Raw genomic sequence first — 461,373 nt, 5'->3', positions numbered from 1 at the left:
AGCTCAACACCCACAAAGGCAAATACAACCATTTGGAATGCCAGTAAGAAGCCGACTGCCCCATTAGGGAACAAGCCGCCGTGCGTCCATAGGTTGGAGACACTTGCCTGCCCTGCTCCTGTCTGGACACCTGTCAGAATCATAAATGCTCCAACGACAATCAGCGCAACAATTGTCACTACCTTAATGATAGAGAACCAAAATTCCAGCTCCCCGAATAACTTCACCGTCAGCAAGTTCAGTGCCAGCAAAATTAGCAGACATACGAGTGCCGGTACCCACTGTGGTACATCAAACCAGTATTGCGCATAGATGCCGACCGCAATAATATCGGCCATCGCCGTCATAATCCAGCAGAACCAGTACGTCCAGCCTGTTACATATCCTGCCCAAGGGCCAATATATTCCGTCGCAAAGTCGGTAAAGGACGTATAGCCTGTATTCGATAACAATAATTCACCGAGCGCGCGCATAACAAAGAACAGTGCAGTCCCGACAATTAAATAGGCTAAAATGATACTTGGTCCAGCTAAGGCAATCGCCTTTCCCGAACCTAAAAATAATCCTGTGCCAATCGTACCGCCGATAGCAATCAGCTGTACGTGGCGGTTTTTCAATTCTCGCTTGAGTTCCATGATGATGCCTCCAAGATGTCACTTTATAATGACAAGATTTTCTCAGCAGCCGAGTCAAGAACATAATGAAGAGATGGAAGCCCCTCCTATTAACTGTCCCAAACGGCCCTGACAGAATTTCTCTTGAAACAACACATTTCGCGAGTTCACTTACGGATTTTAAAAGAAAGATATCCACAGGTAATTTTATATACTTAATCAGATAAAATGTCATTTTCGTATCATAAATAACAAATTTCCGTCCTCTGCCCTTTATTTCTTCTAAAACAAAAGAGACTAGTGGCAAATAGCACTAGTCTCATTAAACGTAAGAATAACAAAAAACTTTTTCATGTTAAAGTAAAAAATGATAATGACATAAATTCGTCAATATTCGCTAACATGTAAGTCAATCAGCTAAAAAATAGCTTGCTTTATTACCCTTCTGTCCTTTTGCCTGAGATAGTGAACCCTTCGGCGACGCTTGATGCGCTCTCTCCAGAAAATGCTCCTGCTGTAGTGTCATCCACAGCATTCAACGCGTTGTGTAAACCTGCCTTCCAGCAAGTATATGTATTATTTCAAGATAACAGTTATACTAACACCGCTATGTCTGTTTCGCAACAGGCGATTTTTACCGAAAATTCGGATACTAGAATTTTTTTTCATAACTTACAAAACAGCGCTAGCAATAGAGAAGGAAACTGTAAAAATAAAAAGCATCATAATTAAAGAAAGACTGCATATTGACAAATTTTACTGATTATTTTACGATTACGTTAACTAATGTATAATCCAAGTTAACGTAACGAGGTGGCATATGAAAATTTCTGTTTTCCCGATGGTTTTAACAGCTTTATGCGCAGCAATTATCGCTGTTCTGGCACAGGTCAGCATCCCTCTTCCACTTGTGCCGATTACAGGGCAAACCCTTGCTATAGGTTTGGTCGTCACGATTTTAGGATTAAAATATGGGACATACTCTGTCTTGCTTTATATTATGCTCGGTGCAATCGGTCTTCCTGTATTCCAAGGATTTTCAGGTGGATTATCCATCATTGCAGGACCGACAGGCGGCTATATCGTCGGGTTTATCCCTTGTGCGCTTGTGATCGGCTATTACCTTGAAAAAACACGTCCTACATTCACACATGCCTTTACTGCTAATCTGATTGGCATGATTGTTACATTATTCTTCGGAGCTTTATGGCTGAAAATTGTAGCAGATTTGACATGGACAGGCGCTCTTGTATCAGGTGTCACACCATTTTTGGTAGTCGGTATCATCAAAGCGGCAATCGCTGCTTGGGCAGGTGTTATTATCAGAAACCGGTTGTTACAGGCGAAACTCCTGCAACCAATTGCTTAAAAAGCGCAGACAGGGCTGGGCATACCAACTTTGTCTACGCTTTTTTATGTTCCAGTGAACGGTGAGAGACATCTAGCTTCCAGAACTTTACGCTTTATTTCATATTCATCCAAGAATCTAAATAATGCACAGCAATACCATCAAATGCAGGATTTTGAGTATAAGCCTTTATTACTTTATCTGTCTCACGTTTCAATACATGCTTCGTCATCCCATAGAAACTTATATTGGTACCTTCATCTGATTGAAGCGTTTCGACACCTATGGCTGCTTTCTTCCCTTTTTCCTGTGCATACGCCAATTCTGTTTCTACCAGCTCGATCATTCCATTTCCACCTTCTGCTTGATTGCGATAAGCCATAAGCGTTACCTGGTCTGCAAGGTCAATTACCCATTCACTTACAAGACCTTTGCCGTACGCATTATCATATTGAATCGTATCAAACCAAAACGGCATATCCACCTCAAAGGATAGATTTTGCTCCGTTGTAAACTGCCCCAGCGCACCTAACACATCGAAATAGTTCTTTAACACCTGCTGGCGATCTGTATTCCATTTCTCGAGTAAATAAGGTTCTACATCAATATGTATACCCGTAAGTAGTGGTGTCTCCTGCTGGAACTGTTCGATCCACTGCATGAATATTGCGGCGGGCCGGCTGTCTTCGCCCCAGTTTCTTCCGCCATCCAACGCATAGACCGCAATGTTTGCTGCCTGTGCCTTTTCAAAGAATATACGATACGTTTCATTCGGCACTTCAACATCCACTTGTACAAATACCTTTTTGACACCCTGTTCCTGCATAAAGGTGATATACGCATCCCCCTTGCTATTTAGGGAATAAGGGTTCCAAATCCATGTCGCACTGTTGTCAATCATTGTCGTTGAACTAAATCCCTTTATCACAAACATCAAAACCATTACAATTATCAATAAAGACCATTTTTTATTCATAAAATTCCTTTCAGGTGGAGGTAAAACATGCGCTTATGGCATCATGAAATGATTGATCTGCTCCCTAAATCCCAGCTGTTGGCCCAATGGCGGGAGCTGAATAGCATCTTTGCAAAAGAGGATCGTCATATTTTAATCAATTACATCTATGAATACCCAAAAGAACATCTTTTTGCTTATACAAGCTTTATTTTACAGGAAATGCGCACAAGAAACATCAACATTCGCACGATTGATAAGATGAATTGTTATTTTTCTGATATCGAACAAACCAATATGATTAATCATCCATTTTCAAGGCATCACGACGATGAATATTTTGAAATCTGTTATTTTAATTTGAAGGAAAAATTCCTTCGGGGACAGAAGGATTTTGATAGAGAACGTTTTGAACGGCTGGAGAACCGTTACAAGGCTATTCAAGCAAAAAAAGACGTGGTATGATGAACCTTTAGGACAGAAACGCGTCGATATTATGAATATACTGTTTTGGAGTTGATTTAATTTGTTGGATGCAATCATTATGCCGATGATTGAGTTTTTTAAAGGATTGGGCTATTTCGGTGTTCTCCTTGCCCTCTGTTTTGAATTTATTCCTGCTGAAGTAGTACTGCCGCTTGCCGGCTACTGGATTTCCCAAGGAGATTACAATTATTATCTTATGGTGCTTGCCGGGACAATCGGTGGAACAATTGGTCCGCTTACACTGTACGCACTTGGACGCTATGGTGGACGACCCCTTGCAGTTAAATACGGTAAGTACTTTTTAGTAAATGAAAAGCAGCTGAATGCAGCAGACGTATTCTTTGCTAAATACGGAGCAGGTGTCGCATTCTTTGCACGCTTCATGCCTGTGGTACGCACAGCCATCTCTATTCCTTGCGGGATGATGAAGATGTCAGTTTGGAAATTTTCTATGTATACATTTGCTGCGATGCTGCCAATTACGGCACTTTATGTATATCTTGGTGTTAAACTTGGTGAGAACTGGGAACAGGCAGGAGCTCTTTTCAAAGATTACCTGCAGCCATTCGTCATCATTGTTGTCATTCTAGCAGTGGTCTATGGTGTTTATAAATACCGTCAAAAGCTGCTGGAACGCAAATTGCATTTAAAAGATAAATAATAGAAGGCGCTGCTAGAGCATTCCAGCAGCGCTTTTTATATAGAATTTTTTGTCTCTCCGCAACATGTCAGTTCTTCATTCAGCCATTTCCTTAACAATCTTCTCCAGCTTTTCCATTATTCTTGATAATACCAAAAGAGAACCTGCTGTATCATTCCTTTCAATATCTAGGGAATGATTGGCTCCGTGTATGACTTCTATCTGTAGATTCGTTTTACTCAAGCGTTCTACTTGCTCTTTATTATAATGAATATCCTTATCTCCGATGACGAGCAGCCCCTTATGTGTACTATTCAAAACAGCATCGGTCATTGTGCCAGAATTCAATAAAGGAGTAAGTAATATCATAGTAGATGCTGCAAACTCTTCTCTCTTCATCAAACTATGTGTCATCGGAATAGTCCCAAGTGACTTTCCTAGAAAAATCTTTTTCTTATATCGGCCTTCTCTAAGCACTGCTTCGATCACCGGATGAATATCCTCCATCATGATAGTTGAGATGTCTTCTAGCGGCCTTTTTAGCGCGGATTGGTCATACGTATAGTGGATATGGACAACATCCACATTGTGATGGAGCATAGTCATCGTAGCATAGTAGAATAGCGGTTTATCATACGTATATCCTGTACCTGACAACATAAAGCATATATTGTTACTACCTGTTTCAATATGAGTATAATAAATTTCTCCATTATTTCTTCTTATGGCCTTTTTATTTGCTTTCATTCGGTTCCCCTCCTTGTATCGTTTAATTTTACCATATACAGGTAATGATATTTCTTTGATTCTTTTCATAAAAAATGCGCAAAGACCTTAGTCTTCACGCACTTCTCAACTATTTTAAGCCCGCAAAATGATGTCTATTTGCTGTAACAAATCTTTGGCAGAACCTTCTACTATCAAATCAAAGTCCTGTTCAAAACCTTCTACTTCCCGATTAATATAAACGAGCTTGCCGCTTGTCATACGAGGGAGCTGGTTAACAGGGTATACTTGGAGGCTCGTGCCGATCACAAGGACAAGATCAGCCTTCTGAATCGCCTCTAATGCTTGATTCCAAGCTTCTTCAGGCAGTACCTCTCCAAATAGCACGATACCTGGCCGCAGCTTACCGCCACATTGGCTGCATGGCCGCTTTTCGCAGAAATCCTCTTCTCCTGCTGCTGCCCCACACTTTTGGCAGCGGACAGCATGGATACTGCCATGAAGCTCATCTACCGCTTCATTTCCCGCCTGCCGGTGAAAACCATCTACATTTTGCGTTGCTACTCGCTCAATGAGACCTCTTCTTTCCCAATCCGCTAAAGTATAATGCCCTGCATGAGGCTTGCATCCCTTCAACGCATCAAGACGCGCACAGTAAAAGGCATGAAATAGATCATAATTCTGTTCTAGTGCCTGTGTATTCGCTACTGTTGCCGGATCAATATTGCGCCACCAACCGTCCTTAGAACGGAAATCCGGTACTCCGCTTTCGGTCGACATACCCGCTCCTGTCAAAACAACAGCCCTTTTTGATTGTTTTAGCCATGCTGCCAGCTGTTGAATCTTCTCCATGTAACCACCTCCATTTTCTCCATTATAAAAAATAAGAAAGACCAGGTCATGCAAGAGCACACCCCAGCCTGTCTATTCATACCGGCAACGGCTTTTCAAGTAAAGCAATCGTGAAAGGCACTCCATTTCGTTCCAAATGTTCCTCTCCGCATTGTCTGTAGCCTAAATTTATGTATAGAGGCACGTTAAGCAGCGTAGCAGAACGGATCCTGCATTTCATATATGAAAGCCGATTGCGGAGCGCCTCCTTCTCCAGCTCAATCAGCAACTTCTTTGCATACCCCTTTGCCTGATGCCTGCGCCTAATGGACATACGGAAAAAGGATAAATAATTGTCGTTTATTCGATAGCGTACCATGCCTACTGGCGTGCCCTCCCCATCCATAATAATGAATGATTGTTCTCCAGTCTCTATTTCCTGATGAATAAAGTCAGGGGTTTCCTGCAGGGCAGTCGGTGGTACCGCCTCTCCCTCGTATTTTGAGAAAGCATCCTGCATTAGCTCCCATAGCAGATTTGCATCCTCTCTTGTTCCTTTACGTATATTCACATAACCACCCCTTTGTACTCTCCCATACATTGTAGGGTAAAAGGTCTGAATTTTCAATCAAAAGCAATACTTTAGAATCATTTGGAAAAATTATTTATAGCATTGAAAAAGGATATCCCTATAAATAAGCTTATAGGAATACCCTTTCTCTTGTATGAATTTCTTAAATTTTTTGCAGGCACTTCTCCACTTCATCGACCAATTGCTCGATTGTATTTACAATAACCCCATTTTGCTTAATGAGGCCGACTACAAATAAATTACGGTAGATGAACTGGTTTTCCAACCCGTCTTCTACAAGAGCCTGAATCTTTTTCTCATTGTCACGTCCCTGCTGCCGAACATCCGAAAACAGAGCGATGATTGGCCGGTTATATGTTGAGAAGACACCAATTTCTGCCGCTACTCCCGAATCGATTTCCACTCCGTCCACTACGGCAATCAGCACATCACTTGCCTGTAGATGCGCCAAATCCGCCGCGGCAATTGCCAGACTGTCAGCATATGACGATTTATCGTTTATGGCGTCATTTTCCTGTGGCACGTATAGGGCAATACCATCAATAGCCTCACGCAATGCTTTGGCAATCTGTTCATTTACATAACGGTCGCCAATAGAAAATAGACCATTTGCTAAATATGCTTTCATTACTCTCTCTCCCTTATTGCTTGATTCCACTTCCCATCATACAATAAGTTTTCGTAATGGACATGTATCATTTCATCTTTCTTTCTCTAAAAAAACACAGTACTCTGTTTGTACTGTGTCCCCCGGGCTATTTGATTCTTGCCATACGTACCATGCCGATAATGATCACGGCGAATAAAAGAATCATGAATATAGCTAACCCTACCATATTCAGCTGTTCAGCACCATTCATGGCGCCCCTCATCATATGGTAAGTAATAAAGGCAAACATCATGGCAATAATGTTTTTCGTCAAATTGATTATTCTTACACTTTCTGTATAAAATAGCACAGCGTTTTCTTCTGTAAGACGTGCTGGATAATTATGTGTATGCGGTTTCCTCTCTACAATTTCTAAAAGAATATGTGAAAGGATAGCGATGCCGGGTAAAATGAGCAGTGTAAATTTAGAGCCCCAACCGTCTGCCTCGCCTGCCCCGTTAAAATGGGTGGGTACTATGTCAGGCAGACTGCCCCAATTAAGGGCAACCAGCAATACCATTATCAATATACCAGCAGTACCCAGTATATTCGCAAACTTTTCTAGCAACGTTTTTTCAATAGTTAACTTTGGTCTCCTCGCAGCCATATCTTTCTCCCCTTTCTTGCATTCACTGATTACTTTTATTTGTAATTCATTTCCTTCCCAACTTATAATGAGGAAAAGAAATATATTATGATGAGGGTATCCCATGTCAATTGCGGAAATTTTTGAATTTTTAAGAATGGTTGATACAGAATTGTATTCTTACATTAAGAAATTCGGCATTGCTATTTATTTTCTACTATTTGCCGTGGTCTTTACAAAGACTGCCTTTGTCGTCCTCACCTTTTTACCTGGTGATTCACTCGTTTTTGCCAGCGGAACTTTAGCTGCACTTGATAAACTAGATATCGTTACACTTTTCATCCTTTACTTCATCGCTACTACCTTAGCAGACAGCAACAATTATTTGATTGGGAAACTGCTTGGTAATATCCCTGAAGAAAAGTCAATATTGTTCCGTTTTATCCCTTCGGATATTTTGACAAGAGCAAAGACCTTTATACAAGACTATGACAGAGTCGCTTTGACATTCAGCCGATTTGTGCCGCTTATGCGGACAATGACTCCCTTTATATCGGGGTTCACCCAATATCCGTATAAAAAATTTGTACGCTACAATATGTTTGGAGCTCTCTTGTGGACATGTGTATGGCTTTTCTCTGGTTATGCCCTTGGAAACATTCCTTGGGTTGCAGATAACCTCATGTTCACCTTATTACTCATTTCAGCCGTGGTCCTTCTACCTACAATCTATGCCTATGTAAAACAAATGGTAAAAAATCAGAAAGAGCCTGACGAAAGCGCTTCATAAAGAGGCGCTTACTGCTTCTCTATATCAAGCCGTTCGACTATTTCATTAATTGTCATGATCATTTCCTGATTACCGTAATTACGGGCAGTAAAAATTTCTACCAACAGGGCTTTTGCTTCTTCTTCATTCAATTTTTCAAATGCAGCTGTAATTTGCTGTGGCAATAACATACCTTTCCCTCCTTGTCCGTTACAAAAAAATTATAACATAAAATATTCCACATAAAAAAAGCCGCCAAATATGGCGGCTTCAGAGTGAAGACAAAGTCGTTTTTCGACTTTGTCTTCACGTTTTTTCAGATAGGTTTTTAAAATAAAGGTTTACCCAGTCTGTCTTGAAAACGCTTGCCAGACAAGGCGCGCCGACGAGCGAAGACGCAAATAGAACTTAAGTTCATGAGCGGACGATCGAGGCAAGCAACGATGAATGAAAGCGTTTGTCAACAGGCTGAAGCCGCCAAATATGGCGGCTTCTAGTAAACAGCTACAGCCTGTTCGCCTAACGCTTTATAGCTGGCGAAAAACTGTTCCTTATTCAATTGCACGATACCCTTTAACGGGTCCATCACTTCAACGCTCTCATCTGTTATATCTACAATAACGACCGCATGAAGGTTAGTATACATTTCATGGAATGTATCTGTACCAGCAATGTACCAGCCGCCTCTTTTGCGCGGCTCTGATAAATCAAGCGTCACCCAGCTGATGACTGGAATACCGAGCTCTACATATTGTTCGATTTCTTCAATAGAGCTGCCGCTTTTATTTTCTGCGGCAAGATCCATGTCATGCTCGGCAATATAGTCACTTGCTGCCTGTACAATGGGGCCTGCAAATGAATAGGTACCTTGTGGGCTGCTAGGCTCGCCGGCATAGTATTCATTTGGGTCGGGACCAATTTTCCGGTCACCTTCCTGCTTGAATGCTTGCTTTGGCAAATAGCTGTCTGCCATTGTCATCTTGTCAGCTTCGGCACCATAATAGGCTAATACAGACGTTAACGCTGTAATTTCACAGCCATGCGGAAGTTCGGGCTTTTGCATATGCACCGGGACAGCTAATGCCTGCTCATGGTCCACTGCATTTGTTTCAATGACAACATAAGGATTGGAGGCATCAAAGACAATGGTTTTTTCAGTGCCCCATGCCTCATCCTCTATATGTTCTTCCGGACCGACTCGTATGAAGTATGTTTTATCGGATTGCACCTCCGAAAAAACCGCTTCTCCCTCATAGCTTAATTCGGCCCCGATACGCTCACCGGCCTCATCATATACTTCTATCATGACATTATTAATCGCCGCGCCGCTGTAATACTCTACCGGCATGACGACAAGTTCTGCCCCACTGGTCTTTCCTTGGGTATGATCTTCCTGACAAGCTAATAACAAAAGACTGAAACTACAAATCAGAATGAGACGCCATCGCATTTTGTCTCGTTCCCTTCAATTTAGTCCAATTAGTATCTTCAATGAAGAAGCATTTATACCATACTAGGAACACGTATACTGTCCAAATATAACGTGCATAGTTATGCTCACCTTTGTAGTGGGCATCCAGGTAAGAGACAAGTTGTTCTTTATTAAAGAATTCCCCCGCATAGTCCGCTGTAAACGCCTCTTTTACAAGATTATAATAACGTTCTTCACGCAGCCAGTGACGAATCGGTACAGGGAAACCAAGCTTTTTACGCTTCGCCCACTCTTCTGGCAGCTCCTCAAGTGCTGCTTGACGAAGAGCATATTTTGTATCTGCTTCATTCACACGGTGCTCCGTCGGAATTTTTTTCGCCATTTCCATTACTTCTTTATCCAGGAATGGAACACGAAGCTCGATCGAATGCGCCATACTCATTTTATCAGCCTTTAGTAAAATATCGCCCGGCAGCCATAAGTTAAGGTCAAGATATTGCATTTTCGTTACATCGTCTTCACCAGGTACTTCAGCGTAAATGCGTTTTGTAATATCATGCACGGAAGGCCCTTTTCGGTATTCAGGCTTCAGCACATTATATGCATCTTTTTCATCCCAAACGACCGCTTCACCAATAAAGCGTTCCTCGACTGTTTGCCCGCCTTTTTTCAGGAAGTTTGTATAGGCATTTTTCGGCAATGCACCCGCAAGCCCGGCAATCGCTTTACGCAGACCTAATGGAATGCTCTCATATTTTTGCATTTTCGCTGACGGCTTGTACCATTCATAACCGCCGAAAATTTCATCTGCTCCTTCACCTGAAAGAACAACTGTTACATCCTTTCTTGCTAGCTCTGAAAGGAAATATAATGGTACAGAAGAGGGATTAGACTGCGGCTCATCCATATGCCACTGAATTGTTGGCAGTGCGTCAAAGCACTCTTCCGCCGATACATATTTGCGTTCATTTTGAATCCCAAGGATATCTGATAAATCTTTGGCGTGATTTGTTTCGTTGAACATCGCCTCGTAGTCCGAGAAACCAACTGAGAAGCTTTTATCCGGCTTTAATAATGCCGCGATATAGCTTGAATCAATTCCACCGGATAGGAAGGAACCAACCTTAACATCTGAAATTTGGTGGGCTTTTACAGATTCGGCCACTGTTTCGCGGATGTTCGCAATTGTTTCTTCTATTGATCCTTTGGACGCACTGAACTTTTTGTCCCAATATCTTTCTGTTTTTTCTATTTTTTGGTTTTTAATCACCATAAAATGTCCTGCTGGAAGCTTGTATACCCCTTTGAAGAAAGTCTCATCCATTGCAGAATATTGGAATGTTAAATAAGGACGAAGTGCATCTTTATTTAGTTCTTTAATAAAGGATGGATGCGGAAGGAACGATTTAATCTCCGAACCGAAGATGATTGTGCCGTCTGTTGTATTTTCTGTATAGTAAAGCGGTTTAATCCCAAAACCGTCACGTGCAATAAATTGCAGATCATTTTTTTTGTCCCAAATACAGAAAGCAAACATACCACGAAGCTTGTGAACAAGCTCAAAGCCGTACTCTGCATAACCGTGCAATAATACTTCACTATCTGAATTCGTTTTAAATTGGTATCCTTTAGCTTCCAATTCTGAACGAAGCGTCATAAAATTGTAGATTTCTCCATTGAATATTAGAACAGTATCCCCTGCTTCATTATAAAGCGGCTGGTTGGCACCTTCTGTCAAGTCGATGATGCTCAATCGACGGAAGCCCAGCGTTACCTTCTCGTCAGAATGAATTCCGCCGCTATCTGGACCGCGGTGGATAATTGTATTCATCATATTCTCAATTGTTTCTTTATGATTAAGTGGATTAGTGCCATTAACATAACCGATAAAACCACACATATTCTTATAATTCCCCTTTAGTAATAAAAGTAAAAGACGATCCTGCCTTATTAGAGGATTCGTCAGCATTTATTGGCTTTCATGCCTTATCCTGATTACAACTAGTAATATATCATATCTTAATCAAAACACAAACAAATCACCAATTGACAGAACAATCAAAATTTGATACCTTACAAATATGTCAGACTTTTCAGATATTTGGTGATTAATAGGTTTCTTTTTTATGTACATTATTTCTGGAAACTTCTTCATATCTGCGTCTTTACGTAAAAAAAAGCTCTTTGTCTTACTTTCTTTCAGGAATCTTTGGGATTAGGAGTTTTATTTGTTCGAATTATCTGATATTATCTAGTAATACTGAATCACGGCATGGGGGACTGGCTTCATAGTTGTCCTGCCTCACACTTATATAGGAAAAGGAACGATACTTTATGCAGTACTCTGATAAGATTTTAAAAACGCCATCTTCATTCATCCGCAATATTTTAAAGGTAACAGGAGAGCCTGATGTCATTTCCTTTGCGGGAGGTCTTCCGAACCCAATTTCTTTCCCGACAGAGAAGCTGCGAGAGGCAATTAATAACTCGATTGATGTACATGGAACAAAGCTATTCCAATATTCAACGACACAAGGTTATCTGCCGCTGCGCGAATTCATTGCCGCGAAATACAAAAAGACCCACGGACTGGATATTCAACCTGATGAAGTATTCATTACGACGGGGTCTCAACAGGCATTAGAACTAATCGGAAAGGTGCTGATCAATAAAGGCGATGGTATCATCATGGAGGCACCCGGTTATCTTGGAGCAATCCAGGCATTTACATTAGCAGAGCCAAGCTTTTATTCCGTAACGCTCGAGGATGATGGCTTGAATGTTGCAGAGCTTGAACAGCAGCTGCAAAATCCGAATGTAAAATTCATTTACACTGTGCCGAATTTCCAAAATCCGACGGGTATCACGTATTCCGCTGAAAAGCGCGAAGCAATCTATGATGTGGTAAAGAAATATGATGTGGCATTGATCGAGGATGATCCGTATGGAGAGCTTCGTTTCCGCGGAGAAACATTGCCGTATATTGGCGGTGGTCGTCTTGAGAACTCAATCCTGCTAGGCTCCTTCTCCAAAACGGTTACACCGGGGATGCGTCTTGGCTGGATCGTGACGAAAAACAAAGAGCTGCTTGGCCATATTGAGACTGCAAAACAGGCGACAGATCTGCATACAAACATTTTCTCCCAATACGTTATCTATGAGTACCTTGCAAATAATGAGTACAAAGAGCATGTTGAAAATATTATTAATTTATACCGGGCACAATCCGATGCGATGCTGAATGCAATAGCCAAATACTTCCCTCCGACTGTGAAGTATACGAAGCCGGGTGGCGGTATGTTTATTTGGGTCACACTTCAGGAAGGTGTCTCTGCACTTGATGTATTCCATGCAGCAATGGAGGCAAAAGTCGCATTCGTTCCAGGCGACCCATTCTATACGCACCCGGAAAACGTCAATACATTGCGCCTTAACTATACAAACTCAACACCTGATGTGATCGAAGAAGGTATCAAACGACTTGGTGCCATTCTCTATGCATATGCACCTGTTGAAAAAGTGAATGCATAATTAATTTCCCTCGCGGCTAACTGTTCCGCGGGGGTTTTATTTATGCTGTCTGAACTAGATACCGGCGATTTTTTGATCGATACCGGCGAATCCAACCTTCTCAACAAAAAACGCGCCTCATGATTGAGACGCGCTCTGCTTTATGACCGTGGTTTAACCGTTTCCATAAAGCTAAATAATTTTTCCTGTGAATCGATGCCCTGCTCGCACTTTTCGATATCTTTACAAATATACTGGCTGTACTTTTTATAAGTTCCTTCAGCTTCTCCCTTTTCCTTCGTTGTGAAAAGAGAGACACTTTGATGCTGGCGGCAAAGCGCACATACACCTTTTATTTGTTCTGTTGAAAAGACGCCTTTGACTCCTGTCAGCTCGCCTTCCTGCTCATACACGAAAAAGCGTGTACGAGTAGATGTATCATCCCACGCAACAAACGTTACATGCGGATTCGCCACTTTGGGGGCCTTCAGTTTTTTCTCTTTCTTCCATAGGCGCTTGACCGCCTGTTCAGAAACTTCCGGGAAAGGCTGTACATTTTCCTTAACCATCTTGAAAAACGGCTCCAACTGCTGGCGATCCTTCAAGGCCAGGACATCTTCTATAATAAAACGCGGCACTTCTGCTTCAGTTAGAGTTGTATCGATAAGGCCACGCACCGCCGCCAGTACCTTTTCATCCTTTGAGGTAGACAAACTATTTAGTAACTTCAGGGCTTGCTTTTCAATTAAGTGCATTTGAAACGCATTCATTATTATCATCTCCCTCCTTTATTTTACTATAATTAACAATGAAATCCTACCATCAAGCAGGAGGATTTCGTCTCCTCTATCAGTCAGGTACATTCTTTTCTTTTATTGTTTTGAATAATGTTTAATAAAAAATACTGTTCAATCCTTACTTAATAGCAAAACAAAAATTCCATTTTGAAAAAAGATTGATCAAAATGGAGTTATTCGTCTTTGTTAGGTATGAGACTTTTAAAAAGGTTAGGCATTTCCTAATCGTGCTGCTCCATAACCGCATCCGATTGTTCAACTAAATTACCCATTAGTTCGGTAGGGTCCTAAAAATTCCGTTTGCAGCTCTGTCTCTATAACCTTCTTTTCGTAAGAAACACGATAAGCCTTGGCGTTAAGTCTTGAACTGACTATTTTACTAATTTCTTGTTCCTTATAATGAATAGCAACCCCATCATCTGCGGCAACCCCTGGTTGTATTTTTCCTGCTTCAATAAGTTTGTGATATGCAGGTCTTCTCTCAATTTCTCCATCGTAATGCGGACAATTGCTCCCCTTTAAAAAACCCAAACATTTTATTGGTTCAAGCCCATCCCCATATGAATCAGTAACTCCTTCTTCAAACCAGCAAATCGAACCTGCACTTAGCCCTGCTAAAACAATGCCCTGATTCCACGCTTTTTTTAATATATCGTCTACATTCCATTCCTTCCACAATGCTAAAAGGTTTTTAGTATTTCCTCCACCGACATATATAATATCGTTCTCTAAAATAAAGCCTTCGAGATCCCTTGTTGGAGGTTCAAATAAGGACAAATGGGAAGGTTTACAATCTTGTTGATTAAAAAAGTTATAATACCTTGATATATAATTATCGGAATCTCCACTTGCAGTAGAGATAAAGCAAATTCGCGGCTTAGCTTTATCTGCTTGTTTTAATATATATAAATCTAATAATGGATTATCTGGTTCCATTGAAAATCCGCCACCGCCAAGAGCAATTATTTGTCTCATCTACATACCCCTTTCAAAAAAAGTAATAAGTTCTACTAATGATAAAGCCTTTCTTGAACTCGCTAATTTAATTGTAATTTTTTACAATACCAATTGCATTATAAATAAATATGTATTTACTTTTCTATACAACATGCAGAATAAAAAAATCCTGCATAATAATCCATGCAGGATTTTAAATCAAACTTGTTTATAAATGGTCAGTCGTTTTATTCATAGATAAAAACTTTATGCTAACTTCTTTTTACCTTTAATAAACAGTGCTAATACGAGACCGATAATTGCCATAATCAACCCGAATGTAAACGAGGATTGCACACCATGGATAAAGCCATCTAGTACATTGGCCGCAGGGTTTTCAATCATATAATTTTCCTGTGCAGATGACATGATTGTAATCGCGACAGCTGTCCCTATAGCGCCCGAAATTTGCTGAAGCGTATTCATTAACGCTGTACCATCAGGATATAGCTCTCGAGGAAGTTCGTTTAGACCATTCGTCTGAGCAGGTGCCATCACAAGAGATACGCCAATCATTAATATACTATGAAGTATAATTATTTGCAGCTTTGATGTTGTATCATCAATTTGGATAAAGAAAATATACGTTACAATAATAATTAAAAAACCTGGTATTACAAGAACGCGTGCGCCGAACTTATCAAATAGACGTCCAACAATCGGAGCGAAAATACCATTTATTAATCCGCCAGGCAGCAATAACAGACCTGCCGTAAAAGTGGCTAATAAAAGTGTTGATTGTAAATACAACGGTAGGAGAATCATTGTAGATAAAATACACATAAATGCGATAAATACGGAGAGTAAACCAATTACAAACATTGGGTATTTTAAAATACGGAGGTTAATCATCGGTTTATCTAGCTTAATTTGTCTAAGCGAGAATAGTACAAGAGCAATAGCACCTGCTATAATCGTGATGATTACACTTGTGCCTCCCCAGCCTTCTTCTCCTGCAATACTGAATCCGTACACGATTCCACCAAATCCGATTGTAGAGAATACGACTGATAAAAAGTCAATTTTAGGATGCGTTAATTCTCCAACGTTTTGCATATACAAATAACCAAAAATAAATGCAAATACTAATGGAGGAAGCGTGATCCAGAAAATATAATGCCAAGTTAAGTATTCTAAAATGACCCCTGAAGCAGTTGGTGCGATAGCTGGTGCAAACATAATAACCAGCCCCATTAACCCCATTGCCGAACCACGCTTTTCAACCGGAAAAATTAGCAGGATTGTATTAAACATTACTGGTAATAAAACTGCTGTACCAATAGCCTGTATAACACGGGCAACTAATAATATTTCAAAAGTTGGCGCAAGTGCTGCAATAAATGTTCCAATAATGGAGAATGCCAGAGATGTCATAAATAATTTGCGAGTGCTGAATTTCTGCACAAGTAATCCCGAAATCGGTACTAGTACGCCTAATGTTAACAAGTAGCCAGTCGTTAACCATTGAATTGTGGTTGGCTCTACTCCAAGATCTGTAATTAACTGCTGTAATGCCATATTCAACGCTGTCTCACTGAATAGCCCGACAAATCCGGCAATTAAAAAAGAAGCTAAAATAGGCGCTTTTTTTATCTGTTCCATTGTAAACCTTCTTCCTTCTTCATACTGTATCAAAGCTGCTCATATTTCAGAGTCTGCTAATATGCCAGCTTAATACAAAATGTAATTATAAGGTTTTAGCGCTCTATACACAAGGCTAACAACTTTTCCTTAATTATCAAGTTTGCTAGAACCTATCCCTGCTGAATAGCTGCATGAAAAAGGAACCCGCCCGTAAAGGCAGGTTCCCAGTTATTTTTATAATACTGTTGCTTCTGGTTCGTAGTTGATCATTTCTTTAATATTATTATTTTCATCCATAATTGCCACTTTTGGCTTGTGGTGCTTCGCTTCCTCAGCATCAACTAATACGTAAGACATGATGATCACGATGTCACCCGGCTGAACTAAGCGAGCTGCTGCCCCGTTTAGGCAAATAACACCTGAGCCGCGCTCCCCTTTGATGACATATGTTTCAAAACGGGCACCGTTATTGTTGTTGACGATCGCCACTTTTTCATTCGCTTCAATGCCTACAGCGTCCATAATATTTTCGTCAATTGTAATGGACCCTACATAGTTTAAATCCGCCTGTGTTACTGTTGCACGGTGAATTTTTCCGCTCATCATCGTTTTAAACATTACTTCATTTCTCCTTTGAGTGAAAACATTAAGTTGTCGATCAGTCTCGTTTTTCCAATATACACTGCTGCAGCAAGTAGTACGTCTGTTGTCTTGTCATTGATTGATGCTAAATCAGGATACGATAAGCATTCCAGGTAGTCAATTTTGCCGCTTGTCTGTGATTCAATATGAGCAGTCGCTTTAGCAATCGCCTGCTCTGCATTTCCGCTAGCAAGCATTTCTTCCTTCGCCATGTTCAGCGCAGCAAAAATGGCCGGTGCCTCTGTACGATCTTGCTCTGTTAAATACACATTCCGGCTGGATTTCGCTAATCCGTCCTCTTCACGCACAATCGGTACTGTACGAATTTCAAGCGGGAAATTGTAGTCACGTACCATCGTCTGAATGATTGCCACCTGCTGTGCATCCTTTTGACCAAAATAAGCACGAGTAGGCTCAGCAAGATGGAAGAGCTTCGCGACAACCTGCAGTACCCCATCAAAATGTCCTGGCCGGCTTGCACCGCACAAGATTTCTGACTGACGTCCAGCACGGATGTAAATTCCGCCGTCTGTTGGATACATTTCTTCTACAGAAGGGGCAAAAATGACATCAACTCCAACCGATTCAGCAAGCTTCGTATCACGAGGTAAATCACGCGGGTATGATTCAAAATCTTCATTCGGCCCAAACTGTGTTGGGTTTACAAAAATACTCATGATCACGAGGTCATTTTCCTTACGTGCATTGCTTGCCAGTGTTAAGTGACCCTCATGAAGATAGCCCATCGTCGGTACTAAACCAATTGTTTTACCTTGTTGCTTTGCCTTTTGTACAATTTCCTTCAAATCGGCAATTGTCGAGACGATTTTTGTTGCTGTTTCGATCATTTAACTGCGCCCCCATATAAACCGTTCAATTCTTCTTCCTTCATTGTGAAGCTTTGTGCAAGCGTAGGGAATGCCCCAGACTTCACAGCTTTTGTATATCCTTCAATACCACGTGCCACTTCGTCTCCCACAAACGCGAACCCTTGCACGAACTTTGGAATATGATGCTTTCCGTACATTAGCAGGTCATGGAATACAAGCACTTGCCCATCAGCTTCTGGACCTGCTCCAATACCAATTGTCGGTACTGTCAATTTATCTGAAATTACGGCCGTTAATTGATGTGGAATACACTCTAATACAACCGCACATGCGCCAGCCTGTTCAGCTAACAGCGCATCCTCAACCAGCTTCTCTGCCTGTTCTTTTGTTTTCCCTTGTACCTTATAACCGCCTAATACACCGGCAGACTGCGGCTGCAATCCAAGATGGGAAACAACCGGAATACCAGCACTCGTCAGCTTTTTAATGACATCGATTACTTCATCGCCGCCTTCTACCTTCAGCGCGTCAGCTCCTGTCTCCTGCATCATCCGAACAGCTGTCTTCAATGTGTCATTAATATTTCCATGGTACGAACCAAATGGCATATCTACTACGATGAATGTATCTTTCGCACCGCGGCGAACCGCCTTACTGTGGTGAATCATATCCTCCACCGTTACTGGCATCGTCGACTCATAACCAAGCACAACCATACCTAGCGAATCGCCTACTAAAATCATATCGACGCCTGCATCCTCCGAGAATTTTGCCGCCGGGTGATCGTATGCTGTAATCATGACGATCTTTTCACCCTGTTGCTTCATTTTCAAGAAATCGCTTGTTGTTTTCATATGTTCCTCCTTCAAGTTCATTGAAGAAAACAAGAAAACCCTTCCATCCGGTAATGGACAGAAGGGCAGCGCTTGTGTGTTGTACGCTTCGTTTTCTTCCGTCCCTGTCTAAAATAGATCAAGGCAGACTCTTCATAAAATTGAGTAAAGCAGGTACAGTTCACAAAGGATACTGTCCAACTATTAATATAACAATTTTACATGAAGACGTACAGTTTTTAAAATTTTGGTGTTCTAGTAATACAAGGAATCAGCATAGCTCAATATCTGCCGAATAGACACCTTTTATTTCACCAGAAGCCGTTTTGATCTCTAGTACCCCGGCCTCCGTAATACCAACAGCTACACCTTCAATTACCTCACGCAGCGTTGTAGCGCGCACATGTCTTCCGATTGTTGCTGATGCTTTTTCCCATAAAGCTTTAATCGGAGCAAAGCCCTTCTTTACATATTGGTCGCCGTAGGACTCCAAGTAATAAAGAACCTTGGCTACAAATTCTGCGCGATCCACTTCCCTGCCGAGCTCCGCGGAAATAGAAGTAGCAATAGTATGCAGTTCCTCTGGAAAATCCTCCACCTTCTGATTCACATTGATGCCAATACCAATCAGCAGTGCCTGTACACAATCTGCCTCAGCTACCATCTCTGTTAAAATACCTGTACACTTTCGGCCGTTTAGCAAAATATCATTCGGCCATTTGATTTCTGGTTCGAGTTCTGGATATAAAGCCTTCATCGCATTGACAATCGCGACTGCGGCTACCAAAGTAAACTGAGGAGCTTGATGCGGCGGTACATCCGGCTTCAGAATCACAGTCATCCACACACCTTTTCCAGCAGTAGATTCCCATGGCCGAAGCATACGGCCACGTCCAGCCGTCTGTTCTTCCGCAATGACAACAGTGCCGTCTGCTACCCCGTCCCTTACAAAGCCATGGGCGAGGATTTGGGTTGAATCCACTGTACCGAAATGGTGAATGACTTGTCCAACACGCTCTGTCTCCAGAAATGCCTGAATGCGTGCGCCATCCATTCGGTCAGGGGCACTCTTTAAGACATATCCCTTTTTCTTCACCGTTTCGAGTATGTATCCTTCTTCCTGCAAAACCTGAATATGCTTCCAAATCGCTGTACGTGATACACCGAAGTCATTTGCCAGCTGCTGCCCGGAAATTGGCTCCCCGCCTGCTTTTAGTAGTCTTGCTAATAATTCATCTTTTATTGAGAAAGTCATATATGAACCAATCCCTTATCTGCTCTTTATTGTTTTGGACCTCACCGTTGAGCACGTGCTGTAAAACATTATCCATCGCTTCTTTCAGCCAAGGGCCACCTTTTCCTCCATGCCATTCAATGAAGTCATGGCCGTTGACAGCAAGCTCCTGCTTTGCTTGAATCGGTAACGAAGCCTGTTTGAATGAAATCTCCTCTTTTCGGAAAGATGGGATGTTTCCTGTCCAAACCGCAAAGTCATATGCTGTCTCAAGCACCTCTAATTCGTATGTGAAATAATCAAGAGGGAGCCAGCCAGCCTCCAGCTTTTTGTGGGCCTCCAGTACATACTTAATAAAATCTTTTATTTTATTGGATAGACGGTAAGACTGTACAATATCCTGCTGCGCATCATTTAAAAATGATAAGAAAGCCCAGCCAACAGCCGCTTTCTCCGTTTGGAAAGAAGCCCATTTTTCCTGATGAGCCGCTATATTTCCCGGCAAATGATCAGCTAAGCCGCTTTCTATGAGTGAATCAATGCCCGTTTTCGGTAAAGGACTAATCCATATTTTCTCTAGTTCTGCTGCAATACGTTCACGTGCAACAAAGGCTATCTCGTGAGCGTGTTCCTTTACTGCTGACAAGGTCGCAGCTTCAATGGAAAAGCCGAGCTGTGCGGAAAAACGGACAGCTCGCAGCATACGGAGTGCATCTTCTGCAAAACGTTCAGAAGGAATTCCTACAGCCCGAATGATTTGATTGGCAATATCCTCTCGACCGCCATATAAATCAATGATTCGTTCATCTGCATCCATCGCGATCGCATTCATTGTAAAATCCCGGCGTTTCAAGTCCTCTTCTAATGAACGCACAAAAACAACGCCATCTGGCCGACGATGGTCCACGTATTCGCCGTCTGTCCGATACGTTGTCACCTCAATCGGTTCTCCTGCATCTAGCACAAGAACCGTACCATGCTCGATTCCTATGTCGACAGTTTTGCCAAAGACTGTCTTTACTTCCTCCGGCAATGCACTTGTCGCCACATCGACATCATGGCCTAGACGCCCAAGCAAAGCATCTCGAACAGCCCCCCCAACAAATACTGCTTCGAAGCCAGCTTCCTCAAGCTTTCTGATTACCTGTTTCGCCGCTTGCCAATGTTGCTTCATATTCTTACCGATGCCAGCCTTTCATAAAGTTTTTCATATTGCTCAATGATTGCTTCTGATTTAAATTTTGTCTGTACTGCCTCTAGCGCGTGAAGACGGAATTGGGAAAGCTTTTCCTCATCACTTAGCAGTTCAATTGCATAACGTGCTACTGCATCAATATCACCGAGCTCTACAATGAATCCGTTCTCCCCATGTTTGATGACTTCTGGAATACCGCCAATATTCGTACCGATGCCCGGCACCGCACAGGCCATCGCTTCCAATAATACGAGTCCGAATGATTCTTTCTCTGACAGCAAAAGCTTTAAGTCACTAATAGAAAACAGTTCAGCAACATTTTCCTGCTTCCCTAAAAACAGCACATCGTCTGGATAAGGGGACCCTTTCACCTGATCCATCACACGGTGTTTCTCCGGTCCGTCCCCTACAAGTAGAAGCTTCGCCGGCATGGCTTCCCTTACTTTCATAAAAGCTTCAATGATGTGTGGTATATTTTTTATTTTTCGGAAGTTTGATACATGGATAAGCACCCGCTCATCTTCCCTAATACCAAAACGTGCCTTTAAATCTGCACCGTTCATTGGATGGAATACATCCTCATCAACGAAGTTATAAATCGTTTCGATTGGCTTTACTGTCTCGATACGTTCGTACGTCTCTTCCTTCAGTGCATTTGATACGGTCGTCACGATGTCTGAATGATCAATGCCATATTTAATTGCCGGTGCAAGTGTAGAATCCTCTCCGAGCACTGAAATATCCGTTCCATGAAGGGTTGTGACAATGCCGATATCCTCACCGCTCATATCACGCGCTAATACGGCACAGACTGCATGCGGAATAGCATAATGTACATGTAAAATATCTAATTTCTCTTCTTTGATAACATCAGCCATTTTGCTTGCTAATGCAATATCGTATGGTGGGTACTGGAATACAGAATAATTATTTACTTCAACTTCGTGGAAAAAAACGGTTGGATAAATCTTATTCAATCGGAATGGTACGCTAGAGGTAATGAAATGAATCTCATGGCCCCGCTCTGCCAGCATCTTTCCTAATTCTGTTGCAATTACACCTGAACCGCCGACTGTTGGATAACACGTAATACCAATCTTTAATTTTCGCATCCGTTTTACATCCTTTCCCTAATCCAGATTCTTATTGTCGTCTTTCTTGAATCAGTCGCCAATCGACCAACCCTGCATCTAATCCTTTTAAAAGAATTTCTGCCGTTCCCATATTTGTTGCCAGAGGGATATGATACAGGTCGCATAAACGAACAAGCGCCTTTACATCCGGCTCGTGCGGCTGTGCCGTCAATGGATCACGGAAAAAGAACACCATATCCATATCATTATTGGCAATCATAGCACCAATCTGTTGGTCGCCGCCTAATGGACCTGAACGCAGGAGCGTAATTTCAAGCCCTGTTTCATCCATAATGCGCTGCCCAGTCGTCCCTGTTGCAAAAAGTTCATGCTCATCAAAAATATGACGGTACGCGATGACGAACTGAACTAAATTATCTTTCTTTCGGTCATGTGCAATCAATGCAATTTTCATTCTTCCACCTGCTTAAATAATGTTTTCTAGGCCGTATACGAGACTTTCCATCCCAATAACCGTTTCAATACAAAATGCGACGCCGCTCATAAAGGACTCTCGGTTTAATGAGTCATGACGAATTGTCAGTAGTTGACCTTCACCGCCAAATAATACTTGCTGGTGAGCTACTAGTCCAGGCAGACGAACTGAGTGGATTCTCATTCCTTCAAATTCTGCACCCCGGGCTCCTTCATGTGTTTCCTTCTCGTTTGGATGACCTTGTGTTTTTGTCTGGCGTACTTCCGCAATCATTTGAGCTGTCTTTAAGCCCGTACCGCTTGGCGCATCCAGCTTTTTATCATGATGCATTTCAATAATCTCGACATCTGGTAAATACTTTGCAGCCTCACGTGCAAATTTCATCATCAGAATTGCACCAATCGCGAAATTTGGGGCAATGATCGCTCCGATTCGTTTTCTAGCTGCAAGTTCTTTTAGTTCTATGAGCTGTTCATCAGTAAATCCAGTTGTTCCAATTACAGGTCGAACATTGAGCTCCAAAGCCTGTTTCGTATGCGTATAGACGGAATGGGGATTCGTCAGATCAACGAGTACATCCGGCTTTGTTTCCTCCACAAGCTGTGCAAAATCAGTAAAGATGGGTACTTCATAAGTACTTGGGAAAGCATCCAGCTCTGCTAATGTCGCTCCTACTTCTTTATAATCCAGGACAGACACAAGCTTCATTCCTTCACGCTTCATCACTGTATGTACAGCTTCCATGCCCATCTTTCCCCGTGCTCCGGCAATTGCTACCTTAATCATGTCTTTCTTCCTTTCGTGTCCAACGATCTTTATCTCTCGTTTCGAATTTATGTAGTACTTGGTGTAGTGCATCTTCTAGTCGAATCCCTTGCGCATTAGCAAAACAAATGAGTGTAAAGAAGAGGTCTCCCAGTTCCTTTTCTATATTATTGTGGTCTACCTGCTTCTTTTTTACATGGCCATATACATGCTGGACTTCTCTTGAAAGCTCGCCTAGCTCTTCCGCAAGACGGGCAAGCATTTCAAACGGCGGGAAATATCCTTCCTCGTACTGGCCGATGTATGCACCAACTTTGTGTTGTAATTGCGTTAAAGTTACTGGTTCCATGCATTCACCCCTCTCTGTTATCGTATAGGAAATGGCGCTGTGTTGTCAAAACATGAAAAATGCAACATAATGAGGATACTGCCATTGTTGCACAAATAGTTACTAGTTTTCAGAATATTTTATCATTATCTGACAAAGGAGGTCTTTTTGTGAAAGGAATCAAATTAAAAAATATTATAGGCATTCTGTTTGGCGCAGCTGTATTCAGCTTTGGCTTTGTTCATTTTAATATGCAGAATGAGCTAGGGGAAGGCGGCTTTAGCGGAATTACCTTAATTCTTTACTTTACTCTCGGCTGGGATCCTGCTCTTATGAATCTTTTATTGAATATCCCTATGTTTATCCTTGGCTGGAAGCTGCTCGGTCGTCGTACTTTTATTTATACATTAATCGGTACAATTGCCGTTTCCTTGTTTTTAAAGCTGTTCCAAGCCTATGAATTCCAGATGAATCTACAGGACGACAAGCTGCTTGTAGCATTATTCGCCGGTGTATTTATCGGGATAGGTCTCGGAATCGTATTCCGCTTTGGCGGGACGACGGGCGGAGTTGATATTTTTGCACGTCTTGCTAATAAATATTTAGGCTGGACAATGGGTAAAACGATGTTCGGATTTGATACAGTTGTTATCTTAATCTCTTGGCTAACTTTCCTAGATGCACGCTCGATGATGTACACGCTTGTTGCTGTCTATATCGGTGGACGAGTCATTGACTTTGTACAGGAAGGCGCCTATTCTGCAAAAGGCGCATTCATCATATCGAATGAAGCCGATGCGATTGCCGATGCGATTACAGAAAAGATGGGGCGTGGTGTGACAATTATTAATGGCCGCGGTCATTTTACAAAGGAAGATCGTGATGTTCTGTACTGTGTAGTAGCACGAAATGAGATTGTTCGATTGAAGTCAACCATCATGGCGATTGACCCACACGCATTTGTGTCGATTGTCGAGGTACGGGAAGCTGCGGGGGAAGGGTTTACCCTGGATGACCAGAAGCAGCCGATTCATTAGTTATTTTCCCTTTTAACCGTACCTCTCCATAGCCTCTTATAGCAACTAATAAAGCGACAGTCCTGTGTACTATACGTGCTGGGACTGCCGTTTATTAGTTTCTTAATTTTATTCCTTTATCTCGATTGCAGAAGCATCATTTGCTATCCCGTTCCATGCCCCGTCCAATTTAAAAGTATAGATTTTTTGCCGATAGACACTTCCTGCTACAGTACCTTCAACAGCCAATACTGAAATATATTGTTCTCCATCCACTTCATATGTTACTGCAGGTGTATTGCTGTCTGCCTTCGTTTCATAATTCCAGACTTCTTTTCCTGTCGCAGCATGAAGGGCACTCACCTGACCATTACTGTTCCCAGCAAATAGGATATCCCCAGCTGTTGCAAGAATACTCGTATATTCGACAGGCTGCCAGTTTACCTGCCAGGCAATTTGATTTGTCTGTACATCGAATGCTGTCAACAAGGCCTGTCTAGATCGACTTGATGCTCTTTCGTTTATATTTCCTACATACATCCTATCTTCCACAGACTTATTTTCACTAATCCCTACTGTCTTTTCCGGCTCACCAAGAACATAATAGTATTCTGTTTTCGGAGAATAGGCGGAAGGCTGCCAATTGTCCCCGTATTGTGGAGAAGGTTCAATCATGGGAAAATCCCAAAACGGTGTGAATGCGGAAGTATATCGACTTTCGAATCCATTACCCAGATCCCCATCCACTACCTCATCTTCTACAGTTGAATGCACTTCATTTTGTTCGATAGAAAGTGATTGAGTTGCTGCCGGCTTTGGATCCTCCCACTGAAATACTGTGTCTTTGTCTTTTTTAACTTCGAACAGCGGTTCTCCGTTCTGTCGGTCAAGTAAATATACCCAACCTTTCTTCCCTGCCTGTCCCAGGGCCTTCTTTTTCTGTTCTTCTTCTCCTATATCAAACAGAACGACTGGATTTGCTGCATCTACAGACCGCTCTTCTGCATTTTCATCCTGGAAATGCCATTTATATTCGCCCGTTTTTGCATTAACAGCTACTACGAGACTAGCATACAATTGGTTCTCCTCATATTTACTAGTAGATTCATCTATCATAAGACTAGCTGCAAAATAAATTGTATCCAATTCTGAATCCACGGCAGGTGTGTTCCATACAGGTGCTATATCTATCTCTTCGTGCAATCCTTTCCCCTCTACATTCGAGCTTTCCAGCTGGTTATACGCTTCTGGTAATCCATCAAACGTCCATATATCTCTTCCATCCTCTGCACTAAACGCTATCATTGATCCAGTGAGACCATCCTTTCCGCCGGTCACACCTGTATAAACCTTGCCGTTATAATAAAGCGGTGCACTGGTGATACGGTATCCTTGCTGCCAATCTGCTACTTCCTTCTCCCAGATGACGCTGCCTGTTTTCTGGTCTAATGCAACAAGCGTTGCATCGAAGCGGTTCACATATACTTTCCCTTCGGCAACAGCCACACTACGGGTTGTTCTACTGCAGCAATTATCTTCCTTTACATCTTGAATTTTTGGATGATACCCCCACAATTTTTCCCCCGTTTTGGCATCTAATGCTACTACATCTCCTAATCCCATGGCTACATACATGACATCACCTACTACAATCGGAACCGCCTCCCCTAAGGAATCATCATTTATTCCCGTTCCGAGATCTGTTGCCCATGTAGGTTTCAAATCCTGAATTGTCCCAAGATTGACTTCACTTAATTCAGAATAACGTCGATTGTAATAGTCTCCCCCGTATGTCGTCCATTCTTCTTTGGCAAATTCACCCGTACGTTCTTTTGGTTCAGGTGAAAAAATGGCATAGCCGCCCTCTCTTCTTCCTGATTCTTTTTCGGGCAAAGTATTTTTAGTAATGAGAATGGATAGATAAGCAATTCCACCGATAAACACAATTACTATGACGGCAGATAGTATAATTTGCAGCCTAGCTTTTCTAAAATCCATTTACCCCCTCCTCTATTTTCTCTACAAGATACGTCAGTGGAATCTATTACATGACTAAACAGCCTAAATTAAAAATAAAAATCAATAGTTTTCCTCTACAAAAAAACCGCCCAAACAGAAATTCTGTTTGGACGGAAGTTAATCTAATCATCCGAACGCATACCAGTGTAAATCAATACAAGACGTAAAAGTTCAAGTACTGCTACTGCTGTTGCTGCAACATATGTCATTGCTGCTGCGTTCAATACTTTACGAGCACCTGCTTCCTCATTGTTGCCAATGATTCCAAGTGATACTACTTCATTCATCGCCCGCTTCGAGGCATCAAATTCTACTGGTAATGTAACAACTTGGAATACCACACCTGCTAATAAAAGAATGATCCCTAGTAAAAGGAACCCAGAGCTTGAAGCAAAGATCCCAATCATTACGAAAATCCAAGACATATTAGAAGAAATATTCGCAACTGGTACCAGTTTAGCACGCAATGTTAAAAAAGAGTAAGCTTCTTTATGTTGGATAGCATGACCGACCTCGTGGGCTGCTACTGCAATACCAGCTAAAGATGATTCATAATAGTTAGATTCCGAAAGGGCAACCGTTTTTGTAGCTGGATTATAATGGTCGGACAAAATACCTTGTGTAGGTACAACACGTACATCCGTCAACCCATGATGATCCAAAATCATACGTGCTACTTGAGCACCCGTCATTCCACGTTGTGCAGTCACCTCTGAAAATTTACGATACGTACTTTTTACTTTCATTTGTGCATACAACGGCAAAAGCAAAATGACAGCAAAGTATACAATATACATTCCTAAACCCAATTATATTCTCCCTTTCTATAAGTAGCTTTCTATAAGATAATTTTATCTAGTTTTTAGAACACTTGCAAATGTTTGCGCTTGCTATACACTACATAGGCGAGCGCAATACAAACAATAGACAGCCAAAATGTAAAGTAGCCAATATTATTTGCATATTGCGCGAGTACACGATAAACAGGCATTTGGCCAAATACATAGTCGATGACGTCATTATGCAATGTCCAAACAGCTCCTATTACAACATGTCCAAAACCAAATGCATACTTCGGGATATACAGGATTGCCTGTACTGCCATCATAAAATGGGAAAAGACAAGCATCCAGCCGTCTGGACGTAGTGATCCTAATTCAGCTAATGTCAGGATGTTCATTACAACCGCCCATAAACCGTATTTGACTAATGTAATCAATGCCAAAGCTTCCAACAGCTTAAAGTTTTTGCCGAACAGCCAGCCAACAAGAGCCAAGCAGAAGAAAAGGCTTGCTGTCGGACTATCTGGTACAAAAATATAGAATATTGGTTCAGTAGCCGCTAATTGTCCTTGATACCAATAATAACCGTAAATAGTACCTAAAAAGTTAATAATGAGCACCACAGTCATAAACGCACGATGCGTTAAAAGATACCAGCATTTTATGAAAAACGTTTGCATGTATGTTCTCCCTATTCTTACGATTCAACTCGTACAAAGTTTCATCTTTTTTCGACTTTTTTTGCGGAATTGGAAAAAAAGAGAGCCAGCGAACTGACTCTCTTGTTATAACTACTCTTCTTTTAAACCTGCAATATACTGAGCTAAAACTTCAAGCTCTTCCTCAGTACCGCTGAATTGACCAGCTGGCATACCGCCACGGCCGTTAACAATTACTTCTTTAACTTCTTCAGCCGTTAATTCGTTGCCTAATAGCATTGGACCGGAAACCCCTTCAAAGTCACCGCCGTGACATCCAATACATGAAGCATTTGCTTCATAAATCAAATATCCGTCAGCTTCTTTATCAACTTCTACATCAGGCAGCAGCCCTAAGTCAGCATCCGTAATTTCACCTTGTGCGTCAATTGTTTCCCAGTTTGTAGAATGCACAGATTCCCAAGTTAAGAATACCATCGCAGCAAGAGTTAATAGCATGATTGCAGTTGGCAATGGACGCTTAGATGGACGACGCTCTGGTGTAGTGTCCAGGAATGGCATTAATGCTAAAGCACCGAATGCAATTGCCGGCATAACTACAGCTCCAATTACATTATAAGCACCTGAAGCATAAGTATATTTCAATAATTGGTACATGAAGAAGAAGTACCAGTCCGGTAACGGAGTATAAGTAGCATTTGTTGGATCTGCCGGTCCTTCAAGTGGTGAAGGGTGAGCGACAGTCAATAATAGGTAACCGATTAAGAAAACTGCCCCTACCATCCATTCCTTTAATAGGAAATCTGGCCAGAAAGCTTCTGTTTTCCCCGGATACTCGGAATAATCTTTTGGCTTGTTCGGCATACGGTTATTCGCTTTAACACGCGAGTCGCCTACAAACTTCATTCCTTTTCCGCGTTGCATATTGTCCCCTCCTTAAAAAATCATCAAAACATTGTTTAAATCATAGTGGTCCTGAAATACCTTGACGACGAATCATGATAAAGTGCGCTGCAAGTAAAGCAAATAGTACAGCAGGCAAGAAGAATACATGAATTGCAAAGAATCGTGTTAACGTTTGCGCCCCAAGGATTACCGAGTCACCTGCTAAAAGAATCTTAATATATTCACCAATAAATGGTACAGATGCCGCGATTTCGATACCTACTTTTGTTGCAAACAACGCTTTCATGTCCCAAGGAAGTAAATAACCTGTGAAACCTAAGCCCATCATTACACCGAAAATACCTACACCAACAATCCAGTTTAATTCACGAGGTTTCTTATAAGAGCCTGTGAAGAATACACGAAGTGTATGTAAGAACATCATTACGATTACTAATGAAGCCCCCCAGTGGTGCATACCGCGAACGATTTCACCGAAAGCTACTTCGTTTTGTAGATAATAAACTGATTTCCAAGCATTCTCTACGTCCGGTACGTAGTACATTGTTAAGAACATACCAGATAAAATTTGAATTACTGTGATGAAGAATGTCAATCCACCAAAACAATAAACGAATGCTGAGAAGTGATGTGCAGGGTTAACGTGCTCTGGCACTTCGTGGTCGGCAATATCACGCCAAATAGGAGTGATATCTAAACGCTCATCGACCCAATCATAAATTTTATTTAGCACTGATGTCGTACCCCCTAACTAAATTATGCAAAACTATTTGCGAATTTTTTCCCAAGCATTAAATAGCCATCTTTTTCAGACACTTCATATTGATCTAAAGGTCCTGTTGGTGGTGTGTTTGGAACATTCACCCCTGTTTTTTCATAACGTCCACCGTGACATGCACAATAGAATTGGTCTGGGTATGCTGAATCTCCAGCCCAGTTTACCGTACACCCTAAGTGCTTACATACTGGTGAAAGCGCTACGATTTCGTCACCATTCTTATACACCCAAGCTGCGTCAGTTACTTCAGACTTGTACCAAGCATCAACTTGTTCATATGAGAAGTCAACTTTTACTGGTGCTTCCGTAAGCTCATCAACTCTTTGACCTGTTAAGACAAAGTCACCTTCAGCTTTTGTCTGTAAGACCGGATCAATTGCGAAACGTACCATCGGCATTAACATACCAGCTGCCATAAATCCACCAACACCTGTAATTGTGTAAGTTAAAAATTGGCGTCGTGTTACTCGATTATTACTCAATCCTTTTCCCCCCTCTAACTAAAAGGTCAGTCCAACGGACATATACTTTTACAAATAGTAACAACTAGGACATATATATGATATATCAATAAAATAGGTTGGTCAATAACGCATTCGTTCGTTTTCGACTTATTGTGAACATTTGATGAATCAAATGTTTAGACGCTTGTCCAGGCACTCGTAAACGTTGGAATGACCTGCTTTAGCTGGTCTTCCAAGATTCTTTGCTTCACCGCTTTATCCATTGATTCAAGAGGGATAGCTGGCATCCAAATGACAACTATTTCCCCCTCGATAGTTGTCCAATGGTGGTCACATGTCATAAAAAAGATATGTTTAAAGCCTGCTGATTGGAGCTCATCTTTTATCGTTTCTGGTCGAATTGCGTCTTTTAATGCTGGCGTATAGGAAAATGGGGGTGTTACAAGCAACCGGCCTTTGAATTGTTGTTCGATAAAAGCCGTAAGCGACATTAAAAACTCTGCCGCTGAACTGCTTTGTCTACTACGATCATCAGCAAACTCTAAACTTAGCAACGGTACAATCGCCGTGTCGATGAATTGCTTTTGTGATTGGAACTGTTCTATATCTTTAACGTTAAAAAACATGCTTTCTCTTCCTTCCAGATCTCATGGTTGTGATGAGGTATGTTTCAAAGCTTGCAGCAAATTTGACAGCTCAAAGAAACGTTCCTTATCCCCTGCATCAAGCGCCTCATCTATTTGGCGCAAGATCTTTTCCTCCTGGAATGCGAGCATACTATCCTTCAAAAGCTGCTCTGCAATCACTCGGTCCTTCTCACTGATGTGAAGGGATTTAGGCATATACGGATTTTCTTCGAGCACAGACAAGTAGTGTATATGCGGCGGAATATTTGGGAAATTAATTTGTATGAATATGCTTTCATCTGGATTCAAACGTAAATCATGAAAAGATTTCTCGGCATCACTTGTCATGACATTCCCTTTATAGAAGCGGAATGGGACACCTGTATGTTCCACAGAGGACATAACCATCGCACGCGGACAATAATGCGCCTCCTCTACAAAGTGGACGTGCTCAAGCAGACGGTCATTACTTAACAAATAATTTAAAATCCACACACATTCTCTTCTCTTTAATTGATGGTTTTTCAAAAACCATCGTATAAATGTTTTTTTCTCTAATACTGGGATGGAAGAAGTCATCCTATTCCCCCTTTATTCAAAGCGTTCAAGTAAGTTTTGCCATTCTTGCTCTGTCGGTTCTAGGTGGGCAAGCTGCTTTGCTACCGCATAAGCCTCATCCTGCCTGCCGTCTTCAAGCAGGAAGTAACAATATTTCTCTAAAAACGACACATCTTCTTTAAAATCATTATATGCGTTTTTGTAAATTTCATATGCTTTGGCAAACTCCTCCTCTTTATCATACGCTTCTGCTACATAAGGATAAAGGGCTGTCCAGTCAAAATCTTCATTTTGCAGGTGCTCAAATAATTGTATGACTTCACCATAGCGCTCTTCCTGCGCATAAATCGACATCAATACAAGCGTTGCCTCCATATATTCTGGATCTAACGCAATTGCCTGCTGCAGATGTTTTTCCGCCTCATCCGGCAGGCTATTCTTCAGCGCCATCTTACCGGCAAACAAGTATAGAGCCTTGTCATACTCATCTCGCGTTAACCCTTCCTGAATCGCTTTGTATGCTCGCTTATTGTCTTCAAGCATAGCGTAGCTTTCCGCCAGTAACAGGTACCCTGAGAAATAATCCGGATCCAGCTCCTTTAAATCTTCTAGCTGCTGGATGGCCATTTCATATTTTTCCGATTGGAAGGCAGCATAGGCTGATCCGAACAATAAGTCCGGTGTCACCTCTTCTTCTAGTGCCTCCATATAATAATCGAGCGCCGTTTCATAGGCGGCACCCGCCCGGTATACCTCCGCGAGACGCGCAGCAAGCAGAACCCCCGCAAATTGCTTATCCTTTTGATACAGTTCCTCGTAAATACGAGCTGCTTCCGTGAATCGGCCGGTCTCAAATAGCAGCTCAGCCTTAGCGAACTGTAATAGCGGTTCATTCGGCAGCAGTTCGAGTGCATCATTAATCCGCTTTTCCGCCACCTCGAATAATCCCTGCATCTGGTAATAATCCGCCATCACAAGAAGCGCCTGTGGATATTCAGGAGCATCATCCGGCACGGAAAGCAGAAGTTCCAAAGCCTCATCTTCATTTCCCATTTCCATAAAGACGTTTGCTCGGTCGATTGTAATTTGTGCTTCTTCAGGGAATAGGAATGCCAAGTGTTCGAGTACTCGGTTCGCTTCCTCTAAATAACCATAATGCATAAGCAGTTCCGCCGCTTCATATTGCTCACCCGGCGCTTCATTCATCAAAAACGTTTCTAAAAACGCATTGACTTGTTGCAGATCGCCATTCTGAATGGCTTGTAGCATTTCATCCATAGATACTTTCACCTTTTCCATCTTAGTCATTCTTTATGCTACCGTACGATTGATTGCTAAACAAGGAAAAAGGATTCAGTTAAAACAGTATCCTGAAATATTTTGCAAGTTATACTTCTATATGAAGAAAAGTGCAGACACAAGCAGATTTTCTATCCTGCCTACACTTCCTACACTTCCTTCACTGGATTAACCGTCAATCAATGAATCAATATGTTCAAAAAACGTTGGGTAAGATACGGCAACACAATCCGCATCATCAATATCTACAGGCCCGTCTGTAATAAGGGCTGCCACCGCTGCCATCATTCCGATACGGTGATCCCCATAAGACTGCAAGGCTCCGCCATGCAGCTTCACCGGCCCATTTATGACCATTCCATCATCCGTCGCTTCGATATCCGCGCCCAGTTTTTTCAACTCGGTGACAACGGCTGTAATACGGTCTGTTTCTTTCACTTTTAGTTCTTCAGCATCCTTGATAATTGTCTTGCCCTGTGCTTGTGTGGCAAGCAAAGCAAGGACAGGAATTTCATCAATTAAGCGTGGGATAATTGCTCCCTCAATTGTTGTCCCTTTCAAGTTCGAAGTTCGGACAGTAATTGCTGCTGTAGGCTCTGCTGCTTGTTCGTCCTCGATTACGACATCCAAATCAGCTCCCATTGCCTGTAGTACATCAATAATGCCTGCGCGCGTTTCATTTACTCCTACATTTTTCAAAATAACCTCGCTCTCTTGTGCTACAGCACCGGCTACAAGGAAAAAGGCAGCAGATGAAATATCGCCTGGTACGCTAACATGTGTTCCTTTTAACTTCTGTCCTCCTTCAAAGGAGACAACGCCGTTTGCTGTTTCCACCTTTGCTCCAAACTGACGAAGCATACGTTCAGTGTGATCTCGTGATATTTCCGATTCACGGACAATTGTCGTGCCTTTTGCGCGAAGACCAGCTAGCAGAATAGCTGATTTTACCTGAGCGCTGGCTACAGGCATCGTATAATCGATCGATGAAAGTTCCGTTCCTTGGATAGCAAGCGGTGTATACTGCCCTCCATCACGGCCTGCAATTTGGGCACCCATTTGCCGAAGTGGATCCACTACACGGCGCATCGGACGTTTGCCGATTGATGCGTCACCTGTCATGATTGTATGTAACTTCGTGCCTGATAAGATCCCGAGCATAAGACGAGTCGTTGTACCGGAATTACCTGTATACAGTACTTCTTTCGGCTCCTCCCACGCATCCATCCCTGCACTTTCAATTTTTACATTCGTTCCTTCCACATCAATTTTCACGCCAAGCTTGCGGAAGCAATCGATTGTGCTTAAACAATCCTCCCCTAGCAGAAAGCCCTCTACTGTTGTAGTTCCTTCTGCAATAGCGCCAAACATGACAGAACGGTGTGAAATTGATTTATCACCAGGCACTTGAATTTCTCCCCGCAGGCTAGGACGCTTATAATCCATCGTTTTCATAAAAAATCCTCCTTTTGAAAAAGAGCAAAAAGCATACATGCTTTTTGCCTTATGAAATATACGTATCAAAATTTGCCCGTCTTGCAATGCATTTTGCTGCCTGTTCACGATCCTCTGCTGAACTGAAGCTGATAACCAAAATACCGAAGACGTCTTCTCGTGTTTCCACGATGCGAATATTAGTAATGCTGATTTGATCTTCTGCCAGATAGCCCGTTACTTCAGAGATAACCCCTGGATAGTCTGGCACATCAACATATAAGTCGTATGGTACAAATAATGCACCCGATGAAGTTGGCAGTGCATCACGTACTTCCTTCGCTACAGCAAAATATTGTTCAATCATCTCATCGCTTCCGTCAACGAGCAGCGATTTTACACGATGCATCTCTGCCAGCCACTGTTCAAGCTGATCGATGAGTTCCTCTCGATTTTGGACAGTAATATCCCGCCATAAAATCGGGTTGGACGAGGCAATCCTTGTAATATCGCGAAATCCTCCTGCTGCAAGTGAACGCGTCATTGGCAGCTGGGCATTTTCCAGCTGCAGCTGGTGCACGAGCGATGCAGCAACAATATGAGGGAAGTGGCTGACAACAGCTGTCATGTGATCATGTTCTGCTGCATCAACCTTTACAAGTTTTCCGAGCGTGTATTTTAATAGTTCTTCGAGTTGGTCAATCTTTTCTATTCCTTCATTTTCAAAAGGCGTCAGCATATAATACGCATTTTCAAAAAGATATGGCTTTGCTGCTGTTACACCACTCTTATGCGACCCGGCCATCGGATGTCCTCCGATAAACGTAATGCCCATTTCTTTGAGCTCTTCCGCCTTTTTCATGATTAATGCCTTTGTACTGCCTGTGTCAGTGACGATAACATCCTTTTTTAATACCCAATCCTTTAGCTGCTCCATCCATTTCAGTGTTGCACTCACCGGGGTGCCGAAAATAATGAAATCCATTTCCTCTGCCACTTCTGCTGGATTCTCAACAATTTCATGAACAACTTTTAACGTTTTCGCCAATTCTCTTGTTTGCGGTAATGCATCATAGCCGAATATTTTTGTCTGTGGAGACTTTTGCAGGGCAAGGGCAATCGAACCGCCAATGAGCCCCAGCCCAATGACAAGCACATTCTTCGTCATGCAAGTACTCCTTGCAGCTGCAGTACTTCTTCAAGCAGGAATAGGAATTTGGCGTTTTGTTCCTCCGTTCCAATTGTTACACGGATATAGCCAGGTGCTCCTAATGCAGCGCCACTTCGGATAATGAAGCCTCTTTTCATCATTTCCTCGAATACGATATTGCTGTCTGCCTTCACTTCAAATAATACAAAATTAGTTTGGGATGGGTAGTAATGTAGTCCGTGTTTTTCGCACCATTCAACGAATTGCTGTTTGCCTTTTTCATTGGCTTCACGGCAGCGCTCAATATATGCTTGATCCTCTAGGGCGATCATTGCTATCTTTTGACTCAAAATTGTATTGTTGAACGGAGCCCGCACCGGATCCAGCTTGGCAATTGTCTGCTCTTGGGCAATGCCATAACCTATACGGAATGAAGCAAGACCATACGCCTTCGAGAATGTGCGCAGTAGGATGACATTTTCATATTGACGGAAGTATTTTAATGTATTTTCATGTGATGGGTCGTTCACATACTCGATATATGCTTCATCAAGTACCACAAGAACATCAGCTGGCACCTGCTTTAGGAAGTCCTGCAGTTCTACATCTGTTACAAGTGTACCTGTCGGATTATTCGGGCTGCAAACCCAGACAACAGATGTATTTTCATCGATTGCCTGCAGCATTGCCGGCAAGTCATGCCGCCCATCTACGCATGGTACTTTACGCACTTCTGCTCCTTCGATATCGGCATTATGCCAATATTGAGAGAAGGAAGGGTCAGCCATGACGGTATTGACACCTGGATACAACAATGCACGTGTAATAATCGCAATCAAATCGTCCGAACCATTTCCAAAAATAAGCTCTGTTTCCTTAACGCCTAGATGATTTGCTACTGCTGTACGCAAATCCTGAGCATACCCGTCTGGATAAATCGCATGGATTGATTCATCCTGCTGTAAAAATGCCTTTACTTTCGGCGAGCTGCCAAAGGGATTTTCATTAGACGCAAGCTTTATTACTTCTTCTAAGCCATACATTTTTTTCACTTCTTCAATGGGTTTACCTGGCTGGTATGCTTTCATTCCGTGAATCTGTTGTTTCCATTTCATTTTGCACTTCTCCTCTTTATCCTATTTCCGCACTAAATCTGGTCTTAATTTTACTGCATCATGTAAATATACATGCTTTATATCCTGCTGTGCTGCTTCTGTATTTACATGCATCAGTACGCGGATACATAGCGGCAGGCCGCCTGGTACGTCCATCTCATGTGTGCACATGATCGGCACATATTGCCAGCCATCCATCGACCTGACTGATTTAGCTGGAAAGGCAGATTTAATATCTGTCGTTGTTGAAATCGTGATGGATGCGATATCTTCCGGTACAATATTATTTTCCTTTGCCATCTCAACAACAAGGAATGCTGTCTCCGCCCATACAAAATCCTCTTTATCTATAGGAATTGTCGTTGCTCCTCTAACACCGCGAATCATCATTCCACCTCCGATAGTAATTTTCTTAACTCAGTATCGACTTCCTCACACTCTGAAAGTTCGATTTTCTTTATATATGGCTTGCCGATGTCCTCTAACAAGACGAACTGCAATTGACCATAATCGGCTTTTTTATCCTTTACTAAATAATCCTTTAGCTGTGCAAAAGTATAATTATTTACAGCGTCAAATGGGTAGCCGTTTTCACGTGCGAACTGATAGAACTTTATCGTAACGTCTCGCGTGATCGCTCCGTATCTTTCGCTCAACAGCAAGCAGTACACAAGTCCGATCATCACTGCTTCACCATGGGCCAGCCCCCCGTAACCAGCCGCTGCTTCAATAGCATGACCATACGTGTGCCCAAGGTTTAGAAACTTACGTACTGATTGTTCTGTCTCATCTTCTTCCACAATTCTTGCCTTCACTGACACCCCTTTTGCCAAATAGTCAGCAAGCATCAGTTCATCAAGCTGTGAGACTTTTTGCTGCATCAATTCATTTAGCCAGGCCGGGTCGGAAATCATCGCATGTTTGATTACCTCTGTCATCCCTGAGAGAACTTCCCTGGTCGGCAGCGTCTTAAGGAACCGTATATCGTATAGCACAGCTTCCGGCTGGTAGAAAGCGCCGATCATATTTTTGCCAAGTGCATGATTAATAGCTGTCTTGCCGCCTACCGCAGAGTCATGCGCTAAAATCGTGGTAGGCACTTGGACGAATGGGATTCCGCGCATATATGTAGCAGCGACAAAACCTGCAAGATCGCCTACTGCACCGCCTCCTAATGCGATAATCAGCGATTTACGTGTACATTTTTTTTCAAGCAGGAAAGTGTGTGCAGCGTTGAAGTTATCAAATGACTTGCAGCTTTCTCCAGCAGGCATAATCAATTTGTGAAATGGATAGGGACACGAGGAAGTAAAATAATCTCCCTGTGCTGCCCATACATGTTCATCCGTCAGTACAATTAGCTGATCAGCCGTTTCAAATAAATTTCTATAACTTTCAAACGCTTCTTTCAGCATAGCGCTGCCAATAATTACTTCATATTGATGGGAGGCTGCACGAACTGGAATCTTCATTTTTAAAACTCCTTTGCAAGCTTGTGCATTTCCTCGATTTGAGCCTTCAAATGGGGCAGCTGATCGCTATGGAATTGATCTACAATAGCCGCTGCGATTTCCCAGGCAATAACATGCTCTGCTACAACGGAAGCTGCCGGTACTGCACAGCTATCGCTGCGTTCAACGCTCGCCTTAAACGTTTCCTTCGTTTCGATATCGACACTGTTCAACGGTTTATAAAGTGTCGGGATCGGCTTCATCACACCACGCATAACAATTGGCATACCTGTAGTCATACCGCCTTCCAGTCCGCCTAGATTGTTCGTTCTGCGTGTATAACCACTCTCTTCATCCCAAATAATTTCATCATGCACCTGTGAGCCTGGTCTACGTGCTGCTTCAAAGCCAATGCCGAATTCCACTCCCTTGAATGCATTGATAGAAAGCATCGCCTGCGCCAGTTTTCCATCCAGCTTGCGGTCGTAATGTACATATGAACCAATACCTGCCGGAAGTCCTTCTACAATAACTTCGACGATTCCCCCAATAGAATCGCCCGCTTTTTTCGCCGCGTCGATTGCTTCTACCATTTTGGCAGAGGCCTCAGGGTCTACTGTATAGCAAGGGTCCTCCTCAATAATAGTACGGATTTCTTCTATCGATTTCCCTGTTACCTTCGAGACATCTGCTTTAATGCCCGCAATTTCTGTTACGTAAGATACAACCGATATGCCTAATTCGTTTAACAATGCTTTTGCAACGGAGCCTACAGCCACGCGAACCGTTGTTTCGCGGGCGCTAGAACGCTCCAATACATTACGTAAATCACGATGTCCATATTTAATACCCCCGACCAAATCCGCGTGTCCAGGACGCGGGCGGGAAATTTGACGCTTAATTTCGTTAGGATCGACATCTTCCGGCAGTTCTGCTGCACCCATAATTTTTGTCCAGTGCTTCCAATCATCATTTGTCACGACAAGAGCAACAGGTGACCCTAATGACTTGCCGTGACGTACGCCCGATACAATCTCTACCGTATCTGTTTCAATCTGCATACGTCGGCCGCGACCATGCCCGCCCTGTCTACGCTTCAAATCATAATTAATTTTCTCTGCTGAGATTGGCAGAAGAGAAGGCAATCCCTCAATAATTGTTGTTAATTGTGGTCCATGAGACTCACCTGCTGTTAAGTACCGCATATAAAACACTTTCTCCCTTCAACTCGCTAAAGTATGTATTTTTCACTATAACATATCTGACTGTAAAATACAGTACGTATGCGGAAATAAACTTCGTTAGTTATGAATATTCTGAACGTTTTTCATTCAACAACACCTCCGCATAACCGCTCCGGAGGTTTTTTACTTCTTTTTGTACACGGTAGGGTATCTATCAAAAATGTATCATTTCTTGAAGACATTCTACCTCTTATAAAGGTGTGAGACTTGTGCTGAGAAGCTAAAATGTCATACCTAGCATCAATATTTCATAGTCAACTGTCACGCTTTACTACCAGAATCTCCGCTTGCCCTTTTCTGGCCTGCTAAATAAACAACGCCTTTCGTGTAAAGACGAAAAGCGCCGGTATCCCGTATGAACGTTCAGCCTCATTGAGCAACCTGCATGCCTTATGACCAACCGCTTCTATTTTTTTCGATAGAAGAATGTATCCTCTACCTCGAATCCATAACGGCCCGGGTTAAAAATTTGTTCGGTAGATCCTACAAATAGAATACCACCTGGGCGTAAAGATTTGCTGAAATTCTCATAAATCTGGTCTTTTGCCTCTTCAGTAAAGTAAATCATTACGTTTCGACAAACAATTAAATCAAAATTGGAATCATAATGATCCTTTAATAAATTATGCTTCTTGAAGCCTACCGTACGTTTAATATCCTCACTTACTTTATAATACGGCCCCTCTTGCTTGAAATATTTAGCTTGTACATCTTTCGGCACCTCTGCAAGAGACCTTTCGGGATAAAGTCCTAACTTTGCTTTTTGAATCACATTTTCATCCAGGTCAGTGGCCAATATGTTAATCTGAGACAGCGGTATGTAATGAGACAGCACCATTGCCAAACTGTATGGCTCTTCACCAGTAGAGCAGGCAGCACTCCAAACTTTCAGTCGCTTGTTCGCAGCTAGCAGCTTCGGTAAAATTTTATTTTGCAATACTTCCCATCGCTTGCCGTTACGATAAAACTCGGATACATTGATGGTCATACGATCGAGAAACTCGTTCATCAAATCGCGGTCCTTTTCTAGAGCCGAAAGAAACTCCACAAAATTTTTATAGCCTTTCTTCTCATATAAAGACGTCAGGCGCCGTTTCATTTGCGCTTCCTTATATAACGCCAGGTCAATCCCTGTTCTTCGCTTTATGCCTTCAATAAATTGTTCATAATCTGACATCGTGCCACATCTTCCCCTCTGACGCATTGTATCATTCATTATAGCGGAAAATGGACCTTACAGAAATAGTAAATCTGTTAAAACTCCTTGAATCTTATTTGTTGCTCTCTACTAAAAAATACTATTCAGTAAATTCCAGACGCTTATGAGATTCCAGCACCATCTTGGATTGTTCAAGCTCCAGGCGCATTTTCTCCGTTTCATGCGTTATTATTTGCAGGCGCTGCTCCTCCAGTAATAGTTCTTTTTCAGCCAATTGAATCTGCAGCTTGGTCTGCGATCTTTTATGGACCGTATAAATAGCTGTAAGCGGAATAGCCCCTCCAATTAAGATTGCAATAATCGGTATTAATACCCACATTTATAACAACTTCCTTTCCCTATTTTAATTCCTTCTTATCGTAACTTTTTATACCAATAGCTCACTTGTATTCCTTTTTCGTTCCATACCAAAATTATCTACTATCTCCTCTGCTCATTCAATAGATTTATCCTAACTTTTCCATTTTATATAGAAGGAAATTTAAATTCCTTCATAATTTCAGCATAGACCATATGTCCTCCTTTTTATTCCAGTATTTTTGAATCTTTAAAATATGTTTTCCTATTTAACAAAAGAATAGAAGGATAAAATCTTCAGGTGCTTTTCTAATAAGTTGGGCCTATGAAGTAAGATCTATCGATATTCACAAAAAGAGCAGTGGTCAGGTGCTGAATTTCTCTGCCTGCTCACTGCTCTGCCTATAGAATGGTGATTTCTATGCCTCTTTTTTCATTTCGATTAATGCCTGCTTTGACTGCTCCAGCTCCAGGCGCATTCTTTCCGTCTCTTTATCGAACGCTTTAAGGCGCAGCTGCTCTAGTTCGATTTCATGTTTTAGACGCTTCAACTCGATGCTTTTATTTTTTGTCACCATATCCGCAATAATCGCTACTACTGCGATCAGCCCGATTGCTGTCCACATTTTTTATCATCTCCTCCGCCTTTTACATTGGTAGCATACCACAAAATTAGGTATTTATAGAAATGAAAGCACAAAAAAATAGCTATCACCTAGAGTGAGTAGCTATTTGTATAGTAGTTTTAAATTAAACTAGCTCTTCGCCGAACCAAAGACCGATTTCACGCTCTGCTGAAGCAAGAGAATCAGAACCGTGGATTACGTTGTGAGATACAGTTACTGCATAGTCACCACGGATAGTACCAGGTTGAGATTCAGATGGCTTTGTAGCGCCGATCATGATACGAGCTAGAGAAATTACAGATTCGCCTTCCCATACCATTGCGAATACAGGACCTGAAGTAATGAAGTCTACTAATTCACCGAAGAATGGGCGCTCGCTGTGCTCTGCATAGTGTTTTTCTGCTAAGTCACGTGATACGTTCATTAATTTAGCTCCGCGCATTGTGAAGCCGCGACGCTCTAAACGGTCGATGATGTCACCGATTACTTGACGTTCAACGCCGTCTGGCTTAACCATTAAAAAAGTTTTTTCGATAGCCATTATTTTAACACTCCTTTAAATTGGATACAGGTTTTTTCACCTACCGATAAATATTACCAAAATAACATTACCGGTGCAAGCAATACCTAGAATTTACGTTTTCCCATAAATAAGGCGATATCACGCAATTTCTTTTTCATTGGATGTGAAGGCAGTGCCTCTACTTCCTTCAATGCTTTTTTTAAATATTTGTCACTGATTTTTGCAGCTTCCTGAATCGCATCCGATCTACGAACAAGCTTTAGCATTTCTTTCCGTTCTTCCTCAGATAGCGTCCCCTCGATCACCTTGTCGATATACGGACGTACGTGCGGATCATCCTTTAGCAGCAGTGCAGGCAGTGTAATATTCCCTTGCAGTAAGTCACTGCCAGCAGGTTTTCCTAGCTCCTTATCTGTTGCTGTGAAATCAAGGATATCATCGACAATTTGGAAGCTCATGCCTACGAAATAACCATAACGCTTCAATCGTCGTATATTTTCCGGCTCTACCTCTCCGACAATTGCCCCAAGCTCACAGCTGGATTCAATCAGCAGAGCTGTTTTTCGTTTAATACGGCGGAAATAATCCTTGATATTCTGGTCTAATCGAAACTTGTCTTCGATTTGGATTACTTCGCCATTTACGATTTCCACCATCGTCCGTGCCAATATTTGATGAACGCGCGGATGTTGGATAACCGTTACATGCTCAAGCGCACGTGCAAAAATAAAATCGCCCGTATACATCGCTACCCGATTATTCCATTGCGCTTTAACCGTACGTTCTCCTCTTCTCATTTCCGAGTCATCAATGACATCATCATGGACGAGTGACGCCATATGTATCAGTTCAAGCGGGACAGCAATATGTTTTACACGCTCAATATCATACCGCCCCATTTTGGCGCTGAGCAAAACAAATACAGGACGTATCCGCTTTCCGCCCGCTTGCAGAAGATGAAGGGAGGCGTCATTTAACAAGTGTGAAGACGAGTTCAACGCTGTTTCTAATTCTTTTTCGATGACTTCTATATCTGATTTCAGGTCAGCATAGAGCAACTTCAACTTCATCTTTTCCACGTGAACAAACCTTCTCCCACTAAATTTCTTTTTTAAAGCCCATATGCATTGCTGCCGCCCCGCCGCTGTAGCCTTTATATGTTACTTTTTCAAAACCGGCTTCTCGGAACATCGCAGCCAGCTTTTTCATGCCTGGAAAATCATTTGCCGATTCCTGCAGCCATGAATATTCCTTATAACTTTTAGCGAACAATTTGCCAAACATCGGCATGATGTAATTGAAATACAGACGGAATAATTGGCGATAACCAGGGATTTCCGGCTGTGATGTCTCTAGGCATACAACCATGCCGCCCGGTTTCAATACACGGTTCATTTCGCTCAGTACCTGCATGTAATCTGGCACATTTCGCAGCCCAAATCCTATTGTTACATAGTCGAATGTATTATCCTCAAATGGCAGTTCCATTGCATTGCCATGAATCAATTCCACAAAGTCATAAGGCAGTACCTTCTTCTTGCCAACGCTCAGCATGTTTTCACTAAAGTCAAGGCCTTTTACGATGCCGTCTCCGCCAGTTGCTTTCGCTAGAGCAATCGTCCAATCAGCCGTTCCACAACAAACGTCCAGACATACGGAACCCTTTTTAACATTCATGCGTTTCATGACATCATCACGCCACAATTTATGCATTTGGAAACTAATGACGGAATTCATTTTGTCATAGCTGTCTGAAATTTGTTCGAATACTTCATGTACACGTTGTTCCTTCGCTTTTGCCATTTTCTCAAAACCTTTCTTTGTCCACGAACTTTCAAGACACTATGTCGACAATTGCCTCCTTCAGCGCCTCGCTATACGTGCTTGCTTCAAGTGTTGCATTCAATGTTTGTTTACGCTTGCTGATTTCCTGCTGAAGTTCCTTTTCAACAGCTTGTTCTTCAAGACTAAATTGCATACAGCTTACATAGATAGACGGCTTACCTGCTAAAAGAGCATGCAGCTCTCTATTCAAACGAGCCACTGTTAACGCTTCCTGCATAACTTCAAGGTATTCGTCAAACTGATATACATAAAAAAAGCGTTCGATCAGAGCAGTTTCAATAACAGTGAGGACATCTACCCAATCCTGAAAATTCCGGCCTTCTCTCTCATACACCGTTATTTCATGCTCGCAGCGATCTACAATTGCCTCTGATAATCTTCGAATTAACTCAATACTGCCAGTCTGCGCCAGCAATTGATAATAACGTCCGCTATAATAGTCTCCGGATAAAACCGTCAGCTGCTGTTCCTTGGAGGTAGCATCTGTTTCATGGATCTTATCATGTTCCGCCAACGATGCATGGACAATTCCAACCGTCATAGCACTTGTTGTTGTCTCTTCAGTCCATACTTCCCCATTCAGCTTCGGCAACAGCAAAAAAAATAGCTGCTTTTCATTTAACAGCGGTGTGCCAGTGTATTTCAACAGTGTGTTGTGCCGAATATTATCCAATATATATGTTTTCAGTTGACCTACAGCTTGGCCAATCGTTGTTGCATCCATAAATAGTGCTCCATTTCACTAAAGTAACTATGCTCCATTATAGCATAGTCAACTTGGTGTTGTATTGAAATCGCGGATACGGTCTATTACTTTTTTCCGCTACTTTCAACTATCCCGTGGGACGAATGGATCTTTGCCTTCCCGCGAATCTTCATAGCTGAAGTATGTTCTGTAAATTGTGCAATCATTACTTCACCGGCATCCAGCTTTTCTGAATGATGGAATTTTGTATCCGTTCCGCGTGTTAAGCCGATGACATGCACTCCGTCTTCCAACGCCTCAATGATTATATAGTCAGGTTGTGTCATTGCCAACTCTCTCCTCATACCAACAGTTTCTTCATTCATCATAACATAATTCTATATAAATTAAGACATTTGAATAAAGGAAATGATTTCTCGGCGCTTCACATCGTCCGTTTCATAAATACCGCGAGCAACTGAAGTGACCGTTTTTGCACCTGGCTTCTTTAAACCGCGCATTGTCATGCACATATGCTCTGCTTCGACGATAACATAAACCCCTTTTGGTTCTAGCATTTCCATAATTGTATCTGCAACTGTCGACGTAATACGCTCCTGGAGCTGCGGACGACGCGCTACTGACTCTACACAGCGGCCGAGTTTGCTCAGACCCGCTACTTTTCCATCCTTCGGTATGTATGCAACATGGGCTTTCCCATAGAAAGGTACGAGATGATGCTCGCACATTGAATAAAACGGGATATCTTTTACAAGCACCAGCTCCTCATGATCCTCATGAAATACTGTACTGAAATAGTCCCGTGGATCTTCCTGTAATCCACTGAACATCTCCGCATACATTTTGGAAACACGTTTCGGTGTATCGAGCAATCCTTCACGATTTACATCTTCGCCTACTGCCTCTAAAATCATTTTTACCGCTTCTTCAATCTTTTTTAAATCAACATTCGACATAATTGCCTCCTAAAATTCTAAATCGCCGCTGCGAATTTATATCCACCTTTATTACATACCTGCACTCTTATCTATCGCTCCTCTATATACTAGAAGCTCTTTACCAGCTTTAAGAAGAGATCACAGGCTTTCAACATAACACAAGAATCGTAGCACAATCGCCCTACAAGTTCAAAAATGCTTGCTCTATTTATAAAAAATATGTAGAAATTCATACAAGAAAAGTGCATTCACACTTGTTTTGCTGCGACAAGCGCTGGAACACATCACCTAGCGTGCTTGTCACGCGTAGTGCTGGGTGAAGCGACCTCGAGCAGCAAGTGTGAATGCCTAGACATTTTTTCAACTCTGGAAATTCTGCTTCTTCTTTGAAGAAAAGTGCATTCACACTTGTTTTGCTGCGACAAGCGCTGGAACACATCACCTAGCGTGCTTGTCACGCACAGGGATAAAAGAGTGAAGGCTTAAAGCGTCGTGTCTTGCGGCAACTTACAATATCCTGTGAGTCCGAAGCACGTTTGCTTTACTAGTTATTTAACAGGAAACATCTCGACTTCTTCTATATCATTCACGCCTCAGCGTAATTAATTGCATGCTCATTCACCTAACTATTTATAAGGGGTTAGTATTCAGTTAATAAAAGTTAAAAAAGAGCAGCCTCCATGCAAAATCATGGAAGGCTGCTCTATGTAACTACGGATGTGTATTATTTTACAGCATCTTTAAGCGCTTTACCTGGTTTGAAAGCAGGTACCTTGCTCGCAGCGATTTCGATCTCGTCACCTGTTTGTGGGTTACGACCTTTACGAGCTGCGCGTTCGCGTACCTCGAAGTTACCAAAACCGATTAATTGTACTTTGTCACCCTTTGCAAGAGCATCTTGAATTGTATCAAATACAGCTTCAACTGCTTTAGAAGCGTCCTTTTTAGAAAGACCTGCAGCTTCAGCAACAGAGTTTACTAATTCTGTTTTATTCACACCATTCACCTCCTCTCAAAGGGTCATGAACCTAAATCATGTAAAAAGATTAACATAAGAGAAACCGCTCTGCAACTGTAATTAACCGGTTTTTTCGCGTTATCGGTGCTTTTTTCGAAGAAAATGAAAAAGAACAGTGCAAAATTACTAATTTTGTCACCGTTCTAAGTAAAAATCTATCCTGTTTTTTTCCTTACCCTTTTTAAATTACAAACGTTACAATGCCTCTCTCGCCTTCATTTACCATACGCTCGATTGTGAGACGCATACGTTCTTTGGCATTTTTAGGGATAGCATCCATCTTATAGCGGATGCTTTCTTTCAGCACCTCATGAAGAGGTGTTCCGAATAATTGTGTATTCCAAAGCGCTTCTCGATCATGCTGGAAAGCATATTTTAGATCCTTCAGTAATTGCTGGCTGTGGAATTCCGAACCGATGAGCGGTGAAAACTCTGATCCCATATCAATCCGGATAATATGATATGAAGCCGCTTTTGCCTTCATACGCACGCCGTAGAAGTTATTTTGCTGGATGAGCTCAGGTTCGCTTGGCGAGAATTCGTCCATCGTCGGCAATGTCACCCCGTAGCCATCTCTTCTCGCCTGCTCGATGGCATCCTTGAAGCGCTTCTGTTCTTCTTTTGCCTGTGCCGATTCCTTGATAAACAGGAGCCATTCTTTTTTCGTATCTACCGGCTCCGTCAGCCATTCATTGCACACGGACTTGTACGTATCGCCCGTAATGTCCAGACGGATAGTTGCTGCACCGAGACCAGGGTCCACCTCCTGCAGCTCACATTTTTCTACAAAGTCGATTTGCGACAGCACGTTCGTTGCATGCTCTACATCCCGGATTTTACCGATCACAGATGTCATATGCTCGATTGCCTCGTTCAATGCCAGGTTAAGTGGATGAATATCTTCCAGGACATCCAGCCAATCCGGCTTTTCTACATCAATAACTTCAACTGGAAACTCATATAGTGCCTCCTGCAAAATATAAGTGATATCCTTTTTCGATAGCTGCTCGATTGCAACAGCATGCACCGGCACATTGTATCTCTCCAGCAATTCGTTACGTAGCCGAATCGTATTTTCATGGGCAGGCATCGTACTATTCAATACAATAACAAATGGCTTTCCGATTTCCTGAAGTTCCTCAATTACCTGTCTTTCAGCGACTTCTGCAGCAGAACGCTTAATACCATTTACCGTTCCATCGGTCGTTACTACAACCCCAATGTTCGCATGATCACGAATAACTTTATCTGTACCGATTTTTGCTGCCTCTTGGAATGGAATAGGTTCATTATGCCAAGGTGTCTGAACAAACTTCGGCCCATTCTCATCCTCATACCCTTTTACCCCGTCAATAACATACCCTACACAGTCTGCCAGCCTAATACGAAACGATAAACCATTGTCTCCAATCGCAATCTGAGCACTTTGTGCAGGAACGAATTTCGGCTCAGCCGTCATAATGACCGGTCCAGGCGAACTTTGCGGCAGCTCGTCCAATGCACGCTTCCGTTCATCATCAAATTCGATGTTCGGCAGCACTACCATTTCCATTACTTTTTTGACAAACGTTGATTTCCCAACTCGAACAGGACCCACAACACCGATATATACATCTCCATTTGTGCGTTCAGCCAACTGTTTAAATACTTGTTCTGACATACGGCTCCCCCTTTACGTATTATCATTGTATGAATTCCATAACAAAATATGAAAAATGCTTCTCGTAAATTACGAGAAGCATTCCATTATTTTTCGCTATCTTCTTGTTTGTCTTGTTCTAGTTCTTGCTGTTGCTGACGCAGCTGCTCTTTTCGTTCTTCTCTTTCAGTCACTGGATCATACATAAAGACTACTTCATTTTTTTCATTTACAGTGTAAGGCAATGAATAAGCGGGCACTACCGGATATTCATCTGCAAGCAGATGACGGATATCTTCCCCTTGGGCAGGCTTCAGCCCTTTATCATTAATAAATTGCTGTAAATCAATCGAATAATCCACATACACATCCCCATCACTCGACACAACAAGCGGCAAAAGGCTGCTTGAATACGGACTATCCACTGCTACATCTGTTTTATAGCCAATATTATCAAAGTTGATTGTATAGACATAATCCGCAATGCGCTCTTTAAACTGAGGGTATTCTGTAGCCATGAACCGGATATTCACTTCGCGCAGACGCTCCGTCATTCGAAGGTCAATCAATTTAACAGTCGGTTTTTCTTCCGCATTCCAAATGACATATTGGAAGATTCCTCCCTGTTCAAATGAGTTATCTGGCGATTTTACAAGATACCCCCCGTTCGCAAGCTTCGAAAAGTCAATTTGATATTTGACAAATAGGTCGGTATCTTCTTCACTATTTTTAATCGGCAAGACACCTGTATCCTGTTGATATGCATCTACCGCACGCTGTACGGAATTTATCAGGTCTAAATCGGGAGTCTGCTGTACTCTTTGCTGCTCTTCATCCTTATATAAGCTGCCGCACGCTGACAGGATGATTGATACTGTCAGGGCAAGACCGATTAGCAGGTACTTTTTCATTTTTTCACCTTCCATCTTTTAAGCCGGCCATGTTGCAACGACCAGCACCATTAAAATTGTTCCAATGAAGAATAAACCAAAAGCAATCAGTCTGAAAATTAGTGATAAAAATCCATTATGTACCCATTTACGTACCGCAGATACGATTAAAACGGAAACGAGCATCAGCCCTATGGAGTAAAAAGAAACCCACATAACATCCATAGCAGGCATTGCCGCCAGCGGACCGCGTGCATTTAGGACAAACATCGAGTAATCCATTGATAAAACTGGATTCAAAGAAAAAACCGCCTTTCCTGTTTCAAATGTTCACACTGCTAGTAATTATACCGTTTTCTTACATAAAAGAATAGGAGACACATACGCGTGCCTCCTATATTTGTGAACAAATTATTAAAATTCTCTCGACATCTGCATTCTAAACTATCGAATGAAAGTTAGAACTTATTATTAGACAGAAATTTGTCGGGTGCACTTAGCGAAGCTCGTCAATTTCTGCCTTTTTCATACGGATCATCAGTTCATCGACAGCCTGCTTCGGCTCCTTGTCGTTAAACAAGACATCGTAGAGTGCCGTTGTAATTGGCATTGGCACATCGTATTCCTGTGCCAATTGATAAGCCGCTTTCGTCGTACGTACACCTTCAACGACCATTCCCATTTGCTCAAGCACCTCTTTTAGCTTTAAGCCTTTTCCAAGCATATTGCCTGCCCGCCAATTGCGGGAATGGACACTTGTACATGTAACAATCAAATCACCCATGCCTGTCAGTCCAGCAAATGTAAAAGGATTTCCGCCCATCTTGACACCAAGACGTGTAATTTCAGCAAGCCCTCGCGTAATAAGCGCTGCCTTTGCATTGTCCCCGTATGATAATCCATCTGTAATTCCGGCTGCGAGTGCTATTACATTTTTCAAAGCTCCGCCCATTTCGACACCGACAACGTCATCGTTCGTGTAAACACGGAAGTATTGACTCATGAATAAATCCTGCACCTTTTCTGCTGCTTCAAGTGACGCTGACGCTGCCGTTACTGTCGTTGGGTGCTGCAGGACAACCTCTTCCGCATGGGAAGGCCCTGATAACACAACAATTTCCTCAATCAGCTCCGATTTAATGCTTTCTTTCATTAATTCAGAAATACGCAGCAATGAATCCGGCTCAATTCCCTTTGAAACGTGGACAAATAGCTTCGGTTCCATCAACAGCTTAGAGATTTCACCGCAGACTTCCCGTATTGCTTTTGTCGGTACTGCGACAACGATCGTCTTGCCGTGTCCCGCAGCCTCCTCAAGAGACGCTGTAGCACGCAGACCAGCCGGCAATACTGTGTTTGGTAAATATTTTTTATTTGTATGTTCAGTGTTAATTTCCTCTGCTTGATCCTGACGATGGGTCCATAAAAGTGTATCATGGCCATTTTCGGCTAATACAATGGCCAGCGCCGTCCCCCAAGATCCAGCCCCCAATACCGTTACCTGTTCCATCCAATCTCCCCCTTACCGAATTAATCACGCGCACGTGTAATTAAACGAATTGGAGTTCCCTCAAAGTCAAATGTTTCACGGATGCGGTTCTCTAAGAAACGCTCATAAGAGAAGTGCATCAGCTCTGGGTCATTGACAAATACAACAAATGTCGGCGGCTTGATCGCTACCTGCGTCGCATAATAAATGCGCAGACGACGGCCTTTATCCGCTGGAGCCGGATTACGAGCCACCGCATCCTCGATTACCTCATTTAGGATAGAAGACTGAATACGCATCGCATGGTTTTCACTTACACGCTGAATAACAGGCAGAATCTGATGTACACGCTGTTTTGTTTTTGCAGATACGAAAACAAGCGGTGCATAGTCAAGGAATAGGAAATGCTCACGGATTTGCTGTGTATAGAAATTCATCGTCTTTTCATCTTTTTCAATGGCATCCCATTTGTTAACAACAATAACGATCGCTTTTCCTGCTTCATGTGCATAACCGGCAATTTTCTTGTCCTGCTCTTGAATACCTTCATCAGCATTCAGTACGACCAACACAACGTCTGAGCGTTCAATCGCTCGTAATGCACGTAATACAGAGTACTTCTCCGTCGTTTCGTACACCTTTCCTTTTTTACGCATTCCCGCTGTGTCAATGATGACATACTCTTGGTCCTCATACGTATATGGTGTATCGATCGCGTCACGAGTCGTTCCCGCAATATCCGAGACGATAACGCGGTCCTGTCCTAGAAATGCGTTTACTAATGAAGATTTTCCGACGTTTGGACGACCGATCAAGGAGAACTTGATGACATCTTCATCGTATTGTGTTTCATCTTCCTTCGGGAAATGTTTTGCACACTCATCCAATAAATCCCCAAGTCCAATACCGTGCGATCCTGAAATCGGAAACGGATCGCCAAAGCCTAGCGAATAAAAATCATAAATCATTTCACGCATGTCTGGGTTGTCAATCTTATTAACTGCCAGTACAATGGGCTTTTTCGTTTTATATAAAATCTTTGCAACCTGCTCATCAGCAGCAGTCACACCTTCACGGCCATTCGTCATAAAGATAATGACATCCGCTTCGTCAATGGCAATTTCTGCCTGTTGGCGGATTTGCTCTAAAAACGGTTCGTCCCCGATTTCAATCCCGCCTGTATCAATAATATTGAATTCATGTGCTAACCAATCTGCCGAACTATAAATACGGTCACGTGTTACCCCTGGAATATCTTCCACGATTGAGACACGCTCTCCAACAATACGGTTGAAAATTGTCGATTTACCTACGTTCGGACGACCAACGATGGCGATTACTGGTTTTGTCATCTGTTATCATCCTTCCAAACTTCTTCTCAAATGTGTATTATACATCAATCTTGACAGTATAGCATGTTTTCACAACATTCAAAACCGCTTCCGTTATTTATTATGATACCCTCCCGCAGCTTATTTTAAAGAAAGCCGATAAAAAAAACAGACGGGCCTTATAGCTCGTCTGTTTTACTCTATTGCTTATTTTTCTGTAAACTTCTTCAGCTGATCCCCAATGACATCACTGAATGAGAAGCCTGTGTTTTCTTCCGGCAGTTCGTAGTCGAACTCCTCTTCCTTATCCGGATTTTCGATCAAATCTTTAATGTTCAATGATAGACGGCGTTCCGCTTCATTGACATCCAGTACCTTCACTTGTACTTCCTGGCCTTCTTTCAACGCTTCGTGCGGTGTGTTGATGTGTTTGTGCGAAATTTGTGAAATGTGTACAAGCCCTTCAATTCCAGGGAACACTTCTACAAAAGCACCAAATGACACAAGGCGTTTGACCTTACCAGTCAAAATAGAGCCTTTAGAAGCCTTTTCTTCTACACCAGACCAAGGTCCAGGTAATGTTTCTTTAATGGATAGGGCGATTCTTTCATTATCATAATCGACTGAAAGAACCTTTACCTTTACTTCTTGTCCTTCTGAAAGAACTGCAGACACATCATCTACATGCTCATGTGCTACTTGAGAGATATGCACAAGGCCGTCGATTCCACCTAGATCTACGAAAGCACCAAAGCTTGCTAGACGCTGTACTTTGCCGTCTAGAACATCGCCTTCCTTGATATTATGGATGACTTCTTTTTTCTTAGAAGCCTTTTCCTCTTCCACAACAGCGCGGTGAGATAAAATTAAGCGGCCCTTCTCTTGGTCAAGCTCGGTAATTTTAAAGCTCATTGTTTTGCCTTTGTAGTCCTCGAAATCCTCTACAAAATAATCTTCTACTAACGATGCAGGAACAAAGCCACGCACACCTAAATCAACGACTAAGCCGCCCTTCACTACATCCTTCACTTCGGCTTCGAATACTTCGCCTGATTCATATTTCTGAATTAGTTCATCCCATGCCTTCAACGCATCTACTTTACGTTTTGACAGCACGAAGTTTTCCTCTTCTACCTTAGTGATCATCAGTTCTAGTGTATCCCCCACCGATACGGCATCAGAAGCCTTTTCGATGTGTAAGCTTGATAGTTCGCTAATTGGGACAATCCCATCGAATGGAGCACCTTCTATTGTAACTGTTACTGATTTTTCCTCTACTTGCTCAGCAACACCCTTTACGATATCTCCTTCTTGAAATCCTTCGTTTACACTTAAGTTCATTTCTTCAGACATATGTAACCCTCCTTCGCATCTTCCACTTTTTATTTTATTCGAAAATAAATATAAAAACAAAAAATTTCCCTTTTTTTCAGAAATTTCATGTAATCGCTTAGGAAAAATCCATTTTTCTTCCTTCTTGAAACACATTGAACACTGGAAATCTCTGATTAGCACATTTTTAACTCATGGAAAAATAAGAATGTCCTTGAGCGGTAAGTGCCGTTATCTACACATTACCCCCAACTTGGGTAATTCATGCTCATTTTCGAGAGATTATGCCATTTTTTCTTTTGCTAATTTTAAAATGGCTGCTGCAGCCTCGTCAATTGATAGCTCTGTCGTGTCGAGGAAGAGCGCATCTTCAGCTTGAATGAGCGGCGATGCTTCCCGTTCACTATCCTTTTTATCCCGCAGTGAGATTTCCTCTACCAGACTTTCGATTGTGGATGGAATGCCTCGCTTTTCGTTATCTAATTGACGTCGGCGGGCACGTTCCTCTACGGAAGCAGACATGAAAACTTTTAACTCTGCTTTCGGTAAAACATGTGTGCCGATGTCACGCCCGTCCATTACGACGCCGCCCTGCGCGGCAAGCTGCTGCTGCATGGCTACGAGGATTTCACGGATATTCGCATAAGCAGCTACCTGAGACACATTAGCTGTCACTTCATTAGAACGAATAGGTGCGGACACATTTTCTCCATCAACAAACACAAGTTGTCCTTCATTCGAAGGCTGCAAACGGATTTCTGTTGCACGAAGCATTTCTTCCAGAGCTGCTGCGTCTTCTAATTGTATGTCTGTGCGAAGTGCTTTATACGTTACAGCTCGATACATCGCACCTGTATCGATATACGTATAGCCTAATTTTTCTGCCACAATTTTTGCAATTGTACTTTTACCTGCTCCCGCTGGACCGTCAATCGCAATTTGAATATTTTTTGCCATAAATAATCCCTACTTTCCTTCCCCATTGTACCATATTCCCTGATAAATTGACCTGTCTAAACGCTAGATGTACGGACCACTTTTCGACATTTTTCTAATTCTCCTATCCTTGCTGTCAGAAAGCTCAATCACACTTTTTAATAAGTCCACAGCTCTCGACAAATGCCTTCTTCTTACCCCGGATTCACGTATAAGTGGATTATATTCCAGCATAAAGAAAGCCACCGTTATCGGTGGCTTATACTGGCGTATTCATTTCTTTTCTGCGAAGCTCTAGCTGACGTTCAAAGCAGAACCGTACAATATACTGCTTATCTAGATCATCTGTGTCTTTAAATTCCATAGAAGCATAACGCTTTCCATCCCTATCAAATACGCGGACGACTCGTGCATCTGTTATGACATAGCGCATATCACCGTTCATATACGGCAAAACAATTGTCAGCTGAACAACGTCTCCATCTGTGAAAGCTGCGTGATTGTTCATGCTTACCAATACCCCTCCAGCACTTATGTCTGCTGCCACAAATTGACTGAAGCGCTCCTCATATCCTACGGCGATATCCACCGCTGTTTCTACCCGGACATATTCTCTGCGCTGAATTTTTATGAACTCTTCTTCCGGCGGGGTTGCCAGCATAATCATCGGGATATTTCCCTTTTTACGCCCAAGCACCTCAGTATTAAAGGCAAAGCTCTGCTTCGCTTCTGTATGAAAGGTAGCACGAAATTGCGCACCGTCTACTAAAAAAGCAGTTCTTTTTGTTTCTGTATTGACAGGGTAATCGATATAGATGGCATGCTCACTTTGCTCCACAACCTTGCAGCGAAGCTTTTCAACACTATCCGTATACGTGGGCTCCAATATCAACATTGTCCCGATTTTAAGTTCCATGCTAATCCCCTCAAACTTCTTATAGTAGATATATTATGGCATGGATTTGGTAATTTTTCTAGATAAACAGGATTTTTTTCATCAGACTAATTGCTCAACCTGCACTACTTTATGGGTATCCGCATCTATTAACACACGGAATGTTTCATTGGCTTCATCACTCAAGCGTGCCACTACTTCATAGCAAAGTACCAGCTCATGGCCTGAACCTTCTGTATAGACAAGCTTTGTTTCTTCAACGCTCACGTTATCGGCAAAATAAGTTGCCATATCAAGCTCTTTAGCCGTTGTGTCAGGAAGTGTTTCCTTTTGTATATATTCCATTGCATTGATTCCTAACAGCTCTCCCGTATCTTTTGCAAGCTTCAACTGGATGCTATCTGGATAGACGAGTGCATCCCCTGCTTTACGCGTGAAAACAAAGTGCCATGCTTCATGATTTTCTCGTGCTTCCACATAAACAACGTCCTTATAGCCCGCCTGCTGTAAAAAGTCCGTCGCCATCTCACGTGCTTGCTGCTGTGTTACTTGTGGATCATTGGCCGGACGCTCCAGCAAGAAGGAAAGGACATGGCCGCCTTTTTTGGTAATATCTGCGTACCCTAAACGGGAGCCGCGTGCAAATTGCACATGATAAAATGGGTAGGCTGCGTCGTCTGCATTCATTGACACAGTTAACGTCGCCCCCTCAGTGGCAGGGAATAAATCATGTATCCTTTGAAGCGCTTCTTCTTTTGTCACTTCTTTGTCCGTTAAATGAACAAGATCCCGCTTCTTTTCATAATCCGACTCACTGGCTGTAAGAGGGAAATCCGTTTCCTGATAACTTTTTAAATTGGCTGAAACCGTCTGGAATGGAGAATCACCTTCCTCTAGAAGGCCATCCGCCCATGTATCATAATTACTGTCTGTTGAGAAAAATCTCGCAGTTGCCACATTCCACTCTTCTTTTAAACCATTCATATTTTGAGCGATTGCCTGCCAGTCCTCCTGCGTACCGCTTTTTGCCTGGTCTCCCATTCGCCCAAGATAGCCCATCATATCATTTGCTACACCGCTGTGAATCGGCAGCTTCCCAATGGAGTTGCGAAGGTCATTGCTTATTCGCCAAACTGACTGCATCTCACTATCACGTGCCTCTCCCTCCTCAAAAAGCTGAGCCTGATTGATGGCCTGTGACAACTGAGTCATTTTTGCAGAGGCAGCTGCCATTTCATTTGTATAATAAGCATGCATTGTCTGCTTAAGCTCCGTGTTTTCATCCGTTAAATTCACTGCATATAGCAGCACCGCGACAAACAAAATACCAACTAAATAAAGAGTATTTTTCATCATCCACCTCTAGTAGCAGAAAATATGCTCACCAATCTGTTTAATTTGTGGTCTTGACCAGATCCATGCACTTGTTGCTGTTTCTGGGTTAAAATAATATAAGGCATTTTCAGTTGGGTCCCATCCGTTCATCGCATCTAAAACAGCCTGTTTGGCACGATCATTCGGTTCAAGCCAAATCTGTCCATCTGCTACAGCTGTAAATGCTCGCGGCTGGAAGATAATTTCTGAAATTGTATTTGGAAATTCATTAGATTCCAGGCGATTTAAAATTACCGCCGCAACAGCGACCTGCCCTTCATACGGCTCGCCGCGCGCTTCACCATATACAGCGTTTGCCATCAGCTGTAAGTCCTGCTCAGAGTATTTGCCCGGCAGCTGAACTTGACTATTCTTTGTTCCTTGCTTCACCTGCTGTTCTAGCGGAATACCGCCATAATGAGTGAAGCGTGTACCTTTATTAATCTGTTCCATCACCCATGCTCTGTTATAGTCGGAGTTGTTGACGAGCACCTTTTTTGTATCGGTCCCTGCTATGCCATCGACCTTCAGCCCATAATCGGACTGGAAGTTTCTCAGTGCCCAGTACGTACCATAGCCGAAGACGCCATCAATATTACCTTCGTAATATCCGATATACTGCAGCCTTGCCTGTAATTCAATGACATCGTCACCAAAAGCTCCCCGCTCCACAATTTGGGAGGAGAAGGCGTTGGCCTGCAATGGGATGAGCGAAATGATCAATAAATACATAACTAAAATTGATGATGACCATTTTTTTATCATCGCGAATCACTCCTTTTTACGTAGGATGGAAAATCAGCCAAGTTTTATACACACAAAAAAGCTTTTGTTCACAAAAGTTGTAAACAAAAGCTTTTTAGATTCTATTATTTTCATATAAATGTTGAACGAGGTGTCTATGCGCTTGTTTCACCTTGCGCAGCCCAAACCACCATAAAAACAACATAAACGGCAACATCAAGTAAACGAGATGACCCTTCAGCGTTAAAATTGTGTTATAACTAAGATGCAGGAGAACCGGTGCTAAAAATGCAAGCAACAGGTACTCTAGTTGTTTATTATCCTTTGAAAATTTACTTTTCCCGAAATAATAGCCCATGACAACGCCAAATAGCGCATGGCTTGATACAGGGAGAATCGCTCGTAAAAAGGCAGTATCAATACCGAATGATAAGAGGTAAAGAACATTTTCAACCGTTGCAAAGCCAAGAGAAACAGCGGCACCATATAAGATGCCATCGTAAGGGTCATCAAACTCGACATGTCGTAAAATGGCAACAAAAATGACAAACCATTTGAAGAATTCTTCGATGGAGCTCGTAAAAATAACATCCGACACATAAGGATGCGAGAAGGTTCCCTCTTCTTCCAAAACGTATTGGATGAACATAATAGGGAATGTAATAATCGCACCATATATAAAGGTATGAAGAAGCGTTCGCCGCGGCTCCGTCGACATCTGGTTCCGCAGATAAAAATAACTGAGAAGGGCCAGACCTGGCGCAATGGCAGCTGATATTAAAATGAACATGTCTAGGACCCTCCTTATATTCTGAAAAAATTTCCCTTTTTATTATAGCAAAAACATCTACAAGAAAGTGTAAACAGGAGGTTTTCTTATGAAAAAAAATATTCTGCTTATTCATACAGGCGGTACAATTTCAATGAAAATGGGTGAAGAAGGGGCAGTATTAATCAATGAACGTAATCCGCTCATCGGTGCAAAAGAAACACTGGCAGGCTATGCTAATATAGTAGAAGTGGAAGCATTCAATCTTCCCTCCCCACATATTACACCGTTGGAAATGCTCACATTGCGCAATTTAATTATCGAACAGACACAATTATACGCAATTGATGGAGTAGTTATTACCCATGGTACAGATACATTGGAGGAAACAGCTTATTTTCTAGATTTGACAACTCGTTTCGACTTCCCGATTGTTTTAACAGGAGCAATGAGATCCTCTAATGAACTTGGTGCAGACGGTGTCTATAATCTTATTGAGGCAATTCGAGTAGCCTGCGACGACAAGGCACGCGATAAAGGTGTTCTTGTTGTGATGAATGATGAAATTCATCAGGCATTCAACATCACAAAAACTTCGACTTCCAGTGTGAACACGTTCCAAAGTCCACAATACGGACCGATTGGATTAGTGACGAAAAAAGCGGTGCATATCCAGCAGCAGCCCGTTCGCCGACAATATGTCCCGCTTGACGAGGTTTCAAAACGAGTGGCGCTTCTGAAGGTATATGCCGGGATGGAAGCTGATATCCTTGAATCGATTGTTGCGTCTGGTTATGACGGCCTTGTCCTAGAAGGTCTCGGTCAAGGAAATGTGCCTCCTGCTGTAGCACAAGTAATTGAAAAGCTTGTGGCTAATAATATTCCCGTTGTTCTCGTTTCCCGCTGCTTCAACGGCATTGCTGAAGGAGTATACGGGTATGACGGCGGTGGTAAACAACTAGAAGATATGGGTGTCATTTTTGCCAATGGCATTAATGGCCAAAAAGCACGTCTCAAGCTGTTAATTGGCATTAACCAAGCACATAAGCCAATCGATCTAAAAGTATTTTTCGCCTAATATATACTTCCTTATGGTTTCATAATAAAATAGTTCTTATTAATCAAAAGAGGTGTTTTATGAAACCACGGATATTTTATATGGAGTATTTGCGGACAATCGCCATAATGGGTGTATTGTTTATCCATGCAGCCGCTCCATATGCATCGATGTATAAAGAAATCGATTTTTCGATGTGGGAGGCAGGCATCATTTACAATAGTTTGGCCAGATGGTGCGTCCCAGTTTTCTTCATGATTTCGGGCGCACTTTTACTCGGAAGAAAGGAGGAGCCGCTGAAGGATTTTTTCACAAAACGAGCGAATAAAATCCTCATTCCCTTTCTATTCTGGTCGGTAGTCTACTACCTGTGGCGTGTCTATATCGTATACAATAGCGCTGCATCCTTTGAAGAATTTAAAGAACTTTTTTTAAATGCAAACATCTATTATCATCTATGGTATTTCTACGCCCTGATTGCCATTTACTTGCTCGTTCCGATGTTTAATGTATTTTGCCGGCATGCAAGCCAGCAGATTGTAGGCTATACAGTCGGGCTGTATCTGCTGTTTTTCGGGATTTTCCGCTATTATGAATTTCTCGTACCAAATAAGCTTGTTGATTATTTCCCGTTCACAGAATTCATTGGGATGATTCTTTTAGGTTTCTATTTAGGAAGGTACGACCAATCTCAAAAGATGCGTACTATTATTTATATCGCAGGTTTTGTCGGCGCCGCCGCCACAATTTTACGCACAAATTCATTCGCTTTCGACCAAGGCGAATTTTCCAGCTATGCATTTGGCTATGCCACTCCAAACGTACTAGCGATGGCGATTGCCCTATTCGTCTTCTTCAAACGCTTCATCACAAAGAAGCAGAAGCAGAACGAACAGTTTGCCCCAAGCAAATTGCTAATGCAGATTTCCTGGACGAGCTTTGGTATTTATCTTGTGCATCCTATTTTCCTTGATATCATCCGCCCTTTTTTCTATAACGATGAGGGGATTCTTATCCATCCTGCCATGGGTATCCCTCTGCAGGCGGTCATCATCCTCTTCTTATCATTAATTACGATACTGATTTTATCTAAAATCCCTTATTTAAAAAGAATTGTATAAAAAAGAAGGAGTCTCAAAATGTCAGGCGAGACTCCTTTTCCATGAAAGAAACACCATCACGCTGTTTCTTTCATTTTCTATTAGAGAGGGGTGATCATGCTTAAATTATTGCCCCTCTTTAATTTTATCAGCAATTAGTTTGCCGTGAAAACGGCCGTTTTCGATAAAAATCTCATTGGCATTGTTACCGGCAGCGATCACACCTGCAATAAATAAGTTTTCTACATTCGTTTCCATTGTCTGTGGATCGAAGTGCGGGCGCCCTGTCTCCTCATCGATGTTGACACCCATATTACGGATAAAATCATGATCCGGGTGATAACCTGTCATGGCAAAGACAAAATCATTTTTCAATACTCGCTCCTCACCTTCTACATCGATCACAACCTCATTTTCACGAATTTCCTTCACACAGCTGTCAAATAGCATATCGATTTCCTCATTACGGACACAGGCATCGAATTCTGGCAGCACCCATGGCTTGACGCTAGGCGAATACTCACTTCCACGATAAATAACCGTCACACGGGCTTTGGCCTTATTCAGCTCAAGGGCAGCATCCACAGCAGAGTTTTTACCGCCGATTACAACAACATCCGTATCAAAAAATTCATGTGCCTCTTTAAAATAGTGGTAGACCTTCGGCAAATCCTCTCCTGGAATACCAATATAATTCGGACTGTCATAATATCCAGTTGCAATTACGACATAGGGTGCTTCGTACTGATCTTTCGAAGTAGAGACGACAAAGCGATCCCCCTTCTTCTCCACGTGCTCTACCTTTTCAAAGCGGTTCACTTGAATGTTTTTTGCTTTCACCACTTCACGGTAATAGACGAGTGCCTGATTGCGGCGAGGCTTACGTTCCTCAATAATAAACGGCACATCGCCAATCGCCAGTTTTTCACTCGTACTGAAAAACGTCTGGTGCGTTGGATAATTGTAAATGGCGTTAACAATATTTCCTTTTTCAATTACTACGGGTTCTAGACCGATTTGTTGTAGCTCGATTGCTGCAGATAATCCACAAGGACCTCCGCCGACAATTACTGCATCTACTTTTTGCATAAACAACCTTCCTTTTTCTTGATCCAATTACTCTTAGTTTACCCCTTTTTTCCCGTTGTTTCGAGCTTGTGCCTATTTTGTCGATCCCAATTCGACATAACATAGCGATACACCGTCCAAAGGAGCAAATTCCTTCTTTTTTCATTTTATCCTACTCATATAGCTGTTATTTTGTACATGGTAATTTTACCGTTATAACGAAGGTTTGTTTACTACCTTTCTAACATCAAACAGTAAAATATACCTGAAATATTTTTTTATTTAAATTCCTTGTTGACTGATAGGTTATGTTTGATTTAAAGTTTTCGTAAGCTTAAATGAGTGGCTAGCACTTAACAAGCAATTTAATATGCTGATCAGACAACTGAAGGCAGAATGTACTCTATGTGTACATTCTGCCTTTTTAATTTCACAAAGGAGTGGAGAAAATGAAAAAAAGTAAAAATTGGTTATTTTCCGCATTGTTATTGATGGCTGCATTACTATTAAGCGCATGCGGAGAGGAAGACACAACAATCGAGACATCAGCCGGTTCTTCTAAAGACATTGAATTATTAAACGTTTCCTATGATCCGACACGTGAACTTTACGATGCATTCAACCAAGAATTTTCAAAGCATTGGGAAGAAGAGACTGGACAGAAGGTAACAATTAACCAGTCTCATGGCGGGTCAGGAAAACAGGGGCGCGCAGTCATTGATGGATTAGAGGCGGACGTTGTTACATTAGCGCTCGCTTACGATATCGATGAAATTTCTCAGGCTCGCGACCTATTGGACAGCAATTGGCAGACTGAGTTTGAAAACAATTCGACACCTTATACTTCCACAATTGTTTTTCTTGTCCGAAAAGGAAATCCGAAAAACATACAAGACTGGGATGATCTAGTAAAGGATGGCGTATCTGTTATTACACCAAACCCTAAGACATCCGGAGGGGCTCGGTGGAATTATTTAGCCGCTTGGGCATTTGCGAAGGAACAATTTGGTGATGATGAAGCGAAAATCAAATCGTTCATCAAGGATTTATATGGCAATGTTGAAGTACTTGATTCCGGCGCACGCGGAGCAACGACTACATTTGTAGAACGAGGGATTGGAGACGTGCTCATTGCTTGGGAAAATGAAGCCTACCTATCATTAAATGAACTAGGCAAGGATGAATTTGAAATTGTGACACCATCACTGAGCATCCTTGCGGAACCGCCTGTAGCTGTCGTTGATAAAATCGTTGATAAAAAAGGAACACGCGAAGTCGCTCAAGCATACCTTGAGTATTTGTATACGGATATCGGTCAGGAAATAGCTGCTGAAAACTATTACCGCCCGCGTAACGAAGAAATTCTTGCAAAGTACGAAGACCAATTCCCAATACTGAAGCTAGTCTCGATCGAAGACTTCGGTGGCTGGAAAGAGGCACAGACAACCCACTTTGCTGACGGTGGAACATTTGACGAAATCTACGAGTAGGTATCAATTGATTCGAATGTTATAGACACCACTTATTGTTTCCCTAGCTATGTTTCACATCATTTGTGATTTTCATAGAAAGCTGTTCCTCTAATCGTGCCTTTGCATGAAAAAAGACACCCCCCCGTCTCCCTTTCAGGCACTGGCACGATGGGGCATTTTCACTCGCTGCATGACTCCTTTACCGGGGCATGCTTCTACATACGAAATTTGTATTCAAGCAGGAGGTGTTCATATGAAAAATAAGCATGCCAATATCATTCCCGGCTTTTCATTATCGCTCGGCTACACACTGCTCTATGTCAGTATTCTCGTACTGCTGCCTGTTGCGATGATTTTTTTCAATACACTATCTATGAGCTGGGAGGAGTTTTGGGATACAATTACACACCCCCGTGTCGTTGCCTCCTATAAATTAAGCTTTGGAACAGCACTTGCAGCCGGGCTGCTGAATGTCGTATTCGGGACAATGATCGCCTGGGTACTAACCCGCTACCAATTTCCGTTTAAGCGGATTGTCGATGGGTTAGTCGACCTGCCTTTTGCGCTGCCGACTGCTGTAGCCGGTATTGCTTTGACGACATTGTATTCACCCAATGGATGGCTCGGTCAATTTTTCAGCTTTAAAATTGCATTCACGCCAATCGGCATTATTATTGCGCTGACATTTATCGGCCTGCCGTTCGTCGTACGGACAGTGCAGCCCGTTCTGCAAAATTTCAGCCAAGAAGCGGAGGAAGCTTCAGTGAGCCTCGGGGCTAACCGCTTCCAGACATTCACAAAAGTCATTTTCCCAGAGCTAATGCCTGCCATTTTGACAGGATTTTCTCTTGCCTTTGCCCGAGCGCTTGGCGAATATGGATCAGTTGTCTTCATCGCGGGCAATATGCCGATGAAAACGGAAATCACACCGCTTATTATCATGACCAAACTAGAGCAGTACGACTATGTCGGGGCAACAGCTGTGGCGACTGTGATGCTTGTGATTTCATTCATCTTACTGCTGCTCATCAACTTCATCCAATGGTATACAAATCGAAAGTTTTTACCGAGCTAAGGAGGGATTATCATCGATACAATACAGTCTAAAACACGCAGGGCGACCGAAGAACCACGGTTTGTGCGCATCGCCCTGACGTCGATCTCTCTATTGTTTTTGGCGGTGTTTCTTGTAGTACCGCTTGTCTCCATTTTCATTACCGCCTTTCAAAAGGGCTGGGAAACATACGTGGCATCTATTACGCACCCGGATGCGTTAGCAGCTATCAAGCTCACACTGCTCGTAACCATTATCGTTGTGCCGCTTAATACAATTTTCGGTATTGCTGCTGCCTGGTGCATTACGAAATTCTCTTTTAAAGGGAAGAACCTGTTAATTACATTGATTGACCTTCCATTTGCTATCTCCCCTGTTATTGCGGGTCTAACGTTTATTTTATTATTCGGGGCTCAGGGGCTGTTTGGCGAATGGCTGCTTACAAATGATATAAAAATTGTGTTTGCACTGCCAGGTATCATCCTTGCAACCTTATTTGTCACACTCCCTTTTGTCGCACGTGAACTCATTCCTTTAATGCAGACACAAGGTACGACAGATGAAGAAGCTTCTATTTCTTTAGGAGCAAGCGGTTTTAAAACGTTTCTCTATGTAACACTTCCCAATATTAAATGGGGGTTATTATATGGAATGATTCTATGTAACGCACGTGCAATTGGGGAGTTCGGTGCCGTATCCGTTGTGTCAGGACATATTCGCGGCATGACCAATACGATGCCTCTTCATATTGAAATTTTATACAACGAATATCAATTTGCTGCTGCTTTTGCTGTTGCTTCGCTAATGTCGATTTTAGCAATCGTCACAATCATTATTAAAAACATCATTGAATGGAAATCGGGTCTACAAGGAGGAGGTCATTAAATGGGGATTTCAATTGAAAACGTATCAAAATCATTTGGCAGCTTTCAAGCTTTGCAAAACATCTCACTAAATATTGAATCAGGAGAGCTCATCGCCCTGCTTGGCCCTTCCGGATCCGGGAAAACATCCCTGCTGCGGATTATTGCCGGGCTGGAAGGCCTTGATGAAGGCGCCATTCTCTTCGACGGCTCCAATATTACAAACGTCAACCCTAAAGAGCGGAACGTCGGCTTTGTCTTTCAGCATTATGCGCTGTTCCGTCATATGACGGTATTCGATAATGTCGCATACGGCTTAAAAGTACGGCCGCGGAAAACCCGCCCTTCCAAGGAGGCGATCAAGCAAAAAGTAAATGAACTGCTCAGCCTCGTCAAGCTTGAGAATTTTGCAGACCGCTATCCGTCCCAGCTTTCAGGCGGGCAGCGGCAGCGCGTTGCCCTCGCTCGGGCGCTTGCAGTAGAACCAAAAGTGCTGCTGTTAGATGAGCCATTCGGTGCACTCGATGCCAAAGTTCGTAAGGAGCTGCGTCGCTGGCTCAGAAAACTCCATGATGAATATCACATCACAAGTATCTTTGTGACACACGATCAAGAGGAAGCACTTGATGTGGCGGACCGTATTATCGTCATGAATGGCGGGAAGATCGAGCAAATTGGTACTCCTGAAGAGGTATACGAAAATCCTGCAAGCCCGTTCGTCTATGACTTTTTAGGAAACGTTAATCTATTCCGGGGGCGCCTTCATAACGGTACCCTTACACAGGGGACATTTACTATGCAGGTCTCAGAGGATTTACAAGATACTACCTACGATGAGGCCGTCGGCTATGTCCGACCGCATGATATTGTCCTTGAAAAGGAAAAACCTGCTATAGATACAGTTGCTGCTACAATTACACATATCCACCTTGTCGGTCCTAATGTCCAGGTGGAGCTGAAGCGTCAGGATGAAGAAGAATATTTAGAAGCTGCCTTATCAAAGGAACAGTTCCGCTCTCTCGCCTTGCAAAAGGGCGATATCGTATATGTTCGGCCAAAGCAGCTGAAAGTCTTTGTTCCAGAGGATTTTTCAATTTAATAATTTTAAAGCCCGGAAAGATAGATTTCCGGGCTTTAATATTTGTAATTTTATGGTAATATGATAACAGGAGGCAAGGAACAATGGAATTTCTATTTGTACTAATCATTTGTCCGTTGATTGTTGTTTTATTATCCATCTTCGGAACCTTTTTATTTAATAAGTGGTTCGTTGCCCCGGTTATCACCTTTATTGTATTAACCATCCTGACATTTACCCTTTTTAATGAAACTTTTTTCTTTTGGGTGATCATCTTTACTAGTTTATCAATTATTGCGAGTTTACTTGGACGAGGCATAAGAAAATAACGCCCTTGTTAATTTCATTATGAAAAACCGCAGGCATGCCTCTTTAAGGCCTGCCTGCGGTTGATTGCTGTAAAAATCTATTTATTTAAGAGGGGATTACAGCATTTCAGATGTTGTTTTCGCCTGCATATGCAGTGTTAAATAGTCAGGACCGCCTGCTTTAGAGTCCGTACCTGACATGTTGAAGCCGCCGAATGGCTGGTAGCCAACGATTGCACCTGTACAGCCGCGGTTAAAGTAAAGGTTTCCAACATGGAATTCTTCGCGTGCATACTCTAGGTGTTCACGATTTTTCGTAATAACAGCCCCTGTTAGACCGTATTCTGTATCGTTTGCGATGTCAATCGCTTCTTCAAACGTATCCGCTTTCGAAATAGCGACTACCGGCCCGAAGATTTCCTCTTTCATAATACGCGCTGATGGGTCAACGTCTACAAATACAGTCGGCTGTACAAAGTACCCTACTGAATCATCTGCTGTTCCACCTGCTACAAGACGGCCTTCTTGCTTACCAATTTCGATGTATTCTGAAATTTTGTTAAATGCGTTTTGGTCGATAACTGTTGCCATGAAGTTTGTCGGATCAGTTGGGTCCCCTACCTTCAATTCCTTCGTTAGCTCTGTTACGCGTTCTACTACTTGGTCGTAAACATCTTTCACAATAACAACACGTGAACAAGCTGAACATTTCTGACCGGAGAAGCCGAACGCTGATTTGACGATCGATTGTGCAGCTAATTCCAAATCCGCTTCCTTATCCACTACAATCGTGTCTTTACCGCCCATTTCTGCAATCACACGTTTGATCCAGATCTGGCCTTTGTTTAGAACAGATGCACGCTCATTGATACGCAGACCAACATCACGCGATCCTGTGAAGCTGATAAAGCGTGTTTTCGGATGATCTACTAGGTAGTCTCCTACTTCTGCGCCGCTGCCTGGAACAAAGTTGACAACACCCGCTGGTAAGCCTGCTTCTTCTAATACTTCAATGAATTTATAGGCAATCACCGGTGTTGTAGAAGCCGGTTTTAATAATACTGTATTCCCTGTCACAACAGCAGCAACTGTTGTACCCGCCATGATAGCAAACGGGAAGTTCCATGGTGAAATGACAATCCCAATACCAAGAGGAATATAGTCGTAACGGTTATATTCACCTGGGCGGCTTTCCACAGGACGGCCATCCTTCATTAACAGCATTTGACGGCCATAGTATTCCAGGAAGTCGATTGCTTCTGCAGTATCTGCATCTGCTTCATTCCAAGGCTTTCCTGCTTCCTTCGTCATTAACGCCGAGAATTCATGCTTGCGGCGGCGGATGATAGCCGCTGCCTTGAATAGAACGTCCGCACGGATTTCAGGCTTCACCTTTTTCCATGTTTTGAATGCTTTTTCAGCTTCCTGCATCGCTTTTTCTGCAAGCTCCTGATTTGCTTTTGACACACGTCCGATCAGCTGCTTTTTATCAGCAGGGTTATAGGACTCAATTTTATCTTCAGTCGTAATACGTTCTCCACCAATGATTAATGGGAAGTCTCCGCCAAGCTCTGCTTCCACTTTTTTTAATGCATCCAAATAATCTTGCTTATTTTTCTCTACTGAAAAATCCGTAAATGGCTCATGTTTGTATGGAATCATACGTATCCTCCTTATATTCCATGATAATGCAAAGATATTTTGCATATACCAGATTAATATACTTACATTCTGCAATACCTAGTTGCATAAATCAACATTTTTTTGCACAATTCTAAAAAATAATGGTTTGAGGGGCTGCCCATGTTAGAATGAACTGTAAGGAATGAAGGAGCGAGATTTTTTATGAATAAAGACGAATTTATTGAACTTTATGAATTCATGGGAGAGCAAATCAATACAGGAATTTGCGCCATCGACGAATCGGGCCATATTCTTTTTTATAATAAAAAGATGCGGGAAATGAATGGACTGTCTGAACAAGAGGAGCAACAACGGCTTGCATCCGAACTGTTGGATGTAGACCTCGAGCAGGACCTTTTGCATCAGGTAATGGCTACAAGGGAACCCGTTCTCCGAGTGAAGCATACTTTTTGGAATCATAACGGAGAAGAAATTTCGATGATCAGTGATTATCGTCCCTTCATCACGAAAAGCGGAAAATGCATTGCCGTGCAATTCGCACGCGATGTGACACAGCAGGAATTTTTGATGGACCGTCCGCTTAGCCGCTACGGCGCTCCGCTGACATTTGATATTATCACCGCCGTCTCACGCTCGATGAAGCAGGTGATCCAACAAGCTAAAATTGCAGCAATGGGCAGGATTCCCGTTATGCTGATTGGTGAATCGGGTACGGGCAAGGACATGATCGCTGAAGGAATCCACCATGAATTGAAGGAGCCGAACGAGCGCTTCATTACATTGATCTGCCGCAGAAATGAAGAACCGTTAATCCGGCAGATTGAAAAATACATTGCTGGAAGCCAGAACTATACCTTTTTTGCCGAACGCATTGAATATTTATCCATGGATGCACAGGAGCGCATTACCGAATTGCTGACTGCCCATGCAGAGCGTAATCATGTATTTATCGCAAGCATTGGCACGGATCCGATTGATCTGATCCAGCAGGGCCGGCTGTCGAAAAACCTTTACTATCTATTTTCAAACTTAACGATTCAAGTACCTGCCCTCCGAGAGCGACGGGAAGACATTATGCCATTCGTTGAAGACTATTTTGCACGCAGACGGATTAATTTTGGCGTCCGGGTACAAGGACTTGCCCCAAAAGTGCAGGAGCTTTTCATGAACTATGATTGGCCCGGGAATTTAAAAGAACTAGAGGTTTTGCTTGATGATATCAGCAGTCTCCTGACAACAGAAGAATATGTTGAACTTCATATGCTTCCCGCTTATTTCAAGTGGAAAACAAAGCAGCAAACGCTCTTGGAGGATGGTAATACAAACATGTTTGCCTTTCAGGAAAAACAAGATCTCCGCCCTCTTGATGAATATATGCGCGAGGTCGAAGATTACTACATCACAAGAGCATTGGAGCTGCATGATGGCAATATTTCACAAACTGCCCGCACACTTGGCCTTCACAGGCAAAGTCTCCAATACCGTCTTCGAAAGAAATAGTTATCCAGCCTGGTCATTATTGCCAGGCTTTTATGTGCAAAAATATTTTGCACATTGTTGTTTCACAGATCTTTTTACATAAAAAAAATATATTACAAAAAATTTTTTTGAGGTGAAATCCCTTACAAAACCTCACTTTGTACGAAAATAAATCTAGTAGTCTGAAAAATTATTATTTTCTTTTTTATTTTTTTGTCTTATACTCACATCAAGATTTACATTTACTTGTATGCGGAGGAAGAAAAAATGGCGTTAAAAGACTTTTTTATTTATTTATCCGAGAATAGAACGCTGAATCATGCAGCACAGCGATACGGTTTGCGACTCGGGGCGCAAAATGTCGTTGCAGGTACTAATTTAGACGAGGCTATCGAAAGCATTAAAGAACTAAATCGTCACGGTATTTCTTGTACAGTCGATAATTTAGGGGAATTTGTTTTTGAAAAAGAGGCAGCTACAGCAGCTAAAGAGCAAATTCTGGCGGTAATCGAACGCATCCATAGCGAGCAGATTGATGCTCACGTTTCCTTAAAGCCATCACAGCTTGGTTTAGATATTGATGTGGAATTCTGCTACGAAAACTTAGAGGAAATCGTCTCACTTGCTCATCGTTACGGCATTTTTGTTAATTTCGATATGGAAAACTATGCCCGCCTTCATACATCTTTCGATTTACTTGAACGTTTAAGTGAATCGTATGACAATATCGGGACAGTAATCCAGGCATACTTCTTTGAATCAGTCGAAAATATCGAGAAGTATAAAAACTATCGCCTACGTATCGTAAAAGGTGCCTATAAGGAAGACCCGAGTGTCGCCTATCAGTCAAAGCTGGAAATTGATCAAAAATTTATTGAGCTGATCGAATATCATTTACTCCATGGTAAGTTCACATCTATTGCAACACATGACCATAATGTCATTGATCATGTAAAGAAATTTGTGAAAGAACACAACATTTCAAATGACAAATTTGAATTCCAGATGCTATACGGCTTCCGTAAAGAAATGCAGCTTGCCCTTGCAAAAGAAGGCTATCAGTTCTGCACATACCTGCCATTCGGTAATGACTGGTACGGATACTTCATGCGCCGTTTGGCAGAGCGTCCGCAAAATTTAACACTTGTCACAAAACAAGTGTTTAATAAGCGCACAAATACGCTTCTCGGAGTTGGAGCAGGTGCTTTCTTATTAGGCCGTGCCACAAAGCGGGCTAAACAGAAAAAGTAAGAGTTTCAGGGGATTATTGAGTTTACGTCTTAAAAAACTGGGGGTTTTATTATGTCAGATCATGGGTTTCAATTATTGGCAATCGGTATTTATATGGTTGCGATGCTTGTCATCGGCTGGTATGCATATAAAAAGACGAGCAATTTATCGGATTACATGCTGGGGGGCCGGGGGTTAGGCCCAGCTGTTACTGCCTTAAGCGCAGGGGCTGCAGACATGTCTGGCTGGCTGCTAATGGGACTGCCAGGTGCAATTTACGCCTCTGGTCTTGTAGAAGCCTGGATAGCTATAGGTCTGACAGCGGGGGCCTATTTAAACTGGCTGTTTGTCGCACCGCGTCTTCGTGTTTATACACAGGTAACAAGGGACTCAATTACGATTCCAAGTTACTTGGATAACCGTCTGCGTGACACAACGAAGCTGCTGCGTATTGCTTCAGGGATTATTATTTTAGTATTCTTTACGTTCTATGTATCATCCGGAATGGTATCCGGCGGTAAATTCTTTGAAAGTTCATTCGGCTATGATTACCATACGGGACTTCTTGTTGTTTCTGCTGTTGTAGTAGCTTACACATTATTTGGCGGCTTCCTGGCAGTTAGTTACACGGATTTCCTTCAAGGCTTAATTATGGTGATTGCACTAATTGCTGTACCAGCCTTTGGGATTTTCCTAACGGGCGGCATTGGAGATACGATTGATTCTATTAAAGCCGTGAATTCCGAGCATTTAAGTCTGCTGCCTGCGACAGCGACAGCGGCGGGAATTATTTCTTCCGTTGCATGGGGGCTTGGCTATTTCGGCCAGCCGCATATTATCGTTCGTTTCATGGCCATCAGCTCTGTTAAGGAAACAAAAAGTGCACGCCGCATCGGTATTGGCTGGATGATTTTTAGTCTAGGTGGGGCCATCTTGACAGCTTTAGTTGGTGTTGCTTACTTCCAGCAGCAAGGACTAACGTTGAATGATAAGGAAACAGTCTTCATTGTACTAGGACAAATCATCTTCCATCCATTCATTGCCGGGATTATTCTAGCAGCCATCTTAGCAGCTGTGATGAGTACAATTTCTTCTCAGCTGATCGTAACGTCTTCTGCCCTTATCGAAGATATTTATAAGGCGCTGTTTAAGAAGGATGCAACAGATGCCCATTATGTTCTGGCTGGACGAATTGCGGTATTAGCCGTAGCAATTTTTGCAGCGGTTATCGCCTGGAATCCAGAAAGCTCGATTCTCGATCTTGTCGGCTTTGCCTGGGCAGGATTCGGTGCTGCATTTGGACCGGTTATTTTATTATCACTTTACTGGCGCAAGCTGACAAACATCGGTGCGCTTGCCGGTATGGTGAGCGGAGCAGTTGTAGCATTTATCTGGGGAAAATCCGAACATTTAAGCGATATGCTGTATGAAATTGTGCCGGGCTTCTTTATCTGTCTACTTGTAGCCGTTGTAGTGAGTCTTGCTACTTATAAGCTAAATCCAGAAATCGAAGAAGAATTTACAGAAACAGAACGCCTATTGAAGGCAGAGAAATAAGGAAAGGAGCAGTCCATAGGGCTGCTCCTTTTGTTTTGCAGGCAGATTGATTCGTAAGCCGCCTTTCTATTTTACCTGTTTTTACCTATAGTAGAGATAGATACCTTTTATACATAAAGAAGGGAGAAAACCAATGTGGGCACAGATCTATGATATTGTCATGTTTCTATTAGTTTTCATTATGCTATCCTATCGCCTAGTCAAACATAAGGAAAAAATTAAAAAGCTGTCCTGGCTTCAGCTTATTGGGGCGGCTCTCCTTTATGCAGCGGCCATTGCTATCGCTGTCTTCATTATTTACGGGACAGGTAAACTAATAAAACCGTTCGAGCTTCCTGGATTTATATACTGGACAATTTATATTTTCATCATTCTCTTTGCATTGGTTCTCAGCAATCTTCTTATTCAGAAAGTGCTTCCCCGGCTGATGAAGGACAATCGTGCAAACTAAAAAAAGGCTGGGGATTTACCTCCCCAGCCTTTTCACCCCTTTTATTCTTCTTCACAAATCACCTTAATGACATGGCATTCCGGCTTTGCCATGAGACGCAGCGGCAATAGAGTTGTACCGTACCCATTGCTGATTAATGTCGGCACACCCTCCCGCATTGTGTATGAGCCGTGCGGGTGCATACCGAGCTTGCCAAGCCGTATTTGACCACCGTGGAGATGTCCGCCCATCATCAATGCTGGCTTATGAATTGGATATGCTTGATTAAATACTTGCGGATTGTGTGAAATGAATAGCGTCACATCGCCTTCCTTACATTTCGCAAGCGCATCCTTGAAACTGTATTGCTTTTGGGATGTGTCATTAATAGCACTGATCCATGTGACATTTGAACGGTTTGGCAGCTGGACTGCATCATCTTCCACTATGGTCACTCCGTACTTTCTAAATAAGGAGAGAAGATTGCCTTCTCCCACTTCTCTATCATTATTGCCCCATACAAAATAAATCGGGCCAAGAGACTGCAGTCTTTGCAGATTCATTTCTATTTGCGGAATGGATACTCGCTTGTCAGCGAAATCTCCGCCGATAATGACAGCTTCTACCGGTTCAATTTGTTCCAGCATTTTTTTATTAATTTTACGGTTATGCACATCCGCTATGAAAAAGATCGAGAATCGATCCTCTTTTCCGCGGGCATGCACGATATGTCTGCGTATATTGTTTTCATGCGCTTCCCTTACCATGTAAAAGATGAAAAGAAGCGCGGCGAAAAACATTCTGGCAATGGATCTCAATTGGCTTCCTCCTAACCATTAGAAAAAGACGTCTCCGCTAAGGTTCCGTCTTTTTTCATTATTATACTTATTCACCTGTAAAATGGTTATCCTGTTTCACTCTATGGTAAAATCAACGTTTGTCCAACTTGGATTGATTCTGAAGCCATGCCGTTTGCTTGTTTAATCTTTTCTACTGCACTTGGATCATTATAATAATTCATTGCAATACGGTAAAGTGTTTCGTTGGATTTTACAGTATGTGTTCTTTTTGGCTTAGCTGCCTCTTCCTTGGCTTTTTGTTCAGCCGCTTTTTTTGCAGCCTCTTCCTTTGCCTTTTGCTCAGCAGCCTTCTTCGCAGCTTCCTCTTTTGCCTTTTGTTCAGCTGCTTTTGAAGCTTCAGCCGCTGCTGCTGCCTGTGCTGCTGCTAGTTCTTTTTGCTTTTCATCAGAAATATCTACTGTATCAGAAGAAGTATCCTTTTCATCTTTCTCTTCCTCATCGTCCTCTACTACAGCCGCTTTAGCTGTCGTGTCGTTTTTCTCGACTTGAACAACCTCATTATTTTGTTCGACTGTTTCTACTGGACTATCAGGCTCGTACAAGAAATTAACATACAATAATACCAGTGATGGTATAAAAATGAAGATTACAAGTAAACTAGATATAAGTGGATTTTTGCGTTTTTTACCTTTTTGTTTTGACCGGGATGCTCTAGACTGGAAACCTTCCATTTCGATTTCCTGACGATCTTCCTCTATTTTTTCGCGATAGTCTTCTTTCGCCATATCATTACCCTCCAAACTTCGCCATCTATGTTCATATTATGACGAAATTTGCGGAAAATGTAAACGGGTACGTATGCTCAAATATGCCCAAATAATAATTTTTGCAGCCGCTCGTCCCATGTCATTTGCGCCTGTTTCGTCACTTTTCTGCGTGGCCCAATTATCTTATCAATCTCTAATCCACATTCGGTACAGCATACTTCCTGGGGCTTTATGAGTGTTTGCCCAAAATATTCTACTAGTTTTGCCCGCATACACGTAGAAGTATGGATAATATTTGCCATCTCCCGTACCGCTGTATGCTTATTTTCTTCCATATTTAAGAGACGCCGTTTTACAGCTTCCTGAGGTTCCTGCTGCATCCAGTAATCAAGTACACGGAATGCCGTCTCGGATATTCCATCCCCGTTTAGCATTACATTTGGATTTTGCTGTATTTGTCGGTAGGCGGCATATGCATCTACATGCATTGTCTTTGGCAAGTCCTCGATGGCGACATACCGGGCATAGTGTTCATCACCATCTGCATATAGCAATATGGCCAGTGCATCCTTCCCATCTCGCCCTGCACGCCCAATCTCCTGCATATAGTTGGACACATTCGCAGGCATGGACTCATGAATGACCTGTCGGATATCGTCTTTATGCACCCCCATGCCAAATGCATTCGTCGCTGCAATCCACTCCACATCATTCTGGATGAATTGCTGCTGGATGAACTGTCGGTCTTCTGCATCTTTTCCCGCATGATAACTTGCCGCTCGTATGTTATTTTCAATGAGCAGCTGACTAAACTCATCGCAGCGTTTGCGCGATGACATATATACAATACCCGGTCCCTCCGTGTTTTTAACATGCTCTAAAATCCATTCCTGCTTCTCTTCCTTTTTATCAAACACATATTTAGCAAGCTTAATGTTCTCCCGGTTTACATGATGGATGAATTCATATGGCAGTTTCATATAAAGATACTTCTTGATGTCCTCCAGCACGGAATCGGTCGCTGTCGCTGTCAAGGCAAGAATCGGCGGTCTTTTTTCTCCAAGGATCTCTCCAATACGTAAGTAGTCCGGCCGGAAGTCAAATCCCCACTGGGAAATACAATGCGCCTCGTCCGCTACAATCAATGACAGCTCCATTGATTGCAGCCGCTGTCTTACCTGAGGCTGTGTCAGCATCTCAGGAGAGGTAAAAATGAAGCGATATTCGTGCAGGAAGTGCAGTGCATATGTCTTTTCATTCGGCGATAAAAAAGAGTTAAGTGCCACAACCCGTTTCTCCCCGCGCTGCCGCAGCTGATCAACCTGGTCCTGCATGAGCGATAAAAGCGGCGAAACAATCAGTACCGGTTTATTAAACATGTAACCAGGAAGCTGATAGCACATCGACTTCCCCATTCCTGTCGGCAGGAGCGCAACACAATCGCGCCCTTCCATCAGCTGCTCGATGATTTCCTTTTGCCCTGGACGGAATTCGTTATAGCCAAAGATTTCCTGTAGTTTTTGTTCCAGCATTCCCTACACCTCCCCTTTTGCCAGCGCGAGCCGGATTTGAAAGTACGATAAATGCGGCAGGGCGTCATGCAGTACCTTTAGCTTCTTCGTTGCATACATACTAACCGCCTGCTGTACGGCTTGGTGCTGTTCACGCGAAATGAATGGCGTAATATCAAAAGTCGGTTCATTCATCGCCAGCTCCACCAGATGATCCTCAATCGTACTTACCTTCAGGCGCCGCATTGCACTAATTTGTTTAAGCGAATAGCCCTGTTTATACATTTGAGCAGTCTGATCAGCAGAGCCCGTCAGTACATTATCGATTCGTATAGTTTCCATAAGCCTCGATAAGTAAATAAAGCGTTCTTTATTTTGATAGATTATATCAAGCCACTGATGCAGTGCACTAATGAACAGCAGCTGGCAGTCAAGCTCGGAAAGCTCATGCTCAAAGCTTAGCTGCTGCCATGGGACTCCGGTTACGCCAACACCTGTCAAACGCTCGACCAGCAGCTCCTTTTGCAATGTCGAAAGCCCGCCCCGTTCCATACTTGTCTTTAGTTCATTAAAAAGCGTCTGCTGAAGCGCACCCGAATGAAAATCACTTTCTAGTAAAAACCTGCGGCACCACCCTTGGATTTCCTCATTGCGCTGAATCGGTACAAATGCCCTGATCCCTGCCGACTGGTTCGACAGACTCTGCACAATCAAAGACAGCCGTCCGTAGAATATGTGCTCGTTGCCCTGATAGTGCCACCCGTCAAAAAATATCGGTGTAAGCTTCTCTGCCTGCTCAATCCCGCTTTCTGTTAACGCAAAATAACCGTTGTCATCGGCCTTAATCCATCCTTCTGCACGCAGGCCGTTCACCCCGTCCTCAAACGTAGGACGCGCAAGCTTCCGCAAGATCCCGAAATACGGATACAGCTTGAAAATCCCTACATCCTGGATCGTCTGACCTGACCGCTTTCCTCTAAGCAGATGATACGCTGCATTGATTGTCCGCTCGTTATTTAATTTATAGAAAATATGTAAAAGAATTTGTCGTAGCATCAAATCAAATCCCTCGTTTTTTGTAGTGTTCTGTTGAAAAGTATACAGGGAAAACGGAGAAATGGGTATCTTGGTGCGGAGAATGGGCCAAATTAAAAACTTACAAAAAAAGAGCTGCATCTCAGGTTTCTAACTCGTGCATAAATTTCATTGGATTGTTTTCAATTACCTAAACACCATGACCTCGCAGATCTACTACCAGCACAATAAATTGCTTGCGGTATGTGCAAATTTGCTTGTACCAAATAGTTGAGCTGCCGCCAGCCCCGTGCACTAAAATACCCCCCATTATGACGCAGGATGTATTTTATAATGCAACAAGCACTTTTCATTCTTTGATTATTTAATTTATAGTATCATGACGGAAAGCAGCACGTGATGGTTTTTATATATATTCTCATTTATCTCGATGTTTTTTTACTAAAAAAGAAAGAGCACTTAAACAGATTATCCTGTCTAAGTGCCGTTTTATTATGTTGTATAAACGATATCCCCATCATCTTCATCATGAATTTCGCCGACGATTTCCGATAAAATATCTTCCATTGTAACAAGTCCTATAATAACACCTTTACCATCTGTTACAACGGCCATATGCCTGCGTGTTTGCTGCATTTTCAAGAAAACCTCTTTAATGGCTGTAGAATATTTAAATCGCAGGATGTCATGAATAAAGGCTGTCCCATCATTCGAGCGCCCCGCTGCAATATCCGTTAACATTTCCTTTGTATTGATAACGCCAATCACATCATTCTTCTTTTTCGTAACATCAATGACCGGATATCGTGTATAGCCGAATTCTTCGATGACAGCCACCATTTGCTCCAGTGTTTGCTGCTTTTCTAACATTACCATCTCCGAGCGAGGAATCATAATATTCTCTAATTGACGAGAATCGAAGGCAAAGATGTTCTCTAAATAATCAAGTTCCGTTTGATTGATTTCGCCGCCTTCATAACTTTGCGTCACGATCATCTTCAACTCTTCTTCTGAGTACACTTCGTCATGCCCTGCCGGCTTTACACCAAACCCCTTTAATAAAAGCTGAGCTGAACCATTTAATATCGCAATAAAAGGCTTTGACACTTTTCCGAACCAATAAAGCGGGGGTGCCAGCAGCAGCGTCATTTTATCAGCATACTGGATCGCTAACGTTTTCGGCATTAATTCCCCAAGCACTACATGTAGGAATGTGACCACGGATAAAGCAATCGCATAAGACAATGCTGTTGAAAGTGCTTCACCTAACTGTAAAGTATCAAATACCGGTGCCAGCATTTTTTCCACTGTCGGTTCACCAAGCGCACCAAGAATAAGCGCTGTAACTGTAATTCCTAATTGACATGCCGATAAGTAATAATCGAGATTCTGTGTTACTTTTTTTGCAATAACCGCTTTTTTATTTCCTTCTGATATCAGCTGGTCAATTCTTGACATACGCACTTTTAAAATCGCAAACTCTGCACCTACAAAAAACGCAGTCAGCAAAATGAATAATGCAATTAACGCTAAATTTAGTATAATCATTCCGTCCAATACATTCCCTTATGAAAAGGGATTCACCTCCATTAAATACCCGCTATTGTTTAAGAACATTTTGCTTGAAAACTACTTCTTTAATTTGGTATTTGTCCACTTCACCAATCACCCATACATGATTACCCTGTTGAATTTCGATACCTTGGGTTACTTCTGCTTCAATGGCTAACCCTGCCTGAAGAGCCCAGCCGCCAATTGTATCAATCTCTTCACTATCATCAAACTCAATGCCAAAGCGATCTTCTAGATCTTCCAGCAGCACACGGCTATTAATGATATATTCGTTTTCGCCCGTCTTCCGGATTTCATCTACTTCATCCTCGTCAAATTCATCCCGGATTTCACCTACAAGCTCCTCCAAAATATCTTCCATCGTTAAAACACCTGCAGTCCCTCCATATTCATCTATCACGACCGCAATATGCACACGTTCCTCCTGCATTTTCAACAATGCATCCTGAATCGGAGTTTGTTCAAATACAAATGGTATTGGACGGACAAAATCCGTCAAATTCGTTTGTCGTTTCGTTACGATGCGGCTCAGCAGCTTATTGGCATTGACAAAGCCGATAATTTTATCCTTATCATTTTCTTCAACAACCGGATAACGGGTATACCTATGTTCATCCAAAATTGAGACAATTTGCTTTGTTTCCATATCCCGGTCAATCGTAACGATTTCCGTACGGGGAACCATAACATCCTTTACAACGTGCTCATCAAATGCAAATACATTTTCCATGTATTCCAATTCCTCTTTATCAATTTCCCCGCCCTGGAAACTTTGTGCCATGATTATTTTCAGCTCTTCTTCCGAATAAGCTTGGTCTTCACTAGCTGACTTCACACCCACTGCACGTAATAATAGGCGCGATGTACCGTTTAGTGCTTTAATAAACGGATACATGACTTTACCAAAATAGTAAAGCGACGGAGCTAAGAGTAATGTCATTTTTTCAGAGAACTGAATCGCTAATGTTTTAGGTGCCATTTCCCCGATTACTACGTGTAAATAACTTACGATAGCAAGCGAGATACCATAAGATAATACATTCATCACGGTATCCGGCGTATTTAACCATTCGAATACGGGATACATCAATTGTTTGACATAAGGCTTTGTGAAAGCACCCAGACCAATCGCTGTAATGGTAATACCTAATTGACAAGCGGATAAATAATAATCAAGATCACTTGCTACTTTCTTGGCAATGACAGCCTTTTTATTACCTTCCACAATCAGCTGGTCGATTCTTGATTTACGGATTTTGACAACAGCAAACTCTGCTGCTACGAAAAATGCTGTCAGCCCTAAAAAGACAATTAATAAAATGATATTCAATATACTCGAGTCCAATATGTTCCCTCACGTCGAGGGATTCACCTCCATTATTTTTCTTATAAACTCTGAATTTTCATACTTTCAAAAGGTATATAAAACTTATACGAAAACCAGCACGTTATGGTTTCATAAAAATCATATATTTTTTTCTTTTTAACTATTTACCACAAAAGTCACAATTATTCTCCACTCATTACACATTATTTCAGCTAACCGTATCGGCTTTCGTTACTAATTCTCTTACCGATTAAATTAGGGCATAAATTTATTATCACATGCCTTTTACCATATGACTGCCCATCAATAAGCGCATCGCTTCGTGAACTGCTTCAAGAAGATCTAGTGCAGTAATAGAGGCTGAAATATTTCAGGTGGCTTTCATGCGCAGTAGAAGCATAAAAAATCCTCCCCAAAAACTGTACTGCCATTCTTAATTGAATAGCTCCACCGCTTCTTGTAAGAGAGGATTAATCTTTTTATACGATTTCCACCGCTTCCCCAATATGCTTTAAATGCGTCGGCGGGACAACCCGTCTAAATAAGTAACGAAAGTTTGGAGGCAGCGCCGCAACCTCGGCTGCTGCCACCGGGGAATAGAGGACTCTGATATTCGCTAAACATGCAATATCTAATGTAAATAAAAAGAGGCTTCACTCTACATAGTAGGCGGTACGTAAATATTCAAGAATGTTAATACAGTTACATTCCCTATATCTACAATAAAATGGGAGAGAATAATATAACGTAAACTCTTCGTTTTTAAATAGGTAACCGCCCATACGATTCCTGCTGCTGATAAATATAAATACAAATGATAAGACTTACTTGCATAGGAAAATACTCCCCACATTAATGGATGGCTAATAACGAAAAGCAGGGTTGTATATAAAACAGCAAACCATTTAGGAAATTTAGTTAATAAGCCATCTAGTAAAACACCGCGCCAATAGTATTCCTCAAACCAAGGATTAATGAAAGCAAACATTAACCAAAAGATAATTAACCAAATCGAATCAAACAAATGATAACTCATTATAAGGATTGTTAATGGAAACATTCCGACCAGCATTGTGATGGTTACCCAAAAAGGAGCTTTCTTTGATTTTTTAAACCAGTCACCCAGGCTTTTATCCCCTTTAAAAGCCCATATAAAAAGACCAAGTAAGCTCCAATATACTATCGCCAGCGGAATCCACGCCCATCCTCCAATGAAATGATTGAAAAATACAGCGGTCAAAAACCCTAGTAATATAATGAAAAATGGTGAAATGAATAGCCACCAAAACCTTACATTCTGATTGTTTATTAGCATTTCAAACCCCTTCCAACTTATTATTTAAAAATTTTCATAATCAAATCTGCTTCTGGAATCGGACATTGACTCCACTGCAACTTACTAACGGAAAAACCTTGGATGAAGGCATAGTAACTAACCGCTAGCTTTATTGGATCCTCCTGAATGATTTCATTGCACTGTTGACCCTCTATAATTAACGGGACTAAGCAGTTAACCGGTGACTTATATTCCGGTGAAGACAAAAGTTGTTGTACTTCTTCGGGAACGGCATCGGATGTGCTTGCTTGAATCATTATTAAAAATAATAAGATTTGATCTCCCTCTGTTAAACTTTGGAGGATCTGTTCTGTCATCCATTTAATTTTGTTTAATGGCGTTCCTTCTTGAAGATATGCCTCCTCTATAATCTGAACAGCACTTTCCGCAGCTCGTTGCACTAAAAGCGTAAAAATTTCTTCCTTCGACTTAAAATAATGGTATACAAGCCCATGACTCAACCCGGCTTCTTTTGCTATTTCACTAATTTTTGCTGCAGCCATTCCCCTTCTAGAAAACACCTTTAATGCAGCTATTAATATTTGTTCACGTCTTTGATCGCGTAACTCTAAATTTTGAATTTCAGTCCTCGGCATGTTCAAACCCCTTTTAGATTGATTAGTCAGTCAATATAAAAATAAAATACATAACAAATTTTGTCAAATGTTTCATAGTCATAAATTGGTATATAGACTTAAGCATTACAATCTACCTTTATGACGAAAAGGGTGGTTATTCCATAACCATTCATTTCACGAAAACAAAAATCCAGTTTTCTCATGAAAGTAAACTGGATTTCATCTAGGTTCTGTCCTCAGTAACTGTATGGTGATGATACTACCATCTGTCCATTTAGCATGTTATACGCCAAAGGTTTTAAATCATAAAGCAGGCAATCAGGGGGCTAAAAGAATATAAGCACATAGAAAACCCCCTCCCCCAGAATCGTACCGCTTTTCTTAAATGAATAGCCCGCCAGCGTCTGGGGAGAGAGGATGTCTCATGTATTATATAATTTCAACCGTTTCGCCAATATACTTTAAGTGCGTCGGCGGGGCCGCAAGCCATAGTGGTGCGTCCAAATCAAAGTAGCGGATATTCGGGTGGGCTGCTGCAACCTGGGCTGCTGCCGCCACGGAAATAGAGGATTCCATCATACTGCCGATCATACAGGCAATGCCTTTTGCTTCTGCGATGCTTGCAATCTTCATCGCCTCAGCGATCCCGCCGCATTTCATCAGTTTAATATTAAGCAGATCCACATAGCCGCCTTCGATAAGCTTCATTGCATCCTTTGTTGAAAAAACACTTTCATCCGCCATAATCGGTGTAGACACATGATCCCGGACATATTTCAGTCCGTCTAAATCCCATGCTTTTACAGGCTGTTCGATAAACTCTATGGGGTACGCAAGCTCCTCGAACTGACGGATCAGCCTCACTGCTTCTTTCGGTTTCCAGCCCTGATTGGCATCCAGCCGCAGCGTAATGGTTTTAGGCACAACCGCCAAAATCGCCGCCATCCGCTTGACGTCCATTTCTGCATTATCGCCGACTTTAATCTTCAGTACAGAGTAGCCCGCTTCCACCGCTTTTTTTGCTTCCTCCTGCATCTTTTCAACTGTATCAACACTTACTGTCATGCACGTAGATATTTTTTTACAGCCGCCTAAATAGGAGGAAATGGATATGCCGGCTTGATTGCAATATGCATTATGCAGCGCAATATCGGCAGCCGCCTTTGCACTCGTATTTCCTACACAGCACGCCTGTACTGTTTTCAGCAAATCATTCAGCTGTCTAATATCTTTTCCAATTAAATTAGTACGAATCGGCCCGACTAAAGCCGCTTCAATGCTTTCCCGAGATTCTCCTGTAATGACAAAAGTAGGCGCTGCTGCACCGATTCCTGTTGTCCCGTCTTCCAGTAAAATCTCCACAACAATATTTTCAATCTGTTCGACTACGCGCAGCGCTGTTTTAAAAGGCTTCGTTAATGGTATGATTTCTTTTTTTACAAGCAGTTCTTCGATTAACATCGCTCACTCCCCCTTCTTTATAAAATCGATAACACTTTCGCAATGACAATCCCGAAATACGTACCAAGGAATGATCCCATCAGCGCCATAATGACACCAACCGGAATAAGTGCTTTATTATAGGCAGCAGCAAGCATAGGGGCAGATGCCATCCCGCCGATATTCGCCAAGCTTGCAATTCCTAACGTAAATAAATCGTATTTAAATAACTTTCCTAGCAGCAGCATGACAACTAAATGGACACCCATGATCAAGAAGCCGGAAATAATATAAATCGGTGCCTGTGCGATATTGGAAAAGTCCGAATGTGAAGCAATTAATGCAACGACAATGTACAACATAACATTCGAAATATCGAACGTTCCTGGAATACGTGACAGTGGTGTCAGCGCTAAAATCAATCCTAGTACAGACGCAATAATAATCGTCCACGTCGTACCGTTGATGACGTCCCCAACTTCAGGCAATAGTCCGCCAAAATAGTTTGACAGCGAGGAAACTAATAAACCAATGCCCAGTAAATATAAAATATGCTCAAATTTTGCCCCTTGTTCATCAGCCGTAATATTGTCTGTATTCACATCTAAATTGTTCATATAGCTGGACGTATCTGCCTTTGTCCACTTATTGAAACGGTCTGCAAATGGCACAAGCCAGAACATGAACATGACCCACACAGCATAGTTAATCGTATCCATCATAAGCGCATAGCCGAAAATCGTTTCCGGCACTTCCAAAATACTTTGCAGCGCTACCATGTTTGCTGACCCTCCTGTCCAGCTTCCTGCCAGCGCACCAAACGCCTTCCACGTATCATCCACGTAAAATGACTGCAGCACAGCATACACAATGACAAACCCTGCGGCAATACTGACAACCGCAACCGCAAAAGCGCCTAATATTCTCGGCCCTAATTTAATGACTGTACGGATATCACATTTTAATAGCATTAAAAATAGCATCGCCGGCAGCAGTGCCCACCGCACATTGTTATACGCCGTCTCTGTCGATTCGTTTGACTCAAAAGCCCCAAACGTCTGTAATAACGCGGCACCGATATAAATTAATACAATCCCCGGAATGAACTTAAAAAACTTCGACTTCCCAAACCTCTTTTCAATAAAAACCATCAGCGCTGCCAACGCGACAAGCACACTGATATACATAAACCCATCCTGAATCATTAACAGATCCCCCTTCATGCTGAAAATATGGTGTATGATGTCATGATCATTTTTCCTAACAAAACAAAAAATCCAGTTTACTTTTGAAAGTAAACTGGATTTCACCTAGGTCGATGTAGGCAAAGCAGTAATCTGATTATATTTTCGCTGCACATCCTTTAGTGCAACAATTAACGCTTTTTGTGAGGAGCCGAAATAACGGTTTTGAATCTCCTGGATTATCTTCTCGTCACTAATCCGCCGATTCACCAGGATAGAACGGATAAACTTAACCGTCAGCTCCACAGTAGCCGAACAGTCCACATCCACGATAATCCCGTTTGTCCGGTCCACTGCAACTCCTAAAAAGAACTGATTGTATTGTTTGGAAATCGGATTATTCTGCGGCACCTGCGCATCTCCGATCATATAAATCACTTGATCATGAAACATTTAGACACACCCTTTAAAAACGAACCTTGCACAGCTAAATATGACGGCGAGACAACCTCGGATTCATACTCATGTACAAGCGAGCTTTTTTGTATTATACCAATTGAGGGAATGTTCTTTCAACTTGTTTTTTGGAGATTACTTATAATTGAGAGATTTAATGGTTCAGGTCTTGCTGGTAATTGGCACTGTTCATATTTGAACAGCTGTCTATTTAAAGGTTTCTGTATATAGAAAGCTCAAATTCAGAAATCCACTTTAATTATTTCCCCGGTAACCGTACGAAAAGTGACACTCTCCCCCGTCCACTCAACCTCTTCTACCCCTAATGCTTTCAGATCATCCATTTGGTCCTCATGAACCCAAAAGGATACTTTTTCACTATTTAATTTTTTCAACACTATCGGGAAAAGTGTTGGCTGATAAAAGTTGTAATGGTAATAGGTCTCTCCCCAGGAATCATTTCTATGCTCAATGACCACCGTTCTGTGTTCTATCGGAGATTCAATGGAATCTACAGAAATGTGCAAGGAAAAGTAAGCCAACCAAAGCCCAATGATCCCTACTACACCTACAACCGATACGACAAATACCAATATTACATTTACTTTTTGCGTGCCAGCGAACAGATAAAGGAAAGCAATGTAAGAACGGCAAGCAGTAAGTAAGTGTGCCCGCTGTATACAAAAAAGGAGAAATAATAGCCGAAAATTCTTAAGAGGTATGTAAGTAATACAAAGGCGAGCACGAAAACAAAGAGAACGGCTGCAGGATTTTTCGAGGATTTTAGATGCATTGTTTTACCTCCTGACAGGATTAACCTTATTTATCTGGAACGATAATTTGGAGGGGAGGGTTCTGTAGCTAATGCTTTACAGTACAATTATTTAATCGGCTTTTCTAGATAATTAATGAGCAAATTGGAGAGCTTAGACAATTAGTTAGATTAATTTACAGATGAAATATCCCTATTAGTGTAGGAGCAGGTAACGACCTACATATAGGGAATATTAAAACACACAGTGATTTAAGTTAAAGAGACTTAGCCTAAACCCGCACGATTACAGCTCAAGATTGATAAAGGCACTTAAATTTGCCTTCTTGATAGGAAGCAGCATTAAGTGGAAATTATACATTGTACAATACGGAAGATACTAGTCATTGCCTTTAATACGTTGCTATCGAAGCAATTAGTCTTTAGTAACCATGAAAACAGACTGATACCACCAACAAATATTCGGAAGTATATTCCATACATTAAAATTAAATACGGAGTGAAGGAAATCACAACACATTAGCTACGGCATGCGCGCTATTAGTTGCTATTTGAAGTTAGTGCTAGGATTAAGAAATTTAGGATTGGCTGAACCACGGGGATGTACAGACTACTATGAACATTTACGATCAGGTTGCAAAAAGGTTAAATCCGGAACAATACAGAAATTTATGGATTATTTAGTTTTCTAAAAAAACACTGGCACCTACAAATTAATAGGGTGCCAGTGTTTCTATTGATTATTTACTCGACAAGTTTATATTTTATTCCAAATATACATAAACTGTGCAGCCTCAGATTGTAATGCAATCCTGTGGTCATCATTCAGCTTTTCATCAAATATAAGTTTACCTTTTTGTACATTCAGTACTGCATATGTTATGTCATCACTATGCTCTTCAGTGAAGATTGATTCACTTAGTAATGTTAATGCCGATCTACATCGGATTTTGTCCACTTTCTCTTTTTGTCCCTTAAAAAATAACTTTATTAGAAATGCTTTACCTTCTATAATTAGACCTATTTCAGGACTAGATCTAACTGCTAATTCTTCACTGTACCAGGTAGCTTTACCAGGTTCAAACCACTTGACTTCCTTATTTCTAAAAAATTTCAAATATGCTTTAATAGCGTCTGTGTAATTTTTTTGCTTAGCTTGAGGTATTTCATCAATTAATGAAACCAAATAATCCTCTGTTCGATTATGTTCATGATAAAGTCTAATTCGATCGCGAAGTGGCTTCCAATAATCTTTTGATGGATGGTAATCATCTTGATACTTGATTTTTTTCACTGTATTAGTCTTGGCAGTACTCCCTTTGAATGTATAATCAAGAAATTGAGTTAATCCAATAGATACATTAGTTGCTATAGACATTTAATCACCCCCTGTAGTTAATGTTAATTGTATTTTATTTTTTATATAAAAATACCACTAAAAGGAATGTATTTATTTTATTCCCATTTATATAAACCAGTAAAATCAAGAGTTCAAACAAATAGTGGTCGAACTTTATCGCTCTGGGAACCAACTATCCGGCGAATACGGTGTATCAGAAGTAACCATCTTTTAAGTGAATTAAACTATATTATCCGATTGACGAAACAAACGAGTTAACGACAGTTGAAGTCGCTGCAATCCCAAGAGAAATTCAAGCCCCCATCCCCAATAATCTTTGTTTTGTTTGGTTTTGACATTCCACAAGTTATTTAGAACATTAATAAAAAGAACTAACTCAGAAAGAGGTAGTTCAAAATTCTCGTATTCACAAGTCCATCCGTCTTACTCTCGACCGGGGGGCCTGACTAATGTATTTAGTTCTTCGGCTAATTTTGCCAGCTGGCCTGAACCGGCAGCTACTTCTTCCATCATGCTGCTTATTTGTTGGGAAGAGGCTGATGTTTGTTCGACACCGGCTGCTGATTCTTCAGAGACAGAGGCGATTTCATGAATGGCTGCATTCATCTGCTGGACATTTGCTGTAATTTCAGCTGGATTAGTTGTAATGCTGTTCACCAGTTCTGTGACCGCTTCACTGATTTTATGGAAAGTGCCGCCCGTCGATTCGATTTCGATCTGTGCTTTTCCTTCTGCTACTTCCTTATATCCATCTTTCAGCGAGTCCGATACAAGTCCCGATTCTTTTTGAATGTTCCCTACTATACTAGTTATATCCGTTACAGAATCAGATACTTGTTCCGCTTAATAGAAAGAAAACAAGAACAATGAGAATGAAGCAAGCTAAAGGAAAGTATAAACCAATCATAATATACAAAATAGCTTAAAAGCTCTGCTAGGAAATGAAGCAAAGCCTCTAAATACCCAGGATTTAATCAAGCCGTTTGAAGCGTTAATCTAAAAAAGGAGTTGTCCAGAGAGAAAAAACTCTCTAGACACCCCTTGCAAAACAAGAAATCTATATTCATATATCAACCACTCTCTTACTACTCATAAACACCCAGCCCAGGATCATCAAACAGAGCGCACTCGAGCCGGCCAAAAAGATGCCGCCATACAAATAGCCCGCCATATCCGTTAAATAACCAAAAACCGGTGGAACTATGAACACACCTACCGAGGCAAAGGTGACACTGTAGCCGCTTGCCGAGCCGCTGATGGATCTTGGTACACTTTCTACCGCCAAGTTCATCCATACCCCGTTAAAGCCGGACAATGTAAAGCCGACACTGGCAATGATGATGACCGTAATCCAGACCGCATTTACTTCATACAGCGCCCATAAGGCAATCGGAAACCAGGCTGTAATGATCATGAGTACGATCCAGCGGTTTCCATTGAACCACGCGTCGCTCATCATGCCCCAAAAGACTCTTCCTGCGGCTCCACAAATTTCCGAAAATGCCAGTGCCAAGCCGGCAGTATAAATGGACCAGCCCTTTGCCCCGCTCAAAAACAGTAATAAGTAAGTATTAAAAGTCACCTGCATTCCCATTAAAAGCAGTGCAATAAAGGTTGTAAAAAAAAGCATTTTAGAGGTAAAGAGCTTTTTTAACTGCCCGAGCAGCGATGACTCCGTAGAACGCAGCGTTAAAAACACGCCCGAATAGGCCCGCATCACGTTATATACGATAAAAGCAAATACGAGTAAGCCTATTGCCGCTCCCTTTACAGCCCACTGCCATCCTATTTTTTCAGCAAGCGCAAGCAATAGAATGCTTGAAAGAGCCGAGCCTAATGTGATGGACATCTGTTTAAGCCCCATAGGGAATGTGACCTTTTGGACGGGGTACAGCTGGATAAGCATTTTGTTTGTGACAGGATGCATGCCCCCGTATCCTAATCCTGCCAATGTAATAAACAGCAATGCAACTATATATGTGTTCTGCACTGTCGCAAACAGGAAAAATCCTCCCCCTACAGTCAGCATGAGCAACAAAAGTAAGCGGTGTGTTGCGATATAATCGGCAAAAAACCCCACCGGCAGCGTAGCCAGAAACTGGCCTAGAAATAAGGCAGTCGGCAGGAAGCCAAGCTGAAAATTCGTCAACTGCAGGCTGTCGCCAATATAAATGGCAAAGGGGTTCAAGCTCCTCCCGACAAACGCTGTCAACAGCTGCGAGAAAATAATAAGTATGACGAATGTCCGCGTATTTATAGCTTTTTCCATGCTAGAATCCTAGTGCATCAGGTATGAACAACACAAGCTGTGGAATATACGTGATGATCATTAATACGACAATCGACACGATAATGAAAGGAAATACCGCTTTTACAAGTGTTTCAAATTTCACCTCTGCCATGGAAGACACAATGAATAGACCTGTTCCTACCGGCGGTGTTAATAACCCTAATGTTAAGTTGATACATATAATGACACCAAAATGGACAGGATCGATCTGCAGTGCCTGGACCAGCGGCATAAACACAGGAACTAAAATAACAAGCGCCGCTATACCATCGAGCAGCATACCTACAATCAGCAGCAAGACATTTACAAGCAGCAGGAATACCCATGGACTTTCCGTTATGTTTAAAATCAGGTCTGCCAGCAGCTGCGGAATTTGCTCGAAAGCAATCATCCAGCCGAAAATATTCGCCATGATGATTAAAAATGTGACAGTTGCCGTATTCGTAACCGTATTGATAAGCATTTTCGGGAATTTTTTAAAGTCCAGTTCCCGGTAAATGACAGCCCCTACAATGATCGCCAGTAAACAGGCAACGGCAGCGGATTCTGTTGCCGTAAAAACTCCTGTTAAAATTCCCACTACAACAGTAAGCGGGATCAATAATGCCGGCAGCATTTTAATCGTCCCCTGCACTATTTCACGGAAGGAAGCCCTTTCGCTTTTCGGGAAGCCCTGCTTATATCCCATATAAGCAATCATTAATATAAAGGCAATGCCATAAAGAATACCCGGTAATATCCCTGCCATAAACATGGCGCCGATCGATGTACTTGATAATGTCCCATAAATGATAAAAATCATGCTCGGCGGAATAATTGGTGCTATGATCGACGAAGCCAATGTAATAGCGCCTGCAAATTCCCTTTTATAGCCTTCCTTCTCCATTTGCGGAACCATTACTTTACTCATCATGGCCGCCTGGGCATTGGCCGATCCCAAAATAGACGCCAGAAACATATTGGCAACAACTGTTACATAGGCAAGTCCGCCTCGGAAATGACCTAATAATAGTTTGGCAAAATTCACAAGGCGCGTAGTAATGCCGCCCTCATTCATGATTTCACCCATTAACATAAACAGCGGGATTGCCAATAGACCGAAGTTTTCCAGCCCCGAAAACATGCGCAGCGGAGTTGACTCCAACAGCAAAGCCTGGCCATTTAGCAAAAAGTAAATAACCGTAATGATTCCCAGCACCATCGAAATCGGAATCCCCATAATCAATAGTAGGATGAATAAAGCGATTGTAAGAAATGTCATATCCCTTTATCCCCCTCTGTGCCAGGGATATCCCTTTGATGACGAAACAGCCGGATCAACCGGGAGATGATATGGATGACCGCAAATAAAATACCGATTGGCACAGCACTGTACGGAATCCACATCGGCATACCTAATGAGGTGGACTTTTGCAGCATCGTGGAAGGCAGCATCACCCATTTGGAAGCGTAAAATAAAATAATAAATAAAAACAACAGCATAATGATATCTTGGACAATGCGCAATATTCTTTGCTTATTTTCAGATAATGCATCTACCAAAAAGGTAACCGAGGCTTGTGTACCGTATTTCAAGCCCCAGCTACCGCCGATAAACGAAAACCAAATAAATAAGTAAATGGAAACTTCGCTTGCCCAAGGGATCGGATCTTTTAAAAAGTAGCGGAAGGTAACGGCAGCAATCATAACGATTGTCAAAATCCCCATTAATAGCCCCATAATGACTTCCTCTACTTTAGTAATGACATTGCTTAACTTTGTCATCCCCATACCCCCAAGTCATTTTACTTATTACCGATTTTCTTCGATAAACGTTTTAATCAAGTCTGATTGCCCGCCGTATTCCTTATCGAATGCTTTGATTTGCTTCTCAAAGACACTCGCGTCAACCCCGTACACTTCCATTCCCTGGCTTTCCAGCTCCTTACGAAACTCCTCTTCTTGCCCCGAACGTGTTTTTACAGCAAAGTCACTTGCTGTTTTCCATGCTTGTGTAATGGCATCCTGTGCCTCTTGTGACAGGGAGGAGAATTTTTTCTCGTTTGTTAGAATAGTAGAAGGCCATACCATATGATTTGTTACTGCTACATATTTGGCAATCTCTGAATATTTATTTGTAATCGTTGCATCAAGGTCCATATCCATCCCGTCAATAACCCCTGTTTGCAATGCAGAATATACTTCTGTTAATGAAAGGGATTCGGGGGCAGCCCCTGCGTTTTTATAAAAGGACTGCAAAACGGGACTTGGTGTTACACGCAGTTTCAGCCCTTTTAAATCATCCGTTGATTCAATTTTGTTATCTTTTGTTACCATTGTCCGCTGACCGGCGAATAAATAAGTGAGCCCCTTTAAGCCTGTCCCCTCTACCTTCCGCAAAATTTCCTGTCCTGTTTCCGAAGCTGCAGCTGCATTTGCTTCTTCAAGTGTTTCAAATAAATACGGGGCAAACCATCCTGCCATTTCAGGTGTACGCGACGTTAAATATGCTGCTGTAATCATCGCCATATCAACAGATCCCGCTTCTACCTGCTGTACCATATCGGCTTCTGAACCAAGTTGGCTGGCCGGGAAGATTTCCACCTTCATTTTGCCTCCTGTTATTGACTCTAGTTCTTCTTTAAATTTCTCCGAAGCTTGATGCCACATATGATCCGTTGCTGTAATGTGGGCAAGCTTCAATGTCATTTCAGGATAGCCATTGTTCGTTGTTGCACTTACATTCACACTGTCTCCTGATGAATCCCCAGTTTCCGTCTCTTTACTACTGCATGCTGTTACTAAAAGCATAAGCAATAAAAACAAAGACCATTTTCCAACCTTCAAGAACTGTTTCATTTGACCTCTCCCTTATCTATTTTTTTTCGGTATTGAGCCATCGTTTCTCCGTTAATGCCCCAATGTTCTAGAGGTATTTCCTGAATAATTACACGAATGCGTTCTTTAGGGACATCAGCGGCTTTAGACAATGTTTCCGTCACCTCATAAATGATTTCACGCTTCTGATCAGCGCTTCTGCCCTCTAATAGTTGAATTTGTACAATTGGCATAGCGAATCACCTTTACTTAACATGCAGAGTCAAAATTCCCAATGGGCCATAGTTAGCTGTCACCATATCACCAGCCTTCACAGCTACAGCATCTGTCATGGCACCTGCCAGTACAACCTCGCCCGGCATGATGCCTCTTCCTTCTTTACTAAGCTGGGCCAGCAGTTCCATTACAGAATGAATCGGGTGATCCAGGATGGCCGCTCCGACACCTTCGTGTTTTTTCTCATCGTTTTGGTACATGCTTACTTGAACGGCAGCCCAGTTTGTTGTAGTTGGTGCATACGGCTGGCTGCCTAATAGAAATTTTGTCGAAGATGCATTATCTGCAATGACATCGGGTAATGAGAACGAAAAGTTTTCATAGCGGCTGTCAATGACCTCTAACGCGAGATATACATATTCCACTGCTGTCCACACCTGCTGGGGAGTTACATTGTCACCTGCAATCGCCTTTTTAAATGTAAAGGCGATTTCCGGCTCTACCCGCGGATGGATATAGTCAGCAGCAACAATTTCGTTCGTACGCAAAAGCATGTTTTCTGTAAGACGTCCGTAAATGGTTGAGTCTACACCAACCTGCTGCTGCTTTGCCTTGCTTGTCAGCCCCATTTTCCAACCGATGAACGGATTATCAGCTGAGATTGATTTCTCTATGCTTAACCGCTGAATTTCATATGCCTCTTCTATCGTTAAGGCTGGATGGCTGTTCGTTATTTTTTCTATCGCTTCTTTATTCATCTGTGCATTTGCTACCCGTTCGACATATTCAAATACGTTCCCCACTACACACTCACCTTTTTCTCCGCCATTTGTTGGGCTGTTTCGATGATTGTATCTTCCTGCCCCCCTACGACGTTGCGTTTTCCTAATTCAATCAGAATATCACGGGAGTCTACACCAAACTTTTCACCGGCAATTACCGCATGCCGCAAAAAGCTTGAATAGACGCCTGCATAGCCCATAATGAAGCTGCTGCTTGTAATATCCTGCGGTGCTGGTAAAATATTGGCCCGGACATAGTCAGCCAAATCCAGCATTCTATATAAATCGATATTTGTGTCAATCCCCATCCGGTCAAGCACCCCTACCAGCACTTCTGTTTGTGTATTGCCTGCACCTGCACCAAGACAGCATACACTTCCATCTATTCGATTGGCCCCCGCCTCAATTGCGGCTAACGAATTGGCTACAGCGAGCGATAGATTGTTATGTGCATGGAAGCCGATATCTACGGATAAGTGCTCTTTTAGCAGACTGATCCGGGCTTGCACATCTCCCGGAAGCATCGCGCCTGCCGAATCAGTTACGTATACGGCATCCGCCCCATAGGATTCCATTAGCTTTGCCTGCTCCAGCACTACTTCAGGCGGCGCGCTGTGCGACATCATTAAAAACCCGATTGTCTCCATTCCCATGCTTTTCGCCGTTTCGATATGCTGCTTCGAAACATCGGCCTCCGTTACATGTGTAGCGACCCGCACCATGCGTGCTCCTGCTTGATAGGCTTCCTTTAGATCTTCAATTGTCCCGATACCTGGCAGCAGCAATACGGAAATAATGGAATCGCCGGCTACTTCAACCGCTGCTTTTACAAGATCTATATCATATTCTTTTGAAAGACCGTATTGTAAAGAAGATCCTCCCAAACCATCGCCATGTGTTACCTCAATATAGGGAACACCCGCTTTGCTTGCTTGCTCTACAACATAGCGAACCTGCTCTTTAGTAAATTGATGGCCCACAACATGGCTTCCGTCCCGCAAGGCAACTTCTGTTAATAGAATTTTCCCCATTATATTCCTACCTCTTTTTTCTGCAGCTGCTGAGCCATAATCTCTCCAACTTTTAACGCAGCGGCAGTCATGATATCCAGATTCCCGGCATAAACCGGTAAATAATCTCCTAACCCTTCTACCTCTAAAAAGACTTTTACTTCTCTTCCTTCAATTAACGGATCTATTTTCAGGCGGTATCCGGGAACATAAGAATTTACGTCCTTTACAATCTGCTCAATAGCCGTCTTCATTTGGTCAGGCTCTTTAACATCTTCTTCGAGTAAGCACGATACAGTATCCCGCATCAGCATTGGGGGCTCGGCAGGATTTAGGATAATAATCGCTTTTCCTTTTTTGGCGCCCCCTACTTCTTCAATCGCTCTAGCTGTTGTTTGTGTAAATTCATCGATATTGGCCCGTGTACCTGGTCCTGCACTTTTTGAAGCAATCGTTGCGATGATTTCTGCATATTCTACATTTTGCACCTGCTGGATAGCATGAATGACGGGAATCGTTGCCTGCCCCCCGCACGTAATCATATTTACAACAGATTCATCGAGGTGTCTTTCCAGATTAACGGTCGGTACAACGAAAGGACCTATCGCAGCCGGTGTTAAATCTATTATTTTTTTGCCAAGCGGCTCTAGCATCTCGACGTGTTTAGCATGTGCTTTGGCAGAAGTGGCATCAAATAATACATCTGCCAGTTCAGGATGCTCCAAAAATCCTTCTATCCCGTTGGAAATGGTGTGGACACCTGCATCTTTTGCCTTTTTTAAGCCGTCAGAGTCCGGGTCGATCCCGATGACGACTGACATGTGCAATAGCTCGGAACGCATGACTTTCTTCATCAAATCCGTACCAATATTACCTGAACCAATAATGCCTACTTTTAATTTCTTCATAATTCCTCCTGTTAACGACAGATAAGTTCCACTTTGCCCAGTGTGTCTCCAAAGTCGGCCACGAAAATATCACCTTCTGCAGCATCAAGCGCTGAAGATAATGCGCCCGATAAAACAATCTCGCCTTTTTTCAATCCGATATTGAAATCAGCCAGTTTGTTGACGAGCCAAGCTACACAAGAAGCGGGGTTTCCAAGCACATCGCTTCCTTTCCCGCTGTTTATTAACTCGCCGTTTTTATAGAAATCCATATGGACAGCAGGCAGGTCAATCTCATCGAGTGTCCGCTTCTTCTCACCTAACACATATTTAGCAGAAGAAGCATTGTCTGCAATCGTATCAAGCAATTTAATATTCCAATTTTTAATTCGGCTGTCTACTACTTCAATGCTGGCCAGTACATAATCCGTTGCGTTGATCACATCCTCGGCAGTAACATTCGGTCCCTTTAAGTCTTCCTTCATGACAAAGGCTACCTCTGCTTCAACGCGCGGCTTTAAACACTCCGAGCAGTCCAGCTCGTTATTTTTCAGCTCCATCGATTCCAGTAAGTGACCATAGTCGGGTTCATCTACCTTCAGCAGCTTTTGCATTGCTTCTGATGTGAGGCCGATTTTTTTGCCCGTTATCTGATCTCCGGCTATTACCTTCTTGTGAATAACCTCCAGCTGGATAGAATACGCATCCTTTAATGTGAAATGTTCCAGCTGCTCTGTTAACGGCTCGATTCCTTCACACTGTTTTTCAGCTTCCATAAATTTATCTGACCACTCAATTAAATTAACGACCATATTAATCACCCAGACTTTATAATTTAATAGTTACATTTGATAGCTCACAGTAAAATTCGAAGCTGTGGGCTCCTCCCTCGCGTCCAATACCGCTATGCTTCATACCGCCGAATGGTGTGCGTAAATCGCGTAAATACCATGTATTCACCCAGACAATGCCGGCTTCGATTTGCCCGGCGACACGGTGCGCCCGACGTAAATCATTTGTCCAGATCGTAGCACCCAGCCCGTATGTTGTATCATTTGCATACGCAATCACTTCTTCTTCTGTATCAAACGGCATGACCGTCACTACCGGGCCGAAAATCTCCTCTTTTATACAGCGGGATTCTTCCGGCAGCCCGACAATAATGGTCGGCTCAATAAAATAGCCCTTTTCTAAATGATCCGGACGCTTGCCGCCTGTTAAAATAGTGCCGCCCTCTTCTTTTGCAATATCAATATAATGCATCACTTTTTCATAATGCTCTTTTCCGACGACAGACCCGATATTTGTATTCGGATCAAATGGATCACCTATTACTAACTCTTTTGTGCGTGCGGTGAATCGATCTAAAAATATATCCATTATCGATCGTTCAACATAGATTCTAGACGCGCATAGACAGACCTGCCCCTGGTTGCGGAAGCTTGAATGAAGCGTTGTTTCCACAACTTCGTCAATATCAGAGTCCGCAAAAATGATACTAGGATTTTTACCGCCCAATTCAAAGGACACTTTCTTTAATGTAGGTGCTGCCGCCTTCATAATGACCGTTCCTGTCCGTGTCTCCCCCGTAAATGTAATAGCATCCACCTGAGGATGTTCGGATAAAAATGCCCCGGCGGAATCACTTCCAAATCCGTGCACTACATTCACTACACCATCCGGTACACCCGCCTCTTTACAGAGCGCCGCCAGCTTCGTTGCCGTCATCGGCGTCAGTTCGGCCGGCTTCATGACAGCGGTACTTCCTGCTGCTAAACACGGTGCCAGCTTCCATGTTAATAACAATAACGGCAGATTCCACGGGTTAATCATGGCGACAACCCCTACAGGACGGGTAATAGAATAATGCAAGGCAATATTGTCCTGATGATACGCTTCATTTCCCAGGGAAGTGACGTAGTCCGCGAAAAAATGAAAATTATGGGCAGCTCTTTTAATATCCATTTCAAGCGCCAATTCATAGGGCTTCCCTGTATCTAAAGCTTCAAGTGCCGCTAGCTCCTCCACATTTTCCAAAATGAGATCGCCGATTTTACGAATGATTTGCGAGCGCTGCTTCACCGTATACTGAGACCATTCACCCTTTAAAGCCGCTTTGGCTGCTTTCACTGCCTGGTCTACCTCTTGCTGTGTTGCTTCTGCCACCCATCCGATTACTTCCTCAGTAGCCGGATTGATGTTCAAGAATCTTCTTTCTTCCGGCGCTTCGATATATTGACCATTAATAAAATTTTGACAATCAATTCCTTTAACCGCTTTTTGTAACTGCTGCATTTTCCCCCTACACCAACGTGTAGAATTCACCTCGCTTTTTTTGAATAAATAAAGATAGCAGCTTTCTGGAAAATGAAACTATTCACTTCCTTAAAGCTGCTCCACAAGTTATTCTTCTTCCACTTCCACGATCATTTCGATTTCAATTGCTGTATTATTCGGCAATTGGGCGAGCCCGACAGCCGAGCGGGCGTGTTTTCCCTTTTCGCCAAACACCTCAACCAAAAGGTCCGACGCACCGTTCATTACTTTTGGCTGATCTGTAAAATGCGGAGCGGAATTTACCATGCCCAAAATTTTGACAACACGTTTTATTTTCGAAAGTTCACCTAATTCATGCTTAAGCACCGACAGTAAATTAATCATGGATTGTCGACTTGCAGCATATCCGTCTTCTACGGTTAAATTTTCGCCTAATTTGCCGTGGTATTGATCGACCCCCTGGCCGGACGTAAAAATTAAATTACCTGTCCGGACACAGCTGACATAATTGCCTACCGCTTGCCGGGGCGCTGCAATTTCAATTCCTAAATTCCGCAGACGCTCTTCCGGTGATTGAGTTTGACTGATCATTATTTTCCAACACCACTCTTTTGGTAGTTTAAAAATTGCAGGGCATTCTCCCCTAAAATCGCTTTTTTTACTTCTGTTGGAAGATCCGGAGAGTCATCTATCACTTTTCCGGGATCAATTTCTCTTAATAAAAACGGATAATCCGATCCCATAATGATCTTGTCATGGCCGAATCGTTCGATTAAGAATGCCAAATTATCTTTATCGTAAACTAGCGAGTCAAAATAGAAATTCTTTGCATAATGACTAGGAGGATGCTCTGTTAAGCGAAGATGGGGCCATACTTCCCACCCTTGATCCAGCCGGGGCAAAATATATGGAAACGATCCGCCCCCGTGGGCAAAACAAATTTTAAGATTTGGGCATTCTTCCATTACGCCGCTCCAAATCAGGCTTGCACCAGCCAAAGCTGTTTCGCTCGGCATACCGATCGTGTATAAAAAGTTATGACGAGGTGTCCGGTCCTGTGCCATTGTTTCCCAAGGGTGAATAAATAACGGCATTTCCAGCTCTTCAGCTGCCTTGAAGAAAGGCAGTAAATAGGCGGCATCTAAATTCTCGCCATTTACATTCGTCCCAATTTCAATGCCCGCCAACCCCAGCCCTTTACAGCGGCGCATCTCTTCAATTGCTGCATCCGCATCTTGCATAGGGACCGTTCCGAGCCCGATAAAGTAATCTGGATAGTCATTTACGGTGCTGGCGATGAAATCATTTTGAAACTGCGCCAGCTCCAGTGCCTGCTCAATCGGTGCCCAGTATGAAAATGTAACGGGTACCGGTGAGATTACCTGCATATCCACGCCTTCTTTTTTCATATCCTCAATCCGTTTTTCCGGGTCCCAAACTTGATAGGTAACTTCACGAAATACTTTGCCGCTCACCATAATATCCGCACCGCATGAACATTTTTGCTGCAATACAGGCCATTTATGATCGCTATATTTTTCTGAAAAGTCAGGTAACTCTAAAGGGTATATATGGGTATGGAAATCTACTCTCATTTCCATTCCTCTACTGTTTCCGGCATGACATGGCCACATTTATTACATGTGCGCAATTCCTCTGTTGCATTAAAGTGTGCAATTCCCTCTGCAATTTGCTGGCCGATGTTCGTTACTTGCAATGTAGCGCGGTGCAGCTCATGGTCACATTGATCGCATAACCAGACTAGATCCTCTAGTTCTCCTGCTTTTCGTTTATACTCAATCACAATTCCGTACGTATCCGCCACACGGTGCGGTGAATGCGGAACATTGCCCGGTAATACAAACATCTCTCCTTCTTTTACTTCAATTACTTCTCGTTTATTTTCATCATTAATAATTTCTACATAGCAGGAGCCTTTTACTTGATAGAATATTTCATCTGACGGACTGACATGGAACTCACGCCGTGCATTCGGTCCCCCTACAAGCATCACCAGAAACTGTGAATCTTCCCAGAGCGCTTTATTATTTACCGGTGGTTTTAATAGATCCTTGTTATCCTCAATGATTTTCCAAATATTTTGCGAACGTGCCTGCATCTTGCTAATTTCGATTGAATTACTCATTGTAATACCTCCCGATTTAATAATTAATGGTAATATATCCAATCTCACGCGATACATTTTGTGCCGAGCGGATTACTTCATTTAAAATACTTTGGTAGTTGCTACCCTTGAAATAATTTACGTCACTCACAAAATTGAGGGCAGCTACAACTTGACCATTGTAACTTTTAATTGGAGCTGCGATACCGAACGTATCCGTCTCATTTTCGCAATTACTTATGGCATAGCCCTGCTGGCGGATAATTAATAACTCTTTTTTTAAGACATCCATGTCTGTAATTGTATTTTCCGTATAGGAAACCATCCCTTTTTGTGCTACGGCCGGCAAAAAGGAAGGATTATAGGCAAGCAGTACTTTTCCAATACTTGTTGCATGCGCCGGAAACCTTGTCATCCCTATATAAGTCGGAATGACATCAGAATGCGGTGATATGGCCTTGAATATAAAACGAACCTCCCCCTGATCGAACATGCCGACATGTACACTTCCTTTAAAACGATTCACCAGCTTTGCAACGATCGGGGCAACCTCAGTATTAATATCTTGGTGATACATGACCTTGTTGCTCCACTCCAAAATACGCCAGCCTAAACGGTATTTCCGGTCTCTATCCTGCATCAGAATATTTTCTTTGCACATCGTTTTCAGAAAATGATGCACCGAGCTAATAGGAATATTTAATTTTTCTGCAATTTGTTTATTGGACAAAGATGATTCACCCGCAGAAAATAAATCAATTATTTGCGCCATTTTACTAACAGAAGAAATCATTCCTATTACCTCCGTATATGTTTTTTAGTTTGTTTGGGGCTCTTTTAAACAGTTTTCTTTCGCTAAAATTGAGTTTACAAGCTCAAAATTATGCTGTTTTTTGAATTTATTGTAGAAGATTGCACGTTTTCTGATTGGGTCGCCTGTATAATAGCGTTCATATTGTAATGCGCGCATACCGAATGCTTCGCCGCATAAATCCCAGGCGAGTTTGAAAATTTTCATACGCAGCTCTGCATCAATTCCCTCACGTCCCCCGTAATGACGGTCAATGCTCAGACGCAGCTCAGGATTTAAGAAGTCCGCTTCTGTCGGCATCATCAATAATCCACCCGCCCCAATTGTCTGCATCACTTCAACTGCACGCGGATACATTTCCGGCATCATACCGCGGATCGTTTCTAATGCATCGGGGTTTAATCGTGCCTCTCCCCGCTCCGTGATTGTATATTCACGCTCTGCCGTTCTTAACAGTGCCCGAACCACTTCCACCGATTGGACAAGCTCCCCTAAATCTCGCTGGACATTCAAGTACTGGTCAACACCTATGGAATCTGCCACTTTACAAGCAACTTCCACCGCAAATGCGAGTTTAATATAACCACGTACGCTTGATTGATGTGCCGGCTGCTCTGCAATCCCTGTCATCGGATAAAGTAAGTTCGCTGCTTCCACATTGTTATATAAGAACACCTTATCCCATGGAACAATAACATCTTCAAATATAAGTAACGCATCCATTTCTTCATAACGTGATGCCAATGGATGATCAAATGTGGAGCGTGTGCCGTCCTGCACAGGCTCCCGGCAGATAATTTTCAGCCCTTTTGTATCGATCGGAATGGCGAAAGCCAGAGCATATCTTTCATCACCAGGTGCAAAGCCAGGGAAGGAGTAGATAATCACCTCATCTGTCAGTGCCGCCAGTGTAGCAAGCATTTTTGCCCCTCGTACTACAAGTCCTTCAGGTCGTTCCTCTACTGCACCTAAGTGTGTAAATTTGTCTGATTGTTCATGGGATGTTTTACTGCGGTCATTTTGAGGATTGACAATAGCGTGGGTTAAAAATAAATCATTATCACGCAGATATCTGTAATAGCTTTCGATATTTGCTGCCCAGTCTTTATTGTATTTACTTAAAAACCAAGAATTTTGTGCAAGGGATGTTACCACTGTATTTAAAAAGTCTGGTGTGCGTCCCATCAAACCATATGTTTGACGTGCTACTACCTCAAATGCTTTGCTGCGCTTCATAATATCTTCGTATGAGCGGGGCGGTAAAAAAGAGGTAGCCATTCGTTCGCCGGTTTCTTCGCAAATAACGGTTAAATCTTCCTGATAGGCCTGGTCATGCTGCATATCATATAATCTAGCAATCTCCAAGATTGGTTGTTGAAAATAGGGTTCATCGAAAATACTTTCGACTAACTTACCATTAAGCCAAACTTCTGGCTTTCTCGATTTTAGTGCCTCGATATATTGATTTCCTGTGCGAATTCCCATATGCTACACTCCCTTTATAGCTTCAAGATTTACATAGTTCTTTGTCGAGCCCATTTTCCCCTCGAAGAAGGTTAAAGAATCAGTATCCCGGCGATCGAACTCTGTAATCTCGCCTATAAATAGAACATGATCTCCCGCATCATACGTTTGCCAAGGTTTACATTTGAAATAGGCTCCTGCCCCCTGAATGACTGGGGACTCTCCTTCCCTATTCCACTGAATATCCAGCCCTTCTTGCTGCCGTCCCGCAAACTGCCAGGCTATGGCTTCTTGATCTGCAGTCAGGACATTGATGGTGAAATTTTTATTTTGCATTTGTGTATAGGAATTAGTTGTCTTATCGATTGAGACAAGTACAAGCGGTGGATCCAGGGAAACAGATGTAAAAGAGTTTACCGTAATTCCGTTAATATCCTCTTCATCAAACCAAGTAACAACAGTTACACCTGTTGGAAACTTCCCAAAGGCCTGTCTTAGTATTTTACTATCCATACAAATACCTCCTTCCTTCTTATTACTCGCATAATATCATTCTGCTCTTTTTCTGTAATCGCCGAAATTTCACAATATGAAATTTGTTCGTTTTTTCTCAATTTTAACATTAAATTTCTTTTTGTAATCGCTTACTTATTATTTTCTGTATATTCTGTCTTATATTACCGAGCTATATATTATTATTTCTCCAACATTTTTTATCATTTTCTAAAACACATGCTTCTAATTTTTCATATAAGAAGCATCCTTATCGATGTATCAGAAGATCTACTATCACTTCAAATCTGTCGCTTTTCATAAGGGTAAAAAAGGATATTGACCAAGAGTTCAACTCCTGATTAATATCCCTAGCTTTTCACAATATCGTTATTAAAGCCTTTACGAATTGATAATAAAACAATTAGTTGTCCCGCCCTTCCTAAAGAAAAAGCATACCCGCCCCGTTCTGCAAGTATGCTTTCGTATCTTACCTATTAAACTCCTAGTCTACACAAATATTAACCACAAAATCATCGAAACAGCGATCGTCGTTATCCCTTGAAGCAACGTCGCCATAGTTTGTGCTTTGTAGGCTTGTGTTACTTCCATGCCGCTGTATTGTGTCACGACCCAGAAGAAGCTGTCGTTGACATGTGATACGGTCATTGCACCGGCACCAATTGCCATAACAACTAGCGCTAATGGGAGTGCCCCTTCGATTCCAGCAGTGACGAGCATTGGCGCTACTAATGTTGATGTGATGACAAGTGCTGTTGTAGAAGAGCCTTGTGCTGTTTTTAAGGCAGCAGCAATCAGGAATGGAACAAGCAGGAACAGTGAACCTTGTGCCAGTGAACCAAGATCCATTTGCTGCAGCATGTCGCCTACACCTGTTTCCTTAATAACGGTACCGAATGAACCACCTGCTGCCGTGATTAATAGAATCGGTGCTGCATCCTTTAAGCTGTCGCCGATCCAGCCTGTTAATGTTTCTTCATTTAGCTTCGGCAGTAATGGGAAGGCCGCAAATACCCCTAACAATAACGCAACAATCGGACTTCCAATGAAGCGTAAGATCATATTAAATGTAGATTCCGGATCACCTACTAATGCAGCAATCGAACCGATGCCGATTAATACGATTGGCAGGATAATAGGGAAAAATGATTTAAATGTCGATGGCATTTCACCGAAGGATTTAATGACTTCTTCATAATCCATTGCCTCTTCTTTATCCAGCGGCACTTCAATTTTCGCCGCAACTTTTACAGCCCATAAATACCCGACAAATGTCGCTGGAATCGCTACAAGCAACCCGACTAAAATAACTGTTCCTAAGTAATCTGCAGCACCGATATTACCTGCTGCAGCAATTGGTCCCGGCGTTGGCGGGACAAGGACATGTGTGGCATATAAACCTGTTGCAAGGGCTACCCCCATCGATGCAACGGTTACTTTTGCACGCTTTGCCAGTGATTTTTGCAAGCTTGATAGAATGATAAACCCCGAGTCACAAAATACAGGAATGGATACAATATAGCCGATAATGGACATCGCTAATTGCGGGCGTTTTGGCCCTACAATTCGTAAGACGACCTCCGCCATACGGTATGCTGCACCAGAACGTTCTAAAATGACCCCGATCATTGTTCCGGCTACAATAACAATCCCGATGCTCGTCATTAAGCTGCCAAAACCGGTATTAATATTCGTTACGACATCCAGTAACGGCATGCCGCTTGCAATCCCGACAAAGAACGAACTGATGATGAGTGCTAAAAACGGATGGATTTTTAATTTGGCAGTAGCCAGTACGACAAATAACACCCCTATTAAAATGATGACAAATAACATTTTTTCTCCCCCTTAACCGATTAAATGTTGAAACATTTCATATGCCCTTTTTGACAAACAGCTGGATGCTTCTGTCATCGCCACCTCAGTGGGAACAGCATCACTCACTACCGATACCATCTCCTGAAAGTGCGGAGCTAATAGTTCTCTATCTTGATCTTCGATACAGCCGGAAAGCAGCACTACCGGAATATCAAACTGCTTGGCACAATGCAGTACGCCCATTGGTGCTTTCCCGTGCAGTGTCTGTCGATCGGACTTTCCTTCACCTGTTATAATGTAGTCGGCATCCTGGATCTTCTCACAATAATTCGTAACATCCAGCACCAGCTCAATGCCCTGGTGAAACTTCCCGTTAAGAAACGCAATTAACGCGCCCCCCATACCGCCGGCCGCCCCTGCCCCCGGGTAGTCATGCAGGCGGATTCCTTTTTCTGCTTCTACAATATTTGCCCAATGCGTCAGAGCTTGATCAAAATACGCTGCTTCTTCAAGCTTCACACCTTTTTGCGGACCGAAGACTGCGGTAGCACCATTTTCGCCAACTAACGGATTGTTAACATCACATGCAATGGCAATGCTGGAATCATTTAATCTTGTGTCCCAGTTTGAAAAATCCAGTCTTTTTACGTCATACAAACCATCGATTGATTTTTGTACATCAAGTCCATATTCATCTACTAAACGTAATCCCAGTGCCCGCAGCATTCCTACGCCACCATCATTTGTAGCGCTTCCGCCAATACAAATAATAAAGTCTCTGAAACCTTGATCTAATGCCGCTTTAATGAGCTGCCCTGTGCCAAAAGTCGAGGCAATTCGGGGATTTCGCTCATTGTTGTGCAACAGTGTAATACCCGAAGCAGATGCCATTTCTATGACACAAGTCGATTGATTGCCAAGCACGCCAAACGAAGCTTCTATTTCACGCCCAAGAGGATCGAGTACCGTTGTTTGTACAAAACGTCCATCTGTTGCGAGGACAAGAGCATCCATCGTTCCCTCTCCCCCGTCTGCGACAGGCAGTAAAATTGTTTCTACTTCTTGGTTAGCTTGTTGTATTCCTTGTTCGATAGATTTTGCTGCTTCTAAAGCTGTTAATGTCCCTTTAAAAGAGTCAGGACTTATGATGATTTTCATCCCCATTCTCCTTCCGATTAAGCGCTTACAATAATTATAATGACAGACTATTCAAAAAAGCATTATAATGGATGTACAAATTAACTGTATTAGTACAGACTTATTTTTGTACGAGGTGTATAAAATGTTATCTATTAAATTAGCAGAAGAAATTGTGCATCAAACGATGATGCGGCTGCATCACAATATCAATGTCATCAGTACAGACGGTGTCATATTAGCTTCGGGGGATAAGGAACGGATCGATTCTATTCACGAGGGGGCTATCCAAGTTGTACAAACAGGCAGGCCGCTTCTTATAGATGAGCCGCTTTCTGAAGAGTTTTATCATTGTAAGCCCGGCATTAATTTGCCTATAAAATTTCATGAAAAAATTATTGGCGTAATCGGGGTTACGGGAAATCCGCATGATCTGCAGGAAATTGCGAACTTAGTACAGCTTACGACTGAAATGATCGTGCACCAAGTATTGACGGAAAGCAAAAGTGAATGGCAACGGAAAAATGGTGACTTTATTTTTAAAGCATTAATCGATCATGCGCCCATTGACGATGCATTTAAGGAACGTATCGAAAAGCTTTCCTTCCCGCTGGAAGGGCCTTTTCAAATACTGCTCGTCAAGCAAACGGGAGAAGCTTCCAACACATTGCCCCTTCATCTAGAAAATATTCTTTATAAACAGCCAGCTCTCTTTGGGCAGGTCGATCTAAATGAATATTACCTGTTTTTATGCGGACATTCTGTTAAGCGGGCAAAAGAGACAATTCAGCAGCTGGCCAAACTTCAGAAGAAGTTCGACATATGTATCGGTGTCGGTCCGGCTGTAAATGAATTAGAGGAATTGCCTTATGCTTTTAACGGTTCAAAAACAGCTCTTGCCTTTTCAAACGGGCAAGTGACTTATTTTGAGGATGTAGAGGTATATACATTATTTAAAAATCGCAGCAGTTATGAAATTGCGCAGTTTGTAACGAAGATTCATGGGTTAACAGATAAGCTGGCTACAACTTTACTAGCATTTTTCGAAAGCAACCTTCAGTTAAATATATGTGCCGAGAAACTCGGTATTCACCGCCATACCCTCACCTATCGCCTTAACAAAGTGTATAAGTTAACGGGCTACAACCCCCAGCACTTTGAGGATGCATTTGTATTGAAACTTGCGCTTACATTAGAGAATCAGCGGTGATGTCAGGAAAATAGAAAATTGCATGCTAAAAACCCCTTAAATAGTAAGGGGTTTTTAGCTATATGCTGAGACGGATATCGGCTTCTGCCTCACGTATACTCAAAGCAGATAACTGCTTTTTTCAGCTCTTTATTGAAAAATAAATAAATCCGGTCCGCTCCGTAAGCTTGAAAATAATAGCCTGTCGCAAAGCCGATATATGTAAACATGTGATTATTTTCATCTTTTGGCACATACAGCAGATTTGTATAATCAAAAGCATCGGCTTCACTTTCACAGTCCTCCAGCAGCACCTGTCCCTCTTCTGTTGTAAACCGTACATCATCCAAAATGCCATTTACGACAGGATAGCTTAGCCCCCAGCCGGCTGCCTGCTTATCGTTAAAATCCTGCTCCAATACATCTGCGGTTTCAATCGCCCTTCCAAAGCTGGAATAAGGATAGAGGTTACCTCGGCGAAGGAAAAACTGTTTGCGTGCCTCGTAATCTGTTTCGTTTTGTAAATATACGTCCTCTAGTGCCTCATCAGTTTCGGCCTCAAAGTAATCCCACTCTGCCTCAAATTGGTATTTTCCGTCAATAACATTAAAACCAACTGTATCTTCTTTCGTAAAGCGTGTATGAAACTTCTTTGTATTTTCACCGACACAGCCATCATGGATTTCCTTTACTGAGACAATATGCAGCCACTCGTCCCAATCAGGGTCCACGCACTGTAAGTTGATCGAGCAAATAGGCAGGAAATGCTTTTTATGCCGCTCCAGCTCATCATAAAATACTTCTTCATATGAAGGGAACGGCTTAATAAATTGTTCGGGAATGTTCATCCTTGCATCCATCCTTATACTTTTTTTTCCATTTTATCACGCTGGTACGAATAGCGGTTGAATGCGCTCTAGTAACTAGGAAAACAGCTATCTTTTATAGGATATGTAAATATGTTACACTTTTAATAAATTATTGTTGTTTTAAAGAGGGAGTCTTATGTACACGAGATCACCAATTACCTGGATAGCGGATCGCTAGGGGTATTAAGTGAAATATTATTGGTAACGATTTGTATTTCGACGGTTATTTTCTTACGAACGAAAAATCAGTACATTTCCTACTTTTCATTCAAAAACAGGTTATGGGAAAAGAAAAAATCAGTGGGCAACAGGCACAAAACACGTAATACGGCTTTACCTATTGTGAAAGGGTACCCTTAGCAAGCTGCTTATAAATAAAATAGGTATCGCCCTTCTTCTTTTTCTTACTCAGTTAAAGGGGGTGGATAAATGTCCTTTTATTTCCCGATCTTTTTGACAATTGTTTTTGCTGTATTTCAAGGTCATTTTTGTAAAGAAGGGAAACTTACTTACACCATCATATTAGCGTTTTCTTTTACTATGTTGATCAAGCTTGTTTTTATTGACTATTCATTTTTGGCTTACATGATATTGGGAAATTTCTTTTTCTACTTGATGGCGGTGACTACCTACTTTACAAGGCCACAATATTGATGCAGCGATATGCTCGGAAAAGCAATTTCACCTGCTAGAGCGACTAGACAATTACGGTATATGGGAACGAAAAGATGGATAGGTTATCCTATACATTTAGGAGGGAAACATATGAACTTTTTAAAAGGATTATATGTAGTCATGATCATGATGGTATTCGTCAATTTAGGCAGTGAGTTCATCTTAGATGGCGAATATTCAGCTATCGCAAGTTGGATTATCTTAATGTTATTTCTTTTGGGAACAATCTTTTTTGCTAACGCCCGCTTTTACTTACAGAAGAAAACAAAATAATTTCATTTCGCTAGCGGAAAAAAGAAAAGCAGCGGTCCTCTTGTAGGTCTACCAGGAATGCTGCTTCATTTTTTGTTAAATGAATAAGTATGAAATATTATTTCTCAATATTGCCTGCACATAATTTCAAACTATCCAGGCGATATATTGTTTTAGTTTTGGTTAACTTTCGAAATATTATCAAAAGAAATGAAAACAGTCGACAGCTCATGTAAGCCGTCAGTGAATTATACTATAAACGAGCTCGTATCTCTCCACATTTTCATCCGCTTGTACTGGAATGCTCATATTCGGCACCCCTGGTTTTAACCGAATGAAATGTTCGTATATTTCGGGGTTCATCTTGATCATATCCACTCGCTTGCCCTGTGAATATAAATATTCAACGTCTTCTTCAAGCTTGCTTATTAGAAAGTCCAAATCTATTCCTCCTCTTATGTTTCAGCTTTTTATCTCATTATTTTAAAAAGATACACCTGCTTGAAATTTGTTCATTTCTGCCTGGCTTTATACGCCGTTTTTCTTTATTTCGTTGTCTGCGTAAAGAATCGTTTTCTCAATAAAAAGAGACTTAGCTGTGCATCATCACAGCCAAGCCGACTTCTTCTGCTAATTTATTGTATCCGTAAGATGTTTTAATTCCATGTTGTCCAAACCTCAGTTGAGTGACACAGCCAGACCGCAATTCAGGATGAACAAAATGCGGCACAATATCGTTAATCATGACGCCACCGGTCGATGTATAAAAAATATGTTGCTGAAATTCTTTGCTCTCACTAAAAGCCTTTAAAGCGAGCGTCTTTGAAGGCGTACAAGAGCTTACAGAACGAACGAGACCCCAATCCAGTAAAGGATCGGGGCCTCATGTTAATGATAAGAGTGAGTTTTACTTTTAAATTACACTATATACTTCATCACGAATATCGCTGATAAACATGCAGCCCGGTGCGTGGGTAATCATAATGGAGGGCTTGCTTTGCATCGCTACTGCCTGTGGTGTGACACCGCAGGCCCAAAAAACAGGAACTTCTCCTGGTTTAATCGTAACTGCATCACCAAAATCAGGCTTTGTAATATCCTCGATGCCGATTTGGCTCGGGTCGCCGATGTGTAACGGAGCACCATGAACAGCTGGGAAGCGTGAGGTGATCTGAACGGCACGGATAGCGTCCTCTGGCGACATTGGCCGCATGCTGACGACAGTCGGGCCTTCAAATACACCTGCCTTTACACATGGGATGTTCGTCTTGTACATTGGCACATTGCATTTTTCCTCGATATGCCGGACTGGGATACCGCTCTCTAAAAGCGGTGTTTCAAAGGTAAAGCTGCAGCCGATCAGGAAGGCAACCATATCCTCCTCCCAGTAGTCGGTAATATCGGTTACCTCTTCAGTAAAAATGCCATCCCGGTAAATACGGTATTTTGGAATATCCTTTCGAATATCCGCATCCTTCGCGAGTAATGCCGGACTAAATGATCCCACTTCTGTCACATCAAGTACTGGACATTGCTTTTGGTTGCGCTGGCAAAACAATAAGAAGTCAAAGGCGTGCTCCTTCTTCAAAATAGCGAGATTTGCCTGTGTATAGCCTTTTGACATACCCGCAGTCGGCCCTGTAATCTCTTGCTTTCGGATGAGCTCCCGAACATCTTTTGGAGCTAGTGATGAAAAATCATTCATTCCCTTTCCCTCCTATTACATTTACTTAAACATCTGTGGTAATTGTTCGATTAAAGTCACAATACTCATGTACGCCATAATTACGACAACAAGGGCACCTGTCACCGTCAGCCATAATGGATGCTTGTATTCCCCTACAATCTTTTTCTTGTAGGCTGCAACTAGCAATGTACCTAATGCAAGCGGCAGAATCAGCGCATTTAGAGCACCGACAAGAATCAGAATATTAACTGGTCTTCCGACGAACGCAAACACCGTCGTAGAAATGAGGATAAACGCGATAATAATCCAGTTGTGATATTTTTCAATGGTTGGATGGAATGTACGAATAAAGGAAACAGATGTATATGCGGCACCGACAACAGATGTGATAGCTGCAGCCCACATAATAATCCCGAAAATACGATAGCCAATATCTCCTGCTGCCAATTGGAAGACCGAAGCAACCGGATTATCTGCATCAATGCTTAGCCCTTGTGATACTACACCAAGCACAGCAAGGAACAACGCAATACGTATCACGCCCGTCGCTGCAATCCCAGTCACGGAGCTTTTTGTAATTTCCGGCAGAGCTTCTACACCTTTTACCCCGGCATCCAATAGACGGTGTCCGCCTGCAAAGGTAATATAGCCTCCGACCGTCCCCCCTACAAGCGTTACAATAGCAAACCAGCTGATTGTTTCCGGCATCACTGTATTCGCAAGCGCTTCTCCGACTGGAGGTGATGTTTTGAAGGCTACATAGATCATTAGAAGAATCATGATAAAACCAGCAAACTGGGCAAACTTATCCATTGCCTTCCCTGCTTCTTTTACGACAAAGATGAAAATGGCAATTGCGGCACTGATGACAGCCCCTACAATCGGATCGAGTCCTAGCATGGCATTCAGTCCTAGACCGGCACCGGCAACGTTTCCGATATTGAAGGCAAGACCCCCGATGACGATCAGAACGGCAAGCACAACACCAAGCCCCGGTAATACTTTATTGGCAATCTCCTGTCCACGCAGTCCAGAAACACCAATGATCCGCCAAACATTCATTTGCGCAATGATATCTAACAATAATGAAATCAAAATAACAAAACCAAAGCTTGCAGCAAGCTGCTGTGTAAATACAGTTGTTTGTGTTAAAAATCCTGGACCGATAGCAGAGGTCGCCATTAAGAAGGCTGCTCCCAGCAGAACACTCCAGTTTCCTTTTTTGTTTTCGCTTTTTTTCTCAGCGGTCGGCTCAGAATTTTCTACTTTTCCTTTTGTTTCAGCCATCTACTACTTCCCCCACTTTCCAATTGCCGAAATGCTGATTTGGTTGTTCACTAGCGTTTCTTGCAAATATTCGGCAAAGGCAAGGGCATGTTCACCGTCTCCATGAATGCAGACAGTATCTGCTCGTAAAGCAACCTCTGTTTGCTGCTGTGATAGGACTTTCCCTTCCTTAACTGCCTTGATTACTTGAGCAGCAGACTGCTCCCGATCTGTAATCATCGCGTTCGGCTGAGAGCGGGAAGTGAGTGAACCATCTGCCTGGTATGTACGATCTGCAAAAAATTCATGTGCCGTACGCAGCCCTATTTTCTCGCCTGCCTTTGTCAGCTCGCTATCGGCAAGGCCAAACAAAATTAATGATGGCGAAACATCATAGACTGCCTGGGCAATCGCCTCTGCAAGAGCCTGGTCTTTTGCTGCCATATTATACAAAGCACCATGTGGTTTTACATGCTGCATCTCTTCGTTAAATGTTGCCAGAAAGCCTTGCAACGCACCAATTTGATAAACGACCATATCATAGCCCTCCTGAGGCGTAATGGCCATCTCTCGTCGGCCGAAGCCATTCAAGTCAGGCAAACCTGGGTGGGCACCGATTTTCACCCCATGATCAATAGCGAGTTTCACTGTTTCTCTCATTACAGTTGGATCACCGCTATGAAAACCGCATGCAACATTAGCTGATGTGATATATTTTAAAATCTCCTCCTGCTCCCCTAATTTGAAGCGGCCGAAGCTTTCCCCTAAATCACAATTCAAATCAACATGATACATCCTATCCCCTCCAAAATACTTATTCCCTACCACTGTTCCGAAAATTGGAACTTTAGTTTTAAAATACAGTCTCATTCTAGCACACCTTTTTTTCATTTGAAAAGAGTTAAAGTTAGAATTAATAGAAAAATTAAATAGTTGCAAAATATTCGTTTGTTTTTCTTTCCGAACCATCTATAATAGAGTCATTATCCATTTTACAGAACTTTAATTCCAAATTTCGAAACTGAAGGAGAGAACCCTAATGACCATTCAACAGATAAGCGAAACGTTTCGTCCTTTAGGAGACTCAGCGCTCGTCGTCCATTTGGGAGAGGGTATTAATCCAGCTATTCATGAAAAGGTAAAGCAGCTGAGCTTATTACTGGAGGACAATCCTTTCCGTGGTTTTATAGAAGCAGTACCGGCTTATAATAGTTTAACTGTTTACTATTATCCTCCTGCGGTGTGTCCGTTACGTTCCACGCAAAAAAAGGAAAGCCCTTATCATATAGTGAGCAGCTTTTTATCTAAGCTGCTAATGAAAATGGAAACGTCCCGTAAATCTACACAACGGCTTATTGACATACCGGTGTTATATGGTGGAGAGTACGGTCCGGACCTTGAACATGTTGCTGCCCATAATCACCTTTCTGTTGAGGAAGTTATTCATATCCACTCATCTGCCGAATATCTCGTTTATATGATAGGATTTGCACCAGGATTTCCGTTCATGGGCGGTATGGACGAACGGATCGCTACTCCCCGAATGGAATCGCCAAGACTGTCTATAACACCTGGCTCCGTAGGTATCGCAGGTAAGCAGACAGGCATTTATCCACTAGAAACACCAGGCGGCTGGCAAATCATCGGACGTACGCCGCTTGATCTGTTTCTCCCAGATGGATCTCCTCCAACACTATTACAATCGGGCGATAAAGTTCGCTTTGTTCCGATTTCTGTGGACGAATATGTGAGCTATAAGGAGAGAAAACAATGAGTGTGAGAATTCTACATGGCGGGCTACTGACAACAGTACAAGACTTAGGAAGATTTGGTGCACAGAAATATGGCGTCATCGTAAGCGGTTCTATGGACAGGACTTCAATGCGGCTGGCGAACTTACTTGTTGGAAATGAAGAACAAGAGGGCGTGCTGGAGATTACGATGTTTGGTACGAAGCTTTTGTTTGAGCAAGATCAGCTTGTGGCCATTGCAGGTGGTGACCTGCAGCCGACCATTGATGGGCAAAAAGCGCCGATGTGGCGGCCAATCTTAATACGAAAAGGATCAGTTTTACAATTTAAATCGGCTGTCAATGGGTGCCGGGCTTATGTCGCTTTTGCCGGAGGGATTGATGTGCCACTTGTGATGGAAAGCAAGAGTACGTATCTTCGCGCAGGAATCGGCGGACTGTCAGGTCGTGCGTTACAGAAGGGTGACCGTTTGCCTTTAGGTAAAGCAGCCAGTGACATCAGCCTTGCATTCATCCGTCAATTAGAACAAACAGATCAGCCCATTACATGGTCCCTCGATTACACGCAGCTGCACTTATTTGAGAAAACCGAAGCAATTCGAGTCATGCACGGATCGGAATTCAACCGCTTTAAGCCTGAAAGCCAACAAACTTTCTTTTCAACTCCTTACAAGATCACAACACAATCGGACCGGATGGGTTACCGGCTGGAGGGAGAGCCGCTGAACTTATTAGAAAAATTCGATTTACTCTCCGAGGGTGTCACATATGGAACAATTCAAGTACCATCAAGCGGACAGCCCATTATTCTGATGGCTGATCGGCAAACGACTGGCGGTTATCCAAAAATTGGACAGGTCATCTCTGCAGATCTTCCGCGTTTGTCTCAAATGCAGCCAAACGCAGAAATTCACTTTACTGAAGTTACGTTGGAGCAGGCTGAAGCAGCTTTGTTTGCAATAGAAAAAATCATTGCGGACATTGCACTGAGCATTCGTCTGAAGGCCCAGATATGAAAGGCATAGAACGATAAAAGGGAGCTCCCATTAAGGAGCTCCCTTCAGAGCGAAGACAAAGTCGTTTTATGACTTTGTCTATGCGTCTTTTTAGATACTTTGGTAAAAAGAAGATTTTACCCAGCCTGTCTTGAAAACGCTTGTCAGACAAGGCGCGCCGACGAGCGAAGACGCGAATAGAACCTAAGTTCATTCGCGGACGAGCGAGGCAAGCAACGATGAATGAAAGCGTTTGTCAACAGGCTGAAGGGAGCTCCCTTCTTTATCACTGTAAATAGCCAAGCTGTCTGGAAATTTCGAATGTAGCTGCTTTTACTTTCTCTTTTAAAATCTCCATCTTCTCTCCCACATAGTTTGCCTCGATACCGGCAATGCTGAGACCTGCTACGACTTCTCCTACATTGTTATAGATAGGCGCTGCAACAGCTGATGTATGATTCTCTAATTCCGAATGACTGACAGTGCACCCTTCTGCTCTTGCCTGCTGGATCATTTCGTACAGTTTGTCCTTACTCGTAACCGTCCCGTTGGCGATCGGCTTAAGTTCAACTGCGTCCAGATAGGCATTGATTTCTTCGTCCGGCAGAAAAGATAAAATAGCCCGCGGACAAGCACCTGCATACAACGGACTTCTGCGCCCAATCGCGGTATAAAGACGAACCTTTTGATACGTGTCTATTTTTTCTATGTAAATCGCTTCATACCCCTCGCGGATAATTAAGTTGATGGCTTCTTCCGTATCTTGATGAAGGGCATTCATGAAAGGATAGGCGACCTTTCGGATATCGAGTCTTGAAGACACTAAATGGCCAAATTTCAAAAAGAGCAGACCTAGACGGTACTTGGCGTCACTCCCCTTCTCCAGAAACCCCATTTCTTCAAGTGTAGCAAGCATGCGGTATACCGATGTTTTCGGCATTCCCGACAATGTGATGATCTCCTGAAATGAAAGCTCACTATAATTGATAAATAAATTCAAAATATCCATCGAACGGACAACGGTTTTATTTTTATTATTCACTTTATTCTATCTCCCATCCTTATCCAATACCTGTATTTCTTCTTCATATGATAAAACACTTTGTGTAAATAAGGTACTGTTCATTTGTTTTTGCTGCCTAAAATGATGGAAGCAGTCATGTAAAATTCATATAGGCCTTCGAAATCCAGTCTGTTATGTACATTTATCCCGATTCGAGCGAATCCCCGCTTTGAATGGAGACGATTATGCTATAATGGAATGCAACATCACGTTATAACATCGAAACCTTTCTTTTGTATCCATTTGAACTCATACATTCGGATGAAAATAACGGTTTCACGGTTGAAAAGTAGAGTAAACCGATTTAGAATAATAAAGAAGCTTAGGGAAGAGCAATGATAAAAGGAGAGATAACAATGCCGAAATATACAATTGTAGATAAAGATACATGCATCGCTTGCGGCGCTTGTGGAGCAGCAGCACCGGATATTTACGACTATGATGATGAAGGAATTGCCTTCGTTATTTTAGACGAAAACATGGGTACTGCAGAAGTTCCAGAAGATTTACTGGAAGATATGCAAGACGCTTTCGAAGGCTGCCCAACTGATTCTATCAAAGTGGCAGACGAATCATTTGAAGGCGACGCATTAAAATACGAATAGACTAACGGTACATTCGCGCAAGCTCAAGCTGCCGCATGAATGTCTAGATAGGAACAGCAACTTTACTTCATGCAAAGTTGCTGTTTTTTATTTTGCTTCGCGCCATTTTTTTAATCCGTAAGCAGTTAGAAGAAGGACGACGCCCACAATCAATTGCGTATACTCGCTCACTTCCATCGCTGGTCCAAATGGTTCGACCCACACACTAAAGACTACTACTGCCAAAATGAATAGCCCTGACGCCAAAGCCCATGACCAAATCATTTTTTTGCTTTTCGGATTTTGCTTGAATGCATCGGACTTTAATAGCTTTAATAAAAATGCAATGAGCAGCAAGATTCCGACCGTTTGCACAGCGACGAGCAATAGTGTAGAGCCAATGTGGATCGTCTTTGGTTCCCCGCCTATAATAGTAACCATTCCTGTTATCGCTATAAAAACGCCTAAAAACTGCGCTATAATTTCTGCCATAAAGGCAGCTGTCTTAGCAGGTTTTTCATTCGGCAGTCCCGCTATGATTTCATCCGCTAATTCCTTTGGCGCCTTGCCAAACACATCTTCTGCCGTTTTACCGTCCTGCTGCGCTGATAATAGATGCTCCAGCAGCTCTACAAGCACTTCCTCTGTAGCCTGGTCATCCTTGAATGGTGAAGTTCGAATATAAACTAATAGATTTTCATAGTAAGCCATATTTTCTTCATTCAATAATTTTCTGCGTTCATTGTTTTGTTTAATTAATGTGTTGATCTTTACCATGTCACTCACCTCTCAATAAAGTAGTTATCGGATTTGCCAACAGCTCCCATTCGGTCCGGATTTCATCAAGGGCGTCTTTCCCTTTTTCCGTCAACGAATAATATTTACGATTCGGCCCTGATTCGGAAGGCCGCATTTCTCCAGCAATGAATCCATTTTTTTGTAAACGTAATAAAACGGGATAGATTGTTCCCTCACTAACATCTTTTAGGCCTGCTCGTTGTAACTTCTCTGACAGCTCATAGCCATAGACCGTTTCCTTATCGATAACTGCGAGCACACAGCCGTCCAGTATTCCCTTCAATAACTGACTTCGAATCGACATTCCACCACTCCCTTGTAAAACAAGATAGCTTCACAAAATTACACTACCTTGTAAAACAAAGTAGCTATCTTAACTATATTGTATAACAAAATAGCTGTCAACTTGTTATTGCATGACCGTACAAGAAATGTTATAGTTACAATTAGTAGTTGGTACTAATAACTGATATTACTTAGGGGTGTTGACTGTGGATTTAATACAATTAGCTGGGAAAAATATTGTCGTAATGGGCGTTGCCAATGAACGAAGCATTGCTTGGGGCGTAGCGAAACGTTTGATGGAAGTCGGTGCGAACGTTATCTTCACCTACCGTAAAGAACGTTCAAAAGGGAAAATCGAAAAATTACTCGCAGATTATAGCGATCACAAGACAGCTGTTGCAGAATGCGATGTTAATAGTGATGAGTCTATTGCAAAAGCATTTGAAGAAATCGGTACAAAGTTCGGTACGATTCATGGAATCGTTCACTCTGTTGCATTTGCTCATGCTGAAGATTTAAAGAATCGTTTTGTAGAGACAACACGTGAAGGCTATGCATTCGCTCAAGATACAAGTGCCTACTCACTTGTTGCTGTCAGCAAAGCGGCAAAGCCTTACTTGGCAGAAGATGCATCGATCGTAACGATGAGCTACCTTGGAGCTGAGCGTGTGCTGGACGGCTATAATGTGATGGGTGTGGCAAAAGCTGCGCTTGAAGCTGCAATGCGTTATCTGGCTGCTGATTTAGGTTCTGATGGTATCCGTGTTAATGCTATTTCTGCTGGTGCGATTCGTACACTCGCAGCAAAAGGTGTGCCAAGCTTTAACCAGATTCTTCATAAAGTAGAAGAGACTGCCCCTCTTAAACGCAACACAAATCAAGAAGAGGTTGCAGATATGACAATGGTGATGCTGAGCCGTCTATCCCGAGGCGTTACAGGTGAAACAATCTATGTGGATTCCGGCTATAACATTATGGGGTAATTCCTATCTATTTATTTTCATAAAAATCTAGTACAAGAGCGAATCTATTTTAATAGGTTCTGCTCTTTTTTGTCGTTATTTTCTTAATTATCACTATAATCTATTATTTCTACGATTTTAGGGAATTGTAGTATTGTTATACTATCAAGGAGGTAGAAAATATGACATTTATCGAAAATATCGTAGCGAATATTAATAATCTTATGTATTCGTACCTACTCATTTACATGTTAGTCGGAATTGGTTTATTCTTTACGATTCGTACAAAATTCGTACAGTTCCGCTTGTTACCTGAAATGTTCCGCGTCATTACGGAAAAAGCTCCAGTTGGTAAAGACGGAAAAAAGGGAATTTCCTCATTCCAAGCCTTCACGATTAGTGCTGCTTCTCGAATCGGGACAGGTAACGTTGCCGGTGTAGCAACAGCCATTGCACTTGGTGGTCCGGGCGCAATCTTTTGGATGTGGCTGATCGCGCTAATCGGCGGCGCTTCCTCATTTATCGAGAGTACACTCGCACAAGTATACAAGGTGCCTGAAAAGGACGGCCTATTCCGAGGTGGTCCTGCCTATTATATGGAAAAGGGCTTAAACAAACGTTGGATGGGTATTATCTTTGCTGTTGCCATCACACTTTGCTTCGGCTTCGTATTTAATGCTGTACAGGCAAATACAATTTCCATCGCATTTAATGAAAGTTTTGGTGTTTCACGTACAGTAATGGGTGTCATCCTAGCTGTGTTGACAGCAATTATCATCTTTGGTGGTTTACGCCGCATCGTTAGCGTTACTACTTATTTGGTGCCTGTTATGGCAATCGGCTACATTCTGCTTGCCCTGTTTGTTGTTATTATAAACTTTACAGAAATCCCTTCTGTATTTGCATTGATCTTCAAATCTGCATTCGGCCTTGAAGAAGCATTTGGCGGTATGATCGGTGCAGCTGTTCTAAATGGTATTAAACGCGGTCTTTTCTCAAATGAAGCAGGTATGGGTTCTGTACCAAACGCTGCTGCTACTGCGGATGTATCGCACCCAGTAAAGCAAGGACTTATTCAGACATTAGGTGTATTCATTGATACATTAATCATCTGTACATCAACAGCCATGATCGTCCTGATGAGTGATGCGTACCTGAACCAAGACGCCGCATCTATCAACTTGACGCAAGTTTCATTGGCAGACCATATTGGCGATTGGGCTGGCATTTTCTTAGCGATTACGATCTTCCTATTCGCCTTCAGTTCCGTTATTGGAAACTACTACTACGGAGAATCTAACATTGAATTCATTAAGCATTCAAAGGTCGTTTTAAATATTTTCCGCGTGCTGGTTGTAGGATTTGTATTTTTCGGGTCTGTCGCAAAAGTACAGCTTGTATGGGACTTGGCGGACGTTTTCATGGGAATCATGGCCTTCATCAACCTGATCGCTATCCTGATGCTATGGAAAGTGGCCAAAAAGGTACTCGATCATTATATTGCGCAGCGTAAGCAAGGAAAAGATCCAGTCTTCTACGCTGACGAAGTCGAGGATATCGGTGAAGTAGAATGTTGGGGTCGCGACCGACATCACGGATAAGGAAAAAGAGATGGCAAGATGCCATCTCTTTTCTTTTTTTTACGTATCTTTATTTCATATACTTCAGTGCTTCTTCTGAAATGTAGAAGCTGCTGTCATTGTATACAGTTACATACGGTACCGTATGCTGCTTAGCCTCAGTTTTGCCATCTTTACCTGTTGTTTTAGAAAGGATCGTATTTTTATTTTCTGGCATTTCGTATGTTGTGTTCCCCTTTTGTGCTACTAGAACTGGATTGTTGCTATCAGATTGATCGATCGTTACCTTGAATCCTTTTTTCTCTAGTGCAGGCTTTGCGTCAATGTAAAGCGAGGATGTTAGCTGGTCCAGTTTAAAGCCCATTGTCTCGGCCATAATGTTCGCCAAATCCGTATTTTCTACTAGACCAGTCGGCTTGTTTGGTCCGTATGCATATAGGAACACATCATCGCCTGTATGTCCGCCTGTCGTATAACCGATATTAGCTCGTTCAGCTAACAGCTTCGTCATTGTCGCAGCTAGTTTTTCAGAAGTCTCCAACGCTGTACGTTCTTTATCCGTTAAATTCTTTAAACCGTATAAAGCAGCTACCTCTTCAAGATTCGATTTATCTTCCTTCAGGACAGATAATGCTCCTTCTACTGTCATCGTTGCTTCTTTCAACGGATCAATGTAGGCAGAAACAGGTGTTGTATCATATGTGCCTGTTGTAGCTATATTCCCCATTGTAATACCACTGTTGCCATGGTCTGTCACTGCGATAACAAGCGTATTTTTATCCTTTTTCGCAAATTCAAGTGCTTCCTTCACCGCGTCATCGAATGCAAGGAAATCACTAATCATCCCAACTGCATCATTTGCATGGGCAGCCCAATCGATCTTGCTGCCTTCTACCATTAGGAAGAACCCGTCCTTATCCTTATTCAATGTATCAATCGCCTTCTTTGTCATGTCAGCAAGAGTAGGCTCTTCTGCTTTTGTATGCTCGCGGTCAAAATCATAGGCAAGTGCTGCAGGTGCAAAACTCCCCCAAATTTTATCTGCATTTGTCTTTAGCAGCTCTTCACGTGTCGTGATGAGCTCATAATTCTGCTCTTCCAGTACTTCCAGCAGATTCTCTCCGTCTTTTCGTGTCTCTTTCAGCGAATTAAGGCCCCCGCCAAGCACGACATCAATCCCTTGATACACTTGCTGCTCTGCGATATCGTCATAATTACTGCGTGACGTTACATGGGAGGAGAAGCCAGCCGGCGTTGCATGCTGGATTTCTGAAGTAGAGACAATTCCTGTTGCTCTTCCAGATTGTTTAGCACCCTCCAACACGTTTGCGACCGGTTTAAAAGCGTCTTCCTCTTTTATTTGCTCGGCACCTGGTGTTGTTACCGATGATGGAAGGATACCAACGTAGCCTGAGTTTGATTTATGTCCTGTTGCGAGTGCTGTTGCCGCAGGGGCAGAGTCTGTAATAGCTGATTCAGCGGAGTATGTACGCGCCCCTCCAGTCAAGATTTCATCCAGTGCCAGTGATTCTCCTTTATACCAGCGCGAAAGTGTAGATACATTATCGCTTGAACCATCCATAACAAGCATAATGACATTTGTAGGGTCTTTTTTATTACCCTTTTCCTTCGCTTCTGCCTCTGCCATGTCCGTTTGAATCATTGTGGCTGCCGAGGATACAAGCAATGTTCCTGCAAGAGCGGCAACTGCCAGCTTTTTCGCCTTTTTCATCATTCCAATCCCTCCCAAGTATGTTTTACATATTTAGCATACAATCAATTTATTAACAGATTATTTTGTCAGTATTATGTTTTGTTATTTGAATGTAAATTACACGTTTATATTGTGAATTTGTTTTACATTCTATTAGAAGAAACTTTCTAATTGTATGGGAAAAGAATGGTTGATAAACCCATGGTAAATTGGAAGTAATTATGAAGGACTTTATCAGGAGATAAAATGTTAAAATATGCAACAGTAAAACCTTATATATTTGATTGTTTAAACAAAAAAGAGATGGCATGTCGCCATCTCTTACATTCTATCTATTAGTACATTTTCAAATATTGTTCGCGCTCCCATGGGTGAACAGCTGTACGGAACATATCATATTCTACTTCTTTTGCTTCCTTGAAGTTTTCGTAAATGTGCTCACCCAGCGCCGCCTTGATGACTTCATCGTCAGCCAATGCCGCTAACGCTGCGTCAAGGGATGCAGGCAGGTTTTCGATGCCATGCTGCTTACGCTCTGCACTGTTCATCACATAAATATTACGATCAACTGGAGCTGGCGGCTCTAGTTCATTTTTAACGCCGTCTAAGCCTGCTGCCAAAATAACTGCCATTGCTAAATATGGGTTAGCCGATGGGTCTACTGAACGCAGCTCAATACGAGTTGACAGGCCGCGTGAAGCTGGGATACGAATCAGCGGAGAACGGTTTTGTGCTGACCACGCTACGTAGCACGGTGCCTCGTAGCCCGGCACGAGACGCTTATATGAGTTGATTGTTGGGTTTGTTACAGCTGTGAAGCCCTGCACGTGTTTTAGCACACCTGCCATAAAGCTGCGGGCAGTTTTCGATAACTGTAAATCAGCTCCCTCATCCCAGAATGAATTTTTGTCTCCTTGGAACAAGGATAAATTGAAATGCATACCCGAACCGTTTACACCAAATAATGGTTTTGGCATGAATGTTGCATGCAGGCCGTGCTTACGTGCAATCGTTTTAACAACTAGCTTGAATGTTTGAATATTGTCGCACGCTTCTACCGCATTTGCATATTTAAAGTCGATTTCGTGCTGTCCAGGTGCTACTTCATGGTGAGAGGCCTCGATTTCAAAGCCCATTTCTTCAAGCTCTAGTACAATGTCACGGCGGCAATTTTCACCAAGGTCTGTCGGTGCCAAATCAAAGTATCCTCCGTCATCATTCAGCTCTAATGTCGGCTCACCCTTTTGATCTAATTTAAATAAGAAGAATTCCGGTTCCGGCCCCAAGTTGAAGCCTGTGAAACCAAGCTCCTCCATTTCCTTTAACATCCGTTTCAAGTTAGAACGCGGATCGCCTTCAAAAGGAGTGCCGTCAGGACGTGCAATGTCACAAATAAGACGTGCCACCTTCCCTTTTTCAGCTGTCCACGGGAAAATCATGAAAGTATCGAGATCTGGACGAAGATACATATCTGACTCTTCAATACGCACGAAACCTTCGATGGAAGAACCGTCGAACATCATTTTATTATCCAACGCTTTATCAAGCTGGCTCAAGGGAATTTCAACATTTTTGATCGTCCCTAGAATATCTGTAAACTGCAGACGGATGAACTTTACATTTTTATCTTCCACGATGCGTTTAATGTCCTCTTTTGTGTACTTGCTCATCGTTTTCTCAATTGCGTTTGCCATACTCATTCACTCTCCTAATTTTTATTTATTCACTTCTAAGATGGAAGAAACGCGATAGGTCGCCTTGACGTAGCGAAGATTTTTGTAAACGCTGTGCCTGCAGCATTTCTTCCCTTAAAATAGCCCGAAGTTCCGCATCTGAAATGATAGGACCGTCAGGAATTCTTACATCACTTGTTTGACGCATATCAAATACTTTTTTTATGCCTGCCATGTTAATTCCTTGGTCAAGAAGCTCTCGAATTTCTAACAGCGCATCCACGTCATCTAATGAAAACATTCTTCTGTTCCCCTCTGAGCGTGCCGGCTGGATTAGTTCATGTTCTTCGTAATAGCGAATTTGTCTTGCGGTTAACTCCGTTAATTGCATCACCATGCTAATTGGGAGTAACGGCATTGCTCTTCGAAACTCTCGACTCATCGTCATCGCCTCCCTTTCTTATCTTTACTTTACAATATGTCACTTATAATATCAATATCACGTAAGGAAATATAACATACGTTTTTTAGATTAATTTAATCTCAATTTGAGATAAAAAGCCGGCTGACATATAAAGTCCGCCGGTCTGCAAATAAGCTCTGTTTAAACAAAAAAGCCGACCCTCTTTGGTCAGCTTCTTTAATTCTATTCGACTTTTCGAATAATTGCCCTAATCGGAGATGCATCTCCGCCCTGTATGGCCAAAGGGAGACCGATAAACTCGTATAATCCTGCTTCCACATCTTTTAAGTACAAGTTTTCGATAATATAAATTCCTTCTTCATTACAAGCGTGATGAGCCTGTAATGCCACATCCTCTACTGCATCAACAGAAGGCGCATCCGTCCCCAGCACCTTAATTCCTTGAGCAGCTAGAAACGCAACTGTCTCAGGATGAACCGTTGTATAGGAAGGGTCGAAACGGTATAAGTCATGCTCTTTTTTCGTTTTGAAAAATATCCGTTCTATCCCCTGCAACGGAAGCATCTCGACATGCACTCTTTGAATTTGCTCTACATTTGTCATCTCTACCAGCAGTACAGCTCCCATGAACAAGTCAAGCGGCAAGGCATCAATCGATTTTCCAAAATCATCATAATGATAGGGAGCATCAACATGAGTGCCCGTATGTAGACTCATCATCACCTCGCCTACGTTTGCCCCGTCCGGCTCGAGTTTCGCCGCCAGCCGGTAATCAAATGGTGCATCCCCTGGCCATACGGGTATATTTTTATGTAATGGTATTGTAATATCGATCCACATATCTTTTCCTCCTCAATTCATCGACAAATCAATTTAGCTCTTATCATTCATACGGCGTTATTGTATCATGTCGAAAGGCAAAATAAAACGCAGCTACCGAAGCAGCTGCGTATTCGTTACGATAAATATTGTAAACGCTGGTTTTGAATCCACTTATTCATTGTACGGAATAGGACCGTCACAATAACAATGAGCATGACCCCTTTAAGCAGATTAAACGGTAAGATTGCCTTCACTGCCATCTCAGACATATTCTCCACATGGAAGTTCATGAAGTATCCATACATCGGTAAAAATGCGATATAGTTCAAGAAGGCCATTCCTACTGACATGATTAACGAACCAACGATCAAGCCGAAAAATAAACCTTTTGCAGAAGGTAGTTTTTTGTAAATGTAATAAACAGGCAAGATGAACAAAATACCTGTTGCAAAATTCGCCATGTGCCCTACCGGCATACCTGTTGGCGAGCCTGAGAAAATCCAGTCCAGAATATTTTTCATAAGCTCTACTAAAATACCGGCAACCGGACCCATTGTGATAGCCGCAATCAATGCTGGTACATCACTGAAGTCGATTTGCAAAAATGCTGGGAACCATGGTAGCGGAAAGTTAAATAGCATTAAGATAAATGAAATACTACTCAACATCGCAATTGTTACGAATGAACGCAACTTTTTGTTTGTCTTCGTCATAAAAATCTTCTCCTTTGCTGATTCCATCTCGCAAGAAGAAAGGTACAACCGGCGTCGCGTTCCATGAAAAAACCCTTATACAATATTGTATAAGGGAGAATAAGGCACACTTAAATAAAGGTCTTAACATCGGTATTTTGCGTACAGCGAAATAAAGCCAGTTCCCTTTAGCTTTAAGGCGTACACAAAACACGACATTTCTCATGAAATGACGACCGTACCTTCACCTTCTCCCATCCAGACTATACTGTCGGCTTTGGACTCTCACCAAATCCTGCGCACTATAAAAGCGGCTCGCGGGCTGAAGAAGGGTTGCTGCAATATCCTCCAAAAATGGTCGGATATCGCTCCTTCTATTACCGCCGGTCGGGAATTACACCCTGCCCCGAAGATGAATCAATATAAAATTATGTTACACTTTTTATTATAAGAGAAAAACGAGAATTGTAAACCCTTTTGCCTACAATTCTCTAAAGTTGTCTATTTAGCCTGGATAAGATCAACCGGTAATTCGTTTGGCCCAACTGGCTTCGGAAGGGGCTCAGCGAAATAGAAACCTCTCCATTCCGTTTGTACAATGTTTTCAAACAGTATCTGCTTATTAAAGCCTGAAGCCGTCAACAGCATCGCTTCAATCATATGCATCGCCTGCTGTGAATCAACCGTCTCTAAATCCAGAGGAGCTGTAAAAGTGACTTTCACGACATTGCCATCTGTTACCTTATAATCTACGCCTGGTAGAATGGCCGTTTTATAAATATCATTCTCTTCTACCTTCATATATTCCAAAGCTTCTGTTACCGTCTGAAAGGTCTGTCGGAAATTCGGGGCTAAAAAGACACCACTTTCCTGTTCATCCAGGAAATAGCTATAGCGCGAAGCATTTTTCAAATCTAAAGGTTCGCTTGGTGTTCCTGCCTCTTTAAAAGTCATCGGTGTCCCATCTTGATTTTGCATAATTGCCTTATCATAATTTTTGCTAAATGTGTCCGTCAGCATTCCCGTATAAACGGCTGCCGCTCCGGATGACACATCATATCCATGATCAGCAGGTAAAGTATGGGTCACTGTTTTTCCCTGTTCTTCAATTTTTCCTTTTACCGGATGCAACTCATTGAATCCTGCTGCCTGTTCATCCAGCTTCGAAGCATATTTATTATACATTTCAACCTGAGTCGGTGCTTCTTTGCCGAAGTCCTCCACAAGCTTTTCTTTCGGAATAACAATCGTAACCGGTACACTTTCTGCATCATTTCCAGCTAGACCGATGTGAAATGCAGAGGCCTCCTCCAGCTGTTCCTCATATACTGACGTGCGGATGTCCTCTTCCGGTATTGCCCGGATAGCCATCTCTTCGATTTCCGCTGTGTTTTCAGCTGTATCCAGCGTTTGTTCCTGTTTATTTGAACTCTCTTCGTCAAACATAGAGATACTTTTCTCCTCAGAAGAATTTTGCGAAAAGTAGTATACACCACCAAATGTTATAAATGTCAAAGCAGCCGTCAACCCGAAGAGCATAAAAGGATTTCGTTTTTTCTTTTTGCTTAATTGTACTGGCTCCTCTTCAAAAGCACCAGCCTCTTTCAGTCTTGCGAAGACGTCTTCCTTTGAACGATGATCTTGAATTTTTGGGGCTTTGGATAAGAGCTCTTCCAGCTGTTGATCGTCCCATTTTTCGTTCTTCATAATGAATTCGCCTCCTGTTCACTCAATTTCTCCCGCAGCGCTTTGATTGCCCGATGCTGCGTTGTTTTTACTTTACCTTCCGTCCATCCTAAAATTTCGGCCGTTTCTGTAATAGAAAGCTCCTGGAAGTAGCGCATGACAATCACCATCTTCTGATCACCCGTACAATACTCCAGTACAGTCAGAAGGCGATTCAGTTCTTCATTCAGCTCTGCAAACTGCTCAGGAGATTTGGTAGGCGACACGAGCTGCTCCTGCTCCCAATCAAAAGCATCAAAGGAATGGCGGCCTCTGACCCTTGCTTTCCGAAAATGATCAATAGCTACATTTTTCGCGATGGAAAAGAGCCATGTCTTTTCTGTACTTCTCCCCTCAAAGCGGTCATATGCTTTCAACACCCGCACATACACTTCATGGGAAAGGTCTTCGGCCACGGTCCTATCTTTCACGAGATAAATTAAGAACTGAAAGACATCCTGGTGGTACTCATCATATAATCGATGGAAAATGGATTCCTTCATCCACTCCACCTCCGTTCTCATTAAATTAGTCGAATATGTAATAAAAAAGTTTCATATAGAACAAGGGAGATTGCCCTTCTCTACTAAGCGCTTGTCCGATAAAAAGAGAACACCTTTATTTCAGCGTACTCCCTGGGCAAACGTTTTATTATTTCCTAAAAAATAAAAAGATAGGGTACGATGACCCTATCTCCTATATTATTACATTGGGAGGTAGAACGTAAATGACGTTCCTTCTTTTTCCACACTCTCGACCTTAATTTTTCCTTCATGGGCTTCTACAATATTACGGGCAATCGCTAAACCAAGGCCTGTTCCGCCTTTCGCCCGCGTCCTTGCCTTGTCCGCCTTATAAAAGCGCTCAAATACATACGGTAGATCATCCTTTGGTATACCTATTCCTGTATCGCTTACAGAAATTCTCGCGTATGATAATTCATTTGTCAGAGATACCGTAACCGTACCTCCTTCTGGTGTATGGCGGAGGGCATTGTCAATAAGGTTCGTTAATACTTGCTCGATACGGTCCTCATCAAGTGAAATGATCGTATCATCCGGCAGGTCAGACTCAAATTTCAAGTATACCTGCTTTTCCTTAGCTACCTGCATGAACTTCTGTGTCATACGTTCTAGCACATGGACAATCGGGACTGAATCCTTGTATAGACGAATATGGCCAGACTCCATACGTGCTAAATCGAGCAAGTCCGTCACAAGCCGGCCCATACGCTGAGATTCATCATAGATAATCCGGATCATTTCATTCCGGTCTTCTTCAGACTGTACGACATCATCGAGTATAGCCTCCGAATAACCTTGCAGCATGGCTATTGGCGTTCGCAGTTCATGCGAGACATTGGCAATGAAATCTGACCGCAGTTTCTCCAAACGGTTTTTCTCTGTCTTGTCACGAATAACAGCAATCGCCCCACGTATCGATTCACCGCTGTATAGCGGACTGATTGTAATACTATAAAATGAACCGTCCATTTCCAAATCTTCCTCAATCTTGTCCTCAAAATCAAGGACATGATCAAGCATATGGTAAATTTCCGGTGGAATCGGACGTTCACTCTTACTCCCCTTGCTGATAAACCATGTTTGCAGCAATTTTTCAGCCGGCGGATTGCTCAGCAGAATTGTCCGATCGCGGTTGAAGGTAATAACAGCATCCGTCATGGATGTCAAAATGCTTGATAGCTGTTCCTTCTCCTGGTTAATGACTTCTAAATGATGCTTCAGCTGCCGTCCCATTTGGTTGAAAGCAACAGCCAGTTGACCAATCTCATCACTGCTCTGAATCGCTGGCACCTGCGAATCAAATTTACCCTTTGAAAGCGCAAATGCATGCTCCCGCATTTGACGCAGCGGATAGGTAATACGGCTCGACAGGAAGAAGGCAAAGAACGTCGTCAGGACGAAGGCGATCAAGGCAGAGATAAAGACAATTTTCGTCGTTTCTTTGCTTGTTTGATGCATAGCATCAGGGTTTTGATAAATAAATACTGCACCGTGCAGTTCGTTTTCCGATTTCAGTGGGAAGCCAAGTACCACATAAGACTCCATTTTCTCCGCTTCAGATTGAGAAGGGAGTATCATTTCTTTTAAAATCGGCTTATCTGATTCATAAATCGTTTGAAATGCCTTATTTCCCAAAATTGCCTGCTGAATTTCTTCTTGGTTTTTCCCCTCTTGTACCGCATAGACAATATCATCCGGACTATTTGCTACAAGTGCATTCGTATATTCATCCAGTACAACCTTGATGACTTCAATCGGGGAATGGCTATCGCCGTATTCATCTACAATACTTGCGATCGCTGCCGCCGTCTGACGAAGGGAGCTTTCAGCCTGCTCACTATGGTAGTTTTCTAAAAACTCCAGCATGAAGACCGTGAAAATGAAAAGGACAAATGAAACGAGAAGCAATATGGTTACCCACAGCTTCCCGACAATACTATTCCATATTCTATTCATTCACGACCTCGAATTTGTAGCCGACGCCCCATACTGTCACGATCATCTTTGCCGCATTTTCAGAAACGCGGTTTAGCTTTTCGCGTAAACGTTTCACATGTGTATCAACAGTGCGAAGGTCGCCAAAGAAGTCATAGTGCCAAACTTCCTTTAATAACTGTTCACGATCAAACACTTTATCTGGAGACTTTGCTAAAAAATACAGCAGCTCATACTCTTTCGGCGTCAGATTGACTTCCTTGCCATCTGCTGTTACACGATGGGCATCATGGTCAATCGTCAGATGTGGGAATACTACCAGATCTTTCGAAGTTGACGCACTTGCGACAGGCGAGAATGCAGCAGAACGACGCAGGATCGCTTTCACACGAAGCACCACTTCACGCGGACTGAACGGCTTTACGATATAGTCATCAGCTCCTAGCTCAAACCCTTGTACACGGTTTGCTTCTTCCCCTTTTGCTGTTAATAAAATAATAGGTGTTGTTTTCTTTTCACGGATCTCTTCACAAACTTGCAGGCCATCTTTTTCCGGCATCATGATATCTAAAAGAATACAGTGATATTCATTTTCAAACGCCTTTTCAATCGCTTCTTCACCGTTTTCGGCTTCGTCTACCATGTACCCTTCTCGTTCAAGGTACATTTTTAAAAGACGGCGAATGCGATCTTCATCGTCCACTACTAATACAGAAATATTCTCAGACACTGGTGTGAATCTCCCTTCAAGCTTTATCTACATCTTCTATTGTACAGTTTTAGTCAGTAAATGAAAAGAAGAGGAGCCGTAAAATACGACTCCTTTTGCCAATTTTTCTCTCTATTTATGCGTAAGAATGCAAACCTGCGATTACAAGGTTTACTACTACCAAGTTAAACATGATGATGAGGAAGCCAATTACCGTCAGCCAAGCAGACTTTTTCCCTTCCCAGCCTTTGGATAGACGAAGGTGCAGGAATGCTGCATAGAATAACCATGTAATAAGCGCCCATACTTCTTTCGGGTCCCAGCCCCAGAAACGGCTCCATGCAATTTGAGCCCAAATCATCGCGAAAATGAGTGCTCCTAGTGTAAATACCGGGAAACCAATTAATACAGCACGATAGCCGATTTCATCCATCAACTGTGAATTAACGCGTTTTACTAACGGCTGAATCATCGATGATACTGAACGGCGGGCAATCAAACGGATTAATACATATAGAATGGAACCAAATAGAATTGACCATACAACTGTTGTCAGCTTACGTGCATCAATTAAAGCAGGCACTTCGACAAACGGTGTCATACGATTTTCAGAAAGTTCGACATAGTCATGCGGTCCGAAAATCGGAGGCATTGTATATTCTACTACTTCTGTATTACCTTCTTTTGTTACATGTTCGAAAGTTGCCTCATAGCCTGTAACTCTGAATGCGGATGTCGCTACTACAAACCCGATCACCAGTACACAGAAAAACATAACTGCTTCCAGCCAGAAGCGCTCTTTTGTCGCTTTTTTTACATCCACATTTTTCAGCAGGTAAATCAGCCCTGCTACAGCACTCATCGCCAATATCGATTGGCCAAGTGCCGCTGTAATTACGTGGATTGTCAGCCAGTGACTTTGTAAAGACGGGACAAGCGGACTTACTTCCTTTGTGAACATGGAAGCATACGCAATAATTAATAGTGCGATCGGCAATGCTACTACACCTAGTGCCGTTACTTTATACATAAAGTAAATGACGATGAAAGATAGCACGATGAACATGCCGAATGCTGTTGTGAATTCAAACATATTACTTACAGGAGCATGTCCAGTGTACATCCAGCGAGTGATGAAGTAACCCAGCTGTGCAAGGAGACCGATAATCGTTACCCCGATTGCGATTTTTCCCCAGCTGTCAGCACGTTTTGCTGCTGTATCATTCTTCTCCTTGATTGCTCCTCCAAATAGGAATGTACCAATCAAGTAACAGATGAATGCTACAAACAGGAGGTTACCACTTAAATCAATCAAACTCATAAGGTGTTGTCACCTTCCTTTTTATTTTCTTCCTTTTCTGTTTCAGCCTGATCCACATAAGCTGGAAGATGTGCGAACGCCGTAACGGCATCCAATTCTTTTTTCATACCAAACCAGTTTTTATTTGTATGCGCTGCTAGACGAATCGTACCGTCCGGAAGCTCTTCCACCCATAAGCGGCGGTGCGCCCAGTAGGAGCCGACAGCAACACCTAGCATGAATATCATACCACCTATGAATAAAAATGGAATGGTTTTATCTTTACGAATTGTTAAACCTGACATGTTACGTGTTTCGACACCTTGGAAAGACATTTTGTATGCGTTTTCTCCTAAAGGTTCAAGCGTCTGCTGAATCGCTACGAAGCTTGTCTCTCCCTCTGGCTTTTCAGGTGTATACATACGGAAGATAAATGCCGGATTATTTGGTGTTGGAGAGGCCGTCTGCGGCACCCCTTCCTCAAATCCTGAGAAGTCCGGTAAGTATGATACAATTTCAACACGTGTATTGTCACTCAGTACATATTCCGTTTCAGGGTTTGCCAGGTCAATTGTCAATTCACCTAGTGAATCGCCTGATGCTTTATTTGTTAATGCAAACTTCATTGTTTTTAATTCATTCAAACCATAGTCCATTTGATACATTGCATACCCCTCATGCTTAAGCGGGGAATTTACTTTGATTTCAAATGTGTCGACAACTTCCAGGTTATCTGTCTGACCAGGCAAGTCACCTTCTTGCTGTTTATAGAGCGTTACGTTTGTCTGATAGTTTTTTGCCATGACATTGACGCCCTGCTTTAGTTGTTCACCCTGTGGTTCATTGTCGTACGTCTCCAGAATAAACTCGTCATTGTGAATGAAGTAGCCCTCCATGCCTGGAACAGCACGTAGCTCCCCTTCACGCAGCCACATGGATTCATCTATGTAGAAGCCGGGCAATAAGCGCAGCATGACAGCACCTAGGAAAACAATCAATCCTACGTGATTAATATAAGGACCGTAACGGGCAAAGCGGTTTTTTTCTGCCATTAGTGCATTACCTTCACGGCGCACCTTATATTTCATCGCTTTCATTTTCTGTTCGACTAGATCAAGCGTTTTATCTTGCTCTGCGGCAGGCGCTCCCTCTGCAAAAATGCGTTGACGCTTCATAAAGCTTTGGTGTCGTTTTACACGCTGATTTTTCAGAGATTTATGCAGCGGCAGTCCTCGGTCGATACTGGCAACGATAATTGATACAGCCAGCATACCTACTAAAATTTGGAACCACCAGGATGAATAGAGATCCGATAGTCCCAAATTGTAGTAAAGCGTACCAAAAGCACCGTACATATCCTCATAGTACTTCGCTTTTTCCGCATCCGTTGATACGCTTACATAAAACTCCTGCGGCAAAATCGTACCAATAGAGGCGGCAATTAAATTCAAAATAATCAGTGCAATTCCAACTTTTACGCTGGAGAAAAAGTTCCAAATCTTGTCGATAATCGATTTGTTGTGGGTTTTAGAACGAATAGCAATTCCATCGTACCGCATGTCTAAAATCTTTTTTTGTTTTTCCTCTTCCGTTAACGGACGGCCGCATCTGCCGCAGATTTTCGTTCCGACAGGGTTTTCATGGCCACATTCACATATAATTTTTTCCATATTGTAAAACTCCTATTCCGGCTTAATGGATTCCATATGCGCGGCAATCTGTGCTTCTGTCATTTCACCTGTCACGATCTTTTCTATTTTTCCTTCTTTATTGATCAAAATAGTGGCAGGCAGATTGGTCACGTTATAGGCGTTCATGACGCTTTTCGTTTTATCAATTGTCACCGGGAATGTCATGTTCATACTCTTTACGTAGTTTTTCACTTCAAAATCCGACTGGGCAATATTTACCGCCAATACATGAACACCTTGTGTTTCAAAGGATTTGTATTGACGTTCAATAGCCGGAAACTCTCTTTTACAAGGCTCACACCATGTTCCCCAGAAATTCAGCAGTACGCCTTGTCCTTTGTACTCTGAAAGCCGGTGCATTTCCCCGTTTAAATCCACCAGCTCAAAATCAGGTGCCTCAGCTCCCACCTTTAATACATCGACCTTATCTTTTGTAATTGTTGTATAAACCGTATAGCCGATTGCTACTGCTAGCAGGGCTAAAATGATTCCACGAGTAATGGATCTTTTTTTCTTTTTATCCATTTTTCGCATCCCTCCCCAATCAGGCGAATTCCTAGTCCATTATACCAAAGAATGCGTTTTGGCCTTCTGTGGATTATGAATGATTTATGAACGTTTACACTATCTGGTTAGTGTTAATCCAAACGTCCTGTTTCTGCGAGCACGCGCAGTTGCTTTACTTCATGCTTTGTCAGCTCACGGTATTCCCCAGGATGCAAGTTCCCTAAGTCAAGAAACGCAAAGCGCTCACGCTTCAGCTTTACAACCGGTGTACCGATTGCCTCAAACATACGTCGCACTTGGCGGTTGCGCCCTTCGTGAATCGTAATTTCACAAATCGCTTTTCCTGCCTTCTCATCAAATGATGTCATGCTTACTTTTGCCGGAGCCGTTTTACCATCCTCCAGCTTAATGCCGCGCTGCAGCTTTTTTAGACCTTCAATTGTCGGTACGCCTTTGACACGGGCAATATATGTTTTATCAATTTTAAATTTCGGATGCGTCAACTGATATGAAAACTCTCCATCGTTCGTCAACAGCAAAAGTCCCGTTGTCTCGTAATCAAGCCGTCCCACTGGGAAAATACGCTCTGGTACGCTCTTTTTAAAAATATCCACGACCGTTTTGCGCCCTTTGTCATCCGTTACAGCAGAAATATAGCCCTTTGGCTTATAGAGCAGGAAGTATACCTTGTCCTCTTTTTCCAGTTTTACTCCTTCTACCTCGATTGTGTCAGAATTGGAAACTTTTGTTCCAAGCTCTCTTACAACCTTCCCGTTCACCTTCACTTTACCTTCCGTTATTAACTGCTCTGCTTTACGTCTCGATGCTACACCTGCGTAAGCAATGACTTTCTGTAGTCTTTCCATAAGTTCACCTCATTGATTTTTTCGCCACACATAATGTGTAACTAGACTAAGTTATTCCCAATAATCTGTTGAAAATTATGTCATACTTTGATGAAAACATAAAGAGAAATAGTTTTATTCCTAACTTTTTGCATATTTTGTTCTCCAGGCGCCAGCAGCACCGTTCCCAGACTGCTTCTAATCGTCATTAACAATAAAAAAAAGAAGACCTTCATCAGTCTTCTTGAATGGATACTGCTTTTGAAAAAATGACTTCCTCCCCAAGTGAAACCTGCCAGATGGCTCTTTGGTAATCACGCCGGGCAATGAGTGTATGATGAATGTTCTCTCGCTCTTCTTTCGTAAGAAGTAAAGATATCGGTTTTTTCACTGTAATTGTGGCATTCGGAATTAGATAATCTCCTGCTTCGACAAGCTCGTAATTTTCATACTGCGCTTCTACTCGATCAGCAAGATCCTTATGGAATACCCAGTCGTTTGATTCGTTAATGGTTACAACAACAAACTCCTTTTCTCCACGCTCAAAATAAGTCGCTAATGTACGACCTGCCACCTTCGTATACCCCGTCTTCCCGGCAATCGCCCCTATCCCCTGGGACAATAATTTATGCTTGTTCTGCCACACATTTTCTCCTTTATAAAGAACGGTTGTGGCAATCTTTTGGAATGTTTCATTCTGCATGGCAATCTGCAGCATCTTTGCTGTATCTTCTGCTGAAGAAAGATGCTCTTCATGATGAAGACCAGATGGATTTGTGAACATTGTGCTATTTAGACCATAAAGCTCAGCTTTATCATTCATCAGCTTGACAAATCCATCAACCGATCCGCCTACATGTTCAGCGATAGCGGTTGCGGCATCATTTCCTGAACGCAGCATAAGGCCATACAATAAATGCTCCAGTTTAATCTCTTGTCCTTCCTCCAAATAAATCGAGGAGCCCTCGCTGTAAGCAGCACGCTTGGACACGGTAACCATATCATCTAGGTCGCTGTTTTCGATTGCGATGAGGGCCGTCCACATTTTTGTTAGACTAGCAATCGGCAAGCGTGCATCCTCGGCTTGCCCTAGTAATAGTCGTCCAGTCTGTGCATCAACTACTGCATAGCTGGACGCTGCTTCCACATTCACCGGCACAAGCAGCAATAACAACATCAGCCAAATTTTCTTCAAGCATACGCTCCCTTATTCGTTAAATGCTTCTTGGAACTTGGTCATGAATAAATCTGTTGCTTCCTCCTCTTCTGATTCCTCTGTTGGCAGAGGTGGCAGCTCGGAAATATCCTTTAGACCAAAGTAATTGAGAAATTCCTTCGTTGTACCGTAAAGGATGGCACGTCCCGTCTTTTCAGCCCGGCCTACTTCCTGTACTAAAGCCCTTGATACGAGCGTTTGAATCGGACGCTCACTCTTCACTCCCCGTAAGTCCTCTACTTCCGCACGTGTGATAGGCTGCTTATAGGCAATAATTGCCAATACTTCAAGCGAAGCCGATGTCAGCACTTGGCTTGTTGGATTTTCGACAAGCTTTTTAATCGTGTCGGCTACGGACTGCTTTGTGGCCAGCTGGTATGTACCCGCTAACTGTTTGATTGTGATGCCATGATCCTCCGATTCATTATATTTCGTCTCAAGCTCACTTAGTCCAGCTTCAATATCAATTACTTCCACATCTAAATATTGTGCAAGTTGGCGCGACGTCATACCATCATCCCCTGCAACAAATAATAATGCTTCTATTCTACTCATCAAGTTCTTCGAGTCCATCGCCAATTTCCTCCTTTTGCAGTAATACGGTCAGTTCTTCGAAGTTGTTTGTCTGCTCTACAAAGACGACTTGGCGTTTCATTAATTCTAGCAATGACAAAAATGTCACGATCAGCGTTTCCTTATCCTCAAACGGGAATAGTTCTGTAAACGTCGTGCGGCCGCCGTTTTTTTTCAATCGTTCCACTACCGCAAACATCTGATCCTTAATAGAAATTTCCTGCCTTGCAACACGTGTATTAAGCGGTTTTTTCAGCTGTTTACGACGAAGCAGCTTCTGAAATGCCGACAGCATATCATAGACATTGACCTCTGCCTCAAACAGTACTGTCTGCTCAGGCACGGCATATTCCGAAAGATCTGCAGGCGGTCTTGTATAAACTTGGGCCCGCTCCTCTTCGAGTGATTGCAGGTTTGTCGCTGCCTCTTTGTACTTCTTATATTCGATTAATCGCGTTACGAGTTCTTCACGCGGGTCAGGGCCTTCCTCGAGAAATTCAGCGTCCTCCAGCTCTCCCTCATGGATGGGAAGGAGCATCCTGCTTTTTATCGCCAGGAGCGTTGCCGCCATGACTAAATACTCGCTCGCTTCATTCAGCTCCAGCTCCTTCATCGCATGGATGTGATCGATATACTGTGCTGTCAGCTCAGCCATCGGAATATCGTATATATCAATTTCCAATCGGTGAATTAAATGCAATAATAAATCGAGTGGACCTGTAAATGCTTCTAGTTTCACTTCATAACTCATTTGTATGCCACCTGTCGTTTGTATATAAATGGTTCAATCATAGTATAGAGGAAAGGTGATTCATTTGCCATATACCCATCCATTGTATGTCGATTATTGTACATATTTTAACGGCAATCAGGATTATTTTGAATGCCACGAAGTACTGGAGGAGTACTGGAAAGAGGCTGCACCTGGTGATAAAGATCATGTCCTTGTCGGCCTTGTACAGCTTGCTACTGGAATGTATCATTGGCGACGAGGCAACTTTAATGGCTCTGCAAGAATTTTAACAAAATCTCTTCACAATCTTCAACGGAATCGGTCCTCCGACTTTTTACAGCCATTAGATGGTAGATTGTTAGAAGAACAATTAACGGACGCTATTGAAGCAGTCAGCCAGCGAAAACATTTTCAGCCATTTAAGCTGTCTATCCTGGATCCAGAACTAGAAGAAACCGTCATGTCAAAAATAGCCGCGCTTCCTTATGAGAATGAAGAGTTTCTTCTCCATAAACATATGCTACGTGACCGGAGTGAAGTACTCGAAGCGCGCGAGGCAAAAATAGCACTAAAAAGAAACAGAGAATAATCATTGTTTTTTATTCTCTCATTCTCTTATATTTACCGTCGAATAGTCACTCTGCTGCCTCCAGCGTTTCTTCCATAATAAAAAGGATGGCTCAAAATTGAGTCATCCTTCTTTTAAGATTGGCATGCATTTTTGTACAAAAGGCTCGGTTTCATCGTTCGGTTTAATCTCCGTAAAGAGATTCAGATCACGCAGCTGCTGCAGCATTTCCAGAGCTACGCCTTCTCCCCGATACGATGGAACAACGGTAATATGCTGAATCGTCGCTACAGTATCTTCCGTTTGTACGCCGATAATGCCAACATACTCCTCGTCCTCTTTCCATAAATAAAGCATCCAGTTATCCAGTTGTTCATATTGCTGAATTGTTTCCATTAATCGCCGAACATCCTTCTCCTGCGGCATGAAGGATAACAGTCCCATGGCGATTTTTTCAAGTGCTTTTTTGTATCGTACTAGCATTGTCATATTCCCTCAATTCTACCACTGCACATCCTACCAAAACTGCTGAGGAAATGCAATATCACAATTTTCCAGTTGGCAGTCTGTGGCCTTCATTACAGTAAAACGGATTATTCTCCGTTGAAAATCGCAATTAATGGACTGATGACATAGATAAATAACAGTGCCCAAACAATAACACCTACAAATAAACCAAGGCCCCATTTCGCCTGTCTTGATAATTTCAAAGCTTACTCACCCTTTTTCAATGTTAACGGGAGATCATTGGCTACGATATCTTCATAGCTTTCGCGCTTAATCACCAATTGGTGCTCGCTTGCTTCAGCAAAAACGACAGCTGGGCGTGTTACGCGATTATAATTGGAAGCCATTGAATATCCATATGCCCCTGTACAGAACATCGCTAAAATATCCCCAGCTTCTGCCTGCTGCAGAGCTGCATCAATTATTAGCTTATCGCCTGATTCACAAAGCTTACCTGCCACCGTGTAGGTAGCATTTTTTTCCTTGTCTGCTTTGTTAGCAATGATTGCCTCGTATTTTGCATCATAAAGGGCTGGGCGGATATTATCGCTCATTCCTCCATCGACTGCAATATATTCGCGTATACCTGGCACACTCTTATGTGAACCTACTGTATAAAGCGATGTACCTGCGTCTCCTACAAGCGAGCGGCCCGGCTCAATCCAAATCTCCGGCATTGTTAATTCTACCGCTTCTGCTTCTGCTTGTACAGATTTAATCATTTCCTCCACGTAAACATGAGGCTCAAGCGGCTTATCTTCTTCCGTATACCGGATACCAAAGCCGCCGCCGAGGTTGAGTACTGAACATTCAAATCCGTGGTTCTGTTTCCAGTCGCCCATTTTTTTCATCACTTTCTCCGCTGCCAATGCAAATCCGTCCGTTTCAAAAATTTGTGAACCGATATGGCAGTGCAGACCAAGCAAGTTTAAAAATTCATGATCCTTCACTTGAGCAAAGGCTTCATCTGTCTGTCCACTATTTAAATCAAAGCCGAATTTCGAATCGGCTTGACCTGTTGTAATGAAGTCATGTGTGTGGGCTTCTACTCCAGGTGTTACACGAAGCAGAATATTCATCTTTTGCTGTCTTTCTTCTGAAATCTCCTTTAATAATGAAATCTCATGGAAATTATCCACAACGATACAGCCGATTTTTGTATCGAATGCCAGTTCTAGTTCCACTATAGATTTGTTATTGCCATGGAAATGGATGCGCTCTGCGGGAAAGCCCGCCTTGATCGCTGTATAAAGCTCTCCGCCGGATACTACATCCAATGAAAGGTTTTCCTGTGCAGCCAGCTGATAAGCAGCGACACATGCAAATGCTTTTGAAGCATACGCTACCTGTGCCGTCACACCCAGCTTTTCAAAAGTATCTTTAAATCCACGTGCGCGCTTACGGATAAGCGCAGTATCGTATACAAATAGCGGTGTACCGTACTGTTTTACCAGTTCCACTGTATCTACGTTACCAATTGTTAAATGCCCATTCTCAATTTTCTGTGTCCCATATAAATGCATCTTTTTCTCTCCTCACTGAGAAAATAGCAGACGCTAATTTTCTCAAAAGTCACAAATATTATATGTGAACTTTAACATAGTGAAGAAGGCTGCGCAACGTATGTTTATACATCACAATCAAAATTATGCATAAATATTTAATTTTCAGACATGTTTATTCATTAGCGTTTTCGTTTCTTCGAGCCGACAATATATGGTCTCAGCGCATCGTCTGACATTGGGAAACGAATCATTACCCGTGCAAATGCTTTGGGGAAGAATGGAACCAATGGCCATAAATATGGAATTTGCATTGGACGTAATGCATATAAATACAGGAAAATCGCAAGGCATCCAAGGAAGAAGCCATTTGCAGCAAAGATTGCCGTAGCGGCAAGAAGAAGCTGCCTAAATACTTTCATCGAAATACTTAACTCATAATGAGGAATGGCAAATGTCAGAAGTGCTGTAATAGCGGTATAAAGAATCGCCTCTCCTGTGAACAACCCAACATTGATCGCAATGTCCCCAATCATAATCCCCGCAATTAACCCCATCGCTGTAGACAATGGCGAAGGTGTATGAATGGCGGCAATCCTCAGGAACTCAATCCCTATATCCGCCAAGACCAGCTGCAAATATAAAGGAATATGTGATTCTTCCGATACGCCGATAAAATCAATCTTATCAGGCAGAATTTCCGGATTTGTTGCCATCAAATACCAAAACGGTAACAGGAAGAGACTTAAAAAGGCAGCCATATACCGCAGTCCCCTCATAACTGTTCCAATTAATGGTGCCTGCCTGTATTCCTCTGCATGCATAAGTAAATGAAAAAGAGAAACAGGCATAAGCATTACAGATGGCGAGGTATCTACCACGATGGCAATATGTCCCTCCAGCAAATGTGCTGCTACAATATCCGGCCGCTCCGAGTAGCGGACAAATGGTACTGGGTTGTATTTCTGCTTAAAGATCCATTCTTCAAGCGATTTATCTGCCATTGTCAGCCCATCGTGATGAATCTGCTCGAAGCGCTTTTTAATCCATTCTAAATGCTCCTGATTGACAAGATCATTCATATAACAGACAGCCACATCGGTCTTGCCCAGTGTTGAAATTTGCTGCAGCTCAAACCGCAGCTGAGGACTCCTAATACGACGTCTGATCAACGAAGCATTGATAATGATATTTTCCGCAAAACCATCTCGCGAACCACGGATTACCCGTTCATTATCAGGCTCTTCCGGATTCCGTCCTGGATAACTCCGAAACTCTGTCGTATAGGCAAATCCGCTTTTTGTAATAATACCGACCTGTCCGCTTAATACAAAAAGCAGAAATTTTTCCCTCGATACCGATGGGGTAATGCTTTGGAAATTGAAGTGGGCATAAAAGTATGCCTCTTCATCTTCAATATCATCATGATGATTATGCTGTAAATGAACGAGCATATTGGCAAGATTTGCATTATCGACAAGCCCGCTGACATACACAAGCAGCGCAGGAAGCTCTTGAATATATACCTCCTGCATAACTAAATCGAAAGATACGTTCTTACCGAATTGGTCTTCACAAAATTTGCGTCCTTCTTCTAATGATGTAAATAGTTGATTTGTCATTTATGCACCGTCTTCTTTGTTGTCGCTTCCATCCAGACTTTCAACTGCGCCAGTATCTTTTTCTCAAGACGTGACACTTGTACTTGTGAAATCCCTAGGCGTTCTGCAATTTCCGTTTGGGTCAAATCCACAAAATAGCGTAAGTAAATGATGGATTGTTCCCGCTTACCAAGACGTTTGAGCACCTCCTTTAATGGAATATAATCAAACGGCAGCTGCGATTTATCATCGCGCATTTGATCCATCAATGTGACAGAATCCCCATCGTTTTCATATAGCTGTTCATGAAGGGATGCCGGGTCGCGCATGGCGTCAGTCGCCATGATAATGTCATCAACCGAAACTTCCAGCATCTCTGCCAGCTCTACCATAGAAGGGGGTTTTTCATTGGTCTTCATATAATTTTCTGTAGCATGCCGGATTTTGAAGTTCAGCTCACGGATGGAGCGGCTTACCTTTACCATCCCGTCATCTCTTAAAAAGCGCTGAATCTCCCCAATAATCATCGGTACAGCATACGTCGAAAACTTCACTTCATATTTCAAATCAAACTTATCAACAGACTTCATCAGGCCAATACAGCCAATTTGAAATAAATCATCCAGTTCAATACCACGGGACGAGAAACGTTGAACGATAGACCAGACAAGTCGGGTATTGCCCTCGATCATCCTTTTTCGCGCTGCATCATCGCCATTTTGCGCCCGTGCAATCAAATCTCGCATTTCTTCCTGTGTCAATAACGTTTCTGACGGCTGTTCGATTGTCTCCATCCCCCTAATTCATCACATCGCTATAGCCTGGATGGGCGAAAATTTTTTTGTAAAGGTAATCGTCGTACCATGTCCTATATGTGATTCAATCGTGAATTCATCCGAGAAGCTTTCCATAATCGTAAAGCCCATACCAGAACGCTCCAGATGCCCTTTCGTTGTAAACAACGGCTCTCTTGCCGACTCGATATCAGGAATGCCGCGCCCCTCGTCTTTAATTGAGACGCTTAACACTTCCCCGTCCAGAATAGCGTGGACCGTTACCATGCCATACGCCCCGTCATAGCCGTGGATGATCGCATTTGAAACAGCTTCCGACACTATTGTTTTACATTCAGCCAATTCTTCAATCGTTGGGTCAAGGTGTGCAATAAAACTCGTAACAGCAAGCCTTGCTAAACTCTCATTTTCGCTTTTTGCTAAGAATGAAAGGATCATTTCGTTATCCATTTACAATCCCCCTCGCCTGTGAAATTGCTATTTCTTCTCCCCCATGCATCATATAAGCAGCAAGTCCAGAAAAACGGAAGATTTTTTCCATGGTTGGTGAAGGATTTAAGATGATTGTACGGCCGCTTACCGCATGCAGCTCTCGCATACGTCCTAAAATTAACCCTACACCAGCGCTGTCCATAAACTGTAAATATTCTAAATTCCAAATAAGTGTTTTTAAATCTCCTTGCAGAATTGTCGAAGAAATTTGAGATCTCACTTTTTCTACTTCATGGTGATCAAGCTCACCGTATAATTTAATAATCGCTACTTCATTTGGATACATTGTAATTTTACATTTCATCGCTTCTCCTCCTTCGTCTCCTTGATTTCGAGAGCAGGAGATAATCTCCTTTCCAACCGACAAAACTAGTGTTCATTCTGCGAAAGTAGTGCTTAATAGACAAAGGGTTTACTGTCAGTATAGGAAGGCTTTGCTATTTTTATACATTCGAACCGTTAAAGGGGATAGAAAAGAATCGTTATAAGGACTATTAAATAAAATGCTCCATGTATACCTTTATAGAACACAAAAAAACAGGAGCGCACTCGCTCCTGTTAGATTATTAGGTTTTCTTGTTGAGCAGCTATATGCTTGCTATTACCGCCTGCAAACTTTGTACATTCTTTAAATGCGAAATGCTTACAGCCTAGACACTTCGGCAGCTGGATACGACGGATTGCTTCATTAATAGCATCTCCTGTATGATAGAAGAAATTCTCCTCCCCGATTTCCCGCAATAGTCCGTTTGTATCTAGGATGGCTTTTAATGTCGGCTGTACACCTGTAATAAGCAGCGTACCGCCTGATGCTTTGAACTCCCGTACGATATTCCGGAAGTATTCCTCTCCGGTCGTATCGATGAACGGCACTTTTCTCATCCTTAAAATCAATACTTCCGGCCGGTCATTAACAGCAGATAAAACAGCGCGCTCGAATGTCTGGGCCGCGCCGAAAAATAACGGACCCTCCACCGTATACATGCTGATCTGCGGGCAGTCATGTCCCTCCGTCACAACATGCGGGAGCACCTTTCCTTGCCCCGTACTATGATCCGGCAGCACCTTAGCTACAACGAGCATTTCGCTCATCCGTTTAGCAAATAAGACAATAGCCAGCCCAAGCCCGATTTCGACAGCAAGCGTAAGGCTTGTAAAGACTGTTAGTAAAAAAGTGGCGACAAGAACAAGAGAGTCTCCTGATCTCAATTTTAAAATATGGGCAAAATGATGACGCTCACTCATATTCCATGCGACGACCATTAATACAGGTGCAAGGCTCGCTAAAGGAATATGGACCGCTAATGGTGCCAGTATAAGCAAGGTTAGTAATACAAAGATCCCATGAATAATACCAGACATCGGAGATACTGCGCCTGAACGAATATTCGTTGCTGTGCGGGCAATTGCTCCAGTTGCGGGGATACCACCAAAGAATGGTGTAACGATATTGGCAATCCCTTGTCCAATGAGTTCTCTGTTACTGTTGTGCTTGCTATTTGTCATACCATCTGCTACTACTGCTGATAATAGCGACTCAATCCCGCCAAGCATAGCGATGACAAAGGCCGGTCCAAGCAATGAATAAATGACTTCCCATGTCACATCTGGCATACGGAATTGCGGTAATGTCTGAGGAATCTCCCCGTAAGTAGAACCAATTGTAGCTACTTGTCCGTTAAAAAAAATAGCCGTCGCAACAGCTGACACAATGATTCCCACTAAAGCACCTGGTACTTTTGGTGCGATTTTCGGTGTCAGCAAAATCATCACCAAACTAATCAGCGCTACAAGGATACTCGCAAAGCTGAACGTATGCAGATGTACAGCAATGTCCTTCAATGTATCTAGTAAATATTCATGCTGTCCAAGTCCTGTCAGGCCAAGGAAATTACCGATTTGCCCTGTAAAGATGATGACAGCGATTCCGGCGGTAAAACCTACCGTTACCGGGCGCGGAATAAATTTGATAAGGGAACCCAATTTCAGTACCCCCATCAATAGAAGCAGTATACCTGCCATAATCCCGGCAATTAACAAGTTTTCATACCCATATACGAGTACGACGCCGAGTAAGATCGGAACAAATGCGCCCGTAGGTCCACCAATCTGGTACTTTGAGCCACCTAGCAGCGAAATGAGTATACCAGCGATAATCGCTGTATAAATTCCGTACTCAGGCTTCACACCAGAAGCAATGGCAAACGACATGGCTAGTGGAACTGCAACAATCCCCACAATTGTCCCCGATAGTAAATCCTTTCTAAAATGGTTGAAAGTATAACCTTCAAACCGCCCCGTCCAAAAACGTCCCATACAACCCCTTCTCTTCCATAAATTTAAGAAAAAATAGCATTTTCGACAAAAATTCATCCTTATTATATCATATGAACTGTATTTTAAAAGAGAGCCTCATAAATTATTACGAGCAATTCTCCTGCTTTTTAATATCCTAAAAAAGTATATTAATCTAGTTTTCTTCTTTTTGTTGCTATATCAAAATAAATACATGTTGGTTCATATGGACTGAAAATAAAAAAAGCTCGACCTCTAATGAGATCGAGCTTTCGTAATTATTTAATTTGGAATGCTGCTGTTGCCTTTTCTGTCATTTCATCCGTTACTGGGATGTTTGAAAATAGAATTGCCAAAGTATCTCCTGCCTGAATGGAATCCCCTGTTTTTGCTATAATCTTGATCCCTGCATCGAAGTCAAGCTTAGATTCCTTAGTCAGTCGTCCAGCACCTAGCATGACAGACAATTCACCAATTGCCAGCGCATTTACACTTGCAATCTGTCCAGAAGCCGCAGCTTTCACATGGTGTGTAACTGCTGTTCCCTTCGCTTTCAAGTCAGCAACGTTTCCGCCCTGAGCTTTTACGAATTCAAGGAATTTATCCTTCGCCTTGCCGTTTTCAATGACTTCACGTACTTTGACAGCCGCCTCTTCCTTCGAACAATCAGTAGCCAGCATGTACATTAAAGAAGCAACCTCTACACAATCCTCAACTAAATCCTCATGTGTATTTTCTACATTTCCACTCAATACGTCCAGTGCTTCTACTACTTCCACTTTATTACCGATAAAACGGCCTAACGGATTGTTCATATCGCTTAATGTATAGACAATCTTGCGGCCAAAACGTTTTCCGATCTCTGCCATTTTGTCTGCCAGAACCTTTGCCTCTTCCTTCGTTTTCATGAAGGCACCATTCCCGTATTTAACATCAAGTACGATACCGTCTGAACCGCTGGCAATTTTCTTACTGATGATGGAAGATGCAATCAGCGGAATAGAATCAACTGTTCCTGTTACATCACGCAAAGCATATAGCTTTTTATCGGCTGGACAAAGATTGCCTGTCTGCCCTGCTACAGCGATACCATGCTTCTTCACATTCTCAATGAATTCTGATTGGCTTAGCTCCACATGGAAGCCTTCAATTGATTCTAGTTTATCTACTGTACCGCCCGTAATACCCAGACCGCGACCGCTGAATTTTGCGACCGGAATATCAAGCGCTGCTAAAATCGGCGCAACCACTAAAGTTACTTTATCGCCGACCCCGCCTGTACTGTGTTTATCAACTTTGAAGCCTTTGATGTCCGAAAGGTCGATAATGTCTCCTGAGTTTACCATTGCCTCTGTCAGATAGAACATCTCTTCATCTTCCATACCGTTTAATCGGATGGCCATCAGCAATGAAGAAATTTGATAATCGGGAATTTCTTCTTTTGTATAGCCGTTAATGAAATATCGAATTTCTTCCTTTGTTAACGGCTGCTTGTTTTTCTTCTTTTCAATGATTGATAAAATATTCATATTAACACTCCCAGCATGCGAATTTAAGACGCTTCATTTCAAGGTTGATGACGCTTTCATAGTAGATGGCAAATTTCTATCGCTTATTTCAAGTCCGATAAGAAGCTTTTACCAAATTGCGGCGCAGCTACACCAAAGTTTTCGGCTACTGTTGCAGCAATATCCGCAAATGTTGTACGAAGCGGCAATTCAGCACCTGCTGCAAATCTTGGCGAATACACGATCAACGGTACATATTCACGTGTATGGTCTGTACCTGTAAACGTTGGATCGTTTCCATGATCCGCTGTAATAATCAGTAAATCATCCTTCGTTAGCGCTTCCAAAACTTCTGGTAAGCGGCGGTCGAATTCCTCTAGCGCTTCGCCATATCCAATCGGATCGCGGCGGTGGCCGAAGTTGGCATCAAAGTCCACAAGATTCAAGAAGCTCATACCATGGAAGTCACTGCGAACTACTTTGTTCAACTGATCCATACCATCTGTATTGCTTTTCGTACGAATTGCTTCTGTCACACCTTCGCCATTAAAAATGTCGGAAATTTTTCCGATAGCGATCACATCAAGACCCGCATCCTTCATTTCATTCATCGTTGTACGCCCGAATGGAGAAAGCGCATAGTCGTGGCGATTAGATGTACGTTCAAAATTGCCTGGCTCTCCAATGAATGGACGGGCAATTACCCGGCCTACTAAGTATTCAGGTACAAGTGTGAGTTCACGAGCAATCTCACAAATTTTATACAGCTCATCAAGCGGGATTACCTCTTCGTGTGCTGCAATCTGTAAGACCGGGTCAGCAGATGTATAAACAATGATTGCACCTGTTTCCATATGCTCTTTCCCATAGTCTTCAATAACAGCTGTTCCGCTATACGGCTTATTGCAAAGCACTTTGCGTCCTGTACGCATTTCTAACTCTGTGATTAATTCAGGCGGGAACCCGTCTGGATACACTTTAAAAGGCTTGTCGATATTGAGACCCATTATTTCCCAGTGACCTGTCATCGTATCCTTTCCGACCGACGCTTCCTGCATCTTTCCGTAATATGCTTTTGGTGTTTGTGCGGGTTCAATTCCCTGCAGCTTACGGATATTCGATAATCCTAAAGAACCCATTACTGGCATGTTCAGCCCGTTCATTTCTTTTGCAATATGACCCAGTGTATCAGAGCCAGCATCTCCGAATTTTTCAGCATCCGGCGCCTCGCCAATACCGACTGAGTCCATAACGATTACATGTACTTTTTTAAATGAATTCATGACTTTTACGTCCTCCTCTTTCCTACCTTTTCATTTTATCAAAAAACTTGAATAAATAAAGGTCAGACATCCGACGCAAGAAATTTTTTTCAATATTATTACCGTTTTTATTCTCAAGCACGCGGGTGGAACTGTTTATATACTTCAGATAAACGTGTTTTGCTGACATGCGTGTATATTTGAGTCGTCGAAATATCCGCATGTCCTAACATTTCTTGAACGGCACGTAAATCCGCCCCGTTTTCAATCAAATGGGTTGCGAATGAATGCCGTAGTACGTGGGGTGTCAGCTCTTTTTGAATATTTGCCTTTTGCGCATGCTGCTTAATCAGCTTCCAGCAGCCCTGTCTTGTTAATCTTTTCCCTCTTTGATTAATAAATAACGCACTCGTCTTCGGGTAACTTCCCTGCAGCTCATAACGGGCACGCTCTAAGTATTTGCTCACCGCATTCAGTGCGCCGCGTCCTAGTGGAACGATGCGCTCTTTACCGCCTTTACCGAATACACGAACAAAGCCCATCGTCAGATGAATGTCTTCTATATCCAGCTCGATTAGCTCTGAAATCCGCATACCTGATGCATATAATAATTCCAGCATTGCTACATCGCGCATTCCTTGGGGTTTTGATCGATCTGGCGCAGCAATCAATGCATCCACCTCTTCAATTGACAGTACTCTCGGCAGCTTCTGCTCCAGCTGCGGCATTTCAAGATGAACTGTCGGGTCAGTTGTCGTCACCTTTTCGCGCAGCAGAAACTGATGGAAAGAGCGAATCGACGAAATGTGACGCGCCACCGTACGCGCTGTCTTCCCGGTATGCCGCAAATTTTCCAGATGCAGAAGGATGTTTCCACGGGTTACCTCATTAAAATTTTTCAGCTGCTGCTCTTCTAAATGCGCTGCATATGCCTCCAAGTCTCTCCGGTAAGAAGCCAATGTATTCGCGGAAAGTTGTCTCTCCACACGGATAAAATGAATATAATCTTCTATTGGATATGTAAATGCGTTCACCGTTTCGCCCCCTGTTCATACTTATATAATATCTTTTCCATAAAGATGTAAACTACATTTTAAAAGCCTTATAGTATGCATTCTACTATAAGGCTGTTTCCTATATTTTGTCTATTATCTCCTACGCCTCTTTCCCCTGCCGGCACTTATAAATCAAGCAGCGTGGAAGGTACTAGGATGACGATCTAGCCGATTAACGTAACCTTGCCTTTCCCTATTCAGAGAAAATAAAAAGAACAGCCCCCTCAAGCTGTTCTTTCTTTGTGAGTTATTTATTCCTCTTCCCCGTTATCCTGGCAACGGTGGCAAATCCCGTGGAATGTCAATCTGTGATCTTTAATGATAAAATTCCATCGCTTTTCTACAATCTGCTCTACATCTTCCAGTAAATCTTCCTGGATCTCGTCTACTGCACCACACTCGATACAAACTAAATGATGATGGAAGTGTGCGGCACCTTCTTGACGTAAGTCATAGCGCGATACGCCATCACCGAAATTAATTTTATCGACAATTTTAAGCTCCGTCAGCAGCTCTAATGTTCGATACACTGTAGCAAGACCAATTTCAGGTGCCTTTTCTTTTACCAGCAGGTAAACATCCTCAGCACTTAAATGATCCTCCTCGTGTTCGAGCAGAACTGCTACCGTCGCCTCTCGCTGTGGCGTCAGCTTATAGCTAGCACTATGTAATTGCTTTTTAATTCGATCAATACGGCTCTCCATGTGACGCCCTCCTAAACTCTCTTTATTATACCAAATGAGCAAAACTTATTACAAGATAATGATTTATTTTAAAACATACGAAATGACTACAATTTCCAAGAAAAAGATGACGCCGATAAATAATAAGAGGATACCGCTCTCCCGAACAGAAAAACGCTCCTTCTTTCTTGAGGCTTTATGTGTCGCCACTAAATATTCACAAAATACGACAAGCATAACGATATACAAGAACTGGAATGGGAACCACCAAAGTCCGTAAGCGAGCAATTCATTTTTTTGTGCGAGTAAATACACTGAACTGAACCCAAAAAAGCATGTTCTAATCGCAATTCCTACTTTTGCAATGCTAAAAAAATAAGGATGCGTTGCAAATAATAGCACAATACTTATAAAAATAGCTATTGGAATGATTGACTCTACCAGTGTAGGCGTTGATTCGAATAAGAGACGCCTGTCCAATATTTTAATAACTTTTGTTGCCTGGTCAAGTGAAAATAATTGAAAAAACGCAACGCCCGCTATAAAGCTGACCGTAATCATCGCTGTATTTTGCCATAAAATACTTTTTCGCATTTCGTCCCCCCTTGTCCTACACTGTATGCTCAGACAAGAGGGATATGACTAGTTTTTAAAAGGCCTTTTAATTGAGATTTTCATAGAATGGCAATATCTATTCCACTAGTGCTATCTATGTCCTTTACTAATTTCTCAGCCTTGCATTTTTAACCATAGAATAGCGAAAGCGGTTTTGGCATCAAAGATTTTCTGCTCTGCTACCATCTGTTCGCCCTCTTCCACTGTAATCTCCATTAACTCTACGAATTCATCCTCATCCATAGCAGCCCGATTTTCAATTTCATATAAATCACGTGCGACAAATAAATGAATCACTTCATCTGCAAAGCCAGGGGATGTTGCAAAAGATTGAAGGTATGTCAGCTCCTTACAGCCGTAGCCTGTCTCTTCTTCTAACTCACGGGCAGCCGTTGTTGCCGGCTCTTCTCCTGGTTCTAGCTTTCCAGCCGGGATTTCAATGATTGACCGCTCCAATGCTTTACGGTACTGCTCTACAACTACAAGCTTTCCTTCATCTGTAATGGCAATAACAGCTACCGCTCCTGGATGATTTACTATTTCCCTTTTACCCGTTTCTCCATTCGGTAATGTAACATCATCTACCTTTAAAGAAATGATTTTTCCGTTATAAATCTCTTTAGAACCAATCGTTTTTTCTTCAAATTTTTTCATTTGTTGGACCTCACTTGTCGTTATGATTGATTTCATTGTAACATTAGAAAAAGCACGAACAAATAGATAAGGGGGCAATATTGATGAAAAAACGTACACTTGGCAAAAGCAGCCTGGAAATATCTGAACTGAGCTTAGGCTGCATGTCGCTGCCACCAATGATTAACGACGCACGCCCTATTGTAGAAGCCGCACTTGACGCCGGAGTTAATTATTTTGATACAGCCGATTTGTATGATAAAGGAATGAATGAAGAAGTGGTTGGAGCCGTTTTGGCACCTTACCGCAAAGACATCATTCTTGCAACAAAAGTCGGTAATCGATGGACAGAAGGCACAGAGAGCTGGACATGGGACCCCTCTCCCACTCATATAAAACAAGGGGTAAAGGAAAGCTTGCTTCGCTTGCAGACAGATTATATTGATGTATATCAACTGCACGGCGGGACAGCAGATGATCCGTGGGAGGAAATTATCTATACATTTGAAGAGCTGAAAAAAGAAGGGTTGATTCGTGAATATGGTATTTCTTCCATCCGTCCGAATGTGTTTGTACCGTTTTTAGAAAGCAGCAATGCCATCAGCAATATGATGCAGTTCAGCATGCTTGACCGTAGAGCAGAAGAATGGTTTGAAAAAATTGCTGCTTCAGGCGCCTCTGTTGTCACACGCGGCTCGATTGCAAAAGGCTTGCTGACAAGCGAGTGGCAGACACGTCTAAAGCCTTATATGAGCTATAGTGAGGAAGAGCTGCAGCAAGTGATTGGTCATCTTGAAAAAGAGTACAACGACATCCATGCACTGTCACTTGCTTTTAACCTTTCCTTCGATGTGATTGCCTCTACAGTCATCGGGGCTCGGACAAAAGAACAGCTTGCAGCTTCGATTACAGCTTACGAAAAGGCGCAGCACATCAGTGATTTATCAGGAGCGGTGAAACAGCTTAAAAAGGACCTTTATACAGACCATCGATGAAGAAATATGTTTTTTTCGTTGTACTCGCCCTCATCATAGTCTTTATTGCATCAAATATGTCTTATGAGCAGCAAACGATCGTACCACAGCTTGAAACAGTCCTAGAAAACAAGCCGTTAGAGGATGAGCTGAGCAAACTTCACCTTACGTATTGGGGAAGACCGGTTTCTGTGGAAACAAGAGGATATTTTTACTTTGTGGAATTTTTAATCCGGAAAGGCACGCATTTTGCCGGCTTTGGCATTATCGGCATGTTATTTTTCCTGTTTTATCGCAAGCTCGGATGGCGCTTCCCTGCATTATTAGGGATAGGCAGTGTTTTTCTGATTGCATCACTCGACGAGTTCCGCCAGACGTTTTCTGACGGCCGTACCGGCATGTTTGGGGATGTGCTGATTGATACGGCAGGTGCTATCTTTTTTGTCACAATCACGAAAATCTTTCTAGCGATTAAAAAACGAGTTTTCTCTTAGGAGAAACTCGTTTTTGTTTTGAGATTCGATTTTTACTATAGACTCGCTGACCGCTGATTTGATTTTAATAAGTTAGATAAATAGTGTAAGTAATTTCTTATATCTGATTCCGACATTATGCTAGGATGAGTTCTTTTTATTTTCTATTCGGCAGCAAGTTTGGCTATAAAAATACTCCTAAACCATTAGATTGGGTATCTAACAATTTAGGAGCAGTTCATTGACTAATATTTTGAGCCTTTCTCGCCATATTGATTCAGCAATTCCTCAAAGCTCATATTTTTTTCACGCTGTTTCCGTTCAAAAGCTGCACGTGCCTGACGTTCTTCCTCTTTCTTCTGCTCTTCCGCAGCCAAGGATTGCTTCGCCTCTTTCAGCTTTGCCAGTACATCTCCGCCCAGTTGATCAGCAAGCGTGATCTGGTCTTTTTCCTCTTTTGGTTCGCCAGCTTGCCGCTGTCCTCTTTTCTTTGCCAATGAAATCACCTTCTTTACCGACATTCGGCTAAATTATAGCATTTTTTCTGCTTCAAGGCATCATCGGTGACAAAGTTAGCGCTGGATAATTGTGGCCACGCCTTGGCCGCCGCCAATACAAAGCGTCGCAAGTCCCATTTGTACATCGCGTTTCTGCATTTCATGAAGAAGTGTAACGAGCACGCGCGCTCCACTCGCACCGATTGGGTGACCTAGTGCGATGGCTCCGCCGTTTACATTCAGCTTTTCATGGTCAAAATTTAGTTCACGGTCAACAGCAATAGCCTGTGCCGCAAACGCTTCATTTGCTTCAATCAAATCCATTTGTTCAAGTGTCATATTGGCTTTTGCCAGCACTTTTTTCACTGCCGATACAGGACCGATCCCCATAATAGATGGATCTACACCAGCGCTTGCATTCGCTACAATCGTTGCTAGCGGCTTCAGGCCAAGCTCATAGGCACGTTCCTGTGACATAACGACAACAGCTGCTGCCCCGTCATTAATACCTGATGCGTTACCTGCTGTAACCGAACCATCCTTTTTAAACGCCGGACGTAAACCTGCAAGTTTTTCAGCAGTTGTACCTGCTTTTACATATTCATCTTGATCAAAAATGACCGGAGCACCTTTACGCTGCGGGATTTCTACGGGTACAATCTCATCTGTAAAACGGCCTGATGAAATGGCTTCTGCTGCTCGCGCTTGAGAACGCGCGGCAAAAGCATCCTGCTCTTCACGCGTAATAGAATAAGCGTCACATAAATTTTCAGCTGTTACACCCATGTGGTAGTCATTTGTTGCACACCATAATCCATCATGGATCATTGTATCTATTACTTTTTGGTCGCCCATACGGAAGCCGTCACGGGCATTTTGTAAAATATATGGTGCTTGGCTCATATTTTCAAAACCGCCGGCTACAACGATCTCTGCATCACCTGCTACAATAGCCTGCGCTGCCAAATGAATCGCCTTTAGACCTGAGCCGCACACTTTATTAATAGTCATTGCCGGAATGGCTGTTGAAAGGCCTGCCTGCAATGCTGCCTGGCGTGCCGGGTTTTGTCCAAGTCCTGCTTGTAATACATTCCCCATAATTACTTCGTCGATATCTTCTACAGGAACTCCTGCACGTTCAATTGCTGATTTGATGACGATACTGCCCAGCGTTGTTGCCGGAATATCCTTCAGAGAGCCTTGAAATGCGCCGATTGCTGTACGTACCGCACTTACGATTACTGCTTGTGTCATAAATAATTCCCCCTTATTTCCCGTTGTGTATGTAAGTAAACTACTTACCTCTTCATTTTATCAAATATACCCTGCTATATCGATATAGCCCAAAACTTCATATCCCAAACTTTTTTCCTTTATGCATAGAGGAAAATATCAGAGACAACATAGTATATAAGGAGGTGAAAACGATGAAGAAAAAGGTCATGCTATTATCCGGCATCGCTACAACGTTACTCGCTACCGCTACAGCTGTATCAGGATACGTCTTATCGAATAAATTAATGTACATCAAGCAAAAAGACTCTGAGTTTATTTTAGAGAGGGAAAAGAAGGCCCAGCGCTTTGACGAAGCATGGTTTGACAGCGTATCGAAGATGGAATTGTCCATCTCCTCTCCGAACGGCTATGACATTAAAGGCTACTTCTTCAAACCTCTTTCAACCAAGCATACGATTATTATTTGCCACGGCGTGACAGAAAACAAAATCAATTCTACAAAATATGCACGCATGTTCGAGCGGCTCGGTTTTAATACAGTCGTGTATGACCACCGGCGACATGGAGATTCAGGCGGTAAAACGACAAGTTATGGCTACTATGAGAAAATCGACCTTCAAGCAGTTGTACGTTATATACGAGAGCTTATAGGTGAGGAAGCTGTTCTTGGTATACATGGTGAATCGATGGGGGCTGCTACAACGCTGCTTTATGCTGGAACAGTGGCAGATGAAGCGGATTTTTATATTTCGGACTGCTCGTTTTCCGATTTTCGCAAGCTGCTCTACTTGATCGTTAAAAATTCTATTTCAATCGACCTGCGTCTCGCTGTCCATATTACAGATTTGTTCATGCGGATGCGGGATGGCTATTGGACAAAAAATATTTTGCCGATTGAGGCCGTAAAAAATATTGAAAAGCCTGTTTTATTTGTCCATACCATAAACGACACATTCATCCCTTGTTCAATGACAGAAGATTTATATGAGAAAAAGGCAGGCCCTAAAATGCTTTATCTTTTCGAAGAAGGAGCACATGCACAAGGTTTCAATGAAAATCCAGCAGCGTATGAAAAAATGGTGTTTAATTTTCTACAGCGTTATGTTCCCGTGATCGCTCATGAAAAAAGCCCATTATAAAAGTCGAGTCCCGGCAAATACCAGTGACTCGACTTCTTTTATAGTACATAGGTTATTTAAGCACCTGCTGCCTGCTTCATTTTATTCCACAAAAACGGTCGGCCATTCTGCACGCTTTTCTAAAAATTCCTGCGCCAATGCTTGTGCACCTTCCAGGCTGTGGCTCGCTGCCCATCCGCATTGTACTTCATTGCAGGCTGGTACAGCATCTGCAGCTAATACGTCCTGAAGCGTTTTTTCTAAAACTTCTAATATTTCCTCATAATGATCATGATTGATCACGGATAGGTAAAAACCTGTCTGACATCCCATCGGCGACACATCCACAACATAATCCGCATGATTACGAATGCGGTCTGCCATTAAATGTTCTAAAGAATGAAGCGCTGGCATTTCCATATAGGCCTTATTTGGCTGTTTGAAGCGAATATCGTATTTTACTACCACGTCCCCGTGCTTCCCTTCTTTTTTGCCGGCTAAACGCACATAAGGGGCTGCTACCTTCGTATGATCAAGGTCAAAACTTTCTACATTTGTTTTCTCTTTTACCATTCTCTTATCCTCCTAAATAAATTGCATAGATTGAATAAACGATTGAATTCGATCGTTTTCTTTATTATCAAAAAACTTTTTCGTTTCGCCGTCAAATAATACTTCTCCATTTTCTAAAAAAAGTATCCTGTCTGCTACTTCTTTGGCGAAATTTAAATTATGTGTGACGATGATCATTGATTTCCCTTCTTCAGACAAATCCTTCAGCACCTTCAATACTTCTCCTTCCAGCTCTGGATCCAGGGCACTTGTAGGTTCATCGAACAATAAAAATTTCGGTTCCATCGCCAAAGCCCGGGCAATAGCGACCCGCTGCTGCTGTCCTCCAGATAGCTGTGACGGATAGCTGTCCATCTTATGAGAAAGGCCTACTTTGGTCAAAAGTCTTTTTCCTTTTTCCATAGCCGCCGCACGTTCTTCCTTCAGTACGGTGACCGGCCCTTCCATCACATTCTGAAGTACCTTCATATGAGGAAATAAATTAAAGCTTTGAAATACCATTGCTGTATTTTGCCGGATCGCCAGCCGCTCCTTTTTCGATATCGGCTTCGATAAATCCACAATAATATCCTCTATTGCAAGTGTGCCGCGTTCAGGCGTCTCCAAAAGGTTGATACAGCGCAGGAGAGTAGACTTGCCTGAGCCTGAGGGACCCAATATAACAGTCGTTTCTCCCTTGTTGAATGCAAGATTAATATTTTTTAATGCTTCATGTCCATCAAAAAATTTATGCACGTTTGAAAACTGTACGATAAGGTCCACTTCCCTTCTTAAATATATTTCGAAGCATATTTTTCAAGCCTGCCCTGTACGAATGTCAGCACGGTAATGAATAGCAGGTAGATTGCCGCTACCAGTGAATAAATTAATAGCGGTTCATATGTACGAGCTGTAATCTGTTGGCCGATCATAAACATATCAGCTAGTGTGATGCTTGCTACAAGTGATGTCCCCTTTACCAAATCAATGAAATCATTTGTCACCGGCGGTAAGGAAATTCGGATTGTCTGTGGAGCAATGACACGCCGCAGCACCTGCCAATATGTCATCCCTAGTGATTCGGCCGCCTCCCACTGTCCTTTTGGAATGGCAAGTATAGAGGCCCTGATCGATTCGGAGGCATATGCTCCCGTATTTAAGGAGAAGGTAATGATAGAAGCTGTCCAGGCATCCAGCACGATACCTATATTTGGCAGGCCGAAAAATACAATGAAAAGTTGAACCAATAATGGTGTGCCGCGGAATATCCACACGTAAAGACCAAAAATATAACGTAAAATGGATACATTCGACATTCTAGCCAATGCTGTAATAACTGCTATCACCATTGCAATGGCGAAAGACAGTAGCGATAACGGAATCGTCACGGCAAGCCCCGCCTTTAATATAGGCCAAAATGACTCCATTGCAATTTCCATCTCTCTGCTCATCCATCAGCGCCTCCTTTCTACAAACATCAGGACCATCCTCCTTCCTCGGTCTGATGGTCCCGCGTTAATTAATTATTTTGTTATGATGTCTTCACCAAAATACTTTTGAGAAATGCCAGCAAACGTGCCATCTTCCGTTCTTGTCTTAATGATGTCGTTTAGCTTTTCACGGAATTCTTCATTATCTTTGTTAAGAATTAGTGCGATATCCGAAGAGCTGGTCGAACCTTCCACAATTTTCAGCTTCGAATCCGGCTGCTCCTGCATGTACGTTAAAAATGTTACACGATCATGAATTGTCCCATCGGCACGTCCCTGCTCCACCAATTGAATAGAGCCTGTTAAATCAGTTGTAGCAACGATTTCAGCGCCAAGCGCCTCAGCATCTTTTGCAAAGTTACTTGTTACTGTTTGTGCTGCATTCTTCCCGTCTAAATCTTCTATTGTCTGGATTTCTTTATTATCCTCATTAACTGCTAGGACTGCGACCGATTCCATATAAGGAATTGTGAAATCGTACTTTTCCTTACGCTCGTCCGTTATTGAGATATTGTTAATGACAAAATCATATTTATCCGTATCTAGTCCGGCAATTAGCGAATCCCATTTCGTTTCAATATAGTTTGCTTCAACACCTAAATCTTCCGCAATTTGTGCGGCAATTTCATATTCGAAGCCTGTCAGTTTTCCTGATTCATCATGATAGCTAAATGGTGGGAATGTTCCCTCCAAACCGATATTGATGACGCCGGCTTCTTCAATTTTTTCTAGTTTATTTGCCTCTGATGTTGTCGCTTTCTCTTCATTCCCGCAGGCAGCCAGCAGCAACATGGCAAACGTTAATAATACTACTATTTTTTTCATATGATTTTCCTCCTAGACTTTAAAACCTAGTTTGTAGGTTTGTTTTATAATATTACATTGTTTACAATAAATCAATAGCAATTTCTGAACATTATAAATTTACAATAAATACTGTAATAAGCTGATAAAAGAACGTAAAAAAAGAGCACAGATTCAATATCTGCACTCTCTTCATATTATTTATCCTGGAACTTGTTCATTTGTGACATCATTTGACGAACTTGCTTTTCAGATGGTTTACGTCCCATCTGTGCCATCATGACACGAATCATTTGTTCATTGATTGGTGGATTTTCTTTCAAATACTTCATCATATATTGACGAGCTGCGTAGAAACCAATCGCAACGCCCCCGATTAAAGCTACAATGATAAGTCCAATACCAAGCCATAAATTCATTTGTATCCAACCTCCTCCACTTACGTAATCCCGAGAAAACTCTCCAAAAAGGATTATACACTAATTCCAAAATGGTTGCTATAGAATTAATTGGACAGGCCCTGTTTCATCGCAACATTCTTACTCCCCGCTTCTTTTTTGAACCTCTTATATAAAAATGGCCTGCTATTTACAACCGGTAATATTTAGAGCTAGAGGTCGTATCATGTATTAGTTATTCAATAATCTTAAAGTTAGAGGTCCCTTTTTCCTGCTGCATCTGATCTTTCTGTCATCTTCTTAGCTGTGTTATTTCTTACCTGATCTCGATGACCGCTTTATTAAGCGTTTTTGCCCGCCGTAGTTGCAGATGCACTGGACCCCGGAGGAAATACTGCGTCCACATATATACTGTCTATATGATTTCTTACTTGTCGTGGTACTAAACAATCAAAACAAAAGACGGCCCGCAAATAATTGCGAGCCGTCTTTTTGAAAAGATAATTTGTTAGAGAAGATATATCTAACATTCGAGCCGGCTGCGAAGTGCTTCAGTCTAACAGGATGTTAGCACGAAGGGGCTGTCGCAGCTTAATGAGCGCAAATACGCTTTTGTAATGATTATAGGGCTTTTACTTTGTTTACTACGTTTTCTACTGTGAAACCGTATTTCTCGATTACTAACTCACCAGGAGCAGATGCACCGAATTTATCGATTGCTAGAACGTCCCCTGCAAAGCCAGTATATTTATGCCAGCCTAAAGAAGCACCCATTTCAATTGCAAGACGTTTTGTCACTGCTTTTGGAAGAACTGATTCTTTATATTCAGCCGATTGCTGTTCGAAGCGGTCCATTGACGGCATCGATACAACAGATGCATCGATTCCATCAGCAAGCAATGCTTTTTGTGCTTCCACCGCTAATGATACTTCTGAACCTGTTGCAATCAAGATTGCATCCGGTGTTTCTTTTGTTGCCGGTGAAATTACGTAAGCACCTTTTTGAACACCTTCGCGCACTGTTTCGATTGGTGTGTCAATGACCGGTAAGTTTTGACGAGACAATACTAAAACAGTTGGTGTTGATTTGCTTGTAATAGCAATACGCCAAGCTTCTGCTGATTCGTTTGCATCTGCTGGACGGATCACAGAAAGGTTTGGCATTGCACGTAATGATGCTAAATGCTCGATTGGTTCATGCGTCGGGCCATCTTCCCCAACAGCAATTGAATCATGCGTGAATACATATGTTACTGGCAGACCCATTAACGCAGATAAACGAACTGCTGGGCGCACATAGTCAGAGAACACGAAGAATGTACCGCCAAATACGTTCACACCACCATGTAATGCCATACCATTTAATGCAGCACCCATAGCGAACTCACGTACACCGAACCAAATATTACGGCCTGCGTAATCATCCGCTGAGAAGTCCCCTGCACCCTTCATTGTCGTTTTGTTTGAGCCGGCTAGGTCAGCCGAACCACCGAAGAAGGAAGGAACTTTTTTCGCTAATGCATTAATTACGTCACCTGATGATGAACGTGTTGCTACTGATTTACCTGCCTCGTATACTGGGATTTCAGCATCGTAATCTGCTGGTAATTCATTATTCATTGCTTTAACGAACTGCTCAGCTAACTCAGGATATTCCGCTTTATATGACTCAAACTTGGCATTCCAGTCATTTTCGGCTTGTACACCTTGTACATCAGCAGCTGCCTTGAATGTTTCATAAACTTCCTCTGGTACCTGGAATGGCTCATGTGCCCATTCGTACGCTGCCTTTGTTAATAGTACTTCGTCCGCTCCAAGCGGTGCACCATGAGAATCTGATTTACCTGATTTATTTGGAGAACCGAAACCGATTACTGTTTTAACTTCAATTAAAGTTGGCTTGCCTTTGTTTGCCTTCGCTTGCTCAATTGCTTTATTAATTTCATCGATATCTGTACCATCTTGTACTTTTAAATAGTTCCAGCCATTTGACTCAAAACGTTTTTGCACGTTTTCAGAGAATGATTTCTCCAAATCGCCGTCCAATGAGATATCATTTGAATCATACAGCACGATTAACTTTTCAAGCTGTAAGTGACCTGCAAGCGAGATTGCCTCTGAAGCGACACCTTCCATTAGGTCTCCATCACCACAAAGTGCAAATGTATAATGGTCTACAATTTCATGCCCTTCTTTGTTGTATGTTCCTGCAAGGTGGCGTTCTGCCATTGCCATACCAACTGACATTGCAATTCCTTGACCAAGTGGACCTGTTGTTGCTTCTACCCCAACTGTATGGCCGTATTCAGGGTGACCTGGTGTTTTAGAATCCCACTGACGGAAGTTCTTGATTTCTTCCATTTCCAAGCCGTATCCACCTAGGTGAAGCAGGCTATATAAAAGCATCGAGCCGTGACCAGCTGATAATACAAAACGGTCGCGGTTATACCATTTTGGGTTTTGTGGGTTGTGGCGCATTTGTTTTGTCCATAATGTGTACGCCATTGGTGCTGCACCCATCGGTAGACCCGGGTGGCCTGAATTTGCCTTTTCGATTGCATCGATTGATAATGTTCGGATAGCATTGATTGCTAACAGATCCGCGTATTGTGTCATGTTTGACATCCTTTCTCGCACTGATATTGTTCTTATATAGTTTAGTCATAAACGCTTAAGAATACAACGTTTTTTCCGTAAATATGTTATACTTTTCAACTTAATGTGACATATTAATAGAAGGCGTTGTTTGATTGATTTTTCTCTCGAAATTTAATAGAGAATTTTGTACTCCTTCCTGCTATTTGTTCGGAGAAGCAACATAGATCATTCTAAGAGTTAATCAAACTCTCCCGCCTTGTATATTAGTTTAAGAATTTATTTTTCTTAGCTTCTTTTACCTTTTCCGGTGTCACATCGTTGCCTTCTGCATCGATGACCTTTACGCTTTCAATCGTGTCACGCATCGTACTGCGGAACGTATCCAAATATTCTTTGCGTAATTGAGTCTGCTCTTTCGCTTCTGCTTCCGTTAATGTTCCTGCTTTTTTCTTTTTCGAAAGCTCATTGATCCGAGCCATTTTTTCTTTTGATAACATTTTCGTCTCACCTTTCTTAACCGACTACTACAAAGGTATGAGAAAACGGCAGGAAGTGCAAGCGATTGCGCTTTATTTTCTTTCTATATGCCAAAAAGAGCCGCCTAATTTTATTTGGGCAGCTCTGAGGCTTGTTGTCGTTCATATTCTTCTACATATTCAATATATCGTCTATGGACAGTTGCCTTACTTACCTGGAACCCTAGACCCTGTAATGTACTTGCGATTTCTTTAAAGGTCATGCCCTTCTCACGCATCTTGACGATTTCCTCTATTGGCACTTCAATCCGATCACGGCCTTCTAAATTGCCGCGTTCCCGGAGATTCAGCTCTGGTCTGTACCCTCGTTCTACTGCACGTTTCATTCCTCTGCGAATTTTCGCGTTATGCAGCTTTCGCTGGTATTCTTCGACTATTGAGAGGATTTCAAGAAGCATCGTGTCCATTTCATTTAGTGACAGCGGTCCTGCCTCATTTAATGAATAAACCGTCACATCCTGTTTCATTAACAGGTGAAGCACAGCCATCCGTGCATTTCCGCGTCCAAGACGTGTCTCATCCTGAATAAAAAGAACAGGTATATCGGATTCCTTCATAAAATCAAGCATCTCTAACAGTCCTTCACGATCTACATCATAACCACTATGCTGATCTTCAAAGACTGCCTGTACGCTAAACCCCTGTTCTGCTGCATAGCGGGTTAATTCCTCTCGCTGCCTTGTTAAAGATGTTTCCTGTGTTTCCTTTGTCGTACTAACACGGCAGTATACGACAGCCAATTGCGGCTTTGTCATTTTTGATCACTCGCTACTTTAATGGATTTGCCATCCTCTCCAATTGTTCGGTTGGCTATGTATACTGAATCTTTCGCTATAGGAATCGTAATTGTTTGACCTGTTTGTAAGAGTCCATCAAATAATTGATTCTCTTTTTTTACGAAAACGACCCAGTCCTGTGTAGACATCTTACCACGGTATTCGTCTGCTAACGACCATAAAGTATCTCCATGTTCGATTGTAATCTGTTCGTATTGGTGAATTTTCTCGTCTGTGATATATATGTATGCAATAAAAGCTACTGCCACCCCTAGAAGTACTTTTACATAGCTGTTTTCCTTTACCCAATTCATTTGACCATCTCCTTGCAGAATGTTTGTTCGGAATATATGTTCTCATTTTAATGCGAACATTTGTTTTTTGTCAACACTTTATTTCGAACTTACGTTTGCATTTTTGTTCGCATATGGTATACTGAAAATAATTTAAAAAGGAAGAACTCTGGTAGAGAGGTGAACATTATGACAAAGGTATCTAAACGCCAAGAAGCGATTTTGGCATTCATCAAAGAAGAAGTACGCTCTAAAGGCTATCCGCCTTCCGTTCGTGAAATCGGAGAAGCAGTCGGTCTTGCTTCAAGCTCAACAGTTCATGGTCATCTGGCCCGTCTTGAAAGTAAAGGACTAATCCGCCGTGACCCTACAAAACCACGTGCCATTGAGGTACTGGATCAGGAAACAGTGCTCGTCAACAAGCAAAGTGTTATTCATGTCCCACTAATCGGTAAAGTAACGGCAGGTTCGCCGATTACGGCGATTGAAAACATTGAAGAATACTTCCCGCTGCCAAATACATACGGCACGAGCGAAGACCATATCTTCATGCTGGAAATTATGGGTGAATCTATGATTGAAGCTGGTATTCTAAACGGAGATTATGTCATCGTAAAACAGCAGTCTTCAGCAAATAACGGCGATATTGTCGTAGCGATGACTGAAGACGATGAAGCGACAGTTAAGCGCTTCTACAAAGAAAAAACACATTTCCGCTTACAGCCTGAAAACTCTTCAATGGATCCTATTCTAGTAGATCAAGTGAAAATTTTAGGAAAAGTAGTAGGCTTATATCGTACGGTACATTAATTTCCCCTAAAAATTAGAACAGCGCCCATCTCCAAAGATGAACGCTGTTTTTTTATCTGCATGCTTGAATGAATGCCTCAAAAAGCTTAACAGAGGCACTGTCTCCATAGACCGCCGTCTCCTCTGGATGCCATTGGACCCCTAGACAGAAAGCGTACTCAGGATGTTCTATTGCCTCAATTATGCCATCATGGGCCCTTGCAGAGACGATTAGCCCCTTACCAAGCTCCTTGGCAGATTGGTGATGGAATGTATTTGTCATAATCTCTCCTCCAATAATAGAAAAGAGCTTTGTTCCCTCTTTTACTGTTATTGGATGAACTTTTTCATAGCGAGCGGATTTTTGGGCATGCTGGACTGCTCCCTCTACTTCTGACGGAATATCCTGATACAGTGTACCGCCAAATGCTACATTCAACACCTGTAAGCCCCGGCAGATGGCCAGCACAGGTAAATTCTGTTTTAGCGCCTGCTTCATGAGCTCTAAATCACTTTCGTCCCGCTCTGTTACAATGGCCCCTGTTTGAGGGTGTGGATTTTCCCCATAACTCGCCGGGTTCATATCACCCCCGCCAATCAATAAGAGCCCGTTGAGCCTTGTCAGCACCTCATCAATCCCTTCTCGAATGTGCGGGATACAGACAGGTATTCCCCCCGCCTGAATAATAGACTTGATGTATGATGCGTTTACTTCCTGCTTTCCTTCTCCGGAATGCATCGTTATGCCAATGATAGGTTTCATTTTTCTCTCTTCCTTTCTCCTATTTACTGTACCCGGTAGAAAAGAAAAAAGTCCGCCATATAGACAGACTCTATTCACTCAATGCTGGTCCACGCTTATTATATATGATAATTCATTCATCATTAAAACAACTGCCAATACCAATCGATCAGGTCTGCTCCATAAAAATAAGCAATGACAGCCCCCAACGCAATTGAGGGTCCAAACGGGATTGGTGTTTTCCTTCCCTGTCCCCGCACTTTTAGGACGATTATTCCCACAACCATACCGATGAGCGATGCCAAGAAGAGGGTTAATAATGTATAGACGGTGCCCAGGACGAGCCCGATTAGAAAGAACAATTTGATATCTCCCCCACCCATGCCGCCTTTTGAAATAACAGCGATAAGCAGTAGAATACCAAAGCCGATTACAGCACCCAGCAGGCTGTCCCACCACGGGTCAAGCGGTGAGAAAATCCGTGCGATTATTAGCAGCGGAAGGAAGAACAACAGAATTTTATTTGGAATTAACATATATGCAAGGTCCGATACGACAATGATTAATAAAAGCGACATAAACAGCAGCGCCACTGCTAACTCTGCCGTAAAGCCAAATTTTAAATAGCTTATCACAAATAACACAGCCGTCGCGATCTCCGTTACGCAGTAAATCGGCGACACCTTTGCCCCGCAGCCTTTACACTTCCCACCCTGAATTACATAAGAAAGTACGGGTATCAGCTCAAAAGCTGTCAGTCTGCGATTACAGGCTGTACAGTGGGAGGGAGGATTGACAATGGATTCCCCTTTCGGAACCCTTAACCCGACCACATTATAAAATGAACCAAGTATCAGTCCAAATAAAGCAATAAAAATACTATATACAATTTCCATATGGTTGCCTCTTACTCAAAATAGAATGTCGTCACCTGGATGCTCGCGGAAACAATCGCGGATGCGTCGTTCATTAACGTGTCCTCTTCACCCGGCAGTGAGTATTCAATTGTATCAATGTGCATGACGCGCTCTAATGCTTCGATTTCTTTAATGAACTGCTGCAGCTGCTCATCATCAGGTGATTCAATCTCTATTTGACATGTAATTAGTTTTAAATTTGCCGGCAGTGCCTCAGCTGACATAGTGGAAACTGGTACAGGCTCTCCCTGCTGGTCCGCTGTCTCGTCCGCTGCCCCTTCAACAGGCGCTTCTTCTAGAGCGCCATCCATTTGATTTCCTTCCGTGTTTGCATTCGGATCAGCAAGTCCTGATGCGGAAACAAGACTATCGTAATTGTTAAAACTAATCCCTACAATACGAGAGTTCGAAATATATTCAATCTCCTCAAAGGATAATAGAAGCTCATCAATCTTGCGGCTCTCCGGCAGCTTTTTACGAACAGCAAATTCATTACTGACTGCACCGTTATTATCCCCCTCAATAAGAGCGATTTGCTCTTTCATTGTAGAAATCTCACTATTTAAAGTGTCGACAGTGCCTTGCTTTATTTCTGCCTCATCCTGTTTCGGTAGAACGACATAATAATACACCGCAAATAATAATACTAAAACAAGTGCCGTCACAAGAAGCGGTCCTGAATTTTTGCCACTAGAAAGCTGCATTATGAATCACCCCCGGTAACCAACTGTGCATCATTGATGGCCAATATTACCTCTACCGTATAACGAGGCACCTCACTGAATCGTGTCTCATCCTGTCGTTCCCCATTAGAACCAAGTTCGAAGTTTTCAATTGTTCCTACTTGCACATCCAGGAAGTACGGACTGTTCTCAAGCCTGCTAATGTAAAGGGACGCTGCATTTAATGTTTCAAAATCAACAGAGAACGTCACCGCAGATTCTCCGAATGAATAATCACGCAAATACGTATTCTCCGGCAACAATCCTTTTGTTTCATCAATCAGCGGGGTCACCGGATAGGATATATGTTCAATAAACGCTAATGACTCCTCAACAGAGCCTTGTCCAGCACCCTGCAATGTAGTGAGTTCCATTTGCAGCGTATCTCGTTCACTTTGAAGCATCTGCTCTTCGTTCGATAAATTTGTTACCTCCGCCTTTGCACTAAAATACATCCAGGACATGACGGCAAGCAGGGCAATGACAATCGTGCCAAGCAATATGAAGAACACTTTGGAATTGCCGTCCTCCTGTTCCGCATTCGGCATCAGGTTAATATCCGGTATCATGCTCATACATTCTCCCCCTTCAGCGCAAGACCAATGAGAGAAGCATGCTTCGCCTTAAAGCCCGGATATTTCTTTCCAATGAGCGTATCATTGACTTCGATAATTCGATTGTCAAAGTTCTCCGCCAAAAACTCCGTAATATTGGAAAGCAGCGGATTATCCCCTAAAATAATGATCTCATCCACAGATTTTTCACCTTTATGCAGCGAAAATTTAAAGAAGTTCATCATACGGTCGAGCTCCAGCACCTGATCGGTCACAATCATCCGGTAGTCCTGGATATCACCTTTATATGTAAATGAAATATCATATTCGTTGTCTCCGTCATGCTGTGTTTGCCATTTCTCTAAATCCGTTTCAATTGCCTGGAAACGCAGGAACTCCACATTTCCCTCCGAGTAAATGCAAATCGATAATTCATTAATCGACCAGTCCGCGATCAGGTATGTTTTCTTGTCATTGATTAACTCCAGTGACTCAAGTAAACGCAAATTTGCCAGCGCACGGATGTCCGCTGCCTGAGGTGATAGATGGTTATCGAGTAAGATTCCCATGAACTTCCGCACTTCTTCCGGAGGAGCCGCAAACACTACCGCTTTCCCATCCTCCGGCACCGGGTCATATACATCAACAAGCGGCTCCTGGAACGGCAAATGAATGGAATGCCCTACCTCCATCTGAACATAGCCGCGTAAATCTTTCATATCTGCAATATCATCTGGATGCTCAATCGTTTTCAATAATACCGATGTATCCGGTACAAAAAAGCGTACATTTTGCCGCTTCCCGCCCCACTCAGCCACATTTGCCTTTATAATTTCAAACAGGCTCATTTCATCGATGATGGCGGCATCCTGTAAAACACCTTGTGACAGCGGGATATCGAAGCATTGTGCCTGTGCCAAATTCGGCCCCTTCGACACGAGTGCACGCAGCACATAATCATTCAGTTCAATGCTGACATGGGATTTTTTTCTTGGAGTTAATAGTTTCAGCATGGCAGGGCCTCCTGTTCTTTGATGTTAGTTTGATAGAATTTAGTGTTAATCACTCAATGGAACACCCAACCGCAGTTGGATGTTCGATGAAGGACTACTTAGTCTAGCCATCCTTGGATTTGAGCCTCAGTAACATTTGATGTACTAGCTCCTGAAATTTGTGTAAATGTTTCTCCCGAAGCCCATGTTAAAGTATAAACTGCACCATTCTTGACAACAGTATCAGTGTCAACCAATGTAATACCCTCTATAAACGGATTAAGTTGAGTTCCCGTACAAGTATTTCCTGTACATGCACCATCTGCAATTGCTAATTTTGCTCCTGAAATAATTAATTGTGCATCACTTAACACAGCTTTTTCTCTTTGTTTCTCAATAATATTCCCAATCGCCGGAATAGCAATTGCCGCAATAACGGCCAAGATAACAATTACAGCTAAAAGCTCAATCAATGTTAAACCTTTTTCATTTTGAATACGTTTTTTCATTTGTTGAAACATATGAAAATACCTCCTCTTTTTAATTTGTTATTTTTTATTTTGCACGGACGTCAAAGCTACTTTGATGCCTCCTTACAAACGTCCAATTCATTTTTAATTGTTGAGGTTTTTACCCTAGTTAAAGCTAGAATTCTAAAATTTAAACAAACTCTTACATTTGCTCATAAAGGCTAAACATCGGCAGCATAATCGCTGCTACAATTGTTCCTACAACTATCGCCAATAATAGAATCATCATCGGCTCTATTAGTGACTTCAGCGTATCAACTGCCCGATCTACTTCTTCCTCATAGAAGTCGGCGATTTTCTCCAGCATGTAGTCAAGCGACCCTGTGGATTCTCCAATTTGCGTCATGCTTGTCACAAGCGGCGGGAACAGCCAGCTCTTCTCGAGCGGCTCGGTTAACGTGCTCCCCTTTTCCAGGCTTTCTCTTGCTTTGATCATGACCTCACTGATGACCGGGTTTCCGCTGACCCGTTCGGAAATCGTAATTGCGTGTAAAATTGGCACTGCACTGCTGAATAAAGAAGATAGTGTACGTGTCAGTCTTGAAATAGCCGTTTTCTGCAGCAATGGACCGAATACAGGCAGCCTCAGCATCGAGTAATGGACCATATAGTGAAATCTCTTGTTCTTTTTATAAAGTGAGTTGAAACCTATTGCTGCGCCTAAAATCACTACTAAAATGAGCCACCAAAAACTCACAAGCCAATCACTTATTTTCACTGTAATGACAGTAATAAGCGGCAGCTCTGCCCCCATCTCTTCAAATGTTTGAACAAAGGTTGGGACAATATAAATAAGAAGAAAGAACACGACGCCAATTGTAATCAGCAGCAGAATCGCCGGATATGTCAGCGTTGACTGAACCTTTTTTTTAATGCGAAACTGTTTTTCAAATGTATTGGCAAGCCGCTCCAACGTTTCATCGATATTTCCGGTTGCTTCTCCTGACCGCATCATATTGATAAATAAATCCGGAAATACCTTTGGGTGCTTTGCAATCGCCTGGGAGAATGCGGTACCTGCCCGAACATCTTCCTCCACCTCTTCAAGAGCCTTTTTCAACGGCTTGCTTGTCGATTGGCGGGCAAGGATGTTCGTTGCTTCTACAATCGAAATACCAGCTCGAATCAGTGTCGCAAATTGGCGGCAGTAGATGACGAAATCTTGGTTTTTGATACCACCGCCAATAGTCAGATCCTTATGCAGAATACTGTTTGACTCTTCGACTTCCCGCGGGTTAATCCCCTCTTCGCGCAGCTTTAAGATGGCGGCATTTTTATTCATCGCCTGAATCGTTCCTTTTTTTAAAGCACCGGTTTTAGAGCGTCCGCTATATTTAAAGACGGTCAATTGTACTCACCTACATTCAAATACGGCCGTGCTTCTTCCAGGGAAATCTGTCCCTCTGAAATAAGCCCCTGGATGTTCGATTCAAGCGTATGCATACCAAGTGCTCGGCTCGTCTGCATCACACTTGGAATCTGATGAACTTTCTCATTACGAATCAGGTTCGTTACAGCAGGGACGCCTACCAAAATTTCCGTCGCTGCAACCCTGCCCCTGCCATCTTTTTTGACAAAAAGGCGCTGTGAAATAATGCCCTGCAGGACATTGGCTAACTGAATCCGAATCTGCCCTTGCTGATGCGGCGGAAACACATCAATAATACGGTCGATCGTTGTCGGGGCACTTGATGTATGTAATGTTGCGAATACCAAGTGTCCCGTTTCCGCCGCGGTAATTGCCGTCGAAATCGTCTCCAAATCTCGCATCTCTCCGACTAAAATAATATCCGGATCCTGCCTTAGGGAAGCACGCAGACCGTTAGCAAAGCTAGCTGTATCTGTTCCGACTTCCCGCTGATTGATGATCGACTTCTTATGGTGATGGACGTATTCAATCGGGTCTTCAAGCGTAATGATATGCTTCGCTTTATTTTCATTAATATAATTGATCATCGCTGCTAGAGTCGTTGATTTTCCTGAACCGGTAGGACCTGTGACTAATATGAGTCCTTGCGGTTTTTCCGCTAAATCATAGAGCACCTTTGGCATATTCAGCGATTCGATTGTCGGAATGTTACTGGAAATAAGACGTGCAGCAATTGCACCGGCATTACGTTGATGATAGGCATTTACACGAAAGCGGCAATAGCCTTCCAGCGTATAGTCAAAATCCGTTTCTCCCTTTTCATCGAACTCTTCTGCCTTGGCTTGCGGTAAAATTTCCCGTACCATCTTATTTACCATATCCGGTGTAATGGACGTTTCTCCGTAGTGAGCCAGCTTGCCGTTTACTCGATACACAGGCGGCACGCCGACAGTCACATGCAGATCAGATGCATTCTGTTCATAGGCATAGAGCAGCAAGTTTTTAATTTGCAGGGTGTCAGTCATTGTCATTTCTCCACTTCCTATTCCGTCGTCGCCACGCGCAATACTTCCTCGGTAGTTGTAATGCCGCTCAATACTTTCAGAAGGCCGTCCTGCAGCAGCGTATTGAATCCTTTTTGCTTCATATAGTCACGGAGCACATTGCCGCTTACCTGAGAAAGTATTAACTCCTTCAATTCCCGGTCAATCGGCAGAATTTCGTGAATAGCCATACGCCCTCTGTATCCAGTGTTACTGCATGCAGAGCAGCCACGTCCTCGATAGACAGTCGTAACAGCCATTCCATTTTCCGCAAAAATTTCTTTTTCACGATCCGTTGCGGATACTTCTGTCGAACAGTCCCGGCAGATTTTCCGTACGAGCCGTTGAGCCATGGCCCCTACGAGAGAAGAAGAAATAAGAAACGGCTCAATTCCCATATCCTTTAATCGGGAAATTGACTCTACTGCACTATTCGTATGCAATGTACTAAGTACTAGGTGCCCCGTAAGAGAAGCTCGTATCGCAATTTGCGCTGTCTCCAAGTCCCTTATTTCACCTATCATTACAATATCTGGGTCCTGACGCAAAATTGAGCGGAGTCCGGCTGCGAATGTCAGCCCGACCTCTTCTTTTACTTGAATCTGGTTAATGCCTGTCATCTGATACTCAACAGGGTCTTCAACAGTGATAATGTTGACTCCCTCATCGTTCAATTCAGAAAGTGCAGCATATAATGTGGAGGATTTCCCTGAACCAGTTGGGCCCGTTATCAGAACAATTCCGTTTGGACGGTTAATAATTTGTCCAAAGAGGTCCTCGTTTTCCGGCGAAAATCCAATTTGTCTAATATCGTTTGGTGCATTACTTAAATCCAAAATACGCATGACGATTTTTTCACCATATACAGTCGGCAATGTCGACAACCGGATATCAACCGGCCTAAAATTCACATTAATTTTAATCCGCCCATCCTGAGGAATCCGGCTTTCCGTAATGTTCAAATTCCCCATGATTTTTACACGCGCTGTCATCATATTTTGCATATGCTTTGGCAATGACCGTTCGGTACGCAGCACACCGTCCACACGGTAACGTACTCTGAATTCTGTTTCCTGCGGGTCAAAGTGAATATCCGACGCGCGTTGAGCTACACCATTTGCGATAATTTGGTTGACGAGACGTACAATGGGAGAATCTTCATCCGTGATTTCCAGCTGAGAGTCTTGCATATTCGCCTGTACATCAGATAAGGCTGCTTCCATCGATTCCTGGAGATCATAATACTTCGTAATCGTCCGGTATAGATCATCTTTCGCTGCAATAGTCGTCTCGATCTGACAGCCTGTCGCCATCCGCACTTCTTCAATGGCAAAGTAGTCCATCGGATCAGCCATAGCAATGAACAATTTGTTTTTCTCACGCCGAATCGGGATAAGCTGAGCCCTTTTTGCCAGTTCAGCCGGGACAAGCTGCAAAAGCTCTGGGTCAATTGGGATTTGATTGAGCGAAATATGGGGAATCCCAAGCTGGAATTCTAATACCTCAATGAGCTGCTGTTCTGTTAAAATATTTTCCTTGATTAGGAAATCTCCTAGCTTTTCATCTCGGCTTTTATTCTCGAGCGCATGCGTCAATTGTTGTTCCGTTATAACACCTGCCTCTAAAAGCAAGTCCCCTATTCGTTTGCGAGCTGCCGTTCTCATCATCAGCCCCCCTTTTTTATGGTGTAATTAAATTGCCGCCTTTATCGTAATAGCTGCCCGGAGGTAGGATTGGATTCCCATTCTCATCTACCTCAAGCTCGTTTTCATTTATTGTTTCGCCTTCCACATCGTCACCAGGCTCTACATCAGCTAACCCGTCACCATCCAGGTCCATCTGAAGATCCGGATCTGTTTCAGTTGGCTGCTGTGTCTGCAGCTGGTTTGAAGAGTTTAGTAAAATACGATTGACCGGCGGATAGTAGTCCCGACTGACCAATTCCTCCACGCCGTCCAGCACCCGGTACACTGAAACGCGCATCCCCTGTTCTCCTTTTTGAACTTCTTTTACTTGTCCAGTTGGGAGTTCATTCGAATAACGTGTGATAGTACGCGGTTTAATTTCTTCATCTCTCACAACTCTTGTCTTTACACTTGCTTCCTGCTGCGTTGTGTAAACTTCCACCTTTAGCTGCTGCGCCTCTACCGAGAGCTTCAATTTGATTGGTGTCACCAGACGATTAATAAACTGTAAATCTTCTCCGTTTCTATTGATCGCCGCCTCAATACCAGGCTCCGAGTAATCTGGCACTTTTTGTTGAGAGTGACGCTCTAGAATTTCAGAATTGATATTTAGAGCACTTTGATAAACAAGGGAAGCTGTGAAGTTAAGCGCCTCACTATTTGCTGCATCAATATTTTCTCCAAGCGCTTGGATGAATGAAAATGTTTCATCCGGCGCAATCACCTGATCATTCAATGCGTGAGCAATATCATATGTACCGAAAGCCGTTTCAGGAATTTCTTCTATCGCAAGTGCGATACGGTTTGCTTCTAAAGCAGTTGTATCTTCCACTACTGCTTCTACTTTCCCCGCCTTTAAATAGCCGGCAGTATTCATGACCTGTGTATAGGTCTCTTCCAGATTCCATATCTTCACCTTTGAGATTTCAGTCTTCAACTCTTCACTTGGTAAAATCTCCAGTGGAATATGTACAACACTTTCTTTCTCCCAAAAAGCATACCAGTCTTTTTTTACTATCGAATTATATAAATCTATCGTACTATCAATATCATGGTGGATAATTGTGGTATTTAAGACAATCTCACTTTCTCCTCCCGAAATAATAAGAGGCTCATTCATCCACTGATTGATCGCATTGGTCAGTTTCCCTCTTATCTCATTTTCTGTTAGATTACCAACTTCAATACCGGCAATCGTTGAAATAGCGGCTTTCTCTTCAGCATGTGCCGTTTTGAATTTAACACTGCCTAGAGGGGAAACAACATAAATCAGCACACTTACCAGCAGAGCCAATACCATTATATTCTTCTTCACCCTCACCACTCCTACCATATTTTAAATTTTCTATACATTAGTTACATTTAGACTAGAAAATAACTATAAGGATAAGATACACTACTAATATACACTTTGTATAGTCCTTTAGTCTTTTTTATATTTTTTATATGTTCAAAATAGGAACTTTATGTAAAAAATATAGAGTTTATTTCACTTTATCAATATAATAAATAGAATATTTTTACTTTTAAAGAAGTATTATTACCTAATGTTTAAGGAGTGATATATACCTTGAAATTATTATCCAAATCCCCTTCCGAGCAAGGGTTTTCGCTTATCGAAGTAGTTGCTTCCATAGTAATCGTTGCAATTTTACTCATTAGTTTCGCCCAATTATTTGTACAAGCAAACAAGACAGCTGCACATAATAATGAGAAATTAGTAGCTATCAACTTAGCAGATGCAGCTCTAGCTAAACTACAGGCGGAAACACTCGCTAAAAATTCAAGTATCACTGATGTAAACCATTACTTTGTTGACAATAGTGTTAATGATCCTACACAGAAAAAACCGCCTCTCGCTATTTTTATGAATGGTAAAAATTACTCTATTACCTATAAGGCTTCACAGAATAATAAAAAAGAGTTAATTACAAACTCTACTTATTCTGAAAAAGAATTAGATTTAATTAAGGTAGTAGTAACCGTAACTGCACCAGATGGAAAAATTAAAGGTTCTTCGGAAGGATATGTTTCACTTGAATAAACACCAAAAGAATGAAAGAGGTTTAACGTTAGTCGAGCTTTTGGCAAGCATTGTGCTGCTAACTATCATCTCTATTTTTCTGTTCTCTATTGTGACAAAAACGATGGAGAATAACCGCATCATTCAACAAGAAACGATGCTGCGGGATGAGGCTGATATTATTGTAAGTAAATTTATAAAGTCCCTTTATTCCACGAAACAGGGATATATCATCAGAAACACAACAAATAGTACTGGAAATAGCTATATTGAAGTGACAAATGACTTGGGGAAATGTCAGAAAAATGAGGAGGGTGTTTTAATTGATAAAAACGCTTGTGACAGAACCTTGAAACCAATCGGATTCAAAACTGCCAACGGTGTTACGAGCCTATATATTTTAGATGAGCAATATTCTGTCGCACATCCAAACATAAAAATATTATCTACCTCCCATATAAAAGGAGATCCCAATAACACTACTTTATACGAGGTTAATTTAACATTACAGATCACTCATAAAAGAGGAAATAAAGAGATTCCAAAGCAAAAGACATTCATTAATCGAATTCAGCCTATTTTAACTTCAAAATAAAAGGAATGAAAGGAGGATTAGAGAATGAAGAAATATTTACAAAACGACAAGGGTTATTCATTATTATTAGCAATTGGCGCTATTCTTATTTTTACTGTTCTTGGCTTAAGTTTGATTACTTTGACTACAAATGGAATTGCAAAAAATTCACACCGCGAAGACACGATCTTAGCACAAGATCTATCTGATAAAGGTATTGATTTTGCAGTAAACGATATACAAAATACCCTTGAAAAACAAATTATAGCTACACCCATGGGGAAAACCGAATTCGGTACTTTCTTAGACACCACTTTAAATAAAACAAACTTAAAATGTCCAGCTGCCGGGCAGCCACTCCCTGCTAACATCGGCTTTCATATACCAACAGAAAATAATAATATAACCAAGGTCTGTATCGAAGCAGTCAAAATGATAACAAATTCTTCTGGTATAACGGAAGAGAAGGATAAATATAAGCGGCTCGTCACGTTTAGAAGTTATGGGGTCGTTAAAAAGAAGGAACATATTTCAAAAACAGATGTAATTATTGGGACAGATGCAATACCAGATCAGCTACGTTATGCAGTTTCTACAAACAATGGAGGGAATTTATTCTTACATGGAGGGGTAGAAGTTCAAGGAGATATTAAAACAGATGGAAATTTAATAATTTCCAACTATGCAAGTTGGGGTACTGCTACGAGTAATATAAATAGATGGACAGCAAGCGTATTTCCTAGAATAGTAAAAAACGTAAACAGTGTAAATCCTAAAATCATTACATCTGAAAACAAAGATATTTATTATTTCAAGTTAAACTCTAATAATGATTCTACCAATTTTTACTACAAGCACGAAGCTGGTACAGAGCTCAGTAAGATTCAACATTATGATAAGCTAAGTTTTAAAGAGAATGCTATTAATCCATTTTTATTTAATACCACTAACATATCTTTAGTGAGGAAGAAATTAGAAGATGATAAATTAGATATTCCCAAAGAATTCAGTAAAATCTCTTCCTCCGCTACTACTTATATGGAACTTACTAACACACCATCTAACAATAACAAAAATAAAGTTTATTATATCAAACAAGAAACATACTGTAGTGCATATAGTCGGTGGAGCGGAAAATGTATCGAATATTCAATGTCTTCAGGGAGTATCAATCTTACAGGTAGCACTAACAATAAAGCAAATATGAATTTAGTTGGTACATACTATGTTGAAGGTAATGTAGACATCGATTATACCAATCTCAAAGCAGATGCTATCCTATATGTAAAGGGTAATGTCAGTATAAATCAGAGTACATTAAAAGGCGTTAATACTGATAGTACTTTATTTATCTTTGCCGAAGGAGACATTACTTTCTCAAATATGCATGACCCTAGCTCCTCACCTACAGATAATATTAATGAGGTAAAAGGTTTCTTCTATAGTAAATCAAATATGATGCTCTTAGGAGTGAAATCTTATATGAAATTTATAGGAGGAGTTTCTGGAAAAAGAGTGATTTTAACGGGTGTTAGAGGCATAGGAAAAGATAATATTTTTAATGATGTACACACCCAAAAAAATAAAAGTGCTCGTTTACAAATTATTTATGATGAGAATTTAATAAAAATGTTTCATGAATTTAAACGAGATGAAAAGGAAGAATATGTCACACAACTAAACGAACCCGAAACAATCAAGCGTTATTAATCTTAAGGATGATTTGGCCAATTCTTTTATCATTGGCCAAATCATCTTTTTTTATTTAAATTCCTTCTAAAAATTCATCCTCTAATTTTCTTGCTGTTAAAAATCTAGATACGGAGAAAACATCTGCAAGCTTTTCTTTCCCACATTAGACATAGCAACAAATTATTTACACAAAATACTACCTTACAAACTGAAAAATCAAAAGATACCTGTGATTACTTTTTTTATATAGATTATACTGTTTATTTTACTTCAATAAGCACCTTAAGGATACGCATTAAAGCATTACACGTTTATCCGTTTTCTTGATTTTCAAAATTTAAATGCTTCTCCTCTGTAGAAAAGAACTAATTGGCATAATTAACCTTTATATCTCTATTTAAACCCAACTTCCTAATATACCTTATATAACAAACATATAATAAAAACTTCATATAAAATTTTTAGAGAGAAATTTCTTATCATTAAATCTACTTTACAAAAGCCCCTCTAAATCAACAGAAGTTCTAATTAGAACAAAACATCTTGTCACACCCCCCATTGTGCTTCTATTAACAAAACCGCAGACACGCTCTTATAAACAAAAAAAGCGTTGAAGCCCTTCCGCTTCAACGCTTTTTCCTATTAGTACATTTTCATGTACATATCACGTTCCCACTGGTGTACAGTTGTACGGAACATTTCTGATTCGATTTCTTTTGCTTCTCGGAAGTTTTCGTAGATGTGTTCACCCAGAGCGTTTTTCACTACTTCGTCTTGTGCAAGCAATTCCAGTGCATCGTCTAGAGATGCAGGCAGGTTATCGATACCGTTTGATTTACGTTCTTGTTCACTCATTACGTAGATGTTACGGTTGATTGCTGGCGGCGGCGTCATTTTGTTACGAATACCTTCCAAGCCAGCTTCTAAAATAACTGCCATCGCCAAATACGGGTTAGCCGATGGATCTACTGAACGTACCTCAATACGCGTTGATACGCCGCGTGAAGAGGGGATACGGATTAGTGGTGAACGGTTTTGCGCAGACCACGCTACGTAACATGGCGCTTCATAACCTGGTACTAAACGTTTGTAAGAGTTAATTGTTGGGTTAATGACAGCTGTAAAGCCTTTTACGTGTGCAAGAACTCCAGCCATGAATTGCATTGCCGTCTCAGATAAGCCAATCTCCGTAGACTCGTCATAAAATGCATTTTCTTTACCCTTGAATAACGACACGTTAAAGTGCATACCTGATCCAGCTTCGCCGAATAATGGCTTTGGCATGAATGTCGCATGCAAACCGTGTTTACGTGCGATTGTTTTCACAACTAGTTTGAACGTTTGGATATTGTCACAAGCAGTGACAGCATCTGCGTATTTGAAGTCGATTTCGTGTTGGCCTGGTGCTACCTCATGGTGAGACGCTTCAATTTCAAAGCCCATTTCCTCAAGCTCTAATACGATATCACGACGACAGTTTTCACCAAGATCAGTCGGTGCCAGGTCGAAATAACCGCCGTGGTCATTTACTTCTAACGTCGGCTCGCCCTTTTGGTCAAGTTTGAAGAGGAAGAACTCTGGCTCTGGCCCTAAGTTGAAATCTGTGAAGCCCAGCTCTTTCATTTCTTTTAATAGGCGTTTTAAGTTCGAACGTGGGTCACCAGCGAACGGTGTACCATCCGGACGTGCGATGTCACAGATAAGACGTGCTACTTTTCCTTTTTCAGCAGTCCATGGGAAAACCATGAAAGTATCATAATCTGGGAATAGATACATATCGGACTCTTCAATACGCACAAACCCTTCAATAGAAGAACCATCAAACATCATCTTATTGTCCAGTGCTTTATCAAGCTGACTTACTGGAATTTCAACGTTTTTGATTGTTCCTAAAATGTCTGTAAATTGTAAACGAATGAATTTTACTTCTTGTTCTTGCACGAGACGTTTAATATCATCTTTTGTGTATTTACCCACAATTCCACACTCCTAAAATGTTTAAGCTATCCGAGGTTTTCCCTCATTCTTATATAATTTACACGCTCATGTACCGCACCAAATGTTTCTTCTTCCTTTCCGGTTCTCAAACAGCAGCTGTTTGCCTTCGTGCTACTAGGCGTACTGTTTAAAGAACAGGCTGGATAGAGGGAACATCATTATTATTGGTAGAAGCGCGATAAATCCCCTTGACGTAACGAAGTCTTTTGCATACGTTGTGCCTGACGCATTTCTTCACGTAAAATTTTACGCAGTTCGCCATCTGTAATTTCTTTTGCCTGCGCCTGAGCTGCGGGGTCATTTTTCATCGCGAACACTTTTTTGATGCCCGCCATATTTACGCCCTGCTCAAGCATGTCCTTGATTTCTAATAAAGTATCGACGTCATTTAAACTGAACATACGACGATTCCCTTCTGTACGGTGCGGCTGAATTAAATCATGCTCCTCGTAATAGCGGATTTGCCGTGCTGTCAGCTCCGTCAATTGCATTACAATGCTTATTGGTAAAAGCGGCATTGTTCTTCTGATTTCACTACTCATTCAATCAACCTCCCTTACCGTTATATTACTCGCCGTCATATACATTGTCAATCATATGTAAGAAAAACTAACACATTCGGGAAAATAAGCTCAAAAAAATGGTTAAAAGAGCAAATAATCTTATTATTTTTAATATTATTTATTTCCTCTTTCATACGAATTTAGCCTATGCCTTACGGAAATAAGGAAATATAGTAGTGACCTGCTCCTTTTAGGTATGCAAACAGGAGCCGAATCTTTTCTCTCATTATCTGCATAAAGGTGCTCCGTGAGTCCCTTCAAAGCAGCAAAAAGCGTTGAAGCTTTTTGCTTCAACGCTTTTCCGATCAGTACATTTTCATATACATGTCACGTTCCCATTTGTGTACGGTTGTACGGAACATTTCTGTTTCCATTTCTTTTGCCTCTAGGAAATGTTCATGAATATGTTCCCCAAGGGCTTTTTTAGCTACTTTATCTTCTGCAAGCAATTCCAATGCATCATCAAGAGTTGCAGGCAAGTTAGCAATGCCGCTTGATTTACGTTCTTGTTCATTCATCATGTAAATATTACGGTCGATTCCTGGTGGTGGTGTCATTTTGTTACGGATTCCTTCTAAACCGGCTTCCAAAATTACAGCCATCGCTAAGTACGGGTTAGCCGATGGATCTACGGAACGTACTTCGACGCGTGTTGAAACACCGCGTGAAGATGGAATACGGATAAGCGGAGAACGATTTTGTGCAGACCACGCAATGTAGCACGGCGCCTCATAACCCGGTACTAAACGCTTATAAGAGTTGATTGTTGGGTTGGTGATTGCTGTGAAACCTTTCACATGTTCAAGCACACCTGCCAAGAATTGCATCGCCGTTTCAGATAAGCCAAGCTCTGAAGACTCGTCATAAAATGCGTTTTCTTTGCCCTTGAATAACGACACGTTAAAATGCATTCCTGAACCTGCTTCGCCGCCTAACGGTTTTGGCATGAATGTTGCGTGCAAACCATGTTTACGTGCAATCGTTTTAACGACAAGCTTGAACGTTTGGATATTATCACATGCAGTGATCGCATCTGCATATTTAAAGTCGATTTCATGCTGACCAGGTGCTACCTCATGGTGTGATGCTTCAATTTCAAAGCCCATTTCCTCAAGCTCCAGTACGATATCGCGGCGGCAGTTTTCACCCAGATCAATCGGTGCCAAGTCGAAATAGGCGCCTTGGTCATTGACTTCCAGTGTCGGTTCGCCTTTTTGATCAAGCTTGAATAGGAAAAATTCCGGCTCAGGTCCTAAGTTGAATTTTGTGAACCCCAGCTCTTCCATTTCCTTTAATAAACGCTTTAAATTCGATCTTGGATCACCAGAAAATGGTGTGCCGTCGGGACATACGATATCACAAATAAAGCGTGCTACCTTCCCTTTTTCAGCAGTCCACGGGAAAATCATAAATGTATCATAATCAGGGTATAAATACATATCGGATTCTTCGATACGTACAAATCCCTCGATAGAAGAACCATCGAACATCATTTGGTTATCCAGTGCTGTGTCCAGCTGACTTACTGGAATCTCCACATTTTTAATTGTCCCTAAAATATCTGTAAATTGTAAACGAATAAATTTTACTTCTTCCTCTTTCACAAGTCGTTTAATATCTTCTTTGGTATATTTACCCAAAATTTCTCACTCCTATAATGTTTAAGCTATTTCGTATATTCCTTATCTCGTCTACTTTAAACATCTTTCTATTATAAGGAATCGCGAATACTGTCCTTTTTCTCCTTTCACCAGTATCCACGCAGGACTGTTTTAATAGTGTTATAACAAACCTGATGAAAATAAGTTTTAGTCATTATAAAAAGTTGAAAATAATTTTTGGTGCAAGTATATTGGGCAAAAATATAAGTGTTCCTTATACTTTTTTTACCATCTGGAATTAATTTATATTTTCTTTTCAACAAAAAAAGCACCTTTTCCAGGTACTTTACTCATGATAATTTTCTGTGTAAGGTATTTCATGTTCGCGGATTGTGGATAAGAGTTTTCCTCTTACCTGCATCAATTGCCCATTTTCCGTAATCTCAAATGAATGCCCATTTCCCATCTGAAAAATATAATAGCTTACATCATTATAGTACACTTCATAGACGATATTTTTCATATCCTTCCAGTAGTAATTCTTTACATTCCCATAACTAAGCATCTCGATTCCGCTCTCTTGAAATGAGATATAGTTTCGCTGCGATTGAAAAACGATAAAGATACTTCCGACAAGTAATACAGCGCCTAATATATATGTGATTATCTGCCGCTTCCATGCAAACAGCACGAGGATAATAATAAAACCGAAACACCCAACGCCCAGCAAGATGAAATTGCGCATCGGGATCATCATCAACCAGCTTTCAATATGTACATATACCGTTTCAAAATAAGCTAATGGTACAAAAAAAGCGAAAAATGGCGTAAGAATTGTCAATGCTAATGCAAACACAAGCAATTTCACTTGAAGACTTGTACCCCCAATCATATAACGCCCCCTTATCGGATTTATACGTTAAAAGGAAGGAAAAGCTGCCCAGAAGTTGAGGATAACTTTCTTCCCCTTTACATCTCCCTGATTCATCGGTTTACCGTCGACTGTCGCGGGGAGGTAAACTACGGTGATGTATCCCCCTTTATAAACCCTGTACCGTTATTTGTCAAGCTATATTCTGCTGCCAGGTCTCGAAATCCAGTCCATGCTGCTATACCAATTAAGCTTACAATAATAGCTATGCCTACCCATTTCTTCAATTTAAAACACCCCCACCGTACGCATAGCAAATGGTGGAGGTGCAGTTGTAAGGTTTATGTGAATACTATCTTAAAGCTTGTACCGCACAGCAAGTTGCATATTTTACATGCTCATATGTTAGGCCGCCTTGAATAAATGCTGTGAATGGCGGGCGAATTGGGCCATCAGCCGTTAGCTCAATACTGGAACCTTGGACAAATGTACCAGCTGCCATAATGACATCATCCTCATAACCTGGCATATAAGCCGGCTCCGGTGCGAAATGGGCATTAATGGGAGAAGCCGCTTGAATTTGGCGGCAAAATGCCACCATTTGATCAGCTGTTTGGAATGATACCGATTGAATTAAGTCAGTCCGTTCATCCGTATAATGAGGAGAAGTTGTCATTCCTACTTCCTCTAACATAGCTGATGTGAAGATAGCCCCCTTCAAGGCTTGTGCTACTGTATGAGGAGCCATGAAAAAGCCTTGATAAAAATCAGCCAATGTATTTAGTGTCGCGCCAGCTTCGGCTCCAATGCCTGGAGAAGTCATACGATATGCGCATTTTTCCACAAGGTCAGCACGTCCCGTAATATATCCGCCAATCTTTGCCAGTCCGCCTCCGGGATTCTTAATAAGTGAGCCTGCCATTAAATCCGCGCCTACCTCTATCGGTTCCATGCTCTCTACGAATTCACCGTAGCAGTTATCAACAAAAATAACAGCATGAGGAGCAATTTCCCGAATACGCTCTACCATTGCAGCAATCTGTGTGACTGTGAAGGAAGGACGCGTCGCATAACCTTTCGAACGCTGAATTGCTATCATTTTTGTCTGTTCATTTACTGCCTGTTTAACGCCGTCCCAATCTATTTCTTTATTGTTAATTAAATCAACATGGCTGTAATGAATTCCGAAATCCTTCAGTGAGCCTGTATCTTTCTCGCCGCCGTCTACAATCGATTGCAATGTGTCGTACGGTTTACCTGTAATATAAACTAGGCCGTCTCCTGGACGCAGTACACCGAATAAGCTGAGTGTAATAGCATGCGTACCTGAGATAATCTGCGGTCTGACAATCGCTGCCTCAGCCCCAAATACTTCCGCATACACACGTTCAAGATTATCCCGCCCTTCATCATCATAGCCGTAGCCGCTTGATGGATGCAGATGATAATCACTCACCTGATGCTTGCGAAACGCGGCCAGCACCTTTTGCTGGTTGAAAAATGCCATGTCGTCTGCCTTTTTATGATAAGGACGGACAAGCTCTTCTACTTTTTGAGCTAATGCCAATGTATCGTTTGTTAATATGGTCTGAAATGCCATGATGATTCTCCTATCTTTTCATACTCCTTTACCATCTTAACAATTCGGGAGAATGCGTCAACTATTTCATGTTGCCTAGTTGTATAAAACCTGCTATTCTCAAAGTTCAGAAATCGTTTAGGAGGCTTTTTTGTGGCTTGGATTTTTTTTAGTGTCATCGGGACCGTAGCGTTCGCTATATCAGGTGCCATCATTGCAATGGAAGAGGAATACGACCTGTTTGGCGTCTATATATTAGGGATCGTCACTGCTTTTGGCGGCGGGGCAATTCGAAACGTGTTGATTGGTCTGCCTGTTTCTACCCTTTGGAACCAGGAAATGCTGTTTCAGATTACGCTAGTAGCCATTTTGCTATTTTTCCTCATACCTCACCATTTAATTAAGCATTGGAACCGATGGGGAAATATTACCGATGCAATTGGATTAGCCGCTTTCTCTATTCAGGGAGCGATGCATGCGGTTAGATTAGAGCTGCCGTTAAGTGCAGTGATAGTGGCAGCTATCCTAACTGGCTGCGGCGGCGGGATCATCCGCGACCTGCTTGCCGGCAGGAAGCCGCTTGTGCTGCGGGATGAAATTTATGCATTATGGGCTGCTATCGCAGGACTGCTTATCGGACTGGAGCTTATGACAAGTGACTGGTTACTATATGTATTGTTTGCCGGCATCATATTCTTCCGTTATATGTCGTATTCCCGAAAATGGCAGCTGCCTCGGAAAAAGCTGTATATAGAGAAGTAAGAAATGTAGTTTGTTTCACACCCGCAAAAACCACCCGAAATTTTACTCTTTTACCGACGAAGGGGCTCTTTACCCCTTCGTTTTATATTTTAACAAATAGGTAGATGTACCTTTTACTGTTTATATCTTCGTATAAAAAGTTAGTTTACGCTGCAGCCAACTTCTTCCATTACGTATCAAATACGTCTCTTATATACTCATTCTTTTCCTAAGAAAAGACGCAGCGGAAAACCGCTGCGTCCATGCTTGTTATTTGAATTCTAATTCTCCGTCGTACGCCATCATGCCGCCCTCTAGGTTTGTTACATCGTAACCTTGTTCCTCTAGGTACTCACATGCATTGGCACTGCGTACGCCGCCTTTACATACAAGAATATATGCCTTCGATTTATCTAATTCCTCTGCGCGTGCCGGGATATCGCCAAGCGGAATATGCTGAGCGCCCGGGATCATGCCTTGCTCTACCTCGAAGTCTTCACGTACATCGATTACATTCAAATCTTCATTTGCATCCAGTAGATTCAATAATTCATCTGTTGTCATTGATTTCATAGCTTTCGCCTCCTCTATCAGCATTCCTTGTCATTATAAGGGATACAAGGGGAGGTTGCTAGTATCGAGATAAAATTACTCTTCTTCTGCATTCAAAGTTACTTGCTTAGCAGGGGCAAATGTAGAGATGGCATGCTTATAAATAAGATTCTGCTTTCCCTCTGATTCCAACAACACGGTAAAATTATCATAGGATTTAATAAGGCCTTTAAGTTGGAAGCCATTCAAAAGGAAAACTGTTACGAAAACATTGTTTTTTCTCAAATGATTTAAAAATGTGTCCTGTAAATTCATTGATTTCACGAGAGCTCCCCCTGATCATTATATTTCTATAACTGTATTATTCGGCATTAATATAGATATTCCTTCAATTTTAAGAAAAAACTAGAAAAAACTTTTTACTTCCTCTATGTTTCCTGTTACCCACTTCACATCCATCTTATTCCGGAAATAGGTTAGCTGGCGCTTTGCATAGCGTCTGGAGTTCTGCTTGATCGCCTCTATTGCTTCTTCTAACGTACTGCGACCGTCAAAATAGGCGAACAGCTCTTTATAGCCGATCGCTTTTACCGCTTGTGTATCACGAATGCCTTCATCGTAAAGTGCCTTTGCCTCTTCAAGCAGGCCTTTTTCCATCATGATGTCCACACGTAAATTGATACGCTCATACAGCTTTTCCCTGTCCAAATCCAGTCCAAGGATTAAATGATGATACAGCGGCACGTCACCTCGGTTATGCTCTTCGTTTGCCTTCGATGTACCGCTAAGCTCGACCATTTCCAAGGCGCGGATAACACGACGTGTATTGTTTGGATGGATTGTTTCCGCCGTCTTTGGGTCAAGGGCAGCTAATCTAGCATGCATGGCTTCCGGTCCAACCTTCTCCAGCTCTGTGTAATACGCATTTCGAGCCTCTTCATCTATTTCATCTTTTGTAAAATGAAAATCATAAAGAACTGACTGAACATAAAGGCCTGTACCGCCTACAATAATCGGCAGCCTCCCCCTCGACGTGATTTCTTTAATTTTAGCCCGGACTAGCTGCTGATATTCAGCAACCGAAAAATTCTCTGTCGGCTCCTTTATATCAAGCAGATGATGTGGGATGCCCTGCATTTCCCCCTCGGTAATTTTTGCAGTACCGATATCCAGCCTTTTGTACACCTGCATGGCATCTCCGTTTATAATTTCTCCACCCAGTAAAGTCGCCAGTTCAATACTTAAGGCCGTCTTTCCAGATGCTGTAGGGCCAATAATGGCCACTACGTCAAATTGTTTGTTCATATTTTAACCACCGTATTATTACATCATATACTTGTTCTTTATTTGTTTCGTTTAAAATTTCATGGCGCAGGCCTTCGAATATATGGACACAGACATTTTCCAGTCCCGCTTCCCTAAGCTGCTCTGCCACTTTGAAGACGCCCTTGCCATAATTTCCGACTGGATCTGCGCTTCCACTGATCAATAGCACAGGCAAGTCATGACGGATACGGGCATTTTCCGAGTCTTTTCCAATAAGGTGGATACCGTATGTCAGGTCGGCAAAGAACTGGTTCGTCGCTATAAAGCCACATTTGGGATCTTCTATATATGTCTGCACAGCGCTTGTATCACGGCTCAGCCAATCGTAAGCCGTATTTGGGTTTAAAATCGACTTATTGAAGCTGCCAAAACTCATACCCGTCATGAATTCACTTGGCAACGTTTTTCCCTGGGTCATTGCTAACATATTAGCAAGCCGATTGCCTACCGCATGCATTGGGGTAGAAGCTCCTGTTCCACACAAAATGAGTGCCTTTATTGTGGAGCTGAAAAGCTGGGCATAACGCCGGGCAATGAACGATCCCATCGAATGACCAAATAAAATCATTGGAGGCAGGTCACGATTTTTACGTACAAGCTGCGTCACTTCAAAAACATCCCTTACGACACGCTCAAATCCTCTTTGCTCGCTAAAAAAACCAAGCTGCCCGCCGCGGTCGACTGTTCTCCCATGACCTCGGTGGTCGTGCAAGGATACGAAGTAGCCGATTTTCGCTAATGCTTCTGCATATGCATCATAACGTCCGCAATGCTCTGCCATGCCATGCAGAATATGAATATGCCCGCGTACTATTGCACGTTCCGGTTCATATACTGCGACAAATACTTCCTGACCATCACTCATTCTGAGAAAATCCTCATGTCTTGCCATTTACATCCCCCTTTTACATGACACGCTTAAACATTTTTTCTACTTCATATGTTGAAAAATGGACAAGCACTGGACGTCCATGCGGACATGTAAACGGATTATCTGCTGCACGTAAATCATCCAGAAGACGCACCATTTGTTCCTTCGTCAAATAATAGTTTGCCTTGATGGATTTTTTACAGCTCATCATTATAGCAGCTTCTTCCCGTAATTTTTTCACATCCGCTTTTTTTGTTCCAAGCACCTGTTCAATTAATTCTTCAATAATTTCCTGTTCAAATCCTTTTGGAAACCATGCAGGATGTTCCCTTACAATAAAAGAACCATACCCAAATTCCTCCAAAAATACACCTATCTGCTCTAAGGCTTGTGCATGTTCCTTTAAAATCAATGCTTCGTCCGCTGAGTAATGGAAGGTTAGCGGTAATAACAGCGCCTGGCGTTCATTCGGATTTACCTCGCCTACCTTTTCACGGAAGTATTCGTACTTAATCCGTTCCTGGGCAGCGTGCTGGTCAATGAGATAAAACCCATCCTCCATTTGTGCCACGATATAGGTTCCATGGATCTGCCCTACTACTTCTAGTTGCGGGAACGGTTCCTTTTTCGGTTCAGGCGGTGCGGCAGGTACTGATGGAAGAGCAACTCCCTCTTCTGGTGAGGTGTCTATCTCTACCGGCTCCTCAATAGCTGGCTGCGGTCGTTCAAAAGAAGCGGCCGTCTCAATAGGCTTTTCGTAAACCGTCTCCCTGATAACTGACTTTTCTTCATTCAGCCGCTGAACAAGGTCATCCATCTTTTTTGTATCAAATGACGGCTGCTTCCATATATTCATCTGCTCGGATGGCAGTTTAACAGGCTTTTCCTTTCTTTCTACAAGCGGAACATGTATCTCTCCGCGCACAGCGCTACGGACTGTATCCTCCACCAAGCGAAGCAGCTCCGGCTCCTTACTCAGCCTTACCTGATGTTTCGCAGGATGTACATTGACATCTGTCAATTGGGGGTCTCCTTCAATATACAGAACAACAATCGGGTAACGACCAATCGGCAGGTACGTATGATATGCATCTACAATCGCCTTTTGAACGAGGTAATGCTTTACCCAGCGTCCGTTCACAAAAAGAGACATATAATTTTTCGAAGCACGTGTCACCTCAGGAAGCGTAGCAAATCCGTATACTTTATAGTCGTTTGACTGTCCCTCAAAGGCAATCATTTTTTTGGCATTGTGTGCCCCGTAAATTGCCGCAAGAACCTGCTGAACATTACCTCGTCCATTTGTGTGAAGGAGTGTCTGGCCGTTGTGAACAAGTCTAAAGGAAATCGCCGGATAACCAAGCGCCAATCGATTGATTAAATCAATTGTATGCCCAAGCTCCGTTTGAATTGTCTTTAAATATTTCAAGCGGGCAGGCGTATTATAAAAAAGCTGCGCTACTGTCATATCTGTTCCTTTACGGAAAGCTGTCGGTTTCTGCTCTTTTACATGTCCGCCTTCTAAATACAGCTCAATCCCGCTGTTTGTTCCGTCGGACGTTTTTAAGGTTACTTTCGAGACAGAGGCAATGGAGGCCAATGCCTCTCCCCGGAATCCAAGTGTCCGGATGCGGAATAGATCCTGTTCTTTTTCAATTTTGGAGGTCGCATGGCGGGAGAAAGATTTCAGTGCATCTTCTTCATCCATTCCATTTCCATTATCGACAACTTGAATGCTTGTCAGACCCGCTTCCTCCAAAAAAACCTCGATAATGCTACTGCCGGCATCGATGGCATTTTCTACAAGTTCCTTCACGACAGAGGCGGGACGTTCAACTACCTCCCCTGCCGCAATTTTATTGGATAATACTTCATCCATTATTTGAATGGTGCCCATGCAACCATCTCCTTACTTTTTGCTTACTAATTTTTGCTGCAGCTCATGCAGCAAATTCATTGCCTGCAGCGGCGTCGTTCCCATGACATTGCATTTTTCCAGTGCTGCCAATACTTCCTTTTCTTCCTGAGAAATCTCCTCTATAGGAGCAAACAGCGACAGCTGCAGATCCGTTTCCTCCTGTACCGGCTTATTGACAGGTTCTAGCGATACAGGCGTTTCTGCGACCGATACTGCAGCAGATGGCTTGTCCTGTGCCTCAAACTGTTCTAGCAGAATCCGGGCCCGCTCAATAATTGGTGCCGGCATTTCTGCAAGCTCTGCCACATGAACACCATAGCTTTTATCTGCTGCACCGTCTTTCACCTTATGAAGAAACACGACGCGTCCGTTTTGCTCTGTTGCCGATACATGCACATTTTTAAGTCTCTCAAGCTGCTGTTCTAGTTCCGTTAATTCATGATAGTGCGTAGAAAACAGGGTGTTTGCACCAATCTCTGTATGAATGTATTCCATCATCGCTTGAGCAAGACTCATACCGTCATAAGTAGATGTACCGCGTCCAATTTCATCGAATAACAGCAAGCTGTTCTTTGTTGCATGTGTAATCGCATGCTGTGATTCCATCATCTCTACCATGAATGTCGATTGCCCTGCCGCTAGATCATCTGCTGCACCGATTCGTGTAAAGATCTGATCAGTAATTGGCAGCTCTGCTTCTGCCGCCGGTACGTAACAGCCCATTTGTGCAAGGATAACAATTAATGCTACCTGACGCATATACGTACTCTTACCGGACATGTTCGGCCCTGTAATAAGCATCATGTTCTTTTCTTCCATTAGGAGACAGTCATTCGGCACATACATCTGCTTTCCAAGCATCTTTTCTACAACAGGATGCCGCCCCTCTACAATCTTTAAGGCACGCCCTTCATGGAAGAAAGGCTTCGTAAATCTGTATTTTTCCGTCACCACAGCAAAGCTCATAAAGACATCCAGCTCACTGATCGCTGATGCAAGTGCCTGTACACGTGGAATATAAGCCTTCAGCTCTTCTCGCAGCTTAACAAACAAATCATATTCAAGCGCCAGACTTTCCTCTTCTGCATTCAAGATAAGCGCTTCCTTTTCCTTCAATTCCTCTGTAATGTAACGTTCACAATTAGCCAGTGTCTGCTTGCGCTCATAACGTGTTAAATCTGCCTTGCCAATATGCGATTTTGTTATTTCGATATAATAACCAAAAATACGATTGTAGCCGATTTTCAAGTTATTGATTCCTGTCAGCTGGCGTTCTTTCTGCTCAAGCTGCATAATCCAATCCTTCCCATTACGTGCTGCATAGCGCAGTTCATCCAGACGTTCGTTATAGCCATCACGAATGACATCGCCTTCTTTGATTGCAATTGGGGGATGGTCAGTAATGGCACGTGCCAGCAGCGCTTCAATATCATCACACGTATCAAGGGCTTGTCCTAAATTTGCTAATGTCTCTTTGCCACTTTCAAGCAGCTGTGCTTTAATCGCCGGAACTTGTCGAAGCGATTCACGCAGCTGGGCCAAATCACGGCCGCCCACATTCCCGAATGCAACACGACCCGCAAGGCGCTCTAAATCGTAGACATTTTTCAGCAGCTCGCGAAGCTCTCCCCGCAAGAAAAACTCTTCCAGTAAATCTGTCACAATAGCAAGCCGGGCTTCGATTGCGCTGCGCGTTGCAAGCGGCTGGTGCAGCCATTGCTTTAATTTTCGTCCGCCCATTGCTGTAACTGTTTCATCGAGCAGCCATAGAAGCGTCCCCTTCTGATCTCCCCCTCGAATCGACTGAATCAATTCCAAGTTTCGCTTCGAATTAGTATCAATTCGTAGGAACTGCTTCGTTTCCGTATACATAAACGCCTGCAAATGGGAAAGTGAGCGCATCTGTGTTCTCTCTACATATTGAAGTAATCGAAGTGCTGCTGGCTTCACTTGCTGTGGCAAGTCCGCAATATAGTCAGCCATCATATGTACGTCGATTTCCTGGTCTTCTAGTGATATGACGATACCTGCGGCTGCCGCAAGCTCAGCCATTTCAAGCTGAAGTCCCTCTGTAACAATGACTTCTCGGATTGCCAGGCTTTGCAGCTGCTGGATGCATTCTTTCGCGCCGCCTTCGATAATTTGTGCATGGGCCTCCCCAGTGGAAACATCCAAGTATGCAAAAGCAAGTTCATTTTCATTCATGCGTTCTGCACACGCAAGGAAATGATTTGTTTTGCTATCGATGGTTTTCCCTTCTGTAATCGTACCTGGTGTAATGAGCTGTACTACCTCACGCTTCACGACACCCTTCGCCTGCTTCGGATCTTCCGTCTGCTCACAGATTGCCACCTTATACCCTTTTGAAACAAGCGTTTCGATATAATTCTTAGCAGAATGGTAAGGAACACCACACATTGGGATGCGCTCCTTGCCCCCTGCATCTCGTCCTGTCAATGTAATCTCCAGTATTTGTGACGCTCTTGTCGCATCGTCGAAAAACATTTCATAAAAGTCGCCTAGCCGGAAAAACAAAAAGGCATCCTTGTAATCTTCTTTAATCAGTAAATATTGCTGCATCATTGGCGTATACATAATCTAACCTCTTTACATTCAGTAGTATCCTCCATTATAACAAGAAAAGGGGTCTTCCCAAAAGTTTTTGAGAAACCCCTTTTTTTCTTAATGGAATGAGGAAGATTCGATAATAGGACTACTGCTGGAACTGCTAGAGCTGCTGGAACTAGAGGATGTACTCTCATCCTCAAATGACCATTCTTCCTCAAAATCTAGCGGATGTACATGGATACAAACCTTCGTCTCTCCTACAACTTCTACTAAAAACTCACGCTCTACTAACACCTTAATCTTTTCACCACATGGTGCAATGACCGCCTCGATACAGTTAGGCTGCTGGATTACACGTGCATGCACATCATTTGAATCGCCTACTTCATCATCCCGGTAATGCAACTTGATACGATCGCGGTACGCAATTGTTTCGGTATATACGGCCGTTTTCGAATGATTATTGTAAGCATACCAGACATTCACATCGAACTTCCCGGATACATCGACAAAATCTCCTACTTTTTTTGCTTGATATTGGTGGTTGATCACCCAGCAGCCTAATATATTTGTCGGTGTATTAGGAGGCTTTAATAGCTCCTCCTGTTCCGTTCTTTTCTTACCTTTCGCAATGACCGCCTTCGTTACAATCTGACGTAGTCTTTTCACCGACGCCTCTCCCTTCCTATTTCTCGCCCTATCTTATGCGATAAGCGCCTAAAGTGTGAAAAAGAAAAAAGCCATGAATTATTCACGGCTTTCATCATATTGCAGCAAGAAGGAATCAACCTCTTTTAGCTTCATCGGTTTATAATAATAGTATCCCTGACCGATATTACACCCGATTTTTTTCAGTTCTTCATGCTGGGCTTCTGTTTCAACACCTTCAGCTACGGACTTCATTTCCAAATCTGCCGCCAGTTGAATGATTGTCTTCACGACCGCATTCATGCGCGGCTCTGCGATAGAATCAGTAAAGCTTTTGTCGATTTTTATTTCCTCAAAAGGAAGCTCTTGCAAATACCCGAGTGAGGAATAGCCAACACCAAAATCGTCCATTGATGTAGCAATACCGATGCTCCTCAGCTTCTCAATATTCTGCTTGGCATACAGTACATTTTCCAGCTCTATGCTTTCTGTGATTTCTAATATCAAATACTTCGGCTCCACTTCGTGTTCATTCACTAGTTTTTCAATATTTTCTACAAAGTTAGGGTAATAAAAATGGTTTGCTGAAATATTCACTGATACAGGAAACAGACGCTTCCCATGTTTTTTACGCTCTCGCTGCCATTCAAGCACTGACTTAAGAATAGCCCTATCTATCTTATGGATATTTCCTGTCTTTTCCCCGACTGGTATAAAAATAGCAGGCGATATGAAGCCAATTTCCGCTGATTCCCACCGCGCTAATGCTTCAAATCCGACAACTTCCCTTGTCTGTATATCTACTTTTGGCTGCAGCATCGGGAAGAACTCTTTATTTTTTAGTGCACTTGCAAAAAGCGTTAATACTTCTAGTTCCTTTTCAATGGAGTGCCTTTGCGATTCCTCATAGAGATGCAGGACTGTACCTGGCAGTTTCGAAGCAGAAAATAATGCTGTATCTGCGTGCTGAATAGCGTTGGTCCCAGTTACCTCGCCCTTGAATATGGCTACTCCTAATTTTAAGGTAATCGAAACATTCTTCCCATCAATTATATATGGCTCAAACGTTAAATCATTTATATATGGACGTAAAATGTCCTGGTCTGGATTTGCATGTGAAATAGCAACAATAATGGAGGAACTTGTATAGCGGGCAATAATCGCTTCCTGGAAACCCGGAATGAAGCTCAAGCGGCCTGCCAGTTGTTTTAGCAAAGCATCTCCGCCAGACCTGCCGTATAAATCAACAATATACTGATGTTCTGTTGCTTCAATAATATAAATAACTCCGCTGCCTTTTTGATCGCTCAGCTGCTCCATTTCCTTTTCAAAGCTTGCAATATTCCGCAGGCCGGTTCTTTCATCATAAAAGGCAAGCTTTAATATTTCATCTTTTTGCTTGAAATATTGGAGTGCCAAAGTCACGATAGGCGCCAGCCGGTCTAAAAAAAGATAATCGACAGGACGTGGTGTTGTCGGCTCCTCAAAATACATAGAGAAGATACCGACAACCTGTCCCTCATGATTTTTAATCGGCTGACTCCAGGACGCAACAATGTGATATTTTTTTAAGATAGAATGAAAGTCACTCCAGCCTTCATGCTCCTGTATATTTGTGTTAATAACTGCTTCGGTTAAAAAGCGGCCTGATTTTTCATCCACTAAATAGCTGCTTAAATCCAGATTACTCACACTATTTTTAAATTCTTCTGGGATTGAGCTTTGTGTTAGGACCTGCAGTCTATTGTCCTCTAATAAAAAGATGCAGCATTTGTTCGGCTTGTAAAAAGAGGAGGAAACATAATCACAAATCTGTTCAAATACAGTGGAAAGTTGATAGCCCTGCTCCAGCGATAAATACAGATTTCGCTCCAATTGTACAAGCGTATCCATCTGCACTACCTCTGTGACATCATTCACTACAAAAAAATAAAATTGTACGCTCTTTTCATCCGCAAAAAAAGGGATAGCCGTAATATCGCCCCAAAACCCGCTTCCACTCTTCCTATAATGAAACAGCCGCCGCTTTACAGGCACTCCTGCCTTTAACACCTCCTCTAATTCTTCAAAATCCTTCTTTTCTGCCAGCGTTCCGTTCAGAATCGTAATCTTTTCATCAATAATTTCTTCTTTTTGGTATTCGGTAAGATCAGCAAAATGATCATTGGCGTATTTTACTACTAAACTATTGGCATCTAAAATGACAACACCCGAATCTATCTTCTTTGCTAAGCGGCATAACCACCAATATAAGAGCTCCCTGTTCGGGACTAAAAACTCATTTTCTTCCATCGATGCAAAACCCTCTCTGTGCCTCAGAAGTTTCACTCAAGTAGCAAAACGTCCCTGTTATTTAGGTAATAATATTCATAATCTTATAATAATAGCAAGTATATTGATATGTATATATGTAAAAAAAATAAAATGTTACTTTTCGCTAAATTTATTTAAGTAAAGTAACTTCTTTTTATATCGGATACTTACTATTTCCTTTCAATTATTTATTACACTGCTCCAGCAAAGTAAACAACCAGCTGTTTTACTATCATTCACTTTATAAAAAATACATAAACAAAAAAGGATTGGATAAATCCTCCAATCCTCTCAAATACTCTTCCCAAAATAAGGGCCATTATGTGTTGTTTTTTCCATCAGTAGAAGTTCAGATATAGTAATAAACTGATAGCCCTCCGTTTGTAATTTCTCAATTAATTGTGGTAAAGCTTCAGCCGTCGCTGCGTGTATATCATGCATTAATACAATCGATCCAGTTGCAGCATGCTGTGTCACCATATTATTGATCGCTCCAGCATTTTTACTTTTCCAATCTTGAGAATCTACAGACCATAAAACAGTTGAATAACCATTTTGTTCTGCATATTCTAATACCTCACTTGTATAATTTCCGTAAGGCGGACGAAACAGCATCGGCTTCACACCTGTAGCCAGCTCAATCATTTCGCTCGTTGTACGAATTTCCTCTGCTACTTCTACCATTGTTCGTTTTCTCGCATTCAAATGACTATATGTATGATTACCTATTTCATGACCGTTATCAGCTACCTGTTTAGCCATATCAGGATATTTTTCAACCTGACTTCCCAGCATAAAAAAAGTTGCCTTTACATTCTGCTCTCTCAATGTTTGTAAAATCTGCGGGGTAACATTCGGGTGAGGTCCATCATCAAATGTTAATGCTATATATTTTCCAGATGGATCGAATGCTATCGGCACATCCGGAATTTCCTCTTGTACAACGGGTTCTTCTTTCTTACTATCTAGCCCGTTTGCTTTCGTTTGATCAGCAGCCCCTTCTTCATTTTCTGCTTCTTCCTGAATTATCTCCTCCTTGCCATCCGGTTCCGCTTCTTCTTTAGCAACAGCTTGATGCAAGGATTCATTGACTTCGACATAGGCTTCTGTTTTCATGCTTGTAAAATGATGAATTGCACCTGATATCAATACAAAAAACAAAACAAGCACAACCCAGCCAGGCCATTTAATACGTTTGATCACGCTCATTTTTACCGCCCTTTCATTTTCCTTCTATAAGAATAGACGGATGAGAAAATGAAATAGTTGATTGATTAAGAGAAATTTTCTATTCATCTATTTTTAATAAACCCTCTGCGTAACATCAACCACTACAGCTACTTCCAAAAAGGAAATACAACTGCTATTTCTCTTGAAGTGTTTCTTTACATAAAAAGCTGCATCCCTTTACAGTTTGGATTGAATCTCTTCTTCCGTAAACAAATTTAATGATTTGATAGCATGCAGTAATTCTTCATGCAGGGCTTGATTTTTATTGATAATTTCACATCCCCGGTCATCATACAAATGAAAAATACACTTCGTTCTGACATTCACCAAAAATATATCTGGAGCATACTTACTATGTTTTTTTCTTAACTGTGGCTTTAAAGAATAAAAATCCTCATGAATGAGTGTTTTGGTAAGCAATTCTAATTTTATATCTGCTGCTTTGCAGGAAAGCCCCATCTGCTGCACTAAAATAGACTCTTCTTCATCTACCCAATTGAATGATCGCAAAAGAAGTGTGTACTTTCTGCTCTGTTCTCTTATATAACGTTGAAAAAAGTTTGGATATGTTGTGTGCTCCGCTTCATTAGGAAAAGACTGTACTACGACGATGATGTCATCAGTTTTTTGAAAGAGCAAAGGAAGAATGCAAAAAACTTGTCTATACGCTGTTTCAAATCTCACCATATTTAACTTTCCGTTTTCTTTCAGCTGATAATGTTCTCCCCCGAGTTCAACGTGAATTCCGACATTCCATTGGGAATAAAAATTGGGAACTAAAGCTAAGTCGTTATAATTTTCTTTCATTAACTGTTGAATTCTCATTAAAGTACCTCTCGTTTCTCCATATTACTTTTTTTCATCATGTATCTCCTTTTAAAGAATCAATTGTATTCTGCTTTTCTGCCTAACCATTATAATTCTTAATAGTATTATAATACCAATTATTTTAATATTTGAAAATATTAGAAGGAGTTTATTTACGCTTATCGAAATATTACTCAAACTTATTATTAGGAGGTTTTATATGAAAAGTTTAGCTACTCTTATTGTTTCATTGTCACTGGCAGTCCCGTTATATGTTGTAGATTCAAGTACCTCACATTCTCATTCTCATGCAGACGATGTTTCTAGTAATTCTACTCCTATTATTCACTCACTTCCTGTCGCACCTGAATATCAACCTGATAAAGCAACCGTCAATATTGAATCGACTACAAAGGTAAACGTATTAAATGAAAATGGTGAAACGGTCGATACGCTTACCACATATCAAACCGTTGCTCAATCCCGCAACGGTATCCAAGCTGCCAACCGTACAGTGACTGTACTTGCGGTAGCAGATGAGGAATATAGAAGTGCATATCCTGATTGGCAGACTCGTATTCAAACAATTGTAGAAAACTCGGATGATGCCTTCATCCGCGATCAGGGAATTGATTTCCAAGTGCAAGCGGTGGGCAGCTGGAGCTCGCAAGGCGCAGACAGCTCACAAATTTTAGCGGATTTAAGCAGAGACTGGAGCGGCAGAAGCTATGATTTCGTAGTTGGTTTTACAAAGGATGCGAACTTTGATGCTGGCGGTATTGCCTACGTGTATTCATCTGACCCTGCAGGCAGCGCATTTAGTGTCAACCTTGATCAAGGAATGACCAATACAGCGAAAGCTGCTCAGCACGAATTCTCCCATAATTACGGTTTAGGCCATGATAATCAAGGAAGCGGCATCCGCTGCGTAATGAACTATGATTATGCATATACGGTGGATTATTGGCATGCAGATCATAGCAGCCAAATCCAGCGAAACAAAACATGGTATGGTTATTGATCAGAGGTTAATATCATCACTATGAAAATAACCCCTGTAATCTAACGATTGCAGGGGTCAAACTGAATACACGCAATTGAACGACTAAATACTTCTAATGTAAACTACACTCAATAGAGGTGCACTAAAAAGCGTTTCTCCCTCTGTATCGTATAAAAAGTATGCTTCCTCTTCTACTACAATATCATCTACACCATATACAGTTTGTTTAATCAACCCTTCGTTTCCATGAGCTACTGCTACTTCATAATTCATAATAAATCCCCCTAGTTCGTTAATAATCCGATGTAAATTATACCATTTATTGTATTTATAAATAAATGTCTCGTTTCGTAACGAAGTAGTTAACTATTCATTTGTGACTAGTTAACTACAGCTTATTGTATTCTCGCATAGTGTCTTCCATACTTTTTCACCTCAACTATTTCATTATTAATTTCACCGTCTGAGATAGATTGTTTTAAATGGTATTTCATGCGCTCTATACTCACAATTTTAAGTAGCTTGTGACAGAAATTTCTCCATCGTGTCTTCTCCTGGAAACAATTCACTATAAATGGTCACTCCCTCTATTTTTCCGGAAATCCTCTGCTCTAATGCAAAACTGATCACTCAAGCTACACTTTTAATAAAAAAACGCATAAGATGCAGTGAAGGCGATTTACGTTTCCATTTTCATTTTGAATCAAGGAGGCACTAGAAATGAGTGACAAAAAAAATGCAAAAAACTCCTCTGACTCACAAGAGATTCAAATCGCAAGACTCGCGTTTATTGGCGCATCGATTGTTACACTCGGAGATGCTATCGGCGCAATTGCTGCTGGCCTGGCATTAGAAGCTTTAGAGAATTCAAGTAGTCAAAGTCAAAGAAGTTCAGATGAACAATCAAAACAATCCTACAAAATGCAGCGGGAGATAGACTATATAATAAACGAATTGAAGGAAGTCAAAAGGATGATGAAATAAAAAATGCTGCTCAAAGCTGCGTGAAGAACATCCAGCTGCTAAATTTGCTTTACCAGATCCTCTATAATGTTAAGGGACGGCGCTTTTCTAAAAGTTCCTCTAATTTTGATATTTAGATCATCTGGTATGTGAAAAGGACCATCAGCGTACCAAAACAGAAACAAGTAACAAATCCCATAAATATACAAAACCCCTCCAACCGTTGATATTGAAGGGGTTTAACAGAATATATTACATTACTTCGAACTTATGAACAGCTGCCAGGCTGGCTGTTACGGACTTTGGAGCCTGTTTCGCCGCGCAGCTGGTCACCGCCTGTTGATTCGATGATTTCGTTCGTTACATTATTCGCAATAGCGTTAGAAACTAGTTGCAGCAATTCATTTACTTCTACTTGAGATTGCTTGAATTGTTGAACAACTGGTACTTGATCGATTTCTTCTTCGATATTAGCAATTTTGCCTTCAATCATTTTCAGCGCCTTCTCTTTGCCAAGGTGCTGGAAGTTGACAGCTTGCTTTTGTAATGTTTTTAATGATGCAATTTTTTCACGTACTTTTTGGTTTTCATTAATTTGCTCTTCTGCTTTTTTGAAGAATTCTACTTCTTCTGTGTTGGCAATCATATGCGCGATTTCTTTAGCTTTTGCTACGATTTCGTCTTTTGTATACACCTTTGTCATTATGCATGCACCTCTGTTTGTTTAACCACTTCCACGAATTCACCACGCAGGGAGTAAGATTTCGCTTCCATGATTTTTACTTTTACAATCTGACCAACTAACTCTTTTGGACCTGCGAAGTTTACGAGCTTATTGCGGCGGGTATAGCCAGCTAGCACGTCGTCTCGTTTTTTACTGCTGCCTTCAACTAATACTTCTACTACTTGGCCCTCATATTTTTTCAGGGCATTTGTCGAGAATTCTGCGACGACAGCATTCAGGCGCTGCAGACGCTCTTTTTTCACTTCTTCCGGTACATTGTCCACCATTTTAGCAGCCGGTGTACCTTCACGCGGTGAATAGATATATGTGAAGGCCATTTCAAAGCCTACTTCCCGGTAAAGATCGAGTGTTTCCTGGAATTGTTCTTCTGTCTCGTTCGGGTAGCCCACGATGATATCCGTCGATAGGGCTACATCAGGAATCGCTTCTTTGATTTTCTCTACGAGATTTAAGAAATGCTCACGCGTATATTTACGCGCCATAATTTTCAAAATGTCGTTTGAACCAGATTGCACTGGCAGATGAATATGCTCTACCAGATTGCCCTTTTTCGCCAACACTTCGATTAAGTGGTCGTCGAAATCGCGCGGATGTGATGTCGTGAAGCGAATGCGCGGGATATCAATTTTGCGCAGCTCATCCATTAAGTCACCAAGCCGGTAGTCGATATCCGTAAAGTCCTTACCATAGGCATTTACGTTTTGACCAAGCAGCATAATTTCCTTATAACCTTGTGCAGCTAGTTCACGCACTTCTTGTATGATTTCTTCCGGACGGCGTGACCGCTCCTTACCACGTGTATAAGGAACAATGCAATATGTACAGAATTTATCACAGCCGTACATAATGTTTACCCATGCCTTAATGGAGCCAATGCGTTTCTTCGGAAGGTTTTCAATGACGTCTCCTTCTTTTGACCAAACCTCGACAACCATTTCCTTTGACATGTATGCTTCTTTTAAAATATGCGGCAGACGATGGATATTGTGTGTCCCAAACACCATGTCCACATGCTGATATGTTTTTAAAATTTTATTTACAACCGATTCTTCCTGCGACATACAGCCACAAACACCGATTAGCATCTCAGGGTTCTTTCGTTTATATTTAACAAGGAAACCAAGCTCACCAAACACTTTATTTTCAGCGTTTTCACGAATTGCACATGTGTTCAGCAAAACAACGTCAGCTTCTTCAATGTGCTCAGTCGGTTTATACCCAAGCTGCATGAAAATACCAGCCATCACTTCTGTATCGTGTTCATTCATTTGGCAGCCATAAGTACGGATGTAAAATTTACGTCCTTGGCCCATACCTAGGAACTGTTCATCGATTGCAAAGTCTTTGTGGTACTTCACTTCTTCTTTCCCACGTTTTTTTGCATCTTTTAATGAAGGCGCTGTAAAGACGCGCTCAAAATATTTGCTGTAGTCTTTTTCCTGCTTTGGTTGATTTACCTGTTGACTAGCTAGTCGTTGTTCTTCATTCATCGACTAAAGCTCCTTTCATTCAAATACCCATTGAACTATTATAGCGAATAGTCCTCCTCCCCGACAAGCTTAGCGTATGAATTGTTGATAGCTGTCTGGGTCATTTGTGCGTAAAATTGTAAGAAATGTGACAGCAAGACGTACTACCTGTCCCCAATTCATATGATAGCATGCTTCAAACTCGAACTTCGGGAGGTTAATGACATCTCTAAAAAGCTGCTGCGGCTCAATTTGCTCTTCCTCCAGGTAAGCAAGAAATGCAAGGAACAGCTTATGATCTTCTACCTGTAAATGTTTCGTTTCAATTAATGCATCGAGTCTTTCATCAAGTGAATGCGCCTTCTGAAACAGCTTCTGGAGACGTACTTCTTCTTTTTCATTTTTATATTGCAAGAAATGTAGAATGTTTGTCATGGCCCATTCCTCTTTTTTATTTTCATATGAATTTCGCCAACTGATTGTTGAATTTCGCCAGCTTCATCCTTACTTTCGCCAAATCGGGGCATAATCTCGCCAAATAGTTACTTATTTTCGCCAAATATCTTCCGGAATGAGGTACCGCCTGGATTTTGTATTCCCTTCATAGTAAAAATCCGCTCTAACTAATAATTTATTAGCAGCATCCTTACTTGTAATAAAGAGAAAATCTCTCAACCCTTTGCTTGTAATCCATTCATCAACAAGCAAACGATAATCATGGAGCCCTTCGAAAAAGGCCTCACTTGAAGTATGACCGCATCTGCAGGCAAATTTCCCCCGTCTGTACTGCATTACTTCCCCGCACAAGCACAGAGCTCCTCGCTGAATTAACACTTTGCCGAATGGATGCTGCCATTTCTTTGGCTGATGATGTGCCAACAGTTCATTCCTTACTAACGATACCATACTTTCCAGAACTTGCACCGGATAAGTATTGTTCCATTCCTGCAGTTTGAAGCGCAGCCCTGCCAACTTAAATATATGAAATCTTTCAGGCATATTTTCTAAAATCGAAGAAGAACTTGTCATAATAATTGCAGACAAAACCGGAAGCTTCACACCAATACCATCAATCAGCTGCCTGATGAACATCTCATGCCGCTCCACCTGTGCAAACGGATCTGTCAGGCTCATCCTTTCTCCATTCTGCTCACGGAGAAATTGATGTGATCTTTCCTCATAAGTAAGGACCCCTGCTATATTTTTCAGCTCTACAATTAACACGAAGCGCGCCGTTACAAGAATCGTATCAATTTGATGAGTATACCCCCGGCTGCTTACTGCTTCAAACCCATGCAGTAAAGCGTAAGGTTCTGCTATATGTAAATCATCCCAATGATCATCTGCCCGCTGCTCACCCTCATACCCTCTCTCAGCCTTCCAAAGCAGTTCATCAAGCACTTTCCTTTGATGATCAGCCAGTATCGCTCTTCTTGCCAGCGCTTTCCCAACAACCAACATTGACGGCGGCTGCCTTTTCAGCATCTTCGTTCCTCCCTTTTTGGCTCATTATAAAAAGAAGGTAATGAAAAAGCTATAAAGTGCTTAAAAATTTCATTTTGAAACAATAGACATTAAAAACCCTCCTCCGTATTCAGAGAGTTCCCAAGTGAAGAAAAAGCTGGTTTGATTTGCCTTTACGTTTTATTAGGCAATTTTACAAAATAATGATTTACTTAGCCTGTCTTGAAAACGCTTGCCAGACAAGGCGTGCCGACGAGGGAAGACGCGAATAGAACCTAAGTTCATGAGCGCATGAGCGAGGCAAGCAACGCTGGATGAAAGCGTTTGTCAACAGGCTGAAACCCCCTCCGGATGGAGAGGGTTCCAATTACTGTGTCGTAAACCTGCTCACAGCATGGAGCAGAGATTGTGTGTTTTTAGAGATTGAGATAATTTGTGTATGAATATCTTCTGTCGCTGCTAGCTGTTCATTTACTCCTGAGGAAATAGCTGCAATCCGATTAGCGTTTTCATCCGTCCGTAATGTTATTTCATGGGAGGCAGTTGCTACGTTTTCTGTGTAAGTATAGACCGAGTCTACAATATGCGCTACCTGACGCAATTGTGGGGTAACGTCTTTTACCTGCGATGAGATACTTTCAAACTTAGCCGCCATTTGTTCGGTAGCAGCACTGCCGTCTGCGACACATTCCTGAGCCTCTTGCATTTTGAGTACAGCCTTTTCACAATGTTCCTGTATAGTACCAACCAATACAGACACCACTTTTGTCGCCTCAATCGAATGAGCGGCAAGCTTTTTCACCTCATTCGCCACGACGGCAAACCCCTTACCTTCCGTGCCTGCACGCGCAGCTTCAATTGATGCATTCAATGCGAGCAAGCTTGTCTGACTTGCGATCGATTCAATAAGGTCAACTGCCTGATGAATATCCCTTGATTTTTGCTGCAGTTCATCCATAACAGCGGTAGCATCATATGTTACCTGTTCTATTTGCTGAATAGCCCCTATATTTTGCGTGATCAGACGACTGCCAGATACCGATTCCTCATAGGTCTTCTCCATATTTCCCTCTACTTCACCAATCTGGTTTTTGATTTCCTCCATATGAATAACAACCTGCCGTACTGCTTCATTATTATCAATAAGCTGGGCTGCTGTTTCACTTACTGTCCGTGTCAGCTGCTCAGTATCAGCCGTAATATGTACTGCTGCCTTCGTTGTTTGCTTAGAAGACTCTTCCAGCTTCCCATTTGAAGCAGCGACCGAGTTTGCACTTGTCCCTACAACTGTAATAAGCTGCTGTAGATTGTGCATCATTTCGTTATAATAACGCATAACCTCTCCAAGCTCATCCTTGCCATTGTAGGTGGCAAAATGACCAAGCTTCCCTTGCTGCGTAAGCTTTAATAGTTTTTTGAGCTCCATTGCTGGTTGATGTACCGCCCTTGAGGCACTAATCGCAAAGCACATAACAAGGACTACCATTACCGCACACACACTTATAATAAGCCAGTAACCCCGCTTGACGTCTTTCTTATATTCGTTTACCTGTTTTTCGGCCCTCTCTAAAATGTAAGCCTCTACTTCCTCAGCAGCTGCATTGGCATTTTGAAAAAAGGCCATCTTTGAATCAAATTCAATAAGCTCATCTCCATGATAAAGTGCATTCAGGGAAAGAAGTTTTTCTTCGTACATCGCTTCCGTGCTGCGTTCCATCTTACGTAAATAATCCATACTGAATACGGCGAGCAGAATATTCGAAATGATGCAGACAAACATTAGTATGGTCAACCGGTCTTTCACTTTTATGTATTTTCGCAACGTATAAGCCCCCTTTGGCTTGAGCATAGCAGATGACTTTAAATACATTGCGAATCGGTTGTAAATTATATGTAAAAAATAGGTTTAAAAAGGAATTAGAAGGAAAATATACTGATGTCTATCTAGTTTCCTAGGAGGAGCCTTCTCTCTTTTACTGTAAAAGTAAAAACCCGCCAGGCTGACAAGCAGCATAGCGGGCCTTGATGATTCAAGTCTCTATAAATCAGAGCCTTGATTACATAAATTCTTTCACTAGTGTATCGAATTGGTCTTCGCTTAATGAGATATCAATATCTGTTAGCGGAAGCTCGGAGTAGCCTTCCACTTTTTCTTGATATGACTTTGTTTCTTGGTCGTGATAAACGATTCCTGTCACTAACCCTTCGTTCTGCATCACTGTTTGCATTGCAAGTTCACGGTTTGTGTTGTCATACCCTTCAATATCAGCAAGCTTCGTCAAGTTTTCCTTGAACCAGTCGTATGTGTTTACCTTATTGTACGTCACACATGGTGAGAATACGTTAATGAATGAGAAGCCTTTATGGTTAAGACCAGCTTCGATCATTGCCGTTAACTCTTTAATATCAGTAGAGAAGCCTTGTGCTACAAATGTAGCGCCTGCAGTAAGTGCGACTTCCAATGGTTTTAATGATGGCTCAATTGCCCCGCCTGGTGTTGATTTCGTAATGAAACCAGCAGCAGAACGTGGAGATGTTTGCCCTTTTGTCAGTCCGTAAATTTGGTTATCCATGACCACATACGTAATATCGATATTGCGGCGGATTGCATGGATAGTATGTCCCATCCCAATCGCAAAGCCGTCGCCGTCACCGCCGGAAGCAATAACTTTTAAATCACGGTTAGCCATTTTTAACCCTTGGGCAATTGGCAATGCACGGCCATGGATGCCATGGAAGCCGTAAGAGTTAATATAACCGGAGATACGTCCCGAACAGCCGATTCCTGAGATCACTGCCAGTTCATGTGGTTCGTAACCGACATTGGCTGCTGCACGCTGGATTGCTGCCTGTACGGAGAAGTCCCCGCATCCAGGGCACCAGTTCGGTTTTACACTGTTACGGAAATCTTTGAATGTAGCCATTATTAGATTTCCTCCTTCACTAGATTTGTTAATTCACGCGGCAAGAATGGTGTCCCGTCATATTTTAATACGTTGCGGATTTTACCGTGGCCGCCGATAGACATTTTCATGATGTTTGCTAATTGGCCTGTTGCGTTATTTTCCACAACGATGACCTTTTTCGCTTTATTTACTAACGCGCTCATTTCCTCCGCTGGGAATGGAGAGATCAGGCGGATTTGCGCGTGATTTGTTTTAATACCTTCTGCATTCAATGCATCCTGCACTTCTTCAAGTGCTCCACGAGTTGAGTTGAATCCTACAAGCAGTACATCTGCTTCATCATGCGGTGCGTTTACATGCACTGGATTGTCAAAGCGAAGGTGCTCCAGCTTGCGGAAACGCTTATCCATTTGTGTACGGCGATTTCCTGTCGCCTCAGACGGTTTCCCTTGTTCGTCATGCTCAACCCCTGTTACGTGGTGGATACCGCCAAGCTTGCCTGGCAGGACACGAGGCGAAATGCCGTCTTCTGTGTTTTCATAGCGTTTGAAGTATTCTTTAGACTCCGCATCTTCCGGAATGACTAGTTTACCACGGCGAACTTCAATTTTGCTGTAATCAAATGGATCCACAGATTGCTTACCAAGCGATAATTGTAAGTCTGTCAATAAAATAACCGGCAGTTGCAGCTCTTCAGCAATATTGAATGCCTGGATCGTATCATAAAACGCTTCTTCCATTGTCGATGGCGCGATAATCACCTTTGGAATTTCACCATGTGTTCCGTATACCATCGCCATTAAATCTGACTGCTCCTGCTTCGTTGGCAGACCTGTTGACGGACCGCCGCGCTGTGTATCGATAACAACAAGCGGCTGCTCTGTCATCCCTGATAGGCCGATTGCTTCCATCATAAGTGACAGACCCGGACCAGCTGATGCTGTAAAGGCACGAACACCGCCATAGTTTGAACCAATCGCCATTGTTGCTGCTGCGATTTCATCCTCTGTTTGGATAACTGCACCGCCAACAAGCGGCAGCTTTTTAATCATGTATTCCATAATTTCTGATGCTGGTGTGATTGGATAAGCTGCCATGAAGCGGACACCTGCTGCAAGTGCACCTAATGCCACTGCATCATTACCGATCATGAACATGCGGCGCTTGCCATCTGCTGGTGCAAGCTCCCATGAACCTGCACGCTCACCGACCTGCTCCGTAATAGCAATACGGCCACGCTCGATTGCCTGCATGTTTTTTGCAACAACTTCTTCTCCTTTACGGCCGAAGATATCCGTTACAACATTTTGGAACACGGCTTCACTCAAGTTCATCAATGCAGCAGTTGCACCAATCGCTACCATGTTTTTCATCAATGATGTTCCAAGCTCGGCTGCAATCTCCGTAAATGGAACCGCATAAAGCGATGCCTTGCAGTCTTCCGGGTTTTTCGGATCAAACTTCGCATCCGCCAAAATGATCCCGTTTTCCGTTAATTCCTTATAGTTCACATCGATTGTTTCTTGATCAAATGCTACTAAAATATCTAAATCATCCGCAATAAAGCGTACTTCTTCCGGACGTACAGTAATTTTGTTATTCGTATGGCCACCTTTGATACGAGAAGAGAAATGACGATAGCCGTATAAATGATATCCTAAACGGTTCATGGCCGTTGCAAAGATTTCACCCGTTGACTCAATCCCTTCACCTTGCTGCCCACCGACTTTCCATGAAAGCTGATGTAACATTTCAACATCTCCTTAAAAAACAATTTATATATGAATTTCCTTCATCAGTTTAACATGAACGGGTTGCCTGTACTATTGAAAATATCCGTTTCTACAAAAATTTCAGTCCTAAGTAGGAGGATTGAGCGAATGGCTTCCATTGTGTGAAAAACGAGGGTTCAGTATGTAATAGAATATAATTTTCCCTACTAGTTATAGCAGCAACATATAAAAAGGAAATACCAAAGAGGTTAGCAAAAGTTTGTTATGGCTGACAGCTCGTCTACTAATTTATTTGCCAAATAAAAAAAGCCGGCCGCCGAAGCAGCCAGCATACATTTAAATTTTTATCGACTTCGTTTTTCAACAACCAATTTTAATGCCGTGCGGTCCTCGCCTGCGATAGTAATATCCGCAAATGCCGGAGCACAAATTAAATCCGTTCCACTTGGTGCGACAAATCCGCGTGCTATTGCCACTGCTTTTACTGCTTGGTTTAATGCCCCTGCCCCGACTGCCTGCATCTCGACATACCCTTGCTCCCGAATAACAGCAACTAATGCACCTGCAACCGAATTTGGATTAGAGCGAGACGATACTTTTAATGAATCCACAACTATTCCTCCCCAATTAGCTTTATATACGGCTAACAAATTTGTTGTCCGATAGCATAATGTATGCGGTGGAAAAACGAAATAGACATGCTTTCACGAAAAAAATCGGCTGCCCTTCCCCTAGGAATCAGCATTAAACGTTCCACAACATCAGAAAAGCGGAGATAAGTGCTGTTACATACAAAGCGAATGCAATTGTATATTCAACCGCTTTTTTCCAGCCTCCGCCTTCTGGTTTTCGGTTTGGCTCCTTTTGCACGAACGGCTCATATTGCCGCTTCAGGCCTTCCTCCTTGAACTGCTTCTTCTCCTTAGTCGGCAGCGAATTGAACTCCTTCACATAACATGAATATTCATCGAGCACTGATGCCGCTTCACCAAATAGCCTCGCCTCACCATGTTCAAGCCACAATACCTTATCGCAGAAGTTTCTGACCTGACTTTCAGAATGACTGATGAAGAAGATCGTTTTTCCTTTCTCCTTGAACTCATTCATCTTATCAATACACTTCCGGTAAAACGTTTTATCCCCGACGGATAACGCTTCATCAACTATCAGGATATCCGGATTTGTATGGATCGAGATGGCGAACCCAAGCCTTGACTTCATTCCGCTCGAATAATTTTTTACCGGCTGATGGATGAAGTCGCCAATGTCTGCAAACTCAATGATGTCAGGCATCAGTTGGCGGATTTCCAGGTGACTGAGCCCGTGCATAAGACATTTCATTTTAATATTATCGATTCCGCTTAGTTGATTATTTAGTCCGACTGCAATAGCAATAAGAGAAGGCTCCCCATTAATGATCACCTCTCCTGTTGAGGGAGGGATAATTTGGGCAATCAAATTGGATAGGGTAGATTTCCCCGCTCCGTTCAACCCTACAACGCCTACTACTTCTCCTTCATACACTTCAAAGGAAATATGACGAAGTGCATGGAACTGCTTAGCCTTCTTCCCATTGAACAAAAACAACTCTTTTAGCTTATCAGACTGCTTATTATAGATTTTATATGATTTACTTACATCTTTAAAAATTACTTTCGGCTCCAATTCGAAACCTCCTACATCAAATCAACAAAGTGATTTCTGAATTTCACATGCAAACTGCTGGCTATAACAAGGATCAATAATGCTATACTCCAAAAATAAACTGTATAGGTCATATCCTCAAAAAACCATGTATCGCCTATGATCGATGCTCTTACCCCTTCAATAATGTAGAAGAAAGGATTTAGTTTCAGGACGACAATAAGGACTGCATTTAAATTCCCCATATTCCATAAAATCGGCAGAAGGAACATCATGAACCTAACAACCGACTGTACAAGAAGCTGAATATCTCGTGCAACAATGGATAATGTTGCAGTCAGCAGCGTTACACCGTAAACAAGTACCGCCATACATAGCAAATAATAAGGAAGCTGTACTATATAAATGCCTGAAAATGCACCGTTGACGACCACCAATATGATGCCGATTATCATCATGACGACGAAAGGAACAACATTATTGAGCATGGCGATCGTTGGCAGTATACTGACCGGAAATTTCATTTTGGAAACCATATTGATTTTACTTGATATACTTTTTGTCCCTTGATTCAATACGGGTGCTATGTACAACCAAGGAATCAGACCCGTGATCAGCCAAAGGAAAAAAGGGACGTCCCCCACTGGAGACCCTCCCCTGATTCCCAGTCCGAACACAAACCAATAGACGCTGATTTGCAATATAGGATTTAAAAACTGCCACAGCCCCCCTAAATAATGAGACTGGTAGCGGCTTTTAATATCATTTGCACTTACCCGGAAAATCAGGCTGAAGTGACTAACTTGCTCCTTTAAGACTGTAGATAAGGCAATCATTGCATTACTGGTTCCTTTTTCATCGCCTCGAATAGATTCCCATAGTTGTAATATTCAATACCTTCTTCTACGGAATGTACAATATTTTTTGTATCGAAAATCAGCTTGTCCTTCATCCCTGCCAGGTCGATGTTTGTAAATTGTTTGAATTCATTATGGTCTGCCAGGATCAGCACCAGATCCGAATTAGCGACTGCTGTAGTCAAGTCCCGCTCGACCCATGACTGGTTGACGTGTGGATCATATGCCCGCACATCGAGCTTTCCTTCAGCTCTTAACAAGTTATAAATATCCATAGCTGGACTTTCACGAATATCATCCACGTTTCCTTTGTATGTCAAACCAAATACTGTCACTATTTTCCCATCGCGGATTTCCATTAGCTCGTTCACCTTTTGTACAACATATTCGGGCATCGATACATTGATCTCACGGGACAGATTAATCAATTTCGCCGTTTCCGGTGCTTTTGCCACAATGAAGTATGGATCCACTGCAAGACAGTGTCCGCCGACACCCGGACCTGGGGTATGCAAGTTTACACGCGGATGCTTATTAGCCATCTCAATAACTTCCAGTGCATTAATTTCCAGTTCGTTACATACTTTTGCCAGTTCATTTGCCAGGGCAATATTTACATCACGGAATGTATTTTCCATAAGCTTGGACATCTCTGCTGTCTTTGCATTTGTTCGAATGATTTCACCCTTAACAAACGTCCCGTACACACGAACACCCGCCTCTGTACAAGCAGGAGTAATACCGCCGACGATACGGTTGTTGTAGATTAGTTCATGCAGGATTTGACCTGGCAATACACGCTCAGGACAGTGAACGAGGTAAATATCCTCCCCTGCAATAAAGCCTGCTTCTTCCACAAGCGGCTTAACAAAGTCATCCATACTGCGTGGACCGATTGTGGACTCCACAATAATGACATTGCCTTTCTCTACTAGCGGCAGCACTCGCTTTATCCCATCTAATACGTATGTGAGGTCGCATGATTTATATTGGTCGTCATTATTTGGAGTCGGGACAGAAATGATGAACGCATCTGCCTTTTCTGGTTCCATTGATGCCTTAAATTTATTGCTCGCAATCACTTCTTCTAAAGCATTCTGCAAACCTGGCTCCTCGATATGAATCCGACCGCTGTTCAATGAATCAATCACCGATTGCTTAATGTCGACTCCTACTACTTCCACCCCGTGTTTTGCAAACATGATGGAAGTTGGTAGTCCAATATATCCTAGTCCGATTGTACATAGTTTCATTGCGAAATCTCTCCTATACATTTACAGTTAATGTGTAATTTTTTTTGAGCGCACCTTTTTTTACAAAGACAACGCATTTTGCCGTTTCTACTTCTTCACGTTGGGTCACTGGGAACTGGAAATGGGTATTCCTGCTATACCATTCTTTATGAATTACCTGATCGTTAATGATGACATAGTACGCGTACGACGCATCCTGCAATGGTCTATTGACCTGTATATCCAGCTTGTCCTCGTTAAGCGAAACGGACGTATTATCCTCTAGATTTTTCAGCAGGTTCATAAATCTCTCTTCTTCCAACTCTCCGCTAATGAGTTCATATGATTTTTCAAACCGGTTATTAAATCGATCCCTCAATTGAATCGTCAGTATATACTCCGTCTTGTTAAAGACAAAAGAAAAACTCTTTTCAAATGTATCAAGCACTACCTGATCAGGCTGACCCTTACGAGTAATGCGGGCAGAGGTCATCCAACCATCCTTGCAGCTTATTTCAAACCGGGCAGATGAGCCGTTCAACTGTATGGATGATTGCTCTGTCATATCTTCCGGGCCTGTCATCAGGCGAAAGCTTGTGTCTTGAAAGTCTGGGTAGGCCTCAGCCCCTTCTACGTAGGACAGCCACCTTTCTGCCACCTCTTTTAAGCGCTCATCCTCTTCAATAGAACACAGAAGTGATAAATACTCAGCATTCAATAAATGGAAACCGGCACTGTATTCAGGCAGGCTGCCGTCATTCAATATATGGTGGAGATTTTCAGCTGTCATCCCACCCAACTCATAAAGGGGCAAGACCTTTACCATCTGTTCTTTTCCTTCATTGTACAACGAGGCGTATCGTGCATCTTTCGTATATTGCCAGACATCCTGCAGAGCAAATACTGCCATGACATTCGACGGCAGATCAAACAGCGGCTCTTGATAGTAAAGTGTTGTATACAGCTGTTTATCTTCCCGATTAGGAAGAGGCCGCTTTTGTGTGCAGAGCATTTCAGCTAATTGCCGTATTACTTCTCTGTGTTGGCGGCTCCCTGTTAGAAAATCATAGCGTACGAGCAAGGTGATAAGCATCCCCATTAAATAGGAAGAATTTCTGAAAAGATCCTCTTCTGTTTCATCTTCTATTTTACCTAGCAGCTCTGCTAGATTCGTATCGATCTCTTGAAAGTTTTCTGTTTTGCCAGATTGAACAGCTTCATTTAATAGAGCGAAAAGGCGCTGTAAAACCTTATTCGTTTCCTTAAATTTTGGTATACCCTCAAAATAGTCGCAGTCTCCTATGTCTGTTCCATGTTCCCCGGTAAAAATACTGCCATTCAATGTCGGTACTCGATTTCCTTCTGGCCGAATCACCGTGTTGAAGAATAGCTGCAGCTTCCTTCCATTGATTGTTTTTTCATAGATTGAAGAAGCCCATGTATCCGTTATTTCAGCGAGTTTTTGCAGAAGTCTATGATAATAGTGATCCTCGAAATGATAAGGGGCTAACCCCCACTTATGAGATGCACTTGCATAATAACGATTGTCCGTCATATCAATAAAAATGAACTCTGGGAAATGTTTCTCGACGAATCTATAATAGTTATCCAGTTCTTCATTTCGAAGCTCGATTTCTTCTACATTTGGAAATGCCTGAACAGCCCCATCTGTATCGAGATAATGATGTCTCCATTTCGTTTTGTGGATAATAATGTGGTTCCCAAAGTAACCTTTTAGTTTCTGGAAGAACTGCAGCGCATTTTCTTTCCATAACTTTTGCATGCTATCATCCAGCTTTTTGACAATCTGGCAGTCCTTCAGTTTATCAAGCACCTTCGATTTCACCAGTTCATTGGAACGAGTGATGTAGGAGTCTCCAACCTTCACTAAATTCAGCCGCTCCGAAATGAAATCAATTACTATATATTGGCCCCTCTTCTTTTCAAGCTCACTGAAAAAAGTTTTGGAGATGTCCCGCATCACACATCTTTTTTGGAAGCTTGATGACAAATCGATCAAGGAATGATCAATGTCGGCGGCTGTTGACATCGTACTAATGATGGAGGTGCGGGCGAAGTATTCGCTCAGTTCAAAGTTATTCGGGGCACATTCCAATACATCTCTTGTTGTACATCCGCCTAATATAGTTAAAGTAGTCATCTCTTCACACCCTTCTTGCCTTTTTTCAATTCAGCCATCGATCCCCTGGAATTGCCCAGAGGCGATTTCAACTTTGTATTCACTGGACTTTCGATACACAATTCGATTATCCGTGTCTTTAACAAACGATACGAAATGGTAACAACCGGATTCAACTGCTATAAAACGCAGTGTACCGCTATCTGTATACGGGAAGGTTTTCACCTTTTCCTTATCCTTGAAAATATACCAGGCATATTGGACTTCTCGATTGCTTTGTGTGCTGAGTAGGAATTCATGATGATCCTGCTCTACTATAAATGACGTAATTTCCAGTGGATCCTCCAAAAATGGAACGATTTCCTTCATTTTTGAAACAAGTAATTTTTGATAAAAGCTTACCTCTCCGTGGTTTGCAAACTCACCGACATCCAGCTCACATGAGAAGCCGCGCTGTTCCAAGTGTTCAATAAAGGGCAGGACATGTCCTTTGTAATGATGATCCCCGCGACCAACATGGATCATCATTTGCGGCACCTTTCTTGCTTTTCTCACAAGGTCGAATAAAAGATCATTACAAAACGCCACGTCTTCCTGCGATACACCTCCTGCTATGTACTCTAACGTCGGATATTCCCCGACATTATATAAATACCGCCCAAGATACGTCTGCGGCGCTGCCACAATTGCATGCCCGAATTCGTATTTGATGGAATAATACAAGGCGGCATATCCTCCCTTACTTGAACCACAGCAGATAATATTTTCATCCTTTATACTGTTGTCCGAAGCGATCTGCCGGATTAATACATAAACCGATTCCTCTACATCGAATACTCTGTTTTCCCCGAGATAGTAACAGCCTCTGCTGCCGTAGTCATCAAGAATATACAGCTTATTTACATCCGTATGCTGTAATGTGCGGATATAATTATAGGCTGGCGGTGTCCCGATTGGATTAAAGCCGGAAAACATGACAACCAAATGCTCGGTTTTCTTCCTGGAAGGGATAAATAAATATTTAACTTTCTGTTTGCCATTAAATATTTGTTCGTTTTTAAGTAATGCTTTCATGTATTTCACCCGCTGTCTTATTCGGATTTTGATCGTTCAGTACTTCTTCTATTTCCCTGCAGACGACCTCTAGACCATAATTTGAGGAAACAAAGTCTTTCAGCATATCTACATCGGCTAATTGGGTTTGCAAGATTGACTCTACTGCTTCATCATGGGTTTCAACAATAAACTGCTGCGGGAAGATCGTATTTACTCCTTCCCTTCTTAGTACTACTGGTAAGGCCCCTGAAGCCATCCCTTCTATCGGGGCCATATGGAAGCTTTCGTAATCACTGACTGAAAGAACATAGCCGATGTTTTGCAGCCATTCTGCTACATCCCCCCAGCCTTCAAATACTACATTCTTTTTATAATTCGACTTATCGATACGCTTAAAGATTGCTTCATAATACTCGCGCTGCTCGGTATTATCCCATACCCAGCCGAAATCCTTCGGGTGCTTGCCCTTGATAAACAGCTTATAGCGGGGATCCTTTGCGTAGAGCTTTTCAAAAATATCGATTGCCCGGTCCAGGCGTTTTAGCTTCGGTACGTAGCCAATGATGCCCAGGTGGAAACCTGCCTTCGCCTTTTTCGGTTTATTGAAACGTTCCGTATCTACAGCATTGAAAATAACTTTCATTTTTTCCCTTGGCACTTTAGCCACTCTATAAAACTCTTCAAATATATAAGGAGAAATCGCGATACACATATCAATTTTTGTGTAGTCGAACATTTTCACATACTTCGTATCCATTTCAAAACGGTGAAGACGCACGATGAGTTTCTGATGCTCTTTTTTTCTTTCCTGGTACCAAATAACATTACCAAGCCCCCATTCACAGAACAGGATATCTGCCCACTCTACAATCTCCAGGCTTCTTGCTTCACTATGTGCTTCATGGCCCTGCCATTCGTCCTTCTTCACCTCATACTCCGAATGCGCATCGAAATAGTCGATAATATGATTGATAAACTTCAAGTCATGTCCTATAAAAGCTATTTTTCTCATAATTCACCTATACCATCTTATATTGAATTTCCGCCTCAATCTCTTTTACACCGTGATAGTTTTCAATGAAGTTAAAACCATCGATGTTGAAAAATTGAGAGCCGTTTGTAAACCATTTACTGATTTCACAATCCTGAGACAAGCACTCCATTAACTCATTCGGATTTTTCGTAAAGAGTTGTTCTACCTTCAGAATCCCTTTATCGAGGTAGCCGCAAGTAGAGAATCTATACTGCTCACCGCCGGCCTTCATCACATGAGCGTCTGGTACATACTTTGTCGCCAGCATTAAATCCGTCAGGTAATTTTCTCCGTAATAATGTACTGGGTTAAAGAAGGCGATATATTTTGCCCCGACCATTTGCTCGATTGAATTGTAATGATGCATATAATCCAGCAGGAATGTGCTGATGTTTCCTTGATTATGTGTATTGAAAATTTCCAAATAGCCCGGGAAGATGTCAAGGAGGATAATGCATTTCTTATGGGCGTACATTTGTCGCCCATACTGTGCCATCAAGCTTTCATAATCGTCTCTTGACCTCACGATACCTATTACCGCTATATCTGCTTCAGCCTGCTTGTATTCAATCTTCATGAAATCCAGCATCTGTACGATTCGTTCTTCATACGTATGTTCCTGCAACACTTTGCGTAAGCCAAGCAACCTTGATTTCTCGTAATACTCACGGTCCTCAAAATAGTTTGAAATGCGTGTCTGAAGCTGATCGAAATCATTCGATGCGACAACGAGATCACCAAACATAGTTTCAATACCGAGTGATTTCGAGCTGACAACCGGTGTATTAGATGCCAGTATTTCAAATACACGTCTTGCGAACATCGTTGGTGAATCTACAATACTATTAACATTCAGGGCAATTTTATAGCCTTTATATGCGTAGTCAATTTCATCCCCGCGCAGTGTGCCAACGATATAATCCTTGAAGCGCTCAGGGAACTGGTTCGGTGACGCAGGATTATTGTAATTTCGGTCGAAGATTTCCAACCCGTATTTACCGGAAATTTCAATCATATTATTCATAACTTCTGTACGCTCAGGGAATTTGTCTCCATAATACGCTCCGGCAAATACGACCTTTTCCTTCCGGTCGTATTTTTCAATTGGGTTATGAAATTTCGGCTGTGCCGCGAACGGAAATACATCTACATTTCCACAGCCGTCTTTTTGATAGTGCTCGATGGATGTGGAATCCGTCGTAAATACGTAATCAAAATGCTTTGCCGTTTCGATGAATACGTCATAATGGAACGGATCTTCTTTATTCCAAAAAACCGTAGGGATATCATTATTTTTACACCATCTCACCAGCTCTAATAAATGCGAGTTATTCCGTGGTCCTTTTGTGCCAACCATGTTCTTCCAATGGCCATCATTGCCGACCCATGCAGATTCACAGAAGAACAGGTCGATGTTGTTAGCATTCAGCTCGCCCTTCCATTTGTACGGCTGCACTTTGATCAGATTAAATTCTGGTTCAAAGCTTCTCGTTGTAAATTCATCTCCGATAAAAATGACATTGAACTGTTTAATTTCTTTGTCGATTCTCTTCACCTTATTACTATTTGAATCACGGCTGACCGTATACAGGAACGGATTTTGGATATAGACATAGCCTTTTCCAGTCGTACGAACCCCAAACTTAATACCGGTCAATTTCTCCTTATTTGTCGCTTTCAGGTAATTGAAATTATCACCCAATAAGCGGTAGCTCTTCCGGTCTCCATCTTCATATAAAAGGATGAGATGGACTTCCGTATTTGTCTGCTCTTCTTGGTACATTTTAAATTTGATGGCTACTTCCTCATGCTCTTTCAAAACATTTTTGATTTGATCCAGCATGTCCAGATCAACGAAGTAGGAGTAGCCGAATGCTTTCTCTTCATAATTGCATTTAATAGCAATACCATTTTCTTCATTTGTAACTTGTACGTGCTCATTTCTGCTGAATTTATCCGCAGAAAATTGGAGATCCAGTACGCTTGATAGTTTACACCCGTCAAAGCTTGGATTAATAGTGTATAGCTGCTCGACCAATTTCTTTCTCAGCTCTTGAAATTCATGTTTTTTGTCTTCAATTAATTGCATCACTATTATCTCCTTTTGTTTTTAAGTCCCCAGTATTTCAATGTCAGCTTGCCTAGCTTTGAATTTTTTAACGCCTCATATCTTCCTTCTAATACCAGGTACCGCTCTTGAAGATCGTTGAACTTCCCGCTCATTTCTTCATATTTACTCTTGAAGTAACGATTCTCGTTCACAAGCAAAGTTGTCTCGTTTATATAGATATCCATTTCATCCACAATGCGCAGCTTATCAACAATTTGTTGTTCAACTTGTGCCTGCAGCTCTGTATGGTGTGCAGCAGCTGCTAAATATTTCGTCTCAAGCTCTTTATTTTGCTGCTTGAGCGCTTTCTCTATCTCTGCTTTCTTTTTTAACTGTTCCTGTAATTCCTTCATTTGCTGTGTCAAATTCACTTTTTCCTTCTGTAAGGATTCAATCTGTTCTGGGATAGACTGAATAAGCATATTTGTATCACTTGTCTTTTTAGCAAACTCACCTTTTAATGAATCAAGTTCACGATGAAGTGTGGAAATTTCCTTCAATACCTCCAGCTCAATTACTTTGGATTCGAGCTTTTGAGAAGGTAACTCTTCCTGTCTCTGTGCTGGACTAGCAGCGCCCAATTTCAAAAATACCTCTTCTTGATCCGCTTCAGAATAAAAGGAAGGGAAATATAATGTTTCATCAAGCAGCCCTTCGCTGTACTCATTAAAATTATTAGTACGGAAAACATTCAACAGGTCATCACTTGCCGATGGTGTGATGATTGGCTTTTGGAAGGGAATTAATTTATTTACGATTTTCATTAAGTTTTTTCTATTATTAATATAAAGAAAAAACACATCCGGCTCTTGCAGGTTTTTCTCTTCGATAATGCTTTGAATCGTAAAACTATTGGAGATGAAAGGAATGGAAATTTGTTCGCTGCACTCAAAATTATGGATAACACTTCGATTGCCGATTTTGAATAAGTAGATTAACTCATCCATACTGGCATTTTCCGTATGTGATTGTATATCCATGTCACTGAAAATATATTTAACGAGCGTTTTTTGTTCGCTGCCTTTATAGGTTTGTTTATCAATTGTTAACTGATACATTACTGTTTGCCTCCTCTAACTTGTCATAAAGTCCAATCAATATTTCCTTTTCTAGATCCCAATTGTACTTTTGTCTTGCGAGTATAGCGTTTCTGCTAAAGGTATCCCTTTTCTCACGGTTTTGCGCCAGCTCATTTACTGCCCAGGCAATTTCGGCCGGATTGTGGGAATCAATACAGAGACCGATTTCCTCCCCTTCTACGACCTTTTTGATTTCTGGAAAGCTGCAGGCAACTACTGGAACCCCCGCCATCATATATTCAAACAGCTTGTTGGACGATGCAGAATAATGGTTGAAGCACACATTGTTCAAAATCTGGAACCCTACATAAGCATTTGCTGTATAGGAGGGCAGATCTCGCAGCGGGACTTTCGGCAGAAACTTTACTCGTTCCTCGAGCCGCATTTCTCTTACTTTGTGCATGAGCTCTCCCTTTATCTTTCCATCTCCGATCAGTACAACAATTCCTTCCTTGATCAATGGGACAGCTTCAATCAATTTGTCTAAACCACGGCCCGTTTGAATACCTCCTTGGTAAAGGAGAATTTTTTCTTCGTTCCTCAAACCTAACAATTCATGTAAATTTACTATGTTTTTAGTCTCAATTACGGCCTTAAACGGATAATTATGAACGACATTCGGGTAAAAGCCGTATAACTCCTCGTTGTATTTAGCCCTTGTATGATTTTCAACAATCATCGCATCTGCCTTTTTAATAAAATACTTTTCTAACTGCGCATGCATTCGGCCATAGCCTGTCCGGCTCGTTTGTACTTCATGGGAATCATATACGAGCTTTTTTTGGCTAAACCTGAGTTTTGCACATGCAATGCCTTGCGGAAGCGTATTTAAATCATTGGCATGATAAATATCGTACTTTTTTTGTATCCCCCTTCTAATCATCCGAATGAGGATACAAAGATTGATGACGATTTTTTTCAGTTTCGTTTTGAGTAAGGCAAAACTGATAAGCGAGAGAGCAATTGTTAGCACCGGCCACAACCATACACAAGCCAACCAGCCAGCGAGCAGCAGCACAGCCAGCCATTTATTTTGCTTTAAGGTACGGATAGCTCCCTGCATCCATATCAGGAGATGAGGGTAACGACGTACTCTCGAAACCGTAAAACGTTCATTAATTCTTTCCTCAAAAGGCATTGATTTATTATTTGGATCATGGATACATATCAGGTCTACGTGATATCCTTCTTCAGATAAGGCGGTACATTCACGCATCACGCGCGCATCATTGGTAAAGTGATTCCACACGAACATACAAATTTTCTTTTCCATTTTAATTAACCTTACTATCAATATTTATCATTTCTTTTTTAGGTTCCAGCTTGCAGACTTTCTGCACTGCTTTTTCATCCTCAATTGCATCCATCAGTGTGCGTATATTCGACTCCCACAGGAAATCCCGGTGAATGACTTTTTGGTTGTTTAGGGCGATAGCCTCTGCCACATGTTGATGATTTTTAAGGTGGACAATAAATTGAACAATTTCCTCTACATTTCGTGATTCCGAAACGTAACCAATTCCCTTTTCCTCAATCAATGCCTTAATATGCCCTGAAGCACCTGCTGCAATCGGCAGTCCACAAGCGATATAGTCTATCAGCTTACCAGGCAGGACTGTATCAAAAACTTCCTCATCCTTCAGGCAAAGAACTCCAACATTATTTTGCTTAATCAAATTCAGGCATTCTTTTCTCGTCATTGCACGGATGAAATGAACATTATGAAGTTTATGTTCCTTGACGAATTGCTGAAATTCTCCTTTTTTCAGCCCAAACCCTACTACATTCAAACGAATTTCCTTTTTATAGAGAGCTTGTGAGAGTTGTTTGAGAAATTCAATGTCCTGAGCGAGCCCGATATTTCCTGAATATACAGCTGAGAATTCTCCTTTACGCTGCTCTTTAAAGACTAGCTCTTCTTTTCGAATGGAATTAGGTACAAAGTAAATAGGCTTGTCCTTTTTTAAATTGGCCGCAATATGACTGTAGAAGCCTTGGCTGTTGATGACGATGGAATCCGCTCTGTTGTACATGGACTTTTCCATCATTCTAAATAACGAAATAATCCATTTGTAATTAAAAACACCTACACCTCTTAAAGAATCCGGCCATAAATCCCGAACATCCAAAATCAATTTTGCCTTAAACCGGAATTTGGCCAAGATACCTACTACTCCAAGGAAAATCGGAGGACTTGTCACAAATACTGCGTCATATATGCTTTTCGAAAACAAAATCATCCAAATCATCCGGCACATCATCTCTAAATAATAAAGCAGCCGATTGAACATGTTCCTCGTATATTTCCGGTTCGCCACTTTCACTCTGTAAATCTGTTCATCCTCATTGAGTTCCCGGTCATGCCAAAATTGCTCTTCTGAATATAATTTTTTGTTCGGATAAGAAGCCTCCGTGGTCAATACATGGACTTCATACTCTTCATTTAAAAGCTGATAAATATTTTTAATCCGGTTGCCTGCGCTACCGATTTCGGGATAAAAATTTTGACTGATTACCAATAGACTTTTTTTGGACATTTTTTAGCCCCTTTACCTGTGAAAATGTTGTCGAACACTGAGGCAAGTTCTCCCACCTATTCCGGTCACCCCCTATTGGCTATTTCACTTTCGCAATCTTTCTCTCTGTGAATCATTGCTTTCCGTTTCTACCAGTCAATTTCCACCTTACACATCCACAACGGGATAGCACCTCGTTGGAAGTACAGCTAACTAACAGGAGAAACAGGGAGGATTCCCTTCCCTGCTTATTTTCACATTAGCAGCCGGTAGTAACGCAGTAGTATATTAAGCCCTATTACCTATCTCATTTCCGCTAACGCTCTTTTCATAAGGCTGGAACGCATCTCTTCTTTTGTCTGGTTATATTCATCACGGAAGCTTTGCGCCTCTGATTTATTAAATCCATTAGCCGCAAGTTCGGCTTCCAATGCTTTCATTAAGCCTTCAAAAGCTGCATCAGTTGAGGATTCTAGCGAGCCGGAAGATCCCATATATTTCGTGTAGAAGTATCCAGCACTAATCTTTTCGCCGTCAGCCTTTTTTTGAGCATATTCTTTTTTCGCAGCCTCAACTAGATTGTCCACCCGTGTCTCTGCCTGCTGCTGGAGTGAAACAAGTGTCCCTCTATACTTTTCCTTGATGGATTCAGCCGTTACCGGTTTAGGTTTGGCAGCTGGAGGAGTACTTGGCTGCGGATTTGCCGGTTTAGCAGATGCCGGTTCCTCCTTAACAGGTGCTTCTTCTTTTACAGCTTTATCAGCCTGTGTTTTTTCAGGCTGTGGGGCCGCACTTACCGAGCCTGCTGCTGGTTCTTGTGAAGCAGCATGAGCCGTAGGTACTTCTTTATTTGGCTTTCCCTCTGACTGCTCTGCTTCCCCAGCATTTGCTTCGTTCTTTTCTTCTATAATTGTCCCGTCACTCGCAACTTTCATAGTCGTTCCATCGGGTAATTCAATTTCATACCCTTCTTCTACTATTTGATCCACTTCTGCATCTGCTACATCATAGGTCTTGAATTTAAATTCATAGAGAATGTAGCCGCCACCGAGTAAAACAACAACACCAAGAGATAGTAAAAACCATTTGAGTATTTTCATATCTGTTAATTTCGCCTTCTTCCTGTCGTTTAAGGTGAAACACTCGAAAGGAAATCCCCTAAAGCATCTCTGCTTTAGGGAGGTACATCCTTACTCGATGTCAAGTGTATACGTTACACCGGCAACTGTAATCGTAATATTGTTATCATAGATTTCTCGAAGATCTGCCACAGTCGCTGCTGTTCCATTTACACGATGCGCTTCATCGATGAAACGGTCTGTATTTTCAATGACTGCTGTACGATTAATGTCCAAAGTTGCATCATCAAAGTAATCGCCGCGTGCAAATTCTTGTGAATGATCGCCTGCTGTTACTGTAATTGTTTCAAGATTGTCGAATAGCAGAGTTGCAGCCGGAATCGGCAGTCCTTCCAATAATTCGCCAAAAGTAATTCCATCCTGAGCTTCCCTTAAAATGGCACGAATTTCCGTTGTCTCTAAATCATCTGAATTGAATGAAACACGGATTGTGTTGTCTTCTAGTTCAAAGGTTGCCACACTCGCTGCTTGTTCTCCGTAACTTTCCAGTAAATTTTCGATTGCGACATCCAGAGCTTCTTCGATTTGTTCTTGATCAGGATTTGGGGGATTAGTAGGTGTACCTCCATCACCCGGTCCTGGATTTGGAGCTGGTGTGCCGCCTCCACCTGGTCCTGGATCCGGAGTCGGTGTACCGCCTCCTGTATCTGGATCTGGGTTAGTACCAACATCCGGATCTACTCCTGTATCTGGATTTTCTCCATCTGTATTTTTAGCTGCTTCTTCCGCGCGAATAACGAATGAGGCAAACTGGCCGCGCTTCACCGAGGTAAACGGGCTGTATGTATCTGCCGTTGTTCCCGTCGTTACACCATTAGCGTAAAGTGTTTCAATATAATCGATAAAGCTTCCTGCTCCTGTAACATCTTTAAACGGTGTTTCCTTTGACCCCGTCAGCTTAAAAGCTTCTACAATAATCTTTGCAATTTGACCGCGTGTAATAGGAGAGTGCTGTCCATATGAACCATCTGGAAGTCCTGAAATAATTCCTTCAGCCTTCAATGCAGCGATAGCTCCGTAGTATTCATCTGTTTTTTTTACATCGGTAAATCCTGGATCAGTAATGTTTTCTGTATCCAATTCTAGTATGTTCGCAATAATTTTTGCTGCCTGTCCTCTCGTTAAAGCGTTCGCCCATCTGAAAGTACCATCAGAATACCCTTTTACGATTCCGCGTTCAGCTAATTGATGGATAGCTTCTGCATGGCTGTTTGTACTTTTTACATCCTTGAACACTATTGCTGCTTCTGACTTTGTTGGAGCTACTGCAACGATTCCACTGGCAGCTACGGCTGAGGCGATTGCAATATTAAATACTTTTTGGTGTTTCATATTGTTCCCTCCATTTTTAGAAAATTTTAAATACACGCTAGAGTATAGCACTATAAAACGGGAAAGTTTAGCGCATTTTTGTTAAGAAAATATTACAAACATTACAATGGGCCTAAAAAATTAAAATTTATTATTTTATCCTCACAGGACAATTAGACTATATTACCCATTTTTCTAATGTACTAAATTGTAAACTACTGAATTTCACCCAACTTTTCTTTTCAATAAATAAGAAAAACGAGCCCATTTTTCATGAGCTCGTTTTGTATTTCTTAGCCTTTAAAAGGATTATCATCATTAATATAAATTCTTTCCTGACGCAGTGCTTTCCCTGTTTTATCATCTATTTCGACAAAAAAGCCGCTTAGGACATCTCGCCCTTTTTTCGGCACTTCAAATCTTGCAGGCATATTTGTTTGAAACTTGTAGATGACACTTTCCTTTGTCATGCCTAGTATTTCATCGTATGGGCCAGTCATCCCAACATCCGTAATATAAGCAGTGCCGCCAGGATAGATACGTGCGTCTGCTGTCTGCACATGTGTATGCGTGCCCACCACCACAGATGCCCGTCCATCTAAATGCCAGCCAAGAGCAATTTTTTCACTTGTTGCTTCAGCATGGAAATCGACAAACACAAGAGGAGATACTTTCTTTGCCTCCGCTACTAATTCGTCAGCCATTGCAAACGGGTCTTCATGCGGCGGTAAAAATACACGGCCGTGAAGATTAATGACACTCAATGTTACACCATTCTTTTGAATTTGTACCATACCTTTACCTGGTGCATCCTTTGAAAAGTTTGCCGGACGAATCAAATAATCTGCATCATCGATAAACTCAAAAATATCTTTGTTATCCCACGTATGGTTCCCCATCGTAATAACATCAACGCCCATCTGCAGCAAATCGTTGTAAATATTACGTGTAATTCCACGGCCTGCTGCTGCATTCTCTCCGTTTGCGATAACTACATCTACCGCATATTTCTTCTTTAGACGAGGCAAATACTTTTCAACTGCATCTCGGCCGATCGAGCCGACGATATCGCCAATAAATAATACTTTCATTTTTCCGACCACACTTTCTATCAAATACCCCTTATTTTAGCACTGTCTTGATTTATAAGGCAAATATGGCTGTGAATTGACCAAATAATATAAGCCATTTGATAATCGTCCTGCGATATCAAATGGCTATGTAAAAACCTTAAGCTATATTAATATATTTCGTTTTTCAAAATTCCATGCATCCCTGCACATATTTTCAATAGTCCGGTTTGCTTTCCACTGCAATTCACTCTCTGTTTTGTGCACATCTGCGTAAACAGAGGCTAGATCACCTGGACGGCGTTCAACAATTTGATAGGGTACCTTTATTCCATTTACCTGTTCAAAAGCACGGACTAATTGCAAGACACTTGTCCCTCTGCCTGTCCCCAAATTATAGATATGAGCTCCCCGTCTTGCATGCTCAAGCGCCGCTACATGTCCTTCTGCAACATCCATGACGTGGATGTAATCCCTTACCGCTGTACCATCTAGAGTCGGATAATCTCCTCCGAAAATTTTTAAGATTGGCAATTCACCTTTCGCAACTTTTGTAATATAAGGCATTAAGTTACTTGGAAGACTGGTAGGTGACTCACCAATGAGGCCGCTTTCATGAGCTCCTATTGGATTAAAGTACCGAAGAAGAGAGACCCTCAGCCAAGGATTGGCATATGCTACATCCTGTAAAATCCGTTCACATATAGCTTTTGTCTGCCCATACGGACTGCTCGCCGGCAAGAGCGAATCACTTTCCTTAAAGGGGCTCTTCCCATTTCCATAAACGGTTGCGGAGGAGCTGAAGATAAAACGCTCTATTTTGTAGTGCAGGCATTGCTTTACTAAATTTAATGTTCCTTGAATATTATTCATATAGTATTTGAGAGGATTCACAACAGACTCCTCTACTGCCTTATAACCTGCAAAATGAAGTATTCCATGAAAATGATATCTATTAAATAAATGTTCAACAGCCTGTTCATCACATAAGTCAAGCTGATGGAATACTATGCTATCTCCTATAACTTCCATTAAGCTATTCAATGTTTGTATCGTACTGGTCGTCAAATTATCAACGATGACTAGTCGTGCATTTGGAAACCGTTTACGTAGAGAAATATAAGTATGTGAACCAATAAAACCGATTCCACCCGCAATTAGAAAACCCACTTCCCCTCTCCTCGCCAAACATACTTAAAGTAGATGAAGTATTCATCTTTCGCATTATTCGTTTACGATGATAAGAATAGAAAAGCCGAAGATCATTCAGTGCTCGTTTGCCTGCTCTATTACTTTCTAAAACATAACTTTTACTATCTCTATTCATATTGATAATAACGCTTTCGGTTCTTAGCTATTTTATAATTATTCAGGACTACCCCCATGATACGTGCTTGAGAACCGGCCAATGCGGATTTTGCTTTTATGACAACTTCCTTTGTCACGATACCTGCATTAGCAATTAATAACGTGCCATCACATTTATTGGACAAAATTTGGGCATCTGTTACCGGAAGAACGGGAGGTGCATCGACAATAATGATGTCATATAATTTTTTTAGTTCTTCGAAGAGGGCATCCATTGTTTTTGATGCAAGCAGTTCTGCTGGATTAGGAGGGATGGGGCCGCTTGGCAAAAGATTGAGGCCGGCTACCGTTGTTTCCTGAATAGCATCGTAGAAGGCATTTTTCCGTGTAAGCACGCTGGACAGCCCTATTACATTGAATACGCCAAAAGCATAATGCAATGTCGGTTTTCGCAAATCTGCATCAATCATTAAGACCCGCTTCTCTTCTTGGGCAAATACTACACCGAGATTCGCGGCGGTTGTTGACTTTCCTTCCCCTGGGATAGAGGATGTCACCAAAATTGTTTGGACCTCATGATCCGGTGCAGCAAAGGTAATATTTGTTCTCATAGTCCGAAACTGCTCTGATATAAGGGATTTACCATCTGAGACAGTAATAAGCCTACCCCCTGCCTTCGGTACATTCCTCTTTTTTCTCTCCTTATTTCTTTTTCCGAGCATCCGGCTTCCCCCTGACTTTTTCGGATTTAAATGAAGCTTTCATTTCTCTTTTTAGTGGAATAGTTCCTACCACGCCCATAACTGGCAGCTGAAGAAGCTCCTCTACATCTTTTTCCGTCTTTATGGTTGTATCCAGCAATTCACGTAAAAATGCTATTCCAATCCCCGACATTACTCCGATCACCGCCGCTATTAGAATGTTAAATGTTATATTGGGCTCTACAGGATCAGGAAATTGTTCCGGCTTCGCTGCAGATAAAATATTAATGTTATCAATACTCATTAAGTTAGGGATTTCCATTTGGAATACATCCGCGATTGTATTAGCAATAGCGACAGCTCTTTGAGTTTCATCAGCTCTTACCGTAATAGTCAAAACTTTTGAATCATTTTCGTTTGATACTGTAATTTGATTCGTCAGCTCTTCTTCGGTTACCGGCAAATCGAGCTTTTCTATTACCTTATTTAATATAACCGGGCTTTTAATAATGACATTATACGTATTAATTAACTGCAGATCTGTCTCCGTTTGAGCCCATGCATTCTCCTGGGAAATATTTTTTTGGTTAACTAGCAATTGTGTCTTGGCTTGATAGACAGGGGAAATGAGGTAAAAGCTTAGATAGGCTGCTATACCTGCGCAGCAAATGGCTAGACCTATAATTGAAAATAGTCTCTTTCTGATCAATTTTAATAGCTCTTGCAAACTAATAGTTTCCCTCAACGATATCCCCCCTTCTATTATTACGATAAGCTTTATTTCCGCTTGGCGGCTTATATATTAGCTCTCTAGTTTCCTAGAATATTTGTCATATTATTATATGAATACCACACTTTATTTATCCCTCGGCAGGAGCGCTTTTCATAGCATTATGTGTCAAAGAACAAAAACTTCTTATTCAAAATACGACAAGAAAGATGGAGAAGCAGAGATTGTTGTATATTTCCCCTATTCTTTTACTGGTTGTTCACTAAAGATTGTTCCACAACTACCTTTATCCACTTCTCCATATCTTCCATCTTTTGCAGCATTTCATCTATTGACGCATATGTCAGAACCATGGAACCTAACTTCTTATCTGATCCAGTAAACACCTCAATGTTATCTCCCGGTCTCACAAATAACTCATACTCGATTACATTCTCCTTCATAAACTCCTCATTTATTTCAAGCCCTCTGAATATGCCGTTTTTGTGACTATTTATCGTATAGCAGGACCAACAGCCTTTCGGTTGGATCATCTTTAATTTACAGCAGTCCTCGCCTATAGCTGCTTTGATACTATATTCTATTAAGTCGACTCCTGTAGCATATTGTGTTATACGTGGGATTAAGTTGCCTCCGTTCCTTGCACCCATCTCGATGAAATAAACGTTTTCATCCTGATCTATTCTTATATCAAAATTGTAAGCTCCTGTTTTCATCTGCAGGAGATCGAAAAGCCGTTGAATCTCATTATGGACTTTAGTTTGAAGGCGTTCTGGCAATATACTCGGCCAGCTTCCCCCTAACGGAATAAAGGGGTTGATCGATGCATGTGAAAGGTGATTATTGGAAAAACATCTGAATACAAGCCGACCATTTACCGAAAAGCCATCTCCGCCAACCTGATATCCTTGCTTTTCAATATATTCTTCTATTAAAAAACGTTTTACTTTTGAGTAACGTAAAGCATACTCTACCTTTTCCGGAAGTAACTCAATGGAGTCAATTTTTGAAATTCCTCTGCTTCCCGATGAATCAACCGGTTTAATCATGACAGGCGTTTTAAAATGATAAAATTCTGCTTGGGCTTTTTCTAAAGAAGTATAGCTTTTTGCTTGGGGAACATGGAAATTGTGTTTTTTTAAAAACGCGCGAAATAGATCCTTACGATTAATGATTTCGATTGATTTATATGGATGAGTAGGTAGCCCCAATTTTTCAGCAACATAGGCTACAGTTGTTGCGGCTTCATCTGCTGCAAAGCAAATAATGCCGTCAATTTCCAATGCTGCTGCTAACTCTAGAACCCCTTCCTGATCCATATAGCTGACGTTATGATATTCGTCAGAAAATTGATGGCCGGGATTATTCTCGAAAAAATCGCATGTAATGACATAACAGCCCATTTCCTTCGCCTTTTTGATGAACGGGACGTGATAAGAATCGCCGCTTAATACGAGTAGTTTTTTCATTTTATGAACTCCTTTATAAGAAATCCTGCCTTTTTTATTACCATCAGCATTTTATATTGGCATCTTCAACTACAGCCTTGATCTGCTCGGGCAGCCTTTTCGTTTTTTCCTTCATTTCCTTCATTGAAGAGAACTTCAAAATCATAAGGCCTAAATAGACATGCCCATTTGGAGAAGGGCAGATTCTCTCATCGAGTTTTACTGTTAACTGGGACTGGACAACATTCTTTTTTAACTCTTCAGCAATCTTAACATCTTTGAATACACCCTCTTTTTCACTGTGCAAGACATAGCTCGCCCAATATCCATGAGGCTTGGCCATCTTCAGGCTGGCGCAGTCTTCCCCTAAAGCAGCCTTGATCGTATATTCAATTAAATCGACCCCGGTTACATAATGTATGAGGTCGGGGTTCCAATCTCCTCCGTTACGTGCTGCCATCTCTATTAGGTATATATTTTCGTGCTGGTCTACTCTAATATCAAAGTTATATGCCCCCGTTTTCATCTCTAATAACTCCAGCATTCTCTGTATCTCCCCGTGTATTTTATTTTGGAGACGTTCAGGTATGATAGAGGGCCAAGTGGCGATGATAGAAACAAAAGGATTAGAACAATTCGTAGAAAAATACTCATTTGAAAAACTTCGGAATACTAGTTGACCATTCACCGAAAAGCCATCCCCGCCTATATGGGGTCCGTAACTTTCGATATACTCCTCTATAATAAATCGTTTAGATTTGGAGAATCGTAAAGCAACCTTCACTTTTTCTTCAAGATGATCTAATGAATCAATTTTCGATATCCCCTTACTTCCTGAAGAATCCACTGGTTTGATGATAACCGGCAGGCTAAAGCGATGAAAATCGGCTTTGGCTTGTTCAAAGGAACTGTATCCTTCTGCTTTCGGAATATGAAAGCTATGGGCTCGTTGAAATTTCCGAAACAGTTCTTTATTCGTTACGATTTCTACAGAGTTGTAAGGATGAGATGGCAGCCCTAGTTTTTCAGCAACATACGCTGCCGTCAACACACCTGAATCAGCAGCATAGCTAACAATTCCGTCTGCCTGCAGGCATTTTGCTAAATGTAATACAGCCTCCCTATTTGTCGTACATACATTGTAGTATTCATGGGCATATTTTTTCCCCGGTGCCTCCTCCGTTGCATCACACATGATAATGTAGCATCCCATATCTCTTGCCTTTTTAATAGCCGGAATTTGGGATTGTGCACCACCAAGCATCACTAGTTTCTTCAAACGATTACACCTCTTTATCTCACATTAGGATTGTCGAATCTCTACATTAAATAGTTATTTTTCTTTCACTTTTCATCATATGTTTCGTTGTGAAAATAAGATAAGTAAAGGATTCCATTTTAAATACGGCGGCTAGCCCAATATATAATGCAGCACCTACAATCATTTGTAATACGATGGTCAGCATATCTGACAATCCGGCAAAATGGATACTGTAGGCAATCGCTCCCGCCCCTATGGATAAAAGCAAGGATGGCAGTATATCCTCCATTTGAGCAGCCAAGCTATAACCAAGCAACGACTTCATAGGATAAGCATCCAAGATGGTTGTAATTATTCTGTTCACCAATACACCGATTGCAACGCCATAGACACCAAAGGGCAAGCTTATGATCAATATAATTGTACCGACAATAAACTTTACGATTTCCAGTCTTAGAAAAAGATCACTTCTTCCCACAGCTTTAATGGCATGTAAATTAGCAGAGTCAATGGTCCATAATGCATAATAACCGCAAAAGATTTGGAGAAATGCCGCTGTCGGAAGCCATTTTTCTGTAAACAATAGTCTTACTAGCGGCTCTGCTACAACAGCCAACCCCATCATTAACGGAAATAGCACAAAGGAGCTGGTAATGATTGATCTTCGTATCATTTCCTTCATTCGATCTTTATCATGCTGCTGGGAGGCTAATGCCGGAAACATAACAGATTGTATGGAGCCATTGATATTAGACACTAAAATGTTGGGTAATTGTGCGCCTCTGCTGTAGTACCCCAATACAACTGGACTAAATAGCTTACCAATCACAAAGCTTTGAAGGCTTGTATAAAAATTATAGATCAGCGTAGAAGCTACAAGCTTCCAACCGAATGAATATAAAGTGGATACATGCTTTATTGAAAAAAGCCATTTGGGCCTCCATTTTACTGAAAACCATAGGAGGACTGTTGAGAGAAACTGGCTTGTCATCTGTTGACCAACTAATGCCCATATGCCAAAGCCTGTGTAAGCCAGTGCTATACCTACTAAACTAGCTATGAAGGTGGCAGCCAGGCTGCTTTTAAATAATTTTTTAAACTGCATATTTCTCGCTATGATGGCATGTTGAATGGAATTAAAAACACTTATGAATACAGTTAAGGATAAGATTCTTAAGATGACCTTTAGTTGAGGGGATTCAAAATAGAAAGCTACATATGGCGCTATAAAAAAGAGAGTGATATACAATAGGCATGCGATAAATAGATTTAAAAAGAAAACAGATGAAAAATCAACTTCCTCCACATGTTTTTTCTGAATGAGTGCTTCACAAAAACCACTATCAGCCAGCAAGGCAGCTATACTCGTAAAAACCGCTACAATTGCTATAAGTCCATAATCCTCCGGCATAAGAAGACGAGTAAGAATAATCATCACAAGCAGTTGAATAACTTGTGAACCTCCTCTTTCAAGGAGCTTCCAAAATAGAGAGTGGATAATTGCTGTTCTTGTTATTTCACCGTTCACCTTTCCCCTGCCTTCCTTCCAAATTTCTGAAAAATTTTTAGAGCTTTTATTTCTCTATATAGCCTTGAATGTCCGGCTTTTTTGTTTTGCCTTCTATATAATCTTTTCCTACAAGGAATAGTAAGGGCATGAGAAAAAACTCATCGGCAAATAAAATATCCAAGGCAAGCCAAGATCCATAGCAGGAAATAACAAGAAGCATGACGACTATTACCGGTCTTGTATAGGAATAAGGAGCTATGGTATTTCCTTCTCCTTTGATGGAGAACAATTGGATAAGCCATATCACCAGAAGCAGCGAACCGATAATTCCTAGTTGATAGATGATCTGAACGAAACTATTATGTGCCGCATAAATGATTTCCCCCGTATAAACTTGCGTTATGCCTTGTCCAAATAATAAAGCGAAAGGGTGATTGATTAAGTAGGAAAAATAGTCTTGAAGGATGTCACTCCGCCCTGTAGTAAAAGAAGATATATCACTGACAATACGGAAACGTACTGCATACATTTGGATGAGTTTATCAAATAGCGGAGACATGACAATGAAGATAACACCCGCAGCGAAGGTAATCAGCATTGAAATCTTAGTCATCGCCCGCCCTTTTTGAATCAATACAGACAGCAGCCAAACGCCTGCCGCTGCTGCTAAAACTAATATGAACATTTTTGACACGGATAAAAAACCTAGGTAAACAAGCGTAATAATGCAAATAAACAATAGGATTCTCTCGTAATTTCTTTTATTGAATAGAAGGATGAGCAGTCCGCAAATTGCCGTCAAAATATGGGCGGCATAATAATTAGCGTCCCCGTAGAAGCCGCTTAACCTTGTTAAGCCTCCCGCCTCCCAGCTGGTAATTTCTATAAATCGCAGCATATGTGGATAATTCATTAAAATTTCGGATGAGAAACTTGCTGCCATGATTCCTGCTGAAAAAAAGATGATACATTTCTCGAAAGAAAGTTCATTTCGGTATATACGGAAATAGGCAGGAATTAAAATAAGCATCACAAGAAAAACAATATAACTTAATGAAATGTCATAGCCTAATGCCAACTTTACAGTCAACGTATAGATTGCTATTACACTAATTAACAGCAAGTTTTGTAATCTTAATACCGCCTTCTTTTCAAAAAGCTCTTTTATAAAGAGGAAATAACAAAAGAACAGAAGAAAACCGATTGTATAGAATGTATAATCACCCGAATTGAGTTTCATAACAGGAGACCACGGAAGATAGAAAAGCATAATAGCGAGAAAATTTGAGCCATGGCTGACTAAGAGCAAAAGAAAGAAAACCAGCACACCGCCTAACACAGCAGGGCCAATATTCAGAGCATGACCTATCGATAGTATAAGCACGTCCGTTATACAAAAAAATAAAAGTGCTCGATAGTTTTGCTTATTGTCCATAGCCGCATGCTCCATCTATTACCGCTTCTAGCTGGTCCACCCCGGTGTTTTGGGGAAACTGCTGTTTTTTTAGCTTCCCGCTGATTTGAAGCAGCTCCTCTCTGTTGTTTAGGATATATTCAAGTGTTTCCCTTATGCCAATAGCTGAATTTTGACAAACCCATCCCGCACCGCATTGTTCCACCATTTCATTAGCGGATGTTGTGTTTGTTGTCAAAATAGGGAGCCCTATACACTTCGCTTCCTCCAATACCATCGGAGCTGCCTCATGATAGGAAGGCAATAAAAATAAGTCAGCGTTTTTCATATACTTATACGGATTTTCCTGCTCTCCATACAGGGTAATATGTCCCTTTAGAGATTTAGAGGAGACAAGCTGCTCGATCTCTCTTCTTAAGCTGCCTTCCCCAATGAGGTGCCAGCTGATGTTATAACCCTTTTTCACCAGCTCATAAATGACTTCTATCGTTCTTATAATGCCTTTTTCCTCACTCAGTCGTGCTACTGTTACAATCGAAAACTTCTCACTGTCATAAAGAAATGGTGTGTGCTCCGCTTTTTTTTGAATGTCCAGAAAATCGGTGCAATTTTTCACGCTGTACGTTTTAGATGATAAGGATGGTATTGCCTGTAAAAAGTGCTTTTTGCATCCTTCAGAAACGGTAATAATACGGTCGAATTGTTTGTACATTTTCTTATTGCGGAGTGTGTTTCCCCCGTAGTGCAAATAATCACAATGTATATAGGCGAATTTTTTTTTTGCATCTATTTTCTTTAGAACAAACTCGTTGCATCCGCCGTAAAACGATTTATCATGCGGGCTTTGTACATAGGAAATAGCAATATCATACCCTTGTAACCGGCCTTCTGTAGACAGCAGCAGCGATATCGGTAATGCATTTGTAAAAATCTTCGTCCACAATACAAGCAATGCCCGAAGGAAGTAGAAAAATATCCCTTCCTTTTTTGCCTCAGCCTGAGAAATACCTAACAATTTCATATAAGGATTCGCCTTTATGATTTTTATTTGCTTTGGTAATTCAAGGAGGTATTGTCCACTATAGCTGTATATAAATACGGTTACATCGTACTTGTCTGCTATTTCATTTAAAAGATTGACTAACGCTTTTTGAATTCCTCCGGTAGCCAAATTGCTGCTGACAATCACTAATCTTTTCTTATGCCTCATCAAGCTCTCCCCCTTATTAGGGAAATGATCACTACATATTGAAATTTACTGGCGGCCCAGAAATGTCAGTACATTATTTTTAAAAATCGTATTCTCTTCAATCACCTTTGAAAAAAAATCTATTCTTCCTTGCCGATATGCCTGTAAATCAAAATCTCTTATATATTCAATTATTAATTGATCAATATTTTCCAACGTATCTGCGACTATTCCTAATTGATAAGTTAAAATTTGCTCCGCTAAATAACTTCCTTTTAAAGTGACCAGCGGCTTACCGTATAAGGCAGCCTTGTACAGCCTATTTGGCAATGCCGTACGATTATTAATGCTATCATTCAGCCGAAAAACATTAATCAAATCGCTGTTTTCATAAAATGATGCTTCCTCCTCTGCAGTATATCTACCTGTCACGGAGGCATTGGAGATATGGTTTTCATTTAAATATCTTTTTAATAATGCATTGATTTCTCCCTCACCATGATAATTCAGCTGGAAACGGTCCTTGTTTTTGAGTTTATACAACAGCTTCCTGTTCACTTTATAATCTCTTGTTGCCCCTATGTTAGTCAGGGACAGCTTTTCTTTGCTGAAAACAGCCTGGGCTGGCACCATTTCTATCATACTAGTTATTTGAGTATTATGATTGATGACATATTTATCACTCTTCGGAAGCCATTTTTTATATCCAGAAGAGGATAAAACAATATGGTCAGACGCCTCGATTATCTTGCCTATATCAAAAAAGTGCAAAATTTTATTGTAATCTCTTATGTCCACAATAAATTTCCCATTGAAACTCTCGAGCAAGGTTTCCTTTAAAAAATAGGTCAGTTGAATACCAAAAATAATCAGTTTATCATATTTTTGATTATTCAACCTTTGGATGATAAAACGCTTGTACTTGAGGTAATCAAAAAAACCTCTTTGATGCCCTGCTTTTTCATCTCTATAAGTATTGCGGCTCTCCTCTTCTATATGGAACCTGTCCCAGTTCATCATGTTATAATCGATCTTTTGTTCCATCAATATATGCTCGTAATTTTTGACATAAGGCATATACAATTTATTGGAAGGACAAATCAAAGCAATCTTCATGGATGAGCCTGCCCCCAGACTATACGTTTTACATAGTCCGTGTATGATAAAATAATGCGCAGTACTTTATCTGATACATTCGGCATTCGGTAATCTTCTACTAGCTTCAAGGTATCCTTCTGCTGCATTTCCAACACTTTCAGCCCTTGCATCACGCGCTCTTTACCAAGCCCCACCATCATGACTGCCCCTTCTTCCATAGCTTCCGGTCTTTCATGGGCCTGCCGGATATTTAATGCCTTGAAGCCGAGCACAGAGGCCTCCTCGCTAATTGTTCCACTGTCGCTAAGTACAGCCCGGGCACCTAATTGAAGCTTTATATAATCAGTAAATCCTACAGGCTTAATCGTTTTGATGAGTGGATGAAAAACGATTTCTTTTTCCTCAATCATCCTTTGTGTACGGGGGTGTGTGCTGAAAACAACCGGTTTGCCATACGTTTCTGCAAGTGCCTGTAATGTATCGACCAGTGTCATAAAATTTGCTTCTGTATTGATATTCTCTTCTCTATGCGCAGAAATAACAAAATATTCTTGTTCTTCAAGCCCCAGCCTATGCAGGATAGTTGATGATTCAATATCACTTACTTTGGAATTCAGCACTTCAAACATGGGACTGCCAGTTTTAATAATACGGTCTGCTGGGAACCCCTCCCGCAAGAGATACTCTCTGGCGATATCACTGTATGTCAGATTAATATCGGCCACGTGGTCAACAATTTTCCTGTTCGTTTCCTCCGGCACACGCTGATCGAAGCATCGATTGCCTGCCTCCATATGAAAGATGGGAATATGTTTTCTTTTCGCGGCAATCGCACATAGACAGCTATTTGTATCACCTAATACTAAAAAGGCATCTGGGTTAACTTCCTCAAGCACGGAGTCGATTTTGTTTAACATTTTGCCGATTGTCTGCATCGCTGTGCCGGCAGCCGCATGTAAAAAGTAATCCGGCTTTTTTATCTCGAAATCTTTGAAAAAGATTTCGTTCAATTCATAATCATAATTTTGACCTGTATGCACAAGGATATGGTCAATTGCATTTGACTGCTCAAGCTTATTGATTACAGCCGACAACCTGATAATTTCCGGTCTTGTACCTACTACCGTCATCACTTTGAGCTTCTTCACCTTTTATACCTCCAAATAATACGTATCAGGCCTTTCGGGATTAAAGCATTCATTTACCCATATGACGGTAATGAGATCTGTTTGACCGATATTCACAATGGAATGTGTGTAGCCCGCAGGAATATCTACCACCTGCATTCTTTCCCCGCTGACGTGGTATTCAATAATTTCTGTACAATCGGGTTTTCTAAAACGAATTATTCCTTCACCACTCACAACGAGAAACTTCTCGTTTTTTGAATGATGCCAATGGTTACCCTTTGTGATGCCTGGTTTCGAGACATTGACAGATACCTGGCCTCTGTCGGGTGTCCGAAGAAATTCAGTAAAAGAGCCTCGCTGATCAAGATGCATTTGCAAGTTATAAGCAAATTGATTCTCGGGTAAAAAACTTACATAGGTACTGTAAAGTTTTTTTGTCAGACCGTCCTCCATATTCGCTATGTGCAAATTTTCCCTATTCACTTTAAAGCTTTCCAGCAAGCTCGCCAAGTCACCCAGCGATATTTGGTAGGTAAGCGGTACCGTACAGTAAGGGGACTGCATTGCAGGTGATCCTTTCAAAGCATTCAAAAACTCATCCAGCACATCATCAATGTAGCAAAGTGTAAGTTCCGTCTCTGCGTGATGAATATGGATCGGTAAGTCTCGCGCAATATGATGGCAGTATGTGGCTACGACAGAATTGTAGTCGGGTCTGCTCCACTTGCCAAATACGTTCGGTAATCTGTACACATACACTTTCGCACCTGTTTTGCTTTCATGGAGGAAGAGCGCATCTTCCATTGCCTTCTTACTCTTTCCGTATGGATGATCTTGTTTTGCCTGGATAGAGGATGCGGCTACAATTGGTGCTTTATTGCCAAACTCCTCAAGCAGCCTAAGCAGTTTTTCAGTGAACCCGTAGTTTCCTTCCATGAATTCCGCTTCATGGATGGGTCTATTTACTCCAGCTAAGTGAAAGACGAAGTCGCACTCTTTTGTATAGTTCTCCAGTAAAGCCGGGTCGACATCCTTCGTATAAATCAAAATTTCTTGAAATCCTCTATTTTTTAACTCTGCGATCAAATTCTTCCCGATAAACCCCTTCGCACCAGTTACAAGAATTTTCAATGTGCCCCTCCTTGTTTTAGTTTATTACCTGAAGGTGCTGATTCCATCCCGAGAGTTCTTGTTGTATATATTTCAATTGCAATAGCTTCTGCTTAATCTCTTCCACCGTTAATAGCTGTGTATTATCCGAATTATATTCCTCCATGATTGTAAGCCCGGGGTCACCTTCGACAAAATATCCATTATAATTTAGATCCCTCTGATCTGCGGGAACTTTGAAAAATTGTCCTGTATCTTTCGCTACTGCATATTCCTCTTTTGTTAAGAGGGTTTCACAGCGTTTTTCCCCATGTCTTGTACCAATAATTTTGAGTTCATTATTTGCATTGAACAGTTCTTTTAATGCTTGGGCCAAGTTGCGGATTGTACAGGCAGGCGATTTCTGGACCATAATATCCCCCGCTTCTCCATGTTGAAATGCAAACATCACCAACTCCACGGCCTCTTCCAAGCTCATTAAAAACCTTGTCATATGCGGGTTTGTTATTGTTAGAGGGTTACCGCTCCTGATTTGTTCGATAAATAAAGGAATGACCGAGCCGCGGGATGCCATTACATTGCCATAGCGCGTCCCGCAGATCAGCGTCCTATCAGCTGAGACAGTTTTAGCTTTGGCGACGAATACTTTTTCCATCATTGCTTTCGAAATGCCCATGGCGTTAATCGGATAGGCCGCTTTATCCGTCGACAGGCAGATAACCTTCTTCACCTGATGTTCAATGGCGGCGTTCAATACATTTTCGGTGCCTAGAATATTTGTTTTTACCGCTTCTAGCGGGAAAAATTCACATGACGGTACTTGCTTTAATGCTGCCGCATGAAAAATGTAGTCAACTCCGTACATGACATTTCTGATGCTGTCGATCTGCCGGACATCCCCAAGATAGAATTTCAGCTTCTCGTTGTTGTATTTCCTCCGCATATCATCCTGCTTCTTTTCATCTCTCGATAATATCCGGATTTCTTTAATATCAGTATCCAGAAATCGTTTCATTACGGCATGGCCAAAAGAGCCCGTGCCGCCTGTAATTAATAAGGTCGCATTTTTAAACACTCAAGTCCCCTCCTTCCATTATTCAAAATGCTTCATTATCATTTCGTAGGAATGCCGAGTTGTATAATTCTCTTCTAAATACTTTCTTGCGTTTCTTCCCATCATATCTCGTACAAGCGGGTTCGTTAATTGCTGGAGTTTTTCATTAAACTGGTCTACATCGGAGCTGTTGCACCATAAACCAAAATTCCCTTGTTCCAGAGCATATCTGAGATCTGTATGTTCGTCAGTCGCTGCGAGCACAGGAATAGATGCCTGCATATAAGAGAGAATACGTGATGGGAAATTTGGAATTGTAAACTGATGATGAAGAAAAATCAAACCTATATCGCAGGCGTTAGCGAGTACTTCATATTCATCTTTTGGTAATTCTTTGATCAGCTTTGCATTTGAAGGCTGCTTCTTACGAAAATAGGCTTCTATTTTGCCGAATTCTGTCCCAGCGCCAACGATGACAAAAAATGCTTGATTATTCGATTGATTCGTTTCTATACACTCAAGGAGAAAATCGATTGCCTGAGGCTTTCCTAAATTACCTCCGTACAAAAAAATCGTTCGGTCTGATGGGATATTATATTTTTTTCGAATACTGTTTATTTTGTCCTCATCCTTTTGAATCACAAGGGGAGTAATACTATTAGGACATATTTCAAGGATATTTGGTGAGAGTTGTGGATTGTGATTTTCTATGAAGTCTACATTTGCCTGTGACATGCATCCGATATGATCGGATATACGATATAATTTCTTTTCTTTCATTCTGAAATATCGGTAAATAAAGCTGTCCTTGCGAAGCATTTTTAGATCAACAGCATTTTGCGGGAAAATATCTTTTAGGAGTAAATATGTTTTCGCATTGTCCCTTTTTTTTATATAACGGATGACTTTTTCAAATGTGATAGGCGGAGTTGAATACATCACTAAGTCAAACATAGTAGTACCGAAATATTTCTTAATAGCTCTTAAAAATTGAAACTCAATCATCAAGGTGGAAATACCTTTCTCCAGCAGACAGTTTTGTGTGATATTGCCGATTTTCACTTTGAGAAGGTGTATCCCATTTTCCGTTGTATATTCAGTCGGCTTTTTCAAACGCCTTTCTCTGGCATTCACAATGTATACGTCATGCCCATTATCACGAAAATGCCTCATTAAATCTGAATAAATCCCCTGGGTTTCTATGCTTTCAAAACCGCCCAATGATAAAAACAAAATGTTCATTCAGCAAACCTCACCTATAAAATCATTGTGCAAGCTATAATCGATAGAGCGGGAAGAATAAAGCTGATTCATCAAATTCGTCTTCCATTCTTCTCATTTCCACCAAGTCGTTATAGACTTCCTCATTAAATATTTTCTTTCCAACCGAAAAATAGGTTTCTGATTTTTTATTGAACCCCTGCTTGAACTGATAGAGAGAATCTTCTTTGCTGCCAACGCCTCCACCCATATGGAAGCTGTCAAACCCCTGTTTACTCCCCCAGCAGGCCACTTCATACATTAGCAAGTTGGTTGGCGCGAGATGCTGAAATGCTTGTTCCGAGGCAGATAAGTGATGATGGATCTGCCTATTTCCATAGATCACCAAGACCATTGCTATTTTCTTGCCCTTATATATTGCATAAAAGATCATGGAATGGTTTGGCAGCTCGCCAATCACACTTTGATAAAACGATTCGTCGAAAAAGTAGTAATCTTGTGCATTGTTCTTTCTCATTGTCTTTTCATACATGCGTTTAAACTCTTGAAATAACGCAGGCTCTCTTCCTGCACATACTTCTACGCCAGCTTCCCGTGCTTTTTTCACCCATCTTTTTTTGTTATTACTTAAGTTTCCCCATATACTTTGCTGTGAAGATAATGATACATTCACTGTTCTGCCAAGCTGCGCTACATCATAAAAGCTTTTCGAGCATTCGGCATTCTTTATCACTGGATGGAACCGGACAAATTCACTAATGATCCCTTCACTTACACAGAAAGAGCTATATTCTCTTGCTAAAGCTTGCAAGGCGTTTGTTGTCTTGTTACCTTCTATTAAAAAGCCGCCGTATCCATAGGGTGTCGCCAAGTCATAAAGCGTATTGTTCGGCAGTTTGCCTTTAAATTTTATATCATTCGCTATATCTCTTTTCATTACCACATTGATGGCCTTTATATCTTCATCCTTATAATGAAAAAGGATAGGCTCGCCATCGCCATGCTCTTTAAATGCTTTTGTATAGTTTGCAAGATAGTACACATCATACTTCTTATATTCTTTTACTATTGCATTCCATTTAGCAGATTCATCAACTGTCAAAGCTGTTAACATATTTCCCGCCCCTTTAATCAAACCGTTAAACGGCTATCCTCGGTCATTATTTGAAATCAACTGAGTGATGCTTTCTGTTTTTCTTTTCTGTACTGATCAAAATCCATCGGCGTATCTACCCCTGCCTCTCCAACATCTGCTCTTTTCATTACTTTCACCAGCGTCTTCATCATAATTTTTACATCATGGAAGAAGGTGATATTGGCTATATAATTCAAATCATCTTGAAAGCGCTGCTCCCACGAGGCTGTATTACGTCCGTTAATTTGTGCCAATCCCGATAAACCCGGTTTAACAGAATGCCTCATTCTTTCCTCATCCGTGTAATAGGGCAAGTATTCTACAGCTAAAGGTCTTGGACCGATAATGGACATATCGCCTTTGATAATATTCATCAGTTCGGGCAGCTCGTCCAAGCTGGTGGACCTTAGGAATCTCCCAAACTTAGTCAGCCTTTTACTATTAGGCAGCAAATGCCCTTCTGCATCCCGCTCGTTTGTCATCGTTCGAAATTTATATAATGTAAATATTTCTTCATGGCAGCCTGGTCTTTCCTGTTTGAATAGAATAGGGCTCCCTAGATTAATTCTTACTAAAATTGCGGTTCCTATTAAAACCGGGCTTAACACAATGAGCGTGACCGTAGCTACTATGAAATCCATCGGCCTTTTTATATAATTCTTATACAGCTGCATGACCATTCACCGCATTCTTTATTGTTTCCACAACTTTTTCTAAGTCCGTATCGCTCATCTTTGTATCCGAAGGCAGGCAAATCCCTTGCTCAAACAAGCTCTCTGATACATTGCTGCCGATAAAATCATATGCCTTAAAATAAGGTTGAAGATGCAGCGGCTTCCATACAGGCCTTGATTCGATCTCTTCTCCTTCAAGCGCTTCTATCACTTTCAGCGGGCATTCATTTCCTTTTAACATCATTACACTCAACCAATAATTCGGCTCATTCCATTCATTCACCGGCATAAATTCAATGCACTTCAAACGGCTAAGCTCCCTCTTATAAAATTCAAAAATATATTTCTTCTTTTCTATTCTTTTCTCTAGTACATTCAACTGCCCTCTCCCAATTCCGGCCATGATATTGCTCATCCGATAGTTATAGCCTAGCTCACTATGCTGGTAGTGCCTGGCCGGGTCCCTAGACTGGGCCGACCAGAATTTTACTTTGGCAATCCGCTCTTCATGGTCGGAAACGAGCATTCCTCCTCCGGAAGCAGTAATGATTTTATTGCCGTTAAATGAATAAACTCCATAGTCTCCAATTGCCCCTGTATACATCCCTTTATAAAGAGAACCAAGGCTTTCAGCAGCATCCTCGATTACTGGCACATTGTATTTTTGACAAATCTCTAGAATGGCATCCATGTCGGCACACAGTCCATACAGGTGAACAACCAATACCGCCTTTACATTAGGATATTTGCGAAACGCCTCTTCCAATGCTTGCGGGCTCATATTCCACGTCGCTTTATCACTGTCTATGAATACCGGAACAGCATGCTGATAAATTATTGGATTAGCTGTTGCCGAGAATGTTAGTGTCGGACAAAAAACAATATCCCCCTTCTCTACCCCAGCAGCTTTTAATGCCATATGGATAGCCGCTGTACCTGAGGATAATGCTGCTGCCGCTTTGCTTCCTACCATCAAAGCAAGTTGTTTTTCAAACTCATTTACATTTTCGCCAAGGGGGGATATCCAATTCGTCTGAAATGCCTCCTGAATCCATGCTATCTCATACCCTTCTTCACTCATATGAGGGGATGCTAAATAAATCCTTTTCTGCTGACTATGATCAGATCTTTGGATATACGTATCATAATTTTCTTTCAAAGGACCTCTCCTTTTTTGTTACTTTAAATATGCCTGCTATTTTAGTATTTGATCATTATGCAATTGTCTTTGGGGTAAGTTCCTGGCTATTCATCCAATCACCATTTGCTAATTCAATAACCCTTTGCTTCATTAAATCTATAGGAAGGAATTCTAATTGTGCGAGGAACTCGATGAGCACACTTTCTTCAGGGCAATGGGCTTTTCCAACATGAATTTTTGGATGTATATACTCCTCCTGAATTTCTTCCGCATTCAGCAATTCTTCATACATCTTCTCACCTGGACGGATACCCGAAAATTCGATATGAATCTCTTCTTCTGTAAAGCCCGATAATCGAATAAGATTTTTTGCCAACTCTACTATTTTTATAGGTTCACCCATATCCAGCACAAAAACTTCCCCTCCCCGAGCCAGTGTGCCTGCCTGTAGAACAAGACGTGAGGCCTCCGGGATTGTCATAAAATAGCGTGTCATTTCCGGATGCGTCACTGTCACTGGCCCTCCCGCTGCAATTTGAGCCTGAAAACGCGGCACAACACTTCCACGGGAACCAAGCACATTGCCGAAACGAACGGCCGTAAAGTTCGTTTCACTGTATCTGGACAAATTTTGGATAATCATTTCTGCGATTCGCTTCGTTGCACCCATTATATTTGGGGGATTTACCGCTTTATCGGTGGAAATCATTACAAAGTTCGCAACACCATATGCATGTGCGGCCTCTGCGATATTTTGGGTTCCGACAATATTATTTTTAACGGCCTCAGCAGGATTGATTTCCATCAAGGGAACATGTTTATGTGCGGCAGCATGATAAATAACATCGGGCATAAACTCATGGACCACTTCAAAAATTCGCTTCCGGTCCTGTACATCCGCAATGATAGGTATAAACTCCACTTCCCGGTATTCTTTGCCCTCTGATAATTCAGCATGAATGTTGTAAATTGAGTTTTCTCCATGACCCACTAAAACTACCCGGGATGGCTTGAACCTGGAAACCTGGCGGCAAATTTCCGAGCCAATCGATCCACCTGCCCCTGTCACTAGCACAACTTTATCTGTTAGTTTATTAAAAAGGGCAATCATATCCAGCTTCACTTCCTCCCTTCCGAGCAGATCCTCAATTTTTACCTCCTGCATGTCATTGACAGATACTTTGCCGATGATGATATCCTCCATTTTCGGCATAATTTTAATTGGTATTTTTGTACTTAAACAGCGCTCATACATTTGACGGATACCGATCTTTCCAAGAGAAGGAATGGCTAAAAAAATCTCATCAATTCTTTTTTCCTGCACAATCCGGCCGATATCCTTTGTCATACCGCATACTTTAATATCCATCAGTTTCATCTTTTGTTTATGAGGGTCATCATCAACAATAGCGACGACCTGATACTCAGTCAGCGGATCTCTCTTTATACTGCGTAACAGTATTGTTCCAGCCTCTCCAGCACCAATTACCAGTACACGCTTCAGATTACCCTGAGCTTGAAACAATGACCGGTCATGTATGACACGTAATAGAAACCTCGATCCACCGATCAGGAGAATATCTAAAACCCAGGTGATGACCATCACTCGAAAATGAATATCCTCTTTCATAAAAAATTGAATGATGCTAGCTATCAGCACAGAAATGGTCACTGCATACCCGATTGCTAATAACTCTCTAATTGATGCTACGCTCCAGATTCGATTGTACAGATGGAAAAAGTAGGCCATAATATGGTGGCTAATAAGCAGCGTTAGCGAGCCTACAAGAATAACGGAATTAGAATGAATAAGATGTGCTGGATCAAGCAGCCAGTAACTAATAAAAATTACAGACAGCACAATAAGGGAATCCAACATAAAGAAAATGGAATACCGTATTGTAGAATTCACTATTTACACCTCTTTTATTTGCACATAAATATTAGGTTTCTCTTTAATAGCGGAGAAAAATCCCTCTCTTATTTTCCATAGGGAAGCCAGCCGCTTACCGGACATTGATCACAATAAGAAAGGCTTGTACTATTATTTACGTTTCGCCTATAGATTACCGATGTGTAACAGCCTGCCTAAAGAAATTGGTGTGAGGGTATCCACCCTTTTATTTGAAGGATGATCTTGATGTAAATTGGTGATTTTTATGAAGCAGGGATTTCTCCCTCATTGAAGCAGTGCCTTGTAGTAAAAACAGGTGGAAGGAAACGAACTCCGATTACTTACCAGCAAGTCCGGCCTCTCTCACCTTGAAGATTAATCGCTTTATATAGCAGATAAAAATCAGGCCGTATAAGACACTTCTAATTTGCATCTATCTTTCCTGTGGAGGGCTATATAAAGAAGATGTTATTGTCCCAACTAGCTACAAGCTTTCCCCCTCTTTAAAATCTTCTGTGAGGAGAAAGAATTAGCTAAAGTAGAGAACTTACATCAATTTTATTAAGAGAGGTTAATAAATATTACTTAAATTTTCGACATACCTTCTATTTTTTATTTATACCTCTCTTATACTCTTTACACATAGATAGCCAATGGGTTTTTTCATTCTTTCTTAATAGAAAGTGTACAAAGGTTTTTAGATAAAAAAGCAGATTCCATCCTTTTCTCTTGCCTCTTCATTAAATTTCTAGATGTTCTTGTAAGGTCGTCTGTATGGATTTCAATTCCACTTCATCCGGCATATAATAATAAATACCTTCCATTCTTGTGTCAGTTCCTTTATTCAAATACAGCTGCTCGATTGTTTGGAAACTGCCTCCATAATGCTTGCGAACGTTCATCAGTTCATCAAACCGGATATTCATTTCTACATTTTTCTCCAGCGTTTCAAATATGGACTTATAGTTGAAAATGGTGTTCATCGATAAGCTTTCCTTCAGAACCCCTTGAATGACCTGTTTCTGGCGGTTTTGCCGGCCAAAATCGCCCTGCGGATCTTCATAGCGCATCCTTACATACTTCAAAGCCTTATTTCCATCCAGCTCAATTTCACCGATTGGAAAATGCTCCCCGTCGTAAGAAAAATCCAGTTCATTGTTCACTGTTATACCGCCTACAATATCAATAATTTCCTGAAAGCTTTTCATATTAATTTTGGCTACATAATCAATCGGAATATCTAGTAATTGTTCCACTGTGAGCTTGGACATTTCCATCCCGCCGTAGGCAAAAGCATGATTGATTTTGTCTTTCATGTCAGCTCCAATAATCTCTGTATACGTGTCCCGTGGGATACTTAAAATTTTTGTTGTACCGAGGGACGGATTGACTGTCAGTACAATCATCGTATCCGAGCGTCCTGCATCCCCCTCTCTTTCATCTACCCCTAAAAGAAGAGCAGAGAAAGGCTCTTGCTGCTTAACATCTACTAACTCTTCCCGCTCTGCCGGCACTTCTTGTGCAAGGGGGGTATAGAGCTTCTCGGCAGTTGTTTTCATATCACTGTAAACCTTAACCCCCACACCGACGATGAAGATACAGAGAGTAATTCCAATTACTCCTGCCCATTTTACCCATTTTCTCATCTAAATCCTCCTAAACTCTGCTGTTCCAACTGGCATGTAATGAGTTACTCTTTTAGCCGCCTATCTTTAATATCCACCATTTTCTTCTTCGGATTACGGACGGCTCTTCTATAAGAAGCGGCTTATTTTCAATAACTCGTCTATTATTTTCTAATAGTAAATCAACTGCATTAAGCTCCTTTTTTCTCTCCAAATAATAAAGACCTTCCCGAAAAAGAAAAGGGCGGGAAGTAAGGTTATGAACATCTGATCCATACGTATGAATAAGGTTTGCCTTTAGTAATTCAAATGAAAATTTCTGAACGGCGCGCCCAAAATGCCCGGTCAAACTGCCTGCTGTGAGCTGAGTGACTGCTCCCTCTATCACTAGACGTTCAAGAAGACTCGGATTTTCCATAATTGCTCTATTTCGTTCAGGATGGGCAATAATAGGGATCAGGCCTTCTCCAATAAAGGCTCGAATGATATGGGTGGTATAATAGGGAACCGTATGAGAGGGCAATTCTAATAAGAAATAATTTGAGTGCGCCAATGTGTAAAATTGCTTTTCTCGATAAAGAGATAATATCTCCCCTGTCAACCGGACTTCATGTCCTGTGTGAAGTAGAAGAGGAATATTCGCCTTTTCTATTTCTTTTTGTAAAAGAAATAGCTGTTTTTTCACACTTTCTTTTTGAACATGATAATGAGGGTGGGCATAATGAGGCGTGATAATTATTTCTGTAATACCTTCTTGTTTAGCAGATACGGCAATATTTAGTGTTTCCTCTAAGCTATGGGGACCATCATCCACCTGCCAAAGTAAATGGCTATGTAGATCAATCATGTAAGCATCTCTCCTCTATCGTAAGTAGATAGTACTAATGCCTTTCTTTATGCAGGCCAGCCTTGCTTTATGTACGAAGAGATAAAATACTGTAATAAGGCCCCACCGTTTCTTTCTTAAAACAAATTTCATTACGTAACACGCTTGATTATATTCAAAAAAATTGGAAAATGGACGCACCTTTAGCAGTAGAATTATATTTACCATTTACACATTACTATATACACTTTTAACCAAAATATTCATTTTTACTCAAATAATCGTATTAAACTTTTCTCTTCGCCGCACATCCAAAAATTCTCTCTTTTATTCATAGGTAAACAGAAAAAAACCCCTACACCGGTCCACTTTTAAGTGTCCCGGAATGTAGGGGGAATTTGTTTTTAATGATTATTTTTTAGAAATGTCCTCACAACGTAAGACGAACGAGGCAAGCTGGCCACGCTTTACGGGTGTGTTTGGACTGAATGTTGATTTGGATGTACCCTTTGTGATACCTAGTTCATATAAAGTGTTAATAAAGTTAAGGTACTCGGAACTGTTCACATCAGTAAACGGTGTCGCAGCGCTTCCTGTCTCTTTGAATTGGAAAGCCTTTACGAGGATTTTTGCCATTTGTCCACGTGTTAACGCAGCATTAGGATGAAATGTACCATCCCCGTACCCGCTTAAAACGCCTGCATTAACAAGCGCTGCAATACCATGATAGTGGGAGCTGCCCGGTGTTACATCGGTAAACCCCGGATTTGGCACATTTGTTGTATCTATGTTAAGTATGCTGGTGATAATGCTGGCTACTTGTCCCCGTGTCACTTGCTCGTTAGGCCGGAATGTACCATCTTTATAGCCTTTGATGATTTGACGGTCTGCTAATTTGTAAATGCTGGCCGAATGACTATGTCTGTCATTTACATCTTTAAATTTGTAAGCGCCGGGTTTTCCGCCTGCTGGATGGGCATCTACACTGACTGGTATAACAACGGCCGCTGTCATGAGAGAGGCTGTAGTGGCTAATGCAACAACTTTCTTTCGATTCATTGGTAATATCCCTCCATAATCCAAAAGTTATCATTAGCATACTCCCTTTTTCTATTACGTGAGATGCCAAACTGTTAACAATTATATTTCACACAGTAAACTTCGTAATATTCTATCATTTATTCGATTTTTATAGTTCAACCTGTTAGAAAACACTTCCAAGACAGGCTTGGTAAAACTTTATTTTAAAAAAACCAGCTAAAAAATATAAAGACAAAGTCAAAAAACGACCTTGTCTTTACTCTGATCTGTAGTTATTCGATCCTATTGTTGCTGCTGAAATTTCTTAGAGAATATTTTTTACTTCCTTGCTTTCATCCTTCTTCTCCAAACATATATCCCTGTAAGCAACAGTGAAATAATAGAAATAACAAGGCTTTCTTTGAAGAACGGTGACACATAAGACATTTCGATTTTGTGTTCACCTGGTGAAAGCGGGAAGCCGATAAACGCATGGTTTACTTCATAAATATCCTGTTTCTCCCCATCCACTTTAACACTCCAGCCCCTGCTGTACGGAATGGACATAAAGAAGATGCTATCTTCGGCAATCGCAACATCACCTGATAGTTTGTTACGATGATATGTTATGTTTTCCAGCCCTTGCTGCTGCAGCGTATTAACTCGCTCCTCAAACGGCTCATAGCTGTTGCGGTAAATCCTGACTTCACCAATTTCATACAAGCCAGGCGTCAGCTTGATCTGGATTGTTTCTTTTTCATACATCCACCCTAAGTTAAATGTAAAGGATTCCTTCGGATAGGACCAGGTCCATTTATTTGCATACTGAAGCATCTCTTTGTCTTGGATCGTGATAGTAAAATCTTTATCCTTAAGCGGCTTTATATCAATTTCTACTATCAGCTCCCCAGTTGTATCTGTTTTTCTATATGGGACCTCAATGTAGGCATCTTCTTCTACGCTATATGTTTGCCCTTCCGTTTTTTCCATATTTACAAGGGTAACGTCCTCCATACCAGTAAAGAGTGTTTCTACCTCCAATACTCGAGGATCGAACGTAGAAGGCGTTTGTTGAAGCTCCCTATCCTTTACAGTTACTGCCGAGAGAATCGATTGATCTTTTGCAGGAGTCGATAAGGAATCGAACGTTTCTTCTGTCATCCATGAATCTGAGGGATACGCAAAGCCAATAGGCAGCTTATTTTCATTTTGCCGCACATGCCAATTCGTCGTCATATATACTGATTCGTATCCATAAGGCTCATACCATGTCTTCGCCTCACTTACATAAAATTCATTACCAAGAGCAGTCTCTAGGTATAAACGATTGTCATAATTATGATATAGGCTGACTGTTCCTGTCTGGCGGATATTATACTTCTCTTTATACAACTGGTGAAGATTACGCGGAATGAGACTATGGTAGGTACTGTGCGTCTTCAAGCCGTAATACATGCCTGAATTGTGCTGCATTTTTGGCGAATCCCAAATCGTTCGGCCAAATTCTTCTTCTAACTGCCTAATTTTATTGGATACTTGCAGTCCCTCATAATGCCCATAGCCGGCCGTATCAAAATAATTATCGAATTGCTGTATTCCATCCGTCACATCTTCATTGATCTTCGTAAAATAAGCATAGTACTGAAGGGCTCCTGTCCAAATAAGACTTACAATGATGAGTCCGCTCGCAAACGGCCGCCACTTTCTTTGTGCTGCCCCGTAAATGACAATTCCTACGATTCCTGCAGCCCCCAGCAGGAGGAGCTTCTGGTCATAATCAACCGCAATCTCCGGACGATCGGGCCAGCGCCAAAGCATATAGGCTGTCAGTGCCGCGAGAGACAATACAGCAGGCATCCAAACCTTCTTCCGCTCTACTACCTCGTCAAAGAAATAGCCTGCTATGAAACTGCAAGTAAAGGCGATTAAATAATACCAGCGATTTTGCATCGCGGATAATCCGTTAAATAGAGAGTACATAAAAGGAATAAGATAAAAGCTCATTACAACGAGTACAAACAGCTTCTTCGGCAGCAGCTCGCGCTTGCGAATGCTCCACCCGCTAACAAGGAGCACAAGAACCAGCACTGACATACCGATTGTATAATTACTATGGTAGGACATGAAAAACAGCTGTGGCACTTTTTCATAAAAAGTGTTCGCAAAAGCTGCTGGAATATCGTAATCCTTGGCCAGCCGGTCGCTGCTTAAAAACTGATAGACAGCAGGGAAGAAGCTGAAGGCAGCTATTCCAATACTGGCTGTATAACATAACGCCAGCCGAAGTGTATATCTCCCGAAATGTCTGATACTTTTTGGTTCATTTAGCTCTGTATATTTGTAAATGGCGTAAATAATAAAGTAAACAGTCGCAATAAAAGCGAAATAAAAATTTGATATCACAATGAATGCAAAGGTAAATATAAAGAATAACGGCTTTTTCGTTTTAAGATAATGATGGAACGATAAAATCAGCAGCGGAAGCCAGACAAACGCATCCACCATAAAATCAAAAATAAAACTGTAAATGGCGAACGTAGCTGATCCACCGTATAATAGACCGCCAACGATCGATGCTGTAAAGCTGCGTTTTTCATATTGCAGCAGTAAAAACATAAAGAACATCGCTAAAAATACTTTACCAATGGACAATGGTAAATTCAGCGCTATGACATCTTCTATCGTGCCAACGTCAAACAAAGCTGAAAGTAAAAAGAAAATGGATGTGGAATAATAGTAATTGAACTGTGCAAATAGATCACCGCCAAGCCCGTAGGACCAGGACCAGAAAAAATTTAAATCGCGGTATTCATCCGTTAATAAATAACGATAGAAAAGCATCTGCCTTGTCGCATCCGTCCCCCGTGGCGTGAGCGGCAGTTTGGTTAATAGAAAATAGATATGTATGAAAATAGAGCTTATGAGCAGTGTCATACAACCAAGCGTTATTTTTTTCATGCTGTCACCTCTCTTTCATTATAACAAAGCATACAGCCTTGATTTGCATTATTTCCTGAGAACGATACAATAGTAATGATTTAATAAAAAATATTGTAGGTGTAATATGAAATTATCTATAGTTGTACCTTGTTATAATGAAGAATCAGTTCTGCCAATGTTTTATGAGGTGATCAATAGCGTTCTTCAACAGTTAAATACCTCTTACGAAGTAGTATTCGTCAACGATGGCAGTAGAGATAAAACACAGAATATATTGCAGATGCTTTCAGAACAAGATCACCTGGTAAAATATGTGTCTTTCAGCAAAAACTTTGGAAAAGAGTCTGCTATGCTAGCCGGGCTTTCCTATGCTTCTGGAGAGTATGTGCTCATCATGGATGCAGATTTACAGCATCCTCCTTCCCTTATTCCAGCAATGCTTGCAAAGGCGGAAGAAGGCTATGATCAGGTTATTGCCAAACGGGATCGTTCCGGAGAAAAATTTACCCGTTCCTTCCTGACAAGAATTTATTATAAGCTGATTAACTCCCTTGTTGATGTCCGGCTTGAAAATGGGATTGGGGATTTCCGTCTGCTGAGCCGGCAGGCAGTCGACGCACTGCTCTCTTTAAAGGAGTATAACCGTTTTTCAAAAGGTTTATTTTCGTGGATTGGTTTTAATGAAGCTATTATTGAATATGAGAATATTACCCGTGAAGAGGGTGCGAGCAAATGGTCCTTTGCGAGCCTGCTGAATTATGGGATTGACGGGGTAATTTCCTTTAATAATAAGCCTCTCCGTATCGCCATCTATCTGGGGCTTACGGTGACATTGCTTGATATTTTATATGTTCTTTATATGCTTGTGCAGATTACGATTAAAGGCATTGATGTACCGGGTTATTTTACGACAATTGCTGCTATTTTGCTCGTCGGGGGTTTACAGCTTTTCTTTATGGGGATTATCGGTGAATATATTGGCCGTATCTATTATGAAGTGAAAAGACGTCCGCACTATATCGTCGCGAAAACTGCCAATTTTGAAAAGGAGAAACAGCGTGAAAAGACTTATTAACGGCGAGGTGCTTCGCTTTATTATTGTCGGATTTATGAATACCGGCAATTACTATATTCTCTATCTATTATTTTTGCATGTATTCAAATGGAATTATATGCTTTCCCATATTTTGGCCTTTTTGATCAGCATGGTCGGCTCTTTTTTCCTGAATTCGTATTTTACATACAAAACAAAGCCCACATGGAAAAAGTTTATGCAGTTTCCGTTGACCTATGTAGTAAATATTTCGGTGACAACTACAAGCATTTATATTTTAGTGGATGTGCTTAGGTTAAATGAAACGATTTCGCCTTTGCTTGCCTCTCTCATCGCTATCCCATTTACTTTCTTCATTTCTAAGAAGATACTAAAAAGCGGCCCCACCCAGTAAGGGGCGTCCGCTAAAATCAACATATAAACATGGCCTGCAATTACGAAAGGCTTATTCAAAGGCTCTAGGATATCTTACTGAAAAAAATGCGGCATTCCCAAAGGAATGCCGCATTTTTTTATTTCGCGTATTCTACTGCACGTGTTTCACGAATAACTGTAACTTTAATATGTCCTGGATAATCCAGTTCTTCTTCAATTCGTTTGCGAATGTCTCGTGCAAGTCGGTGCGAGGCAAGATCGTCAATTTTATCTGGTTGAACGATGATGCGGATTTCACGACCAGCTTGAATCGCGTATGATTTTTCTACGCCATCATAACTTTCAGAAATTTCCTCAAGCTTCTCTAGACGGCGGATATAATTTTCAAGCGTTTCACTACGTGCACCTGGACGTGCTGCTGATAGTGCGTCAGCCGCAGCGACTAAGATTGCGATGACAGAAGTCGGCTCTGTATCCCCGTGGTGGGAAGCGATACTATTAATAACAACCGGATGCTCTTTATACTTCGTAGCAAGCTCTACGCCAATTTCGACGTGGCTTCCTTCCACCTCATGGTCAATTGCCTTACCAATGTCATGCAGCAGGCCTGCTCGTTTTGCCAGCGTTACGTCTTCGCCAAGTTCCGCAGCTAATAATCCCGCTAAATGTGCTACTTCGATGGAATGCTTCAGCACATTTTGACCATAGCTTGTACGATACTTCATTCGGCCAAGGATTTTCATTAAATCTGGATGCAGATTGTGGATGCCAACCTCGAAAGTTGTCTGTTCACCTGTTTCACGTATCTGCTCGTCCACCTCACGACGTGATTTTTCGACCATCTCTTCGATTCGAGCCGGGTGGATACGTCCATCCTGCACCAGCTTCTCCAATGCCAGGCGAGCTGTTTCTCGGCGGATTGGGTCGAAACCAGATAAAATAACCGCTTCCGGTGTATCATCGATAATAAGATCAATACCCGTAAGTGTTTCAAGAGTACGAATATTACGACCTTCACGGCCAATAATCCGGCCTTTCATTTCATCGTTCGGTAAGTTCACGACCGATACAGTCGTTTCAGCCACATGGTCTGCAGCAAAACGTTGTAGCGCAAGTGATAAAATTTCGCGTGCCTTTTTATCGGATTCTTCTTTTGCACGTGTTTCTGCCTCTTTTGTCATGACAGCGATGTCCGTCGAAAGCTCGTTCTCTACTTCCTTTAAAATAAAGCCTTTCGCTTCTTCGCGTGTCAATGCAGCAATACGTTCTAGTTCCGATTTTTGAGCCGCAACAAGCTCTTCCACTTTGCTTTCCATCTGTTCAATATGCTGTTGTCTCTCGGCTAGAGCTTCTTCTTTACGCTCTAGGCCTGTTTCTCTCTTGTTCAGAGCATCATCCTTGCGATCAAGATTTTCTTCTCTTTGCAATAAACGGTTCTCTTGTTTCTGAAGTTCCAAGCGACGTTCACGAATGTCATTTTCAGCTTCAGTACGAAATTTGTGAGTTTCATCTTTTGCTTCAAGCAGTGCTTCCTTTTTCAGTGCATCAGCTTCGCGTTTTGCCTCATCGACAATAGCAGCAGCCTGATGTTTTGCACCAGTCACTTTTGATTCATTCACTTGTTTCATGTAGAAATAGATAACAGCGGCACCGACGATGAATCCAAGCAAAGCGGGGATAATCATTTCCATCATGTAACCCCTCCTACTTGCTCATTATGTCTGATGTTCCAATCAGCGAATATTAGACAATCTAATATGTGCCTATTTCATTTCAAATGTAAAAAATTATACATGATTAATTGTATAGTTCCAACCTAGGTCTGTCAAGGATTCCCGTCATACAAGGCATTTGGGCTTATATATACAATAGCATGATTTTATGCTATATATTCTTCTAGAAAGCTAGAATACCTGCCAGCTTCTATAAAAAAAACCATCGAGGAAAATCTTCCCCAATGGTTTGAACTAAAATATAAGGCTGGATCAGTATTGCTTATTCTTCACCTAGATCAAGCAATAATGCTTCATCCATTTCCTCGTCTTCCTCAATCGCATCGATTTCATGAACGCTGCCTTTACCAATTCCATAAGCATCGCGGATTTTTTCAGCAATTTCGTCACGAATAGCAGGATTTTCTTTTAAGAACTGCTTAGCGTTTTCACGCCCTTGCCCAATTCGCTCATCGCCATATGCATACCAAGAGCCGGACTTTTGAATAATATCCAGTTCTGCACCGATATCAACGATTTCTCCCTCTTTAGAAATCCCTTCTCCATACATAATGTCTACTTCTGCTGTACGGAATGGTGGTGCAACCTTATTTTTTACAATTTTAATTTTTGTTTTATTACCGATCATTTCAGTACCTTGCTTGATTGTTTCCGCTCTACGTACCTCTAAACGTACAGAAGAGTAGAATTTAAGTGCACGGCCCCCTGGTGTTGTTTCCGGGTTCCCGAACATGACGCCAATTTTTTCACGTACTTGGTTAATGAAAATTGCTAACGTTTTAGATTTATTGATTGCACCTGACAACTTACGCAATGCTTGAGACATTAAACGTGCTTGAAGACCCATATGGGAATCACCCATTTCGCCTTCAATCTCTGCTTTAGGCACTAACGCAGCTACGGAGTCGATGATCAGGATATCGACCGCACCGCTTCGTACTAATGCTTCAGCAATTTCCAGCGCTTGCTCCCCTGTATCTGGCTGTGACAGCAATAATTCGTCAATGTTTACACCTAGCTTTTGAGCATATACCGGATCTAAGGCATGCTCTGCATCGATAAATGCAGCTTGTCCACCATTTGCTTGGATTTCTGCAATCGCATGAAGTGCTACAGTCGTTTTACCTGAAGACTCTGGTCCATAAATTTCAATAATACGGCCACGAGGGTAGCCACCTACACCAAGCGCTGCATCAAGAGCCAGCGAGCCGCTTGAAGAAGTTGCAATTTGACGATCTGTCGTTTCCCCAAGCTTCATAATAGAACCTTTACCGAATTGCTTTTCAATTTGTTTTAACGCCATATCTAACGCGGCTTTACGATCACTCACGAATGTTTTCCTCCTTTAAATACGAACTCTTTTCGTTATGTCTCTATTATACTTCTTATTGAGACAAACCACAAGAAAAAAGCGAACATATTTTCGTTTTTTAGGGAAAATAAAAATTTGGGCATAATACCTATACCCAAATTTAATGTTTACCTTATCTTTTATAACCTTTTTCTATTAAGTTACGCATTAAATAACTGCATGTAAATTTCACAGTGCGTAAACGGTTCGTATTGCGTGAACCAGATAACTGGAGAAGATAAGTCAATGGGGGCTCCTGTCCGATACTAATTCCTATCCAGACTGTGCCTGCCGGTTCATTGCCGTGCGCATCCGGACCGGCTGCACCTGTCAGCCCTACACCGATTTCCGTACCGAATTTTTCCCGGACATTAAAGGCCATAGCCGCAGCACACTCGCTGCTTACTACACTATGTTCTTTAATAATTTCTACAGATATGCCCAGCTGTTCAATTTTCGCCTGTTCTGTATACGTTACTACGCCGCCTGCAAGAGCAGTGCCTACCCCAGGAATCTCAGCCAGCTCCGCTTGAAATAGCCCTGCAGTCAAACTTTCAGCTGCTGCAATCGTTAAATTATTATCAACAAGCATTTCTACCAATTTTGAAGGAAGGGAATCATTATCTACTCCGTAGCAGTACTCCCCTACAACTTCTAAAATTTCCTCTTTTTTCTCATTAATCATTGTCCATGCAGCTTCTTCAGTATCCGCTTTAGCCGTTATACGGAGTGTTACCTCCCCATCTGCAGCTAACGGTGCAATCGTAGGGTTACTTTGACGCTCTAGAATGTCTTGTAGACGGACTTCAAGCTCCGCCTCCCCTATTCCGTAAAAACGGAGTACATGAGAAATGATTTTCGAACCTTTCGCCTGTTTTTTAGCAAGATATGGTTTTGCCTCATGCTGAAACATCGGCTCGAGCTCTTTTGGTGGACCCGGCAGCAGAATATACGTATGCTCTCCACGCTCTAGAAGCATACCAGGCGCCATGCCGTTATGGTTCGCCAATACATGGCTCCCTTGAAGGACTAAAGCCTGTTTTCGGTTATTCTCCGTCATTTCACGTCCATGCTTCGTAAAATACTCTTCTATCAATTTAAGTGCTTTCTCATCGTGAACGAGTTCCACTCCTAAATGATCAGCGATTGTTTCCTTCGTCAAATCATCTTTTGTCGGTCCTAAGCCGCCGGAAAAGATAATGCAGTCTGCACGATTTTCCGCTATACGAATCGCTTCTTTTAGCCGTCCAGCATTATCTCCTACTACTGTATGGTAGTAGACATCAATTCCCAGCTCTGAAAGCTGCTGGGAAATAAATTTAGCATTTGTATTCGCGATCTGTCCTAATAGTAGTTCTGAGCCTACTGCAATAATTTCTGCCTTCATAATTAACCTCACTTATTTGGAGTCTAATAATACACGGCGGTTTAAATAGAAATAATCCCAACCAGACCAAATGGTAAAGAATAGCGCTACATAAAGCGCAATATCATCAAACGGGATGCCCATCATTGTAAAAATGGTATTGTGTAAAAAAAGTGCTGAAATGGCTACAATTTGCGCCCACGTCTTAATTTTGCCTAGTTGATTTGCTGCTACTACTTCGCCTTCACCCGCCAAGATCAGGCGAAGACCCGTTACAGCAAATTCCCGGGAAATAATAATAATAACGATCCAAGCAGGAGCCAGGTCGATTTCCACCAGCAGGATAAGAGCCGCCGAAACAAGCAGCTTGTCCGCCAGCGGATCTAAAAACTTCCCTAGATTTGTAACCAGATTGTATTTACGTGCATAATAACCGTCCACCCAGTCAGTTACTGATGCGGCAATGAAAATCATTGCCCCTACAAAATGATGGACGGGCATTTCTGCACCGAACAGTTCCATCGTTCCCCAGCCAAAGTCAAACATAATTACAATCATAAAGAATGGTATCAAGCAAATACGAGAGACTGTAATCTTATTTGGAATATTCATTTGTTAACACCTTTCATTTGAAACAAAGTAGCCATCGTAAAGATGACTACTGAGCTTGTTGTTCTTGAGCTAATTGGATAATGAAGTTTTGTGTTACACCATTTGAAGGTGATGTCACTTCCTCATCATTCACAAATACTTTCGCACTTGCTGCACTGCCTAATCGGATACGTACATACCCATCGGCAGTAGCATCATATTCTACTGTTTCACCCGGATTGTACATTTTGCCAAGGTTATCTACGCCTTGTGTATTACGGAAAGCAATCCAACTAGCGCTGTTGATAATTTCAACGCGTATTTTTAATTCTTCCGTGCCAGTCACTTCAAAGTTTACATCTTCCCCATTTACTTGCCCTGGCGAGATGGCTTGAGCAGGCTCTTCCACTACAGGCTCTTCTTCCTCAACTGACTCTTCTGTATCCTCAGTTGCTGCGCCATCTTCAGTGCCCTGCTGATCTTCATCTGTCGTCGGCTTCACGTACTCGATTGGCTTTGCCTCATCCTCATAAACATCATTTGATTCCTGGGATTTTGCCCAGTATAATATCGAAATTACCGCGATAATAACAATAATAAACAACGCCACTATAACTTTTGGCATCACTTCCATTGTTTTATTAGAAGAGCGATTTGCCAGTTTACGCCGGCTTGGACTTTGTTTGTATGATTCCACTACCTCCGCTGTCTGCGTTCCAGGTACATCCTTCTTGAACTGGTCAAGCAGTTCCTCAGGATCCAGTCCTACAGCCTCTGCATATTGTTTTATAAATGCTCTCACATAGAAGGACCCTGGCATGATTGAATAGTTTCCCTCTTCTATACCCACTAAATACCGTTTTTGAATCTTGGTAAGCTCTTGTAAATCTTCTAAGCTATATCCTTTTGCTAATCTCGCTTCTTTGAGGCGAGTTCCTAATTCTGTCAACCATAACACCTACTTTTTATTTAAAAATTAAATCCTCCAAAATCATTTACTGAAGACATCATATTATTTTTATCAATCAATTCATACGTAATTTCTTCGTCTGGATGATTACGCAGCTCTATAATATAATCAAAGTCCTCCAATTTATATTCGGAATGTTGTACGAAAATATCCGGATGTTCCACTACTTTGATCGTATCCATATGCATCATTTCCCGAACGAGCTGTTGATGCCGCTCATCATTGGACCTTCGCGTCACAGCACCATCTAATATAAAAATATTATTCCCGTTAAACTCATCACCTATGAGTGAGCTTCGGACCGTCTGCTTGATCATTGTGGAGGATAGGAAGATCCACCTTTTATTAGCACAGACGCTGGCCGCTACGATGGATTCTGTCTTGCCGACCCGCGGCATTCCCCTTATCCCTATCAGCTTATTGCCATCCTTTTTAAAGAGCTCAGCCATGAAGTCGACTAAAATACCTAGTTCGCTGCGTACGAAACGAAATGTATTTTTTTCATCCGCGTCTTTAGGAATATAATGTCCGTGCCGCACGGCTAATCGATCTCGCAGCTTAGGGACCCGGAACTTTGTAATATTAATATGCTCCATTGTAGAAACAATGGATATGAAACGCTCGATTGATTCGTCTTTTTCAGCCTTAACAAGCATACCACGGCGGACTTCATCCACGCCATTAATGGTAACAATATTTACACGAAGCATCCCTAGCAGTGAGGCGATATCTCCTAGCAGCCCCGGTCGATTTACTTGAATTTCATACTCGAAATACCATTCGCCCATGAATGTATCCGTCCCCTCTATTTAGAAACGCCAAAAACTTTTATAAGTTCCATGATAGCGGATTTTGTATGTATTGAAAAGTTCGAAAGCACTGTTTTTTACTACAATAATAAAAATAAAGTTACTGGAAAGTTATCCTCCCTAATTATTCACCAGAAAATCAAAAGGGAAACCTAAAAAGGCTCCCTTTTCATTGCTTTTTATAAGCAGTTACGAAACTTTATGTTCCACTAATTTAACAACGCAGCTTGCAAGTGCTTTCTTTTCATCCGACGACGCCACTGACCATAAGTCGGCCAAGACACGCTCTTGCTCATTTTGAGGTTCAACATTTTTAGCTAAATATTCCCCAATTTGAAGAGCTGCTTGATCGATCATTTTTGATGAAACGCCATCGCCTTTTGCATCTTCAACCTTCTCGCCTAAGAAGTGCGTCCATTGCTGCCAGCTTTCAAGTAATCCCATGTTCTCGCCTCCTCTCGACAATAGTATGTCCGAGGTAAACGATTATATGTACCAGCCGCCATTAACATGAAGGATTTGTCCTGTAACGTAATCAGCAGCACCGCTCAAGTAAAAGCGAGTAAGCCTTGAGACGTCGTCTACAGAACCAAGCTGCTGCAACGGTATTTCTTGTGCAATTTCCTGTTTTTCCTCTTCATTTAAATGGCTATTCATCTGCGTATTAATAAAACCCGGTGCTATAGCATTAACACGAATGCCATTATAAGCAACTTCTTGGGCATAGGCTTTTACAAAGGCATGCTGCGCTCCTTTAACAGCCGAGTAGACTACTTCTCCTGCCGCCCCTGCAGCACCCCAAATAGAGCCGATAAAGAGTACATAGCTTTTTGTATTCGATCGCAGCTTATGTGAGACACATGCAAGCAGTCTCATCGGATTTTGTACATGAACACGCCAAAGCTTTTCCATTTCCTCATAAGGCGTGTCCTCGAGCAGCTGCGTATAAGCATGTCCATTTGCAAATACAACTGCATGCAGGGAGAAAATTTGAGCAGCCAACCGGTCGGCTCCGCCAGAATCGGAAAAGTCCGCCTGTACAGGAAGAAACTCCTGAGATGGATAGGCGTCCGTATAAGACGCCGCCATCTTTGTTACACGTTCTTTCCCTAAATGGTAATGAAGATAAAGTGACCAGCCGTCTGCTGCCAAATCATCGCATATCGCTCGGCCGATTTCGCCGGATGCGCCGCATACTAATGCAAATTTTTTCATTTTTGGCGCTCATTCACAGGCAGAATTTTAAATACAGTCTGCTGCTCCTCGCCTTGAATTGACTTGAACGCTTCTTTAATATCTTCCACTGTCAGCTTTTCAATTGTAGGTACGGCGTCAAATAAGTTCATCTCATTAAATTTATAGCGCGTAAATTGGTTTGCTATAAACTCAAGAGAGTTCAGTGCTCGCAGGAAGTAACCAATCTTCTTACGTTTAATACGCTCTACATCTTCTTCCTTGAAGACAGAACCGTCCTCTGCTTCAGCCAAACGTCCTCTAATCGCCTTTTCAAGTTCGTCCGATTTCGGTGTATCCGAGCCTATGAGTGCAAAGCCATAGCCTTTTTCCAATGAGAAATCAAATGCATACGATTCGTCGATCAGACCGTTCTCATATATATTAGTATAAAAATCAGAAGCACGGCCGAACAGACATTCAAGAGCGATTGACATTGCTAATTCGTGCTTTAACATTGCCTCCCCTGACAAATTTACTTCCTTTGCTTTAAGCCCGACATATACTTTTGGCTGCTGTACATCCATTTTCATTTCTCGTTCTTTAACCGCTACTTCTGTTGGCTCATCTTCAAAGATTCGCGTTAATTGTTCGGGCTCCGGAAATTCTTTCTTGTTTTGATTGCCCTCAATGAAGGCCATCATTTCTGTCGGGTCGACTGCACCAACGACAAATAGCAGCATGTTAGAAGGATGATAAAACGTGTTGTAGCATGTATAAAGATGTTCTGCTGTAATTTTATCAATGGATTCAATTGTACCAGCAATATCAATTTTTACCGGATGATTATGGTACATGTTTTCAATCGCGCCAAAGTACAGGCGCCAATCCGGTTGATCATCGTACATCGTAATTTCTTGACCGATAATCCCCTTTTCCTTGTTTACCGTCTCTTCCGTGAAGTAAGGTTCCTGAACAAAGTCCAAAAGTGTTTCTGTACTCTTATAAATATGGTTTGTTGCAGAAAATAAATATGCGGTACGTGTAAAAGAAGTGAAGGCATTTGCCTGCGCTCCTACCTCACTGAATTTCTGGAAGACATCTCCTTCTTCTTTTTCGAACATTTTGTGCTCTAAAAAGTGTGCAATACCATCTGGCACTGTAATCGGCTCTTCTTCACCGATAGGGACAAATGTGCGGTCAATAGAACCGTATTTCGTTGTGAACGTCACAAACGCTTTAGAAAATCCCTTTTTCGGCAAAATATACACGTCCAGGCCATTTTCCAACTGTTTATAATATAATGTTTCATCTAGTTGTTGAAATTCAATTGTCTGCAAAATTAATCCTCCTTACCGCTTAAGAAATAAACCGCTTCCTGGTTGACTTGCTGGGCCATCTTTTGAACATCTTCCTTTGTAACATCTTGCCAACGAGCTGCCCATGTATCAATCGTAAATGCTTCGTTTAAATCTTTGTATTGGTCATAAATCTCAATCTGCCCGCGTGCAGAATCCAAAGCTTCCTTCAATTGGTTTATCAGCATCGCTTTTGTTTGTGCCAATTCCAACTCGGAAACCTCTCCGTTTTGCATCGCTTTCAACTGCTCGTTAATGACATCAATCGCCTTTTCCTCATTTGAAGGTTCGATACCGGAAACGACAAATACAAGGCCATATTGAGAAGAGTAGGAGCTTGATGCATAATAAGCAAGGCTTTCACGTTCCCGTACATTCATAAATAGTTTCGAATGTGCATATCCCCCGAATATTCCGTTAAATATCTGCATTTTAGCAAAATCCTCGTGTCCGAAATGAACAGGTGTCGAAAAACCGATATGCAGCTTTCCTTGCTTCATTTCCTGGCGCTCTTTTGTATAAGCTTCTGGTTTGGATTCTACCTTAATTGGAGCCTGCTTTTCATGTAGCTCCCGGTCCCCGAAAGGCAACGCTTTACTTAATTTTTCTTTTATTTCTTCTGTATTAATATCGCCTACGACATAAATATCGATTGTATCATCAGCCAGCATGGAATCATATGCCTGCTTCAGTGACTGTGGCGTCACTGCGTCCACTTGTTCGATTGTACCGTTTGCCGAAATGGAGGCAGGATGGTTTGGACGAAGAATTTGTGTGAGACGGTATTGAGCATAGCGTGACTTATCATCGAAAATAGACTGGATACGCTGTTTTACCATTTCTTTCTCACGCTCAACAATGGCTGATACAAATGCATTGTTTTCAAGATTTGGTTTAAAAATAGCTGTATGAAGCAGATCAAGAACATCATTCAGCACGTTTGAATTCGCTAAATACTGCTCATTGACTGTTTCTACATTCATTAAAACAGTATGCTCATTTCCGCGCTTTGCCGTATCGAAATATAAAATTGTGCCGAACAGGTCATCTAAATAGCTGCGGAATGCTGCGGATGTGTTGAACCTTTCGTTTGAATGCTGTAGCACATTCGTCAATACCGTTCGCTCTGCTGCATCTTTCTCTGTAAGCGGACGTCTCCATTTAATCGAAAAATTGACCGTTTTAAACTGGGCCGTTTGTCGAATATGTAAAGAAACGCCTTTCGCCAATTGTGTCGTTAAAAACAAAAAAACTCCTCCTGACTACCTATTAAATACAGTTCTATTCTTTATTACTATACATGTGAATATGCGCATAATGCAAAGTTATTATACGACTTTCTGGAAAAGACTACGTTCATAAGAAAAAGCCGCCTCGAAACGAAGCGGCTTATAATTAAATGCTAGTTATTCTATATTGGCTGTAATTTATTTTGCAGCTGAATGCCCAAAACGATTATCGTTTTCCTTTAATATAAGGAATACCCGATGCTTTTGGAGCAGTTGCTTTTCCGATAAATCCAGCTAACGCTAAAATTGTTAGGACATACGGCAGGATTGTTAGGAATACTGGCGGTACTTCCTTAATATATGGAATAGATCCGCCTGCGATTGATAATGCCTGCGCTAAACCAAAGAATAATGCTGCACCCATCGCGCCAATTGGGTGCCATTTTCCGAAGATCATTGCGGCAATTGCCATGAAGCCTTGTCCATTAATCGTGGCATGGCCAAAATCGTTCGTAATTGTTTGTGCATAAATCGCACCGCCAATCCCTGCCATAGCGCCAGAAATCATCACGGCAATATAGCGCATTTTCGTTACGTTGATACCCATTGTATCAGCCGCCATTGGGTGCTCCCCAACAGCCCGGAGACGAAGGCCAAACGGTGTTTTATAAATAACAAACCAAGCAGCAAAAGCGACTACAATTGCGAGAATTGAAGTTCCATATATATCTTGGAACAACAATGGTCCAAAGAAGGGGATGTCTGACAATAACGGGATATCAAAACGGGCTAGGCGTTCAGAGATAAAGTCTGTTTGGCCTTTTCCGTCGAAAATTAACTTTACTAGGAACAATGCTACTGCAATACCTAATAGATTAAGTGCTACCCCTGTTACCGTCTGATCCGCACGGAATGATATTGCTGCAACAGCAAGGAATAGTGAGAATACTGCCCCGACTATCATTGCTGCAACCAATGCTACCCAAGGTGTTAATCCGCCAAGTGCATCTGCTGTAAATAGATTAAATACAATCCCTACGAAGGCACCAATAACCATGATTCCTTCAATCCCGATGTTTACTACACCTGAACGCTCAGAGAATACGCCGCCGATCGCGCCGAAAATCAATGGAGCTGCGTAGAAAATAGCAGAAGGGACGATGAAATACAATACTTCTATAAAGCTCATATTATTTGCCCTCCTTTTTGCTACCGAACTTTTCTAGTAATATGCGAATCACGTAGCCACATGCTACAAAGAAAATGATTAATGCAATAATAATTTCTACAAGTTCAACTGGAATACCAGCTTCATTTGGCATGTTTAACGCACCAAATTTCAGGGAACCGAATAATGACGCACCAAACACAACGCCAAGTGGTGTATTAGCACCGAGTAAAGCTACGGCAATTCCATCGAATCCAATCCCTGTGAAACCGCCTTTAATAGATGCATAACCAAATGTACCTAGCGCTTCCATTGCCCCAGCAAGACCTGCAAACAAACCGGAGATTGTCATCGCTAAAATAATGTTCTTTTTCACATTCATTCCTGAATATTCAGCTGCATGCTGATTGAAACCTACCGCTTTTAGTTCAAAACCTCGTGTTGTACGTTCTAGGATGAACCACATAACAACTACCATAATTAATGCTACAATGATTCCCCAGTGAAGACGGGAATACTCCGTCATTTGTTCTAACCATGTTGAACGGAGTGATGCCGATTCTTGAATCTTGTCCGTCCGATCCCCGCCATCTGACAAATACCGAATAAACGCATTTGTAATATGAAGGGCAATATAGTTCAACATAATTGTTGCGATTACCTCATGTACACTAAAGCGTGCCTTCAGAACACCTGCAATAAATGCCCAGAATGCCCCTGCTGCTGCTGCTGCAAGCAGCGTCAATGGCAAGTGAATGAATTTTGGCAATCCTTCAATCGCAAAACCTACATACGTTGCAGCTACCCATCCCATAATCAGCTGTCCTTCAACCCCGATATTGAACAGCCCTGTACGGAAGGCAAATGCTACAGCAAGACCCGCTAAAATATATGGTGTAATTTGACGAATTGTCTCGCCAATTGTATAGGAATCTCCAAAAATACCGTTCCATAGCGCAATGTAACCATCTACTGGGCTATACCCAGAAGCAACCATTACAATTGCCCCGACAATTAAACCAAGAATAACCGAAATGATAGGAACGAGAATGTTAATGACTCGATTTGACATAAATTATTCGTCCCCTTTCTGCGCTCGACGAGATTGTCCTGCCATTAGCAGACCAAGCTCTTGTTCAGTTGTTTCGCGCGGCTCCAATGTATCAACGATTTGACCATCATAAATAACGGCAATACGATCAGATACATTCATTACTTCATCTAATTCAAACGAGATCAGCAATACTGCTTTTCCTTTATCACGCTGCTCAATGAGACGACGGTGAATAAACTCGATTGCTCCTACATCAAGACCACGAGTTGGCAGTGCAGCAATCAGCAAGTCAGGGTTGCGGTCTACTTCCCGGCCGATAATAGCCTTCTGCTGGTTTCCTCCAGAAAGTGCCCTTGCCGGAGTTGATTCCCCGTGCCCTGTACGAACATCGTATTCCTCAATAATTTGGTTTGCTTTTTTCGAGATTTTTTTATAGTCAATAACCCCAAACTTAGAGAATTCATCCGTATAATAAGTCTGCAGTGCAATATTGTGTCCGATTGAGAAATCTAATACAAGTCCATGCTTATGACGATCCTGCGGGATATGGCCAAGACCCGTTTTCGTAACTTCACGCGGCTTCTTGTTCGTTACATCAATCCCATTCATCATTACTTGTCCGCTCTTCACCTTACGAAGACCTGTAATTGCCTCGATAAGCTCGGATTGACCGTTTCCATCGATACCTGCAATTCCGACAATTTCTCCTTGTCGTACTGAAAGGTTTAAGCCCTTTACTTTATCAATACCTCGATAATCAACAACAAATAAATCCCGTACGTTTAATACTTCCTTCGTAGGATTTGGAGCAGCCTTCTCCGTTTTGAAAGTCACTTGACGTCCGACCATTAATTCGGCAAGTTGGTCTGGATTTGTTTCTGATGTTACTACCGTCCCGATACCTTCACCTTTACGAATAATTGTCACTCGGTCTGATACTTCCATAATTTCTTTTAACTTATGTGTAATGAGAATAATCGATTTTCCTTCAGCAATTAGACGCTTCATAATCTGAATTAACTCTGTAATTTCCTGAGGCGTAAGCGATGCGGTTGGTTCATCAAAAATCAGAATTTCTGCGCCGCGATACAATGTTTTTAAAATTTCAACACGCTGCTGCATTCCTACTGAGATATCTTCGATTTTCGCATAAGGATCAACGTCCAAGCCGTATTTTTCAGATAAAGCAGCAATATCCTTTGCCGCAGCCTTGATATTTACAACGCCTACTTTGGTAGGCTCGCTTCCAAGAATAATATTTTCAGTAACAGTAAAGTTCTCCACTAACATAAAGTGCTGATGAACCATGCCAATCCCTAGGTCATTTGCTACATTCGGGTCTGTAATCTTTACTGATTTCCCGCGCACCTTTATTTCACCAGCTTCTGGCTGATAAAGACCAAAAAGTACGTTCATTAAAGTCGATTTACCTGCACCATTTTCCCCAAGCAATGCATGTATTTCGCCTTTTTTGAGTTGGAGCGTGATATTATTATTTGCTACGAAACCGCCAAATTCTTTACGGATACCAAGCATCTCGATCACATATTCCACTTTACTCACTCCTTTAGGCACATTTATATAAAAATATGAAAATTAATACAAGAAAGAATAGAAAAGGATATCCGCCATTGTATCAGCGTATATGCCTAGGCAACCTATTATCTCTAGTTATAAGTGACCTTCTACTCTTTCATCTATCAATTTGAACAGCGATAGAACGCTTACATTTTGAATTAATAGAATTTTAAAAATGAAGTCCATTATCACAAAATCATCATAGAGATTACGCAGAATCTCTATGATGAATCAAAACGATTACTTTTCTACTTCTGCTGGAACTGTAATATCGCCAGAAACGATTTTTGCTTTATATTCTTCTACTACATCTAATACCTCTTGAGGGATTGCACCGCGAGAGTCAGCTAGGCCAACACCATCTTCAGCTAAACCATAAGTAATTGTTTCGCCGCCTGGGAAATCGCCCGCTTTAGCACGATCAGAAATATCGATTACTGCATTTCCTACACCTTTTAACATAGAAGTCAGTGTTACGTTATGCTCGCCAACTTTACCTTCTTCGTATTGGTCAGCATCTACACCGATTACCCATACGTTTGCATTTGGATCTTTTTCTTTACGCTCTTTTGCTTCTGTGAATACACCGTTACCAGTACCGCCAGCAGCATGGAAGATAATGTCTACACCTGAAGAGTACATACGGTTAGCAGCTGTTTTCCCTAATTCTGCTTTATCGAATGCTTCTGCATAGTATACATCGATTTCAATATCAGGATTTACTGCTTTTGCACCAGCTACATAACCAGCATGGAAGCGTGTAATTACAGGGATAGATTGGCCTCCGACAAAGCCGATTTTTCCTGTTTCAGACATTGTAGCCGCTACTACACCTGCAAGGAATGCACCCTCTTGCTCTTTAAATAGAATAGAAGCAACATTTGGCGCATCTACTTGAGAGTCAATGATTGCCAGCATTTTATCTGGCTGCTGTTCAGCAATTTCAAGAACAGCATCATTCATTAAGTAACCTACACCGAATACTAGGTCGAAGTCACGGCGTAATAATGCGTTCAAGTTTGTGTTGTAGTCAGCATCAGAAGCTGATTGCAGGTAGTCAAAACCTTCGCCTTTTTCTAATCCATTGTCAGCGCCCCACTTTTGTACGCCTTCCCAAGCAGATTGGTTAAATGATTTATCATCTACACCGCCAACATCTGTTACCATGGCAATTGATAAGTCGCCGCCAGCTTCCTCTTTACCAGTATCACCAGCTGTATCATTGTTTGAAGTATCCTTTTCATCATCGCTGCCACATGCTGCTAAAATAGCACCTGCTGCAACTACAGATGAGATTAATAAACCAAATTTACGTTTTTTCATTAGTGAGTCCCCCCAAAAGAATGTTTTAATTAGCAGGAAAAATACCTTGTTCTACACCCGTTTACGAACTACATGGAAACTGAATTTATCAGCCCGGAAGTAGTTCTTTGAATAAAGTACTAATTGGTCATTGTCATCGTAATGAAGCTGCTTCAATACGAGCAATGCCGTTTCTGGCCCGCATTTTAAAATTGGCGAAACCGTTTCATGATAGCCGATCGGATCAATATATGTCACCGCATATGCTACCCGCAGGTTCCCTGATTTTTCAAGGGCAGAAAAAATCGATAAGTCTTCGTTTTTCAGAAACTGTTGCGGCAAATAGCTTGACGGCACCCTATCGATACAATAGACAACCGGTTCGCCATCTGCTGTTCTTACACGTTCAATTGTGATTACATTGTCATCAATGTCGGTTTGGAATCGATTCAAATCGTCTTCAGTAGGTTCTTCTTCCTTTGCACTCATAAAGATAGTCCCCGGCTCCATCCCAGCTTTTTCAATCATGGAAGATACACTTGAAAGGTGCTCGATACCCGATGTAAAAACTGGTTTTGGATTTACGAATGTACCTACTCCATGACGACGCACGATAACGTTTTCCTCTTCCAATAGCCGCAGTGCCTCACGAAGAGTTGCACGGCTTACTCCAAGTGATTTAGATAGTTCAAACTCGGAGGGGAGTTTTTCATTCTCATGATATACCCCTTTTTCAATATCCGATTTCAAACGGTCAATCACCTGTAAGTATAAATGACGATGATCAGTTTTTATTGTCACCTACACCACCACCAAAATTAGAGATCAGACATCTGATGTACAACAATTCCTACTAATTCGTTGATTAATATAACACTTTTATCCGAATATGCAAACACATTTTAAGAAAATTTTTATATAGTAAATCCTACTTTTTTTCTACCAAGCTAAAAATCGACACATTTAAATCATACTATTTTTTCTAACTATTTTGTGATTATTCGATCATAGCCTTAGTCATAAGGACTTGTCTTGGCCTGCTGCCATCAGGTGGACTGACGACTCCTCTCATTTCCATCTGGTCCATAATACGTGCTGCTCTGGCATAGCCAATACGGAATTTACGTTGCAGCATAGATACAGATGCGCTTTGCATTTCGACTACAAGCTGTACCGCTTCATCATATAATGCATCTTTTTCTTCCGACATCTCATGGACAGGCTCATCGGTCGGAATCATTGTTTCTTCATATTGTGCCTTCTGTTGCGAAATCACATAATCAACTACCGTCTGCACCTCCATGTCGGATAAAAAGGCCCCTTGCACACGTGTCGGCTTGGAAGCACCTGCAGGAAGGAAAAGCATATCTCCACGTCCAAGCAATCGTTCAGCCCCCCCCATATCTAATATCGTCCGGGAATCAATAGCACTTGATACGGCAAACGCAATTCGAGAAGGAATATTTGCTTTAATAATACCGGTAATAACATCCACCGACGGACGCTGGGTCGCTAAAATCAAATGTATCCCTGCAGCGCGGGCCATTTGAGCAAGACGAGTGATCGCATCCTCCACTTCTCCCGGCGCTACCATCATTAGATCGGCAAGCTCGTCTACTATAACGACAATGTAAGGAAGCTTCGGCTGCTTGTCTTCATTTTCCTTATTATACGCATCGACATGTTCATTATAACCCTCTATATTTCGTGTACCAGTATGGGAGAATAGGTCATAGCGCCGCTCCATTTCAGACACGACCTTCTGTAACGCCTGTGCTGCCTTCCGCGGATCCGTCACAACGGGTGCCAAGAGATGGGGAATTCCGTTATAGACATTGAGTTCTACCATTTTCGGATCAATCATCATCATTTTTACTTCATGGGGAGCAGCCCGCATTAAAAGTGACACAATAATGCCATTAATACATACTGATTTACCACTCCCTGTTGAACCTGCGACAAGTAAGTGCGGCATTTTATTAAGCTCGGCGAGTTTGGCTTGTCCTGTAATATCGCGGCCGAAGCCGATAAGCAGTTTTGCATCAGGACGGTTGTTTTCTTTTGCCTCCAACACTTCACGTAACGTAACAATAGCCACTTCACTATTTGGAACTTCAATTCCAATAGCTGATTTACCTGGAATCGGCGCCTCAATCCGGATATCCTTTGCTGCTAAAGCCAAAGCTAAATCATCCTGCAAGCCGACAATTTTACTTACTTTAACACCTACATCCGGCAGGATTTCATATTTTGTCACAGCGGGACCAAGATGGACTTGCATAACACGTGCTTTTACACCAAAGCTATGGAATGTCTGTTCCAGTTTTTTTGCATTCGCCTGTATGACACTGTACTCTCCACTTTGATCATGCTCAGGAGGAGGATTTAACAGTTGGAAGGGAGGTAATGTATAAAGAGCATTTTCAGGAGTACTTTCTACTGAAACGACCATTTCTTCTGCCGCTGGCGGCTCCTCTTCCTTCGGCTTTACCCTCTCTTCGCTTCGCTGCATAACATTTTCCGTAAAGGCAGAAATAACCGGTTCGGAATACTCTGTCCGCTCCTCCTCTATCGTCGCGACCGTCTCCTCGGGCTCGCTGCTTGCTCTCGTTCGTTTGGGACGTGTGGAGCTTGTGGAGCGTGCGGTGGGCTTTTTCCCTTTACGCCGTTTAAGCTTAAACTGCATGCTTGGACCCTTTTCAATTAATATAGGAATGAGCGCCTTACCGGTAATCAAAATGACACCGATAAGGAAAAGAACAAATGCTGCAATTTTGGCACCTGAAGCATCAAATAAAACATGGAACATGCTAAATAGAAGCGCTCCGACCATCCCTCCCCCGAGTGAGTCTCCCCGATTTGCAATCCCTTCTGTCTCGATTAAAATACGCCATGTTTCACGAAGTACAGAATCAGTCAATAAGAGATTGGCTTGATGCAGCTGTTCAAAAAGAATGGAGTGGCTGAATACAGCGAAGCTTGCCAAAATGCACTGCAAACCGATTACCATCCGATTTGTCATCCTTACGCCACGCCTTCTTACCATCAGCATACCTGCTACAAAAACGCAAAGAAATGGTACAAAGAAATGCAAATTACCCAGGAAGAACATGGAGACTGTCTGCACAAGCCGTCCAACAACACCCATTTCAAAAAATGAAATCATCGCGAATGCAATTAGTAAAATACCGATAATTTCATATGCTAACGGATGCAGCTCCTTACTTCCTTTGCTCTTTGCTTTTGTTTGTCCCTTCTCCCTCTTTTTATTTTTCTTCTCAGCCATTAAAAACACCTGCTTTCTTTAATAAGGACACACATTTTCCCGAAATCAATTCTATTGCTTCTTGACGTCATGATGTCCATCTTCAGCTTTGTGTAAGCTAAAACTATCACATCCGCTGGAGGCTTTCACTTCTTTCAGCGAGCGTCTAGACATTCAGTGGAAGAAGTCGAAAAAAAGGATTTTCTTTCTGCTGCACGAGCGAAAGAAAATCCTTTAGTCTTAATATTCCATAATAATTGGGATGATCATTGGGCGGCGTTTCGTTTTTTGGAATAAGTAAGTGTTTAGCTCGTCACGTATCTCTTGTTTAATGTTCGTCCATTCAAACGTGTCTTTATTTACATACTTTTCAATAACGGTACGCGCGATATCTGCTGCCTCGACCATCAGCTCTTCGGATTCTCTTACATAAACGAATCCACGGGATAAAATTTCCGGACCAGAGGCAATTCTCTTTTGAGCACGATTCAACGTAACAACCACGATGAAAATACCATCCTGGGATAACAGTTTCCGGTCACGAAGTACAATATTACCAACATCTCCTACACCAATTCCATCGATAAGGACATTTCCTGCTTGTACTCGGCCACTCATGCGCACTTTTCCATTTTTATGTTCTACAATATCCCCTTTATCAGCGATAAAAATCTGGGATTTTTGCATACCAATTGATTGTGCCAGCTTTGAGTGGGCAATCAGCATACGATACTCTCCCTGAATAGGAACAAAGTATTTTGGACGCATTAGATTCAGCATAAGCTTCAAGTCTTCTTGGCTGCCGTGTCCTGATACATGGACTTTTTTATCCGCTGTCAATACACGTGCCCCAGCCTTAGCGATTTGGTTCATTGTGTTATACATTTGTACTTCCAAGCCTGGTGACGGCGTAAATGTAATCAGCACTGTATCTGTTTCTTTAATTTTAATATCACGGTGATGCTTACGAATAATCTTATCCAATGCATCAAGCGGCTCCCCTTGATTACCTGTTGCAATGATGACAATTTCATCCTCCTGGTATTTATGGATATCTCCTACCGGAATCAATGTATCTTCATCAATCTCTAAATACCCAAGGTTCAATCCAAGATTTACTACCTTTTCCAAGGATTTACCTACTACCGCTACTTTACGATATGATGCCTGCGCCTGTGTAAATACCTGCTGAATCCGAATAAAGTTTGATGCATACACCGCTACTAAAATTCGTCCTGGTGCTGCATGGAATGTTTTAGCCAGACGTTCAGCAATTACCGTTTCACTCGTTGTATAGCCTGGACGCTCAGCCTCTGTTGATTCGGAAAGAAGAATAAACACGCCTTCTTCCCCAAGCTGAGCCATTTTTGCTAAATCCGGGCGGAATTTACCTTGTGCCGACTGGTCAAACTTAAATTCCCCTGTGTGTACAATAGCACCTTCCGACGTATGGAATACAACACCAAGTGAGTCCGGAATGGAGTGTGTTGTATGGAAGAAGGTTACATATGTCGACTGGAAATTCATACGACTTTTGTTCGTCACTTCAAAGAACTTCACCTGATGTGGAGCAGGAAGTTCCTTAAGATGTTCTTTTGCCAAAGCAATCGTTAATTTCGATCCGTACACTGGCGCCTTAATTTTTTGCAGGACATAGGCAATCGAACCAATAGCGTCCTCATGGCCATGTGTCAGGAAAATCCCTTTCACACGCTCTTTGTTTTCCTCTAAATACGTAATATCCGGAATAACAATATCGATCCCTAGCATTTCATCTTCTGGGAACATCAATCCGCTGTCTACGACGAAAATCTCTTCATCGATTTCTACTACATACATGGCTTTACCGATCTCTCCCACTCCTCCAAGCGGGATAATGCGGATTACTTCGTTTTTCGTTTTATTCACTTTATTTCCTCCTATGAAATGCATTTCCGCATACGTACAGCTATTGCGGGTAAGAAGGATGGTTAATAGCGATTTTCCATTTTTAAAAGTTAGCTCTCCCTATGATTCTTCCTATAAAGAGCATCTAGCTTTCCTCTCCCTTTCAACCCTGTAAATAGGTAGCGCAAATGCCTAGACATTACTTAAATTAATTATTCATCATTTTCTATAACAGAAAAATTATCCCGAACAGCAACCACTTAAAATTCATTATACGTTGAGTTTCCCATAAGCACAAATCAAAAATACACATGCCCCGTTAGTGACGCCATTTCCTATCTTTACAACCCGTAATAATGTGCTGGTACTTATATCATTTAAAAGCAAAGCCCCTACCTTAAGGCATCAGAAAAGTGAGAGTCGTAGACGTAATATCATCTACATACATGTACTTAATCTATTGAAGCATAGCTGTTCTAGTACTCGTCGTTACGAGTAAAAGAGTTATCCATCCTATTACTTCTTCTATACCATTAGCGAGAGGTTTTCATTCGCATTGATTGAACTTTCACTATATGTATGTGAATGAAAATTACATATCCATTCTTCCCCCCCAGCTTCTTGTTTCTGCACTATTCTTTGCAGGATACAATGCTTCCAGCCATGTAATAGAAAAACCAGCGTGAGAAATACGCTGGTTTTATATCTTTAACTTTAGAGTATGTGTTGCTTAGTATGCATTTAGTGAATCGTTTATTATTGAATCGCCAATTCGCGGAAGTCTTTCGCTTTTTCCTGGTACGTATCCCAGATACGGTCGAATGCCGCTTTTTCTTCTGGTAACATTTCCATCATCGGCATCCGCACATCCAATGTATCAAAACCTAACTTCGTCATCGCATACTTGATCGGTGACGGGTTTGGCTGTGCAAATAACGCGCGCACAAGTGGCAGCAATGCGCGGTGAATTTTCGCTGCCAGTACATGATTTCCTTGTTCAAACGCCTTCATCATCAGCTGCATGTCATTTCCCACGACATGAGATGCCACTGAAATAATCCCAGCGCCTCCAATGGCAAGCAGCGGCAATGTTAAACCATCATCCCCAGAGTAAACTAAAAAATCTTTATCAACATTTTCAATAATATCACCCATTTGATCCAGGTTACCACTTGCTTCTTTAATGCAAGTAATATTAGGAACATCCTTGCTTAGGGCAATTGTCGTTTCTGCCAATACGTTTGCACCTGTACGACCCGGTACATTATATAACATGACAGGAAGAGAGGTTTGCTTCGCAATTGTTTCGAAATGGGCATATATACCTCGTTGATTTGGTTTGTTATAGTACGGCGTTACAAGCATAATACCATCCGCACCATTCTTCTCAGCATTGTGCGTCATCATAATAGAATAAGCTGTTTCGTTATCTCCAGTTCCTGCAATAACCGGAATACGTCCAGCAACTTTTTCCACCGTAAAACGAACTACTTCGATTTTTTCCTCTGTTGACATTGTTGGGTTCTCAGATGTTGTACCGCATGCAATAATTGCATCCGTTCCATTATCGATCAAGTGATTAATAATGCGTTCTAATTCTGGATAGTTAATTGTGCCATCTTTTTTAAACGGCGTAATCATCGCCGTTCCAATACGACCTAAATTCATACTCCGCACCCCTTTTATAATAAGTTATCCTCAATCATCGCTTCAGCTATTTGAATCGAGTTTAGTGCCGCTCCTTTTAACAAATTGTCAGCTACAATCCACATATGGAAGCCCTTCGGATTATCTAAATCTCGACGAATACGGCCAACAAACGTTGGATCTTCACCTTCAGCATAAATCGGCATTGGATATTCCTGCGTTGTTATATCATCTTGTAGAACGATACCAGGTGCATCTTTAAGGGCTGCGAAAATGTCTTCAACCGTCGCTTCCTTTTCAAGTTCAATATAGACAGATTCAGAATGTCCTGAAACGACAGGAACGCGTACACAAGTGGCTGCAACATGCAGACTTGGAAGTTCCATGATCTTCTTCGTTTCGTTAATCATTTTCATTTCTTCAAACGTATAGCCATTATCCGTAAATTTATCAATTTGCGGAATAACATTGCGAGCAATCGGATAATGTTTTTTATCTGATTTTGCAGGAAGGACGTTTGCTTCTACATCCTTTCCTTTTTCCCACTGTGCAGATTGTGTTTTTAACTCTTCTATTGCAGCAATACCGGAACCTGAAACTGCCTGATATGTAGATACTACAACTTTTGTTAAGCCGAATTTCTCACGGATTGGTTGGAGTGCTGCTACCATTTGGATAGTTGAACAGTTCGGGTTAGCGATAATGCCTTTCGGAATTGTTTTTAATACATGACGATTTACTTCTGGTACAACAAGCGGTACTTCTGGATCCATACGGAAGTGACTTGTATTATCAATGACAATTGCGCCTCGTTTCGCCGCTTCTGGTGCAAGAGCTGCTGATACCGACCCGCCTGCAGAGAAGAGGGCAATATCTACACCTTCAAAGCTTTCTGGTGTAGCTTCTTCAATTGTATATGTTTGGCCATTAAACTCGACTGGCTTGCCGGCTGATCGCGCCGATGCTAAAAATTTAATAGATCCGATTGGGAAGTTGCGTTTGATTAAATGCTCCATCATCTTTGAGCCGACCGCGCCAGTTGCTCCGACAACAGCGACATTGTAGTGTTTTGTCATTGTCTCATCTCTCCTAAAAAAAACTAGTTACATAATGTTGCATATTGTATCACAAAATAAGAATATTGTGTACGGTTATTTGACTATTTCAAATACTGAATAAATATTGGCTGATATTGTTTTTTATAAGTAATTGCATGATGAACAGTTTCTACCATCTTAGTGAAATCTGCTATCATTGACGTAGGTTTATTAATTGGATCATCTTGCCCAAACGGTATAAAGTATACATTCTTCGCATTCAAAAGCTTCATGATGTTCATTCCATTTAAACCAAGGGCATCATTTGTAGAAATGCCTAGAACTACTGGGCTTCCGTTACGTAAGGTTGCCTTTGCTGCCATTAGTACAGGTGAGTCTGTCGCAGCATTTGCAAATTTACTAATAGAATTCCCCGTCATAGGAGCAATAATCATACAATCCAATGGCTTACTCGGTCCAAGCGGCTCTGCCTCTGCCATTGAGGAAATAACCTTTTCACCCGCAAGTTCCTCAATTTTTTTTATCCATTCAGCTCCCGTGCCGAAGCGTGTTGCTGCATGCAAAACAGATGGCGTGACAATCGGTACGACGATTGCACCCGCATCTGTTAAGTTTTTGATTTTTGGGATGACATCCTCATATGTGCAGTGGGAGGCAGTAATACCTAGCCCTACACGCTTTCCCTCTAACATTCACACCCCTCCATAATTGAGTCATAAAGAAGATTGGCTGCATCTTCTGAGAAATATTTCCCAGGCAATGCAAGTAACGGTGTATAATCCTGCCGCGTTACAAAGTAACAGCAGCCAGGTGCTGAAGCAAGGTCATATATTGGCATTTTAATTACATCGCTGAACGGCTGTGTCAGCCATTGGGCAGGTATCGTATTTATAAGAGCAGTTGCATCCTTTATATACTCTGGCTGTAAACAAATCGTATCATATCCAAGAAGCTCTGCCTCGAGAAGTTGCGGGCGGGAACGCACGGCAATTGTCACATCAGCATGCAGGCCAGTTAAAGCTTGTGCAAGCAGTTTTGCGACACGGCCGAACCCGGTTACAATAAAATGCTTCCCGCGCAGTGTCCATTCTTTTTGATACCAATAAGAAATGAAGCTCTCTGCAGTAAGCGCAGCATTCTTCCATATAAATGATTCATTTTCCAAATACTGAATGACTCTTTCATTTTTCAACATTGCCCGCCACTCATCTGTTAATCTTCCCGCATAGAATTTTACATGCTTTGTTCCAAGCAGCAGCGGGACATCTATTGCTAATGGTTGTATAGGTAAAACAATATGATCCGGACCAAAATCAAGAACAGTAGCATTTACCCCTGCATCCCAGGTTGCCGCATTTTTATAGAAGACAGTACGGTGCGGCGCTGACATCATCTTCGCCAGCTCCTTCATCCTTGCGTCTCCGCCAATTACCAGCCATCGTTCCGTCATGACCGATCATGCTTTTTCCCATGGATTTTTTGGAACAATATACGGTCCTCTCCAATTAGCAAAATTTCCTCCCATGGAATAAATCCATGTTCTTGTTTCTTTTTGAGAAATGGCAAACTAACAGGAGAGGCCAATTCAAAGCCATGAATTTTTCCTGTTTTCACATCAAATAAACATTCCGATTCTGATAAGAAGCCATACCTCATCCCATTTTCCATTTCAATCAGTTCTTTTTCTGCAAGCTCAGATAATCGCATCATTTCCCTCCTCCCAAGCGAGCTTACCACTACTATATGCATACAATTTCTCATTGTGTGACCGTAAACATAATTCTTTTTAGTAGACATGTAAGGAATTAACTGTATATACTGTATATATACAGTTTAACTTTTAGGGAGGGAACAGTTTGATCATTAAATTAAGCAATGCCAGTGATAAGCCCATTTATGAACAAATCACTGAGCAGATGAAACAGGCAATCCTGAGCGGTTCCCTTCTGCCCGGCGATGCACTTCCTTCGATTCGTATGCTTGCTAAGGAATTAAAAATCAGCGTCATGACGACAAAGCGTGCATATGCGGACCTTGAAAGGGATGGATTTATCGAAACAGTAGCAGGCAAAGGCAGCTTTGTCGCTGCGCGCAATCAGGATTTTCTAAGAGAAGAATTAATTCGTCAAATCGAGGAGCACCTCGTCAAGTCAATGCATCTTGCGAAAACAGCGAATATGTCAAAAGAAGTGCTGCTGGAGCTCTTTACACTATTATTGGAGGAGGAATAAAAATGCCTGCAATTTCTATTCAAAATTTACATAAATCATTTTCTCCCTTAGATGAATTAGCGATATTTTTAAGTAAATATTTATCCAAGTCGAGAATTTCAATTGAAGGGAGTGCAAGATGGTGAACGCAATAGAAGTGAAAGACGTGTCTAAAAAGATAGGTAAATTCGAATTGCAAAATATATCATTTGAAGTAGAACAGGGAACGGTCATGGGTCTTATTGGACAAAATGGAGCCGGTAAATCATCTATCATTCGCTGTATTCTGAATCTATTCAAGAAGACGAGCGGTGAAATTACCATTTTCGGAAAGGATCATGCTCATTTTGAAACCGAAATCCGTGAAGATCTTGGTATCGTATTTGATGAACTGCACGTCCCCGACAATCTGACAGCGATTGATTTGGATAAAATCTATCAAAAGGTATATAAACGTTGGGATAGCGAGTTTTTCTTTTCCCTGTTGGATCGCTTCGATATATCAAAATACGATAAAGTGAAAGCAATGTCCCGAGGGATGAAAATGAAGCTCGCTATTGTGCTTGCCCTCTCCCATCACCCAAAGATGCTCCTGCTGGACGAACCGACAAGTGGTCTCGATCCGATTGTGCGGGATGAAATGCTGGATTTGCTGCTAGGCTTCATGGAGGACGAAACGCACTCGATTCTGTTCTCTTCCCACATTACGAGTGATTTAGAGAAGATTGCCGATACGATTACGTTTATTCATAAAGGTGAGGTGTTGTTCACCGAGACCAAGGATTCATTACTTTACGATTATGGTTTATGGAAAGGGACAAAAGAGCAGGCAACGGAGATCCCATCACACGCTATCGTCGGAAAACGCCCCGGCACGTTTGGCATCGAGCTGCTTGTGAAGCGGGAGTTCGTCAGTCAAGCCTTTCCACTGGAAAGACCGACGATTGAGGAAATCATGGTGTTTCAGGTGAAGGGAGGATGAGCCATGCGTAAGATGCTCCTACAATACTGCTTTCGCAATATGGAAGGCAAATTGCTCGCCATACCGTTCTTCATTTTTCTTTTCATGGGTGTTTTCCTATTGTTCGAGCAAACTTCCTTTGCATTCAGCAGCAGCCTGATTGTATCCGTAGGTATCGTTACGACGTTATTTTTGCAGTTTTGTCGCACAAACGAAAAAATGTTCGCCGTCATGCCTATTCCTAAAAGGGAGTTCATTCAGGTGAAATTCATCTTCCTACTGTCTACTACCTGTATATACATGGTCTTGTTCTTTACGTTATCTATTTCTCTGATACGTATACAGGAAGGATGGTCCTGGAATGTGTGGGCGTCGACAGCTGGAACTGCTTTGTTTATCGCTCTTTTGATTGTCAATCTGCTCCTGTTAGTTGATAACATACCAACTCAAGGGGCATCTGCTATTACACTTATCTTACTTATGTGGGGGATTTTCTTCGCTTTGTTTCTCAAGCCGGCCATTCTCCCCTGGATGACAGAAGTTTTTCACGAACGCGTAATACTCTTAACAGCTATCTTCACCATTTTCCTGGCAACTATGCTGAACTACCGGCTATCTGTTTTGCTAATTCAAAAAATTGATGTACCCTAGGAGGAAGAAAATATGAAAGCCATGCTTCACCTACAATACGGGATGAATAAGAGGTCGCTGTTAATTCGGCTGGTTGGGCTTGCAATCGTCGGCTTGATTTTTATGCATTCCTCAAGTGAAATCAGCATTCCAATCTTCGCGTTCGTTTCCTGCATGGGGGCAGCACGGAGCATTACACTACTCAAGGATAAGAATACACGTATTCTCGTACATTCCTTTCCGATTGAAAGAAAAACGATTGTAACAGGAACATACATACCTGTCCTACTCCATGTATTCATGATTTATGCCCTCCTGTCCCCCTTCCAAGTCTTTAAGGGGCAGGAGCAGGGAGATCTGCACAATTTCCTCATTCCGTATATCGGCTTATTTGCCGCGACCATCGCCTATGCGGCACTGGACCTGCGCGGTATATTCAAGGGCGATCCTTCCCTGGACAGCATGACCGACTCACTCCTCATCTCGTTCGGCACGCTCTTTTCCATCATGCTGCCGCATTGCCTTTTATGCTGGTGGGACCACGAGCCGTCATTCTACATACGCCTGCTTGTCTTCCCGACCATCAGCATCATGCTTTTCTATTGGTCGCTGAAAAAATCCATTCGTCTATATGAAACAAAAGAAATCATTTGATAAAACGGGACGTCCACCCGATCATTAATAATAGTTCATACGCTAACTATCCATATCCAAACTAACAGCAAGCAAAAACGGAGCTAGTCAGAAAGTAAAAACTTTCTAGACAGCTCCGTTTCTTACTAAATCCCCAAGCAGAAGCATTACTCCTGCGGTAGCAGCATGAAAATGCCCCTATGCTTATTTGGGACCGATAATGGCAATTGCCGGTTCAGCTTTTAAAACTTTTTCAATAAGCATATCGACTGATTCCATCGTAATCCCATCTATCCGTTCTAAAATTTGATCGACTGACCGGTGCTTACCATGAACGAGCTCGTTGACCCCGTTTCGGTTCATATGTGCCTCCGTGCCTTCAAGCCCTAATACAAAGCTGCCCTTCAGCTGTTCCTTTGCATTTTCCAGCTCTTCTTCTGTGACACCACCTGTAACAAGATCAAACAAGGTTTTGTCAACTTGATGCTGCAGGGCATCGAGGTTTTGTTTGGATGCACTCGCATAAATTGTGAAAGCCCCCACATCTGCGTAGCTGGATTGGTAACTGAACACCGAATAGGCCAAGCCACGCTCCTCCCGCACTTCCTGGAAAAGACGAGAACTCATGTTACCGCCAATGATGTTGTTTAATGCAATAAAACTATACATATTCGGATCCTTCACACCCATTGCCGGAAAGGAGATCGCAATATGGGCCTGCTCTGTATCTCGGATTTTCACAATCTCTCCCGCTTGGAAGGACGGATATGTCAATACCGCTTCCTCTGCCTGCAGCGAAGCTTCAAAATCACCAAACAGCTCTTCGATTTTTGCAAGCAGCCCCTGCTCGATATTCCCAGCTACCGAAATAACTACATTTTGTGGCGTGTAATGCTTTGCCATATAACGGCGTATCATTTCTGCATCAAATGTCGCAAGCGTTTCAGCTGTTCCCAGAATTGGTCTTCCAAGTGAATCATCCGGATACATGACACTCCATAATATTTCATGGACGTCATCATCAGGAGCATCTTCACTCATATAGATTTCCTCCAGCACAACTTGACGCTCCCTTTCAATTTCTTCCGGAAGAAAGGCAGAGTTGAAGAACATATCCGCCAGCACCTCGATTGCCAGCTCCCCATGATGATCTAGTACTTTTGCAAAATAGCACGTATTTTCTTTTGACGTGAAGGCGTTAATTTCGCCGCCAATACGGTCAAATTCCTCAGCTATTTGTCTTGCCGAGCGGGTATGCGTACCTTTAAATAGCATATGTTCGATAAAATGTGTAATCCCATTCTCTTCAGGGCTTTCATATCTTGAACCGGCATTTACCCATATACCTACTGATAATGAACGGACATGATCAATCTGCTCTGATACAATTCTTACACCATTTTTACATTTTGTAACCTTTACCATAGTTCCCCCAATTGACTAAATAAGAGGCTGCACCGAAGTACAACCTCTCTATCTTGTCGTTATCTATTCATTTGCTCCGGCTAACCATTCGGCAAGCGGCAAATTGATTTTTATTCTTGCTCAGCACGCTCTTTTTCTTCTTTAATAACCACTTTACGCGATAGGTTTACACGGCCTTGGTTATCGATTTCAATACATTTCACAAGAAGCTCATCGCCAAGTTTTAAGACGTCCTCCACCGCTTTCGTACGTTCCTCTTGGATTTCCGAAATGTGCAGCAGGCCATCTTTGCCTGGGAAGATTTCGCAGAATGCACCGAATTTCTCGATACGCTTCACAGTCGCCATGTAGTACTCGCCGACTTTTGCTTCACGGACAATTGATTCAATAATTTCCTTAGCGCGCTGGTTCATCTCTTCATTTGCAGAAGAAATGTAAATTGTACCATCTTGTTCAGTATCAATTTTTACGCCTGTTTCATCAATGATTTTGTTAATTTGTTTACCGCCAGGTCCGATTACGTCACGGATTTTATCTGGGTTGATTTTAATAACAACAATTTTCGGCGCATATTTTGAAAGTTTTTCACGAGGTTGTGAAAGAGTTGACATCATATGATCTAAAATTTGCATGCGGCCAATTTTCGCCTGTGTCAATGCTTCTTCTAGAATTTCACGTGATAAACCATCGATTTTAATATCCATTTGAAGGGCTGTTACACCTTTAGCTGTACCTGCCACTTTGAAGTCCATATCACCAAGATGGTCTTCCATACCTTGGATATCTGTTAATACTGTATAGTGCTCGCCTTTTTTCACAAGCCCCATCGCAATACCTGCAACTGGTGCTTTCAATGGCACACCTGCATCCATCATAGCTAATGTAGAAGCACAAATCGATGCTTGAGAAGTTGAACCGTTTGACTCAAGTACCTCAGATACACAACGGATTGCATATGGGAAATCCTTTTCATCCGGAATAACCGCTAATAGTGCACGCTCACCAAGCGCACCATGACCGATTTCACGACGGCCTGGACCACGCATTGGCCCTGTTTCTCCTACAGAGAACTGCGGGAAGTTATAATGGTGCATCCAGCGTTTTGATTCTTCTACACCTAGTCCGTCAATAATCTGCACATCGCCTAGTGCGCCTAATGTACAAATCGAAAGGGCTTGTGTTTGACCACGTGTGAATAGGCCAGAACCATGTGTACGCGGAAGAATTCCAACTTCTGAAGATAATGGACGAATCTCATCTTGTTTACGGCCATCTGGACGTACTTTATCTTCAGTGATGAGACGACGTACTTCGTCTTTCACCATTTTATCTAAAATCGCTTTTACTTGCTTTAATGTCTCTTCATCAGCTTCTTCAGCTTCATATGTTTCAATTACACGTGTTTTTACCGCTGTAATGTTTTCTTCACGTTCTTGTTTGTCGACCGTCTGAATCGCTTCGTTCATTTCAGCTTCGCTAGTCGCCTTAATTGCTGCTGTAAGCTCTGCATCAAGCTCATAAAGCTCTACTGGACGCTTTTCTTTTCCTACTTCTGCAACAATTTGCTCTTGCAGTGCAATTAATTTTTTAATTTCCTCATGCCCAAACATAATTGCTTCAAGCATAGTTTCTTCCGGCACTTCCAATGCGCCTGCTTCTACCATGTTGATGGCATCTTTGTTACCCGCTACCGTTAAATGAATTGTGCTTTCCCCAGCTTGGTCCACTGTTGGATTGACAACAAACTCGCCATTGATGTAGCCAACATGTACACCTGCAATCGGTCCATCGAATGGAATATCTGAAATTGCTAAAGCAAGAGATGATCCAAACATTGCGGCCATATCTGAAGGGCAGTCCTGGTCATTAGACATAACCATAGAAATGACTTGTACTTCATTACGGAAGCCATCAGGGAACATAGGGCGGATTGGGCGGTCAATCAGACGGCTTGTTAATACCGCTTGCTCTGATGGTCGGCCTTCACGTTTAATAAAGCCTCCAGGGATTTTACCTGCTGCATATAATCGTTCTTCATAGTTTACTGTTAACGGGAAGAAATCTAAAGGCTTTGGAGATTTTGACATTGTTGCAGTCGCTAGTACCGCCGTTTCTCCATAACGCACCATTGCTGCGCCGTTTGCTTGTTTTGCTAACTGTCCTACTTCAATTACTAAAGGACGGCCAGCCCATTCGTAAGAATAGACTTTTTTGTCGTTCATCTAATGAACCCCTTTCTACATTGAGACACACTACGTTACTTTTATTATGTACCATAGTTAGTGTATCAAAAAAGCGTTTTCTATGCTAAATATTTTCAATAAATTACGTGAATTTTCGGAATGCCAATTTAGGAGATGATTGCCACGCTAAATACATAAAGAAAAAGCGGGAAAAATCCCGCTTTTTGTCATGTCTAGCTTTACGCGCCCGCTCTCCGCCACGCCTGATCCAAACAGTTTGTGTGCAGGAGCTAAATGAACGCGCTCAGCCTTTCGAATAGATTAGCGACGTAATCCAAGTTTGTTGATTAGTTCACGGTAACGTTGTACGTCTGTGTTACGTAGGTATTTAAGTAAGTGACGACGACGACCTACCATTTTAAGAAGACCACGTTGTGAGTGGAAGTCTTTTTTGTGAGTTGCTAAGTGAGCGTTTAAAGCGTTGATTTCAGCAGTTAATACAGCGATTTGTACTTCTGGTGAACCAGTGTCGCTTTCGTGTGTGCGGTACTCAGCAATGATTTCGTTTTTGCGTTCTTTTGTGATTGCCATGTGAATGGACCTCCTAAATAGTGAAAAATATCCCCATTAGCTAAGCTATCGTTGGAGTAACGGAAAGCCGGGCTAAGGTTCGTACGGTTTTTGTACTGATAAATCGTAACATATTTTGTATAGACAAGCAACTATTAAGCGTGGTCGTTTAAATATTCGATTGCAGCCTGCTTATCTTTTTCGATCTGCGCTATCAGCTCATCAATTCCATTGAACTTCTTCTCACTTCTGATCCGATGGTACCAGCCGACGATTACTTCCTCGCCGTAAATGTTTTTATTAAAGTTGAAGATATGTACTTCAATGGATAGCTGTTTATGATCTGGGTTATTGAATGTCGGTTTATAGCCAACATTGCACACGCCGTCAAACCACTCGTTCTGTACAAGAATTTTGACAGCATAGACTCCTGTGGCCGGAATGAAGCAGCCTTCCATATGCTGTACATTCGCCGTTGGGAATCCAAGTGTCCGCCCACGTTTATCGCCGTGCACTACAATGCCCGGTACCTCAAAAGCACGTCCGAGCAGCATGCGCGCTTCTTCCATATCTCCATCTTTCAATGCTTTACGAATGCGTGTTGAACTAATCTTCTCGGAAACATCTGTATACTTGTCGACAACTGTCACTCCAAACGATTCTGCGCCCAGCTGACGCATCAGCTCCATATCTCCTTTGCCGAATGCACCAAAGGAATAATCAAAGCCAGCTGTCACATGCTTGACATTCAAATCACGAATGAAGTGTTTGACAAAGGCTTCTGGTGAAAGCTTTGCAAAATCAGATGTGAAGTTCACGACAAACACCGTATCTATATCCAACGTAGCCAGTGTATCTAGTTTTTGCTGAAGCGGTGTAATATAAAACACCTTTTCATTACGTCCGCCAAGCACAATAGATGGGTGCGGATCGAATGTCATAACCGCGCTCTTATAGCCTTTTCCTTTTGCCGTTGCAATCGCTGATTTGATGACAGCTTGATGCCCTCTATGCACTCCATCAAAAAAACCAAGTGCTAGAGAATATGGTCCTTCCGTCGATCCCAGCTGATGCGGGTATTTTAAATGAATTACGTCCATAACTGCGCCTCCTACTCGATTTCAGGGAACATTTTATCAGGTTTCATCTGTCCATGCTTTGTTGGATGCTTGATATAAACCGCGAACGCCTTCCCTTCCACCCCAAACACTAATTTATCATTTACTTCTAATAATGGATGAACCGGCAGGACTTGTCCATTAAAAATTTGCTTGCGGTTTGTATCATCAATTTCCACATATGGATAATCACTAAGTACATATTCAACTGGGAGAATGAAGCTTGTGTCTTGTGTTTCCATTTTTTCTGCTACTTGTTCCAGCGTTAAACAATGTTCTTTTGTAAAGGTTCCAGATGAAGTGCGTACAAGCTCATACATATGTGCCGGGTAGCCCAATACTTCACCAATCTGGACAGCAAGCGTACGAATATATGTCCCTTTGCTGCATTTGATGCGGATAGAGAATGTTACTTCTTCTCCTTCGAACATGTCTCCGTCGCTCAGCAGCTCGAGCTCATAGATATTTACCTTCCGTGTAGGCCGTTCTACTGTTTGACCAGCGCGGGCATATTCATAGAGCTTTTTACCATTCACTTTCACAGCAGAGAACATTGGTGGAGTCTGTTCAATTTCTCCTGTTAATGCAGCAAGTGCAGCAAGAATCTCCTTGCGTGAGAGCGATTTATATGTTGTGTCCTGCTCTACTGTGTCTCCTTCTGCGTCCTCTGTTGTCGTCATTCTTCCGATAGAGATAACGGCTTCATAGGTTTTCCCGGCATCCGTTAAATATTCAGCGATGCGTGTTGCCTGGCCGATGCAGATCGGCAGAACGCCTTCTACCCCTGGATCAAGCGTGCCTGTATGGCCGACTTTTTTTGTTTTTAAGATTTTTCGCAGTTTGAATACACAGTCATGGCTGGTCATACCGCGTTCTTTCCATAATGGTAAAATGCCGTTCATCAAATTGCTCCTTTTTAGTTAGAAAGACATTTCTGTACCAATCTGATAAAAAAATGTCCGCTTGTTAATATTGTTTTCCACTATAAGAAAACCCGCAGCAAATTGCGGCGGGTTTTTTCTTATTTGTCTTCATGTAAAGAACGAAGCAGTTCATCAATTTTATTTCCATATTCCACTGAAGAGTCGAATTCAAAGGAAATTTCTGGTGTGCGGCGTAAGCGAATGCGAGAACCGACTTCTGATCGGATAAAGCCTGAAGCTTTTTCCAATGCTTTCAACGTTTCTGCACGCTCACGTTCACTGCCTAAAGATGTGATATACACCGTCGCCTGCTGTAAGTCGCCTGTTACATCTACATCTGTTACGGTAACAAAGCCTACGCGAGGGTCTTTGATTTTACGAGTGATAATTTCGCCGATTTCTTTCTTCATTTGTTCAGCTACTCGGTTAGAACGTAGAGACATACATGTCACCACCTTTTGTTTAAACATTCGATATCGCTTTTTCCACCTACATGGTAAAGCTGCTGTTATAAATATTCACGCCATATATCAAGCATTTCCCATTCCGGATTTGACTGCAGGTAGTGTATTGCATGGTTCATTTCACGGTCGGCCGCCTCTTTTGAAGAAGAGACAGTTACGACTGCTAAACGTGTACGCTGCCACACATCCTGATGGTCAATTTCCGCAACGGAAACATTAAACTTCTGCTTTGTGCGTGTGATCATCCGCTGTAAAACGGCGCGCTTTTCTTTTAACGAATGGGCAGTTTGAATGATGAATTCAATTTCCGCATATACGATCATTATGCGCGTTTAATTTCTTCCATTACGAAGGCTTCAATAACATCGCCTTCTTTAATGTCGTTGTAATTTTTGATTGTAATACCACATTCGTAGCCTTTTGCGACTTCTTTTGCATCATCTTTGAAGCGTTTTAAAGAATCAAGTTCGCCTTCGAACACGACAATACCTTCACGGATAATACGAACGCCTGCATCACGCTGCATTTTTCCTTCTGTTACATAAGAACCGGCAATCGTACCCACTTTGGATACTTTGATTGTTTGACGAACTTCTGCCTGGCCGATGATTTTTTCTTCATACTCAGGATCAAGCATACCTTTCATCGCCGCTTCGATTTCTTCAATTACTTTGTAAATGATACGGTGCAGACGAATATCTACGCCTTCCTCTTCGGCAGCACGTTTTGCGTTTGTATCTGGACGAACGTTGAAACCAATTACAATCGCATTTGAAGCAGCAGCAAGAGAAATATCAGATTCTGTAATTGCACCTGCGCCTGTATGGATGATTTTTACATTTACACCTTCTACATCAATTTTCATTAAAGATGCAGCCATCGCTTCCACTGTACCTTGTACGTCAGCTTTTACGATCAGGTTCAATTCTTTTACATCACCTTGGCTCATTTGCTCAAATAGGTTATCAAGCGTTACACGCTGCTTTTCAGAACGCTGCGCTTGAATAGCTGTCATAGCACGAGATTCACCTACAGAACGCGCTGTCTTCTCGTCTTCAAATACAACGAAGCGATCTCCAGCTTGTGGCACATCATTAAGACCTGTAATTTCAACCGGCGTTGAAGGACCTGCCTCTTTTACACGGCGACCAATATCATTTACCATTGCACGGACACGTCCGTAAGCATGACCTACTACGATTGGATCTCCAACACGTAATGTTCCATCCTGTACTAATAAGGTTGCCACAGAACCGCGGCCTTTATCCAACTGAGCTTCGATTACTGTACCAAGCGCAGCACGGTTAGGATTTGCTTTTAGTTCAGCTACTTCCGAAACTAATAAAATCATTTCTAGAAGCTGTTCGATTCCTTCACCTTTCAATGCTGAAATCGGTACGAAAATTGTATCGCCGCCCCAGTCTTCAGGAACAAGAGCATGTTCTGTCAATTCCTGCATTACACGATCTGGGTTAGCAGATGGTTTATCCATTTTGTTAACCGCTACGATAATTGGTACTTCGGCTGCTTTCGCATGGTTGATCGCTTCTACAGTTTGAGGCATCACGCCGTCATCTGCAGCTACGACGATAATCGCCATGTCCGTTACTTTCGCACCGCGCGCACGCATTGTTGTAAACGCAGCATGCCCTGGTGTATCAAGGAAGGAAATCTTTTTCCCATTTACTTCTACTTGGTAGGCACCAATATGCTGTGTAATACCGCCTGCTTCTCCAGCCGTTACTTTTGTGTTACGAATTGAGTCAAGAAGTGTTGTTTTACCATGGTCAACGTGTCCCATGATTGTGACAACCGGCGGACGCTCTTCCAGCTCATTTTCATTTACTTCAGCTTGTTCGAAGTGTGTTTCTAAATCTGTAATATCCACACGTACTTCTTCTTCTACTTCTACCCCGTAATCCGCACAAATTAACTCGATTGCATCTTTATCCAACTCTTGGTTAATTGTTGCCATTACACCAAGCATGAATAGTTTTTTGATAATTTCTGAAGGCTCCCGGTGAAGTTTTTTTGCAAGCTCTGCAACGGATAAGCTTTCATAGAATGTAATTTTTTCTGGTAATGGTTTTTGAACCATTTGCACCGGCTGCTGCGGCTTATGCGTACGGCGCTTTCCGCCATGAATTCCTGGCTTGCGGCGTTGCTGGCCACCTTTATTATTGTTGTTACGGTTGTTATTATTATTGTTTCCGCCTGGGCGGTTATTATTGTTGTTTTGTGTCATATTTCTATTTTGGCTACCTTTATTCTTTTTTTCGCCCGAAGACGATGGTTGATTTGCTTGAGAAGCATTACCTGCTTTTCGTTGTTGGTTCGACGCTTGTGGACGCGTTTCTTGCTTTCTGCCCTGCTCTTTTGCTTGTGCATTTGCAGGCGCTTTAGAAGGAGTTGCTGCTTTCGGTTCTGCTTTCTGCTTAAAGACAGAATCAAGTTTTGAAACAGTATCAGCCTCTAGTACAGCCATATGATTTTTCACTGGCGTGTTCAGCTTTCCTAACTGTTCAATTACTTCTTTACTCGTTTTATTTACCTTTTTCGCATATTCATGAACTCTAACTTTGCTCATCTGCTCACCCCCGATTATTTTTCGTTGAGTAGACTAGACATTTTCTTCGCAAACCCACTGTCTGTAATAGCTAGCGTGACACGGGCTTCTTTCCCTGTGGCATGTCCGAGATCATACCGACTCCCGAGTACATGCAACTCAACGTTGTAATACTTACATTTATCTGTCAATTTTTTGCTAGTATTCGCTGAAGCATCGGATGCAAGCAACACAATTTTTGCATTGCCATGACGAATTTCTTTTATGACTAGCTCTTCTCCAGACACCACTTTACGTGCTCTTGCTGCCAATCCCAGCAATTGCAGTACAGCTTGATTGGTCATAGAATCGACTCCCTGCGAATCAGGTGGAGTAATTCTTCATATACCTCATCTGGAATGTTAGCCTCTAATTGACGTTCTAAAATATGTTTCTTACGCGCTAATTCAACTGCTTCTTCTGATTTAGATACGTAGGCACCACGACCAGATTTCTTTCCCGTAGGATCGACAGACACTTCGCCTTCCTTCGAGCGGACGACACGGATCATTGCCTTTTTAGGAAGCATTTCTCCTGTGGCTACACATTTGCGTAATGGAATCTTCTTATTTGTCGACATCAGAATTCACCTCTCTACAGTAACAATATACAATATGCCTTCCAGTTTTTAGCGCCGGAAACCTTGTGATACCCTGGCTCAAAAGAAAAAGGGCTCCATTTATTCAAGACACCTGGACAGGCACAAAAAACTGTTTCCCCGATTATTCTTCGTCGTCGGCGTACAAATCGTACTCGATATCTTCATCATCCATTTGTGGAACGAACGTGCTTGTTTCGCTAGGATAAATGCCTAATTCACGGGCATCTGTTTCACTTTTAATATCAATTTTCCACCCTGTCAATTTTGCAGCAAGGCGGGCATTTTGACCACGTTTACCGATTGCAAGTGATAACTGGTAATCCGGTACAACAACTGTCGTTGATTTTTCCTCTTCATTTACCTGTACATCCAATACTTTAGACGGACTTAAAGCATTCGCTACAAAAACGATCGGATCTTCAGACCACTCAACGATATCAATTTTCTCACCGTTCAGCTCGTTAACAATTGTTTGTACACGTGCACCTTTTGCTCCAACACATGAACCGACTGGGTCTACTTCTTCATTATGCGCATAAACCGAGATTTTTGAACGGTCACCCGCTTCACGGGCAATTGACTTAATTTCCACCGTACCGTCAAAAATTTCCGGTACCTCTTTTTCAAATAAGCGACGTAACAGACCAGGGTGTGTACGGGAAACGATAATTTGAGGACCTTTCGTTGTACGTTCCACTTTCGTGATGTAGACGCGGATATGTTCCTGCGGTTTATATTGTTCCCCTTGAATTTGTTCATTTAATGGTAACGCGGCTTCGACCTTTCCAAGTGACAAGTAGATATTTCGTTGGTCTTGACGCTCAATTGTACCAACAACGATATCATCAACTGAATCTACATATTCCTCATAGATACGGCCACGCTCTGCTTCACGAACACGCTGCGTAACAACCTGCTTAGCAGTTTGAGCTGCAATACGGCCGAAGTTGCGAGGCGTTACTTCCTGCTCCACAACATCATCTACTTCATAAGCAGGGTTGATTGCTTTCGCATCTTCCAAAGAAATCTCCAGACGATCGTCTTCTACTTCTTCCACAACATTTTTACGAGAATAAACAATCATAGAACCTGTATCTAAATTCAAGTCGACGCGCACATTTTGTGCCTGGTTGAAGTTGCGTTTATACGCAGTTACCAACGCCGCCTCAATCGCTTCGATCAATACTTCTCTCGAAATGCCCTTTTGCTGCTCCAGTGCCGTTAAAGCATCTAGTAAATCACTATTCATTTTTGTTTTCACTCCTAAATTTGCTTATCTGAAAAGTCAATGGCATATCTCGCCTGTGCGACTTTTTCTTTTTCAATTTGTACATTTACTTTGCGTGTTTTAATACGGACTTCCATGGATAAGCCTTCCTCATTATATGCGGTTAAGTATCCTTGGAATTCTTTCATATCTTTGACTGGCTCATACGTTTTTACGTAGATGTACTTGCCTACCGCTTTTTCAAAGTCCGTCTCTTTTTTAATCGGGCGCTCAGCTCCAGGTGACGATACTTCCAAATAGTAGTTTTGCTCAATCGGGTCTTTTTCATCCAATATGAGACTCAACCGTTCGCTCACTTGTGCACATTGGTCGATGTCAATTCCGCCTTCCGGTGTATCGACATACACACGAAGAAACCAGTTGCGGCCTTCCTTTACGAACTCGATATCCACAAGCTCCAAGTTTAACTCTGTTGTAATGGGCGTTACCAATTCTTCGATCATTGACGTAACCTTGCTCATTATATCCTCCTTACGCCACCATTTTTCTCGTAATTAGAAAGACACATCTCGCCCCAAATAGAGCGAGATGATGTCCTTGCTTATGTAGAGAACAACGCAAAATTTGTCCTCTACTAAAACACAAATTCCACCAGCAAGTGGTGAAATTCGGGTCTCAACAGCTGTTGTTTGTCATCGGAAATCTGCATCCAGGCTCAGACAACAGAAAAGAGCGGGAGAAACCCACTCTTTTGCTGTGTACCTATCAACAAATTATTACATTTAGGATAGCATACCTTATTTCATAATGCAAATGAACATATTTTAACTTCTTTCGGCACACGTCTTCTATCTTTAAAAATGATTAAAGGAATAAGGATATGGCAGTCTCTTCAATTGGTCTCCTGCTGTCCGAATAAAAAAGGACGGAATCCCTCTACCGACTGACTGAGGCTACTATGACGCTGAGACATCATTGATACCCGATTGTCTTGCTTAGAATAGCGATAATTGGTTGGCATCCGGCATTCCGTCCAGACAGCCAAGCTGATCCATATAATCGATCAACGTCTTCGATACACGGCCGCGGCGCTGTAGGTCTTCCTTCGATAAGAACTCTCCTTGTTCGCGAGCTGCAACAATTTGTTTCGCTACGTTTGTACCTAGACCAGGAATCGCATCGAATGGAGGGATGAGTGTGTTGCCTTCGATAATAAACTCACTTGCCTGCGAACGATACAAATCAACCTTTTGCAAGCTCATGCCGCGCTCGCACATTTCAAGCGCAATCTCAAGGACTGTCATTAAGTTTTTCTCTTTCGTAGAAGCATCAAGCCCTTTAATAGCAATTTCATCGATTTTTTGGCGGATCATCGCTGAACCTTGTGTCATTGCAATCAAATCAAAATCATCTGCACGAACCGTAAAGTACGCTGCATAGTAAAGAATTGGATAATGCACTTTAAACCAGGCAATACGCACCGCCATTAATACATAGGCTGCAGCATGGGCTTTCGGGAACATGTATTTAATCTTTTTACAAGAATCGATATACCATTCCGGTACTTTTTTATCGCGCATCTCTGCTTCCATATCTTCTGTGAGCCCTTTTCCTTTACGGACAGATTCCATAATTTTAAAGGCGAACGACGGTTCAAGTCCTTGATAAATCAGATAAACCATAATGTCATCCCGACAGCCGATTACCTCTGACAGCACACATGTACCGTTTTGGATAAGCTCTTGCGCATTGCCAAGCCATACATCGGTACCATGGGATAAACCAGAAATCTGTACAAGTTCACTAAATGTTGTCGGTTTTGTACTTTCAAGCATTTGACGAACGAACTTGGTACCAAATTCAGGAATTCCAAGCGTTCCTGTTTTTGTACCAATCTGCTCTTCAGTTACGCCAAGTGACTCTGTTGTCGAAAAGATTTTCATGACTTCAGGATCATCAGTCGGGATTGTTTTTGGATCAATACCCGATAAATCCTGCAGCATACGAATCACGGTCGGATCATCGTGTCCAAGAATATCAAGTTTTAAAATATTATCGTGGATTGAGTGGAAGTCAAAGTGTGTTGTTTTCCACTCTGCATCCTGAGCATCGGCCGGATACTGCACTGGCGAGAAGTCGTAGATGTCCATATAATCAGGAACTACGATAATCCCCCCTGGATGCTGGCCGGTTGTACGTTTTACTCCTGTACAGCCTTGAACGAGACGATCTACCTCCGCATTGCGGAATGACAAGTTATTGTCGTTGGCATACCCTTTTACATAACCATAAGCCGTCTTTTCTGCAACCGTACCGATTGTTCCGGCACGATATACATAGTCTTCCCCGAATAATACTTTCGTATAATTATGGGCTTGCGGCTGATATTCACCAGAGAAGTTCAAATCAATATCCGGTACTTTATCTCCTTTAAACCCTAAGAATGTTTCAAACGGGATGTCCTGACCATCTTTTTTATACGGAGTTCCGCATTTTTCACAATCTTTGTTCGGCAAGTCATAACCCGATGCGACCGATCCGTCTGCAATGAATTCCGAATGCTTACAACTTGGGCAGACATAATGCGGCGGTAATGGATTCACTTCGGTAATTTCCATAAATGTCGCGACAAGAGAGGAACCAACCGAACCACGGGAACCCACTAGATAACCATCTGCCAATGATTTTTTTACAAGTTTGGCGGAAATCAGATAGATTACACCGAATCCATGTCCCAGAATAGACTTTAGCTCTTTTTCAATCCGTGCCTGTACAATTTCCGGAAGTTCCTCACCATAAATACGGTGTGCCATTTCATACGTAAGGTTCGTTACTTCATCATCAGAGCCTTCAATTTTCGGTGTATAAAGATCATCTTTAATCGGTTTGACATCACCAATCATATCCGCAACCTTCCGTGTATTCGTTACAACGATTTCTTTTGCAAGATCCGGACCTAAAAATTCAAATTCCTGCAGCATTTCATCAGTTGTTCGGAAATGTACTTTTGGAAGCGGGCTTCGATTGAGCGGATTCGCCCCACCCATTGAACCAATCAATATTTGCCGGAACTTATGGTCTGTCTCGTCTAAATAATGCACATTCCCTGTTGCACAAACTGGTATATCGAGCTTCTTCCCAAGCTTTACAAGGCGGCGGATAATATCTTCGAGATTCCATTCGTCATGCACGACGCCTCTATCAATTAATGGTGAATATACCGGTTTTGGATGCACTTCAATGTAATCATAGAAGCGTGCCACCTTTTCAGCTTCTTCCGGTGTCTTGTTCATCATCACTTCAAATAGTTCACCATTTGAACAGCCTGAACCGACAATTAATCCTTGGCGGAGTTTCTTCAAATCAGAACGACGAATGCGGGGCACGCGGTAATATGTCTGTGTATGAGCAATAGAAACGAGCTTGAATAAATTTTTCAATCCGTCGTTATCTACCGCTAAAATTGTACAGTGGCTTGGACGTGCCTGCTTATATCCATCCGCGCCGCCTACATGGCCATTGAATTCATCATGATAAGCAATACCCAGCTCGGTCGCCTGCTTCATAAGATGAAGCAGCAGCTCACCTGTAGCCTCTGTATCATAGATTGCACGGTGATGCTGTGAAAGTTCAATATTGTATTTTTTCGTCAATGCTTTCAGATTATGAGCCTTCTGCCCCGGGTTCACAAGACGCGACAGTTCAACCGTATCAATAGCCGGATGTTCTACGCCCTCAATGCCTGCCTTCTTATACGCTACATATAAGAAACCAAGGTCAAAGGAAGCGTTGTGGGCAACGACAATGGCGTCACCGATAAAATCATGAAATTCGGTAATGACCTGCTCAATATCAGGCTGGCCGACGAGCATATCATCTGTAATATGAGTAAGTTCAATAATTTTTGCTGTTAATTTTCGATGTGGATTTGCAAAACGCTCGAACCTGTCTACTATTTGGCCGTTTTGAATTTTGACGGCTGCAAGCTCGATAATCGTATCATAAACATTGGAGAAACCAGTTGTTTCCACGTCGAATACAACATAGGTTGCATCTTCAAGGGCAGTATGCTGCTCGGCATAAGCAATTGGTGCACCATCGTCTACTAGATTTGCTTCCATCCCATAAATGACCTTAATGCCGTTCTTTTTCCCCGCTGCATACGCATCCGGGAATGCCTGAACGACTGCATGATCCGTAATAGCAACAGCAGGATGCCCCCACTTTGCTGCCTGTCCAATCAGCTTATCAATTGGTGTCACAGCATCCATCTGGCTCATTGGGCTATGCATGTGCAATTCTACTCGTTTTTGGCCTTCAGGAGCTAAATCTTTCCGTGACTCTTTTTTAATTTCATTAATATCGCGTGCCATCATAACCATATCTCGGGCGAATGAATCGAACTGAATAGAGCCGCGTACACGTACCCACATGCCTTTTTTCAATTGTTCCATCATCGCTACATCATCGTCTCCGCGTGAGAACATTTTGATGAGCATAGAATCCGTGTAGTCTGTCATTTTAAACTCTAGTAATGCCCGGCCGCTTTTCAAAATTTTAATCTCGCTTGCAAATACAAAGCCTTCAAGAATGATGGAGCCTTCTTCTTCCACAATTGAACGAATCTCAGCCACTTCTGGGTTTTTAATTGCCCCACCTAATTGGAAAGGACGATCCTGAAGCACACCTGCTGGATTTTCAGCCTTCTCTTTTTCACGACGTTTGAAGTCTTCAAGCGCCTGCTGCGAGAACCGCTCCTCTTCCTGTCTGCGCTGCTCATAAAATGCTTCTTGCATGGCAAGCATTTCTTCGCTTGGATCTACCAGCTGAAAGTCGATTGGCATTTGCGGAAAACCTAATGCTTGATATTCTTGGGTAATACGTTCTGCATATTTGGCCTTCAATTGCATGTGCTGGATATCATGCTCGACATTTGCAACAATTTTATTACCCGTCCATATTGGAATCTGCTTTACAAGCTGATTGCGCAGCGGCGGTGACATATCATCGATTGCATCAATAACAGCCAGCCAGTAATCATGTACAAGCTGTTCTGTCACTTGTGGTGTGCGAGCCTCTACTGATAATGACGCTTGAGCAATATGAGCAAACTTCTCCGCCATTCTGAGCTGCATCAATTGATAAACTTGGTACGGAAGAATTTGTTCGACTATAATGCCAAACTGCCATACTCGTCTTTTCTTATGAACGGTCATTCGGGATAGTTCCCCACCTTCAAAAAACGACATATACACATCATCTGTCAGTTCAAGCTGTTGGAGCAGCAATTGAAAGCGCTCTTTAGCCTCTTGGGTCACAATTTCCCCCTCCTTATTTTGAAAAAGAAAGGAAAGCACACATCGCATGCTTCCCCCCTTTTTTTCTTTCTATTAGTTCATGCTGAAGAATTCGTTCAGTCGATCGAAGACTTCTTCTTTTGCCCATTCGAACGTTTCGCCTGAGTGACGGAATTTCACTTCGACTAAGCCTTCTGCTGCTTTCTTGCCCACCGTTATGCGTACTGGCAGCCCGATTAAATCGGCATCAGCAAATTTTACACCTGCACGCTCGGCACGGTCATCATATAGGACAGCGTAACGGAACGATTTCAATAAGCCGTATAACTCATCAGCAAGTTGTACTTGCGCTTCGTCCTTTGTATTAACCGGTACTAGGTGTACGTCATACGGGGCCAATTGCTTCGGCCATACGAATCCTTTTTCATCTTGGAAGTGTTCTGCAACGGCTGCCAGGATACGGGAGACTCCAATTCCGTAGCAACCCATAATAAATGGCTGTGCTTTGCCGTTTTCATCCAAGAACGTTGCATTCATTTTTGCAGAATACGTCGTACCCAGCTTGAAGATATGACCTACTTCGATACCTTCTGCAAACTTGATGATCCCTTGTCCATCCGGCGATGGATCACCCTCTTGAATGAAACGGATATCTTCATAAGAATTAATCGCAAAATCGCGTTCAGGATTTACATTCACGAAGTGGAAGCCGTCTTCATTTGCTCCTGCCACACCATTACGGATTGATTTAATTGCATTGTCTGCTATAACTTTTACGTTTACCGGCAACTTCACAGGCCCAATTGACCCGATTGTGCAGCCAAGTAATTCTTTAATCTCTGCCTCTTCTGCTAATTCAACAGAATCTGCACCTAGAGCATTCTTCAATTTAATATCATTGATTTCATGGTCTCCACGTGCCAGTACAACAACTAATTCCTCATCAATTTTGAAGACAAGGGATTTGATGCAGTTGTCAGCAGATGTTTCTAAGAAGTTTGACACTTCTTCGATTGTTTTTACCTCTGGTGTTGCTACTTTTTCTAATTCCTTCATGGCAGCATCACTCGCTTTATAATCTACTACTACTTCTGCCATTTCAATATTTGCTGCATAATCAGAAGAATCCGAGTAAGCGATCGTATCTTCACCAATTTCAGAAAGAACCATGAATTCATGCGTTCCTTTACCACCAATAGAACCTGCATCCGCGATTACTGCACGGAAGTTCAAACCAAGGCGTGTAAAAATATTTGAATACGCACGATACATATCTTCATATGTAGCATCCAGGCTCTCACGCGTTGCATGGAATGAATAAGCATCCTTCATAATAAATTCACGGCCGCGAAGTAAGCCGAATCGCGGGCGTTTTTCATCACGGAACTTTGTTTGAATTTGATAAAGTGTTAATGGTAATTTTTTATATGATTTAATTTCGTCACGAACTAGTGTCGTAACTACTTCTTCATGTGTTGGTCCTAGAGCAAAGTCACGGTTATGACGATCTTTAAAGCGCATTAATTCCGGACCGTATTTTTCCCAACGGCCTGACTCTTGCCAAAGCTCTGCCGACTGCATTGCTGGCATTAGTAACTCCTGTGCGTTTACTGCTTCTAATTCTTCGCGGATTACTTGTTCAATTTTTGCCAGCACTTTGCGCGCCAGTGGTAAGTATGAATAAATACCGGATGCATTCTGACGAATAAATCCTGCACGAAGAAGCAATTGATGTGATTTCACTTCCGCATCAGCCGGCACTTCACGAAGTGTTGGTATGAAAGTTAGACTTTGTTTCATAAAGTTGTTCCACCTTTTATGTTTTATAACTTAAGCATAATCAAATTTAGCTTTGGACGCTACTGTTATTAACACAAGAGCGCCCAAAGCCAGAAGAAAAGGACCTCGGACAAAGAGCCCGAAACCCTCTACATTCATTTAAAAATTAATTAGAAGAAGAATCGTTGAATATCGTTCCATGTTACCACAACCATCAAGATCATTAAAAGAACGATGCCTACAAAATGGATAAGCCCCTCTTTTTCACGATTCACCGGTCGGCCGCGTACTGCTTCAAAACCGAAGAACAGAAGGCGTCCGCCGTCTAATGCTGGCAGAGGAAGGAGATTCATGATTCCAAGGTTAATGCTCAGGACTGCTGCCCAGTGCATCAGATTATAGATGCCGTACTTCGCCACTTCTTCTGTATTTTTATAAATTCCTACAGGACCGGACAAGTCATCAATGGAAAATTGCCCTGTTACTAGTTTGCCGAGCATTTTTACAATCTGTACTGTCCACGTATAGGTATTTTCAGCAGCGTTAGGAATAGCTTGGAGCGGTGCTTTCTCATACGGAGTTTCATAAAGGACACCGATTTGGCCGACCTTGCCTTCTTCTGACTCAACCGTTTTCGGTGTAATCGCTAACGGTACGGCTTGTCCTTCTCGTTCTACTACAAACTCAAGGCGGTTTCCTGGATTACGGCTAATTGTCTCGGACAATTCCTGCCATGTAGTAATTTGTGTGCCATTTATCGATTTCACATAGTCACCGTCCTGCATTCCAGCTGCTCTCGCAGGACCATCATCTGTTACTTGTGTAATAACCGGCTCATACGTAGGAACCCCTTGGAATAAGCCGATAAGGATAAAAATGAAAAACGCCAGGATAAAGTTAAATAACGGACCCGCAAAGATCGCCATTGCACGCTGACCCACTGTTTTTGAATCAAATTGTCGATCGTATGGGGCAATAATTGTTTCCTTGCCATTTTCCACTATTACAGCTGTCCGCGATACTTGATAACGAATGAGACGCTGTTCCTCACTCTCGTCATCCTCGTCATACCCTTCGATCCATAGTTCCTTATTTAAATCTGCGCGCTCTACCTCTAAAAACACCACATTCGGGTGATGGTTGTTTTGATTTAAAATGATTTTTTCAACAACATTGTCTTCGTTTGTGACAAGCGCTACACGATATCCTGGCTGAAGCTCGACCGAATCGAAGTCCTCTCCTGCCATCCTTACATATCCTCCAATTGGAAGTAAGCGGATTGTATAGAGTGTATCGCCCTTCGTCATACTGAAGATTTTCGGCCCCATCCCGATCGCAAATTCGCGAACCATAATACCTGCACGCTTTGCGAAAATAAAGTGCCCCAGCTCATGAAAGAATACGAGCGAGCCAAAAATGATTATAAATGCAATAATTGTTTGCATACTTTCCCACCTTCACGAGCAAATTCCTGTACGATTTTATTTTACCATGTTCTGTACGCTTTTTCTCGTCTCGCTATCCACATGTAAAATCGTTTCCAAATCCGGCAGCAGAATATTTTCATGTGTATCCATTATACGTTCAATACACTCTTCAATTTGTAAGAATGTTATTTTTTCCTGAAGGAATAGCGCAACAGCCGCCTCATTTGCCGCATTCATTGCTGTCAGCATCGTCCCGCCTGCACGCCCTGCATCATATGCAAGCTTCAGTGCACGGTAGCGGTCAAAATCGGCTTCCTCGAAATGCAGCTTACCAATTTCAGCTAAATTCAATCGCTTTCCTCCAATGAGCGGAATCCGGTCAGGGAAAGTCAACGCATATTGGATTGGCACACGCATGTCCGGAGTACCCAGCTGTGCCATAACACTTGTATCATGATATTCAACCATCGAGTGAATAATGCTTTCCCGGTGTAAAAGTACATCGATACGGTCATATGGCATATCGAATAATACATGAGCTTCAATGACTTCTAGACCTTTGTTCATCATTGTCGCCGAGTCGATTGTAATTTTCGCGCCCATCGCCCAGTTCGGGTGATTGAGTGCATCCTTCACTGTCACCCCTTCTAACTCCGTCCGTGTCCGGTCACGGAAAGAACCGCCTGAAGCCGTAAGAATTAAGCGTTCAATTGCTTTTGGATTTTCTCCATTCATTGATTGGTAAAGAGCAGAATGCTCGCTATCCACTGGTAGAATAGCTACGTCATACTTCTTTGCCTCTGTCATGACAAGGTGACCGGCTGTTACAAGCGTCTCCTTGTTTGCAATTGCGAGAGTTTTGCCCATACGAATCGCTGCTAAAGTAGATTCCAAACCGACACTTCCAAGTACTGCGTTCAGCAGTACCGTTGTATCTGGATGAGTAGCAACTTCCACCAAGCCTTTTGTTCCGTATGTAAATTGCACATGCGGGAACTCTTTGGATAACGCATGTGCATCAGTCTCTTCTTGTACGGAAACAAGTTCGGGGCTCAACTGTAAAATGATTTCTCTTGTTTTTTCAATATTTCTTCCTGATGAGAATGCAACGAGCTGAAATGCTTCCCGGTTTTCGGCGATAATATCAATCGTCTGCAAACCGATGGAGCCTGTTGCACCAAGCAAACTAATTTTCTTCATTACGGAGGACTCCTTTATTAGCTAACAAAATGCAGTAAGTTCAATAATGGTAAAACAAATAAAAGACTATCAAAGCGGTCTAAAATACCGCCATGACCAGGTAGGATTGTACCTGAGTCTTTTACATCATAATGGCGTTTGATGGCTGATTCCACCAAATCTCCCATCTGTCCAAACACCGAGCTGACGACCGCTACAATGATGAGGCCTGTCCAAGAAATATTAAACGGCGTAATAAATTGCATAATAATTGCTGCTACAACAGCAATTACGATCCCTCCTACAAATCCTTCTACTGTTTTATTCGGGGAAATGTCCGGCCATAACTTCCGTTTACCAAAGCTTCGCCCCGTGAAATAGGCACCTGAATCCGTCGTCCACACAATCAGCAGAGCAAAAACAATGTACTCTAGACCAGCGCCGCGCGTCTCAATTAAATAATAAAAACCTATTCCAACATAAAGGGTGCTCAAGATAACGAAGGCTGCATCATCGAAAGTGAAGTGATTTTTCACTATGACAGAGTAGACTAGCAGTAATACTGCTGCAATAAATAATAATTCTAGTTTCGAATAGGTTGTCCACGCCTGGATCTGCTCTTCCCAACCATCAGGCATCATTAAAACAAAAGTGGCAAGTAGGCCTAGGATGCCCGGCACTGAGAAAATCGGCAGTTTTTTCATGCGTAATATTTCATATATGCCAACTGCCGCAAGCGCATAAACTAACAGCGTAAACGGCAGTTTTCCATATATGACAAACGGGATAAAAAGAGCTGCTGCTACGACTCCCGTTATGATTCGTGTTTTCACTCTGTTCCTTCTCCTTTCAGCCCCCCATACCGGCGATTCCGGTTCTGATATACATCAACAGCCTCTTGAAGACATGCCTCATCAAAATCAGGCCATAATGTATCAGTAAACCAAAACTCCGTATAGGCAAGCTGCCAAAGCATAAAATTGCTCAAGCGGACTTCTCCACTCGTGCGAATTAACAAATCCGGTTCAGGGAGCTCTGCTGTCATTAAATAATCGGTTACCCGCTCTTCAGTTATATCTTCCATCGTAAGCGTCCCGGCCTGCACCTCTGCCATCATTGTTTTCATCGCTCTTACTATTTCATCCCGGCTGCCATAATTCATCGCAAAGTTCAAAATCAGTCCTGTATTGTCTTTTGTTGCCTCCATAGCAGCATCAAGCGCTTTTTGCGTATGTACAGGCAGCACCGCTTTATCTCCAATCATTTGAACCCGGATATTCAATTCCATCAATTCCGGTAAAAAGGAATTTAAGAATTGTCCTGGCAAGCTCATTAAAAATTCAACTTCCGTTTTTGGCCGTTTCCAGTTTTCTGTGGAAAATGCATAAAGAGTTAATACTTGAATACCAATCTTACTCGCATAACGAGTCACTTTTTTTACGGTATTCATCCCCTCATGATGCCCTTTTATACGTGGCATGGCACGTTTTTTTGCCCAACGACCGTTCCCGTCCATAATAATTGCAATATGTGAAGGGATACATTCATCATTAACTAAGCCCTTTTGCTGATTCATCGTATTCTTTTTATGTGTTTTTTTGCCAAATAGCTTGTTAAACATCGTAACTCCTCCAACTGCTTCACATTAGGACTGCAAGTCTATCATATCAAAAACGGCTAGGTGTGTCCCTTTTTTCTTCAATGTTACATGAATCAAAATGGCGCTGTATTTATGTATATCCCCTTGTGTAACCTTTTCACCTAACGATAGAAAAGACGCCCTGAGTTTAGGACGTCTTAATCCATGAAAAGTTCTAGACTGTTTGATACGTACTTACATACCCAGTAAAGTCTATGCAGTTACACTGATAAAATTTCTTTTTCTTTTTCTTTTGCTGTCTCGTCCACTTTTGCAATGTACTCATCTGTTAATTTTTGGATATCATCTCCGTAACCACGTAGATCATCTTCTGTGATTTCGCCGTTTTTCTCCAATTTTTTCAGATCATCGTTTGCATCACGACGCACGTTACGTACTGCAACTTTTGCTTCTTCTGCTTCTTTTTTCACTACTTTTACAAGCTCCTTACGACGGTCCTCTGTTAATGCAGGAATCGCAAGGCGGATGACATTACCATCATTTGTCGGTGTAATACCGATATCTGATTTCATAATGGCCTTCTCAATTTCACCTAGAATTGTTTTATCATAAGGTGTTATCACAAGAAGACGCGCTTCTGGTACAGATACACCAGCAAGTTGATTGATTGGTGTTGGTGCCCCATAGTAATCAACTGTAATACGGTCCAGCAGGGATGCACTAGCACGGCCAGCACGGATAGATGCTAGTTCACGACTGAATGCAGCCAATGATTTTGTCATTCTTTCTTTTGCTTGATCTAATACTTGTTTCGTCATTATGAATTCCTCCTAACAACAGTTCCAATTTTTTCGCCCATAACAGCGCGTTTAATATTGCCTTTTTCCATAATGGAGAATACAACTAATGGAATATCATTATCCATACATAGTGTTGAAGCTGTTGAATCCATTACTTGTAATCCTTGTTGAATAACGTCTAAATAAGTGAGTGTGTCATACTTAATTGCAGAAGAATCTACTCGTGGATCTGCAGAGTAAACACCGTCTACATTATTTTTCGCCATTAAAATTGCATCTGCACTAATTTCTGCAGCACGTAATGCAGCTGTCGTATCTGTTGAGAAGAATGGGTTACCTGTCCCTGCGGCGAAAATCACCACGCGCTTTTTCTCTAAATGACGTACAGCTTTACGGCGAATATAAGGCTCTGCCACTTGTGTCATGACGATGGATGACTGTACACGTGTTTCAATGTCCAGCTTCTCCAATGCATCTTGTAACGCCAAAGAATTCATTACTGTTGCAAGCATTCCCATGTAGTCGGCAGAAGCACGTTCCATGCCCATTTCACTGCCTACTTTGCCGCGCCAGATATTACCGCCGCCTACTACGACCGCAACTTCGACACCAAGGTCTACAACTTCTTTTACTTCTTCAGCAACAGATTTGATAATTTCCGGCGATAATCCAAACCCTGCATCTCCTGCTAATGCTTCGCCGCTTAATTTAATTACTACTCGCTTATAATGTGCCACACTCATAGTAAGCCCCCGTTACTCATTTATTTAAAAGGAAATAGATTGCTATTTCGCTGTTTTCCATTCATTTCTTGAAAAATAGGGAACACATTATGTGTTCCCTATTTGTAATCACACAATTGTGTGAACATATTTAAATTAGTTGCCTTTTACTTGGTTCATTACTTCTTCAGCAAAGTTATCTTCACGTTTCTCGATACCTTCACCTACAGCGTAACGAGTGAAGCTAGTTACGTTACCGCCAGTTGATTTCACGAAGTCACGAACTTTTTGGTCAGAGTTCTTAACGAATGTTTGATCTAATAGACATACGTCTTCGAAGTATTTACCAAGACGGCCTTCAACCATTTTCGCAACAATGTTTTCTGGCTTGCCTTCATTTAGAGCTTGTTCAGTTAATACTTTGCGCTCACGCTCTACTTCTTCTTCAGATACTTCGTCACGTGATACGTAAGTTGGGTTGATTGCAGCGATGTGCATTGCAATGTCTTTTGCAGCTGCTTCATCAGTAGAGCCTTCTAAAGCTACTAATACACCGATTCGACCGCCCATGTGCAGGTAAGCACCGAATGCATCTGCATCCGTTTTTGTTTTAATTTCAAAACGACGAAGTGTGATTTTTTCACCAATTGTCGCAACAGCTGTAGAAATTTGATCAACGATTTTTACGCCGTCTTTTTCTAATTCTAAAGCAGCTTCTACTGATTCTGGTTTTGCAGCTAATAATTGCTCAGCTAAAGAAGCAACTAACACTTGGAATTTTTCGTTTTTCGCTACGAAGTCAGTTTCAGCGTTTACTTCAAGGATGATTGCTTCATTACCTTCAGTCAGGATATAAGTTGTCCCTTCTGCAGCGATACGATCCGCTTTTTTAGCAGCTGAAGAAAGACCTTTTTCACGTAGGAAATCGATTGCAGCTTCTAGGTTGCCGTCAGTTTCCACTAGTGCTTTTTTACAGTCCATCATACCTGCGCCAGTTTTTTCGCGTAGTTCTTTTACTAATTGTGCAGTAATTGCCATTTGAGTTTCCTCCTTGAGTTTGAAAATCAATATATTTAGGAGCAGCAAGGGCTCTAAATCTTAAAAAAAGGTGATAAGAGGGATCATCCACTTATCACCATTTGTACGAGTGAATTACTCAGCTGTTACTTCTTCTTCTACAGCTGGAGCTTCTGATTCACCTTGTTTTGACTCGATTAATGCATCAGCCATTTTAGCAGTTAATAATTTAACAGCACGGATAGCATCGTCGTTTGCTGGAATTACGTAGTCGATTTCATCTGGATCACAGTTAGTATCAACAATACCAACGATCGGAATGTTCAATTTACGTGCTTCTGCAACAGCAATACGCTCTTTACGAGGGTCTACTACGAACATTACGTCCGGAATACCTGTCATATCACGGATACCGCCTAAGAATTTTACTAGACGTTCGTGTTCTTTTTTAAGTTGGATAACTTCTTTTTTAGGAAGAACTTCGAAAGTTCCATCTTCTTCCATGCGCTCGATTTCTTTTAAACGAGCAACACGTTTTTGGATTGTACCGAAGTTAGTTAACGTACCACCTAACCAGCGTTGGTTGATGTAGTAGTTGCCTGAACGTTCAGCTTCTTCTTTAATAGCTTCTTGAGCTTGTTTTTTCGTACCAACGAAAAGAACTTTACCACCATCTTGGCCAACTTGGCGCATGAAGTCGTAAGCTTCTTCTAATTTTTTAACTGTTTTTTGTAAATCGATAATGTAGATACCGTTACGTTCAACAAAAATGTATTTTTTCATTTTTGGGTTCCAACGGCGAGTTTGGTGACCGAAATGTACACCAGCTTCAAGTAATTGTTTCATTGAAATTACTGACATGAGTTTGTCCTCCTAGTATGTTTGGTTTTTTTCCTCCGCACTTTTCATCTGTAACAAGCAACCCGTACGCATACGAGCACCACTTACTACATCAAAATGCGTGTGTAATGTTAACACCGTTAGATACTATACCATACAGTTCACAGGCGGTGCAACTATTTTAAGTATGGAACTTGAGCAATAACTCAATTTCCGTTTTACCTTTCTGCGTTTTCTTCGCAATTTCTTCAATTGTTTTGCCCGCCCGATACATCTCTACTACTTCCTCATCAAAAGATGTAAGGTATGCCTGCTCCTCTTGCTTTTTCACTGGCAATGCCTTTTCTAGTTTTTGTTCAGCCGGCTTATCTTCAATTGCATCATGCTGTTTTTGCCTGTTATAGGCATTAGCAGCAAAGGCAAGAGGCACATACTTTCTTTGTTGTGCCGCATTAGATTCAGGCAGTAAATCTGGTTCTGAAGAAGCGACGCTGTTCTCGATCAATTGATCACCATTCTCTTCTTCAGCAAAATGTTTTTCCTCTACAGACGGCTGCTTTACTGCTGTAAGTTCCTGAATCAAGCGGTCATTCTCTTCCTTCATCTCCATTAAATATAAGCCAATGGCATCGTCCAGTTCCTTAGTAATCCGTTCCTGACGTTGTTCTAAATCTTTGAACTTTGCCAGCTTGCTATTCAACAGGATGATGAAGAAAAAGCTCAGCAGCTGGCTGATGAATAATACAGCTAATATGATTGAAACCATTGTGTCTCCTATCCGGTATAATCAATAAAATTCCCCTTAAATGGATGGTGGGCTTTCGGCCGCTCCTGCTCTCCATTTTTCTTTTCTCCCATTGAGGATTGACTCCCTCCATTGCCGCTCCCCTCATCCTCTTCTGTAACAGCATCCGCATTTTCAGCTGTATTGACGGCCAGCTGCTTCCGCTCCAATTCCTTCTTAAGCGCTTCATTCGCATTCATTTGCTGATGAATGACATTTTGCTGATGCTGATCCGCTATTTTTCCCGCTTCGAATGTTTTTGGAATCGCAATTTGCAGTTCCACGGCTTTTAAACTCATGGCTACTCCTCCTATGCATTCATCATTTCAGAAGATAAAAACCTGCGCAGCTTAAACAGTGCCTTTGAATGGATTTGAGATATTCGAGATGTCGACAGATCAAGCATTTCTCCGATCTCTGTCAGAGTCATTTCTTCCGTATAAAACAGGCTTAAGACAAGCTGCTCTTTTTCATTGAGCTTTTTAATATTCTCTGCCAGATCCTCTAATAACTCCGAACGCACCACATGTTGTTCAGGGGTTTTGGTCTGCTCATCCCGGATAACGAAACTTTTCCCTTCCGAATCTTCTTGATCCTGCTGTTCATTAATAGATAGGACATTCGAGAAAAAATGCTCTTGAACCGTTTGATATACATCTTCAACCGGCAGATTCATATGTTCAGCTAATTCTTCAGGAGTTGCATGCCTCATCAGCTTCTGCTCCAGATGCTCAATCTGTGCTTCTAGCTTCTTTGCCTTTTCTCTTGCCGAGCGGGGGAGCCAGTCCTCTTTCCGAAGACCATCGATAATAGCCCCTCTTACACGGAAGGAAGCATACGTATCAAACTTCAAATCTCGATTTATATCAAATTTATTCAACGCGTCAAATAGGCCCATCATTCCAAGGCTGACGAGGTCATCCCGCGACACATTTTTCGGCAAACCAGCACCTATTCGTTGTACATGGTAGGAAACAAGAGGCTTGTATTTTTTAACCAGCAAGTCTCCTGCTTGTGGATCCCGATTGTTTATCCAGCTATTCCAAAGCTTTAGTTCTTCACTACTCGGTTGCGTCATTCGTATCCACCTCTCTTCAACAAAACGTACCTACTGTATATTATACCAAATTTATAGCTATTTTACACACGCTTCCTAAGCACTAAATCTAGTATTCTAGGAGCAGAAATCCTATTCTTTCTTAAAGAAAAAGAGAGCTTTTGCCAATGCTGGGCGACTCCCTCCTTTGTCCTTTAAAAAGTTTATAAAAAAAGAGCCGATTTCTCGGCCCTGCTTTTCTATGAAGGAATTGCTGGTTAATGATTCGGCAAAGTTTTCTCCTCTGAATGCATCATTGTCCGTACCACCTTAGCAATCTCTTCCTCATCTTCTATAGTTGACGTTCGATTGAAAGATGGAATCTCCAGCTCTTCTTTTTGCTCTTCTATCTCTTTTTTTACTTTTATTTCCTCAAACGTTACCTCTTCTGGTGTGAATAGTACATACCCTAAAAGCCAGCGTGCAGGATATGCGCATAAAAACACAACAAGCGCTGTGACGAATGAGCCTAGCAGTGTTTCCAGGGGCATCGCATATGGCTGTTGAAGTGCCAGGGCAAAGTATGCAGCGAAGCCCAGTAACGCTGCCCAGCAATTGTACAAAAACGAGCCGTACATCATATTTCGCTCACTCCTCTGTTCACTGTCCGGATATTCAATTTAGCCGTAGCCGGATCAAATTCAATCGTCCGGCCGCTATTTCCACCTGTATCTTCAGCAACAAGCGGGATGCCGTTCTTTTTTAGTTCAGCCTTTACCGCTTCGACATTTCTCGGTCCGATCCTCATAGTATCCTTGTCGGAGGTAAACTGGAACATTTGTGCCCCGCCTGCAATTTTCGCCTTCAATCTAAATGTTTGGACACCTTCAATTTTTAATAGATCAATTAATGCTTTAATACCCGTATCTGCAAATTTCGCGACATTCAGCTCTTGCATACGACCTAAACTCGAATCTGGCAGCATTATATGCACCAGCCCTGCAATGTGCTTTACCTCGTCATATAAAACAACGCCGACACAGGACCCAAGCCCTGACGTCCGAATCGTATTCGGTTGTTTCGCTACATCCATCTGGGCAATCCCAACCTTGACCACTTCATTTATACCAATCATATTTACGCTACTCCAAGAGCCTTGAAAATGGCCTCAAACGAATCTGGATCAGGCAGCAGGAAGAAATGACCGCGTACTGACTCTTTGTCTTCAAATTCGTCGTCTAAAATGGATGTATTGATGACGATGACATGATCACTTATATGGGATAACTCAATTAATCCAATACTAATAATAGCTCCAAACATATCTACACTTAATCCAGGTACCGTTGGGTAGATTTTCAATCCCGTAAAATCGGATAATGCTGAAAGATAGGAACCCGATAATATATTCCCCATCTCCTGCATGGCAGACAACCCTAACTCCGACACAGGGAAGTTCGCAAAATCAAATGTTTCATCATGAATCAATCTCCGGATGAATCGGTTTGCCTGCTCAATCGGCAATACAAAGAACATGCTTCCTTCAGCATCCCCTTCAATTCGCAGGAAAATGCCGACCACCACATTTTCCGAACCGCCGACAAGTTCCATCATGTCGTTGAATGAGACCATCTCCACTTTTGGTACCCGCATATCAATCTTTTTATTCAATAAATCTGATAAGGCTGTTGCTGCATGAGCTGCTCCGATGTTACCAATCTCTTTTAATACATCTAAATGGAGCGAAGTAATTTTTTGATGAAAGTTCATATAGATCCCTACTTTAGTAGATTCGCCTGATGCCTGCACTATTTTACACAGGCATCATTAAAAATTAATCATTACCCTAATGGATTTAAAACTTTATCTAAATGCAGCAAAATCAATAAACGTTTATCCAATTTTGCTACGCCTGAGATGAAATCTTCCTCGGAAGAACCTACTACTTCAGGCTGCTGTTCGATTGATGAAGATTCGATATCCAGCACGTCATTAGCGGAGTCCACTACAAATCCAACTTCCATATCTTCCAATTGAATAATAATAATACGTACTGTTTCTTCATTTTCTGAAACGGGCAGGCCAAAGCGCTCCCGTAAATCGATAATTGGTGTCACAACCCCACGAAGATTAATGACGCCCTTTACATAACGGGGCGTTTTAGGGACCCGTGTTATGTGCATCAACTTTTCGATTCCTCGCACATAGGAAACCGGAATTGCATATTCTTTATCTGCCAATTGAAAAACAATTACTTTAACGTATGCTTGTTCGACAGCGTTTGTCATAATTTACACCTCTTTTTTCATCCTATTTCCTACATAAGAGCGTTGCAGTCTACAATCAACGCTACTTTACCATTGCCTAAAATTGTCGCACCTGAGATCGCAAAAATATTCGTCAAATAATTCCCTAATGATTTCAATACAATCTCCTGCTGACCGATGAACGAATCCACTACTAATCCGGCCATCTTTTCACCTTTACGCACGATGACTACCGAATGGAACTCGTCATCTTTTGATTCTGTGCGAGGTACTTCAAATACTTCTTCCAGGAAGATAAGCGGCACTACTTTTCCACGGAAATCAATCACTTTCTGATTATGCGCATTCAAAATATCCGAGTGGCGAATGATCGATGTTTCGATAATAGATGATAGAGGAACCGCATAAATTTCTTTTTCAATCTCAACCAGCATGACTGAAATAATCGATAATGTTAATGGCAGCTGAATAGAGAAGATAGATCCTACATCCTGCGTCGATTCAATCGAAATATTACCGCCTAAGGATTCAATTGTTGTTTTTACAACATCAAGGCCAACACCTCGGCCAGAAATATCCGAGATAACATCTGCTGTTGAGAAACCTGAGGCCATAATAAGTTCGTTAACCTGTTTATCCGATAAGGAACTGGCTGCTTCTTTCGATACAATTCCTTTCGAGATAGCTTTCGTCAGTACCTTTTCCCGGTTAATTCCGGCACCGTCGTCTTCAATTTCGATGAAAACATAGTTACCGCTATGGTAAGCGCGCAGCTGGACAGTTCCTTCTTCCGGCTTTCCTTTTTGACGGCGTACTTCTGGACTTTCTACTCCGTGATCTAGTGAATTGCGGATTAGATGGACAAGTGGATCTCCGATTTCATCAATAACTGTACGGTCAAGCTCTGTTTCTGCTCCGATAATGTCAAGGTTGATTTTCTTGTTTAAGTCACGTGATAATTGGCGCACCATTTTCGGGAATCTGTTGAATACTGTTTCAACCGGCACCATTCGCATCGTTAGAATAATATTCTGCAGGTCACCCATTGTACGGCTCATGCGTTCTACTGTTTCACTTAATTCCCCGTGGTTCACTTCTGCTGCAATCGATAGCAGACGGCCACGATCAATAACAAGCTCTTCAAACAGATTCATCAACACGTCAAGACGTTCGATGTTAACACGAATTGTTTTGCTTGTCGCCGGGGCATGTGCTTTCGTATTGTTGGCAGCCGGCTTTTTCTCAGCAGCAATGGGAACTGTTTGCTGTTCAGGGACAGATTCAATAATTGCAGGCTGTAAAGAAGACTCGTCGTCGCGGGAGATCACTTCTCCCTTGACCTCTTTAAAGGAAGAAGGATCGATTACAAGTACTTCCACCTTCTCCACTTCCGATACCTTCAGTAGCATTTTTTGCAGATCATCTGCTGTTTCTTTCGAAATAAGCGCAACATGGAATACACTATCAAACTGTTCTTCTTCTAATTTATCAACAGTCGGAGAGGACTTGATGACATCCCCGTTCTTTTCTAGAATTTCAAACACCATGAATACACGAGCCGCTTTTAGGAGGCAATCTTCACGTAGAGAAATAGAAATTTCATATGCCATATATCCTTGCTCTGTTGATTGATGGAGAATGGTCTTTTCAAAGTCATCATACTCCAGCTTCCGCTCAGCCGACACGATACTCGTTGCAGCCTGTTCACTTGCTGCCATTTGTACAGGTACTGTATTAACTTCCGTATCACCAGATTCAATACGCTTTAACATTTCTACAGTTGCTTGTACATCCCGTTTTCCGTCACCGCCGCTTGCAATGTCCTGCACCATTTCTTCAAGATGATCTACCGATTCGAAAACAACATCTAAAATCTCTGGTGTTACCTTGATTTTATCGTTTCGGATAGCATCAAGTACATTTTCCATTTTGTGCGTGAGGTCTGCTAAGTCTTCGAATCCCATTGTTGCAGACATTCCTTTTAATGTATGAGCAGAGCGGAAAATCTCTCCTACGATTGCCAAGTCTTGCGGATTTTTTTCAAGTTCTAATAAATGTTCGCTGCATGCCTGCAGATGTTCTTTACTTTCATCTATGAACATTTCTAAATATTGGTTTACTTCCATTAAGAGAACACCCCTTTAAAGCATATATTTCATAATACTTTGTGCAATATCATCAACATCGGCTACCTCATCGACAAGCTGCGTTTCCACGGCAGCTTTCGGCATCCCATATACGATACACGTATCCGCTGACTCTGCAATGGCCATTACGTTGCCTGTCTGCTTTAATGCGACCAGACCTTTTGACCCGTCATACCCCATTCCAGTCATAATGACAGCGATTTTATCAAATTCATTGAATCTGCTTACATCTTCAAATAACACATCCACTGATGGACGGTGTCCTGAACGTGGAGGCTCTGTTTGATCAAGAACTATTCCAAACGTTGTCCCTACCTTACGCAGTTTTACATGATATCCTCCCGGCGCAATATAAGCCACACCATTTTGTAAAATATCACCATGTTCTGCTTCCTTCACTTTGATGTCACTCAATTGGTCCAGCCTATTCGCCAATGATTTTGTAAATCCTGCCGGCATATGCTGAACTATTAGAATAGGCGCTTGAATGTCTGAAGGAATTTTAGTTATGACTTCCTGCAATGCACGCGGCCCTCCCGTGGAAGTGCCAATTAACACTACTTTTCTTGATGCTTTGCTCCATTCCTTTCTTACCGGATGTAGAAATGGTTTGGGAGAAGCCGGTTGTTGTGGTGAAGCTTCCTTTTTCCATCTTGGCGGTGTTTGTATAGATGAAATGGATGGCTCTGAGCGCCTTGTACCAATTGGTTTTTTTAACTTTGTAATGGAGACTTGCGTTGCCTGCTCCACCTTATGGACAAGCTCATTCTGAATTTTATGTAAATCTAACGAAATCGTTCCACTTGGCTTTGCAACAAAATCAACAGCACCATATTCCATTGCCATCATTGTCGTATCCGTTCCGCTTCTTGTTGTACTAGAAAGCATGACGACCGGTACAGGACAAATTGCCATAATTTCTTTTAATGCTTCAAGCCCATTCATTTCGGGCATTTCGACATCCATTGTTACAACATCCGGCTGCAGCTGCTGAATTTTCTTGATTGCATCCTTCCCGTTACGAGCCGTTCCCACTACTTCTACCCTCGGGTTTCCAACAAAAAAGTCACTAATCAGCTTCCTCATAAAAGCAGAGTCATCAACAATCAACAGCTTGCTTTTTTTAGAGAAGTCCAATCAATCACGTCCTTTCGAAAAAATACTTTTCAATTTTGATAAAAAACCTTTGGCTTCAGAAGGTGCGTGGATTTCTTCATGACGATGATCAACAAATCTACTGACTATTTGATTCATCGTTTTTGAAATAGGAGCCTCAGGGTAAGCTAATGTAAACGGTACTTGTTCTCTTACTGCCCGCCGAACGATAGGGTCTTCCGGTAAAGAACCTAGAATCGTTACCTCTTTCGAGAGAAACTTTTGCATTGCACTAGACAAACGATTCAATGTGTCTTGTCCTTCTTCCTGTGTAAAGGCTCGGTTGCATAAAATTGAAAATCGTTTCTCACTATCTTTTAAATAAATGTATTTCATCATGGAATAGGCATCCATAATAGCTGTTGGCTCTGCGGTAGAAATTACGATAATTTCATCGACTGCCGTCAGCAGGTCTAATGACCAGTTCGCTGCTCCTGCTCCCATATCAAACAAAATATAATCGAATGTTTTTTGAAGGTGCTCAAACCCTTCAAGCAATCGATTAAACATCCCTTCTGACCACTCCATTAGAGAGGACATACCTGAGCCGCCTGAGATGTACCGTAAGCCGCTAGGACCTTCATGTATCACCTCATCGAGAGAGAAATCACCATCCAGATAATCTTTTAAACTAGTAGATACGCTTTTCCCCATCAATATGTGAATATTGCCCATTCCAATATCCATGTCTAAGACAACAACTTTTTTTCCTTCTTTTGCAAGCAGTGTAGCGAAGTTCATCGTAAAATTACTTTTTCCGACACCGCCTTTCCCACTGACCACAGCAATAGATCTTCCTAAGGCACCCTCATTCTCAAGCATCTTCATTCTTAATTTTTCGGCTTGATCTCTCATTCAACTTCTCCTTGAAAGAACAATTCAAATAATTTTTCTAGGTCTGGCTGCTCAATATCCTCTGGTACTTCTTGTCCATTCGTATAGTAAGCAAGTCCCTTTTTATATTTAATCATTAAATTGAAGATAGTGCCAATAGAATTTGTTTCATCCAATTTTGTGAAAATAAACTTTTTAATTGGAATTTCTTCAAATTGTTCTACCACCGATTCTAAATCTCTCTCTTTTGCTGTTAAAGATAGTACTAAAAATGATTCAGCCTGTGCATTAAAATCAATTAAGTGCTGTAAATCTTCCACATATTTAGCTTCCCTATAGTTGCGGCCGGCTGTGTCAATGAAAATTACATCCAAGTAATCAAGCTTTTCTAAGGCATGCTTATAATCTTCCGCATTATAGGCAATCTCGATTGGTGCCTGAAGCAACCCTGCGTAGGTTTTCAATTGTTCAATTGCCGCAATCCGATACGTATCTGTTGTAATAAAGCCAATCTTTTTCTTCTTTTCCAGCACAGAACGTGCTGCCATTTTGGCAATTGTTGTTGTTTTGCCTACGCCGGTCGGTCCAAGAATATTAATATATTTTTTATCGTATGTTAAACCGCCAATTTCAACATCCTTCAACTGGTCACGTAAATATGCTTCTGTCACAACCTGCATCTCACCAAAGGCAATTTCCTCGTTTTTGTTTTTGAAATGCTGAAAAAGCTCATCACTAATTGCTGTGATGAGCTCTTTGCTAAGCTTCTTGGCGCTTCAGAAAGTCAATAAAGGGCAAGAGTTCATCCGGATATTGGGATTGGATTGAATGGCGTTGAAGCGACTGCATAATCGATTTTAAATCAGCTATCTCCCTCTTCAGCTCTTCATTCATTTGTGTATCAACTTTCTCGTGCTCTGTAACAGAAGAAGTCGCCGCGGCTTCTCCATAGGAGGAAGCAGGTACTGAAAAATCAGGCAACGGAGAAACGGGCGGCTTTTTTTCCACCCGGTCTACTCCTGCTACTACTTCAAAACTCTTTTGCTTTACCAATCCAAAATACTTCTTTGTAGTCACCACTTTGGAATTGAGAATGACTGCATCTTCTCCTAAATCAGCACGAATTAATTTCATCGCCTCTGCTATTGAGGGTGCATTATACTTTTTCATTTTCATTCTACATTCACCACTCCAACACTTTGAATTTCAACCGCGGCATCCAACTCGTTATAAGATAAAATAGGAATTTGCGGGAAATACCGCTCTGTAAGCTGTCTTAAATACATTCGAACTCCGGGAGAGCACAGAATTAGCGGAGACTGCTCCATAAAGGATACTCTCTCTACTTCTTTGGCAATCGCTTCTAATACAAATTGCGAGTCTTGTGGATCCATTGCTAGATAATTACCATGATCTGTCTGCTGGATACTATCTGCCACCATTTTCTCTACCTTACCCGAAACAGTGATGACTTTTAAAGCCGGCTGCCCGTTTACAAACTGGGTTGTAATTTGACGTGCCAAAGCCTGTCTGACGTACTCAGTTAAAATATCGGTGTCGCTTGTCAATTTTGCATAGTCTGCGAGCGTTTCAAAAATTATAGGTAAATTGCGGATCGAGACATTTTCTCTCAATAATTTCGCCAATACCTTTTGAATTTCTCCTATTGATAACGGTGCAGGGGTTAATTCATCGACTAAAATCGCATGTGTTTCACGTAAGTGATCAATCAGCTGCTTCGTTTCCTGGCGGCCTAGTAATTCATGCGCATTTGCACGGATCATTTCTGTCAAATGAGTCGAAACCACGCTCGGTGGATCTACCACTGTATACCCCAGCATTTCTGCGTCTTCCTTAACTTGCTCAGTAATCCATTTTGCAGGAAGTCCGAATGATGGTTCAATCGTATCAATTCCTTCAATTGAGTTATCATCGCCAGGGCTCATAGCCAAGTAATGGTCAAGTAATAATTCGCCTCTTGCCATTTCATTTCCTTTAATTTTGATACGGTACTCATTCGGCTGAAGCTGAATGTTATCACGTATACGAACAACCGGAATAACAATTCCCAGTTCCAGTGCAAGCTGCCTCCGGATCATTACTACTCGGTCGAGTAAATCACCGCCCTGTGCAGCATCTACCAGCGGAATCAAGCCGTAACCAAATTCAAATTCGATTGGGTCGACACTCAGTAGATTGACGACATTTTCCGGACTCTTCATCGTATCGGCTGCCACTTCCTGCTCCATCTCGAGAATTTCTTCTGGATCCTCTTCTTTCTTACGGTCAATTAAGAATGCACCTAAAAGTAATGATGCTGCTATAGGAACCGTAATCCATAAAGGAATTGGCGTGAATAGACCTAATAGCAAGATAGTAGCGCCGGCAACATAAAGTAACTTTGACTGTGCGAATAACTGATTTGTAATATCTACACCAAGGTTACCATCTGAAGCTGCACGTGTTACAACAATCCCTGTTGCTGTTGAAATAAGCAATGCCGGAATCTGGGCAACAAGACCATCCCCGACTGTCAGGACCGAGAATTTATTGGCTGCCTCGCCGAATTCAAGACCCATTTGTGCCACACCAATAATCATCCCGACTAATAGGTTGATGAATACCATAATGATAGAGGCAATGGCGTCTCCTTTTACGAACTTTGTTGCCCCGTCCATCGCTCCGTAAAAGTCCGCTTCTCCCGCTACTTTTTCACGGCGCTCACGTGCTTCCTTCTCCGAGATAATTCCCGCATTTAAATCTGCGTCAATACTCATTTGTTTACCAGGCATCGCATCTAACGTAAAGCGGGCTGCTACCTCTGCCACACGCTCCGCCCCTTTTGTAATAACGATAAACTGAATAATAACTAATAATAAGAAGATAACAATACCGACCAGCACATTTCCGCCGGTTACAAAGTTACCGAATGTTTCAACAACATCCCCTGCATCACCTTCTGCTAAAATGGCACGTGTTGTGGATACAGACAATGCCAGACGGAAGAGGGTTAAGAGCAGGATGACTGTCGGAAATATGGAAAAGTCCAATGCTTCTTTCATATTCATCGATGTTAATAACACCAGTAATGCTAATGTAATATTGATGATAATCAAGAAACTCAGCAGCCAGTGTGGAAGAGGGATGACGAGCATCGCTACGATTAAAATAACCGCACCTAAAACCCCTAAATCGCGAACTTGCATAGTTGTCCCTCCTAAAAATGTTTCGTGCTCTAAATTTTGCGTTTTATGCGGTATACATAAGCAAGAATTTCTGCTACCGCTTTGAAAAACTCCTCAGGAACTTGGTCGCCGATTTCTACCTGATCATACATCGCACGGGCAAGCGGTCTGTTTTCCACCATCACGACATCATGTTCCTTTGCAATTAACTTAATTTTTTGTGCAACAAAATCTGTTCCCTTCGCTACGACACGCGGTGCATCCATACTATTTTCATCGTACTTCAGTACAATTGCATAGTGCGTAGGGTTTGTAATAACTACATCTGCATGAGGCACTTCCTGCATCATACGCCGCATTGCCATTTCACGCTGGCGCTGCTTAATCTTCGATTTGATGAGGGGGTCACCTTCTGCATTTTTATGCTCATCTTTAATATCCTGCTTGGACATCTTTAAATTTTTCTCATATTCATATTTTTCGTATATATAATCTAATAGAGCGATAAATAAAAGCATGACCGCTGCTGCTATCCCCATAATTCCTGTCAGAAGTGCTACAGTTGACAGTGTTTCCCACGGGCTTTGGAATGCTAGTGAAAGTACTTCTTCTAAATTGATCCAAATAACGGCGGCTGTTACGACCCCGAGAAAGGTAATTTTGAGAAGCGACTTCACTAGATTAATAAGCGCACGGACTGATATTATCTTTTTAATCCCTTTAATAGGATCAATTTTTTTCAGATCCAGCTTGAGCGTTTCTGTCGTAAAAAGAAACCCAAACTGCAAATAGTTTGCTCCAACGCCTGCAACCATTGCGATTGCCATGATCGGCAACACAACCATTGCCATTTCTTGAATCGTATCCGTATACATCTTCATAACGGTCTCAATCGATACGGTGTCGATGAGCATATTTCGCTGAAAAGCTTGAATAAGGAAAGCAAAGAGCCCTTCCTGCATCATAGGAGCCGCAAAAAACAAGAAGATGAAAATGATGAGCAGTAAAAATGCTGCTGACACATCTTGGCTTTTCAATACCTGTCCTTTTTTACGAGCGTCCTGGCGTTTTTTAGGCGTTGCTTTCTCCGTTTTTTCACCGGCGAAAAACTGCAGGTCTACTGTGATTAATAACTTCATCCTACCCACCACCTAAAATCGCCATCACATTACGCATCGCTATTATGGCCATCTCAATAACACTTTCCATTACTTCTACCATTACAGCCATCATGATCACCAATACGATAAAACCAATTGCAATTTTAATAGGAAAGCCGACAACAAAAATATTCAACTGAGGTACTGTTTTCCCTGTAATCCCTAAAGCGAATGTCACTAAAAATAAGGTTGCAACTATTGGAGCAGACATTTGGAATGCGATCGCAAAAACTGCTACAAATAATTTCATAATCATATCTACGAACTTCTCATCTCCAAAATGCGGGAAAAACTGGTCAATGGGCATGAACTGGTAGCTATAAAAGATACCATCCATGATAAGGTGATGGCCGTTGATGGCCAATAGCACCAATAATAGGAGGAAGTTAAAAAACTGCCCCATCAATGGACTCTGTGCTCCTGTTTGCGGATCGACAATGTTTGCCATGGCAAAACCCATCTGGAAATCAATGAATCCGCCGGCAATTTGGACTGCAGAAAATACAATATAAACCGCTAATCCAAGCGTCAACCCAACAATTGCTTCTTTAATGATGAGTAATATGTATTCTCCGTTAATAGTGAATGCCTCAATTGAAAAGGTATAATACATCATCCAGGATAATACCAATGCAAAGCCTATTTTCAATTGAGACGGAATTGTACGATATGAAAATAATGGGACCGATACAAAAAATGCAGCTACCCTTACAAAAATCAACAATAAAACTGAGATTTTCGGTACTAATTCCGTCATCTAACTCACCCTATATAGCGCACGAGATTATTTAAAATATCATGCACATAGCTTGTTATTTGTGATAGCATCCAGGCGCCGAAAAAGATAAGAGCCAGCAGCACTGCCACAATCTTAGGCACAAACGCCAGTGTCTGTTCCTGGATGGAAGTGGTCGCCTGAAAGATACTGACGATCAAACCGGAAACTAGCGCTACTAATAACAGCGGACCCGAAACGATGAGGACAATAAAGATGGCTCTTTCTGCAATTGAAATGACCATTTCCTGTGTCATACTTGTATCATCCCCTAACTAAAACTCTGAAGTAACGATTTCATGATCAAATACCAACCGTCAACTAGTACAAATAATAGTATCTTGAACGGTAAAGAAATCATAACTGGAGGCAGCATCATCATCCCCATCGACATCAAGACTGAAGCGACAATCATATCGATTACTAAAAAGGGAATGAAAATCATAAAGCCCATTTGAAATGCTGTTTTTATTTCACTTAAGGCAAAGGCTGGTACAAGCATTGTCAAAGGAATATCCTCGACTGATTCCGGACGCTCTGCCTGATTGTATTCTATAAATAGCTCTAAATCCTTTTGCCTTGTATGCTTGGCCATGAACTCCTTAAACGGAAGAGAAGCACGCTCATACGCCTCTTCTAATCCGATTTCCTCGTCAAACAACGGCTGTAACGCCTGTTCGTTCACCTGCTGGAATGTTGGTGCCATGATAAAAAAAGTTAAAAATAGTGCCAATCCGATAATAACCTGATTCGGGGGCATCTGGTTTGTTGCAAGCGCTGTTCTCGTAAAGGAAAGTACGATGACAATACGTGCAAATGAGGTCATTAATATTAAAATGCTCGGTGCTAAAGAAAGTACCGTTAATAAAATTAATAGCTTTACAGAAGTAGAGACATTGGTCGGATCACTTTCAGAAAAGATTGAGATAAATTCGTTCATTCCTTATCATTCTCCTTTTCCTTCCATCTTTCCAATTCATCACTACGCTCCTGTTTAATTTGCGACAGACGCTTGTCCAACATATCGCTGAAATTTGCTGGTGGTTTCTCAGCAGGCTTTTTTGTTTTAAATTTGCTAAATAGCTCAGCAATATAAGGAGAAGTGGTTGTATAACCAACCTTATCATTGTATTGCGCCAAAATTCGTTCAATTTCTTCCGGGTCATTAATCACTTGCAGCAGCTGCACATTATCGCCTACTCCCACAATGTAGACCTTATTGCCGATTTGCAGGAGCTGGACGGATTTTTGCGTACCAACTGACTGGCCCCCGAGGTTCTGTATCATGCTATTTTGCTGGTAATTTAAATTCCGCTTATTCAAAAAGCGAAGAACAAATAATAGTAGACCAAGCACAAAGACTAGAGCTAGGAAAATCTTTATGTATTCCCAAGCCCCCATACTAACAGATGCCGAATCACTTGTTGGCGTGTCGGCATCTGTTCCATTGCTTTCTATGTGGCGATCCGGATTATCAAAATATTCATCACTGATCATGGCATAGGAAGCGGGAGCTACTTGTGTAAGTACTACAAAGATAAGCAATAATACAAAAACCATCCTTGAATAAAATGATTTTCTTACATGCATTTGATTAACCTAAAGCTTTTTGGATCGCTTCAATTACACGGTCTGCTTGGAATGGTTTTACGATAAAGTCTTTTGCACCAGCTTGAATTGCATCGATAACCATTGCTTGCTGCCCCATTGCAGAACACATGATGACTACAGCGTTCGGATCTGACCCTTTAATTGCTTTAAGAGCGGCAATACCATCCATTTCCGGCATTGTAATATCCATTGTTACTAAATCCGGGCGTAACTCATTGTACTTCTCTACTGCTTGGACACCGTCAGCAGCTTCTCCGACTACTTCAAATCCATTTTTTGTTAAAATGTCTTTGATCATCATACGCATGAATGCTGCGTCATCAACAATTAAAATCTTTTTAGACATAGTAAGATTCCTCCAATTAAAACTATCTTAAATTATTCAAGCGATCTGCTTGGCTTAAAATATCTGTAATACGCACACCGAAGTTTTCATCAATAACCACTACTTCACCTTTAGCAATCAGTCGGTTATTTACTAGGATGTCCACCGGTTCACCGGCAAGCTTATCAAGTTCGATGATTGATCCACCGGACAATTCTAGAATTTCCTTTACTGAACGCTTTGTACGACCCAACTCTACCGCTACTTGCAGCGGAATATCTAATAGCATGTTTAGATTGCGTGCTTCCGACTGCGTAATATTCGGAGCTTCAAAATGGGCAAACTGTGCCTGTTGTACATTGACAGGCTGCTGCGGCGGCATTTGATACGTCGGTTGCTGATATACAGGTGCAGCCGGCTGCTGAGCATATATTGGCTGTTGAGGTGCCTGATTCATATAAGGCTGCTCATACATCGGTTGCTGTTGCTGCATAGGAGGTGCTTGCGGCGCAGGCTGCGATGGCGCTTCTGGTCGCGGCGGTGTCGATGGCGCTTCCGGAGCGATTGTCGGAGCCAGTTCCTCTTCACTCTCTCCCATTAATGACTTTACTATTTTTTTACTAAAGTTTAAAGGTAATAATTGCATTAAATTCGAATCGATCAATTCGCCAATCCGCAATCTAAATGAAATCTTTACTAGTAAATCATCATCAGGAATATTATCCGCGCCTTCATCTTGTGAAATATTCATCAAATCGATTGTCGGTGGAGAAATATCTACCTTTTGATTAAATACAGTTGACATTGACGTCGCAGCAGACCCCATCATCTGATTCATAGCTTCCTGCACAGCGCTTAATTGGATTTCACCAAGCTCTGGTTTTGGATTTAGTCCATCACCACCAAGCATCAAATCTGCTATAATCGCAGCGTCCGATTGCTTGATTACTAATAAGTTCATACCAATTAGGCCAACTGTATATTGTACTTGAATCGCCACATATGGATGGGGAAACTCTTCTTCTAACTTGTTTCGATTAATCATGCTGAGACCCGGTGTTGTAATATCCACCTTCTGTCCTAATAATGCAGATAAAGCTGTTGCCGAGCTGCCAAAGGAAATATTTCCGACTTCTCCAAGGGCATCCTGCTCCATCGGGCTTAAATAGTCCTCTATTGACAACAATTCTTCCTGTGTTTCGTTTTCATTCGTATCTGGTGTTAATTTGTCTTCCAATGTTTCCCCTCTTAACAGGGCTTCGATTTCCTCTTGGGAGAGCATTTCATCACTCATTGTCGTCTCCTCCTTCCAACGGGTCGATCACCTGAACAGCCATTTTTTTATTTAGCTTTCCTGGTTGAGCGGTAAATTTCGGCAGCGTACCTACCTTTAAAATAAGAGGATCCGTTATTTTTTGATCCAATTCAATAACATCACCGATATTCATCATAAGAAAATCCTCTATAGAGATAGAAGTAGATCCTAGTTCTGCGACAACCGGCAGGGATGCCTGTTTCACCCGGCTTTCAAGCATTTCTACTTGTTCAGGTGACATTGCCTTTGTATTTGACTGCATCCAGTAACGTACTGATAAGTTCGGTACGATTGGTTCTAACACGACATGCGGCAGACAAATATTTATCATTCCTGTTGTTTCACCAATGATTGTATTAAGAGAAATAACGACAACCGTTTCATTCGGTGAAATCATTTGCAGGAATTGTGGATTTACTTCAAGTTCAATCAGCATCGGGTCGATTTCTACAATATTCTCCCATGCCTCACGCAAGTTATCAAACGAGCGTTCAAACAAGTTCGTCATAATTTTTGTTTCAATTTCTGTTAAATTATCAACATTACTATGACTTGTCCCTGTTCCTCCCATTAAACGGTCCAACATTGAATACGCAATGTTAGGATTGATCTCCATCAAAATATTCCCATCTAATGGCGGTACTTCAAATACATTAATCAACGTCATATTCGGTATGGAACGAACAAATTCTTCAAACGGAATCTGGTCTACCGAAGCGACTGTAATTTGGACATATGTTCTAAGTTGTGCCGAAAAGAATGTTGTCAGCAATCGTGCAAAATTTTCGTGAATCCGGGTTAAGCTTCGGATTTGATCTTTTGAAAAACGCAGGGCCCGTTTGAAGTCATATACTTTAACTTTTTTGGCCTCATCTTCCTTTTTCATATCATCCGCTGACATTTCTCCAGTTGAAATAGCTGAAAGCAACGCATCAATTTCGGATTGGGAAAGCACATCTCCTGCCATTTGCCCACCTCCTGTTTCAAGATGTTTCTATCTAATTATTGGATGATGAAGGAGGTCATATATACTTTTTGTACTTCACCCGCTTGCATCAATTCATTTACTTGAGCCTTAATGGCTTTTTCAAACAAGACTTTTCCTTGTTTGCCCTGTAAATCTTCTTCTGTCATCTCTGAGAGTTCTTGAATGACAATGTTATTTACCTGGAATATGCGCTGTGTTAATTCTCCTGCTGCGTCTTCGCTATCTGTTTGAATCTTAAGCTGCATACGCGCATAATGGCCATCTTTCAGGTTTGTTGTAATTTCAGGAATATCTACAGAAGCCAAAACAATTTCTTCAATAGAAGCTTCTGTTGGCTCCGGCTCCTTATTTAGCTGCGTTAATAAGACATAAGCAATAACTCCAACTAACGCCAGCGCTGCCAAAATGATAAGCATCACCGTCAGCAATTTATTCTTCTTCATCTTCATCACCTCTTAGATGAGGATTGGATAAAACTTGAACCTGTCGATAAAACCGTTTAATCCTTTCCCGCACCTCTATTTCCGATTCTCTTACGATAAATTTACGCCCAGTCGTCAGCGTAATCGTAGTGTCTGGAAAAGCTTCGACTGTTTCTATGTATAAAGCATTCAATGAGAATGCTTTGCCATTTAGGCGAGTGACCTCTATCATTGTAAGCGGCCGGACCTGCCTTGAGAGCCGGCCCGACCCTCCTTTGCAATGAAATTATAATATTAATTAACTAGCGTTTTAAGTTTACAAGCTCTTGTAGAATTTCATCGGAAGTTGTAATGATACGTGAGTTCGCCTGGAATCCACGCTGTGCTACGATCATTTCTGTAAACTCTTCTGAAAGGTCCACGTTGGACATTTCAAGGAAACCTGATTGAATTGATCCAATCCCTGCTACAGTGGCAACTTGACCATATGGTATTCCGGAGTTAGCTGTTGCTTGGAAGTAATTGCTTCCCTGTTTCTGAAGACCTTCCGCATTCGGGAACTTAGCCATAATGATTTGACCTGCATATTGCAAATCTCCTTTATAGTCTACATAGGAAATTGTTCCATCTTGTTGAATAGTCATGCTTTGTGCTGTTGTTGGGATTCTGATTGGCCCTATTCCATCCACTTCAGCTAAACTGCCGTTTTCATCAAATAGCGTCTCTGTACCTTCATTCTCTAAACGATCTGCTCCATCGAATCCTGTACCATCAATTGTGTCTCCATCAGCTGAAACGGATAATTCGTCAGTTGCGTGACCTACTAAATAGTATCCGTCTGCGTTCACTAAATATCCGTTTTTATCCATATAGAAATTACCAGCACGTGTGTATTTAGTATTTGCAGGGTATCCTTCTCCATCAATTACTCCATCTTCCGGTGCTGCCGTGGATTCAGCTACCATGAAGAACCCTTCCCCTTCAATCGCCAAGTCAAGTGTACGTCCCGTTGACTGTAATGCTCCTGTTCCGTGTACTGTATCGATTGCAGCCAACTGTGCACCTAAACCAACTTGTTTTGCATTCACACCGCCACGAGTAGCTGTAGCGCCTGAAGCACCTGCTTGTGTTTGTGAAATTAAGTCTTTAAAGATTGTACGCTCTTTTTTAAAGCCGTACGTGTTTACATTTGAAATATTGTTCCCGATAACATCCAATTTTGTTTGGAAGTTTTTTAAACCTGAAATACCTGAGTACATTGAACGTAACATATTGTAGCGTTCTCCCTTCATATTTGAGTATACCGCGTCAATCAGTCGGCGGTATGAGGCATCCTTTTCGGTCCTGCCTACAGTACAATCGTTCCATCAATATTTGTAAATAGCTGAGATTTAGCTTCCTGACGGTCCATTGCAGTAATGACGGTCGCATTTTTTGCACTGACGATCAGCGCTGCCTGGTCGAGCAACACCAATGGTTGTTTCACACCTTTGTCCCTAGCTTCCATTACTTTGCTTGTGACGTGCTGCCATTCATCTTTTGAAATCTCAATATTCCGCTCCTGCATCCGTTCAGAAGCATGTCTGCTAATCTTTAACTCTTGCTGCTTTGCCTCCTGTAAGTGCTCTAAAAACGATGTTTTAGACTGTGTTTCTTTCACAGGCTGCTTTGGCGTTAATGTAGGATGAAACGGAACATGCTGAATAGTAATTTTATTCATCACTCATTCCTCCTTTATTTGCCAGCTACTACTTCAAATTGATCCTTCGTCAAACGTGAGCCATTGTTTAAAATGTATTCGATAACTCCGCCGCTATTAGTTGTAATTGCTTCTATAATTGCTTGTATAGATTCGTCCGCTGATTGATATGCAACAGTTTTTCCAATTAGCTGGCTTGCCTGAGCAAATGGATTCTCTGCTGCTTCACTAGGTGGATTGACTTCCTTATCTCCTAAAATGGAAGAAATGTTACCTGTTTCAATTTCTTTTCCACTATCTAATACGAATAAAGGAGCCCCATCTTTGAATTTCACCTCAACTATTGTTCCGGTTCCTTCGTTAACAATCGGTTTTCCGGCCTCATCTAACTTGTCAGTAACTTCATGCCATTTTACTTCTTTTCCAACAAATGCTGTATAGGCCATTAATTGCGTTTGCTTTTGAGAATCAAGCAAAGCCTCCATTGCTTTGGTCATATTTTGCATCTGCTCTAAAGAAGAAAACTGCGCCATTTGAGAGATAAACTCCCGGTCATCCATCGGATTTGTCGGGTCCTGATTTTGCAGCTGGGTAATTAGAATCTGCAGAAATGCATCCTTTCCTAAAGTACTGTTATCAGATGCTGTTGTATACTTATACTTAGATGTATTTAAGTAATAATCGTTTGTTATGCCGTTTGTATTTGCTGCCATCATTACACCTCCTCATTAAAAACTTGTTCTGCCAAGAATTCATCAAATGATTGCTGTTCTTCATCCTCATTTTTCTTTTCTTCCTGCTCTTCCTGCTGCTGGCGGAAGAAGTTGCTAAAGAAGTTTTGATCTCGGCTGCGTTCTGCATCCTGCAGGGACTGCGCTACATCAATACGATCCATTTGGATGTTTTGTGCTGCAAAGGCAGTTTTCAGTTGTTGAAGGTTTGAATCAAGTAATTCTTTGCCTGAAGAAGTTGTTGCTAGCAGGCGTGCCTGCATCATGCCATCTTTTTGCATAACTTCAATCCTAATTTGTCCAAGGTTTTCAGGGAACAGCTTCAATACTAGACGCATTGTTCCTTGGTTGTTTGACAACTGGCTGCGGTTGATCAAATTTTGAATTTCTTTTGCCAGTGCTTCTGATTGTGCCGGCCGCTCTGCTGGAAGTGTTACCGTCACCGTTTTCGTCGTCACGGAAGTATTATGATGCTGGCCTTGAACTTGTGTTACATCTGTCTCCTGTTTTGCCTGTGTTTGGCTGGCTGACGCTTGCTGCACTACTTGCTGAAAGACAATCGGCTTTGCTGTCTCCTGTTGAGGCTGTTGTGGTTGAAGCTGAGCAACAAGTGATTGTAGTGCATTTTTCGTCTCATTTAATTGAAACTCCTGCTGATAGACCGTATCTGCCTTCATGCCGATCATTTGTGCCAATTTCAGAAATTCAGCAACTTTAGCTGCGTCTTTAGGTGGTACCTGACTGCTTTCCCCCTGCAAGATTGATGTTATTTGTGCAAGCAGCGCTGGTGCCTGTTCGAGCATCGCCCATACATCCTCAAGAGGCATTTCCTCTTTTAGCAATTGCTGTACAATAGATTCCAGCTGTTCCGGCGTCATCTCTAACATGGCTGCTAAATTTTCAAGGTCCATCATTTCATTAATTGGGAGCATTTGACCTTCCAAATTAATAAGCAGCATGCTCTCATCGTATTCAATCCCAAGCTGGTCAAATACATCTTTTAATGTAGGAGCCTCTGCCAGTTCGACAACTTCAGCTGCTACTTCTTCAACAGGTGCTGCCTGCTCTTTAGTATTCGTTGTTTCTTTCGGAGCAGCTTCCACTTTCTCTGTTGATACCGTTTCATTAAGCACCTTGTCAAAGGATTGGGAATCCTTTACTTGGCTAGCCGTAGATTGTGCTGGTTTTGCTATTGGCGTACGAGGTTGTGCCATCTGCAATAGTCCAATATCCATTTTCTATTTCACCTCCTTTTACTGCTGTGATAGTAGCTCTGTATAGCGGGCTGCGTCCGCCGGGCTCATCTTTGCAAAGATGGCCGCCAGTGTATCAGATTTCATACTCGACATAATGCGCAGCGCTTCTGCATCGCTCATTTCCGTTAAAATTGGGGCTGCAGTTTTTGCAGACATATTTTCGAACGTTTTTAAAATCTCCTGGAATTCAAGCTGGCTTTCCTCCTGAGCACGCTTTAGCTGCTCAATCTCATACAGAAGTCGCTCCTGCTCGGTCTGAAGCTCTTCATTAGTCGTAGTTGTCGAGTCGATTTCTTCTTGCAGCTTTTCTATTTCAGCTTCTTTTTCTTGAATCTCTGCTTGTAACTTGACGACTTTTTCTTCACTTAATGAAGCATTTTCGGTTTCTCCTTCTTCTGAGGAAATGAATGGTATTTTCTCTTTTAACCCGTCAGCCATTTTAAATACATTTGTATCCGTAAATGTAGCAATAATCAGTAAGATTGCTAGTGTAAATACGAGTGGGATAAGGAACCAGAAAAATAGTTTTTGAAAAAAGCCAGGGCTATTCTGCTCTTCTTCCACCTCTTGTAATTTCTCGACGTCGTTCTTCGCCATGACATCACCTAATTTCTCTCTTGTTATACGTAAGAGAAGAAATCTCATCTAAAAGAATTGCTTCTAAACGAAGCTGTTCTTCCTTATAAGTTTCGAAATCTTTTTCTCTCATTTTTTCAAATTTACGTACTTCCAAGTTTTTTTCTAATAATTTTTGTTCTTGCCAATTCATTTTGGTACGTGCTTGCACCACTTTTTTCTGAACATCTTCTATTGTTTTTTCCATGCTATCGATAAATCGCGCATAATGACTGATCTCATCAATGGATGACCCCGTAACAAGACGTTCCTGCTGAAATGCTATCAAATCTTCCTTTTTCTTTAATAATTCATAAAGTTTCGTAGCAATCTCTTCAAAGGAGCGCACAGCCTCCTTATAGGCAATTTCCGTCTCATTTTTTTCTTGTTCACGGACGTTTAAAATGTTTTCGAAACGGTAAATATATTGTGTCATGTATTTGCTCCACCATTCGACAACGCGATTATTTCATTGACTGTCTGCTCTAACGACACTTTATCCATAAAGCCTTGCTTTAAAAACCTTGTAATCAACGGCTCGTAATGAATTGCCTCATCAATTTCCTTGGAAGTGCCTCGCTTATAGGCTCCAATATTAATTAAGTCCTCGGATTTCGAATACGTATAGTACAGCTCGCGCAAACGTGATGCTGCAGCTACATGCTCAGGGGCAGTTATATGATTCATGAGACGACTTACACTCTTTAAAACATTGATGGCAGGATATTGCCCTTTGTTCGCCAATACCCGGTCAAGAACGATATGGCCATCCAAAATTCCCCGTACAGCATCGGCAATCGGCTCATTCATGTCATCACCATCTACTAGCACCGTGTAAAATGCAGTAATTGTACCGTGAAGATTTGTTCCTGTTCGCTCAAGCAATGTTGGCAGAATAGCAAATACTGAGGGCGTATATCCCCGTGTTGCAGGTGGCTCACCGACAGCAAGTCCCACTTCACGCTGCGCCATGGCTACTCGAGTAACGGAGTCCATCATCAGCATGACATTCAGCCCTCTGTCTCTAAAATATTCAGCAATAGCTGTTGCTGTAAATGCTGCTTTAATACGCATAAGAGCAGGTTGGTCACTTGTTGCAGCAACGACGATAGAACGGCTCAAACCCTCAGGGCCAAGGTCACGTTCTATAAATTCCCGCACCTCACGTCCACGCTCTCCCACTAACGCAATGACATTAAGATCAGCCTTCGTATTACGTGCAATCATTCCAAGCAGCGTACTCTTACCTACACCTGAGCCGGCAAAAATACCGACACGCTGTCCGCTGCCAACTGTCAGCATTCCGTCTATTGCCTTGACCCCAACCTCCAGACGTTCTGTAATAGGTGGTCGCGTCATTGGGTTAGGAGGTTCTTTTTCTGTCGGTACGGATACAAGACCCCTCGGCAAGGAATAGCCATCATAAGGCTCCCCCATCGAATTGAGTACTTTACCAATCAGTTCCGGACCAACTTTTACCTCAAGTGGTTTACCTGTTCCTTCTACTAGGCACCCAATTGAAATTTCCCGTAAAGAAGAGTACGGCATGAGCACCACAATTTCATCCTTAAAGCCCACTACTTCCGCTAAAATAATTTGATGACCGTTCGCCGGCGAATTCACGTGGATTTTACATACGTCACCAATGGAACTATCTGGTCCCTGGGACTCTATCATCAAGCCGACAACCCGTGTCACTTTACCAAACTTTTTGAGTGTCGGTATATCTGGAATATGTTCGATTAATTGGGCCGCTCGCATGCGATCATTCCTTACTATCTAAAATTTCCCGAAGCTTTAGTCGAAGTTCATTTAATTGTATATCGACAGAAACAACGATACGCCCATGGCTCGTTTCAATATAACTTTCTGCCTCTGCCAGATCTTCATTAACAAAAATAAGGAAAGGCACATCCGGCGGGAACATTTCCGCCAGTTCGTCTCGATTTTTAGAAACTATTCCATAGTATTCAGGAGAGACATAAATTTTAATTTCCTTCATTTCCCGTGCTTCTTTCAGTGCACGTTTAACAATTGAAACAAATGTTTCTTCTTCTCGATCAAGCACCGTATTCACAATTCTTTCCGCAGATGTCATGCTAAGCTCAAGAATGACTGCCTCTTGGGAATCAATGTATTTCTGTGCATTGACCTGTGCATTAGTCATAATTTCATTTGCCGCCTGAAGGGTCTGCTGCATATCTGCATTAGCTTTTTGTACGCCTTCTTCATACCCTTGAGCAAAGCCTTCCTCATATGCCTGCTGTTGCAACGCCAACTTCTCTTCTTCCCACATTTGCTTCGATTGTTCAATCATCTGCATCTCATGCTGTATAGACTGCTCAATTTGCTGTTTCTCCATCTCAAGCTGCTGTCTTGCTTCCGCCAGCAGCTGATCACGCTCCGCAAGGATTTCCTCACGTGTAATTTCAGGTACTTTTTCGATCTGCTCTAGATCATTCATAGAATGCGGTTGAAAAAACTGAAATGGCTGGATTTTAATTTCTTTATCATTTGTCTGCTTTGCCTCGGTTTTCCGGATAATTCTAGACAATGACGTCATCTCCTCCGCCACGTGCAATGATAATTTCTCCAGCATCCTCTAATCGGCGGATTACCGCTACTATACGGGATTGTGCTTCCTCTACATCCCGCAGTCGAACCGGTCCCATTATTTCCATCTCTTCGCGGAATGTTTCAGCCATACGCTGTGACATATTGCGGAAAATAATTTCCTTTACTTCCTCGCTTGAAACCTTCATAGAAAGTAGCAGGTCTTCATTTTCACAATCGCGGATTACACGTTGAATTGAACGATTATCCAGCGTAACAATATCTTCGAATACAAACATGCGCTTTTTGATTTCTTCCGCCAGCTCCGGATCCTGAATTTCCAGTGCATCCAAAATTGTTTTCTCTGTCTGTCTGTCTACTCCGTTCAGTACTTCCACAACCGCATCGACACCACCCGTTTCCGTGTAATCCTGCGTTACTGTCGAAGAAAGCTTGCGCTCTAGAACAGACTCAATTTCGCTGATAACTTCTGGTGAGGTTGAATCCATTACAGCAATCCTTTTTGCGATATCCGCCTGTACCTCCTGAGGCAGAGAGGATAAAATAATTCCCGCCTGGCCAGGCTCTAAATAAGATAAAATGAGCGCAATTGTTTGAGGATGCTCATTTTGGATAAAGTTAAAGATTTGAGACGGGTCTGCCTTGCGTGCAAAGTCAAACGGGCGCACCTGTAAGGAAGATGTCAAACGGTTTAGGATAGCCTGTGCTTGATCTGCGCCCAGTGCCTTTTCTAAAACCGTTTTTGCATACCCGATCCCGCCTTGTGTAATATAATCTTGAGCTAATGCTATATTGTGAAACTCTTCAATAATATTCTCTTTTACATTAGATTCCACTTTTTTCACGCCTGAGATTTCAAGCGTTAAGCGCTCAATTTCTTCTTCGCTTAAATGTTTATAAACAGAAGCCGAAACTTCTGGCCCTAGAGAAATCAACAACAAAGCGGCCTTTTGCTTTCCTGATAACTCCTTGTCTTTCTTAGACACTGCCGAACCTCCCATTACTCTTCAGCAATCCAGCTACGCAGCAGCTTTGCAAAATCTTCTGGCTTGTCCTTTGCCATTTTTTCAAGCTGTTTACGGCGCACAGTCGCTTCAGTCTCTTTTTCTTCTGAGATATCTTCTACCTCTATTAATTCCTGCTGCTGCTCCATAATACTTAGCTCTTCTTCTTCACGCTTACGCTTTCTTGAACGCAGGATGAAGAATACAAGTAAACCAATGGCAGCTAATAGAATACCGCCAACTACCCATGCCCACCATGGAATAACTGACTCAGGCTCCGTTTCTGTTACGGCTTTACCATAGAATGGCTGAACAGAGACAACTACTTTATCACTTATTTCTTCTTCCGTTAAATCACCAGCTGCCTCTTTATCTAGCGTCGTACGAACGATAGTTGATAGAATTTGTTCAATATCTTCCTGAACTGCTGTATCTAATGAAGTCGGATCAGTAGCATCAGGTGGCTCTACCATCACTTGAATACCTAGATTGCGAATTTTATAAGGGCTTTCCTGGATTTCACGACGAATGCGGTTCACATCATTATTGATTGTTTCCTCTACTCGTTCATAATCTCCATCTCCTGTTGTCCCCTCTTGGTAATCTGTGAAGTTATCAGTCACATTTTCCGCTTCCGGTACACCAGCCGCTGCAGCACCGCTTCCTGTATATGTCTCGGTAATACGCTGTGCACTGATAGCAATTCCCTCAACATTTTCTTCATCAACCGGCTGTACTAAGTTTTCTTCCCGATTTTCCTGTTTAAAATCAATATCCGTTGTAACGGAAACAATGACTTTATCTTGTCCCATCATCGTACCAAGCATATCTTGCACTTGACGTTGAATATCTCGTTCCACTGTTTTTTTGACAGCCATCTGCCCTTCGGCGGTTGTTGTTGAACCACTGTCGTTTTGTGCGGTATTCAAATCGTAATACTCTGCATACTGATTGGAAATCTCAATATTCTCTGTACTTAAGTTTGGAATGCTTTTTGCTACAAGGTTATATAATGTCTGGATTTGTTCATTTGTAAACTTATGGCCCGGCTCTGTATTTAAAATGATCGCCACGCTTGATTCAGAAGTAGGATCTTGAATAAAAATTCCTTCCTCCGGCATCGAAATCATTACTTTTGCATCCTTGACGCCTTCGATCTGCTTAATTAGGTTAGCAAGCTCTGTTTGTGTTGCTGCTAACTTGATTACATTAAATTCATTATCCGTCATACCAAACCCGGCATTTTCCGTAAAGAAGGAATTACTGATAGCCCCCGTCTCTGGGTAGCCTTGAGAAGCAAGAGATACCTTTAACTGATCTACTTGTTCTTCCGGCACTAATATAGTAGTTCCTCCATTTGCCAGCTCATATGCCGTTCCCTGTGCTGTCAATACATCTGCAATTTGTCCTGCCTCAGTAGTAGATAGACCCGTAAACAATTGAGCCATCGTTGTTCTAGTAGAGAAGTAGGTAAGTGTTGCCGCTATTGCAATAATTGCTACGATTGTACCGATAATCGCACCTTTTTGATTTCTTGTACGACTCGACCAAAATTTTGTCGAATCCGTTTTTACTTTTGTTAATCGTTCATTCATTATGAATCCTCCGGTTATAGTGAATGCTCCAACAATTTATGATTCGCTTTCACCTTTGGATTATACAGACATTCTCATAATCTCTTGGTAGGCTTCTATCACCTTATTACGAACTTCCATTGTTGCATTTAATGTAACACTTGCTTTTTGAGAAGCAATCATCACTTCATGTAATTCAACGTCTCCGCCGTTAATCAATTTTTCCGTCATCGTATCTGACTGGATTTGCTGAGCATTCACATTCGCTATTGCATCCTTCAGTGTAGTTGCGAATGTTTGCTGTGCTTCTGAAGATGTAACGGGTATCGAGACTTTTGTTGCTTCATTCACCATTGGCGGTGTCATCATTGAGACAGAGTTAATTGCCATTTCCTATCCTCCTAAATCTTATCCTTTACCGATTTCCAGCGCTTTTGTTAACATTGCTTTATTTGCATTAAACATTGTGATATTTGCTTCGTAAGATCGTGAAGCTGAAATAAGGTCAACCATTTCTGTCAATAAATCTACATTGGAGGTTTGTACATATCCCTCTGCATTCGCATCTGGATGAGTTGGATCATATACAAGCTTAAATGGAGTTTCTGTATTTTCTTTGATTTCTCTCACTTTTACTCCGTTACCAACCGCTTCTTTTGAGGAATTGCCCATCGCCACATTGAGAAAGCTGTTGAAGCGGCCGTCTTGCTGCTCTGCCAATACAACCGATTTTTTGCGATAAGGCTCCCACTCGCCATTTACCTGACGAGCACGAGTCGTGTCGACATTTGCAATGTTGGAAGAAATAACATCCATTCGAAGTCTCTGCGTAGTTAATGCAGAAGCTGTCGTATTCATACTATGGAAGATTGTCAACGTTATTTCCCTCCTTTTATAACATTATTCAGCGAACTCAATTTCCCGCCTACACGATCTATGAGTGCATTGTAATAAATTTGATTTTCTGCCAGGCTTGCCTGTTCAGCATCCATATTCACTCCGTTACCATTTGGGCGTGCGCGGAAATTGTCATAGCTGTATAAACCCGGTGTTGACTGCCCAATTTCAAAATTATAGTGCCGAGCGTCTGTTTTATAAGAAGCAAGCGGCTCCTTTTGAACATTCTCAAAGATTTGTTTGAAGCTTACTTCTTTTGCCTTATAATTCGGCGTATCTACATTCGCTATATTTTGTGCGATCGCCTTATTTTTTAATGTTGCATAAGAAAGCCCTTTTTCTAAACTGCTAATTGTCCCACCAAACAAGTCCAAAACTTTCACCTCAATAATAATAAACTGAATATTTTCACATGAAATCTTATCCAACTTAACCAATAAACCAATTGTAATGAAGTTGTAATATGTTGTCTATTGACTTTTGTCGCTATTTGGTAGGACATTTAACCTATTTTTCTTCACAATTCATTCATATTCGACAAATACCCTCTAGTTTCTCTGTCATTAATGCCCTGGTTAAACTCCTATACATTCGACTCATTAAGATACGAAAGGCATATTAAGAAAGAATTACCAAAGTGTTATTTTTTGCCTCCATTATTTTACTGGCATCATATTTAAAAAGCAATATAAAAACGCAGATAAAGTCGATCCGTGACTTTATCTGCGCTTCCTACACAAGAAAACCCTTATTTCATCTTGATTTCAGCTAATGCAGCTAGGAACTTATCATTCAATACTTTGATGTAAGTACCTTTCATGCCTAAAGAACGAGACTCGATTACACCCGCAGACTCTAGTTTACGAAGAGCATTTACGATAACAGAACGCGTAATACCGACACGGTCTGCGATTTTTGAAGCTACCAGTAGGCCTTCATTACCATCAAGTTCTTCAAAAATATGCTCAATCGCCTCTAGTTCTGAGTAAGATAAGGAATTGATGGCCATTTGAACAACAGCTTTTGAACGAGCTTCTTCCTCAATTTCCTCAGCTTTTTCGCGCAGGATTTCCATCCCTACTACTGTAGCACCATACTCAGCAAGAATTAAATCATCATCCTCGAACTGGTCATTGATGCGAGCTAAAATTAATGTACCTAGACGCTCACCGCCGCCAATGATCGGTACGATTGTTGTTAAACCTGATGCAAATAAATCTTTATTTTCTACAGGAAATGCTGTGTATTCGCTTTCGATGTCAATATTCGGCGAAGTTTCTGTAATGCTGAACAGGCTTTGTGTATAACCTTCTGGGAACTGGCGCTCTTCAAACATTTTTTTCATACGCTCATTTTCGATTTGCTGGTGGATTGATATACCTAATAATTTCCCTTTACGGCTGACGATAAAGACATTGCTATCAATAATGTCCCCTAATGTGTCTGCCATTTCCTTAAAGTTTACCGGCTTACCTGCAGACGCCTGAAGCATCGCATTAATTTTACGAGTTTTTGTTAATAAATTCATTATATGTGTCCTCCTACTTTTACTAAACGATCAATTCACTAAATATTCTAAAGGTTTTTACAATTTAAAGAAACTAATTCGACTTTTTATAAAATAAATTGTGACAAATCTTTGTTTTTTACTATATCTCCAAGTTTCTGATCTATATAACTTGGTGTTATCTCGATATGGGCCGGGGCAATTTCAGAGGCTTCAAAAGATAATTCTTCCAACAGCCGTTCTAAAATTGTATGCAGGCGCCGCGCTCCAATATTGTCTGTTTCTTGATTCACTTCTGTTGCAATCTCCGCAATTCGTTCAATTGCTTCATCCGTAAAATCAATCGTAACGCCTTCTGTCTCTAATAATGATTTATACTGCAGAATTAAAGATTGATCCGGTTCTTGTAAAATCCGTACAAAGTCTTCCTTTGTTAATTTCTCAAGCTCTACCCGGATTGGGAAGCGTCCTTGAAGCTCGGGAATCAGATCGCTCGGTTTTGATACATGGAATGCACCTGCAGCAATAAATAACATGTAATCAGTTTTTACCGTACCGTATTTTGTTGTCACAGTTGACCCTTCCACAATTGGAAGAATGTCTCGCTGTACGCCTTCTCGTGAAACTTCAGCAGATGTGGAACCTTTGCTGGCAATTTTATCAATTTCATCAATGAAAATAATCCCAGCCTGTTCCGCACGCATAATCGCTTCCTGAGCAAGCTCATCAGCATCAATGAGCTTATTTGCTTCTTCTAATGTAAGAAGGCGGCGAGCATCTTTTACTTTCACTTTACGCTTTTTCGTCTTTTTCGGCATTAAGCTTGAAAGCATATCCTGCATGCCTGCATTATGTTCCATACCCGGCATCATATCAAACATGGACGGAGCCTGCTCTGTTACTTCAATTGTCACCCATTGTTCCTCAAGCTTTCCTGCTTTTAAATCCTCCGCTATCTGCGCACGTCGTGAACGAACTTCCGCCTCTTCCTGAGGCGAGCTTTGCTGCTGCTCTTCCTGCTGACCTCCAAACAACATCGCAAAAGGATTTTGCGGCATTTTTGACTTGGACTTTGACGGTACAAGAAGTTTTACTAACGCATCGTTGGCCATTTTTTCTGCCTGTTCCTGTACAGCCTCTGTCATCTCTTCTTTTACTAAACGGCGAGATGCTTCCACTAAATCACGAACCATTGACTCTACGTCCCTGCCGACATAGCCGACTTCTGTAAACTTCGTTGCCTCTACCTTTATAAACGGTGCATTTGTCAGCTTAGCAATACGGCGGGCAATTTCTGTTTTCCCTACTCCTGTAGGCCCAATCATCAAAATATTTTTCGGAATGATTTCCGTCTTCATTTCTTCTGATAATAACGATCGGCGGTAACGGTTACGCAGGGCAATAGCTACCGCTCGCTTAGCTTCATTTTGACCTACTATATGACGATTTAAACTTTCCGTAATTTGTCTTGGCGTCAGATTTGCATTTTTCATTATAGCGCCTCCACGATAATATTATGGTTTGTATAAACACAAATATCAGCGGCTGTTTTTAAGGCAGCCTCTGCAATTTCTTTCGCAGACAAATGCTCCCCAGCATGTATTTTTAATGCACGGCCTGCCGAAAGGGCATAATTCCCGCCTGAACCAATAGCCAGAATTCCATCGTCCGGTTCGATGACTTCCCCAGTACCGGAGACTAACAATAGCGTATTTTCATCCATGACCAATAACATCGCCTCTAGCTGGCGGAGCATCTTATCGCCACGCCACTGCTTTGCTACTTCTACAGATGCACGCATAAGATTCCCGTTGTACTCATTCAGCTTAGCTTCAAACATCTCAAAAAGTGTAAAAGCATCTGCTACAGAGCCAGCAAAACCAGCTAAAACCTTCCCATTAAACAGACGTCTGACCTTTCTAGCCGTGTGTTTCATTACCACTGCATTGCCCAAAGTTACTTGACCATCGCCAGCCATTGCACAACTTCCGTTATGATGAATAGCAAAAATCGTTGTTGCATGAATTTGTCCCATGTATGTTCCTCCTTCAATTAAGCCCTTGGATGAGTATTCATATAAGTATTGCGAAGATGCTCTTTTGTAACATGCGTATACACTTGTGTAGAGGCAAGATGTGCATGTCCTAGCAATTCCTGAACCGTACGCAGATCAGCGCCATTATTCAACAAATGCGTAGCAAATGTGTGGCGCAGCATATGCGGATAAATTTTTGAATGAAGCGAAGCATCCTCCATCATCTCGCTTAAAATATGACGTACCCCACGGGCTGTAAGTTCTCCGCCCCGCATATTCACAAATAAACGTTGATGATCTTTATTTTTCATCAGCTTCGGTCGTACTTCATCCATATAACGTTTTAATGCATTATGGGCATACTGGCCAAATGGCACAATTCTTTCTTTCCGCCCCTTACCCATTACCCTTAGAATGGAATAGGCAAAATCAATTTGATTTACTTCAATCGATATACATTCACTTACACGAATCCCTGTTGCATATAACAATTCCAAAATCGCCATATTACGAATTGATTTCTCATCTTCGCCACTAGAAGCTGCAAATAGCTGCTGCAATTCCTCCTCATAAAAAAAGCTCGGAAGCCTTTCCTCTTTTTTAGGATGATATAGTGAGCGAAATGGTGCATCATCTAAATCAACTTCACGGTTTAAGTAGCGGAAAAACGACCTGATGGATGAAATCTTTCTTGAAATCGATGTTCTTGCCATATTTTCTTCATAAAGCGTTGTTACGTACAGTCTCGCATGGAGATACTCTACATCTGTTAAACAATATACGCCTTCTTGTTCAAGAAAATGTAAAAACTGCTTAATATCTGCTTCGTACTCACGCACTGTATGTATGGAAAAGTTTTTTTCTAGCTGTACGTATTTAATAAAACTCGTTAATGCTTCTGTCGGATTATTCAACATGGTCCTACCTCCAAAGCTATCGTTTGGTAGTATTTGAACAGGCTTATATCAGTTATGTAACTATTAATAAAAAAACATACATCCTGACACTATACCCATCCATCAAAATGTGCAAGAGAAATATGCGTAATATATTAAAATTTCCATGTTTCATTCACAATTTGATGATTCTTTTTCCAATTTAAAGCAATTCAGTCGTTCAGACATAGGAAAAAGCCTCTCAAATTATAACAACTTCAAGAGGCCTTTTGCAATTATATCGTTTGTGAATTCACAAAATTTCGAATTTTATCCAAAGCACGTCCAGCATGACGTTCTGCACGTTCTACTTTTGACTTAATTCTTTCTCCTAAATCTGGGAATAAACCAAAGTTTACATTCATCGGCTGGAAGTTTTTCGAGTCAGCTTCTGTAATATAGCGTGCCATTGATCCTAGCGCTGTCTCATGCGGGAATCGTAATAGCTCTTCGCCTTTCGCTAAGCGTGCTGCATTAATGCCTGCGATCAATCCGCTGCCAGCTGATTCTACATAACCTTCTACACCTGTCATTTGACCAGCAAAGAAAATGTTTGGATTTGAGCGCAGCTGATATGTGCTGTTCAATACGCGCGGCGAGTTAATAAATGTATTACGGTGCATTACACCATAACGGACGATCTCAAGATTTTCAAGCCCTGGTATCATAGAAAATACACGTTTTTGTTCTGGCCATTTCAAATGGGTTTGGAACCCTACAATATTATAAAGTGTTCCTGCTGCATCATCTTGTCGCAGCTGAACAACTGCATATGGACGTTTGTCTGTTTTTGGATCTTCAAGTCCCACAGGCTTCATTGGTCCAAACAGCATTGTCTTCTCTCCGCGTGCTGCCATTACTTCAATCGGCATACAGCCTTCAAAGTATTTTTCCTTTTCGAACTCTTTCAAAGGTGCACACTCTGCTGTGATCAATGCTTCACGGAATGCATCAAACTCTTCCTTTGTCATCGGACAATTCAAATAAGCAGCCTCGCCTTTATCATAACGAGATTTCAAATAGACTTTATCCATGTTAATGCTATCTTTTTCAAGGATTGGTGCAGCGGCATCATAAAAGTATAAATACTCTTCACCAGTTAGTTCTTTAACTTTGTTTGCTAATGCTTCCGATGTTAACGGCCCTGTAGCAACAACAGTAATACCTTCTGGAATCTCTGTTACCTCTTCATGAATCACTTCCACTAGAGGATGGTTTTTCACCGCTTCTGTTACATAGCCAGCGAATTCATGACGGTCTACTGCTAGTGCTCCACCAGCAGGTACCGAACATTTATCGGCTGCTTTCATAATCACTGAATCTAAAATGCGCATTTCCTCTTTTATAACCCCTACTGCATTCGTCAGGTTATTAGCACGAAGCGAGTTAGAGCAAACAAGCTCCGCAAATTTATCCGTGTGATGAGCAGGTGTCTGCTTTACAGGTCGCATTTCATAAAGTCGTACCTTTACGCCACGTTTGGCGATTTGCCATGCGGCCTCGCTCCCTGCAAGGCCGGCACCGATTACATTTACAATTTGTTCTGTCATTTCTTTACCTCTTTATTCTGATGGTGTCTCTTCATAGTCACAATCACTGTTTGTACACTGGATTTGAACACCTTTTTTCAACTTCTTCTCTACTAATAATGCACTACATTTCGGACAAGGTCTACTAATCGGCTTATCCCATGAGACGAATTCACAATCCGGGTAACGATCACATCCATAAAAGACGCGTTTCGTTTTGCTTTTCCGTTCTACTATTTCGCCTTCTTTACAAGATGGACACTTAACGCCTATCGGTTTAACAATTGCCTTTGTATTACGGCAGTCCGGGAAATTAGAGCAGGCCATGAACTTACCGTAACGGCCTAGCTTGAAGACCATCGGCGAGCCGCAGTTTTCACAATCTTCGCCTGCCGGTTCATCCTTAATCTCAATTTTTTCCATCTCTTCTTCCGCGTGCTTTAAGTGTGGCTCAAAATCTTTATAAAAAGCATCAATGACCTCTACCCATTTTGTTACGCCTTCTTCGACGCCATCCAGATCTTGCTCCATTTGAGCTGTAAATTCGATATTAATGATTTCAGGGAAAAACTCAAGCATCGCCTGATGAACGATTTCTCCTAACTCCGTCGGTACAAAACGTTTCGCATCCAGCTGCACATAGCCGCGCTTTTGAATTGTATCAAGCGTCGGTGCGTATGTGGACGGACGGCCTATTCCGAGTTCTTCGAGTGTCTTAACAAGACGCGCCTCTGAATAGCGTGGCGGCGGCTGTGTGAAGTGCTGTTTCGGTTCAATATTCACTGTTTTAACCTGATCGCCTATTTCCATTTCCGGCAGTAATTTTGTTGCTTCTTCTGTTTGGTCATCCGTTCCCTCAATGTAAAGCTTCATAAACCCTGGAAACTTCACTTGAGATCCATTGGCACGGAACTGAACATCATTATTTTTCAGGTCCACTGTTACTGTATCTAAAATAGCAGGTGACATCTGGCTTGCGACGAAGCGGTCCCAGATCAAACGGTATAAACGCAGCTGGTCACGACTAAGTACTGTCTTTAATTCCTCGGGGCTGCGCATAACGCTTGTCGGACGGATCGCTTCATGGGCATCTTGGGCATTCGCTTGCTTTTTCGCTTGCTTTGCTTCACCTACAACATACTCTTTGCCGTATTTTCCTTCGATATAGCTGACTGCTTCTGCCTTTGCTGTATCAGAAATACGTGTTGAGTCTGTACGCATGTAGGTGATTAAACCAACTGTACCTTCTTTTTTTCCGATATCGATCCCTTCGTACAGCTGCTGTGCAAGCATCATTGTTTTCTTTGCACGGAAGTTCAGCTTTCGTGCCGCCTCTTGTTGAAGGGAAGATGTAGTAAAAGCAGGCGCTGCATTTCGTTTGCGCTCTCTTTTTACAACATTCGTTACTTCGAATGCGTCACCTTTCAATTGGGACAGAACAGCCTTCACTTCTGCTTCATTTGTTAATTTTACTTTCTCATCTCCTGTACCATAGAACAGGGCATCAAATTGTTTTTTGCCTTTTTCAAAAAGACCTTCAATTGACCAGTATTCTTCCGGTATGAAGCTTTTGATTTCGTTTTCACGGTCAATAATCAACCGAAGTGCCACTGATTGCACACGTCCAGCTGATAAGCCCTTCTTCACCTTTTTCCATAAAATCGGGCTAATATTGTAGCCCACAAGGCGGTCTAAAATACGTCTCGCCTGCTGGGCATCTACTAAATCCATATCGATTGGGCGGGGATGCTTAAAGCTTTCCAAAATAGCATCCTTTGTAATTTCATTGAACACTACACGGCAATCCGATTCTATATCAATATTTAAAGCATTTGCAAGATGCCATGCAATTGCTTCCCCTTCACGGTCGGGGTCGGATGCAAGATAGATTTTTTTTGCTTTTTTTGCCGCTGTTTTTAATTCCTGAAGTACTGGGCCTTTCCCGCGAATCGTTATATATTTAGGTTCATAATTATTTTCCGTATCAATGCCTGTTTGACTGCGCGGTAAATCACGCACATGGCCAATCGATGCTTTCACTTTATATTTTTTTCCTAAATAACGTTCGATTGTTTTCGCCTTTGCAGGTGATTCCACTATTACTAAATAATCTGCCATTATTCTTTCCCCCTTATAGAGGTTACTCGTTGTTTTTACAAAGCAATTCCTGTTGCAAAATGTATAACAGATTTACATAGAATGCAACTTTTTTTCAATTTTTCATTTGAAACATTTGTAATTCCTCGATGATTTGATACCCGTTCCACACAGGAATCGCCCCATCTTTAATTAAATTATTCGTTCCACTCGAATGGGGTGATGTGATCGGCCCTGGCACGGCAAATACGTCCTTTCCTTGCTCGAGTGCAAGCTCGGTTGTAATGATCGTACCGCTACGCATTGCTGCCTCCGTAACAACCAATGCAGCTGATAAACCACTGATAATCCGGTTACGCATTGGGAAGTGATGTTTTCTCGGCCCAATATGCGGCGGGTATTCTGAGACTAATAAGTGGTGCTGTGCCATATATCCAGCAAGCTCCTCATTGGACTTTGGATAAATTGTCTGCAAGCCATGACCCAAAACAGCAATGGTATGTCCACCATAATGGATGGCAGAGCGATGTGCAAGTGTATCGGCACCCTTCGCAAGTCCACTGACAATTACATACCCATCAGCAATAAGCGGAGGCATAAGCTGTGTGAGGGCCTCAACAGAATACTGTGTAGCCTGTCTTGAACCGATACATGCAATTTTTTTCTTGGATGTTAGTAAGCTGCGATTTCCTTTAGCATATAAAATAACCGGTGCATCAGATAGCTGTAATAATTCTTTTGGATAGTCGGCACTTGTATAGGGAATTGGTTCGATTTCAAGCGAGGCATAATATTTTCCTAAATCCTTTTCCTGCCATAAGGAATAAGTCCTTTTCAATGCCAGCGCTTTTGTCATTCCAATATTCAGTATATGTGCCAGATCTGAGGCTGATAGCCATTTCAATTCGTCGATTGAACGGGCTTCATGTAATAATATGTGCAGTTTATTCAATGTAAGTGGATAAGTATGATGAAGTGCTAATAAAAGCTGTAGGTTTGTCATTTTATCGCTCCTTTATAATAGAAGAAAAAATGACTGTACAACAAAAGATGTAGCACGAACCCCCATCCGTGCTACATCTCCATTTTAATGTGTCTTACATTTTTCGTATAGACCTTTTTCCTTGATCACCTTGATTAATGTTTCACCAATGACAGATGGTGTCGGTGCTACTTCAATACCTGCTTCATTCATTGCCTTAATTTTATCGGCTGCTGTTCCTTTTCCACCTGAAATGATAGCGCCTGCATGTCCCATACGCTTACCTGGAGGGGCTGTTTGTCCGCCGATAAAGCCTACAACAGGTTTTGTCATATTTGCTTTTATCCATTCAGCCGCTTCTTCCTCAGCTGTACCACCGATTTCTCCAATCATCACGACCGCATAAGTTTCCGGGTCTTCATTGAATGCTTTTAATACATCGATGAAATTCGTACCGTTTACAGGGTCTCCGCCAATCCCGACAGCTGTCGTCTGTCCGATGCCTTCTTGTGTCAATTGATGAACTGCTTCATAAGTCAATGTTCCAGAACGCGAAACAACACCTACGTGACCTTTTGTATGGATGTAACCAGGCATGATGCCAATTTTACACTCATCCGCTGTTATAACCCCAGGACAGTTTGGACCGACCAGACGTGTCTTTTTCCCTTCCATATAACGCTTTACCTTTACCATATCCAAAACTGGAATATGTTCCGTGATACAGATCGTCATATCCAGCTCAGCATCTACCGCCTCCATAATTGCATCTGCTGCAAATGGAGCTGATACATAGATAACAGAAACGTTGGCACCTGTTGCGTCTACTGCTTCCTGCACGCTATTAAAGACAGGTACTCCCTCTACTTCCATTCCGCCTTTACCAGGAGTTACCCCTGCTACGATTTTCGTACCATATTCAAGCATTTGTTTTGTATGGAAAAGCGCTGTTTCACCTGTAATACCTTGAACGATTACTTTTGTATCTTTGTTAATATATACACTCATTGATATCCCCTGCCTCCCTTAGCCTACAAGTCCTACGATTTTTTGGGCGCCATCAGCCATTGAATCCGCTGCAACGATATTCAAGCCTGATTCGTTCAGTAACTGTTTACCTAGATCAACATTTGTTCCTTCTAGACGTACAACAAGCGGCACTTTAAGTCCCACTTCTTTTGCGGCTGTAATAACCCCTTCCGCAATGATGTCGCATTTCATAATTCCGCCGAAAATATTAACGAAAATACCTTTCACTTTCGGATCTGACAGAATGATTTTAAATGCTTCTGTTACTTTTTCTGCTGTCGCGCCGCCCCCAACATCCAGGAAGTTGGCAGGTGATCCGCCGTAATAGCTGATTGTATCCATTGTTGCCATCGCCAATCCTGCACCATTTACCATGCAGCCGATGTTACCATCAAGGGAAATATAGCTTAAATCATATTTTGAAGCTTCAATCTCTTTTGGATCTTCTTCATCGAAGTCACGTAACTCTACAATATCTTTATGGCGATATAGGGCATTGCTGTCAAAGTTAAACTTTGCATCAAGCGCTACTACCTCATCATCGCCTGTGACAACAAGCGGGTTGATTTCAACGATTGATGCATCCTTTTCAATAAACGCATCATAAAGTCCAAGCATCAATTTTGCCGCTTTGTTAACCAGCTTTGTAGGGATATTCATGTTGAATGCCATACGGCGTGCTTGGAAAGGCAGAAGACCTGTTACTGGATCCACAACTTCCTTGAAGATCTTTTCAGGATTCGTTTCGGCCACTTCCTCTATATCCATACCGCCTTCTTCCGAGCCCATTAATGTGACACGCGAAGTTGCACGGTCTAATACAAAACTTAAATAATATTCTTTTTGAATATCCGATCCCTCTTCAATGTAAAGACGCTTTACTTCTTTACCTTCTGGACCCGTTTGGTGCGTTACTAAAATTTTACCAAGCAGCTCCTTTGCATAAGAGCGTACTTCATCAAGGTTTTTTGCAATCTTGACACCGCCTGCCTTACCGCGACCCCCCGCATGGATTTGCGCTTTCACAACAGTAACGTTGCTACCAAGCTCCTTTGCGACTTTCACAGCTTCATCCGGAGAAAAAGCAACTTTCCCGTTTGGCACTGCCACCCCATAGCTTCTTAAGATTTCTTTCCCTTGATATTCATGGATATTCATAATACATCCTCCCATCAGACAATTGGAAATATTTTTGCACTATAATCTATTTTATACAAACATTCAGACAATGTCTATCTTTGTCTTTTATGCGAAATTTTCAGTCTTTTTGGACCTATTATTCTATTTTATTCGCAATGTACAAAAAAAGCCGAGTAAGTGCTATCACTTACCCGGCTCATTTCGACGTTTTAATTCCCCATGCCTTTTATCTAAATGGTAAATAAAAGCAAATACCTCCGCTACGGCTTGATACAATTCCTCAGGTATGGACTCGTTTAAATCCAGCTGTCCCAATAGTTGGACAAGATTTTGATCCTCATGAACGGGCACATTATGGAGGGTAGCCTGCTCCAGAATATTTTCGGCAATTTTCCCCTTTCCTTTGGCTACTACTGTCGGACCGTTAGAAGAGAGTGGATTATAAGAGAGCGCAATTGCTTCTTTTCGTACAAATTTCTTGTCGCTCATACGCGAATATCCACCCCGTTCCATTGCTCAGTAGTCTTTTTTGAATTTTGTGTGGCTTTTTCAGGATCTTTTCTTTCAAGTGATTTGATGAAAACCCCTGAAAGCTGGTATTCCTTGTCACTTAGCCCGCCTTTTAATGACTGCTTGAGCGGTTCTGCCAACATGCTGAGCTGCGGATCATCATTGAATACAGTAATCGTGACCACTCTGTTCTGGACCTGCATATCAATAACCGTCTCATGTAGAGATTCCATATTTAAATAGAATAAGATGCGGGCAAAATTCGCATCAATTTTCCCGTCTTTTCCCATACGTCCGTTCCATTGTAGTGTTGCATCCATCTGTCTGCCGAAAAATTCAAGCGGTAGTTGCATAATAAGCTGATGCTGATGGCCATTTTCCCCTGAAAGCAGCTGCATCCCATTCATCCGTGCCATTAATAACTCAGCTGATTCACGTAATGCAGGGGGCAGCTGTGCATCTTGCAGCAGAGAAAGCAATTGCGGCTTAACAGATTGAGCAAGTGAATGAACATCACTAGCCTTACTGTTTAATGCAGCCTCATAGCTGATGCCAAGCCCTTTTAAAACCGTTTTTATTGCTTGTTCCGCCATCCTGCCATCCACAGCATTACGTACAATTGCTTCTGCCTCGGTTAAGAGCGATTGAATGGCTGGCTGTGATGATTCGGCACTTGAACGTACAAGGTTTCTCATCACCGTATCATGGGTAGCATCCGGCTTCAGGAGAGATAAAAGCTGATTTTTGACTGTCAGACCGCTGTCATTTTGTGTAAACAGGCGGTTATCATTATTCATAGAAAAAGCTTTGAGCAGCTGATCCTGGAGCTGGCGGGCAAATACCTCTATTGTCTGTTTTGTCTGTGGAAGCTGTGTAAATCGTTCTACCATTTGATTCAACTGATTTTTTTGTTCCGCCGTCAATAACTTTTCATTTTGCAGGAAGTTGCGCACCTGTTGAATGATCTGAGTACTGTCTTCTGGCTTAGCTGTCATGATTTGTCCAATCAGCTGTCCCGCTTGCCCTGGCTGTAACGATAAAGACGGACTTGTCGTCTGTGCCAGCTGGGATTGCCAATTAGTCATAGAAGCGGTTTGAGGAATCACACCCGCTTCTTTCAAGAGCATCAAAGCTTGTTGGCGATTCGTCGCAGAGGCTGAAGTATCTGTTAGTGTCTGGACAGCACGCGCCAGTATAACACCTCCCGTTTCATTATCAAGCGGCTTAGCAATTGTTTGCAATTGTGTCAATAAGCTTGTTTTAAGTTCGGTGTTAAGGTTCGTTTCATTCGTTAACTGACTTATGAAGTTTTGAAGCGCCGTGTTCATGCCAGTCGTTTTCGCTCCTTGGACAAGTGCCTGAAACACATCGTTTGTAAATGGCATCTTTAACTCCACCATACGCTGCATCGCGCTGAGAGCATCTTGCTTTGTAACTCCTTGCGGCAGTGCCTTCATCCAAGCTTCAGCTTGCAGAAGCTGCTCACGTGTTATCGGCATCTGTGTTTTTAGGAAATGCCCCATTACTTGCTGCATTTCTTTTGTCTGAGGCAGATTCATTGATTGCAGCAGCTGTGCCATCTGCTGTTGTGTACCCATTGCCTGAGGCATCGGACCGGTCACTACCTTCAGCTCTGTCTGGGCCCCTGTACTGGCTACTTGGAAAAAGTGTGCATCTCCAGCCGTCAGCGGTACCTCCAGTTTGGCAATTAGTTTGTGTCCACCCACTTGAATCTCTGCCATTTGATCCGGGTACAACTGCTTTATTGTTCCATGGAATACTTGTCCTTCCCGCAGTGTTAGAGCTTGATTTGTTTGCAGCGTCTGCTGTTGCGGTTGGATAGGATTAAATGATGTAGATGTCAACCTATTCACCCCTTTATCATCGATTTAATAGGTTCAAAACTCTTTCTATGGTGTTTCGTCGGCCCAAACTGTTCAAGCGCTTCTAGGTGCTGTTTTGTGCCATATCCAGCGTGCTGTTGAAAGCCATACTGCGGATACTGTTCATGCAGCTGCTCCATATACTCATCCCGCGCTGTTTTCGCTAAAATGGATGCAGCAGCAATTGCCAGACTTTTTGCATCTCCCTTAACAATGGAATGCTGTGGTAACTGAATGGGCAAGATCATGGCATCCACCAGGACAACTGCAGGCTGTACGGCAAGCCCGGCAACACTTGCAGCCATTGACTGCTTCGTCGCCTCATAAATATTTAATTCGTCAATCTTTTCAGCCGGCTGAAAATGGATATGATAGCAAACAGCATGTTCTTTGATACGTGCTGCATAATTTTCACGTAGTTCCTTTGATAATTGCTTTGAATCATTAATGCCGATAAGTGCTTCACAGAAATTCGGCAAGACGACAGCAGCTGTTACAACGGGCCCCGCTAGTGGTCCCCGCCCCGCTTCATCTACCCCTGCCGCAAATGCATCAGCATGTGGCAGGAATGACATATCGAATTGACATTTCTCTTTATGAGCAACAGTCATCTGCTGCCTTTTAGCCAACCGCTTCTCAAAAGATCCCCAAGCCTTCTGCACCCCTGCTCGTGTATCTTGTTTAATTTCTTCCATCCAAGGTTCAATATATTCTGCACTCTTTAATGCAGCTGTAATTTCTTTAATCGTTTTCATTTCTATACTCCTTGCCTATTCTATGTTATATATCGGCATGTATTTTTTTATTATAAAAGAAAAAAGCCTTTCCACTGGAGTGAAAAGGCTTATTCAATTATTGTTCCATATTCTCTTTTTCTATTTGCTCATCCACAAAATCAAATGTCAGCTTTCCTAGGTGCTCCGAACGGATATCTCGTACAATAAGCTCTGCAACCTGATCGTAGTCAATTTCTCCGCCCGTACCAAACACACGGCGAAGCTTTCCGATATGGTCGAAAGTCTCTACTAATTCTTCATGCACAAATTCAAGCTGATACCGTTCTTTCATCCGTGCAGGGTAGTGGGTAGCAAGAAAACGAAGTCCGTATACCGCCAAATCCTCCATATTCGTCACTGTATCCTTGATTGCCCCTGTTAACGCTAGTTTATAGCCAACTTCCTGATCTTCAAACTTGGGCCACAAAATTCCCGGTGTGTCCAATAATTCTAATTCTTTTCCTACTTTTATCCACTGTTGAGCCTTTGTTACCCCTGGAGTATTCCCGGTTTTTGCTATGTTCTTCTTCGCAAGACGGTTGATTAATGTTGATTTTCCTACGTTTGGAATGCCGACAATCATGGCACGGATAGCACGGGGTTTCATACCTTTTGCTTTCATACGGGCCCATTTTTCGGCCAACATTTCCTGTGCTGCTTTTGTTACGACCTGCAGCCCTTTTCCTTCAAGCGAGTTGATTGCAACCGCCTTATGGCCTTGTTTATCGAAATACGCCAGCCATTTACGTGTTTCAGACTCATCCGCCATATCCTGCTTATTTAAAATAAGCAGCCGCGGTTTTTGGTTAATCACCTGGTCGATCATCGGGTTGCGGGATGAAAGTGGTAAACGAGCATCTACAAGCTCAAAGATGATATCTACTAGTTTTAATTTTTCAGAAACTTCACGGCGCGCTTTCGCCATATGCCCTGGAAACCATTGTATTGTCATTTGAAACATCCTTTCTCCTATGGCATGGCATCATCTTGAAACTAGAAGAGATTTCCTTGCCAGTGTCTTTCTTTATACTAAGAAGTAAATTTACCTGCAGCTATAGTGTATCCACATTAGCTTTTTTCATATAAAAAGAGGAGACTCGCATCCCCTCTCATAGTCATTTTACAATTTTAATATCATTTAGAGGCCAGAAAATCAAATTTGTATTCCCTATGATTTCATCTTGGCTGACAATTCCAATATGGCGGCTATCTTTACTGAAGCGACGGTTGTCTCCCATCACAAATACATAACCTTCGGGAATCACTTCAATTTCAGGATCAATATCCTGCAGTCTAAAATCACCAGTGAGATTTCCTTCTGTAATTTCCGCTTTATACTGATCTAAATAAGGCTCCTCAAACGGTTCCCCATTAATATATAGCTGATCATCGATGTATTCGACATGATCTCCCGGGAGACCGATAACACGTTTGATGTAATCTTTTCCTTCCGGTGCATGGAATACGACGATATCAAAACGGTCCGGGCTTCCAATTTGGTAGCCGATTTTATTAACAATCATCCGGTCACCGTCTTCAAGGGTTGGCATCATGGAGTCTCCGTCAACTACGATAGGCGTAAATAAAAAATATCGAATGAATGCAGCAATCGCAAAAGCAATCAGCAACGCCTTGATCCATTCCCAAAGTTCGTTCTTTTCTTTCTCAACTTTTTCCACGCAAATATCCCCCTCGTCTATCAACATTTATTGTAAACGAAATATAGTTCTCAAGCAAAAAAATCGCCTATTGCCATATGTAAAGAGAAAAGAATGGAGCCTGAAACCAAGCCCCATTCTTTAAAAAGCTATTATCGGATTTCTTTGATACGTGCAGCTTTACCACGTAGGTTACGTAGGTAGTAAAGTTTAGCGCGACGTACTTTACCGCGACGAGTAACTTCTAATTTAGCGATTTTTGGAGTGTGTACTGGGAAAGTACGCTCAACACCAACACCGTAAGAAATTTTACGAACAGTGAAAGTTTCGCTGATGCCGCCACCGCGACGTTTAATTACTACGCCTTCGAATAACTGGATACGTTCACGAGTACCCTCAACAACTTTAACGTGTACCTTTACAGTGTCACCAGGACGGAACGCTGGAAGGTCTGTACGAAGTTGTTCTTTAGTAATTTCTGTGATAATGTTAGACATTTTATTCTCTCCTTAGACAGATGCTCTTGCACGCTCTAGGCCACAGCGGAACACCGTAATTCAGTGCTTCACATAGAAGCACAAAATGAATATTACCATAAATCTTTTCAGGGCGTCAAGTATCTTTTCTTTATAGCAATTCTTTTTTTAGCACTTCTAAAACCTTTTGCTGCTTCGGTGTCAGCTCAAGTACCTCAAGCAAATCGGGACGCCGCTCAAATGTACGTTTTAAAGATTGTTCCATACGCCATTCTTCGATTTTTGCATGGTTGCCGCTTGTTAATACATCCGGTACCTTCATTCCCCGGAAATCTGCTGGTCGTGTATAATGCGGATGCTCAAGTAGTCCGGTAGAAAATGAATCCTGAATATGGGAATCTGCCTGTCCTAATACACCTGGAAGCAGGCGCACAACCGCATCAATGACCGTCATAGCAGGCAATTCACCTCCTGTCAGCACGAAATCACCGATGGAAATCTCATCTGTTACAAGATGTTCACGGATTCGTTCATCATATCCTTCATAATGGCCGCACAGAAAGACAAGATCTTCTTCTTTAGCCAGTTCCTCCGCCTTTTTCTGCGTAAAGCGCTCGCCTTGCGGACACATAAGGATGACGCGCGGTTTGCGCCCTTCTGTAATCCTTTCAACAGCATTGAACATAGGCTCTGGTTTCAATACCATGCCAGCACCGCCGCCGTAAGGATAGTCATCCACCTGTTTATGCTTGTTGTCGCTATATTCCCGAATGTCTGATACAGCTAGCTCAACTGCGCCCTTTTCTTGTGCTTTCTTTAAAATAGACGCACCAAACACACCTTCAAACATTTCCGGGAAAAGGCTAAGTACGTGAATTTTCATCATAAAAGGCCTTCCATTACATGGATGATGATTTTCTTTTCTTCCACATCAATATCTTTCACTACATCTTCAATATATGGAATATAGTGCTTCTTGCCGTCTTTAGACTTAATTTCCCAAACGTCATTGGCTCCCGTAGACAGGATGTCTGTTACTGCACCGATGAGCTCTCCTTCTTCGGAGAAGACTTCGCAGTCCATAATTTCAAAATGGTAATATTCGTTCTCTTCCAGCTCATCCTCCGCTAATTGGTCCATAGTGACCTTAAGCAGACCTTCTTTAAACGGCTCCACCAGGTTAATATTATCCATTCCTTCAAATGTCAGCAGGATAAAATTTTTATGGCGGCGCGAACTTTGGACTGTCACCCAAATCGGATGCTTTTCCTCCTTCTTAAATACAGCCAGCTTACTCCCCGGCGCAAAGCGAATCTCTTCAAAGTCCGTCGTGGATAGTACGCGCACCTCACCTCGAATACCATGTGTATTAACAATGCGACCTACATTAAACCATTCCATCATATCACCTCTTGTATAGAAAAAGAGAAGAAAGCCAGCGCCTCCTCCTCTTTTTATTGTGTGGATATTCACTCAGAATATCCTTTTTTAATCCAATATATCGACATACGTCTTCTTCTTATGGTATCCACTAGCTGCTGAATAAACAATTGTGCGAATCGCCTTGGCGACGCGTCCCTGTTTGCCTATCACTTTTCCTCGATCCTCTGGATGAACAAAAAGCTTATAAACAATTCGACTCTCGTTTTCGTCCATCTCGATCCGGACGTCCTCTGGATAATCGACTAACGGTTTCACGATTGCTTCAATCAGCTGCTTCATATAGATACCTCCGATTATTTACTGAATTTTTGGTTGTGGAATTTCTCCATGATCCCTTGTTCTGAGAACAGGTTACGTACAGTATCAGATGGTTTTGCGCCATCAGCTAACCATTTAAGAGCTTTCTCTTCATCGATTAGTACTGTAGCTGGAGTTGTTAGTGGGTTGTAAGTACCTACTGTTTCGATTTGACGGCCATCACGTGGTGAACGAGCGTCAGCTACTACGATACGATAGAAAGGAGATTTTTTAGCTCCCATACGTTTTAAGCGAATTTTAACTGCCATTATTTTAGCACCTCCGAATAAGTTTCACACAAGATAGTATATTATCAATGTTTGTGTGGTTTGTAAAGTGTTTTTTCTTAACACCTAATTTTTTTATTTAAATAATGAATCTAAGCCTGGTAATTTCATTTTTTTCTTGCCTTTTCCTTGCGCCATACCTGTCATTTGCTTCATCATTTTCTTCATTTCTTCAAACTGTTTGAGCAGTCGGTTTACTTCCTGGATCGTTGTACCTGATCCAGTGGCAATCCGTTTTTTACGGCTTGAATTTATAATTTCGGGATTCGTTTTTTCAGCTGGTGTCATCGCATAGATGATTGCCTCGATACGTCCCATCTGCTTTTCATCGACCTTTACATTGTCCAGACCTTTCATTTTGCTTGCACCAGGCAGCATTTTGAGAAGTTCATCTAAAGGCCCCATCTTCTTTACAGCCTGCATCTGCTCAATGAAATCATCGAATGTGAAAGTCTGCGTCATGAACTTTTCTTCCAGCTCTTTCGCCTTTTCCATGTCGACATTCGCCTGCGCTTTTTCAATCAGTGAAAGCACATCGCCCATCCCTAGAATACGGGATGCCATACGTTCTGGGTGGAATGATTCTAATGCGTCCATTTTTTCGCCCATACCAACGAATTTAATTGGCTTTTCTGTTACTGACCGGATCGATAGCGCTGCACCACCACGTGTGTCCCCATCAAGCTTTGTTAAAACAACGCCGGTAATACCGACAGCCTCATTAAAGCTTTGTGCCACATTGACAGCATCCTGCCCTGTCATCGCATCAACAACAAGGAACACTTCGTCAGGTTCTTTCAACGCACGAATATCCTTTAGCTCTTGCATTAGCTGCTCATCAATATGCAGACGACCTGCTGTATCGATGATGACAACATCATGATGCTCCTCTTTTGCATGCTCAATCGCTTGACGGGCGATCTCAACTGGTGAAATATCTGTTCCTAAAGCAAAAACAGGTATAGAGAGCTGTTTTCCGATTGTCTGCAGCTGATTGACAGCTGCAGGACGGTAGACGTCAGCTGCTACTAAAAGCGGCTTTTTATTGTACTTTTTACGCATAACATTTGCCAGCTTACCTGTAGTCGTCGTTTTACCGGCACCTTGGAGACCAACCATCATAATAACCGTCGGCGGACGATTATTGAACTTAATTGGACTCTGTTCGCCGCCCATTAAAACCGTTAGCTCATCCTGTACGATTTTGATAACCTGCTGACCCGGTGTTAATGACTTCATTACATCTGTACCTACTGCACGTTCACTTACTTTTTTCACGAACTCTTTAACCACTTTTAAGTTAACGTCGGCTTCGATTAAAGCAAATCGAACTTCACGCATCATTTCCTTTACGTCCTGTTCAGTAACTTTACCTTTACCTTTAATTTTTTGAATGGTTCCCTGGAGTCGTTCTGCCAAACCTTCAAATGCCAAATCGTTCGCCTCCTAATCCGATTCCTTCAATTGCTCAATCAACGCGAGAAGGACTTCTTTTGTAGTACTTTCATCTTCTATCGCGTCTGTCAGCTCTTTTAAAATACGCTGACGCTGCTGAAATTTCTCTAATAAGCTTAATTTATCTTCATATTCTTCAAGCATTGCTTCTGTACGGCGAATGTTATCATAGACCGCTTGTCTTGATACATTATAGGACTCGGCAATCTCTCCAAGCGAGTGATCGTCCAAGTAATAAAGCTCCATATAACTACGTTGCTTATCCGTCAATAATGCCTGATAAAAGTCGAATAGAAAGTTCATGCGTGTTGTTTTTTCAAGTAGCACTTTTATCTCTCCATTCATATTTAGTCTACTGTATCATAAATCTTTTCCCTGTCTACTGTCAAGGTGATTTCCTTGTCTTTTAAACCGTTAGCGATCCTTCTAAAGACACCTTGCCTATTATACCATCTCTTATTTGTGATCACCATTAAGGACCTGCAAAAAAGACTCCCTTTTCCACTTTACGGAAAAGAGAGCCCCTTCTAGTCTTCCATGTTTTTCAGTTCGGCTTCTAAGCCCTCTGCAAATAGACCATATACATACCGTTCTGCATCGAACGGCTGCAGATCATCCATTTTTTCGCCTAGCCCAACAAATTTCACAGGGATATGCAGCTTGTTGCGGATAGCAAGAACGATACCGCCTTTCGCTGTACCATCAAGCTTTGTCAGCACGATTCCTGTTACATTTGTCACCTCTTTAAACATCTGTGCCTGTACTAATGCATTTTGTCCTGTTGTTGCATCAAGTGCCAATAGCACTTCATGAGGTGCATTTGGAATTTCGCGTGAGATGACGCGGTGCACCTTTTCAAGCTCGTTCATTAAGTTCACTTTGTTTTGCAAGCGTCCTGCTGTATCGCAAATGAGCACATCGGCACCGCGGTTTTTCGCCGCACGAATAGCATCGTACATAACAGCAGCAGGATCTGATCCTTCCGATTGCTTAATAACTTCACAGCCTACACGGTCACCCCATACTTGGAGCTGATCGATCGCTCCTGCACGGAACGTATCTCCCGCAGCGAGCAGAACGGATTTTCCTTCTAATTTCAGGCGGTGTGCCAGCTTACCGATTGTTGTCGTTTTCCCAACACCATTTACACCTACAAATAGAATGACTGTTAGTTCACCAGCAGGCTGCATATTTAGCTCAATCAGATTCTCTTCTCCTGCTTCGTAAATTTCAACAAGCTTTTCAGAGATGATTGTCTGAATGCCTTCTGTATCCTTAATATTCTTACGCTGCACTTCAAAGCGTAATTTATCCATCAATTCCATTACAGTTTCAAAGCCAACATCCGCCTGGAGCAGTAAATCCTCAAGCTCTTCGAAGAAGTCCTCATCCACTTTACGGTAACGAGCAACTAAATCATTTACTTTTGACGTAAAGGAATCCCGCGTTTTAGCAAGACCCATTTTGAACTTTTGTGTAATAGACCAAGCAGAAGGTTTTTTCTCCTCTTTCTGCTCTTCCTGCTCTTCCTGCTCTTCTACCTCTGCTAAAGCCGGAGTCAATTCTTCAGCAGGAATTACTTCTTCCTCTACTGGCTCTGTAACCGGAACCTCTTCCTGGGCAGACTCCTCTACTACAGGTTCTTGTACGCCCTCTTTGTCAGCAGGGGCTTCATCCTGCACTTCATTTTCTGCCTCAGGTTCTTTTGTTTCTTCCAGAAGTTCTTCTTTTTCTTGTTCTGTAGAACCGACCAATTTCTCTTTTAATCGTTTAAAAAAACTCATTTCCTACACTCCTTTATCCTACCGGCAAGTCTTCTTCCAATTTTACCGAAACAAGTTTCGATACACCGGATTCCTGCATTGTAATTCCATATAGGACATCCGCCCCTTCCATCGTCCCTTTTCGGTGCGTGATGACAATGAACTGTGTTTCCTTACTAAATTTCTTCAAATATTGACTGTAACGGATGACGTTGGATTCATCTAGTGCAGCCTCTACTTCGTCCAGAATACAGAAAGGAACCGGACGTGTATTTAAAATGGCAAACAATAAGGCGATGGCAGTCAGAGCACGCTCTCCACCCGAAAGCAGGCTTAAACTCTGCAGTTTTTTGCCTGGCGGCTGGGCGACAATCTCTATACCTGTTTCGAGTAGATTTTCAGGGTCGATCAGTACAAGATCTGCCTGTCCTCCGCCAAACAACTCACGAAATACGTCTTTAAATTGTGAACGGACATTCGTAAACGTATCATGGAAACGGGTCGACATTTCACCATCCATTTCCTTGATAGCCTCATGTAATGTCTCCTTTGCTTCGAGCAGATCATTACGCTGCTCTGTCAAGAATGCATGACGCTCCTGTACACGCTCGAATTCATCGATTGCCGTCAAATTGACTGGTCCTAATTCTTCAATCGACTGCTTCAAAAGCTTCACTTTTCGACGCACCTGCTCTACGTCCTCAATTGCCTCTGCTAATTCCTTTGCCATTTCAAATGTCAGCTCATAGTTTTCCTCCAACTGTGTCAGCAGGTTTGTCTGATCATACTGAAGGCGGCTGCGTTTAATAGACAATGCATTAATCGCTTCTACAAAGCCTTTGTGCATGCGCTGCTTTTCTTTTACATCTTCTTCTATTGCAGCAAGCTTCGCCTGCATCGTTTCTTTCTGATCGCGTTTTTCCGCAATAATATCGAGCAATGTCTGTCTCTTAACACTCCATTCGACAATCGACTGCTCAATTTCCTCCATTGAAGGTCCATTTAAGCCTGCATCCGACTGGAACCACTCGATTTCCTGGGAAATTTTTTCGATAGATTCGTTCGCTTTCGACAATTGAACAGCAATATCTGCTATTGTCAGCTGCAACTGAGATAGCTGCTCCTGTGCAACAGCGAGCTGTGAGCGCTTCTCTCCAATCTGATCCCGCAGAACATCCTTCTGTGTATCTCCTTGCGCCTTGGCGAGTGTCAACTGTTCGACTAGTTCATTGATTTCAGCAAGTTCAACCGAGAGTTCCTGCAACCGTTTCTCTGCCTGTTCCTTTTGCTCAGCAAGCGTTTCATGTCGTGTGGACATTGATGTCTGCTCACTCGTAGCAAGGGTCACACTCGTACGCAGATTCTTCTCCTGCATATCAAGCTCCAATAGCATCGATTTTTGCTGCTGCTCTTGAGAACGCAGTTCCTCTCCGAGCAAACGTACTTCCTCCAGCTCATCTCCTAGTGTCGCAGCCTTTTCCTTATCAATGGCCACTGTACGCTCCGCTGATTGGATAGACTGCTCCATTTCTGCGATTTTCACCGACAATGTATCCAGCTCTGCTTTTCTTGTGAACAGAGAAGTTTGCTGTTTAACAGATCCGCCTGTCAGTGATCCACCTGCATTCACGATATCACCATCAAGTGTCACAACACGGAATTTAAAACCAAGCATACGGGCAATTTGACTTGCCCCATCAAGGCTGGCAGCAACAAGTACATTTCCAAGGAGATTTTCAACGATAGATCGGTTCGTTTCCTCAAATGTCACCAGGTTATACGCCATGTCAACAAATGAAGGATGGCCGGAAACCGAAGAAATCTGGGCTTCACTCAACCGGCGAGACTTCATAACAGATTTCGGTAAAAATGTTGCACGACCCGCACGACGTTTCTTCAGCCATGCAATTGCCTGCTGTGCATGCTGCTCGTTTTGCGTCACGATATGCTGACTTGCCGCACCAAGTGCCGTTTCAATAGCCTGGGAATACTCACCCGTTACTTGGACAAGTTCGGCAACCGCTCCTTCAATACCTGTTAATTCACCTTTATCGCGCGCCAGCAGTATTTCTTTAACGCCGTGGAAAAATCCTGAAAAATCTGCTTCTAGCTCTGCTAATGTTTCACGCCGCGATTTTAACTGCTGCTGATGCTGGTATGCTTTGTAGAGAAGGTTTTGCTTCTCATCCAACTGTGAAGTAAGCTGCTTTAAAGAATTTTGCATAACTGCATACAGATCAAGCTTTTCCTTTAACTCTTCCTGCATTTTCTTTAACTGCTTGTTTACTATTTCCTTCTCGGCAATCGTACGGTCTAAGTCTTTTTGCATGTCAGCCGAGCGGTCGGTAATACGTTCTGCCGTTTCCTGCTGCTGCTGCAGCTGCTGGTCAATATGCTTTAGTTCATTCTTGACCGTTGCTTCCTCATTCAACAAATCAATATATTTATTTTTCGATGCTTCGATTTCTTCCTCAATTTCAGAAACAGAGCGCGTTAAAGCCTGCTCCAGCTGTTTGATAGCCTGCCTTAATGTGGACACTTCCTGCTGCTTTTCGGAGAACAGCGCTTTTTTCTCTGTCTCTTGTAACGCATGTTTCTTTGCTTCCTCTGTTGCTGTCTGCAGATTAGCTTCCAGCTGCTTCATATGCTTTTCGGCATTTGAGCGCTTTTCATGCATCAGAGCCTTTCGACCATCCCAGCGTTCCACTTCAGCTGTTGCTTCCACTAATTCTTCCTGAGAACCGTCTAACTGTCCATCTAATATTTTCAGCTCTGCACGCACTTGGCGCAGACTCTTTTCAAGAGTGCTTATTTCACCGGCCAGCAGAAGCTCATTTGCTTCCAATTCAGCAAACTCTCTTTGCATTGCCTCCAGTTGTTTGGCACAGACATGTAAATCGTGAACGATTAAGGAAATATCGAAGTCCTTCAATTCTGCGCTCATCCGGACATAGTCTTTGGCAGCTGAAGCTTGAATTTGCAATGGCTCCAAGCGGTTATCGAGCTCATGTAAAATATCCAGTACTCGATGGAGATTCTCATCCGTCTCAACGAGTTTATGTTCCGCCTTCTTTTTCCGCTGCTTGTATTTTAGCACGCCGGCCGCCTCTTCAAAGATAAGACGACGATCATCCGGACGACTGTTTAATACTTCATCGACCCGTCCTTGCGAAATGATAGAAAACGCTTCTTTTCCAAGCCCGGAATCCATAAACAAGTCCGTAATATCCTTCAGGCGACATGTTTGATTATTGAGCAAATACTCACTATCACCTGAACGATACACACGTCTTGTCACACTGATTTCAGTATACGGTACAGCAATTCGTTCGTCCGTATTATCCAAAACCAATGTCACCTCTGCAAAGTTCAGCGGTTTGCGTGACTCACTGCCAGCAAAAATAACATCTTCCATTTTCGATCCACGAAGTGATTTCGCCGATTGTTCACCAAGTACCCAGCGAATTGCATCCGTTACATTACTTTTACCACTGCCATTCGGGCCTACTACTGCGGTTACACCTGGGACAAAATCTATACCAATACGCTCTGCAAAAGATTTGAAGCCCATTACTTCAAGTCGCTTTAAGAACATATTACTCCCCCTCTTGTGCCTGCTGCTTTAGCTTCTGCATCGCACTTTGCGCCGCTTGCTGTTCAGCCTCTTTCTTCGATTTACCTCGTCCTAACCCAAGCTCCTGTTCATTCAACAGAACACGAGACACGAAGGTACGGTTATGAGCCGGTCCTTTTTCATCAACGATTTCATAATGCAGGACGCCGTTATTTGATTGCTGCACCATTTCCTGCAACTGACTCTTGAAATCCATCACATGCGAAAAAGCACCGAGTTCTACTTTCGGGAACACGACTTTTTCCAGGAATGCTACTACCCGCTCTAATCCTTGGTCCAGATAAAGTGCACCAACAAATGACTCAAATACGTCTGCTAAAAGCGCAGGACGCTCACGGCCACCCGTTAATTCCTCACCTTTTCCAAGTAATACATATCGGCCAAATTCCAATTCATTCGCAAAAATAACTAAAGACGGCTCGCAGACAATTGATGCACGTAATTTTGTCAGCTCACCCTCACTCATTTGTGGGTATTTTTCAAATAGAAATTTTGACACAGATAGCTCTAAAACAGCATCTCCTAGAAACTCTAGCCGCTCGTTGTCCGTAAATAGCTTTCGACGATGTTCATTCACATAGGATGAATGGGTAAATGCTTGATATAGCAAATTTTTGTTATTGAACGAAACGTTCAAATCGCTTTGCAATTGTTCGAAAAGTTCCCGAACCTTTTCTGGGAATACGCCAGTTTTCTGATTATTTCCTTTTTTTCTTATCGTCATGGACAATCTGCCTTCCTTACTCAGTTTCTAACGTTTAGTTTACATCGTTGTACCAGTTAACGCAAAGAGATTCTCATAAAAAGTCACGTTTTACAAAGGTTTTTCCTCTATTGTATAAATATCGCTATGAAAAAGAGGTACATGAACACGAATACCCGCGTTTATGTACCTCTGTATCATTAGCTGATTTTGCTTTCAATGTAGTTGATGGCATCACCAACTGTTGCAATTTTTTCAGCATCTTCATCTGAAATTTCCATGTCGAATTCATCTTCAAGCTCCATAACAAGCTCAACAACATCTAATGAATCCGCACCTAGATCTTCACGGAAAGAAGCTTCTACTTTCACTTCGCTCTCGTCAACACCTAGACGGTCTACGATTACTTTTGAAACACGCTCTAATACTGTAGCCAAATCGGTCACCTCCCCTCAAATATATATCAATTACATAACTAGGCCACCATCAATATGCAGCGTCTGCCCTGTAATATAATTTGCGCTGTCAGAAGCAAGGAATATAACCGCCTTTGCAATATCCTCCGGCTGCCCAAGCTTCGCCAATGGAATTTGCTTCAACATCGTTTCCTTGATTTCTTCCGGCAGAGCATCCGTCATTTCAGTCGTAATAAAACCTGGCGCAATAGCGTTCACTAAAATATTGCGGCTCGCCAACTCCTGGGCTGTCGTCTTCGTCAAGCCAATTACCCCTGCCTTAGCAGCGACGTAATTCGCCTGCCCTGGGTTCCCCGCTACTCCTACGATCGAAGAGATATTAATAATACGGCCTGCACGCTGCTTCATCATCGGACGCGTTACTGCTTTTGTACAAAGGAACACTCCCTTGAGATTCGTATCAATCACATCATCCCATTCCTGTTCCTTCATACGCATTAATAAGTTGTCGCGTGTAATTCCCGCATTGTTGACTAGTATGTCGATAGAACCGAATGTTTCCAATGCCTGCTTCATTAGACTATCTACAGAAGTGCTGTCCGCTACATTCGCCTGTACTGCTATAGCTTTTGGTCCCAGCGCCTCGATTTCTTTCACAACTTCCTCTGCTTTTGCTTCACTTCCGCTGAAGTTGACCACAACATTTGCCCCCTGCTTTGCCAGCTCAATGCAAATCGCACGACCGATCCCGCGAGAACCGCCCGTTACAACGGCCGTTTTACCTGTTAAACACATTGTGTCCACTCCTTAGACGCCTCGACGACCTGCGCCAGTGTCACTTCATCATGCACACTATAAACAGTCGCTCCGCGATCGATTTTCTTCACAAGCCCAGACAACACCTTGCCCGGACCACATTCAATAAAGATATCCACGCCCTGTTCAAGCAATGTGCGTACATTTTGCTCCCACTGGACAGGACTCGATACTTGATCCACCATTTCCTTCTTAATATCTGCCACCTCTTCAAGCAACACAGATGTTACATTGCTGATAACAGGAATGGCAGGTTTCTTCATTTCTATTTCTTCTATTGTCGCTGCCAGCTTTTCAGCAGCAGGTTCCATCAATGAGCTGTGGAAAGGTCCACTTACTGTTAAAGGAATTACACGCTTTGCTCCACGTTCTTTTGCTAAAGCTCCGGCTTTTTCAACGCCTTCCTTCGTCCCCGAAATGACGATTTGTCCCGGGCAATTTAGGTTTGCAAGCTGCGCTACCACCCCTGATGCGCTCACTTCCTCGCAAACTTGTGCTAACTCGGTAGATTCCATGCCCAGCACTGCTGCCATGGCCCCCTCACCCGCCGGTACTGCCTCGTCCATATATAAACCACGTTTATGAACAATCTGCACTGCATCCTCGAATGTCACTACTTCTGATGTGACGAATGCACTGTACTCCCCTAATGAATGACCTGCTGTATAATCCGGTCTGATGCCTTCTTCCATCAATTGACGTGCAATCATGACACCTGTTGTCAAAAGTGCCGGCTGCGCATTATAAGTCAATGTCAGCTCCTCCTGTGGTCCTTCCAGCATCAATTTAGATAATGAAAAGCCTAAAGCAGCATCCGCTGTCTCATAAAACGTTCTGCTATTTTCATTTACTTTGACAAGTTCCGAACCCATTCCTACTTGCTGCGACCCTTGTCCCGGAAAAATAAAAGCAATTTTTGTCATCTTTAGCTCCCCTTTGTGACTGACAATTACTCTGCTGTAATCGTCTCTTGAATCGTTGTGCACACATCATGCTCGACCATCGTGCGCGCCTGCTTTATAGCACTGCGCACAGCCTTCGCATTTGATGAACCATGTGCCTTAATTACTGGTGCTTTTAAGCCGAACAACGCGGCGCCACCATATTCTGTATAATCCATTTTTTCCTTTAATACTTTCAAATCACCTTTTACAAGCGCGGCACCGAGCTTTGCTTTTGTAGAAGAGGTCAAGGCATCCTTCAGCATAGAAAATAATGCTCCCGCTGTACCTTCGATCGTTTTCAGAACCATATTACCCGTAAAGCCATCCGTCACTACGACATCCGCCACACTATTTAACAGCTCACGTGCTTCTACATTTCCTTCAAAGTGCATGTCAGCATCTTTCAACAAGTCAAAAGTCGCCTTCGTCAGCTCATTTCCCTTTTTGTCCTCCGTGCCGATATTCAAGAGACCGACACGAGGTGCTGAATAGCCCCGCACCTTTTTCGCATAAATATTTCCCATAATAGCATACTGCACTAAATTCTCTGGCTTTGCATCCGCATTCGCACCAAGGTCCAGCATTAAGAAACCTTTGCCGTCAAGTGTCGGAAGTGTAGTTGCCAATGCAGGACGCTGCACGCCTTCGATTCGTCCTACTTTAAAGAGGCCTCCTGCCATAAGGGCGCCAGTATTTCCGGCTGAAAGGCAGGCATCTGCCGTTCCTTCCGCCACTGCCTCCAGCATACGGGCCATAGAAGAATCTTTTTTACGACGTACAGCACGAGCCGGGTCGTCATCCCCTTCTACTACTTCCTCACAATGGATCACCGTTAGACGCGGGTGGGCCTTTACATAAGGCTTCATTGCATCCTCACGGCCATATAATAAAATCTCTACATCATTAAACTCTTCTAATGCCTGCATGACACCTTCTACGATTGCTTGAGGGGCGTTGTCTCCGCCCATGCCATCTACTGCTAGTTTCATGTCTCGTTTCCACCTTTCGTGCGGTACATTTCAAACTCTCCTGTAAATACTATGTCATTATTTACTGTCGAAGTAACATCTATAATTGTACGATTTTTTTCCGTCTGTTGTGTACGAACAACTGCCTTTGTCACAACACGGTCTCCAGCCTTTACAGGTTTTACGAATGCAACGCTGGATTTTACCGTCAATGCCAGTTCATCATCAATTACTGCTACTGCAAGAGAGTTTGCCTGCGCAAATAAATGGTGTCCGCGGGCAATACCATTACGCTGGAATACGTGCTCTTCTCCAACATCAAAGATGGATAGCGCGCGTTTATCCAGTTCGATATCTATAATTTCACCAATCACTTCGTCAATCGGAAGTGATTTAACTTCATTTTCATAGTTTTTTGACGCTACATCTTTTATACGTTCCCGCAGTTCAGGGATAGACAGTTCCATTCGATCAAGCCTGATTGTCTGGACACTAACGCCAAACTGCTGCGCTAATTGTTCATCAGTGACGAATGGGTTATCTGCAATCGTTTCTATAAGCAATTGCTGACGTTCTTTTTTTGTACGCTTCATATCACTCGTCACCTTCTTATTAAGTATTAGCACTTGGTACTAATACCAATATACATAACTACTAAAAAGAACGCAACAACTTTTTTTGTCATTGCGCTCTGCTCCATTCGTTTTCATTCTTTCACTTTTCCATTAATCAATACGCTCACCCTCTAAAGCACCTGACTTTGCGAGCATATTTCGCAGCGGTTCATATTCATCAGATGACCAGAATACTTCACTTTCAATAAGCCGTACCGCATCCTGACGCGCTACCTCGAGTGCACGATAATCATGCACGAGATCAGCCATTTTAAACTCTGGAAGACCACTCTGCTTCTTGCCAAAGAAATCCCCTGGCCCTCTAAGTTCTAAATCCTTTTCTGCTAAACGGAATCCATCATTTGTTTCTGTCATCGATATCATCCGTTCTTTTCCTTCATCTGTTTTCGGGTCAGCCAACAATACACAATACGACTGGTGTTCTCCACGCCCGACGCGACCTCGAAGCTGATGAAGCTGTGCCAGGCCAAAACGTTCTGCATCATAGATCGTCATAAACGTTGCATTCGGAACGTTCACCCCAACTTCTACGACTGTTGTCGACACAAGCACCTGGATATTTCCCTCGCTGAACGCACGCATGACGGCATCCTTTTCATCCGAGTGCAAACGTCCGTGCATAAGTCCTACAGTGAAGCGTCCATGGAAATAGGTAGTGAGCTGTTCAAATACTTCAACTGCATTCTGCACATCAATTTTATCGGATTCTTCAATCAATGGACAAATAACATATGCCTGACGCCCTGCCGCCAGTTCAGTTTCCATTTTCGTCAATACAGCACCAAGCTGTTCATGTTTCATCCAGTGCGTTTCAATTTGCTTCCGCCCTGCCGGAAGTTCATCGATAATCGATACATCCATTTCTCCGAATGCCGTAATCGCTAATGTACGGGGTATTGGTGTCGCTGTCATGAAAAGTACATCCGGATTTTGTCCCTTATCACGTAATATACGGCGCTGCTCAACTCCGAAGCGGTGCTGTTCATCCGTGATGACAAAGCCGAGTTGCTTAAATTCAACATCCGGCTGAATGAGCGCATGTGTTCCGATTAAAATATCAATTTCACGGTTTGCCAGACGTTCAAGTATTTCCCGTCTTGCCTTTGCTTTTGTAGAACCGGATAACAGTGCAACCCGGACACCGATCGGCTCGAACCAAGCGTATAGGTTTTCAGCGTGCTGCTCTGCCAAAATTTCCGTCGGTGCCATTAATGCTCCCTGAAATCCTGCCGTGACCGCTGCATATAATCCGATTGCCGCCACTACGGTCTTCCCCGAACCAACATCCCCCTGAAGCAAACGGTTCATCCGGTGATGAGATTTCAAATCCTTACAAATTTCATTGACCACCCTTTTTTGAGCGCCTGTCAGCTCATAGGGTAATGTGTTAATGAAAGCGCGCAGTTTTTCAAGATCGTAATGAATCGACAGTCCTTTTTCCTGGTCTTGTCTTGCTTTACGAAGAGCTTGAATACGCAGCTGGAATGCCAGCAGCTCCTCGAACACAAAACGCCTTCTTGCTTGCTTTACATGGTCTGTATCCTTCGGAAAGTGAACCCCTTCAAGCGCCTCTTGCAGCGGCAGCAGTTTATACTGCTCACACATAGAGGGCGGGAGCGTTTCAGGAATATTGTCTCCTGCTTCATCAAGAGCCTGCCGCATCATTTTACGGAAACGATTTTGATGAATTGTATTACGCAGACTATAGACTGGTTCAAAGTCGCCCTGATCCTGCTTTGGGCCAAATTTAATCGACGAGCCGACAATTACCTGGCGTCCGCGGTCCCATTTCCCTGAAACCGTAACAATAGCGCCCGGTATCAACTTTTGCTTTAAATAATGCTGATTGAACATGACGACCTTCACTAAATGCCGCCCTGCCAGCACAGTGACAGTTAAACGGGATTTTTTCCCCATATAAGTAACAGAAGGGATACTCTCTACCCTTGCCTCAATTGTTACTTTTTCATTATGGGGTGTTTCTGCTAAATTTTTTAATGTAAAATCTTCGTGCCGGTATGGAAACGTCCAAATCAAATCCTCGACTGTCTCGATGCCGAGGGATGCCAACTGCTCTGCCGTTTCCTTGCCGACACCCTTCATATTCGATACTGGTTCGGTAGTGTTCACTTGCCCGACAGCTCCTCCAAAATTCGCCCAGCAAAAACTTTGTCTGCTAGTAGAAACAAAGCTTCGCTCAAACTCTCCAGGAAGAGCCTTCCTCCTTCCATTACGATTGCATTTTGCTCTCGCATTTTTTCTATTTATGCACTGTTGCACAACATACGTTCTGTTTTCTACAATTCAATTGTATCATTTATTTTTCTTGTTATCCTCTAAAGATATCTTTTCATCAGCTGCTGACTTATAGGTCTCCGTGCACCAGCAAGAAGGCAAAAAAAAACACACGATTTAGCTCATCGTGTGTTTCTGTCTTCCTTATTGCAGTGATTTGATGCTCTGTAATCCACCGTTATCAAAAATTGCTTTACTGATCGCCTTTCCTGTCGGTGTTGCAGCCAGGCCGCCTCTTGCTGTTTCTTTTAAATTCGGACTCATTGCCTGCCCGATCCGGTACATTGCTCCAATTACTTCGTCGCATGGAATACGGCTTGTCACACCGGCAAGCGCCATATCTGCTGCTACAAGAGCATTCGCTGCCCCCATGGCATTCCGTTTAACACATGGTACTTCCACAAGTCCTGCAACTGGATCACATACAAGCCCAAGCATATTTTTCAATGTAATAGCAAAGCCCTCTGCACTCTGCTGCGGTGTACCCCCAGCCATTTCAACAATAGCCGCTGCCGCCATCGCTGCTGCAGACCCTACCTCTGCCTGACATCCACCAGCTGCACCAGAAATGGATGCATTATTCGCTACGATAAAACCAAATGCGCCGGATGTAAATAAATAACGAATCATTTGTTCACGAGTCGGATTCAGCTTATTTTTAACAGCAAACAGTGTACCCGGCACAACGCCAGCTGAGCCGGCTGTAGGCGTAGCACAGATTGTTCCCATGGCTGCATTCACTTCATTTGTCGCTACCGCTTTACTTACTGCATCAAGCAGCAGCTCACCTGATAATGATTTTCCGCTTGCAATATAGTTTTGAATAAGTACAGCATCTCCACCTGTCAAGCCTGTAACAGACTGAACTCCCTTAAGTCCGCGTTCAACTGCCTCTTCCATTACCGTTAAGTTACGGTCCATCTGCTCCATGATCATTTCTCTACTGCGTCCACTAATCAGCATTTCTTGTTCGATCATAAGCTCTGAAATACTTTTATTCTCTTTTTCCGCTAAGGCAACCAATTCTCTTACATTTTGAAATAACACGTCCACTTTGCGGTCCTCCTAATTATTAATCTTCGAGACTTTTGTAATATGCGGAATATATGAAATCTGGTCCAGAACTCGTTCTTCTATATTTTGGTCCACTTCGATTACCATTAACGCAGTATGTCCTCGTTCGATACGGGATACTTCCATATGGCCAATATTTACGTTATGCATAGCCAGGCAGTTCGCTACATTGGCAATACAGCCTGTGCGATCATTATGCACTACCAGAATAGCCGGCATACCTCCAGTCAAGCGCAGCTTAAAGCCGTTTACTTCACTGATTTCAATTTTTCCGCCCCCAATGGAGATGCCTTCTACACTCATCTCTCCGTCATCATCACTCATGACAATGCGGGCTGTATTTGGATGTTCTTTATGTGCCTCTTCAGGAATAAATTCAAACTCCATCTCAGCTGCTGCTGCATCTTCAAACGCCGTTTTAATGCGCTCATCATACGTATCATAGTTTAAGAGACCCCCAACAATCGCTACGTCCGTTCCATGACCTCGATACGTTTCAGCAAACGAGCCATATAAATGGATTTTCACCTGCTTCGGCTGCCGGCCGAATAAATCACGCGCCACTCTGCCAATCCGTGCTGCCCCTGCTGTATGCGAGCTTGACGGACCGATCATTACTGGACCGATGATATCAAATACAGATGTAAATTTCATCAAGTCACCTTCCCACTTCAATTTTCTCACAATTTTTTTCTTACCTTTAGTTTATCAAGCAAGCCTATCACATACAAATCTTTCAACTTTTCATATGAAAAATAATGTATCCAAGCTGAAATCTCCTCTTTTAAGAGGCTTTTCTTCCCGATTATACACGGGATTGATACGAATCAAAACAAATTTTAATTAAAACGAAAGAGGCTCCCCATAAGCATATACTTACGGGGCAGCCCCTGATCCTTTTATGCATTATTCAACTGATAGGATAAATGGATATAACGATTGTTTTCCTTCAACGATTTCTACTTCTGCATCCGCGAAGTTCTCCTCGATGAAGCTAGCTAATTCGTTCGCTTGTTCTTCCGTTGCATCTTCCCCATAAATGATGGTAATAATTTCGCTGTCTTCATCAGCTATGCCGCCGATTACTTCTTTTGCAGCATCCATCAATTGTGGTGTTGATAAAACGATTTTGCCCTCTGCTAGTGCCATATAGTCATCTTTACGGATTTCCACACCGTCAATCGATGTATCACGTACTGCATATGTCACCTGGCCTGTTTTTACATGGGCAAAGCCTTCTGTCATATTTTCTTTATTTTCTTCGATACTCAGCTCAGGATTGAACGCCAAGATAGCTGCCATCCCTTGAGGAATTGTCTTTGTTGCTACAACAGCCGCTTCAATATCAAGAAGCTCCACCGCTTGTTCTGCCGCCATCACAATATTTTTATTATTTGGCAGGATCAGTACACGCTCTGCGCCGATTTCCTTCACAGCTTTTACAATATCCTCCGTCGATGGGTTCATTGTTTGACCGCCCTCAATGACATAAGAGGCACCGATCGAACGAAGCAGATTGGCAATCCCTTCCCCCATTGCAATCGTGACAACTGCATAAGGGTGCTGTTCTTTTTTCGCTGGCGGAGCTGCAGGAGCTGAAGAATCACCTACGATAGCCGAGTGCTGCTCGCGCATATTATCTACTTTAATTTTAATTAAGCTTCCATACTTTTGCCCTGCCGATAAAACTGCACCAGGCGTTTCTGTGTGAATATGTACTTTCGCAATTTCATCATCAGAAATAACTAGCAGCGAGTCACCAAATGGATTTAGCTCATTGCGGAACTGATCTTCATTAAAAGGCTCTTTTTCATCTTCAAAACGTACCATAATTTCTGTACAGTAGCCGAATTCGATATCTTCTGTATTCATAAAATCTTGAACACGATGGTGCTCTGCACTGATTAAATCATCCAAGGATGCATCATTTCGTTCAGGAAGCTCCTCACCTTTTAAAGACGCAAGAAAACCTTCGTACACAAACAGCAGTCCTTGTCCACCACTGTCAACTACGCCGACTTCTTTTAATACAGGTAATAGTTCAGGAGTACGATTTAAAGATGCTTTCGCCTCTTCCACGAATGCCTCCATCAATTCAATTAAATCATCTGTAGTCTCTGCAGCTTCGACACCTTTAGCCGCTGCTTCGCGTGCCACTGTTAAAATCGTTCCTTCTACCGGCTTCATCACCGCTTTATACGCAGTATCCACACCGCCTTGGAAAGCTGCAGCCAGCCCTTTCGCATCGATTGCCGCATCTTTTTCAATCGCTTTTCCAAAGCCGCGGAATAATTGCGATAAAATAACGCCTGAGTTGCCGCGCGCACCCATTAATAATCCTTTTGATAACGCCTGTGCTGTCTTCCCGATATGCTCACTTGTGTTCGCTTCCGTTTCCTTTGCACCTGACGTCATCGATAAATTCATATTCGTCCCTGTATCACCGTCTGGTACTGGGAATACATTTAACGAATCTACATAACTTGCATTTTGGTAGAGGTGATGTGCACCCATCTGTACCATTTCTGCAAATTTAATTCCGTCTAATGACTTCATTCGCCTTGAATCCTCCTCTTACACATTCATTACGCGCACGCCTTGAACAAAGATGTTCACTGATTTTACGCTCATGCCTAATGTTTTGTTCACTGTATATTTTACTTTTGATTGTACTTGGTATGCGATTTCAGAAATTTTCGTTCCATAGCTTACAATGATGTACATATCAATATGCAAATCTTCGCCATCCTGGCGGATCAATACGCCCTTTGCAAAGTTTTCTTTCCGTAAAATATCTGTCAAGCCATCACGAATTTGGTGTTTACTTGCCATACCTACAATTCCGTAGCATTCGATTGCAGCGCCGCCTGCAATTTGTGCAATGACGTCATTGGAAATATCAATTTGGCCGAATTCATTTTTTAATTCTACTGACATACATATGCCTCCTTGGCTCTTTTTGACTGTCTATATTGTACTACACAAAGATTGATTATAAAAGAAAACGTTCATTGAAGTCTAGCGGTTACAATGAAAAGCGATTGCACCCCTTATAATTGACAATGCTTTACAAGGTGTAAAGGTTTTTTTCTTGAAAGTATGTGCGAAATGTCTTGCAAGCATGTAGAGTCTATGTTAAATTATTATGGTATGTGAAATATCGAACTGAAAAACAAGCTTTCAGATTCATCTGTTAGGAGGGAATTTACATGCCAAAGAAATGTGTTATCACTGGCCGTAAAGCTCGTACAGGCAACAACCGTTCTCACGCTATGAACGCTTCTAAACGTACTTGGGGCGCTAACTTACAAAAAGTTCGTATCCTAGTTGACGGTAAGCCAAAACGTGTATGGGTTTCTGCTCGTGCATTAAAATCAGGTAAAGTTGAGCGCGTTTAATCGCGTACTGGGCATCAGCATTTACTGTTGATGCTCTTTTTTATCAAAAAACAAGGGAGTGAGTAGCCATAACGGTTACCCACTCCCTTTTATTTTTTCTCCCGGCGAAAAACCTTGATGCAAGCTCTTGTCATACTGCTTAAAAATTTTGGAATTTGAAAAGTGTATACTTTCACTATCGCTCCCCCTTAGTCCATGCTTCTTACCATTAAACATATGCCAGAGGTGAACGCGATATACGCATCATCTTGTATGATTTCATTACTTGTAAAACGGGATGTCCCCTGCTCAATCATTTCCTTCGTCGTTTCGTATTTGACTCCCCGAAGCGTAACTCCCTGAATTGCCTCCCCATAGGCAAAAAAGGAAAGGTATTGGTGCTTCGTATTTTTAAGTTGATGGTGCCCCGGCAGCAAAAACTGCAGTTCATTTTGCTTGTTAATAATTTTAAACTGAATATTCGGATATGCAAGCTGGAAACGGTATAAGGAGCGCAGCGCTGCTTCATGGTGGTCAAGCCGCCCTCCCGTAACGCCTGTTAACAAGACGGTGTGCGGGTGGAACTCAAGTGCCCGCTCAAGTGCCAGATCAGTATCCGTTTCATCCTTTTCAGCCTGGAACATTTCAACATGTATTACGGTTTCGGAAATACGTGCATACTCTTCTTCCGTGACCGAATCAAAATCACCCACGATTGCATCCGGTATAATACCCTCTTCAATTAAATGATAGGCCCCGCGGTCCACCCCAATCCACCGGTCTGCTTTTAAATGAAAGACGGCCTCACGAATGGGGCCGCCTGAACAAATGGCTACGATCATTGAATAGCAGCTAGGCCGGCTTGCTTGATTTCCTGCAATGCTGCCGCCCGGTCTTCCTTACTATAAATGGCAGATCCTGCCACAAAAATATTGGCACCGGCTTTTACACAAGGGACAATTGTTTCTGCTGTAATACCGCCATCAATCTCAATATCTATCTCCAATCCTCGCTCTTTGATGATGCTAGATAATGCCTCGATTTTAGGCAGTACAGAAGAGATAAACTTCTGGCCTCCAAAACCTGGGTTTACTGTCATGAACAATACCATATCTACATCCTCTAAAATATGAAGAATCGATTCGATTGGGGTATGCGGGTTTAAAACGACACCTGGTTTTACGCCGAATGAACGGATCAGCTGAATCGTACGATGCAAATGGCGGCAAGCCTCTACATGTACCGTTATATAATCCGCGCCTGCCTTGGCGAACTGCTCGATATACTGATCTGGGTTTTCAATCATTAAATGGACATCCATTGGTAAAGTCGATAAAGGACGGATCGCCTCTAAAGCAATTGCTCCAAAGGAAATGTTCGGTACGAAATGTCCGTCCATTACATCAATATGAATTAATTCTGCTCCTGCTGCTTCCACTTCCTTCACTTCTTCACCTAATTTGGCAAAGTCTGCAGCTAGAATAGATGGTGCAATTTTTATCATCATTAATACCTCGGCTTTCGATCAAGTATTTCTTGCAAAAACTGTTCATAATGCTCATAGCGGTATGCTTTTATCTCACCCGTTTCAAGCGCTGCCTTTACTGCACATTTCGGCTCCTTTATATGTAGGCAGCCACGGAATTTACACCCTTCTGCGATGCGCTGAAATTCTGGAAAACACGCTGTTAATTCTTCTTTTTCAATCGTATCGAAATCAAATGAACTGAATCCTGGTGTGTCAGCCAGCAGACCTCCACATACTTCAATTAACTCAACGTGACGTGTTGTATGCTTTCCGCGCCCGAGACTTTGCGAAATAATGCCAGTTTTTAAATTTAAGTTTGGCAGGAGTGTATTCAAAAGTGTTGACTTTCCGACACCTGATTGCCCTGCCAGGACTGTTGTTTTTCCTTCCAAAACTGGCTGAAGGCGATCAAGCAAGGAAACATCTTCTTTATAGGTCGTAATAACTTCATAGCCGATTGCCTTGTAATCTTCAATATAAGCTTCCAGCCCAGCGTGCTCACTGTCTGCCAATAAGTCCATCTTTGTCAAACAAATGATCGGCTCAATATGAAATGACTCTAAAACGACTAAAAAGCGATCTAGCAGGATTGTATTGAACTCCGGCTCCTTTACTGAAAAGACAAGAATCGCTTGATCAATATTTGCAATCGGCGGTCGTACAAGCTCATTTTTACGTGGATGGATTTTCATTACATAGCCATCCGATTCACCATCTTTCGTAAAATCAACGACGTCACCGACAAGCGGAGCTTCACCACGGTTGCGGAATACCCCACGGCCTCTACACTGAATCAGTTCTCCATCCTGCTCAACATAATAATATCCGCTTAATGCTTTTCTAATTTGGCCTTGCGCCATGTAAACCCTCCCATCAATTCTGCCTCGGCATCATCATAGTCGGATACAGCTTTGTGCAGACACAAAGCTGTATCCGTGACATTCACCAAAGGCTTTCACTGCTTTTTAGACGAGCAGTAAATGCTCGCTGACAATAATCTAAATCCTTACTCATTCGCATCAATAAATCGAAGGACTTCTATTGAACAACATTAAAAATCATCAAAGGAAATAGTTTCTTGGGCAAACGTGACTGAATCCAGGATGATTCGGTATGCCGCTTTTTCTCCTTCTACAATTTCCAGCTGAATAGGATATGTTCTATCTTCTGTAATAACAAATTCCTCAATAGGCTCCGCCATTGTATGAGTCTTATCCTGGATATAAATTTGGACGGTCTGCGGAATTGGCTCACCGTTTTCATCTAGCTTCTCCTCATACTTAATTGGAATGATTTTGTTATATAATTTTGTTCTTTTTTCTGCTGGGCCCTTCGAAAGGACAACAGTAATTGTCGTTCCTTCTGTTATTTGCGAGCCGGCTGAAGGATTTTGTGAAACAACGCTTCCTTTGGGAATTGTATCCGAATTAACCGGATTCCCCTTTTTAATATTCAAGCCTATATTTCGTGCATAATCATTCACTTCCGCCTCGGTATAACCCTTTAGATTATCAACGGTCAGCACCTTTTTTCCCTTGCTCACCTGCAATGTGACAACTGTATCCTCTGCCACTACTTCTTCTCCTGCTGCAGGTTCTTGATTAAGAACCTCACCTGCTTGTGCGTCAGAATTGACCTCTATAGTTTCAACGTCTTGGAACCCGGCTTTTTCAAGTAAAGACAATGCTTGACTAACCTGCTCTCCTACATAATCATCCATTTCGACCATTTCTTCGCCAAGGCTGACAATTAACTGTACCTCAGTCCCCTTTACTCTTGAAAGCCCCGATTTTGGAGTTGTACCAATTACCTTATCTTTTTCAACTTCCTCTGAGTTGCGTTCAATCGGTTCACCAACTGTAAAGCCTGCCTTTTCCAAATCGGCTGTAGCTTCTTCTACCGATAAATTAGCAACATCCGGAATTTCTACCTTAGATGGCGTCAATGCAAAAATCAGCACGAGTGCCAAGATAGCCAGGGTCACTACAGCCCCTAGGAGAATCGGCCATTTCTTTCTTTTCTTTTTCTCCTTTACTGGCTGTTTTGGTGGTTTGGGCTGCTCTCTTTCAATAGGCTTTACCTTATCAATCGGTTTTGTCTTTAATAGGTCATCGACAGGTAACTTTTCTCTAATAATTGGAATAGCCTTTGTTGCCTCATCATCAATAGGCAACGCAAACTTCGGCTCATTCACCCGCGCTGCTGACAGGCATGTTTGCAAATCTTCTTCCATCTCATTCATGCTGGTATAGCGATGATTTGCATCCTTTGCAGTCGCTTTTAACACTACATTTTCAAGCGCCTGTGGAATAGATGCATCAAAAGCTCTTACAGAGGGCGTTTCAGACTGTAAATGCTTTAAGGCGATCGAAACGGCAGATTCACCTGAAAAAGGCAGTTCCCCTGTTAACAGCTCGTAAAGTACGATTCCTAATGAATAAATATCTGACTTTTCTGTTGCGCCTCCTCCACGAGCCTGTTCTGGAGAAAGATAGTGAACTGTTCCCATTACAGAGTTCGTCTGCGTATAGCTCGTTGCATTCAAAGTTGTCGCTATACCAAAATCTGTAATTTTTACATTCCCTTCTGCGTCCATCAAAATATTTTGGGGCTTGATATCACGATGGATAATCCCATTTTCATGCGCATGTGCAATCGCCGATGTCAATTGCTTCATAATGTGTACACTTTTCGCAGGGGACAATGGGGAAAACTCCTGTATGTATTGCTTCAATGTCTTCCCTTTAACATATTCCATTACAATATAGTGCATATCTCCGTCTTCACCGGCATCATAGACACTCACAATGTTGGGATGTGTTAGGCTTGTAGCAGATAATGCCTCTCGCTGAAAACGTCGATGCAATTCTTCCTCATTTGAAAAATCATACCGCAAAATTTTAATTGCCACATCACGGCTCAAAATAATATCGTGTGCTAAGTAAACATGACTCATCCCACCGCCGCCAATCAGCGATAAAATTTCATAACGTTCACCTACCCGTTTTCCAATCAGCATGCCTACACCTCCTCTTTCATCGTCATTAATATAAGGGAAATATTATCTTCACCACCGCTGTCGTTTGCCAGCTTGACGAGTTTTTCTCCTTTTTCTTTCAGTGGCATAGGCAATGTAATGATTGCGGCCATTTCATTTGCCGTCAACTTATTGCTCAGTCCATCTGAACAAATGAGTAAATAGGAGTCTTCCTCCACTTTCGTATCATAAAAATCCGGCTGGATAGAGCTTTCTGTTCCAAGTGATTTTAGTATGAAATTTTTCTGTGGATGGTTTTGAGCTTCTTCTTCACTGATTTGACCGCTTTCTAATAAAACATTCACATATGAGTGGTCACGCGTAATTAGCGTAACCGACTCGTTAGTGAAATGATAAACCCGACTGTCACCTATATGACTAATAATGCAGTCCATATGATGAACCAGCACGGCGATGAGTGTAGTCCCCATTCCTTGACAGTCTTCATGTGATAGGGAGTAACGATAAATTTCATCATTAATTTGTGATACAGCATCACGAAGCCACTCCTTGCGGCTTTCTAGGGAATGGAAGCGGGTGCCTTCCTCCTTAAGGAAAAGCTTTCGCATCTGCTCAATCGCCATTTCACTTGCTACATCGCCTGCATTATGACCGCCCATGCCGTCTGCCAAAATAGCAAGTTTGAATTGATCAGGCCGCTCGACAAATGCGACCCGATCTTCATTAACTGCACGCTTTAATCCAACATCAATTTCGACTGTAAAGTTCAAAATGGTCACCTACCTTACTTCATCTTGGCGTTCTTGTGCACGTAACTGTCCACAAGCTGCTGCAATATCTGCTCCTTGCTCACGACGAATTGTTACATTCACGCCACGCTCTTTCAATGTACGCTCAAATGCAAAAATGCTGCTGCGTGATGTACGAACATAGTCACGCTCCGGTACATAGTTGATTGGTATCAAATTGACATGGCACTTAATTCCTTTGATCAAATCAGCTAATTCATTAGCGACTTCGACTGAGTCATTTTCACCAGACATCAATCCATACTCAAAGCTTACACGACGGCCTGTTTTCTTTGTATAATAACGGACTGCTTCCAATAGTTCGTCAATTTTATATGCTCGGGCAATCGGCATCAATTTCTGACGTGCTTCCTGGTTAGGGGCATGCAGTGAAACTGCAAAGTTGATTTGCAATTGCTCATCGGCAAATTGATAAATCTTTGGTACAATCCCAGAAGTTGAAACAGTAATATGGCGAGCACCGATGTTTAAGCCCTTATCATTATTAACAATTTTCAGGAAGTTCATCATTGCATCGTAGTTGTCGAACGGTTCGCCAATCCCCATGATAACAATAGAGCTTACACGTTCGTCCACTTCATCCAATGTTTGCTGGACTTTTACAACCTGCTCTACAATTTCTCCCGCCAGTAAATGGCGTTTCAGCCCGCCTAATGTAGAGGCACAGAATGTACAGCCAATACGGCATCCTACCTGCGTCGTGACACAGACAGAATTCCCGTAATCGTGGCGCATCAATACTGTTTCAATAGAATAGCCGTCCTGCAGCTGGAATAAAAACTTGATTGTCCCGTCCTTTGATTCCTGCTTTATAAGTGTCGACAACGTTGTTAACGCGAAATTCTCCTCTAACTTTTCACGCAGCCCTTTAGAGAGATTAGACATTTCTTCGAATGTTTTGACACGCTTGTCATACAGCCATTCGTAAATTTGTCCGGCCCGGAACGGCTTTTCTCCGTTTTCCTTTAACCATTCCTGCAGTTCATCTGGGCGCAGGGAATAAATCGATTCCTTCAATTGAGGCTTTTCTTTTTTCTGACGACGAACCGGCTTGACTTCCGTCTCTTCCACTAAATCTTGAATACGTTCATCAAATTTATTTTGATCCATTACTTAAATTGTTTCTCCTTTTTTACGAAACGCTGCGACGAAAAAGCCGTCGCTGCCAAAATCTTGCGGGAATACTTGCAGCATCCCGTTATTTTGTTTCGCTAATAGTTTTTCTGGTAAATTTGTTATTTCCTCACGTTCCATTTCCGGGTGTGTAGAAATAAATGCCTCTACCGTCCCTTCATTTTCACGCTTATCCACTGTACATGTACTATATACGAGGCGTCCACCGGGTTTTAGTACTTGTACTGCATTAGCTAAAATCGCTAATTGGATCGCCTGTAAACTCTCTAAATCCTCTTCGCGCTTTGTATATTTAATATCAGGCTTCCGGCGCATAACGCCCAATCCTGAGCAAGGGGCATCAACAAGCACCGCATCATAACTTTCCTTTGCAAGAAAGTCTGCAGCCTTTCGTCCATCGACCGGCGCTGTCTGAACAATATCCAGTCCAAGACGTGCTGTGTTTTCATCAATAAGATCGAGCTTATGTGGATGTAAATCCATCGCTAAAATAGAGCCATCATTCTCCATTTTTTCTGCCATATGCGTCGTCTTGCCACCCGGGGCTGCACACATATCGAGCACCTTCATTCCCGGCTTTGGATCAAGAACATTTGCAGGCATCATGGAGCTTTCGTCCTGAATAGTAATAAGCCCTTCTTTAAACGCTTTTGTACGTGCCGCTGTTCCATTTGTCAAATGGATACATTCAGGCATCATATCACTCTGCTTCGCCTTCACGCCTTCTTGCTCAAGAGACGCTAATACATCTTCTACAGTTGCACGTGTCATGTTGACCCTAACCGTCTGTACTGGCGGTATATTATTTTCATGAAGCATAGCGGCCGTTTCATCAAAGCCATAGCTTTCTACCCAGCGTTCTACCAGCCATTGCGGATGACTCGTCTCAACCGAAAGGCGCTCCACCGGATTCTTGATATCCTCAACCGTTGGTACACCTTGACGTAAAATCGAACGCAATATGCCATTGACCATTGAAGCAATCCCTTTATGGCCTCGTCGCTTTGCAATTTCTACAGCCTCATTTACAGCAGCATGCGCTGGAATGCGCGTCAAATATTCCATTTGATACAGCGACAGGCGTAAAAGCCAGCGTACCCATAAATCCACCTTGCCTTTGATAAAAGGTTCTAGATAATAATCTAGTGTCAGCTTATGTTGCAAGGTACCATACGTAATCTCCGTCAGTAAACCTCTGTCTTTCACATCGATTTTATATTTCTCGATCGTCTGGTGGAGCAATAAATTGCTGTATGCCTGATTTTTATCGACCGCCAGCAGGATGGAAAGAGCAGCATCTCTTACGTTGCCATCCCAGATTTGTTGCTTCTTTTTACTCATTCAAAACGGTCTCCAATCTGTAATTTCGAGCCTGTACCACGAAGGTATTCCTGTGCTGTCATACGCTTTTTACCTGCTGGCTGCAAGTCATATACAGCTAGAGAGCCGCCCTCTCCTGTAGCAATCTCGAAATTGTCTTGATGGATAGCCACCACTTCACCTGGCTGACGATCATTGGCTGTCGTACCGACTTGCGCCCACCATATTTTAAAGTTGGCGCCTTCAAACGTTGTATAGGCAACAGGCCATGGATGAAGACCGCGTACTTGATTGTAAATTGTACGAGCCTCTTTTGACCAGTCAATGCGCTCCTGTTCACGGCTAATGTTAGAGGCAAACGTTACCTTTGACTCGTCTTGTGGGATTCGAGGATTTGTCCCATCAATAATTGAAGGTAAGGTATTCTTTAAAAGCTCCCGGCCCACTTCACTTAATTTTTCAAACATACTGCCGGTATGGTCAGTATCTTCAATTACAATTCCCTGTTGGGAAATAATGTCGCCGGCATCCAGCTTTTCAGCCATATACATGATTGTTACACCAGTAGTATCCTGTCCGTCGATAATGGCTTGATGGATAGGAGCGCCCCCCCGATACTGCGGCAGTAAAGAAGCATGCACATTGATACAGCCAAGACGCGGTGCCTCAAGCAGCTCCTTCGGCAGGATTTGACCAAACGCAGCAGTAATGACGAGATCAGCACCAAGATCAATAATTTGCTGAAGTTCTTCAGAACCTCTTAATTTTTCCGGCTGAATAACCGGCAGTCCTAAACGTACCGCCTCTTCCTTTACCGGGGGCGGCGTTAGCACCTTTTTACGACCTACCGGGCGATCCGGCTGTGTCACAACAGCCAGCACCTGATAGCCTTCTTCATGAAGCATGCGCAAAATTGGTGCTGAAAAGGCTGGTGTGCCCATAAAAACAACAGATGTCATATTACTCCTCCTCAACGTCCGCGTACATTTCATCAAGCTCTTCTTGTGTCAATACACGCGTCATTTTCGAGTCGAACAGCACCCCATCTAAGTGATCAATTTCATGTAAAATACAACGTGCTTCAAAATCTTCTGCTTCTAACTCATATATACGGCCTTCACGGTCTGCCGCCTCAATTTTTACGTAAGTCGGACGCTTTACCATCCCGAACAAGTCAGGGAAGCTCAGGCATCCTTCTACATCTTCGGCTTCACCGCGTGTTTCAAGAACTACCGGATTGATCATCTCTAAAATATCTTCTCCAAGTTCCACTATAGCTACACGCAGATTTACACCGATTTGCGGAGCAGCAATTCCTACACCGTCGTATTCCACCATTGTGTCGTATAAATCATCTAAAAGCGCAATGATTTTCTCATCGATCACTTCAACTTCTTTTGTTTTAGAAGATAAAACCTTTGCAGGCGCCTTCACTACCTCTTTAATTGCCATATATTTTTTACCTCTTTCACAAGCTCAAATCATGGAAGGGTCCAAATCGATTGTGAGCTGAATTCCTTTTTTTATCCATTCCGAGCGGTACAATTTTATTAACTGCAATAACACCGGAATCAGATTTGGTTCTACTTTATATTTTATCAAACATTGATATCGATATCTATTTTGGAGGCGGCTGATACTCGCCGTTGTAGGGCCAATGATAGAGACAGTAGACGATAGATTACCCCGTAAATATTCTGCAGCTCTTGCAGCATATTCCGCGGCCATCATTACATCTTCATGAGAGACCTGAATGAGCGCCAGATAGTAATAGGGAGGATAATTAGCCTGCCTTCTGACATACATCTCATGTTCATAAAATGGCTCATATAACTGTTCCTTCGACAGCTCGATTGCATAATGCTCAGGGGTATATGTTTGTATGATGACTTCCCCTGCCTTATCATGCCGCCCCGCACGCCCGCTCACCTGTGTCAGCAACTGGAATGTCCGTTCTGCTGAACGGTAGTCTGGCAGATGAAGGCTCGTATCGGCACTTAATACCCCAACAAGTGTGATATTCGGGAAATCAAGTCCTTTAGCAATCATTTGCGTGCCAAGCAAAATGTCTGCCTCTCCACGTCCAAAAGCATCTAAGATGACCTCATGGGAACCCTTTTTATTCGTTGTATCTACATCCATCCGGAGCACTCTCGCCTCTGGAAATAATTTATGGAGCTCTTCTTCGACCTTTTGTGTACCCGTTCCAAAAAAGCGGATATGGTCACTTGCACATTCTGGACAAGCTTGCGGTACATATTCTTCGTGTCCGCAATAGTGGCATTTTAACTTTTCACTAAAACGGTGGTATGTTAGCGAGATATCGCAATTCGGACATTCCACAACCGTTCCACAGTCCCTGCATAGCACAAAGGAAGAATAGCCTCTACGATTTAAAAACAATACCGTTTGCTCTTTTTTTACAAGACGTTCCCGTATTGCATCCGCCAGTTGAATAGAAAACATCGAACGGTTACCAAGCTTTAGCTCCTCGCGCATATCTACTACATGTACAGTAGGTAAGCCCTGATTCATCGCGCGCTTTTTCAATGTTAGTAGCGTGTAGACACCTTTTTTCGCGCGCGCAAATGATTCCAGACTCGGTGTTGCACTTCCTAAAATAACCGGGCATTTATGGTACTCGCTCCGCCAAATAGCCACATCTCTTGCATGATAGCGCGGCGAATCCTCCTGCTTATAGGTAGATTCATGCTCTTCGTCGAGTATGATCAGCCCAAGGTTTTCAAAAGGTGCAAAAATTGCTGAGCGTGCACCGACTACTACCTTCACCTTGCCCTGCTGGACTTTTCGCCATTCATCATACTTTTCACCGACGGACAAGCCACTATGCATCACTGCCACGAGCTCGCCAAAACGCGAACGGAAACGCTCTGTCATCTGAGGCGTAAGGGAAATTTCAGGGACCAGGACAATAGATTCCTTGCCTTCTTGGAGCGTATGCTGGATAGCCTGCAAATACACTTCCGTTTTACCGCTTCCCGTAATTCCTTGAAGCAGAAATGTATCAGCGGAATGCGCATCCATTGCGCCGGTAATAGCAGAAAGCGCCGTCTCCTGCTCATCTGTCAGCTTTAGAAAATTCGTTTTCGCAATTTCCTTTGTAAACGGATCCCTATATACTTCCTCTTTAATAAAGGCGGCTGCGCCTTTTTCTATAACGGATTGCAATACAGCCATCGTGACGCCCGCTTCGCTGCATACTTCGTCTGGTAAAAGAACTTGACCTGGGCGTTCTGTCATCCATCGTACAAGCTGCTTTTGCTTTGCCGCACGCTTCGAAATTTCCGCCTCGATCCGCCCAAGCTTCGATACATCCATTTCAATTTGCACCTTGCGAATTTCCTTTACTGCTCCTTGCTGCTTTACGCTATTTTCGATTGTGACAAAGCCATCCTTAACAGCCTGTTTGAGCTCATGCAGCAGACCAGCTTTTTCAAAACTTTTAAAATCCGCCTTGCCGTTTCGATTGAAAAATGTCTGTAGCTGCTCAGGAATCGCTTCTGCCTCGACTGATAAATGTACGATTTTTTCGTATTTTGCTCGAAGTGCAGATGGCAGCATGGCTTGCAGAGCATCAATTTCATAGCAAATTGTCTGTTGCTTCAGCCACTTGGCCATCTCCAACATTTCCTCTGTTAATACCGGTTCAATATCCAGCACCTGAGATACCGGTTTAATTTTGTTCATTGGCACGTCCGTTTCATTTTGGAGCGCCACTACAAATCCTAATACATTACGTGGTCCAAACGGAACCTTTACACGGCTGCCCGCCTCGATTAAATCATGCCACTTTTCAGGTACGAGATAATCAAACGGCCGGTCCACTGGATACGCTGCTACATCAACGATGACTTGTGCAACGACTAGTGTCATTTGAAATCTTCCCTCTCTGCTATCGTTGTGAGAAGCCGGTACGCAAGCTCTGTTTTCGGAAGGTGGGTAAAACTCTTTTTGTAATCATGTCCAATTAAAATAACGCTGTTCGTATCTGTTCCAAAGCCAGAGCCCGCCTCCGTCACATCATTTGCTACGATGTAATCGGCCTTTTTCTTTTGCAGCTTCTGCATCCCGTAGTTCTCTATATCGTTCGTTTCAGCGGCAAATCCGATCAGCAGCTGATGTTTTTTATGTTCACCAAGTGCTGCTAAAATATCAGTGGTCCGTTCAAGCTCCAATACAGCTTCGCCCGGCTGCTTTTTCATCTTCTGGTCATGCATATTTTTAGGTCGATAGTCAGCTACTGCAGCTGTCTTAATAACAATATCAGCAGATTCGTATTCCGCCCAAATAGCTTCAAACATCTGCTGTGCACTTTCGACATTCATGACCTTCATCCCGGAAGGCTTTGTGAGGTTGGTTGGTCCGGAAACAAGAACTACCTCCGCTCCCAAGTCTCTTGCTGCTTCCGCCATTGCATATCCCATTTTGCCCGAAGAAAAATTCGTTAGAAAACGTACGGGATCTACTTTTTCACGGGTTGGGCCGGCCGACACTACCACTTTTTTTCCCTTTAACGGTTGAACAGCAGGCTGAAAATGCTTTTTCACCAGCTCGGTAATTTTCTCCGGCTCCTCTAAGCGGCCTTTTCCTACATAGCCGCATGCTAGGTAACCTTCGGATGGTTCAATAAATCGATATCCATCCGTATGGAGCTGCGCAATATTACGCTTTACCGCTGGATGGTCATACATATGAACATTCATCGCTGGTGCGATCCATACAGGTGCTGTTGCAGCGAGAAGCGTCGTAGTTACCATGTCATCAGCAATTCCATTGGCAATTTTCCCAATAACATTTGCTGTAGCTGGTGCTACTAGAATGAGGTCCGCCCAGTCTGCCAAATCAATATGAGCAATGACATTTGAATCCTTTTCATCGAATGTATCGAAAAACACATCATTTTTAGACATCACTTGAAAGCTTAATGGGTTTACAAATTTCTGTGCAGATGCTGTCATGATTACTTTTACGTTAAAGCCTGCTTGTGTCAGTTTACTCACAAGCGCAACTGCTTTATAAACCGCAATTCCACCTGTTACACAAAGTAAAATATTCTTCGATTGCATAAAAATTTCTCCCTTTCAAATGATAAGCTCCCAAAGAAACTTCTCCGGGAGCTACCTGCATCAATTATTAAACTTCGTCCTCGTAAATAGTTGACTCATCCTGCTGCTCTTTTTTCAGCACACCTGTTGCCACTTCTTCTAACGCTTTTCCTACTGGCTTATAAGATACGTATTTATGAAGGCGCTCGCCGCCCTCTTCCTGCATTTGACGAGCACGCTTAGAAGCTAGGCTCACTAATGAATATTTTGAATCGATTTCCTTTTTTAAAGCATCTACTGATGGATATAACATGGATTATTCCCCCTTCAACATGGATAAGTAAATTTTTTCTACACGCTCACGGCGGCAGTGTTCCGCCTTAATGATGGCATTGATTTTGTCGCACGCATTTTCTACTTCATCATTTTCTACAACGTAATCGTATAAACTCATCATTTCCAGCTCCGCCTCTGCGGTTGCAATACGCTTCGCAATGATATCGTCTGTTTCCGTGCCTCGGCCAACAAGACGAGCCTTCAGTTCCGAAAGGCTTGGCGGTGCCAAGAAGATGAACAGTGCATCCGGTGCCTTCTCACGAATTTGTTTTGCGCCCTGTACCTCAATTTCCAAAAATACATCACGCCCGGCATCCAGTGTTTCATTAACATAGGCAAGCGGTGTACCATAATAATTGCCTACGAACTCGGCATGCTCCAATAAGCCGCCTTCTTCGATCAACGTCTCGAATTCCTCGCGTGTCTTAAAGAAATAGTCTACACCATCCACTTCTCCTTCGCGAGGATTACGCGTTGTCATTGAAATCGAATATTCATAATTCGTATCGGCCTGCGAGAAAAGCTCTTTACGAACCGTTCCTTTTCCAACACCCGATGGACCTGATAATACGATTAATAAGCCACGTTGTTTCTTCATTTATAACTCCTTCTAGCTATTCAATATTTTGAACTTGCTCTCGCATTTTCTCTAAGATTGTCTTCGCCTGTACAACAGCGATCGAGCTTTCCGAAGACTGATTTTTTGAGCCGATTGTATTAATTTCACGGTGCATTTCCTGCATTAGAAAATCGAGCTTACGACCGATCGGTACATTTTCCTCCAGCGTTTCTGCTAATTGAAGAAAATGGCTGTCTAAACGATCCAGTTCTTCGCTGATATCTACACGTTCAGCGAACAAGGCAACTTCCGTCAGTAATCGGTCTTCTAACAGGTGTCCATTCGTAAACTCCTCGACACGCTGTTTTAAACGCTCCCGATATTTTGCAACCGCCTCTCCCGATGTTTCTCGGATACACTGTACCTGTGCCTGCAGCTGCTCCTTATATTGCAGCATAACTGCTTTAAGCTCGGTGCCTTCCCGCTCGCGCATCGTAATCAGCTGGGTAATAGCATCGGCCAATGCCTTTTCTACTGCAGAAAGCACTTCATCATTAACAAGTTCTTCTTTCTGCACGGCTAATACTTGATCGAGCATCGCGATCTCCTGCATTGTCCATTTTTCCTCTACCAGCATGTTTAGCGACAATTCTTCCTTCGCTTTCCGGTACGCCTCTAATAACGGCCAGTTAATTTCAATTTTCTGTTCAGCTGTCTGAAGCTCCTTTAAAAAAATAATTACATCGAGCTTCCCCCGTGATAAAGTCTGTGATAGCATTTTTTTTGCCAACACTTCCGACTCCATCCACTCTTTTGGGAATTTCGTATTAATTTCTAAAAAACGATGATTCACACTACGAACTTCAACGGTTAGTTGATGAGATTTCGTCGTTGTGACACCCCTGCCAAAGCCCGTCATACTACGCACCAAGGTTCGTCACACCCTTCTTTGCATACTGCAACAATTATAGCATATGTTAGACCTGTTATGCCGATTGAATTATATAAATATGTAAACATCGGCACCCGTAAGAAAAAATGCTATCATAAGAGAGAATGAATTGACAATGGCATATCTAAATAAATGTGGAATCCCCACAAATGAAAGAGGAATGAACTATGGCTTTTGACGGATTATTTACACGTTCTATGACAAAAGAGCTTCAAAAATTAGTAACAGGACGTATTACGAAAATTCATCAGCCGAATGCACTGGAAGTGATGCTGCAAATCCGTGCTGGCGGCGCTAATCATAAACTACTGATTTCTATCCACCCTTCTTATGCTCGCATACATATTACAGGGCAAACAGTCGACAACCCAGCGGAGCCGCCAATGTTCTGTATGCTCCTCCGCAAGCATTTAGAGGGCGGCTTTATCCAGAGCATCAAAGCACAGGATGGGGAACGAATTATTGAAATGACAGTGGAAAGCAAAAATGAAATCGGAGATCCAGTAATACGGAAGCTAATTGTGGAAATCATGGGCCGTCACAGCAACTGTATTTTGGTCGATGCAGACAATCTGCGGATACTTGACAGTTTGAAGCATCTTCCTCCGTCCTTAAATAGTTACCGAACTGTGCTTCCCGGCCAGACCTATATCGGTCCTCCTGCACAGGAAAAAGTAAATCCATTTACCACTTCAGATGAGGAAGTCATTTCCTTTTTCAACCGCCCGCGCGAACCAAAGGAAATTGTACAGCATTTCGCCGGCTTTTCCCCTTTGCATGCAGCAGAGCTGTTATACAGGTTGGATAATACAAATCATCCGCACATTTTCCGCGACTTTTTAACGGAGATTGAGGAAGCAGTACAGCCAACCTACATGGAAAATGGTAAAGTTGCTTTCTCACCTGCAGCCCTCCGTCATGTTGAAGGAGCACAAGCGACATATGCTACACTTGGCGAGCTGCTAGATCGTGTTTTCTTTGCCCGGGCTGAGCGTGACCGTGTAAAACAGCAAGCAGGTGATTTAGAACGCTGGCTATCAAATGAAATTGACAAACTGCGCCTAAAGTTAAAAAAATTAGATCAAGACTACGCACGTGCCAGCAAGCTAGAGGAGTTTCAATTATATGGTGAGCTATTGATGGCAAACTTATATCAATTCGAAAAGGGTACAGAACGTGTGTCAGTTGAAAACTATTATACAGGCGATCAAGTAACGATTCCGGTGAGTCCACGTAAAACACCAATTGAAAATGCTCAAAGCTACTATACAAAGTACAACAAGGCAAAAAATGCGCTTGTGATGATTAAAGAACAGAAGCAAAAAACAGAAGATGAAATTCAGTATTTTGAAATGCTGAGCCAGCAGGTACAGCAGGCGGCGCCAGCCGATATTGAAGAAATCCGTGAAGAACTAGCAGAGCAAGGCTATCTGCGGCTTCGTGCTTCAAAGAAAAAGAAAAAACCGACAAAACCGGAACCCGAGAAATTTATTTCTTCTTCAGGCATTCCCATTTCAGTCGGTAAAAATAACAAGCAGAACGATTATTTGACATTCAAACTGGCTAAAAAAAGCGATATTTGGCTCCATACAAAGGACATTCCAGGTTCGCATGTTGTTATCCATTCAGACCAGCCGGATGAGACAACGCTGCATGAAGCAGCCGTCTTGAGCGCCTACTTCAGTAAAGCGCGCGACTCTTCCTCTGTACCTGTGGACTATACGGAGATTCGGCAAGTGAAAAAACCTAATGGATCAAAGCCGGGCTTCGTCATTTACTTCGAGCAGAAAACATTATTTGTGACGCCGGATGAAAATACTATCCTTCACTTGAAAAGAAAATAGCAAAATAGAGGAAGTAAAAATTTGGAGACGGAATCTTGAATAGAACCTGCAGTTATAGGTATCTATTCGAGGTTCCGCTTTTTATTTCGTATACTTCTTCACCTGCGGCAAAATATCATTACCAATTATCTCTATCGTCTTCACTACTTCCTTAAACGGTACGCCACCAAAATCAATTTGTGCGAGGAAACGTTGATGTCCGAACAGCTCATGCTGGTGAAGAATCTTTTCAATGATACGACTAGCATCACCTACCATCAGCACATCCTCAACTGCATCTCCATCCATGAAAAGCTGTGCCGGGTAGCCTCGCCCATTGACATGAATCATTCCTTTATTCAAGTAAGGATACATTGTGTTCATCGCATGCTCAATATTTTCTGTCAGGTACATTAAACTTGTTGTTGCAACAGGTAAACTTGATGAATCATATCCCGCTTTTTCAGCAGAAGTACGATATAAATCGATGAGGCGTTTAAAATGGTGTGCATTGCCGCCTAACGCAGCCAATGCCATCGGAACGCCAGCTTCCCCAGCCTTTACAGCACTTGTTGGTGTTCCACCTACAGCGCGCCAAATCGGTAATTTTCCATTAAATGGACGCGGCAAAATTTCAGCATTTTTTAGTGGTGCCCGGTACTCCCCATGCCAATTAACTACTTCCTGTTCATTAATTAGGTTCAACAGCGCAAATTTTTCTTCAAATAATGCTTCGTAGTCAGTCAAATCATAGCCCAATAATTCGAATAGACCAATCCGCGAGGCACGGCCTGCAATAATTTCTACCCGTCCGCCTGATAATAAATCAATAGTAGCAAAGTCTTCAAATACTCTCACGGGATCTGAAGTACTAATAATAGTGGAAGAGCTGGAAATCTTTATTGTTTTTGTAGCCTGTGCAATAGCACTCAATAATACCGTGTGTGCCTGTGTCGTGAAATATTTCTGGTGACTCTCACCGACACTGAATACATCAATTCCTACCTCTTCCGCTAGCTTTGCCGCTTCAATGATTTCTGTTAAGCGCTGGCTGGCAGGGATCCACTCATTTGTATGTGGATTCGGCATGTGATCTCCTAGTGAATATAGTCCAAATTCCATAAATATCCCTCCTTTTCTCTAGTTAAACATCTTTTTAAGCACAAAAAAAGCATAGAGACTTTGAAATAGCTCTATGCTTCAGTATTATCTGCTGATTTTGGAAGGCCTCTTCTTTCAGCAGTGAAGCCCGGCTTATGCCGCGCCCCCATTCATTATGCTCCTGCGGTTGTCATTGCCTCGCAATCACAATCCTCGTCGCATGGAAAACTTAAAGCGTTCCAGCCTTAAGTTTTCCAATGTGGCTGTCGCTTTGCTTTCGCCACAGCTCTATCTAAATAAATTGTATCCTATCCTTTTTAGGTGTACCTTCTTTGCTTTTATAGGTTCCCTGCTTTAAGCAGTGAAGCCCGGCTTATGCCGGCCCCCATTCATTATGCTCCTGTGGTTGTCATTGCCTTGCAATCACAATCCTCGTCGCATGGAAAACTTAAAGCGTTCCAGCCTTAAGTTTTCCATGCCACTCCTTAAGAAATGGGATTTGCTCCTGGGAGATGGCGCCGGACTCGTTTGCTGCTTCTACTAGATAGTCGAAGTTTGTGAGTGACACATATTTTATACCGGCTGCATCAAATGCTTCTTCAGCTTTTGGAAGATTGTATGTATATACACATACGACACCAAGCACTTCACAGCCTGCTGCACGTAATGCTTCTACTGCGGTGATAGAAGAGCCGCCTGTTGAGACAATGTCTTCTACTACAACAACCCTTTGGCCTGGCGCGTATTTTCCTTCAATTTGATTACCGCGGCCGTGTTCTTTTGCTTTGGAGCGCACATATACCATCGGCAATTCTAGAATATCAGCAACCCAGGCTGCATGCGGGATGCCGGCTGTCGCTGTTCCAGCTACTACCTCTGTTGCTGGGAAAAACTCTTGAATATTTTGAGCCAATCCATTCGCCAGCTGCTTACGAATGGCAGGATCTGAAATCGTTAAGCGTGTATCACAGTAGATCGGTGATTTAATACCCGAAGCCCACGTAAAAAGTTCTGTCGGATTTAGCTCAACCGCCCCAACTTTTAGCATTGCGTGTGCGATTTCTTTTTGTAATGTCATATTATTTTTCCTCCCATAATTCACAAACTTCTTTATATGCTGCGCGTTTATCGGCTGCCTCTGTAATGGCACGACCTACAACAATCAATGATGAACCGTCACGGCGGGCACCATCTGGCGTAGCAACTCGTTTCTGATCATGTGCCGCCCCGCCGCTCATACGAATGCCTGGTGTCACACGTAGAAAATCTTCTCCACATACATCAGCAATTGCACGTGCTTCATGTACTGAACATACAACACCATTGAGGCCAGCCTGTTTTGTCAGCTGTGCATAATGTAATACTGATTCAATCAACGACAGGTCAATGCGCTGTTCACGCTGCATTTGTTCCTCTGTCGTCGATGTCAGCTGTGTTACGGCAATTAAAGCAGCCCTACTTTTACCAACCGGAGTTCCCTCTTCAAGGCCTTCTAATGCAGCCTCCATCATCTGTTTGCCACCTGCTGCATGAACATTTACTAAGTCCACGCCTAGACGTGCTAAACCTTTCATTGCCGACTTTACCGTATTCGGGATGTCATGGAGCTTTAAATCCAAGAAAATCTCATGACCCTCTTCTTTGATTTTTCTTACAATATCCGGTCCTTCCTGCATGTAGAGCTCCATCCCTACTTTGACAAAAAGCTGTTCGTCAAATTCATTTAAAAATTGGAATACCTCTTTCTCTCCCGGAAAGTCCAATGCAATAATCGGTTTATTGTTCATGTTAACGATGGCTCCTTCCAATAACCTCTGAAATATGTTCTATCCCAAGCTCTTCTAACTTCGATGGCAGTTCATCAATAATATTCGGACATACAAAATGATCTACGAAATTTGCCGTTCCTACCGCAACTGCTGAAGCGCCTGCACTCATAAAATCAATGACATCCTGTGCGTTGGTCACGCCGCCCATTCCGATAATCGGAATAGTAACATTTTTATAGACTTCGTATACCATCCGGATTGCGACAGGCTTAACCGCAGGACCTGAAAGCCCCCCGGTGCCATTGGCAATAACTGGCCTGCCTGTCTTTTCATCTAGACGCATACCGATCAATGTATTAATCATAGTGATACCGTCCGCACCGCCTGCTTCAACAGCTTTTGCAATATCAACGATGTTCGTAACGTTTGGCGAGAGCTTTACATATACCGGTACACTCGAAACCGCTTTTACCGCCTCCACTAATTGCTGAGCTGTTGCTGGATCTGTACCAAACTGAATACCTCCACACTTCACATTTGGGCACGAAATATTCAGCTCCAATGCCTGGACATTCGGCGCTTTTGAAATGCGGTCAGCCACTTCTACATAATCAGCAATTTCAGTACCCGCTACATTCGCGATAATCGGCACATCATAAGATGCTAAAAACGGCAGTTCTTCCGCCAATACTTTATCAAGGCCAGGGTTTTGGAGACCTATTGCATTCAGCATCCCTGCCGCTGTTTCCGCTACACGGGGTGTCGGGTTTCCTGTGCGTGTCTCTACTGTTGTAGCTTTAATCATGATGGCACCTAGCTTCGATAAATCATACAACTGTGCATATTCACGACCAAATCCGAAGCAGCCGGATGCCGGCATTATTGGATTTTTCAATTGTAAACCTGGTAATTCAACATTGATACGGCTCATAGCGCCACAACTCCTTTCGGGAATACCGGCCCGTCTGAGCACACTTTTACATAGTCTTTCTCTACTGCTTCCGTTGTGTTACACACACAGGCAAAGCACGCACCAATGCCGCAAGCCATCCGTTCTTCAAAGGACAGGTAGCCGGGCTTTTCGGGGAATTGTGCTTCTAATGCCTTTAACATTGGCAGAGGTCCGCAGGAGTAAAACACATCAAATTCCGGTTTCAGCTCATCCAACAGATTCGTCACAAAACCTTTTGTCCCCTTTGTACCGTCAGCTGTGACATAGTATGTTTCTCCAAGAGCTGAAAATTGTTCCTCATAGAATGTAACATTTTCAGATTGAAATCCTAACACATGAATTGTTCGAACCCCTCGTGCGTTTAATTGCTTCGCTAATTCATAAAGCGGCGGTACACCGATCCCTCCCCCGACAAGCAGTGCGGTGCCACCTGGTGCCACCGCATCTACTGGGAAGCCATTGCCGATCGGACCTAATACGTCTGCTGTGTCGCCAACTTGTTTTTTTGAGAGAAGCTCTGTACCACGGCCCTCCGCACGATAGATCATCGTAAACTCATTCATATCTTGATTAATATTTGCAATACTGATTGGACGTCGTAAAAGCGGCTCAAAACTTTCCCCCACACGTACGTGAACGAACTGTCCAGGAGCCATGTCCTGAACAAGTTCGCCTTGTAGTGTTAATTCAAAAATGTTATGAGCAATTTTCGCTTGATGAACGACTGTCATGCGTTCGTTGCGAATCATATTAGTGTACTACCTCCGCTTTCGGCATTTCTTCGGCAGTAAACGTCATTGACTCGATAACACGCAGCATCGCCTCTGCTGTATCAAGTGACGTTAAGCATGGTACTCCGTTTTCAACTGATTCACGTCGAATACGGAAACCATCGCGAGCCGGCTGTTTCCCTTTTGTTAATGTGTTCACAACAAGCTGTGCTTCACCGTTTTGGATGACATCGATTAATGTTTTTCCTTTTGCGCCGATTTTTTCTACTACATCTGTACGAACACCGGCCTCTTCAAATGCTTTTGCCGTTCCTTCTGTCGCCATGATGCGGTAGCCGACTGTTGAGAAGCGTTTTGCAAGTGCAATGGCTTCTTCCTTATCTTTATCAGATACAGTAAACAATACTGTACCGTGCGTCTTAATTTCCATACCGGCTGCTACCAAGCCTTTGTATAACGCTTTTTCTAATGTGGAGTCTTTCCCCATTACTTCACCTGTCGATTTCATTTCAGGACCTAATGTAATGTCTACACGACGCAATTTTGCAAAAGAGAATACCGGTACTTTCACGAATACACCTTTTTGCTCCTTCGCTAGACCTGTCGGATAGCCTTGTTCCACGATTGTCTGGCCAAGGATTGCTTTTGTCGCGATATTCGCCATCGGAATGTTCGTAATCTTCGATAGGAAAGGTACGGTACGAGATGAGCGCGGGTTTACTTCAATAACGTAAATTTCTCCTTCGCTCATTACATATTGAATATTCATCAGACCAACAATGCCCAGGCCTTTGGCTAAACGCGTTGTGTAATCTACCAGCGTTTCCTTCTGTGCTTCTGTTAGTTTCTGAGGCGGGTATACGCTGATCGAGTCACCGGAGTGAACACCTGCACGTTCAATGTGCTCCATGATACCAGGAATCAATACATTCTCTCCATCACAAATTGCATCTACTTCTATTTCCTGGCCAGTCAGGTAACGGTCGACTAGTACGGGATGATCCGGTGATGCTTCTACTGCATTTTCCATATAATGTTTCAATTCATCCTCGTTATAGACAATTTCCATTGCACGGCCGCCAAGAACATAAGATGGACGTACTAGTACAGGGAAGCCAAGATTCTTCGCAATTTTAAGTGCCCCTTCAGCAGATGTGGCCGTATCTCCCGGCGGTTGCGGGATGTCTAACTCTTTTAACGCCGATTCAAACTTATCGCGGTTTTCTGCACGGTCGATATCCTCTAAAGTTGTACCAAGAATTTTCACACCATATGCTGCTAATTTATCTGCAAGATTGATCGCTGTCTGGCCGCCAAACTGTACAACTACACCGATCGGCTGTTCAAGATCAATAATGTGCATAACATCTTCTATTGTCAGCGGCTCAAAATATAATTTATCCGAAATAGAGAAGTCCGTTGATACTGTCTCGGGATTTGAGTTGATGATAATCGCCTCATAGCCTGCTTCCTGGATTGCCCATACAGAGTGGACTGTCGCGTAATCAAATTCAACTCCCTGTCCAATACGAATCGGTCCCGAACCAAGGACCACAACAGATGGCTTATCTGTTTTGATTGATTCGTTTTCTTCCTCGTATGTGCCATAGAAGTAAGGTGTTTGAGAATCGAACTCTGCTGCACATGTATCAACCATTTTGTAAACAGGAATGATGCCGCGCTCTTTACGGAAAGCATACACCTCTTCCTGTGTCGTTTCCCAAATTTCAGCAATTTTTTTGTCTGCGAAGCCCAGGCGTTTTGCTGTACGTAATACGTCCTGATCCTGTTTGTTTTCTGCCAATGTTGTTTCCATATCCACAATTTTTTTCAGTTTGTGGAGGAAGAATAAATCGATTGCTGACCAGTCATGGATTTGCTCAATTGTGACACCGCGGCGCAGTGCTTCACCGATGAAGAATAGACGCTCATCTCCGGCTTTACGGATACGCTTTTCAATCCAGGAATCCGATAATTCTTCCGGATGTTTCATCTCGATATGAACATGGCCTGTTTCAAGAGAACGAACTGCTTTCAGTATTGCTTCTTCAAATGTACGGCCAAGCGCCATTACTTCCCCAGTCGCCTTCATTTGTGTGCCTAGATTACGTTTTGCAGCTTCAAATTTATCGAATGGCCAGCGTGGGATTTTCGCCACGATATAGTCCAGTGCCGGCTCGAAGCAGGCAAATGTTGAACCTGTTACCGGATTTTTGATCTCATCAAGTGTCAAACCTACGGCAATTTTAGCAGCCAATTTTGCAATCGGGTAACCTGTTGCTTTTGAAGCAAGTGCTGATGAACGAGATACACGCGGATTTACTTCAATAACATAGTATTGGAAGCTGTTTGGATCTAGTGCTAACTGTACGTTACACCCGCCTTCGATTTTTAAAGCGCGGATAATATCCAGAGAGATATTGCGCAGCATTTGGTTTTCACGGTCAGATAATGTCTGTGTCGGTGCTACAACAATCGAGTCACCTGTGTGAATACCAACCGGATCGAAGTTTTCCATATTACATACGACAATGGCATTGTCCACTGCATCACGCATTACTTCATACTCAATTTCTTTATAGCCTGCGATCGACTTTTCAAGCAGACATTGTGTTACCGGTGAATACTTCAAACCGGAAGTAACGATTTCCTCTAATTCTTGATCGTTATTACAAATACCTCCGCCTGTACCGCCTAATGTGAATGCAGGACGCACGATGACAGGGTAGCCGATTTTTGCAACAAATGTACGTGCTTCGTCTAGATTGTGAATGATATCTGACTCAGGAACAGGTGCACCAAGCTCATACATTAAATTACGGAACAGATCCCGGTCCTCCGCTTTATGGATTGCATCCAGCTTTGTCCCTAAAATCTCGATACCAAGTTCATCCAAAATCCCTGACTCATCTAGCTCAATAGCCATATTCAGCCCTGTTTGGCCGCCCAATGTAGGAAGGATTGCATCTGGACGCTCTTTACGAAGGATACGTGATACGAATTCTAACGAAATTGGTTCGATATAAACTTTATCTGCAATTTCTGTATCTGTCATAATTGTCGCTGGGTTGGAGTTAATCAGGATGACGCGATACCCTTCCTCTTTTAATGAAAGACACGCTTGAGTTCCTGCATAGTCAAACTCCGCTGCTTGACCGATCACGATTGGACCTGAGCCGATTACTAAAATTGTGTTGATATCTGTACGTTTAGGCATGTTGTTTCTCCTTTGCTGCTTCATTTTCCATCATTTCAATGAATTCATCGAATAAGTGGTTTGAATCTTCCGGACCCGGGGATGCTTCTGGATGATATTGCACTGTAAAAATCGGATATTTCTTATGGCGAACACCTTCACAAGTACCGTCATTCAACGCAACGTGTGTCAGTTCTAGATCCGTATTTTTTAATGACTCAATATCAATGGCATAGCCATGGTTTTGAGAAGTTAAATCCGTACGTCCTGTACGTAAATCCTTTACTGGGTGATTTCCCCCGCGATGTCCAAATGGCAGCTTGAAGGAAGCAGCACCGCAGGCCAGGCTGAACAGCTGATGGCCCAGACAAATACCGAACATTGGCACTTTTCCGATTAAATTTTTGATCGTTTCAATTCCTTCTGTCACATCCTCTGGGTTACCAGGACCGTTCGACAGCATGATACCATCTGGATGCCAAGCAAGAATCTGCTCTGCCGGTGTATTGTAAGGAACAACAAGTACATCACAATCACGCTTGTTTAATTCCCGTAAAATACCATGCTTCATACCAAAGTCAAGCAGCACAACACGTTTGCCGCGCCCTGGAGATGGATAGGCAGCTTTTGGTGATACTTCCTTTACATGATGTGTAATCAATGGTGTTGCCTGTAGCTTTTCTACAATTTCCTCTACATTTACTTCTGCATCTGCCGCTGTCAGGATGGCACGGACCACACCTTTTGAGCGAATGATACGCGTCAGCTTACGTGTATCAATCCCTTCGATACCAGGGATATTTTGAGATGCCAAGTAATCATGTAGAGACGTATCTGAACGCCAGTTAGACGGCTGTTCCGCAAGTTCGCGGACAACGAATCCGCGAATGGCTGGTGTAATCGATTCGAAATCATCACGATTTATACCGTAGTTACCGATCAATGGATATGTCAGAGTAACAATTTGTCCGTAAAATGAAGGGTCGGATAATGTTTCCTGGTAGCCTGTCATCCCTGTTGTGAATACGACTTCCCCTTGTGATTCTCTTTCACTGCCAAATGCTGCCCCGTGGAACACTGTACCGTCTTCTAAAATTAAGTAACGTTTTTTCATTATTCTGCCTCCTGATATACGATATTGCCTTCAAAAATTGTCATGATCGGCCAGCCTTGTGCGGCCCAACCATTGAATGGCGTGTTTCGTCCTTTTGAGATGAATCCTTCTGCGTCCACTGTCATTTCTTTTTCTAAATCAATAATAGTGAAGTCAGCAGCAGCTCCTACTTCAATTTTTCCGTATGGTAAATCAAAGATTTCAGCCGGTTTTGTCGCCATCCAGTCGACTAACTGTTTCAATGTCCATTTACCTGTTTTCACAAAGTTTGTATATAGCAATGGGAATGCTGTTTCAAAGCCGACAATGCCAAATGGTGCCCCTACCATACCACAGCATTTTTCTTCCACAGTGTGCGGTGCGTGGTCCGTTGCGATACAGTCGATCGTTCCGTCAAGAAGCGCTGCATGCAAGGAATCTTGGTCATCCTTTGCACGAAGCGGCGGATTCATCTTCCAGTTCGCATCATCCGAAGGGATATCCATTTCTTCTAGCAGAAGATGGTGCGGACAAACCTCCGCAGTTACTTTGATACCAGCTGCCTTTGCATCACGTACAGCCCGTACAGATTCCTTCGTCGACACGTGGCAGACATGGTAGCGGGCACCTGCTGCTTCAGCAAGCAGGACATCACGGGCAATTTGAACTGATTCACAGATCGATGGAATTCCAGGCAGCCCAAGCTCTTTATTTCGTTTCCCCTCATGCATAACCCCATCATAGATCAAGGAGTTATCTTCACAATGCGCTACGACAATCGCATTTAAACGGGCCGCTTCCTTCATTTGCTCATACATTGTAGAAGCGAGCTGAATCCCAATTCCATCATCAGAAAATGCAACTGCTCCTTGCTCTTTCAGTTGTTCCATATTCGTGCGTACCTCACCTGAAATATCCTTTGTCAGGGAGCCGTATGGCAGTACACGAATTACTGCACTGTCTTTAATTAATCCATTAATCAACTGCATATTCTCCACCGAATCTGGAACAGGCTTTGTATTCGGCATTGCGCAGATTGTCGTAAACCCGCCGCGAGCTGCTGCTGCAGAGCCTGTCGCTATTGTCTCTTTATGTTCAAAGCCAGGCTCACGCAAATGTGTATGTACATCGACAAAGCCTGGTGAAAGAAAATTCCCGCCGCCATCGATCACTTGGATTATCCCTTGCTCCTGTGGCATTTCTTCCCCGATTGCCGTAATCATTCCATCTTCCACTGTTATAGATGAAAGCTCTAAATCGCCGCTTTCATTTAACCGTTGTACATTGTGTATATAAGTGATTGTCATATTATTTCCGTCCCTTCAAAATCGTTTCAAGGATTGCCATTCGTGCATAGACACCATTGCGCACTTGCTGGAAAATGCGAGAGCGTTCACACTCTACCAATTCATCCGCAATTTCTACATCCCGGTTCACTGGTGCCGGATGCATGATAATTGCCTCCGTCTTCATACGTTTTTCACGTTCTGCTGTTAAACCGAATTCATCATGGTAACCGTCTTTCGAGAAATTCTTGCTTACCGCATGCCGTTCGTGCTGGATACGGAGTAACATGATTACATCGCTATCTTCTAGTACATCCTCCCATGAGTGAGCCGCTTCGAAATCGCCTGCCCATTCTTCCGGACATAGGAATCGGACATTTGCCCCTAATCGGGTAAGCGCTGAAGCATTTGATTTTGCGACCCGGCTGTGCGTGATATCGCCAACGATGGTAATGTTTAGATTTTCGAATGTTCCGAACTCTTTACGTATCGTGAACAGATCAAGCAGACTTTGCGATGGATGCTGGCCTGCCCCGTCCCCAGCATTAATGACTGCACAATCGATACCTTCAAGTAACTCATTGTAATACTCGTCTTCCTTGGCGCGAATGACTACCGCATCCATTCCAATCATTTCAAGCGTTTTTACGGTGTCGTACATCGTTTCTCCTTTTAATGCACTAGAAAAGCCTGCATCAAATGGGATCACTGTACAGCCAACTCGCCGTTCCGCCATTTCAAAACTTGTCTTCGTACGTGTACTTGGCTCAAAGAAAAGATTGGCTACGTTATAAGAGCGGTCAACTTGCGGCTGTTCACCATTTTCAAATGCCTGTGCCCTATCAAGAATGTGTAATATTTCTTCATTCGTTAAATGTTCCATTGACAATAAATTCTTCATGCAAACGCGCCTCCGATTCGAACGAATACTTTCTTATTTTCTACTAGCAAAAGAAAAGCCTCACTAGTGAAGATAGTGAGGCAATTTAGGGTGTGACAAGCTACAGCATCATATAAAAATTATGTGCCAATCCCTTGTCTTTCCCCTTGCTGCCTCTCTGGACAATCTTTAAAAGGTACTTCTATTTAATTATCATAGTCTTCTACATTTTTCTCGCGTCCTGGTAGAAGCAAGTTTAGAATCACACCGATGATAGCTGCAAGTGCCATCCCCTCGATTGCGAACGATTCATTGAAACGGACTGCCGCGCCTCCGATTCCTACAACCAAAATAACTGATGCAATCACCATGTTACGGTTGTTTCCGAAGTCTACCTTACTCTCTACTAGCATGCGCAAACCGCTAGAAGCGATAATCCCAAACAACAGGATGGAGATTCCGCCAAGTACTGCTGTTGGAATTGTGGAGATCAGTGCCATCACTTTTCCAAAGAAGGAAACGATGATAGCAATGATTGCTGCCCCTAGAATTACGTACACTGAGTACACACGCGTAATGGCCAGTACCCCGATATTTTCACCATATGTTGTCTTCGGCGGGCCGCCGATCAGCGCACTTGCAAATGTGCCAAGACCGTCCCCCAGCAGGGAGCGATGCAAGCCGGGATCTTTTACATAATTGCGATTCACTACTTTTCCTAGTACAAGCTGGTGGCCGATATGCTCCGAAATTGTCACAATAACAATCGGTACCATTGCCAGCAGGATTTTTGCTGTAATATTGAATTCATAGTCCACACCCGGGATTAAGAATTCCGGTAAGGCAAACATCGCTGCTTCCTTTACTGGTGTAAAATCTACTATCCCAATTACTAGTGAATAAAGGTACCCGACAATGAGGCCTAGCAAAATCGGCATGGCGCTTAAAATATTTTTAAAATACACCGTGAAAATAATCGCTGCGAACAGTGTAACGAGTGCAGCCGAGAAATGCAGACCGCTGTATTGTGAAACATTTTTCATTACACCTGTCGCTTCATCTAATACCTCTACATCGATATTCATCGCCATATTTACCGCTGTTCCCGACAATCCAAGACCAATTACGATAATTACCGGTGCTACAACAATCGGCGGCAATAAGCGCATCAGCCATTTATAGCCCGTCTTCCAAATTAATAAGGAAACAATTCCGTAGACTAGCCCTACCGCCATGGCACCGATCATCGCATTGCCCGGGTTGATGCTCATACGCGTTTCCTCATTCAGACCCGCTGCATAAATAATCGGTGAAATAAAGGCGAAGGATGAGCCTAGATAAGCCGGTACTTTAAACTGCGTGACAATCAAAAAAATGAGTGTCGCAATACCGCTTGTCAACAGTGCAATTGCAGGGCTTAATCCAACTAGCTGTGGTACTAATATTGTTGAACCGAACATTGCAAACATGTGCTGAAAGCTTAGTGTAAGCAGTTGACCGCCTGATGGTTTTTCATTGATATCTAATACTGGTTTTGACATCCTTAGTTCCCCGCTTTTATTTAATCTTCTTTATGAATTGTGACTATATCCTGGCCATCTGCTTCTACCAAATTAACTACGATTCTTTCATGACTAGCTGTAGGAATATTTTTTCCTACATAATCTGCGCGGATTGGCAATTCCCGATGTCCACGATCAATTAGTACGGCCAATTGAATTTGTGAAGGCCGGCCCAGATCCATTACCGCATCCAGCGCTGCTCGAACAGTACGGCCTGTATAAAGTACATCATCTATAAGGACGATCTTTTGATCATCAACTTGATAATTGATATCAACTTGCTGCACCTGTGCCTCATCGTTTACTTGCTTTGTCGAAAGATCATCTCGATATAAAGTGATATCTAGCTCACCTGTACGAATCGGCTTTCCCTCGATTTTTTCAATACGCTCCGCCAAACGTCGTGCCAAGAAGGCACCGCGTGTCTTGATGCCGACAAGGATACACTCATCGATCCCTTTATTCCGTTCGATAATTTCGTGAGCAATCCGCGTTAAAGCACGATTCAGTGAAGTACCATCTAAAAGCTCTGTAATTTGTGGCATATTTACCTCTCCTTTCTATGTATTTTATCCGTCCGGTAGTTTGTGCTATCCCAAATAAAAAATCCCCTAGAGTGTCTCTAGAGGATTGGAAAGTTTGCATGTGGAAATAGTGCGTACGTAAAGATTTGCAGCACAAATCATTCGTCGCTTCACAAGTACCTTCTCAGCCTCTCTGGACTGCTATTAAAGGTGAATATTCAATTTCACTCGTCAACAGATTCGCTCTCGTCGAATCTTTTGTTTAACTGTTGCTAGTATAGACCCGCGGAAATCGGAAGTCAAGGATATTTCAAGAGGTCGGACAACTAAACATAAATGTGTTTGAATTAAGAATTATCAGTTTTTTTCGGCCTTTTACTTCCAAACAACAAAAAGCATAGGAAAAATAAGTTCCCATGCTTTTTTCATCACAAAATAACTAGTTTTTATTTTAGCGATTGAAGCAGTTGTTCAAAATCTTCAGGAAGCGGGACGGAAAATTCAAGATACTTACCTGTGACAGGGTGCTCAAAGCCTAAAACTCCTGCATGTAACACTTGTCCGCCAAAATCGATTGTCTTCTTTGGCCCGTATTTTGGGTCTCCTACAAGAGGGAATCCAATATAATTCATATGAACACGAATCTGATGTGTACGGCCTGTCTCAAGTCGGCATTCCACAAGCGTATAATCTCCGAAACGTTCAATTACCTGGAAGTGAGTTACGGCATGCTTCCCTCCATCAACTACTGCCTGTTTCTGACGATCTTTCGGGTCACGTGCGATTGGTGCATCGATTGTTCCCTTATCATGAGCTATATGGCCATGAACTAACGCTGTATACTTACGCGTTACTGTTTTATTAACAAGCTGGTTGACTAGACTTTCATGTGCCACATCGTTTTTAGCAACCATTAAAAGCCCTGTTGTATCTTTGTCGATACGGTGGACGATACCCGGACGCAAAACACCATTAATCCCAGATAAGTCCTTACAATGATACATCAGTCCATTGACAAGCGTACCTGTCATGTGACCCGGCGCCGGATGCACAACCATCCCGCGCGGCTTGTTCACGACAAGCACGTCGGCGTCTTCATAAACGATCTCCAGCTGCAGGTCTTCCGCTACAACTTCAAGCGGCTCAGCTTCCGGTACATCGATTTCTACGATATCCCCTGCCTTCACCTTATACTTTGCTTTTATTGCAGCTCCGTTTACCTTTACAAGGCCATCTGTAATCCAGTTACTAATTTGTGTACGTGACCATTCAGATTGCTGGCTTGATAACGCCTTATCAATGCGCTCTCCAGCATGTTGTTCCTCAATAGTATATGTTTCGATCATTTTTTCACCTTTTTCTTTTCTGCTCGGTCATCTAATATAATGGCAATTAACAGCATGACTACGGCAATCGTCAATGCCGCATCTGCAATATTGAATATCGGGAAATGGTAATCGATCACTGGAATGAGTACATCCACGAAATCAACTACTTCTCCTAAAAATAGACGGTCAATAAAGTTTCCGACCGCACCGCCTAGTAAAATCATTAAACTTACCTGGAAAAATGGCTTGCCTTTCGCCTCAGTATGATAGAAGTAAATAATCGCTGCGATTACACCGACTGTCACAATTGTAAAGAGCCACATTTGTCCTTCCAGCATCCCCCACGCTGCTCCGCGGTTCCGGTGGGATAAAAGTCCAAGCCAAGGATCCCAAATAGCAATACGTTCACCAAGCTCCATATTTTTAACAATCATCCACTTTGTTATCTGGTCCAGAAAAATAACAAGCGCGGCTAAACTATAGTACTTATACACATTAGACGCCCCCTACACGATATCTTATCTATTCTACCATAGGAGGGATAGGGAAAACAAAAAAAGCATTGCCGATTTCTCGACAATGCATACATACATCTTCCTAGGCTGTTTCGGATTCTTTGGAATGCACCTTCACCATGAATTCATTTACATCGGCTGGCACTTTCCGGTCAATCAGCGACACAATGATGACCGCCAGGAATCCGACTGGAACCGTCACGATACCAGGAATTTTAAACGTTAGGAATGCTGGTACTGTACTCGGCAGGAAAATCATCCACATAGAGACGACCAGTCCGACAATCAACCCGGCGATCGCTCCTTTTTCCGTCATTCCCCGCCACCAAATGCCAAGGATGAATATCGGCGTAAACGTACTGGCTGCTACAGTAAAGGCTAATGCAACGAGATGGCCGATTGAAGCATCCTTAACAAGTAATCCGAGAGCACCGTAGACAACAGCTAAAATCAGAATAGCAACTTTCCCTGCCATTACACGTTGACGCTGTGTTAAATCCTTTTTGATAAACGTCCCATATAAATCATGGGCCAGCGCACCTGAGCTTGCAATAAACAGCCCGGATAAGTTTGAGAAAATGGCTGCGAACGCACCCGCGATGACAAGACCGAGCAGCCATTCACCGCCAAGCGCTTGGGCTGTAGATGGAATGACCATGTTATTCCCACCGGTCACCATATCAGCCATAACCTGATCACTAGCCTCTCCCCCTAAGAAGATAGCGCGTCCTACCGTTCCTAAATACACAGCGAATAAGAAGAAGACAGAGGCAATAGCGATTGCCATAATTGCCGATTTACGTGCTGCTTTTGCGCTTGGGTTTGTATAGAAGCGCAATAGAATATGCGGCAGTCCGATCGTACCGAGTGCCAACCCAATCGTCATGCTGATCGTATCCCAGAATGTAGGGAAATAGAAGCCTGTCCCACTCCAGCTTTCACCATCGAACTCCAAATCTTTACCGTCAATTGCATACGGAGAAGTATCAGCAATCGGACCAGTGAATGAATTGATGCCGTCTAACACTTTGTCGTAGTGAAGTCCGCTATAGATTGCAACCCCTGCCATAATGATGAAAGCGCCTAAACGGATCCATAATTCTAATGCCTGGTTAATCGTCGTTCCCTTCATTCCGCCGACACCTACATAAAATACCATTACTGCACATGTAAAAATAATACCGAATTCATAGGATGTCCCAAAGAACATGCTTAAAATTTGTGCAGCTCCTAAAAGCTGAGGAGCGGCATAAAAGCCGGAAATTGCAAATACGACCAGTACTGCAGCCAGCCGTGCTCGCTTACTGTGGAAACGGTAGCCTAAAAAGTCAGCTACTGTATAGGCTCCAAATCTGCGCAGCGGTCCTGCTACGAAAATAGCCAATAATGTTAAACCAATCGAAAAGCAGAAAGCATAGTAGGCACCATCATAACCAAGCTGGAACGTTAAGCCGGCAATTCCAAGAAATGTCGCTGCACTTAAATAATCCCCGCCGATTGCCGAACCATTCGTAAACCAACCAAAGCTGCGCCCCCCTACGAAAAACTCAGAAGCGTTTTCGTTCTTTTTTGTTAAATATGTGATATAGACAATCGTCCCCATTAAAAAGATTGTCATAATCATTTTAGGTGATAACAGTAGCTCCAGCATTATTCCACCACCTTATTGTCAGATGGTTGTTTGCTATGCTCATACTTGATGATTTCATCTTCATATTTTACTAGACGTCGTTCATAAAGGAATGTATGAATTCCCGCAATCACGACTGCCATTATCATGGCAACAACCGTTGTTACGAACCAGGTGAATGTCATACCACCCCAGAACTTAGAAAATGCCAAATCAGGTAAAAACCAGTTCATAATCGGAATAGAAAAGATAAAGACAAAATAAACAATGGTTAGTACGAGCCCAGTTGACAATTCACCCTTCATGATCCCCCTAATTTGCGGATCCAGCGGCTTTAAATCTTTCACATCCACCGTGCCTGCCTCTACATAGTCGTAATCTCTGTAATCTCCCGCCATAAAAGCCCCCCTCTATGAAATTACCAATCTTACAATTATTGTATAGGTTTTCATCTTTCATACCCTTACATTTTTTCACTGTACTAATACAACTTTTCGCTATTTTCTGTATAATAATTTAATATACTGATTATTTCTGCAATATCATTGGGGGGAATAGAGATGCTGCAAATTTATCTGGAAATAAGGGATGGCAAGGAAAAAGCAGAAATTCATCAATGGCTGGACAATTTTTTAGAGTCCAAATACGAGCTAGTACAGGAGCATTCCTGCGCTCATATTTATATTAAAGAAATCAACCGCCTTTTCGACTGGGTAGTCGTAAAGCGATTTAAAAAGTACAATCCCAGTTGTGTAATCGTACCAATTGTTCATGAACGCCTTGCCCACTCCTCACCAATTGCCATGGAACTGGAACTACCCTATTTACTTATTAAACCCGTACAAAAAAACAAATTTATGCGTGCCGCTAAAAAACTTCAGACAATGTTTGATGACCATATGGTGGAACCTGTCAGTTATGCGGAGTTATCCACTGAGCTTGCCCAAACGCGATCACCCTTCTATAAAGCTTTTCTCCGAAGACTCGTACGCGGAGAAATGACAGATGAAAAAGAATTTTTTGAGGCAAGATCGCATGTCCCAAATGGAAGTCTGCCAAACACGGTCCTATTCCTTCAAGGGTTTTTATTGCATGAAAAACAGCTGACGGTTGATTTATGCAGCAAAATCATTGAACATACATTAGATGAATTGTTCTCGTCTCTTACCGAGGTTTCTTTTCTGTACTTCAACAGCTATTTACTTGTACTCATCAAAGTGCCCACACCCTATGCATCCTTCAAATATTGGACTGCAGGCGTACATGCCCTGACCATAGCAATCGAACAGCTTAAACAGCAGCAAATTTATATGTATTTAGGAATAGGCAAAACCTTTGAAAAACCGCTTGATCTTCATACATCCTATTTACAGGCTCGAAAGGCGCGGAAAAAGCCGCCTGTAGATTGTATTCACATACGTTATTTCGAGGATTTGGCATCACATCCTTCAATTATCAAGGCAATCGATTTAATTGAAAAAACGTGCCATGAACCGATCAACATTCAGCATATTGCACGCCATGCTGGATTCAGTCCCACACATTTTGGACGCCTATTCAAAAAAGAAACCGGGCGCAATTTCCCCGAGTACGTTGCCTATACAAGGCTGATTCAGTCGTTGAAAGGGCTGCGGCGGACCAATCATACACTTGAGCAGATTTCGGCTGATTATGGATTTAACACACCGAATTATTATAGCGGTACATTTAAGAAATATGTCACTTTGTCTCCGAGTGAATACCGCCATACAAAGGAGATTTTCTTTAAATAGGCGCTTTTGGCGTGCTAATGAAGCATAAAAAAACTAGAAGGGCTCATCTCTACCCTTCTAGTTTTTTATTATCGTTTACTTGCTTCTGCCGCTCCCACTAAGCCAACTGTCTGATTTCGGCGCCAGACATCTTCCCACTGACTAAACGATACCGGTCCTTCACCAGAATACTTGGCAATTTCTACAGTCATCGCTGGCATCTTCTTTACTTTCGTAAACCAAGACTCAGATGCTGCAGTCGGTTTCTTTGGATTAGGGGGAATAATTGAATAGCCTGTTACGTTTGCTACACTTTTGACGAGATTATAGTTCCGAGTATGGTTACTCATACTGTCATAACCCCAATAAATAATTTGTCCGGAAGAATGATAAGTAATGTAAGATTTAAATGGCCGTGCTAATACAAAGTCTCGAAGCGCCTTTGCTTCTGGTTCAGAAAAAGGAGCAATCCCTTTATAATTTTTAAAGGCAGGTACATTGTATGGAGGCGTTAATATAATGGAGCTCCATGTTGCATCAAAGTTACGATTTAAATCTACGCCCCGGATATTAGCTTTCCACCGCGCAACATTGGGGCTGCCATTTATTTTTCTTACTAAATCTTTATTAGCAACGGCATTTAAGCCGCTTTGCACGAGAGTCACGCCATCTGGGTTCATCATTGGCACAAACCAGATACTTGCCTGATCAAGCAACGACTTCACCTGATAAGAACCAAATTTCGAACCTCTTACATAATGGTAGGAATATTGATCAATCATCTCCATCAATACATTTGTCGTCATATGCTCCCGTGCATGCATGGAAGCATCCATTAGGATTTCCTTTTTCCCGTTTCCTACCCGAAGTGCATAAATAGGGCGCCCTTCTACAGATTTACCAATCGTCTTCAACTCAGTAAATTCCGGATAAAGTAAGCTGAATACTTTTAATTGATATTCCATTTCATGATGTGTAACATTTTTCGTCGGATTAACGACGTCAGCATGGGTAAAATCACTAAGATTAACATAGCCGGCGCCACCTAAAAATTCAATAATCCCTACTGAAGCAGTAATATTTTTCAGCTCTACTGTTGTATTCGCTTTGATCTTCCCAATCACTTTACCTGATGAAAGTTTAACAGCTGTATCTGTCTGAGCCGTAATTGTCTCGGGATATTTAGCTGGTATCACTGCTGCCATACCCGTTGCTTCATCTGTTTCCACAACCGCTTGTCGAGGGAAGGTAAATGTTTTACCGCTTACTGCAATCTTGTAATGACTGCCATCAAAACCTGATGCCTTAATGACTGCCCCCGCGGCTAGCTCCCCAGCAGCTTTCCCTCCTGCTGAAAAGGTCGTAGCTTCCGCTAACTTTATATTTTTCCGGGTATTAATGTACGTTTGGCTAAGGGCAATATATCCGTCCTTCTGACCAAGTTTCACTTTATAATAATTATCTGTCATACCAATGACCTGAAGCTTCGTCATCCGATTGCCAGAAAGGATAGCCTTCCCATTTGGTGCATCCAGCAGTTGATACGCATTTTCCGTACGGACAGCCCCTACTATCTCGCCCTCTGATGTGCTTTCCTCTAATGCAGCAGGTACAACAGCATCAGGCGTTACATAATATTTCTCGCCTCCTGCAGAGACAACTACTAAATGCTTATCAGCCAAATACGTGATTGGTACAATAAATGTTTCATTTTGCCAAATACCAATTTGGTTTTTCATATTTCGAGAAGAATATAGAGGCGTACCACGCGTGATTGCAGCGCTTTTCACTTTTGAAAAATCTACTGGCTGTGCTGTTTCTGTAAACTCTGTATCAGATTCCAGATTTTCCGATGTTAGAAGCTCTTCTCCCAGTACTATGTCTGCAGCAGCCTGCTGTTCTAGCTGTTTCGTTTCGCCCATCCCTTCTTGACCTTCTGCTGATACTACCTGCCGATCTACTATGTCATTGGAGCTTTCTCCAGCCGGGTCAATTGGTTCGCCACCTGATTCAGATGTATTTAGCTCATTTTTTTCACCTGCTGTTTCCAAAGCTCTTACTAAAAATGAAGCGAATTGACCGCGTGTCACAGTATTAGAAGGATTGAATTGCTTTACGATCGTAATCCCTGCGTATTCAAGAGCCGTAATTGCTTCTCGCTTTTCATCATCAAGGGCCTTATGTATATCTGTAATGGATGTGTTAAAGCCTGCATCCTTGTATTCAGCTACTAAATCCTTTTCAAATACATCATGCATCATTCGTACAATAACAACCGCCATATGCTGTCTTTGCATTTGGTTATTTGGATCTAAATAGCCGGAAGCGCCCTGGAAGACCCCTTCCTCGTACAATAAAGCACTTAACTGTAATAATTCTTCATCACTTTCCGAGGGGATATCCTCAAAGCGGCTGTCCGTTAATGCATCTTCTGGAATTTCATAGCCTTCTCTTATAATAAATCTGCCTAAAAGACGGACAACCTGTGAGCGTGTAATATTTGCATCAGGCTTATATGTACCATCTGAATAACCGCCAATGATATCTTGCTCATACAATTGCTTAATGGCGGATTCATGCGTATTACCTGCAATATCTACAAGCGCGGCATTTGCAGGGGATCCGCTGAGCCCAAAACATAGCATGCCAGCTAAAAAAAGAGTGCCCCATTTTCGTTTCATTCACTATTTCCCACCTTTCCCATTTCCATTACCCATTATATTTCTCGTAAAACTATCATCGTGCAGATATTGATAGATTTATTTGATTATACTATTTAGGTGTACGGCCAGGTAGGGGCAAATGCAGTTGTTCATTCACTCTAATATAAAAAGCTGGAGGGTTTCCTCCAGCTTCAGCCTGTTGACAAACGCTCTCATCCATCGTTGCTTGCCTCGCTCGTCTGCTCCTGCCGCTTCGCTTTCGTCGCAAATAAAGAGCCATTCGCTCATGAACTTAGGTTCTATTCGTGTCTTCACTCGTCGGCGCGCCTTGTCTGGCAAGCGTTTTCAAGACAGGCTGTGTAAATTTTCTTTTTATTAAAGTATCTAAAAAAACGTGAAGACAAAGTCGATTTATGACTTTGTCTTCACTCTGAAGCTGGAGGGTTTCCTCCAGCTTTTCTCATTACACGTAATATTTCTCTACAACTTCTGCACAGCGCGTACATAATGTTGCATGAGCTTCGTTTGTTCCTACTGTTTCAGAAATTGTCCAGCAGCGCTCACATTTTTCACCATCGGCTTTTTCTACAACAAGTGCCGTTTGGCCAAGGACTAACGCATTATCAGGTGCATTTTCCTTACTGCCTGCGATAACGAATTGCGATACGATACATAGCTGTGCAAAATCAATGTTTGCATCATTTAGTAATTCCACCGTCTCACTTTCCGCATAAACAGAAATTTTTGCTTCTAGTGATTTTCCGATTACTTTCGCATTTCGGGCTTCTTCCAAAGCTTTCAATACTTCATCACGGATTTCGATGACCTTCGCCCACTTTTCACGTAGCTGACCGAAGTTTTCCTTCTCTTCTACTTCAGGGAAGTCTGTCAATTGTACGGATGCTTCCTCAGCACCAAGGTAACCCCATAATTCTTCAGTCGTATGAGGGATAATTGGCGTTAGCACCTTTAATAGCATTTGTAATGTGTCATACATAACTGTCTGCATCGCACGGCGGTCTTTGTTATCTGTACCTTCGATATAGACTACGTCTTTTGCGATATCAAGATAGAATGAAGATAATTCAACTGCCACAAAATTATTAATTGCATGATATACCGTCGAGAATTCATAACGGTCATATGCAGCACGTGAGGTCTTTAATACATCCTGCATGCGCATGTACATATATTGATCCATTTCACGTAAGTCTTCATATGCTACGCGGTCTGTCGCTGGATTAAAGTCGGCAACATTTCCGTGTAAGAAGCGAAGTGTGTTACGGATTTTACGATATACTTCCGATACTTGCTTCAGCATATCCATTGAGATACGAACATCCGCTGTATAGTCAACAGATGCTACCCATAGACGAAGAATATCTGCACCATATTGATCCATTACCTTCTGTGGTACGATGACATTTCCTAAAGACTTCGACATCTTCCGTCCTTCCCCATCAAGCACGAAACCGTGGGATAGCAAGCCTTTGTATGGTGCATAGCCATTGATCGCTACAGACGTGATCAGTGATGAGTTGAACCAGCCGCGATATTGGTCAGATCCTTCCAAATAAAGATCGGCTGGATATTTCATGCCGCGTTCTACAAGTACACCTTGGTGAGATGAACCTGAATCGAACCATACGTCCATAATGTCATTTTCTTTTGTGAAGATGCCATTCGGGCTGCCTGGATGTGTGAAGCCCTCTGGCAATAATTCTTTAGCCTCTTTTTGGAACCAAATATTTGATCCGTGCTCACGGAATAAATTTGCTGCATGTGCAATTGTTTCTGGTGTGATGATTGGTTCACCATTTTCCGCATAGAAAATTGGAATTGGTACCCCCCATGCACGCTGACGGGAGATTACCCAGTCACCACGGTCACGAATCATATTATAAAGACGTGTTTCACCCCATGCCGGTGTGAAAGTCGTATCTGTTACTGCTTGTAACAGCTCTTCTCGGAATGCATCAATTGAAGCAAACCACTGTGGTGTAGCACGGTAAATAACCGGCTTTTTCGTACGCCAATCATGTGGATAAGAGTGCGTGAAGAAGCCTAGTTTTTCTAACGCGTCCATTTCTTTTAGCTTTTCTGTTACTAATTTGTTTGCATCATCATAAAAGATTCCTTCAAATCCTGGTGCTTCTTCTGTATAGCAGCCGCGATTGTCTAATGGAGATAAAATGCCAAGGTCATACTCACGACCGATATTGTAGTCTTCTTCCCCGTGACCTGGTGCTGTATGCACACATCCTGTACCAGCTTCAGCTGTTACATGGTCACCAACCATTACTAATGAATCGCGGTCATAGAATGGGTGCTGCGCTACGACACGGTCAAGCTGCTTTCCTTGTACTTCCTGGATGACTTCGTAATTTTCCCAGCCGATTGCATTAGCTACAGTTTCAAGCAGATCTTTTGCGACGATGAATTTTTTATTCTCTACCGCAACTACCACATAAGTAAATTCTGGATTCAAGGAAATTCCCAAGTTCGCTGGTAGTGTCCATGGTGTTGTCGTCCAAATAATGAATTTTGCATCTGCAGGCACTACGCCTTTTGCGTCCTTAATTGCGAAACTTACATAAATAGATGGTGATTTTACATCCTTGTATTCAATTTCTGCTTCAGCTAGAGCTGATTCAGAAGATGGCGACCAGTAGACTGGTTTAAGACCTTTATAGATATATCCTTTTTCCGCCATTTTTCCGAACACTTCAATTTGGCGCGCTTCAAATTCAGGCTTTAATGTAATATAAGGATTTTCCCAATCTCCGCGTACACCAATGCGTTTAAACTGAGAACGCTGGCTGTCAATTTGCTCGTAAGCATATTTTTCACAAAGCTCACGGAATTCCGCTACAGACATCTCCTTGCGTTTGACTCCTTTATTCGTCAGCGCTTGTTCAATCGGTAGACCATGTGTATCCCAGCCTGGTACGTATGGTACATGATAGCCTGTCATTGATTTTTGACGCACAATCATATCTTTTAGCACTTTATTTAATGCGTGGCCAATATGAATGTCCCCATTTGCGTATGGAGGGCCATCGTGCAGCACAAAATGCGGGCGATCCTTTGTGCGCTCATTCACTAGCTTGTTGATATCCATCTCATCCCATTTTGCTTGGATTTGCGGTTCTTTCGTTGGCAGTCCGCCACGCATTGGGAAATCTGTTTTCGGCATTAATAACGTATCTTTATACTCCACCATTTCATACTCCTCCTAGTTTATCCGTTTATACAAAATAAAAAGCCTTTCATCCCTAAAAGGGACGAAAAGCTGTTATTCCGTGGTACCACCCTAATTTGCAGAACATACACCAAGTATAATTCTGCCTCTTAGCCGCTGTAACGTCGCGTATCACGGGTCCGCCTACTCGATTCAGCGTACCAGCTCCAGAGTGATTTTCTGTAAAAAAACGCATTGTTCGGGCTCTCACCACCCCCGAATCGCTAAACCGCCGTTTTTCCCATACTGTCTCTATCTTAGCCGATTATGCATATAAACGTCTTTTGTGTATCAGTATATGAAAAATCCTTGACATTCGTCAAGCTTTTCTAGCTAATTTGATTATTAGTCTTCATTGCTTGTCTGTAATTTCTCACGTGTATGCTCATAAATATCAGTCATTGGTATATCGTATTCCAATAGCTTATCCCAATCATCTGTATTCAATAGATCAAGTTGTGCTTCTACCAGCATCTTGAAACGATTACGGAATACTTTAGATTGCTTTTTTAATTCATCGATTTCGATTGTCACTTTGCGTGCCTTTGTCAATGCTTCATTAATAATACGGTCTGCATTCTTCTCAGCTTCTTTTACAATCAGTTTCGCTTCCTTCTGAGAATTGCGGCGTACCTCCTCGGCTGCTTCCTGTGCAACAACAATCGACTTTTGCAATGTCTCTTCTAAGTTATTATAGTGGGTCATCTGCTCTGACATTGTCTTGATTCTGTCTTCAAGCTCTTTTTTCTCACGCAAGATAATCTCATAATCTTTAATGATTTGATCTAAAAATTCATTTACTTCGTCCTCCGAGTATCCCCGGAATCCCCTTGTAAACTCCTTGTTATGTATATCAAGTGGTGATAATGGCATGTCGTTACTCCCCTTTACCCGTTACTGTTTAGTAATCATTATACTTTGTTGCCGCTTTATTAGCATCAGTTTTTCAGTAAATTTTGTCTAGCTTCACTGTTTTTGCTCTAATCGACCTATTTGAAGACGGATTTTGTCTTTTTTCGTTCTTCCCTCCGTCATAATAACCTTTAGGCGGCCAAATCCCCGTGCTGAAAGAATGTCACCCTCCTGCAGTTCAAAGGATACCTGCTCTCTTACTGTCCAATTTACTTTTACACGGCCAGCCGTAATTAAATTTTGAGATTTCTGTCTAGAAATGTTGAGTATCGTTGCTAATACTACATCAAGACGCATGGAAGAGACAGTTGTCGTACTCTCCACCCATTCCTCCTCTAAGCGCAGCAATGGCTGTGTCCCAACCTCTTCAAGATGTACTTTTACTTTCCCTATACTTGTCAAGTTCGCCCGAACATAATCTGCCACTTCAGCCGCCACTGCAAATTGAACAGTATTTTCAGCTACTCGGATATCGCCGAACTTGCTGCGTTCCATACCAACAGAAAGAAGGGCGCCCAATACATCCGGATGTTTCAACTGGACAAATTTTGATGGATAGCCAACAGAAAATACGGTGATTTGATAGTCCTCTTCGCCAGGTGTGAAATAGGAAGGAGCAATCATGAGACGCATACGCTCTGGTTCATCAAATACGCCCTCCTCATAAACAGACAAATCATCCGATTGGCCAACTACAGATGTGACGATGAAACGCTGCCTAGGATCTAGGAAATCAGTCAGCTTTGGTGCATAGCGGTCTTCCACTTCTCTCTGCCATCCGACAACTTGTTCGATAAAAGGCTGTTCATCTTTTCTAAAATGCTGAATTAAATGCTCCATTTTTTCGGCAACTCCTTGTACTAAACAAAATCCCCCTACAGTACGACTGTACGGGGAAATAATTACACAATGTAGCTTACAACAATCAGTAGACCTTGTTGAATAAATCGTAAAGCAAACAACGCAACGATTGGCGAGATATCGATCATGCCAATTGGCGGAATAAACTTACGGAAAAAGCCTAAATAAGGTTCACATACAGCTGCTAAAAATCGGCCTACAGCTGAGTTTTGTGCTGCTGGTACCCATGATAGCAGAATGTAAGCAATTAGCATAAACGTATAGATCGTAAATGCCTGCGCAATAATATAATAAATCATTTATTTACCTCTCTAGCATTTAAATTTCATCGATAATATAGTCAGAGATTTCTCCGGATACTTCTACGTTGTCTGGTGTGCAGAGGAAAATATTATTACCGATGCGTTGAATATCCCCATTTAAAGCATATACTGTTCCACTTAAAAAGTCGATAATTCGCACTCCCTGATCCCGATCAATGCGTTGCAGATTGACAATTGTCGCACGTTTATTACGAAGATTTTCAGCAATATCCTGTGCTTCTGCATATACACGCGGCTCTACTAACACGACTTTGGCGCCTTTCGCGGAAGCTGCTGTATGCAGGCTTACCACATTATTTTGTGCTGGAGCAGGTACTTGTTGCATTTGCTGTGGAACGACTTTCCGCTCTTTTTTAAAACGGTTGTTAATCGCTGGGGCAGGTACTTCAGACTGTTGCTGTTTCATCACAGGATTTTTATCTAATTCCTCACGCACTACGTGATCTTCTTCTTCTTCCAAATAGAAAAAGTTTTTAATGATGTTTTTCATGCTCATCCATCGTCCCTTCTTTCGTCATCCAACAAGAGCCGTTCCAATTCTTACAAATGTTGCTCCTTCTTCAATGGCAATTTCATAGTCATTTGACATCCCCATTGAAAGCTCCGTACATGGTGCATATGCTAGTTGTAAGGCGACAACTTCCTGCTGAAGGTTTTTTAATTCCCGAAATACTCCACGAATTACATCTTCATTCTCCGTATTCGGCGCCATCGTCATAAGACCGACAATTTCGATTTTCGAATAGGAAGCCAACTGTTTGATAAACGGTATTACCTCATCACGTGATAAGCCATGCTTTGACTCTTCTCCAGATACATTGGCCTGTATGAAGCACTTCACTGGCTTTTCCGCACGCTTTTCAATCTCTTCTGCCAAGCTCAATCGGTCTAATGAATGTAAATAATCAATCTCATTGATGATTTGTTTTACTTTCCGTGTCTGCAATGTGCCGATATAGTGCCAATGAGCGCCAGATTTGATTTGTTCTAGCTTTGTATGTAATCCCTCTGGACGATTTTCTCCCAGATGCACAAGCCCGGCCTCAAGGACCTCTTTTGTCCGCGCTACATCTACTTCTTTTGTAACAGCTACAATTTTCACTGATTGAGCTGCACCTGCACGTTTTTTCGCTTCATCTATATTGTTTTGAATTTTCTCTAGATTACTGATAACTTTAGTCACTTTATTCCCAACTTTACATCATTAGTTTCCCCTATTGTATCAAGCTAAACATCATTTATCAATGAATAGCGTGACCTATGCGGAGACACATTTTACTATAATAACATCCTTACCAATTATGAGAATATCACTAATTGCGACCTTTTTAACACTTTCTTCCCCCTGAATGAGCTGGTAAAACTTTCTTGGTTGTGAAACGAAAAAGTAGTCTATATACCCACTCTGTTCATTGATTTCCGCATCGATGATATAACCGATGAATCGCCCGCTTCCCGCCTCGATCATTTCTTTTTGCTGCACTACTGAAAAGCGCATCGAATCCTCCTTTTTTTAGAAAAACGCATTCGCATCTGCCCGGCTCCTACAAGCACTTGAGAAATGCTCCAGAAACACAGGCTAAAGCCATTATGACCTGTGACAACGTCTTTATGACCAACATCTTGTTAGCCTGATGTGACCCTGAGCAGCAGATACGAATACCTAGGTATATCTAGAACACGAAAAATTATCCTTTTTACCTTGAAGAAAAGCGCACGAAATGTGCGCTTTAGTCAAACTTATAATCTTTCTGCATCAAAGCAATTGCACTTTTTTCCAAACGTGAAATTTGTGCTTGTGAGATGCCCAATGTCTTTGCAATTTCTGTTTGGGTCTCACCATAATAAAAGCGTTTCGCCACGATTAATTGCTGACGCTCATCCAACTTCTGCATACTTTCTTTCACTGACACATAAGCAACCCATTGATCCTCTGAAACATCACCCTTCAATTGATCGAGCATGTACACCGGATCGGCGCCATCTGCATAAATTGGTTCTTGCAGAGACATAGGATCCTGAATAGCGTCTAAGGCATAAAGCACATCTTCCTGTTTCATTTCTAACATCTCGGCAATCTGGCCAAGCGTCGGTTCATATAGATTTTCAAGTACAAACTGCTCTTTTGCCTGCATGGCTTTATAGGCAATATCCCGTAGTGAACGCGATACTCGAAGTGCATGATGGTCACGTAAATGACGGCGTATTTCACCGACAATCATCGGTACAGCATAAGTGGAAAATCTTACATTATGCTTCAGGTCAAAATGATCGATAGCCTTTAGTAAACCAATACAGCCTACTTGGAATAAATCATCTGCCTGTTCCCCGCGATATGAAAAACGTCCAACTATGCTTAGTACAAGCCTTAGATTGCACATAACAAGCTGCTCACGTACCTCTTCCTCGCCTGCTTGCATACGTTCGAATAAAGCTTTCATTTCTTCATGTTTTAAAATTGGTAACTTTGATGTGTCAACTCCACATAGCTCAACTTTCATACGAACCATCTCTTTTCCTCCGAACTTTTTTATCGTTCAGTTTGTCCGTATGAGATAAGACTATGCGTTTTTGAGCTACGCCAAATTCAACCAATTATGCGATTGGCTCATTCAAATACTCTCGTAAATCCAGAATAATTTTCTTTTCAAGCCGGGAAATATATGATTGCGATATACCAAGATGATCTGCTACTTCTTTTTGCGTCATCTCTGTTTTACCATTAAGGCCGAAACGACATTCCATAATATATTTTTCACGCGGATTCAAACAATTAATTGCATGGAACATGTGCTGACGCTGGAGTTTTCTTTCTACATCATCTGAAATAATATGCTCCTCTGTCCCTAAAATATCAGATAACAGCAATTCGTTTCCATCTGCATCTGAATTCAGCGGCTCATCGAGTGATACTTCACTCTTCATACGGCTTGTTTTACGAAGGTGCATCAAGATTTCATTTTCAATACAACGTGAGGCGTATGTTGCTAACTTGATATTTTTTTCTGTATTAAATGTTTCAATTGCTTTAATTAATCCAATTGAACCGATGCTGATTAAATCTTCAATTGGTGTGGCTGTATTATCAAATCGTCTTGCAATATAAACAACAAGACGCAGATTGCGCTCAATCAAAGTATCACGCGCATGTAAATCACCATCCATAAATGCTTTGACAACAGTTAATTCTTCTTCTCTAGTTAGTGGCACTGGCAATGCATCATGTCCTCCTATATAGTATGTTCCTTGGCGTGATATTTTTCGCCAAATGTTTAAAAAAAGTAAGCGTAGCTTTTGAAACAATGATTGTCCCCCTTTGTTTATAGAATAGGAAGCATAGACACATGGAGAATGATCTCTACCTGCTTCGGAAATTTGGCATCCTTGGCTGTAAATACCATATAATGCCCATGAACAGTTTGTTCATCCATTGATAACCCATTTGTTCGAAAAGCTAGTGCAAGCGTATCCCCCTGCACAGTTTGAATAGGAACGACACGTAGCAATTTTTGAATTTCCTTTGAAAACATATGCAATTCATACGGAGCCTCTTGTCGCCAACTCATGAGTGCCTGTACAAAATCGGGAGGCAACTGGGCCTGCATCGCCTGTAAAGAAACAAAATGAACAGGCAGGGCACTAATTGGCTCTATGCATGTATTGCCTGTATCAATAAATGCAGCAAGAGAAAATTGCTGACCTAAAAATTCAATAGTACATGTCGTATAAAAGTGATTTTGTCGAACTTGCCAACGTAGTCGATAACGCCTCACAAGAAAAATAAGAACCAATGCCGCCAGCGACAGCCATAAAACCTGCATGTCGTATTTATTGCTAGCATATGATTGTATAGCTGTTAAAAGACCACCTACTATAAACGTTGCGATAAAAAGTATACCTGCTTGTCTATAGAGCGTTGCTTGTATCGGAAACGTTGGCAATAGCACAAGAAAACTTATGAATACGCCAAGCACGGATGGATAAAGCAACAGTCCGATCAAACCGCTGAGCGCCGCCATTGTCCATAATCGGATTTTTGCAACGCGGACGTCCGTGATTGTTGCTGTAAAGGTAAGCAACATATAGTTATAAAGCGTGTTCACTAGAAGTAGCCATTCCCCAGCCATGCAAAAAAACCTCCTACATATACAGTAGCACGTCGAGATTGTAGAATTTGTCAAACCAGTGAACGTTTTTCTATAAATTGCTTTACAAAAGTCGAGTACATCCGACATTTTATTCAAAATTAATTCCTGCTTGTTAATTTAAAAAACGAGGCTGAAAAAATACCGAAGCACAAAACAAGAAGATGAACCCCTTTTATTAGGTTCATCTTTTTCTGTGGTATGGGCGGACACTTAACCGAAGCACACACAGTTCCAGCCCCCTCTCGCTTCGCTCAGTCCAGGTGCTTGCAGCTATGCTGTCCCCCTGTGGTGTCATCGCCTGTCGCTATTCAATTAAAAAACACATCAAAATAGAACACATCTGTTAAATTGAAGTATCTGGCCTGAAAAGCTTTACTAGAAAGCAGTCATCCCTCTGTTTAAAGATATAGCATGAATCAATGGATCTTCCCACTGGGATTAAAGATCAAATTAAAAAAATGATCATGCTGTCTCTTCCATCAGTTAGCAGAAATAGTGCTCATTGAGCTTTCCTTCCATAACAAAAAGCGAAGTTGCTTGTATTTAGCAACTTCGCTTCTTACTAGGCTTAAATTAGGTATCTCTCCTCCCCTTCTTTTAGTCTTCCTCGGAAAAGTAAAAGAAGAGAGCTGCCTTATATTGAGGCAGTTCTCTTCTTTTCAATATTAGTGACGGTTTCGACGATTGCGTAAGAATGTCGGAATGTCTAATTGCTCTTCCTGTGGTGGAGCCTGACGTGTTTGCTCCGCCTGTACAGGCTCAGGGCGTGTATGTTGAATCGGAGGCGGTGTTTGACCGCCAAGAGAACGGCCACCCAATGATGAACCAGTTGATGTACCTGTTGCAATATCATCTGAGAATCCAGTAGCAATCACCGTAACAATGATCTCATCATTGAGGTTTTCGTTAATAACCGAACCGAAGATCATATTAACCTCTTCATCTGATGCAGATGCAACAATATCAGCCGCTTCCTGTACTTCATAAAGGGATAGGTTCATTCCACCTGTAATGTTCATAATGACACCTTTTGCACCGTCAATAGACGTTTCCAGCAGCGGACTTGAAATTGCCTTTTTCGCTGCTTCAGTCGCGCGGTTTTCCCCTGTAGCAATACCAATCCCCATCAAGGCAGAGCCTTTATCTGACATGATTGTTTTTACGTCTGCAAAGTCAAGGTTGATTAATCCAGGTGTTGCAATTAAGTCAGAGATACCTTGTACACCTTGACGAAGCACGTTATCCGCTTCACGGAATGCCTCAAGCATCGGTGTTGATTTATCAACGATTTGCAGCAATTTATCATTCGGGATGACAATCAGCGTATCTACTGCTTCTTTTAAATTTGAGATACCGCCAATTGCTTGTGTTTGGCGCTTGCGACCCTCAAATGTAAATGGACGAGTTACTACACCCACTGTAAGAGCGCCTAAATCGCGTGAAATTTGAGCAATTACCGGTGCAGCACCTGTACCAGTACCTCCGCCCATCCCTGCTGTCACGAATATCATATCCGCACCGCGCAATACTTCCTCTAGCTGCTCACGGCTCTCTTCTGCCGCTTTCTTTCCTACTTCAGGATTAGCTCCTGCTCCAAGTCCGCGTGTTAACTTTCCGCCGATTTGAAGTTTATAAGAGGCTTTGGACTGTTCCAATGCCTGGGCATCTGTATTAACAGCAATGAAATCGACGCCTTGCACGCCGTGTTCAATCATACGGTTGACGGCATTGTTTCCTCCACCGCCTACACCAATTACTTTAATGACTGCTCCTTGATCTATACTAGTATCAAACTCTAACATTTTGTCTCCTCCTGCTTCATAGCTTTATCGTTACTCGAAAAAGTTGTTAAAGAATTTTTTTGCCTTATCCATAATAGTCGTCTTATTTCCATGATCGACTTTCTTCTCAGTTGCATTAGACTTGTTTTTGGGAGGAGTTGGTTGTATGGATCCAGAAACAGTCTGCATTTCTGAGCTCCTACCATAAAATTCATCATCTGAATGCGCGTAACGAATTAGTCCTACTGTCGTTGTGAATCCAGGATCACGAACACCAATATAGTCTGGTGTATGTATACGCACTCGAAGCTGCATGACTTGACGAGCAACTTGTCCAATCCCTTCAAGTCCCGCAACTCCACCTGTCAGAACAATTCCTCCAGGTAAATCACGAACACCAAGCCGGGACAGCTCATCTAACACATATTCAAAAATTTCTTCCACACGAGCTCCAATGATTTCTGCAATATAGCGCTGGCTAAATTGCTGTGTTGCGCTTGTCCCATCTATCTGAACTTCAAACAGCTGGTCATCAGAGGCATCATCTAAAAATGCATGGCCATATTGCTTCTTAATCTTCTCTGCCTGTTCTGTAGACGTCTCCAATACAATCGATAAATCTTTGGTGATTTGATCGCCGCCCATACCAACAATCCCTGTATGCGTTAACAATCCATCTTCAAAAACGGCAACTGTTGTTGAACCACCGCCCAAATCAATATAGGCAGTACCTTGATTTCTTTCATCTTCTGTTAAAGCATAATAACCTGCAGCTAAAGGCTGTAGATAGATTTCACGCACGCTTAATCCGGCACGCTCTACACACCGCAGAACATTGTGCAACAATGTTTTCGATGTCATGATGAGGGTTGCATCCACCTCTAGCCGCGTACCAATCATGCCGCGCGGGTCCTTGATTTCAGATAGCAAGTCCACAGTGTATCGTCTCGGCAATAGATTAACAATTTCTTTCTCCGGCGGCGTTGCGATGCTTTCAGCTGAATCTAACACACGCGCCAGGTCGTCATCCGAAATTTCTCTTCCGTCCCCGTTTACAGCAACCACACCTTTTACAGGCTGTAATACGGTTTGATTTGCCGGTACCCCGAGTACTACTTCCTCAATCTTTAAACCTGTCATTCTTTCAGCCTGTTCAACCGCTTTCTTAATTGATTGAACTGTGGCATCTATATCTACAATTGCACCTCTACGAATGCCATTTGATTTTACTTGTCCGACCCCAATTACATGTAACTGGCTGTCACTCATTTCACCTATTAGTACTTTAATAGAAGATGAACCAATATCTAAAGAAATATAAATATCTTGATGATTCAACTCGTTGCACCTCCTTTAAATGCTCCTTTTTTTCATTCTATTGTAAAATCTAATCAATGTCTAAGTAAATTACCTATTGTAATCAAATTTTAACGTGACTCTGATGAATTTTCACGCTTTTTTATTCTATATTCTTCCCATCTTGTAATTAGTATCCTGCGGATGACGGCTATGTTCTGAAAAAGGCGGACACCAAACGCAAAAATTGCTGCTAAATAGAGATCCACACCGATATGAACACCGAGGAAGGCGAGCCCTGCTGCAAGCGCAATATTGAAGAAGAAGCCAGTGATGAACACTTTGTCATCGTATACTTGCTGCAATTGGGCACGGATACCGCCAAACATTGTATCCAGGGCAGCCAGCACCGCGATGGAGAGATAGTTTTCATAGACGGAGGGTATTTCGATATCTGTAAGGACACCGAGTGCAATCCCCAAAATTAATCCCAGCAGTGGTAACCACATAAGCTAATCTCCTTTGTATTCTGTCAAATAAGTACTTCTAATTTCCAAGTCTGTCGCATCTACTGTAATAGAAGGCTGTGGAGCTTCCACTGTCAGCAGCATATTGTCGATGAAGAACTCGTCCATGAAAGAGGAAGCCAATAAATAATTGTACAGTTTCGATGCTTCTTCCTCCGTGTCAGTCACTACCTTTATTTCAACATCAACTTTGCCTATTGGCGTACCATTAACTGTTGTCTTGCCATTTATATCGCGGATGGCAGAAGAATGGACAAGTCGCTGGCCTCCAATTTCAAGGTAATGACCTTTATAACGGTAAATTTCGTTGACGAGACGAATTAATAACTGTGGTGAAATTTCCTCCACTTGATATCCAAATTCCATTAATTCCTGAGACGGCGCAATATTCATTACAAGCCCTGGTCCACTGATTTCCTTTATCCCCGCAGAAGCCTGTAATTGATCGACAGTCCGTGCCAAAATTGCTTCAGGGTTATCCAGCTCTTCATCCTCATACTGGCGGATTGTTTCCTGTGCCTGGCGGATTTGCGTCAGCAGTTCTGAATGCCGGATTTTTTCATCCGAGAGGTCTTGCCGGATTTCCCATATGTCCGTCGTTTCAACCTTCTTCGGGCTTTGCACCGTATTATACTGAACAGCAAGCATGAAACCGATGATAAACGATATAACGGTAATATGAATGGTTGTCTTTTTCGTCATATGTTTACCCCCTACAGGTTCCCCTTCGTAATGGATGGCATCACAATTTGTTCTTTCTTCTCTACTGTAACGACTATATTATCATTCAATAATTGATCGAATACGCCGCCGCCAATTTCCAGGGCACCAATTAATCCATTTTGATCGCCCACTGCTTCTATGACAAAGGGCGCGGGATATTGGTTCCCGTCAATGGTGATGACAGGACCATTACAGCTGATGTAGGAATTTGTCTTTAAGCGCTGCCCATTAATGGCAATTGCTTCAGCTCCGGAAATTTTCAATTCATTAATGACATTAAAAACATGGCTTTCATGGACAATATAATCATTTGGATTCGTCACCCCTGTATAATCATCATCTCGTAAAGTGACAGAAATTCCTTTACCTGTAACAGGAAGCTCTCCCATCAAAATACGTAGACGCTCCGCCTCTTCTACTAACTCATCATAACGTTCTTCGTTTGTTGTATATTCTTTTTCATACTTTCGAATTGTCTCCAATATTTCATCCAATTCCTCAGCGAGCTCCTTATTTCTTTCCTGCTGTTCAATCAGCTCTTCCCGATATGCATCCTGCTGCTGTGTATATAATGTTGGACTTGAGGTAATCTGCCGGTTATCCTTTGACAAGTTGTAGGAATAGCCTATTATAAAGCCCGTTATAATACAGACAGTCAGAATAACAAAATATTTTCGGCTCCATAACCCGCTTTTTTGAGGATTATTCTTCATCCTCGCTCACTTCCTGTTCCTCCATAGCTTCTTCAATGTTGATGGCTTCATATTCTTTTGAATAAGGTTTGTAAGAAAGTCCTACCTCGATATCGATAATCCCCTTCCCATACTGCTCCTCGCTTTCAATTTGTGCGATGATAGCAGGATAGTAATTCAGCTTATCAGCAAGCGATGTAATCTCTGCCCGTACCTCATAGCCATCATTCATAAACAATGTGATGGCATAAGGGTCAGCTGCAGAAGGCGTCGCATTTATTTGAGAAATAAGAGCGACTACCTCGGGATTTAGCTTTGCCAGCTCTTTTAATAGTCTTTTACGTATTTTCTTATCCTCAAATTCTTGAAAGACAGGTGCATCGATTGGCAATAATTCCTCTGCTTCTTCAAAAAGAACTCCATTTTCAAGCATTGGATAAAAGCTATGATCTTCTGCCAAGTAAGCAACCTTCTGCCATTCTTTCACTTTAATCGTAACGGTGCTAAGCCACTTACGCTCGATTTCCACCGACTTTACCCAATCCAGTTCCTCTAACTGTTTGCTGATAGCATCACTATCGATGCTCCACATTGAACCTCCAACACGCAGACCAGACACCTCTTCATAGTATGTACTGTCTACAAGTTCAGCACCCGTAATATCGATTTTTTTTATCTCGCTATACGGGGACTGGAAGTAGAGGAGCGCGAGCAATAGAAAAAGAAATAGTGCTGTCAATAATATAAATTTGAAATTCGTTCTTCTACGTCGCTTTTTCCGAAATGTGGGTATGCGGTCTTCTAAATCGATTACTTTCTCCACGCTGCTTCCTCCTCTCCTTCTGTAGTAGCTCCAAATAAATAGATAATGCCGACTGTCAACCATAGTATAACGAGAGATGTCCCCCCGTAGCTGATGAACGGCAGCGTGACCCCTGTCACGGGCAAAAGTCCGATGACGACCCCGATATTTAGGGCAGCCTGTACAGCAATCATAGAAACTAGTGCACTCGTAATATAAAAATATCGAGCATAGATGGCGCGCGTAGCCAGCTTATAGCCGCTATATAAAAAGCACGCAAAAATACATACAATACAAAGCCCCCCGATAAACCCTGTTTCTTCTAGTATGATAGAAAAAATAAAATCATTCTGCGGTTCTGGTAAATATAAGTACTTTTGTCTACTTTTTAGGAAGCCATGTCCAAATAATCCGGCTGGGCCAATTGCAAGTAATGATTGTACTGCCTGAAAGCCTTTACCTAATTGATCTTGCCATGGATCAAGAAAAGCCTGAATCCGGGCAAGTCGATATGGTGCTGAGATAATTAACCCTGCCAATCCAGCGATTCCCAGCATAATACAAAGTCCATAAAATCTTAACGGATAGTTTGCAATAAAAAACAAAATAAAGGCTGCCACAATTAAAATGAAGGCTGAACCAAAATCAGGCTGCATCATAATCAGCCCAATTGGCAGCAGGAGAATAACGAAATGTTTAAACTTAATTACCCGTTCTCCGCGCTTCCATTTCGCTAATACGGCGCTTAAATAGACAAGTGTCGTTATTTTCACGAATTCGGCTGGCTGGAATGTTAATGGCCCTATTCCAAGCCAGCTTCGTGAACCGTTACGCCAGACACCAATTCCAGGAATTAGTACGGCAATTAACAAAACAATTGAAATGATGTAAAACAATCGCCACCATCTCTCGTGGAGCAGCCATTTATTTCTGCTGACAAATGTAAAACATAACAGTGCCACTATAAGGTACATTAATTGCTTCATATAAAAAGGCATCTGTCCTGCATAATGTACTTGACTCCAATAGGCGCTCGCTGAATAAATAAAGACTATGCCTATACAGCTAAGCAATAAAGCACTCCCTACAAATAACCGTCTATATATGATCAGCGAAAAAATCCTTTCCTACCGTATTAAGACAACTTCATAGCACAATCAATAAACACATCGCCTCGAATTTCGAAACTATCGTATTGATCCCAGCTCGCACATGCAGGCGATAGTAAAATGATATCACCTTCTGCCGAAAGCTTTGCCGCATACACAACGGCATCTTCTACATTCGTAGCAGCCACTGTTTCTTTTACCCCGCATGACTTCGCGAAATCTATGAAACGTGATCCAGTTTCACCAAATGCTACCACTGCTTTCACATTCACCATCGCTTCGCGCAGCTCTTCAAGCGAATGACCTCTGTCTAATCCGCCCGCCAATAGAACGATTGGCTTGTCGAATGCTTCAAGGGCACTCTTTGTCGCCAGGCAGTTCGTCGCCTTCGAATCATTGTATATCTTGCGTCCTTTCCATTCCCGTACAAATTGAGAACGGTGCCGGACGCCAGCAAATGTAGCAAGCACTTCTTTTATAGCTTTTAACTCACAGCCAGACAATAAACATGCGGCAACAGCACATAAAATGTTTTCAAGATTATGCGTACCTGGAAGAGCAATTTCATCCCGGTTCAAAATACGCTCACCTTGCCAATAGATAGCTTGCGTATCTGCACTGATGCCTATCTCAGCCCGGCCATTTGTTGTAAACGGAACTTTTTGTGCCTTGGACTTTTCTGCATAGCTACGAACAACTTCCTGGTCATTATTATAGATGAAATAATCTTCTTCCGTTTGATTACGTGTTACGCCAAATTTTGCGTTTGCATACGCTTCAAACGTACCATGATAATCCAAATGCGCATCATATAGGTTTGTCAAAATAGCAATACGCGGCTTAAATTCGCGTGTACCCATTAATTGGAATGAAGATAACTCCGTTACGATCACCTGATCGGGAGCAGCTTCCTTTGCTACCCTACAAGCCACTGTTCCGATATTACCCGCAATTAACGGATTGCGATTACCCGCAGCAAGCATTTCGAAAATCAATGTAGTTGTTGTTGTTTTACCATTTGTTCCGGTAATACCGATAAACGGTGCCTCACTAACTAGATAGGCAAGTTCCATTTCAGTAATTACTGGAATTTCACGATGAAGAGCATCGCTAATGATCGGGTTGCTATATGGAATACCCGGATTCTTCACAACCAGCTCAAAGCCCTCATCTAACAAATCTTCAGGATGTCGACCACAGATGACTGTGATGCCTTTTGTTAACAGATCCTGTGCTTCTGGATTGGCATCAAAAGGTTTTGCATCATTTACCGTCACGAATGCTCCAAGCTCATGGAGAAGCTCTGCAGCGGCAACTCCACTTTTTGCCAGACCTAATACCAATACTTTTTTATGTTGTAATGCTGTATATTCCCTCATAATAACGCCTCCGATAAGACTGCAATTAATGCCATAATGAGACCCGTAGACCAAAATACAAGGACAACTTTCCATTCAGACCATCCTGAAAGTTCAAAATGGTGATGAATCGGGCTCATTTTAAATATCCGTTTTTTTCGAAGCTTAAAGCTGCCTACCTGTAAAATTACTGAAAGTGTCTCGATTACAAACACAAGACCAATCAACAGTAATAGAAGCTCCTGCTTTACTAGCACAGACAGCATTGCCAGTGCCCCCCCTAATGCAAGAGAGCCTGTATCTCCCATAAAGACTTTTGCCGGATTAGCATTAAAAATCAGGAAACCAAGAAGGGCCCCTGTTACAGCAAAGGCAAATAAAGCGATATCTGCCTGCTCATTGAATAGAGCCAGCACACCAAAAGCCGCAAATGCGATAGAAGCTGTTCCTGCAACTAGACCGTCCAACCCATCTGTCAGATTCACTGCATTAGAGAAGCCGACAAGCCAAAAAATTAGGAAGCCGATGTACAACACACCTAGATCAAACTGCCATTCTGTAAATGGAATGGCAATCGCCGTATCAAATGTCCCTAAACGTAGTAATAAAAATGCCGCTATTGCAATGACGATTTGTCCGATTAACTTTTGTAATGACGTCAGTCCTAGATTGCGTTTAAAAATAACCTTGATACCGTCATCCAAAAATCCGATGATGCCGAACCCTACAAAAACAAGTAGTAAAACAACTGTCTGTGTAGTAAATACATCAAATAAAAGTCCGCAGATAATCGTCGTCACAATAATGGATAGTAAGAAAAGAATACCTCCCATTGTAGGTGTTCCAGCCTTCTTCATATGTGACTGCGGACCTTCCTCACGAATACTCTGACCAAACTTTAAACGACGCAGCATCGGAATGCCGGCCGGCGCCAAAATAACGGTCAGGATGAATGATGCAGCTAAAATCGTCACCGTTGTTGCCAATGTCATAAAAAATCTCCTTTAAACTGTCCTATTAAATGTATAAACATCCTTCACTATAATAGTTGTTTTACTGTCATTTTGAAAGGATTAGTTCCCTAAATACAGGTGAATGATTTCATCTTGCCCGATCTGTTTTCCTGCTACAGGCAATTGGTCGATGATCTTCTCACCCTCACCATGCCATTCTATTCTATAAGTGTATTGTTGCTCCATCATTTCTTCTCTTTTCTGCCCGATAAAATCCGGCATAGCCTCTGTAATTTCATCTCCCCACGCGTATTTTTTCGGAAGTTGATCAGAGGAGTATGGCAAATCTAAAATGGAGGCTCCTTCTTCAATAATCTGTCCGACAATCGGCGCCGTAACGGTACTGCCAAATATCGATGTTTGGGCTTTCGGTGAATCGACTGCCACATACACAAGCAGCTCTGGATCGTTGGCCGGTGCAAACCCGATAAATGATACTATATATTCGCCGTCTTTGTAACGACCATTTTCTACCTTTTGAGCTGTTCCTGTCTTACCGCCGATTCTTAGTCCATCGCGGTATGCACGTTTACCGGAACCATTCGCGACAACCGATTCCAATGCCTCTCTTACTTTTTTCGATGTTTCTTCACTAATGACCTGACGCTTAGCTGCCGGCTTATTGTCCACCAGCACTTTTCCGTTGGACCCAACTACCCTCGAGATAATATAAGGGGTATATAAGGTTCCTCCATTAATGGCAGCTGCCACCGCTTGTACCTGCTGGATCGGTGTTACTGACACCCCTTGCCCAAAGGCGGTGGTCGCACTTTCTACCGGACCAAAACCTTCCTTAGAAAAAAGAATACCGCTTGCTTCTCCTGCAAGGTTAGAGCCTGTTTTTTCCCCGAATCCAAATTTATGAATGTAGTCAAGCAGCTTATCAGAGCCGATTCGATTTCCCATTTCAATGAAGCCCGGGTTACAGGAGTTCTCTACAACTTCTAAAAATGTCTGGTGGCCATGCCCCTCACGCTTCCAGCATCGCAGCCGGGCCCCCTCAACCATTGTAAAACCTTGGTCATGAAAGCTTTCATTCTCTAAATCAACTACGTCTTCCTCGATTGCTGCACTCAACGTGATAATCTTGAATGTCGATCCAGGCTCAAATGTCATAAAGACTGGCAAGTTTCGGTTGTAAATAGATTGATCTACCTTTTGATAGTCAGTAGGATCATATGTTGGATAGGAGGAGATGGCTAAAATTTCACCTGTTTTAGGATTCATCGCGAGGGCTAATGCTTGCTCTGCATTATACTTTTCCATCGCCTGTGCTAACTCACGCTCCACAACCTGCTGCAGTTTAATATCCACTGTCAACTCGATTGTGGATCCCCCTTCTCCCTGACGCCATTCATCAGGCGTTTGCCTCATTGCATTTCCTTTAGCGTCTGTAAACAGACGAATAGCAGAAGCGTCGCCGGTCAATACATCATTATATTCATACTCAATGCCTGCTAGTCCTTGTGAATCGTAGCCTGTAAACCCTAGCAAACGGGACAATAATGTACCATATGGATAATGGCGCACATAATCCACTCCACTGTATAGACCATCAATCTGCATCTGCTGTACTTTTTCTGCTTGCTCTGCCGTAATATTTTTTCCTTCAGGCGCAAGCTTCGTTAAATACGCACGCTTTGACAGCTTTTCCAGCAGTTTTTCCCGATCTGTCTGCAAGACTGACCATAACTGGTCCGCGACCTCCTCGACATTTTCATTTTGGGCCTTCATAAAATAAAGTGTCGGAGCCAGTTTATTTGTCACAATTGCTTCGCCATGACGATCGGTAATATCCCCTCTCTCTTCCTGAAACGGAATTTCCCTATCCCAATTGGCCTTTGCCAATTCTGTTAATTCTTCATGTTGAACAATCTGTACATAAAATAATCTGATCATTATCGCAAGACCATACAATACAAAACAAATAATAATGATTTTTAAACGCCCTTGGGCTTGTTTAAAAATCCATTTCATTTGACAACACGCTCCGTTTTTAATATCAGCCTATGTTATAAATGGAGCGTGTATTCTACTTGCCAAGTTATTCACGTTACATAGATTCAAATTAATCCTGCGGCAGCTCTTCATCACCTTCATTTGTTTCTACTGTCTGGAAGCTTTCCTCCGGTGTTCTTAGTTTTACGACAATCGGCGAAGAATCTCCAATCGGCGTATTAGGTGAGGCGCTTTGGCTATAGACATAGCCTTCTCCAACAATCTCAAGCGGTAAACCAGACATCGTTTTATATACGAGCATATTTCGTAATGACCAGCCTGTAAATGATGGAAGGGTAACAGTTCCATCGGTTTTTAAAAACACGATGCTTCCTTTTGATAGCGGCGTACCTTTTTTGGGATACTGCTCGGTGATTGTCCCGCCTTCGCCAATAACAATCGGCGTAAATCCATCATTCGTCAGTTCCACCTGGGCCGATTCTGCCTGACCGCCTACTAGCTCGCCTACTTTTTCCATTTCTACCTCTGCGGTATTATTAGGATTGATGTTTAAATATTTCAAGCTGTTTTCCATGACGGAGTTAAATACTTCGGATACCGGTTCTGACCCTGAAATCGTATCGCTCATCTTCGGCTTTTTCACCGCTACATACATAATAAGCTGCGGGTCATCCGCCGGTACCATACCTAGGAAAGAATAAATATATTGGTGGTCGCCCCAGTAATAGCCGGAGCCAGTCTCTTTTGGAATTTGGGCAGTACCCGTCTTCCCGGCTACCTCATAGCCATCAATCTGGTAACGTTTGGCTGTCCCAGCCTCAGCCGTTACGGTAGAAGCCAAAATCTCACGAACCTGCTTGGCGGTATCGGCTGTTACAGGCTCCCCTTTTACTTTCGGCTCTTCATCCAGCAGTACTTTCCCTGTATTCGGGTCGACAATTTTATCGATGACATACGGCTGCATCATCTTCCCGTCGTTTGCAATAGCTGTCATCCCCTGGATTAATTGAAGAGGAGTGACGGTTGAGCCTTGTCCAAACGCCGTTGTCACGAGATCGACCGGATTTTTTTTCAAAATAGTGCCTGTTGCTTCATTTGGCAGATTGATACCGGTTTTTTCACCAAAACCGAAACGATCTAAGTATTCGATAAATGTATCGCTGCCCATGATTTTCAACTGATAGGCCATCGCCGTATTAGATGAGTGCTGAATTCCTTCTAAATAAGTGATTTCCCCCCAGCCTCTTCCATCATTTGCGTCACGAATTATACGGTCATATATTTTATACTTTCCAGATTGGTATTTAGCATTTGGATGCCAATTGCCCGAGTCGATTGCTGCAGCGAGGGTAAATGTCTTCATCGTAGAACCAGGCTCTATTACGTCTTCCACAACTGCATTTAGCCAGCTGCTTTCTAATCCTTCCCTTGTATCAGGATCAAACGTAGGGCGCTGTGACATTGCTAAAATTTCCCCTGTCTTTGGATCTGCTACTACTGCGGTCATTGACTCTGGATTGTATTCTTCCTCTACACGTTTCATGGCATCTTCTAAAAAGTTCTGGATTGTCTTATCAAGCGTCAAATAAATGTCGCTTCCGTCCTTTGCAGGTTCCACCATTTTTTCGGTGCTCGGCAGCAAATAGCCAAAGACATCACTGTCATAAGCAACCTTGCCGTCCTGGCCTGTTAATTCTTTGTCATATATGGACTCAAGGCCCATACGACCTACCGTTTTAAAAGATCCATCCTCTTGTTCTTCCTTTACTGCATACCCAATGAGATGAGAGGCAAAGGAGCCATTTGGATAATACCTCTTTTTATCATTCACAAAGACAATCCCTGGGAGCTCATGTTCCTCGATTGCTTCTTTCACTTCATGACTGAGGCTGCGGCCGGCAGCACCAAACTCTACTTGATACCGATCTTTTTTTGATGTTAGCTGTTCATAAATTTTCTCTTCGTCCCAATTAATATATTGGGCTAAAACACGGGCTGTTTCTCTCGCGTCTACAACGTGCCGAGGATTTTTAGGATTCTCAGTAGCCGATTCACGGACAATTGCCACTAACCGGTAGCTCATCGTATCCTCTGCAATCACATTTTCGCTGCGATCTAATATGCGGCCCCTGTTCGCTGACAAGACAGTTTCTCGTGAATATTTGTTAGCTGCTTCAGCCTGCAAATTATACCCATGCATTTCCCCGCTTGATTGAATATAGAAGAATCGCCAAAACAATAGGAAAAAGAGCCCTCCATATAGTAAAAACATTAGAAAGGCTCCTATTTGAAAACGAAACTTGAGCTTCTTCATTCGCCTGGCACAACCTTTACATTTTTTTCATTCAATGTCAGGCCCAGCTCTTTCGCCTTCTCCCAAATGCGCTCATATGTTGATAATTCACTTACTTGCACCTTTAAGTCTTCGTTTTGTTTCGCTATTTCTTGTACTTCTGATTCTATTTTTTGAACTTCCATTGTCGTTGTTTGGATTTGTCCCTGTGTATGTAATAGTGAGACTGCAAATAAAGCAACGGCCATGATAAATGTTATATATAGTACTTTTTCCTTCCCGGTAATCAGCGGCTGTCTGCCAGCTTTTTTCTGTTTCTGAGGTGACGGTTGATGCTGCGGCTGTTCCGGCATTGGCGGTTGCGGGATATATGATTGTTGTCTAACTCGAACTGCCATTTAAACACGTCCTTTATCGTTTATTTTTTCAGCGATTCTTAATTTTGCTGAGCGTGAACGATTGTTCTCTTCTAACTCCTCATCTGACGGTAAAATCGGTTTTCTTGTAATCAACTTTAATGTTGGCTTCATATCTTCTGGAATGATAGGTAAACCAGGAGGAAGATCCGGAATAGACGACGCTTCCTTAAATAATGTTTTACATAAACGATCTTCTAGTGAATGGAAGGTAATGACACTAATGCGTCCGCCAACCTTCAATAAATCAATCGCATCTACCAGTGAATCTTCCGCCGCTCCAAGCTCATCATTTACTGCAATACGAATCGCCTGGAATATGCGTTTTGCGGGATGTCCACCTTTACGGCGCGCAGCTGCTGGTATGCCTTCTTTAATCAAATCTACTAATTGCCCAGTTGTTTCAATAGACGTTTTTTTACGTGCCTCTTCTATTTTACGGGCCACCTGCTTTGAAAATTTTTCTTCTCCGTAACGGAAGAAAATGCGGACCAAATCTTCATATGCCCATTCATTCACCACATGAAATGCCGTCAGCTCAGCTGTCTGGTCCATACGCATGTCCAATGGTGCGTCATGGTGATAACTAAACCCGCGCTCGGGTGTGTCTAACTGAGGGGAAGAAACCCCAAGGTCATATAAAATCCCGTCTACGCTCTCTATCCCTAGTTTATATAGCTCTTCTTTTATATATCGAAAATTGGAATGTACAAATGTCACACGATCCAGATAATCTGCCAGGCGGACTTTCGCATTTTGGATCGCAACAGTGTCTTGATCAAAGCAAATCAGGCGTCCTTTTGAGGATAGCTGCTTTACTAAATACTCACTATGTCCTGCCCCACCTAATGTGCAGTCGACATAAATGCCGTCCGGATGGATGTTTAACCCATCAACGGTTTCCCTTAATAACACGGTTGTATGATCAAACATAAAACTTACTCCTTTGGGCTCTATTAAAAATCAAACCCTATCATATTTTCTGCAATTTCATTAAAGGATTCTTCAGATTCCTTAAAGTAATCTTCCCAAGCTTCCTTCGCCCATATTTCTATCCTTGTCGCCACCCCGATAATTACACATTCCTTAGTAATATTTGCATGTGAAAGGAGTATGCTTGGAAGATTTATGCGACCCTGCTTGTCTATTTCTACTTCAGTTGCTCCTGAAAAGAAGAATCGTACAAATGCACGTGTATCTTTTTTCGTCGTCGAAAGTCCTTTTAATTTTTCCTCGAGTTTTCGCCATTCATCCATAGGGTAGCCGAAAAGACAGTTATCAAGCCCGCGTGTAATTACGAAAGTATCAGTTAGACGCTCTCGAAATTTCGCCGGTATGATGAGCCGTCCCTTGGTATCAACGGAATGCTGATATTCTCCCATGAACATGCTACTCACCCCACTTTAGATAATAATGTACCACATCGCCCCACTTTCTACCACTAAAATCCCGCTTTTACCGCGTCATTAAAGGGATTTAGGAGTTTTGTCCTTATTCCTTTACTCGGTAATAATAAAATAGTCATAAAAAAAGAAGTCGACTCGGGTTAGAGACGACTTCTTCCTACTAATATTTTACTAAAAAATGCTGGGGCCCCACTACCAATGGCAGCTTCAATAATTCATCTACAAATGTAGGGCCATATTGATTTAAATATTGATATGGGTTATAGACCCGCTCCTGCAAAGCACCGTTCGGGAGAAACTCGGCATTGATCATTTCAAATTGACGAATGATCGTACTGTGCTTTTGTGATGTTTGTTCTTTAATTTTTTCTTTCAGATAAGCTAACTGTTTGTGATGGAAAGCTTTGTTTTTTTCAAGAATCTGCTCTAGCTTGAAGTCATTTTGAAGAAGATGAGCAGAAAGAACTTCATATTGCATGAAAAGTGATTCTTGCATCGCGTCCATCTGAGCGAGTGCCTCTTTGTCTTGAATATCAGCAATAAATTGTTCTTTTTTCGTCTCTGCCTTTCCTTCTAGAACATCCTCAAACATCAATTGATGGCGTTCCAATAACGGCTGAATTTTCCGAGTCGCTATCGAAACATTGAGACGCGGTGCGAAAATCGGCATTTCCAAATCCAATATACCAAAAGCCGGCTTTAATGTTGCCCAATACGCAAGCTCTCCGGGCCCTCCTACAAAGGCCAGTACAGGCAATGTCATTTCCTGCATTAACGGACGGGTCACTACATTGTTGCTCAACTTTTCAGGTGAGCGCCTTGCCGTCTGCAATAGCTCTTCCTTTGTAAGCCTTACAGGGGCGGATACATTGATAAACTCTCCCTCTTTTCGCTCCAGCAAGAAGCGTTCTCCCTCTTTTACGAAGAAGAGGTTGGCGTTATTCTCCGCTGCTTCGATTGGCTTTCCGTAGCCCGCTTTTTCTAAAGCTTTTTCTTGGATGGATACAGCCCGGGCAATTTCTTCACTATGTTCAATTAACCGTTCAAAATACTCACTTTCAAATTGGCGGAATGGACCGTATGCTGCATCAATCATCAGTAAACCATAATTGGCAAATAGGCGATTCATTAATCCGGTGAAGAAATCCGTAAATGTCTCACTCACCCGGCTCGCTTCCAGCACTTCCTTCAGCAGCGCTTCCGTATAGCTGGTTTCTCCGTAATCTTTAAATACCGTCTGAATTAATTGTTCTAGGGCATCATGATCAATGGACGTAGTGGAGGCCATTGTCTTTTTATTAGAGCGTTTACTGTAGCTGCGTTTTTTTACACTGCCATTGACGATCGTAAATGTATGGTTAATTTCATCTAGGTCATGATCTTCTCCCGCAATCCAGAAAACCGGCACTACCGGCGTCCCTAATGCTTGGCGCTGTTCATTTGCAAGTAAAATAACCGTTATTGCTTTATAGACAGAGTATAGCGGCCCAGTAAACACACCTGCCTGCTGCCCTCCGACAATTGCCAGAGCACCCGCTTCTAACTCTTCCAAATGCTTAGCCGTCTGTTCAGATACACCAAAACGCTCCATATAAGTTCGTATCACCTGCACTAGGGACTCTCGCTTATACTCTCGCTTCTGCACTGATTTTGCACGTTTTACAAACGACTCCTGCTCATAAGGATACGTAAAAAAAGAATGAATATCAGCATTTCCCTTCCAGTAATCTGCCAACACTCTATTATGCACTGGTATTGAAATTTGCTCCAGCTTCATGAAATAAACGCCTCTACTTTCTAACCTGACTATGTAGTTCTATCGTATAACGGTTTTGTTTACTATGGTAGTATATTTTCACTTTCGAATATGTATTATTGTATCTGTTTTATGCGCCCACGAAAAATTTTTTGCTCTAAGCACTCTTAAGATATTCCACAATGTTCACCGAAAGACCTATCAGCCACGCACTTATATATAAAATGCTCAACAAAATAAAATAAATGCGCCATATCTTTTTCAGTAAAATCGGGACATCAATTTCCTTCTTAGTACGCCAATCAATAAATGTCAGCCCAAGGGCAATCAGCAATGCAATACTGATAATATATAAAGAAAACGGCACTTCCCAAATACTTTTAAAAGCAAGAGGCACCGAGAAAAAGAGAATAAAGGTAGTGATATCGGCCGCGAACCCGACAGCATACATTTTCTTTATACGCATTTTTCTACAGATCATATAAGTCAATATTAGGACAATCAGCGGGCAAATAAGAATTACACCACCCACTATTTCAATGAATGTTTTCACACCTTATCACCACTCTCTAATTGTTCTGCCGCTTTGATCAATTCGTATAATGTATGTAAAGTTGGAAGCTGCCGTCCATTAACTGCTGCCTTCTTTATAATGGCCCCTACAATTGTATCCACTTCCGTCTTGCGTCCTGCCAACCGATCCGCCAACATAGATGATGTATTTGCTGCTGTTTTCTCGCACAGCCTCTTCACTCCCTCAAATGGAAACTGGGCGCGCATATCCGGAAAGGCTGCCATCAGCTCCTCATATAATGTTTCCAGTAATGAATAGGCATGCTGATTTGTCAGCAGTTCTCCATTTTTCACTTTTAAAATAGCAGTCAACGGATTAATAAAACAGTTTAATAGAGCTTTTTCCAGCAGCATTTTTTCTGCATCTTCTTCATAAGAGACCGGCATTATTTCACTATCCAATGCCATTACTGAGGCAAACTTTTCTCTATCACCACGACCTATCGCCAGCTTCATCATTCCGATACCTCTATGGATGACAGTATAATCATTTTCTCTCTGCGCTCCAAATTGGGCGCTGCCGAATGCTATATGATGTTGAGGCAGGCTTAACGCCTCTTCATAATGCGCCAAACCATTTTGTACGAATAACAGGGGTATAGACGCAGGCAATTCGCTAAGCAGCGGGTAAAGCTGCGTAAGTCCATTATACTTCACCGCTATAACAAGCAGATCTGTTTCCTCTGCAATACGGTCTTTAGCCGTTACCGCAAACTTCTGTTTTTCTGTTTTGTTATCTTGCCGGATAAGTCCATATGTATCTATACCTTCACGTTGCTCAGCACGCGTGGAAATTATATTAACAGCAAATCCTTTCTCTGCAAAAAAGCTTGCTAATAATAACCCGACAGACCCGCCGCCAATAATTTGAATGGTCATCGTCCCACCTCCTAAACGTATGAAAAGGCCTGTCATTATGACAGACCTCAGTTTATTATAAAGGAAAAATCATTCAATTTCGAGACATGCGCCTTTTATTTCAAATGCTCGTGTTCTCTACTTAGAAAGTTTGCTCCCTGATGCAGCCATTTAATGACACGGTCATACTCTGACTGCAGTTCCCGGTATCTCAAATCAAGTGAATTGTACGCTTCCGTCAGTTCTTCAAAATTAGTCAATGCCAGTTTTAAATGGCTGCGCATCATCTGTTTCGGGCGCTTGCGTACATTATCCAGCACATGGCCGTATTGCAGCCGAAGTGTTTTATTCCATCTAAAGCCGCATGCCTGTTTGGTTCTTCCAAGCACCTCTGCAGCATGTGAAAATGCCTCTAATTGCGTCTTTCCATTTTGGACAAACCCAATCACAATTTCTGCTAGTTTTTCATCATCGGCAGTTGTCCATTGATCTTTACGTCTTTTTTCTCCCAATTTGTTCACCTCGCATTTTTTACTACTATATGCAAGCCACTTAAAATTAGAATAAAAAAATGGATTGTCTTATTCTTTTTAGAGACAATCCATCTAGTCAGGCTATTTTTTTGATTTTGTTAAAAAGCTATTAACCGCCTCATGATGGGCTTCGCTTTCCCAAAGTTTCGCGCATGTGCGCACCTCTTCCATCACTCGTTCATACATATTACGTTCACGCCATTTGCGCAGCTCAATCTCTTTATAGGCTTGATGAACTGATGGATGAATTTTACTCATATGTTCAATAAAATCATTGAGCGCCTCTTCCTTCGTACCTTCAAAATACACCCGCATTGCCCAGCCAATCTCATAGAGTGTTTGCGCATCATATGGTTTCGCATCAACGAGCATTTTCAAAGCGCGGTCATGACGCAATCCCCGTTCAAACAAGTATGTACCGCCTCCCCAGCCGGATGTAATAGCTAGCGTACCTTGAATAAATCCTGCTTTTGCATGAGAAGCCATCAAACGGAAGTCGCAGGCTGTGGCAATCTCGCAACCTCCACCTACTGCCGTTCCATTGATTAGGGCAATCGTTGGAACTCGAAGTATTGCCAGCTCATAGAGAATGTCTGCCATCTTACTTAACATACCGAATGCCTGATCCTCTGTCTCAAGCGCATGGAAAACTGAAAGATCTCCGCCCGAGCAGAAAGATTTGTCTCCCGCTCCCGTTATAACTAGGAAGCGTACATCATCATGTTCTTTTACATATGTAATAACTTCTTGTAACCCATCCATCACTTCATCATTTACTGCATTTCGCTTTTCTTCACGGTTAATTGTAAATGTCAAAATACCATCTTTTTTGTCGATTAAATAAGCCACCACGCCATCCCCTTCGATATTATCCTGCTATAAAACCTTATTTTAATAGTATCGGACCTAAAAACATTTGACAAGAGAGCTATTCGAATATTCACGATATTTGAGCAACGGGGATTTTATATTATTTAACAGAGGCAGTAGGGTGAAAAGAATAAAATGGAGAGGGAAGGAAAAACTCCATAAACGCCACGAACCAGAAAAGAATATGTCCCGCGATTGCCCGTCACAAATACTTCTGCAGCTATAAGTTTGCGACCAGCATCCTATTGGTCCATATAAAAAGGCGATATAAGAGCCATGGCCTCTTATATCGCCTTTATAAGCGCAAAATACTGAATTATTTTGCTACTACTTCTTTACCTTTGTAGTGTCCGCAAGCTTTGCAAACACGGTGAGCAAGTTTCGCTTCACCACAGTTTGGGCAAGCTACCATACCAGGTACAGATAATTTGAAATGCGTACGACGCTTTCTTTTTGCAGTTTTAGAAGTTCTTCTAAATGGTACAGCCATTATGGCACCTCCTTACAGATACTCTATTCATCTGTTTGATCAAAATACTTAGCTAAAGCAGCCAGTCTTGGATCCAATTTTGGTTCGTCAGCTTCACGTTTCGCCAACACTTCTTCATCCGTTGAATAAGACCAGTCTTTCCCGCCTTGCACTTGTCCTTCGGTATTCTCTTTGAATACTTGCATCGGGATTTCCAGAAGAATTAATTCCTCCAGCACTGGCTTCAGATCGATAACTTCACCATCTATATAATGGATGTCGCCACCTTCATCTCCGCGCTTATCTTCATCGATCCAGCTGAATATTTCAACCGTATCGACTTTGATCGGATATTCAACATCTTCCCATGTGCGTGCACATGGAAGCGTAAGTGTTGCTTCAAGCGTAAATTGACAAGTCATTTGCGATGCACCAAAAGTACAAAGCCCTTTTACATGAACGGGTGAAATGTCGCGAATGTCGCTGTTGCGCTTCATCACTTCATCCAATTGCACTTCTGCATCAATAGGCATCCCATTTTGGCGATACTTCGATAATTGATGAATTGACCATTTCATTCGTTAATCACCTCGAGACAACAATGTTGATTATATAGCTAACAAAAATAGATGTCAAGATAATTTCTTGTCACTACTAAAAAACGCCCGTATAATCAGTATTAATTTATGTTTTCTAATTATTCGCGCCAAATTCATGTAAAATAGACTGGTGAATAATTGCTTTGCATAAAGTTTAATTTTACAGGGAGGTGCATGGATTTGCAAGCAGTCGGACTTGTAGTAGAATATAATCCCTTTCATAATGGACATTTCCACCATGTACAAGAAGCAAAACGTCAAACAGGGGCTGAAATAGCTGTAGCCGTCATGAGCGGTCAGTTTTTACAGCGTGGAGAGCCTGCCCTTGTGGATAAATGGACACGTACAAAAATGGCCTTGGCAGGTGGAGTAGATCTCGTTATTGAGCTGCCATATATTTATAGTACAGCTCTCGCAGGTGAATTTGCGCGAGGCGCCATTACGCTTCTCGATGCCATAAAATGTTCCTCATTCGCTTTTGGAAGCGAGCAAGGGACAATTAAGCCCTTTCTCAACACTTTTCTATTAATTGAATCAAATCGCCAGCAATATAATAAATCCATTCAACAGGCCATGAAAACAGGCGTCAGCTACCCTCAGGCACTGTATCAAGCGTATGAAGAATTGACAAAAGTTTACCCGGACAACTACATTGATTTATCACAACCGAATAATATTTTGGGATTTCACTATATAGAGGCTGCCCATTCATTAAAAAGCTCTATACAGCCCGTTACGATTCAGCGCATCGAAGCTGGCTATCACGAGGATGCAGACCATACTAAACATATCGCCAGTGCTACCGGCATTCGGAAAGCCCTGTCTGAGGGGCAGGAAGTTGAGCAATTTCTTCCTCAAACTTCTTATATGCTACTTCATGAATGGCTGACTACTCATGGAGCATTTATGAGTTGGGAGAAGTTATGGCCGCTTTTAAAATACGCCATTCTTCGCCATACGCCTGAACAGTTGACTGCCTATGCAGATGTGCAGGAAGGACTTGAAAATGCACTCATTAAACATGCTAAGACAAGTAACACATACCAAGAATTTATGACAAACCTAAAATCTAAACGCTACACATGGACAAGGTTGCAGCGCATGCTTTCCCATATTTATACAGGGAGTACAAAAGCACAGTTGCAGGCCTTTACCTCTCCCTCTTATATTCGTTTACTCGGAATGACAGAAGCGGGACAGCGTTACTTGTCAATAAACAAAAAGGAATTTGAACTCCCTCTCATCAGCAGAGTTGCTTCTATCAAGGATGAAATGCTGGCAATTGATATCCAGGCAACGACCATGTACGGGCTCGGTGTACAATTGTTCAGCAGCAAAAAAATAGACGAGGATATCAAAACCCCGCCTATTCGTGTTTAGTTTTTCGGCTCTAACTTCTCCAAATATTCGATTGCATCGTCAACCGTCTTTACCGGTACGATTTTCATAGTCGTACCGATTTCTTTTGCGGTTTTTGCGGCTGCTTCATAGTTAGATGTATAGTCAGGGTACTTACTCCGCATCTCTTCGGTTACCTCGTCGTCTGGAGCAAAGAAAATTTCCATGCCTGCCTTATCTGCAGCCACTACTTTCTTTTCAATACCACCAATTCGGCCAACTGTTCCGTCTTCCAGCATCTCACCTGTTCCCGCAATTGTATATCCTTTCGTCAAATCTTCTTCTAAAAGCTGATTTAACACTTCAAGGGTAAACATAAGACCTGCAGAAGGACCACCGATGCTTTCTGTTTGGATACTTACTTTTGGATCCGTTTTAATCGATTTACTTTCTGTAAACACAATTCCAAGACCTACTCTGCCTTCACTTCCCGGAATTTCTTTTAGCTTAATATTTTTTGTGAGCAGCTCATCATCACGATTGATGACAAGTTCAATTTCTTTCTGTCCTGCATCCCGTTTTTCTTCGATTTGCTCCGCAAGCATTTTTTGGCTTTCAATGCGTTCACCATCTATCTCTACAATTTCATCTCCAGCCTTCAACAGACCATCTGCCGCTCCTCCTGTAATAATGTTCAGGACATATACACCTTTAAACGTGACCTGATATTCCAAATCAGCACGTGAAAAAGCGACATACAGCGCATTAAATTGCGAATCTGTCATTAACTTTAATTGACGTACATTATACTCTTCATCATCTTCTTCCTCTTGACGAACTTGATTCATGGATAAGAGTTCATAATAGTCCTTGAAATTAGCATATATATACGTTAGCGGGGTTGCCTTTGACATAGAGACCGTCATCAAACTAAATGATCCTTCATCATCCTGATCGCCATTTTGTACATTTACGTATTCCGAAACAGTATACGCATGCCCAGGCTTCATAATATAAAGATCTAATGGGTATAGCACTAGGAAGCCAGCCAAAATAATACCGATAAAAATTGCTATTAAAGAAGATAATTTATTATTTTTCACTGTTCGAGAACCCCCTGCTTGTTAGACACAATAAAAACATTGATGTGCATATATTAGTTTAGCACTTCATACTTTACATGACAAAATATTGAAAAGAGCGGATTTTTATAATTTTAACCTTCCAATTGATTGTTTGTTTTCTTCTGCTGGTGCTGCTGCTCCTCTTCCCTGGAGTAGCTCATGAAGGTGCCGATATTGGTGTAGCACTTTTCATGGATTCTTTATTTCCTTATTTACTCGCCTATTTGATATTGACAAGCTGGCTTTTGAAATTAACTTCACCGATGCCATTGAGCGGTCGTCTCAACTATTTAAAAATATACATATTAAGCGCACTTGGCGGCTTTCCTACGGGTGCCTCAATCATTGCTCAATTAAAAGAACGAGATGAGCTATCGGAAAGACAAGCTTCCATCCTTCTCGGTATCTGCCACTGTCCAAGCCCGCTATTTGTCATCGGTTTTGTTGGACAAGATCTGCTCGGCGACACAGCTTTTAGTGTGCGATATTTAATTCTACTTCATGTATTTTCATTGATATTACTTTTTTTTCTGCCTGTTTATAAGAAAAAAACAAAGTCTCCGTCTGCCGTATCAAATGCCTTTACGTCAAGCATTAAAGAAAGCGTACCTACTGTATTAGTTGTCGGTTCTACCATTATTTTCTTTTCCACTATCTATACAGTACTCTTTAATTTGGCCGAATCCTTTCTATCGTCCGGTCAGCTGCTTTTCCTAGCAGCGGCTCTTGAAATGACAAATGGCCTTCATGAGGCTCATACGTTGATGGACGGCGAGTTATTACGCCTGGTTATCGTCCTGTTTTTAACAATGCAAAGCTTGAGTATCCATCTACAGGTAGCCGTTATTGCAAAGTCTGCTTCCATCCCTCTTTCGACATATGTATGGATGCGTCTCTTTTATTCCATTGCTATTCCGTTTCTATATTTCCTTATCTTTATCTAAAAAAAGCTATCCAGCAATTACAGCTGGATAGCCTTTTCATTTCTTATCAAACATCTTACTGCAGTTTTTGAGCTTATTGTGTCTCAAACTTCCCCTTCAATGCCTGCTCTACTACGCTAGGTACCAATTCGCTTACATTACCACCGTATTTCGCTACTTCCTTGACAATGCTTGAACTTAAGAAAGAATATTGATTTTTTGTCATGATAAAAAATGTTTCAATATTTTCATCAAGTACCCGGTTCATTGATGTAATCTGCATCTCATATTCAAAATCAGATACAGCACGCAACCCGCGGACGATTGCTTTCGCATTTTTTTCCTGAGCGTATTCAATTAACAGACCGGACGAGCTCTCAATCCGAATATTCGTAAACTGCTTTGTTACCTGATCGATTAGATCAATCCGTTCCTCCACCGTAAACAAAGGATTTTTCGATGAATTATTTAGTACAGCCACATATACTGTATCAAATACATCAGCTGCACGTTTAATAATGTCTAAATGTCCGTTGGTAATCGGATCAAAACTTCCTGGTACTACTGCAATTTTTTCAGACAACGCTTTCTCCCTCTTCCTCTTGTCTACGGTAAATCGAGACGATTGTACTACCGTAAGTTTCTTGTCGAGTACAGACAAATGCACCGTAATTTGAAGGGAGCTGTATTTCTGTCGAGTGCTCACAGACAATCGTTGCATTTGCTGTTATTTTTCCCCCTTGTACAAGTGTTTCCACTAAATCATAGTAATCCTTCTTATGATACGGAGGGTCAACAAACAACAAGTCTATTTGTATGTCCCGTTTGAGCAGTGCCTTCACTGCTCGTACCGCATCTGTACGGAAGCTTTCCGTATAATCTTCATAGCGGCATTTTTTAATATTTTCCTGTAATGTAGCGAATGCTTTTCCGTCCTTTTCGACGAAAATCGCTTTATCCGCTCCACGGCTTAATGCCTCTATCCCCAGTCCACCGCTTCCGGCGAATAAATCGAGCGCAATTCCACCTTCGAAAAACGGACCTATTATATTAAAAATAGATTCCTTCACCTTATCTGTTGTAGGTCTTGTTGTCGTACCGGCGATTGCCTTTAATGGCATCCCCTTACGCTCTCCTGCTACAACACGCATAATCTCACCAAACTTTCTATTGTTGTGCTGTTGTAGTAATACGGATTGACTGCTCATCTTTCTGTAAATCCACTAAAAATAAGCGCTGCAGCCAAGCCTCTTCAATATAATAATGACCCGCTACGACTGAAAGGGGCGAGGCTGCCGTATTATAACGGCGCTGATTAAAGACATAGAAGCCATGTTCAGCTCCTGGGAAACGGAATACACGCGTTTCACTATTTACATAGTAGCCATTTGGCCCGAAAGACGTCGTATAGCCTAACCCTTGAAGCAATGTATCGGCTGTATATAGTATTTTCCCTTCGTGTAAAATGATATCCACATCCTTCATCGCCTCTTCTCCAACGAAGACATCGCGTCCGTCGTTAAAAACGAAAGGATATGTTTGCTCAGTATCTACATTCATGGAAAAATATTCAGTATAGGTGCCTAATACAGCTGATAACTGGTCATCTAATACCGAGGCAGTAATTTTGCTTCCTTCCAGCTCTTTTAGGCGTTTTTTCCAGTCTGCAAGCTGTGCCTCAGACATTTGGCTGTTCACCTCAGCTATAACTGCTTTGGCGCGCGGGGTCCCAAATGTTTCCCCTGATAAATACATAGCAACCGTGTGCTTGATCCAGAGCGGCGAACTACTGAAATCATAAATAGACTCAATCTGCTTCATCAGAACTTCTTTTGTCAGGTTTTCAGAAGTTAATTCCGGCATGAACAACATGCGGTACCCTTCCTCTTTCTGACTTGTCCCACCGATGATAGCAATATGTTCCCCCCCTAATGCAGGTAACTTATCCATTAGTTTATTAATATCTGCTGGAATAGCTGCCTTTGCATAAAGCGAGAGCGCATCTGTTTTTTTCTGTAATGCAAGGCCTTCTGGCTGCCAATATAGGTCGTGTATAGGGCCTGTGCCGCTGAACATGGAATAATTGACAAGTGCCAGCGACTGCTGTCCAATCATCGGCAATCCTGTTACCCATTGTCCTGTCACTGTGTTATCTGTAGAGATATGTACAGTTGAAAACTGAACGTCCCCGTTTTGCAGCGAGGCAAAAACGTTTTTCATTAGTTTCTTGGCTGTCAGTCCGCCCTCTACTGGAATAATATAAGAGATAGATTGTGAACGATTCTCTCCTGCCTTGAACTTTGTCCTATCTTCACTCAGACGTGCACAGCTGTGTTCTGTCTCCAAAAAACATTGGGAATCTACCGCTGTAGATGGCCATACAATTTCTAGATCGTCATTCGGCAAATTTTTAAAATGATGTCGGACGTCCAAGCTGCCTGCTCGATACGTAATCTCGATTTCCTGCGAGTACTTATAGGCTTCATTCGTTGGGATTTCCTGGTCTGAATACACTTGGTATTGCATAAAGAGCATCGCTCCAATGACAACTAAAAGTGTGGTGAATAAACTTACTGCGATTTTCAAGTGCCTGTTCCTCCTGCATCATGATACTATATTGAATGGAAAGGACGTGACAAAGTATGATTCAACAATTCATAGAGCTTGGTCAGGGCTATGGCGATGTATATGAGCTATGCGAACTTATTAAAACGAATGAGGCACGCTTCCATGAGGCATTCATTTTTACATCTTATAAAAATGAACAAAAAGTTTGTTCACTTGCTGTCGCTTTACAGCCTGTAGGAGAAAGTAAATTCATGCCAATTTACGTATGCCGGGAAGGAATCCCTTCCAACGAGGACAAGCGTACCAAACGAATCGACTTGTTTGAAGAAGCGCTATCTGCTATTAATAAGCAGGCAACCACGCTTGAAATCAAGCATTCCTCTTTCTTCAATGAGCCGAATCAGTTTTATCAATATTTAATTGGTATATTGCGCATGAGCCATTATCTCCCGCCGATGCACTAATTAAAGCCCTATTTTATAATCATATTCCTTTGCTTTATCCGGCTTCGCATTCTCGAATTCGGTTTTTAAAAATGGGCGGAATGATTCGACAACGTCTTTCACAAATGGAAGACGTTGTAATTTATTTTTGATCGTTTCGACATCTTCTTGATTGCAATACATGGCTACATATTTCATTTTACGGGAAATATAATGGACATGGCCGTATTTCCGCAAAGATTTTGCATGCTTCAATTGATGCACATAGACGATAATTCCTTGCCTATCTGTCATGATAAATCCCTCATTTCTTGTTTAGAGCATACCATAGACACAAAAATGATAGCAACAGAGTTTAGCTGACAGGATGGAGGATTTTCCGTTATAATGTAAAACAATAGAGTGCTTCCTCGAAAGTTTAGTGTAATACGGCGCTCTATTCATGTCTTACATGTATATTGAAGCTTAACAAAGGAATACAGTACGTAAGAGGAGGACAAGTATGGGAAAGAAAACGAAAGTCGCACTTGCCATTGCAGCAGCTAGTGCAGCTGTCTGGGCAGGTACAAAAGCAGTAGCAAAACCACAAAAACGTGAAGATAAAGACGTTCTGAATTTTACAAGACCAATTGTATTGGCACGCCACGGCGGTGGTCACTTGGCACCTGAACATTCCATGCTGGCATTTGAAAAGGCAGCTGAGTATGGAATTGATGGATTTAAGGTTGATATCCGTCTGACAAAGGATGAAGAAATCGTCTTGTTCCACGACGCATCTGTGGAACGTCTAACAGGCGCTACAGGCTATGTAAAAGACCTGACGCTCGCTGAATTGCGCGAACTGAACATCGGTGAAAATTTCATTTGTTTAGAAGGAAATCCCCCGTACAAAGGGAAAAAAGTCGAAATCGTGACATTACGCGAACTGCTTGAGGCATTTCCTGATAAACTTATATACATCGATATTAAGGATGCTCCCGATACTTACGAAGGCAGCCTGATGCCGTCCAAGTTATGGCGCCTTCTCGAAGAACTGCAAGCAACAGGACGTATCATCGTATCTTCAAATTACAGTGAGCAAACTGACCGTTTCAATCTTTATGCACAGGATCGTGTAGCATTAGGAGCTGGTGATTCTGACCTGGCTAAAGCTTACACATCGTTGACTAGCCAATTCGGCCATCTATACTCTCCAAAGGTAGACGTATTTGAAACGCCATTAAAATCAAATGTAATGAATTTCGACTCTCCGAAATTTGTGAAGTTTTTAAGCGATCTAAATTGTCATGTATTGTATACAGGAATCAATGACCTTGTGACAATGTCTCGTCTTGTTCGCACAGGCGCATCCGGTATTGTAACAGATCGCCCTGATATTGCAGAAACATTACTAAAAAAATATGTACAATAAAAAAGAAGCTTGACCCTGGTATAGGGCCAAGCTTCTTTTACTGAGTCATTCTTTCTGCTTAGAAAAGCTGTACTTGATTGCGGCCTTGGTGCTTTGCTTTATAAAGAGCCTGATCAGCCTTTTCAAGTATCACATTTCGCGAGTCTCCTGCCTGCGGATATGCAGCGATGCCTGCGGACATTGTTACAGGCCGGCCGCAAGGGCTATTTGTATCCTGCAGATACTGGCGCAGATTCTCTGCTACTGCATAGGCTTCCTCTTCTGTTGTTTTCGGTAAAAGTATGATAAATTCTTCACCGCCATACCGACAGCAAATATCCTGCGGACGGCTATACATCCGCATAGTTTTAGCCAGATACTTCAGCACCTCATCCCCCACAGCATGTCCATATGTATCATTTACACTCTTAAAATGATCTAAGTCAACAAGCAATACTGCATATTCCTGATTTTCCTCCGTCCATCGAATTAGTGTTTCATCCATAGAACGCCGATTCATCAGCCCAGTGAGCGCATCTGTTGTAGATTGAGTCTGGTAATGACTGATTCGATTTTGCAGGAGGGTGAAGGCATGCACAAGCGATTCTTTTAAGATACGCGCTTCAAAATACCAGCTTTTCACTTTACGAAGTTCTTCAATCTTTATCCTCTCTTGTTCATTCATCGAGAGTAATGCCATCTGCTGCAGCGGCTTTGTAATAAATGATGCAATGATAAGAACAATGACCAATGCTAATAAAACAAAAGGCATTGAAATCAGCGCCACCTTCTTCACTAGATCTGTAGAAGGAAGCAATGTTACATCAAGCGGCCGCTGAGAAACAATTCCCCATTTCGGGAGTTCAACTGCGCTATAGCCAGCAAGCATTTCTACACCTTTTGTGTTCGTAACTTCTTCCGCTCCACTTCCGCCTTCCATCAAATGATCAACCACCTCATTACTTGCGACATCATCTCCAATTCTGTTTGGATCCTGATGATAGATGAGGGTACCGTCCTCATCTACTACATATACATAAGAGCCGTCATTATAAAAATGCTCCCCTAATAATTTGTGAAATATGTTGTCATACTCAATGTAAATTGTCCCGCCGACAAGTCCGATATACTCTCCTGCTGCATTAAAAATAGGCTGGGAAATAAAAATCAGTTTCCTCCCTGTTATGCCTTCATACGGCTTGGAAATATGCGGCTTTCGTCTCTCTAATGCTTCCCCTGTCTGTTCACTGCTAAGTTGAATTCCCTTCAGCTCTAATGTAGGGGGAGAGACAGCTAAAATAATTCCCTCATCGTCGGTAATTGCCACAGAGTTAAATACATCAGTCTGATATCGTAAACGCTCTACTTCCTGCTGGAGCAATGCTTCATTTTCATAATTCTCCGCAATATAGAGGGAGCTGAATTGCAGCGTTTTGAATGTTTCCTCTAAATAATTATTAGCTGTCGTAGCTAACTTTTGCGCATACACACGGTTTGTTTCCAATGTATTTTCAATTAATATATTTTTCGATATTTGATAGACACCCCATAAACTGCTAGCTATCGTTGAAATAAAAGCCATCATAACTACCCCGATGATCAAATATCGCAAACGAAAGATAAATCTTTTATTTAAACTCAACACCTCTTATTCCCCTCTATTAACATAATCTCGTACATTGTAAATGAATTGATTGGAAAAAAACACAATTTTTAATGAAAAAGTTATTTGTATAAGATTATTTCTTTATAAAAAGTAGTATTTTCGTATCCGGTAAGTGAAGGGAAACAGTTATACACTCGTAGAGCTCTTGTAAGCAGCTTTCAGTCATTCTTATAGGTGACAAGAAAAAGGAAAACTGTTTCTCTGCAGCGGTATGCAGGTATTTACTTGTTTGTGGATAAATAAAAAAACAGCAGGGAATTTCCCTGCTGTTTGAGTTATGCTGAGCACGAGCATGATCCACCTGAACCACAGCCACCTGTACTACAGCCGCCACCTGTCGAAAAGAATGGATTGCTTACAGGTACCTTTACAGCCTCCGAAACAGATCTTCCGATTAATAGACTCACTTCATCCAGCAAATCCTGATAATCGTTCTCTGCAACCTTTAGCTTGGCGACCTTTTCGTTCAAATCCAAAGCACGCTTCTGCTCACGGATTTTTTTCATAATTGTATGATAATCCGGGTGATATTTCCCGAAACGCTGTACATCTTCATAATGCTCCTTTAGAAGACTAAACGCCTTTACTTGAGCAGAAAGCTCTGTATCCTCATATACAGCCTTGTAGGCGATATGGAGATTTTGCGCCTGTTCAGATGAAAGAATCATGGTACTTAATCTATCAGCTTCGTCTAAAATAAATGCCCATTCTGAAGTCATCAACATCGAAAACTCCTCCAATCTCTTTCCTATCATAACAGAAATTATGTTACATTAGGTATAGATAAGATTTAGACAAAGGGGAGAGACATCATGACTACTTCAACAAAAGAAAAGGCTGAAGAACTTTTACAGCAAATTTTATTGAAAAGTACACCGGAGGATGAGGAAGTGCTGATGCATCTACTCGAGGGACTTCGAAACAAACAGACAGGCTTCCATCACCGATATATCAATGCAGCGCTTCATATGACAGGCGATTTTTATCCTGATCATAGTGTCATCCGTATTCCGGTTACCCCAGTCATTCATAATACAATTAAGCTTCCACACGGGGGAATTTTGGCCACAATGGCCGATGCAGCGATGGGCGAACTAGCAGCCCGTTCCATTGAAGCTGGTAAAAATGTGGTAACTACGAATTTACATATTAACTATTTAGCTACAACAACGAATAAAGAGCTAATCGCAAAAGGCTTTTTCGTCAATAAAGGACGCCGCATGCTTGTTATGGAATGTATCATTGAAGATGAAACCGGTAAAAAACTAGCTACGGCTTCCGCAACTTTTTTCGTCATCGAGCCGCGCAAGTAATGAGGTAACACATTCAATGTCGGAAAATGGGGTAGTGATATTCCCGATTGTCTGGGTACGTTCATGTCCCTTTCCGGCAATCACAATGACATCTCCCTCTTTTGCCAAACGGAGCGCCTTCTCGATCGCCTCTTCGCGCGCCAAGATCATTTCATAGCTTTGGGTCGCAAAGAAACCAGCGGCAATTTGCCTGTTGATTACCTCTGGATTTTCACTACGACAATTATCAGTAGTTAAAATAATATGATTTGCATATTTGGAAGCGACAGTTCCCATCTCCCGCCGTTTTGCCACGTCTCTTTCTCCTCCACAGCTGAAAACAACATATACATTTCGCGAAAAGGTATTTTTTACGGTTTGAAGGACAGCCTTTAATGCATCGGCTGTATGTGCATAGTCAACAATCACATGAAAGCCCTGCTTGCTATAGAATGTCTGCATCCGCCCTTCCGGCAAAGTCATCTCGGGAATGTATTCCATAACATCGTCAAAGGAAAATCCAAGCATTTTTAATACGGCTATCATCGCTGCCACGTTTGCCCGCTGATGATCTCCTATAAACGGCACAGTGACAACACGTTCTTTATGTGCGGTTTGTACCCAGCATGTGCTCTCATTTTTTCCTTCCGCTAATGTCTGCAATAGTACATCGACGCGTCCTTTTAGTCCAAAATAGCACTTTTCACGTTTCGAAAGAACGCCAACGCTCCTGCAAAAAGAATCATCACCATTTAACACCAGCTTATTGCTTAACCCTGCGAGACGCTGCTTAGCCAATTTATATTGTTCAAATGACCCATGATCTTCCAAATGATCTTCCGCTAAATTCAGAAATACACCAATATCTATATCGCAGTGATCCAGCCGGTACGTCGCTAATCCCATTGATGATGCTTCCATTATTACATATTCAACATTTTCCTTTATCGCCTTTAAAAATAAAGGGTGTAAATGTTTTGGCTGCAGCGTTGTAAGTTGTTCTATATCTGCATCGTACGGCGTACCATTTAAATAAACCCCGTTTGTTCCAATTACAAGTACGCGTTTATTTAGTTTTTGAAGCATCTGTCCAATGAAATGGCTGACCGTTGTTTTCCCGTTCGTCCCGGTGATAGCAACAATTTTCAGCACTTCTGATGGAAAACCGCATAACTTCGCGCTTGCATAAGCACTAAACTGCAATATATTTGGTACCCAAATCAACGGAACGTCGCATACAAAATCATCAAAAAAGACTTCTTCATCGACTACAATTGCTTTTGCACCTCGATCAACCGCTTGATCAATCCACTTTTTTCCGTCATATTTTTTTCCTTTTCGTGCGATAAATAAATCACCTGGTCGCACAGCTTCCAATGAATCCTCAATACGCACTACTTCTTCTCTTATTGAGCCTTTTACCGTGCACGGCCAATCTTTTAATAACTCTGCTAATTGCACGTTATACCCTCCTGCTTTACAGTATGTGGGCGCACGGAATTTGACACAAAAAAGCAAGATCCCCCTAATTTACAAATATTTAAAAAAATAGTACTTTTTTAAATTTAGTAAAAAACCTTATCCTGATACTTCGCTTTCGTCGCAAAATTAAAGCGGTCTGCTAATGCAAACCGCTTTTTTCAGGGAAGTTTTTCTTTATAAAAATTTGCGTATAATAATTATAATAAACACCAGTCCCGCCATGTGAATACTGTTCATCCAGCATGATTGCCCGATGATCAGCAGAATTCAGCAGACCATGAACAGCTTCAATCGCATCCAAATATGCCTTGGCTACATTTTCATTTGCTTCCTCATAGGAGATTGGTTTTTTTTCCAGCCTTTGTTCTAAAGAGCCATAAGTCGGTGATTCATGGGAAATATAATCCTGTAAAAACATATCTTCACTATGAGCCGCAGCTGTCTCATTTAATGGCTCAAAGGGAATCAGAGGCTCGACCCCGAACTTTTGACGGTATATATTGGTTAATTCAAAAAGCTGTTCAGCATTTGCCTGATTGATTTCAAATTGCTGAAACGAAGAAGGTGTTTCTTTTTCAATCATTTCTCCGACAAACTGCATTTCATAAGGCTGATGAAGGACAAGTGTTTTACCATTCATAAAGCGAACACCCGCTAAATTACCTTCCACCTCGTCTATGTATAACTGGGCATACAGTGTGTCAAACTTAACGAGTAGACGATTTTTCGTATCCTCTTCACTCATCGTGAACATATATATATTTTCATCGATGGTGACGGAAACTTCTGCATCCATAATAGTCATTCTGTAAATATCCTCAACAGGCTGACCAATTGTATAAGGACTTACATCCAAGTCCTCAGAGTTTGTGTATACTTGCGTAACCATGCCTTGTTCAATTCCAAACATGAGCTGCTCGTATATCCACCATTCGTACCCATAGGTTGTGGTATCCATCCTTTTAGGCTCTCCGTAATTTTGTATCAGTACATCACTGGGCTGGCCGATCATTGTCGAAATACCTGTCTCAGGTGGTGATAAAGCTGCATTATAGTCATTAATATACTGTTCGGAGGGTATCGCCTGCTGTACTGAATTAGGACCTTCAAGAGGAGCATGTTCATTATCTATAGTGGCATAATAAAAGATAAGGCCAATAATAGTTGCGACGATTAAAATGCGGAATAGAGCCTTCATGGATTTACCACCTTTTTTTGTATTGATTGTCTATTATTATAGCAATTTGGTAGTCCCTGACACAATGTTGTCATTGCAACAAATGTCGATTTGTTCTATTATTAACAATAAAGCATATAATATGTACGATTTGCTAAAGGAGGATAAAGCAATGTATTTCGAAAATACAAAAATTGAAAATATTGTTGTTGATCAGGAATTTCTAACGGACATCTTAAAAAAATACGGCCTAGAATGTCACGGGGCTTGGGACTACGACCGTATGACGTTCGACCGCCGCTTCGACGTACGTGAAGGCCGTTTCTATCTACGTGTATTCTGCGACGCAATCTCTGGCGATGTAGGTGCCCATGATGCGACGTTGAAAATCTTGAAGCCGGCACTTGGTAAATACTACTATCCGCACGGTGTCGAATATACTGACGAAGTATTCCCTGCACACCTTGTCAAAGACTGTGAGCAAATCCTAGATGCTGTGGCAAAGGAATTATCAAAATACGGAATTGCTGTCAAAAAAGATGAGCAAATCCAAGAAACTGCTACAAAGGAATCCGTAAAAGATGTAGCAGAAGAACGTGAAAAACAATTAAAATAGTAAATTACTGGCAGCCTAATAAGGTTGCCTTTTTTGCTGCCTTCTATCCTCCATTTCTTAATAAAGGAGCGCCTGCTAAAAAGGCCCCAGGAGGAGATTTTAAATGGCTATTGGGATACGGCCTGCTCTTTTCATCATCTGGTAGTACCAAATTCCTGCATAATAAAAAAGGATGTCGACAGCGACATCCTTTTTGTGCACTAAAATCCTAAAATCGCCTTGATAACCGACGTTGTTTCTCCGCCTTCATAAATTACATATAACAGCATGTATACCATTACACCTGTAATTCCTGTAAAGAACCAAATAATACTTGTAATCGGTCCAATTTTGCGGTGGATTTTCATATTATTTTTGTAACCTGTCCAAAGGCTCGTAATGCCAAAAACAGCCCCCACTGTCGCCAGTGTAATATGGAAAACTAAGAAAAATGTATAATATATCTTTAGTTCATCCGGACCACCGAATGCCGTATTACCAATAAATACTGTTCGTGAAGCATAAATAATGAAGAACACAATTGCTGCAACGCCTGCTGCAGTCATTACCTTTTTGTGAGCCTCGACTTTTCTTTTTACAATTAAAACCCATCCGATCGCTACTAAAATGGCACTCAGCACGATGAATGATGTACTAATCGTTGGTAAAATTGGTACACCCATTTCCTATTCTCCTATTCATTCTCTAAATTAGTTATAGTTTGTACGGTTTTGGAAATCACGTAACGCTTTCTCTGTAATATCCTCAGGATTAATTCGTTCGCTATTCCACCAAGCACGGAATACCTTGAACAAAATAACGCCAAAAATGATTTCCTGAATGATTTTCATCAATACGCCGCCTACTTGCTGATCACTTACAGGGTCCATATTGGTAAATAACTCTGGTCCTGATAAATTCAGACTCGACAAAGTATCAACAGGCACGCATAACTCCATCGCTTTTAACCAGGATTCCGCCTCAGAAAAAGTAGCATATAAAGGATGAGAAGCGAAAATAATCAATGCACAAGCAGGCGTTATGAGTACAGCATTCCCCGCAATATACGCCAGCTTATTGATATTTTTCATTTTGTGCTGTCCCTCTACTTGGTTAAGCAGCGGCCAGTACATGAACACAGCACTTATAAAAAGTAAAAATGTATAAATACCATGAAGTGTCATATCGAGCTTGATGACATCAAAGACTGCTGGGAGATGGTAGAAGCTAAACATGAAAACAAAGAGAAAAATCGCTACTAACGGCTTCGTAAAGATGTTAAAAATTATCCGTACTACTGGAGCTTCCACTACAACTTTCCATACCCACCATGGGATACCTTTAATGATAAGAATCGGAACTAATAATAGTAGCAATGCCATTTGTGTCATATGCATCGTAAATGTAATATGACCCATCAAATCGATTGGGGACCCTTTGATAATATAAAGAGAAATCATCCCTAGGACAAAGTAGATTGCCTCGCTCTTCTTTAGAGGCTCGCTTACTTTAAAGTCTTTTCTCCAAACAGTCGTCGTTAAAAAATAGACAACCAGCAAAAATACAACAATACCTACTAAATAAGGACTCCATAGCGCCTGAAAACCAAATATACTTAATGACATAAATTTGCGCTCCTTTAACTTCAATACCTCCATTATAGAACTGTCTTACGGAGACTTCAATGAACATAGTATGACATTTGCTTCTTTATGGCATTCCTAGCATTTTAAAATAGCATAAGGTATTCATTACAAAATAAATAAAGTATTTTCAGATACGCAAAATTTGATTTTATGTTACTCAGCAAAACAAAAAGCGGTCAACTTTTGTTGACCGCTCACTCGTTAAATATATCCTTTTTCCGATAGAATTTGCTGCAATTGCTCCACGCATTCCTCGATCGAATACTGCTCTGTATCCAGAATTATTTCAGGGTTCACCGGCTCCTCATATGGAGCACTAATGCCCGTAAAATGAGGGATTTCATTATTACGAGCTTTTTTATATAGCCCTTTAGGATCCCTTTTTTCACAAGCTTCTACCGAGCATTTCACAAAGACCTCAATAAATTCACCTTCCTGCACCAAGCTTCGTACTACTTGGCGGTCTTCTCGATAAGGGGAAATAAAAGCAGTTAATACAATTTGTCCGCTTTCTACAAATAGTTTTGCTACCTCACCAATACGGCGAATATTCTCTTTACGGCTAACCTCATCAAACCCTAAATCATTGTTCAATCCATGACGTATATTGTCTCCGTCTAGAACAAAAGCCTGTTTATCGTTTTCAAACAACTTGTGTGCAAAAGCATTCGCAACCGAAGATTTACCCGATGCAGAAAGTCCAGTGAACCAGAGAATAAAGCTTGAATGTCCATTTTTTTCGCGGCGTTCCTCTTTTTTAATGGAAGCTTCGTGCCATACAATATTTGTACTCATTTTCGTTCTCCTCCTAAACAGTCGCTTCTTCGCGTAATCCGCGGATCAACACTTCGATTACTTCCTTGCGGCTGAAAGTGCTTGGTGGGATTTCTCCTGCTCTCAGCATTTCGCGTACCTTTGTTCCAGATAAAATGACACGGGCTTCTGGGCCATGTGCACATGTTTTTGTTGTAGCCATACCCTCACATTCCGTGCAGTAAAAGCTATGTTCAAATTTTAAAGGTGTAATGCCGATTTCCTCCGGCTCGAACACATCAAATAACTTTTGAGCATCATATGTGCCGTAATAATCGCCGACCCCTGCATGATCCCGGCCAACGATAAAATGCGTGCAGCCATAGTTTTTGCGGACCAACGCATGGAAAATTGCCTCACGCGGTCCTGCATAGCGCATTGCTGCAAGGAATACGCCAAGCTGCACACGCTCCGTTGGATAATACTTCTCTAACAATACTTCATAGCTTTCCATACGAATGGCTGCAGAAATATCATCAGACTTCGTTTCTCCTACAAGCGGATTTAAAAATAACCCATCAACGATTTCCAGCGCTATCTTTTGGATATATTCATGAGCGCGGTGGACAGGATTCCGTGTCTGGAAGCCAACAATCGTTTTCCATCCTTTTTCTTTAAATATTTGGCGTGTTTCCTTTGGTTCGAATGTATATGCTGGGAATAGCTTTTCTGATTTTTTAATTAATTTGACGGAGCCGCCGACATAGACAGAAGGACGCTCAAATAATTTTGCTACCCCTGGATGGGCTTTGTCTGCCGTGCCATATACAGATTTCGCTTCCTTTTCTTTATCGGGCTCATAGACATCTCCAACTGTTAATGTTCCATACACAGTGCCCTCTTGAACAAGCTTTACCTCTTCGCCCTTTACCAATGTTCTTGCTATTGCTGGATTTACAGGTAACGTAATTGGAATACTCCATACAAGCCCAGAAGCTAGACGCATGTTTTCCACAACTGTTTCGTAATCCTCTTTATTCAGAAATCCCTCGATCGGGCTGTAGGCTCCAATACCGATCAGCTCTAAATCACTTAATGCAATGGCATCAATTTCGATTTCTTTAGTCAGTGCTGTCACATTTGTTTCCGGATAATACGCATCAATTAATTTTCCCCCGTGTGGTTGTAAACTCATTTCACATTCCTCCAATTTGTTTGGTTGGTTTAAATTCCAGAACCTTCGTCATTAAATGTTCGCGCCTCTTCTCGTACAATCTTCATAAGACTCATAGAACCGATAATGGCAATTGCCATGCTTGCTAGTACAACAATTGAATAAAAGTCATTTTCTATAAATAGCTTAACGAGCATATAAGAGATCGCTAATGAAAATAGCGGAGACACAATCCAAATTCTAAAAATCTTCTTTACTATATTTTTATCAAACACTTTCACACCATTTTTAGCTACACCCAGTCCGATGATGCCAGATGAAGTGACCTGTGTTAAAGGGACAGGCAAACCAAAGATCGAACTGATTGTTACTAAAACAGCTCCTGTGCTTGAAATTAAAATACCTTCTGTTTTTTCATAACGAGTAATTTTTTTACCATTTGTTTCAAGAACTCTCTTTCCAAGAAGCAGCGCTCCTATACCGACAAAAATTCCGCCGATCCAGATCCCCTGAGGAACTGTCATAATACTAGCTCCTACGAGCGGTCCTACAGCATTGGCCACATTGTTCATCCCGGCTGAAAAAGCTTCAAAGAAACCAGCCAAAATCAGCAAATATGTAAAAAGAGGACGGTCCTTCAAACGACCTTTTTCCTGCAGAAAATAGAGGACCTTCCCCCCGATGAATAACATGAAAAATGCAACGACCGGGATGATTACCCAAAAAGCCATGATATATAGTAATTTATTTATAAATAGAACTTGATAAGCAATTCCTACGCCGACAATCGCTCCAACAGTTACCTCACTCGTCGATAAGGGAATGCCCATTAAGTTTGCGATAAATAGTGTGCTTGTTGAAGCAATTAAAATAATTATAACGAGCTTTACTGTAATAATACTCTCAGGGATAATGCCGCCACTAATCGTTTTAACAACTTCCCCTCCCCCTATTACTGCTCCTAGTAGTACACCAATAGCGCAGAGAAGCAAGGCGAGCCGGGCACTCTTGATCGCGCCCGAGCCATACGCCACTCCCATAGAAGCAGCTGCCCCGCTGGCTCCTATATTTGCTGCAAAGAAGAGTGCGATCCCAATCGCAATATATTCGAGCATAGAAACCCTCCTTTAGCCGTGCAGGCCGCACTCCGTTTTTCCTTGCCCTGACCAGCGTCCAGAGCGCAAGTCTTCCATTGTAAAGGCAGGTTTTGTACAGGTTTCGCAGCCTATACTTGGATAGCCTTTGTCGTGCAGCGGATTATATGGCAAATCATGCTTTGAGACGTATCTCCATACATCCTTCCATGTCCAATGGATGAGGGGACATACTTTAATTGATTCAAACCGTTTATCCAAATTGATAAATTCCACATTGGCACGAGTTGGTGACTGTTCACGGCGCAATCCAGAAATCCAAGCTTTTGAACCTGTTAATGTTTCATTAAGCGGAACAAGTTTCCGAATATTGCAGCATTGATTTGGATCACGTTCCCAAAGCGCAGCCCCGTATTTTTCTGCTTGCTCTTCTAATGTCAAAGCAGGTTTTTTCATTTCAATACGAAGCTGTGGATACTTTTCTTTCACCCGCTCGATTGTTTCATATGTTTCCTTAAAATGGACGTCCGTATCTAAAAAGACAATCTTAGCGTCTGGCTTTACTTTTGAAATACAATCTATGAGCACAATCCCCTCAATGCCAAAGCTGCAGGCATAAACGATTTCCTCACCATAATGTTCGTAAGCCCACTTTAGAACATTTAGGGCTCCTTTGTAGGTTTCATCTACTTCAAATTCCAGCTCAGGCTTTTGCCAGGTAGAATAAGTTAACATGTCTTTCCCCCCTATATAAATAAAAAGGCGCTTTAACGCCCGCATCATGCCCGCATTAAAACGCCTCTAGTTTTTCTAGTCAGCAATTTTATAATCTCCCCCCTTGAACACGATAAGAAGCAATTGTGGAAAGGAGAGAATTTTCTTTATTATTAGTATACTATACATTCCCTATTAGTCAACTAGGTTTAAGGTTTATTCTGAATTTATTATGTATTTGTAATTTACACTTTATTATATAAAAAAACGTCTCCAGCTTTCGCTGAAGACGTTTCTTAGTGGAATTACCACCAAATGATTGTTAAGAACGCTACGAAGAACGTAAAGGCGATAAATCCGCCGCCCCAGATAAAGAATTGAATAACACCCATATGCGGCGCATCTTTTTCATCCATATGCATGAAAGAATAAAGCTGCTGCACTACTTGTACTCCTGCCAGTAAAAGGATTAATGGCTTGATGAAGTACGGTGAAAAATCTGCTACTACTGCTGCAAAGGCAACAAAAGTCAGCATAATCATAATCGCAAATTGTGTCACTTGCTTACGCATATGCTTTGCATTTTGAGCGCGGTCATATTCGTATTGGGCTTGAGAACGAGTTTCAAAATGAGTATCGTGTGCCATATTATCCTAACACTCCCATCAAGTAAACTACTGTGAAGATGAATACCCATACAACGTCGATAAAGTGCCAGTAAATTGATGCGGCAAAGAACTTCGGCGCGTTGTATAAAGTTAATCCACGCTTCGCGTTACGGATTAGTAATCCTGTGATCCAAACTAAACCAATGATAACGTGTAGACCATGCGTCCCTACAAGCGTGAAGAATGCTGAAGAGAACGCTGATTGCGTATAGCCAAAACCAATGTGTACATAATGATAGAACTCATAGATTTCTAGCGCCAAGAAGCCAAGACCTAAAAGAACAGTAATTGCCATCCAAGTAATGACACCTTTAGCATTATGGTTCTTCATGTGATACATTGCATAAACAGAAGTTAATGAAGATGTTAATAACAACATCGTCATCATAAACGCCAATGGCAATTCAAACAAACCTTGTGCAGTGAATTCCATACCTGCAGGACCTTGATCCTTCAGCGCTAGGTATGTCGCAAATACACTGGCAAATAATACTGTATCGGATGCAAGGAACATCCAAATACCTACGAATTTGTTTTTCCCTTCCATTGTAGCCGTTTCAGCATGCTTCGGCCAGCTCTGAGGAGTAAATTTTTGATTAACGTCCATTATCGTTTACCCCCTTTTGCACGGTATTCAGCAAGTTCCTTCTCGATTTGTACTACCTCTTCCTTATGGACGTGGTAGCCTAAATCATCCTTGAAGGAACGGATAATCATACATACAATTGTCAGGCCTAGACCACCGATTAGCAATGCTAATGATAAGCCCGGTGATACGCTTTCCGCAGTACCAGCTTTAGCTTGGTCTCCCCAAGGGCTGTAAAGTGCACCAAACGCTGCAACGAATGTACCGATTGACATAACGAACGGTAAAATTGAATTATTTGGCATATGGATATCGCCTATTGGCTCTGCATAAACCATACCCTCTTTGTTGCCTTCTTCTTTTTCAATCCAATACGGATCATATCCACGAACAAGTGGAGTTTGTTTAAAGTTATAGAATGGAAGCGGAGTTTCAAGCGCCCATTCAAGAGAACGTCCATCGCCCCAGTAGTCGCGACGATTAAGTGGTGCAGATTTAATTGAAAGCAATACGTTAATTACAAGTAGGATTACCCCAACACCCATCATTAATGCACCGATTGAAGAGATGAAGTTGAATGTATCCCAACCTTGGTCTGCCATGTAAGTGAATACACGACGCGGCATACCCATTAAACCTAAGAAATGCTGTACAAAGAATGTTAAATGGAAACCGATGAAGAAAATCCAGAAAGTAAGAACTCCTAGCTTCTCATTCAATGCACGGTTGAACATAATCGGCCAGTAGAAGTGTGCTGAACCGAATAGCGCAGTTACGATACCACCTACGATTACGTAGTGGAAGTGAGCTACGATAAAGTAAGAATCGTGTAATTGGTAGTCAAGTGGAGCAGCTGCCTGCATAACCCCTGTAACACCACCCGCAACGAAGGACGGGATGAAACCAAGTGCATATAGCATTGGTACTGTAACTTTGACGGAACCGCCCCAAATAGTCAGGATCCAGTTGAATACTTTCATACCTGTTGGTACAGCGATCGCCATTGTTGCTACAGCGAAGATTGCATTGGCTGTTGCACCAAGACCTGTTGTAAACATATGGTGAGCCCAAACCATGAATCCTAAGAAACCGATTAAGATTGTTGCGAATACCATTGAAGAGTATCCGAACAAACGTTTACGAGCAAATACCGGAATAATTTCCGAGAATAAACCAAACGCTGGTAACACTAAGATATATACCTCAGGGTGACCGAAAATCCAGAATAAGTGCTCCCAAATAATTGTGTTACCACCCATTGTATGGTCGAAGAAGTTTGCTCCAAACATACGATCCACTAACATTAGGAATAAACCTACTGTAAGAGGAGGAAACGCAAATAAAATTAATGTACTTGAAACTAAAGAAGTCCAAGTGAATAGTGGCATACGCATGAACGTCATACCAGGTGCACGCATCGTAATGATTGTTACGATGAAGTTGATACCGGAAATTAATGTACCAGCACCAGAGATTTGTAAACCTAATACATAGAAGTCAATACCATGTCCAGGCGAGTATAAAGATAACGACGCGTAAGATGTCCACCCTGCGTCAGGACCTCCACCAAGGAAGAATGAAAGGTGAAGGAATACCGCACCAAAGAAGAATAACCAGAATCCAAGTGCGTTAAGGAACGGGAATGCAACGTCACGTGCTCCAATTTGTAGCGGAACGATCGCATTCATAAAGGCAAATAGTAACGGTGTCGCTGCTAAGAATAGCATTGTCGTACCGTGCATTGTTAATAATTCGTTAAATAGGCCTGCTGAGATGAAATCGTTATTCGGAATCATCAATTGAACACGTATTAATAGCGCTTCAAATCCAGCAATGGCGAAGAACAGTGTACCGGCAGCTAAATAAAGAATGGCGATTTTCTTATGATCGACAGTCGTTAAGTAGTCCCAAATATGTCCCCCGAAGCCCTTTTTCTTAGCGACAGAGCTCACAACTTTAACCTCCTTCAAAGTTTCTATCTAGTGTGAATTAGTCTTCAACAGATAATGTCATTAAGTACTCAGCGATTGCTTGCGCTTCTTCTTCTGTCACTGAGTATTTACCAGTCATTAAGTTGCCTGGTTTGTAATATTCAGGATCCATGATCCAGTTAGTTGTTTCTTCAGTAGTGTGTTCCAAGAACCCAGCTACACGGTTACGGTCACCGAAAGCAGTTAAGTTTGGTCCAACACCTGCACCTGAAACAGCTGATACTGCGTGACAGCCTAAGCAGCTGTTCGCGAATGCCGCTTCCCCAGCGTCTGATGAGTTCTGGTCTGCAACATTGCCTTCAGTAGCCTGCATTGCTGCTACCCATGTATCGAATGCTTCAGGATCTAAAGTTTTTACTTTGAAATCCATTAAAGCGTGTGAAGGACCACATAGTTCAGCACATTTACCGTAAAATACGCCATCTTTTAAGCCTTCAGATTCTTCATCAAACTGTAGATAGAATTTGTTTAAGTTATCTACGTTTGTATCCATCTTACCGCCTACAGCTGGAATCCAGAATGAGTGCTTTACGTCAGCAGCTAGCAGGTTGAAGTATACTTTTTCTCCAGTGGGAACAACAAGCTCTTGAGCAGTGATGATTCCTAGGTCCGGATATTCGAACTCCCACCAGTATAATTTTGCAGTTACGTTCACAGTAAGTGCATTTTTGTTTCCTTCTTCATCCACTTGATCCATTGCAGCAACATCTGCAAATTTATAAGTGGCTGTTAATGTAGGAACAGCTAAGATTAAAAGTAACACGATTGGAATAACTGTCCAGATTACTTCAAGAGTATGGCTACCCTCTACTTGTTTAGGCATGAAATCTTCGCCTACTTTAGAACGGCGGAATTTAATAAAAGCAAGTAAATAGATAACTGAAACAACGACAACTACTAACGCCATAATGATTACTGATAAAATTAAAATATTTAACTGCTCTTGCCCTACAGGACCAGATGGCTTGAGTGTGGAGATGTATTCTTCACCACAAGCAGAAAGGAAAACAGTTAACGCTGATAGCAATGCAAATAGACGCCATTTTTTAAGCCCTTTCATCATAGCTTAATAAAACCCCTCTTTCTTTGTTGTATTTTCATGTGCAACCAGGACTGTGGTTTAGTTCTATGTGAATTCTTGCCATTTAAGAAAGAATTCCTACCTTTAGCTTATCACTGAAAGAACTATCTTAATAGCACATCCTTCATTCACTTATATAATAAATGAACAAAGTTTGTCCAACTCCGGTTCCTTCATCTAAAGCTGTGAATAGCTGGCAGCAGCCATTCATGTAGTTTTCTTTGTCGAACGCCTCCAGCTATAAGAACTATACGCGCTAGTCTTCACATGTCGGCACCTCGCCGCAAATAACAAAATTTCACTTACAAAACAGTTCGAATGGGTTCATGTCAATTCATAATTGGTATTTTTAACATTCTAGATGCATGAAATACCTTTTCTGCTGAAAAGCTAACCACAATTATGTAAAGGGTTTCACCAAATTAGAATAAATCGGTTCCAATCTATAATTGCAGATTGATGATCGTTTACACAAAATGTCGTTTGCAGTTCAATTTTCCATTGCCGTTAATAAACGGCTCAACTGACACTATGCCCCTCCTTTCATTTTTGTAAGCATATTCCGCTAACACTAACTATATCGAAATTTGTCTGTGATTTCTAGACGTTTAAACAAATTTCAATGAAAGTTTGGTGAAAACCAAGGGAACCCAATTCGAGGAAAAACAACATATATATAGTAATCGATTTCCCCAAAACATTTGTGAAGGTATGGGTACGAATTTATGAACAATTTGTGAAATGGAAGCCTCTTATAAAAAGGGATTTCTGTTTGAAGTTGTCTTTTACTAGTTTATTCGCTATCATCTTAAACTAGAGACGCTTTTTAGGAGCGATGTTGAAATCAGAAGTAGGTGGCACATTATCATGCAACGTAATAAATATTTGAAATGGCTTGCCGTAGCAGCAACAATCGGTATGTTGTTCATCCTGATAGGCGGGGCGCTCGTAACAAAAACTGACAGCGGCCTTGGCTGCGGACGCAACTGGCCTGATTGTAACGGGTCGCTTATTCCTCAGGAAATTACGACTGAGGTTTTAATCGAATTTTCACACCGGCTCGTGACAGGCGTAGTATCACTTTTTATTGTAGCTTTAGTGTTTTGGACATGGCGTACACTCGGTCATATTAAAGAAGTGAAGTTCCTGGGCTTTAACGCGATCTTCTTTCTTGTATTGCAAGCATTAATAGGAGCTGCCCAAGTTTTATGGGGACAAGGAGATTTCATTTTAGCTCTGCATTTCGGAATCTCGCTCATTTCCTTTACTGCTGTTTTATTATTGGCTCTCATTGTATTTGAAGTCGATCAAAAGTTTGACGCTGATAACGTATTTATCGACAGGAAATTAAAATGGCATATCATTGGAGTCACAATTTATTCTTACCTTGTCGTCTATACAGGCGCACTTGTACGGCATACAG

The 461,373-nt window shown here is 42.1% G+C and carries 456 protein-coding genes, 2 pseudogenes, 2 riboswitches and 1 other annotated feature (2 of these 461 running past the window's edge); of the genes and pseudogenes, 51 read left to right on the top strand and 407 right to left on the bottom strand.

The genetic code is table 11. The features are described from left to right. Window positions 1-635, bottom strand: partial view of an amino acid permease gene (locus tag AA0Y26_RS06135; RefSeq protein WP_413366071.1) — the start only. Its footprint begins 703 nt before the window's first position; 635 of the gene's 1,338 nt are visible here — the first part of the coding sequence; its start codon is at window positions 633-635; its stop codon lies beyond the left edge, outside the window. Window positions 636-1,049: 414 nt separating this feature from the next. Beyond that, window positions 1,050-1,126: riboswitch (glycine riboswitch) on the bottom strand. Between the two features lie 308 nt (window positions 1,127-1,434). Here AA0Y26_RS06135 and AA0Y26_RS06130 point away from each other — a divergent pair. After that, a complete protein-coding gene (locus tag AA0Y26_RS06130) occupies window positions 1,435-1,983 on the top strand; it encodes a biotin transporter BioY (RefSeq protein WP_413366069.1) in 549 nt (182 codons plus the stop codon). A 94-nt stretch (window positions 1,984-2,077) separates the two neighbouring features. Here AA0Y26_RS06130 and AA0Y26_RS06125 read toward each other — a convergent pair whose 3' ends face one another. Further along, window positions 2,078-2,896, bottom strand: a complete 819-nt coding sequence (locus AA0Y26_RS06125; RefSeq protein ID WP_413366067.1) for an amidase — start codon at window positions 2,894-2,896, stop codon at window positions 2,078-2,080. A 69-nt stretch (window positions 2,897-2,965) separates the two neighbouring features. On the opposite strand from AA0Y26_RS06125, the gene AA0Y26_RS06120 reads away from it, so the two are divergent. Then, entirely contained in the window at window positions 2,966-3,382 is a 417-nt protein-coding gene (locus tag AA0Y26_RS06120) for a pyrimidine dimer DNA glycosylase/endonuclease V (protein ID WP_413366065.1), read from the top strand. 61 nt (window positions 3,383-3,443) lie between these two features. Then, a complete protein-coding gene (locus AA0Y26_RS06115) occupies window positions 3,444-4,064 on the top strand; it encodes a DedA family protein (protein WP_413366063.1) in 621 nt (206 codons plus the stop codon). Window positions 4,065-4,139: 75 nt separating this feature from the next. Here AA0Y26_RS06115 and AA0Y26_RS06110 read toward each other — a convergent pair whose 3' ends face one another. The 5 genes from AA0Y26_RS06110 to AA0Y26_RS06090 all read right to left on the bottom strand — a co-directional run bounded on the left by AA0Y26_RS06110 (window position 4,140) and on the right by AA0Y26_RS06090 (window position 7,448). Next, the gene (locus AA0Y26_RS06110) at window positions 4,140-4,790 is read right to left on the bottom strand and encodes an alpha/beta family hydrolase (protein ID WP_413366061.1); all 651 of its coding nucleotides are present in this window, start codon (window positions 4,788-4,790) and stop codon (window positions 4,140-4,142) included. Window positions 4,791-4,904: 114 nt separating this feature from the next. Then, complete coding sequence (locus tag AA0Y26_RS06105) at window positions 4,905-5,621, bottom strand: SIR2 family NAD-dependent protein deacylase (protein ID WP_413366059.1); 717 nt, start codon at window positions 5,619-5,621, stop codon at window positions 4,905-4,907. A 76-nt stretch (window positions 5,622-5,697) separates the two neighbouring features. After that, on the bottom strand, window positions 5,698-6,171 hold the full coding sequence (locus tag AA0Y26_RS06100) for a GNAT family N-acetyltransferase (RefSeq protein ID WP_413366057.1): 474 nt from the start codon (window positions 6,169-6,171) through the stop codon (window positions 5,698-5,700). A 163-nt stretch (window positions 6,172-6,334) separates the two neighbouring features. Continuing rightward, complete coding sequence (locus AA0Y26_RS06095) at window positions 6,335-6,820, bottom strand: nucleoside 2-deoxyribosyltransferase (RefSeq protein WP_413366056.1); 486 nt, start codon at window positions 6,818-6,820, stop codon at window positions 6,335-6,337. A 127-nt stretch (window positions 6,821-6,947) separates the two neighbouring features. After that, entirely contained in the window at window positions 6,948-7,448 is a 501-nt protein-coding gene (locus tag AA0Y26_RS06090) for a DUF1648 domain-containing protein (protein WP_413366054.1), read from the bottom strand. 103 nt (window positions 7,449-7,551) lie between these two features. Between AA0Y26_RS06090 and AA0Y26_RS06085 the strand changes: the two genes are divergently transcribed. After that, window positions 7,552-8,217: a VTT domain-containing protein gene (locus AA0Y26_RS06085; protein ID WP_413366052.1), complete on the top strand. Its 666-nt coding sequence runs from the start codon at window positions 7,552-7,554 to the stop codon at window positions 8,215-8,217. 8 nt (window positions 8,218-8,225) lie between these two features. Here AA0Y26_RS06085 and AA0Y26_RS06080 read toward each other — a convergent pair whose 3' ends face one another. The 3 genes from AA0Y26_RS06080 to asnB form a co-directional block, all read right to left on the bottom strand. After that, window positions 8,226-8,387 carry a hypothetical protein gene (locus AA0Y26_RS06080; protein WP_413366050.1) on the bottom strand — a complete coding sequence of 54 codons (162 nt, stop codon included), beginning with the start codon at window positions 8,385-8,387 and terminating at the stop codon, window positions 8,226-8,228. A gap of 302 nt (window positions 8,388-8,689) precedes the next feature. Then, entirely contained in the window at window positions 8,690-9,607 is a 918-nt protein-coding gene (locus tag AA0Y26_RS06075) for a C39 family peptidase (RefSeq protein ID WP_413366048.1), read from the bottom strand. A 10-nt stretch (window positions 9,608-9,617) separates the two neighbouring features. Beyond that, window positions 9,618-11,528: an asparagine synthase (glutamine-hydrolyzing) gene (gene asnB, locus AA0Y26_RS06070; protein ID WP_413366046.1), complete on the bottom strand. Its 1,911-nt coding sequence runs from the start codon at window positions 11,526-11,528 to the stop codon at window positions 9,618-9,620. 434 nt (window positions 11,529-11,962) lie between these two features. Here asnB and AA0Y26_RS06065 point away from each other — a divergent pair, with 434 nt between their 5' ends. Continuing rightward, window positions 11,963-13,159: a PLP-dependent aminotransferase family protein gene (locus tag AA0Y26_RS06065; RefSeq protein ID WP_413366044.1), complete on the top strand. Its 1,197-nt coding sequence runs from the start codon at window positions 11,963-11,965 to the stop codon at window positions 13,157-13,159. A gap of 140 nt (window positions 13,160-13,299) precedes the next feature. Here the strand turns inward: AA0Y26_RS06065 and AA0Y26_RS06060 are convergent, their stop codons facing one another. From AA0Y26_RS06060 to AA0Y26_RS06005, 12 genes are all read right to left on the bottom strand, one after another. Then, complete coding sequence (locus tag AA0Y26_RS06060; protein WP_413366042.1) at window positions 13,300-13,908, bottom strand: FusB/FusC family EF-G-binding protein; 609 nt, start codon at window positions 13,906-13,908, stop codon at window positions 13,300-13,302. A gap of 291 nt (window positions 13,909-14,199) precedes the next feature. Continuing rightward, window positions 14,200-14,910 (bottom strand): Type 1 glutamine amidotransferase-like domain-containing protein, encoded by a 711-nt coding sequence (locus AA0Y26_RS06055; protein WP_413366040.1) that lies wholly within the window; start codon window positions 14,908-14,910, stop codon window positions 14,200-14,202. 228 nt (window positions 14,911-15,138) lie between these two features. Further along, a complete protein-coding gene (locus AA0Y26_RS06050) occupies window positions 15,139-16,533 on the bottom strand; it encodes an MDR family MFS transporter (protein WP_413366038.1) in 1,395 nt (464 codons plus the stop codon). A 216-nt stretch (window positions 16,534-16,749) separates the two neighbouring features. Beyond that, entirely contained in the window at window positions 16,750-17,133 is a 384-nt protein-coding gene (gene panD / locus AA0Y26_RS06045) for an aspartate 1-decarboxylase (RefSeq protein WP_413366036.1), read from the bottom strand. After that, window positions 17,133-18,005 carry a pantoate--beta-alanine ligase gene (gene panC / locus AA0Y26_RS06040; RefSeq protein WP_413366034.1) on the bottom strand — a complete coding sequence of 291 codons (873 nt, stop codon included), beginning with the start codon at window positions 18,003-18,005 and terminating at the stop codon, window positions 17,133-17,135. The genes panD and panC overlap by 1 nt, the downstream gene beginning before the upstream one ends. Continuing rightward, window positions 18,002-18,841: a 3-methyl-2-oxobutanoate hydroxymethyltransferase gene (gene panB / locus AA0Y26_RS06035; protein ID WP_413366032.1), complete on the bottom strand. Its 840-nt coding sequence runs from the start codon at window positions 18,839-18,841 to the stop codon at window positions 18,002-18,004. Before panB ends, panC begins: the two co-directional genes overlap by 4 nt. 250 nt (window positions 18,842-19,091) lie before the next feature. Beyond that, complete coding sequence (locus AA0Y26_RS06030; protein ID WP_413366030.1) at window positions 19,092-20,075, bottom strand: biotin--[acetyl-CoA-carboxylase] ligase; 984 nt, start codon at window positions 20,073-20,075, stop codon at window positions 19,092-19,094. Further along, a complete protein-coding gene (locus AA0Y26_RS06025; protein ID WP_413366028.1) occupies window positions 20,053-21,228 on the bottom strand; it encodes a CCA tRNA nucleotidyltransferase in 1,176 nt (391 codons plus the stop codon). The genes AA0Y26_RS06030 and AA0Y26_RS06025 overlap by 23 nt, the downstream gene beginning before the upstream one ends. After that, window positions 21,225-22,361, bottom strand: coding sequence for an N-acetyl-alpha-D-glucosaminyl L-malate synthase BshA (bshA, locus tag AA0Y26_RS06020; RefSeq protein ID WP_413366026.1), 1,137 nt, complete (start codon window positions 22,359-22,361; stop codon window positions 21,225-21,227). The genes AA0Y26_RS06025 and bshA overlap by 4 nt, the downstream gene beginning before the upstream one ends. 31 nt (window positions 22,362-22,392) lie before the next feature. Continuing rightward, a complete protein-coding gene (gene mgsA, locus AA0Y26_RS06015; protein WP_413366024.1) occupies window positions 22,393-22,797 on the bottom strand; it encodes a methylglyoxal synthase in 405 nt (134 codons plus the stop codon). 12 nt (window positions 22,798-22,809) lie between these two features. Further along, the gene (dapB, locus tag AA0Y26_RS06010; RefSeq protein WP_413366022.1) at window positions 22,810-23,604 is read right to left on the bottom strand and encodes a 4-hydroxy-tetrahydrodipicolinate reductase; all 795 of its coding nucleotides are present in this window, start codon (window positions 23,602-23,604) and stop codon (window positions 22,810-22,812) included. After that, window positions 23,597-23,932 (bottom strand): nucleotide pyrophosphohydrolase, encoded by a 336-nt coding sequence (locus AA0Y26_RS06005; RefSeq protein ID WP_413366020.1) that lies wholly within the window; start codon window positions 23,930-23,932, stop codon window positions 23,597-23,599. The genes dapB and AA0Y26_RS06005 overlap by 8 nt, the downstream gene beginning before the upstream one ends. 149 nt (window positions 23,933-24,081) lie before the next feature. Here AA0Y26_RS06005 and AA0Y26_RS06000 point away from each other — a divergent pair, with 149 nt between their 5' ends. Further along, window positions 24,082-24,948 (top strand): YitT family protein, encoded by an 867-nt coding sequence (locus AA0Y26_RS06000; RefSeq protein WP_413366018.1) that lies wholly within the window; start codon window positions 24,082-24,084, stop codon window positions 24,946-24,948. Between the two features lie 108 nt (window positions 24,949-25,056). Here AA0Y26_RS06000 and AA0Y26_RS05995 read toward each other — a convergent pair whose 3' ends face one another. The 36 genes from AA0Y26_RS05995 to prsW form a co-directional block, all read right to left on the bottom strand. Beyond that, window positions 25,057-26,925 carry a PQQ-binding-like beta-propeller repeat protein gene (locus AA0Y26_RS05995; RefSeq protein WP_413366016.1) on the bottom strand — a complete coding sequence of 623 codons (1,869 nt, stop codon included), beginning with the start codon at window positions 26,923-26,925 and terminating at the stop codon, window positions 25,057-25,059. Window positions 26,926-27,068: 143 nt separating this feature from the next. Continuing rightward, window positions 27,069-27,743: a zinc metallopeptidase gene (locus AA0Y26_RS05990; RefSeq protein WP_413368078.1), complete on the bottom strand. Its 675-nt coding sequence runs from the start codon at window positions 27,741-27,743 to the stop codon at window positions 27,069-27,071. A gap of 65 nt (window positions 27,744-27,808) precedes the next feature. Continuing rightward, window positions 27,809-28,408, bottom strand: a complete 600-nt coding sequence (locus tag AA0Y26_RS05985) for a DUF1405 domain-containing protein (protein ID WP_413366014.1) — start codon at window positions 28,406-28,408, stop codon at window positions 27,809-27,811. 111 nt (window positions 28,409-28,519) lie between these two features. After that, entirely contained in the window at window positions 28,520-29,311 is a 792-nt protein-coding gene (locus tag AA0Y26_RS05980; protein ID WP_413366012.1) for a c-type cytochrome, read from the bottom strand. A 40-nt stretch (window positions 29,312-29,351) separates the two neighbouring features. Continuing rightward, window positions 29,352-30,026 carry a menaquinol-cytochrome c reductase cytochrome b subunit gene (qcrB, locus tag AA0Y26_RS05975; protein ID WP_413366010.1) on the bottom strand — a complete coding sequence of 225 codons (675 nt, stop codon included), beginning with the start codon at window positions 30,024-30,026 and terminating at the stop codon, window positions 29,352-29,354. A 23-nt stretch (window positions 30,027-30,049) separates the two neighbouring features. Further along, a complete protein-coding gene (locus AA0Y26_RS05970; protein ID WP_413366008.1) occupies window positions 30,050-30,553 on the bottom strand; it encodes a ubiquinol-cytochrome c reductase iron-sulfur subunit in 504 nt (167 codons plus the stop codon). 158 nt (window positions 30,554-30,711) lie between these two features. After that, window positions 30,712-31,161: a YpiF family protein gene (locus AA0Y26_RS05965; RefSeq protein WP_413366006.1), complete on the bottom strand. Its 450-nt coding sequence runs from the start codon at window positions 31,159-31,161 to the stop codon at window positions 30,712-30,714. 21 nt (window positions 31,162-31,182) lie between these two features. After that, on the bottom strand, window positions 31,183-31,740 hold the full coding sequence (locus AA0Y26_RS05960) for a ReoY family proteolytic degradation factor (protein ID WP_413366004.1): 558 nt from the start codon (window positions 31,738-31,740) through the stop codon (window positions 31,183-31,185). Between the two features lie 12 nt (window positions 31,741-31,752). After that, on the bottom strand, window positions 31,753-32,997 hold the full coding sequence (locus AA0Y26_RS05955) for a tetratricopeptide repeat protein (RefSeq protein WP_413366002.1): 1,245 nt from the start codon (window positions 32,995-32,997) through the stop codon (window positions 31,753-31,755). A 189-nt stretch (window positions 32,998-33,186) separates the two neighbouring features. Then, window positions 33,187-34,473, bottom strand: a complete 1,287-nt coding sequence (gene aroA / locus AA0Y26_RS05950) for a 3-phosphoshikimate 1-carboxyvinyltransferase (protein ID WP_413366000.1) — start codon at window positions 34,471-34,473, stop codon at window positions 33,187-33,189. A 49-nt stretch (window positions 34,474-34,522) separates the two neighbouring features. Further along, window positions 34,523-35,620, bottom strand: a complete 1,098-nt coding sequence (locus AA0Y26_RS05945) for a prephenate dehydrogenase (protein WP_413365998.1) — start codon at window positions 35,618-35,620, stop codon at window positions 34,523-34,525. Beyond that, window positions 35,617-36,717: a histidinol-phosphate transaminase gene (gene hisC / locus AA0Y26_RS05940; RefSeq protein ID WP_413365996.1), complete on the bottom strand. Its 1,101-nt coding sequence runs from the start codon at window positions 36,715-36,717 to the stop codon at window positions 35,617-35,619. The genes AA0Y26_RS05945 and hisC overlap by 4 nt, the downstream gene beginning before the upstream one ends. A gap of 21 nt (window positions 36,718-36,738) precedes the next feature. Then, a complete protein-coding gene (gene aroH / locus AA0Y26_RS05935) occupies window positions 36,739-37,104 on the bottom strand; it encodes a chorismate mutase (protein ID WP_413368076.1) in 366 nt (121 codons plus the stop codon). Next, window positions 37,104-38,189, bottom strand: coding sequence for a 3-dehydroquinate synthase (gene aroB / locus AA0Y26_RS05930; RefSeq protein WP_413365994.1), 1,086 nt, complete (start codon window positions 38,187-38,189; stop codon window positions 37,104-37,106). The genes aroH and aroB overlap by 1 nt, the downstream gene beginning before the upstream one ends. Window positions 38,190-38,191: 2 nt before the next feature. Further along, window positions 38,192-39,373: a chorismate synthase gene (gene aroC / locus AA0Y26_RS05925; protein ID WP_413365992.1), complete on the bottom strand. Its 1,182-nt coding sequence runs from the start codon at window positions 39,371-39,373 to the stop codon at window positions 38,192-38,194. 445 nt (window positions 39,374-39,818) lie between these two features. Further along, window positions 39,819-40,589 (bottom strand): CheR family methyltransferase, encoded by a 771-nt coding sequence (locus tag AA0Y26_RS05920; RefSeq protein WP_413365990.1) that lies wholly within the window; start codon window positions 40,587-40,589, stop codon window positions 39,819-39,821. Window positions 40,590-40,710: 121 nt separating this feature from the next. Next, a complete protein-coding gene (locus tag AA0Y26_RS05915) occupies window positions 40,711-40,950 on the bottom strand; it encodes a hypothetical protein (protein WP_413365988.1) in 240 nt (79 codons plus the stop codon). 397 nt (window positions 40,951-41,347) lie between these two features. Then, window positions 41,348-41,554: a hypothetical protein gene (locus AA0Y26_RS05910; protein ID WP_413365985.1), complete on the bottom strand. Its 207-nt coding sequence runs from the start codon at window positions 41,552-41,554 to the stop codon at window positions 41,348-41,350. A 124-nt stretch (window positions 41,555-41,678) separates the two neighbouring features. After that, window positions 41,679-42,095, bottom strand: coding sequence for a nucleoside-diphosphate kinase (gene ndk, locus AA0Y26_RS05905; protein ID WP_413365983.1), 417 nt, complete (start codon window positions 42,093-42,095; stop codon window positions 41,679-41,681). An 86-nt stretch (window positions 42,096-42,181) separates the two neighbouring features. Continuing rightward, window positions 42,182-43,156 (bottom strand): heptaprenyl diphosphate synthase component II, encoded by a 975-nt coding sequence (gene hepT / locus AA0Y26_RS05900; RefSeq protein WP_413365981.1) that lies wholly within the window; start codon window positions 43,154-43,156, stop codon window positions 42,182-42,184. Between the two features lie 19 nt (window positions 43,157-43,175). Next, window positions 43,176-43,880 carry a demethylmenaquinone methyltransferase gene (locus AA0Y26_RS05895; protein WP_413365979.1) on the bottom strand — a complete coding sequence of 235 codons (705 nt, stop codon included), beginning with the start codon at window positions 43,878-43,880 and terminating at the stop codon, window positions 43,176-43,178. Window positions 43,881-43,911: 31 nt separating this feature from the next. After that, the gene (locus tag AA0Y26_RS05890; RefSeq protein WP_413365977.1) at window positions 43,912-44,646 is read right to left on the bottom strand and encodes a heptaprenyl diphosphate synthase component 1; all 735 of its coding nucleotides are present in this window, start codon (window positions 44,644-44,646) and stop codon (window positions 43,912-43,914) included. Window positions 44,647-44,732: 86 nt separating this feature from the next. Continuing rightward, window positions 44,733-44,954, bottom strand: coding sequence for a trp RNA-binding attenuation protein MtrB (mtrB, locus tag AA0Y26_RS05885; RefSeq protein ID WP_036154463.1), 222 nt, complete (start codon window positions 44,952-44,954; stop codon window positions 44,733-44,735). Window positions 44,955-45,014: 60 nt separating this feature from the next. Then, window positions 45,015-45,584 (bottom strand): GTP cyclohydrolase I FolE, encoded by a 570-nt coding sequence (folE, locus tag AA0Y26_RS05880; protein ID WP_413365974.1) that lies wholly within the window; start codon window positions 45,582-45,584, stop codon window positions 45,015-45,017. Between the two features lie 706 nt (window positions 45,585-46,290). Beyond that, on the bottom strand, window positions 46,291-46,563 hold the full coding sequence (locus AA0Y26_RS05875) for an HU family DNA-binding protein (RefSeq protein ID WP_036154459.1): 273 nt from the start codon (window positions 46,561-46,563) through the stop codon (window positions 46,291-46,293). A 202-nt stretch (window positions 46,564-46,765) separates the two neighbouring features. Further along, window positions 46,766-48,244 (bottom strand): stage IV sporulation protein A, encoded by a 1,479-nt coding sequence (spoIVA, locus tag AA0Y26_RS05870; RefSeq protein WP_413365972.1) that lies wholly within the window; start codon window positions 48,242-48,244, stop codon window positions 46,766-46,768. A gap of 86 nt (window positions 48,245-48,330) precedes the next feature. Continuing rightward, entirely contained in the window at window positions 48,331-49,134 is an 804-nt protein-coding gene (locus AA0Y26_RS05865; protein WP_413365970.1) for a hypothetical protein, read from the bottom strand. A gap of 18 nt (window positions 49,135-49,152) precedes the next feature. Then, the gene (locus tag AA0Y26_RS05860; protein WP_413365968.1) at window positions 49,153-49,413 is read right to left on the bottom strand and encodes a DUF2768 domain-containing protein; all 261 of its coding nucleotides are present in this window, start codon (window positions 49,411-49,413) and stop codon (window positions 49,153-49,155) included. 196 nt (window positions 49,414-49,609) lie between these two features. Next, on the bottom strand, window positions 49,610-50,623 hold the full coding sequence (locus AA0Y26_RS05855; RefSeq protein ID WP_413365966.1) for an NAD(P)H-dependent glycerol-3-phosphate dehydrogenase: 1,014 nt from the start codon (window positions 50,621-50,623) through the stop codon (window positions 49,610-49,612). 20 nt (window positions 50,624-50,643) lie between these two features. Beyond that, window positions 50,644-51,954: a ribosome biogenesis GTPase Der gene (der, locus tag AA0Y26_RS05850; RefSeq protein ID WP_413365965.1), complete on the bottom strand. Its 1,311-nt coding sequence runs from the start codon at window positions 51,952-51,954 to the stop codon at window positions 50,644-50,646. Window positions 51,955-52,140: 186 nt separating this feature from the next. Continuing rightward, complete coding sequence (rpsA, locus tag AA0Y26_RS05845) at window positions 52,141-53,286, bottom strand: 30S ribosomal protein S1 (RefSeq protein WP_413365963.1); 1,146 nt, start codon at window positions 53,284-53,286, stop codon at window positions 52,141-52,143. A 261-nt stretch (window positions 53,287-53,547) separates the two neighbouring features. Further along, complete coding sequence (cmk, locus tag AA0Y26_RS05840) at window positions 53,548-54,222, bottom strand: (d)CMP kinase (protein WP_413365961.1); 675 nt, start codon at window positions 54,220-54,222, stop codon at window positions 53,548-53,550. A gap of 238 nt (window positions 54,223-54,460) precedes the next feature. Then, window positions 54,461-55,117 (bottom strand): flagellar brake protein, encoded by a 657-nt coding sequence (locus AA0Y26_RS05835; protein WP_413365959.1) that lies wholly within the window; start codon window positions 55,115-55,117, stop codon window positions 54,461-54,463. An 81-nt stretch (window positions 55,118-55,198) separates the two neighbouring features. Further along, a complete protein-coding gene (locus AA0Y26_RS05830; RefSeq protein ID WP_413365957.1) occupies window positions 55,199-56,452 on the bottom strand; it encodes a PepSY1/2 domain-containing protein in 1,254 nt (417 codons plus the stop codon). Window positions 56,453-56,458: 6 nt separating this feature from the next. Next, window positions 56,459-57,202, bottom strand: a complete 744-nt coding sequence (sleB, locus tag AA0Y26_RS05825; RefSeq protein WP_413368074.1) for a spore cortex-lytic enzyme — start codon at window positions 57,200-57,202, stop codon at window positions 56,459-56,461. A gap of 127 nt (window positions 57,203-57,329) precedes the next feature. Further along, window positions 57,330-58,004 carry a glutamic-type intramembrane protease PrsW gene (gene prsW, locus AA0Y26_RS05820; RefSeq protein ID WP_413365956.1) on the bottom strand — a complete coding sequence of 225 codons (675 nt, stop codon included), beginning with the start codon at window positions 58,002-58,004 and terminating at the stop codon, window positions 57,330-57,332. 88 nt (window positions 58,005-58,092) lie between these two features. Between prsW and AA0Y26_RS05815 the strand changes: the two genes are divergently transcribed. Continuing rightward, a complete protein-coding gene (locus AA0Y26_RS05815; protein ID WP_413365954.1) occupies window positions 58,093-59,061 on the top strand; it encodes an asparaginase in 969 nt (322 codons plus the stop codon). A 59-nt stretch (window positions 59,062-59,120) separates the two neighbouring features. Further along, a complete protein-coding gene (locus AA0Y26_RS05810; RefSeq protein ID WP_413365952.1) occupies window positions 59,121-60,161 on the top strand; it encodes an acyltransferase in 1,041 nt (346 codons plus the stop codon). Window positions 60,162-60,266: 105 nt separating this feature from the next. On the opposite strand, the gene AA0Y26_RS05805 is transcribed toward AA0Y26_RS05810, so the two are convergent. Continuing rightward, window positions 60,267-61,229: a YpdA family putative bacillithiol disulfide reductase gene (locus AA0Y26_RS05805; protein WP_413365950.1), complete on the bottom strand. Its 963-nt coding sequence runs from the start codon at window positions 61,227-61,229 to the stop codon at window positions 60,267-60,269. 428 nt (window positions 61,230-61,657) lie between these two features. Here AA0Y26_RS05805 and AA0Y26_RS05800 point away from each other — a divergent pair, with 428 nt between their 5' ends. The 5 genes from AA0Y26_RS05800 to AA0Y26_RS05780 all read left to right on the top strand — a co-directional run bounded on the left by AA0Y26_RS05800 (window position 61,658) and on the right by AA0Y26_RS05780 (window position 66,004). Continuing rightward, window positions 61,658-62,698 (top strand): sulfate ABC transporter substrate-binding protein, encoded by a 1,041-nt coding sequence (locus AA0Y26_RS05800; protein WP_413365948.1) that lies wholly within the window; start codon window positions 61,658-61,660, stop codon window positions 62,696-62,698. A 235-nt stretch (window positions 62,699-62,933) separates the two neighbouring features. Continuing rightward, window positions 62,934-63,755 carry a sulfate ABC transporter permease subunit CysT gene (gene cysT / locus AA0Y26_RS05795; RefSeq protein WP_413365946.1) on the top strand — a complete coding sequence of 274 codons (822 nt, stop codon included), beginning with the start codon at window positions 62,934-62,936 and terminating at the stop codon, window positions 63,753-63,755. A gap of 9 nt (window positions 63,756-63,764) precedes the next feature. Continuing rightward, window positions 63,765-64,619: a sulfate ABC transporter permease subunit CysW gene (gene cysW / locus AA0Y26_RS05790; protein ID WP_413368072.1), complete on the top strand. Its 855-nt coding sequence runs from the start codon at window positions 63,765-63,767 to the stop codon at window positions 64,617-64,619. After that, a complete protein-coding gene (locus AA0Y26_RS05785) occupies window positions 64,620-65,696 on the top strand; it encodes a sulfate/molybdate ABC transporter ATP-binding protein (protein WP_413365944.1) in 1,077 nt (358 codons plus the stop codon). Between the two features lie 83 nt (window positions 65,697-65,779). Next, window positions 65,780-66,004 (top strand): DUF2651 family protein, encoded by a 225-nt coding sequence (locus AA0Y26_RS05780; protein WP_413365942.1) that lies wholly within the window; start codon window positions 65,780-65,782, stop codon window positions 66,002-66,004. Window positions 66,005-66,100: 96 nt separating this feature from the next. Here AA0Y26_RS05780 and pruA read toward each other — a convergent pair whose 3' ends face one another. Further along, entirely contained in the window at window positions 66,101-67,645 is a 1,545-nt protein-coding gene (pruA, locus tag AA0Y26_RS05775) for an L-glutamate gamma-semialdehyde dehydrogenase (protein ID WP_413365940.1), read from the bottom strand. A gap of 183 nt (window positions 67,646-67,828) precedes the next feature. On the opposite strand from pruA, the gene AA0Y26_RS05770 reads away from it, so the two are divergent. The 4 genes from AA0Y26_RS05770 (at window position 67,829) to AA0Y26_RS05755 (ending at window position 72,344) form a co-directional block, all read left to right on the top strand. Further along, window positions 67,829-69,127 carry a sigma 54-interacting transcriptional regulator gene (locus AA0Y26_RS05770; protein ID WP_413365938.1) on the top strand — a complete coding sequence of 433 codons (1,299 nt, stop codon included), beginning with the start codon at window positions 67,829-67,831 and terminating at the stop codon, window positions 69,125-69,127. A gap of 246 nt (window positions 69,128-69,373) precedes the next feature. Next, window positions 69,374-70,357, top strand: coding sequence for a proline dehydrogenase family protein (locus AA0Y26_RS05765; RefSeq protein ID WP_413365937.1), 984 nt, complete (start codon window positions 69,374-69,376; stop codon window positions 70,355-70,357). 51 nt (window positions 70,358-70,408) lie between these two features. Next, the gene (putP, locus tag AA0Y26_RS05760; RefSeq protein ID WP_413365935.1) at window positions 70,409-71,893 is read left to right on the top strand and encodes a sodium/proline symporter PutP; all 1,485 of its coding nucleotides are present in this window, start codon (window positions 70,409-70,411) and stop codon (window positions 71,891-71,893) included. Between the two features lie 133 nt (window positions 71,894-72,026). Then, window positions 72,027-72,344 carry a hypothetical protein gene (locus AA0Y26_RS05755; protein WP_413365933.1) on the top strand — a complete coding sequence of 106 codons (318 nt, stop codon included), beginning with the start codon at window positions 72,027-72,029 and terminating at the stop codon, window positions 72,342-72,344. A gap of 41 nt (window positions 72,345-72,385) precedes the next feature. On the opposite strand, the gene AA0Y26_RS05750 is transcribed toward AA0Y26_RS05755, so the two are convergent. The 34 genes and pseudogenes from AA0Y26_RS05750 to AA0Y26_RS05585 all read right to left on the bottom strand — a co-directional run bounded on the left by AA0Y26_RS05750 (window position 72,386) and on the right by AA0Y26_RS05585 (window position 104,629). Continuing rightward, window positions 72,386-73,141, bottom strand: a complete 756-nt coding sequence (locus tag AA0Y26_RS05750) for a metallophosphoesterase (protein ID WP_413365931.1) — start codon at window positions 73,139-73,141, stop codon at window positions 72,386-72,388. Between the two features lie 101 nt (window positions 73,142-73,242). After that, window positions 73,243-73,908 (bottom strand): LysM peptidoglycan-binding domain-containing protein, encoded by a 666-nt coding sequence (locus tag AA0Y26_RS05745; RefSeq protein ID WP_413365929.1) that lies wholly within the window; start codon window positions 73,906-73,908, stop codon window positions 73,243-73,245. A gap of 77 nt (window positions 73,909-73,985) precedes the next feature. Then, window positions 73,986-75,422, bottom strand: coding sequence for a RecQ family ATP-dependent DNA helicase (locus AA0Y26_RS05740; protein ID WP_413365927.1), 1,437 nt, complete (start codon window positions 75,420-75,422; stop codon window positions 73,986-73,988). Window positions 75,423-75,425: 3 nt separating this feature from the next. After that, window positions 75,426-76,457 carry a helix-turn-helix domain-containing protein gene (locus AA0Y26_RS05735; protein ID WP_413365925.1) on the bottom strand — a complete coding sequence of 344 codons (1,032 nt, stop codon included), beginning with the start codon at window positions 76,455-76,457 and terminating at the stop codon, window positions 75,426-75,428. Window positions 76,458-76,632: 175 nt separating this feature from the next. Beyond that, a pseudogene (locus AA0Y26_RS05730) lies at window positions 76,633-76,746 on the bottom strand (alpha/beta fold hydrolase); the annotation flags it as partial. Window positions 76,747-76,928: 182 nt separating this feature from the next. Beyond that, complete coding sequence (locus AA0Y26_RS05725) at window positions 76,929-77,993, bottom strand: hemolysin family protein (protein WP_413365923.1); 1,065 nt, start codon at window positions 77,991-77,993, stop codon at window positions 76,929-76,931. A 43-nt stretch (window positions 77,994-78,036) separates the two neighbouring features. Then, window positions 78,037-79,353, bottom strand: a complete 1,317-nt coding sequence (locus tag AA0Y26_RS05720; protein ID WP_413365921.1) for a hemolysin family protein — start codon at window positions 79,351-79,353, stop codon at window positions 78,037-78,039. Between the two features lie 640 nt (window positions 79,354-79,993). Then, a complete protein-coding gene (locus AA0Y26_RS05715) occupies window positions 79,994-80,650 on the bottom strand; it encodes a CPBP family intramembrane glutamic endopeptidase (RefSeq protein WP_413365919.1) in 657 nt (218 codons plus the stop codon). A gap of 20 nt (window positions 80,651-80,670) precedes the next feature. Continuing rightward, window positions 80,671-81,267 carry a TetR/AcrR family transcriptional regulator gene (locus tag AA0Y26_RS05710; protein WP_413365918.1) on the bottom strand — a complete coding sequence of 199 codons (597 nt, stop codon included), beginning with the start codon at window positions 81,265-81,267 and terminating at the stop codon, window positions 80,671-80,673. Between the two features lie 411 nt (window positions 81,268-81,678). Next, entirely contained in the window at window positions 81,679-82,710 is a 1,032-nt protein-coding gene (locus AA0Y26_RS05705; RefSeq protein WP_413365916.1) for a dipeptide epimerase, read from the bottom strand. Between the two features lie 17 nt (window positions 82,711-82,727). Next, window positions 82,728-83,894, bottom strand: a complete 1,167-nt coding sequence (locus tag AA0Y26_RS05700) for a DUF819 domain-containing protein (RefSeq protein ID WP_413365914.1) — start codon at window positions 83,892-83,894, stop codon at window positions 82,728-82,730. 105 nt (window positions 83,895-83,999) lie between these two features. Continuing rightward, window positions 84,000-84,326, bottom strand: a complete 327-nt coding sequence (locus tag AA0Y26_RS05695; RefSeq protein WP_413365912.1) for a DUF3870 domain-containing protein — start codon at window positions 84,324-84,326, stop codon at window positions 84,000-84,002. Window positions 84,327-84,571: 245 nt separating this feature from the next. Next, complete coding sequence (locus tag AA0Y26_RS05690; RefSeq protein ID WP_413365910.1) at window positions 84,572-84,922, bottom strand: hypothetical protein; 351 nt, start codon at window positions 84,920-84,922, stop codon at window positions 84,572-84,574. An 8-nt stretch (window positions 84,923-84,930) separates the two neighbouring features. Continuing rightward, entirely contained in the window at window positions 84,931-85,122 is a 192-nt protein-coding gene (locus AA0Y26_RS05685; protein WP_413365908.1) for a hypothetical protein, read from the bottom strand. 736 nt (window positions 85,123-85,858) lie between these two features. Next, entirely contained in the window at window positions 85,859-86,479 is a 621-nt protein-coding gene (locus AA0Y26_RS05680) for a hypothetical protein (protein ID WP_413365906.1), read from the bottom strand. A 405-nt stretch (window positions 86,480-86,884) separates the two neighbouring features. Continuing rightward, window positions 86,885-87,118 (bottom strand): hypothetical protein, encoded by a 234-nt coding sequence (locus AA0Y26_RS05675; protein ID WP_413365905.1) that lies wholly within the window; start codon window positions 87,116-87,118, stop codon window positions 86,885-86,887. 406 nt (window positions 87,119-87,524) lie between these two features. After that, window positions 87,525-88,730 (bottom strand): MFS transporter, encoded by a 1,206-nt coding sequence (locus AA0Y26_RS05670; RefSeq protein ID WP_413365903.1) that lies wholly within the window; start codon window positions 88,728-88,730, stop codon window positions 87,525-87,527. Window position 88,731: 1 nt separating this feature from the next. Next, the gene (locus tag AA0Y26_RS05665; RefSeq protein ID WP_413365901.1) at window positions 88,732-90,012 is read right to left on the bottom strand and encodes a TRAP transporter large permease; all 1,281 of its coding nucleotides are present in this window, start codon (window positions 90,010-90,012) and stop codon (window positions 88,732-88,734) included. Then, window positions 90,009-90,515, bottom strand: a complete 507-nt coding sequence (locus AA0Y26_RS05660) for a TRAP transporter small permease (RefSeq protein WP_413365899.1) — start codon at window positions 90,513-90,515, stop codon at window positions 90,009-90,011. The genes AA0Y26_RS05665 and AA0Y26_RS05660 overlap by 4 nt, the downstream gene beginning before the upstream one ends. Window positions 90,516-90,542: 27 nt before the next feature. Then, entirely contained in the window at window positions 90,543-91,589 is a 1,047-nt protein-coding gene (locus AA0Y26_RS05655; RefSeq protein WP_413365897.1) for a TRAP transporter substrate-binding protein, read from the bottom strand. Then, entirely contained in the window at window positions 91,586-91,801 is a 216-nt protein-coding gene (locus AA0Y26_RS05650; protein WP_413365896.1) for a 4-oxalocrotonate tautomerase, read from the bottom strand. Before AA0Y26_RS05650 ends, AA0Y26_RS05655 begins: the two co-directional genes overlap by 4 nt. 12 nt (window positions 91,802-91,813) lie before the next feature. After that, window positions 91,814-92,587 (bottom strand): 2-keto-4-pentenoate hydratase, encoded by a 774-nt coding sequence (locus AA0Y26_RS05645; RefSeq protein WP_413365894.1) that lies wholly within the window; start codon window positions 92,585-92,587, stop codon window positions 91,814-91,816. Continuing rightward, entirely contained in the window at window positions 92,587-93,600 is a 1,014-nt protein-coding gene (dmpG, locus tag AA0Y26_RS05640) for a 4-hydroxy-2-oxovalerate aldolase (RefSeq protein ID WP_413368071.1), read from the bottom strand. The genes AA0Y26_RS05645 and dmpG overlap by 1 nt, the downstream gene beginning before the upstream one ends. Then, window positions 93,597-94,484: an acetaldehyde dehydrogenase (acetylating) gene (locus AA0Y26_RS05635; protein ID WP_413365892.1), complete on the bottom strand. Its 888-nt coding sequence runs from the start codon at window positions 94,482-94,484 to the stop codon at window positions 93,597-93,599. Before AA0Y26_RS05635 ends, dmpG begins: the two co-directional genes overlap by 4 nt. Before the next feature lie 11 nt (window positions 94,485-94,495). Next, on the bottom strand, window positions 94,496-95,275 hold the full coding sequence (locus AA0Y26_RS05630; RefSeq protein ID WP_413365890.1) for a 2-keto-4-pentenoate hydratase: 780 nt from the start codon (window positions 95,273-95,275) through the stop codon (window positions 94,496-94,498). 16 nt (window positions 95,276-95,291) lie between these two features. Further along, on the bottom strand, window positions 95,292-96,758 hold the full coding sequence (locus tag AA0Y26_RS05625) for an aldehyde dehydrogenase (protein WP_413365889.1): 1,467 nt from the start codon (window positions 96,756-96,758) through the stop codon (window positions 95,292-95,294). 108 nt (window positions 96,759-96,866) lie between these two features. Further along, window positions 96,867-97,331, bottom strand: coding sequence for a RidA family protein (locus AA0Y26_RS05620; RefSeq protein WP_413365887.1), 465 nt, complete (start codon window positions 97,329-97,331; stop codon window positions 96,867-96,869). Next, window positions 97,331-98,341, bottom strand: a complete 1,011-nt coding sequence (locus tag AA0Y26_RS05615) for an amidohydrolase family protein (RefSeq protein WP_413365885.1) — start codon at window positions 98,339-98,341, stop codon at window positions 97,331-97,333. Before AA0Y26_RS05615 ends, AA0Y26_RS05620 begins: the two co-directional genes overlap by 1 nt. After that, on the bottom strand, window positions 98,332-98,886 hold the full coding sequence (locus tag AA0Y26_RS05610; protein WP_413365883.1) for a 3-hydroxyanthranilate 3,4-dioxygenase: 555 nt from the start codon (window positions 98,884-98,886) through the stop codon (window positions 98,332-98,334). Before AA0Y26_RS05610 ends, AA0Y26_RS05615 begins: the two co-directional genes overlap by 10 nt. Window positions 98,887-98,902: 16 nt before the next feature. Next, the gene (locus tag AA0Y26_RS05605) at window positions 98,903-99,658 is read right to left on the bottom strand and encodes an IclR family transcriptional regulator (protein ID WP_413365881.1); all 756 of its coding nucleotides are present in this window, start codon (window positions 99,656-99,658) and stop codon (window positions 98,903-98,905) included. Window positions 99,659-99,682: 24 nt separating this feature from the next. Beyond that, entirely contained in the window at window positions 99,683-101,161 is a 1,479-nt protein-coding gene (locus AA0Y26_RS05600; RefSeq protein ID WP_413365880.1) for a 4-hydroxyphenylacetate 3-hydroxylase family protein, read from the bottom strand. Window positions 101,162-101,164: 3 nt separating this feature from the next. Then, a complete protein-coding gene (locus AA0Y26_RS05595) occupies window positions 101,165-101,653 on the bottom strand; it encodes a flavin reductase family protein (RefSeq protein WP_413365878.1) in 489 nt (162 codons plus the stop codon). Between the two features lie 489 nt (window positions 101,654-102,142). Further along, window positions 102,143-103,489, bottom strand: coding sequence for a GntP family permease (locus AA0Y26_RS05590; protein WP_413365877.1), 1,347 nt, complete (start codon window positions 103,487-103,489; stop codon window positions 102,143-102,145). A gap of 12 nt (window positions 103,490-103,501) precedes the next feature. After that, window positions 103,502-104,629 (bottom strand): glycerate kinase, encoded by a 1,128-nt coding sequence (locus AA0Y26_RS05585; protein WP_413365875.1) that lies wholly within the window; start codon window positions 104,627-104,629, stop codon window positions 103,502-103,504. 124 nt (window positions 104,630-104,753) lie between these two features. Here AA0Y26_RS05585 and AA0Y26_RS05580 point away from each other — a divergent pair, with 124 nt between their 5' ends. Further along, window positions 104,754-105,818 (top strand): CdaR family transcriptional regulator, encoded by a 1,065-nt coding sequence (locus tag AA0Y26_RS05580; RefSeq protein WP_413365873.1) that lies wholly within the window; start codon window positions 104,754-104,756, stop codon window positions 105,816-105,818. Between the two features lie 89 nt (window positions 105,819-105,907). Here the strand turns inward: AA0Y26_RS05580 and AA0Y26_RS05575 are convergent, their stop codons facing one another. Next, window positions 105,908-106,645 carry a siderophore biosynthesis protein gene (locus AA0Y26_RS05575; protein ID WP_413365871.1) on the bottom strand — a complete coding sequence of 246 codons (738 nt, stop codon included), beginning with the start codon at window positions 106,643-106,645 and terminating at the stop codon, window positions 105,908-105,910. A gap of 786 nt (window positions 106,646-107,431) precedes the next feature. On the opposite strand from AA0Y26_RS05575, the gene AA0Y26_RS05570 reads away from it, so the two are divergent. Then, window positions 107,432-107,614 carry a hypothetical protein gene (locus AA0Y26_RS05570; RefSeq protein ID WP_413365869.1) on the top strand — a complete coding sequence of 61 codons (183 nt, stop codon included), beginning with the start codon at window positions 107,432-107,434 and terminating at the stop codon, window positions 107,612-107,614. 219 nt (window positions 107,615-107,833) lie between these two features. Here AA0Y26_RS05570 and AA0Y26_RS05565 read toward each other — a convergent pair whose 3' ends face one another. The 5 genes from AA0Y26_RS05565 to AA0Y26_RS05545 form a co-directional block, all read right to left on the bottom strand. Then, on the bottom strand, window positions 107,834-108,034 hold the full coding sequence (locus AA0Y26_RS05565; RefSeq protein ID WP_413365867.1) for a hypothetical protein: 201 nt from the start codon (window positions 108,032-108,034) through the stop codon (window positions 107,834-107,836). Window positions 108,035-108,185: 151 nt separating this feature from the next. Next, the gene (locus tag AA0Y26_RS05560) at window positions 108,186-108,338 is read right to left on the bottom strand and encodes a hypothetical protein (RefSeq protein WP_413365865.1); all 153 of its coding nucleotides are present in this window, start codon (window positions 108,336-108,338) and stop codon (window positions 108,186-108,188) included. A 168-nt stretch (window positions 108,339-108,506) separates the two neighbouring features. Continuing rightward, a complete protein-coding gene (locus AA0Y26_RS05555; RefSeq protein WP_413365864.1) occupies window positions 108,507-109,298 on the bottom strand; it encodes a putative hydro-lyase in 792 nt (263 codons plus the stop codon). Window positions 109,299-109,319: 21 nt separating this feature from the next. Next, window positions 109,320-110,462, bottom strand: a complete 1,143-nt coding sequence (locus tag AA0Y26_RS05550; protein ID WP_413368069.1) for an NRAMP family divalent metal transporter — start codon at window positions 110,460-110,462, stop codon at window positions 109,320-109,322. Window positions 110,463-110,570: 108 nt separating this feature from the next. Then, the gene (locus tag AA0Y26_RS05545; RefSeq protein ID WP_413365862.1) at window positions 110,571-111,341 is read right to left on the bottom strand and encodes a LamB/YcsF family protein; all 771 of its coding nucleotides are present in this window, start codon (window positions 111,339-111,341) and stop codon (window positions 110,571-110,573) included. Between the two features lie 244 nt (window positions 111,342-111,585). Between AA0Y26_RS05545 and pxpB the strand changes: the two genes are divergently transcribed. Further along, a complete protein-coding gene (gene pxpB / locus AA0Y26_RS05540) occupies window positions 111,586-112,320 on the top strand; it encodes a 5-oxoprolinase subunit PxpB (RefSeq protein ID WP_413365860.1) in 735 nt (244 codons plus the stop codon). Then, on the top strand, window positions 112,317-113,312 hold the full coding sequence (locus tag AA0Y26_RS05535) for a biotin-dependent carboxyltransferase family protein (RefSeq protein ID WP_413365858.1): 996 nt from the start codon (window positions 112,317-112,319) through the stop codon (window positions 113,310-113,312). Before pxpB ends, AA0Y26_RS05535 begins: the two co-directional genes overlap by 4 nt. Before the next feature lie 265 nt (window positions 113,313-113,577). Here the strand turns inward: AA0Y26_RS05535 and AA0Y26_RS05530 are convergent, their stop codons facing one another. Then, on the bottom strand, window positions 113,578-114,333 hold the full coding sequence (locus AA0Y26_RS05530; RefSeq protein WP_413365856.1) for an IclR family transcriptional regulator: 756 nt from the start codon (window positions 114,331-114,333) through the stop codon (window positions 113,578-113,580). Window positions 114,334-114,710: 377 nt separating this feature from the next. Between AA0Y26_RS05530 and AA0Y26_RS05525 the strand changes: the two genes are divergently transcribed. Further along, complete coding sequence (locus AA0Y26_RS05525) at window positions 114,711-114,959, top strand: ferredoxin (RefSeq protein WP_036154313.1); 249 nt, start codon at window positions 114,711-114,713, stop codon at window positions 114,957-114,959. A gap of 87 nt (window positions 114,960-115,046) precedes the next feature. Here the strand turns inward: AA0Y26_RS05525 and AA0Y26_RS05520 are convergent, their stop codons facing one another. Together AA0Y26_RS05520 and AA0Y26_RS05515 are read right to left on the bottom strand one after the other, a co-directional pair. Continuing rightward, the gene (locus tag AA0Y26_RS05520) at window positions 115,047-115,715 is read right to left on the bottom strand and encodes a DUF1129 family protein (protein WP_413365854.1); all 669 of its coding nucleotides are present in this window, start codon (window positions 115,713-115,715) and stop codon (window positions 115,047-115,049) included. A 1-nt stretch (window position 115,716) separates the two neighbouring features. Then, window positions 115,717-116,040, bottom strand: coding sequence for a PadR family transcriptional regulator (locus AA0Y26_RS05515; RefSeq protein WP_413365852.1), 324 nt, complete (start codon window positions 116,038-116,040; stop codon window positions 115,717-115,719). Between the two features lie 226 nt (window positions 116,041-116,266). Here AA0Y26_RS05515 and AA0Y26_RS05510 point away from each other — a divergent pair, with 226 nt between their 5' ends. Together AA0Y26_RS05510 and AA0Y26_RS05505 are read left to right on the top strand one after the other, a co-directional pair. Beyond that, window positions 116,267-117,004 carry an enoyl-ACP reductase gene (locus AA0Y26_RS05510; protein WP_413368067.1) on the top strand — a complete coding sequence of 246 codons (738 nt, stop codon included), beginning with the start codon at window positions 116,267-116,269 and terminating at the stop codon, window positions 117,002-117,004. 161 nt (window positions 117,005-117,165) lie between these two features. Continuing rightward, entirely contained in the window at window positions 117,166-118,584 is a 1,419-nt protein-coding gene (locus tag AA0Y26_RS05505) for an alanine/glycine:cation symporter family protein (protein ID WP_413365850.1), read from the top strand. Between the two features lie 49 nt (window positions 118,585-118,633). Here AA0Y26_RS05505 and AA0Y26_RS05500 read toward each other — a convergent pair whose 3' ends face one another. The 16 genes from AA0Y26_RS05500 to AA0Y26_RS05425 form a co-directional block, all read right to left on the bottom strand. Then, window positions 118,634-120,295, bottom strand: a complete 1,662-nt coding sequence (locus AA0Y26_RS05500) for an alkaline phosphatase (protein ID WP_413368065.1) — start codon at window positions 120,293-120,295, stop codon at window positions 118,634-118,636. Window positions 120,296-120,612: 317 nt separating this feature from the next. Continuing rightward, window positions 120,613-121,947: a type I glutamate--ammonia ligase gene (gene glnA, locus AA0Y26_RS05495; RefSeq protein WP_413368063.1), complete on the bottom strand. Its 1,335-nt coding sequence runs from the start codon at window positions 121,945-121,947 to the stop codon at window positions 120,613-120,615. 49 nt (window positions 121,948-121,996) lie between these two features. Further along, window positions 121,997-122,392: a MerR family transcriptional regulator gene (locus tag AA0Y26_RS05490; protein WP_413365848.1), complete on the bottom strand. Its 396-nt coding sequence runs from the start codon at window positions 122,390-122,392 to the stop codon at window positions 121,997-121,999. 204 nt (window positions 122,393-122,596) lie between these two features. Further along, entirely contained in the window at window positions 122,597-123,214 is a 618-nt protein-coding gene (locus AA0Y26_RS05485; protein WP_413365846.1) for a cyclase family protein, read from the bottom strand. Between the two features lie 116 nt (window positions 123,215-123,330). After that, entirely contained in the window at window positions 123,331-123,909 is a 579-nt protein-coding gene (locus AA0Y26_RS05480; RefSeq protein ID WP_413365844.1) for an ECF transporter S component, read from the bottom strand. Window positions 123,910-124,130: 221 nt separating this feature from the next. Next, a riboswitch (FMN riboswitch) is annotated at window positions 124,131-124,306 on the bottom strand. Between the two features lie 83 nt (window positions 124,307-124,389). After that, window positions 124,390-125,595 carry a hypothetical protein gene (locus AA0Y26_RS05475; RefSeq protein ID WP_413365842.1) on the bottom strand — a complete coding sequence of 402 codons (1,206 nt, stop codon included), beginning with the start codon at window positions 125,593-125,595 and terminating at the stop codon, window positions 124,390-124,392. Continuing rightward, on the bottom strand, window positions 125,592-126,116 hold the full coding sequence (locus AA0Y26_RS05470; protein WP_413365840.1) for an RNA polymerase sigma factor SigX: 525 nt from the start codon (window positions 126,114-126,116) through the stop codon (window positions 125,592-125,594). The genes AA0Y26_RS05475 and AA0Y26_RS05470 overlap by 4 nt, the downstream gene beginning before the upstream one ends. Window positions 126,117-126,317: 201 nt before the next feature. Next, window positions 126,318-128,093 carry an ATP-binding protein gene (locus AA0Y26_RS05465; RefSeq protein ID WP_413365838.1) on the bottom strand — a complete coding sequence of 592 codons (1,776 nt, stop codon included), beginning with the start codon at window positions 128,091-128,093 and terminating at the stop codon, window positions 126,318-126,320. Next, on the bottom strand, window positions 128,086-128,802 hold the full coding sequence (locus tag AA0Y26_RS05460) for a response regulator transcription factor (protein WP_413365836.1): 717 nt from the start codon (window positions 128,800-128,802) through the stop codon (window positions 128,086-128,088). The genes AA0Y26_RS05465 and AA0Y26_RS05460 overlap by 8 nt, the downstream gene beginning before the upstream one ends. A gap of 115 nt (window positions 128,803-128,917) precedes the next feature. Then, on the bottom strand, window positions 128,918-130,102 hold the full coding sequence (ccsB, locus tag AA0Y26_RS05455; protein WP_413365834.1) for a c-type cytochrome biogenesis protein CcsB: 1,185 nt from the start codon (window positions 130,100-130,102) through the stop codon (window positions 128,918-128,920). Then, window positions 130,099-131,751, bottom strand: coding sequence for a cytochrome c biogenesis protein ResB (locus tag AA0Y26_RS05450; RefSeq protein ID WP_413365832.1), 1,653 nt, complete (start codon window positions 131,749-131,751; stop codon window positions 130,099-130,101). Before AA0Y26_RS05450 ends, ccsB begins: the two co-directional genes overlap by 4 nt. Before the next feature lie 12 nt (window positions 131,752-131,763). Beyond that, on the bottom strand, window positions 131,764-132,297 hold the full coding sequence (gene resA, locus AA0Y26_RS05445; protein WP_413365830.1) for a thiol-disulfide oxidoreductase ResA: 534 nt from the start codon (window positions 132,295-132,297) through the stop codon (window positions 131,764-131,766). A 113-nt stretch (window positions 132,298-132,410) separates the two neighbouring features. Beyond that, window positions 132,411-133,145 carry a pseudouridine synthase gene (locus AA0Y26_RS05440; RefSeq protein ID WP_413365829.1) on the bottom strand — a complete coding sequence of 245 codons (735 nt, stop codon included), beginning with the start codon at window positions 133,143-133,145 and terminating at the stop codon, window positions 132,411-132,413. Window positions 133,146-133,359: 214 nt separating this feature from the next. Beyond that, window positions 133,360-134,319, bottom strand: a complete 960-nt coding sequence (locus tag AA0Y26_RS05435) for a D-alanyl-D-alanine carboxypeptidase family protein (protein WP_413365827.1) — start codon at window positions 134,317-134,319, stop codon at window positions 133,360-133,362. Between the two features lie 12 nt (window positions 134,320-134,331). Beyond that, window positions 134,332-134,913, bottom strand: a complete 582-nt coding sequence (gene scpB / locus AA0Y26_RS05430) for an SMC-Scp complex subunit ScpB (RefSeq protein WP_413365825.1) — start codon at window positions 134,911-134,913, stop codon at window positions 134,332-134,334. Continuing rightward, a complete protein-coding gene (locus AA0Y26_RS05425; protein ID WP_413365823.1) occupies window positions 134,888-135,664 on the bottom strand; it encodes a segregation/condensation protein A in 777 nt (258 codons plus the stop codon). The genes scpB and AA0Y26_RS05425 overlap by 26 nt, the downstream gene beginning before the upstream one ends. 82 nt (window positions 135,665-135,746) lie before the next feature. Between AA0Y26_RS05425 and AA0Y26_RS05420 the strand changes: the two genes are divergently transcribed. Then, window positions 135,747-136,235, top strand: coding sequence for a DUF309 domain-containing protein (locus AA0Y26_RS05420; RefSeq protein WP_413365821.1), 489 nt, complete (start codon window positions 135,747-135,749; stop codon window positions 136,233-136,235). A gap of 102 nt (window positions 136,236-136,337) precedes the next feature. On the opposite strand, the gene AA0Y26_RS05415 is transcribed toward AA0Y26_RS05420, so the two are convergent. From AA0Y26_RS05415 to AA0Y26_RS05355, 13 genes are all read right to left on the bottom strand, one after another. Next, window positions 136,338-136,697: a GNAT family N-acetyltransferase gene (locus AA0Y26_RS05415; protein WP_413365819.1), complete on the bottom strand. Its 360-nt coding sequence runs from the start codon at window positions 136,695-136,697 to the stop codon at window positions 136,338-136,340. Between the two features lie 230 nt (window positions 136,698-136,927). After that, window positions 136,928-138,244: a diaminopimelate decarboxylase gene (gene lysA / locus AA0Y26_RS05410; protein WP_413365817.1), complete on the bottom strand. Its 1,317-nt coding sequence runs from the start codon at window positions 138,242-138,244 to the stop codon at window positions 136,928-136,930. Window positions 138,245-138,405: 161 nt separating this feature from the next. Then, window positions 138,406-139,845, bottom strand: coding sequence for a spore germination protein (locus AA0Y26_RS05405; RefSeq protein WP_413365816.1), 1,440 nt, complete (start codon window positions 139,843-139,845; stop codon window positions 138,406-138,408). After that, window positions 139,842-140,618 (bottom strand): SigF/SigG family RNA polymerase sporulation sigma factor, encoded by a 777-nt coding sequence (locus tag AA0Y26_RS05400; protein ID WP_413365814.1) that lies wholly within the window; start codon window positions 140,616-140,618, stop codon window positions 139,842-139,844. The genes AA0Y26_RS05405 and AA0Y26_RS05400 overlap by 4 nt, the downstream gene beginning before the upstream one ends. 12 nt (window positions 140,619-140,630) lie before the next feature. Beyond that, a complete protein-coding gene (gene spoIIAB, locus AA0Y26_RS05395; RefSeq protein ID WP_413365812.1) occupies window positions 140,631-141,068 on the bottom strand; it encodes an anti-sigma F factor in 438 nt (145 codons plus the stop codon). Then, entirely contained in the window at window positions 141,061-141,414 is a 354-nt protein-coding gene (locus AA0Y26_RS05390) for an anti-sigma factor antagonist (RefSeq protein ID WP_413365810.1), read from the bottom strand. The genes spoIIAB and AA0Y26_RS05390 overlap by 8 nt, the downstream gene beginning before the upstream one ends. Window positions 141,415-141,668: 254 nt before the next feature. Beyond that, window positions 141,669-143,426, bottom strand: a complete 1,758-nt coding sequence (locus AA0Y26_RS05385; protein WP_413365808.1) for a SulP family inorganic anion transporter — start codon at window positions 143,424-143,426, stop codon at window positions 141,669-141,671. A gap of 257 nt (window positions 143,427-143,683) precedes the next feature. Beyond that, complete coding sequence (locus tag AA0Y26_RS05380) at window positions 143,684-144,934, bottom strand: thymidine phosphorylase (protein WP_413365806.1); 1,251 nt, start codon at window positions 144,932-144,934, stop codon at window positions 143,684-143,686. 83 nt (window positions 144,935-145,017) lie between these two features. Next, a complete protein-coding gene (gene deoB, locus AA0Y26_RS05375; protein WP_413365804.1) occupies window positions 145,018-146,196 on the bottom strand; it encodes a phosphopentomutase in 1,179 nt (392 codons plus the stop codon). A 113-nt stretch (window positions 146,197-146,309) separates the two neighbouring features. Next, window positions 146,310-147,209, bottom strand: a complete 900-nt coding sequence (xerD, locus tag AA0Y26_RS05370) for a site-specific tyrosine recombinase XerD (protein WP_413365802.1) — start codon at window positions 147,207-147,209, stop codon at window positions 146,310-146,312. A gap of 272 nt (window positions 147,210-147,481) precedes the next feature. Further along, a complete protein-coding gene (locus AA0Y26_RS05365) occupies window positions 147,482-147,934 on the bottom strand; it encodes a Fur family transcriptional regulator (RefSeq protein WP_413365800.1) in 453 nt (150 codons plus the stop codon). 63 nt (window positions 147,935-147,997) lie between these two features. After that, window positions 147,998-148,507, bottom strand: a complete 510-nt coding sequence (locus AA0Y26_RS05360; RefSeq protein WP_413365798.1) for a hypothetical protein — start codon at window positions 148,505-148,507, stop codon at window positions 147,998-148,000. A gap of 135 nt (window positions 148,508-148,642) precedes the next feature. Next, window positions 148,643-149,182: an NUDIX domain-containing protein gene (locus tag AA0Y26_RS05355; RefSeq protein WP_413365796.1), complete on the bottom strand. Its 540-nt coding sequence runs from the start codon at window positions 149,180-149,182 to the stop codon at window positions 148,643-148,645. Window positions 149,183-149,265: 83 nt separating this feature from the next. On the opposite strand from AA0Y26_RS05355, the gene AA0Y26_RS05350 reads away from it, so the two are divergent. Next, window positions 149,266-150,156, top strand: a complete 891-nt coding sequence (locus AA0Y26_RS05350) for an aldo/keto reductase (RefSeq protein ID WP_413365794.1) — start codon at window positions 149,266-149,268, stop codon at window positions 150,154-150,156. Next, complete coding sequence (locus tag AA0Y26_RS05345; protein ID WP_413365792.1) at window positions 150,153-150,629, top strand: VanZ family protein; 477 nt, start codon at window positions 150,153-150,155, stop codon at window positions 150,627-150,629. The genes AA0Y26_RS05350 and AA0Y26_RS05345 overlap by 4 nt, the downstream gene beginning before the upstream one ends. 224 nt (window positions 150,630-150,853) lie before the next feature. Here the strand turns inward: AA0Y26_RS05345 and AA0Y26_RS05340 are convergent, their stop codons facing one another. Together AA0Y26_RS05340 and AA0Y26_RS05335 are read right to left on the bottom strand one after the other, a co-directional pair. Further along, window positions 150,854-151,105: a YqkE family protein gene (locus AA0Y26_RS05340; RefSeq protein WP_413368061.1), complete on the bottom strand. Its 252-nt coding sequence runs from the start codon at window positions 151,103-151,105 to the stop codon at window positions 150,854-150,856. A 75-nt stretch (window positions 151,106-151,180) separates the two neighbouring features. Then, the gene (locus AA0Y26_RS05335) at window positions 151,181-152,359 is read right to left on the bottom strand and encodes an acetyl-CoA C-acetyltransferase (RefSeq protein WP_413365790.1); all 1,179 of its coding nucleotides are present in this window, start codon (window positions 152,357-152,359) and stop codon (window positions 151,181-151,183) included. Between the two features lie 173 nt (window positions 152,360-152,532). Here AA0Y26_RS05335 and AA0Y26_RS05330 point away from each other — a divergent pair, with 173 nt between their 5' ends. Continuing rightward, on the top strand, window positions 152,533-153,480 hold the full coding sequence (locus AA0Y26_RS05330) for an alpha/beta hydrolase (RefSeq protein ID WP_413365788.1): 948 nt from the start codon (window positions 152,533-152,535) through the stop codon (window positions 153,478-153,480). Between the two features lie 81 nt (window positions 153,481-153,561). On the opposite strand, the gene AA0Y26_RS05325 is transcribed toward AA0Y26_RS05330, so the two are convergent. The 9 genes from AA0Y26_RS05325 to AA0Y26_RS05285 all read right to left on the bottom strand — a co-directional run bounded on the left by AA0Y26_RS05325 (window position 153,562) and on the right by AA0Y26_RS05285 (window position 160,927). After that, complete coding sequence (locus tag AA0Y26_RS05325) at window positions 153,562-154,032, bottom strand: S-ribosylhomocysteine lyase (protein WP_413365787.1); 471 nt, start codon at window positions 154,030-154,032, stop codon at window positions 153,562-153,564. A 12-nt stretch (window positions 154,033-154,044) separates the two neighbouring features. Continuing rightward, complete coding sequence (locus tag AA0Y26_RS05320) at window positions 154,045-154,785, bottom strand: amino acid ABC transporter ATP-binding protein (RefSeq protein WP_413368059.1); 741 nt, start codon at window positions 154,783-154,785, stop codon at window positions 154,045-154,047. Between the two features lie 17 nt (window positions 154,786-154,802). Continuing rightward, window positions 154,803-155,462 (bottom strand): amino acid ABC transporter permease, encoded by a 660-nt coding sequence (locus tag AA0Y26_RS05315; protein WP_413365785.1) that lies wholly within the window; start codon window positions 155,460-155,462, stop codon window positions 154,803-154,805. Between the two features lie 72 nt (window positions 155,463-155,534). After that, window positions 155,535-156,326: a transporter substrate-binding domain-containing protein gene (locus AA0Y26_RS05310; protein WP_413365783.1), complete on the bottom strand. Its 792-nt coding sequence runs from the start codon at window positions 156,324-156,326 to the stop codon at window positions 155,535-155,537. 176 nt (window positions 156,327-156,502) lie between these two features. Then, window positions 156,503-156,724: a YneF family protein gene (locus AA0Y26_RS05305; protein WP_413365781.1), complete on the bottom strand. Its 222-nt coding sequence runs from the start codon at window positions 156,722-156,724 to the stop codon at window positions 156,503-156,505. A gap of 600 nt (window positions 156,725-157,324) precedes the next feature. After that, window positions 157,325-159,319 carry a transketolase gene (tkt, locus tag AA0Y26_RS05300; protein ID WP_413365779.1) on the bottom strand — a complete coding sequence of 665 codons (1,995 nt, stop codon included), beginning with the start codon at window positions 159,317-159,319 and terminating at the stop codon, window positions 157,325-157,327. A 245-nt stretch (window positions 159,320-159,564) separates the two neighbouring features. Continuing rightward, window positions 159,565-159,798 carry a DUF896 domain-containing protein gene (locus AA0Y26_RS05295; protein WP_413365777.1) on the bottom strand — a complete coding sequence of 78 codons (234 nt, stop codon included), beginning with the start codon at window positions 159,796-159,798 and terminating at the stop codon, window positions 159,565-159,567. A gap of 110 nt (window positions 159,799-159,908) precedes the next feature. Beyond that, a complete protein-coding gene (locus AA0Y26_RS05290; RefSeq protein ID WP_413365775.1) occupies window positions 159,909-160,592 on the bottom strand; it encodes a recombinase family protein in 684 nt (227 codons plus the stop codon). Next, a complete protein-coding gene (locus AA0Y26_RS05285; protein ID WP_413365773.1) occupies window positions 160,589-160,927 on the bottom strand; it encodes a LysM peptidoglycan-binding domain-containing protein in 339 nt (112 codons plus the stop codon). Before AA0Y26_RS05285 ends, AA0Y26_RS05290 begins: the two co-directional genes overlap by 4 nt. 168 nt (window positions 160,928-161,095) lie before the next feature. Between AA0Y26_RS05285 and lexA the strand changes: the two genes are divergently transcribed. Further along, window positions 161,096-161,716, top strand: coding sequence for a transcriptional repressor LexA (gene lexA, locus AA0Y26_RS05280; protein ID WP_413365771.1), 621 nt, complete (start codon window positions 161,096-161,098; stop codon window positions 161,714-161,716). Window positions 161,717-161,768: 52 nt separating this feature from the next. On the opposite strand, the gene AA0Y26_RS05275 is transcribed toward lexA, so the two are convergent. The 10 genes from AA0Y26_RS05275 to AA0Y26_RS05230 all read right to left on the bottom strand — a co-directional run bounded on the left by AA0Y26_RS05275 (window position 161,769) and on the right by AA0Y26_RS05230 (window position 171,564). Next, window positions 161,769-162,458 carry a gamma-glutamyl-gamma-aminobutyrate hydrolase family protein gene (locus AA0Y26_RS05275; RefSeq protein WP_413365769.1) on the bottom strand — a complete coding sequence of 230 codons (690 nt, stop codon included), beginning with the start codon at window positions 162,456-162,458 and terminating at the stop codon, window positions 161,769-161,771. A gap of 122 nt (window positions 162,459-162,580) precedes the next feature. Continuing rightward, entirely contained in the window at window positions 162,581-163,333 is a 753-nt protein-coding gene (locus tag AA0Y26_RS05270; RefSeq protein ID WP_413365767.1) for a prepilin peptidase, read from the bottom strand. A gap of 11 nt (window positions 163,334-163,344) precedes the next feature. Beyond that, complete coding sequence (locus tag AA0Y26_RS05265; protein ID WP_413365766.1) at window positions 163,345-164,058, bottom strand: potassium transporter; 714 nt, start codon at window positions 164,056-164,058, stop codon at window positions 163,345-163,347. Continuing rightward, a complete protein-coding gene (locus AA0Y26_RS05260) occupies window positions 164,058-164,651 on the bottom strand; it encodes a PilN domain-containing protein (protein WP_413365764.1) in 594 nt (197 codons plus the stop codon). The genes AA0Y26_RS05265 and AA0Y26_RS05260 overlap by 1 nt, the downstream gene beginning before the upstream one ends. Further along, window positions 164,648-165,643 (bottom strand): type IV pilus biogenesis protein PilM, encoded by a 996-nt coding sequence (gene pilM / locus AA0Y26_RS05255; protein ID WP_413365762.1) that lies wholly within the window; start codon window positions 165,641-165,643, stop codon window positions 164,648-164,650. Before pilM ends, AA0Y26_RS05260 begins: the two co-directional genes overlap by 4 nt. Before the next feature lie 98 nt (window positions 165,644-165,741). Beyond that, window positions 165,742-166,143: a prepilin-type N-terminal cleavage/methylation domain-containing protein gene (locus tag AA0Y26_RS05250; protein ID WP_413365760.1), complete on the bottom strand. Its 402-nt coding sequence runs from the start codon at window positions 166,141-166,143 to the stop codon at window positions 165,742-165,744. 151 nt (window positions 166,144-166,294) lie between these two features. Beyond that, window positions 166,295-167,500: a type II secretion system F family protein gene (locus AA0Y26_RS05245; protein WP_413365758.1), complete on the bottom strand. Its 1,206-nt coding sequence runs from the start codon at window positions 167,498-167,500 to the stop codon at window positions 166,295-166,297. After that, window positions 167,497-168,552: a type IV pilus twitching motility protein PilT gene (locus AA0Y26_RS05240; protein ID WP_413365755.1), complete on the bottom strand. Its 1,056-nt coding sequence runs from the start codon at window positions 168,550-168,552 to the stop codon at window positions 167,497-167,499. The genes AA0Y26_RS05245 and AA0Y26_RS05240 overlap by 4 nt, the downstream gene beginning before the upstream one ends. An 11-nt stretch (window positions 168,553-168,563) precedes the next feature. Beyond that, on the bottom strand, window positions 168,564-170,228 hold the full coding sequence (locus tag AA0Y26_RS05235; RefSeq protein WP_413368057.1) for a GspE/PulE family protein: 1,665 nt from the start codon (window positions 170,226-170,228) through the stop codon (window positions 168,564-168,566). A 16-nt stretch (window positions 170,229-170,244) separates the two neighbouring features. After that, entirely contained in the window at window positions 170,245-171,564 is a 1,320-nt protein-coding gene (locus AA0Y26_RS05230; protein WP_413365753.1) for a VanW family protein, read from the bottom strand. Between the two features lie 255 nt (window positions 171,565-171,819). Between AA0Y26_RS05230 and AA0Y26_RS05225 the strand changes: the two genes are divergently transcribed. From AA0Y26_RS05225 to AA0Y26_RS05215, 3 genes are read left to right on the top strand one after another with little or no spacing between them, the layout of a single operon-like run. Beyond that, window positions 171,820-172,293, top strand: coding sequence for a type IV pilus modification PilV family protein (locus AA0Y26_RS05225; RefSeq protein WP_413365751.1), 474 nt, complete (start codon window positions 171,820-171,822; stop codon window positions 172,291-172,293). Next, window positions 172,286-172,867 carry a type II secretion system protein J gene (locus AA0Y26_RS05220; RefSeq protein ID WP_413365749.1) on the top strand — a complete coding sequence of 194 codons (582 nt, stop codon included), beginning with the start codon at window positions 172,286-172,288 and terminating at the stop codon, window positions 172,865-172,867. Before AA0Y26_RS05225 ends, AA0Y26_RS05220 begins: the two co-directional genes overlap by 8 nt. Window positions 172,868-172,891: 24 nt before the next feature. Beyond that, complete coding sequence (locus AA0Y26_RS05215; RefSeq protein WP_413365747.1) at window positions 172,892-174,556, top strand: hypothetical protein; 1,665 nt, start codon at window positions 172,892-172,894, stop codon at window positions 174,554-174,556. Window positions 174,557-175,180: 624 nt separating this feature from the next. Here AA0Y26_RS05215 and glnA (AA0Y26_RS05210) read toward each other — a convergent pair. The 6 genes from glnA (AA0Y26_RS05210) to AA0Y26_RS05185 all read right to left on the bottom strand — a co-directional run bounded on the left by glnA (AA0Y26_RS05210) (window position 175,181) and on the right by AA0Y26_RS05185 (window position 181,171). Continuing rightward, window positions 175,181-176,515, bottom strand: a complete 1,335-nt coding sequence (gene glnA / locus AA0Y26_RS05210) for a type I glutamate--ammonia ligase (RefSeq protein WP_413365746.1) — start codon at window positions 176,513-176,515, stop codon at window positions 175,181-175,183. Between the two features lie 182 nt (window positions 176,516-176,697). Next, window positions 176,698-177,078, bottom strand: a complete 381-nt coding sequence (locus tag AA0Y26_RS05205; protein ID WP_413365744.1) for a MerR family transcriptional regulator — start codon at window positions 177,076-177,078, stop codon at window positions 176,698-176,700. Window positions 177,079-177,404: 326 nt separating this feature from the next. Further along, window positions 177,405-178,739, bottom strand: coding sequence for a type I glutamate--ammonia ligase (gene glnA / locus AA0Y26_RS05200; RefSeq protein ID WP_413365742.1), 1,335 nt, complete (start codon window positions 178,737-178,739; stop codon window positions 177,405-177,407). A 307-nt stretch (window positions 178,740-179,046) separates the two neighbouring features. After that, the gene (locus AA0Y26_RS05195; RefSeq protein WP_413365741.1) at window positions 179,047-179,592 is read right to left on the bottom strand and encodes a hypothetical protein; all 546 of its coding nucleotides are present in this window, start codon (window positions 179,590-179,592) and stop codon (window positions 179,047-179,049) included. A 128-nt stretch (window positions 179,593-179,720) separates the two neighbouring features. After that, a complete protein-coding gene (locus tag AA0Y26_RS05190) occupies window positions 179,721-179,858 on the bottom strand; it encodes a hypothetical protein (RefSeq protein WP_413365739.1) in 138 nt (45 codons plus the stop codon). 65 nt (window positions 179,859-179,923) lie between these two features. Next, complete coding sequence (locus AA0Y26_RS05185) at window positions 179,924-181,171, bottom strand: aminotransferase class I/II-fold pyridoxal phosphate-dependent enzyme (protein ID WP_413365737.1); 1,248 nt, start codon at window positions 181,169-181,171, stop codon at window positions 179,924-179,926. 132 nt (window positions 181,172-181,303) lie between these two features. Between AA0Y26_RS05185 and AA0Y26_RS05180 the strand changes: the two genes are divergently transcribed. Further along, entirely contained in the window at window positions 181,304-181,912 is a 609-nt protein-coding gene (locus tag AA0Y26_RS05180; RefSeq protein ID WP_413365735.1) for a trimeric intracellular cation channel family protein, read from the top strand. A gap of 249 nt (window positions 181,913-182,161) precedes the next feature. Here the strand turns inward: AA0Y26_RS05180 and AA0Y26_RS05175 are convergent, their stop codons facing one another. From AA0Y26_RS05175 to AA0Y26_RS05130, 10 genes are all read right to left on the bottom strand, one after another. After that, entirely contained in the window at window positions 182,162-182,464 is a 303-nt protein-coding gene (locus tag AA0Y26_RS05175; protein ID WP_413365733.1) for a rhodanese-like domain-containing protein, read from the bottom strand. 75 nt (window positions 182,465-182,539) lie between these two features. Then, entirely contained in the window at window positions 182,540-182,767 is a 228-nt protein-coding gene (hfq, locus tag AA0Y26_RS05170) for an RNA chaperone Hfq (RefSeq protein WP_413365731.1), read from the bottom strand. Between the two features lie 81 nt (window positions 182,768-182,848). Further along, window positions 182,849-183,748: a tRNA (adenosine(37)-N6)-dimethylallyltransferase MiaA gene (gene miaA / locus AA0Y26_RS05165; protein ID WP_413365729.1), complete on the bottom strand. Its 900-nt coding sequence runs from the start codon at window positions 183,746-183,748 to the stop codon at window positions 182,849-182,851. Further along, on the bottom strand, window positions 183,732-184,661 hold the full coding sequence (locus AA0Y26_RS05160) for an alpha/beta fold hydrolase (RefSeq protein WP_413365727.1): 930 nt from the start codon (window positions 184,659-184,661) through the stop codon (window positions 183,732-183,734). The genes miaA and AA0Y26_RS05160 overlap by 17 nt, the downstream gene beginning before the upstream one ends. Before the next feature lie 13 nt (window positions 184,662-184,674). Further along, window positions 184,675-186,537: a DNA mismatch repair endonuclease MutL gene (gene mutL, locus AA0Y26_RS05155; protein ID WP_413365725.1), complete on the bottom strand. Its 1,863-nt coding sequence runs from the start codon at window positions 186,535-186,537 to the stop codon at window positions 184,675-184,677. A gap of 12 nt (window positions 186,538-186,549) precedes the next feature. Further along, window positions 186,550-189,153, bottom strand: coding sequence for a DNA mismatch repair protein MutS (gene mutS / locus AA0Y26_RS05150; protein WP_413365723.1), 2,604 nt, complete (start codon window positions 189,151-189,153; stop codon window positions 186,550-186,552). An 87-nt stretch (window positions 189,154-189,240) separates the two neighbouring features. After that, window positions 189,241-189,795, bottom strand: coding sequence for an outer spore coat protein CotE (gene cotE, locus AA0Y26_RS05145; RefSeq protein WP_413365721.1), 555 nt, complete (start codon window positions 189,793-189,795; stop codon window positions 189,241-189,243). A 78-nt stretch (window positions 189,796-189,873) separates the two neighbouring features. Then, window positions 189,874-192,066: an EAL domain-containing protein gene (locus AA0Y26_RS05140; protein WP_413365719.1), complete on the bottom strand. Its 2,193-nt coding sequence runs from the start codon at window positions 192,064-192,066 to the stop codon at window positions 189,874-189,876. Between the two features lie 312 nt (window positions 192,067-192,378). After that, window positions 192,379-193,296, bottom strand: coding sequence for a polysaccharide deacetylase family protein (locus AA0Y26_RS05135; RefSeq protein ID WP_413365717.1), 918 nt, complete (start codon window positions 193,294-193,296; stop codon window positions 192,379-192,381). A gap of 198 nt (window positions 193,297-193,494) precedes the next feature. Then, window positions 193,495-194,142 (bottom strand): DUF3885 domain-containing protein, encoded by a 648-nt coding sequence (locus tag AA0Y26_RS05130; protein ID WP_413365715.1) that lies wholly within the window; start codon window positions 194,140-194,142, stop codon window positions 193,495-193,497. Between the two features lie 202 nt (window positions 194,143-194,344). On the opposite strand from AA0Y26_RS05130, the gene AA0Y26_RS05125 reads away from it, so the two are divergent. Continuing rightward, a complete protein-coding gene (locus tag AA0Y26_RS05125) occupies window positions 194,345-195,145 on the top strand; it encodes a zinc-dependent metalloprotease (protein WP_413365713.1) in 801 nt (266 codons plus the stop codon). An 84-nt stretch (window positions 195,146-195,229) separates the two neighbouring features. On the opposite strand, the gene AA0Y26_RS05120 is transcribed toward AA0Y26_RS05125, so the two are convergent. Further along, window positions 195,230-195,400: a hypothetical protein gene (locus AA0Y26_RS05120; RefSeq protein WP_413365711.1), complete on the bottom strand. Its 171-nt coding sequence runs from the start codon at window positions 195,398-195,400 to the stop codon at window positions 195,230-195,232. 447 nt (window positions 195,401-195,847) lie between these two features. Between AA0Y26_RS05120 and AA0Y26_RS05115 the strand changes: the two genes are divergently transcribed. Next, a complete protein-coding gene (locus AA0Y26_RS05115; protein ID WP_413365709.1) occupies window positions 195,848-196,111 on the top strand; it encodes a translation initiation factor 2 in 264 nt (87 codons plus the stop codon). 247 nt (window positions 196,112-196,358) lie between these two features. Here the strand turns inward: AA0Y26_RS05115 and AA0Y26_RS05110 are convergent, their stop codons facing one another. The 42 genes from AA0Y26_RS05110 to AA0Y26_RS04905 all read right to left on the bottom strand — a co-directional run bounded on the left by AA0Y26_RS05110 (window position 196,359) and on the right by AA0Y26_RS04905 (window position 248,041). Further along, a complete protein-coding gene (locus tag AA0Y26_RS05110; protein WP_413365707.1) occupies window positions 196,359-196,793 on the bottom strand; it encodes a RicAFT regulatory complex protein RicA family protein in 435 nt (144 codons plus the stop codon). After that, complete coding sequence (gene miaB / locus AA0Y26_RS05105) at window positions 196,793-198,325, bottom strand: tRNA (N6-isopentenyl adenosine(37)-C2)-methylthiotransferase MiaB (protein ID WP_413365705.1); 1,533 nt, start codon at window positions 198,323-198,325, stop codon at window positions 196,793-196,795. The genes AA0Y26_RS05110 and miaB overlap by 1 nt, the downstream gene beginning before the upstream one ends. A gap of 69 nt (window positions 198,326-198,394) precedes the next feature. Next, the gene (locus AA0Y26_RS05100; protein WP_413365703.1) at window positions 198,395-198,739 is read right to left on the bottom strand and encodes a hypothetical protein; all 345 of its coding nucleotides are present in this window, start codon (window positions 198,737-198,739) and stop codon (window positions 198,395-198,397) included. Between the two features lie 111 nt (window positions 198,740-198,850). Further along, window positions 198,851-199,789: a nuclease-related domain-containing protein gene (locus AA0Y26_RS05095; protein ID WP_413365701.1), complete on the bottom strand. Its 939-nt coding sequence runs from the start codon at window positions 199,787-199,789 to the stop codon at window positions 198,851-198,853. A 346-nt stretch (window positions 199,790-200,135) separates the two neighbouring features. Next, a complete protein-coding gene (locus AA0Y26_RS05090) occupies window positions 200,136-201,590 on the bottom strand; it encodes a methyl-accepting chemotaxis protein (RefSeq protein ID WP_413365699.1) in 1,455 nt (484 codons plus the stop codon). A gap of 235 nt (window positions 201,591-201,825) precedes the next feature. Next, window positions 201,826-202,692 (bottom strand): 2-oxoacid:ferredoxin oxidoreductase subunit beta, encoded by an 867-nt coding sequence (locus AA0Y26_RS05085; protein WP_413365697.1) that lies wholly within the window; start codon window positions 202,690-202,692, stop codon window positions 201,826-201,828. Between the two features lie 2 nt (window positions 202,693-202,694). Next, entirely contained in the window at window positions 202,695-204,425 is a 1,731-nt protein-coding gene (locus tag AA0Y26_RS05080; protein ID WP_413365695.1) for a 2-oxoacid:acceptor oxidoreductase subunit alpha, read from the bottom strand. A 326-nt stretch (window positions 204,426-204,751) separates the two neighbouring features. After that, window positions 204,752-205,018, bottom strand: a complete 267-nt coding sequence (locus AA0Y26_RS05075) for a stage V sporulation protein S (RefSeq protein ID WP_188225262.1) — start codon at window positions 205,016-205,018, stop codon at window positions 204,752-204,754. Between the two features lie 133 nt (window positions 205,019-205,151). After that, complete coding sequence (locus AA0Y26_RS05070) at window positions 205,152-206,072, bottom strand: ABC transporter ATP-binding protein (protein ID WP_413365693.1); 921 nt, start codon at window positions 206,070-206,072, stop codon at window positions 205,152-205,154. Window positions 206,073-206,083: 11 nt separating this feature from the next. Beyond that, on the bottom strand, window positions 206,084-206,887 hold the full coding sequence (locus AA0Y26_RS05065) for an ABC transporter permease (RefSeq protein WP_413365691.1): 804 nt from the start codon (window positions 206,885-206,887) through the stop codon (window positions 206,084-206,086). Next, window positions 206,884-208,161, bottom strand: coding sequence for a nucleotide sugar dehydrogenase (locus tag AA0Y26_RS05060; RefSeq protein ID WP_413365688.1), 1,278 nt, complete (start codon window positions 208,159-208,161; stop codon window positions 206,884-206,886). Before AA0Y26_RS05060 ends, AA0Y26_RS05065 begins: the two co-directional genes overlap by 4 nt. Before the next feature lie 13 nt (window positions 208,162-208,174). Continuing rightward, the gene (locus AA0Y26_RS05055) at window positions 208,175-210,301 is read right to left on the bottom strand and encodes a DUF6270 domain-containing protein (protein WP_413365686.1); all 2,127 of its coding nucleotides are present in this window, start codon (window positions 210,299-210,301) and stop codon (window positions 208,175-208,177) included. 30 nt (window positions 210,302-210,331) lie between these two features. Beyond that, a complete protein-coding gene (locus tag AA0Y26_RS05050) occupies window positions 210,332-211,354 on the bottom strand; it encodes a Two component regulator three Y domain-containing protein (protein WP_413365685.1) in 1,023 nt (340 codons plus the stop codon). Beyond that, window positions 211,338-212,348 (bottom strand): glycosyltransferase family 4 protein, encoded by a 1,011-nt coding sequence (locus AA0Y26_RS05045; RefSeq protein ID WP_413365683.1) that lies wholly within the window; start codon window positions 212,346-212,348, stop codon window positions 211,338-211,340. Before AA0Y26_RS05045 ends, AA0Y26_RS05050 begins: the two co-directional genes overlap by 17 nt. A 7-nt stretch (window positions 212,349-212,355) precedes the next feature. Then, on the bottom strand, window positions 212,356-214,458 hold the full coding sequence (locus AA0Y26_RS05040) for a glycosyltransferase (RefSeq protein ID WP_413365681.1): 2,103 nt from the start codon (window positions 214,456-214,458) through the stop codon (window positions 212,356-212,358). A 5-nt stretch (window positions 214,459-214,463) separates the two neighbouring features. Further along, on the bottom strand, window positions 214,464-215,537 hold the full coding sequence (locus tag AA0Y26_RS05035; protein WP_413365679.1) for a hypothetical protein: 1,074 nt from the start codon (window positions 215,535-215,537) through the stop codon (window positions 214,464-214,466). Then, complete coding sequence (locus AA0Y26_RS05030) at window positions 215,518-216,831, bottom strand: glycosyltransferase (protein ID WP_413365677.1); 1,314 nt, start codon at window positions 216,829-216,831, stop codon at window positions 215,518-215,520. The genes AA0Y26_RS05035 and AA0Y26_RS05030 overlap by 20 nt, the downstream gene beginning before the upstream one ends. A gap of 1 nt (window position 216,832) precedes the next feature. Next, window positions 216,833-218,095, bottom strand: coding sequence for a glycosyltransferase family 4 protein (locus tag AA0Y26_RS05025; protein WP_413365675.1), 1,263 nt, complete (start codon window positions 218,093-218,095; stop codon window positions 216,833-216,835). A 281-nt stretch (window positions 218,096-218,376) separates the two neighbouring features. Next, complete coding sequence (locus AA0Y26_RS05020) at window positions 218,377-219,174, bottom strand: hypothetical protein (RefSeq protein WP_413365673.1); 798 nt, start codon at window positions 219,172-219,174, stop codon at window positions 218,377-218,379. 90 nt (window positions 219,175-219,264) lie between these two features. Beyond that, window positions 219,265-220,545, bottom strand: a complete 1,281-nt coding sequence (locus AA0Y26_RS05015) for an S-layer homology domain-containing protein (RefSeq protein ID WP_413365671.1) — start codon at window positions 220,543-220,545, stop codon at window positions 219,265-219,267. A 272-nt stretch (window positions 220,546-220,817) separates the two neighbouring features. Continuing rightward, window positions 220,818-221,615, bottom strand: a complete 798-nt coding sequence (locus AA0Y26_RS05010) for a TIGR00282 family metallophosphoesterase (RefSeq protein WP_413365669.1) — start codon at window positions 221,613-221,615, stop codon at window positions 220,818-220,820. Window positions 221,616-221,759: 144 nt separating this feature from the next. After that, entirely contained in the window at window positions 221,760-222,764 is a 1,005-nt protein-coding gene (gene galE, locus AA0Y26_RS05005) for a UDP-glucose 4-epimerase GalE (protein WP_413365667.1), read from the bottom strand. Between the two features lie 149 nt (window positions 222,765-222,913). Next, a complete protein-coding gene (locus tag AA0Y26_RS05000) occupies window positions 222,914-223,624 on the bottom strand; it encodes a CpsD/CapB family tyrosine-protein kinase (RefSeq protein WP_413365665.1) in 711 nt (236 codons plus the stop codon). After that, on the bottom strand, window positions 223,605-224,348 hold the full coding sequence (locus AA0Y26_RS04995; protein WP_413365663.1) for a YveK family protein: 744 nt from the start codon (window positions 224,346-224,348) through the stop codon (window positions 223,605-223,607). The genes AA0Y26_RS05000 and AA0Y26_RS04995 overlap by 20 nt, the downstream gene beginning before the upstream one ends. A 233-nt stretch (window positions 224,349-224,581) precedes the next feature. Beyond that, entirely contained in the window at window positions 224,582-225,802 is a 1,221-nt protein-coding gene (locus AA0Y26_RS04990) for an ATP-grasp domain-containing protein (RefSeq protein WP_413365661.1), read from the bottom strand. A gap of 43 nt (window positions 225,803-225,845) precedes the next feature. Next, complete coding sequence (locus AA0Y26_RS04985; protein WP_413365659.1) at window positions 225,846-227,060, bottom strand: ATP-grasp domain-containing protein; 1,215 nt, start codon at window positions 227,058-227,060, stop codon at window positions 225,846-225,848. A gap of 46 nt (window positions 227,061-227,106) precedes the next feature. Continuing rightward, entirely contained in the window at window positions 227,107-228,570 is a 1,464-nt protein-coding gene (locus AA0Y26_RS04980; RefSeq protein ID WP_413365657.1) for a lipopolysaccharide biosynthesis protein, read from the bottom strand. 46 nt (window positions 228,571-228,616) lie between these two features. After that, window positions 228,617-229,987, bottom strand: coding sequence for an O-antigen ligase family protein (locus AA0Y26_RS04975; protein ID WP_413365656.1), 1,371 nt, complete (start codon window positions 229,985-229,987; stop codon window positions 228,617-228,619). Beyond that, a complete protein-coding gene (locus tag AA0Y26_RS04970; RefSeq protein WP_413365654.1) occupies window positions 229,977-231,176 on the bottom strand; it encodes a glycosyltransferase in 1,200 nt (399 codons plus the stop codon). Before AA0Y26_RS04970 ends, AA0Y26_RS04975 begins: the two co-directional genes overlap by 11 nt. A gap of 45 nt (window positions 231,177-231,221) precedes the next feature. Next, the gene (locus AA0Y26_RS04965) at window positions 231,222-232,271 is read right to left on the bottom strand and encodes a hypothetical protein (protein WP_413365652.1); all 1,050 of its coding nucleotides are present in this window, start codon (window positions 232,269-232,271) and stop codon (window positions 231,222-231,224) included. Beyond that, window positions 232,268-233,401 carry a non-hydrolyzing UDP-N-acetylglucosamine 2-epimerase gene (wecB, locus tag AA0Y26_RS04960; RefSeq protein ID WP_413365650.1) on the bottom strand — a complete coding sequence of 378 codons (1,134 nt, stop codon included), beginning with the start codon at window positions 233,399-233,401 and terminating at the stop codon, window positions 232,268-232,270. Before wecB ends, AA0Y26_RS04965 begins: the two co-directional genes overlap by 4 nt. A 3-nt stretch (window positions 233,402-233,404) precedes the next feature. Next, window positions 233,405-234,514 (bottom strand): NAD-dependent epimerase/dehydratase family protein, encoded by a 1,110-nt coding sequence (locus AA0Y26_RS04955; protein ID WP_413365648.1) that lies wholly within the window; start codon window positions 234,512-234,514, stop codon window positions 233,405-233,407. Window positions 234,515-234,530: 16 nt separating this feature from the next. Beyond that, complete coding sequence (locus AA0Y26_RS04950) at window positions 234,531-235,568, bottom strand: polysaccharide biosynthesis protein (RefSeq protein WP_413365646.1); 1,038 nt, start codon at window positions 235,566-235,568, stop codon at window positions 234,531-234,533. An 18-nt stretch (window positions 235,569-235,586) separates the two neighbouring features. After that, on the bottom strand, window positions 235,587-236,789 hold the full coding sequence (locus AA0Y26_RS04945; protein WP_413365644.1) for a glycosyltransferase family 4 protein: 1,203 nt from the start codon (window positions 236,787-236,789) through the stop codon (window positions 235,587-235,589). A gap of 34 nt (window positions 236,790-236,823) precedes the next feature. After that, window positions 236,824-237,882, bottom strand: a complete 1,059-nt coding sequence (locus AA0Y26_RS04940) for a peptidoglycan bridge formation glycyltransferase FemA/FemB family protein (RefSeq protein ID WP_413365643.1) — start codon at window positions 237,880-237,882, stop codon at window positions 236,824-236,826. A 56-nt stretch (window positions 237,883-237,938) separates the two neighbouring features. Continuing rightward, the gene (locus AA0Y26_RS04935; RefSeq protein ID WP_413365641.1) at window positions 237,939-238,577 is read right to left on the bottom strand and encodes a sugar transferase; all 639 of its coding nucleotides are present in this window, start codon (window positions 238,575-238,577) and stop codon (window positions 237,939-237,941) included. Continuing rightward, on the bottom strand, window positions 238,564-239,658 hold the full coding sequence (locus tag AA0Y26_RS04930) for a DegT/DnrJ/EryC1/StrS family aminotransferase (protein ID WP_413368055.1): 1,095 nt from the start codon (window positions 239,656-239,658) through the stop codon (window positions 238,564-238,566). The genes AA0Y26_RS04935 and AA0Y26_RS04930 overlap by 14 nt, the downstream gene beginning before the upstream one ends. Window positions 239,659-239,791: 133 nt before the next feature. Then, window positions 239,792-241,630, bottom strand: coding sequence for a polysaccharide biosynthesis protein (locus AA0Y26_RS04925; protein ID WP_413365639.1), 1,839 nt, complete (start codon window positions 241,628-241,630; stop codon window positions 239,792-239,794). 722 nt (window positions 241,631-242,352) lie between these two features. Beyond that, complete coding sequence (locus AA0Y26_RS04920) at window positions 242,353-243,258, bottom strand: LCP family protein (RefSeq protein WP_413365637.1); 906 nt, start codon at window positions 243,256-243,258, stop codon at window positions 242,353-242,355. 52 nt (window positions 243,259-243,310) lie between these two features. Then, complete coding sequence (locus AA0Y26_RS04915; RefSeq protein WP_413365635.1) at window positions 243,311-244,084, bottom strand: tyrosine-protein phosphatase; 774 nt, start codon at window positions 244,082-244,084, stop codon at window positions 243,311-243,313. Window positions 244,085-244,474: 390 nt separating this feature from the next. Then, entirely contained in the window at window positions 244,475-245,122 is a 648-nt protein-coding gene (locus AA0Y26_RS04910) for an S-layer homology domain-containing protein (protein ID WP_413365633.1), read from the bottom strand. Window positions 245,123-245,422: 300 nt separating this feature from the next. Continuing rightward, the gene (locus AA0Y26_RS04905; protein ID WP_413365631.1) at window positions 245,423-248,041 is read right to left on the bottom strand and encodes a YfhO family protein; all 2,619 of its coding nucleotides are present in this window, start codon (window positions 248,039-248,041) and stop codon (window positions 245,423-245,425) included. Window positions 248,042-248,147: 106 nt separating this feature from the next. On the opposite strand from AA0Y26_RS04905, the gene AA0Y26_RS04900 reads away from it, so the two are divergent. Together AA0Y26_RS04900 and AA0Y26_RS04895 are read left to right on the top strand one after the other, a co-directional pair. After that, window positions 248,148-249,098, top strand: a complete 951-nt coding sequence (locus AA0Y26_RS04900) for a glycosyltransferase family 2 protein (protein ID WP_413365629.1) — start codon at window positions 248,148-248,150, stop codon at window positions 249,096-249,098. After that, window positions 249,082-249,471, top strand: coding sequence for a GtrA family protein (locus tag AA0Y26_RS04895; protein WP_413365627.1), 390 nt, complete (start codon window positions 249,082-249,084; stop codon window positions 249,469-249,471). Before AA0Y26_RS04900 ends, AA0Y26_RS04895 begins: the two co-directional genes overlap by 17 nt. A 118-nt stretch (window positions 249,472-249,589) precedes the next feature. Here the strand turns inward: AA0Y26_RS04895 and rny are convergent, their stop codons facing one another. The 22 genes from rny to AA0Y26_RS04785 form a co-directional block, all read right to left on the bottom strand. Further along, window positions 249,590-251,143: a ribonuclease Y gene (gene rny, locus AA0Y26_RS04890; protein ID WP_413368053.1), complete on the bottom strand. Its 1,554-nt coding sequence runs from the start codon at window positions 251,141-251,143 to the stop codon at window positions 249,590-249,592. Window positions 251,144-251,447: 304 nt separating this feature from the next. Beyond that, window positions 251,448-252,515: a recombinase RecA gene (gene recA, locus AA0Y26_RS04885; RefSeq protein WP_413365626.1), complete on the bottom strand. Its 1,068-nt coding sequence runs from the start codon at window positions 252,513-252,515 to the stop codon at window positions 251,448-251,450. A gap of 154 nt (window positions 252,516-252,669) precedes the next feature. Beyond that, complete coding sequence (locus AA0Y26_RS04880; protein WP_413365624.1) at window positions 252,670-253,923, bottom strand: competence/damage-inducible protein A; 1,254 nt, start codon at window positions 253,921-253,923, stop codon at window positions 252,670-252,672. 12 nt (window positions 253,924-253,935) lie between these two features. Beyond that, window positions 253,936-254,514, bottom strand: coding sequence for a CDP-diacylglycerol--glycerol-3-phosphate 3-phosphatidyltransferase (pgsA, locus tag AA0Y26_RS04875; RefSeq protein WP_413365622.1), 579 nt, complete (start codon window positions 254,512-254,514; stop codon window positions 253,936-253,938). A gap of 46 nt (window positions 254,515-254,560) precedes the next feature. Beyond that, window positions 254,561-255,451 carry a helix-turn-helix domain-containing protein gene (locus AA0Y26_RS04870; RefSeq protein WP_413365620.1) on the bottom strand — a complete coding sequence of 297 codons (891 nt, stop codon included), beginning with the start codon at window positions 255,449-255,451 and terminating at the stop codon, window positions 254,561-254,563. Between the two features lie 11 nt (window positions 255,452-255,462). After that, window positions 255,463-256,251, bottom strand: coding sequence for a DUF3388 domain-containing protein (locus AA0Y26_RS04865; protein ID WP_413365619.1), 789 nt, complete (start codon window positions 256,249-256,251; stop codon window positions 255,463-255,465). Between the two features lie 210 nt (window positions 256,252-256,461). Then, the gene (locus AA0Y26_RS04860) at window positions 256,462-256,716 is read right to left on the bottom strand and encodes a DUF3243 domain-containing protein (protein ID WP_413365617.1); all 255 of its coding nucleotides are present in this window, start codon (window positions 256,714-256,716) and stop codon (window positions 256,462-256,464) included. A gap of 42 nt (window positions 256,717-256,758) precedes the next feature. Next, a complete protein-coding gene (gene ymfI, locus AA0Y26_RS04855) occupies window positions 256,759-257,487 on the bottom strand; it encodes an elongation factor P 5-aminopentanone reductase (RefSeq protein WP_413365615.1) in 729 nt (242 codons plus the stop codon). After that, window positions 257,484-258,785: an EF-P 5-aminopentanol modification-associated protein YfmH gene (gene yfmH, locus AA0Y26_RS04850; protein WP_413365613.1), complete on the bottom strand. Its 1,302-nt coding sequence runs from the start codon at window positions 258,783-258,785 to the stop codon at window positions 257,484-257,486. The genes ymfI and yfmH overlap by 4 nt, the downstream gene beginning before the upstream one ends. Before the next feature lie 2 nt (window positions 258,786-258,787). Beyond that, a complete protein-coding gene (yfmF, locus tag AA0Y26_RS04845) occupies window positions 258,788-260,050 on the bottom strand; it encodes an EF-P 5-aminopentanol modification-associated protein YfmF (protein WP_413365611.1) in 1,263 nt (420 codons plus the stop codon). Window positions 260,051-260,258: 208 nt separating this feature from the next. Then, a complete protein-coding gene (locus AA0Y26_RS04840) occupies window positions 260,259-261,221 on the bottom strand; it encodes an ABC transporter permease (RefSeq protein WP_413365609.1) in 963 nt (320 codons plus the stop codon). A 1-nt stretch (window position 261,222) separates the two neighbouring features. Further along, window positions 261,223-262,272 (bottom strand): ABC transporter permease, encoded by a 1,050-nt coding sequence (locus AA0Y26_RS04835; RefSeq protein ID WP_413365607.1) that lies wholly within the window; start codon window positions 262,270-262,272, stop codon window positions 261,223-261,225. Window positions 262,273-262,275: 3 nt separating this feature from the next. After that, entirely contained in the window at window positions 262,276-263,808 is a 1,533-nt protein-coding gene (locus AA0Y26_RS04830) for an ABC transporter ATP-binding protein (protein ID WP_413365605.1), read from the bottom strand. Between the two features lie 264 nt (window positions 263,809-264,072). Next, window positions 264,073-265,155 (bottom strand): BMP family lipoprotein, encoded by a 1,083-nt coding sequence (locus tag AA0Y26_RS04825; protein WP_413365603.1) that lies wholly within the window; start codon window positions 265,153-265,155, stop codon window positions 264,073-264,075. Between the two features lie 51 nt (window positions 265,156-265,206). Continuing rightward, entirely contained in the window at window positions 265,207-265,935 is a 729-nt protein-coding gene (locus tag AA0Y26_RS04820; protein WP_413365601.1) for a GntR family transcriptional regulator, read from the bottom strand. A 196-nt stretch (window positions 265,936-266,131) separates the two neighbouring features. Next, complete coding sequence (locus AA0Y26_RS04815) at window positions 266,132-268,420, bottom strand: DNA translocase FtsK (protein ID WP_413365599.1); 2,289 nt, start codon at window positions 268,418-268,420, stop codon at window positions 266,132-266,134. A 219-nt stretch (window positions 268,421-268,639) separates the two neighbouring features. Then, window positions 268,640-270,307, bottom strand: coding sequence for a ribonuclease J (locus AA0Y26_RS04810; RefSeq protein ID WP_413365597.1), 1,668 nt, complete (start codon window positions 270,305-270,307; stop codon window positions 268,640-268,642). A 735-nt stretch (window positions 270,308-271,042) separates the two neighbouring features. Next, complete coding sequence (dapA, locus tag AA0Y26_RS04805; RefSeq protein ID WP_413365595.1) at window positions 271,043-271,954, bottom strand: 4-hydroxy-tetrahydrodipicolinate synthase; 912 nt, start codon at window positions 271,952-271,954, stop codon at window positions 271,043-271,045. Window positions 271,955-271,968: 14 nt separating this feature from the next. Further along, the gene (locus AA0Y26_RS04800; protein WP_413365593.1) at window positions 271,969-273,009 is read right to left on the bottom strand and encodes an aspartate-semialdehyde dehydrogenase; all 1,041 of its coding nucleotides are present in this window, start codon (window positions 273,007-273,009) and stop codon (window positions 271,969-271,971) included. An 83-nt stretch (window positions 273,010-273,092) separates the two neighbouring features. Beyond that, window positions 273,093-273,683 (bottom strand): dipicolinate synthase subunit B, encoded by a 591-nt coding sequence (locus tag AA0Y26_RS04795; RefSeq protein ID WP_413365591.1) that lies wholly within the window; start codon window positions 273,681-273,683, stop codon window positions 273,093-273,095. Continuing rightward, the gene (locus AA0Y26_RS04790; protein ID WP_413365590.1) at window positions 273,677-274,441 is read right to left on the bottom strand and encodes a dipicolinate synthase subunit A; all 765 of its coding nucleotides are present in this window, start codon (window positions 274,439-274,441) and stop codon (window positions 273,677-273,679) included. Before AA0Y26_RS04790 ends, AA0Y26_RS04795 begins: the two co-directional genes overlap by 7 nt. After that, window positions 274,438-274,698 carry a YlmC/YmxH family sporulation protein gene (locus AA0Y26_RS04785; protein ID WP_413368051.1) on the bottom strand — a complete coding sequence of 87 codons (261 nt, stop codon included), beginning with the start codon at window positions 274,696-274,698 and terminating at the stop codon, window positions 274,438-274,440. Before AA0Y26_RS04785 ends, AA0Y26_RS04790 begins: the two co-directional genes overlap by 4 nt. Before the next feature lie 149 nt (window positions 274,699-274,847). Here AA0Y26_RS04785 and AA0Y26_RS04780 point away from each other — a divergent pair, with 149 nt between their 5' ends. From AA0Y26_RS04780 to AA0Y26_RS04765, 4 genes are all read left to right on the top strand, one after another. Beyond that, window positions 274,848-275,222 carry a GntR family transcriptional regulator gene (locus AA0Y26_RS04780; RefSeq protein WP_413365588.1) on the top strand — a complete coding sequence of 125 codons (375 nt, stop codon included), beginning with the start codon at window positions 274,848-274,850 and terminating at the stop codon, window positions 275,220-275,222. 118 nt (window positions 275,223-275,340) lie between these two features. Continuing rightward, on the top strand, window positions 275,341-276,183 hold the full coding sequence (locus tag AA0Y26_RS04775) for an ABC transporter ATP-binding protein (RefSeq protein WP_413365586.1): 843 nt from the start codon (window positions 275,341-275,343) through the stop codon (window positions 276,181-276,183). Between the two features lie 3 nt (window positions 276,184-276,186). Then, window positions 276,187-276,813: a hypothetical protein gene (locus AA0Y26_RS04770; RefSeq protein ID WP_413365585.1), complete on the top strand. Its 627-nt coding sequence runs from the start codon at window positions 276,187-276,189 to the stop codon at window positions 276,811-276,813. Window positions 276,814-276,825: 12 nt separating this feature from the next. After that, on the top strand, window positions 276,826-277,446 hold the full coding sequence (locus AA0Y26_RS04765; protein ID WP_413365583.1) for an ABC-2 transporter permease: 621 nt from the start codon (window positions 276,826-276,828) through the stop codon (window positions 277,444-277,446). A gap of 183 nt (window positions 277,447-277,629) precedes the next feature. Here the strand turns inward: AA0Y26_RS04765 and AA0Y26_RS04760 are convergent, their stop codons facing one another. From AA0Y26_RS04760 to AA0Y26_RS04310, 91 genes and pseudogenes are all read right to left on the bottom strand, one after another. Beyond that, entirely contained in the window at window positions 277,630-278,850 is a 1,221-nt protein-coding gene (locus AA0Y26_RS04760) for a M16 family metallopeptidase (protein ID WP_413365581.1), read from the bottom strand. Between the two features lie 110 nt (window positions 278,851-278,960). Beyond that, window positions 278,961-281,072: a polyribonucleotide nucleotidyltransferase gene (gene pnp, locus AA0Y26_RS04755; RefSeq protein ID WP_413365580.1), complete on the bottom strand. Its 2,112-nt coding sequence runs from the start codon at window positions 281,070-281,072 to the stop codon at window positions 278,961-278,963. Between the two features lie 282 nt (window positions 281,073-281,354). Further along, on the bottom strand, window positions 281,355-281,624 hold the full coding sequence (rpsO, locus tag AA0Y26_RS04750; RefSeq protein ID WP_036152368.1) for a 30S ribosomal protein S15: 270 nt from the start codon (window positions 281,622-281,624) through the stop codon (window positions 281,355-281,357). Between the two features lie 134 nt (window positions 281,625-281,758). After that, on the bottom strand, window positions 281,759-282,703 hold the full coding sequence (gene ribF, locus AA0Y26_RS04745) for a riboflavin biosynthesis protein RibF (protein WP_413365577.1): 945 nt from the start codon (window positions 282,701-282,703) through the stop codon (window positions 281,759-281,761). Window positions 282,704-282,714: 11 nt separating this feature from the next. Next, complete coding sequence (gene truB / locus AA0Y26_RS04740; protein ID WP_413365576.1) at window positions 282,715-283,623, bottom strand: tRNA pseudouridine(55) synthase TruB; 909 nt, start codon at window positions 283,621-283,623, stop codon at window positions 282,715-282,717. Between the two features lie 119 nt (window positions 283,624-283,742). Next, the gene (gene rbfA, locus AA0Y26_RS04735) at window positions 283,743-284,087 is read right to left on the bottom strand and encodes a 30S ribosome-binding factor RbfA (RefSeq protein WP_413368049.1); all 345 of its coding nucleotides are present in this window, start codon (window positions 284,085-284,087) and stop codon (window positions 283,743-283,745) included. 65 nt (window positions 284,088-284,152) lie between these two features. Further along, window positions 284,153-284,431 (bottom strand): DUF503 domain-containing protein, encoded by a 279-nt coding sequence (locus AA0Y26_RS04730; protein WP_413365574.1) that lies wholly within the window; start codon window positions 284,429-284,431, stop codon window positions 284,153-284,155. Then, window positions 284,431-286,695 (bottom strand): translation initiation factor IF-2, encoded by a 2,265-nt coding sequence (infB, locus tag AA0Y26_RS04725; RefSeq protein WP_413365572.1) that lies wholly within the window; start codon window positions 286,693-286,695, stop codon window positions 284,431-284,433. Before infB ends, AA0Y26_RS04730 begins: the two co-directional genes overlap by 1 nt. A gap of 14 nt (window positions 286,696-286,709) precedes the next feature. Further along, a complete protein-coding gene (locus AA0Y26_RS04720; protein ID WP_413365570.1) occupies window positions 286,710-287,018 on the bottom strand; it encodes a YlxQ family RNA-binding protein in 309 nt (102 codons plus the stop codon). Beyond that, a complete protein-coding gene (gene rnpM, locus AA0Y26_RS04715; protein WP_413365569.1) occupies window positions 287,015-287,293 on the bottom strand; it encodes an RNase P modulator RnpM in 279 nt (92 codons plus the stop codon). The genes AA0Y26_RS04720 and rnpM overlap by 4 nt, the downstream gene beginning before the upstream one ends. A gap of 142 nt (window positions 287,294-287,435) precedes the next feature. Then, window positions 287,436-288,563 (bottom strand): transcription termination factor NusA, encoded by a 1,128-nt coding sequence (gene nusA, locus AA0Y26_RS04710; RefSeq protein WP_413365567.1) that lies wholly within the window; start codon window positions 288,561-288,563, stop codon window positions 287,436-287,438. 14 nt (window positions 288,564-288,577) lie between these two features. Next, window positions 288,578-289,063 carry a ribosome maturation factor RimP gene (rimP, locus tag AA0Y26_RS04705; protein ID WP_413365565.1) on the bottom strand — a complete coding sequence of 162 codons (486 nt, stop codon included), beginning with the start codon at window positions 289,061-289,063 and terminating at the stop codon, window positions 288,578-288,580. A 474-nt stretch (window positions 289,064-289,537) separates the two neighbouring features. Beyond that, the gene (locus AA0Y26_RS04700) at window positions 289,538-293,908 is read right to left on the bottom strand and encodes a PolC-type DNA polymerase III (RefSeq protein WP_413365563.1); all 4,371 of its coding nucleotides are present in this window, start codon (window positions 293,906-293,908) and stop codon (window positions 289,538-289,540) included. Between the two features lie 24 nt (window positions 293,909-293,932). Then, a complete protein-coding gene (locus AA0Y26_RS04695; RefSeq protein WP_413365561.1) occupies window positions 293,933-295,639 on the bottom strand; it encodes a proline--tRNA ligase in 1,707 nt (568 codons plus the stop codon). 149 nt (window positions 295,640-295,788) lie between these two features. Then, complete coding sequence (rseP, locus tag AA0Y26_RS04690) at window positions 295,789-297,063, bottom strand: RIP metalloprotease RseP (RefSeq protein ID WP_413365559.1); 1,275 nt, start codon at window positions 297,061-297,063, stop codon at window positions 295,789-295,791. Window positions 297,064-297,099: 36 nt separating this feature from the next. Next, window positions 297,100-298,245, bottom strand: coding sequence for a 1-deoxy-D-xylulose-5-phosphate reductoisomerase (gene dxr / locus AA0Y26_RS04685; RefSeq protein ID WP_413365557.1), 1,146 nt, complete (start codon window positions 298,243-298,245; stop codon window positions 297,100-297,102). Between the two features lie 17 nt (window positions 298,246-298,262). Then, entirely contained in the window at window positions 298,263-299,057 is a 795-nt protein-coding gene (locus AA0Y26_RS04680; RefSeq protein WP_413365555.1) for a phosphatidate cytidylyltransferase, read from the bottom strand. Then, window positions 299,054-299,845 (bottom strand): isoprenyl transferase, encoded by a 792-nt coding sequence (locus AA0Y26_RS04675; RefSeq protein WP_413365553.1) that lies wholly within the window; start codon window positions 299,843-299,845, stop codon window positions 299,054-299,056. The genes AA0Y26_RS04680 and AA0Y26_RS04675 overlap by 4 nt, the downstream gene beginning before the upstream one ends. A 239-nt stretch (window positions 299,846-300,084) precedes the next feature. Then, complete coding sequence (gene frr / locus AA0Y26_RS04670; RefSeq protein WP_413365551.1) at window positions 300,085-300,642, bottom strand: ribosome recycling factor; 558 nt, start codon at window positions 300,640-300,642, stop codon at window positions 300,085-300,087. Next, complete coding sequence (gene pyrH, locus AA0Y26_RS04665; protein ID WP_413365549.1) at window positions 300,642-301,367, bottom strand: UMP kinase; 726 nt, start codon at window positions 301,365-301,367, stop codon at window positions 300,642-300,644. The genes frr and pyrH overlap by 1 nt, the downstream gene beginning before the upstream one ends. Before the next feature lie 135 nt (window positions 301,368-301,502). Beyond that, window positions 301,503-302,384, bottom strand: coding sequence for a translation elongation factor Ts (gene tsf / locus AA0Y26_RS04660; protein WP_413365547.1), 882 nt, complete (start codon window positions 302,382-302,384; stop codon window positions 301,503-301,505). A 114-nt stretch (window positions 302,385-302,498) separates the two neighbouring features. Next, window positions 302,499-303,224, bottom strand: a complete 726-nt coding sequence (gene rpsB / locus AA0Y26_RS04655; protein WP_413365545.1) for a 30S ribosomal protein S2 — start codon at window positions 303,222-303,224, stop codon at window positions 302,499-302,501. 160 nt (window positions 303,225-303,384) lie between these two features. Further along, window positions 303,385-303,969, bottom strand: a complete 585-nt coding sequence (locus AA0Y26_RS04650; protein WP_413365543.1) for a hypothetical protein — start codon at window positions 303,967-303,969, stop codon at window positions 303,385-303,387. 8 nt (window positions 303,970-303,977) lie between these two features. Then, window positions 303,978-304,286: an RNA polymerase subunit sigma gene (locus AA0Y26_RS04645; RefSeq protein WP_413365541.1), complete on the bottom strand. Its 309-nt coding sequence runs from the start codon at window positions 304,284-304,286 to the stop codon at window positions 303,978-303,980. A gap of 11 nt (window positions 304,287-304,297) precedes the next feature. Continuing rightward, a complete protein-coding gene (locus tag AA0Y26_RS04640) occupies window positions 304,298-305,065 on the bottom strand; it encodes a FliA/WhiG family RNA polymerase sigma factor (protein WP_413365539.1) in 768 nt (255 codons plus the stop codon). A gap of 236 nt (window positions 305,066-305,301) precedes the next feature. Then, on the bottom strand, window positions 305,302-305,664 hold the full coding sequence (locus AA0Y26_RS04635) for a hypothetical protein (RefSeq protein ID WP_413365537.1): 363 nt from the start codon (window positions 305,662-305,664) through the stop codon (window positions 305,302-305,304). Further along, window positions 305,661-306,158, bottom strand: a complete 498-nt coding sequence (locus AA0Y26_RS04630) for a chemotaxis protein CheD (RefSeq protein WP_413365535.1) — start codon at window positions 306,156-306,158, stop codon at window positions 305,661-305,663. Before AA0Y26_RS04630 ends, AA0Y26_RS04635 begins: the two co-directional genes overlap by 4 nt. A 2-nt stretch (window positions 306,159-306,160) precedes the next feature. Then, entirely contained in the window at window positions 306,161-306,793 is a 633-nt protein-coding gene (locus AA0Y26_RS04625) for a chemotaxis protein CheC (RefSeq protein WP_413365533.1), read from the bottom strand. A gap of 71 nt (window positions 306,794-306,864) precedes the next feature. Then, complete coding sequence (locus AA0Y26_RS04620; RefSeq protein ID WP_413365532.1) at window positions 306,865-307,311, bottom strand: chemotaxis protein CheW; 447 nt, start codon at window positions 307,309-307,311, stop codon at window positions 306,865-306,867. A 29-nt stretch (window positions 307,312-307,340) separates the two neighbouring features. Next, window positions 307,341-309,416 carry a chemotaxis protein CheW gene (locus AA0Y26_RS04615; protein WP_413365530.1) on the bottom strand — a complete coding sequence of 692 codons (2,076 nt, stop codon included), beginning with the start codon at window positions 309,414-309,416 and terminating at the stop codon, window positions 307,341-307,343. A gap of 15 nt (window positions 309,417-309,431) precedes the next feature. After that, window positions 309,432-310,574 (bottom strand): protein-glutamate methylesterase/protein-glutamine glutaminase, encoded by a 1,143-nt coding sequence (locus tag AA0Y26_RS04610; protein ID WP_413365528.1) that lies wholly within the window; start codon window positions 310,572-310,574, stop codon window positions 309,432-309,434. Further along, window positions 310,575-311,447: a MinD/ParA family protein gene (locus AA0Y26_RS04605; protein WP_413365526.1), complete on the bottom strand. Its 873-nt coding sequence runs from the start codon at window positions 311,445-311,447 to the stop codon at window positions 310,575-310,577. Then, a pseudogene (gene flhF, locus AA0Y26_RS04600) lies at window positions 311,444-312,602 on the bottom strand (flagellar biosynthesis protein FlhF). Before flhF ends, AA0Y26_RS04605 begins: the two are co-directional and overlap by 4 nt. After that, on the bottom strand, window positions 312,599-314,632 hold the full coding sequence (flhA, locus tag AA0Y26_RS04595; protein ID WP_413365524.1) for a flagellar biosynthesis protein FlhA: 2,034 nt from the start codon (window positions 314,630-314,632) through the stop codon (window positions 312,599-312,601). The pseudogene flhF and the gene flhA overlap by 4 nt, the downstream one beginning before the upstream one ends. Before the next feature lie 29 nt (window positions 314,633-314,661). After that, the gene (gene flhB / locus AA0Y26_RS04590) at window positions 314,662-315,750 is read right to left on the bottom strand and encodes a flagellar biosynthesis protein FlhB (RefSeq protein WP_413365522.1); all 1,089 of its coding nucleotides are present in this window, start codon (window positions 315,748-315,750) and stop codon (window positions 314,662-314,664) included. Between the two features lies 1 nt (window position 315,751). Then, window positions 315,752-316,528: a flagellar biosynthetic protein FliR gene (gene fliR / locus AA0Y26_RS04585; RefSeq protein ID WP_413365520.1), complete on the bottom strand. Its 777-nt coding sequence runs from the start codon at window positions 316,526-316,528 to the stop codon at window positions 315,752-315,754. Window positions 316,529-316,533: 5 nt separating this feature from the next. After that, entirely contained in the window at window positions 316,534-316,803 is a 270-nt protein-coding gene (fliQ, locus tag AA0Y26_RS04580; RefSeq protein ID WP_413365519.1) for a flagellar biosynthesis protein FliQ, read from the bottom strand. Between the two features lie 14 nt (window positions 316,804-316,817). Then, the gene (gene fliP, locus AA0Y26_RS04575) at window positions 316,818-317,486 is read right to left on the bottom strand and encodes a flagellar type III secretion system pore protein FliP (RefSeq protein WP_413365517.1); all 669 of its coding nucleotides are present in this window, start codon (window positions 317,484-317,486) and stop codon (window positions 316,818-316,820) included. After that, the gene (locus AA0Y26_RS04570; protein WP_413365515.1) at window positions 317,483-318,106 is read right to left on the bottom strand and encodes a flagellar biosynthetic protein FliO; all 624 of its coding nucleotides are present in this window, start codon (window positions 318,104-318,106) and stop codon (window positions 317,483-317,485) included. Before AA0Y26_RS04570 ends, fliP begins: the two co-directional genes overlap by 4 nt. Window positions 318,107-318,140: 34 nt before the next feature. Then, complete coding sequence (locus AA0Y26_RS04565; protein WP_413365513.1) at window positions 318,141-318,503, bottom strand: response regulator; 363 nt, start codon at window positions 318,501-318,503, stop codon at window positions 318,141-318,143. A 22-nt stretch (window positions 318,504-318,525) separates the two neighbouring features. After that, entirely contained in the window at window positions 318,526-319,776 is a 1,251-nt protein-coding gene (gene fliY, locus AA0Y26_RS04560) for a flagellar motor switch phosphatase FliY (RefSeq protein WP_413365511.1), read from the bottom strand. Continuing rightward, a complete protein-coding gene (gene fliM, locus AA0Y26_RS04555; RefSeq protein ID WP_413365509.1) occupies window positions 319,769-320,764 on the bottom strand; it encodes a flagellar motor switch protein FliM in 996 nt (331 codons plus the stop codon). The genes fliY and fliM overlap by 8 nt, the downstream gene beginning before the upstream one ends. Before the next feature lie 35 nt (window positions 320,765-320,799). Next, a complete protein-coding gene (gene fliL, locus AA0Y26_RS04550) occupies window positions 320,800-321,228 on the bottom strand; it encodes a flagellar basal body-associated protein FliL (protein WP_413365507.1) in 429 nt (142 codons plus the stop codon). Further along, window positions 321,215-321,439 (bottom strand): flagellar FlbD family protein, encoded by a 225-nt coding sequence (locus tag AA0Y26_RS04545; protein ID WP_413365505.1) that lies wholly within the window; start codon window positions 321,437-321,439, stop codon window positions 321,215-321,217. The genes fliL and AA0Y26_RS04545 overlap by 14 nt, the downstream gene beginning before the upstream one ends. A gap of 70 nt (window positions 321,440-321,509) precedes the next feature. Continuing rightward, complete coding sequence (locus AA0Y26_RS04540) at window positions 321,510-322,478, bottom strand: flagellar hook-basal body complex protein (RefSeq protein ID WP_413365503.1); 969 nt, start codon at window positions 322,476-322,478, stop codon at window positions 321,510-321,512. A gap of 77 nt (window positions 322,479-322,555) precedes the next feature. Continuing rightward, on the bottom strand, window positions 322,556-322,927 hold the full coding sequence (locus AA0Y26_RS04535; RefSeq protein ID WP_413365502.1) for a TIGR02530 family flagellar biosynthesis protein: 372 nt from the start codon (window positions 322,925-322,927) through the stop codon (window positions 322,556-322,558). Between the two features lie 14 nt (window positions 322,928-322,941). Beyond that, window positions 322,942-323,622, bottom strand: coding sequence for a flagellar hook assembly protein FlgD (flgD, locus tag AA0Y26_RS04530; protein ID WP_413365501.1), 681 nt, complete (start codon window positions 323,620-323,622; stop codon window positions 322,942-322,944). Continuing rightward, window positions 323,622-324,872 carry a flagellar hook-length control protein FliK gene (locus AA0Y26_RS04525; protein WP_413365499.1) on the bottom strand — a complete coding sequence of 417 codons (1,251 nt, stop codon included), beginning with the start codon at window positions 324,870-324,872 and terminating at the stop codon, window positions 323,622-323,624. Before AA0Y26_RS04525 ends, flgD begins: the two co-directional genes overlap by 1 nt. 18 nt (window positions 324,873-324,890) lie before the next feature. Then, a complete protein-coding gene (locus AA0Y26_RS04520; RefSeq protein WP_413365497.1) occupies window positions 324,891-325,538 on the bottom strand; it encodes a MotE family protein in 648 nt (215 codons plus the stop codon). Next, entirely contained in the window at window positions 325,495-325,944 is a 450-nt protein-coding gene (gene fliJ, locus AA0Y26_RS04515; RefSeq protein ID WP_413365495.1) for a flagellar export protein FliJ, read from the bottom strand. Before fliJ ends, AA0Y26_RS04520 begins: the two co-directional genes overlap by 44 nt. Next, a complete protein-coding gene (gene fliI / locus AA0Y26_RS04510; RefSeq protein ID WP_413365493.1) occupies window positions 325,941-327,269 on the bottom strand; it encodes a flagellar protein export ATPase FliI in 1,329 nt (442 codons plus the stop codon). The genes fliJ and fliI overlap by 4 nt, the downstream gene beginning before the upstream one ends. Window positions 327,270-327,273: 4 nt before the next feature. After that, window positions 327,274-328,071, bottom strand: coding sequence for a flagellar assembly protein FliH (gene fliH / locus AA0Y26_RS04505; protein ID WP_413368047.1), 798 nt, complete (start codon window positions 328,069-328,071; stop codon window positions 327,274-327,276). Beyond that, window positions 328,055-329,068 carry a flagellar motor switch protein FliG gene (gene fliG, locus AA0Y26_RS04500; RefSeq protein WP_413365492.1) on the bottom strand — a complete coding sequence of 338 codons (1,014 nt, stop codon included), beginning with the start codon at window positions 329,066-329,068 and terminating at the stop codon, window positions 328,055-328,057. The genes fliH and fliG overlap by 17 nt, the downstream gene beginning before the upstream one ends. 14 nt (window positions 329,069-329,082) lie before the next feature. After that, entirely contained in the window at window positions 329,083-330,681 is a 1,599-nt protein-coding gene (gene fliF, locus AA0Y26_RS04495) for a flagellar basal-body MS-ring/collar protein FliF (RefSeq protein WP_413365490.1), read from the bottom strand. Between the two features lie 60 nt (window positions 330,682-330,741). Next, window positions 330,742-331,050, bottom strand: coding sequence for a flagellar hook-basal body complex protein FliE (fliE, locus tag AA0Y26_RS04490; protein WP_413365488.1), 309 nt, complete (start codon window positions 331,048-331,050; stop codon window positions 330,742-330,744). A gap of 18 nt (window positions 331,051-331,068) precedes the next feature. Then, window positions 331,069-331,536 carry a flagellar basal body rod protein FlgC gene (gene flgC, locus AA0Y26_RS04485; protein WP_413365486.1) on the bottom strand — a complete coding sequence of 156 codons (468 nt, stop codon included), beginning with the start codon at window positions 331,534-331,536 and terminating at the stop codon, window positions 331,069-331,071. 2 nt (window positions 331,537-331,538) lie between these two features. Further along, window positions 331,539-331,931 (bottom strand): flagellar basal body rod protein FlgB, encoded by a 393-nt coding sequence (gene flgB / locus AA0Y26_RS04480; protein ID WP_413368045.1) that lies wholly within the window; start codon window positions 331,929-331,931, stop codon window positions 331,539-331,541. A gap of 374 nt (window positions 331,932-332,305) precedes the next feature. Beyond that, window positions 332,306-333,085: a GTP-sensing pleiotropic transcriptional regulator CodY gene (codY, locus tag AA0Y26_RS04475; RefSeq protein ID WP_413365484.1), complete on the bottom strand. Its 780-nt coding sequence runs from the start codon at window positions 333,083-333,085 to the stop codon at window positions 332,306-332,308. Window positions 333,086-333,171: 86 nt separating this feature from the next. Next, window positions 333,172-334,557, bottom strand: coding sequence for an ATP-dependent protease ATPase subunit HslU (gene hslU / locus AA0Y26_RS04470; RefSeq protein ID WP_413365482.1), 1,386 nt, complete (start codon window positions 334,555-334,557; stop codon window positions 333,172-333,174). Continuing rightward, the gene (gene hslV / locus AA0Y26_RS04465; protein ID WP_413365480.1) at window positions 334,557-335,099 is read right to left on the bottom strand and encodes an ATP-dependent protease subunit HslV; all 543 of its coding nucleotides are present in this window, start codon (window positions 335,097-335,099) and stop codon (window positions 334,557-334,559) included. The genes hslU and hslV overlap by 1 nt, the downstream gene beginning before the upstream one ends. Window positions 335,100-335,116: 17 nt before the next feature. Further along, window positions 335,117-336,016 carry a tyrosine recombinase XerC gene (gene xerC / locus AA0Y26_RS04460; protein ID WP_413365478.1) on the bottom strand — a complete coding sequence of 300 codons (900 nt, stop codon included), beginning with the start codon at window positions 336,014-336,016 and terminating at the stop codon, window positions 335,117-335,119. Between the two features lie 254 nt (window positions 336,017-336,270). Next, window positions 336,271-337,584, bottom strand: a complete 1,314-nt coding sequence (gene trmFO / locus AA0Y26_RS04455) for an FADH(2)-oxidizing methylenetetrahydrofolate--tRNA-(uracil(54)-C(5))-methyltransferase TrmFO (protein ID WP_413365476.1) — start codon at window positions 337,582-337,584, stop codon at window positions 336,271-336,273. Window positions 337,585-337,596: 12 nt separating this feature from the next. Next, the gene (gene topA, locus AA0Y26_RS04450; protein WP_413365474.1) at window positions 337,597-339,681 is read right to left on the bottom strand and encodes a type I DNA topoisomerase; all 2,085 of its coding nucleotides are present in this window, start codon (window positions 339,679-339,681) and stop codon (window positions 337,597-337,599) included. 94 nt (window positions 339,682-339,775) lie between these two features. Then, on the bottom strand, window positions 339,776-340,663 hold the full coding sequence (gene dprA / locus AA0Y26_RS04445; RefSeq protein ID WP_413365473.1) for a DNA-processing protein DprA: 888 nt from the start codon (window positions 340,661-340,663) through the stop codon (window positions 339,776-339,778). A gap of 84 nt (window positions 340,664-340,747) precedes the next feature. Continuing rightward, window positions 340,748-341,650: a succinate--CoA ligase subunit alpha gene (gene sucD, locus AA0Y26_RS04440; RefSeq protein ID WP_413365471.1), complete on the bottom strand. Its 903-nt coding sequence runs from the start codon at window positions 341,648-341,650 to the stop codon at window positions 340,748-340,750. 18 nt (window positions 341,651-341,668) lie between these two features. After that, on the bottom strand, window positions 341,669-342,829 hold the full coding sequence (gene sucC / locus AA0Y26_RS04435) for an ADP-forming succinate--CoA ligase subunit beta (RefSeq protein ID WP_413365470.1): 1,161 nt from the start codon (window positions 342,827-342,829) through the stop codon (window positions 341,669-341,671). 165 nt (window positions 342,830-342,994) lie between these two features. Next, a complete protein-coding gene (locus AA0Y26_RS04430) occupies window positions 342,995-343,300 on the bottom strand; it encodes an EscU/YscU/HrcU family type III secretion system export apparatus switch protein (RefSeq protein ID WP_413365468.1) in 306 nt (101 codons plus the stop codon). Then, a complete protein-coding gene (locus AA0Y26_RS04425) occupies window positions 343,297-345,195 on the bottom strand; it encodes a hypothetical protein (protein WP_413365466.1) in 1,899 nt (632 codons plus the stop codon). Before AA0Y26_RS04425 ends, AA0Y26_RS04430 begins: the two co-directional genes overlap by 4 nt. Continuing rightward, window positions 345,192-345,959: a ribonuclease HII gene (locus tag AA0Y26_RS04420; protein WP_413365465.1), complete on the bottom strand. Its 768-nt coding sequence runs from the start codon at window positions 345,957-345,959 to the stop codon at window positions 345,192-345,194. Before AA0Y26_RS04420 ends, AA0Y26_RS04425 begins: the two co-directional genes overlap by 4 nt. A gap of 97 nt (window positions 345,960-346,056) precedes the next feature. Continuing rightward, complete coding sequence (gene ylqF, locus AA0Y26_RS04415; protein WP_413365463.1) at window positions 346,057-346,932, bottom strand: ribosome biogenesis GTPase YlqF; 876 nt, start codon at window positions 346,930-346,932, stop codon at window positions 346,057-346,059. 163 nt (window positions 346,933-347,095) lie between these two features. After that, window positions 347,096-347,659, bottom strand: coding sequence for a signal peptidase I (gene lepB, locus AA0Y26_RS04410; protein WP_413365460.1), 564 nt, complete (start codon window positions 347,657-347,659; stop codon window positions 347,096-347,098). A 131-nt stretch (window positions 347,660-347,790) separates the two neighbouring features. Then, window positions 347,791-348,135, bottom strand: a complete 345-nt coding sequence (gene rplS / locus AA0Y26_RS04405; RefSeq protein ID WP_413365457.1) for a 50S ribosomal protein L19 — start codon at window positions 348,133-348,135, stop codon at window positions 347,791-347,793. Between the two features lie 130 nt (window positions 348,136-348,265). Then, window positions 348,266-348,997: a tRNA (guanosine(37)-N1)-methyltransferase TrmD gene (gene trmD, locus AA0Y26_RS04400; RefSeq protein ID WP_413368044.1), complete on the bottom strand. Its 732-nt coding sequence runs from the start codon at window positions 348,995-348,997 to the stop codon at window positions 348,266-348,268. Beyond that, complete coding sequence (rimM, locus tag AA0Y26_RS04395; RefSeq protein ID WP_413368042.1) at window positions 348,997-349,515, bottom strand: ribosome maturation factor RimM; 519 nt, start codon at window positions 349,513-349,515, stop codon at window positions 348,997-348,999. Before rimM ends, trmD begins: the two co-directional genes overlap by 1 nt. 87 nt (window positions 349,516-349,602) lie before the next feature. Further along, complete coding sequence (locus AA0Y26_RS04390; RefSeq protein ID WP_413365455.1) at window positions 349,603-349,836, bottom strand: KH domain-containing protein; 234 nt, start codon at window positions 349,834-349,836, stop codon at window positions 349,603-349,605. A 14-nt stretch (window positions 349,837-349,850) separates the two neighbouring features. Further along, the gene (rpsP, locus tag AA0Y26_RS04385; RefSeq protein WP_036151150.1) at window positions 349,851-350,123 is read right to left on the bottom strand and encodes a 30S ribosomal protein S16; all 273 of its coding nucleotides are present in this window, start codon (window positions 350,121-350,123) and stop codon (window positions 349,851-349,853) included. A gap of 93 nt (window positions 350,124-350,216) precedes the next feature. After that, on the bottom strand, window positions 350,217-351,575 hold the full coding sequence (gene ffh / locus AA0Y26_RS04380) for a signal recognition particle protein (protein ID WP_413365453.1): 1,359 nt from the start codon (window positions 351,573-351,575) through the stop codon (window positions 350,217-350,219). A 12-nt stretch (window positions 351,576-351,587) separates the two neighbouring features. Next, a complete protein-coding gene (locus tag AA0Y26_RS04375) occupies window positions 351,588-351,941 on the bottom strand; it encodes a putative DNA-binding protein (protein ID WP_413365451.1) in 354 nt (117 codons plus the stop codon). A gap of 182 nt (window positions 351,942-352,123) precedes the next feature. After that, window positions 352,124-353,380 carry a signal recognition particle-docking protein FtsY gene (gene ftsY, locus AA0Y26_RS04370; protein ID WP_413365449.1) on the bottom strand — a complete coding sequence of 419 codons (1,257 nt, stop codon included), beginning with the start codon at window positions 353,378-353,380 and terminating at the stop codon, window positions 352,124-352,126. 13 nt (window positions 353,381-353,393) lie between these two features. Beyond that, window positions 353,394-356,954, bottom strand: a complete 3,561-nt coding sequence (smc, locus tag AA0Y26_RS04365) for a chromosome segregation protein SMC (protein ID WP_413365447.1) — start codon at window positions 356,952-356,954, stop codon at window positions 353,394-353,396. A 1-nt stretch (window position 356,955) separates the two neighbouring features. Next, window positions 356,956-357,717, bottom strand: a complete 762-nt coding sequence (rnc, locus tag AA0Y26_RS04360) for a ribonuclease III (protein ID WP_413365445.1) — start codon at window positions 357,715-357,717, stop codon at window positions 356,956-356,958. A 179-nt stretch (window positions 357,718-357,896) separates the two neighbouring features. Next, the gene (gene acpP, locus AA0Y26_RS04355) at window positions 357,897-358,133 is read right to left on the bottom strand and encodes an acyl carrier protein (RefSeq protein WP_413365443.1); all 237 of its coding nucleotides are present in this window, start codon (window positions 358,131-358,133) and stop codon (window positions 357,897-357,899) included. 30 nt (window positions 358,134-358,163) lie between these two features. Then, entirely contained in the window at window positions 358,164-358,907 is a 744-nt protein-coding gene (gene fabG / locus AA0Y26_RS04350; protein WP_413365441.1) for a 3-oxoacyl-[acyl-carrier-protein] reductase, read from the bottom strand. Continuing rightward, window positions 358,898-359,851 carry an ACP S-malonyltransferase gene (gene fabD, locus AA0Y26_RS04345; protein ID WP_413365440.1) on the bottom strand — a complete coding sequence of 318 codons (954 nt, stop codon included), beginning with the start codon at window positions 359,849-359,851 and terminating at the stop codon, window positions 358,898-358,900. The genes fabG and fabD overlap by 10 nt, the downstream gene beginning before the upstream one ends. 26 nt (window positions 359,852-359,877) lie before the next feature. Further along, the gene (gene plsX, locus AA0Y26_RS04340) at window positions 359,878-360,861 is read right to left on the bottom strand and encodes a phosphate acyltransferase PlsX (protein WP_413365438.1); all 984 of its coding nucleotides are present in this window, start codon (window positions 360,859-360,861) and stop codon (window positions 359,878-359,880) included. Continuing rightward, window positions 360,858-361,433, bottom strand: a complete 576-nt coding sequence (gene fapR, locus AA0Y26_RS04335; RefSeq protein WP_413365436.1) for a transcription factor FapR — start codon at window positions 361,431-361,433, stop codon at window positions 360,858-360,860. The genes plsX and fapR overlap by 4 nt, the downstream gene beginning before the upstream one ends. 132 nt (window positions 361,434-361,565) lie before the next feature. After that, the gene (gene recG, locus AA0Y26_RS04330; protein ID WP_413365434.1) at window positions 361,566-363,605 is read right to left on the bottom strand and encodes an ATP-dependent DNA helicase RecG; all 2,040 of its coding nucleotides are present in this window, start codon (window positions 363,603-363,605) and stop codon (window positions 361,566-361,568) included. 309 nt (window positions 363,606-363,914) lie between these two features. Continuing rightward, window positions 363,915-364,823: an L-serine ammonia-lyase, iron-sulfur-dependent, subunit alpha gene (sdaAA, locus tag AA0Y26_RS04325; RefSeq protein ID WP_413365433.1), complete on the bottom strand. Its 909-nt coding sequence runs from the start codon at window positions 364,821-364,823 to the stop codon at window positions 363,915-363,917. Between the two features lie 12 nt (window positions 364,824-364,835). Then, complete coding sequence (sdaAB, locus tag AA0Y26_RS04320) at window positions 364,836-365,498, bottom strand: L-serine ammonia-lyase, iron-sulfur-dependent subunit beta (protein ID WP_413365432.1); 663 nt, start codon at window positions 365,496-365,498, stop codon at window positions 364,836-364,838. 252 nt (window positions 365,499-365,750) lie between these two features. Next, window positions 365,751-367,400, bottom strand: a complete 1,650-nt coding sequence (locus AA0Y26_RS04315) for a DAK2 domain-containing protein (RefSeq protein WP_413365430.1) — start codon at window positions 367,398-367,400, stop codon at window positions 365,751-365,753. 18 nt (window positions 367,401-367,418) lie between these two features. Continuing rightward, complete coding sequence (locus AA0Y26_RS04310) at window positions 367,419-367,781, bottom strand: Asp23/Gls24 family envelope stress response protein (RefSeq protein WP_413365428.1); 363 nt, start codon at window positions 367,779-367,781, stop codon at window positions 367,419-367,421. A 272-nt stretch (window positions 367,782-368,053) separates the two neighbouring features. Here AA0Y26_RS04310 and rpmB point away from each other — a divergent pair, with 272 nt between their 5' ends. Next, window positions 368,054-368,242, top strand: a complete 189-nt coding sequence (rpmB, locus tag AA0Y26_RS04305) for a 50S ribosomal protein L28 (protein WP_036151179.1) — start codon at window positions 368,054-368,056, stop codon at window positions 368,240-368,242. 89 nt (window positions 368,243-368,331) lie between these two features. Here rpmB and spoVM read toward each other — a convergent pair whose 3' ends face one another. The 15 genes from spoVM to AA0Y26_RS04230 all read right to left on the bottom strand — a co-directional run bounded on the left by spoVM (window position 368,332) and on the right by AA0Y26_RS04230 (window position 382,902). Beyond that, window positions 368,332-368,418: a stage V sporulation protein SpoVM gene (gene spoVM, locus AA0Y26_RS04300; protein WP_407655990.1), complete on the bottom strand. Its 87-nt coding sequence runs from the start codon at window positions 368,416-368,418 to the stop codon at window positions 368,332-368,334. A gap of 12 nt (window positions 368,419-368,430) precedes the next feature. Next, complete coding sequence (locus tag AA0Y26_RS04295) at window positions 368,431-369,063, bottom strand: thiamine diphosphokinase (RefSeq protein ID WP_413365426.1); 633 nt, start codon at window positions 369,061-369,063, stop codon at window positions 368,431-368,433. Further along, window positions 369,060-369,725, bottom strand: a complete 666-nt coding sequence (gene rpe / locus AA0Y26_RS04290; RefSeq protein ID WP_413368039.1) for a ribulose-phosphate 3-epimerase — start codon at window positions 369,723-369,725, stop codon at window positions 369,060-369,062. Before rpe ends, AA0Y26_RS04295 begins: the two co-directional genes overlap by 4 nt. A gap of 2 nt (window positions 369,726-369,727) precedes the next feature. Next, window positions 369,728-370,609, bottom strand: a complete 882-nt coding sequence (gene rsgA, locus AA0Y26_RS04285) for a ribosome small subunit-dependent GTPase A (protein WP_413365424.1) — start codon at window positions 370,607-370,609, stop codon at window positions 369,728-369,730. 191 nt (window positions 370,610-370,800) lie between these two features. Further along, the gene (gene pknB, locus AA0Y26_RS04280; RefSeq protein WP_413365422.1) at window positions 370,801-372,768 is read right to left on the bottom strand and encodes a Stk1 family PASTA domain-containing Ser/Thr kinase; all 1,968 of its coding nucleotides are present in this window, start codon (window positions 372,766-372,768) and stop codon (window positions 370,801-370,803) included. 2 nt (window positions 372,769-372,770) lie between these two features. Further along, window positions 372,771-373,517, bottom strand: a complete 747-nt coding sequence (locus AA0Y26_RS04275) for a Stp1/IreP family PP2C-type Ser/Thr phosphatase (protein ID WP_413365420.1) — start codon at window positions 373,515-373,517, stop codon at window positions 372,771-372,773. Between the two features lie 9 nt (window positions 373,518-373,526). Then, window positions 373,527-374,666: a 23S rRNA (adenine(2503)-C(2))-methyltransferase RlmN gene (gene rlmN / locus AA0Y26_RS04270; protein WP_413365419.1), complete on the bottom strand. Its 1,140-nt coding sequence runs from the start codon at window positions 374,664-374,666 to the stop codon at window positions 373,527-373,529. Between the two features lie 3 nt (window positions 374,667-374,669). Next, entirely contained in the window at window positions 374,670-376,031 is a 1,362-nt protein-coding gene (gene rsmB, locus AA0Y26_RS04265; RefSeq protein ID WP_413365417.1) for a 16S rRNA (cytosine(967)-C(5))-methyltransferase RsmB, read from the bottom strand. Further along, window positions 376,028-376,969, bottom strand: coding sequence for a methionyl-tRNA formyltransferase (fmt, locus tag AA0Y26_RS04260; RefSeq protein WP_413365415.1), 942 nt, complete (start codon window positions 376,967-376,969; stop codon window positions 376,028-376,030). Before fmt ends, rsmB begins: the two co-directional genes overlap by 4 nt. A 1-nt stretch (window position 376,970) precedes the next feature. Then, window positions 376,971-377,462, bottom strand: coding sequence for a peptide deformylase (def, locus tag AA0Y26_RS04255; RefSeq protein ID WP_413365413.1), 492 nt, complete (start codon window positions 377,460-377,462; stop codon window positions 376,971-376,973). Window positions 377,463-377,486: 24 nt separating this feature from the next. Next, the gene (gene priA / locus AA0Y26_RS04250) at window positions 377,487-379,904 is read right to left on the bottom strand and encodes a primosomal protein N' (RefSeq protein WP_413365412.1); all 2,418 of its coding nucleotides are present in this window, start codon (window positions 379,902-379,904) and stop codon (window positions 377,487-377,489) included. Continuing rightward, a complete protein-coding gene (gene coaBC / locus AA0Y26_RS04245) occupies window positions 379,901-381,097 on the bottom strand; it encodes a bifunctional phosphopantothenoylcysteine decarboxylase/phosphopantothenate--cysteine ligase CoaBC (protein WP_413365410.1) in 1,197 nt (398 codons plus the stop codon). Before coaBC ends, priA begins: the two co-directional genes overlap by 4 nt. A gap of 67 nt (window positions 381,098-381,164) precedes the next feature. Continuing rightward, window positions 381,165-381,389 (bottom strand): DNA-directed RNA polymerase subunit omega, encoded by a 225-nt coding sequence (rpoZ, locus tag AA0Y26_RS04240; protein WP_413365408.1) that lies wholly within the window; start codon window positions 381,387-381,389, stop codon window positions 381,165-381,167. Window positions 381,390-381,392: 3 nt separating this feature from the next. After that, window positions 381,393-382,010 (bottom strand): guanylate kinase, encoded by a 618-nt coding sequence (gene gmk, locus AA0Y26_RS04235; RefSeq protein ID WP_413365407.1) that lies wholly within the window; start codon window positions 382,008-382,010, stop codon window positions 381,393-381,395. Between the two features lie 16 nt (window positions 382,011-382,026). Beyond that, window positions 382,027-382,902, bottom strand: coding sequence for a YicC/YloC family endoribonuclease (locus tag AA0Y26_RS04230; RefSeq protein WP_413365405.1), 876 nt, complete (start codon window positions 382,900-382,902; stop codon window positions 382,027-382,029). 188 nt (window positions 382,903-383,090) lie between these two features. Here AA0Y26_RS04230 and AA0Y26_RS04225 point away from each other — a divergent pair, with 188 nt between their 5' ends. Beyond that, on the top strand, window positions 383,091-384,767 hold the full coding sequence (locus AA0Y26_RS04225) for an NFACT family protein (protein ID WP_413365403.1): 1,677 nt from the start codon (window positions 383,091-383,093) through the stop codon (window positions 384,765-384,767). An 81-nt stretch (window positions 384,768-384,848) separates the two neighbouring features. Here AA0Y26_RS04225 and AA0Y26_RS04220 read toward each other — a convergent pair whose 3' ends face one another. From AA0Y26_RS04220 to AA0Y26_RS04150, 15 genes are all read right to left on the bottom strand, one after another. Then, window positions 384,849-385,868, bottom strand: a complete 1,020-nt coding sequence (locus AA0Y26_RS04220; protein ID WP_413365402.1) for an LLM class flavin-dependent oxidoreductase — start codon at window positions 385,866-385,868, stop codon at window positions 384,849-384,851. Between the two features lie 427 nt (window positions 385,869-386,295). Then, complete coding sequence (gene pyrE, locus AA0Y26_RS04215) at window positions 386,296-386,925, bottom strand: orotate phosphoribosyltransferase (RefSeq protein WP_413365400.1); 630 nt, start codon at window positions 386,923-386,925, stop codon at window positions 386,296-386,298. A gap of 1 nt (window position 386,926) precedes the next feature. Continuing rightward, window positions 386,927-387,634, bottom strand: coding sequence for an orotidine-5'-phosphate decarboxylase (pyrF, locus tag AA0Y26_RS04210; protein ID WP_413365398.1), 708 nt, complete (start codon window positions 387,632-387,634; stop codon window positions 386,927-386,929). A gap of 1 nt (window position 387,635) precedes the next feature. Further along, complete coding sequence (locus AA0Y26_RS04205) at window positions 387,636-388,547, bottom strand: dihydroorotate dehydrogenase (RefSeq protein WP_413365396.1); 912 nt, start codon at window positions 388,545-388,547, stop codon at window positions 387,636-387,638. Next, window positions 388,544-389,317, bottom strand: coding sequence for a dihydroorotate dehydrogenase electron transfer subunit (locus AA0Y26_RS04200; RefSeq protein ID WP_413365394.1), 774 nt, complete (start codon window positions 389,315-389,317; stop codon window positions 388,544-388,546). Before AA0Y26_RS04200 ends, AA0Y26_RS04205 begins: the two co-directional genes overlap by 4 nt. A 1-nt stretch (window position 389,318) precedes the next feature. After that, entirely contained in the window at window positions 389,319-392,516 is a 3,198-nt protein-coding gene (gene carB, locus AA0Y26_RS04195) for a carbamoyl-phosphate synthase large subunit (protein WP_413365392.1), read from the bottom strand. Next, entirely contained in the window at window positions 392,509-393,609 is a 1,101-nt protein-coding gene (locus AA0Y26_RS04190; RefSeq protein WP_413365390.1) for a carbamoyl phosphate synthase small subunit, read from the bottom strand. Before AA0Y26_RS04190 ends, carB begins: the two co-directional genes overlap by 8 nt. Beyond that, entirely contained in the window at window positions 393,609-394,895 is a 1,287-nt protein-coding gene (locus AA0Y26_RS04185) for a dihydroorotase (protein WP_413365388.1), read from the bottom strand. The genes AA0Y26_RS04190 and AA0Y26_RS04185 overlap by 1 nt, the downstream gene beginning before the upstream one ends. A gap of 1 nt (window position 394,896) precedes the next feature. Then, window positions 394,897-395,775 (bottom strand): aspartate carbamoyltransferase catalytic subunit, encoded by an 879-nt coding sequence (locus tag AA0Y26_RS04180; RefSeq protein ID WP_413365387.1) that lies wholly within the window; start codon window positions 395,773-395,775, stop codon window positions 394,897-394,899. 185 nt (window positions 395,776-395,960) lie between these two features. Then, window positions 395,961-397,295 (bottom strand): solute carrier family 23 protein, encoded by a 1,335-nt coding sequence (locus AA0Y26_RS04175; protein ID WP_413365385.1) that lies wholly within the window; start codon window positions 397,293-397,295, stop codon window positions 395,961-395,963. 20 nt (window positions 397,296-397,315) lie between these two features. Next, entirely contained in the window at window positions 397,316-397,861 is a 546-nt protein-coding gene (pyrR, locus tag AA0Y26_RS04170; protein ID WP_413365383.1) for a bifunctional pyr operon transcriptional regulator/uracil phosphoribosyltransferase PyrR, read from the bottom strand. A 425-nt stretch (window positions 397,862-398,286) separates the two neighbouring features. After that, window positions 398,287-399,186 carry an RluA family pseudouridine synthase gene (locus AA0Y26_RS04165; RefSeq protein WP_413365382.1) on the bottom strand — a complete coding sequence of 300 codons (900 nt, stop codon included), beginning with the start codon at window positions 399,184-399,186 and terminating at the stop codon, window positions 398,287-398,289. Continuing rightward, the gene (lspA, locus tag AA0Y26_RS04160; RefSeq protein ID WP_413365380.1) at window positions 399,183-399,662 is read right to left on the bottom strand and encodes a signal peptidase II; all 480 of its coding nucleotides are present in this window, start codon (window positions 399,660-399,662) and stop codon (window positions 399,183-399,185) included. The genes AA0Y26_RS04165 and lspA overlap by 4 nt, the downstream gene beginning before the upstream one ends. Before the next feature lie 103 nt (window positions 399,663-399,765). Then, complete coding sequence (locus AA0Y26_RS04155) at window positions 399,766-401,334, bottom strand: cation acetate symporter (RefSeq protein ID WP_413365378.1); 1,569 nt, start codon at window positions 401,332-401,334, stop codon at window positions 399,766-399,768. Further along, on the bottom strand, window positions 401,334-401,711 hold the full coding sequence (locus AA0Y26_RS04150; RefSeq protein ID WP_413365376.1) for a hypothetical protein: 378 nt from the start codon (window positions 401,709-401,711) through the stop codon (window positions 401,334-401,336). Before AA0Y26_RS04150 ends, AA0Y26_RS04155 begins: the two co-directional genes overlap by 1 nt. 162 nt (window positions 401,712-401,873) lie before the next feature. Between AA0Y26_RS04150 and AA0Y26_RS04145 the strand changes: the two genes are divergently transcribed. Further along, the gene (locus AA0Y26_RS04145) at window positions 401,874-403,085 is read left to right on the top strand and encodes a helix-turn-helix domain-containing protein (RefSeq protein WP_413365375.1); all 1,212 of its coding nucleotides are present in this window, start codon (window positions 401,874-401,876) and stop codon (window positions 403,083-403,085) included. A gap of 68 nt (window positions 403,086-403,153) precedes the next feature. On the opposite strand, the gene AA0Y26_RS04140 is transcribed toward AA0Y26_RS04145, so the two are convergent. The 33 genes from AA0Y26_RS04140 to AA0Y26_RS03980 all read right to left on the bottom strand — a co-directional run bounded on the left by AA0Y26_RS04140 (window position 403,154) and on the right by AA0Y26_RS03980 (window position 436,224). Continuing rightward, the gene (locus AA0Y26_RS04140; protein WP_413365373.1) at window positions 403,154-405,745 is read right to left on the bottom strand and encodes a M14 family zinc carboxypeptidase; all 2,592 of its coding nucleotides are present in this window, start codon (window positions 405,743-405,745) and stop codon (window positions 403,154-403,156) included. A 135-nt stretch (window positions 405,746-405,880) separates the two neighbouring features. Then, window positions 405,881-406,015: a hypothetical protein gene (locus AA0Y26_RS04135; RefSeq protein ID WP_413365371.1), complete on the bottom strand. Its 135-nt coding sequence runs from the start codon at window positions 406,013-406,015 to the stop codon at window positions 405,881-405,883. A gap of 175 nt (window positions 406,016-406,190) precedes the next feature. Continuing rightward, a complete protein-coding gene (gene ileS, locus AA0Y26_RS04130; protein WP_413365370.1) occupies window positions 406,191-408,950 on the bottom strand; it encodes an isoleucine--tRNA ligase in 2,760 nt (919 codons plus the stop codon). 54 nt (window positions 408,951-409,004) lie between these two features. Beyond that, window positions 409,005-409,236, bottom strand: a binding site (T-box leader). A gap of 77 nt (window positions 409,237-409,313) precedes the next feature. Beyond that, the gene (locus tag AA0Y26_RS04125) at window positions 409,314-409,841 is read right to left on the bottom strand and encodes a DivIVA domain-containing protein (protein ID WP_413365368.1); all 528 of its coding nucleotides are present in this window, start codon (window positions 409,839-409,841) and stop codon (window positions 409,314-409,316) included. Window positions 409,842-409,934: 93 nt separating this feature from the next. Then, window positions 409,935-410,720, bottom strand: coding sequence for an RNA-binding protein (locus tag AA0Y26_RS04120; protein WP_413365367.1), 786 nt, complete (start codon window positions 410,718-410,720; stop codon window positions 409,935-409,937). A 62-nt stretch (window positions 410,721-410,782) separates the two neighbouring features. Next, entirely contained in the window at window positions 410,783-411,040 is a 258-nt protein-coding gene (locus AA0Y26_RS04115; protein WP_413365365.1) for a YggT family protein, read from the bottom strand. A 19-nt stretch (window positions 411,041-411,059) separates the two neighbouring features. Next, the gene (locus AA0Y26_RS04110) at window positions 411,060-411,560 is read right to left on the bottom strand and encodes a cell division protein SepF (RefSeq protein WP_413365363.1); all 501 of its coding nucleotides are present in this window, start codon (window positions 411,558-411,560) and stop codon (window positions 411,060-411,062) included. An 18-nt stretch (window positions 411,561-411,578) separates the two neighbouring features. Then, window positions 411,579-412,247: a YggS family pyridoxal phosphate-dependent enzyme gene (locus AA0Y26_RS04105; RefSeq protein WP_413365361.1), complete on the bottom strand. Its 669-nt coding sequence runs from the start codon at window positions 412,245-412,247 to the stop codon at window positions 411,579-411,581. A gap of 75 nt (window positions 412,248-412,322) precedes the next feature. Beyond that, window positions 412,323-412,562 carry a PRC-barrel domain-containing protein gene (locus AA0Y26_RS04100; RefSeq protein ID WP_413365359.1) on the bottom strand — a complete coding sequence of 80 codons (240 nt, stop codon included), beginning with the start codon at window positions 412,560-412,562 and terminating at the stop codon, window positions 412,323-412,325. 232 nt (window positions 412,563-412,794) lie between these two features. Next, window positions 412,795-413,574 (bottom strand): RNA polymerase sporulation sigma factor SigG, encoded by a 780-nt coding sequence (sigG, locus tag AA0Y26_RS04095; RefSeq protein ID WP_413365357.1) that lies wholly within the window; start codon window positions 413,572-413,574, stop codon window positions 412,795-412,797. Window positions 413,575-413,659: 85 nt separating this feature from the next. After that, on the bottom strand, window positions 413,660-414,367 hold the full coding sequence (sigE, locus tag AA0Y26_RS04090; RefSeq protein ID WP_036156081.1) for an RNA polymerase sporulation sigma factor SigE: 708 nt from the start codon (window positions 414,365-414,367) through the stop codon (window positions 413,660-413,662). 17 nt (window positions 414,368-414,384) lie between these two features. Beyond that, window positions 414,385-415,191 (bottom strand): sigma-E processing peptidase SpoIIGA, encoded by an 807-nt coding sequence (locus AA0Y26_RS04085; RefSeq protein WP_413365355.1) that lies wholly within the window; start codon window positions 415,189-415,191, stop codon window positions 414,385-414,387. 686 nt (window positions 415,192-415,877) lie between these two features. Further along, window positions 415,878-417,014 carry a cell division protein FtsZ gene (ftsZ, locus tag AA0Y26_RS04080; RefSeq protein WP_413365353.1) on the bottom strand — a complete coding sequence of 379 codons (1,137 nt, stop codon included), beginning with the start codon at window positions 417,012-417,014 and terminating at the stop codon, window positions 415,878-415,880. A gap of 30 nt (window positions 417,015-417,044) precedes the next feature. Beyond that, window positions 417,045-418,331: a cell division protein FtsA gene (ftsA, locus tag AA0Y26_RS04075; RefSeq protein ID WP_413365351.1), complete on the bottom strand. Its 1,287-nt coding sequence runs from the start codon at window positions 418,329-418,331 to the stop codon at window positions 417,045-417,047. Window positions 418,332-418,420: 89 nt separating this feature from the next. Then, window positions 418,421-418,798, bottom strand: coding sequence for a small basic family protein (locus AA0Y26_RS04070; RefSeq protein WP_413365349.1), 378 nt, complete (start codon window positions 418,796-418,798; stop codon window positions 418,421-418,423). Between the two features lie 3 nt (window positions 418,799-418,801). Beyond that, window positions 418,802-419,518 carry a DUF881 domain-containing protein gene (locus tag AA0Y26_RS04065; protein ID WP_413365347.1) on the bottom strand — a complete coding sequence of 239 codons (717 nt, stop codon included), beginning with the start codon at window positions 419,516-419,518 and terminating at the stop codon, window positions 418,802-418,804. Between the two features lie 11 nt (window positions 419,519-419,529). Then, window positions 419,530-420,252, bottom strand: a complete 723-nt coding sequence (locus AA0Y26_RS04060) for a DUF881 domain-containing protein (RefSeq protein WP_413365346.1) — start codon at window positions 420,250-420,252, stop codon at window positions 419,530-419,532. Further along, window positions 420,242-421,054 (bottom strand): cell division protein FtsQ/DivIB, encoded by an 813-nt coding sequence (locus tag AA0Y26_RS04055; protein WP_413365344.1) that lies wholly within the window; start codon window positions 421,052-421,054, stop codon window positions 420,242-420,244. The genes AA0Y26_RS04060 and AA0Y26_RS04055 overlap by 11 nt, the downstream gene beginning before the upstream one ends. Further along, a complete protein-coding gene (ftsW, locus tag AA0Y26_RS04050; RefSeq protein WP_413368037.1) occupies window positions 421,042-422,154 on the bottom strand; it encodes a putative lipid II flippase FtsW in 1,113 nt (370 codons plus the stop codon). The genes AA0Y26_RS04055 and ftsW overlap by 13 nt, the downstream gene beginning before the upstream one ends. Before the next feature lie 14 nt (window positions 422,155-422,168). Further along, a complete protein-coding gene (murD, locus tag AA0Y26_RS04045) occupies window positions 422,169-423,521 on the bottom strand; it encodes a UDP-N-acetylmuramoyl-L-alanine--D-glutamate ligase (RefSeq protein ID WP_413365342.1) in 1,353 nt (450 codons plus the stop codon). Beyond that, on the bottom strand, window positions 423,518-424,492 hold the full coding sequence (gene mraY / locus AA0Y26_RS04040) for a phospho-N-acetylmuramoyl-pentapeptide-transferase (protein ID WP_413365340.1): 975 nt from the start codon (window positions 424,490-424,492) through the stop codon (window positions 423,518-423,520). The genes murD and mraY overlap by 4 nt, the downstream gene beginning before the upstream one ends. 81 nt (window positions 424,493-424,573) lie before the next feature. Then, window positions 424,574-426,490 (bottom strand): penicillin-binding transpeptidase domain-containing protein, encoded by a 1,917-nt coding sequence (locus AA0Y26_RS04035; RefSeq protein WP_413365338.1) that lies wholly within the window; start codon window positions 426,488-426,490, stop codon window positions 424,574-424,576. Window positions 426,491-426,581: 91 nt separating this feature from the next. Further along, window positions 426,582-428,744, bottom strand: coding sequence for a penicillin-binding protein (locus AA0Y26_RS04030; protein ID WP_413365337.1), 2,163 nt, complete (start codon window positions 428,742-428,744; stop codon window positions 426,582-426,584). Window positions 428,745-428,782: 38 nt separating this feature from the next. Continuing rightward, the gene (gene ftsL, locus AA0Y26_RS04025) at window positions 428,783-429,163 is read right to left on the bottom strand and encodes a cell division protein FtsL (RefSeq protein WP_413365335.1); all 381 of its coding nucleotides are present in this window, start codon (window positions 429,161-429,163) and stop codon (window positions 428,783-428,785) included. Beyond that, window positions 429,164-430,114, bottom strand: coding sequence for a 16S rRNA (cytosine(1402)-N(4))-methyltransferase RsmH (gene rsmH, locus AA0Y26_RS04020; RefSeq protein ID WP_413365333.1), 951 nt, complete (start codon window positions 430,112-430,114; stop codon window positions 429,164-429,166). Window positions 430,115-430,137: 23 nt separating this feature from the next. Next, a complete protein-coding gene (gene mraZ, locus AA0Y26_RS04015; RefSeq protein ID WP_413365331.1) occupies window positions 430,138-430,569 on the bottom strand; it encodes a division/cell wall cluster transcriptional repressor MraZ in 432 nt (143 codons plus the stop codon). Between the two features lie 178 nt (window positions 430,570-430,747). After that, window positions 430,748-432,364: a bacillithiol biosynthesis cysteine-adding enzyme BshC gene (gene bshC / locus AA0Y26_RS04010; protein ID WP_413365329.1), complete on the bottom strand. Its 1,617-nt coding sequence runs from the start codon at window positions 432,362-432,364 to the stop codon at window positions 430,748-430,750. 136 nt (window positions 432,365-432,500) lie between these two features. Next, a complete protein-coding gene (locus AA0Y26_RS04005) occupies window positions 432,501-432,896 on the bottom strand; it encodes a DUF3397 domain-containing protein (protein WP_413365327.1) in 396 nt (131 codons plus the stop codon). Further along, a complete protein-coding gene (locus tag AA0Y26_RS04000; RefSeq protein ID WP_413365325.1) occupies window positions 432,893-433,795 on the bottom strand; it encodes a ketopantoate reductase family protein in 903 nt (300 codons plus the stop codon). Before AA0Y26_RS04000 ends, AA0Y26_RS04005 begins: the two co-directional genes overlap by 4 nt. Window positions 433,796-433,890: 95 nt before the next feature. Next, complete coding sequence (locus AA0Y26_RS03995; RefSeq protein WP_413365323.1) at window positions 433,891-434,286, bottom strand: transcriptional regulator; 396 nt, start codon at window positions 434,284-434,286, stop codon at window positions 433,891-433,893. Between the two features lie 102 nt (window positions 434,287-434,388). Beyond that, a complete protein-coding gene (locus tag AA0Y26_RS03990; protein WP_413365322.1) occupies window positions 434,389-435,156 on the bottom strand; it encodes an enoyl-CoA hydratase/isomerase family protein in 768 nt (255 codons plus the stop codon). Window positions 435,157-435,493: 337 nt separating this feature from the next. Continuing rightward, window positions 435,494-435,667, bottom strand: coding sequence for a 50S ribosomal protein L32 (gene rpmF / locus AA0Y26_RS03985; RefSeq protein ID WP_036156040.1), 174 nt, complete (start codon window positions 435,665-435,667; stop codon window positions 435,494-435,496). Between the two features lie 23 nt (window positions 435,668-435,690). Continuing rightward, window positions 435,691-436,224, bottom strand: coding sequence for a YceD family protein (locus AA0Y26_RS03980; RefSeq protein WP_413365320.1), 534 nt, complete (start codon window positions 436,222-436,224; stop codon window positions 435,691-435,693). A 201-nt stretch (window positions 436,225-436,425) separates the two neighbouring features. Here AA0Y26_RS03980 and AA0Y26_RS03975 point away from each other — a divergent pair, with 201 nt between their 5' ends. Next, on the top strand, window positions 436,426-437,625 hold the full coding sequence (locus AA0Y26_RS03975) for a nucleotidyltransferase (protein WP_413365318.1): 1,200 nt from the start codon (window positions 436,426-436,428) through the stop codon (window positions 437,623-437,625). Here AA0Y26_RS03975 and AA0Y26_RS03970 read toward each other — a convergent pair. Continuing rightward, window positions 437,622-438,686: a SepM family pheromone-processing serine protease gene (locus AA0Y26_RS03970; protein ID WP_413365316.1), complete on the bottom strand. Its 1,065-nt coding sequence runs from the start codon at window positions 438,684-438,686 to the stop codon at window positions 437,622-437,624. The genes AA0Y26_RS03975 and AA0Y26_RS03970 overlap by 4 nt on opposite strands. Before the next feature lie 125 nt (window positions 438,687-438,811). Here AA0Y26_RS03970 and AA0Y26_RS03965 point away from each other — a divergent pair, with 125 nt between their 5' ends. Next, window positions 438,812-439,651 carry a hypothetical protein gene (locus AA0Y26_RS03965; protein ID WP_413365314.1) on the top strand — a complete coding sequence of 280 codons (840 nt, stop codon included), beginning with the start codon at window positions 438,812-438,814 and terminating at the stop codon, window positions 439,649-439,651. 73 nt (window positions 439,652-439,724) lie between these two features. Here AA0Y26_RS03965 and coaD read toward each other — a convergent pair whose 3' ends face one another. Genes coaD through AA0Y26_RS03950 form a run of 3 tightly spaced genes read right to left on the bottom strand, consistent with a single transcriptional unit; the run spans window position 439,725 to window position 442,216 of the window. After that, a complete protein-coding gene (gene coaD / locus AA0Y26_RS03960) occupies window positions 439,725-440,213 on the bottom strand; it encodes a pantetheine-phosphate adenylyltransferase (protein ID WP_413365312.1) in 489 nt (162 codons plus the stop codon). Then, a complete protein-coding gene (gene rsmD / locus AA0Y26_RS03955) occupies window positions 440,206-440,838 on the bottom strand; it encodes a 16S rRNA (guanine(966)-N(2))-methyltransferase RsmD (protein WP_413365310.1) in 633 nt (210 codons plus the stop codon). Before rsmD ends, coaD begins: the two co-directional genes overlap by 8 nt. After that, window positions 440,798-442,216 carry an RNA polymerase II gene (locus AA0Y26_RS03950; protein WP_413365308.1) on the bottom strand — a complete coding sequence of 473 codons (1,419 nt, stop codon included), beginning with the start codon at window positions 442,214-442,216 and terminating at the stop codon, window positions 440,798-440,800. The genes rsmD and AA0Y26_RS03950 overlap by 41 nt, the downstream gene beginning before the upstream one ends. A 56-nt stretch (window positions 442,217-442,272) precedes the next feature. Between AA0Y26_RS03950 and AA0Y26_RS03945 the strand changes: the two genes are divergently transcribed. Next, window positions 442,273-442,662, top strand: a complete 390-nt coding sequence (locus AA0Y26_RS03945) for a methylthioribose kinase (protein WP_413365306.1) — start codon at window positions 442,273-442,275, stop codon at window positions 442,660-442,662. On the opposite strand, the gene AA0Y26_RS03940 is transcribed toward AA0Y26_RS03945, so the two are convergent. Then, a complete protein-coding gene (locus AA0Y26_RS03940; protein WP_036156024.1) occupies window positions 442,663-442,935 on the bottom strand; it encodes a YlbG family protein in 273 nt (90 codons plus the stop codon). A gap of 208 nt (window positions 442,936-443,143) precedes the next feature. On the opposite strand from AA0Y26_RS03940, the gene AA0Y26_RS03935 reads away from it, so the two are divergent. After that, complete coding sequence (locus tag AA0Y26_RS03935) at window positions 443,144-444,052, top strand: glycerophosphodiester phosphodiesterase family protein (protein ID WP_413365304.1); 909 nt, start codon at window positions 443,144-443,146, stop codon at window positions 444,050-444,052. A 58-nt stretch (window positions 444,053-444,110) separates the two neighbouring features. Here the strand turns inward: AA0Y26_RS03935 and AA0Y26_RS03930 are convergent, their stop codons facing one another. Continuing rightward, complete coding sequence (locus tag AA0Y26_RS03930; RefSeq protein WP_413365303.1) at window positions 444,111-445,643, bottom strand: diguanylate cyclase; 1,533 nt, start codon at window positions 445,641-445,643, stop codon at window positions 444,111-444,113. Between the two features lie 329 nt (window positions 445,644-445,972). Continuing rightward, complete coding sequence (locus AA0Y26_RS03925; protein ID WP_413365301.1) at window positions 445,973-446,422, bottom strand: YlbF family regulator; 450 nt, start codon at window positions 446,420-446,422, stop codon at window positions 445,973-445,975. 87 nt (window positions 446,423-446,509) lie between these two features. Here AA0Y26_RS03925 and AA0Y26_RS03920 point away from each other — a divergent pair, with 87 nt between their 5' ends. Further along, on the top strand, window positions 446,510-447,010 hold the full coding sequence (locus tag AA0Y26_RS03920) for a PaaI family thioesterase (protein ID WP_413365299.1): 501 nt from the start codon (window positions 446,510-446,512) through the stop codon (window positions 447,008-447,010). Here the strand turns inward: AA0Y26_RS03920 and AA0Y26_RS03915 are convergent. Next, the gene (locus AA0Y26_RS03915) at window positions 446,963-448,450 is read right to left on the bottom strand and encodes a UDP-N-acetylmuramoyl-L-alanyl-D-glutamate--2,6-diaminopimelate ligase (protein ID WP_413365297.1); all 1,488 of its coding nucleotides are present in this window, start codon (window positions 448,448-448,450) and stop codon (window positions 446,963-446,965) included. The two genes, AA0Y26_RS03920 and AA0Y26_RS03915, sit on opposite strands and share 48 nt — an antisense overlap. Window positions 448,451-448,610: 160 nt before the next feature. Then, window positions 448,611-449,669: a CAP domain-containing protein gene (locus AA0Y26_RS03910; RefSeq protein ID WP_413365295.1), complete on the bottom strand. Its 1,059-nt coding sequence runs from the start codon at window positions 449,667-449,669 to the stop codon at window positions 448,611-448,613. A gap of 151 nt (window positions 449,670-449,820) precedes the next feature. Here AA0Y26_RS03910 and AA0Y26_RS03905 point away from each other — a divergent pair, with 151 nt between their 5' ends. Beyond that, a complete protein-coding gene (locus AA0Y26_RS03905; RefSeq protein ID WP_413365294.1) occupies window positions 449,821-450,264 on the top strand; it encodes a YugN family protein in 444 nt (147 codons plus the stop codon). Window positions 450,265-450,464: 200 nt separating this feature from the next. On the opposite strand, the gene AA0Y26_RS03900 is transcribed toward AA0Y26_RS03905, so the two are convergent. The 10 genes from AA0Y26_RS03900 to coxB all read right to left on the bottom strand — a co-directional run bounded on the left by AA0Y26_RS03900 (window position 450,465) and on the right by coxB (window position 459,932). Next, on the bottom strand, window positions 450,465-450,926 hold the full coding sequence (locus AA0Y26_RS03900; RefSeq protein WP_413365292.1) for a DUF420 domain-containing protein: 462 nt from the start codon (window positions 450,924-450,926) through the stop codon (window positions 450,465-450,467). Window positions 450,927-450,953: 27 nt separating this feature from the next. Continuing rightward, a complete protein-coding gene (gene ctaG / locus AA0Y26_RS03895; RefSeq protein ID WP_413365290.1) occupies window positions 450,954-451,868 on the bottom strand; it encodes a cytochrome c oxidase assembly factor CtaG in 915 nt (304 codons plus the stop codon). Between the two features lie 222 nt (window positions 451,869-452,090). Then, window positions 452,091-452,684 carry an adenylyl-sulfate kinase gene (gene cysC / locus AA0Y26_RS03890; RefSeq protein ID WP_413365288.1) on the bottom strand — a complete coding sequence of 198 codons (594 nt, stop codon included), beginning with the start codon at window positions 452,682-452,684 and terminating at the stop codon, window positions 452,091-452,093. A gap of 13 nt (window positions 452,685-452,697) precedes the next feature. Continuing rightward, on the bottom strand, window positions 452,698-453,837 hold the full coding sequence (gene sat / locus AA0Y26_RS03885; RefSeq protein WP_413365286.1) for a sulfate adenylyltransferase: 1,140 nt from the start codon (window positions 453,835-453,837) through the stop codon (window positions 452,698-452,700). Window positions 453,838-453,866: 29 nt separating this feature from the next. Beyond that, entirely contained in the window at window positions 453,867-454,931 is a 1,065-nt protein-coding gene (locus AA0Y26_RS03880; RefSeq protein ID WP_413365284.1) for an inorganic phosphate transporter, read from the bottom strand. Window positions 454,932-454,943: 12 nt separating this feature from the next. Next, window positions 454,944-455,645, bottom strand: coding sequence for a phosphoadenylyl-sulfate reductase (locus AA0Y26_RS03875; protein ID WP_413365283.1), 702 nt, complete (start codon window positions 455,643-455,645; stop codon window positions 454,944-454,946). A gap of 284 nt (window positions 455,646-455,929) precedes the next feature. Next, a complete protein-coding gene (locus tag AA0Y26_RS03870) occupies window positions 455,930-456,271 on the bottom strand; it encodes a cytochrome C oxidase subunit IV family protein (protein ID WP_413365281.1) in 342 nt (113 codons plus the stop codon). Window position 456,272: 1 nt separating this feature from the next. Further along, window positions 456,273-456,899, bottom strand: coding sequence for a cytochrome (ubi)quinol oxidase subunit III (locus tag AA0Y26_RS03865; protein ID WP_413365279.1), 627 nt, complete (start codon window positions 456,897-456,899; stop codon window positions 456,273-456,275). Then, window positions 456,899-458,830, bottom strand: a complete 1,932-nt coding sequence (locus AA0Y26_RS03860; protein ID WP_413365277.1) for a cytochrome c oxidase subunit I — start codon at window positions 458,828-458,830, stop codon at window positions 456,899-456,901. Before AA0Y26_RS03860 ends, AA0Y26_RS03865 begins: the two co-directional genes overlap by 1 nt. A gap of 37 nt (window positions 458,831-458,867) precedes the next feature. Continuing rightward, window positions 458,868-459,932, bottom strand: a complete 1,065-nt coding sequence (gene coxB / locus AA0Y26_RS03855; protein WP_413365275.1) for a cytochrome c oxidase subunit II — start codon at window positions 459,930-459,932, stop codon at window positions 458,868-458,870. An 885-nt stretch (window positions 459,933-460,817) separates the two neighbouring features. Between coxB and AA0Y26_RS03850 the strand changes: the two genes are divergently transcribed. Continuing rightward, window positions 460,818-461,373: the 5' portion of a COX15/CtaA family protein gene (locus AA0Y26_RS03850; RefSeq protein ID WP_413365273.1), read on the top strand. Its footprint extends 362 nt past the window's final position; only the first 556 of its 918 coding nucleotides appear in the window; the start codon lies at window positions 460,818-460,820; the stop codon falls past the right edge of the window.

This window comes from Lysinibacillus canaveralius (genome assembly GCF_047301505.1).
Classification (GTDB): domain Bacteria; phylum Bacillota; class Bacilli; order Bacillales_A; family Planococcaceae; genus Lysinibacillus_B.
Note: the sequence above shows the minus strand (reverse complement) of the source record. Positions and strands in the feature narration are given on the sequence as shown.

Bases quoted from the DNA above. Each gene is read 5' to 3' on its own strand.
- AA0Y26_RS04840 (WP_413365609.1), bottom strand. From the start codon at position 261,221: ATGAGCTTTATAGAAGTATTGTATTTCATCGTCCCTTCTGCTATTTTC.
- tkt (WP_413365779.1), bottom strand. From the start codon at position 159,319: ATGACACAATACGCGGATCTGTTAGCAATCAATGCTATCCGAACATTA.
- ftsY (WP_413365449.1), bottom strand. From the start codon at position 353,380: ATGAGTTTTTTTAAACGATTAAAAGAGAAATTGGTCGGTTCTACAGAA.
- rpsO (WP_036152368.1), bottom strand. From the start codon at position 281,624: ATGGCAATCACAAAAGAACGCAAAAACGAAATCATTGCTGAGTACCGC.
- mgsA (WP_413366024.1), bottom strand. From the start codon at position 22,797: ATGAAAATTGCATTGATTGCACATGACCGAAAGAAAGATAATTTAGTT.
- AA0Y26_RS05095 (WP_413365701.1), bottom strand. From the start codon at position 199,789: ATGCTGAAAAGGCAGCCGCCGTCAATGTTGGTTGTTGGGAAAGCGCTG.
- AA0Y26_RS05680 (WP_413365906.1), bottom strand. From the start codon at position 86,479: ATGTCTATAGCAACTAATGTATCTATTGGATTAACTCAATTTCTTGAT.
- AA0Y26_RS05945 (WP_413365998.1), bottom strand. From the start codon at position 35,620: ATGACGAAGAATGTGCTTGTCATTGGGCTGGGGCTCATTGGCGGTTCG.
- AA0Y26_RS04945 (WP_413365644.1), bottom strand. From the start codon at position 236,789: ATGAACATTTTGTTTTTATCATTGGGCGGTTTTGAAAGCATAGAAACC.
- pyrE (WP_413365400.1), bottom strand. From the start codon at position 386,925: ATGACATTACAAAAAGAAATCGCACACGCAATGCTAAAAGTTGGGGCG.
- AA0Y26_RS05130 (WP_413365715.1), bottom strand. From the start codon at position 194,142: ATGAGAATTCAACAGTTAATGAAAGAAAATTATAACGACTTAGCTTTA.
- rsmD (WP_413365310.1), bottom strand. From the start codon at position 440,838: ATGAGCAGTCAATCCGTATTACTACAACAGCACAACAATAGAAAGTTT.
- AA0Y26_RS03945 (WP_413365306.1), top strand. From the start codon at position 442,273: ATGATTCAACAATTCATAGAGCTTGGTCAGGGCTATGGCGATGTATAT.
- AA0Y26_RS06105 (WP_413366059.1), bottom strand. From the start codon at position 5,621: ATGGAGAAGATTCAACAGCTGGCAGCATGGCTAAAACAATCAAAAAGG.
- aroC (WP_413365992.1), bottom strand. From the start codon at position 39,373: ATGCGGTACTTAACAGCAGGTGAGTCTCATGGACCACAATTAACAACA.
- frr (WP_413365551.1), bottom strand. From the start codon at position 300,642: ATGACGAAACAAGTATTAGATCAAGCAAAAGAAAGAATGACAAAATCA.
- AA0Y26_RS04720 (WP_413365570.1), bottom strand. From the start codon at position 287,018: ATGACCAATCAAGCTGTACTGCAATTGCTGGGATTGGCAGCAAGAGCA.
- deoB (WP_413365804.1), bottom strand. From the start codon at position 146,196: ATGAATTCATTTAAAAAAGTACATGTAATCGTTATGGACTCAGTCGGT.
- AA0Y26_RS04620 (WP_413365532.1), bottom strand. From the start codon at position 307,311: ATGACAAACGCTGTCGAACAAGCATACGTTAAAGTAATTGTTTTTCAA.
- AA0Y26_RS03900 (WP_413365292.1), bottom strand. From the start codon at position 450,926: ATGGGTGTACCAATTTTACCAACGATTAGTACATCATTCATCGTGCTG.
- pgsA (WP_413365622.1), bottom strand. From the start codon at position 254,514: ATGAATATTCCAAATAAGATTACAGTCTCTCGTATTTGCTTGATACCA.
- AA0Y26_RS05765 (WP_413365937.1), top strand. From the start codon at position 69,374: ATGGCGTTAAAAGACTTTTTTATTTATTTATCCGAGAATAGAACGCTG.
- ctaG (WP_413365290.1), bottom strand. From the start codon at position 451,868: ATGTCATTAAGTATATTTGGTTTTCAGGCGCTATGGAGTCCTTATTTA.
- AA0Y26_RS05160 (WP_413365727.1), bottom strand. From the start codon at position 184,661: ATGGCAAGACATGAGGATTTTCTCAGAATGAGTGATGGTCAGGAAGTA.
- glnA (WP_413368063.1), bottom strand. From the start codon at position 121,947: ATGAGCAAGTACACAAAAGAGGACATTAAACGCATCGTGGAAGATAAA.
- fliR (WP_413365520.1), bottom strand. From the start codon at position 316,528: ATGACGGAATTAGTACCGAAAATCTCAGTTTTATTGTTGATTTTTGTA.
- ftsZ (WP_413365353.1), bottom strand. From the start codon at position 417,014: ATGTTAGAGTTTGATACTAGTATAGATCAAGGAGCAGTCATTAAAGTA.
- AA0Y26_RS05035 (WP_413365679.1), bottom strand. From the start codon at position 215,537: ATGTATCAGTTAACAATTGATAAACAAACCTATAAAGGCAGCGAACAA.
- AA0Y26_RS04975 (WP_413365656.1), bottom strand. From the start codon at position 229,987: ATGGACAATAAGCAAAACTATCGAGCACTTTTATTTTTTTGTATAACG.
- AA0Y26_RS05390 (WP_413365810.1), bottom strand. From the start codon at position 141,414: ATGAAATGTAAAATTACAATGTATCCAAATGAAGTAGCGATTATTAAA.
- folE (WP_413365974.1), bottom strand. From the start codon at position 45,584: ATGTCGAATGTTGATTTAAAAAAGATTGAAGAAGCGGTAAAAATGATT.
- AA0Y26_RS04965 (WP_413365652.1), bottom strand. From the start codon at position 232,271: ATGAAGATTGCTTTGATTTGTCCTTCCAATAAATTGTATATGCCTTAT.
- AA0Y26_RS05605 (WP_413365881.1), bottom strand. From the start codon at position 99,658: ATGATTTCTTCTGTTAGTAAAATGGCGCAAATAATTGATTTATTTTCT.
- AA0Y26_RS04675 (WP_413365553.1), bottom strand. From the start codon at position 299,845: ATGTTTAACAAGCTATTTGGCAAAAAAACACATAAAAAGAATACGATG.
- AA0Y26_RS04190 (WP_413365390.1), bottom strand. From the start codon at position 393,609: ATGAAAAAACGTTACTTAATTTTAGAAGACGGTACAGTGTTCCACGGG.
- fliQ (WP_413365519.1), bottom strand. From the start codon at position 316,803: ATGACACAGGAAATGGTCATTTCAATTGCAGAAAGAGCCATCTTTATT.
- mutL (WP_413365725.1), bottom strand. From the start codon at position 186,537: ATGGGCACCATTCAAATAATGGATGAAGTATTATCCAATAAAATTGCG.
- fliE (WP_413365488.1), bottom strand. From the start codon at position 331,050: ATGGCAATTAACTCTGTCTCAATGATGACACCGCCAATGGTGAATGAA.
- AA0Y26_RS04545 (WP_413365505.1), bottom strand. From the start codon at position 321,439: ATGATAGAGGTCACTCGCCTAAATGGCAAAGCATTCTCATTGAATGCT.
- AA0Y26_RS05025 (WP_413365675.1), bottom strand. From the start codon at position 218,095: ATGTCCAAAAAAAGTCTATTGGTAATCAGTCAAAATTTTTATCCCGAA.
- AA0Y26_RS03870 (WP_413365281.1), bottom strand. From the start codon at position 456,271: ATGGCACACGATACTCATTTTGAAACTCGTTCTCAAGCCCAATACGAA.
- AA0Y26_RS05360 (WP_413365798.1), bottom strand. From the start codon at position 148,507: ATGCGAAAAAGTATTTTATGGCAAAATACAGCGATGATTACGGTCAGC.
- gmk (WP_413365407.1), bottom strand. From the start codon at position 382,010: ATGAAGAAACAACGTGGCTTATTAATCGTATTATCAGGTCCATCGGGT.
- AA0Y26_RS04815 (WP_413365599.1), bottom strand. From the start codon at position 268,420: ATGGCTGAGAAGAAAAATAAAAAGAGGGAGAAGGGACAAACAAAAGCA.
- AA0Y26_RS05785 (WP_413365944.1), top strand. From the start codon at position 64,620: ATGGGGATTTCAATTGAAAACGTATCAAAATCATTTGGCAGCTTTCAA.
- fapR (WP_413365436.1), bottom strand. From the start codon at position 361,433: ATGAAGCGTACAAAAAAAGAACGTCAGCAATTGCTTATAGAAACGATT.
- AA0Y26_RS05335 (WP_413365790.1), bottom strand. From the start codon at position 152,359: ATGACACAAGCAGTAATCGTAAGTGCGGTACGTACAGCAATCGGCGCA.
- lexA (WP_413365771.1), top strand. From the start codon at position 161,096: ATGACAAAGGTATCTAAACGCCAAGAAGCGATTTTGGCATTCATCAAA.
- AA0Y26_RS04905 (WP_413365631.1), bottom strand. From the start codon at position 248,041: ATGAAAAAAATAACGCTTGGTTGTATGACACTGCTCATAAGCTCTATT.
- AA0Y26_RS06060 (WP_413366042.1), bottom strand. From the start codon at position 13,908: ATGAATGCGTTTCAAATGCACTTAATTGAAAAGCAAGCCCTGAAGTTA.
- prsW (WP_413365956.1), bottom strand. From the start codon at position 58,004: ATGTTCATTTTAATATCAGCTGCCATTGCGCCAGGTCTGGCCCTTCTC.
- AA0Y26_RS06130 (WP_413366069.1), top strand. From the start codon at position 1,435: ATGAAAATTTCTGTTTTCCCGATGGTTTTAACAGCTTTATGCGCAGCA.
- rpsA (WP_413365963.1), bottom strand. From the start codon at position 53,286: ATGTCTGAAGAAATGAACTTAAGTGTAAACGAAGGATTTCAAGAAGGA.
- AA0Y26_RS04155 (WP_413365378.1), bottom strand. From the start codon at position 401,334: ATGCTGGAGCTACTGTTATCACCTAAAATGATTATGACAATCTTTTTA.
- AA0Y26_RS05235 (WP_413368057.1), bottom strand. From the start codon at position 170,228: ATGAGAACGGCAGCTCGCAAACGAATAGGGGACTTGCTTTTAGAGGCA.
- AA0Y26_RS05635 (WP_413365892.1), bottom strand. From the start codon at position 94,484: ATGAAGAAATTAAAAGTAGGCATTATTGGTTCAGGTAATATTGGTACG.
- AA0Y26_RS05575 (WP_413365871.1), bottom strand. From the start codon at position 106,645: ATGAACATTCCCGAACAATTTATTAAGCCGTTCCCTTCATATGAAGAA.
- pnp (WP_413365580.1), bottom strand. From the start codon at position 281,072: ATGAACGACAAAAAAGTCTATTCTTACGAATGGGCTGGCCGTCCTTTA.
- sat (WP_413365286.1), bottom strand. From the start codon at position 453,837: ATGAGTTTACAACCACACGGGGGAAAATTAATTGATGCGTATTATCCG.
- coaBC (WP_413365410.1), bottom strand. From the start codon at position 381,097: ATGCAATCGAAGAATATTTTACTTTGTGTAACAGGTGGAATTGCGGTT.
- AA0Y26_RS05140 (WP_413365719.1), bottom strand. From the start codon at position 192,066: ATGGAAGAAAATGAGTTTTTAGTCCCGAACAGGGAGCTCTTATATTGG.
- xerC (WP_413365478.1), bottom strand. From the start codon at position 336,016: ATGTTGAATAATCCGACAGAAGCATTAACGAGTTTTATTAAATACGTA.
- AA0Y26_RS04200 (WP_413365394.1), bottom strand. From the start codon at position 389,317: ATGATTCGCAACGAACGCATGACAGTCGTTCATCAAGCGAAAATTGCT.
- AA0Y26_RS04795 (WP_413365591.1), bottom strand. From the start codon at position 273,683: ATGTTAGAGGGAAAGCGTGTAGGGCTAGGTATTACTGCCTCCCACTGC.
- miaB (WP_413365705.1), bottom strand. From the start codon at position 198,325: ATGAATGAAGAACAACGACTAGCTAGTCAACAGGTAAATCAACCAAAG.
- AA0Y26_RS04295 (WP_413365426.1), bottom strand. From the start codon at position 369,063: ATGATCGTAGCCATTTGTTCAGGCGGCCCCATTCGTGAGGCCGTCTTT.
- AA0Y26_RS05745 (WP_413365929.1), bottom strand. From the start codon at position 73,908: ATGGCGAAAGAAGACTATCGCGAAAAAATAGAGGAAGATCGTCAGGAA.
- flhA (WP_413365524.1), bottom strand. From the start codon at position 314,632: ATGCAAGTTCGCGATTTAGGGGTTTTAGGTGCGGTTATTTTAATCGTA.
- AA0Y26_RS04920 (WP_413365637.1), bottom strand. From the start codon at position 243,258: ATGAGAAAATGGGTAAAATGGGCAGGAGTAATTGGAATTACTCTCTGT.
- AA0Y26_RS04880 (WP_413365624.1), bottom strand. From the start codon at position 253,923: ATGAAGGCAGAAATTATTGCAGTAGGCTCAGAACTACTATTAGGACAG.
- AA0Y26_RS05505 (WP_413365850.1), top strand. From the start codon at position 117,166: ATGACATTTATCGAAAATATCGTAGCGAATATTAATAATCTTATGTAT.
- fliI (WP_413365493.1), bottom strand. From the start codon at position 327,269: ATGCGAGCGGCCCAATTAATCGAACATATTCCAGATATACCGACACTC.
- AA0Y26_RS05510 (WP_413368067.1), top strand. From the start codon at position 116,267: ATGGGCGTTGCCAATGAACGAAGCATTGCTTGGGGCGTAGCGAAACGT.
- AA0Y26_RS05805 (WP_413365950.1), bottom strand. From the start codon at position 61,229: ATGCAAAAAGTAGATGCAGTAATTGTCGGCGGAGGTCCTTGTGGATTA.
- AA0Y26_RS04535 (WP_413365502.1), bottom strand. From the start codon at position 322,927: ATGAATAAAATTACTATTCAGCATGTTCCGTTTCATCCTACATTAACG.
- AA0Y26_RS06030 (WP_413366030.1), bottom strand. From the start codon at position 20,075: ATGACTTTCTCAATAAAAGATGAATTATTAGCAAGACTACTAAAAGCA.
- AA0Y26_RS04420 (WP_413365465.1), bottom strand. From the start codon at position 345,959: ATGAAAACGATTAAAGAAATTACAGCTGCATTAAAGAGTGCAGAATAT.
- AA0Y26_RS05215 (WP_413365747.1), top strand. From the start codon at position 172,892: ATGAAGAAATATTTACAAAACGACAAGGGTTATTCATTATTATTAGCA.
- AA0Y26_RS05175 (WP_413365733.1), bottom strand. From the start codon at position 182,464: ATGAAATCAATGACAACAGATGAATTATTGAATCTACTGGATGCAAAT.
- AA0Y26_RS04640 (WP_413365539.1), bottom strand. From the start codon at position 305,065: ATGACGCAACCGAGTAGTGAAGAACTAAAGCTTTGGAATAGCTGGATA.
- AA0Y26_RS05125 (WP_413365713.1), top strand. From the start codon at position 194,345: ATGAAAAGTTTAGCTACTCTTATTGTTTCATTGTCACTGGCAGTCCCG.
- AA0Y26_RS05670 (WP_413365903.1), bottom strand. From the start codon at position 88,730: ATGGAAAAAGCTATAAATACGCGGACATTCGTCATACTTATTATTTTC.
- AA0Y26_RS05330 (WP_413365788.1), top strand. From the start codon at position 152,533: ATGAAGAAAAAGGTCATGCTATTATCCGGCATCGCTACAACGTTACTC.
- AA0Y26_RS06080 (WP_413366050.1), bottom strand. From the start codon at position 8,387: ATGTTATTGCCACAGCAAATTACAGCTGCATTTGAAAAATTGAATGAA.
- AA0Y26_RS05710 (WP_413365918.1), bottom strand. From the start codon at position 81,267: ATGCCGAGGACTGAAATTCAAAATTTAGAGTTACGCGATCAAAGACGT.
- AA0Y26_RS05415 (WP_413365819.1), bottom strand. From the start codon at position 136,697: ATGCTAGTACGATACAAAAAAGCACTTGAAAAAATCGCCATGGGACTG.
- AA0Y26_RS04915 (WP_413365635.1), bottom strand. From the start codon at position 244,084: ATGATTGATCTACATAGCCATTTACTTTGGCAGGTGGATGATGGTCCC.
- AA0Y26_RS05520 (WP_413365854.1), bottom strand. From the start codon at position 115,715: ATGGTAAAGATCAACACATTAATTAAACAAAACAATGAACGCAGAAAA.
- rlmN (WP_413365419.1), bottom strand. From the start codon at position 374,666: ATGGATCAAAATAAATTTGATGAACGTATTCAAGATTTAGTGGAAGAG.
- mutS (WP_413365723.1), bottom strand. From the start codon at position 189,153: ATGTATACGCCAATGATGCAGCAATATTTACTGATTAAAGAAGATTAC.
- AA0Y26_RS05830 (WP_413365957.1), bottom strand. From the start codon at position 56,452: ATGATGAAAAATACTCTTTATTTAGTTGGTATTTTGTTTGTCGCGGTG.
- fabD (WP_413365440.1), bottom strand. From the start codon at position 359,851: ATGACAAAAATTGCTTTTATTTTTCCGGGACAAGGGTCGCAGCAAGTA.
- AA0Y26_RS04110 (WP_413365363.1), bottom strand. From the start codon at position 411,560: ATGAGCATGAAAAACATCATTAAAAACTTTTTCTATTTGGAAGAAGAA.
- AA0Y26_RS04140 (WP_413365373.1), bottom strand. From the start codon at position 405,745: ATGAAACGAAAATGGGGCACTCTTTTTTTAGCTGGCATGCTATGTTTT.
- AA0Y26_RS05055 (WP_413365686.1), bottom strand. From the start codon at position 210,301: ATGACTACTTTAACTATATTAGGCGGATGTACAACAAGAGATGTATTG.
- AA0Y26_RS03935 (WP_413365304.1), top strand. From the start codon at position 443,144: ATGGGAAAGAAAACGAAAGTCGCACTTGCCATTGCAGCAGCTAGTGCA.
- AA0Y26_RS04310 (WP_413365428.1), bottom strand. From the start codon at position 367,781: ATGTCAGTAGAATTAAAAAATGAATTCGGCCAAATTGATATTTCCAAT.
- dapB (WP_413366022.1), bottom strand. From the start codon at position 23,604: ATGATTAAGGTAGCAATTGCCGGAGCACGGGGAAAGATGGGCATGGAA.
- AA0Y26_RS04605 (WP_413365526.1), bottom strand. From the start codon at position 311,447: ATGAGAGATCAAGCCGAAAAATTAAGAATGAAGATGCTTGAGAATGAG.
- AA0Y26_RS05345 (WP_413365792.1), top strand. From the start codon at position 150,153: ATGAAGAAATATGTTTTTTTCGTTGTACTCGCCCTCATCATAGTCTTT.
- AA0Y26_RS05480 (WP_413365844.1), bottom strand. From the start codon at position 123,909: ATGACGAAGACAAACAAAAAGTTGCGTTCATTCGTAACAATTGCGATG.
- AA0Y26_RS04165 (WP_413365382.1), bottom strand. From the start codon at position 399,186: ATGATCGAAACATATACTATTGAGGAACAACATGCTGGAGAGCGCATT.
- AA0Y26_RS05810 (WP_413365952.1), top strand. From the start codon at position 59,121: ATGAAACCACGGATATTTTATATGGAGTATTTGCGGACAATCGCCATA.
- rsmH (WP_413365333.1), bottom strand. From the start codon at position 430,114: ATGTTTGATCATACAACCGTGTTATTAAGGGAAACCGTTGATGGGTTA.
- AA0Y26_RS04790 (WP_413365590.1), bottom strand. From the start codon at position 274,441: ATGACGGAACGATGGCTGGTAATTGGCGGAGACGCAAGGATGAAGGAG.
- AA0Y26_RS03910 (WP_413365295.1), bottom strand. From the start codon at position 449,669: ATGAAGGCTCTATTCCGCATTTTAATCGTCGCAACTATTATTGGCCTT.
- AA0Y26_RS05485 (WP_413365846.1), bottom strand. From the start codon at position 123,214: ATGTGGATCGATATTACAATACCATTACATAAAAATATACCCGTATGG.
- ylqF (WP_413365463.1), bottom strand. From the start codon at position 346,932: ATGACAATACAATGGTTTCCAGGGCATATGGCGAAAGCGCGCCGTGAA.
- pyrF (WP_413365398.1), bottom strand. From the start codon at position 387,634: ATGAACAATAAACCGATTATTGCATTGGACTTTCCGGGAGAGAAAGAG.
- AA0Y26_RS04175 (WP_413365385.1), bottom strand. From the start codon at position 397,295: ATGTCAAAACCAGTATTAGATATCAATGAAAAACCATCAGGCGGTCAA.
- rsgA (WP_413365424.1), bottom strand. From the start codon at position 370,609: ATGGCGCAAGGCCAAATTAGAAAAGCATTAAGCGGATATTATTATGTT.
- rnc (WP_413365445.1), bottom strand. From the start codon at position 357,717: ATGACGATAAGAAAAAAAGGAAATAATCAGAAAACTGGCGTATTCCCA.
- fliM (WP_413365509.1), bottom strand. From the start codon at position 320,764: ATGGCAGGAGATGTGCTTTCCCAATCCGAAATTGATGCGTTGCTTTCA.
- AA0Y26_RS04910 (WP_413365633.1), bottom strand. From the start codon at position 245,122: ATGAATCGAAAGAAAGTTGTTGCATTAGCCACTACAGCCTCTCTCATG.
- AA0Y26_RS05085 (WP_413365697.1), bottom strand. From the start codon at position 202,692: ATGGCTACATTCAAAGATTTCCGTAACAGTGTAAAACCGAACTGGTGC.
- AA0Y26_RS04645 (WP_413365541.1), bottom strand. From the start codon at position 304,286: ATGAGTTTAAAAGCCGTGGAACTGCAAATTGCGATTCCAAAAACATTC.
- AA0Y26_RS05895 (WP_413365979.1), bottom strand. From the start codon at position 43,880: ATGGCAAAAGCGAAGGAACAACGTGTACATGAAGTATTCGAACAAATT.
- dxr (WP_413365557.1), bottom strand. From the start codon at position 298,245: ATGAAGAAAATTAGTTTGCTTGGTGCAACAGGCTCCATCGGTTTGCAG.
- pxpB (WP_413365860.1), top strand. From the start codon at position 111,586: ATGACCATTCAACAGATAAGCGAAACGTTTCGTCCTTTAGGAGACTCA.
- AA0Y26_RS05110 (WP_413365707.1), bottom strand. From the start codon at position 196,793: ATGACAAAGGTGTATACAAAAGACGAAATCGTAGCAAAAGCTAAAGAA.
- AA0Y26_RS05380 (WP_413365806.1), bottom strand. From the start codon at position 144,934: ATGAATATTTTATCAATCATTGAAAAGAAGAAAAACAAGCAGCCGTTA.
- AA0Y26_RS05535 (WP_413365858.1), top strand. From the start codon at position 112,317: ATGAGTGTGAGAATTCTACATGGCGGGCTACTGACAACAGTACAAGAC.
- AA0Y26_RS04970 (WP_413365654.1), bottom strand. From the start codon at position 231,176: ATGAGGCATAAGAAAAGATTAGTGATTGTCAGCAGCAATTTGGCTACC.
- AA0Y26_RS05570 (WP_413365869.1), top strand. From the start codon at position 107,432: ATGAACTTTTTAAAAGGATTATATGTAGTCATGATCATGATGGTATTC.
- AA0Y26_RS05625 (WP_413365889.1), bottom strand. From the start codon at position 96,758: ATGCAGCAGTTACAAAAAGCGGTTAAAGGAATTGATTGTCAAAATTTT.
- dprA (WP_413365473.1), bottom strand. From the start codon at position 340,663: ATGACAAACCTACAGCTTTTATTAGCACTTCATCATACTTATCCACTT.
- AA0Y26_RS05545 (WP_413365862.1), bottom strand. From the start codon at position 111,341: ATGTATCATGTTGATTTGAATTGTGATTTAGGGGAAAGCTTCGGCCGC.
- AA0Y26_RS03865 (WP_413365279.1), bottom strand. From the start codon at position 456,899: ATGGACGTTAATCAAAAATTTACTCCTCAGAGCTGGCCGAAGCATGCT.
- sucD (WP_413365471.1), bottom strand. From the start codon at position 341,650: ATGAGTGTATATATTAACAAAGATACAAAAGTAATCGTTCAAGGTATT.
- trmD (WP_413368044.1), bottom strand. From the start codon at position 348,997: ATGAAAATTCACGTACTTAGCCTTTTCCCGGAAATGTTTGAAGGTGTG.
- AA0Y26_RS05400 (WP_413365814.1), bottom strand. From the start codon at position 140,618: ATGGAGACAATCGAACAGCCGTCAGAAACGTTATTGACACAGGAAGAA.
- AA0Y26_RS05270 (WP_413365767.1), bottom strand. From the start codon at position 163,333: ATGGAAATTGTATATAGTATTTTTATTGCTTTATTTGGACTGATACTT.
- rplS (WP_413365457.1), bottom strand. From the start codon at position 348,135: ATGTCTAACATTATCACAGAAATTACTAAAGAACAACTTCGTACAGAC.
- cysT (WP_413365946.1), top strand. From the start codon at position 62,934: ATGAAAAATAAGCATGCCAATATCATTCCCGGCTTTTCATTATCGCTC.
- AA0Y26_RS05665 (WP_413365901.1), bottom strand. From the start codon at position 90,012: ATGACATTTCTTACAATCGCTTTATTCATCCTACTATTGATTATGGGG.
- AA0Y26_RS05050 (WP_413365685.1), bottom strand. From the start codon at position 211,354: ATGAAAGCATTACTTAAAAACGAACAAATATTTAATGGCAAACAGAAA.
- AA0Y26_RS05350 (WP_413365794.1), top strand. From the start codon at position 149,266: ATGAAAAAACGTACACTTGGCAAAAGCAGCCTGGAAATATCTGAACTG.
- AA0Y26_RS05780 (WP_413365942.1), top strand. From the start codon at position 65,780: ATGGAATTTCTATTTGTACTAATCATTTGTCCGTTGATTGTTGTTTTA.
- rseP (WP_413365559.1), bottom strand. From the start codon at position 297,063: ATGCAAACAATTATTGCATTTATAATCATTTTTGGCTCGCTCGTATTC.
- AA0Y26_RS05800 (WP_413365948.1), top strand. From the start codon at position 61,658: ATGAAAAAAAGTAAAAATTGGTTATTTTCCGCATTGTTATTGATGGCT.
- AA0Y26_RS05630 (WP_413365890.1), bottom strand. From the start codon at position 95,275: ATGGTCGTTAATTTAATTGAGTGGTCAGATAAATTTATGGAAGCTGAA.
- AA0Y26_RS05310 (WP_413365783.1), bottom strand. From the start codon at position 156,326: ATGAAAAAAATAGTAGTATTATTAACGTTTGCCATGTTGCTGCTGGCT.
- AA0Y26_RS05185 (WP_413365737.1), bottom strand. From the start codon at position 181,171: ATGGCATTTCAGACCATATTAACAAACGATACATTGGCATTAGCTCAA.
- der (WP_413365965.1), bottom strand. From the start codon at position 51,954: ATGACAAAACCAGTAATCGCCATCGTTGGTCGTCCGAACGTAGGTAAA.
- AA0Y26_RS05470 (WP_413365840.1), bottom strand. From the start codon at position 126,116: ATGAAGGAATCCATTTTCCATCGATTATATGATGAGTACCACCAGGAT.
- AA0Y26_RS05890 (WP_413365977.1), bottom strand. From the start codon at position 44,646: ATGGATGCAACAACGATTGGCCAAGCTGTAGGTCAACTGAAAACATAT.
- AA0Y26_RS05815 (WP_413365954.1), top strand. From the start codon at position 58,093: ATGAAAAAAAATATTCTGCTTATTCATACAGGCGGTACAATTTCAATG.
- fliF (WP_413365490.1), bottom strand. From the start codon at position 330,681: ATGAATGAACGATTAACAAAAGTAAAAACGGATTCGACAAAATTTTGG.
- rimM (WP_413368042.1), bottom strand. From the start codon at position 349,515: ATGGAATGGTTTAATGTAGGTCGCATTGTTAATACACATGGTATTCGA.
- panD (WP_413366036.1), bottom strand. From the start codon at position 17,133: ATGTTTAAAACGATGATGAGCGGAAAAATTCACCGTGCAACAGTAACA.
- bshC (WP_413365329.1), bottom strand. From the start codon at position 432,364: ATGAAGCTGGAGCAAATTTCAATACCAGTGCATAATAGAGTGTTGGCA.
- AA0Y26_RS04135 (WP_413365371.1), bottom strand. From the start codon at position 406,015: ATGAGCGAATGGCTCTTTATTTGCGACGAAAGCGAAGCGGCAGGAGCA.
- AA0Y26_RS05440 (WP_413365829.1), bottom strand. From the start codon at position 133,145: ATGGAAAGACTACAGAAAGTCATTGCTTACGCAGGTGTAGCATCGAGA.
- fliL (WP_413365507.1), bottom strand. From the start codon at position 321,228: ATGAAGAAGAATAAATTGCTGACGGTGATGCTTATCATTTTGGCAGCG.
- AA0Y26_RS05955 (WP_413366002.1), bottom strand. From the start codon at position 32,997: ATGGATGAAATGCTACAAGCCATTCAGAATGGCGATCTGCAACAAGTC.
- AA0Y26_RS06055 (WP_413366040.1), bottom strand. From the start codon at position 14,910: ATGAGACAAATAATTGCTCTTGGCGGTGGCGGATTTTCAATGGAACCA.
- rnpM (WP_413365569.1), bottom strand. From the start codon at position 287,293: ATGTCGACAAATAAGAAGATTCCATTACGCAAATGTGTAGCCACAGGA.
- AA0Y26_RS04615 (WP_413365530.1), bottom strand. From the start codon at position 309,416: ATGGAAGTAAACCAATATTTAGAAATGTTCATAGATGAAAGTAAAGAA.
- AA0Y26_RS04760 (WP_413365581.1), bottom strand. From the start codon at position 278,850: ATGGTAAAGGTTACAAAATGTAAAAATGGTGTAAGAATTGTATCAGAG.
- AA0Y26_RS05045 (WP_413365683.1), bottom strand. From the start codon at position 212,348: ATGAGAAAAATAGCTTTTATAGGACATGACTTGAAGTTTATCAATCAT.
- AA0Y26_RS05555 (WP_413365864.1), bottom strand. From the start codon at position 109,298: ATGAATGATTTTTCATCACTAGCTCCAAAAGATGTTCGGGAGCTCATC.
- AA0Y26_RS05655 (WP_413365897.1), bottom strand. From the start codon at position 91,589: ATGAAACAGTTCTTGAAGGTTGGAAAATGGTCTTTGTTTTTATTGCTT.
- AA0Y26_RS04940 (WP_413365643.1), bottom strand. From the start codon at position 237,882: ATGTTAACAGCTTTGACAGTTGATGAATCTGCTAAATGGAATGCAATA.
- AA0Y26_RS05080 (WP_413365695.1), bottom strand. From the start codon at position 204,425: ATGTTACATCAGCTTTCATGGAAAGTCGGTGGGCAGCAAGGTGAAGGG.
- mraZ (WP_413365331.1), bottom strand. From the start codon at position 430,569: ATGTTCATGGGAGAATATCAGCATTCCGTTGATACCAAGGGACGGCTC.
- priA (WP_413365412.1), bottom strand. From the start codon at position 379,904: ATGACACTAGTCGTTGCACAAGTCATCGTTGATGTAGCAGCGTATCCA.
- AA0Y26_RS04770 (WP_413365585.1), top strand. From the start codon at position 276,187: ATGCGTAAGATGCTCCTACAATACTGCTTTCGCAATATGGAAGGCAAA.
- AA0Y26_RS05980 (WP_413366012.1), bottom strand. From the start codon at position 29,311: ATGCAACGCGGAAAAGGAATGAAGTTTGTAGGCGACTCGCGTGTTAAA.
- AA0Y26_RS05755 (WP_413365933.1), top strand. From the start codon at position 72,027: ATGTGGGCACAGATCTATGATATTGTCATGTTTCTATTAGTTTTCATT.
- AA0Y26_RS04825 (WP_413365603.1), bottom strand. From the start codon at position 265,155: ATGAAAAAACGTAAATTTGGTTTATTAATCTCATCTGTAGTTGCAGCA.
- AA0Y26_RS05500 (WP_413368065.1), bottom strand. From the start codon at position 120,295: ATGAAAAAGGCGAAAAAGCTGGCAGTTGCCGCTCTTGCAGGAACATTG.
- AA0Y26_RS04540 (WP_413365503.1), bottom strand. From the start codon at position 322,478: ATGTTACGTTCAATGTACTCAGGTATTTCAGGTTTAAAAAACTTCCAA.
- AA0Y26_RS04065 (WP_413365347.1), bottom strand. From the start codon at position 419,518: ATGACGAAAAAGACAACCATTCATATTACCGTTATATCGTTTATCATC.
- AA0Y26_RS05700 (WP_413365914.1), bottom strand. From the start codon at position 83,894: ATGATTCAGGATGGGTTTATGTATATCAGTGTGCTTGTCGCGTTGGCA.
- AA0Y26_RS04775 (WP_413365586.1), top strand. From the start codon at position 275,341: ATGGTGAACGCAATAGAAGTGAAAGACGTGTCTAAAAAGATAGGTAAA.
- AA0Y26_RS05965 (WP_413366006.1), bottom strand. From the start codon at position 31,161: ATGTTTTTTAACGTTAAAGATATAGAACAGTTCCAATCACAAAAGCAA.
- AA0Y26_RS06090 (WP_413366054.1), bottom strand. From the start codon at position 7,448: ATGGCTGCGAGGAGACCAAAGTTAACTATTGAAAAAACGTTGCTAGAA.
- AA0Y26_RS05715 (WP_413365919.1), bottom strand. From the start codon at position 80,650: ATGCTAATAAACAATCAGAATGTAAGGTTTTGGTGGCTATTCATTTCA.
- AA0Y26_RS06095 (WP_413366056.1), bottom strand. From the start codon at position 6,820: ATGAAAGCATATTTAGCAAATGGTCTATTTTCTATTGGCGACCGTTAT.
- ymfI (WP_413365615.1), bottom strand. From the start codon at position 257,487: ATGAAAAAATTTGCATTAGTATGCGGCGCATCCGGCGAAATCGGCCGA.
- pyrR (WP_413365383.1), bottom strand. From the start codon at position 397,861: ATGCCACAAATTACAGAGCTTTTAGATGGTACTTCACTGAATCGTGCT.
- dapA (WP_413365595.1), bottom strand. From the start codon at position 271,954: ATGAATTTAGGTCGTATTGGAACGGCGATGATTACGCCGTTTAAAAAA.
- AA0Y26_RS04930 (WP_413368055.1), bottom strand. From the start codon at position 239,658: ATGAGTGAAGAAGGGTATGAGATAGCATGGATTCAGGAGGCATTTCAG.
- AA0Y26_RS05295 (WP_413365777.1), bottom strand. From the start codon at position 159,798: ATGTTATCAAAAGAAAAAATGGCTCGGATCAATGAGCTTTCGAAAAAG.
- AA0Y26_RS04185 (WP_413365388.1), bottom strand. From the start codon at position 394,895: ATGACAATCACTTATATACACAATGTACAACGGTTAAATGAAAGCGGC.
- AA0Y26_RS05580 (WP_413365873.1), top strand. From the start codon at position 104,754: ATGTTATCTATTAAATTAGCAGAAGAAATTGTGCATCAAACGATGATG.
- fliH (WP_413368047.1), bottom strand. From the start codon at position 328,071: ATGACGTCATTGTCTAGAATTATCCGGAAAACCGAGGCAAAGCAGACA.
- panB (WP_413366032.1), bottom strand. From the start codon at position 18,841: ATGAAAACAACAAGCGATTTCTTGAAAATGAAGCAACAGGGTGAAAAG.
- sdaAB (WP_413365432.1), bottom strand. From the start codon at position 365,498: ATGAAATTTACATCTGTATTTGATATCATCGGTCCAGTAATGATCGGT.
- AA0Y26_RS04180 (WP_413365387.1), bottom strand. From the start codon at position 395,775: ATGAAGAATTTATTGTCAATGGAACATTTAACGAATGAAGAAATATTA.
- AA0Y26_RS04865 (WP_413365619.1), bottom strand. From the start codon at position 256,251: ATGGGCGAATGGTATTTCGAGTATGAAATTCAAGTAAATCGACCGGGG.
- trmFO (WP_413365476.1), bottom strand. From the start codon at position 337,584: ATGACAGAACAAATTGTAAATGTAATCGGTGCCGGCCTTGCAGGGAGC.
- AA0Y26_RS04835 (WP_413365607.1), bottom strand. From the start codon at position 262,272: ATGTCAAATCGAGTCATTAACATTCTCGTTCCTATCATTTCGGTTATT.
- AA0Y26_RS04205 (WP_413365396.1), bottom strand. From the start codon at position 388,547: ATGAGCCGTATCAATGTTGAATTACCAGGTTTACAATTGAAAAATCCA.
- AA0Y26_RS04765 (WP_413365583.1), top strand. From the start codon at position 276,826: ATGAAAGCCATGCTTCACCTACAATACGGGATGAATAAGAGGTCGCTG.
- topA (WP_413365474.1), bottom strand. From the start codon at position 339,681: ATGGCAGATTATTTAGTAATAGTGGAATCACCTGCAAAGGCGAAAACA.
- ndk (WP_413365983.1), bottom strand. From the start codon at position 42,095: ATGGCTATCGAAAAAACTTTTTTAATGGTTAAGCCAGACGGCGTTGAA.
- AA0Y26_RS05650 (WP_413365896.1), bottom strand. From the start codon at position 91,801: ATGCCAATTGTACAAATTCAACTATTAGAGGGCAGAAGCGCTGATCAG.
- AA0Y26_RS04070 (WP_413365349.1), bottom strand. From the start codon at position 418,798: ATGTGGTTACCACTGCTGGGATTAATTTTGGGGATTGCACTCGGTGTC.
- AA0Y26_RS05135 (WP_413365717.1), bottom strand. From the start codon at position 193,296: ATGAGCGTGATCAAACGTATTAAATGGCCTGGCTGGGTTGTGCTTGTT.
- infB (WP_413365572.1), bottom strand. From the start codon at position 286,695: ATGAGCAAAGTTAGAGTTCATGAATATGCGAAAAAGGTAAATAAAACG.
- AA0Y26_RS05705 (WP_413365916.1), bottom strand. From the start codon at position 82,710: ATGTTAATCGAAGAACTGCTTGTAAAAAAAGAAATCATACCATTAACG.
- AA0Y26_RS05450 (WP_413365832.1), bottom strand. From the start codon at position 131,751: ATGGAAAAAATTATATGTGAATGTGGCCATGAAAACCCTGTCGGAACG.
- resA (WP_413365830.1), bottom strand. From the start codon at position 132,297: ATGGATAAAAAGAAAAAAAGATCCATTACTCGTGGAATCATTTTAGCC.
- AA0Y26_RS04150 (WP_413365376.1), bottom strand. From the start codon at position 401,711: ATGGCGGGAGATTACAGAGATTACGACTATGTAGAGGCAGGCACGGTG.
- tsf (WP_413365547.1), bottom strand. From the start codon at position 302,384: ATGGCAATTACTGCACAATTAGTAAAAGAACTACGCGAAAAAACTGGC.
- pyrH (WP_413365549.1), bottom strand. From the start codon at position 301,367: ATGAGTGTGGCACATTATAAGCGAGTAGTAATTAAATTAAGCGGCGAA.
- AA0Y26_RS05620 (WP_413365887.1), bottom strand. From the start codon at position 97,331: ATGATCAGTCAAACTCAATCACCGGAAGAGCGTCTGCGGAATTTAGGA.
- AA0Y26_RS05240 (WP_413365755.1), bottom strand. From the start codon at position 168,552: ATGACAATGACTGACACCCTGCAAATTAAAAACTTGCTGCTCTATGCC.
- miaA (WP_413365729.1), bottom strand. From the start codon at position 183,748: ATGAACAAACAATTTGACGTAGTGGCCATTATTGGCCCTACAGCATCT.
- AA0Y26_RS05990 (WP_413368078.1), bottom strand. From the start codon at position 27,743: ATGTATATTGTATACTTTGCTGTCATTTTGCTTTTGCCGTTGTATGCA.
- AA0Y26_RS05425 (WP_413365823.1), bottom strand. From the start codon at position 135,664: ATGAGTTATGAAGTGAAACTAGAAGCATTTACAGGTCCACTCGATTTA.
- AA0Y26_RS05475 (WP_413365842.1), bottom strand. From the start codon at position 125,595: ATGAAGAACGAAAAATGGGACGATCAACAGCTGGAAGAGCTCTTATCC.
- AA0Y26_RS05685 (WP_413365908.1), bottom strand. From the start codon at position 85,122: ATGCATCTAAAATCCTCGAAAAATCCTGCAGCCGTTCTCTTTGTTTTC.
- AA0Y26_RS05065 (WP_413365691.1), bottom strand. From the start codon at position 206,887: ATGATTGCCTTATCTACAGTCTTAAAGGAGCAAGTTAGTCACTTCAGC.
- AA0Y26_RS04695 (WP_413365561.1), bottom strand. From the start codon at position 295,639: ATGAAACAAAGTCTAACTTTCATACCAACACTTCGTGAAGTGCCGGCT.
- asnB (WP_413366046.1), bottom strand. From the start codon at position 11,528: ATGTGTGGTTTTATCGGTTATGTTAATGGCACTAATCCACTTAATCAT.
- AA0Y26_RS05355 (WP_413365796.1), bottom strand. From the start codon at position 149,182: ATGAAAAAATTTGAAGAAAAAACGATTGGTTCTAAAGAGATTTATAAC.
- AA0Y26_RS04625 (WP_413365533.1), bottom strand. From the start codon at position 306,793: ATGAACTTTCATCAAAAAATTACTTCGCTCCATTTAGATGTATTAAAA.
- AA0Y26_RS04030 (WP_413365337.1), bottom strand. From the start codon at position 428,744: ATGTTTTTACTATATGGAGGGCTCTTTTTCCTATTGTTTTGGCGATTC.
- AA0Y26_RS06125 (WP_413366067.1), bottom strand. From the start codon at position 2,896: ATGTTTGTGATAAAGGGATTTAGTTCAACGACAATGATTGACAACAGT.
- AA0Y26_RS05260 (WP_413365764.1), bottom strand. From the start codon at position 164,651: ATGAGCATGATACCGGATATTAACCTGATGCCGAATGCGGAACAGGAG.
- aroA (WP_413366000.1), bottom strand. From the start codon at position 34,473: ATGAAAACGATGGATTATAAGCGTCCTAGCCTGCGGGGAGAAATTCAA.
- AA0Y26_RS06110 (WP_413366061.1), bottom strand. From the start codon at position 4,790: ATGAAAGCAAATAAAAAGGCCATAAGAAGAAATAATGGAGAAATTTAT.
- AA0Y26_RS05290 (WP_413365775.1), bottom strand. From the start codon at position 160,592: ATGACAAAGCCGCAATTGGCTGTCGTATACTGCCGTGTTAGTACGACA.
- hisC (WP_413365996.1), bottom strand. From the start codon at position 36,717: ATGAAATGGAAACAACAGATTCACGGAATGAAAGCATACCAGCCAGGT.
- AA0Y26_RS04900 (WP_413365629.1), top strand. From the start codon at position 248,148: ATGAAATTATCTATAGTTGTACCTTGTTATAATGAAGAATCAGTTCTG.
- ileS (WP_413365370.1), bottom strand. From the start codon at position 408,950: ATGGTGGAGTATAAAGATACGTTATTAATGCCGAAAACAGATTTCCCA.
- AA0Y26_RS06050 (WP_413366038.1), bottom strand. From the start codon at position 16,533: ATGGAACAGATAAAAAAAGCGCCTATTTTAGCTTCTTTTTTAATTGCC.
- AA0Y26_RS05865 (WP_413365970.1), bottom strand. From the start codon at position 49,134: ATGAAAAAGTACCTGCTAATCGGTCTTGCCCTGACAGTATCAATCATC.
- smc (WP_413365447.1), bottom strand. From the start codon at position 356,954: ATGTTCTTAAAGCGACTTGAAGTAATGGGCTTCAAATCTTTTGCAGAG.
- AA0Y26_RS03980 (WP_413365320.1), bottom strand. From the start codon at position 436,224: ATGAAATGGTCAATTCATCAATTATCGAAGTATCGCCAAAATGGGATG.
- AA0Y26_RS05735 (WP_413365925.1), bottom strand. From the start codon at position 76,457: ATGCTACGACAAATTCTTTTACATATTTTCTATAAATTAAATAACGAG.
- AA0Y26_RS05010 (WP_413365669.1), bottom strand. From the start codon at position 221,615: ATGAAAGTATTATTTATTGGCGATATCGTCGGCTCGATCGGCCGAGAT.
- AA0Y26_RS04000 (WP_413365325.1), bottom strand. From the start codon at position 433,795: ATGACCATTCAAATTATTGGCGGCGGGTCTGTCGGGTTATTATTAGCA.
- aroH (WP_413368076.1), bottom strand. From the start codon at position 37,104: ATGATTCGCGGTGTTAGAGGAGCAACGACAATTCCTATAGATAAAGAG.
- AA0Y26_RS05020 (WP_413365673.1), bottom strand. From the start codon at position 219,174: ATGAAAATACTCAAATGGTTTTTACTATCTCTTGGTGTTGTTGTTTTA.
- AA0Y26_RS05490 (WP_413365848.1), bottom strand. From the start codon at position 122,392: ATGAGTCGAGAGTTTCGAAGAGCAATGCCGTTACTCCCAATTAGCATG.
- AA0Y26_RS05120 (WP_413365711.1), bottom strand. From the start codon at position 195,400: ATGAATTATGAAGTAGCAGTAGCTCATGGAAACGAAGGGTTGATTAAA.
- AA0Y26_RS04035 (WP_413365338.1), bottom strand. From the start codon at position 426,490: ATGAAATGGATTTTTAAACAAGCCCAAGGGCGTTTAAAAATCATTATT.
- fabG (WP_413365441.1), bottom strand. From the start codon at position 358,907: ATGTGTTTAACAGGTAAAACGGCCGTTGTAACGGGCGGTTCTCGCGGG.
- ftsL (WP_413365335.1), bottom strand. From the start codon at position 429,163: ATGGCAGTTCGAGTTAGACAACAATCATATATCCCGCAACCGCCAATG.
- AA0Y26_RS05770 (WP_413365938.1), top strand. From the start codon at position 67,829: ATGAATAAAGACGAATTTATTGAACTTTATGAATTCATGGGAGAGCAA.
- AA0Y26_RS05855 (WP_413365966.1), bottom strand. From the start codon at position 50,623: ATGGAACAGGTAACGGTATTGGGGGCTGGATCTTGGGGGACGGCGCTG.
- AA0Y26_RS05305 (WP_413365781.1), bottom strand. From the start codon at position 156,724: ATGAATTTATGGCTTGGTATTGGACTTATCATTGTAGCTTTAATCGGG.
- scpB (WP_413365825.1), bottom strand. From the start codon at position 134,913: ATGGACTCGAAGAACTTGATGAGTAGAATAGAAGCATTATTATTTGTT.
- AA0Y26_RS03880 (WP_413365284.1), bottom strand. From the start codon at position 454,931: ATGCTCGAATATATTGCGATTGGGATCGCACTCTTCTTTGCAGCAAAT.
- AA0Y26_RS05265 (WP_413365766.1), bottom strand. From the start codon at position 164,058: ATGCAGCTTTCTAGTGGCAAAAATTCAGGACCGCTTCTTGTGACGGCA.
- AA0Y26_RS05060 (WP_413365688.1), bottom strand. From the start codon at position 208,161: ATGAAACTATGTACAATCGGACTAGGATATATTGGACTACCAACTTCC.
- AA0Y26_RS05195 (WP_413365741.1), bottom strand. From the start codon at position 179,592: ATGATTGGGGGTACAAGTCTTCAAGTGAAATTGCTTGTGTTTGCATTA.
- AA0Y26_RS04565 (WP_413365513.1), bottom strand. From the start codon at position 318,503: ATGTCTAAAAAGATTTTAATTGTTGATGACGCAGCATTCATGCGTATG.
- AA0Y26_RS04100 (WP_413365359.1), bottom strand. From the start codon at position 412,562: ATGCGCTTTTCAGTAGTGCAGCAAAAAGAAATGATCGAGGCGGGAAGC.
- hslV (WP_413365480.1), bottom strand. From the start codon at position 335,099: ATGGGACAAATTCATGCAACAACGATTTTTGCTATTCATCATAACGGA.
- rpe (WP_413368039.1), bottom strand. From the start codon at position 369,725: ATGATAAAAATTGCACCATCTATTCTAGCTGCAGACTTTGCCAAATTA.
- AA0Y26_RS04570 (WP_413365515.1), bottom strand. From the start codon at position 318,106: ATGGTTTTTGTATTATTGCTTATCTTTGTAGTACTTACACAAGTAGCT.
- hslU (WP_413365482.1), bottom strand. From the start codon at position 334,557: ATGAAAAATGCAAATCTGACGCCAAGACAAATTACGGAAAGTTTAAAT.
- AA0Y26_RS05835 (WP_413365959.1), bottom strand. From the start codon at position 55,117: ATGGAACTTAAAATCGGGACAATGTTGATATTGGAGCCCACGTATACG.
- AA0Y26_RS04860 (WP_413365617.1), bottom strand. From the start codon at position 256,716: ATGGGATTACTTGAAAGCTGGCAGCAATGGACGCACTTCTTAGGCGAG.
- AA0Y26_RS03905 (WP_413365294.1), top strand. From the start codon at position 449,821: ATGTATTTCGAAAATACAAAAATTGAAAATATTGTTGTTGATCAGGAA.
- AA0Y26_RS05695 (WP_413365912.1), bottom strand. From the start codon at position 84,326: ATGTTTCATGATCAAGTGATTTATATGATCGGAGATGCGCAGGTGCCG.
- AA0Y26_RS04650 (WP_413365543.1), bottom strand. From the start codon at position 303,969: ATGGTTTCAATCATATTAGCTGTATTATTCATCAGCCAGCTGCTGAGC.
- flhB (WP_413365522.1), bottom strand. From the start codon at position 315,750: ATGAAGTTATTAATCACAGTAGACCTGCAGTTTTTCGCCGGTGAAAAA.
- AA0Y26_RS04730 (WP_413365574.1), bottom strand. From the start codon at position 284,431: ATGATCGTATATGCGGAAATTGAATTCATCATTCAAACTGCCCATTCG.
- AA0Y26_RS03920 (WP_413365299.1), top strand. From the start codon at position 446,510: ATGACTACTTCAACAAAAGAAAAGGCTGAAGAACTTTTACAGCAAATT.
- AA0Y26_RS04935 (WP_413365641.1), bottom strand. From the start codon at position 238,577: ATGCAGCTGTATAAGAATTATATAAAAAGGCCGATGGATTTCATAGTA.
- AA0Y26_RS04315 (WP_413365430.1), bottom strand. From the start codon at position 367,400: ATGAAGTCATTAGACGGAATTAAATTTGCAGAAATGGTACAGATGGGT.
- ribF (WP_413365577.1), bottom strand. From the start codon at position 282,703: ATGGACGTAATTCATTTAAAATACCCGCATCAGCTGGGATCGACGGAA.
- rbfA (WP_413368049.1), bottom strand. From the start codon at position 284,087: ATGTCTCTACGTTCTAACCGAGTAGCTGAACAAATGAAGAAAGAAATC.
- truB (WP_413365576.1), bottom strand. From the start codon at position 283,623: ATGAACGGCATTTTACCATTATGGAAAGAACGCGGTATGACCAGCCAT.
- AA0Y26_RS04120 (WP_413365367.1), bottom strand. From the start codon at position 410,720: ATGGAGCATTTAATTCAGCATTTTAGAAAAGATGAACAGCCTTTTATC.
- AA0Y26_RS04635 (WP_413365537.1), bottom strand. From the start codon at position 305,664: ATGATGTACGGCTCGTTTTTGTACAATTGCTGGGCAGCGTTACTGGGC.
- plsX (WP_413365438.1), bottom strand. From the start codon at position 360,861: ATGAAACTAGCAGTAGATGGCATGGGCGGAGACAACGCCCCTCAAGCA.
- AA0Y26_RS06065 (WP_413366044.1), top strand. From the start codon at position 11,963: ATGCAGTACTCTGATAAGATTTTAAAAACGCCATCTTCATTCATCCGC.
- fliJ (WP_413365495.1), bottom strand. From the start codon at position 325,944: ATGACACAATATATTTACCGTTTCGAAAACATTTTAAACGTCCGTGAA.
- AA0Y26_RS04525 (WP_413365499.1), bottom strand. From the start codon at position 324,872: ATGGATATTGGACTATTGCAGATGGCACAACCTCGTACGCCAATAGCA.
- AA0Y26_RS05030 (WP_413365677.1), bottom strand. From the start codon at position 216,831: ATGGAAAAGAAAATTTGTATGTTCGTGTGGAATCACTTTACCAATGAT.
- AA0Y26_RS04430 (WP_413365468.1), bottom strand. From the start codon at position 343,300: ATGAGCGACAAGAAATTTGTACGAAAAGAAGCAATTGCGCTCTCTTAT.
- AA0Y26_RS04375 (WP_413365451.1), bottom strand. From the start codon at position 351,941: ATGAATGGAGAGATAAAAGTGCTACTTGAAAAAACAACACGCATGAAC.
- AA0Y26_RS05000 (WP_413365665.1), bottom strand. From the start codon at position 223,624: ATGCTCGGAAAAAGAAATAAGGAGAGAAAAAAGAGGAATGTACCGAAG.
- rsmB (WP_413365417.1), bottom strand. From the start codon at position 376,031: ATGAGTAAAAAGAAGCAACAAATCTGGGATGGCAACGTAAGAGATGCT.
- AA0Y26_RS03940 (WP_036156024.1), bottom strand. From the start codon at position 442,935: ATGACAGATAGGCAAGGAATTATCGTCTATGTGCATCAATTGAAGCAT.
- def (WP_413365413.1), bottom strand. From the start codon at position 377,462: ATGGCAATTAAAGAGGTAGTGAAGGCGCCTGCAAAGGTTTTATCTTCT.
- pknB (WP_413365422.1), bottom strand. From the start codon at position 372,768: ATGCTGATTGGAAAACGGGTAGGTGAACGTTATGAAATTTTATCGCTG.
- carB (WP_413365392.1), bottom strand. From the start codon at position 392,516: ATGCCTAAACGTACAGATATCAACACAATTTTAGTAATCGGCTCAGGT.
- fmt (WP_413365415.1), bottom strand. From the start codon at position 376,969: ATGACATCTGTTGTTTTTATGGGCACACCAGCCTTTTCAGCACCAATT.
- AA0Y26_RS05610 (WP_413365883.1), bottom strand. From the start codon at position 98,886: ATGAGTAATTCAATCGAAATTAGCAAGATGCAGGCACGTTCGCAAAAT.
- AA0Y26_RS05015 (WP_413365671.1), bottom strand. From the start codon at position 220,545: ATGAAACACCAAAAAGTATTTAATATTGCAATCGCCTCAGCCGTAGCT.
- AA0Y26_RS05915 (WP_413365988.1), bottom strand. From the start codon at position 40,950: ATGTGGGTATTAATACCGATTATTGCAATCTTAATTGGAGGGGCTATT.
- AA0Y26_RS05995 (WP_413366016.1), bottom strand. From the start codon at position 26,925: ATGGATTTTAGAAAAGCTAGGCTGCAAATTATACTATCTGCCGTCATA.
- sucC (WP_413365470.1), bottom strand. From the start codon at position 342,829: ATGAATATCCATGAATATCAAGGGAAAGAAATCTTAAGAAGCTATGGG.
- AA0Y26_RS06085 (WP_413366052.1), top strand. From the start codon at position 7,552: ATGTCAATTGCGGAAATTTTTGAATTTTTAAGAATGGTTGATACAGAA.
- flgD (WP_413365501.1), bottom strand. From the start codon at position 323,622: ATGATGGCAGCAAATACAAACGGCATAACAAACGATTATTACTTAAAT.
- AA0Y26_RS05615 (WP_413365885.1), bottom strand. From the start codon at position 98,341: ATGGAAATGAGAGTAGATTTCCATACCCATATATACCCTTTAGAGTTA.
- AA0Y26_RS06120 (WP_413366065.1), top strand. From the start codon at position 2,966: ATGCGCTTATGGCATCATGAAATGATTGATCTGCTCCCTAAATCCCAG.
- coxB (WP_413365275.1), bottom strand. From the start codon at position 459,932: ATGATGAAAGGGCTTAAAAAATGGCGTCTATTTGCATTGCTATCAGCG.
- AA0Y26_RS05385 (WP_413365808.1), bottom strand. From the start codon at position 143,426: ATGGGACGTTTTTGGACGGGGCGGTTTGAAGGTTATACTTTCAACCAT.
- AA0Y26_RS05960 (WP_413366004.1), bottom strand. From the start codon at position 31,740: ATGACTTCTTCCATCCCAGTATTAGAGAAAAAAACATTTATACGATGG.
- putP (WP_413365935.1), top strand. From the start codon at position 70,409: ATGTCAGATCATGGGTTTCAATTATTGGCAATCGGTATTTATATGGTT.
- bshA (WP_413366026.1), bottom strand. From the start codon at position 22,361: ATGCGAAAATTAAAGATTGGTATTACGTGTTATCCAACAGTCGGCGGT.
- rpmF (WP_036156040.1), bottom strand. From the start codon at position 435,667: ATGGCTGTACCATTTAGAAGAACTTCTAAAACTGCAAAAAGAAAGCGT.
- AA0Y26_RS05040 (WP_413365681.1), bottom strand. From the start codon at position 214,458: ATGCAATTAATTGAAGACAAAAAACATGAATTTCAAGAGCTGAGAAAG.
- AA0Y26_RS04125 (WP_413365368.1), bottom strand. From the start codon at position 409,841: ATGCCATTATCACCACTTGATATACATAACAAGGAGTTTACAAGGGGA.
- spoIIAB (WP_413365812.1), bottom strand. From the start codon at position 141,068: ATGGATAACGAAATGATCCTTTCATTCTTAGCAAAAAGCGAAAATGAG.
- pruA (WP_413365940.1), bottom strand. From the start codon at position 67,645: ATGATTCCATACAAACATGAGCCATTTACGGATTTTTCAGTAGAGAAA.
- AA0Y26_RS05910 (WP_413365985.1), bottom strand. From the start codon at position 41,554: ATGTGGACAGCAATCGGGCTGATCGCAGTAGTAGCGATTATTGCGGAT.
- AA0Y26_RS05315 (WP_413365785.1), bottom strand. From the start codon at position 155,462: ATGAGCAGAGAGATGGAAATTGCAATGGAGTCATTTTGGCCTATATTA.
- AA0Y26_RS04085 (WP_413365355.1), bottom strand. From the start codon at position 415,191: ATGGCTGGGGAATGGCTACTTCTAGTGAACACGCTTTATAACTATATG.
- rimP (WP_413365565.1), bottom strand. From the start codon at position 289,063: ATGAGCAAGGTTACGTCAATGATCGAAGAATTGGTAACGCCCATTACA.
- AA0Y26_RS04115 (WP_413365365.1), bottom strand. From the start codon at position 411,040: ATGATTTATTATATTATTGCGCAGGCATTTACGATCTATACGTTTATG.
- murD (WP_413365342.1), bottom strand. From the start codon at position 423,521: ATGAGGGAATATACAGCATTACAACATAAAAAAGTATTGGTATTAGGT.
- AA0Y26_RS04220 (WP_413365402.1), bottom strand. From the start codon at position 385,868: ATGGAATTTGGACTATATTCACTAGGAGATCACATGCCGAATCCACAT.
- sleB (WP_413368074.1), bottom strand. From the start codon at position 57,202: ATGTATTTATTGATCATTTCGCTCATCCCATTGCAGGCCAACGCCTTC.
- aroB (WP_413365994.1), bottom strand. From the start codon at position 38,189: ATGAAGATTCCAGTTCGTGCAGCCTCCCATCAATATGAAGTAATTATT.
- AA0Y26_RS05405 (WP_413365816.1), bottom strand. From the start codon at position 139,845: ATGACAAATCAACTATTTACATCATTAGAAGAAGGACGCAAATTTTGT.
- AA0Y26_RS05600 (WP_413365880.1), bottom strand. From the start codon at position 101,161: ATGGGAATTCGCACAGGAAATCAATATATCGAGGCACTAAAATCGAGA.
- AA0Y26_RS04785 (WP_413368051.1), bottom strand. From the start codon at position 274,698: ATGCGATTATCTGAGCTTGCAGAAAAAGAACTGATTGAAATGGAAAAT.
- AA0Y26_RS05365 (WP_413365800.1), bottom strand. From the start codon at position 147,934: ATGGAGAGCCGTATTGATCGAATTAAAAAGCAATTACATAGTGCTAGC.
- AA0Y26_RS04630 (WP_413365535.1), bottom strand. From the start codon at position 306,158: ATGATTGGTATAAATGAAGTGGTCAAGGTTGGGATTGCCCAGATGGAT.
- AA0Y26_RS05740 (WP_413365927.1), bottom strand. From the start codon at position 75,422: ATGCTGGAACAAAAACTACAGGAAATCTTTGGCTATAACGAATTCCGT.
- AA0Y26_RS05325 (WP_413365787.1), bottom strand. From the start codon at position 154,032: ATGGTAAAAGAGAAAACAAATGTAGAAAGTTTTGACCTTGATCATACG.
- rpsP (WP_036151150.1), bottom strand. From the start codon at position 350,123: ATGGCAGTTAAAATTCGCTTAAAACGTATGGGAGCTAAAAAATCTCCT.
- AA0Y26_RS05515 (WP_413365852.1), bottom strand. From the start codon at position 116,040: ATGTCGATTCGAAGTCAGTTATTGAAGGGAATACTGGACGGCTGTGTG.
- AA0Y26_RS05115 (WP_413365709.1), top strand. From the start codon at position 195,848: ATGAGTGACAAAAAAAATGCAAAAAACTCCTCTGACTCACAAGAGATT.
- AA0Y26_RS05590 (WP_413365877.1), bottom strand. From the start codon at position 103,489: ATGTTATTTGTCATCATTTTAATAGGGGTGTTATTTGTCGTACTGGCT.
- AA0Y26_RS05205 (WP_413365744.1), bottom strand. From the start codon at position 177,078: ATGAGTAGTGAAATCAGAAGAACAATGCCGCTTTTACCAATAAGCATT.
- AA0Y26_RS04700 (WP_413365563.1), bottom strand. From the start codon at position 293,908: ATGCGATGTGTGCTTTCCTTTCTTTTTCAAAATAAGGAGGGGGAAATT.
- AA0Y26_RS03875 (WP_413365283.1), bottom strand. From the start codon at position 455,645: ATGTTAACTTATTCTACCTGGCAAAAGCCTGAGCTGGAATTTGAAGTA.
- rny (WP_413368053.1), bottom strand. From the start codon at position 251,143: ATGGAAATGATTATCCCCGCTTTGCTTGGATTCATCGTCGGTGCCGCT.
- AA0Y26_RS04390 (WP_413365455.1), bottom strand. From the start codon at position 349,836: ATGAAGCAGCTGATTGAAGCAATCGTGAAACCGTTAGTCGATTATCCA.
- panC (WP_413366034.1), bottom strand. From the start codon at position 18,005: ATGATCGAAACAGCAACAAAAATCGTCTCGACAATTGCCGATTTGAAG.
- AA0Y26_RS03925 (WP_413365301.1), bottom strand. From the start codon at position 446,422: ATGTTGATGACTTCAGAATGGGCATTTATTTTAGACGAAGCTGATAGA.
- AA0Y26_RS05550 (WP_413368069.1), bottom strand. From the start codon at position 110,462: ATGGCGACCTCTGCTATCGGTCCAGGATTTTTAACACAAACAACTGTA.
- codY (WP_413365484.1), bottom strand. From the start codon at position 333,085: ATGAATTTATTAACAAAAACTCGTAAAATTAATGCGATGCTTCAGGCG.
- AA0Y26_RS05595 (WP_413365878.1), bottom strand. From the start codon at position 101,653: ATGGATAGTAAAATACTAAGACAGGCCTTTGGGAAGTTTCCAACAGGT.
- AA0Y26_RS05285 (WP_413365773.1), bottom strand. From the start codon at position 160,927: ATGAATTGGGTAAAGGAAAACAGCTATGTAAAAGTACTTCTAGGGGTG.
- mtrB (WP_036154463.1), bottom strand. From the start codon at position 44,954: ATGACACAACCTGACTATATAATCATTGAGGCGTTGGAAGACGGAGTG.
- pilM (WP_413365762.1), bottom strand. From the start codon at position 165,643: ATGCTGAAACTATTAACTCCAAGAAAAAAATCCCATGTCAGCATTGAA.
- AA0Y26_RS05250 (WP_413365760.1), bottom strand. From the start codon at position 166,143: ATGTTTCAACAAATGAAAAAACGTATTCAAAATGAAAAAGGTTTAACA.
- cysC (WP_413365288.1), bottom strand. From the start codon at position 452,684: ATGAGTACAAATATTGTATGGCACGAAGCTTCCATTAAAAAAGAGGAA.
- rpoZ (WP_413365408.1), bottom strand. From the start codon at position 381,389: ATGTTATATCCATCAGTAGATGCTTTAAAAAAGGAAATCGATTCAAAA.
- AA0Y26_RS06025 (WP_413366028.1), bottom strand. From the start codon at position 21,228: ATGAAGCAACATTGGCAAGCGGCGAAACAGGTAATCAGAAAGCTTGAG.
- AA0Y26_RS05660 (WP_413365899.1), bottom strand. From the start codon at position 90,515: ATGACAAAGTTAAGCAATGTCATTACTAAAGTAGAGGAAGTCATTATG.
- spoIVA (WP_413365972.1), bottom strand. From the start codon at position 48,244: ATGTCAGAACAAGTATTTAAACAGTTGGCTGAACGCACAAATGGAGAT.
- AA0Y26_RS05560 (WP_413365865.1), bottom strand. From the start codon at position 108,338: ATGATTAACGATATTGTGCCGCATTTTGTTCATCCTGAATTGCGGTCT.
- AA0Y26_RS05985 (WP_413366014.1), bottom strand. From the start codon at position 28,408: ATGCAAACGTTTTTCATAAAATGCTGGTATCTTTTAACGCATCGTGCG.
- AA0Y26_RS05100 (WP_413365703.1), bottom strand. From the start codon at position 198,739: ATGACAAACATTCTACATTTCTTGCAATATAAAAATGAAAAAGAAGAA.
- mraY (WP_413365340.1), bottom strand. From the start codon at position 424,492: ATGACATTGGCAACAACGGTGACGATTTTAGCTGCATCATTCATCCTG.
- AA0Y26_RS05525 (WP_036154313.1), top strand. From the start codon at position 114,711: ATGCCGAAATATACAATTGTAGATAAAGATACATGCATCGCTTGCGGC.
- AA0Y26_RS04800 (WP_413365593.1), bottom strand. From the start codon at position 273,009: ATGACAAAACACTACAATGTCGCTGTTGTCGGAGCAACTGGCGCGGTC.
- cmk (WP_413365961.1), bottom strand. From the start codon at position 54,222: ATGGCAAAAAATATTCAAATTGCGATTGACGGTCCAGCGGGAGCAGGT.
- AA0Y26_RS04990 (WP_413365661.1), bottom strand. From the start codon at position 225,802: ATGAAAAAACTACTCGTATTAAGCGGCGATTCTTATCACGTCCCGTTC.
- AA0Y26_RS05585 (WP_413365875.1), bottom strand. From the start codon at position 104,629: ATGAAAATCATCATAAGTCCTGACTCTTTTAAAGGGACATTAACAGCT.
- AA0Y26_RS06005 (WP_413366020.1), bottom strand. From the start codon at position 23,932: ATGGAACCAGTAACTTTAACGCAATTACAACACAAAGTTGGTGCATAC.
- rpsB (WP_413365545.1), bottom strand. From the start codon at position 303,224: ATGTCAGTAATTTCAATGAAACAATTACTTGAAGCTGGTGTACATTTC.
- fliY (WP_413365511.1), bottom strand. From the start codon at position 319,776: ATGAGTGATGAAATGCTCTCCCAAGAGGAAATCGAAGCCCTGTTAAGA.
- rpmB (WP_036151179.1), top strand. From the start codon at position 368,054: ATGCCAAAGAAATGTGTTATCACTGGCCGTAAAGCTCGTACAGGCAAC.
- AA0Y26_RS05465 (WP_413365838.1), bottom strand. From the start codon at position 128,093: ATGAATAGAATATGGAATAGTATTGTCGGGAAGCTGTGGGTAACCATA.
- ccsB (WP_413365834.1), bottom strand. From the start codon at position 130,102: ATGAGTTTGATTGATTTAAGTGGTAACCTCCTGTTTGTAGCATTCATC.
- AA0Y26_RS05920 (WP_413365990.1), bottom strand. From the start codon at position 40,589: ATGTCAGATTATGAACAATTTATTGAAGGCATAAAGCGAAGAACAGGG.
- nusA (WP_413365567.1), bottom strand. From the start codon at position 288,563: ATGAATAGTGATTTACTAGATGCTTTAACGGCACTGGAGCAGCAAAAG.
- AA0Y26_RS04520 (WP_413365497.1), bottom strand. From the start codon at position 325,538: ATGAGATTTCTTCTCTTACGTATAACAAGAGAGAAATTAGGTGATGTC.
- AA0Y26_RS04225 (WP_413365403.1), top strand. From the start codon at position 383,091: ATGGCTTTTGACGGATTATTTACACGTTCTATGACAAAAGAGCTTCAA.
- AA0Y26_RS04145 (WP_413365375.1), top strand. From the start codon at position 401,874: ATGCTGCAAATTTATCTGGAAATAAGGGATGGCAAGGAAAAAGCAGAA.
- fliP (WP_413365517.1), bottom strand. From the start codon at position 317,486: ATGAACGAATTTATCTCAATCTTTTCTGAAAGTGATCCGACCAATGTC.
- lysA (WP_413365817.1), bottom strand. From the start codon at position 138,244: ATGCATTTATATGGGACACAGAAAATTGAGAATGGGCATTTAACAATT.
- AA0Y26_RS05275 (WP_413365769.1), bottom strand. From the start codon at position 162,458: ATGAAACCTATCATTGGCATAACGATGCATTCCGGAGAAGGAAAGCAG.
- sigG (WP_413365357.1), bottom strand. From the start codon at position 413,574: ATGGTTCGTATGAAAGTTGAGCTATGTGGAGTTGACACATCAAAGTTA.
- AA0Y26_RS04060 (WP_413365346.1), bottom strand. From the start codon at position 420,252: ATGAAGAATAATCCTCAAAAAAGCGGGTTATGGAGCCGAAAATATTTT.